Raw genomic sequence first — 461,373 nt, 5'->3', positions numbered from 1 at the left:
TCTTCTCTATCGCCTTGTCAAATACAAGGATGAGTGATGGAAGTATCGTTACACATGCGATAACTCCGAGTACGACACCCTTTGCCATGACGATACCAAGGTCAAGTCCGAGGGTAAAGCTCATGAAGCACAGTGCAACGAATCCGGCAACTGTTGTTATGGAACTTCCCACAACTGATGATATTGTCTCTGCGATGGCGTGTGCCATAGCCTCTTTCTTATCCGTGTATTCCTTCTGCTGTGCCTTGTAGCTGTGCCACAGGAATATGGAGTAATCCATTGTAACTCCGAGCTGAAGTACCGCAGCCAGCGCCTTTGTTATGTATGATACCTGACCCATGAAGATATTTGATCCAAGGTTGTACACGATCGCCATTCCTATACTTGTAAGGAAGAGTACCGGGATCATGATAGAGTCCATTGTGATCGCCAGTATGATACTACTCAGGATAACCGCTATAAGTACGTATATCGGGGTCTCCTTCTCTGACAGCTTCTTGGTATCGACGACAACCGCTGACATACCGGACAGGAAGCACTGCTTGTTTGATATGCTTCTTATCTCCTCGATGGCATCCATTGTGCCGTCCGCCGATGTGGTATCATCAAATATGATGGCCATCATTGTGGCATTCTTTTCGTCATTGTTAAATGCATCATAAAGGCTTTCAGGAAGCATATCCTTTGGGACTGACAGGTCTGCAAAGCTGTCATACCATATAACCTTTGATACATGGTCTACTTTTTCAATCTTTGATTTCAGTGCGGATACATCTTTGTCTTCCATCCCCTCTACCACATACAGTGAGAAGGCTCCTGTACCGAACTGGTCAACCAGTATATCCTGACCTTTCATGGTCTCGATATCCTTCGGAAGATATGACAGAATATCGTAGTTTACCTTGGTCTTGATATAACCGTATGCCGCTGGTATGAGAAGAACTAAGCTGAGAATCAGTATTACGACCCTCGCACTTACTATCTTTTCTCCTAGTTTTAACATAGCCATAACATCTCCTTTTTCTATTCTGTGGTGGATTATACAACCTGATATTTCTTAAATAAACTACCCAAAATACGAAAACGTTTACATTTTGTTACAAATATGCTAATCTGTAACAAACGTTTGAACACATATTCAAAATTGATTATAAACAAATTATAAACTGAGGGAGGTTTGGGAAAGTGCCTAATCCAAGCGAGGAAAAGACTGAAGATAAAATTATCAAAAGCTTCAAAAAGCTTGTAAACGAATATTCCTTTGATAAGATCACTGTCACGATGATCGCTGAAGACGTCGGAATATCAAGACCGATATTCTACAGACATTTTAAAGACAAATATGAGCTGATGGATTACATGCTCTACAATGAGGTGACCAAGGAACTGGAGGTACTGCTTGAGCACAACATGATCCTTGAGGCCATAAAATATCTCTTCACACACATTATTAATGAAGCGAAGCTTTACAGAAAGCTTTTTGAGACAACCGGGCAGAACAGCTTTGAGCAGGTCATGATCGAACAGTTCACCAGTTTCTTCAAAGAACACCTGAAGATATTTGACACGGATCAGATTCCTGACAATCCTATGCTGTCTCCTCTTATTATATGTAAGTATCTGGTAATGGGTCTCACCGTTGCCATCAAGGGATACCTGAACAGCCCGGAGATCACGAGTATCAACGTGGATCAGGCTGTGGAGGCTTATTACTTCCTGGTGTCACACTCCATATTCGAACTTACCAAGGAGAATTTCCGGCCGAAGCTGTTCCAGGCGGTGGATCGAAATTACATTACGCTGCCTCCCAAGAATTAACTGCCGGACGCCCATGGGTGCTGAGACGGACGCCCATAGGTGCTGACGAGGGATTGTGCCCATCCGGGAAAGCGCAAAAAGCCTGCACGGCGGTGTTGAAAATCACACTTGACTTCTTCCTGCCTTGGCATTTTCTATCTGCATGCGTCTCCGACCTCGATAAGGACGTTGAGGTCTGCGACTTAGCAAGAAAATGCCAAGGCAGGAAGGTCTGCGCTACCGATTTTCAACACCACCGTGTAGGCTTTTTATTATGCTTTCCCGGAGGTAATCTACTTTTTCGTTAACACCTATGGGCTGGTTTTTTATAGCATTAAATTACACTATATGTCATTTAATATTTTCATAATTATACAATTCCTCCTTATTCCTTCTTTTCCGTTTACTTCTATGTTTTCGCTACATGATGCATTCTGATTTTACTTCCGGCAGTTATTGGAAGCATGTGGAATTACAAAACTTGAAAATACAGGTTGCCAGTTACATATACATACGTCCTTATACCTCTTATCATTTAGCCTCTGACTGTAATCTGGCTTGATATATCTCGTTATTTCGGATGATCTCGTCAGCGGTGCACGGCATGTAGTTGTTGATCATGCAGCCTACATTGTAAGCACGTCCCTGGCCGGTCATGAATCTGTACACTTCAGGACTGCTCTTGTGGATATGTCCATAGAAATGGTATGCCCCGCTTTTCTTCTTATTCCACTCAGCTATCGGAAAGTGACACATAACTATCAGCTTACCTCTGTCGCTCACATAGTCCATCTTCTGTATATCGTCGAAGTAGGACTGCAGCTTCTCACTTCCCATTATTACCTGATCGTGATTGCCAAGGATGAGGCGCTTGTGTCCTTTAAGTCTTGCAAGGATCGGCTCCGGATCTTTCAATTTAAAGCAGAAATCCCCGAGAATATACACTGTATCATTCTTTCCTACCCTGCTGTTCCAGTTATGTATCATTCCATCAGCCATATCATCCACATCTGTAAATGGTCTCTCATCAAATTTTATAGCATTTGCATGTCCAAAATGAAGATCTGACGTATAAAATATCATACAATATCACCTCTCATTCCTACTCAGCGTACCATGTAAATATATGCAGCAGCCTGGATAATTTTCTATGTCTGGCTGCTGCCATGATATAACATAACCCGTCAAACATTCACCGTGTTATCTCTTATGATCACCTATATCAGGCTATCGCCTTCCGCCTGCTTCATGTCATTATAAAACCATCTTCTAAGCGTGCATATATCCCTCGGAACATTTGCGGGATCCTCTGTATCGTGAAGCTTTCTCACCCACGCATAGTACTCATTTGCAAGAGGGGTGGTGAGTGCCGATGTCTTCTTGATATATCCGTTTCTGATAGCCTCATGGGATATTGTCCTCATAAACTTCCAGAAATTGTAGTATGCAAGCTTGAGCTTTGTCATATATCCGTCGCTGTCCTCGATGACAAACCCCTCTATGACTCTGCCGTTATACTCGTAATCATCCTCAAGGATATCATAATACCAGTCATAGAACTCCTGCCAGGTTGCAAGCTCGCAAGCCTTCTTCTTTGGTGTCAGGCCGAACCGGTGGGCTGTATCACACATCGCATCGTAATCATACTTTGCATAGTTTATCTGGTTGTAAACTATATCAAGCAGATACAGATTGCTCTCCGGGTACTCTATGATGTGAGGATCATGCTTCATATCAACACACTCAAATACAAATGTCACATTATTGTCCTTCGCAAACCGCTTCATATTCTCTATATTCTCCGGTGTCACCTTCTCATATATCATATCCTTCAGCCAGCCGGTGAATGGTCCCTCTATGGTGGATTTGCTCGCTATCAACAGATCGTCGTTGTACTCATCGTAGCTCACGAGTCCCAGGAAACCGTTCTCCTTGACATAGGCAGTCACCGGAAACTGCAGCTTATTCTGCAGCATATCAAACTTTGTCTCAGGGCGCTCATTGATATTAAAGAACTTGTCATACGCCCTCGCTGCGACTCTTCCCTTGAATGTGTCAATGTACAAGCCCCTTGCTCTTGTGGTCTGCTCATCCCACACCCTGTCATTGAATGCCTTGCTCGTGAAGTTGAATGACGAAATATTGCCAAATGTCTTCTCCTGTATGTACCTGTTCCCCCGCAAGGAGATGATCACATCTGCAACAGAGCTTGTGGTAACGGTCTGTTCCTCCTGTATCTCAGGTGCCTTGAACACATCATTGTGGATCTCCACCTCATGGATTCCATCAGCATCCACCCGAACGCATCTGAGTTCCCCGCCATACTCGACTCTGCCCTCAAGGTTGAACACTCTGTCATTCACCCGCACCGGGAGCAGCTTGGTGTTCCTGTGTCCATGGATCTGATAGTAATTCGCCGGCATCTTCCCGTAGAATGTCTCTGCGATCTTCTCGAAATCATTGTAAGCTCCGACTCCATGTATCATCTGATCAGTTGCCACAAATGTGAGATTGTCGGGAATCACACTGAGTCCCGCATGGGTCACCAGATATACATTATCACCGTAGCTATAGTAAGCACACTGTCCAAACCTTCTGTAAAGCTTCCGCACCTCCTTCTTGTCGATTCCGGAAGCATCGAGGATTGGTCTTGTCACAAGCTCAAACTCCTTCGACCTGCCGGTGCAGTCATTTGCCCACAGCCACAGCCATCTCTCGTGATTGCCCTCAAGCATGAGAACATTCTTCCTGTCCATGATAGATATCAGGAAATTTACAACCTCCGCATTCTCCACGCCTCTGTCGATATAATCACCTGTAAATATATAGAACTCATCATCCTTTATACCGCCATTGTCATCCAGATACTTCATCAGCGCTGTATAGCATCCGTGAACGTCCCCGATGTGATGGATCCTCTTATACTGGGAGAAATCCCTCTTCTTCATCCAGATGCTGTCAAGCTCGTCCGGCTTTATGACCGTGATTCCCGAAGGGATCTTTTGTGTGGCAAAGCGGGAGTACATCTTGTCAATAACGTCATCTGATACCCTCTTGAACTCCTCCCTCCCGGCATTTCTTCTCTTCACCTCTTCTATAGGTATATCTGTAAAATCTACACAATACATTCTGTATCTGTACGTCTCACACATATTCTTATATCTGTTCATCTCCGAAGTCTTGGAATTCGTGGCATCTATCACCGTAAATTCGCCCTTCTGCATGCGGATCTCAAGAAGGCTGAACAATGTCTTCCACACCGTACCATCATTGTTCTGACTGATTCCTCTCGTACCATCCACCTGCAGCACCGGACTCTGACAAAGCAGTCTGATGTCGTCCGCTGAAAGTGTGTATGGTTTTAATCCATTCTGCTCGATCCATGTAGATTTGCCACAACCGGCAGATCCCCTAAGCAAAAGCAATACTCTCATATTCTATCTGCCTCCTTCTTTACAATACTATTTTGTCCAATATACCCTATCTCCCTATATTTTTCACCCAACCTGTAGTTTAATCTATCTGTTTTCTAAATTGTGTTTCTTGGATGGTGTTTCTTGGATCGTTACAAAGTCATGGACAAACATAGAATTCGGCTCGCCGCAGATTTAGACGATAACACGGGCAAGCAATTCCATTTTCAATCCATTTTCTGTGCAAGCATTACTCTTGCAAATAAAAAAGCTCCCCGGCAAATGATTCTTTCAATAACATCATTCGTCCAAAGGAACTTTTTTATATTTTTATGTCATATATCTTTGTCTTGTATATCTTTGTCTTGTATATCTTTGTCTTCCGGCCATCAGGCACGAACAAGCACCATCGCACTCATCTTTGGAGCCTTGATCGTGAGTACGTTGTGCTCCACCATGAAATCCTGTGGCTCCAGTGTATAGCCCTCTTCATTTGTCAGCATGACTCTTCTGAGGATCGAATGGTTGTACACTCCGATCTGACGGATATGAAGCTTCAGATCCACATCCTCATAGTTGGTGTTCATGATGACTACCACCTGCTTGTTGTCAGTAAATCTTCCATAGCAGAGTATCTTGTGTCCGCCGTGGAGATATAATACAGAGCCCGACTTAAGTGCCTCGTAGGACTTGTGTATTCTTATCATATCCTTGTGGAACTGTATAAGCTCCTTGTCCTCGTGGTCCCACGGGTAAGTTCTTCTGTTGTCTGGATCTGTCCATCCGCACACACCGGCCTCATCGCCATAGTATATGGTAGGAGCGCCCGGCCATGTCATCTGGAATACGACAGCCTGTCTGAATATACCCTTGTCCACGCCCTGATCGGCGGCATCCGCTCCCATGGTGTGAAGTCGTCCGACCTTTCTGTTGGTTCTCGTGAGGAATCTGGAATGGTCGTGGTTGGACAGCTCATTCATGGACACGTCTATCGATGGTCTCAGGAATCTGGACATATGGTAGTTCATCGCACCCTTGAACGCATCGTAATTACCCAGAAGGTCTCCGCGGAACTCATCGCTGTGCTTCTCAACACCGCAGAGAAACCATGTGATAGGCTCCATGAACGCATCGTAGTTCATGACTGTATCCCACTGGTCGCCCTTCAGCCAGCTCTTCGGATCACCATAGTGCTCCGCCAGAATAATGGCATTCGGATTAGCCTCTTTTACATTTCTCCTGAACTCCCGCCAGAAATGGTGATTGTACTCAGGGGAATGTCCCAAATCCGCAGCCACATCAAGTCGCCATCCATCTGCATTATACGGAGGTGACACCCATTTCCTTGCTATCTTCATAATGTACTCAACCAGCTTCGGCGAGTCTTCATAGTTGAGCTTTGGAAGAGTGTCATGTCCCCACCAGCCATCATATGTTGTATTGTACGGCCATGCATTGTCATTGTAAAACTTGAAGAAAGTGTTGTAAGGGCTATCCTTCGATACAAACGCACCCTTCTCGTAGCCCTCCTGATTCTCGTATATACACTCCCTGTCCATCCATTTGTTGAATGAACCACAGTGGTTGAACACGCCATCCAGGATGACCTTCATGCCACGCTTGTGTATCTCCTCAACCAGCTCGGCAAAGAGCTGATTGCTAGCCTCAAGATTCTTTTTATTTGTAACTCTGTTGATATATCTCGACGACTGCTTGTTCTCAAGGCATCCGCCCGGAAGGCAGTCACCCTCATCGTCAACGATCCTTCCAAAATGAGGATCGACATAATCATAATCCTGTATATCATACTTATGGTTGGATGGTGATACGAATATAGGGTTCAGATATATTACATCCACTCCCAGATCCTGCAGATAATCAAGCTTATCCTTGACACCCTGGAGATCTCCGCCATAGAAACGTCCCACATCCATGATGCTCGGCCTCTGATTCCAGTCCTTTACCTGAACTGAACCGGTACCTATATATGCGTACTCATTATCCAGCACATCATTGGAAGTATCCCCGTTGCAGAACCTGTCCACAAATATCTGATAAAATACCGCACCCTTTGCCCACTCCGGTACCTTGAATCCCGGACATATCTCAAAGTCGTACTCTCTGTCGTTCTGCTTCGTAGGTCCCAGCTTGTCATAAAAGCATGTGACCCTTCCCGAATGTATCTCAAAATGATATCTTATGAATGGCAGACCTCCAGGTATCGTTGCCGTATAAAAGTCAAATATTCTGTTGGAACTCTCCTTTGTCATCTGTATCTTTTCTTCATTATATATAAGGAACACTTCATCCACATTATCGGCTGTAGTCCTGAATCTGACATTCACATCCTGATCCACATCCGGCTCCTGTGGGCTGACATAATATTTGCTTCCGTCCGCAAACAGTCCGCCTTTATTTAGTATGGGCTTTACATTATATACATAATCATGTATCTTCTGCCCATTGGTCTTCTTTTCCACCATACAATAAAATCTCCCTTGCACATACTCTTTTTTATATTAATACTTTTCGGGAGATTAGGCAACAAGATAAAACATATATTAGCTGCAAATATACAGCAGGAATCGCCTCATATCAGACCATCCTGCCCAATTTCTGTTTTAACCAAAAGTAAAAGAGACAGTCACCGAACGACTGTCTCTTTTGGAGAAGGTATTTTGTTACTTTTATGGGGTGTAGCCAAAACTATATAATGTATTGGGGGTTACAAGTATTATTATATACAAATTCCGTCAAAAGTCTGCCCAAACATTTTTTTATTTGGCAAATGTCATTGTGCAATATCACAATACATTTCCTGAATATTACCTGATTTTTACTTTTTATTGTTCACATTAGACAAAACACCGGGCATTTTCTAAAAACCGCGTCTCTTCAGGTCACTCACAAGCTCCACATAAAATTCCCTCACATCAAATGTATCTATATTTTCCCTGTTCAGGTCTATCACGTCTCCGTGGGAGATTCCACGCCTGCCCTGAGGCTTCAGATATATGAAGTTTGAGCCCCATTTGAAAGATTCATATCCGACAAGTCCATCGTTCTCACCATCAAACTGCTTTACGAATGCATTGGTGGTGTTGAGCGGGAAGCGTCCGCCGGAAGGCTTCTTCATACATGAACCCGTGCTCTGTATGTATACCCCCTGCGGATCAGGGAGCTCTCTGTTCAGGTTTTCACACGCTGATGCCGTGAGATCCGTCACCGCAGCTATGAAGTCCGGGTTTGTGTCACCCAGCTTCTTGAGTGCAGAATTGTAGGCATTTGCCACGGTCTGCTGCTGTTTCTCCGGTATCTTGCCCAGAAGATAATCCGCAAATTCGCATCCCCTGTGCGGAGTGTTAATCGTTGTGAGTGATGCTACATAAGGGGCCATGCCGAGCTTCGATATGGCATATCTGCTGTCAAGGCCTCCCTTGGAATGGGCTATGATATTCACCTTTCCGCATCCTGTTTCCTTCAATATCTGCTGTATCCTGTCAGCTATCTCCCGTCCGGAGTCTGCCACAGATGCGGCGGACTGATGGTTTCCGTAGAATATGGTAGCTCCATTTGCCTCAAGCGCCGCAGGGATCCTGCCCCAGTAATTCAGATACCTGAAATCCCTGAAGAACACTCCGTGTACCATCAATATCGGGTATCTGGTGGCGCAGACCCGGTCCGCCTGTCTCGCCTTATCCCGTATCAGCTTCTCGTTCTCCAAGGCCGCCTCACCGGATGCCAGACTTATCAGCTTGCCAAGGACTATCAGATGTACCACCGGTATCCATCCGCACAGTATACCGATCACTCTCCATTTGATACCGAGCTGCCTGGATGACACATATATTCTTATTATTCCAACCCAGAATGTGACCGCCAGTACAGCCACCGCCGTGAGTATGTACAGAACCCAGTTCTTCCATGTCCATGCCCTGGCATCTATCACATGCACCAACATTAGTATCAGCACAGCCACAGACATGACCGTTGCCGCCAGGAAAGAATACAGATTCTCGCATCCCCTCTGACACCTTCTGATACCCTTAGACTGTATATTCTTCAGACCGAGAAGCGGCATCGCGGTCAGCAGTACATATACTGCTATGAACACCACAACTATAAGCGGCATGAGTGGTATATTCCACTCCGGACATCTTGTCAGCAGATATACATTTGCCAGCAGGAACGGTATCACCGCATTTATCCCTCTCTTTATTATCTTCATCCTTTGTTCTCCCTTCCGTCATATATCCAACATAAGCCAAATGCCCGCAAGAAAACTGCGGGCATCTGTATTGTCTTTATATATTACTGTTTGTCTGTCTGAGTCTCAGCTTTCTGCTCTGCAACAGCATTATCTGCTACATTTACATTCTCTGCTGTACTCTGCTCTGCACCGTTGCTCTGAACATCTGCATCTGCATCCTTAGCATCGTCTCTATCGAACAGTGCTTCAAACTCAGCTCCTGTTATTCTCTCCTTCTCAAGAAGAAGCTTTGCAGACTTGTGAAGAACATCCACATTCTGCTCCAGAATCTCATAAGCCTCCCTGTAACACTCGTCAACGATCCGCTTAACCTCCTCATCTATGACGGCGGCTATCTTTTCGCTGTATGGCTTGGTATGTCCAAGATTTTTCCCGAGGAATACCTCCTCCTGATCATCGCTCTCATAGTTGATAAATCCAAGATTTTCGGACATTCCATACTTCGTAACCATGGATCTTGCATAACCGCTGGCCATCTTGATATCCTGTGAAGCGCCCGTGGTAAAATTGCCAAATATGATCTTCTCTGCAATTCTTCCGCCCATGCTAACTTTTATCTCGTTGAGCAAATGCGCTTTAGTAAGATATTCCTGATCACCCTGTGGAAGCGGCATGGTATATCCTCCGGCTCCGGTACCTGTAGGTATGATAGACACAATATGCACCGGGCCAACATATGGAAGGAGATGGAACAGTATCGCATGTCCCGACTCGTGATATGCCGTGATTTTACGATCTTCCTCGGAGACCACATGGCTCCTCTTCTCACCACCGACTCCAACCTTGATATATGATTTGTCGACATCTTCCTTATTGATATATTCCCTGCCGGCCTTCGCAGCAGAGATCGCAGCCTCATTCATCAGGTTCTCAAGATCAGCTCCCGAAAATCCGGCTGTTGTTCTGGAGATCTCGTTGAGATCAACATCTTCTGCCAGAGGCTTGTTCGCAACATGAAGCTTGAGGATTTCCTCTCTGCCCTTGATATCAGGAGGATTGACAGATATCTTTCTGTCAAAACGTCCCGGACGGAGGATCGCTTTATCCAGTATGTCCACACGGTTGGTAGCTGCAAGAACTATGATTCCCTCATTCGCTCCGAATCCATCCATCTCTACAAGGAGCTGGTTCAGAGTCTGCTCACGCTCGTCATGTCCACCGCCAAGTCCTGTACCTCTCTGTCTGGCAACAGCATCGATCTCATCTATAAATACGATACATGGTGCATTCTTCTTTGCCTGTGCAAAAAGATCTCTCACTCTCGCTGCACCGACACCGACGAACATCTCCACGAAGTCTGATCCTGAAATACTGAAGAACGGAACCCCCGCCTCTCCTGCTATGGCCTTTGCCATGAGTGTCTTACCTGTTCCAGGAGGGCCGACAAGAAGAACTCCCTTCGGTATACGTGCACCGACCTTGATGAATCTGCCTGGGTTCTTGAGGAAGCACACTATCTCTTCGAGATCCTCTTTCTCCTCACTGAGACCGGCAACATCGTCAAATGTTATTTTCTTCTTATTATTTTTCTTATCTTCCTTCTCTTTCTCATCAGGCTCTGTCATTTTCGCCCTGCTCTTGCCAAAGTTCATCATCTGGCCTCCACCGCCCTGTGATGATCTCACGAACAGCAGCATGACAAAGAACATGACGATCATGACAAGGGCATACGGAATTATCACACTCCATATGCTCGTCTTCTCCACATCGTTCAGGCTGCATCTGGCAACGACCTTCTTATCGTCATCCGAGCTTACGGTCGCATTATACTTGTCCACACTTGCCTGATAGTCGTTATAAATCTTCACGACATCATTGACATCTGTGGAATAAAATGCAAGAGTCTTTCCGTTGGTGAACTGCACCTGAACTATCGCCGTAGGAATCTCTGCATTTGGCTGTATAGACAATGCCAATATCTTGCCATCATCCAAATCCTCTGTCAGATCTGTGTAACTGTAAGTGGTGGTCACTTCAATCTTGTCGCTCTGCATCCATCTGTTTATGAGGATGAAAGCAACTATCAGGATCAACAGATAGATTATCATTCCATTCCTGAATTTTCTCTTATCCATATTTTCCATGTATATGCTCCTTAATCAATATATTACTGCTCTATGACACCTATATATGGAAGGTTTCTGTACTTCTGGGCACAGTCAAGGCCGTATCCCACAACAAATCTGTCAGGGATCTCAAAACCTGTCATATACAGCTCAACCGGGATAACTCTTCTGTCCGGCTTGTCAAGCAGGGTCACAACCTCAAGGCTTGCAGGCTTTCTCTCGCCGAGAAGCTTCACAAGGTATGAAAGGGTTCTTCCCGAATCAAGAATGTCCTCCACGATGATTACATCCTTTCCCTCTATAGACTCATCAAGGTCCTTGTTCAGCTTGACAATACCTGATGACTTTGTTCCATCGCCATAGCTGCTCACAGACATGAAGTCCATGGTGACCGGACTCTTCATTCTCTTCGCAAGCTCACACATGAAGAACACGCTTCCCTTAAGGATTCCGATCAAATGTATCGTCTTTCCCTCATATGCCTTATCTATGGCTGCTGCCATCTCGCTTATTCTGTTTTCCACCTCACTGCTGCTGAGCATAACACCAATCTGTTCTTTCAACTCTGTTTCCTCCTGTTAAAATTCAACTCAATTATCTTTTGTGTATCTTCTGTCACTTTATAATTCTCGCCAATCCTAAGTCCCACGGCCCACACGACCTCCTGCCCGGATGTCACAAGTGGAATATGACGCCGCTTGTCCACCGGTATCTTACAGTCAGTATACAGACGGTTGAGCTTCTTTCTCGAGCCCGCAGAATTAACGACTATATAATCCCCGTTTTCAAATGTCCGCAACTGCAGACACTGTTTTATTTTACCATAATCAAGAAACTTCGTACACTCTTTTTTTGCAAGATCAAGGGCTTCAGGTCTGTCGTAGATCCTGACCGTAAGCCTTCCCTCACACAGCTCATACTCACCATCACAGGTGATGTCTATGTCCACGCAGCCCGGCAGCCCGCCATCCTGACAGCTCTGGTCACCGGCGCGGTTCTCACCGCCGGCAAATACCAGTCTGCCGTACTCCAGCCACACCCTCGCACCGGCAGGAAGATTGATCCCCGCCCCGGTGTCAGCCGAGTACAGCTTCGTAACCTCCGACACATGGCTCATGCCGATATCCTTCAGGCCTCCGCACACCATTCCGATGAGCTTTCTTATGACAAGCTCCTGCACGAGCCTGTCCTGCTCCTTGAGAGCCGCCATGTCCAGCTCATATCTCCGGTCAGTGCTGTCTCCGGTCCAGCCACAGCCTTCACTTCTGACATCAATTCCCTGTCCCGTCAGGAAATCATCAACCAGTCCGGCAGCAAGCCGCTCGTAATCAGCCGCCATCATGGCCATCTGGCAAATGTGCTCCGTGGCCTGTCCATTTATCTCATTCATAAGAGGAAGTATCCTGTGTCTTATCTTGTTCCTGGTGTAATCATCCTCATTGTTGGTGGCATCCGTACAGTATCTGATTCCCTGCCGGTCAAGATATTCCTCTATGTGGCTCCTGTCGCTCCCAAGAAGCGGTCTCACTATGTGATCCCTCACCGGGGCTATACCCTTTATGCCGCCCATTCCGGTTCCCCTCGCCATGTTGAACAGAACCGTCTCAGCCACATCGTTGCGGTTGTGGGCGACTGTGATCACACAGCCCTCATCCGCATATCTGGCACGCATCCTGTCAAATGCATCATATCTTGCATGGCGTCCGGCCTCCTCCACGGTCTGTCCGGCCTGCTCCGCAAGCTTCCTGACATCGATCCTGTAAGAGTCGCATGTGACACCATATTCACCACACAAAGTCTCAACGTAGCTCTGGTCACCATCCGCAGCCTCACCGCGTATCATGTGATTTATGTGTACAACGTGTATATCTATTCCCAGCTCCGCCCTGTGCCTTGCCAGCACCGTGAGCAGGCTCACCGAATCCGCGCCGCCGGACACACCGCACACGCAGTGACTTATACCATCAAACATGTGGTATTTTCTTATATACTCAAGAACATTTTTTTCAAATACATCCATACATTTATCCTTCTGTAAATATCATAATTTCATATTATAGCATAGAGTTACTCAGGCTGCGCTACTTTTCTCAGATCCTGATATCACCGCCGCCATGACCGTCACGTCATCCCGAAGCGACACATCCCCCTGTCCTATCATGGCGCCCAGTATATCATCGACCATCCGTCTGCTGTCACCCACTCTTATTCCCTTGAGCACATCCTGCATGTGATCGGACACATCCATATCCGAGAGCCCATCGCTCACCATGACCACGGCATCCCCCGCCGCAAGTTTCACATCCGCCATGTCGCACTCGGCATCGTCCAGCACGCCCACGGGAAGAGTAGTGCTCGTTATCTGGCGTACCTCATTTCCATCATCGCCCGGGCGTATCACATAGGTCACCGACGCCCCCTGCTTGAAGCTCCTCATGGTGCCGTCGTACATGTCTATGACCACCATATCAAATGTCGTGAATATTCTGCCCTTATTTCTCCTGGACATACATCGATTGGCAAATGCAATGCTGTACTCCGGGGTAAATCCCGCCTCCAGCAGCTCCTCCATTGTGTCCAGCATCATGCAGCTCTCGCATGAGGCCAGGCTTCCGCTTCCCATGCCGTCAGACAGCATCATCACCAGCCTGCCATCCTCATACTCCTTCACCGAGAAATTATCCCCCGACACCGGAGAGCCATATTTCTTTATCCTTCTGACATGGTAACGCCCCTTGTAACGCGCCGCCTCCTCGTACACGGCAGATCTGTACTCATCGAAGAAAAGGCTCGGCGAATCCAGGCCCGCCCTTATATTCTTCCTGAAGTACCCACTCAGTACATCAGCCACCTGTCTTGACAGCACCATGCCCTGACCTGACGTTTTTCCCGCCACATAGTATCGGCTCCTGTTGCCACTGTCCATGGATGCCGTGACCCTGACCTCGTCCATCCCCAGCGATCTTATCTGCCCCAGCAGCTTTTCATCGGATATCTCCCTCGCCTCACCTATCAGATCTATCTGTCTCCTGAAGCCATCCACGAGCTCGCCGATCTGTCCCAAGCTTATCGCCGGCTCATCGCTCCCGGCAAATGTATAATCGAGCCGTCTAAACACATTTGCCATATCTTCTATCTTGCAGGCCGTGAGTCTGTTAATCTCCGCAGCGGCCGCCTGAAGACACGCCGGATCTGTCTCCTCGTCCATGGCGCCCAGCAGAGCACCAGGTATACACGCGAACAATACGACCGGAACGGCGATATTTATATAGTAAAATGCGATCTCCCGCCCAGAGCCGTTCCACAGCACTGTCCCATCCGCCACGGAGGCAAGAACGCATCCCAGAACATAGAACAGACTTGCAGACACCTTTCTTCTCCCAGTGAGTGCCCGGCCTATGAGCATGACCAGCGTCACAAGGAGCATCCACATGAGCCACCTGCTGTCATTCAGCTTGACCGACACGATGCTTCCCGCCACCGCCGCCATTCCGCATCCGTACACCGCTCCAGTTCTATACACCGCGTACAATATCAGAACTAGAGCCAGCATAAATGCCGGATTCACACCGTAGATATCCTCACCCGGAACAACCCACAGAACGACCGCCGCCAGCGCCATGAGGCTCACTATGCCCTGACTTACATTCCAGCTCTCATCCCTCTCCACATCCGAGGCATCCCCGCAGATATATGTATATAGAAGTCCAATCCCCGGTTTCAGTATCACACTGGCACACATGAATATCGCAGCCTCCACCACTCCATAAGCGGCAGCCATAAGCATGTTATCCGCATATACCACTATGTTTCCCATAAGCACGGCAGCCGACATGACGACGATCACCCTGACATACGATCTGGAATTTCTGGAGTACACGATCTTCATAAGACACATCGCAAGTCCCAGCAGCACCAGATATTTCTCCGTCACCATCACACCGGAATACACAGGTCCCGGTATCATATACTCATCTGCGTGCAACAGCCCTGCTATGCCCATAGATCCGGCTGCGACTCCCGCCGCACACCCGATGCAGGTTATCATGTATCTCCCACACACCGCACAGGCCGCCACATACACAGCCAGAACCACCGGGGCTATCCCCCAGACCATGCATAAGCCGCTGACCATACACAGAATAGCCACCGCCATCACTCCGACGAACCCATTTACCTTTTCTCTCATCAACACTTTCCCGCCTTCCTGTTCATAGTGACAAGAAGTATATCCGTCAAATGCGCAAAAAAATAGCGAATGCTGAAATCAGCATCCGCTATGTTCTGACTTTATTCCTCCGGCTTTACCACGATTTCGTCAGGATATATGAGACCGAGCTGTGATCTGGCCACATCCTCAACATACTCATCTGTCTGCATATATTTCTCACGCTCTTCAAGCTTCTTATAATCTTCCTTCGCACTGTCAAGCTGTTCCTGAAGCTCCGCCGCCTGAACCTGCAGGCTCTCCTTCTGTGCTTTCAGGCTCTGTGCTTTGTACAGTACAACCACTGCCAGCAATATCAGACAGCTCACAACCAGAACCATTCCAAGCTTCGTTGTGATCTTGTTATTCTTTTTTGACTTTGATCTGCCGACCGTCTTACTCATTAGAAACTCCCCATTCATTACTTTATTACTTGTCTTTTCTTGTAATAATATACAAAAAGTTCGTAGCCAAACGAACATATTGACATAATTTTACTATTTAAGACTAATTATGTCAACGCACTTTTCGCCGTCACATTTTCACATTTTTTGAATCTTGTTTTTTCTTACACAATATATGGTTTGCAATTTTCGAAGCAGCCCAATTTATAGTAAAAAATACAAGTAAAAAACTTGAAAAAAATCCTAAAAAAATATATAGTCTCAGATCTCCGTCACAGCATATGTAACTGACCGCCATAACTACTACACTTAATATCAACCAAAGTGTAATATCGCATATCCACGCCACCGCACGGCTGTTCCTAAAGAGCTTTGAGATGAACCAGAACAGCGATCCCAGTACACCTGAGCACGCTCCGGCTGCAACACTTATCCCATATCCCCAGAGCTGCCCTGCCGCCATATCGCTCATCACTTGAACAACCCCTTTATAGAAAAAGCACCTTCCTTGTCACCCGAATATATCATGGAGTTGATATTTCCTGTGAGATCCAGTATTCCCTTGTCAAGGTCCAGATTTGTCGCCTGCATATTCTTGCCTATTATCTTGAGTTTCCCCTGCTCGGTCACCAGCAGAACCAGATCAGGATCTATGGATGTGACCTTGCTGATCCCTGTCATGGACAGACTGTTCCTGTTGTCCATGACCACCTTGTGGGTTTTTGCCTTATTAACTTCCCCCATGTTCAGAAACCTTCTCAAGCTATTTAATAAACTATATGAGCCCACAAAAAAAATATGCCGGAATACACTATGTATATTCCGGCATATTTTTACACATACTCAAACATATCCTTGGCATCTTCCTTTTTAGTGGAATCTGCAATCATTGTAACTCTGACCTTCACCGTCTTGTTGCCAAATGCTATCTCGATAACATCTCCAACCTTGACATCGGTTCCGGCCTTAGCCACTTTGTCGTTGACCATGACTCTTCCGGCATCGCATGCCTCGTTCGCCACGGTTCTTCTCTTGATGATCCTGGATACCTTAAGATATTTATCAAGTCTCATATCAAACCCTTAAAGATTAGTTGATTGAATCCTTTAATGCCTTTCCAGCCTTGAACTTAGGTGCCTTTGAAGCAGCGATAGTCATTGTCTCGCCAGTTCTTGGGTTTCTACCCTCTCTAGCTGGTCTCTCTGATACCTCGAATGTACCAAATCCAACTAACTGAATCTTCTCACCTTTCTTTAACTCATCTGCTACAACGTCTGTGAAAGCCTTTAATGCTGCCTCAGCGTCCTTCTTTGATAATTCTGTCTTCTCAGCGATTGCTGCAACTAATTCTGTCTTATTCATTAGATAATTCCTCCTTTAAAAAAATAAATGCTCTCTGTCATCCGCCTGCTACCCGCAAAAGCAGAAAACTCTGAGCTCAACATGTATAGTTATACCTAAAATGGTTATATTTGTCAAGGAAAATAAGGGATTTCGAGGCCGAAACCCCTTGATTTTACTCACTTTTTGCCAAATTCTTGCATTACCGGCTACCCTTCCATCTGTTTGCCCAAAAATGCCGCCGCGATCACCGCTGCTTTTTGCTCTATCTCTCCTATTCTGTGTCCGCTGTCACGCACTATCACGATGACAGAGCCCACTGCATCGCCCTCTGATATAATGGTCTGCACCACCTGTCCATCGTAATCCAGGTCGTCTGTGGTTATGTGTATGAACTTCGCATCGCCTTTGCGGGCAACTATCGCTTTCCTGTCGTTTATCACGCTCTCAAGCTCACTGTGAAGCTCCTTGCCCATCAGCTCCCTCTTAGGCATCCCCGCCACCGCTATGACAGAATCACGATCCGTGATAGCCACGGGAAGCCCAAGGCTCTGGGATATGGCCTCCACATACTGCTGTGCAAATGCAGTCAGATCAGCCATGGGCGAATACTTCTTGAGAACGATCTCGCCCTCCTTGCCGGTAAATATCTCCAGTGGATCCCCCTCTCTTATCCTGAGGACCTTTCTTATCTCCTTCGGGACGACTATCCTTCCGAGATCGTCTATTCTTCTCACTATTCCTGTCGCCTTCATAAACAGTATCAACCCTCCATTGCATGTTAAATAATTGCTTTGGAGTTATTATGTGGAAAATCATCAAAATTATTCTTCCATGATCCCGGCCAGCGTCATCTTTAGATCCGCTGCGCTTATCGGCTTTGCTATGTGTCCGTTCATGCCCGCTTCAAATGCTTTCTTACGGTCTTCGTTGAACGCATTCGCGGTCATGGCGATTATAGGTATATCTGCAAGCCGTTTGTCGTCAAGCTTTCGTATGAGCATGGTTGCCTTGTAGCCGTCCATGTTCGGCATCTGTATATCCATGAGAATGAGATCGTAGTATTCAGGCTCCGCTTTCTCCAGCATGTCTATACACTGGATTCCGTCTGCAGCGTGGTCGACCTCCATGCCTGCGCCGGCAAGTATGGTCATGGCTATCTCCGCATTCAGGTCGTTATCCTCCGCCAGAAGTATTCTTCTGCCCTCAAATGAATAATCTTCATTGCGTTTCGAGACCGCACCTATGTCAGTTATCTCCTCCGATATTCTGTGTGTGAGCGTCACGGTAAATGTGGTTCCCTTGCCCGGCTCACTCTGTACGTCTATATCTCCGCCCATGAGATCGACTATCTTCTTGACTATCGCCATGCCGAGTCCTGTTCCGAACTGTCCACTCTCCGTAGATGTCTGCTCCCTGCTGAAATCCTCAAATATGTGCTCCAGGAAATCCTCTGACATTCCGATTCCCGTGTCGCTCACCATCGTGCGGATCTTCACATAGCCGTCCCTGTCGCACGGAAGCTCGTCTATATTCACGGTAACGCTGTCCCCCGGAAGAGAATATTTGTATGCGTTGTTGATGATGTTCATAAGTATCTCTTTCAGTTTCACAACATCACACTGTATATTATTGTGCTGGGCATTCACATTCCATGTAAAGTCTATGTTCTTCTCCTTCATCTGGCTCTCAAACAGCCAGTACACCGAATCAAGACTTTTGAGTGATATACTGCTCTCGTCCAGTTCTGTCTTGCCACTCTCTATCCTCGCCATTTCCAATACATTGTTGATAAGAGACAACAGATAATCACTTGATGATCTGATCTTGGCTATATAATCGCGCGCCTTGTCCTGGTCGGACAGGTTGTCATTCAGAAGGTCTGTGAAGCCTATTATCGCGTTCATAGGGGTTCTTATATCATGAGACATGGAGTTGAGGAACACCGTCTTGGCGTTGTTAGCCTTATTCGCCATATCCAGGGCATTCTCCAGATCGTGGTTGGCCTTCTCGATAACCTCAAGCTTCTCAATCTTTCTGATATCCTCCATGCAAAGCTCTATATACACGAACATCGCCGAAAGCGTCAGTCCAGCCAGAACATAAGAACCACCCGCAACAATCTGCAACACTGAACATATAAGCGCAGGTATGAGTGCTATAGTTATGATGACAGCAGATCTCTTCTCTCTTCTGGTAATGGAATATACTATCGCACTGACGAGTGTCACAAATACATAGGTATACGGAAGCACCACCTGAAGTGCAAACAATACTCCTCTGCGATACATGCCCGTATCATCCACGTAGAAAAGCCAGCCTGTCCACCACGAGACCACACACAGCACAATCATCAGAACAAGCGGAATACTGCGCAATACCCGTATTATCTTTTTTTCCACAAATAATGAATTCTGTATACTCTCGAAAAAATAAAACCATTCATATGTCACAAATGTCTCTGCGATCATGAATCCGCAATTCAACACAAAAACCACCGCGGCCGGCATACGCACCAGTCCTGCGTCAACCATTCTTACAGGTATATTTATTATCTGGAAAGCAATTACTCCGAATACAAAATGAGAAAACAATCTTATGATCTTATTATTTCTTTGATTAAGACATCTCACACCTATATAGAGCATGATTATCAGTATGGTGTATTCACACATCATCGTCTGCAAGTGCTGTGTCATATTTATCCCCCCCTTAGCGCAATACGCTGAATTCTCTGTTATGACTGCTCCATACCTCGTAGAGCATTTCCTCAAACTTTCCTATGTTCACCGGCTTGGACAGATATCCCTTCATCCTTGCCCTTGGTAGCATTGAACTCATCAACCAGATTGTCAAATATTGCCTGCTGGGTTCCATTGTAGTAATGCCATATCTTCAGTGATACCGGATGATCTGGATCAAGATTCACATTCTTCGCTGTATCGCCGTCTGAGTCACCACAACCAGCAAGCATACTCACGACCATAACGGCCGCCATCATTCTGGCAATAGTCCTCTTCTTCATCTTATAAGTCCCCTCTCTTTTCTCACACTACAATGATCTATTCAACACTCTTAAGAGCATTTACAGTTATCTTATACTGCTCACTGACCTTCTCATACAAAGCCTCATATCCATCAAGCTCTCTCCCCCTGAGCTTCTCTGTCAGATCCGAGCTCACTGTATACAGATTCTTAAGTCCAAGGTTCAGACATATCCCCTTCAGTGTATGTGCTGCCCTGAATGCCTTCTCAGCATTCTTCTCCGTAATAGCCTCTGTCAGTTCATTGTAGCTTCCATCATCTATAAACTTAAGTGCGAATCTCTGTATAAGGCTCTCACTGCCAAGTCTGCCAAGTACATCCTCAAAATCTGCTCCTATTGTATCATAACACTCTCTGATGTTCATATCTGGTTCTCCTTCTTCATCTCATATCTGCACACAAGCTCTTCAAATTCCTGTCTGGACTCCTTGAAGCACTCTATAAGTCTCGGTGAAAATGTTCCACACTCTCCATCAAGTATCATCTGATATGCCTTGCCCTTCTCTATAGCCTTCTTGTATACCCTGTCACTCACAAGAGCGTCATACACATCCGCTATGGACACAAGCTGTGCCGATATCGGTATATCCTCACCGGCCAGTCCGTCAGGATAGCCCTTTCCATCATATCTCTCATGATGGTGGCGGCATATCTCATAGCTGATCTTCTCGTATTCCTCACTCCACGTGCCTGCAATCTGTGTAAGTATCTCACAGCCCTTTGTCGTGTGGGTCTTCATATATTCAAACTCTTCATCTGTAAGCCTGCCCGGCTTCAGGAGCACACTGTCCTTGATGGCTATCTTGCCTATGTCATGAAGTGGACTGGCTGCAACTATTACAGCTATCTTCTCCGGTGTAAGGCCGTACTCCGGATATTTCTCCGCAGCCTTCTCTGCAAGTATATTGGTAAATTCCTTTACCCTCTTGATGTGCTCACCGCTCTCAAGATTTCTGTATTCAACAACCGTGCCTAAAACGTCCACTATCTTCTCATTGGTCTCACGTATCTGCTCTGCCTGAGCCTGAAACAGTTTGTTCTTCTCCTCCAGCTCTCTTGTCTGCAGTCTGACTTTATCCTCCAGATGATTCTTATACATGAACAGATCCACGGTATTCTTGACCCTGCGTCTGACTGTCACACTGTCAAATGGCTTTCTGACGAAATCCGTAACCCCCATTTCAAGGCACTTTACCTCAACATCCCTGGCTGATTCCGCACTTATGACTATGACCGGTATCCTGTCAAGCAGCTCGTGTTCTCTCATGTAATCAAGCACCGCATATCCATCGACAATCGGCATGATCAGATCAAGGAGCATCGCTGTTATCCCTTCACTCTCTGACTTCAGTATGTCTATGGTCTGCATACCATCAGCAGCCTGAATCACTTCATACTTATCACCAAGTGCAACTGCAAGTATCTCTCTATTCAGCTCAATGTCATCGACTATCAATACTTTTTCTCTCATTTAATTAACTCCTCAACATAGTATTTTTAATGTCCCAGAAAAAATATGTTAAAGCTTTACAATCACCCACAATAATTTTATAATTCCTAAACAATATTGTCTATGGAATTAATTGCCATTAATATAGATTTTTTCTCTCAAAATAGGTAAAATTGTCTTAAAAACAGAGCTTTATATATTAATATATCAAAAACCTACACACATAAAGGGGGGGTATTTTATGGATAATTTTGTTATATTACAGCAGATGGTTGCCATTGACAGAGCTCAGAACCGTTTTGAACTCCGGGCATCCATACAGACTCTGCTCCGTATCATCGGAAGTTGCACTTCGTCAGAACGAGTTTATATTTTTGACTGGGATGAGACTGACAACGTATTCCGCAACTCATATGAGTGGTGCGGTGACAATGTGCAGCCATGGATTGACAATCTTCAGTCCGTGGATTCCGCCGACATGCCTTACTGGCTGGAAGCATTTGAGCGCGGCGACAGTATAATCATAGATAACGTGGAGGATGTGAAGGATCTCATGCCTTCCGAGTATCAGCTTCTGGTCATGCAGAATATCCACTCTGAGATAGCATTTCCTATCTTCTATAAGGACCAGCTCAAAGGCTTTATCGGTGTGGACAATCCCCACATAGAGAGTTCGGAATCCTTTATAAGTCTGCTTGGGGTTGTGGGCGGTCATCTCGGAAATGTACGGGAGACTCTCAGAATGACCGAGCTTCTTGAGCAGCGCAATAATTCACTCGAAAAGAGCCTGTCGGATCTGAACCGTGAAAGGATGTTCATGTCAGTCCTGTGCACAGACTACATATCCGTCTACTGCGTTGATCTTCAGAATGATTCCCTCGAGCCTTTAAAGCTTGACCCGGTGGCAAACGCTGCCCACATATACGACATCAAAGCCGGGAAAGCATTCTGCTACTCAGAGCTGATCAGACAGTATTATGAAAAATATGTCATCAAAGAATCTGCCCCAGACTTCACAGAAATCCTCAGCGCAGAGCATATACAGAATCATCTTGCCTCTCACCCTAAGCTCTCTTACAGATACCGGGTGACTCCGAACGCAGCGGGTCAGGAAAACTTTGAGGCAGAGATATTCCCTTTTTCAGCGGCCTCAGCTTCAAGGGTGCTGATTGGCTTCAAGCAGATAGACGAGCTTGTGAGCTTTGAACAAAATTCGAGGAGACAGCTGCAGGAGGCACTTGACGAGGCTAACCTGAACAACGAGATCATATCCGCCATAAGCAAGATCTACTTCTCAATATACAGGATAGATCTTACACAGGACATGTACGAGGAGGTGTCCAGTGATAACAAGGTACACAAACTTACAGGCCGCATGGGAAGAGCTTCCTCCAAGATGAAGGAGCTGTGTCACCGCTTCGTCGTTCCCGAATATCAGGACAAGATACTTGATTTCTTCGATCTGTCGACCATCGCAGAGCGTCTCCACACAGACGAGACCATAGCCATGGATTATCTCGCCAACGACGGCAACTGGCACTCGGCAAGATTTATTGTAAAAAAGCGAGATGCTCTCGGCAACGTGACCAGCATACTGTATGCAACAAGGCTTATCAGCGAACAAAAGAGACGTGAACAGAACTGGATGCTCCTGGCAGAGGAAGCCAACAAGGCCAATGAGGCAAAGTCCGAGTTCCTGTCCAAGATGGCTCACGATATAAGAACACCTCTGAATGCCGTAATGGGATTTGCCGACATAGCAAAGCGATCACTAGGCGATCCAAGCAAGATAGACGACTGTCTGGGCAAGCTCAGGACGTCCGGGGCTTATATAGAACAGCTCGTCAGCAACATCCTTGACATAACGAATCTGGAAAACGGCAGACAGCAGCTCAAGCCTTGTGAGACATCTGTATCCGAGCTGTGTCATACTCTGAACATGGTTTTCGATCAGGCTCTCATGAACGACGGACTCAATATAACCTTCAACTGTCACGATATATATCACGACTACATCCTGGCCGATGGACTCAAGCTGAAACAGATCTACTCTAACCTGCTGTCTAACTCCATCAAGTTCACACCTGGTCATGGCGACGTTGGATTTGAATTATATGAGGAAAATATACCAGGCTCCGATAAGATACGTCTCGTCGCCAGAATAAGCGACACGGGAATTGGAATAAAGCCTGAATATCAGGCGAGCATGTTCAACAAATTCTCCCGCGAGACAGACACCAGGATCAGCAAAGTGCGCGGAAGCGGTCTGGGGCTCGCCATAGTAAAGGAGCTTGTGGATCTAATGCAGGGTACCATCACAGTACAGAGCAATCCGGGTGGTGGAACTATCATCGAGGTAAGCATCGACGTCCCTTATATCATAAAGGATGATCTGTGGTCTGGACAATCCGGTGATAGCAGCGACGCAGAATCCCTGTGTGTAGGAATGCACCTTCTGGTGGCAGAGGATAACGAACTCAACTATGAGGTCGTGTCTGAACTTCTGGGTGTGAATGGTATTTCCTGTGAGCGCGCTGAGGACGGCTCCGTGTGCGTTGACATGTTCTCCACATCTGCTGCCGGAACCTACGACGGTATCCTTATGGATCTTCAGATGCCTGTGATGGATGGAATCTCGGCGTCCTACGCCATAAGAAAGCTCGAGCATCCGAATGCACAGAACATTCCTATCATCGCCATCACCGCCAACACATTTGCTAAAGATCTCGAAAGATGCCGTCTGGCAGGCATGAACGAACACCTGTCAAAGCCGCTGAACATAAGGCAGCTTATAAGCATCCTCTCAAAATTCAAGAAATAAAAAAGTCAAGAAATAAAAAAGTCCCTGTATGATATTTCAATCATACAGGGGATTTGCCGTTATTACTTATTCATGATCGCATCTATAGACTTAATGCATGCACTCCTGAGGCCTGACTCCTCGAGGGATGCAACACCGCATATGGTTGTTCCCGCAGGGGAACATACATTGTCCTTCAACACGCCGGGATGCTCCCCTGTCTCTAGCTGAAGTTTTGCTGAACCAAGTATCATCTGTGATATGAGTCTGTACGCAGTCTGTCTAGGCACACCATACTTAACCGCTGCATCCGCATATCCCTCTATGAACAGATCCACAAATGCAGGACCACAGCCGGTTACTGCGCCTCCTATTCCCATGAGATTCGATGGAAGCTCCTCCACAATTCCCACAGCCGCGAACAGCTCTTTGATTTGTGTCCTTTCTTCCTCCTCAAGGGAATTCTGTGCTTCAAAGAGCATAACTCCCTCATATACCATTGCCGGAGTATTCGGCATCACAAACTGCACTCTCACCGAACTGTCAAAATACTCACTGTACTTCTTAAAATCCCAGCCAGCTGCCACCGACACAAGAGCCTTGCCGTGAAGTCTCTCTCCTATCTCAACGAGAACGTCATTGATCTGATAAGGCTTGCATGCCATGATGACCGTATCCACGGCATCCACCAGCTCTGCAAGTGTCTTACACGGGGTAAATCCATACTTCTCTGAGTTCTTCACCAGCTTGTCATAGTGTGGTGCATATGCATATACACTCTCAGCCGCTATCTTCCCTGAATTCACAAATCCTGCACAGAGTGCCTGTGCCATATTACCCATGCCTATGAAACCTAACCTCTCCATGATACATTCTCCTTCTTTCAAGCCTTTATATATTTTGTCTTTTATATCTGTCTTACTCAGCCATCCGGCGAAGCTTCTTTGCACGCTTCTCCTGATAGAGAAGTCTGTCGACAGTTGCAAGCGCCTGGAACACGTCCACATCCTTGTCATTATCTATGGTGCAGAACATGAACAATCCTCTGGTACCTTCAGAAGCAGTCTCCATATATCTGTTGACCATCTCCGGGCATCTGTCTGCAAATCCTCCGATTATGCCCTAGTGCAGCAGACTGCTTATAGTAGCCGCCACATCTTTATCTCCTATGAGAGATATGTTATTTATACAGATAAAATCATTGACCTTTTTGCTCTTCACAAAGTCAAGGATGTTTACCTGTGAATATCTGTAATCTATGATATATATTTTGGAGTAGTGATCCACAAGAAATGGAATAAATGCATTTCCGTAGGACTCCTTCATTACTACACACGATGAACCGTCTGTCACCTTTGGGTTCTCTATCACTGCCATCGGCGTGTCACCGCCCACAAATGTAGAATACATGGTTCCCTTATCCCATCCATTCACATCCATTATGACATTCCACTTCTGCTCCGAGCCATCCTCGTTCCAGTAGGTCATGTCATTTGTTCCTATCGGTTCGTAGGCGTATATCGTATCAGGATTATTCTTCATGTCAGAGTTCTGCAGGGTGCTGTAGAAGCTTCCGAGGAATCCCTTGAAGGTATCCGTCTTCCTCTTGTCACGTGGAATGGCCGTTATGCCCTTAGTCTTGCAGAAATCCTCGTACGCATAGTACGCGCCATCCGCGGTCCAGTGGTGATCTGTCCTGAAGAATATATATTCATCCTTATGCGCCTTTAACGTGTCAAATATATCGACCGTCTTCACGCCATTCATCATGCCATAGTAATACTCTATCGCCTGTTTCTGATCGGAACCGCCAAGCTTATCCAGCTCGTCATCCGATAGCAGGACACCTGAATTGTTCGGCACAAGAATATCGTACACATTTGTCTGGCCCGAGAGCTGTGCCGCTGCATTGTTGATAGCATCTATATATTCTGTTGCGGAGTCCTGAACGAAATAGTACAGGCTGTACGCAGAACCATCCTTCACATACAGGTTGTCCTGAAGCTGCTTCTGGAACGCATTGTCCATAGCCTTTGAATCTGGTGGATCGACCATCTGGACCGAACCGCTCTCAGTTGTCGCATCCTGCTTGTTCTTCGATGTCAGACTCGCAGGAAGTCCTATCTCAGGATCCTCTGTCGTAACCTCCGTGGTACTCTCAGTTGTCGCCTTGCCTGCATCATCAGGAGTGGCGGTCACCGCACTCTTGTCCACCTCAGGTATCTCATCGCCCTTGGCATTTCCTCCAACCACCTGCGTTCCGAGCTGTATTCCGTACAGCTTCTTAAGGCTCTGGTCAGCCGACACAAGCTTATCCCTCATAGGGTATGTGTCAGAATACCACAGTGACACGTCCTCGAAGTATGATCCGTCGAGGAATGACGTTATGGTGAATGACGGAAACTTTGCAAGTGTCCTCTTCTCCATCGTGGATTTCTTAGGTCTGACAAAAAACAGCAGACCGATAAATGCTCCTATCGCCATGACTGCGGCAAATATAAGAACACCCAGAGTTCTGAATTTCTTTAATTGTTGTCTCTGACTTCTGGTATATCTTCTCTTCATAAAAATCACCCATTAAAACTGGAAATACAGGAAAGGATTATAGCTTGCACCCACAAGCGCCAGCACTGAGATCACGAGCATAAGTACCGGTGTTATCATCTCAGTTACATTGAACACGTTGAATACAAGTGGGTTGACCTTTCCAACTTCTATAGCCCATTTTCTGAGTCTCTTGCCCAGATCCGTACACGCAATACATGCAAATATCAGGAAGAATATGTTCTTCACAAATATTGTTCCAAGTGCCATATTTGCAAATCCCGATGTTCCTATTCCAAACATTCCCGCAAGCACTGTTCCAAGCTCACGAAGGCTCTCAAATCTGAATATGGTCCATCCGAACAGGATAACGAGCAGCGTATATATTCTGGATGCCACAGGGCCGAGTCTCCCGCCCAGATAAAACTTCTCCAGAAGGAGGAAGCCCAGATAATAAATTCCCCAGAATATATAATTCCAGCTTGCTCCGTGCCACATTCCCGTGAGAAACCACACGATAGCCATGTTGCGGATGTACTTCGCTGTGCTGCATCTGTTGCCGCCAAGCGGTATATATACGTAATCCCTGAAGAATGAGCTGAGTGATATGTGCCATCTCCTCCAGAAATTATTTACCGATGTAGCCATATATGGGTAGTTAAAGTTCTCATCATAGTGAAAACCTACCATCCTTCCCATTCCGATGGCCATGTCTGAGTATGCTGAGAAATCAAGGTATATCTGAAGCATATACGCTATCATTCCAAGCCACATTTCAAGTGTCGTCTGAGCCTTGAGGCTCGCCACTCCCGCCGGGAGCAGGGTGTCGGCTATGCTGGCACAGGAATTGGCCAGTATCGCCTTCTTTGCCAGTCCGACTGAAAATCTTCTCAGTCCCATGTATATGTCGTTCGCTGTTATCTTCCTGTTGTCTATCTGATCAGCAACGGTCTCATATCTGACGATAGGTCCCGCTATACACTGATGGAACAGACTTGAATACAGAAGGAGCTTCCAGTATTCTCTCTGTGGTCTGACTTCGTTCCTGTACACATCCACCACATATGATATGAGCTGGAATGTATAGAAAGAGATTCCTATTGGGAGAGCTATTCCAGGCACGGTCTTCGGCACGCCGAACACTGCCTTTATGTTGCCGAGGAAAAATCCCAGATACTTAAATATCGCAAGACAGCCAAGCATTATCACAAGGTCACACACAAGATAAAACTTCTCAGATCTCTTGGTATATCCGGCACGTGCCTCATCTATGCGAATGGCAAACAGCCAGCTCACCAGAGTCTCTCCCGCCAGGAGCAGAAGATATCTCGGGCCTCCCCAGGCATAGAACACCAGTGAAAATATCAGCAATACATTATTGCGTTTCTCAGGGCTCACCGCAAAATATGCTATCAGGTTTGCAGTGAGAAAAACAAACAAAAATATTAAACTCGAAAAAACCATAAATATTCTCCCATCATGTCAATCGGCTGTATTATACTTCACAACAGTCAACAACACAATATTAATAATGATTAACTGTACGCTTCGGAATAGGCGCTTACAGATCGGTCATCTGCACTTCCCTGTTCTTTGATATTCCGTTCACCATGAAGCTCACTCTGCCGTTACCGATCACGATATTTTTCTCCTCTGCACCTATATCAGTTCCCACACTGTTGATCACCTGTGTGTTGATATCCGAGTTGGAAAATTCCAGTCTGGCGGTGTGGGTGCTGTTACCCATGGCGTAGGCATCCTTGCCCTGTGCCACCACCTTGACGTAAGCGTACTGTATGCTGACGTCCGTATCGCCCTCACGGCAGCCTATACCATAACATTCATTTGCCCTGATGTTCATGGTAATATTGATATTCTTCATGGCAACCCTGCAGGACTTTCCATTCATGGTTCCTATGACTGCTGTCGATATGGATGCCCCGGATATCTTGCCGGATATATTGTCAATAGCTATATCCGCGCTTCCGTTATATGAGCCTATGGATACACTTCTGGCGATTCCATTGTATATCTCCATGTCGCAGTTCTCTATGTGAAGAGTGCAGTCGCTGTCCATACAGCCTATCATCACACCCTCCTGACCTCTCTGATCTATCTCGTATCGTCCGTGTCCAATATATATATTACCGCCAAGGCCGGATCCTATTCCAATGCCCCTCATTCCGGTGGCCGTTATGGACAGCGTTCCATCCTGATTGAAATACAGATCTCCGTGTCTCGACGCAAAATCGTTTCCTATTCCAAAGTATCTGCCACCCGCAAGTGTGATCCTCAGATCTCCATCTCCGGCAAGCTCGAGCTTTGACGACTCGGCTACCTGTATACCGCCTGTGCGCAGCTCATTGTCCCCGGTGAGGACTATCCTGACATCGCAGTTGTCTTCTATCTTTATACAAGGTATGCCCTTCTCTCCTCCAAGGCTTATGCTGTCCACCCTGAGCTCGCCTCTGAAGCCGTCTCCTATGGTTATCAGCATGTTGGACTTGAAGCCCGGTGTACCTGTCATGTTGACGTACCTGTACTGGTCATCTATCTTCTTGAAATCAAGCGCCGTATATTTGTTAAATGCAAGCTGAACCATCGATATCTCGTCTTCATCGGTTATGACATAGGTCTTCTTGCCATACTTTGTGATCTCGTTCTGATTGTACTGGACTATCTCGTTTATGATCCTCTTATCTATCTCGGCAATCGCCTCCGGTGAAGGCTTCGCCGTGTAGTAACCCTGAATGAGATCTGCGCCAAGTCTGATGACCTCCTTGAGTTCAACATCCAGCTCAACGCCCTCCGCCAGAGTGACGATATCATTGTCATGCGCAAATTCTATAATATCCTTAACAAAATGCTGCTTCTGCGGATCCTCATGTATATTTGTCATGAGCATCCTGTCTATCTTCACGTAACGCGGCATATATCTGAGAAGATTGTTGACATTTGAATAACCTGAGCCATAGTCATCTATGGCGGTCTCTATGTTCATCCTGCCGTACTTGTCCTTTATCTGATCCAATAGCTGGTCGCCCATCTCAGCCTCCTCGGTGAATTCCACGACCACCTGTCCACCAAATTCCCTGAGTTTGCTCTCTATGACAGCGGTGTCCTCCTCCGACAGCCTGCAGCCCGGTATACTGTTAAAGAATATCTTTCTGCCCTCAAGTTCCTCTCGCTTGTCCTCAACGAGTCTCAACACATTGATAAATGTGGCTCTCTCCACATCGCTCAGACGTCCAAGTCTCTCAGCACTCTGTATTATGTCGAGAGGAGACATGTACTGCTCTCCTGCCGATCTCATGAGCACCTCATAGGCATAGATCTGACCTGTGCGGGCATTAACTATAGGCTGGAAATGATATGTGAGCAGATTCCTGTCAAGAATCTCCGTGGCAAGCTTGTCCTTCTCTATATCCTCCTGTGACAGCTCTGCATTTCTCGTGCTCTCAATGTACGCCTTCATCTTGGCATTGTTCTTGTTGCTTATGAGTGCGTTCACATAGTTGTCCAGAGCCTCCGCATTCGCAACCATCTGTCTGTCCACCGCATAGCATATCTCCATGACAAAATTGTCGCCATTTGTCCTGTTAAACTCCCTGGTACGGCTCTCCACACTCTTAACTATGGCGTCTGCGTGATCCTCCGCATCTCCCATCACCTGATATGCCACGATGAACTCATCGTTACACATTCTCATACATACGTCTGATTTCTCAAGGGATGCCGAGATCATTCTGGCAAGTGCCTGTATGGCCTCGTCCCCGACCTTTCTGCCGAGACTTGCATTTATCTGTCCCAGTCCCTTTATATCTATAGCCAGCAGCTCAATGCTCCTGCCATGTGCAACGGCATCGTTACACATGTCCCTGCACCTCGCCATAAATCCGTTATAATTGTACACTCCGGTCAGATCATCACGGATCTGCGATGCATTGACCTTGTCCAGAAGCTTCTGAAGACTCGCCTGTCTGTAGAACGCCTCCATGCCCTGCATGATCTGCTTGATCCATGTGCTATATGAAATATCGTACGCCCTGCACTCGCTTCCATAGCTCACAACCGCATATCCAAAACATCTGTCGTCGAAATTGAGTGGAGTGAATATGTAAGCCTCAGGTCTGTCCCTGTCTGCATCCAGCTCAGGTATCAGTCTGGACACGTCAAAACAGTCATCGAAATCTATCGCACCGTCTCCATCACCGCAGCTTCTGATGACCCTGTATATATTCTTCGTGTATCCGACTCTCAGTGCATTTGACCCCATCATGACCTCAGGAAACTTCCAATATTCATTCAGGCAGAGACTGAAACTGCTCATGTTGCCATCCGTGTGGGCATACTGGAATATGGTATTGTAGAATTCCCTGTAATCTCTCTGGGATAACAGATCCTCCATCATATGGTTATAGTATGAACCATAGCTTCCCGGCTGAGCGTTCATATCCCATGCCGTCACGTCTCTCTTTCCCGGCTTCTCCGTACACTGCTCACATCCACAGCTTTTTCCCCAGTGTATAGACGCACTGCTCCTATAGTTCTCCAGAGATCTTCCGTTTATCTCTGCGTCTATCCATTTTGCGGCGTACTCGCCGTCAACCTTTGCAGGTATATCAACCGATGTCAGCGGTATGACTCTGTCATCGTTCGTCTCCGCAGCGTCATATCCCGTTATCGCTATATCCTCAGGGACCCTCACGCCTCTCTGTTCCAGCTCAGCCGCCAGCCCCAGTGCCATGTGATCACTGGCACACACCACAGCCTGTGGAAGTCTGTCTCTGTTCTCTGTTATCTCCATTGCGGTCTGGCGTCCTGAGTCAAACCAGTTATTGCCATAGTAGACCGACGATTCATCCACATCGATACCATGACTCTTCATGCTGTCAAAGAATCCCTGCTTCTTCAGCTCGGAATTGGCAGTATTCTCCCAGCCATCAAGCAGCACTATATCACGGTATCCGTGCACTTCTATGAGATGATCCATAAGCCCGCATATATTCTTTCTGTGATCAATATTTATGGATTTATATCCTTCTATCTCGTCGCCGACTATCAGTACCGGGCCATCAAACTCATGCTCCACACGCCACCGGAGTCCCTCCTCTGTTCCCGGCGTCCTGATCCTGTCAGTACATATGACCACCGCATCATATTTGTCAAATTCTATCAGGTTGAATATGTTGGCGTCCCCCACTTCTCTGCTAGCTGTATCCTGATACTTCAGATACATTGAGAACACGCACACATCATAATCAAGCTGAAATGCCTTCTCAAAAAACCCCGAGAGGAATCTACCCTGGGTGTACTCATCAGCCTGGGCTGTCAGTACCGCAATCCTCTTCCTTGTCATAACATATACACCCTTTACCCTTTTAATTTTTACCCCCTGGGCACCATATCCACCAAACAACATGCCCATAATTAGTATAATTTTATCACGTTCTGTTGAAAGTGTATATCTTTTTTATTTTGCCGTATCACCCATGCTTCCGGCACGCAAAAAGGACGCATATACGGAAAATCTGTATTCCGGTATGCGTCCCTTTGTATGGCTTTATAATATGCTCTATCTCACGATTAGAACTCTGCCTCAACACACTCAAGTGCTGCTGCGATTACCTTGTCCATATCATAATACTTGTACTGTCCAAGTCTTCCGCCGAATATTACATCCTTGCGTGTCTCTGCAAGCTCCTTGTACTTCTCGTAAAGCGCATTGTTCTTGTCGTTGTTTACAGGGTAGTATGGCTCTACGCCCGGCTTCCACTCTGCTGAATACTCACGGCTGATAACTGTCTTTGGCTGCTTTCCAAACTCAAAGTGCTTGTGCTCGATTATTCTTGTGTATGGAACATCTCTGTGTGTGTAGTTCACAACAGCATTTCCCTGGTAGTTCTCCTCATCGAGTACCTCTGTCTCGAATCTTACTGAACGGTACTCAAGTGGTCCGTACTGGAATCCGAAGAACTCATCGATCATACCTGTGTATACAGTCTTGTCTGCGATGTCAGGATTCTCCTTGATAAAATCGAAGTAATCTGTGTCAGTCTTGACCTCAGCGCCCTCAAGCATCTTCTCAATGATCTGTGTGTATCCGCCCATTGGGATTCCCTGGAAACGGTCATTGAAGTAGTTGTTGTCGTATATGAATCTCAGAGGCAGTCTCTTGATAATGAATGCAGGAAGCTCTGTACATGGTCTTCCCCACTGCTTCTCTGTGTATCCCTTGACAAGCTTCTCATACACATCTGTACCGGCAAGCTTGAGTGCCTGCTCCTCAAGGTTCTTTGGCTCTCCAATGTTCAGATCTGCGATCTGCTTCTCGATGATTGCCTTTGCCTCTGAAGGCTTCTTGATTCCCCACATCTTGCTGAATGTGTTCATGTTGAATGGAAGGTTGTACAGCTCATCCTTGTATGAAGCTACAGGTGAGTTAATGTAGTTGTTGAACTCTGCAAACTGGTTTACATACTCCCAGATCTTCTTGTCAGATGTGTGGAATATATGTGCGCCATACTTGTGAACGTTTATACCCTCCACCTGCTCTGTGTAAATGTTGCCGGCAATATGTGGACGCTTGTCTATAACCAGACAGCTCTTGCCTCTCTTGCCTGCCTCGTATGCAAATACTGCGCCGAATAATCCGGCTCCTACTATGAGGTAATCATACTTTGCCATGTTACTTAATCCTCCTTATCTTCCGCCAATCTCTTATCTATAATTGGATATGCTCTATAACCCTCAAACTCCTTAGGTCTGAACAATACTTCCTTAAGCCATGCAAGGGATCTCTCCCTCTCTGACACAAGTATCTTATTGACATTGTCGTAATCCACAGGCTTCAACAGCTCATCATTTCCAAGAATGTCTGCCGCATCCTGAACGTAATGATCTCTCACCTGGAATACATCCACGAGGGATTCAAATCTTGTCATTCCTCTTGCACTGTTTGCAAGTCCGATAAAGTTTGTCTCAAATACAAGTGAGAAGCTTATTCCGTGGCATGAATCAGTGAGAACGAAATCTGCATTTCTGAAATAGTTCAGCCAGTCCTCGACTGTTATGTCGTCGACGATCTTGTCGTCCATATCCATGATCTGACGGTTCTTCACCGGGTCCTTTGGACGTCCGTCCAGAAGAACAACTACCTCAAGGCCGAGCTTCTCTGAAACCTCAACCACTGCGGCTCTCTTCTCCGGAGTTGGATCAAGTATATATGCAAGCATATATTTGCCATCGTGCTTCTTCTTTGCCTTGTCTGCCAGTGAATCGAATACCTTTCTGTCTGCAACAAATACAGGATCGAGAACTCTCACCGCATCTATTCCATACACATCCTTACAGATCTCAACTCCACTGGTCTCTCTGATGGATATTCCATCAAACTGTCTCATGTATTCAGATATCGTCTCCCTGTCCTGTACATTACAGAAATCCCTGTCATGTCCAAATGATGCAGAGAATGCGATCTTCTTCTTATCCGGCTCAACAAAATCGAAATAGAATGAGAAGCCGAAGCCTCTGCTTATACCTCTGTTCCACACCTGATCTGATCCCATGATGAATGTATCGACCTTGGAATTGAGCTCTCTCATATCCTTCAGTGTGTATCTCTTGCTCTCATGGTAATGTGCCTTTGCAAATCTTCTCGCATGGGTGTCAGGCTTGCCGGCTCCGGTCTTGGCTGCAGGCATGTCTATCATGAGCACTGACAGACCAAATGATCTGATGATCTCGTGAAGTGCGTAATAGGTAGCAACACTTCCGTAGTTTGCACCGAACCACACGCCATATATACCTACATCGTACTTGTCCTTTATGGCATAATCGTATGCCTTCTCCATGGATGAGCCATTATTTATCTGCTCAAAATATCTCTGTCTGGCAGGATGATTCTTGAAGCAGTGGTCAAAAGGCTGTCCTGTCTTAAGCACATCATCACGCGGAATCTCCTTGTTCAGGAGCAGCTTGTCCGCTATGGCTGCATATATCTTCTCACCCTGTGGACTGTTGACCGACACGATCGATGTTCCCTTGCCGTCAGTGTAATCTCTGTTGTACTTCTGGATTCCCCAGAAATCCGCAAGTGTTATATCACCTGTTCTCGGAAGCTTCGCGTATGCGCAGTGTCCACAGAACTTTCTCGTTGATATACAAGGAAGAAAGGCTCTGTAATACGGATCCTGTGTCCTTGTTCTGTGATAAACTGTTCCGTCAGTATACTTTACAGTCATCTCTGTAGACCAACCGAAATAGTCCTTGTCTCTGAATCCAACATCAGCAACCTTGCCCTGATCCTTGCCGTGGTATTTGTTCAGATAATCATCGAACAGCTTTGGCGATGGGCCGCCGTGGCACATCAGATCTATTGTGTAGAGATTTGATATATCCACATTCTTGAGTGTTGCGTAAAGTCCTGCGACCTGACATCCGCATCCGCAGAATACTACCACTCTGCCTTCCTTGAGTATCTTCTTAACGTCCGCATACACCTTCGATGCATCAGCCTGAACATACTTGGATTTTCTGAGCTTGTCCAGATCATCCGGGCTCTCTATGATAAAGTGTTCAACCTTGAAATCGTCTGTGTATCCTGCTCCGCATACAGCTCCACCCTGCTCAAATGCATACTCAGCCAGCAGTGTGAATATTCCACCTGACGAACTCTTTGCCCTTATCTCATCGTCTGCATATGCCGCATAGCATGCAGGCTCGACAGTGTTCTTATACTCAAGATTTATAGATGGACAGATCTTTCTGCACAAACCGCAGTTTGTACATTTGCTGCGATCCACTACAGGAGCAAGGAATCCCTCTGAATCATACTTCATGCTTATAGCATTTACTGGACATACACTGTAGCACGCGCCGCAGCCACAGCAGTAATCAGGATGTATGCATCCGACTGTCTTGTCGCTGTCGCGTCTCACCGCTTTCTTTCTCCACTCTACTCGCTCTTCTTCTCTCTGTCTGGCACTCTCCTGCTTCTCAAACACTTTGATCTCAGGCTCTGCTTTTTCCTTCGTGGTGAATACCTTATTCATCCTGATCTCAGCAGGCTCGACCTTTACAACAGGCTTTTTGCCGTCTCTGAGAGCGTAATCACCGCTCATCGCCCTCTGCGCCGCATTTACTCGCTGGGACGCCTTGAGCTTATCCTTTGGCTTCGAACCGTTCTTCTCTGAGGTGTAATCTCCCCCCAGTGCTCTTCCCGCAGCCGCCAAACGGTTTTTTATACCTTTAATAGTAGCCATACCCTAAAGATACTCCTTCCATATCACTTTATATATGCAGATATTCCTTCCAGAACTTAGTTGTCTTCATCTCGTCAAATGCATTTCTGTAAGCCTGCTCAACTTCCACATGTGTCTTCTTGTATTTAGCCAATACTTTTCTATATCTCTTTATAAGCGCAAAACAACGCTTTCTGTTGATCGTTCTTCTGACTCCTGTTCCACCGTTCTTGTTCACGGCAACGAGAGTCTTCTTCATGTAATTCTTTCCCGGAACAAAGAACCAGTCGTACGCGATGATATACGGTGTTCTTCTAAGCATGAAGTTTGGAAGAAGATGTCCGTTTATCGTGAGCACATACATTGCCTTGCGGAACAGATTAAGACTCTCATACTTGTATGGATCTGTAGGAAGATCCCCTGCATAGCCAAGCTCTGCCAGCGGCACAAGCTTCTCGTTCTTAGCATTGTGCTCCTTGAGGCTCTGCTCTCCGTCAAGATGCATGATATACTCTGGTCCCTTGAGGTAATCCTCAATGGAATCTATGAGCAGCTCAGCATTGTTGTATGCAAATCTGGTTATATCCTTCCAGAACATTCCCTTTACTCTCGCAAGGAAATCCACATCCTGGCATATTCCGCTTGCCGCCTGGATAACAAAACTGTTTCTGTGAACCTGGTAAAGCTCCATGGCAGCGTTGAATTTGCCTGCAAATCCCACATGCCATATACAGATACCATTTAATGCTATGAATCCCGGCTTGTTTCTCAGTGAGAACTCCACGTCATCTCCTCTTACAAATACAGGAAGTGGTAATCCTCTGTCCTCGATGTGCTCCACAGGTATACAGCAGTACCACCAGCCTGCATATGCATCATCGACATTGAAGCTGTAGTTCTCATTTGCAACTATGTTCTTGAGAAGCCTCATATCCATAGCCGACTTGACCGGACCGTATGATCCGTCTGCCTTGTGTACAAATCCCACGTCCTCATACTGCTTCTGGCGTATATCGTAATCGAACATGGCACCACTCAGGAAGCACTTCTTGTACTCGTCCTTGAGGAGTCTGAGCAGATAATATGTTCTGAACAAACTCTCTGGCATGACCATAACATCATCATCCATGAGAAGTACATGTGTAGGCTTCTTTGGAAGCTCCAGTGCCTCTATCATTCCACGGGTGAAACCACCGGCTCCACCTACGTTGTTATTCATATAAACCTTGAGATCCTCACTGTCGAGCTCTGATGGATCGAGTTCTCTGTCATTGTCAATGACATGTACGAACATGTGTCCCTTGAGGTCACTTCCATCATAGAGTACATTTGACTTGATGAGGTCTATATTACGCTTGATATATTCCTGCTTCTTGAATGTTGTTGTGACAAGAGAGATATTTACATCCCTTATTCTGTCCTCCTCGATGTCAGCAGAATAGTATCCGCTGTATATCTCTGTATCTTCCAGGGTATCCATATAGAAACCTACAAGAGCCTTATCTGTCTCCGGTATGTTCACAACCACCTCTGAAACCTCATCACTCTCAACTACCTGTGATACAAGTGGATTGTAGGTAACCGCAACGGATGCTGAATATATTGCATATACGGATATTGTAGCCTTTCCCTTCATTGTGAGGTGAAGCTTGAAGTTCTTTACCCCTGTATACTCCGACCAGCGTTTTACCTGAATGCAGTTGTAATAGCTCATGAAATTAACCTTTGTGAGCTTCTCTACAACATGGCATTTCTTCTCTGAGTCGTATATAAATGGTGATTCCTCTCCCTTTCCAATGGCGCTGAATTCAGGATACTCTATCAAGTTCACATCCAGATTCATCTGCAGCATCACATTCTGCAACTTCACATTCTGTAACATTATCCAATCCTCCTGTGTTGTATATCAAACATCTTGCCTGATTTCTTGTTATTTCTTGTTATTTCTTGTCCTTGCTCTGGACCTTTGCCGGTGCAGGTGCATCCATCTCGGCCTTGAATGCATCGCATACCGTATCGGCATCTCCCACCATAACTACATTTCCATGATCCAGCCACATAGCCTTGTTACACTGCTTCTTGACAGCAGCTATGTTGTGGGATACATACAGCAGGGTCGTTCCATCCTCCAGCATGGCAGTCATCTTGGCCGCACACTTCTTCTTGAATCGCATATCACCTACAGCAAGTATCTCATCCGCAATGAGAATATCCGGCTCAACCGCCGTCGCTATGGAGAATGCAAGTCTGGTCTTCATACCTGAAGAAAAGTTCTTGACCGGAGAGTCAAGGAAATCCTGCAACTCTGAAAACTCAACTATATCGTCAAACTTTGACTCTATAAATGCCTTTGAATATCCCAGCAGAGTTCCGTTGAGAAATATATTCTCACGGGCCGTGAGCTGTGGATCGATTCCGGCTCCAAGCTCTATGAGAGCTGCCACAGTTCCCGATACCTTAACAGTACCGCTGGCAGGCTTCAATATTCTGCTGACTACCTTGAGCAGGGTGGATTTTCCGGCACCATTGGTTCCAACGAAGCCCCACGCCTCGCCCTTCTTTATATCAAGATTGATGTCCTTTAACGCTATGAACTCCTGGAACATCAACTGTTTTGTCACAAGTCTTATAAAATACTCTTTCAGATTGTCCACCTTCAGATTGTTCTTGTTGAATCTTATGGTCACATCCTTGAGCTCTATAATGGTCTCACCCTTTGCCACAGTTGTTGTACGCTGTGCATTTGAGGTGAAAATCTTCTTATCATCAAGTTCGTTCTTTTTCTCTTCTACGTTAGCCAACTGCCACACCTCCTAAATATACAGAATGAACTTGTCCTGATTCTTCTTGAAACACAGCACTCCCAGTCCAAAGAAAAAGAATGCATAGAGGAATCCGAGACCGATAGTAGTGAGATCAGGCATCACTCCCTGATGCGCTATGCATCTAAACTGCTTGATATATACATACAGTGGGTTGAAGTAATTCACAAGTAACTTCAACCAGTCTGGCAGCATATCTATAGGATAGAATATCGCTGAACAGTACATCCACGCTGTGGTGACCGCATTCCATATATATCTTGTATCTCTGAAGAATACATGGAGCTGTGCAAGAAAAAAGCCCAATCCGCAGGCAAATATATAGGCCTGAAGGAATATGAACGGGAACAACAGCATCGTCCAGTAAAATGGTGAACGTGTGAATATGATAACGATAAGAAACGCTCCCAGTGAAAACAGGCAGTCAACAAGTGAGCTTGTGATCTTTGCCAGCGGGAACATAAACTTTGACACATACGTTTTCTTAAGCAGTGACGAATTATCTGTTATACTTCCAAGTGCCTTACCACATGCACCTATTACAAATTCGTACAGTATACGTCCTGCAAAAAGGTACACAGGGAAGTGTGGTATCGATCTGTTGAACATCTTGGAGAATACGATAACCATTACGATCATGATGAGCAATGGGTTCAGGATACTCCACACATATCCAAGAAAACTTCTTCTATACTTTAACTTTATATCTCTTGAAACAAGCTGATTTAAAAGATCTTTATAATTAAAAACTTCTAAAAAGCTTCCGCTTTTTACTTTCATTTTTCGTTAATCCTCCATAGTAAATCTATTCAAAACTCTTATTGTGCCTTACCTTGTTGTAAAGCTTTGAATTAAGCATTTTGTTGTAGCCTTCCAGACCCACATGCGCAGCATTCAGAAGCTTAAGTATCTTATAATGCTTCAATGTCATATCAACGACGTGTCTGTCTCTCTTGACTATATAACTCATAAGCTGATCTACCCGTGCAACACCTCTCTTTCTGTCGGAATCGCATAACATGGAAGTTACCATGAAGCTCAGCAGAAGAAGATGTATCTTCTTGTCGCAGTATTCAAGGGCCCACTGCTCCGAGATGTCCTCTCTGTTCTTGAGCATCTTTACTATGACCATCTTGGTGTGGTCGATTCTCTTGAGCTGATTCTGCGCGGATACGCTCTGGGACACATCCCCGATCCTGTACTCGTACACGAACATATCGAGTGGCAGTATGGATTTTGCCAAGCAGCATGGATATGTCGCATATTCGTGATCCTCGTAGAATACTTTTTCTGCAAGTCTGACTCCATTCTCACGGTAAAACTGTGTTCTATATGTTATTCCATGGAATGTGAGGCTTCTGTCAAATTTTTTCCAGTCTGACATGACCTCTTCCATAGTATATTCTCTGTCGAATTCATCAGGGAAACATCTCCAGTTCTTTATCTCCCCTGTTGTTATATTGATGGTGTGGTGACATGTCAGAACAACATCCGCACTGGCATTCTCGAGCTTTCCTATAAACTCAGGAATACTCTCTGTGAGAAACCAGTCGTCGGCGTCAAGCACCTTCATGTATCTGCCCCTGGCCTTCTCAGCTCCGGCATTTATCGCTGAGCCATGTCCTCCGTTCTCCTTATTAATAAGTGAAAAGCTGTCAGGATACTTCTCAATGTACTCCTCACATATACTCTCACTGCCGTCTGTCGAGCCATCGTTTACCACTATCACGTCTATTTTGTCCATAAGCTCCGGAACAACAAGTGATCCAAGACATTTGTCAAGATATGGCTTGCTGTTGTAAGACGGAATTATCACACTTAATATTTTTTCACTCATTTCTTCTTCCCTAACCTGTTCTCATGTATTCCCTTCATAATAAGTCTGAAGGCCTTAAACCATGATATATCACTGTCAAACTGATGTCTCTTCCTTATACTGTAATACGCTGCGTACAATACCGCCGGTACATAACCCATGATGTATCTTGTCGTATTACCTCTGTTTATGAAAAATTCTTCGTTATACCCCTTAAACCATGTTGACTTTGTCTGCGCAACATCCGCTATGACAAATGGTACATAATATATTGCAAGTCCGTTCTTCCTGCAATCCGTGAGGAATCTGAATTCCTCTTCAGCTCCGTTGCCCGAGCCCGCACCCATGCGCTCATCAAAATATACATTATTATTGACTATGCTCTCTCTCTTGAATGATATCTGCCAGGATGCCACATGCATGAGATCCAGATATCCAAGCTTCTTAGGCATGTCGCCCCAATGGGCAGGTCTGTTGCCTATGTTGAATATGATGACATCCGCCTCTGGCAGATCTCTGTACGCAGTCAGTATCCCTTCTTCGTAATTCCTGCTGAACACCTCATCGTCATCACACAGCAGACACACATCCGCCTCGGAATGCTTTATAGCATAGTTCCTGCTCTTGGTAAGACCCTTGTCATTCACCGAAAAAATTCTTGTCTTATGTCCGTTCCTGTCATATTCATTGTACCCATCATATCCACACTGGTTGACTATGATCGTGTCGGACTCTATATGGGATTTCGTTATGATATCCTCATCCTGAAGGTTCATACACGAAAGCAGTATTTCTAGTCTCATATGTCAAACACCCATTTCTATCTGATAAAGCCCTAAAAAAGGGCATAATTAACAAAGACCGCAGAAAGCGTAGTTTACTTACTTATACAACGTCTCTTTTAAAAAGTCAATACGCAGAAAAGAGCACCGGCAAATCTACATCTGATTGTATATAGTATTTGTCGGTGCCCTGTCACTTTATGTTATTTATATTTTGGAATTAGTCATTATATCCATTTGGATTCATCGACTGCCACTTCCATGAATCAGCACACATCTCGTCGATTCCGTACTGAGCCTCCCAGCCAAGCTCCTTCTTGGCAAGTGAAGCGTCTGAGTAGCATGTTGCGATGTCGCCAGGACGTCTGTCCTTGATCACATATGGAACGTCATGTCCACATGCCTTGCTGAATGCCTTGATAACATCGAGGACGCTGTAGCCATTGCCTGTTCCAAGGTTGTATACCTTAACTCCAGGATTCTCCTTGATCTTGTTGATAGCCTTTACATGTCCAACTGCAAGGTCTACTACATGGATGTAATCTCTCACACCTGTTCCATCCGGTGTGTCGTAATCATTGCCAAATACTCCAACGCTCTGAAGCTTTCCAATTGCAACCTGTGCAACATATGGAAGAAGGTTGTTAGGAATACCCTTTGGATCCTCTCCGATAAGTCCGCTCTTATGAGCTCCGATTGGGTTGAAGTAACGGAGAAGAATTACATTCCACTCTGGATCTGCTGTGTGGAGGTCTGTGAGGATCTGCTCGATCATCCACTTTGTCCAGCCATATGGGTTCGTAGGTGTTCCCTTTGGGCACTCCTCCGTGATAGGGATAAATGCAGGATTACCGTATACTGTAGCTGATGATGAGAAGATGATGTTCTTGCATCCGTTCTTTCTCATAACCTCACACAGATTAAGAGTTCCTGTGATGTTGTTCTGATAGTACTCAAGTGGCTTTACAACTGATTCACCAACTGCCTTGAGTCCTGCAAAATGTATTACACAGTCAGGCTTCTCATCTGCAAATATCTTGTCCATAGCTTCCTTGTCAAGGATATCTGCCTTGTAGAATGTGAGATCCTTTCCTGTTATCTCCTTGATTCTGTCGACTGCCTTCTCGCTGGCATTGTAAAGGTTGTCGAGAATGACTACCTCATAGCCTGCATTAAGCAATTCAACACATGTATGACTTCCTATATAACCTGCTCCGCCTGTTACCAAAATTTTCATAATGTTTTTCCTCCTTTATGATACTGTGACTCATAACCATCTGCCAGACACCTGTGCTTTTGGGGGCACTGTTCATGTCTTGCGCAAATGTCGATCACCAGTTTATAAACATTTTTATTTTGCAATGACGTTTTCTCCAACACTATACCACTACATCCTGTTATGCACAATAAAATGTGGCATTAATAAATATTAGTTATGGAATACGTCTGTCACAGATACACATATATTATTACATTTTTAGTGCACACTATATTACTGTGCATTCACATAATCTACGAACTTGAGGAATGCAGCCTTTCCGGCCTCATCTCTCTTGTAAACGCCTGCACACTCAAGGATCTTTGCGAATACATCGCCGATCTCATCCTGAAGTATCTTGTGTACGTTATCCGCATTTATATCGTACTTTCCAATGAAAGTCTGTACCCAGTCGTAATGCTTTGCTATATTCTCGTGGGCCTTGATGTCTCCACCTGCCACAAGAACCTCTGCAAGCTCTTCCATCTCGCCCTTGAGTCTTGCAGGAAGCACCGCAAGTCCCATAACCTCGATGAGTCCGATGTTCTCCTTCTTGATGTTGTGATACTGCTCCCATGGATGATAGAGACCAAGTGGATGCTCCTCTGTGGTGATGTTGTTACGAAGGACTAAGTCCATCTCGTACTTGCCATCTCTCATTCTTGCGATCGGAGTGATCGTGTTGTGAGGCTCTCCGTCTGTCTCCGCGAATATGTACGCATCCTCATCTGTGTAGCCTCTCCATGCGCCGAGAATCTTGTCGGCAAGCTCTATGATCTTGTCTGGATCCTCTCCGTCAAGTCTGATGACTGACATAGGCCACTTCACGATTCCTGCCTCGACATCCTCATATCCTGCAAATGTAACCTTTGTCTCAACAGGTGCCTTTGTCATGGCAAATGTATAACGTCCGCCCTGGAAGTGATCGTGTGTGAGGATTGAACCACCTACTATAGGAAGGTCTGCATTTGATCCCAGGAAGTAATGAGGGAACTGACCCACAAATGAGAAGAGCTTCTGGAATGTCGCCTTCTCTATCTTCATTGGGATGTGCTGTCCGTTAAACACGATACAGTGCTCATTGTAATATACATAAGGGGAATACTGGAAGCCCCACTTGCTGCCATTTACCTCTATAGGGATGATCCTGTGATTCTCCCTTGCAGGATGGTTGATCCTTCCGGCATATCCCTCGTTCTCCATGCAAAGCTGACACTTTGGATATGATGACTGTGACATGGTCTTGGCAAGGGCGATCATCTTCGGATCCTTCTCGGGCTTTGAAAGGTTGATGGTGATGTCGATATCACCATACTCTGTAGGCTTTACCCACTTGATATCCCTTGCAACTCTGTATGTTCTGATGTAATCTGTAGCTCTGCTGAGCTTGTAGTAGAAGTCTGTCGCCTCCTCTGGGGACTTTGCGTACTTCTCTCTGAATGTCTTTATGATCTGGCTTGGCTTTGGAACCAACGCATTCATGATCTTCGTGTCGAACAGATCTCTGAGGACAACCGAATCCTCTGCGATAAGTCCATTCTCAACTGCATAATCCAGAATCTCCTTGAGACACTCCTCAAGTTTTTCCGGTGTATCTATAGCTGGCACCTCACCCGGCTCCTCGTAGCTGTCCTTCTTCAGCATCTCAAGGATGGTGTTGGTTGTATATATTCTGTCCTCTTCCTCTATCAGCTCATTTGCAATTCCGTACTCAACAAGCTGCTTGATATTTGTATCTATCATGATTGTAACCCTTCTTTCTACATATCCTTATATTTTTCTCGCACAGATATTTGCGAAACCCATAAACCTGTATTATGTTTGAGGTAATTTAACATTACCAAATCAGGGGAATACGAGGCCGCCGGTCCTTAGGTAATAGTCAATGCTAAGAAATCTGCATTGACTATTACCCGCAACAGCTGGCAAGCCAGCTGTTACATACGCTGCAGACAGAAATAAGCGAAAGCGACCCTTGATTGGTATGTTAAAGCGCCTCAGACACTACATTTCAATTATGTTTCGCAAATATCTATTCAACTACCTTGATTCCGCCGTAAGGTCTCACCTTGAGGACGTGGCATGCGCCCTCTCCGAAGATCGACTCTATGTTCTTCTTGTACTCAGCAACAGCCGCGTTCTTGACAAATGCCTGGATGGTTCCGGCAAATCCGCCGCCGTGTACTCTGCACACACCATCCTCGCCGATGAACTTCTCTGAGAAGCCAAGTGCTATTGATACGTTCTGTGTGAGTGGATCCTTTGCGCTGTATATATTCTGAAGAAGCTTAAATGATGAATCTCCACTTCTCTTTATCACGTCGAGGAAGTGGTCAAACTCCTGATTCTCAAGCGCTGCAACGCCCTCTGCAACTCTATCCTGCTCTGTGTAGAAGTGAAGCGCACGAAGGACTGCTCTGTCGCTCACCTTGCCGCTTGCTCTCATCTCACCAACCTTGCTGATGAAGTCCTCCTCTGAAACTCTGCTGAGTAATTCCTCACCGAAGTAATTTGCAACCTGCTTCATCTCTGCAGGGATTGCTGCGTAGTCGTCTGTGAGGTCTGCATGTGAACCCTTTGTGTCAACGATACACAGGCTGTACTGATGAGCCTCAAAGTCAACCGGAACCTGCTTGATAACAGGATTTGCCTTGTCGAAGAAATCAATATATATAAGTCCTCCGACTGCACATGCCATCTGATCCATAAGTCCGCATGGCTTGCCGAAGTATACGTTCTCTGCGTACTGTCCGATCTTTGCCACATCTACAGATGATACCTTCATGTCATTGTAGAGGCCTGAAAGGATAGTTCCTATAAGGCTCTCAAATGCTGCTGATGATGACATCCCAGCTCCCATGAGCACATCGCTTGTCACAAATGCCGTGAAACCGCCTACCTTGAATCCGTAGTCTCTGATTCCTGCAACAACACCCTTGATAAGCGCTGTTGTTGTTCCCTCAAGTGCAGGATCCTGCTCGATATCATTTACATTGATAACTTCCTTAGGCATATCGTCTGACACAAGCTCGATCACGCCGTCCTCTCTAGGTGCCACAATTGCTATGGCATCAAGGTTGATTGATGTAGCAAGTACATGTCCGTTCTGATGGTCTGTATGGTTTCCACACACCTCGCTTCTTCCGGGAGCGCTGTAGATAGCAACCTCCTGATCTCCGAATAACTCTGTAAATTTATCAAGAGCTTTTACATATCTTTCCCTGTTGTATGGGATCATATCCTTGTCGAGATAGATCTGTGCAAGCTTCTCGTCAAACTCTCCACCTGCGATAATTTCCTTTAATTCTGCGATTTTCTTCATTGTCTGTAACTCCACCTTTCTCCATCTTTTTATATTTTTTCTTAATGTCCGTTATTTTGTTGTCCATATTGCGCACATTTTCTGCGCTACGCCGTTGCGCTTCTTGCTTTGTGAATATAATTCTATAACAATATACAGATTTTGAACATGGCATAGCGTTGCAAATATATGTCCATTTGTTAGATTGTTTTTTCTCGTAAATGTGGTATACTCGGATATAAAATAACTACGGAGTATACAAAATGGAAAATAAGATTGTTATGGAATTTCCCCAGGAAAATGACACAGATCTCTACCTGAATGTGTTCGGTCACTCAATAACCGAGCCGCTCCACAAGGCAGGGCCTGCGGTCAAGACCTTCTACCTCATACATTTCGTGCTGGAGGGAGAGGGCGACTTTTATGTGAAAGGGGCACATTATCATTTGAAAAAAGGGCAGGGGTTCCTCATTGAACCGGACACCCCAGCGACATATATATCAGACGAGCACCATCCGTGGCGTTACGTATGGTTCGGATTCTCTGGCAGATGTGCTCAGGACACGCTGAGCAGTATTGGCTTGACACAGAACCAACCTATTTTCACCTGCGAGGATGGCGATAAACTGAAAAAGTACGTGTTTGATATGCTTGCCCACAACACCTCGGATCACGCAGACCACTACAGACTTATGGGTATGCTCTATCTCGCACTTTCAGTAATTGCAAATGCACAGAAGGATAAGCTGGAGGCTCCGTCGGGAAATGCATATGTGAACCACGCAATTTCATATATCCAGAACCACTACAGTATGCCGATGAAGGTGGAGGAGCTGTCCGACTACGTTGGAATCAACAGAAGCTATTTCTCCGACCTGTTCAAGCAGTACACCGGGATGAGTCCTGTGAAATACCTGCAGAATTTCCGCATAACAAAAGCCCAGCATATGCTTACCATATCTGAGCTTTCTATAGAAAGTATTGCATTTTCATGCGGCTACCAGTCCGCTGAGGCATTTCACAAGATCTTCCGCAAGACCACCGGCATGTCGCCCAATGCCTACCGCCAGGAAAAGCGCCAGAGAACGCTCTCCAGTCAGGAGACCATGAACAACAACAGGCCGGATTATATTGATACAGATGATGATTTTTAAAATTATCTCCAGTGGCAAAGGCACCAGACATTATTACAAATTCCTACTTTCTTTTCCACCTAATTATCATCATAATAATAGATGCACATACGCACAATCCCCCTACAGCAAATGCCCCAACAGCTATTTCCTGCCACATTTGTGCATTATACAATTCTACCCCCGTAACTATTATGCAAATACCTAATAATGCCATTGCCGTAATCACCAAAGGCATCTTTTTAGTCGCTATACCAACTATTGATACAAGGACTGCCACAACTCCGATGGCAGCCACAACAATTGCCATATTCATATTTTCTTCTCCTCTACTTCTTTTTTGACGGAACCTTTATCGATGTTTGACACGCGACATAGCTCGCACCAGTATTTTTCATTGCTATGTATCTTGTTGTGGTACTCCAGCCATCGTGGACCACCAAAAATGTATACACCTTTCCCGTTCTCATATTCTTAACATCAACTACATTCACTGACATTTTAGAATTAAAGCTACTGGAATATCTATGCAAAAGCCTCCACCCTCAAACTGCAATAAAATGGAATCCTATTTTGTTCTCTAAAATAAGGTCTCATCCTCAAAGGCCTAAAATCATATATCCTTTTTCACCAGAAACATGAACACCATCCCAACTTTGAATACTTACCATTTCCATACCTTGACTATAGTTCAAGAGATTACATATGTAATCTCTCTTTCTACCATTAACACTATGTTCTGATTTAGGTTAAACTCAATCTTTGTCATTTGCTTCACGATATTATAATCTTTACTAATTTATCTTATAAAGTTCGTCTGGTTGCCTCTCTCTGTGTCAGGGAGCGCAACACCTGCTGCCTTGCCGGCTTCAAAGCATTTGAGCATCCATGCAAGGTTCTTAGCAAGATTCCTCATGGTCTGCATACCCTCCGCATCCAGCTCAGCCTCTCCAGGCACGCGTCCGTGTACAAGATTCCAGTATGTAGAGCCAGCCACCGGCATCTGTGATATTCCAAAGTATTTATTCATCACATCGAATGATGCTGATGTTCCGCCACGTCTTGCAACCGCCACAGATGCACCCGGCTTGAATGCAAATGCACGGCCGCTGCTGTAGAATACTCTGTCAAGGAATGACTGCACACGTCCGCTTGGATGAGCATAGTATACAGGTGTTCCAAATACCAGTCCGTCTGCTTCCTTTGCCTTGGCAACGAACTCATTTACCTTATCGTCATCAAACACACAGCCTTTTTCCGTACACTGTCCACAGCCTATGCAGTCTCTCAGTGGAGCTGCTCCGATCTGGAATATCTCATAGCCTATTCCCTCTTTCTTGAGCTGCTCGCCTACCTCGTAAAGTGCACGGTATGTATTGCCCTGCGGCTTCGCGCTTCCATTCAACATTAAAACCTTCATATTCAGTTCCTCCAATCAACAATCATTTTATATCTCATTTAATATGTAACTGCCCGCCACACACACATGGCAGTTTCTTCTATATTATATATACACTTAATGATAAATTTTTTCCAGCTATTTATCACCGCCTGATCGACTTCCTGTACTCCATCGGTGACATCCCCTTTTCTTTCTTGAACACCCTGCTGAAGTAGAGGGGGTTGTCGTATCCAACAATCTTGGCGATCTCTGTCATGTTATAATCAGAGCTCTCGAGAAGCATCTGGGCATTGGCTACTCGCTTCGCCATGATGTACTGTGTGGGCGTGGTGCCGATGCGCTGCCTGAAATTCCGTATAAACCAGCTAACGCTCATGTTATGCTCATTTGCATAATCCTCAACAACTATCTCCTCGTTGTAATGCTCTCCGAAATATCCCGCTGCGCGGTCCATCTCCTCCGCCATGGCTGACACATTTTTGGAATCATCCTGTCCCTGCTGCCTGTGAACTGAGATAAGTATCTGTCTGAATATATATTCCAGCATCTCCTCGTAGTCATCCCGGCAGAGCTGCAGTTCCTGTATCATCTGTTTGAACAGGGTTCTATACTCCGCATGGTCTCCACCATAAAATATATTCACATCATCATCTATCCCATATCGTCTGAATATCTGCTTCACCTCTCCCCCGGTGAAATGCACCCAGAATACTTCCGTGTGTTCGTCCCCGTAATACACATACCTCTGCATCTGTCTTGGTCTGTAGATAACCATATTTCCGGGGCAGGCAATCATATCCTTTCCGTCTATCTCAAAATGTGCTTTACCCGCCGCCACGTATATTAGCTGATAATCTTTTCGCCCTTTTGGTCTGTAGGTTGTAAACTCCTTCTGCGTATACAGCTTGTAAGTTCCGCAGCTTGTGACTATGAGCGGTCTGCTCTTGTCCACTATGTCGAGCAGTGAGTTGTGAAGATATGCTGAGTTTGTATACATGTGTGGCTCCTTTCTATATGGCAAATTACACTATTATTTCACTATTTTTACACTATTTTGAAGCGTGTGCAGGCACATCCTGTATGCTTTATACTTTTTCTTTTGTCTGTTCAGAGACTTCACCCTGCAAGCGGACTTGCAGGGTGCGGCGTATCCGCCTTATAAAACTAGAATGTGCATATTTTGTCTCATTATATGTATGGACTTTTCATGTGCCGTTATCTTATAATATATCTAACAAACGACGAATATACAACGTTTTATATATTAAATTAACCACAGGAGGTATTGTTATGATCATTCCGCGTCACTACGAAAATCTGCATATTCTGCATGAGAACACCATGCCGGATAGGAATTACTATATTCCTGCTGGGAAGGCATACAGCACATCCCTTGATGCAAGGGATCACTCGGACAGAGTACAGTTTCTGAATGGAACCTGGAAGTTCCGCTACTATGACAGCATTTATAAGCTTCAGGACGAATTCCACAGTGAGGGATATGATATATCCGGTTTCGATGATATTCCGGTTCCATCAGTATGGCAGATGCACGGATACGACTATCACCAGTACACCAATGTCAGGTATCCATTTGCATTTGACCCACCTTATGTTCCAAAGGACAACCCTTGTGGTGCATATGAGACAGACTTTATCTACGATCAGAACGAGGACGCACCACTCGCGCACTTGAACTTTGAGGGTATAGATTCCTGTTTCTATGTATGGCTCAACGGCAGGTATGTTGGCTACAGCCAGGTGTCCCACTCAACCAGTGAATTTGACATAACCGAATTCATAAGAAACGGCTCCAACAGGCTCTGCGTGCTGGTTCTCAAATGGTGTGACGGAAGCTATCTTGAGGATCAGGATAAGTTCCGCATGAGCGGTATTTTCAGGGATGTATATATCCTGAAACGCTCTGAGGGTGCTGTATATGACTATTTCATAAAGACCAGCTGTGACGATATAAAGGATCCAACTAAGGCAGATGTAACCATAGACTTCACAGCATTTACAGAATATTCCTGCGTTGAAGACCGTTTTTTATCAAAACCAGAAACAGTGGTTGATAAAGGCGCTGATTCAAATTTTGATATTGAAGTTACCATTCTGGACGCCGATGGCAGCATATGTTCATCAGGCTGTGTAAAATGTGAAATTTCCGCTCAGAGCGATGCCAATACCAATGCAGACGAAGGCAAAACCGCAGCCAGCTCCAGCAGCATTACTTTGTCGATCGACTCCCCTGTGCTGTGGAATGCAGAAAAGCCATATCTCTACACTGTCATCATAAGATGCGCCGGTGAGGTCATCACTGACAGGATAGGAATCAGGGAGATAACGATAGAGAATAAGATCGTGTACATCAACGGCATGCCGATCAAGTTCCATGGAGTGAACAGACATGATTCCGACCCTGTGACCGGTTTTACGATCAGCAGAGAACAGATCATCAGGGATATGTCTCTCATGAAGCGGCACAATGTCAACGCCATAAGGACAAGCCATTATCCAAATGTTCCTTATTTCTATGAGCTCTGCGACGAATATGGATTCTATGTGATAGACGAGGCTGACATAGAGGCACATGGTCCAAGTGAATTGTTCTATTCTGATAATAATTGGGATAACAAGGCAGCAAGGTGGAATGAGCCGATCGCCAACAATCCTGAATTCTGTGAATCCATTCTTGACCGCATCAGGCGCTGCGTCATGAGGGACAAGAACCGTGCCAGCGTAGTCATCTGGTCCATGGGAAATGAGAGTGCTTACGGCGTGACATTTGAGGAGGCTCTGGCATGGGTCAAGTCCTATGACAGCTCCCGTCTCACCCACTACGAGAGTGCACAGTATACAGACGGTAAGAGAAAATATGACTACAGCAATCTGGATCTCTACAGCAGAATGTATCCATCCATATCCGAGATGGCTGAATATATAGATGGTGATGGCGACAAGCCTTACATCCTGTGCGAATACTGCCATGCCATGGGCAACGGTCCCGGAGATCTGGAGGACTATTTCCAGTTCTTCGACAGCCACGAAACCACTTGCGGAGGATTTGTGTGGGAGTGGTGTGACCACGCCATATACAAGAGTAAAGCGGCAAACGGCAAGGATATATACGCCTACGGTGGAGACAGCGGTGAGACTATCCACGACGGCAACTTCTGTATGGATGGTCTGGTGTATCCGGACCGCAGACCACACACAGGACTTCTTGAATTCAAGAACATCAACCGCCCGGTAAGGATCACCGGCTATGATGAGACAAATGGAGTTTTGACTCTGCACAACTACATGGATTTCACTGACATCAGGGACTACCTCACAATGAGCTACGAGGTTATGCGAGATGGTCAGGTTGCCGCATCCGGGGATATCGACACGCCTTCCATAGCTCCTCACAGTGTCGGAACTATCAGCCTGAGCCCTGTTACAAATATACAGAAGTCATCGTCAGACTTATATGCATCAAGTCATTCTGACATTTCTGACAGCTCGGATGTTACCGATCGTTCAAGTGTTGTTGAATGTTCAGATGTCGCCGATTGCACAAAAGATATTATTACACACAGAATGTTTCTCCGTGTGATATATAAGGCAGCTTGTGACAGTGCATTTGTCAGAGAAGGTGATGTGCTGGGATTTGACGAAATAGAACTTGCCACACAAAAACAGAACGCAGACAAGGTCCTGGATAAAGCATCGTTTTTGGACAAGGCGCAGAATTTGGCGGAACAATATCTGACTACTCAGGATACAGCTTCTGCCCATCTTCATGTATCGGAAAGCGACACAGAATTTGTTGTCAGCGGAAGTAATTTTGAATATATATTTGACAGGAACACAGGAAACTTTACAGGCTTAGCAATTGACGGTCAGGAACTTCTCGCTGCTCCATGCGATAAGACAATCTGGCGCGCACCTACGGACAATGACAGAAATATAAAGAACGAGTGGTTAAGAGCGCACTATGATATGGTATCTGAGCGGACCTATGATACAAGCTGTATTGTGAAAGACGGATGTGCTGTGATTACATGTACATCCAGCCTCTCTGCACCGACGGTACAGCCGGTTCTGAGGATAAACGCTGAATGGATAATAACACCTGAAGGAACTATAAAATCAAAAATGCATGTAAAGAAAAATGCTGAATTCCCTATGCTCCCAAGATTTGGCGTGAGGATGATTTTGAGAGAAGATATGCGAAATGTAAATTATATCGGTATGGGTCCATATGAAAGCTACGCAGACAAGCACCATGCAAGCTGGCATGGCTCATTTTCTGCATCCATTGACGAGATGCACGAGGACTATATCATGCCACAGGAAAATGGAAGCCACTTTGACTGTAGCCTTGTTCAGGTCAGTGCCACTGGAGCAAGCGACGAGTCTGACAGGAATAGCTCCGACAAAAATAACTTTGTCAACGGTTCATCATATCAGAGCATTTGCAATGCGCAGACAGCCGAAACGATCGCAGCTACAACAGCCCACAGCATAACCGTGACATCCGCTGTGCCATTTTCAATGAACGCCTCGCCTTACACCGCAGAGGAACTGACCAATGCAGCCCACAACTACGAGCTGCCGGAGAGCGGCAAATCCGTCCTGTGCATAGACTATCGCCAGAACGGAATCGGCTCCAACAGCTGCGGCCCCGAGCTTGATGAGAAATACAGATTTGACGAGGATGAGTGGGAATTTGGATTTACCATGCAAGTGAAATAGATACAAAATTATCGCTAAATTAAGTTTATCTCATGAAAAAGGACAAAGTCTCCAAACTTTGTCCTTTTTTCCGCTTGTATAAGTATTTAGATACAAATCTACCAAGCAGCGATATTCCTCTTCATCTGGCGCATCTTCTCCGGATCCTTGCCCGGTTTTTGAACGCCACCTACCACATCGTACTCTATGCCAGATGACACATCGACTACGTCGGGATGTACCTGCTCTATCGCCCGCCGCACATTGTCCGGCGTGAGACCTCCGGCAAGCACAAACAGCCTTCCATCACGCTCTATTTCATTCAAACTATTCCAGTCAAATGTCTTGCCACTTCCAGGTTCACCGGCATCGAACACATAACCTGCAATATTCGAAAGGCTTTGATAATGTAGATACATATCCATATCCTTTACATTGAATGCCTTCCACACAGGCAAATGTGCACTCTCTATAAGCTCATCGCTGACCTGTCCATGAATCTGGATGAAATCAAAGCCCAGCTCTGCTATCTCTGTTATCTGCTCCTCATCCGGGGATACCACCACCGCAACCTTCTTCACATCTTCCCTCAGTTCTTCAAGTAATCTGCGCGCAGTATCCACACTGACATTTCTCTTTGATTTCGGGAAATACATCACCATTCCTATATAATCAGGTCTCACCTCATTCACCGCGGCCACATCGGCCGGGGTCGTGATTCCGCACATCTTTATCTTCATGCTGTCTCTCCTATTTTTTAACATCGGCTCGTCAACAGGCGAAAACTGATGCTACATATCCTTATCGAACGTCAACCCTGATAGGTCAAGTTTATATATCGTGTCAGCCATCTTTTCGTTTTCCAGAAACGCAATCATATATATCGGCAAATATACTTTTTTGCCGCTGACCTCTACATTTCCCTCCGAAAAAACATATGCATATTCTATTCCGTAATTTTCATCAGCCAAGACATTACACAACGCAGAGTGCCGTTTGTAATCCTTACCCGATTTTATCTCCAGTGGAACTACTTTTCCATTCAGTTCTATTACAAAATCAAGTTCACCCTGCTTTTTGCTGTTAAAATAATATTCTTTATGACCTTTGCTGAGTAGTTCCTGGGAAACCACATTTTCAAATAGCGCACCATTGTTTATAGATTTTTCTTTATTCAGTATCGCCATTTTCACCTGATCCGAATACCTGCTTGTCAGCAGCCCTACATCGGAGAAAAATAGTTTAAACAGATTCCTATTCTCACTGATCACAAGCGGAAGTTTCGGCTCACTTATATTATAGACCGGTATCGCAACCCCAGCATCCTTAAGCCACAGAAAATCATTTGCAACCCTATAATAACTGAGGCCTTTACCTATACTATTGATCTGGAATCTTTTATTTTTCTGATCAAGCTGTCCCGGCATAGCATCATATATCTCCTGCAGTTTCAGCTTGTATCTTGTCTCATACTTTGTAAAATCACTCTTATATAATCTAACTATCTTTTCATGTACCTCCGCTACCTTCGCAAGATCATTTGTCTCCACATAGGTATTGACCGCCTCCGGCATCCCGCCCACGATAAGATACAGATTGAATACATCAAGCATTTTTTCATGTACAAACGAATCAACAGGCAGCCTCTGCGTAAAGCATTCCTTCAGTGTGTCGATCACATTCTGATTCACACCAACAGAAACCATAAATTCGCACAAATCCATCGGATACATATCGCATACACGCAGATATCCAACCGGTGCAGATCTGAGGTCATTCAGCTCTACGCCCAAAAGCGAACCGCTCATAATATACCTGTAGCTCCCATCTTCCACCAGAAACTTCACTCTTGTCACTATATCTTTAAACTCCTGCACCTCATCCAGAAATATGATCGTACGGCCTTTCTCAAGAGGCTGTTTAGTCACCAGACTAAGTCTCATAAGCAGATCCTTTGCATCTCTGGCACCGCCAAACAATGTGACAAGCTCCGGCTGGTCAATAAAATTCAATTCCACATATGGCACTCCACTTTCCCTGAGGCATTCTTTTATAAGATATGTCTTACCGATCTGTCTCGCTCCCGTTATGAACAAAGCGTCTCTGCCGCTCTGAATCCATGAATCTATATATTTTTTTGCCGATCTTTCCAGCATAAAATCACCCCACATACTGCATTTGCAACTTTTCTATCCCTATGATATCAATTTTTTGCAACTTTTCCAACCTTTTCGCGGTGATTTTTGCAACTTTTCCAACCTTTTTTTGGCGGTTTTTGCAACTTTGCGAGCTTTAGTAACAATTTTCTTTTATTTTACGGCGGGTCCTCCTTATGAAAATATCTGTCCGGGCAGTGTTTTTTTCTCTTTATATGGAAACTGCCTGTCGAATTCTTCCACAGCCTTTTCGTCCACGAAATATCCTTCTGGCGGAGCGTACTCACCCGTGACTCCATCAAGATATCCGGAAATCAGCTCCTTGCAGAGGAAAAACGATGCATCCTCCCCCTCATCAAGTCCATGATAGCGAATGCCAAACTCGCTTGCCGGTCTGAATCCGCTTTTGCCATAAAAATCAATATTCCCCTCAAAGCATAGTGCACCGCAGCCGAGCTCTGCAGCTTTCTGCAACGAATAATCCAGCAGTATCTTTCCATAGCCCTTACGCTTAAGTTCATTCTTTATGCATATAGGGCCCATCGTCATAACCCGAATACTTCTTCCATCATCCGCTGTTATTTCCGCCCTCATAAACATGTTCTGCCCGATGAATTCTCCATTTAACAGCATTACAAAATCCAGTTTCGGGACAAATGCACTGTCATTTCTCAGCTGATTGAGCACATAGTGTTCCAGACAGCCGGGACGATACACATTCCAAAAACTATTCCGCACTAGATTCTCGACTTCCCGGTATTCATCCTCTTTTTCCAATCGTATAACCGGATCATCATTATGACTGACTTGCGTAATATTTATGTGAATTTGTCAAGCATTTTATATATTATTTTCTTACCTGTCTGGCAGCCTCAACCATATTTCTGAGGCTGGCGTCAGTCTCAGGCACACCTCTGGTCTTAAGACCGCAGTCCGGATTGATCCAGAGCTTATCCCTGCCTATCTTCGTGAGCATGACATTTACCGCCTTCACGATCTCTGCCACCGACGGAACTCTTGGAGAGTGAATATCATATACGCCAGGTCCCACCTCTGTCTCGAAGTTGTTCTCCCTGAGAGAATCCAGGATCTGCAGATCGGATCTTGACGCCTCAAATGTGATCACATCCGCGTCCATATCATCTATGGCAGGTATGATATCCGTAAATTCACTGTAGCACATATGTGTGTGTATCTGTGTCTCAGCCTTCACACCGCTGTGTGTCAGACGGAATGCAGGTATCGCAAAATCAAGGTACTCCGTATACCAATCAGATTTTCTGAGTGGAAGCTTTTCTCTGAGTGCAGCCTCATCTATCTGTATCATCTTTATTCCATGCGCCTCCAGATCCAGCACCTCATCTCTGATCGCAAGCGCTATCTGTGATATAGATTCCTTGATTGATATATCCTCCCTTGGGAATGACCAGTTGAGTATCGTCACCGGACCGGTCAACATTCCCTTCATGATCTTGTCTGTGAGCGACTGCGCATATACAGACCAATCAACCGTGATCGGCTTTTTGCGGTATACGTCACCCCATATCACAGGCGGCTTTACGCATCTCGTTCCATATGACTGTACCCATGCTTTCTCAGTGAACAGGAATCCGCCAAGTGCCTCACCGAAATATTCAACCATGTCATTTCGTTCATACTCGCCATGCACTAGCACATCCAGTCCGATGTCCTCCTGCCACTTTACACATTCCTTTATCTTTCCCTTTACAAAGTCCACATATCCCTGCTCAGATATCTCTCCCTTTCTGAGCTGTGCTCTCTGTGACTTCACATCCTTAGTCTGTGGGAATGAACCTATAGTGGTTGTCGGAAGCTCAGGAAGCCCAAATTCCTTCTTCTGAAGTGCCTGCCTCTCGCTTCTCTTCGGAAGTCTTACATAATCCGCCTCAGTCACTGCCGCCAGTCTCTGTCTCACCTCGTTGCTGTTGCAGTCTCTTGTTCCTGCAAATAACTCCTGATTCTTGTGGTATGCCTCAAGCTCTGTGTAGTTATAGCTCTCGGCTAGTGCCGCAAGCTCCGAGAGTTCAGTAAGCTTCTCCTCCGCAAATGCAAAGAACCTCAGATAGTCCTGTGACAGCTTCATCTCTTGCTTAAGTGTGTATGGCACATGAAGCAGTGAGCATGATGTAGACAGAACCACATCTATCTTCTTATCGCGGAGCTGCCCTACTACCTTGAGAGTCTTGTCGTAATGATTTCTCCATATATTTTTGCCATTTACCAGGCCGGCAAAAAGTACCTTATCCCCAGGGAAGCCGTATCTGTCTATAAGCTGACCGGTCTGTTTGCCCTCTATAAAATCAAGGCCTATTCCGGCAAATGGCATATTTATGATATCTTCATACACATCCCTCACATCACCGAAATATGTCTGGAGAAGTATCTTACAGTCTGCACGATCTGCAAATACCCTGTCATACACCCTGTGGAAAAGTGCCTTATCATCGTCATCCATATCTCTCACCAATGATGGTTCATCAAATTGCAGCCACTCCACATTCTCTTCATCGCACTCGGCGATGAGCTGTCTGTAAGCCTCTGCCACATCATCAGCAAAATCTTCTGCATTCTTTGATCCCACATATCTGCATAGCTTAAGCATTGTGTATGGTCCTATAACCACAGGCTTTGTCTTGATCCCCAGCTCCTTGGCCTCCTCGTATTCACCTGTAAGTTTCTCGCAGTCAAGGCTTATCACTGTGTCATCCTCTATCTCCGGAACTATGTAATGATAGTTTGTGTTAAACCACTTCTTCATCGCAAGAGCCTTCACATCCCCGGATTCTCCCTGATACCCCCTTGCCATGGCAAAGTACGTGTCAAGCTTTGAGACATTTAGCTCTCTGTATCTCTTTGGCACAATTCCGAGAAGAACTGCTGTATCAAGCACTATATCGTAAAATGAAAAGTCGTTGCACGGAATAAAGCCTATCCCTGCTGCCACCTGTGTCATCCAGTGTCTGTGTCTGAGATCCGCTGCAATTCCTGTAAGCTCCTGCGCCGTTATCTCATGTCTGAAATATTTTTCAGATGCAAATTTTAACTCTCTTAATGTTCCCACCCTCGGAAATCCTATAACTGATGTCTTCATCATATCCTCCTGCTCACTCACTGGCATATCTCATAGACCAGTGTTATTTTCTTGTTTGTTGTTGACATTATATGAAGCTCTGGTTCGCTTGTATAATACATAAAAATATAGCGTGGATATAGTTTTTTGCTATACCCACGCTATTTCTATGTCTTTTATTCTATGTCAGCTATGTGGTTTTAACCCTTCTCATATGTTCCGCCGCCTTCTCCCTCACATCTCCGCAGGCAGGCTCTCCGTTATCCCTCATCTCGTTGAAGCGTCCCCTGTGTTGGAGCTTTCTCTGAGGAATTTTTACTGAATCTTCCGGCTCGTCACTGCCAGCCGTGAGATAATTTGCCAACGCACCGAGATAGGTGTTTCCAAGTCTGCTGAGGATCGCCTTCCTGTGGACGATATACCCTATCCTCATATCGCTCTCATCCGCAAGTGGCACCGATATAATGTCCTTGCCGTTCAGCTTTTCATCTATGACACCGCTGCACACAGTATATCCATTCAGACCTATCAGCAGATTGAACAGTGTCGCTCTATCCCTGACTCTTATATTCTTCTTTCGCTCCGTCGTAGAGAATATTTCCTCCGAGAAGTAAAAAGAGTTGTGCTCTCCCTGCTCAAATGACAGATATGGATACGCCTCCAGCTCTTCATTTGTTATGATATCGTTCTTCGCCAGTGGATGCTTTCTGCTTATGAACACGTGAGGCTTTGCCACAAACAGCTCATGAAATTCCAGGTCATTTGCTCTGAGGATCTTGTTCAGCACCTTCTCATTAAAGTCATTCATGAACAATATTCCGATCTCGCTTCTCATCCTGGCGACATCATCTATGATCTCATAGGTCTGTGTCTCCCTTATGCTGAAATCATATTCGTCCTGTCCATACCTCTTTATCAGGTCAACAAATGCATTTACCGCAAATGAATAATGCTGGGTGGACACGCAGAAGCTCTTCTTGCCGCCATCGTCCCCCTTGTATTTGTCCTCAAGGACCTTCGCCTGCTCAAGCACCTGTCTCGCATAGCCGAGGAAGACCTCGCCCTCTATGGACGGACTTATTCCCTTATTTGACCTGTTGAATATATTTATCCCCATCTCTTTTTCCAGCTCATGGATGGCATTTGTCAGGCTTGGCTGGGATATATACAGCCGGTTCGCAGCCTCGGTGATCGTGCCCGTATCCGCAACCATCACCACATATCTAAGCTGCTGAAGTGTCATATTCTCACCTGCTTTCTACTATTATTTTCTTGAACTGCTTTGCTGCCTCATTCAGCGGGTGCAGGCAGTCATACACAAGACATACATTCCTGTCCGGAAGCTTTTCCTCAAGTGAAAGCTTTACAACCTCTTTGTTCTTTACTGCCTCCCTCGCCATCAGTTCCGGTATAAATGCAAGTCCAAGCTCACACTTCACAAGTGGCAGTATCTGATCCGTGGTGGCCGCCTCCGTGTCCGGCGCAAGCTCCACGCCATGCTCCCTGAATATTCTGTCGTAGAATCTGAATGTCATAGTCTCCCTGCCTAGACAGATCATAGGATAGTTCCTCATCTCCGCAATGGACAGTTTTTGCTTTTTAAGTGAAGAAAATGTCGTTCCGCCGATAAGTATCTCACGATATGACTGCAGCACGATCTTCTTGAGAGGAGCCTCCACATCAGCCGGAGTTGTAACTACTGCAAAGTCTATACTTCCATTCTTCACTTCCTCCACAGCCTGAGGTGTAGAATGGTTGTATATCTTGAGATTTATACCCGGATACGCCATGTGAAATGCCCGCAGTCTGTCCAGCAGATATATATTTAACGCCGTCTCACTGACACCTATCGTTATACTTCCGTGAGTGAGATTCTCACCATCTGCCAGCTCATCCTCCGCCGTCAGAAGCTGTGACATTGCAGCCTCCACATATGAATAGAGCTGTTCCCCGTCTCTTGTGAGCTGTACACCCCTGTTTGTCCTGACAAATAGTATCCTTCCAAGCTGCTGCTCCAGGCAGTTCATCGCCCTGGTCACATTTGGCTGACTGTTTCCAAGAACCTTTGCGGCTTTGGTAAAGTTATGATATCTCGCAACATAATAAAATATCTTATAATACTCGAAATTAATGTTCATAATCTATTGTTAGCCACAGACTATATTACATGTCTGCTATACTCCCTTTCTTAAAATTATTTTCCATGCAGCAGCCCCAGCATATCATTTTGTTATCACTGCCATATCAATTATGATTTTCACTTATTGCTACTCCAATAGTATAATCTAACCAGATTTAAATGACAAGACAGCATTTATCATATGAAAGGATGCGCATATCTATGGAAGAAAAGACCATTTTCCCAAGGGAAGAAAAATCAGAAATATTATTTGAAAAAATCCTCAGGGATCCCTGGGCATGTGAAAAGCTCATGGACACATTCTGTAATTACCTGTTCTGCAATGATGACTTCGACTGCAATCTTTCACCGGAAGAATTTACAAAATCACTGCTCTCAGCTTATCTGGACAGAGATATGTCGGCATTCCTCATGTCCATCTGCAACAATACCATGTTCGATCTGCTAAGGAATTCCTACCTTATCCCATATCGCTTCAACGCCGATGGCAAGACCAATCCTGTCATCATGACCGGTGAGCACGGCGAACTTCTGCCTGAATTCAGAAACTCTGTAAGAGAAAAGGATTATCAGCACTTTCACGATATATACACACATATGACACACAACGAGAATATGTATCTTGCAAAGGCGTACAGATACAGCCATGAATACACTTCTGACAACATGGAAGTCGGGCAGAAGATCCTTGAAGAGTGCACCGGAGTCCTGCTCATCAGGGAGCTGCCGGACACGGTAAAGCTCAAGGAGACCGAAGCTGAGGCATACTGTGCTGTGTGGGATATCATGGTTGAACTGGAAAAGAATCTTCCCATGGCATTTGTATTCTACGGTCAGGATACTTTGGACAAACAAGGCATGCGATATGACGAGCTTGGAATATTCCTGCCGGATTCACTGCTCATGAAGAATCTGGAAAGACACGTTGCGAAAGCCGAGGCGATCATATATGCGGAAAAGTAAGAATGCAAAAAACGTAAATGCGGAATCATACATAGACATTATGGAAAAAAATCACATGGAGATTCCATGGCATGACTACGCCAGTGCCGACAGCAATGTACTCATATGCAAGGCAGGTCTGATTGAAAAGGCTTCTGTCATAGGCAGAGTCGGTCTTATCATGCTCTCATGCGGAACAGGTGCATGGCGTGTCCGTACTTCCATGAACAGGCTTTCCAAGGAACTGGGAGTCACATGTACCGTCGATGTCGGACTCATGTCCATAGAATTCAACTGTTTTGACGGTCACGACTGTGTATCACAGTCCCTGTGCATCGCCAATACAGGCGTGAACACCTCAAAACTCTACAGAATGGAGCAGTTTGTTGACAATTTTCCAAATGAAGAGGCGCATCTGACCGGTGAGGAAATCCATCAGAGACTTGATGAGATAGAAAAAATACATACCTTGTACTCTCCTCTCCGTCTCGGACTTGCCTCTGCCCTCGCTTGCTGTGCCTTCACATTTCTTCTAGGCGGCGGGCCTGTAGAAATGATGCTGGCATTTGTCGCAGCCGGAATCGGAAACCTCATAAGGACAAAGCTTATCAAACACCATTTTACTTTATATATGAACATAGCTGTATCCGTGTCAGCCGCTTGTCTTGTGTACGCACTGCTGCTAAAGGCCGCCGAGCTGGCATTTCATATACCCGCCTTCCACGAAGCCGGATATATCTGCTCAATGCTGTTCATCATACCGGGATTTCCATTCATCACCAGCGGTATAGACCTTGCAAAGCTGGATCTGAGATCAGGACTTGAGAGGCTTACATACTCGATCATCATTGTGCTTGTGGCAACGATGTTCGCATGGATCATGGCGCTTCTGCTGAAGCTACACCCACAGGATTTTGCGGCACTCGACATAACACCAGGACTTCATCTGGTGTTCAGACTGATTACCAGCTTCTGCGGTGTGTTCGGATTCTCCATCATGTTCAACAGCTCCATACACATGGCTGCCACAGCAGCTGCCATCGGCGCCATAGCCAACACTCTACGTCTAGAACTTGTAGATCTTGCCGGCATCCCTGCAGCTGCCGCCGCATTTGCCGGAGCCCTCACGGCCGGACTGCTCGCTTCATTCATCAAAAGCACCAACGGTTATCCGCGAATCTCACTGACAGTCCCATCCATAGTCATCATGGTTCCAGGGCTTTATCTTTATCGTGCAATATACAACTTTGGAATCATGTCACTTTCCGATGCCGTGTCCTGGTTTGCGGCTGCCATCATGATCATCATAGCCCTGCCACTTGGACTTATATTTGCAAGGATCCTGACGGACAAAACCTTCAGGTACTGCACCTGATCCCCGAATGGGGTCAGGTACCTCCGTCCCCCAGATGAGATCAGCGCCTGAATGTCAAATCTACAACCAAGGAGTATATGAACCATGAAGTTTTATCCACATAGACAAATGTCAGAATCTTTCATCACCGCGGCCTTCCTGTCAATATCAGGAGGTCTGCAGGATGCATATACCTATATATTCAGAGGAAAGGTATTTGCAAATGCACAGACAGGCAACATAGTTCTTCTCGGTCAGAATCTTGTAGACCGAAACTGGAGAATGTGTGTACACTATGCCGTTCCTCTATTATTTTTTGCGCTTGGAATTGCTGCTGCCGAGTGTATAAAACAGAAATTTCAGAATATGCAGCAGTTTCACTGGAGACAGATCGTTGTATTGTGTGAGATTTTTCTGCTTCTTATCGTGGGATTTCTTCCCATAAAACTCAATCTTCTCGCAAATGCCATGGTTTCATTTTCATGTGCCATGCAGGTTCAGGCATTCAGGAAGGTCAATGGCTACGCATTTGCCAGCACCATGTGCATTGGAAATATCCGGAGCGGCACAGATGCCCTGTGTGCATACTTCAGAACAAAGGACAGGAACACACTGTTCAAATCCCTATGCTACTGGGCGATCATCCTGCTGTTCGGAATCGGCGCAGCTATAGGCGGTCACTTCATCCGTATATTTGATATGAGGACCATCTGGTTCTCCTGCTGTCTGCTGTTCGTAAGCTTTCTGTTCATGTTCATCAAGGAAGAGAGAGAGTAAAAATGAGCTTACGCGGGTCCTCCTTAAGGTGCAGACGCATGAAAGGCGCTTCGCGCGGCGTCTGCGTACATCATAAGGAATCTCCCGCTTACGCGGGTCCTCCTTATGATATATAGTCTCCTCTATCGACAACAATCTGGAATCCGAACGCCTCTGCGCGCCTGTCAAGGCAGCCGCGGCACTGGGCGGATTCCTCCCCCGTGCATATCTTGTTGTCATAAAGCTCGTATTTCTTTCGGACAGACACAGGAGACAGATTCGGCATGACCACATTCGCACCGTGCATAAACCCACGCTCCCTGCCATCCGCCGCTATCGTTCCGAGAGATGTGGTGGATGGTATGAGTGCCTTCGGGAACATCAGTCTCAGCATGCTTATCATCACCAGCGTCTGCTTGACCGTTCCCTGCTCCATCTTCGCAAATGGCGTCTCCTTGTGAGGAACATACGGCCCGATCCCTATCATCTGTGGCTGCAGCTTCGCAAGGAAATGCAGATCCTCGGCCAGATTCACCGGCGTCTGATACGGCGATCCCACCATGAATCCGCTTCCCACCTGATACCCAAGACTTTTAAGATCGTACAGACATCTGACTCTGTTGTCATAGCTCATCGAATCCGGGTGTAATCTTTCATAATGCACCCTGTCCGCGGTCTCATGTCTCAGAAGATATCTGTCCGCCCCGGCCATCCGCCACAGCCTGTAAGTCTCATATGGATGCTCGCCAAATGACAGCGTGACGGCACAGTCCGGATATCTCTCCTTGATACACCTCACAATGTCAGCTATAGCCTCATCTGAAAATCCTCCGTCCTCACCGCCCTGAAGAACAAACGTCCTGAACCCAAGCACATATCCTTCATCGGCACAGGACAGTATCTGATCATTTGTCAGACGGTATCTGTCCACATGGCTGTTGCTCTTCCTGATACCGCAGTAATAGCAATCGTTCTTGCAAATGTTCGTAAACTCGATAAGTCCTCTTATATATATCCTGTTGCCAAAACTCTGATGAGCCAGATCGTAAGCCTTCCTTCTGAGATACTCAAAGTCAGTGAGATCATCCTGAGAGCTCTGAGGGTTCTCTGAATCCGACAAAATTCTTATAGCTTCAGCCAGCTCATTGACTCCCGGTAGTTCACCTCTGCCCTGTCCATATTCAAATGCCTTATCTATGATATCTCTAACTTTTCCCATATAAACTCTATACCCTGTTTTTACATTTATAACTCTGTATGATCAAGTGATTTCCGATACAAGGTAAACAAAGTTACATCCAGATACTCCATTCCATCCCTTTCTACTCCGTCATACACAGCAGACTCCTAATGTGCGCAAGTCTGGCATCAAACTGATCATAGAAATCCTTCTCCGCATCATACATTCCCACATACATAACCTGCAGCACCAGCATGGTCTGATTTCTCGCTGTCTCATCCTCGCCAGCGCGCATATACTCGATCAGGTTTCTCTGCATGTCCTTCTGGAACTTGTGCCAGTCATTTATATATTTCGTGTACCGCGGCAAGTCCTCTGTATCTATCCATTTCGACACCTTGACCTTAGTCCTGCCTGCGCGCTCACACTCATGTATCTGCAGGATGTATCTGAATCCGTCATCGGTGTAATATCTGCCAAGTGGAAAGAGTCTGCAAAAGCCAGGTCTCGCGCTATGGATGCTGCATCTGCCCTCATCGTTTAAGAATGGGCACTTATCCGCCGTCATCCTTATATTTGGAAGCACCAGACCATCCACCACATTGACCTCAAGCTCCTTTTCAAGCAGCTGCGTAAAGTTCTTGCCGGTCTCCTTACAAAGTCTCATCACGTCCAGTGGATCAAGGATGATGGAACTCCCCATCCCTGTGCAGCAGGCATGGCACCCCTTGCACTCATCGCAGTACGCCTTCACCATATCATTCGCATCGTATAATCTTCCATCTGAGATATCTTCCAGTTTCTCATTTCTTATCATAGCAGTAATCCTCAATCATTTTATTATTTGTCTACAGAACACCATACTTGATCCGCACCCTGTCAAGCTTCTCAAGAAATGGTCTTGCCAGCAGCCACAGGAATATCACCGTTGCAGTTCCATGCACCACGTCAAATGGGAATCCCGTCACATATGACGCTATGATCATGCTCCTGTTCACAGCCGGCTGCCAGATTATCACCGACGCCGGATTCATTATTCCGCCGTATATCAATATACAGATAAGTGCTCCGAATATGCACAGTCCAAGCTTTGTCGTGTTCTTTGTCCGCACTCCGCTTTTGGAGAAGAAGAGTCCCGCCAGGAACCCCACCAGTCCCATGGCAAACATCTGCCATGGAGTCCACGGACCCTGCCCCATCAGGAAATTAGACACGAACATGGACATTGCGCCGACCACAAATCCTCCTTCGCAGCCAAATGCCACTCCGGATATGATCACTATGGCCATGGTCGGGCTGAAGTTCAGGAGCATGAAGAATGCCGCCCTGCCCGTGACGGCCAGAGCACACATAACCGCCAATGTGACTATATCCCTTACCTTGGGCTTTCTTCCCTCAAATGATACGAAGAACGGGATCATTGCCTCTATTATAATCAACAGAGATATAAAATAATATTTTTTGTCTCCAAGTCTCTCGCATCCAAACCATATCGTAAGTGGAATCACAACGAGCATAGCCACTATACTTAATATCGTTCTCCTGACGGATCTGTGACCGGAAGCTTCCATAACGATATCCTCGTTCTTCTTTCTGGTGACAGGTCTTATAGCAAGGAGCAGCCCCGCTATGGCACATATCATCACTCCATACATAGCCAGATATTTCCATCCCTTTGACGTGATGGTCATCCCTCTCTGCACAAGATCTGCCAGATTGGACTGGGCCATGGTCTGCCAGAAGCAGAATATGATGATCACCGACGTGACAGATATCGTGAGTATCTGCCACCATTTCAAGGGATCAGCTTCGCGCTCCTTCGTCAAAGTTATGTCCTTTATTATAGCATCATCGTCGATCCTGTTTCCGTCTCCACATACCGTCCTCGACTCCCTGACTCCATATGCCTTCAATATATCAAAAACAGTAACCGCACCGCAAAGTATCCCCTGGGAGATCCTTGCCGCTGCCGTGGTAAAGAAATTGTTACCTGTCAGATATTCCTGAACACCGCTGACTGTGGCAAGCTCGCCATCGAACAGCAGCGCTATGCGGTCTCCCGCCACAGCGCAGAATTCCACATCATGGCTCACCACCACTATGGTCTTGCCATGTCGCTGCAGATCTCTGAGCATACTCTTGAGTTCTGCCTTAAACCCATTATCAAGCCCCTTTGTCGGCTCATCCATGAGCAGAATATCAGGATCATACAGAAGTACCTTTGCAAGTGCCAGCCTCTGCTTCTCTCCTCCTGACAGATCGTAAGGATGTCTGTCCATCAAATGCTCCAACTTACAGAACCTCACTATGTCCACCAACTTTTTTCTGTCACTTGCGTCCACCAGTTCTTCCCGTACAGAACGTCTTGTGAAAAGGAGCTCCGGGTTCTGTGGGAGCATGCCCACACTTTTACCCTGTTTTATCTTTATTCTTCCACGGTACGGCTTATTTACCCCCGCTATCAGGGAGAGCAACGTCGACTTGCCGCATCCGTTGCTTCCATTTATCATAAGTATCTCATTATCGTATATGTCAAGATCCAGACCGCGAAGTACTTCCTGCGAACCCTTGTCGTATCTGAAGTGAACCTCATCTATCCTGACTGCCCAGGACTTGTCCTGACGATTCGCAATTTTTGTTGTAGTTTCTCCAGCACCATGATCAGTTTTCTGACCATCTGCCTCCCTGGCATCCCCTTCATCCACCAGCACATACCCAGGCGCAACCTCATGCCCCGATTCCCTGTACTTACTGTCAAACTGTGACAACCAGTTTCGCCCCTCCGCTACGGTCACCGGAGATTCATCCGAGCCATCAAGCCCCAGATACACCTGGACAGCCGCCGGCATGGAGAGATACAATCCATTTCTGTTTATACCTTTTTCCTTTAACCTCTGTCCTTCATTTTTCAGGGTGGCAGCTACCTCCTTGACAGTTCCTTGACACAGCACTGTGCCTTCATCCATGACCACCGCTCTGCTGCACACCGGAAGCACCTCCTCCAGCCTATGCTCAGTCATGATGATGGTCGTGCCAAGTTCCCTGTTGATTCTCACAAGACATGCTATGAATTCATTCGCAGCTATCGGATCGAGCTGGCTGGTCGGTTCATCCAGTATCAGCACCTCCGGAGACAGAGCCATGACCGACGCAAGATTCACCATCTGCTTCTGTCCGCCAGACAGCTCTGCGACACGCCTGTGGAATATCCCGGACAACCCGAAGAATGAACACATCTCCGCAACGCGTCGTCTGATATATCCATTATCGTATCCCAGACTCTCCAATCCAAATGCCAGCTCATGCCACACTTTATCAGTGACAAGCTGTGCATCGACATCCTGCTGTACAAATCCGATCTGCCTTGCTGATGTCCGGTCATCCATCTCCTCCAGGCTTCTTCCTTTGAACTCTATCTTCCCGGACGATCTTCCGTGAGGAGCGATACTTGTCTTCAACTGCCTAAGAAGTGTGGTCTTTCCACATCCGGAACTTCCCAATATGACCACGAATTCCCCCTGTCCCACTGATAGCGTCACATTTTTCAATGCATCAGGTAAATATCTCTCGCCCGAATCATCATTGCTATCGGGATATGCAAATGTCAGTTCTTTTATATCTAATATATTCACAGCTTCTCCTTTGTCACATTTTGTGAATCTTAAAATTTTCTTTTGCCTGCATATATATCGGAACGCATATAAGGCATACATACACTACATACATGCTTATAGTAACCGCCCCACCTACACTTCCTCTTATGGACGGATAATACCAGAACGTAAATCCTCCGCGCACACTGCCAGCCATCACATATAAACCACACACAAGAATAAAAACGAGGGCTTTAATGTCACTTTTTCTAAATCTATATAATGAATATGCAGATCTTCCGGAAAGTCCATATCCCCGTGATCTCATACTGTCTGCAGTGACAAGCGCCCGTTCAAGAGCCCAGGTTACAACGGCAGAAAACACATGGCAGCCCGTTCTAATTCTCACAAAATACAAACCTTTTGGTTTGTATCCAGATGCCCTCTGTGCCCTGTACACCTTTCCAAACTGTCCTGCTATGTCCGGAATAAATCTCAGTGTCATGGAAAGTATCAGTGACAACACTGGCGCCGCCTTGCCGAACAGATACACCATCTTGTCCGATGATATAACGCAGTTAAAGCACGAAAACCAGCATATCACTGTCACCAGCATAAACGCAGCCATGATTCCATACATTATAGACTCCAATGTCAACGGATTTCCAGACGGAAAATATGTGAGTATCGTCACGCCCTGATGGCTGAACGCCGGGTTGATGAGCGCCGTCAGCAATATAAGTGGGATCATATATTTTATATTTGTCCTGAAGCCATCATATCCCCTAAGCAATACTGAATACACAAATGCCCCTATAAAAGACATGCCCAGGCAAACCGGATGGGTAAATGCCAGGGCATATCCTATAGTGAATATAAAGTATACCAGATTGACTATAGGGTGATATGTGGAAAATGAATCCTGTCTTTTCACAATTATATTTTTATCTCCTATCAATCACTATGTCCAGTACCCATGTCTCAGCGAATCTGTCAATGCATCTCGGATCCAACATCTGCTCCCAGGTCACATGTATAGAGCCATTTTATCACATCTCCCTGCTTGAGTTCATAGCTTGAACAGCCATAATTTGGGAACCAGCCATTTACCGAGTACATCCAGCCTGAGCCATCACCACAGTCAAATTCATACAGATTGTGAATTCCTTCTATATAATAACTTCCATACATAGGCGTCCATGAATATTCAAGCTGTATACCATAATCCCTGCACACCGACTTAAGCACTTCGAATACTGTGTCCCCCTCCTCAAATGTGGCAGTCACAGTTCCCAGAATGACACCATCATCAGGTACATAGTCCTTTTTCTCCGGTCTTAGCAGTTCCAGATTGTCAAATATTGTAGAACATCCTATTGATATAGTGCAACTGTAGGTTTTCTTCGGCGCTTCAGTTGTATTCTCTGTAGTTGCCTTTGTCGTGGCAGAAGAATCAGCAGTTGTCTTATCCGGTTTCCGCTTTTCCGTAGTCGTCGTGGTCCCCGGCTTCTTCTCAGTTGTTTTTTGAGACTCCGTGGTGGTATTCTTCTTTGTAGTAGCCTCCGTCTTCTTCTCCGTGGTAGTCTCAGAATTTCGCTCCGTCACATTCTCCGATGTGCTCTCAGCGGAAGTCTGATATTCTGTTTCCGATGTATCAGAATCCGAATGAGTTCCTGAGGAGGTATCGGTTACAGAACTGTCTGATTTCTTTTTCTTGTCATTCCCTGCATCAGTATTTTCCTCTGTCGCACTCTTCGTTGTCTCCGTCAGTTCCGCACCGCCTACAGCTTCAGTTGTGACTCCCTCTTCGGTCTTTTCCAACTTGAAACCTCTGGTCCCCGGCGCATTTCCTCCGTACCAGAAAGCCCACACCAGGATCAGCAGAACAATCACAGCTCCACCTATGTGTTTCTTATATTTCTTTACAAATTCTTTGATCTTATCCATACACCTACTTCTTTCGGATCACAACGTTTACAGTCTTGCTCCATGCTCCGTAATAATAAGTCTTTCCAACCTTCTTGAATCCCTGAACTCTGACATAATACCGCTTTCCCGCCTTGAGTCCGCTCAACGTCACATTTGTCTTCTTGTTTACCGATGCCCTGTACACCTTGACATTCTTTTTAAATGTCTTATCCGTGGAATACATCACCCTGTACCCCGAAGCACTCGCATTTTTTTTATAAGTCACAGTGCACTTTTTCTTCACCGTTGACTTTATCTTTGTTATCTTTTCCTGATTGACCCTGTATATTGTCTGGGTCGTATACGTAGCCTCCCCGCCACTTCCAACAGGCTTAACTGCATAGATATATTTCTTGCCATTTGCGACCTTCCGGTCAGTGTAGCTCAGAGATTTTGTGGTGGCCACAGTCGTCCAATTCTTTGCATTTCCAACCTTTCTGAGCACCACATATCTGTCAGCCCGTGCCGCTTTCTTCCACTTTACTGTTATGCCTGCTGCTCCATTACCCGCCGACACACTCGTCTTAGCCGGCGCAGCCATCTTTATGACAAATGTCTTGCTGGCTGAGCCCTTGAATATTCCCTTGCCGGTCACCACTACCTTTGCCGAATTGCCAATATTGACATTGTTCTGATATGAAATGGTGTAATCCACGCCATCCTTAAGCACTCTGTCACCAATCTTCACCGTCACGCCCGGCTTCTTGGCCTTGCCGTCGTACACATACGTGCTGGTGCTGAGTTTCACATCCGCTGTCGCCACGGATCGGATATATAATGACTTTGCATCAGACATATCATACAGTGTGTTCTTTCCTTTTTTGAATCTGTCATAGGCAGCCAGAGCATATCCAGCCTGCTGCGAAGCCATTCCATTTACAACCAGTTCACCATTCTGTTTTACATCATGGGCAAACCCGCCGGCACTCGCAACATAGAATCCCATCAAAGCATCCAGCACAGAATGTCCATTTTTGACAAATGCCTCATCTGTTCCGGCATCCCTGCCTATATCAAGTAATCCACATATCACCTGCGCACAGCTCTCAGAATTCACAGTTCCCCATGAAGCAAATCCACCATCAGCCTTCTGCAGCCCCGACATTACATCAAGCGCCCTGTCAACCGCCGTCTTAACCTCTGTGTTAGACTTGTAATACGGCGCAAGTGCCTGAATTGTCATACCTGTCATATCCGGGTCAGCATTACTACCAGAAAATGCCCAACCACCGCTAGAAAGCTCTCGTCCAAGGATATATTCAACAAGCCCTTCCCTTGTCGTCTGAACACCGTCACTTCCATCTGGAAGCTTCGGAATATCATAACCTACCGTGTCAAATGCAATCAACGCAAACACCGGGCCATTGATTCCCTGTGTTGTTACATAATTCATATCGGCCAATGGCTCAAGCAGATTGTATCCACCAACATCTGTGGCATCAGCGCCAATCGCAGTGAGTGCAAGTATAGTTCTTGAATTGTCCGTACTCTTATTCTTGTGAAGCTTTGCCGAGCCTTTTGCCTTAACATACTCCACAACATTATCATAGTATTCCCCATACCATGCCTCATCCTCATAAGCATATCTGGCAAGAGTCATCACGTTCCACTCAGCTCCAAACTGAGGGTCATCCGCAGTCTTCCTCAGATATACAAGAGTATCGCCAAGGGCCTGTGTGTAATCAACTGCAGCCACATCTGCAGTTTCCTCTGTCGCAGTTCCTGTCACCGGATCCGTCTCGTCATTCGTCGCTGTAGATACTGCTGGATTCGTCATATCGTCTGGCACTGTGTATATCGTAGAATCTGTTACACCATCCGACTCTGCATATATCGTAGAATCCGTTACATCATCCGCCGCATACACGTTCACAGCATTTCCTGTTGTTCCCGTGAACATAACCATTGCCATCGTGCACATCGCCATACACACAGCAAAAATTCTTCTCTTCATAATCGTGTCTCCTTTCACATTATTCCGAGTGGATATATAGCAAGCGATCTGACTTGCCACAATTACCCCAATCTTATCAACGCCCATGTTCTATGTCAACCTGAAGCAAGCAAGTCAAAGAGCACAAAATTTTATCTTTTTCGCAAAAAAATTCCTGAAATAACACAAATTTCCGGGAATTGTATCTTTTAGCCATTTTAAAACTCATTTAGATACAATTTTCTCCCAAACAAGCCAAAATCCCCCAAAAAGAACACAATTTTAAATTTTTTCAAAATGCAATCCTCAAAGCCGGCCACAACGTAAGACCCGCTTGGTAATATATATATCCGACAATCGGTAGCGCAGACGTCTATGCTTCGATGGTGCTTGCTGGTGCGCAGATCCGCCGACGCCCTTTTGGCGGTCGGAGCACCATGCAGATAGCACCCAATCGAAGTGCAGTAAGTCAAGCGTGATTGCGGATGTATATATTACCAAGCGGGTCGTCTGTCACAAAAGCTTCTTAAAATCCTCCAGACAAACCGGTCTGGAGAAATGATATCCCTGATAGTAAGTGGAACCATACCTATGAAGGTAATCGAACAGTGCCTTGTCCTCGACACCTTCAATGCAGCTCTTGTATCCGAGTTGATGTGCACAGGACACAACCGCCTGTACAAGGACCTGATTAGGCTTGCTCTCCTGTATTCCCCTGACAAATGACATATCGACCTTAAGCTCATCTATCGGTAATTCCGTGAGCAGATTTAGGGTAGCATTTCCCGTTCCAAAATCATCAATAGCGATCTTTATTCCAAGTTTCCTGAAATATTCCAGCTCATTTTTCAGAAATGCTATATCCATATTCTTACATCTCTCTGTGAGCTCTATGCACAAATACTCAGGAGGGAACTTCGTCTTTTTTAATATATCCACAACAGCCTGCCTGAATCCATGATTCTCAAGCTGAGTCGCTGATATATTGACATTCACCACAAAATCAGGTCTGATCTTGCGAACCTCCATACCATCCGTGAGTGCCTGCTCTATTATCCAGTTGCCAAGTTCAAAGAAACACGGCTCCATCTCAAGCCACGGTATAAATATTCCCGGTGGAACCACTCCAAATTCCTTGTGTTTCCATCTGAGAAGAGCCTCCATACCTACTATGTGTCCTGTCTCGGAATTTGCTATAGGCTGATAGCACATGAAAAAGCCTTCCATGTTGTTTGCCACACATTTGTGTATTGTGCTGTACAGCTGCAGTCTCATTCTATCATTGTCCTTGATCTCCTCATTGAAGAATACAAGTTCACCATGATGATCCTCCTTGGATCTCTCCAAGGCATATTCCACACTGCTCTTTATCACGTCCTCATCGGCTCCTACGTGGTCATATATCAGACCACCACCGTATAATTTAAGCGGGATCGCCGTGCCGTTCAGACCTACATTGTCAAGTGCAAGATTCTGTACATGTCTGTATACCTCTTTTAGCTCCTGTTTGGTATACATGTTTGAGCAGATTGCAAATTTTGCTCCATCGAGTCTGAACACGAGTCCCTTTCCACCGACGACATTTTTGAGCTTTGTGGCAAAATCCTTAAGAACAGAATTGCCATATGCATATCCGTACATCATATTGATGCTGTTAAACATAGATATTCCTATTGCCAGAATGCTCATCGTCTGCTTATTTCTCAAATGTATAGATATATACTTGGTATACTCTTGCTGATTGTGCAGGTTTGTCACCGGATCAACCCCGTCTATGACTCCGTGGTTTATGACCGTTCCCACAAAGAACTCCGGATCACCATTTTCCTTCTTGGTGATGAAGCCTCTGCAGGTACAGACCACATATTCACCCTTTTTGTTTCTCATTCTATATTCTACATCATGAAACTTTTTACGCCCCGCAAATACCTCTGTAATATCCTGTTCAAATATTGCTCTGTCATCCGGATGTATAAGCTTTTCCCACACTTTCTGTGTATCATATATGTATTGCCCCGGAAGTCCAAAGTAATCCACAGCACTTGCAGACCATTTTGTCACATTCGTATCGAGATCATTCATAAATATATAATTTCGGAGTGTTGTAGCTGCAAGGGCGTCAAATATCCTGTCTGTCTTCCCAAGATTCCTGTAATGCGGAACTCCATCCTCTGTAGTTCCTACAGCTATATTCGCCTCGTTCTCCACACTCTCGCGCCTCTTGACCTCAGGATGCTTCGAATAGAATCTCTTCTTATCCTCATACATCAGTCTTTCGGCTTCGTTCATTATCTTGTCTATTGAATCTGCCTCAGCCTTCCAGACTGCGCCGAACGCAACCGGAGCCTCCTCCTGCTCGTCAATTACCTCTTTGTATCTGGCGATCATTGAGTTAAACGACTGCTCAGCAATATCCATAATGATGACAACAAATTCATCGCCGCTTATCCTGTAACATGCATTTTCGCCAAAATGCTGCGCCAGCATCTGCGATACCCTCTGAAGATAGAGATCTCCTTCTTTATGTCCATAATGATCATTCACATACTTCAGTTTGTTCACATCGTTGAATATGAATCCGACCGACCGCTTATCCTTTCGGTCCGCGTACGCGTCACACAGAAGGTTAAATGCATTTCTATTGCCTAGACGAGTGAGTGCGTCCTTGTAACTGTAAAATTCCAACAGCTCCTGCCTCTCTATGCTCTCAGAATACTCCTCATGTATATCCCTCGTATAAAGATAGAATACCTTATTGTCATCTCTATAGTCAGCAGTAGGTATGACCTCTGTCATCACCCATCTGTACACCATATCCATCTTGCGCTTATATCTAATGGTAAATCTGTCATGCCCATTCGCAAAATATTTTATGAGGAACTCAGGCGACAGGCATCTCCTTACCCTGTCCACATCGTCAGGGAATATCTCACCGCCTATAGTCATGTCTTTCATGTACTCTCCAAAGCAGTTATGCTTAACCTCATCCCTGCTTCTTATATATCCGCCTCTCAATGTCTCGCAAATATTGTGAGTCACATCAATCCTGAATATACGCCTGTATACCCTTGTCAGTGTCCTGAGACTATCCTCCAGTACCAGAGTGTCAAGGCTGACTGGCCTCATGCCGAACACAATCCATTGTCCGTCCTCTCTCGGCTCCTTCTCAGCTTCTATATCCATGGAAACCCACTCATAGTCCTCGCCAAGCCTCAATCTGAACCTGAAATTACGCACGATGGATCTGGCTCCGGCTTCTATGAGTGCTTTGACATGCTTCATATCACACATATATGCAAATTCTCTGACCTCATCAGGATGACAGCAGTCCAGTCCCCTGTTATCTTTAAAATAGGAGGATACGTCAGTGATGCTTTTGTAATTATCTGCATTTTTATCCACGCTGATAACACTCACATACTCCCCAGTATCAATGTTGACCAGCGCCAGCTTCACATAATTATCATATAATATATTTTGTATCTGTTCTTTGTAGTATTTTTTGTCAAGTGATATCTCTCTCAAAAGATCCCTCCTTGCAGCATCATCCGGCCTGCCATATATTTCCACGCAACCGTTTTCATTATAGCATTTACGCCACAATATAAAAAGGATGTTTTAACTAATTACATGGCTAAATAGATAAAAATAGCCGGTAAAAAAGTTACATAAACAATTTTACCAGCTATTAATAACCTTCAATTAATATTAAATTATTTATACACCAAACAATACCTCTGTTTATTTAGTCTGGCGTTTCTTGTAATCCTCAAGCAGCTCCTTAAACAGCTTATCGTGCTCAGGATATGCCTTTCTGATAAACACAAGCTTGTTGTTGCCATCCAACAGGCAATGTGAGCTTGTACAAAGTGTCCTGAGCTCGCCTGTCTTCTTGTCCACGATCTCATATGAAAAGCCTACACGGACACCTGTATACTCCGAAAGGCTGACATGTATCAGCACGTCATCGCCAAAGTGGCACATGCTCTTATACTCAGCCGTTACACCAAGCACAGGAATTATATATCCGTCATCCTCTACAGACTTGTAATCCCAGCCTATCTGTGTCATCCAGTCCAGCCTTGCCTCCTCAATCCATCTGATGTAATTGGAGTGGTGTACTATCTGCATCCTGTCCGTCTCATAATAATAAACCGATCTATCATATGGCTTGATCTTACTCATATCTATATCTATCATTTATTTCACCTGATTTCTGACTTACTTCCAGTCCTTTTCCTTGATCTCAACACGTCTTACCTTGCCGCTGATGGTCTTTGGCATCTCATCAACGAACTCGATAACTCTAGGTCTCTTGTAGCTTGCGATGTTCTCCTTGAAGTATCTCTTGAGCTCCTTCTTGAGGTTCTCATCGCCAACTGTACCCTCTGTGAGAACGATAGTGGCCTTTATTGCCTGACCTCTTGTGCTGTCAGGTACTGATGTAACTGCACACTCAAGGACATAAGGTATTCTCATGATCTCATTCTCTATCTCGAAAGGTCCTACTCTGTAGCCTGCAACCTTGATGATATCATCCACACGTCCAACGAACCAGAAATATCCATCCTCATCCTGGTAAGCCGTATCACCTGTGTGATAGAAGCCGTCATGCATAACCTCGGCTGTTCTCTGTGGATCCCTATAGTACTCCATGAACAGTCCGTCCGGCGCACCGTCTGCGATGTTGATGACGATCTCACCTGTCTCACCAGGTGCAGCAAATGTTCCGTCTGCCTTCATGATCCTCACGTCATACATTGGGCTTGCCTTACCCATTGATCCCGGTCTTGGAGTAGTGTTCTCAAGGTTACCAATGGTAAGAGTCGTCTCTGTCTGACCAAATCCTTCATATATAGTGAATCCTGTCTTCTCCTTGAATACGTCAAATACCTCAGGGTTAAGTGCCTCACCCGCCGTTGTACAATATCTGAGTGATGAGAGATTGTACTTACTCATATCCATACGGATAAGGATCCTGTACAGTGTTGGAGGTGCACAAAATGTTGAGATGTTGTACTTCTCAATAAGCTTGAAGATTGTATCTGCGCTGAATGTATCAAAATCAAATACGAATACACAAGCCTCGCACAGCCACTGTCCGTAGAGCTTGCCCCAGAGAGCCTTGCCCCAGCCCGTATCTGAAACTGTGAGATGAACCTCACCAGGCTTATTGCAGTGCCAGTATTTTGCTGTGATGTAATGTCCAAGTGGATACAGATGATTGTGTGCAACCATCTTTGGATGCTCTGTTGTTCCCGATGTGAACATGACGAACAGTATATCATCCTTTCCTCCTACGGCATCCTCGCCTGTAGGTCTTGGAAACTCGGTGCTGCACTCCATGATTCCCTCATCGAAGAAGTTCCAACCTTCAACCGAATGATTCACAACGATCTTTGTCAGCTTGTCATCAGCAAATGTATCTATGGACGCCGTGATTCCGTCATCTGATGTACACACAACCGCTGATACGCCTGCTGCCTCAATTCTATACTGATAATCTGTTGCCTTTAATATATTTGTCGCCGGTATAGCTATGGCACCGATCTTGTGGAGAGCCATCATGGTGAACCAATACTGGTAATGTCTCTTTAACACGAGCATTACCTTGTCACCCTTCCTGATGCCCAGGCTCTTGAAGTAATTGGCCGCCCTATTGGAATAATCCTTGATATCCTGGAATGTGAATTTCTTCTCGATCGTTCTATCCTTTGATACATAGATGAGCGCTGTCTGATCAGGCTCCTTCTCTGCCAGAGCATCCATTACGTCGTATGCGAAGTTGAAATTCTCGCTGTTGGTGAACTCAATCTTGCTGAGAACTCCATTCTCATCAAGAGCTGACCTCACAAACTTTCCTGCTATTCCCTGCTCTGGTCTCATTTCTGTTGACATGTTAATTTCCTCCATAAACTATAAGTTCTGATAATATATATGGTAAAACGGTTTTTCCGCCTTTTAACGCCGGCGATACATGCCGTTTTTTATCACATTATGTATTAACTTAGTATAAAAAGTCTTCTAAGTTCGTATTTCTATCTAGCAATCAAAATAAACGTTACTTTAATGTGCGTTTTCAATTAACTTTACACGTAGTTTCGATTACTACATCCATATATTATCATATCTCTTTGTCATGTCAACAGGAAAATAAAAGTTTTAATTTATTTTCACATATTGGTATTACATTTTGACTGCACAGGTTTTTCCCTCAATCCATAAAAATAAGGCGTGCAGCAATGAATTTCCCCCGGATAAGTCCAGTTTCATCTCCATCGCTGCACGCCTTAATTTTCTTATTATTTCATTATATATCACAGTCTCTACTGATCCTGTACCTGCTTGGAATCCTGTGTCTGCTGCCGGCTGTCCCACTGAAGCTTCTTCTTACGCATCTGTGACTTGTATACAAGTATCGCCGTAACCACCGATACGCACACAAATATAAGCACACATATCACAAATATCAAAACTGTTGTCATGTCTTTGTCCTCCATGCACTAATCTCTCACCATATCAATCTTGTCTGCTCCCTGCTTCTCAAGATTCTCTGTGATGTTGATATCTGTAGAATTATCAAGGGCTGCCTTTCTGTCACGCATCGCCATGTTCGGATCCCTGTGTCTTGAAGGGCCGCCCACGCAGCCACCTTCACACGCCATACCTTCCATGAAGTCATCCTGGAATCTGTTGAACTTCATGAGGGTCAGTGCCTTCTTACATGCATCTATTCCATCGCATTTGCACACCTTAACCTCGTCCTCGCAGCCGAGCTCCTTCATGCTCTCTATGACTGCCGCTGTGACTCCGCCTGCATTTGCAAATTTCTTGCCGAACAGTGTGGACTGGTCGTTATCTTCAGCCTCAGGCTCAAGCTTGACATCCTTTGCTCTCAGCATGGCTCTGATCTCTCCGTATGTCAGCGCATAGTCCGCAGATTCCTTCTCTCCGGCTGCACTCTCGGCTTTCTTGCCGATACAAGGGCCGATGAATACTGTCACAGCGTCCTCATAATTCTCCTTGATGTATCTGGACACAGCACACATAGGAGATACCGTCTCAGATACCCTGTCTGCCAGCTCAGGGAAATGCTTCTCCACAAGAAGCTTGAATGCAGGACAGCAGGAGGTTGTCTTCTTCCTGCCCTCTGCCTTGGCCTCCATCCATTCCTTTGCCTCTGCCATGGCTGTCATGTCGGCACCAAGTCCCACATCCACCGCATCGTAGAAGCCTATCTTCTTCATGGCTGTTCTCCAGCTCGCCATGGTGATATCCGCACCGAACTGTCCGTATGTGGCAGGTGCGAACATGGCAAATACCTTCTTGCCGGCTCTCATGTCATTTATTATATCTACTATATAAGACTTTGATCCGATCGCACCAAATGGGCACTTGTGGATACATGAACCACAGTCTATACATTTGTCCTTGTCTATGACCGCAATACCTGTTCCATTCTCAGCCACAGATATGGCACCAACCGGGCAGCTCTTGATACATGGACGCATCAGATCTGCAATGGCATTGTACGGACATGCCTTGGCACACTGTCCACACTCCTTACACTTTGATGGGTCGATGTAGGACTTGTCACGTCCCATGCTGATGGCACCGAAACGGCACGCCTGCTGACACGCTCTTCCCATGCACTTCTGGCAGTTATCAGTTACTACGTAACGTGAGATCGGACAACCCTCACAGGCAGAATTGATGATCTGGACTACATTCCCATCATCCTCTGTTCCAGGGGCTTTGCCCTCGGCAAGTCTGATCCTCTGTCTGATGACCTCCCTCTCTCTGTATATACAACATCTGAAAAATGGCTGTGGACCGGGAACCATCTTATATGGAAGATTGTCCCTCTCATCATCCAGCCTGCCTTCATACGCAAGCTTTGCCACCTCATAAAGCACCTCGTGCTTTACCTTTAATAATGTAGCGTCATTTGTAATCATGTGTTAACCTCTACTTATATATATTGTGGATCTTCTGTCATAGCAATCACTACGCATATGATCCAGTTGCTGATCGTATCACTCTTCCCATTCAGATCCAGTTATAATCTCCAACCGTTATAGCCAGGCTGAGCAATGCATCCATCTTCTCTACCTCTTCTGCGCCCTCTACGATACGCATGAGTTTTGCAGTTTTCTCCTCAGCATCTATCGCACTACCTCCATTTATAACATAATTTTCGTTCAATAACAATCTATGCAATTGACCAAAACCATTTATTTTCATTTGAGGGCAGTTATGCTATAATAAAAAACACTTTTAAATATAGTAATCAATCTTTTATATAAGGAAGGCGAAATACAAATGTACAAGATCAATTTTTCAAAGCCAATCAACGTCCATTTCATGGGCATAGGCGGAATAAGCATGAGCGGTCTCGCAGAGATACTTCTGAAGGCCGGATTCAAGGTTACCGGATCAGATATGAAAGCATCTGAGATTACCGATCAGCTTGCCGATATGGGTGCTCTGATCAACATCGGCCAGTGCGCTTCCAACATAACAGACAACATAGATCTGGTCGTATACACAGCAGCCATACATCCTGACAATGAAGAGTTCAAGGCCGCAGTGGAGAAGAACATTCCTATGCTCACCAGAGCCCAGCTTCTCGGCCAGATCATGGAGAATTACAAATATTCCATAGCCGTCAGTGGAACCCACGGCAAGACAACAACGACTTCCATGCTGTCCTACATCCTCATAGATGCGGACACTGATCCTACCATATCAGTCGGAGGAATCCTCGACAGCATCGGCGGCAATATCCGTGTAGGCAAATCTGAATACTTTGTAACAGAGGCATGTGAGTACACCAACAGCTATCACGCATTTAAGCCTTTTATCAGTATCATACTGAACGTGGATGCCGACCACCTTGATTTCTTCAAGGATATAGATGAGATCGCTGAGTCATTCCATGTATTTGCCACCAAGACTCCAAAGGAGGGCCTGGTCATCGTGAACGGCGATATGAAGTATTATGATACCGTTGTCAGAGACCTCGAGTGCCGCGTGGTAACATTTGGAAAGGGCGCACAGAACAAATATTCAGCACACAATATACGATTCGATGACTTCGGCCATCCAACCTATACACTGGTTGTGGACGGCAAAGAGATCACTGACATAACACTCAAGGTATTCGGTGAGCACAACGTATACAACTCACTGTCAGCCATAGCGGCATCCCTTGAACTTGGAATCTCCATAGATGTCATCAAACAGGGACTGTCAGAGTGTGTCGGTGCCGAGAGACGTTTTGAGTACAAGGGAACCATCCTCGACAACGTGAGAGTCATGGATGACTACGCTCACCATCCAACTGAGATAGCAGCCACACTGAAGGCAGCAAAGAACACAAGCTACAACGAACTGTGGTGCGTATTCCAGCCACACACCTACTCAAGAACCTACGCTCTGTTCGATGAGTTTGTAGACGCACTCAAGGTATGTGACCACGTCATCGTGGCAGATATTTATGCAGCCCGAGAGAAGGATACCGGACTTGTCTCAGCAAAGCAACTCGCCGAGAAGATCGCCGAGACGGGTACTGATGCGTTCTATCTTCCATCTTTCGACGATATAGAAAATTATCTCTTAAAAAATTGCAAAAAAAATGATTTGTTGATAACTATGGGCGCCGGAAACGTCTATTCTATCGGAAATGACCTGATAAAAAATTAGTTATCCACATTATCCACACAGCTCTGTGGGAAAGTTTTCCCCACAGAGCTTATATTTTTTTGTTGACATAATTTTTACAGAAATATTACAAAGCCCTGTTAAACTATGACTTTTGTATTTTTATGTCTCTTTTTCGTCCACATTATCCACATTATCCACATCCCCACCATTTTTCCCAACCGACTGTATGTTCTGTTTGCATTCCAAAAAGTTCATGTTATAATGCATTTGCGCTAAGGGAAATGCGCTATTTCAGGAGTATGATCAAGGAGTTTTTTGACATGAGCTACATTACTATTACAACAGAAAAAAACGAAACATATTCCTCTATATCAAACTTTTTTATAGACTATTACATGACCTCCGCCAGCGGAGAGTTTGTTAAGGTATATCTGTATCTGGTCAGACTTATGTCTTCCAGTAAACCCGTGTCTGTCGCCAACATAGCAGATCATTTTAATCTCACAGAGAAGGATATTTGCAGAGCCATAAAATACTGGATAAGCCAGGATGTTATGAAGCTCAACTACAACAAGAAGAAGGAGCTTACAGGAATAACTCTTCTCCCTCTTCACGACAAGGGCAGCTCCTCCGACAGCGGAGTTGACGACCTCTCTATTCTCGGCATGGATTATTCCACCGGGGATGACGATAACAACAGCGAGATCACGGCGACGATCACAGATGAAGACAAGGCCGAGGTGCCGGAGCGCACTCTGCCTGACAAGATAACAGTTACACCAGAATTTCTTAGGAAGAAACAGGAGGACGAGGTTCTCTCTGATATTATGTTTGAGACAGAGGCATATTTTGGCAGACCGCTTTCCATGCCTGAATCAGAAAGTCTCATATACATATACGACCAGCTTGGCTTCTCCCAGGAGCTCATCGAATATCTGATCGAATACTGTCTGACCATGGGCAAGGCAAGCTTCAGATATGCGGAGACCGTAGCCATAGCATGGTATGAAAAAGGAATCGACACGGTTGACAAGGCCAAGGCAGACAGCTCCGCCTACAACCCATTTTACAGAAAGGTCTTCTCTGCACTTGGAATACGCAGAAGCAATCCTACCAGCATAGAGACCGCATACATTGACGCGTGGACAGGTGAGATGAATTTCTCAGAGGATCTTATCCTTCTGGCATGTGAGAAGGCCATAATCTCCAAGCCACAGTCCGCCAACTTCGCATATGTCAATGGAATTCTTGAAAACTGGCATAAGAATGGTGTACAATCCATTAGGGATGTCGAACTGCTCGATCAGGAGTTCCTCAAGAAGAAATCAGCGGCCACAGCGCAGCCTGCAGCCACCAGGAATCCGAATGGATTTGCGAACTTCAAGCAGACAGACATGTCCAACCAGTTGGACAAGCTGGAACAGATGCTTGCAGATGAACTCAATCTTGATAAGAGGTAATATATACATATTATGGGCAATATAAATTATGATGATATTTTGTCCCGGCTGAGCAGGATCAGACAGGACAATCTTCGCAGACAGGACAACAGAAAAGCTGAGGTATATGCTAGGATCCCTCGTATAAAGGAGATCGACGATGCCATCGCCCACAGTGCCGTCCAGGCATCAAGGGCAAGGATACTGCATCAGGAAGTGGATGAAGAAGCACTCTCCATGAAGAACCACGCTCTCCGCGATGAGAAGCATCAGCTCATGGCACAGACCGGATACCCTGACGATTATCTGGCACCGATATACAACTGCCCCGCATGCAGAGACAGCGGATATGTAGATGGTAAGCCATGTTCATGTCTGAAACACATGGTCATCAGCCAGTTGTACCAGCAGTCCACCATAGAGAAGGTGCTGGAGACGGAGAATTTTGCCAGCTTCAATCCTGATTTCTACAGAGATGAACACATTGCTGGCTACAATTACACTCCTTACCAGAATGCACAGAGTATATTGTCTGCATCAAGACAGTTCACAGAGAATTTTCAGGACAGCAGACCGGGCATTCTTATATATGGAGAGACCGGAACAGGCAAGACCTTCCTGACAAATTGTATCGCTAAGGAACTTTTAGACAAAGGTTATACAGTTTTATACTTGTCGGCGATAAATTTATTTGATAATATCTTACAGGACATTATAATAAAGGGTGGTCATGAACCGCATCAGAAGATGCTGTATGACTACATATATAACTGCGATTTTCTTATAATTGACGATCTGGGCACAGAGTACACCAACTCATTTGTCCTGTCTCAGTTATTTGAGATTATAAATACGAGAACTATCAAGAGACAGTCTACTCTCATTTCTACCAATCTTGATCTGCAGGAATTCAAGAACAGGTATACAGAGCGTATCATGTCACGAATAGTTGATAGCTATCTCATCTTCAATCTCTACGGAGATAACATCCGCTATGTAAAAAGAATGAAAAGCATAGCCAGGAACAAAAGGTAGACAACGAAAGCAGATTAGGAGGATTTTTATTATGCCAGACGATAGCAAGTTGGAAACAATACCTGTAGGAAGCTTAGGAATCATTGCTCATAAGAGCATTGTACCTCTCGGAGAGAAGGTCGATTCTTATATCGTAAAATGGAGAAAGAACCGTCAGAACGAGAACAAGTCAAGCATCGTATTCCACGGTTACGAGAAGGACTCTTACCTTATCAAGGCAGACTGCCCTAGATTTGGTTCAGGTGAGGCAAAGGGTATTGTCAACGAGTCAGTCCGCGGTAAAGACATATATATCATGCTTGATGTAGGAAACTATAGCTGCACATACACCATGGGTGGCCAGACTCAGAGAATGTCTCCTGACGATCACTATGCTGATCTGAAGAGAATCATCTCTGCCATGACAGACAAGCCTAGAAAGATCACTGTCATCATGCCTTTCCTGTATGAGAGCCGTCAGCACAAGAGATCAGGACGCGAGTCCCTCGACTGTGCAGTTATGCTCCAGGAGCTTCAGCAGTATGGTGTAGACAACATCGTTACATTTGACGCTCATGACCCACGTGTTGTAAATGCTATTCCAAAGAGCGGTTTCGAGAACGTAAAGCCTACTTACCAGTTTGTAAAGGCACTCCTCAGATCAACTCCTGATCTTGAAATAAACAACGATCACATGATGGTCATATCACCTGACGAGGGTGCTATGCACAGAGCGATCTACTTCGCTAACCTTCTCGGTGTAGATGTAGGTATGTTCTACAAGAGAAGAGATTACTCAAGAGTTGTGGACGGACGTAATCCTATCGTTGCCCATGAGTTCCTCGGTGATTCAGTTGAAGGCAAGGATGTTATAATCATCGACGACATGATCGCATCAGGCGAGAGTATGATAGATGTTGCCAAGCAGCTCAAGGCAAGAAAGGCTAAGAGAGTATTTGCACTTGCTACATTTGGTCTCTTCACCAAGGGTCTTGAGGTATTTGACAAGTGTCACGAGGAAGGTCTCATTGAGAAGGTCATCACAACCAACCTCACTTATCAGCTTCCTGAGCTTGCAGACCGCGACTGGTATGTATCAGCCGACATGAGCAAGTACATAGCACTCATTATCGATCACCTCAACCACGATGCATCTCTCAGCGATCTTCTTGATCCATCAGAGAGAATCAGTGCGAGAATTGCTGAGTACAAGGAGAAGCACACTATCTCAGATAACTACGAGAATTACTAATATACAATTATAGACTTACAAAAAAGACCTGCGGAAGCTCACCTGATACATACCATGTATCGCAAGCTTCCGCAGGTCTTTTAATTATTTATTATTAGAAACTTTCTACAATGTCACCACATTGCATGCTATATGAATATCCTCAAGTCTGTTAACCAGATCCTTATCGGATGTAAGCAATATCGTCTGCTCCGTGTTCACCATACTCATCGCCTTGAGCACTCCCGTGAGCTGACTCTCATCGGTCACATCTATCACATCGTCCAACACAAGTGGCATTTTCTCGTTGTTAAGTATCTCTGCAACAGCCAGCCGCACAGCCAGATACACCTGACGAACGACCTCATGTCCCAGGAATTCCGCCCTGAAGAAATGGTCATCCTTTTTCACTGCAACATGCATCTCATCATCGAGCTTTGCCTCCTGATACTGTCCACCGGAGAGTGCGCTAAGAATATCCGATACTCTGCCGTCTATACCGGCAAACAGTCCTGAGAACTCCTCCGATATGTCCATTATGGTATTGATAGCCTTATCTATGGCCTTCTTCTCAGTCTCAAGAACATCATAGTCCGCAAATATGGCGTCTCTCTTCTCCTTGAGTTCATAATAGGCATCCCTCTTCTCTATGGCATCATGCTCCTGGAACTTGAACATATCAAGCTTCCTGTCATGCTCCTCCTGAAAAGCTCTGTCTATCTCAACGCGAACCGTCCTCGACTCAGTTGCTCTTCCCATCTCATATATGGTTCTCCTGAACTCCTCCTCAGACGGAAGCTTATCACTGTCAAATGCGCCTTTCCTGAACAATCCATCTATGATGGTTATAGCAACAAACGCAATCGTACATATCGTGAATAGCTGCTGTATGGACTTCTGAAAACCAACAAGGTGAACCACTAGCATGACCACCGCAACAACCAGTATTCCTGTTGCCATTATGACAAATATATTGTCCGTCAGCTTCTTGTCCTTCTTCTCCTGCTTCTTTTTCTCCTTCAGCTCGTCCTCATCATCTATAGCTTCAACCTCAAGGAATATTCTGCTTCGCTCCCTGTCCTCATCCTCGTCAGGGATCTCAGCATCCTTTTCATTCACAAGCTGCCTTGCCTCTCTCTTCAAACGTGCGATCTCCATATTATAAGCATCAAGCTCCTCACGTCTGGCAGTTCGGATGTCTTCAAGCTCCTTATCAACTTCACCCAGCTCATCCATCTGGGCTTCCAGCTCTTCTATCTGAACCAGATACTTCTGATTGTCATATTTCTTCTTTTCATTCTCAAGATACGCCACTGCGTCTGCTCTGTTTATTCCGCTGCAGCCCGTCTCCTTCATATTCTGAAGATACTTCTCGAGTCTGTCACACAAAGCTTTGTCATCTCCGCCCATCTCCTCCGGCGGATCAACACACATTGCATCCACAAATGTGCTCTTGTCCATATCAAACAGGACACCTCTGTAGGAATTCTTAGACACAAGTCTCTCATCCTTCCCGCTCTCTATATCAGTGAGCGTTGCACCGTCCGTGGACATGTTGAAATTTCTCTCCATAAGATGACTCTTTCCAGCATTTGTCACCTGTGCCTTTCCGGCATATCCATTTCCACCGGATGGCTTTCTTAATGCAAAATTGTCTCCCCGGGATCCAAGGCCCTTGGTTTTATTCATACCATACAGTATACCGGACACAAAATCCCTGATCGTACTCTTGCCGGCTCCGGGCTCTCCATAGAGCACATTCAAGCCTTTGTCCAGCTTTATTTCTTTGTTATTGAATTTTCCAAATTCTTTCAAAAAAAGTTTATTTATATACATTACTTTTCTCCAGTTGCTATGATCGCCTCAAGACCATATTCAAGTGCCTTTTTGCTGACCTCGTCATCCTCACCGGACAACTCAGCGATAAATCTTCCAAGTACATTGTGCTCATTGTCCCTCTTGAGACCATCAGCATTGTACTCGAACATCGTATTATCCACAACCTCATATATCTTGTAATCCTGAGACACATCATCAAACTGAGGTCTCACTCCGCACCCCTTCTGGCCCTTCAGGATAACCCGATATATGTTCTGCGTTCCCATCTTATCGATCTGTTTCAGAACAGCATGCTCGATCTGTCTGTCAGTATATTCCGGCTTTATCTCAAGTCCAAGGTTGATGTAATTCCTGCAGGCAACAGGCTCCCACTTTATCCTTGTCTCTCCGTTTATTATCTGTCCATAAATAAAGCCATGCTTTCCTGTGTCAGAAGGTGACAAAGGCTCCGGCGATCCCGGATATGCCATACGGTTCTTCACCATGTGCTTCGGCTTTCTCAGGTGTCCGAGTGCCACATAGTCAAATCCTGTGTCAGCCAGCTTTCGGAAATTAAATGGACTGTGGCTGGCATCTCCTCCATGCATGAGAAGTATATTGACAGCGCCTTCCGTCTGGGCATCTATCCCCTCTGAAAAATCCTCCGTGTATTCCGCCTGTCCATAGCTGAAACCGGTCACACAGGTATTTATATCTTCAAAATACGCATTGCTGAACTCCCCAGCCGGAAGAAGCACTGTGTTCGATGTGAACTCATAATTCTCCGATGGAGATCCACTTTCAATGTAATCACTACTGCCCGCAATGATCACCGTTCTTGTATTTGTAAGTTTTGCAAGTCTGGCATCAAGCTTTGCAAGATCCGCAGCCTTCGGCGCACTGTGATACAGATTTCCGGCAATGAGAAGCAGATCCACCTTTCTCTCCTCCGCAATTTCCAGTATCCTGTCAAATGTGTTTTCTATCTCTTTAGCGCGGATGTCACTCCAAGGCTTTCCCTTGTCAGGAATCATCCCCAAATGCACATCCGAAACATGAATAAATCTCATATCCTAACCTCTAATCTATAGTTAAACTGCCTTTTTCTAATAGCCCACACTTAGTCCGCTATTATACAATCATCAAAAGTTTAACCCAAATCAGAGAAAAATACAACATAAGCTATGTTAAAACTTTGTGACATGCAGATACTTCTCCCTCGTGGCAAGCCCTCCTCTTATATGTCTCTCCGCCTTGTTGGCATCCAGCACCACCCTGGCCTGGGCCGCCAGCATGGGTCTTATACGGACCAGCCGTTCCGTTATATCCTTGTGCACCGTTGATTTGCTTATACCCATCTTGTCCGCTGTCTGTCTCACAGTCGCCCTTGTGTCTATGATATAATTTGCCGCTTCGATTGCCCGCTCTTCTATGTAATCCTTCAAAGAAAAAGCCCCCGCATATTCTGTTTTTACAGTCTATGCGGGGGCATGCGGTTTATGTACATTTAATCCTGATTTATGGGGATCAGCACAAGTGTTTCATATTCCCCATATGTATTCTTTATCTCCATTATTCCATTGTACTTGTCCATGGTATTTTTCACATTTTGTATACCATATCCATGAGTCATATCCTTACTGCCGCCCACGTCAGACTGTGTACTGCTATTTTTCACATCTATTACCAAATGCCGGTCTGTCTGCACTATTGCCAGCTTTATATATACCCCCTCTTTTTCCTTCTGTTTCTTACATGCATTGATACTGTTATCCAGCAGATTCCCTATTATTATACACATATCATAGTCAGAGACCATTATTGAATTTTTATCGAACTTAAAATCCGTATGAAATTTCACGCCATTGTTTTGGGCAAATGTATACGCACTGTTCACAAATGTATCAATAACAAGATTTCCTGTTTTTGAAACAACATATTTATTTTTTAATTCTTCCTCATATCTATCACATACTGTTCTTATCCTGTCATATTCTTTCTCTTCTATGCATGACCTTATATAGCTTATATGCTTCTGGGTATCATGAACCATACTGCCAATTTTCTTATAAGAAAGAACCAATTGGTCATATTTATCCGACTGATGCTCCAACTGATAACCAAGCATTGTTACCTGATTTTTCAATTTATAATTATCCACCATGTTATCAAACAGATAATAATTCAAAACATTTAAGACCAGCACAATTATCAGCACAAATATAAATCCGTACCCTGACAAAAGCACGATCTGTTCTGGTATTATCAAGTATAGATAACAACTTATCATTGGAGTTATAAGCACTATGACCAACTGTTTAAATGAATATCTACCTGATACATAATTTCTCACTACCAGTATTATGATCAGGACAGGCAGCATAATAAACTGTGCATACATATCCATCACCGAGATCAGATGAGTTATTCCACCGTCATACAGCATCTGATCCGTTGTAATTACCACTACATCAGATAAACCGATGCTCACCAGATAACCCAATACCCATATAATAACCGCAGATATACATTCAGCTATACGGGAATCATATAGGCAAATAAATACGAGCATGATAACTATATGCGCGGACACCTGGCTGACCATTGCTTTCTCCTGTGACACATCTATCATGAAAAGCTGTCCGCCTCTTGAAGCCAGCTCTGTTAAAATAAATATACCCCAATATGCCATTGTCGATATTCTAAGCGGAGGCTTTCCAAGCCATTTCTCTACATAAACTTTTACAGTCACAGCATCCATAATTGCTGATATAAAAATTAATACTAAATAACTCACCCTTTAACCTCTAATGCTCCCCATATCTGATATAACCGTATTAATAAGACTCTTCCTTACCTCTTCCTCATATTTCCTTGACAACGGAATAATCTCGTTATTATCCAAAACAAGCTCCCCGCCTCTCAAGGTAACTATGTGATCTATATTCACAATATACCCCTTAAAGCTGTATACAAACCTTTTGTCCTTTAACAAGTTAAACCATTTTTTTAAATTTCCTGTAACCTGTATAATCTCTTTTGCAGAATGGATATCTACACTCTTTTGAAATTTTCTCGAGGTTTCTATATACATAATATCAGGTATATTAACAACTCTTTCTCCATCTGCCGCTGGCACAATCAACTTGTTAAACTCCATGTCCCTTATCTCACGCAAAACCTGAGATAATACTTGTTCCAACTCTATATATTTAAGAGGTTTCTGAATATAATTATATGCATGCACAGAAAAGCTCCGTCCCATATGTCCCGGGTAATTGCTTACAAAAATGATAATTGCATTTTTGTCGTATCTTTTTCGGATAATTGAGGCGATATATATTCCATCCTCCTTCTCCATTTCCACATCAAAGACAAAAAAATCATAATGTTCACCAGATTCCATCTTGTCCAGCAATTCCTGCCCCGTCCTGTAGTTGGCGCATTCAATATCCAGATTGTGTTTAAACGAATACTCCAATATGCATTTTTCTGCAATGTCTATATCCTTCTGCTCATCATCACATATAGCAACTTTTAACATCTTCCGCCTTTCATTTACCAATTAATACAACTTACGTAAATTTTAGAGCAACTAAACTTTACTAATTATAATTTATTAATGATGGGAGGTAAAGTAGTTATACTTATTATTAAAATATTGAAAGGAATCAGGTAATGCTTAAACAGAATTACATACTATTCAGGAAAACTCCACAATGCTTTTGGCCTTCCATCGCTGCTATCATATTTTGTATTTTATACTCAGTATACAAATTCATTGAAGACAGTCTGCTTAGAGAATTTAACTACATTGATATAGTTGAACATACAGATATGATGCTTGGAAATTCCATATATTATTATATTCTGTTTTTGTACTTGTCCTTTGAATACACATCTATCGTAAAAAAAACCAATATGGTAGAGAGCATAAGCACATACACTATGTCATCAATTAAAAGAGAATCACAGCAACTGCTTATTCTCTCTATCATAAATGTCTTATTATGTATGTGCATGTTAGTTCTATGTATATGCCTTTGTATACTGTCAGGTTCTTCCTCTGCAGACTTTTATATATATACAATTAAGGCTATTTTCACACATGTATTTATGGTTAACACTTGTGCGGTTATGACTGGGCTCATCATATCGTATATCAACAATACTATCCTTGCCTATCTTGCATTATTTGGGTTCACTATAGTTGCCATATTGCAATCGGGTAAGTTCACCTTTCCTGCGGAAGATAAAATCGGCAGTATACAGGAAATATCCAATATATTCTGTGCTTCTCTTACTTATATTCCAGATGAAGCAGCTTTAATTCCTGTAAATATACATTTTCTGTCCAAACCTTTGTATATAGTATTTGGCGTGATCTCCGTATATTTGATCACAAATTTCTTCAGATACAAGAAGTTATCTTTGATTTTTGCCACCATATTTTCAGTGTTATGCTCGTTTTCCTTTATTTATATCTGCAACATCCCATATAATGGTAGTAACCCTGGATACGCAGACGATTCCTCGGATTTATTTGCAAATGAACAGGAATTACTTACTCCAACAAAGGAAATAGATTTTTATGTTACAGAGTATAACATACATTTTGACATAAGGAAGAATTTGATCGCAGATATGTATATGCAGCTATCAGACACCAGTCTCCCTGAATACCATTTTATACTCTGTAAAGATTACAATATCGACTATATAGCAGATGATCAGGATAATGCTATCCGCTATAGCAGAAATGGGAATAAGCTATGCATATACAACGAAACCGGCAATCTCTCATCCATATACATAAAGTATACAGGAAAATCCTACAATATTTGCTACACAGGGGAAAATGGTGCATATCTTCCTGGGAACTTCCCGTATTACCCAATTGCTGGAAATGGAGACTTATTTCAAAACGGATATTGCCGGCTTCCTAAGGATCTGAGCAGGTTCACAGTATCCATATACTCTGATTTTACTACGTATAGCAATCTCAGCTTGTCCGGTGACACGTTCAGTGGTTTCAGTGATCAGCTAAGCATTGTTTCCGGCATATTTTGGAGAGAACAGATTATTGATAATGTGCGATACATTTTCCCATATATTGGCGCGGACACCGATCCGAGTCGAAACCACTACATAACAAGCCAGATAAAAAAATATATAAACTATACACCTGAAGAAAAGGCAACTGATTATTCCCTTATCGGAAAAACAATCCTGATACAACCAATACACAGAAATGCATATATGTATGGTTCTGACATGGTGATGTTTGATGCTGCAGGTAATTTGGATATTTACTACACCAATTATATACAGACAGGTAATTGGTACAATATTGATTCAATTCTCACCGATGAGGAACTTCAAAAGATTCAGGAAGATGTATACGACGAACTTGGCATCACTGAAACAACAGAATAAAGTAACTTGTATCCGTTCAGATAAAGGGGGATTATTATGCTGGAAATAAAAAATATGGCAACTACTTTGGGAGGGAACACAATTCTTCACAATTTAAACTGTAATTTTGAATCAGGAGTACACGGACTACTCGGTCCTAATGGTGCCGGCAAAACCACATTCATGAGATCCCTTATTGGGTTATATCCATCAGCTACCGGAAGCATTCTCCTGAACGGAGCAAATATACATTCTGTTGATATCGGGTATCTGCCTCAGAAATTTGGCCTTTTTCCCGGAATGACCGTAAGAGAATGTATGCGTTATATTGCATTTTCCAAGGGTATTTCATCATGTAGTCTTGATGAAGACATCGAATCAGTTATAGAAAGTGTCAATTTATCAAGTTATATTGACAAAAAGGCTCATACTCTGTCTGGCGGAATGGTGAGACGTGTTGGAATCGCCCAGGCTTTTCTTGGCAATCCCCCTATAATAATATGCGATGAACCGACAGCAGGTCTTGATCCTGAGGAAAGACTCAGATTCAGGGATCTTATAAAACAAACCAATTGTGATGACAAGATAATTATTATATCCACACACATCGTAGACGATGCGGAGTTTTTGTGTGATTATATAGAAATTATCGATCAAGGCTATATAATTGCAAAAGACACTACAGACGGAATCAAAACAGCCATGACCAGGCTTTGGGCTTCCCCTTCTATTGATACCTCAGAGCCTGCATCAGCTGATCCCACTTTGGAAGATGGATACATGTATATTCTTAAGTCTTACAGGAACGGAGTGTAACTATGGTGCAAAGAATACATAACTCACTATTTATATTGCGTAAGGGAATGATACTCTGTGTAATTTTAGCTGTTTTAGCTGCTATTACGGGCTTTATGATGATGAAACCCCTTGATCTGCAGGATAAAGAAAACGCACTGCAGCAGTGTTACTGCATAGCATATCCTGTGTGCGTTATGCTGCTATATACAATAACCTTTATGCCGTTTGTATATAGCCCAAGCCGGGAACTTTTTTACATATCCCACAGAATAAAATGGGTAGAAACAATTATTCCATTTTTATACCTGTCTTTATTAATGTGTGCAATAACATCGTTGTTGTTCTTCAGGACAATTCTCTACCCAGAAAGATTTATAGCCAAAAATCTTATTATAATATATTGCTTCTGCGGTTTATATTACGGCACAGTATATACAGCGAAGAACATCACCATAGCCATCATTTTATCATTTACACTGATCATCCTGTCTCTTAGCGGAGGAAATCTCTTTAATGCTATCATACCATGGTATATTGATGTTCACTCAGTTAAGACTCTCGCCTCTTTTATGAAAGAATACATAATTTTAGGAAGTGCAGGCTGTATTCTGGGATTGTTCAGCAACCACAGATACTCAGATTACCAATAAATATATGCAACCTCTCTTTTTAAGCAATTTTAGGGAATCTCACAACAAATCTTGATCCTATATCCGCTCTGGATATGACTTGTATGGTGCCTCCGTGGGCATCCACGATCCATTTGGCGATGGACAGGCCAAGGCCCGAGCCCCCAGTCTCATTATTCCGGGCCTCGTCCGAGCGGTAGAATCTGTCAAATATGTGGGCCAGATCACCTGGATTCATTCCGGTTCCCTCGTCCTCTATCATATAACTGACATAACCGGGCTCCTCTTTTACACCGAGTATTATGGCCGTGCCGGGTTCAGAATACTTCGCCGCGTTCTGGACAAATATCCTGACGGACTGCTTGATCATCGCCACATCGCCGAGCACACACGCCTCATTCTCAGTGCCCCGGAACTCATATCTGTGGCTCTCGTCTATCATCATGGACTCCTCCCACACTTCACTTACCATGCGGTTGAGATCGGTTTTCTCCATGTTCAGGTGCTGCCTTCCACTGTCGCCCCTTGCAAGGAATAACAGCTGTTCCACAAGCTCCTTCATGTGCTGGGATTCATTTTTGAGTGCCTCTATGGACTCTCCCAGAACCTGTTCATCCTCCTTCCCCCAACGGTCGAGCATGTTCACATATCCCTGGATCACCGCGATAGGCGTCCTGAGCTCGTGGGAAGCATCCGACACAAATCTCATCTGACGTTTCTCATTCTCCTTCATATTCCTGAGCAGATTGTTGAGCGCGATCTCTATACTCTGAAGATCCTTGTCTCCGGTATGTATAACCTGCTCGTCGTCATCCGCGGACAGATGGGATATGGCTTTCTCCAGATCGTCTATCTTGTTGTGATCCATAGGCTCCTTGCTGAGTTTTTCCGCCGTCACCGCCAGATCATTCAGCGGTTTCAATCTTCTTCTGACATCCGCTGTCCTGAACAACGCAACAAACAATACTATAGTCTCCATCCCCAGCAATATAACGCCCGGAATCTCTATGATATCCCAAAGGATCTTAACGTCATATCTGTACTTCTTCTCATCTGACCCTTCTATTATATATTCATACGCTCCGCCATCTTCATTTTTCTCAACGTAATATCTCATTCCACCCACGCCCTGTGGCAGCTGTTTCCTGCCCCACACAGCAAATACACTTACAATAAGAAAGGCAATGACGATATCTATAAGTATCACATTGCCCAGTTCTTTGAGCCAGAAGCTCATGTTGATCCTTCTGGCTATCGATGACATTCTTTTGTTTTCGTTAGTTTTCTTTCCCATGTATTTTCTCTCTATCTATGCGTATCCGTGTCATGCGTTGCTGGCTTGTCACATATCTATCTGCTCTATCCTGGCATCCAAAATGGTCATTCTTTGATAACATATCCGACACCTCTGACAGTGGTGATCAGCTTAACTCCAAATCTGTCATCTATCTTTGTTCTCAGATACCTCACATACACATCTATGATATTGGTCTCTCCCAGATAATCATATCCGCACACCGCATTCAGCAGCTTTTCCCTGTCCATAACGATGTCCTTGTTCTCCATGAGTGTTCTCAGCAGCTCAAATTCCCTGTTTGTCAGCTCAACTATCTCGCCACACACTGTAACCTCATGCCTGTCGGTGTCCATGCACACTCCACGGATCTCTATCCTGTGTGTGTGAACCTCCGCAACTCCGCGTCTCTTCAATGCAACCCTTATCCTGGCAAGCAGCTCCTCTATGGCAAATGGCTTGGTGAGATAATCGTCTGCACCGGCATCAAGACCAGATACCTTGTCCATGACCGCATCCCTCGCGGTCAGCATGATGACCGGCACATCACTCTCCTTGCGGATTCTTCGAAGCACCTCCAGACCGTTGAGTCCCGGAAGCATCACATCCAGCACCACGAGGTCGAAGCCACCGGAAAGAGCTTTGTCCAACCCTGTTCTTCCATCAAATACCTTCTCCGCCTCGTATCCCTCATGCAGCAGCTCCAGCTCCACAAATCTTGCAATTTTCTCTTCATCCTCCACAATGAGAATCTTCTGTGCCATATCTTTTTCCTTTCTTTTATGACGGACGCTTGTTATTGACGTCGGACTTAAGGTTGTCTACTGAGTCGGCTACTTTGTCACATGCGCTATTAAGGTTTACGTTGATGTCACCAATTCCTTCAAAATGGTACCTGCACTCACAGAAGAGACCTACAACAAGAAGTGGAAGCACTACCCAGAATGCAAGTATGAGTGCGATCACAAGCACCAGAACCGGAACGTTTATCATGGTCTGGCCTCTGCGTTCTACTATGAATGTGCTATCCACACTCTTCTTTAACACCTTGCCGCACCATTTGAAAAATTTGTCCATCATCTGTCCAAACGTCACTTTATTGCAGTCATTTGTATATGTCTGCTGTGCCTGCTCGAACTCTGTTGATGTCTGCTGCTCTGCGCCTGTGGTAAAGCTCTCCACCTCAGGGGCTTTCACCTTGTCCAGCTTCTCAAGATAAATGATCGCATCCAGCAGATCATAATCGCATGCCTCAAGCGCATTCTTTGCATCCTCGTAACTTACGCCTGTTTTTTCTCTTAACTTTTCTACCTTTTCCAGTTTATCCATAATCTTTGCACCCTTTCTCATTATCTTAGTTTCATCGTCTTCCGATGATCTGTCATCTTTCTTATCGTTTGCTGCTGATATCATCAACTGATGTTATTACTATACCAACCGATGATTAATCTAAAATATGAGAAAGATTAAAATCAGGTTAATTTTATAATGAATAGAAGGATATGTCAAAGTTTGTTCCCCTTTTTATCTCGCTGCTATTTTTTACTATAAGTTAACTTATATTTATTTTATATTGTATTAAATTAGCTTTAAGTGTATAATTTGTTCAAAAGGAGGTTGATTACTATGTCCGATATAGAATTTGAAAGAAGAATGAATGACCAATTTGCAAAGAATCTTTTCTTTTTTCTTAATAAATATCAATATACTCAAGCTGCCTTTGCTAAGCAGATGAATGTCAGCACTGCAACTGTGTCAAATTGGTGTAACGGACTAAAGTCTCCCCGAATGGACAAAATTGACCACATGTGCGCTATTTTCAATTGCTCTAGGTCTGATCTTCTGGAAGAAAAAGATATCATAAGAAGCCAAAAGAAATCAGAGGCATATGCAATTCCTGTATTTGATTATATATCATGTGACAAAACATTTTGTTCAACCGAAAAGATTATTGATACAGAAGAAATACCCGAAAGTCTTGCTAAAACTGGCGAATTCTACGCTCTTAGAATAAAGGGGGATAGCATGGAACCCAAGATCAGCAGCGGCGACGTTGTAATTGTCCGTCAACAGGATGATGCAGACACAGGGGACACTGTTATTGCTACAATAGCTGGTGAAGACGCCGTGTGCAAACGCCTGAGAAAATATAAAGAAGGACTGGAACTGATTTCCACCAACCCCAGCTATGCACCGCTCTATTTTGACGATGAAACCATAAAAAATAAACCTGTCAAGATCATTGGTAAGGTAGTGGAGTTAAGGGCAAAATTTTAATGGATTGGAGTGATTATTATGCTTTTTTATGTATATGATGAGAATACTTCCTCGACTGCTCCTGTTGAGGTATCAGATATACCCGAGTTAAGCGAACAGGAACTTGAATTTATATATGATGATAAAATCAGAAAAGTATGGCACTCACAGGAGGAGGAATGGTATTTTTCCATAATTGATGTAATTGACGTTTTGACCGATAGTTCCGATCCAAAACAATATGTAAAAAAGTTACGATCCCGCGACCCAGAATTATCAGCTAACTGGGGTACAATTTGTACCCCTATTCAAATGATAGCCGCTGATGGTAAAATGCGTAAAATCCAAGCAACAAACACACATGGGTTATTGAGAATTATCCAGTCCATTCCGTCAAAAAAGGCTGAGCCATTCAAGCAATGGCTGGCAATGGTGGGCAAACAACGTCTGGACGAGGAAGTTGATCCTCAGATTGCTATAGATCGTGCTATAGAATCATACCGCAACAAAGGATATTCTGAAGATTGGATAGCCCAGCGTATGCGTGGGATAGAGATTCGTAAAGATATGACCAATGAGTGGAGGCGTGCCGGAATTACCGATTCCAGACAGTATGCTTCTCTTACAAACATACTTACTGCCGCATGGTCAGGAAAGACAGTGAAAGAATATAAAAAGTTTAAGGGACTGAAAAAAGAAAATCTCAGAGACAATATGACTAACACAGAGCTTGTCCTGAATGCTCTTGCAGAGATATCAACAACAGAGATATCAAAGGCAACTAATCCTCAAGGTATAACCGAGGCCACAGATGCTACCATCCAAGGTGGCAATATTGCCAGAAATGCACGTGAATCCCTTGAAAAGCAGATAGGGCGCAGCATACTATCCCCATTAAACTCCAACACTCCCAAGCTGCTTGATGACAGCAAGGAAAAGTAATATAAACCGAATATGTCACAACTATAAAATGCGTATGAATCCTCAGACAACAGTCTCGGTTATTCATACGCATTTTTATCTTTTCCATATCACACCGTTCCCGCAGCAATCTTCGCCGTGGACTTCTTCACACAGTAAAGACATGTCGGCAATATATAGATGGTCGCTGTGACCCACGCTGTCTGGTCAGCAAAACAGATGGCCGTGAATCCAAATGTTCCGACAAATCCCAGGCTCACTATGATCCTGGCCGCCATCTCTGTAACACCTGAGAATATAGCCCGACCGGAATATCCAAGTCCCTGTGTCACCATACGCGCCACGTTCAGTATACCGAGACTCCAGTAGAAGAATCCCATACATCTGAGGTATTTCGCAGAGGCATCAAGTACGTCGACTGCGCTCTTCTTTACAAATATCATTGAGAGCGGCCTGCCAAAGAATATCATGATAAGTCCTGCTATCAATCCATATCCCACTGCGACTGCTATCGCCTGCCACAAGCCCTGTTTTATACGTTTTGCCTGTCCGGCGCCAAGGTTCTGGCTGCAGAACACAGATGCCGCCGTTGCAAATGCATCAAATGGACACATAGTGAACTGCTTTATCCTCATACCGGCTGTGAAGCCTGACACATACAAACTTCCCAGCTTGTTATTTGCAGACTGCATGACCATACTTCCTATGGCAGTTATGGAAAACTGCAGGCCTGTCGGAATTCCCATGACGAGAAGTTCCTTCACTGCAGATCCCTCTATCTCCCTGTCCTCCGCCTCAAGATGCATGATCTGAACCTTCTTGAAGATATATACAAGACACAATATTCCACTCACCGCCTGTGCCGTGATGGTTGCTATAGCCGCACCGGCGCAGTCCCATTTGAGGACAACTATGCAGAACAGGTCAAGGAATATGTTGAGTATTGCCGAGAACGCAAGAAACATGAACGGCGTTCTGCTGTCTCCCAGAGACCTGAGCACACTTGACAGATAGTTGTACATGAGTGTGAACGGAATTCCCAGGAATATAACTATAAGATAAGCATATGCCTTGTCATATATATCCTGAGGAACCGAAAGCAGATGAAGTATCTGATTACAGCACACCGAACATACAATCGTGACTATCAACGCTATGATGCCCGTCAGCACCGCGCCGTTAAATATATACTTTCTCATCTTGTGCAGATTATTTGCACCAAAATACTTTGCAACAGGAACACCAAATCCTGCGCAACAGCCCATACAGAATCCCAGAACCAGAAACTGTATACTGCTGCTTGCTCCAACTCCCGCCAGAGCCTTATCTCCCAGTATCTGCCCCACAATAGCCGCATCTATTATGTTGTACGTCTGCTGGAGCAGATTGCCGAGCAAGAGCGGGGTGGCAAACTGCAGCATCAGACTGAGGGGCTTACCGGAAACCATGGACTTAGCCATGTCTTACACCTTCCTTACATTATTGATAGGACAATGAGTTGCCAATTTTTTCTTTGAACACAGAGTTGCTATACATATCATTCGCTGGGTTGCTTCCGCTTATTTCGCCCTGCAGCGGTACTAAGGTGCCGCCTCACATCGCCACCTAAGAACCGGCGGGCTCAAATTCCCTGCTCACGATATGTATAGCAACTCTGTGTAACAACTTTATTGTGACAACTCACCTGTTAGATGAATAATAACTACGTATGTAAGTCGGTTTCAGACTTACTTTATGTTTATTATCCTTATCTCTTATAACAGTTTTCCAGCCAAAGCTTCGAGCGCTGCCACATCCGACTGCTTGAACGCGGACCTTATTGTCACATGCTCATCCACGATCTCTATATCCTTCATCGCTGCCATCTGCTCTTTCATGAGTTTCGCCGCCATTGGTGCCCATGAACCATTTTCAATGAAAGCGACCTTTCTCTTCTGGTATGCCTTCATCTTCAAGTGGTTGATGAAATCCGCCATGACAGGCATCACACCGCCATCATATGTTGGGGCTGCAAGCACAAGTCTGTCGTATCTGAATGCATCCTCTATACACTCTGCGATATCATCCCTTGAGAGGTCTGATATCGCAACCTTTGGCGCCCCCTTTGCCTCAAGTATCTCCGCCAGCTTCTTTGCCGCCTTCTCTGTGTTGCCGTGGAGACTGCAGTATGCGATGAAGATTCCCTCATCCTCAGGTGTGTAGGTTGACCACAGCTGATATTTGCCTATGTAATATTCAAGATTCTCTGTGAGTATAGGTCCGTGAAGTGCGCATATCTTCTGTATGTCAAGTCCTGCTGCCTTCTTGAGAAGTGCCTGTGCAGGCATTCCATACTTTCCAACTATATTGAAGTAATATCTTCTCGCCTCGCATGCCCAGTCCTCATCTGTATCCAATGTTCCAAACTTGCCAAATGCATCCGCTGAGAAGAGTATCTTCTCGCTCTGCTCATATGTGACCATGACCTCAGGCCAGTGAACCATAGGAGCCATAAAAAACTGAAGTGTATGGCTTCCAAGTGAGAGTGTCTGTCCCTCTGCAACGGTCACGCTTCTGTCTGCCACAGGAACCTCAAAGAAGTTTGGAAGCATTGCGAAAAGCTTTGCATTTGATACAATCTTGATATCCGGGTATTTTGCAAGCACATCACCAAGATTCGCCGAGTGATCAGGCTCCAGATGTGAGATTATGAGGTAGTCAGGCTGCCTGTCGCCAAGCACCTCTGCCACATTTGCAAACCACTGGTCTGCGCACTTTGCATCCACCATATCCATGATGGCTATCTTCTCATCCATGATGACATATGAGTTGTACGCTATTCCGTTTGGCACTATGTACTGATTCTCGAACAGGTCTATGTCCTTGTCATCCACACCTACGTAAAATACTGTGTCAGTTACATTCTTAAGCATTGTATATCCTCCTCTTGATCCTAAGTATCTAATATAAATAATCCACGTTGTGTCCACATGATAAAATGATCGTTGCGACAGTTGCACTTGTGCAGACTATCATAATGACAGTTAATTATAACATACTAAATGAAAATAGAGAATCAGCACATAAGACCTGATTCTCCATTTTTTGATATTTTTTTATCATTGTCTGCTTATCCTTCTCTGCATCTTCTCCTGATACATACTGTGATCCGCTTCCCTCACATACTCTTCAAGGGTTTTATCACCATCTGGGTCTGTTATAACATAGCCTATACTAAACTCCAATTCAAACGGAAGCTTCTCCTGCGCCGCTATCTCCCTGGCCTTCTCAAGTATCGCCGCCTTTCTTTCCTCAGGAGTCTCATCCTCATCGTATATAGATATGGATACGAACTCATCTCCGCCGTATCTAACCGGAATACTGCTTATTCCGCCGCCTCCCGCCACAGCTCTGGCTGCATTTCTTATAGCCTTATCGCCAAACTCATGACCGTATGTATCGTTTATATATTTAAGCCTGTCCATATCAGCAAACATTATGAGAAGTGCCCTGCCCTGGCCCGCAGCCTTGTCAAATGCCTTTGCGGCGATCTGTCTCATGCCTTCCCTGTTGTATATCTGGGTAAGCGGATCCTTTATGGATATTGCCGTAAGCTCCTGATTGATCTGCTCCAGCCTCCATTTATTGAACAGGTTTATCATGGCTACATTCACTTCGCTCATTACAGTTGACCAAAGCTGCTTATCCATGAGGTAATATCCATTTTCGACACAGCAGAACCCAACTGCCTTTTCTCCGAAATGAAATGGCGCAAATAAAAATATATTGCCGCCGGCTTCATCATCCAGAAGAGGAAACATACTGTGGTATGTATCGCTATCGCCATCCGCTATGCCCTGCCTGTACACGATCTGCATTCTATGAGGATAGCCCTTCACAGCAAATACATCCTCATCGTACGCCGCCGATAGTGTCGGGCCAGCTCCCCCCATCTCCACAAGGGATCTGTCGACAACCATAACGCATTTCTTACACTCTGCCTGTGAATATGCCGTCTGTACACATGGATAAAGGCCACTGTAATCACCACATTTGCTGAGCAAATGCGTGAAGTCAAGTGTGCTCTCATCTATCTCCTCGCGTTCCACAACTCCCATTATATAATTCTTCAGGTACTGTCTGCCGTTCAGCATAGCATCCGTGCCACAGCCACAACTCTCCGTAAATATACAATTATAATCTATATAAGAGCTGGTATCCGGATTGTTTCCCGCCCAGATATTCAGCATGATCTCTGCAGCCGCAGCTCCGATCTTCTCACGGATCCTGCTCACCGTTGTTATGCGCGGCGTATAGTACGCTGCTTTATCAAAGTTGTCAAATCCCGTAACCTTAAAATCATTTGGCACTGAAAGTCCAAGTGCTTCAGCTCTGTTGCACACACCCACCGCCAGGTTGTCATTTGAACAGATTATTACATCCGGAAGAATCTTCTTCACTATCTCCCGTTCTTCCAGCCTTCTCTCATCCATCTCCTCATTATTCGAAGCCTCGGCATCCGGAGCAGAATCCGCAAAACTGCCACTGGTTATCTCACCGTACACCTCCGCAGGTCCACCGTAATCCGGTCCGTCCTTCTCATGTTTTATACACGTATGTCCATGTGCTCTGAGCAGCTCCTCGAATCCCGTCACGCCATCATTAAAACCAAAATCTCCAAACAGGACATCCTCATCCTCAACCTTGAGTCCATACACATCCATACAATCGCAGAATGCACGGCATCTCTCCTGAGCCTCATAGTTGTCCTTCGGTCCGGCAAGATACCACACCTTCTTCGCACCATGTTCCTCTATCATATGCCGAGTCATGTCATACATGGCATCATAATTGTCTATACCCACAAAATGCAGACCGTCAAAAGCAGTCTCGAGGCTTATAGCCGGAACTCCGCTCTTCCTTATCCTGTCCAGCAGTTCCGCCGTGACTTCCGGATATTTGATATTGTTGACAGATATTATGATCCCATCAAAGTCTGTCAGCTCCGGAAGATTGTATATATTGTATTCTCCATAGCTGTAACCGTCGTCCCTGTTCCAATTGCCGTTGCTGTTGAATATGTACAAATTAACATCAGCCCTGGCTTCCTTTATCTTCTGCATAAATCCCAGCGGCCAGGCGTAGGTGAAATACCTCTTCCAGCCATCCATGAACAATGCTACTTTTTTCATACCTTACCTCCTGATCAATCAGAACAACCCGTCCTGTCCCCCATCTGTAAATTTGCCAAATATATTAAAAAGGCGCATCTGCATATATTATACACAGACCCGCCCAACCAAAACATATCCAAATGTATCAAAAATATGTACTTTACTATCAGAAACCACGGGGACGGAGGGGACAGACACCTACGTCCCCATAATTTACTTAAGTGGATAGTCGTCATGCGCCGGCTTGTAATCACGTATAGTCTTAAGTGCCGGCAGAGCATGTCCGTCATAATCAAAAAGTGTCTGATTTGCCCATTCATTTCCGCATGGTCCAGACTCCTCTATGTATGACAGAGCACCTTCCGTAGCCCAGCCGCTTCCCGGTACTGGTATCCAGCCTGCCTCCCAATAATAAAAGCCATCGCCACCAGGAACATCATCTATCAGTTTCATTATGTCGTTCATAAATTCCGCCTGTCCCTCAGGTGTCATAGGGTAGTCAAGATTCTCCACCAGTGAAGGCTTTGTGGCATAGCCCTTTCTATCGTCAGGTCCCAGTTTCTCATATTCTGCGTAGTCCTCCATGGTAAATCCCATGGAAACCTCAGCGATAACTATCTTTTTGCCATATCTAACCGCCATATCTCGCATATTTGCCTCTAGCTCCTTCATGGTTCCATGCCAGAACGGATAATACGACATTCCGATTATATCAAAATCTTCTCCTCTTTCCATGTAGTGGTCAAACCAATCCACATACATAGGATTGTTGCCGCCATTGTCGAGATGTATCATGACCGGAATATCAGAGTCAACCGATCTGACCGCCCTTATTCCTGCGCTCACAAACTTCGCGATATTGTCATACTCCGGCTTCTGTCCCAGCGGCCACATCAGTCCGTTTGTAAGCTCGTTTCCAACCTGAACAAGCTGAGGGAGAACGCCCGCAGCCTTCATCTCTAAAAGAGTCTCCCTTGTGTAGTCGTACACAGCCTGCTCAAGCTGATCCGCATCCATGCCTCTCCACGCCTTCGGCACCCTCTGCTTGCCCGGGTCAGCCCAGAAATCACTGTAGTGATAATCAAGCAGAATGCTCATTCCATGATCCATAGCGCGCTTCGCGAGTTTTTTGTATACCTCAAGGTCATTTGTGCCCGCACCATAAGGTACGCCGTCCTCCGTGTACGGATCATTCCACAGACGAAGTCTCACAGAATTCACACCATAGTTCTTAAGTATGTCAAATATATCTCCCTGCACACCATTGTCATAATATTTCGCCCCCAGCTCTTCAACCTCGACAACAGCGGAGAGATCCACGCCCTTTATATAATCTGCCATATTTTTGTCTCCTTCACCTGCATTTATTTTACTGCCTGTTATAACCAAGAACAGCCGCCGAAGAAAAATGTTCTGCATACCCCTGATGTACCAGTTCATCTTCATCTGTCGGCGGCCTTCTATCAAGATGACATCTGTCACCTAGTCGTCAAATGTAATCCTGTCATACATTCTTCCATATTTTATTCTGATGAGCTCGTTCTTTGCCAGAACGTCCTCCTCTGGTCCAACATACTGACAACGGATACAGTAGTATTCCTTCTTGTCCTTATCATAGAACATATCTATATCCAGATCTCTCATAAAACACATTGGACATCTGTAATTTAATTTGCCTTTTCCAGACTGAGCCATGTTGAAAATACCTCCTTATCCTTAAGTGTCTTTGTAAACCCGAGAGTGAACATTGGCGAGAACGCATATCCCTCTTTGAAATATCCTGTTGCATCGCTGCCAGATGCTCCCATGGCAGCCTTTGTCTCGATCGCAGGTATAACTGCTGACACCTCATCGGCGCCTGCGAGATCCTCTTCTCTGCACTTGTACTCATATGTGAGTGACTTGCTCTCTGAAGCATTCTTTGCTGTGAGAGTGATTCCTGTCATGTCCTCTGGGTACTCTGTTGTACCGTAGCATGCCACCATGTACTCATTGATCTCAACCTCTGCATCAGGGTTGCTCATCTCGAGGATAGTTCTTTCATGTCTTATCTTGGATGAACCCTCCTCAAAATATATCTTTGTCTGAAGTTTAACTGTCAGATCGTAGAACTCGATGTCAACCGGGTCAAGTGTAAGGATTCTTGTGCTTCCCTCCTGCGAGAATGTTGCCTTTGTTCTGCACAGACAGAGGTCGACCTCCTCACCCTTGTAGCTGATCTTGGCACTTCTTACAGTACCCTCTCCAGCATAGTGTGTGAAATATCCTGCTCTGTACTTCTCCTGGATCAGGAATGGATATGAAGCATCCTGAACATGTGGAGTTCCGATACCTACAGGCCAGTTGAGCTTTGCAGCGTATGGTCTGAGGTCAACGATCGCACCGCCCTGATCCATGTTGATCTGGGCTCTCATGTATGGATCGCAGTACCAGAATATCTGCTTGTCTGATCCGTACAGTATATCCTTCCAAAGAGCACACTCAGGCTCCTCGTATGTCTTGTTCTCTCTGTAGAAGTCAGCAAATTCAGCCATTGTCATGTCGATACATTTGCCTTCCTTCTTCAGGTCGCCATAATACTTCATTCCATCCTCGTAGCTCTTCTTGAGCAGCTCGTATGGAGCCTCCCAGCGTCCCATCTTGTTCAGCCAGCCTGGTCCAACGAACATCATGTTGTATGAATATCCATTGTTGAACTTAGCCAGATGACGATACTGGTCGATCAGGTTGTACAGATATGGGTACTCCCATGTCTTGCTGTCATAGATCATTCCACGGAGAACGTTCTGTGGATGTGTACCAAAGTTAGAACCATTTCCATCATAGCATGCCAGCAGATCTCTTGAAAGATGCGGGATGGCAACGATTCCGCTGTCCTCAGCCTCATTTGCTGCAGGTGCATGTGTGTTCTGCTTTGAAGGTATCCACGGATTCCATGGGCCGCCATCAAACAGTGTGTACCATGAGTTGTTACATGTGTGGTAAGCCTTAGGGCCCTCCTCCCAGCATGTTGCAACTGCACACTTGACTGATGGATACTTCTCCTTGATGTAGTTTGTAAGCTCAGCATCCATATAGTATGAACCTGTAGACACTGGATAAAAGCCAAATATATCATGGAACTTTCCAAATACGTCATCGACGATATTCTTCTTGTCCTCCATAGAGAACATCCAGATACAGAAGTCCTTGGTCTTGTACTTCTCTCTGAACTCTGTGCAGGGAAGTCCGAGAAGTGAGAGCGCTATCTCATCTCCATACTTCTCATGATGCTCCTTGGCGAGTGATACAGCCTCCTCGTTAAAAAGGCTGGCATATGTCATCTGAATAGTAGTCTTGAGTCCGTTCTTGTGAGCTGTCTCCTGCTGGAACTTGAATATGTCCAGTGACTCTGTGAGGAGAGCTTTTCTTCCGATATCCTCTGCCTGACCATGGCCTGTAACCTTCTCGGCATACTCAGGAACCATCTCAGGACGATGGATAATGTTTACAATAAATGTATTCTCCATATCTTAAATCTCCTATTTCGTATATGTTGTAACCTTTTGATCTAAAGATAATCGTCCCCAAATAAGCGACAATATCCTCATTTTTCATCCTGTCTGCCCTATTTTAGGGCTAATTATAGCAGGCATCCGCACCACCATCCATATGTGGTCCATCCGGCAACGCAGACACCTGCCCAAAATAAATTTTCTCATTTCTCTCAGACCGTCCGCCTTAACCCTTTACAGAACCGCCAGTTACACCCTCTACATAGTACTTCTGCATTATGACGAACAATATTGAGATAGGGATAGCTACCACGATACCGCCGGCGCAGAATACTGAGAAGTATTTGTTGACGAGTGATTTTTCAAGCATATTGTAAAGACCTATAGCTACTGTCCAGTCCTTCGAAACTCCTGAGTTGAGCATAAGCTTTGCGAATACAAAATCGCCCCAAGGTATAAGGAATGAACTGATTACCTGATACACCACGATTGGCTTACACAGAGGAAGGATTACCTTCGTAAATATCTTCGCCTCCGAAGCACCCTCAAGTCTGGCAGCCTCCTTAAGTGACATAGGTATTGTGTCCATGAATCCCTTCATGATGAGGAATCCAAGTCCTGATCCTGCTGAGTAAACTATGATCATACCGAAATGGCTGTTTGTAAGTCCCAGCATCTTCAGGATAAAGTAAATTGCTATCATGAGAAGTGGGCCAGGGAACATGTTCAGTATCAGTGACGCACTCATGATCTGTTTTCTGCCGTTGAATCTCAGGCAGCTCATCGCATAGCTGACCATAATTACAAATATAGTAGAGATGATACATGTAAATACTGCAATAATAAGTGTATTCTTGAACCATGACACATACTGCACAACCGAGTCAGGTCTTGTAATCAGCTGAACAAAATTGTCCATAGACCAGCTCGTTGGGAAGAAATGCGCTGTATTGATTCCCTTATATCCGCTGAATGAAGTGACAATCAGCCAGATGATCGGAACCAGCCAGATAACTGCGAGGACAAGTAATACGATATGTTTAACGATTGAACCTATTGTTTTCTTCATTACTGGTACTCCTCCTCTTTATCTCCTGCAATCATTCTTGAGAATGATATAAGTGTAAATGCTGCACATATGATAAATACTATGATACCGATAACAGATGCCATCTTGTAGTCGTAGTATTCATTTGTAAGTCTGAACAGCCATGTAACAAGAAGGTCAACTTCCTTCGCATGCGAATTGGCGAGAGCCTGATTCTGTGTGACGAATACATCCTGTGTGAGCAGGTAGATTACGTTGAAGTTGTTGATGTTCTTTACAAAGTCTGTTATAAGTGCCGGGCCCTGGATGAACAGGATATATGGCATTGTGATCTTCCAGAACACCTGGAAATTTGTTGCTCCATCGATCTTTGCACTCTCGATCTGATCTGTAGGTATGTTCATCAGAACGCCTGTTGCGATCAGCATCTGGTATGGAACACCGACCCAGATATTGATGAGAATGATCATTACCTTTGCCCAGTGAGGATCAGTCAGGAACGGTATATATGTAAGATGCTCACCGACAAGTCCTGCATGCTTAAGCAGGTCTGTGATACCGATATTTGAGCAGATAGTGTTCACAATACCGGAATCAGCGAAGAAGTTTCTAACCAAAAGCAGTGTTACGAACTGTGGAACTGCTATTGATATGATGAAAAGTGTTCTCCACATCTTTGGCAGCTTGGTTGTCTTGGAATTGATCGCCTTGGCAAGAAGGATACCGCCTATGAATGTGGTAAATGTCGCCATGACCGCCCATACAAGTGTCCAGCCAAGAACCTTTCTGAATGAATATCCAAATGTTACTGTCATGCTGTTTGAGAACAGGCTTGCAAAGTTCTTGAAGCCCACCCATGTAAACAGTGAGTTTGGTGGAAGGTGCTGCTGATCATAATTGGTAAATGCCACTGCAATAAGTATCAGTATTGGCAGAATATTCATTATGACTACACCAATTGTCGGAAGTGTGAGAAGTGTTATGTGGAACTTCTCGTTGAAGAGTGACTTCATATCTTCCTTGAATGTATTTATATGTTCTCCATTTTCCTTCATCTGCTGAAGCTTGTACACTGTCTTGATATTGTGAATGTAGAAAAGCACGAATATAAGAATGATGAACAACGCAACCACCGAATTGAGAAGGATCTGGAAAGAATTGTCGTAATTATTAGTAGTTGTCTGCATGGTGAGTGGATCAAATACCTGCTCAAACTTTACAGTTCCAAGAGTTCCAAATTTGGCAAGGTTTGGTGCCGCATAGCCTACGCACATCAACACAAACGCAGCCTCAACGATGAGCATGATCAAACCATTGACGATCTGCTTTCTTGCGAAGTAACCTGCACCCATGATAACCGCTGAGAGCTTAACCCATATATCACCTTTTGCAAAAGCAACACCAAAATTCTTGAAATATCTTCCTATGGCTTTAAAGAATCCTGATATTTTCTTCATGAAAAAGCTCCTCTCTTTTTAAAATGCCCCATATGCCACGAATGACATATGAGGCATTCTCATTATAACTTATAAATATTATTCAAAGTACTTCTTATTTAAAATTACTCCTGTGATACAGGTGCCTCAATTCCTTCTACAGCGTTGTCGAGAAGCTTCTGAAGATCTGTTCCGTCCGGATTACCCTGAGCAAGGATTGAACCAAGTGTCTCTGCTGGTGTCCAGTAGTTACCGCCTACACGCTGTGGTGTTGCATATGCTGCCTGAGCTGCAAGAGCTGATATAGCTGGATTAGCCTTAACTTCCTCTGACTCTGAAGCGTTGATGTTTGAAGGACCAAGACCTCTCTGCTTAAATCTTGTAACCTGTGTATCCTCTGATGTAAGATACTCAGCAAGAAGCATTGACCAGCCTACGTTCTTTGAATGTGGGTTTACACCGATAAGCTTGCAGCCTGAGAATGATGCCATCTGAACCTGCTTGCCTGCAACTGTGTATGTAGGGAGCTTAGCTGCTGCATAGTTCTCGCCCCATGCTGCCTCAGCGTCTGCTGCTCTCCATGTTCCGTTAACTGCTGCACAGATCGTACCCTCAGCGATTGCTGTTGCCTGTGTAGGATCATCCATATCTACAAATACGCCTGTCTTAAAGAGATCAAGAATTGCCTGAGCTACGTCTGTACCGCCTGCCTGATTCCAAGTACATGTATTTGTAAGTCCGTCATCGTTAAGTGTAAGGTCAAGACCTGCGCCCTGGAAGAATGAGTATACATACCATGCATCTGATACGTTCATAGCGATCTTCTTGTTTGCCTTCTTTGCTGCCTCGATCATGGCATCCATCGACTGAACATCATCCTCTGTGAATACTGATGAATCATAGAACATGAAGTATCCGTTGTCTGCTGTCATTGGATATGCATATAATGTTCCATCAACAGAAGCTGCCTCTATAGAAGCTGCCACATTCTCGTTTGCAACATCAAAAGTGTATGTAGCCTGTACCGGCTGAAGTGCACCAGCCTTAACCAGCTCATTGATCTGATCATCAGCAAATGCGAATACATCAGGAGCAGCCTCAACGTCTACCAGGATATCATCCTTTGCCTTTGACTCAGACTCGGCTCCGAGTGTGATGTTGAAGTCAACATCTGAATACTTTTTCTTGAATTCTTCAATAACCTGTGTTGTGAGATCCTGATCTTCCTCAGAAGCCCATACCGAAAGATCTACAGTTTCTGTTGTTGCATCAATTAAGTTCTGAATTGCATCATCTGATGCTGCAGCCTGTGTTGTGCTGTCGCCAGCAGCTGCTGTTGTTCCTTCGTCCTTCGAATCTGCGTTGCCACATCCCGCAAGGCATCCTGCCATCATCGCAGCAACAAGTGTTAATGATAAAACTTTCTTTCTCATTCTTATGTCCTCCTCTTTAAATAAATAACAAGAAAATTAGTTGCTCTTTTTGTTTCCCGTGCGCAATCGGTTGTTCTTTATGGTTATATATTATCAGTTCTGTTTATTGTTGTCAACTACTAATTCATATAACTTTCAAAATAAAAAAATATACATTTTGCACAAGTCACTTTGTTTGGAAACGTTTCCATGTTCGTTATATTTTGCGCACCCGTTTGCGTTGCACACTATATATGGTAATATTTGTTAATCATCTGCTATCCCATATGTAAGATTTTCATGTTTCATTTCCTTTTCCAGCCATTATTACACTCATTTAGGCCGTTTTTTCATTACTTTTCTCTTTGTTACACCATAGAATATTGCTATAACAGCAATATTCTATGGTGTATTTTCATGCCCGTCGCGCATCATTTTTTTGCGCATGTTGCGCATATTCTGGCTCTTTTCACATAAAAACAGGGCGTCAGCCAAACACTGACGCCCCTCTGGGAAGGATATATAACTATGAATTACTTCGTTGACTCTTTTAATCTGAGTTCATAACCCAGATGTGTCTTCTTCTTAACTTCGTTGCCCTCTATAAAATCCACCAGCAGTTTACATGCTACCATTCCAAGCTCACGCGGATCAAACTGGAGCGATGTGATCGCAGGCTGGTAATTGTTCAGAAGTGAGCTGTTGTAGAATGACGCAACTCTCACATCAGTTGGCACCTTTATGCCCTTCTTATCCAATATATTAAGTACATTCTGGCATATTCCATCATCCATACACAGTATGCATTCTGCTTTCTGCTTCATTATCTCTTCAATGGCATGTTCACATAATACTGAATTATCTATATCAAAGTATACCAGGCTGTTATCTACCGGTACCTCCATATCCTCCATCGCATCAAGATATCCTCTATACCTGTTGAGGGTTACCACATGATTCTTATTACCACCCATGAGGGCTACCTTAGTCATTCCTTTGGCAAGCAGTATAGATGTAAGCTCACGGCATGCACTTCTGTGATCATGATCAACCTGGACAACATTGTCATCATCCATACTTCCAACCACAACAAATGGTATCTTTTTTTCCTTGAGATATTCTGCCGGGGCATCATTCACAAGAGTTCTTCCAAGTACAACCCCATCCACCTTATGATTCTCAACAATTCTCTCCAGCTGGCTCATATCATCCGGTGACACTGTACACACAAGCACATCATAATCCACTGGCGCAGCCATCTCCAGCAATCCCATCAGGCACTTCTGAAAGAATGGCAGATCCACCACGCTGTAGTCGCTCGGCATGACCCACCCTATATTATAGGATTTTGACTGTGCCAGCCCCTTCGCTATAACGCTTGGCTTATAATTATGCTCCTCTATATACTCGAGAACTCTCCGCCTTGTCTCGGCACCGATCCTTCCCTTTCCGGAAATCGCTCTCGATACTGTAGTCTTAGATATATTTAACGCCTCAGCCACATCAGAAATGGTCATCTTCTGGCCTGACTCTTTTGTCTCCATATTCAAGTCTCCTTTTGTTCAGCACGTATCACCGCATTTGCGCAACGCTCCATGCGCAATCGGTTGCCCTTAATATTATCATAGCTTTTTTTGTGCACAAGTCAAGAATTTTTTGATTTTTACCATGTCAAGTTGGCTATTTTGTCAAAAAGAACAAAGATATTTTTTTATTTGTGCAATTATATCTTACTTTGATGCCCACAGATCCCTGAGAGCCTGCTGCAAATAAGAGAAATCCACAGATGGCACATCCGGATTCAGTCTGCCCTCTTTCCTGCACACATCATATAATCTTATTCCAAGAGATGCCACATCCCGTCTGTCCTCCGCAAACAGACTTGCATACAGCATGTCAAATTCAACCAGAGCTTTAAGGTCACCTGACCAACCCGATGCAAGCCAGGCTATATCAGCCGTCTTGTCATCTCCAAGTGCTTTAACGCTCTCAACCAGTTGACTATATTTGCTGTTGACAGTTCCATTCTTCATACCCTGCCAGTGAAAAAGTGCAGTCTCAGACACACCGAGAGCACTAGCTATAGCCGGAATGTGCCGCACTGTCGGAAGCCTCTCCTCATTCTCCCACTTGTAATATAGCCCTTCTGTTATCTTATGATTCTCCGGCAGGAGCTTATTTATCTCCGCAACCATATACTTTACCGTATACTTCGAAGATCTGCTGTTTTTGCGGATATCCCGCATATTGAAGCCTATCGTATCTACCATTTCTGTAGAATCCGACACCCCCTTTTTTGTTCTCCTTCTATTCATCTCTCTCCTCCATTGTATACATTTATACAGATTGTACAATTTTGTATCCATAAATATCCTACCACTTATCGCGTTAAAGTGCTACATTTTTATCCATACAAAAACAAAGGAGATCATTATGACAGACTTAAACAATGCCGAAACACAAACCGATGCCCCCTGTTCCGCCATCAATTATTGTAACCTCAACGGATACGAACTCACCGCAGAAGAGAAGATAATCTTTCTTAGTTCCTATGTATCCCGCATTGACAACGAGACAGTGTATCAGCCCGCAACCAGGGAATTTGTCCAGAATTTCAATGTAGATGCAGCCATCAGCATAATAAACAATTATGCCACAGCAGACTCATTTTTCAGAAGAATGACAGGTTCATTTCCGTATATCAAAAACTCGCAGCGTTTTTCATCCCCGGATATATATTTTCTTCTATTGGAGTTAAAACTGTACATCAACGAGAGACGGCGCGTAATAGCAAAAAATAATTCAGCGGACACGCTCTCTATCATTGAACAATACAAAAACCGTTACTCGTTCAACCAGTCAGCCACCCAGAAAATGGAAGCCCTGCACAGCATAAAAGGTTTCGCACATCCATCTTTCTTTGTGCCGGAAACCGTACTGTACATAAACGAAAACTCTATCCTGTACGTACACTCAGCTTTGCGCTATATCGATATGCTTCTCGAATACATGCAGCGGAATGACAATTCTATAGATTATGAAATTTATTCTTTTTTTCAAAACTTCAAATCCATGTTATTCAACAACGAGCACGACACAACGCCAACATATATAATCGACCAGTCAAGAGATTATATCTATAGCATTCTCGGAAATAGTAAAAGAAAATCTAAGATGACCGACATATGCAAATACGCAGCCTTCGTGGAAAGTCTCACAGAACTCGGTAACGCCATAAGTGCATCCAATATGAAACTCTAAATCCCCCCCTGTTTTTCAGAACATAAAAACAGCCCGTCGTTTATGCGACAGGCTGTTAAGAAGGGGGGAGTGGAGGATTCCTATGTTTTGGGGTTTGGGGTTATGGGGTTACATTACATCGTATAAAGGGATTTCTACGAATTTCGTGCTAAGGGAACCCTCCGTCTATCAAAATATAAGTGATTGTCTTTTTTATAACCAGAAGGCTTGTTGATCACAACTCATCTCCTTGTTATGCCCATATACTATCAAAACACTTTGAAATTGTAAATACGCAAAAATTTATAAAACGAAGGCTTTTTTTTGTGGTAATTTATCAACAGTTGCGCATTTCAATAGTTTTTAGAAGATTTTTGAATGCAAAATGATTGTTTTATTCACGTTTGAACGGTTTATTGTTCATTATGATCACTTTTCGCAACAATAAATTTCAGATTATCGTGCAAAGCTGTCAAATTCGTTTGACTGTTGGCGAAGATCGGAGTGTTGTAATATAATAGTAAGAAGTCAATGATCTCGGAGGACATGCTATGAATGAAAACGATATTCTAAAGGGGCGGTTAAAGGATCTGGCAAATGCCGCCTTCCGCCAGAACAGATATACATATACTAATTTTCTGAGTGCTGCAGACATGGAAGTATTTTACAGCAATCTTGAACAGTTGTCATTTGCAGGATATACCATCTTTGGAGGCAGGGAATCCTGCGACCGCGTTATGATCGCCTTTGGAAATGAAGCCGACTGCGGCTACGCACCGGCTTTTCCCATCTGCACCATGAAGGTTTCCGCTGTTTCGGACAAATTCTCAGACGATCTGAACCACAGGGATTTCCTTGGGGCACTTATGAATCTTGGCATTGAGAGGGAGATGGTGGGCGATATACTGATCACCGAATCCACTCATTCTGGCAAGCACAACAATGCCTATATATTCTGTGTGGACACTGTTGCCGATTATATCGCTGAAAATCTGACAAAGATAAGGCACACAAATGTAAAATGTACTTTTTGCAGCACCCAGGATACTGATGAGATACAGATAAAAAAGGAACCTCTGCACATAATCGCAGCATCTGCAAGAGCGGACGCAGTGACCGCCACAATAACAGGCCTTTCAAGAAGCAGCACATCCCTGTTGTTCAGGGAAAAGAAATTTTCACTAAACAACAGGTTGTACGAAAACAGCAGCTACCAGTTAAAACCGGGCGACGTATTTTCAATACGTGGATATGGCAAATATGAATTTGTCGAGACAGGCAGCGCAACCCGGAAGGGCAGACTGAACATAGAATTACTCAGATATATTTGATCTTCTAACAACTAGCAATTGATCAGTTCACTGTAGTATCTTTTCACATCAGCGCGTCTTGTTGCGCTGATGTGTATACTTTTACCATTTGTCAGTATCATTTCATGAGCCGTGCATCTGCTCACATGATCCGGATTTACAAGATAGGATTCATGTGGTCTGATAAATCCCCCGTAGCCCACCTTCATGCGCTTTTCCATCTCGCCAATACTTCCATAAAAAACATATTTTTGTTCCGTTGTGACCAGATTTATGCGACGCAGTTCGCTTTCAAAATACATTATGCTCCGGGTATCTACACTGTATCTCACCCTTCCGGATACAAATGTGAATCTTCTCTCATCCCGGCTCCCCTCAACCGCCATCGTCATCACCTTTTTGAAATTTGCCGCATTAACAGGTTCATACAGAATATAACACGGTTGGATATCATACAATCTCCGGTTTATTCCTGCTGCTATCATCACGAGACTACCTACCCTGCGGTCTTTTTTCAAGACATCGGCCACATCCCAGGAACGATACACCACCACTACATCGTAAATTCCTTCAAGATCCATGTCGACCATGATCGCATGCACATTGTCATAATATCTCACAGCGCACACACATCCCGCATCTCTCTGCCATATACCCATGTACTCCTGCAACAACGGGCTCATTACTTTCTCCTCACTGTACACAGCAATCTTCAGCATATCTCCCTCCAAAGCTGCAGAAGCTTCCGCTCCTGTTCATCCCGGATAACGATTTCCTCCCTCGGAGTCACATCCTCCTCCATCACATCGATATCCCATATGAAATAATCACATGTGCGGTTAAGCACCCTCGACAGCAGCACCAGCCGCTTCAGGCTCGGCAGACTTCCGCCATTTTCAAGACGGCTTATATATTTGCCATCTGCATAGATAAGATACCCCAGCTCCTTCTGTGTGAGGTTCATAGACTTGCGGGCATCCTTTATTCTCTGCCCAATAATAACACTGTTCAATTTTTTCTCCTCCCTATCCGTCCCCGCGGACAACAATATTACTTTACAATAAAATCGCAAAATAAAAAACCGCATCCCATGCGGACTTTCCACATAAGATGCGATTTTTAGTACACTTATTTACTAAATATTTCGAAAAACTTTATTTTTATTCTTATTTTGTAATTCCAAGCTTTATTGCCTCGTCAGCTACAGCCTTGGCAACCACCTTAGCAACTCTCTCGTCAAATGCTCCAGGAATGATGTAATCCTCCTTGAGCTCATCATCTGTTACAATGGATGCGATAGCCTTGGCTGCTGCCATCTTCATCTCTTCAGTTATGCCTGTTGCCTTGGCGTCCAGGGCACCTCTGAATATTCCCGGGAATACTAGAACGTTATTGATCTGGTTTGGATAATCCGAACGGCCCGTCGCCATTACTCTTACTCCGCCCTTTGCCGCTTCCTCAGGCATGATCTCAGGTGTAGGGTTTGCCATGGCAAATACTATAGGATCTGCTGCCATAGATGCAACCATCTCTGCTGTCACGATATTTGGAGCTGAAACTCCGACAAATACATCCTTACCCTTCATTATCTCGGCAAGAGAACCTGTCTGTCTGTCCTTGTTTGTAATCTCTGCCATCTCTGCCTGTGCCGGATTCATCCAGTCCTGTCCAGGACACAGAGCACCCTGCCTGTCCACGAGAACCACATTGCCTATACCGAGCTGAAGCAGAAGCTTACATATTGATATACCTGCAGAACCTGCTCCGTTGATAACCACATTTGCCTCGTCAAACGGCTTGCCGACAAGCTTTAACGCATTGATGAGTCCTGCTGACACAACGATAGCTGTACCATGCTGATCGTCATGGAATACAGGAATGTCAAGTTCTTCCTTAAGTCTTTTCTCTATCTCGAAGCATCTTGGAGCTGATATATCCTCCAGATTGATTCCGCCAAATACAGGTGCAATGCGCTTTACTGTCTCAACGATCTCATCCACATCCTTTGTGTCAAGGCAGATAGGGAATGCGTCAACTCCGCCGAACTCCTTGAAGAGTATGGACTTTCCTTCCATTACAGGTATAGCTGCCTCAGGTCCTATATCTCCCAGACCGAGAACCGCTGTTCCGTCTGATACCACGGCAACCATGTTGCCCTTGCATGTATATTTGTATACGTCAGCCTTATTGTCACGGATCTTTCTGCAAGGCTCTGCAACGCCCGGTGTGTAAGCCGTGCTCAGATCGTCTCTGTTCTTCACTGCCACCTTGGACACTACCTCTACCTTACCCTTGTGCTCCTCATGCATCTTAAGACTTAAACTATTGTAATCCATGTCTGTTCCTTTCTGCGCACCCGCGCATCCTGTATTTTATCTACTGTATATATAACAGCGCCTCTCCTATATAGCGCTGCTCCGGAATCCCTGTTTTCCCCGGCAACACCGCTTATTCCATAATAACCTTGACTCACATTTTAGTCAACGATATGTGCCAGCATATGTACTCTGTTGAATGGGAACGAGAAGTAATATCCGTCCGCAAAGTCCGAAGTGTACTCAAGTATATCTCTGGCAATCTGTATGCCGCACTCCTCGCCTTCCTGCCTTGTGGCATTTTCACTGTATCTCTCTATGATCTCGTCCGGGATCTCTATGCCTGACATCTCATTTTTCATGAACAAGGCATTTCGCCTGCTGACAAGCGGCATGATTCCCACAAGTATTGTCGCGCCGGTCTCAGCCTTCATGTCTCTGAGGATCTGTGCCTGCTCTCTGGAGAACACCGGCTGTGTCAGAAAGAATTCAGCCCCGGCTTCCATCTTTCTCTTTATTCTGTCTATCTCAAACTTTGTGTTAAGTCTGTTCTGGTTGATCGCTCCGCCGTAGGTGATCTTATCCCCGCTGAACACCTCTTCGTTCATAGACTGCAGCAGCTTCATCATTCCGACTGAATCAAAGTTGAACACGCTCCTGGTCGTCTGTCTGAACATGACCGGAACCGGATCACCTGTTATGACAAGGAAATCCTTTATACCATTAAGCTGTGAACCGAGCACGCTTCCCCTTATGGCTATGGCATTCTTATCACGGCAGCACAGATGCGGCATGACCCTGAGTCCTGTCTCCTTATGCACTTTCTCCGCCATGAGTATGGAATCCGCTCTGGTTCTTCCCGATGGCGAATCAGGGAATGTCACCACATCCACATGTGACTGCTTAAGTATATGGGCTGCATCAAGCAGCTTCTGATCGTTGACATCCACCGGAGGTGCCAGCTCCACAGCAATCAGCTTGTGCTTGTGTCCGTCGGCATTTTTTGTGGCTGCCCCGCCACGCTCCAGACGTCCTTTGAGAAAATTGTCCTTTACAGCACTGTCAGCCTGTACCTTTTCCACATGAACCTTGGCAGCCTTTGCAATATCTCCGGTTTTCACCCATTCCATGATCTGATGTATGTATTCAGGATTTGTTCCGCAGCATCCTCCTATGATATCTGCACCAAGCGCCGCTATGTCCTGGATCTTATCTATGAATCCCTCTTTGTTGTCATTGAACACCAGTCTGCTCTGTGTAAACTTCGGGTATCCCGCATTCGGCATGACTGATACAGGCTTTCCGCAGTCTATATCCAGCTTTTTCAGAAGCTGAAGCATATGGTACGGACCAACTCCGCAGTTGAATCCAACACAGTCCACATCCTGATTTCCTGCCACCTGGGAGAGCAATGCTCTTGCCGAAAATCCACAGTTGCTGTACCCAAACTGGTTCACGCAGAACGACACCATGACCGGCGTGTTCTTTCTTGCCTTCAGGTGCTTCACCACAGGCTCGAGCACATTGAACTCAGGAAATGTCTCAAACCAGATGATATCCACTCCCATGTCCTGCATCGCCTCACCCAGCAGCTTGTACTGTGACACCCTTTCATTCAGTGTGAGACCGGCATCCGCAGGTATTGGGCCTATATCTCCGGCAATGTATACCTTTTTGTGATCCGTTCCAGCTTCGCCGTCCGCAGCCTGCTTCGCAAGCTTTACCGCCGCACGCACATTTGAAATGACATAATCCGTGTCAGCATCAAGGCTCGCTGTATTTGCCGCAAATGTATTTGTCCTTATAAGTCCGGCTCCAGCCTTCACATACTCCTTATGGATCTCCAGCACACGCTCCGGGTGGCGCATGTTTGCAAGCTCAGGAGCGACAGTTCCCTGCTCTCCGTACATTCCCACATAACAGGTTCCAAATGCCCCATCCGCGACAAGTAATTTATCCTTTAAACTCTCAAGTATATTCATCTAACATCTCCATCCTAATATTATTTTTCTACCTGTGTCTAAGTCCGATCCTTACATGTTAACTTCAGCCCTGTCCGCACTCTCATCTTTATTGCTTTACATCGGTGAACCATCCTACATAGAATAATATAATACATCTTCATAGTCAATTATTACTGGATTGAAATCATTAAATCTATCGGATTGGGATTGTAAAATCCATCGGATTGAGATTGCAAAATTAATCGGATTGAGATTGCAAAATCCCTTGCATTATATTATCATAATTTATAAATATATATAACTACTCAGGTCAATAATATTAGTGACATATAAGAACGGAGAGCATATAGCATATGAAAAGAAAAGATTACAAGCCAAGACTTTTAGACAATATATTAGATAATTACTTAGAAGCATTTGGCGCAGTATGCGTAGAAGGTCCTAAATGGTGCGGGAAAACATGGACATCGTCATACCATTGCAAAAGCGAGATAATGATTGGCAATCCAGATGGGAATTTTCAAAACAGACAATTGGCACAGCTAAGTCCATCATTGGTTTTGGTTGGTGAAACGCCAAGATTGATCGATGAATGGCAGGAAGTTCCACAACTATGGGATGCTGTCCGATTTAAGGTTGATCAAAACGGCACTAAAGGACAATTTATATTGACAGGATCTGCAACACCAAATCACAAAGGAATATTGCATAGTGGTGCTGGAAGGATTGCAAAATTAAGAATGCACCCAATGTCATTATTTGAAAGTGGCAATTCCAGCGGAAGCGTCTCGCTTAAAGATATATGCAACGGCAAGATAGAACCTCAAATATTAGGAGAAGTTAATCTGTCAAGGCTTATTGATTTTATTATAAGAGGCGGCTGGCCTGCCAATCAGGATGCGCCATTAAAACAGGCAGCATATCTTCCTAAGCAATATATTCAGGCTGTATTGGATGATGATGTATATCGAATAGATGAAATAAAAAGAGATAAACACAAAATGGAATTACTTCTCCGCTCACTTGCAAGAAATGAGGCTACAACTGTAACAAACAACAAACTTAAAAATGATATTAAAGAAATCGACAACGAAGATATTGATGTAGAAACCGTTGCCGCCTATCTGGATGTTTTTCACAGACTCTTCCTAACGGATAATCAAAAGCCTTTTGAAGCGAAGCTTCGATCACCCATCCGCATCAAACAGGCCGAAAAGAGACATTTGTCAGACCCGTCCTTAGCAGCTGCCTTGCTAAATGCAACCCCTGAAATGCTATTGAATGATTTGAATACACTAGGATTCTTATTCGAAGCATTATGTGAAAGAGATTTAAAAATATATGCAGAATCCTTCGATGCAGAATTATATCATTATCAGGATTATAATAACAACGAGATGGATGCAGTTATAGCACTGCCCAACGGAAAATGGTGTGGATTTGAAATAAAACTGGGTGCAAACCAAATAGATGCTGCTGCCGAAAATCTTATAAAAATAAAAACAGCAATTGAATCCAATGGCGGAATGGGTCCGGATTCATTATGTGTTATATGTGGATTATCTAACGCAGCATATCAAAGGTCTGATGGTGTATTTGTTGTTCCCATTACAGCATTGAGAAATTAGTTCTTGAACAGATTAAAAACAGGCTCGCCTTGACAATAATCAAAGCAGAGCCTGTTTATCTCACTGAAGGAGCGTGTACTGCTCCAGATTCCACACGTCTGTCACAAGACCATCATAAAATTCAGGCTCATGACATACCAGAAGTATAGACCCCTTATACTCGGAAAGAGCACGCTTCAATTCATCCTTGGCATCAACGTCAAGATGGTTTGTCGGCTCGTCAAGCAGAAGCACATTTGTATCAGTGTTGATTAACTTGCAAAGTCTCACCTTCGCCTGCTCGCCACCCGAGAGGACCTTCACCTTGCTCTCGATATGCTTGGTGGTAAGTCCGCATTTGGCAAGAGCCGCACGTACCTCATACTGGGTATATCCCGGGAATTCCTCCCAGATTTCCTGCAGGCATGTATTCTCACTCGGCTTGACCTCCTGCTCAAAGTATCCAATGTGCAGATAGTCGCCAAGCTGCGCCTTGCCGGATATAGCCGGGATAAGTCCAAGCACACTCTTCAGGAATGTCGTCTTTCCTATACCATTCGTTCCTGTGATGGCTATCTTGTCACCGCGCTCCATGCGGAGATTCATCGGTTTGGAAAGCGGCTTGTCCTTGCTGTAACCTATCACCAGATCATCGGTCTCGAATATGACCTTACCAGAGGTTCTCGCTTCCTTGAAGTTGAACTCAGGCTTCGGTTTCTCACGCTCAAGCTGAATGACATCCATCTTGTCAAGTTTCTTCTGTCTGGACATAGCCATATTTCTTGTGGCAACCCGGGCTTTATTTCTCGCCACAAAATCCTTCAGCTCAGATATCTCCTGCTGCTGCTTTCTGTACGCAGCCTCAAGCTGGGATTTCTTCACCGCATACACCTCCTGGAACTTGTCATAATCGCCGACATATCTGTTGAGCTGACAATTCTCCATATGGTATATGATATTTACAACTGAATTCAGGAACGGAATGTCATGGGATATAAGAATAAACGCATTCTCGTATTCCTGAAGGTATCTCTTGAGCCACTCTATATGGTGTGCATCAAGATAATTCGTAGGCTCGTCGAGCAGAAGTATCTCCGGCTTTTCAAGCAGAAGCTTCGCCAGCAGAACCTTGGTTCTCTGTCCGCCCGACAGCTCAGTTACATCCTTGTCCAGTCCAAGCTGCAGCAGGTCAAATGCTCTGGCAACCTCCTCAACCTTCGAGTCTATTATATAGAAGTCATGGCTGTCCAGAAGATCCTGAAGAAGTCCCATCTCCTCAAGAAGAGTGTTCATCTCATCCTCGTCAGTGACCTCCGCCAGCTTGTCACATATCTCATTTATCCTCTTCTCCATATCGAAAAGTCTGGAGAACGCATCCCTCAGCACTCCGCCTATGGTCATGCCCGGCTCAAGGACCGTGTGCTGATCCAGATATCCGACCTTCACATTCTTCGCCCAGGTCACTGTACCCTCATCCGGCATGAGACTGCCCGTCACTATATTCATGAAGGTTGATTTACCTTCACCATTTGCGCCGACAAGCCCTATGTGCTCGCCTGCCAGAAGTCTGAATGACACATTTTCAAATATTGCCCTGTCACCAAATCCATGGCTGAGGTTGCTTACATCTAATATCATAATCTCTCCTTGTCTTGTCTGACGGACGACACTTCATCCGCACGGGCGAGTTTGTATCCGGGTATATGCCAAATCACGTTTGCCTTCCCGAACTTCGTCCCGCTTCCATCGTGCATGCGGCTGTGCGGGCGATAAGGGCGTTTGCCCGCTCCGCCTTAGCGCAGAAGCGAAACGAAGCTCAGGCGGCTTCACTACCGATTTGGCATATACCCGGATACAACTCACTCCTATGCGGATGAAGTGCCTGTCTTTGTAATAATTTCCTTTAATTTCTGCTGTTTACTTATATCACAAAATATACACTATGAACAGTCAATTATTTTTATTAATGTCACGTACACCTTTAATGTACTCTTTCATAATTAGCCTGAACAACTATAATTGATCCATCAAAATGATCCCCGTGTTTCGAAGATCAACTGACTTTATACATCCGTAAAGCACAGCCACTCCTAGTCCACCGGCTTTAAATACATTACAGACAGAGCCGGAAGATCAAAGCCGAAGTCACCGCATACGCCCTTGATACTCTTTACGGTGTCTTTAGTGTTTCCACCGTATTTATTCCAGTCCGTGTTCATGAGGACTTTCATGGAATTGCCCTCACCGTATCTGAAGTGATAATCCCTGTATGTATTTCCTGATAGGTTCATGACTACTACTATCTTATTTTCCTCAATAACTCTCTGGAATATATATACAACATCCTGCTCTTTGCCACAGAGTATCCAGTCAAACCCGTGAGGATCATCATCCCACCCTGACAGCGCAGGCTCTTTCAGATAGAGCTTATTCAAATCTTTTATAAATCTGTTAAATGAATCGTGGTTCGGGTATTTCAGTATATCCCAGTCCTGCTCACGCTTCTCATCCCACTCTCTTAGCTGGGCTATCTCGTTACCCATGAAGTTAAGCTTCTTGCCCGGATGCGCATACATGTAGGCGTAGAGCGCCTTTGCATTTGGGAATTTCTCTTCATATGATCCCGCCATCTTCTGGGCTATGGTTGCCTTGCCATGCACAACCTCGTCATGCGAGAGTGGCAGCATGTATCTCTCATTATAAAAATACATCATGGAGAATGTCAGCTTGTGATACTGGTCGCCTCTGCAAAACGGCAGAGTTCTGAAGAAATTCAATGTGTCATTCATCCAACCCATATCCCATTTGTAGTCAAATCCCAGTCCGCCGTATCCGACTTCCTTGGTGGTTCCCTTGTAGTCCGTGGAATCCTCGGCGCAGAGAATACATGACGGGTGTCTGTCCTTAAGTCCCTGGTTAAGCCCCTTTATAAACTCAACCGCCCTGTCATTTACACCTCTAGACTCGTCGCCCATCCAGTAGATTATCCTGCTGATGGCATCCATTCTTAGGCCATCAAAATGATACTCTGTGAGCCAGTAATTCGCCGCACTCTTTAAGAATGTCTGAACTTCTCCCTTGGAATGGATGAAATTCTTACTACCCCACTCGCTGTAGCCCACATCATCGGTCGGATGCTCATACAGATTGGTTCCGTCATACTTTGCAAGTCCATATCCATCCAGTGCAAAATGCACAGGCACATAGTCCATGATGGCACCTATGCCGTTCTTGTGAAGCGTGTCGATGAGGAACTTCAGGTCATCCGCCGTTCCGTATCTAGCCGTCGGACTGAAGAATCCGGTATTCTGGTAGCCCCATGACTCATCACATGGATGCTCCGAAAGCGGCATAAACTCCACATAATTGTAGCCCTGCTCTTTCAGATATTCCACAAGCATCGGTGCTATCTCTCTGTATGTATACCAGCCCTCAGCAACTCGGTCAGTCTCAATGACTTCTTCCGGTGTCAGCTGTTTTCCATTCTCATCATACACCGGCTTGCAGTGCCATGAGCCCATGTGCATCTCATACACATTGAGCGGACCACCCTTGCACTCATTCCGTGTCCTCATCCATCTTGCATCGCCAAATGTATACTCATCCATATCTCTTATTATAGATGCAAATGCCGGTCTCAGCTCCATGCCGAATCCATACGGATCACAGTGATCCACACAATATCCATCTCTCTGGTATATCTTATATTTATACATCTGTCCAGCCTTTGCCCCCGGCACAAAACACTTGAAAAAGCTGCCGTCGTAGCACCTCTTCATGGTGGTCTCTCCCCAGGAATTGAACTCACCTGTGACCGTCACCGACTCCGCATTCGGCGCATATGTCACAAAATCCACGCCTGTCACGGTCTTCCTCCTGCTCTTGCCCACATTCTCCTTCACAACGTGTGCGCCGAGCTCATTATAAGCATCAAAGCACCTTCCTGAATAAAACTCATACAAATCCATAACTTTTCCTCCATACAAGGTTAATATTCAAGTCTCATCACCCAAGCCCTCGCAGTCATTTCTTGACTGTAGTAAATTACCTTCAGTATACCGTTGCACATCCGCTATATGAATATTCGTTTTTTGATAAAAGTAAAATAATTTACTCCAGACAATTATTGACAATTAGATTTAATATGTATATACGTTTTTTTGACTATATCTTTCTTTTGTTGTATTCTATATTATAATGCATAGAGCATCATTAGGGCGCTTACAGCCATTTATAATCATTACCCGCGTACAGCTTTTGTATGATCAGAAAGGAGCTTTTATGGACAGAAGGATTCAGCGTACACGCAACAGCTTATTCAGCGCATTTATCGAACTGCGTGCCACCAAACCTGTGGAGAAGATCACAGTGAAGGAACTCACAGAAAAGGCCAATATCAGCAAGCAGACTTTCTATCTGCATTTTCAGGATATATATGATCTGTCGGAATACCTCGAAAATGATGCTCTTCTGTCCCTCATCGGTGACATTCCAAATCCAGAATATATGCTTACCAATCCTGCAGAAGCAAGCAGGCAGTTATGCAACGCATTTATCAACCAGGGACATTTGTTCTCCATACTCTTTCCTGATGACAATAGAAGCTACGGAGTCCTGACCAACAAGCTCGACGCCCTCATCAAGGAAAAGATATATGACGTCCGTCCCGAGTTCAGAGATGACCTTGCCAAGAATGTTGAGGTGTCAATGTTCGTACAAGGCTGTGCTTATACTTTCCTGAAATACAAAGATCAGGATGCCGCTATGGTCATAGATACCCTTGCTGGAATCATAGACAGGGCAACCAGAGCGTAAATAAATGGCATGTGAGCTTTTCAGACGACAAGCTCGCATGCCACATATTCATAATTCACTTTCTCTCTCCTGTTTATCTTAAGCTGATATCCTTTATCTATACCACCAGAATGACCTGTATCAGCATTTTCATCGGAATGTACCTCCAGCACAGCATATACAGTTTCGCCTCTGCCAGCAAGCGTCTCATATGGATACTCTGCAAGCAGCCTTCCTTTTCGCACCTTCTCGCCATCACCACATGTAAGTCTTATATCTACATAGCTCTGTGTCCTCTGCCATCCGGTGTCGATCTCTGATATCAGATATATCCTGACTACGTATCCTTCCTCAGATGTACACTCTATCTGACCTTCTCCGGCTTTACTATATCCAGCCTTGCAGTCAAACGGCGCTCTGATCTCTCCCCGTGTGGCTCGAATCGCACACAAGCCGACACTCCCGTCTCCCAGGTTCTGTAGGCAATGTATATCAGATACGCGCACAACATCACCTTCAACAGGCACATACACCTTCTTAAGCACTCTTTCATAATCGATCTCAGCCTCCTGTTCAATATTATCTTTCCTGTGTCCATCTATATATCTTCCAAGTTCTCGGCATATCCTTTCCACCTGATCCTCATAGAATACCTGCACCTGCCTGCCCTTTGCCAGTATTCCCAGAGCTCCTGTGGCTTTCAGTCTTCTCCTGTCCACCAGCGCCCCGTTGTTCACCGTAACTCTAAGTCTTGTATCACTGCTCCTCAGACTGTAAATATTTGCTGTTCCTCCCAAAGCTCCAGCAATGGCAATGGCTACAGCATCACCATCGATGTAGTTATCCTCCGATGAATACTCCCTGTCCTCCCGCTCATCCTGACTATCTTCCAGACTGCCTGAGGCATTTCCCCTGACGTATTTTCTTATCCATACGGTCAGACATACCGCAGCCGCCAAACAGACAATCACCAGCACCATTGCCACCATAAACTCATTTTCAATATTATTGATCCCAGCCAAAGCAAAAAGGACATCCATATCCGCATTCAAATTTCTCATAAGAATTCCTCCTGCAAATATAATGTCCTTCTCTTAATTTTAATATTCATTTATAACTTCCGCAAACCTGTTCACATCCGCCTCCGGCAGCCTGTATATCTTCTCTATCTTGTTCTTAGTCATCTCCAGAATCTGCCTGTCAAACTGTGCACCTTTTATGTACTCAATCGTCTTGTCCGGAAACACGAAATAGCTCTCCGCCAGGCCAAAGGCTACGCCGTCCTTTGCATAGTAGCCGCCATCCTGCATATGTTCAAATGCATAAAGGCATTTGTCGATATACTTGTCATTCACAAAGTAGCACTTCAACATGATAGCCACAAACCTGAGTCTGAAGTCATCGGACATATCCTGCCAGGTTCCTACTGTGATGCCTCCCTGTCCCTCTGGAATCTCTGCCTCCTCCTTCTTTCTCCACGCAGGATTCAGCTCGGAATCCCCCATATACTTCATGATGAATTCCCACACTATCTCCGGGTACATGGATGCCGCCACAAATGTACTGCAGAACGAGTCACACACCCACCAGTTGTCTATCTTGGGAACAAATTCATCGGCATATGCAAGTATCTCCTCCAGCTTGCCCTGTGCGAATCCAAGGACAAGCCCCTGAATGACCACATCCTCCAGCGTATCATCCGGCGCATGCTTCAGATACTCCTTCCAGTTTATGTCGGCTATCTGTCTGGCTATCTCCTTCAGGTCATCCAGCCTCACACCTATTATATTGCCACAGCCCGGAAGGTTCATGGCCAGATATTTGCCAAATTCCGGATCCATGTGCTCATACAGTTCAGACCTAACCAGTCTGTTCACATCCTCAAAAGAACTGCTCTCCATCTTCCTGATCTATCCTTTCTTCTTACAGCTAAATTTCTGCTCAATGGCTAATCTTATTCTTTTTATACTGTATTTACAGGCTTTCCATTGAGAAACGCCTCTATATTGCCACCCGCTATATTGAGAAGTCTCTCCCTGACCTCCTTCGGTGCCCAGGCGATATGTGGTGTTATGATCACATTCTTTGCCGTGAGAAGCGGATTGTCCGCCGCCATAGGCTCCTGTGCTATAACATCCACCGCGGCTCCAGCTATACGTTCCTCGTTCAGGGCATCTGCCAGATCCTTCTCCACTATGCAGCCGCCTCTGGCAGTGTTTATGATGAATGTAGTCTTCTTCATCCGGCCTATCGCACTCCTGTCTATCATTCCCTCCGTCTCAGGGAACAGAGGACAGTGTATGCTTATCACATCCGACTGTGCGAACAGTTCATCCCTCTCAGCCCAGCTTATCCAATCGCCATCCGGCAGGGCTTTCCTCGTCCGGCTGTTCACCAGCACCCCCATGCCAAATGCATGTGCGATCTCAGCCACCTTCATACCTATACTGCCATAGCCTATGATACCCATAGTCTTGCCCGCAAGCTCCATGGTCGGCATCACACTGTAGGAGAAATCCTTACTTCTCACCCAGCCACCGTCCTTCACTGACGCATCATGCGCCCCGACCCTGTTTGCCAGTTCCAGAAGCAGTGCAAATGTAAACTGCGCCACAGCATCCGTACTGTATGCCGGAACATTTGTAACCACTATGCCGTGCTCATGTGCCGCCTCCACATCGACCACATTGTAGCCGGTGGCAAGCACACCTATATATCTGAGGTTCGGACAGGCCTCGATCACAGCCCTGTCTATCACCGTCTTGTTCGTTGTTATGATCTCCGCATCGCCTATCCTTGAGACCACCTCTGACCTGTCGGTTCTGTCATACACCGTCAGCTCACCATACTTGCCAATACTGTCCCAGCTAATATCGCCGGAATTCGCCGCACATCCATCCAGAACAACTATCTTCATGTCCATCACCCTGCCTTATCGTATATTGTTGTTCTATATTTTACATCAACTGTCTGATTTTTTTAAAAAAATTATAATATTTTATTCAACTATACCATATTTTACACCATATACTTCACGGTAATTTTAACATTTAACACAAAAATGCACAAATATTTCTGTACGGATTGAATAATTTTATTGAAAAATACTGTCAAACACATTAAAATATAAGTAACGTGCATTGGTAACATATCAAAACGAATGGGAGGTTTGAAATGGACAAAGACACATTAACAAAAAAAGTATTGGAGGTTTTTTCTGATATTCTTCCAGACATAGATGCGGGCAAGCTGGACATGACTGCAGAACTCACCACCGAATATGGCGTGAATTCCGTTTCCATCATTCAGTTCATCGTCGGACTTGAGCAGGCTTTTAACATTGAATTTGATGATTCTGAGCTTGCACTTGGCCTCTACTATGACATGAACGATGTAGTCAAGGCTGTAGCAGCCAAGGTCAGCTAACATCACGTAATCTTAATATGAAATGGAGGTAATAAGCACATGAGCAAAAAGATTTTGCCAATAAGCTATCCAATGATAACATCCTGGCAGTGGCATGCCACACTTTTCTCGATCATAGGGGACGACGAGAAAGCCAAGAATTGGATATTCAGCAATTATATACAGTTAAGATGTTACAACATCGAAGAGATCTTCACAGGAGATGAGATGCTTCTTGCAGATATGATGCCGGGAAGCAGTTCACTTAAGGAATGCCCTTATCTTCTCTTCTCTCTCATGACAAAGGAGCAGGTAGAGAGCTACTGCGGAGATATTCTCACTTTCATCAAGAAGACCATCAATCTGGGCGGATATGTATACGGAGTATTTGACGAGGCTAAGATCCTCTGCGATTCCGGTGCCGACTACAAATTCCCACACGAGCTCTTCATCTACGGATATGACGACGAGGAGCAGCAGTTCTATGTTGGAGATTTCACATTTGGCGAGCATTATTCCTACTCAAAAGTATCATACTCAGATGTGAGAAACGGCTATGACACCATCACAGCCCAGGAGGATCATATTTTCAAGGACGACTACAAGGGACGCCGTGGAATATACGTGATCCAGAAGAATCTGGCTGATACATACTACGAACTCGACACACAGTATATCAAGGATACCATCATCGAGTACCTTGAGTCAAAGGATACCAAGAATCACTTCCGTATGATGAGGAATCGTTTTAAGGACACAGTATTTGGGGTTGATGTCTACGATGCGGTTCTGAAGCAGATCGGCAAGCAGCTTTCAGCAGAGGATCCAGACTTTGATATACGTGCTCTTCACATCCTGTATGACCACAAGGTTCTCATGATGGAGAGACTCAAGTACATGATGGATCACGGATATATCGAATTCAACGGTGATATCCTGAATGATTATATGGAGGTTGAGAACACCATGCTCACCGCCAGAAACCTTCTCATCAAGACTTCCATCACAGGCAAGGTTGACTGTATGGACAGATTTGAGAAGTACCTTATGGGTGCAAAAGAAAAAGAGATCGCAGTTCTGGGCAAAGTTGTTGAGCTTCTGTAATCTCATATCATTCTTTTCATGTTTTCCCTTTGCGGGGCAGTCCTATGGCTGCTCCGCATTTTTTTGCGATTTTACATTATTTTATAAATAATTTCTTCCAAATTATCATTTACTTCTATATACTGTTTAATAAATGGTTTTTCGGCAGTTCAGGAATACCTGGCATTGTCACATTGGAGGTTTTTATGAATATATGTGTATACGGCGCGTCAAGCAACGACATTGACAGATCTTATATAGAAGAAACAGAATATTTAGGAAGGGAAATCGCCAAAAGAGGCCACACTCTTGTGTACGGCGCTGGAGCAAATGGGCTCATGGGCGCAGTGGCAAGGGGTGTATACGAGGAAAATGGCACCATAATAGGCGTCACTCCTTCATTCTTTAATGTTGACGGAATACTGTTTGAGAATGTCTCCGAGCTGATAACCACTGAGACCATGAGAGAGCGCAAACAGATCATGGAAGATAAGGCAGACGCTTTCATCGTAACGCCCGGCGGAATTGGCACTCTCGAGGAATTCTTTGAGATCCTCACGCTCAAGCAGCTCGGACGCCACGGCAAAGCAATCGTAATTTTCAATCAGAACGGATTCTACGATCATCTTCTGTCCATGCTCAAAGAGACGTCGGACAAAGGCTTTATGACGCCTGCGACCAACGAGATATATACCGTCATGGATAATTCAGATGAGATCCTTGACTATCTTGAAAGCTACAAGACAGACATAGGTCGTGTATTCAAGTTCTGATAAGCTTCTTCACAGCTTCAATAGCCACACGTATGGCTTTATCGGTGTCGTGTACCTCAGGATTCGGGAGACCGGCTGCAGCCCTCTCCTGATTCGCCACCACAAGGAAGCACGCACCGACCCTGACCCGCAGGAACGCTCCAACTATGAACAATGCAGCAGATTCCATCTCAGAGGCCTTGCAGCCCATCTTCTTCCACGCTTCCCATTTGTTCATAAGCTCATATCCAACCGGCATGATTCCCGGCGAATGCTGTCCATAAAATGAGTCCTTGCTCTGAACCACACCTGTGTGTGCCGTCACTCCAAGTGCTCCTGCTGACTCTCTGAGCGCATTCACCACATCTATATCCGCAACCGCAGGGTACTCTATAGGCGCATACTCTCTTGACGTGCCCTCCATCCTGACAGCTCCCGTGGCGATCACCACGTCTCCGCCGACGATCTCAGTCTGCATACCGCCACAGGTTCCAACCCTGATAAAAGTGTGGGCACCGGCGTGCACCAGCTCCTGCATGGCTATGGCCGCCGACGGGCCGCCTATACCTGTGGACGTGACACTGACCTTCTCTCCATCCAGATAGCCTGTATACGTGACAAATTCCCTGCTGTCCGCCACCAGCTCCGCATCTTCGAGATACGCTGCTATCGCCTTACATCTCTTAGGATCCCCCGGCATGATAACATACTGGCCTATCATATCCTCATTTACCTTTATATGGTATTCCAACCCCTGATCCGCTTCGTATATCATAATCATCCCTCCTGACACTTGTCTCACAGCATAGGAAAAGCAGGCTTGCAGAAAATCTGCAGCCTGCTTTTCTAAGCTTTCTTATGTATCCTATAGAATTAGCACTTAAACTCATCAAGCTTTGCCTGAAGCTCTGGTGCAACTTCTCCATGAAATTTCACTGTAAGTGGCTTCTCAAGATTTAAACTGAACACACCTAAGATTGACTTTCCATCTACGACGTACTGAGCTGATGAAACGTCAACATCATTTGGAAACTGATTCAGGTATGCAACAAACTTCTTGATGTCATCCATAGTGTTAACTTTAGCTTTCATCTCTGTAATCTGCATTGGCTGCGCCCCCTAATATCTCTTAATATTTATAAGGACATTCTAACACTCCATCAACGAATGTGTCAATGCATACAGACCACGAATTAGCTATGAAAATTATTGTAATAAATACTCCTTATGCAGCCAGCATAAATGGCTGTAATGTATTTATAAACGACTCTGTCGCTCCGTTATAGAACTTTACTGTGAGTTCCTGATCAAGTCCAAGACTAAAAACTCCCAGTATTGATTTGCCATCTACAAGATAATTCCTGTTGGATGAATATACATCAACGTCTCCATCATATTTTCTCATTGTCTCTACAAACTGTCTTACCTGCTCTACTGAATTGAGCTTAACCCTGATATTTGTTGATTCCATGATAATTACCTCCATTCCTGTCCGTAATCAATGTTCAATTTATACTACTTTTTGGAATAATTTGCAAATTACAAAATTGTAACTTTGTAAACCAATTTGTGCAAATGGCTTGTTTTTATTAACCTAAAGCGCCTTTTCAGGTTATTTTTTAGTCATGTTGTATAAATTCAGGAATGTTTTTTTACAAATATACTGTCGGGTGGAGATCATGGTCTTATATATTTTCGTCTATTTTTAATTATTCTCAAATGGTATTTCTATTATGATATGCTTCTTGACTCGTCAATTCTCCCCAATTACAATAATACTTACATGCAAAGCCGTTTTCACGGCTCATTTTGACGAAAGGGCGGGCACAAAGCCCCATAAGAACATATATGAACCTACTTACAATAAAAGGATTTTCAAAAGCATACACTGACAAGATTCTGTTCGATGACGCAGACTTTTCAGTAAATTCAGGAGAAAAGATCGGTGTCATAGGCGTAAACGGCACTGGTAAATCAACACTCCTCAAGATCATAGCCGGCATAGACGAATGTGATTCAGGACAGTTGTCAAAGGGAAACAACGTGGTCATAAAATATCTTCCACAAACCCCCGACTTCGCAGAGAAGGTCAGCATATACGACTATGTCATCACTGCAAATGTCGACGAGGAGAACAAATGGAGCATAGAGGGTGATGCCAAGGCATTTCTTCACCGTCTCGGATTTGACGACACCAGCCTCATGGTGAGCACACTTTCAGGAGGTCAGCGAAAAAAGGTCGCTCTGGCTGCGGCACTGCTGTCAAGATGTGACATTCTTGTTCTGGACGAGCCCACCAACCACCTCGACAACGATATGACAGAATATCTGGAGGATTACCTTAACAACTACAAGGGCGCTCTGGTCATGGTCACCCACGACAGATACTTTCTTGACAAGGTGTGCAACCGCATAGTAGAGATCGACAAAGGCAAAACCTACAGCTACAATACCAACTACGAAGGCTATCTCATGCTGAAGGCAGAGCGTGAGAGCATCGCACTTGCCACTCACAACAAACATCAGAATATCCTGCGCAAGGAGATTGCATGGATGCAGAGAGGTGCTAGAGCCAGAAGCACAAAGCAGAAAGCCCATATCCAGAGATATGAGAAGCTTGCAAGTGAGGAGCTTATAAAGGAAACTCAGTCGGTTACCATGAGCTCAATCGCGAGCCGGCTGGGAAACAAAACAATAGAGCTCTCCCATATAGCCAAGACCTGGCCGGGCAGACCAAGTCCGGTCATAACGGACTTCTCATACAACTTCCTGAGGACTGACAGGATAGGTGTTGTTGGCCCAAACGGCTGTGGCAAGACAACGCTCATGAAGCTCATAACCGGTGTCACCAAGCCGGACAGCGGAACCATAGAGATCGGAGACACCGTAAGGATAGGATATTTCTCTCAGGAAAATGAAGCCTTGGATCCCAACATGAAGGTACTCGACTACGTCAAAGAAACCGCAGAGTATATCCAGACCACCGAAGGTCTCATGTCAGCATCCACCATGTGTGAGAGATTTTTATTTGACGGCACTCTGCAGCACCAGCGCATAGAGAAGCTCTCAGGAGGCGAGAAGCGAAGACTGTATTTGTTGAAGGTTCTCGTATCATCGCCAAATGTACTGATCCTTGACGAGCCAACCAACGATCTGGACATTTCCACACTGTGTATACTTGAGGACTATCTCGATTCCTTCCAGGGCATATTGATAGTCGTATCACACGACAGATATTTTCTGGACAGAGTCATAAGAAAGCTTCTGGTGTTTGACGGCTGCGGCGGAATCTCACAGTTTGAGGGCGGTTATACCGATTATTATCTGACCCACGGTTCATTTGCCAACAGCACATCGGCAGGGGCAAATACCCAGACAAAGCCGGAGCGTGTCAGCACAGCGGACAAGGAACCTGCCCAGAAAAAGAAAACGCAGAATCCATCCGTGAAGAAAAAGTTCTCCTTCAATGAGCAGAGGGAATATGACACCATAGAGGACACCATCGCCCAGAAAGAAGCTGAGATAGAGCAGACGGAGACCGATATCAACAACTCTGTGTCAGATTTCGTGAAGCTTAACGAACTCACGCAGAAAAAGGAACAGCTTGAATCAGAGCTGGATCAGCTTCTGGAGAGGTATGTGTATCTCACGGAGCTGGCGGAGTCATTTGAAAAGAACTGATCACATTGATCATTTGCCAGAAAAACGGGAGACGCGCTGCTGCACATCTCCCGTTTTTCTTCAATCGTCACATCTGATGTCTCACTATCCTGTATTCATCATCCAACTGAAAATACGGACAATTGTCGTAGCCTCTTGCCACAAATCTGGCAAAGTCATCCTCATCCATATTCACCAGGCACTCATAAAAATCATCTTCGTCATCGTACACATAGTGTGCACACATATCGCAACTGGAAGCCATGTGTTTCCTCCTTCCATCCGTTAACCATCAGGTTTTTACTATTATACACATATGCGAAGCAAAATCCAACCGCTTTAACCCATTTTCTCTGGCAATAATAACCATAATGTGTTATTATTGAAGGAAGTATATAAAGGGGCTTTGCATAAGCAAAAGAAGGAGTGTGTTCCAGTTATGAAGAAAAAATTTCTTGTACTGCTGCTTACGCTTACCATGATATTATCATTTTCTCCATATGTCGCAAAGGCGGCGGATACAGATGATACGGACAGCAGTAACAAAACCGATACCATAGATGGCAGAACTTATTTCTATGACCAGTTTGACAACAGTGCGTACAGAACCGTCTACAAACAGATCAACGATGCAGCTCAGAAATTCAACGAGTCGACATCCAATGCTTCTTATCAGGACGGCGGATATTACACAGCATTTACATTGTCAGTCAGCAACAAAGACTGGGAAGTTATCGGAAACGATGGAATGGATCAGATCGTCAACGCTGTACTCGCCGATCATCCTGAGTATTTCTGGATGTCCGACAGCTATCAGTGCAAGCAGGAATCCTCGGGAGAACTCAGATATACAGCTCTCACCATCGAGTGCTATTCACTGTATGCCAACGGAGATACACGTTCCATATACAAGAACAACTTTGACCTGACCGTCAAGAATTATGCAGCTTCTCTGGATGAGAGCGCAAAGGATTACGAGAAGGTATATCTTATACATAATTCGATCATCAACAAAGTTTATTATGCCTCAGATGCAACATCTAAGAGCAAGGACAACATATACGCATACACCGCAGACGGCGTGTTCAACTCCAAGTATCAGTCGGCAGTCACCTACGGATACGCAAAGGCTTTCAAGGCCATTATGGATTACGTCGGTGTGCCATGTCTGTACATTGAGGGACAGAATTCAGATCTTCTGGACGACTCGATGGACACACAGAAGCAGCTCAAAGAAGAGAGTTACATCAACAACTGTGCATGGAATGCCGTTTATCTCGGCGGAGAGTGGTATCTCATCAATCTCGGTCTGGACGATCCTATAACCACAACAGGTAAGGAGGCATTGTCATATACATACTTCAATGTAACCGACGAACAGGCAAGCAACCTTACAGCCATCACATCAAGACTTCCGGGTATACCAAAGTGTACCGGAACAAAGTACTGCCTCTCAAAGGTTCAGGCAGATCTTGAAGCGGATGGACTGTGGGAGAAGTCAAGCTACAACATAATCGACAAGATACTGGACAAATACGGTTTATCCGTAGTCCTCATAAGCATAGGTCTTATCCTGCTTCTGGTGGTAATGTTCATCAAGAACATACACAAGAGCAGATCGAAGAAGAAAAAGGAAAAGGTTAAAAAGACCAAAACAACAGTGGTTGACAACTCAGAGCTGGATGCAGAGCTGAGAAAGCCGCCTATCTCATAAAATACTAAAATCAAAAAGCTCAATGCTTTCGGATTTCATCCCCGTCAGCATTGAGCTTTTTTCTGTCATTTTTCAAGATATTTTATTTCGTTCACACCCTACTCATCAAAGTTACTCTTGAGTACATTTACGGTGATCTGTCTGGACGCCTTGTTGCCTGCCCAGTCCTCCGATGTGAGAGTCACTGTTACGGTTCTCTCCTTGCTTGTGTCCACATCCTGAGACGCTTTAAGCGAATCCTGCACATCTGGATCCTCATCTGTGACATTGTAATAATCACTCCAGTTTATATCCGTTCCCATAGAAACGTCTATCTCGTCTGGGCCGTCTATGTATGGATTTACCTCGTCAACAACATTTATCACAGCCTTTTTTGTCTTGCTTAACTTTCCACGTCTGATCTTATATTTGATGGTGTACTTACCAAGCTTATCCGGTGCAAATTCTGAGTTGTCATATTCCAGCCTGGCATCATTGCTGTCCGGCTCAATATAGTTTGTTATATCAAATATATCACCCATATTATAATCCGTCTGGATCTGCTTGACCCTGAGCATGCTGGATCTCATGATCATCGTGATCACAAGTGCAAGCACTATTCCAACCACCAGAGCCGCCACGACCATCATTTTCGTATTCAGCTCATATCGCTTCTTTTTATTTCTGCTCTGCGCGGATTTTTTACCGGAACCTGTTGACGATCTGCTATTCGCCGGTCTCCTGGTCTTGCTTCCTGAAGACACGGACTTCACCGACTTTTCAAGTGGACGTCCCGTACTTGTGCGCCTTTTGTCCTGCGCAGTTGCACTTTTCGGACGACTCGCCGATGATAAGTGGCTGCCCGATGCCGGACGATTTCCCGACACAGGACGGCTGCCTGATGCTGACCGACTGCCTGACGCTACTCCCTTGCCCGGCTGTGTCTTTTTCACACTGCTCGTTGTTGCACGGCTCACAGTTCCCTTATGAGCTCCTGCGCTCCCTTTATTCTGCCCCATATCCTGTCTGTCTGCCAATTTATATTACCTCCTAAAACATTTGTCTTAACTTTATTCTCAGTACATTATACATAATATTTTACACCCATACAATCATTTCGGATTGCAATAGTTGTAAATAAGTGAGATAATTCAATGAAGACTTACCTGAAAGGAGTATTATATATGTCAATCAATAATCTTAGTTCATTTACGAAGGAGCGTCTTGGTCTCTGTATTGAGAACGATACCATAGATAACAACCTCTACGAGGAATACGGCGTAAAGCGTGGACTTCGCGATCTGAATGGAATAGGAATAAATGCCGGCATCACCAACATTTCACTAAGCCGGGCGTATACAATGGAGGACGGAAAGCATACTCCTACTGACGGTGAATTATATTATAGAGGTTACGAGATCCGCCAGTTGATAGACGGATTTACAAAGGAAGGACGATTCGGTTTCGAGGAGTGTACATATCTGTTACTGTTTGGAAAGCTTCCGGACGAGAATGAGCTTGCCAAGTTCAAACAGGTCCTCAACCTTGCATACGACCTTCCACACAACTTTATACAAGATGTCATAATGAAGAACCCTACCAAGGATATCATTTCAAATATGACCAAGAGTATCCTTGCCCTCGGATCATACGATAAGTCTGAGACGGATATATCTCTGGACAACGTTCTTCAGCAGTGTCTTATGATAATAAGTGTATTCCCAAGACTCGCTGTATATTCTTTCCAGGGATACAGACATTATGAGCTTGGCAAGAGCTGTTATATACACAAGCCGGATCCTGAGCTTTCATTTGCAGAGAATATCCTGAGCATGCTCCGTTCAGACAGAAAGTACACACAGCTTGAGGCAAAGGTTCTCGATCTTGCCCTTGTTCTCCACATGGAACACGGAGGCGGAAGCAACTCTACGTTTACAACACGTGTTGTCACATCATCCGGCTCAGATACATACGCCACAGTCGCAGCAGCACTCTGCTCACTCAAGGGACCGCTCAACGGCGGTGGAGACCTCAAGGTCATGGAGATGATGAAGAACATACACTGCAATGTCGAGGATGTTACGGACGAGGAGCAGATCCGTGAGTACATCAGGAAGATCGTGCGCGGCGAAGCATTTGACAAATCGGGCGTGGTATACGGAATGGGCCAGCCTGTATACTCTCTGTCAGATCCAAGAGCTGTCATTATCAAGGAGTATGTAGAAAAGCTCGCCGAGGAGAAGCACGAGAAGGACGAATTCAAATTATACGAGCTCATAGAGCGCATCGCACCTGAGGTCATTGCCGAGGAGCGCAAGATCTACAAGGGTGTGTGCATCAACATAGATTACTATTGCGGATTGTTATACAAGATGCTCAAGATCCCTTACGCCCTCTACACACCACTATTTGCCATTGGCCGAGTGGTTGGATGGAGTGCGCATCGTATGGAGGAGCTGATCAACAGCTACAAGATAATGCGTCCGGCTTATCCAAGTCTTGTAGAGCCTAAGGACTATGTACCTATCAAAGACAGGTAATATGCCATGAACAATTCTGATAAATTCGAATATTCTGTCGTCAGGAGCAGGCGCAAATCTATCTGTATCGAGATAGACAGAGACCTCAACATAAAGGTTCGTGCGCCCCTCAGAATGACCGACAGTCAGATCCAAAGCTTTGTGGATTCCAGACAAAACTGGATCCGTAGCCATCTGGAAATCATGCAGAAAAGAATTTCCAATATGTCAGACGAAAAAAATCCAAGCACTGCCCTGACAGATGCCGATATAAAGGCACTGTCAGAACAGGCTCGGATATATATTCCTTCACGTGTAGAACATTTTGCTCAGATAATAGACGTGACTTACGGAAGGATCACCATCAGGCATCAGAAGACCCGCTGGGGAAGCTGCAGCTCCTCCGGTAACCTGAATTTCAACTGTGCACTGATGAACACCACTCCCGAAATCATAGACTACGTGGTAGTCCACGAGCTGTGTCACAGAAAGCAGATGAACCACTCCGCACTTTTCTGGGCCGAGGTAGAAAAAGTACTCCCAAACTACAAGGAGCTCCGTTCCGCCCTCAAAAATTACAGGTGTTAAAGCCTCTACCACTCCATAACCACAGCGCCGTATGTGAGCCCTGCGCCGAATGCCGACATGGCGATCTTGTCGCCGCGCTTCAGGCCGTGCTCCCTCACGAGCTGGTCGAGAAGTACAGGTACACTCGCCGCAGACATATTTCCTGTGTAGTCGAGAGTCGTAGGGAACTTCTCAAGCGGTGCCTTAAGTCTCTTGGCAACAGATTCAATAATTCTTACATTTGCCTGGTGGAGTACGAAGTAATCCACATCGTCAACGGTCATTCCAGCCTTGTCAAGAGCCTCCTGGAGGCACTTAGGACACTGTCTCACCGCAAACTTGTACACCTCCTGTCCATCCATATACAGATAGTCATGATTGATCTCATCTTTTACAAATATATTGTTGGTCTTTCTGCTCTCGCAGTTGAGCACCATACCCTTCTTGCCGATTGAACCCTGGACAATGCTTATGATTCCCTTGTCAGACTCCTCTATATAAGCGGCACCTGCGCCATCTCCAAACAATACGCATGTACCTCTGTCATTCCAGTCAAGTATCTTTGACAGCGTCTCCGAACCTATTACAAGAGCATTCTTCACAAACCCTGTCTCTATATACATCTTTGCAACATTGAGGGCAAATACAAAGCCCGAGCATGCCGCATTCACATCAAACGCAATCGCCTTATCCGCACCTATAGCCGCCTGAACCTGACACGCCCCGCTTGGTGTGTAATAATCCGGAGTGACTGTGGCAAGCACTATAAGCTCCACATTCTCTGCGGACTTCCCTGCCATCTCAAGTGCCCTCTCAGCAGCCTCAACAGCCATGCTCGTCGTCGTCTCCTTAACAGCTATTCTTCTGTTCTTTATACCTGTTCTTGAAGATATCCACTCATCAGATGTATCAACATACTTTGCAAGCTCATCATTTGATACCTCTTTCTCCGCAAGGTAGCTTCCTGTTCCTAATATTCTGATTGCCATTATATATTTTCTCCCTTTTATCCGTTATTCTCTTTATTCTTCCTTGTCTCCAAGCAGCTCAGTCACATACTCGCCCCATTTTGTGAATTTCTTATATCCCTTAGTAAACATGGATGGCTCCACCGTATCGTCATATCCAACTGCAATCCATCCTATATCATGCTTTTCCAGATATCTGGTAAATTTTATTCCAAATACATTTCTGGTGCCCTTCAGCTTCTCATTCTTGACCTCGACATCATCGTCTGCATATCCCCACTCTGTCACTATAAGAGGATAACTTGTCACATAGCCCGACAGGAACTTCTGCCAGAACACCTTGTCCGGGTAAACATGAACAGAGAACGCAGTATTGTCATTCTTCACGCCGAGCTCGTCAAGCCATCCGAGATCATAACAGTAATCCGGACTTCCAACGATTATAAGCTGCTTTGCGCCGGCATCCCTTATAACTCCTATAAGGCTCTCCGCGCATCTCTTCCACTCTGAATCACTCATGCCAACCGGCTCATTGTATATCTCAAATATAACATTTGGAGTGTTCTTGAAATAATCCGCAATGTTCTTCCAAAATTCAGCAGAATAATCCAGCGGATTCTCGTCGAGATCCGGCATCTCATCCCCGGAACCATCTATCGGGTTACCTGTATAATCCCAGTCGAGAATAACATAGTTATCGTTCTCTCCGGCCCAGGTAACTATGCGGTCAAGATATCTCCACATATAGTAATCGTCATTCTTGTACTCCACAGGGCTTATTGGCACCCTTATGGCATTACCACCCTTGGCAAATACATCCTTGTAGAAATCCTCATTAAACTTCTTCTCCTCATACAGACTGCGCGACTCTGGAACCATCACACCCTTGAGAACAACCTGTTCTCCGTCTGCATTCAGGATCTGAGTCCCCTTCGCTGTAAGCATGGTAGGATATTTGTCTGTATCACCGATAAATTCTGCACGTGTTCCCACAGGTGTCAGCAGATCCTGCTCCTTGCCCCGCAGGTACATCACGTACCATATGATTGCTGCCGCAATGATGGCGGCCAGGATAACTATCAAAGTAACCTTTATCTGTTTCTTCATAAACGCTCCTCCAATTCAAGCTGTATCTTCAGCCATATACATAAAGTTTACCAAAAAAACACCATCACTTCAACATATGCATGAATAAAAGGCATTCCCCGTGAGATAAATTTCTCACTTGAGAAATGCCTTTCATCTATAGTATATCTGTGATCTACAGATTTCTGAATCTGTCGTATCTGTCCTGTGCGATCTCCTCAGGAGTCTTGTCTGAATACTTCTTGAGGAATTCCTTAATGTTCATCTTAAGGTACTTGCCTATATATGGAACTGACTGCTCATCTGCTCCGCCGTACTCAGGTACGACCTGCTCGATAACGTTCAGTCTCTTGAGATCCTGCGCTGTAATCTGCATAACTTCTGCAGCCTCCTCAGCTCTGTTGCTGTCCTTCCAGAGGATAGACGCATATCCCTCAGGTGAAAGGATTGAGTATGTCGCATTCTCAAGCATCCATACCTCATTGCCGACTGCAAGGGCAAGTGCTCCACCGCTTCCGCCTTCTCCGATAAGGATACAGAGTACAGGAACCTTGAGTGATGACATCTCATAGAGATTTCTCGCTATGGCTTCACCCATTCCTCGCTCCTCAGCCTCAAGTCCACAGAACGCACCCGGTGTATTTACAAATGTAATGATAGGTCTGCCGAACTTCTCAGCCTGCTTCATCAGACGAAGAGCCTTTCTGTAGCCATCAGGAAGAGGCATACCAAAGTTTCTCTCCATGCACTCTGCCATGGAAGCTCCCTTGACCTGTGATATAACTGTTACAGGCTGTCCATCTATATGACCGATACCACCCACAATGGCTCTGTCATCATTCATGGTTCTGTCTCCGTGGATCTCACGGAAATCATCGCATATATACTTCACATAGTCGAAACCTGAAGGTCTGCTCATCTGACGAGCACCTCTGAGCTTCTCCCACGGAGTCTTAGGCTCGTCATCCTTGAGTCTCTCCTTGAGGATCTCGCTTATGTCAAATTTCTCATCTTCAACAGCACTGTCAAAGTTAGCATAGCCCTGTCTCTGCTTATGTGTGACGATGAGATCATACATTGTGTCCTTCATCTTGTCTCTTGTGATTATGCCATCTATGATACCATGCTCAACAAGGAACTCTGATCTCTGGAAGCCCTCTGGAAGCTCCTGACCAATAGTCTGCTTGATAACTCGTGGTCCTGCAAATCCTACGAGCGCACCTGGCTCTCCAAGGATAATATCTCCAAGCATTGCAAAGCTGGCTGTAACACCACCTGTTGTAGGATCTGTAAGAATAGATACATACAGAAGTCCTGCATCAGAATGTTTCTTGAATGCAGCGGATGTCTTGGCCATCTGCATCAGAGAAATGATTCCCTCCTGCATACGTGCACCGCCTGAACAGCAGAACATGAATACCGGAAGCTTCTCCTTTGTAGCCTTCTCGACAGCTCTGGCAATCTTCTCACCCACAACATATCCCATGCTGCTCATGAGGAATCTTGCATCACATACACCAACTACAGCAGGCTCACCATTGATGGTTGCCTTTCCTATAGTAACAGCCTCCTTGAGGTTTGTCTTGGCCTGTGCAGCCGCAACCTTGTCCTCATAGCCCTCTGTTCCAAGAGGATTTGAGCTTGGCATATCCTCAAACCATGGCTCAAATGACTTTGGATCTGTGACCATTCTTATTCTGTTCTTGGTCTTAACTCTGAAGTAAGAACCGCACTCATAACAAATGTACTTTGCGTTCTTCACTCTTTCCTTCTCAACTTCTCTTCCGCACTTAGGGCACTTTACAAGCTCCACCTTTGGTGCTTCCTGAATTCCCTCAGCAGCCTTTGCCTCCTCTGCAGCCTTTGCTGCAATTATCTCGGCATCCTTTGCCTTTTTTTTGATAAATAACATGATATTTACTGCTCCTTATACTTCTGTAAGACGATACATGCATTGTGTCCGCCAAATCCAAGTGAGTTGCTGATCGCAACATCAACGTCCATCTCGCATGGCTCCTTACAATAATCCAGATCAAGCTCCTCCTCGCTCTCCACAAGGCCTCTTGTTCTGTGGATATAACCTTCCTCTATACTCTTGACACAGGCAATACACTCGATGGCTCCTGCTGCACCGAGAAGATGTCCTGTCATAGACTTTGTTGAATTGATCTTGATGTCCTTTGCGTGATCGCCAAATGCCTTCTTGATAGCACGTGTCTCAACAAGATCGTTCAGATGTGTGCTTGTACCATGAGCATTGATGTACTGAACCGCATCAAGTGGAAGTCCTGCATCCTTAACCGCATTGGTCATGGCAACTGCTGGTCCCTCACCTGACTCCTCAGGTGCTGTGATGTGGTGTGCATCACTTGAACATCCGTAACCTGAAAGCTCTGCGTAGATCTTTGCTCCTCTTGCCTTTGCGTGCTCAAGCTCCTCAAGAATAACAATACCTGCACCCTCGCCGAGAACGAATCCGCTTCTGTCCTTATCAAATGGAATAGAACATCTGTCTGGATCTGTTGATGATGTAAGTGCTGTAAGTGAATCAAATGTTGATATACCGATAGGTGAAACTGCTGCCTCACATCCGCCGGCTACCATGACATCAGCATCTCCGTACTGGATAGTTCTGAATGCCTCACCGATACTGTTTGTTCCTGAAGCACATGCTGTTACAACATCTATACTCTTGCCCTTGAGACCAAACTGGATCGCAACGTTACCTGCTGCGATGTTGCTGATCATCATAGGAACTACGAATGGACTTACACGAAGTGGTCCCTTTGTAAGTATGGTTCCATATGCGTTCTCAAGCTCCTGAAGTGAACCAACACCTGAACCAATACATGTACCAACTCTGTAAGCATCTTCCTTTGTCATATCAAGTCCTGAATCTGCCATAGCCTCCTGGGTTGCCTTCACAGCAAACTGTGTGAATCTAGCCATACGTCTTGCAGACTTTGGATCAATGTAGTCCTTTGCTACAAAGTTCTTAACCTCGCCGACAAGCTTGCACTTGTATGCTGAAGCGTCAAACTGTGTAATAGGTCCGAAGCCATGCTTTCCTTCCTTAAGTGAATCCCAATACTCGTCAACTGTATTGCCGACTGGAGTTATGGCTCCTATGCCTGTTATTACTACTCTCTTCTTCATACTTATCTCCTTGCATTACTTATTCTGCTTTTTATACATATTTAACCATTCAATTATACTCCAACTGTCAAATGTTTGGAAGTAATTGTGTCCATGTTTTTCTATAAAATTTCGATAAACATTCGCATTTATACATATCTCTTACAGTTTTTCCTTTATCTTTCTGAATATAAACTTCTTGCTTATATAATAATTGAGGAATATCACCAGCACTGATGTGAACGTCTTTATGCCCATCGCCCACAGGTGAAGCCTGTCAACCAGTATATAGATCAGGCCCTCCTCCACCGCCAGTGTGAACACCCTGCTCACGTAGAATGACACCAGTTCTTTTATGAACTCCCACGCAGTCTCTGCGACAGTGTGGAACACCGATTTTCTATTTGTTATGAATGACACAAAATTGTACAGTATCCATGCCAGGAAGTTGGCCCTGACAGGTTCTATCCCGCATTTGTACATAAATATCCAGGCGGAGCCAAGATTTACCGCTCCCACGACAATTCCCCACAGTATATATATGTATATCTCCCTGGGTATCTTCTTCAGCACTTTATCTACAAACATGTAACTCCCTTATAACATCCGCCTCTTCCGGAAACTCCCGCTCTATCCGCTCGCAGAGACGTCCGTTAAACTCAACCCTTTTCCCATAGTTAAACTTCAGAATATTCTTATATCCCCACAAATGTGTGAACACATCCTGTCTCTCTATATCCGCCGCCTCAGGGAAAAATGAAGCAATGATCTTTCCCTTTCTCGCAGCACACATCGCAAGCAGTCTCTGCTCCGCAAATACCATGTGGCACAGATTTTCCTCAGTCTCCCTACAATTCTCCATAAATTGTATGGAGCTGTCCACATAATAGTTCTTAAATTGCTCCTTAGCCATATATAGCATACAGGTATTTACCGGCGGAACATCCCAGCTCCACAGGGGATCAAAGCTGTACGAACTGTCCATATTGAAGAAGTCCCTGCCGGGATATACATCCGGATATATTCCTTCTCTGTGTATTGCACAAATATCCGTCCCCGCTATGTATTCCCCTATATTCTTCCACACTATAAGGTCCAGATCCACCATGACCGCCGGCATATGCGCCGCCTTAAGCGCATACAGCTTGCCCGCAGCCCAGAACACTCCCGGGGATATGCTGTCAGGAACCTGTATCTCTTTTATGCCGCCATTCCATATATGCGACAATCCCTGTCCCTCAACATAATCAATGGCCCTTGCATCACCGTAAAGTGTGATAGGGCCATTCATTTTTCTCCACATAAGAGCAGACAGGATCATGGTCAAAAGCTCATAATCCTGCATGCTGTAAGTGTCATCTTTACTTTTCTCAAAATAAGGAGCAGTCCACAATGTGTGGAATCCCTCTATATCCTTCATATATCCTCCAAGATCCGGTCATGTACTAGATCAGATCCAGTCCATATCCAAACTTAGCATTGCCACCAATCCGGCTGGTCGGTCTTCTGCTTCTGTTGATAAGCTGCCACTCCTTAGGGAACTCAACCATCAGCTCCTGGCTTGTTCTGATTGAATCCATACTGTCCTGTGGCCACTGTGTGTCACTTTCAAGCACCATCGGCATATTTTTTATCCGCTGACTTCCAAATATTCTATATTGGCTGCCTGACAATATTCTCTGGCTGCCAAACAACATACGCTGGCTGCCAAACAACATACGCTGGCTGCCAAACACTCTGTACTGGCTTCCCGCCAGGTATCTGAAGCCTCCCTGACTTCCAAACAGCAGTCTCATCTGACTGCCATTCCACCGGAACCTCTGACTTCCTGTCATTCCACTCTGACTTCCCATCAAAAGCTTCTGGCTTCCAGTATCCACAGTCTGTTTCGCAGCTTCGCATCCAAGCTCTTCGTATCTGTCCTCAAAAGGGATCAGAACTCCACCGCCGAATTCCACACTGAAAGGTCTGCCGTCCATCATGACATATGTCCTGTAAGGATACAGTCTGCCATTCTGCGCTATCAACTTCATATATACCGGGAGTCCCTTGTCAAGCCTGTGGAATCTGTACGCCTGCGGTGTGGTTGCTTTGACGAAATATCCTCCTGCCGGCAGTGAATATCCAAGCACTGCCTCAAGCTCACCATCCCATTCAATATATACTCCGAATTCTCCAGTCTGGGCATCATAATTCCTGAGGTCAAAATATGCCTTTCCCGTGACAAAAGGAAGCATCCTGGCTATTCTATTGTCAAATAGTGCCACACTCTCGCCGGCACCTCTATTTAAAGACGAATATATGAAACCCACACACAATCTCCATTCCCAAACTAGCCAAAATCTATATCCGACTATTTGCCTTATACTATGTATGGTACTCTATTTCTCCATATAATTCAATTTAATTTGAGGGATTTAACAGTCTTATTTTCCACTAATTTCCTAATTAAAATTACTTGCCAAATGTAAGGACATAATATCTCTTATATCCCTGTTTATCATTTTTGAGAGCCACAAATACTGCAACGCCCATGGTCTTGTATGTAGTATTCAGCATATTGCTGTCATGTGCGGTCGACTTGGACCATGCTCTGAACACGAGATCTCCACCACTGAAACCACATGCAAGATTCTCTCCGTACAACTCGTACATGGAGTTGAGACACAGTGTTCCATTTGGTCTGTAATGGCTGTACTTGTTGCTTATCTCCTTTGCTCTTGTGGTAGCGGTCTCTGTCAGAGATGTTGACACCTTAAGGCTTGAAAGTCCATTTTCTGCACGATGCTGGTTGACCATCTTACTCAGTCTGTTTGCCGCGCCTATATCATAATATCCATATACTCTTGTCTTTCTGCCCTTACCAAGATCGATAGTGTAATATCTCTTGACCGAGAGATCGTACTCTCTCTTATATACAACGCCTCTTCTGTTGACATATGCTATGTAGCCATCGGCTGTCTTATACTTTCCAGCCTTTACAACTCGCTTTGCAGCGCTGTTGAAATAGTAATTGGCATTTCCGATCTTCATTATGAGCTTCTTTGCAGGCTTCCACTTTCTGCCTGTAAACTTGTATGCCTTCTTGGTGCTGTTGTTATAGCTCATTGTGGCTACGCCTTTAGAGCCGAAATAATATCTGCTGCGGTAGACAGTCTTCCACATATTTTTCTTCTGCACCCATGTGTTCTTCGAGTAATCAAAGTCGTATACCTTCTTTGTACCCTTCTGATCTGTATATCTTGAGGTAACATATCCGCCGTCACATACGTAGTAAGCGGTACTTCCATTTACCTTCTTCCATCCTGATGATGTACGTCTGTTTCCATTTGCATCATAGAAGTAGTATCTGCTTCCGTTGAGCTTGTCGATCACATTTGAGACTCTCTTGTATGACTTGCTGCTTGATATGTATCTGTACAATATATTCGATGCCTGATCATACAGAATGGTACATGTGCCTGATCCATCAAAATACATCAGCTTTCTGCCTGTATTCTTCCACAGGTTCTTGTTCATATCCCAGCTCTTCTTTGAATCGTTAAATGAATACTTTCTGAAAATGCCTGATGCCTTGTAGATCCTCTCCTTTACATAGTGGGATCCACCGCCTGTTACAAATACCATATTGTCATAATTTATATGATACCAACCGCCCTTTGTGACCTTGTCACCATTTGAATTGAAATAATATGTTCTGCCATCGTTGAGAATAAGCATCTGGTTCTTCACCTGGACAAGCTTGCCGCTGCTCAGTGACTTTGCCTTCTTGCTGCTATTATCGTATATCTTTTCACACAGTCCGGAATTGTTCAGATAATAGAGAACGTTATCCACTGTCTGCCACTCGTTCTTGCAGATAGTCCAGTCCTTTGAATCAGCGCTGAATCTGTATATCTTGATGGTATCGCCAGAACGTGTAAACTTCATAGCTGCCACGCCATTTTCATCTATAAGATATCTGGTGCCATCATCGGCATCTATCCAGCCTGCAGTTTTCTGCACTTCACCATTAACATAATATCTGAAGTAACCATCCTCATCCTGTATCATTCCACTCTGAACTGCATCTGATGCTGTGGCCAGAACTGCCGTGCCGTCAGCTCCCATCTCATCTGCCTGTGTCACCACATTTGTAGAAAAAATCACAATAGCCAATACAGCAATCGCCATAAGACTGCCTATAGCTTTTGCCGCCATCAGGCTCTTTTCTCTCTTTGCAATATTAGTCTTCATTGTAGACATCTTTACTGTCCTCCTTTTTATTAAACATCAGTTTCCGCAGGGAATCTGACGTTTGTGTGCATTCTGCTACGTTCGTAGTATACACGTGTTACATAATTTTTACAAGTATAACTTTTTTACAAGTTTTTTGTTACAAATGTGTTAAGTTGCCCCATCTTGGATTATTTGTCTACATATGGTAAAATAAATCCGCAAAATTCAAAAACAGACAACGAAAAATGTCTGCCAACGGCAGTACAGAGAAAGGATACATATATTATGGGAGCTATTGTTACATTAAAAAAGGGAGAGGGACGACTTCTGAAGTCCGGAGGAGCATGGATATTTGACAATGAGGTCGACACCATAGTCGGCAGCTTTGAGAACGGCGACATCGTCATAGTAAAGGACTTCGACGGTTATCCACTCGGCAAAGGATTCATAAATACCAACTCCAAGATCTTCATCCGCATGCTCACAAGACATGTGGACACCGAGATCGACGAGGCATTCTTCACAAAGAGACTTCAGGATGCATGGGATTACCGCAAGAAAACCGTCGACACCAGTAGCTGCCGTGTCGTATTTGGCGAGGCTGATTTTCTGCCGGGAATCGTCATTGACAAGTTTGAAAACGTGCTTGTTGTCGAATCACTGGCACTCGGCATCGACAAAGTTAAAAATTTGTTAATAAATATTTTAAAAAATATACTTAAAAATGATGGTATAATAATCGAGGGTGTTTATGAACGAAGCGATGCAAAAGTCAGAAAACACGAGGGGATGGATACCTATAAAGGGTTTATTGGTGACGAATTTAACACAAAGGTTCATATAAATGAAAATGGCGTTCGATATATTGTTGATGTGAAAGACGGTCAGAAGACCGGATTCTTTCTGGATCAGAAGTATAATCGTCTTGCTATTCAGAGAATATGTAAAGATGCAAAGGTTCTTGATTGCTTTACACACACAGGCTCCTTTGCTCTAAACGCAGGCATAGCCGGTGCTTCCAGCGTTTTGGGAGTAGACGCTTCAGAACTTGCTATTGCCCAGGCCAGAGAAAATGCAGCGCTCAACGGATTGGAGAGCACTGTCTCTTTTGAGTGCAGAGATGTATTTGATCTTCTTCCTGAACTGGAATCAAAAGGCGAACAGTTTGACGTTGTCATACTTGACCCGCCGGCATTCACAAAATCAAGAAATTCAATAAAGAACGCAGTCAAAGGCTATCGCGAGATTAATCTGCGTGCTATGAAACTCGTAAGGGATGGTGGATTCCTTGCAACTTGTTCATGTTCACATTTTATGGATTTCGAGTTATTTACCAAGACCATAAAACAGGCCGCCATGAATTCACATGTAAGACTTCGCCAGGTAGAGTTCCGCACACAGGCTCCTGATCACCCAATATTATGGGCTGCAGATGAATCTTATTATCTGAAGTTCTACATATTCCAAGTAATAAAGGAGAGATGACACAATGCAACTAATTCAGAGAAATAAGGATTCAGCATATTTGCAATACGACAAGTATGTAAATTATGACAATCCTATCGTCGCTGCAAAGGCAAAGGAACTTGCTGCAGATTGCAAGAGCAGTGATGAGATCATACAGGCATGTTACTATTTTGTCCGGGATAGGATTTCTCACACATATGACAGCAACTTTTCAGTAATAACTATCAGCGCTTCCGATGTACTGGAAGCCAGCACGGGCATCAGCTATTCAAAGGCCAATTTGCTGGCAGCACTGCTTCGTGCCAACAACTTATATACAGGATTCTGCTATATCCGTATCAAGCACAAGGGCGGACTTATGGCTATGCATGCACTTAATGCGGTATATCACCCAGATCTCAAGAAGTGGATACGTCTTGATGCCCGTGGCAATAAATACGGCGGTTTCAACGCCGATTACACACATAATGAGACTCAGATGGGACATGTGATTGATTCAGCAGCCGGAGAGTATGAGTTCAACGACCTCATCGCCGTACCGCTTCCATCAACCATGAGGGTTCTCGAACAGAGTACCAACTTCTACAAGATGTACTTTAACGATATGCCAGATTATGACGCTTAAAAAAATATTACCAGCGGATGACCGCTGGTAATATTTTTCTATACTATATGAATAAGAGGGGAACCGATCCATGTCAAAGACAAAATCCAAAACCATATTAAGAATATCTTTTAACTCACCTGTGGTACTTACATTTGCACTCATTTGTCTGGGAGCTTATCTCCTGAATATCCTCACAGGCGGCAAAAGTAACTTTCTTCTATTTGAAGTATACAGAGCCCCTCTCACCGATCCTTTAACCTACATCCGCATGTTTGCCCATGTGTTTGGTCACGCAAGCTGGAGTCACCTTATCAACAACATGACGCTGCTGCTTGTGATCGGCCCACTGCTTGAGGAAAAATACGGCTCAAAGGATCTGCTCATCGTAACCATCACCACCGCACTGGTGACAGGAATCGTGCATTTTATATTCTTCCCTGGTACAGCATTGCTCGGCGCCAGCGGAGTGGTATTCGCATACATTCTTCTGTCTTCTTTTGCATGTATAAAGGACGGCTCCATACCGCTCACCTTCATACTTGTTGCAGTGCTTTATATCGGCGGACAGGTGGCTGACGGAGTGTTTGTGAAGGACAATGTGTCGAATCTCACCCACATTATCGGGGGGATCATCGGAGCGTTCTTCGGGTATATCTCAAATGTCAGGAGATGATATGACGAACGGACGGATGACATACTCTCCAGGGACAGAAATTGGGTCTCTATATATGTAATCACGCTCGACTTACCTCACTTTGCTTTGCTTATATCTGCACGCGGCTCCCGCTCGCTATAAGGGCGTTGCGAGCTCCGCCTTAGCAATAAGCAGCAAAGTTCAGGCGTCTTCGCTACCGATTACATATATAGAGACCCAATTTTATATTCCCAGGGAGTATGGCATCCTGGTCTTGTTGGATATATACTTTTCAGATCATGTTCCTGACATATTTCGCTGAAAAATATATTTTATACACCACACTATATTATAGATATCGACTCTTACCTGTTTTTCTTTTATTCAGTTCCCCAGAGTGTCATCCCACAAAAATAATCATAGATATTTAATAAAAAATATATTAACACAGACATCTATAAACTATAAGCTACCTTTCTATCTACAGATTCAGGATTTCCTCCGGTGTCTCTACTATGTTGTCGGCGCCGGCTGCCTCGAATTCTTCCCTGCTGCCGTAACCGTAGAGGACTCCTATGGTCTGGAGGCCGCAGGCTTTGCCACCTTCTATGTCGTAGCGTCTGTCGCCTATCATCACAACCTGGTTTGATTTTATCATATCTTCTGTCAGTCCGTGATCTTTCTTGAGGCTTTCAAGGACCTGGGATATGATGTGCTTCTTGTCTGATCCTGTTCCGTCGGGATTACTTCCAACTACAACGTCAAAATATTTTCCCACACCGAACTTCTCAAGGATACGGAGTGTCGGCTCTGTCGGCTTGCTGGTTGCAACTGAGAGTATGCAGCCCTTCTCCTTAAGGGCACGCAGGGTGTCTGCCACTCCGTCGTACACCTCAGCCTCGAAGAGACCTACCACGTTGTATCTCTCTCTGTACTTCGCAACCATCTCTTTCGCTTTTGCGTCGTCCATGCCGAATTCCCTCACGAAAGAATCATAAAGTGATGGTCCTATAAAGCTTCTGAATACTCTGTATTCAGGATATGGAATTCCAGCCCAGTTCAGAGCGTATTTTATACAGTTGAATATTCCTTCCTCAGACTTGGTGATGGTTCCATCAAGATCAAATAATAAATATTTGTACATATACCGTCTTCCTCCTTGCGAAAATAATGGGTCAGGCACACCAAAAAAGCGCTTACCGAAATGCCCCGCAAATTCTATGAATCTGTGGGGCATTTGTAGTATTTATATATTGAAACTACCCATGAATATTACATGATATCAACATCTGCTGAGTAATCCACACCGTCGATCTTGAAACCGAACATGTTGTAGAAATCCTCCCAGTATCCATCGATGTCTGCTATATCCTTGACATTGTCATTGTTGACTGTATCCCAGTGCTCAGCAACAACTTCCTGAACATCATCTCTCATCTCCCAGTCGTCCATACGGATGAATCCGTTGTCGTCCACCTGGGTGTCATCCAGGATCTTATCCATGAACAGTCTCTGCATCTGCTCTATGCATCCCTCGTGGAGTCCCTTCTCTTTCATAACTTTGTAGAGAAGTGTGATATACAGAGGTACGATAGGGATAGCTGCACTTGACTGTGTGACAAGAGCCTTGTTGATGGCTATCTTCGCCTTTATGTTAGGGAATTTTTCATTTATAATGTCTGCTGACTTGTACAGATCCTTCTTTGCCTGTCCGATCGATCCCTCAGCGTAGATAGGGAATGTGATCTTTGGTCCTATGTATGAGTATGCAACTGTGATCACGTTATCTGCCAGAACTCCGGCATCTGAGAGTGCCTGCATCCAGTCGATCCAGTCCTCACCGCCCATTACCTTGATGGTGGCATTGATCTCGTCATCATTTGCCGCTGTTATATGTGCATCTGTGATGGTGTTGTCCTTGAGTACAAGTGTCTTGTTGGTGTACTCCTCACCAACCGTCTTGAGTACAGATGTGTACTTTGTTCCATCTGGAGTTGTTCTTCTAGGGGCAGCCAGGCTGTATACAATCATGTCTATCTTGCCCATGTCTGCCTTGATGGTCTCGATGACCTGCTCCTTGATCTCGACTGAGAACGCGTCGCCATTGATGGACTTTGCATAGAGTCCGGCCTTGTGAGCCTCCTCCTCAAATGCTCTGTTGTTGTAGAAGCCAGCGGTTGCTGTACGGCGTCCATTTGACTCCTTCTCAAACATAACGCCGAGGGTATCTGCGCCATAGCCAAATGCAACTGCGATACGTGATGCAAGTCCGTATCCTGTTGACGCTCCGATCACCAGAACCTTCTTAGGTGCGTTATCGCTCTTAACTGCTCCCTTTGACTTGACATACTCGATCTGATTCTTTACATTCTGTGCGCATCCCACCGGATGAGCTGTTGTACAAATAAAATCTTTAACTCTTGGTTCAACTACCATTTTCAATTCTCCTTATAAAACATAATATATTTAGTGCTCTTTGTTGGCAAACTTCGTGTATTCCTGCAGCCATACCAGATCCACAGATCCGGTGGCACCTTTTCTCTGTTTAGCTATGATTATCTCCGAGATACCCTTCTTGTCGGTATCAGGATTGTAATAATCATCTCTGTATATGAACATAACCACATCGGCATCCTGCTCGATAGATCCCGACTCTCGGAGATCCGCAAGCACAGGCTTGTGATCCGGTCTCTTATCAACCTCTCGGTTAAGCTGTGACAGCGCTATGATAGGCACATCCAGCTCCCTGGCAAGCATCTTCAACGATCTCGACATATCAGATACGAACTGCTGTCGCGACTCAACTCGTCCCGTCGTGCTCATAAGCTGCAGGTAGTCGATGATGATGAGTCCAAGATTGTTCTTGCTCTTGAGCTGTCTGCATTTTGATCTCAGCTCGGATATGGTGAGTGCTGAACTATCCTCTATGTACAGCGGTGCGGCAGCTATACTCTCCGCACTGGCAAGCACCTGATCCCAGTCGTCCTCAGCCAACTGTCCCGTCTGTACCTTCTGGGAATCAACCAGGGAATCCATGGCTATCATACGCGTTACAAGCTGCTCCTTGCTCATCTCCAGGTTGAATATCGCAGTGGCAATTCCCTTGCGCACGGCAACATGGTGGGCAATATTAAGGACAAATGCCGTCTTACCCATGGCAGGTCTAGCAGCCACCAGTATAAACTCCGATCCATGGAGACCGGTGAGCATATTGTCCAGATCTATGAATCCCGTAGGGATACCTGTTACTCTTGTGTTCTTTCTGGAAGCCTCCTCTATCTGCTCGATAACGTTCATGACGATCCTGTCGATCCCCACAAATTTGCTGGAGCCGTTTCTCTCCTTTATCAGATTGAACACACCGCTCTCGGCCTGTTCAAGAAGCTGTTCAACTCCCTCAGAATCCAGATAACAGTCCTTCTCCACTTCCTCGCACAGCTTTATCATCTTCCTGAGTATGGATTTGTCCGCCACGATCTCTGCGTAATGCTTGGCATTCACCGATGTCGGAACCGTCTCCAATATCTCCGCTATGGATTTGGTGCTTATGACCTCATCAGGTACATTGTTCTCCTCAAGCTTGTTCTTCAGGGTTACCAGATCGACCGCCTTACCCTCCTTGAACAGCTCTACCATATTCTCGAACAATATTCCGTACTGACCGTAGTAGAAATCCTCCTTGGTCAGCATATCGGACGCCTCCACTATGGCATCTCTGTCCATGAGCATGGAACCTATAACAGACTTCTCGGCATCCAGATTGTAGGGAAGCTTTTTTCTTGCAAATGCATCTTCCATATTTTATCTATACTCCTTATGCTTCCTCGACCTTTACAGCAAGCTCTGCCTGAACCTCAGGGTGAAGCTTGACCTTCACTGAAAAGCTTCCTAACGCCTTGATGGAGTCCTTCATAACGATCTTCTTCTTGTCTATATCCTTACCGAGCTGGCTCTTGATGGCATCTGAGATCTCCTTTGTGGATACTGAGCCAAATGTTCTTCCGCCCTCTCCAACCTTGATCTTAACAGTTACTGAAGCCTTCTCAAGCTCTGCCGCAAGTGCCTTGGCATCAGCAAGATTCTCTGCTGCCACCTTCTCCTCATGAGCCTTGCGGAGCTTGAAATCATTCATATTCTTTGGAGTTGCCTCCATGCCGAGCTTCTTAGGAATGATGAAATTTCTTGCGTAGCCCTCATTTACCTCTACCATTGCGCCTTTCTTTCCAAGGCTTTTAACATCCTGTAATAATATGACCTTCATATCCTAAATATCTCCTTCCTTATACATCTCATTCAGGAGCCCAACAAGCTCCTTCTTTATATCCTCTGCTTTCGCATTTTCAAACTGAGCTGCCGCGATATTTGCATGACCGCCGCCACCCATTCTCTCCATGATTATCTGGACATTGACATCGTCAATGGCTCTTGCACTTATCTTGACATCCGCACCCATCTGCGCTATTACAAACGAAGCTCTGACACCTGCGATGTTCAGCATCTCATTTGCAATCTTGGCGGTGAGTACCACCGGCGACTCAGGGCCATCCCCAGGTGTAATGATTGATATGGCAAATGCATCAAGCACCATCTCTGCGTGGCTGACACCCTCCGCCTTCTGTCTGTAGGTCTCTATGTCAGTTCTGAACATCTTCCTTACTCGCATGACATCCGCACCGCTTCTCTTCAGGAACGCGGCTGCCTCAAAGGTTCTGACACCGGTCTTGCTCAGGAAGTTGTCGGTGTCAATGAGTATTCCGGCATACATGGCGTCCGCCTCTGTAGGCCTGAGCTTTATCTTCTCATCCATGTACTGGAGCATCTCTGCGATCATCTCACATGCAGATGACGCAAATGGCTCTATATACGACAGTGTCGCATTTGCAATGACATCCTTTGTCTGCCTGTGGTGATCGAACACCACTATGCTCTTCGCATATGCCAGTAGTTCCTCACACTCCGTGAGCGTAGGATTATTCACATCCGTCACAACTACGACCGTGTCGTCATCGACCAGACTGAGCGCCTGATCGTTGTTGATTATCATATCTGCCGGGTAGGAATTGCTCGAAGTGAAATTGCCGTATATCGGACTTATGGCCGATGACACCTCATTTACAACTATATGCGCCGTCTTGCCCAGCGCAGTCACCATCTTGTATATTCCTATACCTGAACCAAAAGCATCCATGTCCGGATTCTTGTGGGCCATGATTATAACCTTCTCTTTGGTCTCAAGAAGCTCCTTGAACGCAAGAGTCTTAACCCTCGCCTTAACTCTCGTGGACTTCTCCGTTCCCTGACTCTTACCGCCAAAGTAGGTGATCCTGTCGGCGGACTTGATAACCGCCTGATCGCCGCCTCGGCCCAGAGCAAGCTCCATGGCGGAACGCGCTGCCTCAAAGTTTTCTATAAAGCTCTTGTAATCAGTACCAAGACTTATACTGAGTGTAAGCGGAAGATCATTTCCGATATTTATAGCCTTGACCTCATCGAGCAGGGCAAATTTGTTCTCCTTGAGCTGATCCAGATACTTCTGTGGCATCACGAACATGTACTTGTCCTTCTCAAGGCTCTTGACTATGGCGTCGACATTTGCCATGTATTTGTTAATCTTTCTGTCGACCAGGGCAACAAGAAGAGAGTGTCGTACTTCCTCAAGCGACTCAAATATCTCATCGTAGTTATCAATATATATGAGACCCGCAACCAGCTTCTGGTCATGGTTCTCCTGAGCGAGCTGATTCACCACTGTCACATCAAACATGTAGAACGCAAGGAAGGTGTCCGTCTTGCCGTGGTGTCTTGAACCACCGTGCGAAGCCTTCGTATCTTTCTTCTGCTCATCAGCCCCATCTCCGTCTGTGCCGGCCCCACCCGGCTGGGCATCCGTCTCTTCCATAGCAGGCTCAACCTTATTCACCTGTACACGTCTGATCTCATAACGGTATTCTCTTCCGTTAAATGCTATCTCTCCCTCGGTGACATCCTCCTGATAAGGAAGACTCTCCTCGGTAACCTCCTCAAATACCTGAACTATATTCAGCTTCATGAGCTTTCTCTTACTGGTCTCCGTTATACCTGAGAACTCGTCGTTCACCCACACAACTTTTCCATCCTCGTCAAGCAATGCGTACGGAACCGGAAACTCCTTTATGAGCTCCTTCTGCATCTTGCCGTGCTCCATGGCAAATTCCACATATCTGTCGCGGGACAAAGCATTCATCCTCAGGAAAACAACAATGCTCACCGCTCCGTATACTGCCGTAAAAATGGTGGCTATAACGCCGGCTCCTATTCCGACAAAATACATGAACACTGTCATCAGACAGAACATTCCTATCAGATACAATGGAACCTGTCTATATCGGTTGTACAGCCCCTCTACATCTCTCTTTTCATTCATATGTCACTGCCCTTCTTATCCTTCCATTCACAATGCAAATGATCAGGCTCAATTCTGAGCCTATACACTTCATAAGTATAACATTGTGCGATTCTGATTACAAGAAATATAGAATTGCAAAAAAATGCAGGTGTGGCAAAACACACCTGCATCTCTTATATATTAATCTGTAAAGATCTATTAACCGTTGATTCTTGCAAGAAGCTTCTTGCCAAGCTCCTCGTTGCCCGGCTTGCCGAGAAGAGCAAACATGTTCTTCTTGTAGCTCTCAACACCTGGCTGATTGAATGGATTTACACCAAGTGTGTATCCACTCACACCACATGCAAACTCAAATGTGTAGAACAGCTCACCGAGAGTGAACTCATCAATCTTGTCGATGTTGATCTGGATGATAGGAATTCCACCATCTGCGTGTGCAAGGATAGTTCCGTTCATAGCACTCTTATTTGCAAAATCAACTGTCTTGCCTGCAAGATAGTTAAGTCCATCAAGATCTGAGTCCTCTTCCTCCATAACAATCTCACATGTTGGGTTAACAACATTGATAACTGTCTCGAAATGGTTCTGTGAACCCTGCTGGATGAACTGTCCAAGTGAATGAAGGTCTGTTGTAAAGTCCGTAGCTGTTGGGAAAAGTCCCTTGCCATCCTTACCCTCGCTCTCGCCGTAGAGCTGCTTCCACCACTCTGATACATAGTGAAGTGCTGGCTCAAAGTTAGCAAGGATCTCGATTGACTTACCCTTGTTGTACAGTACATTTCTTACTGCTGCGTACTTCATAGCATCTGAATCGTCGAAGTCCTGTGCAAGACAATCCTTTCTTGCTGAAGCTGCGCCTTCCATAAGCTTATCTATATCAGCACCGCTTACTGCTATTGGCAGAAGACCAACTGCTGTGAGAACTGAGAAACGTCCTCCTACATCATCAGGAACTACAAATGTCTCATAGCCTTCCTCTGTTGCAAGTGTCTTGAGAGCTCCCTTTGCCTTGTCCGTTGTGGCGTAGATTCTCTTTGCTGCGCCCTCCTTGCCATACTTCTCAACAAGCTTCTTCTTGAAGATTCTTGAAGCGATACCAGGCTCTGTTGTTGTACCCGACTTGGAGATGATGTTGATAGAGAAATCTCTGTCACCGATCACCTGAAGCAGATGAGCCATGTATGTGCTGCTGATGTTTGATCCTGCATAGTAGATCTCAGGAGTCTTACGGATTGACTTGTCAACTGAATTATAAAAGCTGTGTCTTAAAGCTTCGATGGCTGCTCTTGCACCCAGGTAAGAACCACCGATACCGATTACTACAAGCACGTCTGAATCTGCCTGGATCTTAGCTGCTGCCTTCTTGATTCTCGCAAACTCTTCCTTGTCATAGTCTACTGGAAGGTCGATCCATCCAAGGAAATCATTTCCCTCACCGGTCTTGTTTACAAGTGTTGCCTTTGCAGCTACTACCTGATCCTTGATTGCTGCGATATCAGCGTCTGTAGCCATGGCTTTTGCATTCTTAAAATCGAAACTTACTGTCTGTGCCATTTGTTTTCTCTCCTTACTTGTATTAAATTTTTCACATTGAATCAATTTTAGCAAATAGGTATACCATAATCAACTATTAATCTCAAAAAACTCCCCCAAAGCCACAACCGGTTTGGAGGAGTTTTCAATTATAACCATGTCTAAAGCACTACTTAACCGTCACTTTGATCTTTGCACAAACACCATTTTCAGACATTACATAAACCGTACATGTGCCCTTACGCACTGCCTTTATAACTCCTGCAGATGAAACAGTTGCCACCTTTGCATTGGATGTTATGAACCTTTCCTTCTTCGTAAGATGGTTTAACGCCTTCTTCTTTGGATTCTCAAGCTTAACCTTCTTGGTGATCTTAAATGTTTTACCTTTTGCAAGGTTAGCCTTGGTCTTGTTCACAGTAACTTTCAGGACATTTGTCTTTGCTGCATAAGGCATTGCAACATGGACTGTATTTGTCCTGCCGAGATATACCTTCTTGCCACCCGACATCTTGTATGCGACTGTAAAATACTTGTATTCTCTCTTATTATTGAGGTTCTTATCGGCATATTTCTGGGACTTCGGTACATTAGCAAGCTTATTGAAGTTGTTCTTTCCATTACAGTATGACCAGTATACATCATATCCTGTTGCACCTTTGACCTTATCCCATGTCAGATCTATTCTTGTTCCTGTTCCCTTTCCTTTCATAAGGAAGAACGGAAGTGTCTTCTTATAGAGTTCTGTTCCACTAGGTTCAACATTTGGAGATTTCTTTATAACAAGACGGCCAATGGCAAATGTTATATTGTAGTTTGGATTTGCACCCTTCTTCTGGCTTGCTGTGATCGTGTATGTTCCGGACTTCTCACCAGCAGCTCTCTTGAGAACAATTCCTGTAAGCTTATCCTTGCCAACAAGTCCCTCCGCTGTAAATGTAAACTTCGGATCCGCCTTGCCTTCATACTTAGATGCGTCATTTGCAGTTACTCTGATGGCTTTTTTGTTTACCGTGATCGCAACCTTTGCAGCTGCTGCCTTATAGTTCTGATTTGCCGCAACGGATACTGTCACAACCGCCTTGCCTGCACCAACTATAGTTACCTTGCCTGTGCCATCCACCTTGACAACCTTTGTATTGCTGCTTGTAAATGTTTTCTTGTCATTTCTACTGCACTTCACATTGAGGGCAAACTTTGCACCTCCATATGTCTTTGCTGCCACCTTGCCTACTTTGAGAGTTGTTGCTGCTGGAATTATCTCTCTCTTTGCAACTGTGAACTGAACCGGTTGTGTTACATACTCATTGTAATTGGTTGTAGCACAAACCTTGGCATACATATAATATGTGCCCGGATCTGCCGATCTGGAGTTCTCCCACAATGTTCCATCCGTGTTGCTGTTCTCTGTTGTGTAGTAATACTCTATAACAGGATCCTCTTGTGCTCCTGTAACCTCTGGAGCCTCTACACTGTCGCCAAATGTGTAATCGATTACATCAAATTCAACATTCTGATCAAGTCTCTGTATTTCAAATTCTGCATAAGCCGTAACATCAGCTATCTTCACAACAAACTTATAAGTACCTGCATTTACCGGCGCATTCTCATTTTCCGGATAATCGGTATCGCCTGTTCCCTCATAATATGTAACAGCTGCCTCTCCGGTCTTCTCTGTTATCCAGTTATTAACAACTGCACCTGCATATTCTGTGCCGTCATACGCTCTGCTTTCTGCTGTCACAGTACAGCTGACCGCCTCGTTTCTGCCCTGATATGCGCAGTGTGCCGGATTCTCAGTTTCATTGCAATATGCAATTATCTTGTTACTGTGGCCTTCTTTTATCTCATACGTCCAGTCATGATAATGAACCATATCCCATGACTTGTTCTGAAGTATGTAATTGGCTGCATTACCCGTAGTTGCAAGCCCAAATCTGTATGTAGTTACAACCGTCTCTATTCCAGGTGTAACGTCCCACAGTACTACAGTATAATCCTCGTCATATACAAGTTCATCTCCATCCAGCAATCCTGAGAACTGGATTCCCTGTATATATGCATTTTCATCAACAATTACCTTATCCGCTGTGATCGTTTTCTTTTCGATAGTCACAGTCACATCGCCAAATACCGGTGAACACTCATCTGCTGTAACAAGGTAATACACCTTATATGTTCCGGCATTTTTAAGTTCTGGAACCGTCTGTGTGTACGGCTCATCTGCTGCCAATGAATAACTGATAGAAGCTCCATCCAGGCCATCTGCAATTGTAACAGATGGGCTATGTATCAATCCATCGTAAGTGCAGGTTGTATCTTCCGCAGTTACTCCGGCGATCAGATCACGTGAGACTGCCTTGGCATCTGACCACAATGAAGCTGGTTTTGTCGTATTAGCCACGTATCTTGTGCGAACATATACCCTCTGATTCTCTTCAAGTCCTGAGATAACATAATTATCTGACACATTCAGATCATCGAGAACTGTCCAGGCCGCTCCATCCATCGAATACTGATACTGCTGTCCGCCAAGCGGGCTTACTGTCACAGAATCACCAGTCACGCTTACTATCTCAATGCCTTCGCCGTCTGCAGCACTTTCCATATCAGCTGGTGTTGGATTCTGTATGTCTGCAAGAGTCTTCGGTGCAGATGGCGCCTCCGGTCTTGCTGCAACAGTTATATCAGCAGGTGTATCCTGACTGTCCTTCTTGCTGATACTTATATTTTTACCAAACAAACTATATGATACGTCGTTATCATCTGTTCCCTCAAGGGCTATATCACCATACATATCACTCACAATTTCATATGACTCGCCATCAACAGTGATGATATATGAAGTATCGCCATCAAGATCTGTCAGATTTTCTGTTATATAATCAACCTGTCCTGTAACTGCTCCTACATCAGCCACCGCTCCAACGCTGAATTTGAAACCTATATGTCCGCCATCTTCAACATTTGTCCATGACATTGTCAATCCCGAATCTATTCCTTCAACCAGGGATGCAGCATTCTGACCATTTATTTCAGCAGTTTCCTTTATGTAGCTTGATGAACCTGTATTGTACTCAAATATTCTTCTGGAATCATAGCCCCCGATCCAGTAATTACTTGCCTGTGTTATAGGGGCAAGAACAAATGATGGAGTATCATCTGCCGCATCCGCCGCTTTAGCAACTCCCATCATCGCTATCTGCTGTAATTCACCATTCTTGACAGTGGCAGCAAGCACCGCTTCATCTGCACTGTCAGAGCTTGTAATTTCATTTCCAATATTCGCGTCAGCTCCTATAGCGAATGAGTGCTGTCCCTCACCAAGTTCAGCATCAAAAATCAGATCGTGAGTATTCATAGGATCAAACGACAATCTTAGAGCTGCAAGCGAAGCCACAGATACTTGTGATGTAGCCGTTTCTGCTGAAGGCTCTGAATCGCTTCTGCTGTACAATCTCCATACTTTGTCGTAGCTTGTTCCAAGCATATAGTTCTTTCCGTCCTTGGTATACAAGCCAACAATATCAAACCCATTGCCATTGGCCATATAGGCCATAACTCCATTGCTTATATACCAGCAAGTATTTGGCTTTGTCCACGTATTTCCATTGTCACTGGTAGGGATAACTGCCTTTACCGCTCTGCTGGCTGTACCATCCACCACGCACCTGTACCAGTATCCATGAGTCGGGGTGAACGTATATGTACTTCCATTTGCACCTTCAATATCTGTAAATGATCCACGCTTACTGGTTGCGCTCTGCCACTGATATGTTGCAGCTTCCCCTGTCACGTCCATAACGAGAGTGATTGAACTATTCGTCATATTCTTGCCATATGGATATCCATTGTTCATGAATACAACTTCTTCCTCCGAAGGATCTGTATTGCCTCCGCCTGAAAAGCCACCGATCTGAAATGTTATTTCATTGCCGCTGGCGTCCACGATCTTGCCAGCATTCAGATCAATACTTCCTATGTAAATATCAGGGAATACATAACCATTATAATATGTCCACGTATACAGATAATACACACCCGTGGTACCCATATCTATTCCCTCTCCGGAAATGGTATCCGTTCTGTCATATGTACCTGAACTCCTTGAGAACGAGTTCTCTGTTATCCAGCCTTTAAATCCGCAGCCTTCAGGTGACTCGGCACTCGCCCATCCACTGTACCTATGGCTGCTCAGATAATCACCAAAGTTTGTGAGATCTCCAGTCGTGAACTTCTCAGACTGAATGCCAAGCTTGCAGCTCGCGCTGGCATAACCGCTGGTTGTCCACCCCCACTTGAGACCTCTCATATGTCCATCTGTGCTTATATCCACGTCTGTTACCTTGATATTCTCCATAGCCGCTGCGTAGGCAGTATTCTTACCACCTATCGAAATCAAACACGTTATGACCATGAAAGCTGTCATGAGCCATGCCATAACTTTTCTGCATAGAATTCTTTCTTTCATACACTTCCCTCTCTTTCTCAATAAAACCTCTTTTTCGTGTGTCCGTTAATGTTTTCTCTCTGCAACCATTACCTCCTGTTAATTCTTGACTCTTTTCCTTTAACAATTTATGATAATTATAATTCGTACATCAATGTTCAAGTCAACAATATTTTTGCGGTATTTATGCAATATTCACAATTTTTTTTGTCTATTTTTAAGAGAAGGGGAATCATATGAATCACGCAAATAAAAATCTATATCAAATTGGCGAAGTCACCAAAATGCTTGGAGTGACAAGAAGAATGCTGTTAAACTACGAAGACCTGGGGCTTCTGACACCCGCATACAAAAATGAGAGCAGCGGTTTCCGCTACTACTCTGCCGATAACATCGTACATATACGAATTATAAAAGTTCTTCAGGGACTAGGATTATCGCTATCCGAGATTAACAAGTACTTCAATAATACCGAAAAGCTTGAGGATGTCATTGAACGTATGACTACGCTCCGTTCCCAGCTGGATCTGTGCATAGCCCAGCTTCAGCTGCGTCAGTCCCAGACATCAGAACCGGAGATCCGTTTTATCACTCTTCCCTCATTCACTGCATTTTGTCAGGAGTTCAAAGACTCTGATCTGGCCAGAAAAACTGAAGATCTGCGCAAGACCTTTATCGAGGCAACAAAAAAATACCAACTGGACACCACAGGCAAAATGTGTACAGAGGTTTTTGTCGAATCAACATCCGAAGGAAGATATGTCATACCTGTCGCAGCAGATCCTGACACCAATGACGAACACATAAAAAAACTTCCACAGACTGCAGCTATCTGTATATACCACCGTGGTCCATATGAAAATTTCGACACTGTCCAGAAGAAACTATTGGACTATGCAAAAGAAAACAATCTTGCTACTTGTGGTTATTTTCGCAATTCATTTATGGAGGGTCCTCCAACCCACGGAGCAAATAAAGATGCTTATATCACACAGATCGCACTGCCAATACACAAAAGCTCTCCGTTCGGATCGGCATGATCCGCACAGAGAGCTTCTGTTTCTGATACCACTATTCAATTTTCATCTCATTCAAAGACCTGAACTCATATCCCTCCTTCTCCAGGTTTGTGAGAACCGTATCAAGTGCCTGCGCATTGGACGACGACACATTGTGTATGAGAGGAATGGCTCCCGGATGATGATATTTCGCAAAATGATCAATGACATAGTCCGTCCCCGGCTGATTGTTCACATCATAATCAAGGTAAGCCATACTCCAGAATATGGTCTTATACCCCATATCCTTAGCCAGCTGCAGAACCTGTTCACTGTACTCACCGCTCGGCGGTCTGAAATACATATCCATTTCATACCCAGTTTCATTCCTCATAAAGTCTGAGCACTCCTTTAACTCACTTTTCTGCTCCTCCACACTCTTCTCCGGCATGCACGGATGATGCACCGTGTGGTTTCCCACCTGATGTCCCTCCTCCTTCATCCTCTTTACTATATCCGGATTGTCCCTTATGTAAGTCATCGTCACGAAGAAGCAGCCCTTTGCATTGTGCTTTTTGAGCACATCCAGCATCTGCTCTGTATATCCGTTCTCGTACCCACAGTCAAATGTCAGATACATCACCTTTTCATTCTTCTCAGCACACACTCTGTCCACGTAGAACGCATCGTACTGCTCCAGCGGAAAGCTGTTGTCACAGCCACTCATTCCATGATTTTTGTCCCGCACTATGTACCATGAATATTTCTTTGTCGATATCTGGCTGTAATCCCTTAGTCTGGTCATATCCTCACCCTGACTCTCCCCGTCTGTGTCCGTGTTACTCTCCGCATCTTCCGTCTTGTCTCCCGATTTTTCTTTTCCTTCCGCATCACCTTCCCCATTCTTCGCACCGTCCGCCTGACACTCTGCGTCCCCCGGAGTCGCCACCATCTTGGACAGATCCTCCTTGTCATATATGGAGCATCCGCTGAGCACGGCTCCAATCACGCAGGCAGCATACAGTCCTGCTATCAAGTACAGCTTTCTCACTATCTACCATCCTGAATTTATTGGCTTCTGCAGGCGGCTTTCACCTACATTTCATCTGCCACGCACCTGCTCATCAACACCCCTGCTATCCGTCCGCAAGCATTTTCTTCATTATTCCGTCAAGCAGAGCATCATAATCTGACTTATCACTCCGCTGTGCTTTCCGCGCAGGCTTCGCCTTTCTTTTTATCCTGTCATTTTCATCTGTCTCACTGCATGCTGCCATGGCCTCAACAGTATCCTGCTTCGTCGTCTGTTTCTCTTCTTCCTTTTTCAATCTGTTTGCCAGGCTGTTGCCCAGATAATTTCTGGCGCTGTCACGCAGAGTCCTCATATGCCATTCACAATTCCACTGGTTATGAGCAGCCACCAGCACTATGCAGGTTGCCAGTCCACACCCCAGCATCTTCAATGTCTCCACGCCATCGCCTACTACATAATATTGATACGCCGCTGCAAATATGCCTGTCCCAGCTGCGGCCACTCCCATATTTTTCACAAATCCATTCCACACATTTATCGGTATAAAACCTATCTTCAGCCTGTCTATGTACTTGTCCACAAATGCGGCAGTGTCATGTATGTTCACATCCAGCGATGTTATATCCTCATACCGCCTGCGCATCTCCATCAATGGTTTTTTCCGCGTCGTTCCCATGCGCTCAGCCGCCTTTGCCAGTCTTGCAAGATAACTGCTCATCACAGCCCGTCCTGTCAGCCCTATACACCCACACACTATCATCACATACATACACACATTCTGATTCAACAAAATTTCAAACATAGTTTTCCCTCTCTTTTCAATTATTCGATCATATCCTGTCAGGGCTTAACCCCACATCCGTTTGGCCGGTCCGGATGGTAGTATTATATGAGCGACATTCCGGGGTATACAATTATTTTCGCTCGACAAATGTTTGTCTTTTGCATGCTCTTTTGATATACTTCAAGATGAAAAAAGCAGGATACATACATCTTAGAATGTATCAGCGAATATTAAAATGATTGGTTAAGTACAATAGAAAAGAGGTATTGTTATGGTTTATAAGACTAAAGGAACCTGCTCTGTCGAGATCAACTTTGACGTCATCGATGGCAGGCTGCATGATGTAAAGTTCACCGGAGGATGCAATGGTAACCTCAAGGGTATCGGAGCTCTCGTAGAAGGCATGAAGCCAGAGGACGTCATCGCCAGACTCGAGGGCACAACCTGCGGTTTCAAGCCGACTTCATGCCCGGATCAACTGGCTCAGGCACTCAAGCAGTATCTGGCTTCAGCACAGTAACAGGAGGATTAACAATCATTATGAAGAGAATTATATTGACAGGCGGCGGTACAGCAGGTCATGTCACACCAAACATGGCACTTATGCCGGAGCTGAAGAAGCACGGATATGACATCCAGTACATCGGTTCATATGACGGCATGGAGAAAAAACTTATAGAAGATATGGGCATCCCTTATCACGGCATAGCTTCAGGAAAGCTCAGAAGATACTTCTCAATGAAGAACTTCTCAGATCCGTTCAAGGTACTTAAAGGAATATCTGAAGCAAAGAAGCTCATGAAAGAGCTCAAGCCTGATGTAGTATTCTCAAAGGGAGGATTTGTCACAGTCCCTGTGGTATTTGCCGCACACTCAGCAGGTATCCCTGTGGTGATACACGAATCAGATATGACTCCCGGCCTTGCAAATAAGCTCGCCCTTCCAAAGGCGACAAAGGTATGCTGTAACTTCCCTGAGACAAAGGATCTCTTCCCTGAGGGCAAGGCAGTCGTAACCGGAACCCCTATCAGAGAGGAACTTTTCCGAGGCGATTCCGCATTTGCATATAACTACTGCGGTTTCACTGACAACAAGCCTGTTCTCCTTATCGTGGGCGGAAGTTCAGGAAGCGTCATAATCAACAACGCAATAAGAGACAATATCGACCGTCTTCTGGAGACCTTCAACGTCATCCACCTGTGCGGCAAGGACAATCTGGATGAATCCCTCAAGGATAAGAAGGGCTATGTCCAGTACGAATATGTAAAGAAGGAACTTGCAAGCATGCTTGCACTGTGCGATATCATCATCTCACGTGCAGGAGCCAATGCCATCTGTGAGCTTCTCGCACTCAGAAAACCGAACATCCTCATTCCTCTGTCAAAGGCTGCATCAAGAGGTGATCAGATTCTCAACGCCCAGTCATTTGAGAAGAGCGGATACAGCTATGTGATACAGGAGGAAGAGCTGAACACAGATTCCCTGTTCGCCGGAATAAATGAAGTGTACAACAACAAAGAGAAATATATCCAGGCTATGGAGTCCAGCAACCTGACCGACTCAACGGGAATCATCATCAACATGATAGAGGATCTCGTAAACGACCACGACTGATCTGCATAAGATCTGCAAAAGCAATTATAAAAATGCAAAATAAAACTCCACACCGTCTAAATCATAGTCGGTGTGGAGTTTTATTGTATATTAACTATTATTAGTTAGCCAGAGCCTGAAGTACAGCAGCCTTCATCGCATCGTCACACTGCTCATCTCCTATGTACAATGTAACTGTACTCTTTCCGCCTGCAGGGAAATCAAATACTGCCTTCAGTGTCTTGTCTATATATGTTCCATCTGAACCATACTTTGCAAGATCCATGCTGACCTTTGTTCCATAATATGTGATTCTGAATCCACCGTTTGTTGTGTCCTCATAATACCATACTGTTGTCTTGGCCTTCTTATCAAGAGCGTCTCCATATGTAACACCTGTAGGAACCTTCTTCTCTGTTCCGTTGCTCTGTACATCTGTATAGACGATCTCATTCTTCTTAAGGCTGTCTATCTTGTCCTTTGCTTCATCGTTAGTACGATACTGAATATTACCCTTTACAAATATCTGAGCTGTCTCAGGAAGAACCAGATACACACCGCCACAGATAGCTGCTACCACAATAATGGCTACAAGGATCTTAACAAATGTCTTCATAATTATCTCTCCTATCCACAATCAAATTCATCAATCGATACTAGAACAGTTCTTTCTCAAGCTGGAATATGAAATCCTCAAGGAGCTGCATGCGTTTGCTGTACTCAAGTCGTCCAGCCTCCGTCTTACATCTCTTGATCTTTGGTTTATTGATCTTATAAAAATTCTTGATTCTGTAATATGCGCGCTTATAGCTTGCCTCGTCCTCTATAGCCGTAGCCATGGAATCCCACAGAACACTGATCGCTCCCACTTCATCCAACAGGTCTGCATCCATAACTATCCTGCACTCAAGTGACAAATCTGCATCAGTATCCTTCTCCTCATGGATCATGATTATCTCGCCTATCTTGGCTATCTTCTGTGGATCGACTCCCAGACTGTCAAGATAATTGACAGCTATCTCTGCTCCGACCTCCCCATGTGGTCTCTCGTCATCCCAGCCCACATCATGAAGAAGTGCCGCGAGAACTATTATATCCAGATCTCCACCTAACTTCGACTGAAGCTTTATCGCCCATCTATACACCCGCATAGTATGTTCAAATCTGCTCCTGAATGGATAATTAGGCGGCCTGCCGTTAACGGCTGTCTGTTCCTTTACAAAATCAATTACTTCAGCGTAATTCATATCCGTTTCGCCCCTTGGAAATCACTATTCTGCAGCGCATAATAACACTGCAAAAGTATCATACTTGATGATAACATCTTTTGTGGGATTTTGCTATATTTTTTTAAATTTTTAATAAATAATGTTAAAAATAAAAAAATCCATGCGATCTTCCTTCGAAGCGTCACCATAGACGTTACCTCAGCAGTTAACTCAGCCCAGGCACCCTCACGGCACACAGGAGATTCCCCTTAGTGCTGCTTCGTCTCCGACCTGACACGGTTCGAAGATTCCTGTTGCGCGAGACCCAGACATCAACATCACTTACTGAGGGCAGCCCTACAGCGGCCACCCCTCCGGAAGACCATCACCCCTGCTATAGCGGATTGCAGGTACAGGGCGCCGCTACCTCCCCGGTTGCATGGAAACTTTAAAACATATTTAATTGGCTGTGCACAAGATGCACCGCAGGCTACATTATATCTGACATGCCGCCCGCCGTCAAGCATTCTTCGCTTTTCCCTGTCTCAGGTCGCGAAAAAAGCTCTTCATCATCTCACTGCATTCATCCTGCCGCACACCACGTATAACCTCAACCTGATGATTGAACTGTTTCATGTCCAGCAGGTTTATTATGGAGCCCGCACATCCGGCCTTGGGATTCATGCATCCTATCACCACATTTGGGATACGGGCCTGCACTATGGCCCCGGCACACATCTGGCACGGTTCAAGGGTCACATACATTGTGCACTCCTCCAGCCGCCAGTCGCCGAGCTTCTTTGACGCCTGTTCTATGGCCAGTATCTCCGCATGTGCAAGTGTGGTCTTTTTCAGATTTCTCTTGTTGAAGCCCCTTGCGATTATCCTGTCATCGTGGACTATGACACAGCCTATCGGAACATCGCCATTTGCATAAGCCCTCTTTGCCTGGGCTATGGCTTTACCCATATACTTCTCATGGATACGCCGCTCCTCCGGCGTCAGCTCATCTATATTGGTATCTTCCATTCTCTTTATCCTCTTCTTCCTATCTTATATCCACTATCCAGTAGCCGAAGCTGCCGGTCTTGATATGTGTCTCCTTCTCCGGCACGAATCTGTCAAATCCAAATATCCCGGCAAGGTATTTCTCCCTCGAGGAATACACCCCCGGAACTCCAAGTATGTAACTGACGCGGTCATCATCTGGGGAAAATATGACTTTGCCAAACATCAGGTATTTGTAGCTGTAATACCCGTGTGTCAGGAAGCTGTTCACCCCGAGCTTCCAGTTGCACATGTCCAGCAGACCTATGTCATTCGGGGATATCTTCACGCTCTCTATGACGCTGTCCAGCCCGTCATCCAGGGAGCTTCCCGGAAGAAGTGGCAGACGTTCATAGTTCTCAAACATTTTGTCTATCGCCGTTCCGGTCTCGGAGGTCTCGACCTCATCAGAACATACAGGCTCCGCCGGTGCAGCACAGCTCTCAAGCTCCAACTCTGCCGTGACCGTATCTGTTATGGAGGCCTCTCTCACCGCCTCGCTCAGTTCCTCAGCATCGCGGCCCGCACGTTTCGCATCCCACATTCTGGAATAATCTATCACACTGTCCGTCCAGGACGAACAGAATATATCGCTGTCGTAATACTCCTGCCCCATATTTCCATCCGGCTGTATACGCCTTATGACGATACCGGCAAATGCAGTCACAGGCCGTCCGCTCTCCATGACATCATCCCAGCAGAATGAGAAGCACTCCTCACCGTGTCCATTTCTGAGTCTCATCTTACCGACGAGCACCGGCAGAGGGATCATCACGGGTTCATTTGTCTGTTCACCGCCCACTGCGCCTTCGTCGGCCAGCGTCTCCCTGTAAATGAACACGCCATAGATTTCCTCTCTGCTGTTCATTCCGTTTCTCAGTCCAACCGTGAGTCTTCCCGTTCTCCCCACCTTTGCCACCTTGGCAAATCCTGAATTTTCACATTTGTGTCCGTCGTGATACCTGTAAATATACGATATAAATCGGTTCCAGTACACCATAGATAATCCTCCTCTCCCTTCCGGAATTCTGCGTCCTTTTCCGGGGGCTTTATCAATTATCTATGATTCTGTCTCACCACCTATGACATTATTTGTCCGTGAGAATGTCGCTCAAAGCTGCAAATTCCGCCAGACTCAAACTTTCTCCACGGATATTTGCTGATATTCCAAGGGATTCCAAAGACTTTGCGATCTGCTCCTTGGTAAATGACAGTTCTCCGCTGTTGGCTATGCCGTTCTGAAGAGTCTTTCTTCTCTGGTTAAATGATGCTCTTATCAGCCGGAACATGAGCTGCTCGTCCTTCACCTTGACCGGCGGTTCCTGGTATCTGTTCAGTCTGATGACCGCTGAGCCCACACCCGGTCTCGGTATAAAGCAGTTTGGCGGAACATTTGCCACTATATACGGCTCGGCATAATACTGAACTGCCAGGGACAGTGCTCCGTAATCCTTGGTTCCCGGGCCCACCTGCATGCGGTCCGCAACCTCCTTCTGCACCATGACCGTCACCGAGAGAAGCGGCACATGCTTCTCGAAAAGTCCCATGATGATCGGTGTGGTTATATAGTATGGAAGATTCGCAACCACCTTGATAGGCCTGCCGCCATTTCTCTCCTCCACGATCTTGTTGATATCCACCTTCAGTATGTCATCGTTGATGATGGTCACATTGTCGTACTCCGCAAGGGTCTCGTCCAGAATAGGGAGAAGATTCTTATCTATCTCCACCGCCACAACCTGTCCGGCACTCTCCGCAAGATACTGGGTCATGGTTCCTATTCCCGGGCCTATCTCCAGAACGCAGTCGTCCTTCGTGATGTCCGCCGCGCTGATTATCTTGTTTATGACATGGGCATCTATGAGGAAATTCTGACCGAACTTCTTCTGAAATGCAAATTCGTATTTCTTTATCGTCTCTATCGTGACCTGTGGATTACTTAACTTCTCCATGCTTTGTCCTTTCCTGCGTCCAGACAATGGAGGTTTCATCAAGATTTGTGTCACGACCAGGACTTTGTGGTATGCCTGTCTGGGGAATACCACAAAGTCCTGGTCTCAATTCACATTACGAAACCTCCATTGCCTGTAATCTACGTTTTTATTACATCTTGTACATTTTCAGGGCATTCGCGTATGTCTGGTCATACACTTTCTGAACCGGAACGCCCTTGATCTCGGTTATCTTCTCAGCTATATAAGGTATGTTGAGGGCAGAGTTCCTTGTTCCCCGGAATGGAACCGGAGCCATGTATGGGGAGTCTGTTTCGAGAACTATCTTTTCCAGAGGGATGTCCTCCACGACCTCCTGAAGCTTCCGGCTGTTCTTGAAGGTGACTACTCCGCCAACCCCTATGTTAAATCCCATCTTAATATATTCTCTTGCCTGTTCTACGCTGTATGAATAACAGTGTATCACACCGCCATTTCTGCCGCCATCCATTCTTTTCAATATCTCCATGGTGTCTGACGCGGCGTCCCTGCTGTGTATGATGATCGGCATGGCAAGCTCCTGTGCAAGCTCAAGCTGTCTGACGAACCATTTCTTCTGGACATCCCTCGGGGGATCATCATCAAAATGATAATCAAGGCCTATCTCACCTATGGCTCTAACCTTTGGATTATCCTGCACCATGCTCTTAAGTTCCTGTATATCCGCCTCCGTCAGCTCTCCTACCTCACTCGGATGTACGCCGACTGCCGCATAAAAATGCGGATATTTTGCGGCAAGCTCCACCGAATTCCTCGACGACTGCATATCCGCTCCGACGTTCATGACCTTGTCTATATCCTTCTCAAGGAATTCTGCAATTAACTGTTCTCTGTCCTCATCAAACTGAGTATCGTCATAATGACCATGTGTCTCAAATATCATATCTCAAACCTCTCTTATGGTACTAATGCATTGTTTATAGTACCGCAATATCGTATCCGTCACGCTGTATTATACAGAAATACCCGCACTTTGTGAACGTTTAATTATTTGTTTATGATTAGTTATTAATCTTTATAAATAGATTAATCTTTAAACACATTTTTTTCACAAATCCTGAATATACTAACAATCGTAAAGAGTTTTTCATTTATTTGAATCCTCTCTCCCCTCATTTTTTTGCAAGAGGCAGCAGATCTTCCCCGTTCTGTTACCTCTTGTTTTTTTGTGTCCAAAACTGTATATTTATTGTGATGTATAGATGTACACATAGATTACATCAACGTATAATATGTGTCCACATTACACGTGTCATATTGCATTGATTTTATATGTATATTTATCATAACATTTTACATAACAGGAGGACTTTCATGATTTCAAAGAAATATTCATCAATGTTAAACAACACTTCCATCATCAGGGAATTTGCACAGTATGCTTCAAAGCGTGCCGCTGAGATCGGTGCTGAGAATGTGTTCAACTATACTATAGGCAATCCATCTGTGCCTACCACGGATGACTTCAACAAGGGACTTATCGACCTTATCCAGAATGAGGATTCACTGGCACTTCACGGCTACAGCCCTACACTTACCATCTACTCTGTAAGAAAGGCTGTCGCAGAATCACTGAACCGCCGTTTCGGCATGGAGTATGTTCCTGAGGACATTTTCATGACATCAGGTGCTGCCGGAGCCCTGGCTCACGCCATCAGATGTGTCACAGAACCGGGTGACGAGGTCATCACATTTGCGCCTTACTTCCCTGAGTATGTTCCATACGTTGACGGAACCGGTGCTGTTCTCAAGGTCGTTCCAGCAGACATTACATCATTCCAGATCAACTTTGACGCATTCCTCGAGATGATGAACCCAAATGTTCAGGCAATCCTCATCAACTCGCCAAACAACCCATCCGGAATCGTCTACTCAACCGAGACTATAACACATCTTGCCCAGATCCTCACAGAGAAACAGGAGGAGTACGGACATGACATTTACCTTATATCAGATGAGCCTTACAGAGAGATCGTATTTGAGGGAACTGATTCGCCGTTCATCTCTAAGTTCTACGACAACACCATCTGCTGCTACTCATTCAGCAAGTCACTGTCACTGCCTGGAGAGCGTATCGGATATGTGGCTGTAAATCCTAAGTGCAAGGACGCTGAACTCATCATCAACATGTGCGGACAGGTATCACGTTTCACAGGACACAACTGTCCTTCATCTCTGATACAGCTCGGAGTTGCAAGGGTTCTTGACGAGACCTCTGATCTGTCTATCTACGAGAAGAACAAGAACATCCTGTACAAGGAGCTCACAGCTATGGGATATGAGTGTGTTGAGCCAGGCGGAACCTTCTATATGTTCCCTAAGACTCCTATCGCAGATGCAAATGAGTTCTGTAACATGACTGCCCATGAGCTTGATCTGATCCTTGTTCCTGGCGACAGCTTTATGTGTCCGGGACATATGAGACTGGCTTACTGTACTACAACAGATATGGTTGAGCGCTCTCTGCCACTGTTTGAGAAGGCTATTAAGATGTGTAAATAATGATCTGTGTGTACGACAATAACAGATCTTGTTTGTACAAAATTATTTTAGGAAAGTATAGAGATATAGCATATGACTAACATAAAGATAATTCTCGCCTCGGGATCGCCTAGAAGAAAGGAACTTCTGGCCCAGGCGGGATACGACTTCGATGTGTGTCCAAGTCTTTCTGATGAAGATCTTGAACCTATGGCTCCATCTGAATATGTAATGCTTCTGGCTAAGAAGAAGGCAGATGAAGTGTGCAACAGGATCATCGCCCAGGATGTTGTAAGACGGGTTAAAAAGCTTCCTGAACGCTTCGTTGTCCTCGGCGCAGACACTGTTGTATCGCTGAACGGAAGGATTCTTGGTAAGCCTTACGACTACGACGATGCATACAACACCTTGAACAGTCTGTCCGACCAGACGCATCAGGTGTACACCGGCGTGTGTCTGATATATGTGAACGGAAGAGCCAAGTCATCCAGCTCATTCTATGAGAAGACGGATGTCACCTTCTATCCTGTATCCCACGACGAGATAATCCAGTACCTCGCCACAAATGAGCCGTTTGACAAAGCCGGAAGCTATGGAATTCAGGGCAAGGGCGGTCTGTTCGTCAAGGGAATTGAGGGCGACTACAACAATGTTGTCGGACTGCCACTCGCAAGGGTGTATCACGAGCTTGATGATTTGATTTCTTGAATGGTTTGGAAATATTTTCTCTAAATGGCAATTATATTTATTTTACGACACTAAATTATCCCTTTTTGAGGAAAATATCTTGAAAAAGGCACAAAATCTGAGATTTTGTATCTTTTCAACAAAATTTCCTTGAAAAGGGATAATTTTATGCACATATTATTAAATTCCACGATAAACAGCACAAAGACTTTTATCCGCCATCGTGCCATAAGAAATAATTCCTACATGAATCCTTACATAAGCTCTTTCTTCACATTGAAGATAGTTCCAACGACCTTCGGGCCCGCATTTGATGCAACTGCTGCCCCGATCTGGAAGTAATCTGAAGGGCCATAGCCAACCTTCTCCGTCATACGGGCTGTCAGCTCGTCTCTTACGGTCTCATCGTTACCATATACTATCTGGTACTCTGAACCCGGATCCATCTCTTCCACTGTGACATCCACCATCTTTGCCATGAGCTTCTTCTCGCCGCGGCACTTGATAGCTGTCACGATCTCATTTGCCCAGATCTTCATGATAGGCTTCACGCCAAGTGCATCTCCAACCAGAGCCGCTGCACTAGGTATTCTTCCAGACTTTGCGGCATACTTAAGACCATATATTCCGAAGTATATCCTTCTCTTTGGGAGCTCATCCTTCAGATACCACACGATATCCTTGGCATCCTTGCCTTCCTTCGCCATCCGCGCTGCCACAATAACAGGATATCCATACTGTCCGCTGTAGCCTATTCCGTCAAATACATATATATTGCACTTTCCGGCGCACTCAGGATATTCCTCCTCGAACTGATCTGCGGCCATCTGCGCATTTGCATATGAGGCAGAACCATCCTTGTTGATGCTTACATATATAATATCCGTGTAACCCTGCTCCACCAGCTCCTTATACACCTCGCCGAACTGGTACGCTGTGATCTGTGATGTCTTTGGAAGATCATCATTCTCTGCCATGAGCTTGTAGAAGCCCTCATTGTCAAAATCGACTCTGCTCAGATAAGACTTGCCACCTATCACGACCGGGAAAGGAATGATCTTGATGCCGAGCTCCTTCTCCTCATTCTCTGAAATGTCACTGGCAGAATCTGTCATTATAATAATTTTTCCCATAATTCACAAAACTCCATTTTTTGCTAATGAGCAGACGCATGAAAATGCGCTGCGCGCGGCGTCTGCGTGCTTCATAAGGAATCCTCCCACTTACGTGGGTCCCTCCTTATGAAAATTTACTTATCATTCTCCATACGCCACTTGATACATCTGTTGAGATAATGAACATAATCAGGGTTCTTGCACATACCCTTGCCCTTATCATCAGATATCTTGGCAACATCCATGCCGTTACATGCTGTAGTCTTCATAACTATGTTGAGCGGTTCATCGCACGTATCGTTGGATATATATGTTCCTATTCCAAATGCAACCTTGATCTTGTCCTTGAAATAGCTGTTAAGTTTGTCCGCTTTCTCGAAATCAAGGCTGTCGCTGAACAGAAGTGTCTTGGTCTTTGGATCAAGTCCAAGCTTCTCATAATGATGAACCATCTTGTCGCCCCACTCATAAGGATCGCCACTGTCGTGTCTCACCCCACTGAAAAGTGTCGCATATGTGAGCTGGAAATCCTTCAGGAAGCAATCTGTTGTGATGGCATCAGTGAGAGCTGTTCCGTTCAGCACTCCATACTCCTTAACCCATGCATCCAATGCATACCAGTTGGAATATGCAGGATTGTGCTTATGATTACCCTGTCCAACACACATGATCCACTCATGCGCCATAGTTCCAACCGGAACCAGATTATACTTCCTTGCCAGATATACATTACTTGTTCCGACAAATGTTGAACCCGGATACTTGCGCTTGCTGAGTTCCTTGACTGCAAGCTCCTGAGCTTCAGCCGAAAGTCTTCTTCTGAGTCCAAACTCACTGAAAGCTCCAAGGTTATACTCTCCGGTCTCGACTTTTCGGATCTTCTCATCAAGCTTCTCCCTGAATGATGCAAGCAGCTTATCATAGTCATCGTTCATTCTGAAATAGACCTCATTCACTATAGCCAGAGTAGGTATCTCATACATGGAAGTATTGAGCCAAGTGCCTCTCGCCTCTATCTTCAGTCCACACTCAGCGTCATCTGATATCTCAAAGTCCTCATATCTTGCCTTCCAGAGTCTCAGAAAATCAACATAAGAACCCTTTATCCACTTGATATTGTGCAGATACTCAAGCTCCTCCTCTGTAAATCTCAGATCACAGTAGAGCTGTATCTGTCTTTTGATTTCATCAACCATCTCCTTTGTGAAGAACACGTCAGTATTCCTGCACTTGAATGACCATGTTGTCTTATAGTCACTGAACTGATGGTAAATCGCCTGTCCCATACTAAACTTGTACATATCCGTTTCAAGCAGGCTTGTGATTATTCTTTCCATTTTTATACTCTTCTTTCTCTTTTTATCCGCTCCACACATACGGCTTAACCGCCATATATCACGGAAATACGGAAGTATACGCAAGTTAAAATACTTCCACTTATAATAAGTTAGCACACAGCCCGCTGTCAAGCACTATTACCTTGCAACTATCACACATAGTATTGTATAATGTTACCGTTCAGAGCCATGCAGCACAATATAAGAAGTGGCTTGTCATGCTTGCATGAACAAGGCATTTCTTATATTGTGCTATACGGCGGATACGCCGCACCGAACAGGCTCGTAAGAGACTGTGAGGTGGCATGGCTCTGAATGCCGCAGGGCACACCAGCCGAACAGGCTCGAAGAGACTGTGAGGTGGCATGGCTCTGTGGTTTTACATATTATGAAAAGAGGATAGATTATGTTAGAGCAGAACAACGAAAAAAAGCCTAAGAAGTACGCCGGCATTCTGGCTCACCCGACATCATTCCCAAGTCCTTATGGAATCGGAGATCTGGGTCCGGGCGCTTATCAGTTTATCGACTTTCTTGCAGCTTCAGGATTAAATCTGTGGCAGGTGCTTCCACTCGGTCACACAGGCTTTGGTGATTCACCTTATCAGCCATTTTCAGCATTTGCAGGACAACCACTTATCATCGATATCGACTACCTCAGAAAGAAGAAGTTACTTCTGGACGAGGACTTCTCAGCTATGCCTGACTGGGATCCTGAGAAGATCGACTATGGAACACTTATAGAATTCAAGACAGAACTTCTGAAGAAAGCGTACGAGAGATTTATCGACGCTGACTATGCAGATGATATGTCAGGAGACGAGGATCTCATGGCAAAGTTCGATGCATTTGTCAAGAATACATCATGGCTTGCTGACTACTCTCTGTTCATGGCAGGCAAGGATGCGCACGAGGGAATGCCTTGGTACATGTGGGATGATTCACTGAAGAAGCCGACCGCAAGGCAAAAGACCACATGGAAGAAGAAGCTTGCAGACGGCATCGGCTACTACAACTTCCTCCAGTTCCTTTTTACAGAGCAGTGGCAGGCCCTCAAGACATATGCAAATGATCTCGGAATCAGTATAGTAGGTGACACACCTATATTCCTCGCATGGGACAGCGCAGACGTATGGTCCAATCAGGAACTGTTCCTGCTGGATTCAAAAGGATACCCTATCGAGGTTGCAGGTGTTCCACCAGATTATTTCTCAGCTACCGGTCAGCTCTGGGGCAACCCTCTGTACAACTGGAAAAAGCATACCGAGACAGGCTATGCATGGTGGATAGAGAGAATCAAATATCAGCTCACAGTAACAGATTTCCTCAGGATAGATCACTTCAGAGGATTTGACCGTTACTGGGCAGTGCCTTACGGTGAGGAGACCGCCATCAACGGCGAGTGGAAGCCAGCTCCAGGGCTGAACTTCTTCACACAGCTCGAAGCTAATCTCGGCTACCATCTTCCTATCATCGCCGAGGATCTCGGCGAGATAGATGATTCAGTCATAGAACTCAGAGACAAATTCGGACTTCCTGGAATGAAGATCCTTCAGTTTGCATTTGAAAATCCAAACGAGAACGACTTCCTTCCACATAACTATACACCTAATTGTGTATGCTATACAGGAACACACGATAACGACACCACCCTTGGATGGTATACGCAGGCTTATGAGGCTTCAAAGGATAAGCTCAGAAGATACTACAGCACTGATGCAAGTGATATCTGCTGGGTTATGATAAGAGCATGCTTCTCTTCTGTTGCCAACATGGCCATCGTTCCTATGCAGGACGTGCTAAAGCTCGGCTCATGGGCACGTATGAACACGCCAGGCGTTGGAGAGGGCAACTGGGCATGGAGATTCAAAGCTTCAGACCTGGGCAAGCAGTTGTCAGACAGGCTTCTTGAGACATCAAAGCTCTATGGAAGATATACTCCAATACCGGAGAAGAAGGATTCTGAGGAGAAGTAATCATACGACGAGTCAAATCAATGTTGGAACATTTAAAATAGCATAAGGAGAATTATATATTGAGAACAATATTTGCATATTTATTTGCATTTCTGGGAATCATCCTGTGTACTCCATATCACCTGTATCTGTACCTTCTTGCTAAGAAGGATCAGGAAAAGGCGTACCGCCACGCCCAGAAACTGGTCAAGGGCTTCTTCGGAATAGTCCTGTTCATCTGCGGTGCAAAGCGCACAGTCATAGGTCTGGAACGCGTGCCGAAGGATCAGCCTATTCTGTTTGTCGGCAACCACAGAAGCTTCTTCGATATACTGTGCTGTCACAACGCACTGGACAGACCTCTGGGATTTATGTCCAAGGACGGAATCCTGAAGGTTCCTATCCTTCCATGGTATATGAAGGATATCGGCTGTACATTTCTTGACAGATCTGACCTGAAGAAGGGTCTTGAGACCATCCTTCAGTCGGCCGACATTGTGAAGTCAGGACACTCCATGATGGTATTTCCTGAAGGTCACAGAAATGACGGCGAGGAGCTTCTTCCTTTCAAGGACGGCGCATACAAGATCGCCCAGAAGGCCGGATGTCCTATAGTGCCTGTATCCATATGTGGAACGGACAATATCATGGAGGCCAACAAGCACAACTTTATCAGAAGTCACAAGGTGGTCATCGAATTTCTTGACCCTATCGACATAAATGGCTTGAAGCCAAAGGAGCGCAAGGAGGTTCTTGAAACCATTCCGGCACTCATTCAGGAAGCAAGGGTTAAGAATCTCCCCCTTGCAACAAAAAAGTGATCAGACTATAATAATCTGATCACGGCAAGACAAAACACCAATAACTAAATATAATCAGGAGGAACTAAACATGGCATGGTGGGTATGGTTGATAATAGTTGCAGTTATACTTATCGGAGGTCTTATTGCATTATACATAGTGGGCAATAAGCTTCAGAAAAAGCAGTCTGCACAGAAGGAAATGATGAAGGAACAGGCACAGCCTGTGACGATGCTTGTCATCGACAAGAAGATGCTCCCTATGAAGGATGCCGGATTGCCTAAGATGGTAATGGAACAGACACCAAAGCGTTACCAGAAGGCCAAGATGCCTATAGTAAAGGCCAAGATCGGACCTCAGATCATGAATCTTATCTGTGATGACGGTATATATGATCAGATGCCTGTCCGCGGAGAGGTAAAGGCTATGGTCAGCGGTATCTATATCATGAGCGTCAAGAATGTTCGTGGTAAGATCGAGGAGAAGAAGGGCAAGAAGACCTTTGGTGAGAAGCTTCGTGCAAAGCAGAGAAAGTATCAGGATATGTACGACAAGGATGTAGCCGAGTCAAAGCTCAGCAAGGAGCAGAAGGCCGCAGCCAAGGCTAAGGCCAAGGAAGAAAAAGAGAGAGCTAAAAAGATCCAGAAGATGTAACAGCTTGAAAGGAGGTTCCCAATATGAAGAAATGTCATATTAACCTCCGCGAACTTGGAATAGCTTCACTCGCACCGATATGCATAACTTTTGTCCAGGGGCTTATTCCATCATCTCTGGTATCATGTGTTATAATAATTATTCTCTGCGGATATATACATCATGTATATTCTTGGGTATTCACCACAGGAGATAACCGTAACAATAAAAACAGAACAGGAACGAGATCACTCTCATTCCTGTTCTGTTTTTGTATTTTTATACTTATTGTCATAACAGGCCTCAGCCTGCAGTTTTTTTCGACCGGAATACTGAACGCCATTGAGCTCCATCGTCCAGAGCTTCTCGGCAGTTACAGAGACATGGTTCGTTCATCATTCTCTCTAAACAACGGTATCTTCAGAGTTACAACAGTCATGCTGCTTGCACCGGTCTGTGAGGAGCTTGTGTTCAGAGGGATCTCTCTGAGTTCTTCCAGACGTGCATTTACATGCAGACATTCAGATGCCATCGCCATCCTGCTGTCAGCGCTGCTGTTCGCCCTTTATCACGGCAATTTAGTCCAGTTCTGCTACGCCCTTCCCATGGGAATCCTTCTCGCGCTGCTCGCCACATGGACGTCTTCCCTGCTGCCATCGATCCTTCTTCACATAACGATCAACGTATCTTCTTATTTCACCGGGATGCTGCCATTTGCACTGCCACATACAGGCTGTATACTTGCAACTGGTATCACGTCAGCCGCAGGCTTCATCGCCCTATATCTGCTGTTGCGCCGAAGTGGCAAATCACACAAAGTATCTTGACATGTGATACACATACACTTTTTCATCGGGATCCTCTTCGTATCCTGACAACTTGATGATATTCTTCAACACAAAATACCTGCTGTCCCTCATGACTCTCTGATATTCAAATGTCGGGTAGTACAGCATCAGATATATATTTCTCGGTGCCCTGCGCACGGAATCTATTATATTGTCTATGACCTTCTTGAACACCTCCGGGGAAAATGGATTGAAGAAATAGAAATAATTATCTTCATCTGCAACCTCATACTCCTGCGCCGGAATATTATAGAAGTTCATCCTGTCTTCCTGATCATAAAATCTGCTCTGATAACCCGCGGCATTTTCCAGAAGCTTCTCGTATATGTCAGCATCCGCCTCTATACCCGTGGCGCGGCAGTAATGCCTTGAGTTGCCATAGAACAACACACGCCCCAGTCCGCAGCCAAAATCAACAAGTGTATCCTCCGGCTCCATGGACACGGCATTGAACAGGGTCACAAGATCCCTGTAGTAAGTCGCCTGATATATATTATTCTCCTCGGTGGGCTGCTCCGCACCTATACACAGCGTCGTATCTATAGACAAAAAATCATCAAACGCCTTCTCGTCATCCATATAGCTATCCTCACTCCACGGTTATCCTGAGTACGTTAAACGATACACATTCATTGCCATAATCCATCACATACACCACGACCAGACCAAGCCCCTTTTCCGTCTCCACGAGCTGATAGCCTTCAGTGAGTATGCTTATATTCATCATACCAACCGGAGTGGAATAAAATGCCTCTCTGGTCTCTCCCGGTCTGAATGACATGGCAGCACTGACTTCGCCCTTCTTTGTCAGGTCAAGTCCTAATTTGTCAAACTTCAGCAGATTTCTCGCCGGTTTCTCAAGATCCTCATAATACTCATCGTATTTCAGGTAAAATACCCCGTCCTTCTCATGAAGGCTTCCCCTGGTAACAAGCTCTATGGGTTCAGCGTTGTTCTCTTCCCTGCTCGTCCTCTGCTCTCCAACTACTGTCACAGTAACATTCTTTACCATATAAACTTCCAATCTATGTAATTTTATAAATTTATCTCTCTTTTGCCATCTCAATAAGCGTTGTGACGAGAGTCTTTATATCGTATCCCTGAGCATTCCACAGCATTGGATACATGCTTATTCCTGTAAATCCAGGAAGTGTGTTGATCTCATTGAATACAACTCTGTTTGTTCCATTCTCAAGGAAGAAATCCACTCTGGAGAGTCCGAAGCCGTCAAGTGCTTTGAATATCTTCACAGCGTCTTCCCTTATCTCGTTCTCTGCTTCCTTAGGGATGTCGGCGCCGATAACCGTTCTCGACTCAGCATTGTTGTACTTTGCATCGAAATCGTAGAACTCAGCAGCGGCAAGTATCTCGCCAACTCCCGAAGCCTTGGTATTGTCCTTGTAACCGAGGACTCCGCACTCAAGCTCACGTCCAACTATCGTCTCCTCAACGAGGATCTTGTTGTCGTGCTTTACGGCCTCATTCAGCGCATACAGAAGGCTTGCTCTGTCAGTCGCCTTATTTACGCCCTTTGATGATCCGGCCTTTGAAGGCTTTACAAATACAGGGTAATCAAGCTCAGCCTCAACTCTGTCCATAGCACTGTCTATGTCGCTGAAATCCTCTGCAAGCACAGGTACAAATCTCGCCTGTGAAACACCGATGTGATCAACGATTATCTTCGTATAGAATTTATCCATGGATGCTGCCGATGCCAGAACGCCACATCCAACATATGGAATATCTGCCATCTCGAACAATCCCTGTATAGTTCCATCCTCGCCATACATACCGTGAAGTACAGGGAATATGACGTCCACCTTCTGGCGCTCCACACCTGCATCGGAGAAAACTATAAGCTCTCTTCTGGTGTCCGGTGAGATCACTGCTGTGACCTTGCTGTCATACCAGCTTCCATCCGCTATACTCTCTATATTATCTGCCTTTAACCATCTTCCATCCTTGGTAATGCCAACCAATGTCATATTATACTTTTCAAGATCAACCCCCTTGGCAACTGTCTGTACCGATATACATGAAACCTCATGCTCTGATGATCTTCCTCCAAATATTACAACCAAATTTTCCTTAGCCATGACATGTGCTCCTTATACTTTAATCCGCGGTGCACCCGGGGCACACCACAGGTCAAAGTATAACACCTGGGAATCAACTTTTCAACGTCACTTATCCCCCAGATCTATACATAATGTCTCATACATTCCGGGCGGACAGTCCTCCCCGGAATCGCCAAAATACTCATAAGAAAATCCGGAGTTTGCATCGGCATCCACGCCCCACGCATTTGCCGCGCTCTGGGCAATGTCATTTATATCCTCCATCGCCATGACAAGATTGTGGCGCATCTGTATATAACTCAGATTCTCATTGTAGTCGTCCCCAAGCCACATGCCGATCTGCTTCATGACTGTGTTGCCCACATAGCTCTCAAGCTCATCTCTCTCATCCTCAGACTTCATATTGCCATCATAATCGACCTTAAGCCTTATGACCCTTCCACTGTCATCCAGTGAATTGTTGTACATGACCGCATCCGCCATTATCTCCCTCGACACCTTATCCTTATATTTCTTCACATAAGAAACCTGTCCAAATATCACACCGCCGACAATTCCTATGAGGACACCCAGTATGGCCGCCCTGAACATTCTCCACATAAACAATACCTCCTGATCATCTAAGTCTCTATTCACCTATCCCATCTCTCGCGTATGTCGCCAGACACTGGCCTTCATAGTGTGTCTTAAGATATTCATTTGTATTATTATCCCCGGATTTCTCCAGTATATTCTGTTCTATCACCACAGTCACATAGCTTGTAGCAAATTCCTTCTCAAGTTCGGCTGCAGTCTCGTTCATTACCTGGGTATTCTCCGCTACTATATACTCCACATGACTCGTATCGAGGGACTTTGCATGACTCTCATTATAACTTCTGCAAGCATCGGCAAATGAGCCGGCGTCCACCTGGTACACCACCTCCTCGGTCAGGGAATCCTCATCGTCGTCCAGTCCTGTTATGACCAGACTGTATCTCAGCCCGCCGCCGGCAGGCTCCTCCGTGCTGCGCTCTATGATGACCGCATTCACATAGTCCACATCCTCCACCGGCTTGTATTCACACCCACTCAATATACACGCCGTCAATAACACCGCCGCCAGTCCGGCAGATTTTTTTACAGGCCATTTCCCGGCAAGTGATGCCGCCGGCAATATTATCGACAGGGGTACATCCACCAGAATAAGATATCCGGAGATGATCTTTATACGGTCCTGCTGTCCGGGCAGCATCCCGGCCCACAGGCATACGGCAAATGCAAGGACTGCCCACAATGTCTTCCACAGCCATCTGTGCCGAACACCCAGTCTGTCCACAGCGCCCCATCCACCTATGACGTTTGGAACCATTGCCATCACACCGAACACTATGACAAGGTAACACACCAGCATGAGCGGCCTGAGCTTCACTCCGCCAGGCAGTTCCATGGCTCCCACTATATATAGTATATTTTTCTCCTTAGCCATGAGCGCACCCGTGCCAAGTGTACATATCACAATTATCGAACAGATAATGCCTATTATGGTACTTGTGCCTACGGCTGCACACAACATTCCTCTTCGCCTCCGAATGACGTGTATATACACCAGCACCACCGTCTCCATAGCCGAGAATCCAAGAAAAAGCAGTCCTCCCCTAGCCATGACACGGCTTATGGTGAGATTCGCCCCGCCCTCGTCTCCTATCTCAGTCACAGTCTTAAGCACTGACAGATCAAGGTTACTCACAGAAGACAGAATGACCACAGCCCCCGCCGCGACAGCGAACCAGAACACGGACTCCGCAAACCTGACCATCCCCCTTGTGCCACGGCTACCCATATACAGACATGCAAGCAACAAGGGGATTGAGATAGCAATTACCGTGTATCTTTTCAACATCAACTGCCTGGAACACTCGACAAGGACAAACAGCAGCAAGCCCATCCTAACGGCAGTTCTCGCCCCATAAATCAATGCAATAGTCCTATTTTTGACTTTACCGCTTTCGCTGTTCCCTCTCTCATCAATCTTCATGTATACAATATATAGTGCTATCACGTAAGCAAAAGCCATGCATAGCATCAAAAAAAGTGACAAAATCAGGCAATTTCTTCCAAAATATGAGGGTATTAATGTAACCACAAAAGTTATCATCCCCGGCAAAACGAGCAAAGTCATCTTAAAAAAGGCAGAAAACGTCACATTATATTTATCATTCATATCTATTTTCTCTTTCTGACCAACCTGCGCCGCTCGTCAGGATTGCTCCATTTAGGTCTGTTGATCATTTTCTTTATAGGTGCGCGGACAACAAAGTCCTTATATCCCTCGCCAGTGTATCCACAGGTCACGACAGGGGACATATACGGCACGCCAAAGCTGTCCAGGGATGCAAGATGAAACACGAGAACCAGCATCGCAAGGATAAATCCAAGTATTCCATAAAGTGCGCTGGTGATTATAATTACGAACTTAAGCAATCTGAAAACAGACGCAAACGCCTCATTCGGAATGGCAAATGAAGCTATAGCCGTGAGTGCCACAACTATCACAACCATGGTGCTGACTATCCCCGCCTCCACGGCTGACTGACCAACTATCAGACCGCCAACCACTCCTATCGTATTTCCAAGCTGGCTCGGCAGTCGTATCCCGGCCTCCCGGAGCAATTCAAACAAAAGCTCCATTATCAGCACTTCAACTACAACGGGGAACGATAGCTGGCTTCTCGCATCGGCTATCGCATACAGAAGCTTGTCGGGTATCAGCTCCCTGTGATAACAGGTGATCGCAATATAAAGTCCCGGCAGTCCCACCGCAATGAACGCTGCCACATACCTTATCATTCTGGCAAATGTCGCCACCGGCCATCTGTTATAATAATCGTCCGCCGTCTGAAACAGAGTGTTGATGGTGGCTGGAGCAATTATGACCTCAGGGGAATTGTCAAACACAACGACAACCCTGCCCTCCACCAGAGCCGCGGCCGCCTTGTCAGGTCTTGTGGTCGCCTGGTATATCGGAAATATCTCCTGCCATTTCTTCTCCATCAGATGTTCAGCCATACCGCTGTCAAACACCGCATCTATCTCATACTTATCAATGGTGCCCCTTATCTGCTGTACCAGCTCAGGCTCCGCTATATCTTCCATATAGAATATCCCGTACTCTGTTCTGGATCTGACGCCCATTGTCCCCTGCTCCAGCTTCAGATGTACATCCTTGATCCTTCTCCTTATCAGAGCTGTGGATGTCCTAAAGTTCTCATTGAAGCTGTCCCTCGGCCCTCTCATTCCTCCCTCGGTGGAGCTTTCCTCTATACCTCTCACAGGGAAATGTTTCGATGACACTACTATTGCCTGATCGCTCCCGGATACAAATATGGCCGTATCCCCCCTGAGAACCGCCCTGACAACGTTGTCCATGTCACTTTCCTGGGTATAATCCGCCGTCTGACCCTCGCAGGAGATTATATGCTCCCACAGATCTGCAGTGTCTTTATTCCGCCATTCCCAGGTTATTGGTTTTATTAATGTGTTCTCAATCAACTCATGATCGCACAGTCCATCTATATACACCACGTATATTGCCGGATCATCTCCCCAGGCACAGCGGTCCAGATCAAACCTTCGCTCCACGATATCGCTCCAGTTACCGAACATAGTCTCAATTTGTGTGATGTTTTCATCTATTTTTTTACTGATTGAAGCCATCGTCCGCCGTAAACACCTCCAACATACCGTTTATCTTCTGTAATCTATCTTGTCCAACGGATGAGTTTTTATTCAGACATACACGTAAAAAGGCGGAACACGTTTTCACGCATTCCGCCTCTTATACAGGTATTTATTATTATGCATATTGTTATTTCTGTGCTTTGACAACATTTGTGATCACGATCTGTTCCTGATCGTATATATGTATACGGGTTATCTCCTTGGCTTTCTCTTCATCCCTGGCTATTATAGCATTCATGAGAGCTTCATGCTCCGCTACAAGCTTGTCGTGACAACTGAAATCTTTGACATACTCCACACGGTATCTATACACCTGCTCACGAAGACTCTGGGACATGCTGATCAGTCTCGGATTGTTCGTCATGTCCATTATGGTATTGTGAAATGCAACATCCGCGTCAACTATCTCCGGGATTATCTTGGAGCTTACCGCTTTCTTGAAGTCGGCATAAGACTGCTTCAGCCGCTCTTTTCCCTCGTCGTCTATTCTCTTGCACGCAAGTCCTGCCGCAAGATCCTCAAGTGCCATCCTGATCTCAAGCGCATCGCTCAGATCCTTTGCCGTTATCCTTGCAACCTCTGCGCCTCTTCTCGGGATCATGACCACAAGCCCTTCAAGCTCAAGCATTCTCATGGCCTCCCTGACAGGGGTACGGCTTACGCCAAGCCTCTTCGCAAGAGTGACCTCCATAAGTCTCTCCCCCGGCTCAAACTCACCGTGAACTATAGCATTCCTCAAAGTCTTAAACACTACCTCTCGAAGAGGCAGGTACTCATCCATATTCAATCTAAAATCCATCACATACCTCTTCTTATGTTATACGGGCTGACGGCATACGCAGCCTGTATCTCGTCCTTTTCACGCAGCATATCTACTACCCTTTGTGCCAGTTCTTTATCCCTGTTGTCATATATTCCAAACACTGTCGGCCCACTGCCACTCATGAGCACTCCCATGGAGTCGTTCTCCGCTATGAGCTTCTTGACTGAATCTATCACAGGATTTGCAGGTACAGTAACCGTCTCGAGCACATTTGCCATTCTGTCTGTTATTCCCTTCAGATCTCCGGTCTTGAGTGCATCCGCCATGCCATCGATATCGGGATGCTCCTCCAGCAGATCCACCTTCAGGTTCTGGTATACCCACTTTGTGGACACTCCGATCGCCGGCTTCGCTATGACGATCAGGCAGTCCGGCATAGGTGGAAGTGGTGTAAGGATCTCTCCTATCCCCTCCGAGAGCGCTGTTCCCTGCATGATACAGTAAGGCACATCCGCGCCGAGCTTCACTCCATGTTCCATGAGCTGTTCATCGGAAAGGTTAAGTCCGAACAGTATATTCATCGCCTTGAGGGCTGCCGCTGCATCAGCGCTTCCCCCTGCCATTCCGGCTGCAACCGGTATGTGCTTATCCACAGCCACATGAACGCCTTTGTCTATTCCATATATATCCTTCATCATCCGGCACGCCTTGTATATGATGTTATCCTTCACATCCGGCAGCTCCGACGAATCCGATGTTATAACGATCTCGTCTGTGGTGACATCGCAAAATGTCAGTTCATCCCACAGATCGACCGTCTGCATGATCATTTTCACCTCATGATATCCATCCTCGCGTCTCCTGACAACGTCGAGACCGAGGTTTATCTTTCCATATGCCTTTAATGATATTTCCATTTTCTCTCCTGTCCGTGACATTTCCCCTGCAGCTTTTCAGCCTGCAATCACTTTTTTCTAACAGAATATCCAAATTTGCCGAGTTTGTCGCCAAGTGCAAAATACTCTCCATGTGAATACGTGACAAGTCCCGTGCTGTTGAGGTTGAATTTGCCGGTCTTATCCATGTATTCATCACTTATCTGGACTCCGACCACCTCAGCGATAAACATGTGGTGGGATCCAAGCTCAACTACCTGCTTTACCTTGCACTCTATGTTCACCGGACTCTCCTCTATAGCCGGGCATGACACATTCACGCCGTCACATGCATGGAGGTTCATCTCCTTGAATTTATCCACGTCTCTTCCTGACTTCACACCACAATAATCAGTTGCAAATGCCAGTTTCTCAGTGACGAGATTTATGGTAAATTCTCCTGTCTCCTTGATTATGTCGTAGGAATATCTCTCCGGACGCACCGATATGGACACCATTGCAGGATCGCTGCATATGGTACCGGCCCACGCTATCGTCACTATGTTTGGCTTCTCTCCCGGTCTCTGGCAGCTCACCATAACTGCCGGAACCGGATACAACATATTTCCTGGTTTCCAATTCTGTTTTGCCATGTCTATACCTCTTTCTCTATTGACCTTCAACTCATTTTCAGCCACTTTCAGTCACTTTCAGTCACTGTGGCGCAACGCACCACAGTGCTGATATCTCAAGCTGTCAATTGTTCGTATTTTGTATATTGTATACATTATACATAATAATACATGCCAGTGCATAAAATTACAACCGCATACAGCGCTCTTTATTTATCTTATTTTATTGACAGCGGATTTATTACTATAATATGAATGATCTGTCCCGGTGTTACACAAGGAAATGCAGACAAAAAAAATGATCACCCGGAAGATTATTCCAGATAATCACTTATTATTCCCTGTGCCGTTTCGCTGTCATCGGACACCATGTATACCACAAATGTATCATGCACATACAGAACCGCATCATCAAGTCTGGCGGTCTCCGACGATTTGTAACCAAGGTACATCTGCAACTGTGAGTCGCGTCTTTTCTTCATGTCCGCCAGTATGCCCTGGGCATCGACCGTTGACGACGCCTGAAATACTGCGAGCTCCTCGGCGGTGGCTCCCGTTGACATGTACACTGCACAGTCCTGCACCTGAACGCTGTCTATACCATAATATCTGAGCGCCGTCTCAGAGGAGACCTCCTCCACGGAATCCTCAAACTTCACGTTCTGCATGAGCATATCAGCCAGAGAGTGCACATCCGGCGTATCTGCCTCGTCGTCTCCATTTCCTGCGCATCCCGCAAGCGAACAGATCATCAGGCAGCATGCAAACAAATATATTATTCTTTTTATCATATGCCTCCGTCTCCACTATCTTCTGACATACACGTTCTTCCTGATGTAGTCCATCATCTTGAGACAATATTTCTTATTACAATGTTTTCCATCTATTCCCGCATCCTCCGGCAGAACACCATCCACAGACACGCTGTGAGCCACATCGAGATAGATCACCTGATCGTAGCTGCCACACATCTCCTGCATGAGAGAATTGAGCTTGTCCACACCCGGGTTGTTATACACCTGGTCTTTTGATGAAAGCTCCGCCGATACAGGAAGTACTGACATCACATATACATTTGCCGCAGGCTGTAACTGGGAGATCTGATCCAGTAAAGTCTTGTAGGCCGACATGTACCGCTTGTTATACCACGAAAGCTCCTCAAGCCCAAATGAAATGTATATATTCTCATAGCTCTTCATGCCAAGCATCTCGACAACCGTACACTGTTCTCCTGAATCGCAGGTGAACATCTTGGTATTAGCGACCTTCTCTATGTCCAGATTCTTCGCCACACACATATCCCAGTTATCTACACCGCTGTACAGTCCCAGCGCCTCGGCTCTGGAATCACCTATGAGCAGAGATGTCGAGAAATACTGGTCATCCGTAGCATTCGCCGGCATGTATATATTGCTGTCATATTTGTCCGCTCCCTTGCCGCTCACATCAGGGTTGGTGTAATTGACAAATTGTACATACTGACCATTTCGCTGATCCGGAATGGCCGCATCCTCCGCAGTTGCCAGATACTGCTGTGCAGCCTCCTCCGTGTCACTGTATGACATATCCTGACTGCTGCTCTCACTTATATCTGCCGATGTTCCGCTCTCAGGCTGGAACTCCTCCTGACCGTTCACATTCTTTTTCAGGTTGCCCTGTCCAAGCGCAAATATCATTATGACTGCGACGATCACTCCTATTCCGCTCTCGACGAGTTTCATTCTGCGGTGATGCCGCTGTCTGTATATCTTTTTTCTATAATCAGTGTTATTATTCTTAGTCACCTTCGACCTCCGAATTAACTAACTTTCATGTCTTTCGCAAAATATCCTATGATAGTATAGCAATTAATGATAAAATAATCAAGAACGCCGCGTTTTGTGAACCTCATTGTTGCCATACAATTTTTTCCGTGTTACTATTTTACATAGGAAAGTTCACTGTTTTTGTGGATTTCAGCATACAACTTAAACACAACATATTTATAGAAGAGGAGAACACGATGAACACTACAGCACGTACAATAGACTACAAGGGCGAGACTTGTATTGAACTTATATCAGGCGATTACCGTGCACTGATCGCACCATTTAACGGAAGCAACATTATGAAGATGGAGAACACCGCTCTGGATATTGATATATTCAGGAACGATCCTTCCTTGACTCCTGCACAGCTCAAAGCAGCAGCAGAGATCTACGGAATGCCTACCCTGTATCTCCCTAACAGACTGTCACACGGCAACTTAAGAACCTCCGATGCCATGTATCATTTCCCATGCAATGATCCTCTCGGCAACCATCTCCACGGTTTCCTTCATCTCAGAAACCACAGCATAGAGAGCGTGTCAGTGGATGGAGACAAGGCCATCGGCAAGACTTCATATGTATATGATGAGAAGGATGAGTTTTTCGCTACATACCCTGTGAGCTTCAGAGCAGACTTCACATTCACTCTTGCTCCGGACGGTATGCACTACGAGTTCACACTCACCAACCTCTCCGACAAGCAGATGCCATACGGCGTATGTAACCACGTTGCATTCAAGGGGCCTTTCACAAGCACAGGAAAGGGCGAGGATGTACGTCTCTGTGTACCTGTTGGAGACAAATGGGAGCTTGATGAGCACGCTATCCCTACAGAGAAGAACCTTCCTATAACAGATTACGATCTCCAGTACAAGAACGGAACCATGGTACCTGTTCTGAAGGACATCGACAACGATCTCTACACAGCGGAGATGAACGAGCTGGACGGCAAGCCTTTCTACGGAGTATACGCAACTGATGTTGCCACAGGCAAGAAGGTCTGCTATGAGGTTGACGACACAATGAAGTTCTGGATCATGTGGAACGATCACGGCGACAAGGGTTACTTCTGTCCTGAGCCAATGAGCTGGAATATTGACGCTCCAAATCTCTCAGGAGCACCGGAGATCACAGGCTACACAGAGCTTGCTCCAGGCGAGTCCAAGACAGTAAAAGAAAGAATATTCACAATGGCATAAAACATGACATTTTCTATGGAACGGTCTCCCGGTGGAGGCCGTTCTTTCATATTATTAATTTTTCCCCTGTCTCGTTGTTTTTCTCCCCCCAGTATAATAAAATTATTATAATACCATATGCAAGGAGGGATTCTATGAAAAAGATACTTAGATTTTTACTGGTTTTCGCGGCAATGTTCTGTATGACATGCTTCACAGCATTTGCAGAAGATACCGACGATCCAGACACATACTATCTGGAGTTGGATGCAGCAGGAGGACAGTTATCAGGGGAGACTTCCACTGTGATAAGCAGCCCATCAGCAGAATTTACGACTGTTGACCTGTCAAAGTACAAGCCGGAGAAAGACGGCTTTACATTCACCGGATGGTACAACGACAAGACAAAGGTCACCAGCATTGACACATCATACTTCCAGTCTACAAACCGTATAAAGCTGACAGCGATGTACACCAAGGACAGCTTCTCCGGTTCAGGACTCACCTTCACACTGAATGCAAATGGAGGCAAGCTCGGAGATGCGGACAGCGGAACATATGACTTTGATGTAGCAGGATCAGGATATGGCGTGGCACTGAACGACTACCCACCGACCCGTGAGGGCTATGAGTTCAAGGGCTGGAACACGAAGTCCGACGGATCAGGCAAGACCGTGAACATCATATACACCTCTTCCTTTGAGAAGGCGGCAGATAACGGATATGAGTATTCCGATACTGATGACTCATCGGCTAAAAGAAACCTGGTATTTTATGCGATGTGGAAATCAGACTCTGCTCCTACAGGCACCATCAGCATGGGCGATAAGAGCTGGAACGGTCTCCAAGATGTATCATCATTTGAGCAGTATTACAACAAGGCCCAGAAGGTTACCATCACCTGTGACAACAACTCCGACCCTTCCATCACAGTCGGCTACCTGATAAGCGACTCAGCTCTGTCATCGGACGATCTGGGTGCAGCAACATTTACCGAGTATAAGAAATCATTTTCCATAAAGGACGAGGGCAAATATGTTGTATACGCAAAGCTTTCATCAGAGGACGGCAAAACAACATACTTATCCACAGATGGTTTCATCATCGACACACACGCGCCAAAGGTCACAGGAATCGCCGACGGAGAGACTTACTGCCTGTCAGCCGTGATGACCGTGAAGGAATCCCATCTGGCAAAGGTCACAGTGAACGGCGATGAGAAATCCCTTGACGACGATCACTCACTTGCTCTGGAAGCCACAGATGGTGAGCAGACCATCATCGTATCCGACAAGGCGGGAAATGAAACCAAATTGACTGTAACAATAAACAAGAAACACACCGCAGAAACCGACGACGGTGACTGCACGACACCTCAGAAATGCCGCTACTGCGGTGAGATCGTCGTGGAGGGCAAGAGCAGCCACGACCTCGGCAACTGGACAAGTGATGGCAACGGCAAAACCCACTCCCGCAAGTGCAAGAACAAGGGCTGTGGATATAAGGTCATCCAGGACTGCTCCGGTGGAACCGCAACCTGCCAGAAGAAGGCAGTGTGCTCTGTGTGCGGCAAGAGCTACGGCAAACTCAGCACAACGAACCACACAGACCTTAAGAAAACTGATTATGTAGCAGCAACCACCTCCAGCAAGGGCAATATAGAATACTGGTATTGCTCAGCCTGCAAGAAATATTTCAGCAACAAGGGCTGTACAAAGGAGATAAGCAAGGCTGACACAGTCATCGACAAGGCAGCACCCGAGATCACCGGCGGCAAGGGAAGCAAATGGAGCAAGGCCAGCAAGAACACTATCAAGTTCAGATCGAACGCTGAGTACGCTGACTTTGTCTGTGTCCTCATAGATGACAAGGAACTTGACCCTTCATATTACAACAAGAAAGAGGGAAGCATCATAATCGAGCTCAAGACGAGCTATCTTGAATCCCTCTCGGTCGGAAGCCACACCATAACCATCAGATCCAAGACCGGAGATGCTGTGACAACATTTACAGTGTCCAAGAAGAAGACTTCCACAACCACACAGACAACTACCAGAGCCACAACCGAGGCGACAACGGCAAGTACGACCGAGGTCACCACTGAGTATAGAAATACATTTACCCCTGTGACGACCGAGGCGACCACAACTGAGATATCCACGATAGAGCGTACCACAACCGAGACGACCACTGAGGTCACAACAGAAGAGAGCACACTCACCGTGGGCAGCTACTCTTCCACTAATAAGAGTAAAAGCAAGGTACATAACCTGCAGCTCATAATCCTTATAACAGTGCTTGCAACCATCCTCATCTCGTTTGTGATAATCATAATTTCAGGTATGAAGAAGAAATAATACCGAAAAGTTCAATAAGGCAGCACGTCAGAATAGTCAGCGGCATAGACTGAATGGAGGTAACAGCATGAACATAAGAAACGACCGTGGCATCCATAAAAGACATCGCCCAGAGCGTCGGACCCATTCTTTACAGAACTGCTGCATGTCATAGAGAGTGAAATCCACAAGAACGGATGCATCCTGTCCAAGGTATGGTATCGGTCCATCTTCTCCGACGACAGGAGATGCAGGTATGAGAACGTGGATTCTGTAATCCGCAGGATGTGCGAGGAAGCCCAGTACACAACTCCGATGCTGACCACCGTGGAGATATCCAAGACGGACATGGGGCATTTCGCCCTGCAGCTTCTAATGGACAGACTCAAGGGCGGTCACAATGGAGTCGCAAGAATTGAGCTCCAGTGCAAGCTCATCAAGAGAGATAGCTGCACACTGGCAGAAGACAGCAAATGGTGCGAATATTACATTTAATATCCGCACCATTTGTCGTCTGTTCATGTATCCATGTCCATATATTCAGTTTCTGTATTCAATATCTGTATCCAGCAGTTGTCCTTCTCGTGACTACTCTGTCGTATCATCTGTAGTCGTATCTCCCGTAGTCATAACTGTTCCGCCGAGATACCACTCTCCATCCTTCTCATAACAAATGATATCCATGTCCAGATCATACGGTGAAGTCTGACCCTGGAATGTCATCATTATCGTTCCGGTAACCGGAATGACATAACCCTTTGATATACCTGCTTCCTTCTGGGTCTTTCCATATACAGTGCTGCTGACTGCCGCCAGATCGCCGGACTCTGCCACATGCCCATCACCCATGGTATAGCTGACTGTATATTCTATATTATTTTCCTTATAAGTCTGGAACACAGTGACCAGATCCTTTGACGAATCGCTGTCTATGGTATCAGGATCCATAACACTCTCCACCTTGTCAAGATCCGCCTCCTCAAGGCCCTCCATGTAGGTCTTTATCAGATCCTCGCTCTCTGATTTTCCGGTCATATTTTTTCTGACAACTATGTATATCACCACTACTATCACTGCTAACACGATCGCACCAAGTGCTATAAACAGCTTCTTTTTGCCTTCTTTTCTGCTCTCCTCCATAAGCTGTATATCACGCTCGTCCAGCTCCATATCATCCATTCCGCTTCCGCCTACATAATTCTTAGTTTCATTTTTTCCCATAGTAAATAACTCCTATACTGTTTTGATACTACACAGTATAACACAGCATAAGCATCAATTAATTACTCAAATACAGGAATTAATACATTTAGTAATTGTGCAATTTTCACTATAACTTTGTTGTGTTTTAAAGTCTTTTATTATATAATCAGAGTGTATGGCTGACTTTAAGGGAGAATTTAGCACAAGTCGATACAAAAGCGGCTTCAGGGGGGCTGGCATAGCCATCTGGAAGCCTTCACAAAACATTGGAAGGAAGGTATATGCTACATGAAATTTGGTTATTTTGATGATGCCAACAAGGAGTATGTCATCACATCTCCTAGAACTCCTTATCCTTGGATCAACTACCTTGGAACACAGGATTTCTTTTCACTGATCTCCAACACTGCAGGAGGTTACAGCTTCTACAAGGACGCTCGTCTTCGTAGAATCACAAGATATCGTTATAACAACGTGCCTATAGATATGGGCGGACGTTATTTCTATATCAACGACAATGGTACAATATGGAATCCGGGATGGTCACCGGTAAAGACAGAGCTTGACGAGTATCAGTGCCGTCATGGTATGGGATATACAATCATCACAGGTAAGAAGAATGACCTTAAGGCTGAGGTTACTTTCTTTGTTCCTCAGAACTACGCTGGAGAGGTTCAGCAGGTCGTTCTTACAAATGAAGGCTCAGAGGAGAAGACATTCTCATTCTTCTCATTTGAGGAGTGGTGTCTCTGGGATGCACAGGATGACTGCACCAACTTCCAGAGAAACTTCAGTACAGGTCGTGTAGAGGTTGTCGGATCAACTATCTACCACAAGACAGAGTACAGAGACAGACGTGACCACTTCGCATTCTACACAGTGAATGACGAGATCGATGGTTACGATACAGACAGAGATTCATTCATCGGACTTTACAATGGCTTCCACAACCCACAGGCTGTTGAGGCTGGCAAGTCAAATGATTCATTTGCTGATGGATGGTCACCTATCGCTTCACACTACAAGAAGATCACTCTTGCTCCAGGCGAGACAAAGACTCTTGTATTTATACTTGGATATGTTGAGATGCCTGTTGACCAGAAGTTCGAGGCAGACGGCAAGACTATCAATAAGGTAAAGGCTCTCGAGATGATCGAGAAGTACAACACTCCTGAGAAGGTTGCTGCAGGTCTTGAGGAGCTCAAGGAGCACTGGAACAGACTGTTGAGCATTCTCAACGTTAACACACCTGATGACAAGGTTAACCGTATGGTCAACATCTGGAATCAGTATCAGTGTATGGTTACATTCAACCTTTCACGTTCAGCTTCATACTTCGAGTCAGGTATCGGCCGTGGTATGGGATTCCGTGATTCCAACCAGGATGTGCTTGGATTTGTTCATCAGATCCCTGATCGTGCAAGAGAGAGAATCATCGATATAGCTTCAACACAGTTCCCAGACGGTGGATGCTACCATCAGTACCAGCCACTTACCAAGAAGGGTAACGCAGATATCGGTGGAGACTTCTCAGATGATCCATTATGGCTGATCCTTTCAGTTTCAGCTTATATCAAGGAAACTGGTGACTGGGGCATCCTTGACGAGATGGTTCCATATGACAACGATATGTCAATTGCAAAACCTATGCTTGACCACCTCAAGGTTTCATTCTACAAGATCGTAAACAACCTTGGACCACACGGACTTCCACTTGCAATGAGAGCTGACTGGAACGATTGTATCAACCTTTCATGCTTCTCAGATACACCAGGTGAGAGCTTCCAGACATACACCAACCCTAAGTTCGCTGCTGAGGGTGGATACTCAAAGGTTGCTGAGTCAGTTATGGTTGCTACACTCTTCACATATGCAGGTCCTAACTACGTTGCTATCCTTAAGCACCTTGGAATGGACGCTGAGGCTGATGCTGCTCAGGCTGAGATCGACAAGATGAAGGCCAACATCATGGAGTCAGCATGGGACGGCGACTGGTTCCTCAGAGCTTACGATGCAAACGGTGAGAAGATGGGATCCAAGGAGTGCGAGGAAGGTCAGATCTTCATCGAGCCACAGGGATTCGCTATCATGTCAGACATCGGTAAGGATCAGGGCTGCGACAAGAAGACTCTTGCTGCAATCGATGAGAGACTTAATACACAGCACGGACTTGTACTCAACAACCCAGCATTTACAAAGTATTACATCCAGTATGGTGAGATTTCTACATACCCAGGTGGATACAAGGAGAATGCCGGAATCTTCACACATAACAATGCATGGATCATCTGTGCTGCTGCTTACGCAGGTGCCGGTGATCAGGCATTTAAGTACTACTCAGAGATAGCTCCAGCTTTCACTGAGGAGACATCAGATATACACAAGACTGAGCCATATGTATACGGCCAGATGATCGGTGGTAAGGATGCCGGATCTGATATCGGCAAGCCGGGCAACCACTTCGGTCAGGGTAAGAACTCATGGCTGACTGGTACTGCTGCTTGGAACATGGTAGCTATATCACAGTACATCCTTGGTATCTCAGCAGACTTCGATGGTCTGAAGATCGATCCATCAATTCCTGCTGCATGGGATGGAATGACAGCTACACGTCAGTTCCGTGGTGCTACATACGACATCAAGGTTTCTAACCCAGATCACATCAACAAGGGCGTTAAGAGCGTACTCGTTGATGGCAACGCTATCGAGGGCAACGTTATCCCAGCATTTGGCGATGGCAAGACTCACTCAGTAGAGGTTGTAATGGGCTAATATAGACCGTGGATTATAAAGCACATTTAAGAAAATATACGTAAGTATATAGTGCAAAAGCCCCACAATATCTATTTTAGATATTGTGGGGCTCTTTTGTTTATATGGCCTATCTTCTTCATCCCGCCACGGGATTGTTGCAAAACGCTATGTTATCCTCACAAAAGATACAACTTAGCAACCTGTCCAACCCTCCCTCTACTGTATAAGCAGCATTGGATCCACAGGATTGCCGTCCTTCTCGACTGCAAAATAGAGATTGCTTCCTTCCTCGCTGTAGAATCTGCTTGGCTCGCCAATGGTTCCCACTACCTGGCCGGCGTCCAGATGCTCGCCAAGTGCAACCTTCACATCCTGAAGCTGTCCAAGTGTCACGGTGTAGCCGTCTCCAAGCTCAAGCTTGACGTAATTGCCCAGCTCTGGGTTGCTTGAGACCTCCGCTACCTTGCTCTCATATACAGCCTTGACCTCATCGCCCGTCTGCGCCTCAATTACCATTGCAGGGCTGCACTTGTATTCCTTGAGTGTCTCAAAATACACTGTCATATCCATGCTGTAAGGAATTATCACATTGCCATTTATAGGCCATGATATGCTATCCTTTGGATCGTAATGCAGGCTGTCATTTGAAACTCCTGAAGCTCCAGTCTCAGCACTCTCACTCTCCGCTGTGGATGCAGCGGAATTCTCTATGGTATTATCCGTCTCAATATCTTTCTGCTCTGATGTACCTTCATCCGACACTCCGCTGTTCTTATCATTTTTCTTATCGTTCAAAGCTTCCTTCGCATCGGCTTCCGTCGTACTGTCATTCGGCGTATTCTGTCCTATTGTTATGGTCTTCTCCTTTGAATTGGTCTGTGCGTTATAAAGTCCGAGCACTGTCACAAGCACTGCCATGCCTGTGATGAGCGAGATATAAAATATATTCTTCTTTATGCCGCCCAAAAATTTCTTCATATTCATCACCTCATCTGTATCATGTCCACTTATTGGCACTTATATACAGATGATTTGAATGTGTAAATGTTTTTTATCAGCCTTTATTTTGCAATCTCTATTCCAGTATAATAATACCTGAGGATCTGATCATACTTCTCTCCATTTTCCGCCAATACAGACGCCCCATACAGTGACATTCCCAGAGAATCTCCAACGCCCACCGTTATGATCCTGTATCCATCCTTAACCTTATCTATGTGTATATTCGTCGAGGCAAGTCCCAGTTGTTCTTTGAAAACATCAGCCTCCAGCTCGCTCCCAAATACATTTATGGTCTGTGCAAATCCAGATTCTGTGGCTGTCATAACCTTGACCTCATCCGTCATATTGTCAGCGTCTATCCATTTTCTGAATATCTTCTGAAGCCTGTCCCCGCTGTATATCTCAGTGGTCGAAAAGTCCTCCGCTATCTGATCCACATCACTTGCCACCTGCCTGAGATACGGTATGTCATGCCCATATATTTCCTGTGCACTCACAGTATGCCCTGTACTTATCATATGATACGCCGGAAGTATTACCTCTCCACCGTATTTCATAACCTGTCCACCGGTCGCATACACCGCCTTCTCCGCCCTTCTCATTATCCCGGAGCACTCGCCTCCCCATTTCTTCTTGAGCTGCGATTCCGTATATCTTATCTCCCGGAGCTGGGACTCATTTATAAGATTCTTTGTCTGCCCCTGTGTGGCGGAATTCCTGTCATTTTCATCCATCTGGTAATAGATTCCGGTCCTAACCACAACTGCGACCGCCTTGAGCATTTCATCGCTCCATTTGTCACTCATCATTCCCGCCAGCGTCGATGCTGTATACTCTTCCACATCCACGAGGGAATACTCCCCATTATCATAAATACACACATTGCGTCCGCTTTTTGCCGATCCGTCAGTGTCATCTCCCCCAACCGCCTTGTCGTATATTCCTGATATTATGTAAGCAAGTGCCATAGCACACGCAATCCCTATAATGATCGTCTTTGCATTTCTCATTTCACCCTCCCGCATTTTTATACCTCTTATATATATATCGTTTTTACACTGCTCATATACCCTTTTTACTGAGAAATCTTAACGCAAATTTTAGTCGTATCGTTTATTGACAAATGCAACATGACATAATATGATAATAGCGTATTCAAGATTAACGGTTCGATTGCTATATAAGGTAAGCTTTTCTTTGGAGTATTCTCTATAAGGTATATTGTAGTGTTTTCATTGAGTACAAATTTTCATTTTTAGGAGGTACTCGTGATGAAGAACGGTACAGTTAAGTGGTTCAACGGAGAAAAGGGTTATGGATTCATCTCAGATGATGAGACAGGAAAGGACGTATTTGTTCATTTTTCAGCAATCAACTCTGATGGATATAAGACTCTTAACGAGGGACAGAAGGTTACATTTGACGTAGAGGCTGATCCTAAGGACGCTTCTAAGGAGAGAGCAACTAACGTAACAGTTGTAGCTTAATTCACATATAACCATTAACACAAGAACAGGCGCTATACAGATCTTCGATCTATATAGCGCCTGTTTTTTATTGCTTGTTAATATCACGGTTTCCTCACGGCTTCCCGTTACGCCCTGCTTCCGAGAGCCTTCTTGCGGGCTCTGTATTTCGCTCTGATATAACGGCCTGCCTCAGACAGTTCACTCGTCTTCCACCGGCTCGTCTTGCTCGTCCACGACGCCAGGAGGGATGCCGATTCATTCTTATTGCTGAGACTCCAGCAGAAATAGCTGACATTCGCCTTGTTGAGTCTGGTCAGCCATTTGCCGGTGTAGGCTTTGCTTATGCCTCCATCGCCGCTTGCCGCGGACATTCCGAACTCTGTGACTATGACCGCTATCCCCTTCTTCCTTGCGTATGCAAGCTTCGCAGGAAGATACCGGTTGTGGCTCCACTCATTAGCATAGAAATGGAGTGAGTACATTATATTCTTGTAGCCCTTGATAGGGTTATCCGCAACCTCATTGTGTGTGCCATCCGAACCGAGCTGGGACCATGTCGGCGTTCCCACTACGATGATCGCCTTCTTGTCATACTTTCTTATGACCTTTATGGCCTGGGACGCATATCGCTTGACGGTCTTCCAGTCGCAGCCATTTGGCTCATTGCATATCTCATAAATGATATTTTTCTGTTTCTTATACTTCTTCGCCATAGTTGCAAAGAATCTTCTTGCCTCTGCAACCTGTGTCATAGGATTTCCGTCGTTGAGTATGTGCCAGTCGATGATCACATACATGCCGAGGTCGGTCGCATATTTCACGCCCTTGTATATCTGATTTCGAAGTGCCGCTTTGCTGCCGCCCGCACAATAGCCGTTGTATTCAGATGTATACATGGCAAGTCTTACCGCATTAACTCCCCAGTCGTCTCTCAGAGTCTTGAACGCCGCCTTGTTCACATAAGGATATCCCACATCCCAGTTGATACCGTGTGTGCTGATTCCCCTGAGCTGGAATTTCTTGCCCTTGGCATCCACCAGATCTGCTCCCTTCACAGACAGTCTTCCATGTGTCGCCACCGGCGTCTTTACCTTCGTAGCTGCAAATGCATCACAGTTCGGCTGTACGGCAACCGCTGTAAATATCATTGCAAATGCGAGCAGCAGAGCCGTGAGTCTGTGTCTCAATTTTCTACCTTTCATATGTTTATAGCCCCCTTTTCATCACAACGTAACATATATATCTATCATAACATAGGCGCGGATGTATTAACAGATGCAAAATAAAAACGGACACCATACGATCATTACCATATGATGCCCGTTTGTTATTTATTATTTCATTCTATCTGATAATTACTTATCAAGGGAAACCTTAACCTTCTTAAGCTTCCAGATCTCCTTTGCATACTCCTCGATAGTTCTGTCTGATGAGAACTTTCCAGCGCATGCTGTGTTGAGCATAGCCATCTTTGCCCAGCCCTTCTCATCCTGGTATGCCTTGTCAACCTTCTGCTGAGCCTCTGCATATGAATCGAAGTCCTTGAGGATGAAGTATACATCTTCCTTTGTGAGAGAATCATAGAGATCTCTGAATCTGTCCGGATCATCCTTTGCATAAGTGCCATCGATAAGCTGTGTGAGAACTCTTCTTACAGCCTGGTTGTTGTTGTAGATATCCATTGGGTTGTAGCCGCCCTCGCGCTCATACTTCATAACCTCTTCTGCTGAGAGTCCGAAGATAAATGCGTTCTCGATGCCAACTTCCTCAACGATCTCTACGTTTGCTCCGTCCATGGTTCCAAGTGTAGGTGCACCGTTCAGCATGAACTTCATATTACCTGTACCTGAAGCCTCTCTTGAAGCTGTTGAGATCTGCTCTGATACATCTGCTGCTGCGAAGATGATCTCGGCATTGGATACTCTGTAGTTCTCTATAAATACAACCTTGATCTTGCCTTCGATTGAAGCATCGTTGTTGACAACATCTGCAACTGAGTTGATGAGCTTGATGATAAGCTTAGCTCTCTTATATCCTGCTGATGCCTTTGCTCCAAAGATGAATGTTCTTGGGTACATATCGAATTCTGGCTCTGTCTTCAGTCTGTTATACAGATGCATAACATGAAGGATGTTCAGGAGCTGTCTCTTGTACTCATGAAGCCTCTTAACCTGTACATCGAAGATTGAACGAGGATCTACATCCACATTGTTGTGCTCCTTGATGTACTTTGCAAGACGGATCTTGTTCTGGTACTTGATGTTCATAAACTCATGCTGGCACTTCTCATCGTTCACATATACCTTAAGCTTCTTAAGGTGTGAAAGATTGGTTATCCACTCGTCACCGATCTTGTCTGTGATCCAGTTTGCAAGAAGTGGGTTAGCATGAAGCAGGAAACGTCTCTGAGTGATACCATTTGTCTTGTTGTTGAACTGCTCTGGTCTCATCTCATAGAAGTCCTTAAGCTCTCTCTCCTCAAGGATCTTGGTATGAAGAGCTGCAACACCGTTTACTGAGTAAGAACCTGCAATTGCAAGATGAGCCATCTTAACCTGGCCATCGTACAGAACTGCCATATTCTTAACCTTATCCTGGTTGCCCGGATACATCTCCTGGATCTTGAGAACGAATCTTCTGTTGATCTCCTCAACGATCTGGTAGATACGTGGAAGCAGTCTTGAGAACAGCTCGATAGGCCACTTCTCAAGTGCCTCTGCCATGATCGTATGGTTGGTGTATGCACATGTTCTTGTTGTGATATCCCATGCGTCATCCCACTCAAGGCCTTCCTCATCCATGAGGATTCTCATGAGCTCGGCAACTGCTACTGTTGGGTGTGTATCATTCATCTGGAATGTCACCTTCTCTGGCAGCTTGTGGATATCCTTGTTGAGCTCCTTGAACTTGAGGATTGCTCTCTGAACTGAAGCTGAGATGAAGAAATACTGCTGTCTCAGTCTGAGCTCCTTACCTGCGTAGTGATTGTCATTTGGATAGAGAACCTCAACGATAGTCTTTGCAAGGTTCTGCTGCTCTACTGCCTTCTCATACTCACCCTTGTCAAATGAGTCAAGGCAGAACTCCTGGATTGCCTCGGCATCCCAGATTCTAAGTGTATTTACAACGTTGTTGCCATAACCGATGACTGGAAGGTCATAAGGTACGGCACGAACTGACTGATATCCATCCTGTATAAAGTAGTTTCTGCCATTCTTGTTCTCAACTCTGACATATCCACCGAACTTAACTTCAACAGCGTACTCTGAACGCTTAACCTCGAATGGGTTGCCATCCTTGAGCCAGTCATCCGGCATCTCAACCTGATATCCATCCTTGATACCCTGCTTGAACATACCATACTTGTATCTGATACCACAACCGTATGCAGGATAACCAAGTGTTGCCAATGAATCAAGGAAACAAGCTGCAAGACGTCCGAGACCGCCATTACCCAGAGCGGCATCAGGCTCCTGATCCTCTATAAAGTTCAGGTCAAATCCTAACTCGTCAAGTGCTTCCTTAACTGCATCGTAGTAAGTCAAGTTGATAAGATTGTTACCGAGTGCTCTACCCATAAGGAACTCCATAGACAGATAATAAACTGTCTTGACGTTCTTCTTCTCATACTCCTTGTGTGTAGCAATCCATCTGTCAATGATGTCGTCCTTTACTGCGTAGCTGACTGCCTGGAATACCTGCTGTGGAGTAGCCTCCTCGATAGGCTTGCGGAAAAGGGTCTTTACGTTAGTAATGACTTCCTTCTTGAAGCCTTCCTTATCGAAATCTGCTAACATCTTCATCTGATTCATTCCCTCCTTGGATAAATAGATATAATTTTTTCCATTTTCACTGTTTCATTCTATCATCAACCTTTTTTTTTAACAATACATGAGAAAAAATTTGTTAAATAACACTATAAAATTAGACTATAGTCAAATAGAATTTGCAGTTTTTTTACATAAAAGGCGATAAATGTCTGATAATATCGAGATTAATTGGGGGTTCTTGCGTTTTCAATGATTACTAGAATATTGTAAATGCTCCACGTATACGATATAAAACCCCTGGGAGAGGCAACTCCTAGGGGTTTTATATCTAACTTCGTCCGTATCCACTCGGCATGCAGCACACGCAAGGCATACCGCCCATGCAGCACGACATGAGAGCACATATGGTACAAAGGTTGTTGCAAAACTTTCCGCCGGTTGGCATATCCATTCCATACCCGGCACCTCTGTCCATGTACCACTGACGGCCGCTCTTGATGGACTCATATGCCTGACGGTATTCCTGATTGCCCGGCTCAAGCTCCATTGCACGCTTCAGCATCTCCATGGCTCTTATCTGATTGCCAAGTCCGGCGTTGCACACGCCACTGTAATAGTGCCACTTGGCATCGTGATTCTCTATCTGATTGAGGACGTTCTTCGCCTCCTCATAGCTTCCGCTGTTCATATAGTTCTTCGCGGCCTGAAAATATCTGGAATCTTTATCATTCGGATCGTAGTCATTCTGTCTCTGATAGCCACCGAAACCAAATGGGCCAAATCCTCCGAAACCGCCAAATGGATCATCATACTGTCCGTAGCCTCCTGACGAACCGCCGTAAGAACTTCCACCATACGGACCATATGAACCGCCAGATCCATAACCGCCGCCGTAGTCCTGCGAGCTTCCAGTTCCATACCCACCAGCACCACCGTAACTTGCACGGTCAGCCTCGCCGCTCACTATGGACTTGTACGCCTGCTGTATCTCCTTGAACTTTTCCTCAGCCTCATCCTTGTGAGGATTGTTGATGTTCGCATCCGGATGATACTTCCGGCTCAGCCTTCTATATGCTTTTTTTACTTCTTCTTCGCTGGCACCTCTTTTGAGTCCCAGCACCTCGTAAGGATCTTTCATAATTTATTCCTCATCGCCGCATCTTCTATTTGTAGTCGAATAATATGCTTCCCATATTCCTGAGTATATTATGTTCCTGAGTATACCTACATTTTCAATAATAGGAAGCATCTCATACTCTTTTGCAAGTGGTGCCACCATCATCATCAGAACATCCTTCGTCCACTCTGCAAGCTCCTGCCATTTGTCCTGTTCTATGGTTTTATCCGCACCCACTGATTGTACCTCAACACCCAGCTCATGCGCAAGCCTGCACACGAATGGATTGTAATTTCCAGCACCTATATCCTTCTCTATATCGTCATACGCGTCCATTATGTAGACAAATTTGCCCAGATAATAGCCTATGGTGCGGAGATATGTTTCCCACTCATCATGTTTCGGGGCACATATCTCTGCCATTATATTGCCAAAATGCCCCGACAATGCGTCCATATCATCGGATCCCACCTCCTCCAGCTCGCTTATCGCCTTGAGGTTCTCCGCTATAACCTGGATCTTCTGTGGATAATCTTCCTTGAGCCTCCTGCCATTTTTCCCGGCGAGCAGCACATCCGCATACAGCTTCCGGGTAAACATATGCTCATCATCCCAGTCGTCTATGCATTTGTAATAGGTAAGTATCACGTTCATGTCCGCCACATAGTCCGTGTACTCGTTCTGTACATAAGTATGCTTCGATGTAGGGTGTGCGATACATCTTCTGCGGCCCGAAAGCTTCTCCGGTTCGTACAGTCCCGTCAGAAGAAGGACCAGAAATGTCATATCATAGCTGAGACTTATCTGTCCTCTCGCACCGTATCTGTCCTTCAGCGATTTGCACAGGCCACAGTAATACCTACGGTATTCATCGTATTCTTTCATCTTAAGCTCAGGCTGGTTCACCACTATATATCCAAACATCTCTCAATCTCCACACTGTATTTCAACTCAAAATATCTAAAGTCCGCATCATCACTAAGACTTCTTCACAAATCTGTTGCCGCACTTAGGGCATCTGATCTCTATCTTGCCCTTTCCCCTTGGAACTCTGATCATCTGCTGGCATTTGCTGCAGACAAATATCTTGTATTCCTTGCCGGCTTCCTTCTGTTTCTTCGCACGCTTGAATATATTTCTCACGCCCGCGGTGTGCTCCATAAACCATCTGTTCTGAGCCGCGCGCTTGTCATAGTTCTTGGACATGATCCTAACATATCCATAAGCGAACATGAAAAGTCCAAGGAAATAAAATATCCCTGTCTTGATAAATGCATCCAGCACCATAAAAATCAATCCGCCCCAGGTAAGGAATGATGACAACTGATCGTTGCCGTACCTGGATCTCATAAATCTTATAAATTTGTCTTTCATAATTCACCATTCTCCTCGCAAATTCTTACATTGTCTCCAGCTTCTCTGCGGATTCCTGAAGCTGCCTGTAGGCTTCCTTCATCCTGCCCATCTCCACATCATCTACATGATTCATGTCTGTTCGTGTCACAAGCTTCCTCAGATACTCGCAGTCGCTCTTGATCCGTTTCATTTCTTTTTTATCGAGCTGTGCGCCCTTGGTCTCAAGAAGATTCTCTACCTTATATACATACGCCTCAGCCTCATTCATAATGTCTTTGAACTCTCTGGCTCCAGCCACATCATCCTCGTACTTCTTCGCATCCTCCCTTGCTCTGCGGATCTCCTCCTCCGAAAGGTTAGTGCTGGATGTGATCACTATCTGCTGTTCCACGCCCCTGCCAAGATCCTTAGCTGAAACCTTGAGGATACCATTTGCATCCATGTCAAATGTGACCTCGATCTGAGGAACGCCCGCCATGGCTCTCTTGATACCACTGAGCCTGAAGTTGCCTAGCAGCTTGTTGTCCCTTGTGAAATGCCGCTCGCCCTGGTATACCTTGATCTCGACATCCCTCTGGAAATTGCCCGCCGTGGTAAATATCTTTGATGCCCTAGTCGGAATGGCAGAATTTCTCGGAATGATGACATTTGCCACGCCTCCAAGGGTCTCAATGGACAGCGAAAGAGGTGTCACATCCATGAGGAGAATGTCATTCACCTTGTTCGACACAGTGAGCTCGCCGCTGAGCTTGCTTCCCTGGACCGCCGCACCCATGGCAACGCACTCGTCCGGGTTCATATTCTTGGATGGTTCCCTGCCGGTTATGGCACGAACCTTATCCACAACCGCCGGTATACGGGTAGAGCCACCCACCAGCAGCACTTTGTCTATCTGATTTCTCGTTATGCCCGCATCGGATAATGCCTGGTTTACAGGTCCCGCCGTTCTCTCCACCAGATCATAGGTCAGCTCGTTGAACTGTTCCCTTGTTATCGTCATATCCAGATGCACCGGCTGATTCTTCACTGTCGATATAAATGGCAGATTGATGTGTGCAGTCTGTGCAAATGAGAGCTCCTTCTTGGCATTCTCACAGGCTTCCCTCACTCTCTGGGATGCCGTGATATCCTTCGCCAGATTGACCTTTGTCTCCTTTTTAAAGGTCTTGATGACGTAATCCAGCAATCTCTCATCAAAATCATCTCCGCCCAGATGATTGTCTCCCGCGGTGGCAAGAACCTCTATGACGCTGTCCCCTATCTCTATAACAGACACGTCAAATGTTCCTCCGCCCAGATCGTATACAAGTATCTTCTGCGCCTGTCCATTGTCAAGACCATAGGCGAGAGCCGCCGATGTAGGCTCATTTATGATTCGAAGCACATTCAGTCCCGCTATTCTTCCGGCGTCCTTTGTGGCCTGTCTCTGGCTGTCGTCAAAGTAAGCCGGAACTGTTATGACTGCATCAGATACCGGTCCGCCCAGATAACTCTCAGCATCGCTCTTCAGCTTTGCAAGTATGATGGCGGATATCTCCTGCGGCGAATAGTCCTTGCCGTCTATCCTCTTTCTGTATGTTGTTCCCATCGCTCTCTTGATGGATGTGATAGTTCTGTCCACATTCACAGTCATCTGTCTCCTGGCAGCCTCACCCACCAGTCTCTCGCCATTCTTCGTGATGGCTACTATGGAAGGTGTGGTCCTGCCACCCTCCGAATTCGGTATGACAGTCGGCTGATCGCCCTCAAGCACTGCCACACAGCTGTTTGTAGTTCCAAGATCAATTCCAATTACTCTGCTCATATATGTCAACCTCTCTGTTATGGTATTCTGATCCACTCATGAGGACGGAGGGGTCAGGCACCTCCAGCCCCATCTATTGTATATAATAACCATCACTTATGAACATAATTTGGACAAAAAATAAAGTAAGTATAAAGTTAGGTTAAGAGAGTATAAAAAAGGGGACGGAGGTACTTGACTCCTCCGTCCCCGGGACTAAATATTCTACTTTGATGCTTTCTCTGCTTTGATAACCGCCTGGAATTCCTTAATATCCTTTGTGATCTCTCCGCTTAATGCCAGCAGACAGATAAGGTTCGGAATCGCCATGAGTGCATTCGCTATATCTGAGAAATTCCATACAAGATCCAGTGATATCGTCGCGCCTACGTATACAACGAGCGAGAACACTATCCTGTATATCATATTGTACTTGTGCGACTTGAACAGGTACTCGAACGCCTTCTCTCCGTGATACTCCCATCCAAGAATCGTGGAGAATGCGAAGAGCACAATTCCTATAGTTACGAGCCAGCCTCCCACCTTGCCAAGTGCAGAGCCAAATGACAAGATCGTGAGAGCCGCACCTTTTATAACAGTTGAGCAGGCAAATGTTCCATCCTCAGCAAATGTATAATGGTTTCCGGCTGCATCAGTCCATGTACCGGTAAGACTTCCTATGGCAGCCTGACTCTCCTCCACCACAAGCTCACTTGCAAGCTTAGTATTCTCATCCTTGTTGAGTTCGTCGGATGGAAGAACTGAAAGCGTCAGGGTATTTGACGAATTGGATGTATCTGTCAAAATGAGCTGGTCATCTGTGAATTCGTATGTATAATCCGTCGTGGTAGTCTTGTTATCAGAATCAACAGCCTCCACAGTAACCTCCGTTCCGCTCACCTGATAGCTGCCCTTTGTGCTGTTCTCCGTGATTCCAAGCACACCCGATGATGCAATACAGAGACCTGTGATGGTGCAGACTACTATGGTATCCCAGAATGTACCTGTCATATTGATGTAACCCTGACGGACAGGATTGTCTGTTGTGGCAGCCGCCGCCGTGATGGCCGCAGAGCCCATTCCAGCTTCATTTGAGAATACTCCTCTGGCAACACCGAATCTCATGGCGTTCATCATAGCTGCTGTGATCGTACCACACAGACCGCCACCGACTGCCTTAACTGAGAATGCCATCTTGAATATCATGGCAACTCCTGCCGGAAGATTCTGGATATTGATGATTATTACAATAAGTCCGGCTGCAACATAGAATATCGCCATCAAAGGAACAACAACTGATGACACCTTAGATATAGTCTTGATTCCTCCAACTATTATAAGAAGGGCAAAAACCGTAAGTATGATTCCTGTAACATATGTAGGCACGCTGAATGTGCTGCTAAGAGATTCGGATATGGAATTGGCCTGTGTCATATTTCCTATTCCAAATGAGGCGATGACTGCAAAGAGTGCAAACAGCCAGCCCAAGACTGCACCAAACTTCTTATGATTGAATGCCTTCTTCATAGTGTACATAGGGCCGCCGCTCATCTCGCCCTTGGCATTCACCTCACGGTACTTGATAGCAAGCATACACTCTGAGAACTTGGATGTCAGACCAAATGCTGCGGATATCCACATCCACACCAGTGCTCCCGGACCTCCCGATACCATGGCCGTTGCAACACCAACGATATTGCCCGTTCCTATGGTTGCAGCAAGCGCGGTGGTCAGTGCCGAAAATGGTGACACGTCTCCGGTTCCTCTGCTCTTTGTCCTTGCCTCCTTGCTAAGTGTACTCTTCAGCGCATAGCCGAGGTTCCTCCATGGAAGAAACCCTGTTCTGATCGTCAGAAATATTCCCGTTCCAACCAGAAGCACCAGCATGACCGGTCCCCAGACAAATCCATCCACCGCCGACACGATCTCATTTAACTTTTCCATACAACCGCCTCCTCTTTCCAGGTTATCCATATCATCCGACCCGGCGCTCCCCTCATTTTTTGTCCCGAATCAGTTTATATACCCGTAAATTTACTGTATTTTTGCCACAAAGTCCAGAGTATTGTGGTGTTATGGTTATTTTCCTTTATTAATTAAGTTATGCGAGCGGTTGGCGAAATATTATGCGGTGTGGATATATTTTGAGGAAAATGATATTTTCATATTATTTTGCAGGTTTTCAATATGTTTTTTTACGTTTTCCCTTGCATTTAAAAACCGTTTTTTATTAATTTGTGAATTATACATATTTATCCACATAAATAACGGGTTAATAGCAGGCTCTCCCTAATTTAGAAGAGGCACTTGAGTTATACTATGATAGTGATGACTAAGGTTTAGATACGCTAGGAAGTGTCGTAGAAAGAATGTGTGAATTTGGCGAAACCCAATTGTGAACTGATTTAAAGTACTATTGCTGTTGCGTTTGGGCAATGTTATAATTATGTAAATAATATTACGATGATTTCGGAGGTGTTGTTATGGACAAAATAGATTTATCCCAGCAGGAAGAGGAGCAGGCTCTTGCTAAGGAAATGTATGAGACTTATGGTCTTAGATTAGTTCACGATGAATTAACTCCAGAGGAAAAAGAGATGGATCGTCGAATGCGAAAAGCTTCTGATATGGCAAAGGAGCGTCATAGATTTCTTGGTCACACAATAGCTTCATACGACCCAGAAAAGAAAAAGGTTGTTTTGATACATCCAGATGGTAGGAGAGAGTATGCAGAATAGAAAACCAATGGTATTAGTGTTTGCGGGCCCTAATGGATCTGGTAAAAGTACTTCTAAATCTTTTTTCAGTATTGTAGGTGAGTACACTAATGCTGATGATGTAGTAAGTGCCACAGGAATGACCAATTTGTAAGCAGCCCGTGAAGTTGATGATAGAAGATACAGTGCCATAGCACAGCGCAAAGATTTCAGTTTTGAAACAGTTTTGTCATCTGAATACAAAATGAATCTGTTAAGAGCTGCAAAAGATGCAGGCTATTTTATCAAGTGTGTATTTGTATTAACATCTGATCCGAAGATAAATATTCAACGAGTACAACAAAGAGTTCTAGACGGTGGACATGATGTGGATGCAGAGAAAATAGTTTCTCAGTATTATGGCGCTATTTCTAATATACCAGAATTATTAAAGCTTTGCGATATTCTGCATATTTATGATAACACTGAAAATCTTTATAGAATTGTTAGAAAACATAAGGAAGATTTTACTATATTTCCAAATAAGTTTTGGAGTATGGAAGATATTAGTAGATTATTATTTGGTAAGTATAGAGTTAATTAACAGGAGGTAGTCCTTTAATTGGGATTACCTCTTTTCACCCAGTATTTCTGGGTTTCCCTTAAAACAAGACAGGTAGGAGTCGGTTAAGTCCGGCTCCTATTTTTGCGTTTGAAGGCAATGTCTTTTCAAACACAACGTCGAGCTGAAAACAAGAAAATAACGAGGAAAGGAGCAGGAAGAAGAATGAATGTTGCAGAAAGGAGCAACAAGAAAGTAACTACAAGGAAAAGTTTTAAGGGAGGTAAATCATGTTTAAGGACAAAGTTAAAGTAAAGATGACTTCAAGTGCCATTTCAACAGACACAAATACAAAGATGTCCGTTGCAGGCAAGAATTCCTCATTCAAGGATAGCATCAAGGCAACCAATCTGAAAGCATCAACCAAGTACACACTTATGTCAGTAGCAGTAGATGCAAATACAGGCAAGGCATACAAGGATGCGAGTGGAAAAAGTCACTCTTGAAAATGCACCGTTATCGGGCATATCTCCGCCTTGGTTCCAACCCGCATATCTGGGCCAAACACGCCGACTCCTGATGTCACTATGTTGTGCATGCCGTCAACATTCAGGTAACCGCAGGAATTTTCCCACATCATCGCCACAAGTATGTTGCCTGGGAACATTTGTCCGTCATGGGTGTGTCCACACAGATCCATATCCACACCTGCCGACGACAGCTCCTCCAGCTCCTTTGGTTCGTGATCGAGAACTATGATAGGTTTTGATTTGTCCACATTTTTCGTGATCTCATCTGCGGATGCTCTGTCTGTGACTCCACTTCCCGGTCTGTGGGCATCGCGGCGGCCATAGATATATATGGAATCGTTTATCAACACTCCCTCGTCGCGAAGAAGTGTGATTCCCGCTTTCTCTATAAACTCGTCCATCTCAGGGCTGCTGGTTTTCTCCTTCTGTCCGCCAAATGTAAATCCGGCAAGCACCTGCTCCTGTATATCGTGGTTGCCATAGCATGCATACACTCCATACTTTGATTTGATCCCCCGGAGTATTTTCTCAAGCTTCTCCGGCTGGTCAACGGCTTCCCATTCGTTGTCAAATATATCACCCGCTATCAGCACCAGATCTGCGTCCTGCTTATTTATGGAATTCACTATTCTTTGAACCTGCCTGACGCCTATGTTGTATCCAAGATGAAGATCTGCAACCAGCACTATCTTCATGGAATCCATCTTCTGACCATTCTCATCCCGTGCTTCCTTATTGATGGTCACATCATAAGGCGTCACCCGCACAAGTCTCGCATTTAGCACTCCCCAGAATGATATACACATGATGAGTGTTGCGCACACACAGCCTACTATCCTGCGAACCCGCGGCACACATATTTTATCTTTGCTCACTCTGAATACATGAAGCAGTAGGAATCTTCCAAGCTCGGCTATCACTATGAAGAATATCATATAAAGCAGAACACCCAGCCAGTAATTTCCCACCAGCTTCATGCCACGTCTGAACCTTCCCTGTGGCAGGAAGAATGCGATCACCAGCGCCGACGCCAGAAATGCGTATAGCACTATCGGGACTATCCAGCCCTTCTTGCCTTTGAGTTTCGGGAAATATGCCTGTACCCAGCCCTTTATTCTCCAGAACAAATATATATTTAACGCTATGTAAAAAGGTGCAATGAAAATTGCTATCATCTTTTTCTCCTTTGTTTTTCTGACTGGCCAATATACATATTGACGGCAGTCCTTTGTACGATTTATTCATACAATAATATACTCCCAACACCACACATACACAAACTTAATAAATCGTAATTCCACCGTCATCCCCTAATATCCAAATATATTTAAAGAAAGTACAAAATTATCCTAAATCACATAAAAATAGCCCGAAAGATACAAAATCTTTAAGATTTGTACCTTTCGGGCCGTATTCTCTTGATCAGGGATAATTTTTTCCAAAATGCCTGTTTTAAACCCTAATATTATATCCCTTAGTCGTTCTTCTTCACTCCGAGAGTTACCTTCTCACCGTTGATGTTCCACTCCTTAGAGTAACCATCCACTGAACCAGTGATGATCTCTGTTGCCATAACGTCACCGATGATGGCATCCGCATTTGCTGCGATGATGTCATTTGCCTTCTGGCTTCCGTCAGCGTATACAGTGATCTTGTCCATAACCTCAAATCCAGCCTCTTTTCTCATAGTCTGAACCTTGGATACTATCTCACGGACAAATCCTTCCTCAAGAAGCTCCTCTGACAGATTGGTGTCGATAACTACTGTCACGCCGCCGTCTGCCTCAGATACGAAACCGTCCATCTGAGCCATGTCGATCAGAAGATCAGCCTCAGTGAGTACGATCTCCTCTCCGTCTGCCTCAAACTTCAGAGCGCCCTCTGCCTTGAGCTCTGCCATAGCTGCATTGCCATCGAGAGCTGACAGATGCTCCTTGATCTTGCCGAGATGCTTGCCGTACTTAGGACCGACTGTACGGAGCTGTGGCTTGAAGCTGTAGGTTGTGTAAGCGCTTACATCATCATCGAACTCAACGTTCTTCACGTTCAGCTCATCCTCGATGATAGCCTTCTCCTCGCCGAAAAGCTTCTTGTCAGCCTTGACATACATCTTGCCGATTGGCTGTCTGTTCTTGATATTTGCTGTATTTCTGGCTGCACGTCCCAGAACAACGATCTTCAGGATCTCGTCCATAGCAACCTCAAGCTCTGGATCGATCATCTTCTCATCCACCTCAGGGAATGAGCACAGATGAACTGAAAGAGGTGCATCCTTGTCTATATTTCTAACCAGATTCTGGTAAATATCCTCTGCCATGAATGGGAGCATAGGAGCTACTGTCTGTGCTATAGTAACGAGCGCTGTGTAAAGTGTCATGTAAGCATTTACCTTGTCCTGCTCCATGCCCTTTGCCCAGTATCTCTCACGTCCACGACGGACATACCAGTTACTCATGTCATCCACGAACTCCTCGAGAACTCTTGTTGTCTCAGGGATCTTGTATGCGCCAAGGTTTGCGTCAACCGCCTTGACTGTTGAGTTCAGCTTGGACAGGAGCCACTTGTCCATAAGTGACAGCTTGTCGTACTCTAGCTCATGCTCAAGTGGATTGAAGTTGTCTATATTTGCATAGAGTACATAGAACGCATATGTGTTCCACAGTGTACCCATGAACTTTCTCTGACACTCAACAACCGCATCCTCATGGAATCTGTTAGGAAGCCATGGTGCTGAATTGCTGTAGAAGTACCATCTGATGGCATCTGCACCATATTTGTTCAGAGCATCCATAGGATCTACCGCATTTCCCTTGGACTTACTCATCTTCTGTCCGTCCTTATCCTGAACATGTCCGAGAACGATTACGTTCTTGAACGGAGCCTTGTCGAACAGCAGTGTTGAGATCGCCATAAGTGAGTAGAACCATCCTCTTGTCTGGTCAACAGCCTCACTGATGAAATCAGCAGGGAAGTGCTTCTCAAATATATCCTGATTCTCAAATGGATAGTGCCACTGTGCAAATGGCATTGATCCTGAATCGAACCAGCAATCAATAACCTCTGTAACTCTGTGCATCTGCTTGCCACACTCAGGGCACTTGATGGTTACAGCGTCAATGAACGGACGGTGAAGCTCGATGTTCTCAGGGCAGTTGTCACTCATCGAACGGAGCTCTTCCTTTGATCCGATGGCATGTCTGCAGCCGCACTCACACTCCCAGATGTTCAGCGGAGTACCCCAGTAACGGTTTCTTGAAAGTCCCCAGTCCTGAACGTTCTTCAGCCAGTCGCCGAAACGTCCCTTACCGATGCTCTCCGGGATCCAGTTTACAGTGTCATTATTCTTAACCAGCTTGTCTCTTACCGCTGTCATCTTGATGAACCATGTATCTCTTGCATAGTAGATAAGTGGTGTGTCACATCTCCAGCAGTGTGGATACTCATGCTCGAACTTAGGCGCATCGAAGAGAAGTCCTCTTGCGTCCAGATCCTTCAGTACCTCAGGGTCTGCATCCTTTACGAACATTCCGGCAAATGGAGTCTCCTCAGTGAGATCACCCTTGCCATCTACAAACTGTACAAATGGAAGATCGTAGTTTCTTCCGACATTTGCATCGTCCTCACCAAATGCAGGTGCGATATGAACGATACCTGTACCATCTGTCATAGTTACATAAGTGTCACATGTGATGAAGTGACCCTTCTTGTGCTGCTTTTCGCATACAGGCTTTACACACTCGTAAAGTGGCTCGTACTCCTTGTACTCGAGATCCTTACCGACGTATGTCTCAAGAACCTCGTATGCAGGAACTGCTGCCTGACCTTCTGCCTCTTCCTTTGCAAGACCGCCGAGAACCTTGTCTGCAAGTGCCTGTGCAAGATAATATGTGTAGCCGTCTGCTGCCTTAACCTTCACATATGTCTCATCTGGATTTACACAGAGTGCTACGTTTGAAGGAAGTGTCCAAGGTGTTGTTGTCCATGCGAGGAAATATGCATCCTCTCCGATAACCTTGAATCTTACTACTGCTGAGCGCTCCTTGACTGTCTTGTATCCCTGTGCAACCTCATGACTTGAAAGAGGTGTTCCACATCTTGGGCAGTAAGGCACGATCTTGAAACCCTTGTACAGAAGTCCCTGGTCCCAGATCTTTTTCAGCGCCCACCACTCTGACTCGATGAAGTCATCATGGTATGTTACATATGGATTGTCCATATCAGCCCAGAAACCTACCTTGCCTGAGAACTCTTCCCACATGCCTTTATATTTCCATACGGACTCCTTACATTTCTGGATAAATGGCTCCAGTCCGTACTCCTCTATCTGCTCCTTACCGTCGATTCCCAAGAGCTTCTCAACCTCGAGCTCAACAGGCAGACCGTGTGTATCCCATCCGGCCTTTCTGACTACGTTATGTCCCTTCATTGTCTGATATCTAGGGATCATATCCTTGATTACACGTGTAAGAACGTGTCCGATATGTGGCTTACCATTTGCTGTTGGAGGGCCATCGTAGAATGTGTATGTTGGCAGATCCTTTGTCTCTTCAACACTCTTCTCAAATACCTGATTTTCTTTCCAGAAGTCCAATACCTTCTGCTCTCTGTTCACGAATTCCAGTTTAGTCGAAACCTTGTCGTACATGTCGTCTTTCCTTTCTGTGATAAATATAAAAAAGCCCTTCGTCGTAATCAGGACGAAGGGCTTTGAGTTCGTTATACCACCTATTACTTACATACTAACATATGCGCTCCCCTTAACGCAGGAAATACGTCAGAGCCTACTTGAGCAAATCTCTTTTGGTCTGCAACTCCAGAGTGATATTCCGAAAGTCTCTACTGTCACCGGGCTCGCACCGCCCCCGGCTCGCTGCTGATCTCGCAGACTCCGTACTGTCTCTGTCATCGTTTTTAACTTATATGATCCAGAAAACCGCCTGTATAAGCCATTTCTGAACCTATCCATTCATTAGTATATCAAGTATTTGTGGTTTGTCAATCGCAATATGCGCAAATAATTTACTATTCTACTTCTTTATAACCACATTCTTTGTTGTGCTCCATGCCGAATAGTATGTCACTCTGCCGGACTTTCTGTACGACCTTACCCGCACATAATATCTCTTATTCTTTGCAAGTCCTTTCACTGTCTTTGTCACATTCTTTGCCCCGGCAATATTTGCTGTCTTTGCACCCTTAAAAGTCCTGGCAGTAGCATACTGTATAAGCTTGACTCCTTTTGCTGTACTTTGGGCTGTTTTTACAGAAACTGCCTTAGGGCAAATTACAAATGTTGCTGTGATCCTTCCGGCATAATTGCCCTTGAATGTGACTGTTACACCAGCTGTGCCCGAAGCTGTATTATTCTTATAGCTGACAGTATAATCTGTCTTGTTCAAGGTATTGCCATCAACATCGTATACAGTAACTCCCGGCTTTTTAGCAGTGCCATTATATGTACAGCTTGTATATGCCAGTTTGACATTTTTTATCTGAGGAATTCTCCTGCTGTCAATAATCTGTCCGCACTCTGTACACTTATCTGCCAACTTTCCATCTGCCTTGTCCGTGGTCTTGGTAACCTTTGACGAAGTGATTCTCATAATGGTTTTCTGATTGCTGTCAGCCGCATTGTAACTTGTCTTGCCTGCCGTCTTGCACGCAACAATCTTATATGTGTATACCGTTCCATTTTTAGCTGACTTATCTGTATAGCTCAGTATTGTGTTTTTGTCTATATAGGCCAGCTTGCTGTACTTTCCCTTTCCAGCCTTTCTGTATACGATATATCCACAGCTCCATTATTAAGATACATATAAAAATTTCTTACGTTTTTTATATTATAACCATGCATATACAAATACAATTTGTTTTTTATGCATATTTACTACAAAACACGTTCGCATTTATCTAATATATACAAAAATCTCATGGACTGAGAAATCAATCCTCAATCCATGAGATTTATTTTCTAATATATGTAGAGATCATAGTCTACAAGATACCACTTACCGCCAGTCTTTATAACTGTGTATATGATCTCGCCATCTGATTCGTCAGTAGATCCTTTTATCTTGACATCAAGATCCACCTCGTAGCACTTGTCAACCGTCATGTCGACATCCAGCATGTCAAATGTATCATTTACATCCTTAAGCTTATCCTCGTCATATTCCTTCTCTGATCGGTCCTCGACCTTGATACTCTTGACCTTGCCTACCTCATCTACCATGTCGCTGACCTGCTCGTTGAATGTATCCTTGACATAGTCATCACTGCCTGTATAGCTTCTTATCCTGTTATACAGCTTGTAATATTCCTTGTCCATCAGATCAACCATGGCATCGGCATCGCCTTTTTCATAGGCTGTCACCAGCTTGTCTCCGACCTTCTTGGCACTTCTCTCACCGGGACCACCCGCCAGGATCAGAACAACGACTATTATCGCGATCAGGACTGCCGCTGCGATTCCGCCTATTATTGCTATAAGCTTCTTGTTCACCTTTTTGCCCGGCTCCATAACACCCGGAGTCATGCCCGGCTGCTGGCTGTACTGTGGCTGACCATACTGTGGCTGCCCAAATCCTCCATACTGTCCACCTGTCGACTGGACATTTCCACCAAACTGCTGACCCTGACCGTACTGCGGCTGACCATACTGTGGCTGTCCAAATCCTCCATACTGTCCACCTGTCGACTGGACATTTCCACCAAACTGCTGACCCTGACCGTACTGCGGCTGACCATACTGTGGCTGTCCAAATCCTCCATACTGTCCACCTGTCGACTGGACATTTCCACCAAACTGCTGACCCTGACCGTACTGCGGCTGACCATACTGTGGCTGTCCAAATCCTCCATACTGTCCGCCCATCGGCTGTCCAAATCCACCCGGCTGCTGATTCTGCTGTGGCTGACCTGGGTTCGGCTGCCCTTGTGCACTGTTCTGCACCGAAGAAAATGCGCTCACTCCCGGAGTCGTGAGGACAGTAGTTCCCTCGTCCTCATCGTCGTCCATATCATTAAATCCATTTACGTTATTCTCGTCCATTTTTCTCTCCTTATTCTGCTCATCCCTTTTGCTGCTCTGGAACAATAATGTTCCCATAGAATCATGGTAGCATTTTATATCTGCCATGTCCAACCAAAAACATCACATTATCTCAAATTTTACACTTTATTACCTGTTTTCTTTCGCTATTATGTAATAAAAGGCGTTATGATGATGAACACACAGAATAAAAAAACAATCCGCCACGGATACAGATTGTATCCATGACGGATTCTTCTATTTCTTTTGATATTATCTCTTCTTTATTACAACCGATTTCTTTCCACTCCATGCGGAATAGTAAACCTTACCATCAATCTTCTTAAAGCTTCGTACTCTGACATAATATCTCTTGCCCTTAGTAAGTCGTTTGATGGTCTTACTTGTAACTGAACCTCCGTTTACATTGGCCGTCTTTGCAGATTTAAACGATGCATTGTCTGCATACTGTATCTGATATCCGGTGGCCTTGGCTGCCTTATTATATGTAACCTTGGCTGTTCCGGCCGATGCACTTGTGAATTTCTTCAGCTTCACGGCAGGTACATAACTTCCTGTCTTCTCGCCGCCAAATGCCGAATTGTATGTCACATCGCCAAATGTCTTATAAGTTCTTATCTTATATGTATACTTTACACCCACATTTTTAGCTGTGACGTCCACGAACGATGTTGTATCCGGATTCTGAACAACACCTGCTATCGTATATGCTTTTCCATTTACTCCTCTGTAAACAACATATCCCGATGCCGCTTTATACTTCTTCCAGCTCAACTTTATTCCATTTGCTGTGTTGTCAACGGACTCAACTTTTCTCACACCCATCTTGATGTCAAATGTGAGTGTCTTCTCCCCTTCATAGTCACCCTTGAATTTGATGACAACTTTGGCCTTGCCGATATTCTTGTTATTTGAATATGAAACGCTGTAATTTCCTGCGGCAACCTTTCTGCCCTTTGAGTCTTTGACCTCTACCGCAGGCTTCTTAGCTGTACCATCATACTCAACAGCGCTGTATGCAAGCCTGATACTCTTTATCCTGTATATACTCTGAGTTTCCTTGCTGGCTGACTTGCAGTTTTTGCACACATGCACCTTATATCCGTCACGGGTCTGTGATGCCTTTTTCTTAACCGTCCACACCGTCTGATAATCGTGAGGAACTGTGGTCTCATCGTCTATGATAGTATCCTTTTCTCCGCAGTTATTGTCACACTTTGCCGTCTTGGTTCCCTTCTGCGAACATGTGGCATTTCCATCTGACTCATACTTTGTGAAGCTGTGTCCTGTAGCAGGGATCACCTCGGTCTCATATATATCCTCATCCTCAATGTACCTTGTCTTCTCTCCGTTCTCAGTACATGTCGGAGTCTTGGTTATGATCCATCCCTCGTCATCTCCAGCCCCAAACTTCTGGGTCTTTGACTCAGCATATATCCACTCTGATGAACCCGTATTCTTATATCTGAGATCCAGGGTCACATCTGTGTATGTGTCATTTTCCACAACAGACATGATTCCCTGAATGGTATTTCCATATGCATCTGTCCATCTTCCGCTGACAAATGGTGTCTTCTGACTCTCATTATTTGCATATGTTATCTCTATATCTCCGGTTACACTGTATCCGTCCTCCGTCTTCTTCACCTTGCATCCTGATATGCTCACAGCGGAGATATCATACTCGTTCTCTACCTCTGCCTCCACCTTCTCAGGAGTGATCGTCACGCTTCCTGTCTGCTGCGACGCAAGGCTGATCCTGAATGTATAACTGCGGTTCGCCTCAAATGTCCTATCTATAATGAGTTGTCCGCCGTTCCGTGAGTATGTCTTTTCCAGAACTCCATCAGCATAGATTCTGGTGTATACTGTATTATCTCCGCAGTCCACCGTAAATCTGTACTCTCCGGTCTCCGTTGGGATAAATTCATACTCGATGCCCTCTCCGTCATAGCTTATATCCGCTGTTGTCTTCTGACCCGGTGTTATTTTTCCATTACCTGTCACATACGAATCGTGATATGTAAATGTTATCTGATCATCTTTCTCTCTCGCATAGAGTGCTATAATATAGCTTCCCTTTTTCAGAGAGAAAGCATCTCCACTGCTATATGTATCTGAAAAGCTGCCATCATCCTCAATGGTATATATACCCTTAAGCTCAAAGCCCTGTCTCTGAAGGGATACCACTCCATCTGACGCAATATCAAATCTGTACAGCTTTACATCCCCAGTGTTCTCAACACCTGAAAGCACCACAGGCTCATCTGATATCAGGTACTCCAGCTCATCCACATTCAGATCTACGACGTCAAATGATGCTCCCTGAACTTCACAATCGTCAGCCATTCCCCATATGGAAGGTATTATCTCATATAATCCGGTCTGTTCTGTTATCGTGTCGATGCTTAAATAGCTGCTCACCCTGCCGTTTTTCTTGATCGTAAAGCTTATATCATCGTCATCCGCGCCAAATGTTCTGGTACTTCCATCAGAATATGTGACAACGGTTTTTATGCTGCCCTTGATCTCATCAAATTTCCTCAGATATTCAGTCTTAGAAACGGTTGTGCTTACACTTACAGCCTTGACGATCTCCTTCATTGTCACGCCGCATTTATTTACATTTTTTCCCGGATACACACATACATACAGATCCCCGCCTGCTGTGTCAAATCCCGCACTGCCAAATCCATCAGATGAATAAGCCACGTTGTTAGTCGTTATCTCTGTTCCATTTGCATCTAAAATCCTGATGCCATCGATCTTCTCATCAGCGGATACCACATACGAACCCGCCTGGGCACTTACCTTATATACATACACATATCTGTCGCCGGAAATATCCAGCGTCTTTGAGCCGTCCCATGTTCCAAGGCTCATGCTCTGTGCAGTCTTCACTGCAAATGGTATATCAACCGTATCCATGCCATCCGCACCAGCGATTGCAAGTTCAACCATGTATCTGCCAGTATCAACCCTGCTGCCAAAGCCTGCGATCTCGACATACTTTCCAGTTTTCTCGTTATATCTGTACCATGTACTCGTGATCAGCTCATTATCCTCGCTGTCACCGACACTGGCCTCTTTTACACTGCCATCATCATATACAAACTGGAGAGTCTCTCTATCCAGAAGGTTTTTGATACCTGATAATTTCATATCTGGAAGGAATTCATAGGTTCTGTTATCTCTCAGCTTCCATGAACTGATCTTTGAATTTGACAAAGTTTCTCCCCTTGTCACATTCATGCTCCAACTGGTCTGCGTATCTCCCCACTTGTCCTCTACTCCGCCATCGAGACAGATATAGTATGTATTGCCGCTCTCAAGTGCAGCCTCGCCATCCGATACACTAAGTTTCTTCAGATCATACATTGTCTCATCGTCAGCGTCGATCTTGCTGTAAATCTCCATACCGCCCACTGGGGCAAATGTATACCTGGCAGATATCGAAGGCTTAAACGTATAGTATGCACTGCCATTCTCCGACAGACTTACCTGATTAGAGCCCTCCGCAAGACTTCCGGCAGCAACATCCTCTATATCCTTTATCTCTATGTCATATGCATAAGAGTCCTCACTATACAGTGTGTATATCCTAATCTGTGCCTCTCCGACAGGGCGCTCATTTTCCGTATCTGTGACTATCTCTGCAAATACCTCATCTCCTCTGGAGGTTTCCACACTGTCCGAATCGTCAAACACCAGCTCCTCTGTTTTTCCGTCAGCATACGAGATCTTTACTCTGGTTCCATCTACATAACTGCTGATATCCTTATCGTAGCTGCCCATTCTGATGAAATCTGTGTTCTCGGGAACAGCAATCATATCTGTCACTTTCGGAATAAAGCTCAGTCTCACATTTGTCTTGGATGTAGATAACTCATTATACAAGCCTACGTAATAGGTGCTGCCTCCGGTAAGTTTTCCTGTAACCTCTACCGGGCCCTCATCACCGGACTCATATACACAATAAGGACTGTCGCTTTCTATTACCACACTTCCGTCAAATGGCATGACAAAACTGTAATAGGCCTTGTCATACTCATCCGTTCCGACACTCACATTGTTGTCACCTTCGAAGAGCTGTCCTGCGCTCAGCTTGTCTATGGACACTACCTTAAGCACTGCCGTGCCGAGCAGCTCCTGATCTTCCTCAGCCGCATCATATCCCACAGCTACTTTGTACTCGCCCTCTGAAAGAGTTACACCTTTTTCATATTCGTACTCTTTCCAGTTATCATCAGATGACGAATAATATACTGTATATCTGTTTCCATTACTGTATCCACTTCCACCGGTCAGATCTATGCTTTCCGTGGACTTATCATTATACTTTATTGTACTGCTCGCACCATTCATGAAGCTTATCGGCGTTCCGGCTGCCCATTCGCTCTTTGCCAGCTTCAATGTCACCCCTGAAGGTGCCACATACTTCTTCGCCTTGAGCCTGACCTCATTCAATGTTTCATTGTCATCATCCGTTGTTCCTGAAAGTCTGACATAATAGGTCTTTCCCTTGACAAATGAATACCTGTCATTATCGGTCTCAACCACCGCCATGTCCGAATCATATACATCTATAAATGCAGTTGATGATTTATCTACCTCAAACACAAAGTCAGCAGTTGCAGATGGTATAAATCTGTAATACTCGTAACCGTCCACCCTGGTATCATATGCGTAGGTATCCGTCTCACTGATATTCCTTTTTCCTACAAAATATTCAGCAGGAGTCTGCACCTTTGCAGTGTACGAATCATATATCTTGGTCGACTGGTCCGGCTCACTATCCATTTTGTCTGTAAGCTGAACGGTATATGTACCGGCCGGAAGCTTTTCCGCATCCGCATACGATACCATATCCCCTGCATCGCCCTCATAATAATAATTTCCCTTGGAATCCTTCACCCACAGACTGTATGTAACTCCATCTATCTTACAGTCTGAGCCGCTGATACCTGAACTGCGCACCTTTCCACCGGAATAGGTTACCGTTGCGTACGCCGATGTTATGGAGTCTGGTGTTCCCTCCAGTATCGTTGTATTATCCGGCACCATTTTTATTGCCGCCACATCCGGAAGCTTTCTCACGCTTATATTTGCACTTTCGGAAACTGTATAAGAACGGGCATACTTAGACCCAAGAATGTATTTCTCCCCCGCAATGCACTTGTATACCAGCCTGCAGCATCCACTGCCATCCTTTTTACCTGTAGCAAGGCGCTTACTCTTACTGTTATACAAGGTCTCCTGAAGCATCAGCCGTGACTGGCTTCCCTGCAATATTATCTCATAATATCCTGTCTCATCCGTGACAAATGATATTTTACTCTCCTTGCCATTAACTATGTTCACAACCCCATAGTCACCCTCAAGCTCTGAAATATCCTCTGTAGCTGCTGATATCTCAGCTTCATTCATCTGTACGGCATACGCTGTCATATTTGACAGTAAAGTCTGTGCCTGTGCAGTCGTCATCGGTATATGAATGCACGACGACACCATGGCTACAGTTACAGCCGCAGCCATTATCCCCTTCAATTTCATATGTAACCTCCCTTTTTCTCCCATACATATTCAGCACATTTATGCCGAATATATAAGCACAAAAAATTACAGCCTCATATTATCATGAAGCTGTAATTTAATACAATATAATTAATATTTATGTATAAATAACACAATATCACTTATGCAATTTTACTTTCTAACCAGATGGATCTGGTAAGCATTGTACTCGCCGAACTTGAGTGGTACAGGAAGTCCTATCTGTTCAAGTCCCTGTCCGCTGTACTCTGCGCCGGTCTCCTCGTCAACATATGTGGCATCCACATCAAGTCCCTTTACTCTGACAAAAGGTACAGGGGCATTGCAGAAGCTCTCCACCGTCACGATATTGACAAGGGTCTCTGACTTATCCCTTGCCACAAATGACCATGCAGCTACACCTTTGCTCTTATCCGCATCCGTCAGTCTGTAGTAAAGTCCATTATGAAGAAGATCCCAGTACTTCTTGTAGTTCTCTACCTGAGTCTTTACCTCCTCCTTCTCCTCATCGCTGACCTTGTTCAGATCAAGCTCGTAGCCAAAGCTTCCTGCCATGGCAACAACGGCTCTTGTATTGAATGGAGTTGTCCTGCCTGTCTGATGATTTGGAACCGCTGATACGTGTGAACCAACCACCGATATAGGATAGCCAAATGAAGTTCCATACTGTATGTCAAGTCTGCAGATGGCATCTGTATCATCACTGCACCAGATCTGTGGTGTGTAATACATCATTCCGGCATCAAATCTTCCGCCGCCGCCGCTGCAGCCCTCGATGAACATCTTTGGATATCTCGCCTGAAGCCTCTCCATAAAGTCATATACACCGAGTACATACTTGTAGAGGATAGTTCCATTGTTCTGGATTCCTTCGGTCATGGAGTATACGTTCAGTATACTTCTGTTCATATCCATCTTTATGTAATCAACATCTATCTTGTCCAGCACTGCTGTCATCTGGTCAAATATGCAGTTTACGACCTCTTTTCTTGAGAAGTCCAGATTGAGCTGGCTTCTTCCCATGACAGGCTTTCTTCCAGGGATCACAAATGCATAATCCGGATGCTCCTTGAAAAGCTCGCTCTTCTCGGATACCATCTCAGGCTCGATCCAGATACCGAACTTCATGCCGAGATCCTTAACCCTCTTGACAACATCAGCCATAGGGCCGCCCATCTTATCCTCATTTACAAACCAGTCGCCGAGACCTGACTTGTCATCATTTCTCACACCGAACCAGCCGTCATCCAGAACCAGCATCTCAACGCCGAGCTCTGAAGCCTGTTTTGCTATGTTTACAATATCATCGCCATTGAAATCGAAGTATACTGCCTCCCAACTGTTGATGAGAATAGGTCTCCTCTTTGTCTTGTACTCGCCGCGGCAGATATTGTATCTCACAACGTCATGCATCTTATGTGACATGTCAGCAAATCCATCAGGTGAATAAACCATAACTACCTCAGGTGCCACAAACTCGCTCTCAGGATAGAGCACATACTCAAACATCTCATCCTGAACACCCATATTGAGTCTCACCTGATCTGTCTGATCCTTCTCAACCTCACAGTTGAAGCTTCCGCTATAGAGAAATGAGATTCCGTAGCAGTCGCCCGCATCTTCATTTGCATCCTTGCCTGCTATAACCACAAATGGGCTGTGCTGATGGCTTGATGTACCCCTTGTGCTTCCGATCTTCTTCACACCATGATTTATAGCTTCTCTCTCATACATGCGCTCCATAGCATGTCTTCCGTGGAAGTGGATGAGATCATAATCACCTGTCACAAAATCCAGGCTCACACTTGATGCCTTTGCCACAAATATATCCGCATCGCTTATATTTCTGACTATAGCTGATCTTGTGATCAGATCCTTATCCTCTATAATTCCATACAAAAGATCAACCTCCACTCCCACCTGAGGATCCTGAAGAACGATCTTAAGGGTCTCACCCTTCTCGCCGTCATTTGTGTAAGCAGCAGGAAGTCCCTTGAGACTATACTTACTGTCCATCACCTCATATGAAACATATCTGAGATCACATCCATGTATTCCCTCTATGTCCTTTATGTTGAATGCCGGAGTCCTGAAATCTCCGTTGCCGTAGCAGCTATATTCCAGTGGAATGTTGTCCAGAGAGAATTCTCTGTGCTCCTGTGCTTCATAAGGATTGCCTGAGAATCCTCTATCGTAATGAGTTATGACATATGACATATCCCCGTCCATTTTCTTGCCATAATACAGATGAGCCAGATACCCATAGTCAATCACCTTCATCTGATATGTAGTATTTTTGGTGTTCAATGTGAAAAGCTTTTTCTCTTCATTTATCAATATTGCCATGCCCAAGTCCTCCTTTTCGTGATCTCCAGTTTCTCTACAGCCAAATTTCATTTGACTGGTCTTTCCTCATAATTTATCTACAACCGGCTCCGCCGGATTGTATTCCAAGTTCCACCATGTAGTCCACAAATTTCTCCACATATCCATAATCCGCCGCATATGCTGACAATCCAATATATGCCTTGCCATCTGTGTACTCAGTAAGTCCTGCCGCCTTGTATCCTTCAGATACATCTATTCCGACAGGTATCTTCTTCCCCTCTTCATCCTCGTAATAAATTATCCTATCCTTATACTTATCATATATATCGCCGACCTTCTCATCCGACAGGTCTGCAAGTCTGCCGCTCTTCGCCAGACCTATGAGATTGTCATACTGGCACAAGACTGCCTGAGCAGTGTCCGCCTCAAGGTATGCCAGCACCTTCATATAGTAACTGTTCTTATAATCTGAGTTATTTGCCAGATTAAAAAATGCATTGTTGTCAAATGTAACCCTTCCCGGGAGATTTTCTTCCCCTACATACGACACAAATCCCTGTGTCAGCCTGCAGTCCTCTGAAACATCATCGTAGTTGTTCACAAGGACGACATCCAGTATCGGCTTGTCCTCCCTCGTTGCAAACACAACAGTGAAATACACTACAAGTCCCACGAGAACGACCGCACCGATTATCCAAAGCTTGTAATAATCCCAGATATATCCTATTTTTTTGCGTGTGGAGTCCATCTCTTTGATCTTCTGTTTTTCTTCTTCCGTGATTATCGGCTTTTTCATAGACGTCCTCCTTTTGTTTCGCACTTACGATATACTTTGGAGTGGACGCATGAGAGGCGCTCCGCGCGGCGTCCACGGCATCGTAAATACTTCGTATTTACGATATATTTTGGAACAGACGCATGAGAGGCGCTTCGCGCGGCGTCTGCAGCATCGTAAATACTTCGTATTTACGATATATTTCACAAGGGTGGCGTCATTAAGTGACGTCACCCTGTGAACATATATAATATCTTCTTTAACTTTCTTTAGAGCTTTCCACCTGATGTTGCAATACCTTCTACGAACTGCTTCTGGAATATCAGGTATATAACGATCATTGGTATACATGATATAAGAGATGCAGCCATCAGCTGTGGATAATTGGACTGATACTGTCCCTGCATTGTTGCAAGAGCTGCTGAGAGCGGCATCTTGTTTGCACTGCTGTTTACAACCAGTGGCCACATCAGATCCTTGAATGCGAACACTGCTGTGAATATACCGAGGGCAACCATCGATGATCTTGCAAGCGGAGCCATGACGAACACGAATGTCTTTGGAATGTTACATCCGTCAAGTCTCGCTGCCTCCTCGAGATCTCCAGGAAGTCCCATGTAAGCCTGCTTGAGCAGGAAAGTACCGAACGCTGTTACAATTCCCGGGAATACCAGAGCAAACATTGTATTTGTCATGCCCATCTTACTGATCATCAGGAACTGTGGGATGATGAATATCTGTGAAGGAATCATCATCTGGAAAAGTATCAGAGAAAACATAAAGTCTCTGCCCTTGAACTTAAGTCTTGCAAATGCATATCCTGCGAGTGTTGCTGTGAGACATGCACATACAACTCTGAAGAATATGAGCAGTAATGTGTTCTTGTAAAGGACAAGGAAGTTCATGTTATTCCAAACAGTTGTGAACGCGTCTGTACGCCACTGTGATGGGAATATTACGAATGGACTTACCGAAGTTGCCTCTGTTACTGTCTTAAATGCTGTGAGTGTCATCCATACAAATGGCACTATCATAATAATTGAGAATATGATCAGAATGAGGTGAATCAATAATCTCTGCATTCTTCTCTTAAACTGTACGCCTCTTGTCATATCGATTCCCCCTTCCTAGTTATAATGAACCCACTTCTTCTGACCTATCATCTGGAATACTGTGAGTACCATGATGACTGCGAGAAGAAGAACTACTATTGCTGATCCATAACCCTTGTTACCATTCTGGAACGAATACTGGTAGAACAGATATACGATGGACTCTGTCTTCTTGAGGGCCGGATTGGAAATATCCATTACCATGTATACAAGGTCGAATACCTGAAGTGCTCCGATTACTCTTGTTACGAGTACGAAGAATACTGTAGGTGAGAGAAGTGGAAGAGTAATCTTGAAGAATGCTCTTACTCCTGATGCTCCGTCAATATCCGCTGCCTCGTAGTAATCCTTAGGTATCTCCTGAAGTCCTGCAAGGAACAGAACCATGTTGTAACCAATGATCGACCATACACCGATGATTGCAACTGAGATCCATGCGATCTTTGGATTGGATATCCACTCGATCTTTGTACCGAGGATGTGGTTTAACAGACCGAACTGTGAATTGTATAACCATCTCCATACCATGGCTACAGCTGCAGGTGCAACTACCATTGGCAGGAAGAATATTGCTCTGTATATTGTTCTTCCGTGCATCTTGCGATTCAGGAATACCGCAAGTATAAGTGCGATGGCGATTGAGAATGGAACCTCAATGATCGCATACTTGAATGTATTGAGAAGTGACTGCCATACCTCAGGGTCAGCAAACATCTTCTTGTAATTTGCAAATCCTGCAAATGATGAATCTCCGAATGAACCGACCTTGCAGAATGACTGATATATTGTCTGTACTATAGGCCATAAGTTAAGTACGATGATTCCTATCATTGTTGGGAGGATGAATGCCCAGCCCCATTTGCGCTGGTTTCTTTCCCATGTTGTTGACTTCTTTTTCTTGAACTCTTTATCTTCTGCTGCTGCAGGCTTAACTGTCTGTGTCTCTGTAGCCTGAATTATCTCAGCCGCTTTTTCTTCAACTTTCTTGTTGTTATCTGACATAAAATCCCTCCTCTTATTCATTTATATTGTAATTAACACCCCACCTGTTTCTGGTAAGCAATGGGCAGGACCTCCATCCTACCCACTGTTATGTTATCTTATAAATGCTCTGTAGGATTACTTGTCTTCCTCTGCGATGTACTCGTTCATCTGTGTTGCGAAGTCCTTACATGACTGCTCCATCTTTGATGTGTCTGCCCATGCATCTGCGAAGAATGTCTGTGCTGCCTGTGACCATACTGTTGAATTGTATGTGTAAGGTCTGAGTATAAGCTCATTTGTTACGCCTGGAACTGTTGACTCCTTTGTGATATCAAGGTAAGCGTTGAGGTTGAACTTGTCTGTGCAGTTAACCCACTTATCTGATGTGTTATTGTAAGCTGACATTGTTACACCAAGCTCAGCCTGCTTCTCCTGCATCTCCTTTGAACCTAACCACTCGATAAGCTTCCAACAGTCATCTGGTCTCTTTGTGTCTGCTGATGCAGCCCATCCAAGTCCGTTACAGATAGAAGTTCTCATACCTGTTGTCTTGTCGTATGGAAGAATTGCTACGTCACAGTTCTCAACGAGATACTCGTTGTCAAGGAATCCTGCTGTCATCCATGAACCCTGTGTGATCATTGCTACTGTACCTGACTGGAACATAACGTCTGTACCTGTCTCTGACATTGTTGTTGCCGGTGGGCAGCAATCCTTGAGGAGCTTTCCTACATAATCCATAGCCTTGATAGTGTTGGCATCGTCATATCCTGACTTTGTGTGATCGTCATTTACGATGTAACCGCCCATTGAGTAAACCATGTTGTAGTATGTGTCCTGATCGTTTGATGTGTTCATACAGAAACCGTACTGATCGCCATTAGTAAGCTTCTTAGCTGCATCATAGAGGTCATCCCATGTCCATGTCTCATCTGGATAAGAAAGTCCTGCATCATCAAACATCTTCTTGTTGTACCAGAGAGCGATTGTATCGTAATCCTTTGGTACTGCGTAATATGAGCCATCATATGTGTAGAGCTCTGTGATCTCTGACATGTAGTTGCTCATATCAACCTTATCGCTCTTCTCAATGTAGTCATCGAGCTTTAAGAGCTTGTTGTTCTTCATGTACATCTGTGAGTTGTTGGAGTGCATCCAGAATACATCCGGCATATCTCCACCTGATGCTCCAGCCTCAAGAAGTGTCCAGTATGAATCCCACTCCTTAACCTGTACATCAACCTTGATTCCTGTCTCTTCTGTGAAGAGATCACATATCTGCTGCAGACCCTTCTGCTGGTTGTTATCCCAGATAACTACCTCAAGTGCATCCTTGCTGCTACCCTTGCTTCCATCACCGCCACCACATGCGCACAGTGAAAATGCTGTTGCTGCTGCAAGCCCTACTGCTACTGCTTTCTTCATTGTTCTTCTCATAAAACCTTCCTCCTTTTTACATCACCGGCAGGATTTACGACACCCACATTCTCTTTCATACCCTGAATTCTGCGTCCTGTTCTGCCGGTTCGCCTTACGTCGTTCTGTGTGCTTTCTATGATTGAATTATAAAATTTTGGTGAACATTTTCACATGGAAAAATGTCAAAATATCATGGGTTTTTGTCATAAATGTATATTTTTAAGTAGTTAAGTTCGCTGTTTTTGTGCTATTTTATGGTAAATTGTAGAATACATATGGTAAATTGTAAAATTCGCTATATATTGGCATACCTTTTTGTGCTATAGTTAAACAAACGATATTATCACTTTTTACATCAGGAGGAATTTTATGAACATTTTCAGCAGTGACGGCTGGTTTTCCAGATTTTTTGGAACGCTCGGCGATATTATAATAGTGAACATTCTATTTATATTGTGTAGTATTCCCATAGTCACCATGGGAGCTTCCATGAGCGCAATGTATTTCACTCTGTTAAAGAAGCAGAGGACAGGCGAAAATGGAGGTGTAGTGAAATTATTCTTCAAAGGCTTCAAGGATAATTTCAAACAGTCAACGATTTCATGGCTGCTATTTCTTCTTATATCATTTATATTCACTCTGGATTTCAACCTTTTTGGCAAGGGTGGTCCACAGGAGAACAAGCTCATGTACTACACCAGTGTCGTGCTTATGATATTGACATGCTTCATCGCAATTTACCTGTTCCCTGTCATAAGTGCCTTTAAGAACACATTGAAGAACCTTCTCTTGCAGTCCATTTACCTGGCAGCCAAGAACTTCATATTTACAATAGTGATCATGGTTCTCTACACTCTGCCTGCATATGTTCTGCTATCCAGCACTCAGGTATTCATGGTAGGTATATTCGTGTTCATAGTATGTGGCTTTGGCCTTATAGCATATGTATCATCATTCATGTTTTTGAAGGCATTCACCCCATATCTGGATGAGGTCACAAAGAAGTACACGGACGACGATCCTGCTTCATGGATGCACAGCGATGACCAGCCATCTGAATCAGATGAGGATAATCCTGAATCTACAAAGGTGACCAAGAAGCTTATCGTTGACAATTCATATCATGGCAGACAGTAGTTTTTACCGTATATCGTAAATACAGCAAAGGCGGATGTGCGACAAATCGCACACCCGCCTTTTGCTTAATTCAAATTTTTTAATTCAATTATATCTTACAGCTTCGAAGCCTCATGTCCAAACTTGGCATCATTCGTCTCAAGCTCAACCTCAAGATTCCTGAATGACTTAGGACTCATTCCAAACTTCTGCTTGAATGCTTTGGAGAAAGAAAGAGAATCCTCATAACCACACTGATATGCGATTATATTGATCTGCTCCTTTGAAGATCTAAGCAGACTTGCAGCTTTCTCCAATCGGAAATTAATCAGATATTCCTGTGGTGATACACCCATCTCCTTCTTGAAGCTTCCTGTCAGATGACTTCTGCTTATTCCTATGAAATCAGCAATATCATCTATCTTGATCTTGTTCATATACTTCTCAGTGATGAAATCAACTGCCGCCTTGACGTATATCTTGCTTGGATACTCTACATTGTCATTCTCCTGCTGATCAGATGTATTATCCTCCATAATAGTAGCAAACAACATCATAAGCGCACTCTGTCTCTTCACCTCGTTTATACGTGTGATCTGGGAATATTCGAGCATCTTGTTGATACATTCTGTACATATGTCCATCTGCTCGATCTTTATGATAGGCGAATCTTTCTTATAGCCCATAGATTCTATAAAATCTTCAGCTCTGTAGCCATGAAATCCAACCCACATGTAACTCCATGGATCATCATCGTCAGCCCTGTAAGTAGTCTCCTCACCAGGTCTGATGATAAACGCCTGTCCAGGTCCCAGTTCATAAGTCTTCCCCGCAATTGTAAATGTACCCTTGCCCTTCTTTACCATATGGATAACATATGATTCTCTGACGTATGGACCAAACTTCCAGCCTTTTATACAATCCTCTCTGCCACAATAGTCCAGACTGATTGCGGTACCCCACATATAGGAGTTCGACAACTGTAGATCTTCCAGACAAGCAAAACCAACACTGTCAGTTAAACCAACCTTTCTTACCATAACCCGTCCTTTCCTTTACTATATCTTTGCCACCCTTTTATATAAGTTAACACCAAAAACACCTTTATATTTTAACAAAAGCAGACAAACCTGTCAATTTTCAGATCTGTCTGCTTCCTGTAAAATATCTATAAATTATGTCTTACCAGTGACGGTAACCAAATACTGTTGCAGCGTTCTTGAAGTAGCTGAGTACCTGCTCTGCACATGTTGCGCTGTCACTGAATATCTTTTCTGCGATGTTATCTATAACAGTGATGAGGAATACTGAGATAACTATAGCAGCGATAACTGCAAATATCTTTGAGTTGTCATTTGTCTCAAGGTTATCGAATAACGCATGAGCTGCGATCACGATTCCGCAAAGGCTTATTCCGAGGAAGAGTATGTATCCAAAGCCTCCGATGATTCCGCTGAGGAAATCAACCTTGTGGAAGAGTGCTGAGATGATCTCAAATATGATTCCTGCAACCATTGCTATTGCCTCATAAAGTGCAAATACACCAACGGCGTTAAGTGCTTTTCCAAATGTGATTCCACCCTTGAATATAATTCCTCCGGCGATAAATACCGCTGCTGTCATGATGACTGCTGCGATTATAGTGAAGAAGAACATGTAGAAGCCCTTTGCTATTGAATCGCCAAAGTCAAATCCCATTATGAGGAATCCGACAGTTACAAATATAAGTGAGAGGATGGCATTTACCCCTGCAAGTATTCCGCCAGGAACCATGTTGTCACTCTGAACCATCTCACCCGCTGTATCTGCAGGGCTCTTGAAAAGACCTATCACATTCTTGAGAAGATCATTTATCATATTGCCCGCTGCTGATGGCTTCTTCGGCTGTGGCTGTGCATAGCCCTGCTGGCCGTACATCTGCTGGTTCATCTGTGGCTGGCCGTAGCCCTGCTGACCATACATCTGCTGGTTCATCTGCTGACCGTAGCCCTGCTGATTGTATGCTCCCTGGTTCATCTGCTGGCCATAACCCTGCTGATTATACATCTGCTGGTTCATCTGCTGACCGTAGCCCTGCTGGTTGTATGCACCCTGCTGGTTCATCTGCTGGCCATAACCCTGCTGATTGTATGCACCCTGCTGGTTCATCTGCTGGCCATAGCCTTGCTGATTGTACACTCCCTGCTGACTCATCTGCGGCTGGCTGTAAGCCGCTGCCTGCTGATCTGCCTGTGGCTGGCTGTTCTCCGCCGCCTGCTGATTTGTCTGTGCCTGATCTGCCACCTGCTGTTCTCCCTGTGGCTGACCAAACTGCTGATCCTGATTCTCGTTCATTCCTGTTACCTCCAATTCCTTTCCCTATGTGAAAATATATCAAAAATATGATACCAAATCCCCCTGGTTTTGTCATCATATCATTGCTCTATAAACTTCTGTGCGATATCGAAGGATCTGACTCAATCCTTATAATATCCATCGAAATAGTTAATCGGGCTGTGGCTGTCATACTTTGCATGATACACAAATGTAGTATAATCAACATATTCCGCTTTCTTCTCCTCATTCTGTCCAATATTGTTGGATCTTACAAGAGCAGAAATCACTATGGATACCGTTAAGCATATCCCGCACACGATACCTATTGCAACATACAAAAATACTATCGAACCCATGTCTTATCCTGCCTTTCCTTCACGTATTCTATAGTGCCATAACTTCTGAATCTGTGAATATCTATCCTTGATCTGTGAAGCTTGTTGATCGCACGCCAGAAGCTCACCAAACTATATATAACTCCAGCCACATACGCGGAAAATACCATAAAGGCTCCACTTGAATCATCCACACCTGCACTTATCCTATACAGATCCGTCATAAGTCCCCCAACAAATACAGATACATATGTACACAGCACAACCATCACTGTCATAAGTATCGCTATGGATGCCCCAACCTTAAATCTGTTGGATGGGACATTTCCCACGACCTTGCCGGTCTGCCCATTCACCGCCACGGTATAGAGTATTCCCTGATAACGAAAAGTCATGAACCACGCTGGCAGCAATGCATACTCGATATCTGTCATCTTTATATCCGTTTTTTCCTCAGTAACCCGGGCGTTTTTCGGAACATCGCTCATCATCTCTTCCTTCACCGCATCATTGCTCTTTCTCTTTGCAACGGCTGCGATCTCGGCAGCTGGTACATCGTACCTGTCCGTGTAAAATCCGGACAGATATTCTGGGGAAAACGTCAAAGCCTTCTCTAAATCATAAGGCTCCAGTCTTGCCGAAATGTGATCATTCAATCTTCTTGTTGCATCACCAGGTACCCTTGGAACTGTACACTCACAATCTCTCATACAATTGTGTGTGACTGTTTTGTCTGCAGTTTTCTGTGCAACTGCTGCTATAGAACCAAAGCATTTTTCATAATTACTAACGCGCTCGCCTTTTTCATTCTCCTGAAATACATACTTGAGCTTTTTTCTAACATGATAAGATGCCAGCCAATATGGTATATATATTCCTCGTATCTTATCAATCTCAAATTTCTTTATCTCATCCGGAACAAACCACCCCTTACAGAACCTGTCACGTATAAGCTGTTCTGCTCTCTTCTGAGAAATTCCAAATGGAATAATAAGGTCCGGCTCCAGTTCATCCTTAACTCTGTCAACCAATATCATCGGCTGCCCACAATACGCACAGAAACTGGAAGTTTCCGTGGATTTCACCATAAGTCTTGCACCACAGGATGTACATTCATATAGATTCATATCCATATACCTTGGTGATTCATCATCCTTTCCAATATTGATCTCATCCAATGTGTATATCGTATCCGTGGCATCAGTTATGTATCTTTTTATTCTGGCAATCTTCTGAATTGCCTTATAGCTTCTCTTATCTACAAGCTCTCCATCCTCATTCCTGGTCATGGCAGAGTTTTCTTCTCCTATGCCTCTGCTGATCACCGAATCACACTGCGTACACTGCAGCTGCCTCGTCTTAGGATTCAGTACCACAACACCGCCGCAGGATGGACATTTTACTGTAAGATTCATTGCATGTTACCCCCATGTCTACCAAACATAAGCCCCATTTGACTAAAACAGTATCATCTAAATTATAAGCTATCAAGTAGTCAAATTACAACTATATGTACCTGTAACGGATGTAAATATTACATAAAACGTCTTATCATCCAAATAAAGCTGTATCATAACCATTCCATCACAATACAGCTTCATAATGTTATCAATTTATCTTATTCACGTCGTCTTTATTGGTATCAGATATTATATAATGCGGCCTGCTCTTTGTCTCCATATATGTCTTGGCGATATATTTGCCCATTATTCCTATGCACAGGAACTGGAGTCCTGATACAAACAGTATGATGCACACAAGTGACGGCCATCCCGCAACAGGGTCTCCCCACACCAGCTTTCTTATGAAGAAGAACAGCATCATGACAAATGCGACAAATGTACAAAATATTCCAAATCCTGAAGCTATACTCATCGGCGCCTCGGAGAAGTTGATTATTCCGTCCAGTGCGTATTTGAAAAGCTTCCAGAAGTTCCACTTCGTCTCGCCCGCAACTCTCTCCACATTCTCGTATTCCAGCCATTTTGTCCTGAACCCGATCCAGCCAAATATTCCCTTGGAGAATCTGTTGTACTCGCACATCGACACGATGGCATCCTTCATCTCTGCCTTCATAAGCCTGAAATCCCTGGCGCCATCCACGACATCGGCGTCGGATATCTTGTTGATGATCTTGTAGAACATCCGCGCAAACCAAGATCTTATCGGCGGCTCGCCCTTTCTGGTGACTCTTCTGGTCGCCACACTGTCATATTCTCCCTGCTCAAGTATACCGAGCATCTCCGGGAGCAGACTCGGCGGATCCTGCATGTCGGCATCCATCACCGCCACGTAATCCCCATCTGCATTGCAGAAGCCCGCATACATTGCAGCCTCCTTACCAAAGTTTCTGGAAAATGACAAATACTTGAAATAATCGTATTCCTCTGAGATCTTTTTCATGGTCTCAAGAGTCTTGTCTGACGAACCGTCATTTACCATAAGAACCTCAAAATCATACTGCCTGAGTTCCTGTCTCACCTTGTCCAGCTCCCCTGCAAATATCGGAAGAGCCTGCTCTTCGTTATAGCATGGAATTATCAAGCTAACTTTTTTCATTTTGTTTCACCTGCTTTAAATTTATAAATTCGTATTCCTGAAAATCTGTATTCTATAATTTTCTTTTTGTACTTTGTTGTCTTTGATATTTCCCCGGTCATCTTACGGATCTTTTTCTCTTCAAATTTTGGATCATTGATGACCGCCACATATATCTCATCGCCGCAGTCCTTCACCAGATCAGCGATGCTGTCTATATCATCCTCGTACACATACCGGCATCTTCCCATCTGGGAAAATACGTTCATTCCCGCGTACACGTTGTTCCATTTGCCATCTCCGTGACACAGTATGATACAGTCCTGTCCCTTCATCTCCTCCAAGGCTGTGCTCCAGTCGCTGTAGCCCCTGTACTGCCAGTCTACACCCTTTACAGCTATACTGCCTGCACATAATGCCAGGCATATGACAGCGGTTACAACTGCACATCTCTTCCTGGTTATTACTGGAACCAGCTTCATCATACACCATATCATAAACACAGCCACTATAGGAAGTGCCGAGTAGATATATCTTGCATTTACAAGCTCGGACCCCTGTATTCCCACAAATGCAAGAACGGCGTCGGCCACGATAACCCCCGCCAATAACAGTGAGCGTGACTCTATCCTTCCTGTTCTGTCCGCATCTATATCTCTCCTGTGTGTACATACTCTGTAGGATAATCCATCATTTTTCCTGACCAAGGATATCCTTATATCCACAAATGAAAGCACTATCCTTGCCACGATGAGCACCAGTGCCACAAGCACAATCAGCGGAAGCAGTCCTGCAAAATACGACCTGTTTATATAACTGATATAATATAAGAATTTGTGACCGGAAAGTCCTATCAGATTATCGGTAGCATAGCTTCCCCTGTAACCAAATATGTGCTTTATCGTCGCGGGAAATACCGCTATTGCCGCACCAAGTCCAGCAACAAGACTAAAGCCATACGCAAACATCTGCTTTACCTTTCGCATATACAGCAGGTATATACATACACACAATCCAAGTCCGGCAACATAGAAGTAGAAATAATAGTGTGTGAGTCCGCCGAACATGACCGCCAGTGCCAGCAATATAAAATACGGCACGGTCATCTTCTTTTTATGTCTCAGTATATATACATGAACCGCCGTCAGCAGCAATACATTCAATGTCTGAAGAAGATACATCCGTATGAGCATACAGTTGCTTATGCCCACCGATGATACGCCCCACAGAGCTGTCGCCATCAGTCCATACCATCTGTTTCCAAGCAGATATGCCGCCACATACAACAGAAGAATATCCACAAATATCAGGAGTATGAGGTTGAGCACTATTCCCGGAACTGCACTGTATCCCGCTCCTTTGAAAAAGTAGCACACCGTATGCAGCAGCATATAATATACCGGCGGGTGGACATCATTTTCCTGATTTCTGTATGCCGCACTGTAGTTGAATGAATCATCGTTATAATTCATATAGTTCTCAAAATATGACCCCGTCACCCACTCATCAAGTGGCGTGTTGTCCTCTCCCGGATGGAGAAAAGTCTTGTCCGTGGAGTTTGCAAGGCCATAGCTGTACACCTCATCGCAAAACAGATACTGTCTCTTAAGCCCGTAGTGGATGCACAGTCCATACTGCAGTAACACCAGCACTATGCATGCGATCCAGAAATACCGATTTGTCCTGATTTCTTTATTTTTCTTTACACTCTCTGTCATAATCTATTCTCCCACTGTCTTTGCCCATATAATAAGAGCAGTTTACCTCCTTTGTATACTTAATTTATTTTAAAATAAAAAACGGACTGCTACATTGTGACCGTATATTATACGTCACTGTAACAATCCGTTTGTTTATGATTATTTTTCTTTATTACTTTTCAAGTATATCATAGATAAGATCCATGACCTTGTCACCAAATGCTGCTGACTCCTTCTGTGCCTCATCGTATGATGAACCCTTTACTCCGTAGTAGAACTTGATCTTTGGCTCAGTTCCTGAAGGTCTTACCGCAAGCCATGCATCGTTCTCAAGCTCATAGTAGAGTACATTTGCATTAGGGAAACCGGTAGGCTTAACCTCACCTGTCTCGATGTTTCTTATATACTCAAGACGATAGTCACGAACTACCTTTGTCTTGTAGCCTGCAACATCCTCAGGTACATTTGCACGGAGGATATTCATGATGTGTCCGATCTTCTTAGATCCCTCAACACCCTTGAGTGTTACGGTCTTGATGTCATCTACATAATATCCGTACTTCTCGTACATATCCATCATTGCATCCCAAAGAGTCTTGCCCTGACCCTTGTAGTAAGCTGCTGCCTCGCAGAGAGCCATAGTTGCAACAACGGCATCCTTGTCTCTTGCGTGGGTTCCGATCAGGCATCCGTAGCTCTCCTCGAATCCGAAGAGGTATGTTCCCTTGCCTGTCTGCTCAAATCTGAGGATCTCACGGCCAATGTTCTTGAAACCTGTGAAACACTCGATGAGATCTGTTCCATAATACTTTGCTATAGCATCTACCATGTTGGTAGTAACGATAGTCTTGATGATTGCTCCGTCTGCTGGAAGGCTGCCATTCTTCTCCTTCATCTGGCTTACCTCATACTCGCAGAGTAAGCTTCCTGACATGTTTCCTGTGAATACCTTGTACTCACCTGTCTTGGAATCCTTGGCGTAGCATCCGAGTCTGTCGGCATCAGGGTCTGTTGCCAGAACAAGATCTGCATCGACCTCCTTTGCCAGCTTGAGTGCCAGTGCAAATGCTTCCTTTGCCTCTGGGTTTGGATACTCAACTGTTGGGAAATCTCCATCCGGAAGCTCCTGCTCAGGAACCACGTACACATTCTCAAATCCAATCTCCTTGAGAATCCTTCTTACAGGGATGTTGCCTGTTCCGTGAAGTGGTGTGTACACGATCTTGATATCCTTGCCATACTTGTCAATTGCATCCTGATTGAGGATGAGCTTCTTGAGCTCGCCCATGTATGCGTCATCAACCTCTGAACCGATAGTTACAAGAAGCCCCTTCTTCTTTGCCTCTACCATGTCCATGGTCTTTGTATCTGCGAAATCTGTGATGGCCTTTACCTCGGCCATGATTCCCTGGTCATGAGGTGGTGTGATCTGTGCGCCATCCTCCCAGTATACCTTATATCCATTGTACTCTGGTGGGTTGTGTGATGCTGTTACATTGATACCAGCTACACAGTCCAGATATCTCACTGCAAATGAGAGCTCAGGTGTCGGTCTAAGTGACTCGAATCTGTAAGCCTTTATACCATTTGCTGCCAGGCAGAGAGCTGCCTCCATAGAGAACTCAGGTGACATTCTTCTTGAATCATAAGCTATTGCCACACCTTTGTCCTGCTTGCCCGCCTTGATGATGTAGTTTGCAAGTCCCTGTGTAGCCTTGCGCACTACATATATGTTCATTCTGTTAGTACCAGCTCCGATGATGCCTCGAAGTCCGGCTGTTCCAAATACAAGATCACAATAGAATCTTTCTTCTATCTCTTTCTCGTCGTCCTTGATCGCTAAGAGCTCATCCTTGGTTTCCTGACCAAACAAAGGATTGTTCACCCACTGCTCATACACGTCCTTGTAATTATAATCGCTCATCATTTTGCCTCCTGTGAAATCTATTGCTTTATGTTACCCATAGAGCATCCTACAAATGGAAAACACACACACGAAAAAACCATCTGTAAAATACATCACAATTCAGTATCACGTGTCTAACTCAATTATTATCCACGCCCCAACATTATACTCTTAATTTGTCAGCTTGTGAAGTCCATAGGTATCGTTAATTTCACTCAAAATTTTGAGCTTTTCTTGGTCATCTTCGATAACTTTTTGGAGTTTTTCCATCAAAACCGGGGATATGTAGCTCTTTCTGGTGTTCATATACCGGTTACTTATCTTCCAGAACTTCTCCGGGAAACTGTACATAAGATATATGAATTCATAATCCTCATGTTCAAGATAATTGATCTGACTGTACGCACTCAGAATGTCCTTCGCCATGGTGATATCATACCTGTTCTTCTCCATGGCTTTGCGGAGAAACTGGTACAGATCCATGAGCTGGTATCCCACATGGAACCGGTCAAAATTTATGGTTGCTATGTATCCATCACAGAACATCACGCTGTGATAATTATACGAGCCGTGACAATAGCCTAGCCATTTGTCGTTGTATGTGAAATTATCCTGAAACAGCGACAGGCACTTCTCTGCCTGGCTGTAAAAATAATCAAATGTCTTTATGTACATCATCTCAAAGTCATTCTTCAGGGTTCTCCTGCTGACAAAATTTCTTATCCTGCGAAGCTCATTTACCTTTCTGTCCAGATTTCCCGGAGTTTTTTTTGTGTATGACGTATTCTCCTCCATGTACAGTTCCCTTCCGGCTCTGTGAAACCACGCCAGATTTATAACTGCTTTCTCAAGATCCCTTATGCTTGATGCATTACACTCCCGCCCTTGGAAATATTCCCTGCACACAAATGGATTTCCATACCTGTCGCAGGTCACCAGCTCGTCTTCGCTGTTGGCCACGACCCGGTCTATATTACAGAAGCCCTTTTCATATATCTTATCCTTGAATTCCTTCTCCTGCTGAAGCCTCTCGTCAGTTCCATTCAGGGATGACACCTGTCTGACCCCCTTGTCCGTCATCAGGATCACAGCACCTCTGCCTCTGCCCGTTCCCTGTACTTCCATATCGTATGCTTCATACACTTCACCCATTTTTTCAGTCAAATAAAAACCCCCTCCTACAACTGTCGCTCACTTTATAGCAATAATAACCTGCTAAATTATTGTATGAGGGGCTGTTAAGATTCATTCTTAAGTTATTATATTTTACCGGATTTTTTTACGACTGTTATCGCATCATCCAATAATTATTTTTTATATGATATGGGAAATACATACTCCTTACATCATTTTGACCTGTTCAATAAGGCATTCCCTGTCGTTCTTCTCCGGGTCTTCTATAACCATATCCAGCAGTTTCTGAAGTATCTCGCCCATCTGAGGTCCCGGCTTTATTCCCAGCTTTATGAGGTCTCCGCCATTTACCTTGAGGTCCTTGATCCTGACGCAGTCAGCATCTGCCACGATCTCTTCATATTTCTTCTCAAGCTCCGCAAGCTGGCTCTGTCTCTCCTCCAGCTTGTAATCGCTCTGAGCAGCCATATCGGCTTTCTTGATCTCGATTATATATGGGAAGAAATCCTTTCCAACCTCTCCGAGAAGCTTCCTGATGGTATTCTTCTTCGGAACGCAGCCCATGCCAAAGTCATGCCATCTCACCAGCTTGCACACGTCCTTGATGGTATTGTTGTCAAACTTCAGTCTTCTGAGAACCGCCTCCGCCAGTGGAACTCCCGCGATCTGGTGGTCGTAAAAGTGATCTGTTCCATTCTCGTCCACAGTGTGTGTTGATGGCTTGCCTATATCGTGGAGAAGTGCCGCCCATCTCATGGTTACATCAGCTCTTATATTCTTAACCGCCTCAATGGAGTGTACACCCACATTGTATCTGTGATACTGGTTGTTCTGTGGCTGCTCCATCATCTTGTCAAATTCAGGAAGGATATATGCAGTGATCCCTGTAACATAGGCCTCGAGCAGCTTGTCCGGGTGATCTGATACAAGGAGCTTTGTGAGCTCCACCCTGATTCTCTCCGCACTTATATCCTTGAGGTACTGTGCCTGGATGATCATGGCCTTTCGGGTATCCCTCTCTATGTCAAATCCAAGCTGTCCCGCAAATCTTATGGCTCTGAGTATCCTAAGTGCATCCTCATCGAATCTGTCCCTTGCCACACCGACAGCTCTTATAACCTTGTCATTCAGATCCTGCACACCGCCAAACATATCTATTATGCCCTTGCTGTGGCTGTACGCCATGGCATTTATGGTGAAGTCTCTTCTCTTCAGATCCTCCTCAAGGCTGGCTGTGAACTCCACCTGATCCGGTCTCCTGTGATCACTGTACTCTCCGTCTATCCTGTACGTCGTGACCTCATAGCCTTCCTTGCCCATCATGACTGTTACGGTTCCATGCTCTATTCCTGTATCTACGGTTCGCCTGAATATCTCCTTGACCTGCTCAGGTCTGGCAGATGTGGTGATATCCCAGTCCCCCGGCTCTCTTCCGAGTATGCTGTCTCTCACGCAGCCGCCGACTATATAGGCCTCATAGCCTGCTGCCTCAAGACCCTCTATAACTTTATTTGCTCCCTCTGGAATGTCTATTCTCATATATCTTCTCTCCGCATCTTTATATCTGTAAAATAATAACTTCTCCAGCAAAATGCTGAAGAAGTTATTATACATGATTATTATCTATATTTTAGTATGCTCTTCCGAAGTATACCATCTTCTTGGCCGGCTTGCCGCAGTGTACACATACATCTGAAAGATGCTCCTGTGCAAATGGCATACATCTTGTGGATGCTCCTGTCTCATCCTTGATAGCATCCTCACAAGCTGTCTCGCCGCACCACATAGCCTTTACAAAGCCCTGCTCGTTGTCGATGATATTCTTGAACTCATCCCAGTTAAGAGCTGCATGTGTATGTGAATCTCTGTGAGCCTTTGCTCTCTCGAACATATCCTTCTGGATAGTCTCAAGAAGCTCTCCAACCTTTGTATCTATCTCATCAAGTGATACTGTGATCTTCTCTCTTGTGTCACGGCGTACCAGAACTGCCTGATTGGCCTCGATATCCTTTGGTCCGATCTCAACTCTGATAGGAATACCTCTCATCTCCTGCTCTGAGAACTTCCAGCCTGGGCTCTTGTCGCTGTCATCGACCTTTACTCTGAATGCTCCAAGCTTCTCACGGAGCTCTGCTGCCTTCTCAAGCACTCCTGCTTTCTTCTGCATGATAGGAATGATCATGACCTGAGTTGGAGCAACCTTTGGAGGAAGTACAAGACCTGAATTGTCTCCGTGAACCATGATGATGGCTCCGATAAGTCTTGTTGTCATACCCCATGACGTCTGATGAACATACTTGAGCTTGTTGTCCTTGTCTGTAAACTGTATTCCAAATGCCTTGGCAAATCCGTCTCCGAAGTTATGGCTTGTTCCTGACTGGAGCGCCTTGCCATCGTGCATAAGTGCCTCTATTGTGTATGTTGCCTCTGCTCCTGCGAACTTCTCCTTCTCTGTCTTCTGTCCACGGATAACAGGCATAGCCAGTACATCCTCACAGAAGTCTGCATACAGATTCAGCATCTGTATTGTTCTTGCCTCAGCCTCCTCGGCTGTTGCATGTGCAGTGTGTCCCTCCTGCCACAGGAACTCTCTTGAACGAAGGAATGGTCTTGTCTCCTTCTCCCAACGCATAACTGAACACCACTGATTATATACCCTTGGCAGATCACGATATGACTGGATATCATTCTTGTAGAAATCACAGAACAGAGTCTCTGATGTAGGTCTTACACACATACGCTCTGTGAGTGGATTGAGTCCGCCATAAGTAACCCATGCTACCTCAGGTGCAAATCCCTCAACGTGATCCTTCTCCTTCTCAAGAAGGCTCTCTGGAATAAGCATAGGCATGTACACATTCTCCACACCTGTAGCCTTGAATCTCTCATCAAGCTGCTTCTGTATAAGCTCCCAGATTGCATATCCTGCGGGCTTGATAGCCATACATCCCTTCACGTTGGTATATGCGATAAGTCCTGCCTTGAGGACAACGTCAGTATACCACTGTGCAAAATCTTCATCCATGGAAGTAATAGCTTCAACCATCTTCTTATCGTTTGCCATCTTATTTATCTCCTTATTCTAAAACATTCTATATCTGCTGCATAGCTGAACTACCTAATTGCATACACTCTTTAATCTACAAAATTTCAGGACGTATGTCAACACGAAACATGCCAACATCCGCCCTGTAAATACCATTTTAACTAAAACTCATCCAGATCCAGAATGGCAAATGCTCCGCCCTCCGGCTCATGCTTGAACACCATGTGTTCCCCTGTTGTCGGATGGTCAAATTCCAATCTGGACGCGTGAAGTCCTATCTCTTTATATTTCTTCTTCGTCTTCTGGAACTTAGGGTTGTACTTCGTGTCACCCCATATTCCGCACTTTCTCTTCGCAAACTGAGCCCTGATCTGATGATGTCTTCCAGTTATGAGTTCAACAAGTATATATGACAGAACTCCCTCGTCCGTATCCATGACATCCAGCACCTCATATTCCAACTCGGAATACTTTGCTCCAGGTGTGTCCTTGTCCACGACCTTTGTCACATTGTCCTTAGTATCGTGAAGAAGATAATCCTTCAAAACTCCCTGGTCATTTGGAAGCTCACCAGTGAGGATCGCCTGATAATACTTCATCATAGAACCATCCTCGCTCTGCTTTGAGAGATTTGCAGCCGCCTCAGGAGTCTTGGCAAATACCATAACTCCGCCTACAGGCCTGTCCAGTCTGTGTATAGGCACAAGATATGGCTCCTCTTTTCTGTTCTCCTTCTCGTATATCCTGAGCTTGAGCATACTCACCATGCTCTCTGAATTGGTCTTGTCTGGCTGAGTTGGCACACCACATGGCTTTACAGCCACGATTATATCATTATCCTCATGTAAAATGTTTAATTTCATTTGTTTTCTCCTCATTCGCCATCTGGGGCTTATTATAATTGTGATAAGAAAGCCTTACGATTACTTCGCCACTTCGTGGCTCTCGTAATCGCACATTCATTCGCATTCCTGCCTATCGGCATACATGCTCATGAATATCTGCCCATCCGATGAACATGCAGCGTTTCATGCAAGCATGAACGCTGCATGTTCGCCGTCTGGGGCTTTCTTATCACATCCTAAACCTATAGCCCACGCCCCACACAGTCTCTATGTACTGTGGATTCGATGTGTCAAATTCAATCTTCTCTCTGATCTTCTTGATATGAACAGTAACCGTGGCTATATCTCCTATGCTGTCCATATTCCATATCTTGCTGAACAGCTCATCCTTGGAAAATACCTTGTTTGGGTTGCTGGCAAGGAAGCACAATATATCAAACTCCTTATTCGTAAATACCTTCTCCTCGTTATCAACATACACTCTTCTGTCCGTCTTGTCTATCTTAAGACCTCTGATCTCGATGACGTCATTCTTGAGTGCCGTTGAACCAACAAGTCTCTCGTATCTGGATATGTGCGCCTTGACTCTTGCCACCAGCTCACTTGGACTGAATGGCTTTGTGACATAGTCGTCAACTCCCAGACCAAGACCTCTGATCTTGTCTATATCATTCTTCTTGGCTGTTACCATGATGATTGGAATATCCTTCTTCTCCCTTATCTGTCGGCATATCTCAAATCCATCCACCTCAGGGAGCATGAGATCCAGAAGGATAAGACTGTATTCCTCATCCAATGCCTTCTCAAGACCCTTAAGTCCATTTGTCTCTATCTCTACCTCGAAATCATTGAGCTCCAGATAATCTCTCTCAAGCTCTGCAATACTAAGCTCATCTTCTATGATCAATATCTTACTCATCTGTATCTCTCCTTTTCTTTAGTGAATTTATGATCTGCAATGATCCTTTTCTCTGACCATCCTTTTTCTGATTGTCTTTTCTCTGATCATCTTTTTTCTGTGTATCCTTTTTTACATTTGCCTGCTGTTCACCGCTGGCGTCAGAAGTATCACCCTCGATCTCCTCAACCTTTGGAATATACTTCTTCAGGGTAAATACTATCGTTGTTCCGACACCAAGCTGGCTTGTTGCATATATGTTGCCGCCGTGCTCCTCAACGATCTTCTTGCATATAGCAAGTCCAAGACCACTTCCGCCTCTTGACTGTCTTGCGCTGTCAGCTCTGTACATTCTGTCAAATATATGAGGCAGGCTCTCTGAATCTATTCCACGGCCATTGTCGCTTATGGATACCTTAACCTCCGCGTCATTGTCATATATGTTGATATCTATCTGTCCATATTCCTTATCGGTATACTTGATAGCATTTGTAATTATGTTGTTGATGACCCTCTTGAGCTGGTCAGGATCAACTATGACCTTCACATCGTCATCACAATAGTTCTTGTATGTGAGCGTCATATTCTTGGAAAGGAGCGTCGTATATACCTCCTCCATACAGTCATCAAAATAATCCTTCACCGATACCCTGTGGAACTCATATGGTATGGCGTTGTTGTTGATATTCGTATACAGTGAAAGCTCATTGATGAGGCTGTCCATCTCATTTGCCTTGCTGTATATCATCTTCAGATATCTCTCCTGCTTCTCAGGGGTATCTGCAACTCCATCCATGATTCCCTCCACATAACCCTTGATGGTCGTGATAGGAGTACGGAGATCGTGTGATATATTGCTTATGAGCTGCCTGTTCTCTTCCTCATATCTCATCTTCGCCTTGGTAAAGTCTGACAGTTTCTGTCTCATATCCTCAAATGACTCACAGAGCTCACCAACCTCATCGACTCTGTTATCGCCAAAGTCTATCTTCTCGTCAAGGTTGCCTGAGCCCATACGCTCTGCTGCCTCCTTGAGCTTGACAAGAGGATTCACAAACTGCTGGTATACAAGGAATGCCACGACACCGCTCAGGAGCATCATCATTAGAACCATCAGTATGGAATAACCCATGATGGTTCCCCTGAACCTCGACATATAATTTCCATAATATGTAAGCATATATATGTCTATCTGACTTCCATCCAGCACATATGATACCTGGTTGCACAGATAGAATGACGGCTGGGTTATGAGATATTCCTGAACCTTTATATCACTGTTATTTCCGGTATCAATCGAATCACCATCTATCGCATTGATATTCGAACTGTTATCATTTCTCTTTAACTGCTCCTTCAGGCTCTCAGAAAAAGGATCAACGGAACTATATATGTACTCTCCATCCTTCTTCACTGCTATATGAGTATTTAATACCGAGCTCTTTTCATCCAGTGCATCTGCATTATCCTGGGTTGTATAGTATGAAGGATTCTTCTTCACCTTGCTTATAACTTCCTCACGCAATGTGGACAGAGATTTGTACACATCATTGACCGGATCGTCCTCCGAATATAAAAGCTGCAGTGAGTGATTTCGGCCATAAGTTCCAGTGATAAAATATCGCCCTATGATAGCCGTACCTATAACCATGGACAGTATCGCTGCTATCCATATAAAAATTATCGCTATCTTAACTTTCTTAGTAATCTTCATTCGTGTTAACTCCCATCTTACTAGCGCTAATTATAGCATTAATCCCTATTGTTAGTGTGTGAAGTTTTTATAAACTCTCTCTCTGTTTTCTTCTAAAAATGCCCTTTTTCTTCATCTTTATCTCCGTTGCCGCAACCTCCTGTCTGGTCTGCTGAAGTTCTCTTATGGTGGCGTCAAGCTTTCTGTATCTCGCTTCCTCCTGATCCTCCTTCTCCTTCATCAGCACATCCATCTGTTTTACCACGTCATCGGACACCGCAGCGGACACTGACTGTGTTATCACCTTAAGGTTGTCCTTTATGGAGTTGCTGATTATCTTGTCCATGATATTCTGGAATTGTGCCATCTTGAAATCAACTATTCTTGAATCATCCCCCACATCGCTGCTCACCCTTATGGTTTCTATGGTCTTCTTCTCTGTATTTTCACTCTCTGCGATAAGCTCCGTCACCGCATCATCCGCATTTTTTTCCTCTGTGCTCTCTCCCTCGTCAAGAAGTTCATACATTCTGTGAACCATATCCTTTATCGCCTTGAGCTGTATCCCCTTATCCTTCAAAGTCTTAACCCTCTGAAGTATCTTTACATCCTTCTCACTGTAGCACCTGTGACCCATGTCATTTCTCTTGATATCGATCTCAAGCTCTTCCTCCCAATACCTAAGCACATGTGACTCAACCTCAACCTTGGCTGCTGCCTCACTTATACTGTAAACTCTCTCTGTCATCGTGTATATCTCCTCCTTGTCTCAGATCAGGTCCTGTCTTAAGTTATTTCCTGTCCTGATACAATTCTAAGGACTTTAATACACAGTCTCAACGCGAATCGTCCTCTAAATTTTCCCACTATACTCCCATACTTATCACATTCTGAACTTATTCGTGGCAAATAGAACTTTTTCAGTATTTTAAACAGAAAAATCCCCTGCACATATCAGTTGCCCTTATGTGCAGGGGGGTAAATATCAGTTATTTATTTTTGTGATGACAAACTGTCCGTCGTCGTTCAGTCTGAAATGTACATTTTTATAGTTTGTTCCAATTACATATTCGGAGCCGTCGTTAGTTTTTCTCAGATTATCCAGTGCATTCTCATCGTTCAGAGCCTTCATAAGAATGTCAGTGAACAGCGCCTTCTTATCAACATTCAACAGCTCATTTTCATTTGCTATGGACTGTCCACCACTTGTCTCCTGAGGATATAAAACCATATCCTTCATGGTCTCAAGATCTTCATCATTGAACACCTTCACGATCTTCTCAGCAAATGCTCTGCTGTCCGTCTCTATCTGCTGCTGGACATCAGCCCTGTCCGTATATCTGTTCTCAAATACTATATGTGACAGCACTTCATTGAGTACCTCATCACTGGCTGTGACGTATATATATAGCGAATAGTTAATTGTTCCATCGCTCCAGAAAGCTATACGTCCGGGAGTCAGAGTGTAATAAGTAGCACTATATCCCTGGATGTTGCCGGTTATCATGTCACCATTGCTGGTGTTCTCAACGCCCGCCAGATCGTACATCTCGTATTTGCAGGAGCCTCTGAGTTCAACCTTCACTCCGCTGTACCTGAAACTCACGATACCTATGTCACCGGATATCTTGTACTTCACATCCGTTATCTCGGAACTGTTCTTATCCACATCGAGATACACTCCTATCTGAGTCATATCCTCCGCGGATTCAACATCACCGCTCTTTATCTGGATACCGGTACTCTCCTCCTGACCGTCATCCACCTTCCCGCATCCCATGCAGATACCTGCAAAACAGATGACCGCAATCATAAATAATATATATTTTCTGCCCATGTCCATCCACGACGCTTTTTTCATATATCTATTCTCTCCACATTGAACACGATATTACCACGCTATTCCCTTATGACATCCGTTCTCTCTACACTTGTATGCCATGGTTGGATCTGTAGGATCCCATGTATGGCTGTAATCAAGCTGAACTGATGTAGGCTTAGGGAACGGGCCGCTCTTATTGCTCTCGAATATAGTTACCTTTGTTCCAAGATCGCAGTTGTCATATATCCACTTTGCATCTCCTGCCTTAAGTCTTATACATCCGTGTGAGCATGTCATTCCGAGCATGTTATAAGCGCTGACTGATAATGTGGTAGGATCCTCCTCTCCGTAATACACAGAGTGGAACAGTATATCACCTGTTATAAGTGTATCCCACTGTCCATAACATGGTCCCATCAGTGTCCACCATCTTCCCTTTGCAGGGGTATAGAATGTTCCAAGAGGTGTTGTGTCACCGCCTGAACATACAAATGCCTTTACCGGAATGATATATCCCTTGTTGCCATCTTTTGCATATACAGTCACAACATTTGTGGTCTTGTTGACCTTTATCTCATAGGAATACTGTTTTCCGAGGATCTTATCAACATCTGTGAGTCTCTTGCCACCTCTGTTGAAATAGAACTTATATCCATTCGCATATGCCCACTTGCTTCTGTACATGGCACCGCTCTTACTGAAGTAATAGTATGCTCCATCCACATATCTGTATCCGGTGAGTAATGTTCCCTTGACGCTTACGAAGTAACGCTTGCCGTTGTAATATTTCCAGCCTCTGCCCTTCACCAGTGCACCATTCTTGTCGAACAGATACAGCTTGCCATTTACCTTCTTAGGTCCTTTGTATGCAACACCTGAAGCGCTGTAATACTGTCTGTTTCCAAGCTTTGTAGTATACCATCCTGTATATGGCTTTCCATTGGAACCAAATCTGTATGTCACGCCATTTATCTTTCTGACACCCTCCGCAAGATAACCATTACTTGAGAAATTATAGTAATACTTGCTATTCTTTACCTTATGTGCACCCTTATAGGCTTTTCCATCAGAACCAAAGTAATACTTCTTACCCTTTATTTTCTTCCAGGTATTCACCAGTGCCTTGCCATTTGTTCTGAAGTAATAGTAATTATTCTGGATCTTGTTAAGACCTCTCACCATGCGGCCATATCTGTTAAAATAATATTTGTCGCCCTTGTATGTAAGGAACTTGCTCTTTAACGCCTTGCCGTTCTCATCGTAATAATATGTCTTACCGTTCTTGGTATACCAGCCCTTCTTATTCTTCACAGTGGCAGTTGCATCCGTCAATGTCGCAACACTCTCTCCGGCATCAGCCTGAGTCTCCGCAGCGTACACCGTGTACTGTCCGCCGACCCTGCTTTCTGACAGATTTGAGATTCCTGTCGCACAAGTTGACAACAATACTGCTGCCATTGTCAAAAACGCAATTTTTCTAAACTTTACCATATACTACCTCTCTTATTCCTCACATGGATTTTATTCATTCAAATGCTTCTGATACACTCTTCTCGTCTGCTGCCTTCTGATTCCTATACACATACCACACTCGACCATGGTCATGAGAAGTGCGGAACCTCCCGAGCTTATGAAAGGAAGAGTGACACCTGTATTCGGAATTACATTTGTCGCAACGCTTACGTTGATCACTATCTGGCATACAAGGTGTACCATCACACCTATGACCATCATGCTTCCAAATACGTTCGATGACTCTTTAACTATAACATACATCTGGTATAACAGATAGCCATACAGAAGAAATAACATGATTGCTCCTGCCACACCAAGCTCCTCGCAGATTATCGCGAAGATCATATCATTCTGGGCCTCCGGTATAGCCGAAAGCTTCTGTGTTCCATTTCCAAGTCCCTTGCCGAAGAAAGATCCGCTTCCTATGGCATACAACGACTGTATGACCTGATATCCTGCACTCTTCTCATATTTTTCTGTGTACAGCCATCCCAGGATTCGCTTTGCACGGAAGTTGTCATTTGACAGAAGTTCTTCCTCCGTAGGCAGGTAGCTCGTGGCTACCTTCACATAGACCACCGCCACCACCACAGCTATCAGCAATATTCCCAAATGCAGTTTCCAGTTCTTGCTGGCTATAAATGTTGAACAGTAACATATTCCAAGAACGACCAGACACGAACTCAGGTTTGTGGATATGACGAGCAAAAGTCCCGCCTGGAGTCCCACAAGCACCCACAGTATTATGACAGTCTGCCACTTATGCATCTCTCTCCATTTGCTGCTTATAAATGAAGCTATGAATATGATCATGAGAGTCTTCACTATATCAGCGATCTGGATTCTGAATGGTATGTGAGGGATCTGGATCCATCTCGTCGCACCATTTACATTTACTCCCAATGGCGTGAGAAGCAAAAATGTCAGTATCAATGACAGAAAATATGCAGGCCATGTAAGCTTCTTATACAGACCGTATGGGAAAAACGCCAATCCCCATATTGCCAATGCTCCGAAAACGATAAACACCAACTGGCTTCTGAAATTGCTGGCAGCCGTACCGTAACTGGATGCGCTGAATATCATTATCAGTCCAAATGCCAGAAGGAACGTTATGGCGATTATCATCTTATATATGGTTCCCGATGTATATCTGCTTTTTTCTTTGTCTGTGGAGTTATCCACAACTGCTGTATTACTCATATACAAATCTCCATCTATCTGTTCATTATCTCTTTTATAAATTTATACGCACTTATCACATCTGTGTCAAATATATCCAGGCTGTCCCTGTACTCCGGTTTGTCTATGGCTCCCGGATCACATCCGATATGCATGCTTCCGTCACTGTCGCCACTCCACGCCAGATCAATGCTCTCTCCCTTTTTATATCCGGTTATATCCGCGTTCTTTCTGAACACGGCATCTCCAACCTGTATACCAAGAACCGCATCACTTCCCGACAATCTGAGTTCCACCGATGCACTTATGCTGACAGGCTTCACGGAATCCATGAGATCGGCTGCTGATATATCCACATCAAACACCACTCCTGTCTCTCCGTCACTGCTCACATCCCTCTTTTTTATCACAAGATGGTTGTCAGAATTGTCAGTAACAGTGAACTCATACGACTGTGCTGTATATTTGTCTCCGTAAAATGTCAGCGACATGCTCATATCCCTGTCGGACACATGATCCGCATACAGCTTGACCAGCTCATTTTTACTGTTCACAGCAAAATAGAGCGTGATATCCCTGCCGTCTAACATTTCATCCACAAATTGCTTTATATCATGTACCAATTCTGCCGTATTGTCAATGGTATCTATCTCCGGTATGTATTTGTCAAGCATGTCATACACTTCCTGAAAATCTATATCATGTGTGCCAAAACAGTCGTCCAGATAACTGTAGAAATCATCCACATTGAAGATGACAGAATAAACCTTGCAGTCCTGGGTTCTGTCTCCCGTGACCACAGTCTGTTTTCCCTCACTCGTACCCTCCATATTGAAGAAATACTTAAGTGTCTTCTGGATAATATCTGTCTGGATATCGTCACCATTGATGTCCGTATAATTATTTGCAGCCATCCTCATACAATTCTCATAAGCAGTGCCAAATGAGTACACTGTGTCGCTGTCTATCCCGAGCAGTGATACCACCTGAGAATTGCTCATGTTCGTGATGAGATTGTCAGCGTACTGTATTCTGATTGCCATATCATCTATATATATGAGAGAAGTCCTCTTATTTGCATAGAGCTTGAATGTCTTGTCATCAACTCCTGCCTCCGCAAGAAAATTGTGATCCGAAGCACTTCTCTTCAGCGATATGTCAACGCTGTGATCAGAATTATCCTCAAATGAAAAGCTCTGACTGCCATTTATCATGTTCATACCCATGTCAAATGTGCCATACTGCTGATTCATCTCCGACTCTCTGGAAGAATTGATGGTATTTACCATGGCCTCCACAAGCTTTATCTGAGGTTTTCTCATAAGATGAAAAAAAATAATTGCAACAACTGCTGCCACCAGAATGATGACAGTCGCTGTTATTCCAATTATTCTTTTAAGTAGTTTATTATTGTTTTTTTTGTGCATATGCATCATGATTTTCATTCAACCAGGCTATGGCCTCACACAATCCTTCCTCGGAAAAATCAAACTGCTTCGATCCCTTCTGTTCATCCGGTGTGACCTCAAAACAGAATGGCTCCGGCCATATAAATGCCGTGAGTACAGTCTTTGTCTCCTTCGGTGTATCTTCCTCTGTCTGATCTTTTTCACCCTCCGGCTCAATCTCCACAACATCCTTCTGTATCATGTAACGGATACCCTTGTCACTGCCCTTAAAAGGCCGCAACTTGTAGAATTCCAGAGCCAGCAATTCAGGTCTGTTTATCACATATATCACCCTGTCTCTTTACTTTATTGTGAACGGATATACCTCTATGATCTTCTTGGTCGTCTCGTTCTGAAGATACAGATATGTTACACCCTTAGGTGCGCTGTCACCTGATATCTTGACCCATGTTGACCAGCCGTCAACCACAGGATCTGAGAATGTTATGGCGTCAGACTTGTTTCCATCCGCATACACAACGTATCCCGATATCTTCATAGAGTCATCACCGTCAAATCCAAATGACGTATGAATATATATATCTGATCCATCCTTTGTCTTGATGCTGTTAGATCCCTTATCAAGATCTTTTTCACTGCTGTTTACAAATGATTCTATATTCCACTTCACAAGCTCTGAATACAGCTTCTGAGCCTTCTCGTTGCCGTCGTATCTGAGTTCTCCGAGATACGTCATTGTAGTCTCATTGGCTGCGTTCTTATTTGCATTTGCAAATGCAAGCTTTCCATTTGCTATCTTCTTGGACACATCAGTCTTGACTACCTTCTCATAGTAATCAACTGACTTCTTGTATTCCTTGTCCTTGTATGCCTGGGCTCCAAGTGCCTGATAACACTTGTCTTTCTCAGCTACACAGTCCTTGTAATCCTTGTCCACCTTATCATAGCTCTTGATGGCATTCTCGTAATCCTTGTTCTTGTAATACTGCTCTGCCTTCTTGTATGTACACTCACTGGCCTTGTTCTTGTAGTCATCAAACTCTGACTTCATGTACATATCATACGCATCGTCATATTTGCCGCTGTCGAGCAGCTCTGATGCCTTGTTGTAATAGCACTTTGCAAGAAGAGTCTGGGAATCGCTGTACTCCTCTATGGTTGACAGAATACTGATGGCGTCATCGTACTTCTTGGCTGTTATAAGTGCCTCCGCTTTCTTATATGTACACTCGATAACCTTGTCCGATGCATCCTTGTATGAGCCTGCATTGTTGAATGCATCTATGGCTGCATCGTAGGATGCCGCATTCATCTGATCCATTCCCGCATTGTAATAACACTGATAAGCCTTATCAAATGCGTCATCGCTGCTGAAACTCTCCTCGTCACCGTCAGATGACTTGCTGTAGTTCTCTGCAGCCTTTCTGCTGTTGCCTGACTTCTTATAATATTCAGCCGCCTCAAGGTTCTTGCCTTCTTTTTCAAGACCCTCGGCATACTCATAATAAGCGTCTCCGTTTGCCTTTGTATAGGAATCCTTGAATTTTCCAAGATCCTTATACAGTGTCACGGCCTCTTCAACCTTTCCCTGGTCCATGAGGTCGTTGGCCTCGTTATACTTTCTAAACTTTGGAACAAATATAAATGCAAAGACGCCTATAGCGATGACGATAGCCACTGGTATAGCTATGAGTGCGGCCTTTGCACCCTTGCTCATACCCTTCTTCTCGCCCTTTTTCTTTATCATTATATCGGCGCCTTCCTGTGGCATTATCTGAGGTTGTGGCATTCCCATCTGAGGCTGCTGCGGTGGCACAGGATTACCCTGTGGCTGCTGCATCATCTGAGGCATGCCCTGTGTTCCGCCTGTCAGGACAGTTGTGCTGTCATCGTCCTCATCGACGTCCGGCTCACTTGTAAGCACAGTTGTGCTGTCGTCAACTTCCGGCTCTATCAAAGGAAATTCTTTTCCACAGACAGGACACTTTCTTACGTTCTCCCCCAATTCACAACCACAATTATCACAATACATATCTCTTCCTCCATCTTGAACTCCAGCCATGCAAAATTTGCCTTCGGCAAATGGCTGGAGCTACATGTCAAGTTTTCATAGAAAACTTGACACATCCCTTACGGATCAACCTGATTTATTACATTTATCGAACTTCATATTTAAGAATTTATCCTGAATATGAACTCCTCATTTGAAAGCCTTATCACACTGTTATCAGGGATAGCCACATCAACATTGCTGTACACCTGAGTTCCGTTCAGGAATGTATGGTTTGTTGAGTTGTTATCTCTCAGATAATGTGTTCCATTGATACTGGTGATATAGGCATGTCTTCTACTTATAGACTTGTTTCCTGTTACCTTATAGTCAACACCCTGATCAGCCTTGCCAATACAGAATACCTGTTTATTAATCTGAACGCTCTCACCCGTAGTCTTTCTGGTGAGGGTCGGCTTGCTGCCTGTGACAAGTGTTCTGTTGCTGAACAGTGTTGTAGGTGGCTCCTCATCCGGCTGCTCGCTGAGTCTCTTGGCTTCCTCCGCCTTGAGCTTTGCAAGGCCTGCCTGTCTCTTAGCCTCCTCAGCATTCTTGCGGGCTGCAAATTCTGCCTGCATTCTAGCCTCCTCAGCATGCATCTCCTGCTCTCTGGCACGTCTTATCTCATCTGCATACTGCGATGAAACCTTCTCTGCCCTGATTCGCTCCTCCTCGGCATTCCTGAACATTTCTTCAGCCTTAAGCCTCTCACTGTCATCGGAATTGCCCTGATATGAGTACATATCCTGAGCTGTGAGTACCGCTGTCTGCTCATAATCCTTTGCCTCAGCAGTGACCTTCTGTCTCCATATCTCGGCTTCGACCCTTGCCGCCTCGGCCTTCATACGGGTCTCCTCTGCCTGTCTGGCAACTTCCGCCTGATACTTTGCTTCCTCTATCTGTCTCTTTACCTCATTCTCGGCCTGCATTCTTGCCTCTTCAGCCTTTCTGGCTGCCTCCTCGGCTTTGTGGATTGCAAACTCTTTATTATTGTCATTTGAAGTGAGTACCTTACTCTTGCCCTTTTCACCCTGTATTATAAGGAGCTGACTTGATGCTCTGAGATCTGACACGAATTCATTGAAATGAAATGCATCAAACTCCCTGTGATCGTTGAAATAATCAACTATCTGGTTAGCACATTCTATGGCTGGTGTGTGTGCATAGACAAATCCTGACAAGATGCTCTTCACGAACTCCCCAATGTCCTTCTTGTCAAATTTGCTTTCAAATGGAAGATACAGAAGCTGTATGGAGAAGTCACTAAATCTCACATACATATAATTCGTATCCCACACTACCTTCTCGGGTGCTAGTCCATTCTGTATGACTGACACAAGCTGCTTGCTTATGCTGAATATGTATTCCACCAGTTCATCCCTGAAAACCGGTTTCTGCATTATCTGACTAAGACTCATATCCCCATCTATTGAGAATTCAAGTTTTCTTTCCCCCTTAACAAACACTTCCCTGCACATGCTTGTGTTGCCTGCAAAAGGCACATTATAGGCATTCATTTCATATTTGCTAATAGGAGTAACCTGATCAAGTTTGTATTCAATTTTTATTGAATCTTTTAAAATTTGAGTCATACCCCACCTCCTACTATTTCAATAGCCAATATACCTCTACAGTATAACAGACAAAAAAAGCATATTCAAGGTTACAAAAAAAGGAAGATATATATTACATATATCTTCCGCTTGAGAGGTGCGAGCCGGATTTGAACCGGCGATGACGGTGTTGCAGACCGGGGCCTTACCACTTGGCTATCGCACCATATTATTTAATTAAAGCTCCCCGAGTAGGGCTCGAACCTACAACCCCTCGGTTAACAGCCGAGTGCTCTACCATTGAGCTATCGAGGAATAACGTCATAAGCATCTCCCAAAAAGGAAACGCAGAAGGAGGGATTTGAACCCTCGCGCCGCGCAAACGGCCTACACCCTTAGCAGGGGCGCCTCTTCAGCCACTTGAGTACTTCTGCAAAATGCCTAAATAAAAATCTCCTACCAAAGAGTATTTAATTTTTGACGCTTGTTTATAATACCAAACCTGGCAGTGAATGTCAAGGAGTTTTTACAAGAAAATAATAAGCCAAAAAACGACAAAAAGGCGGATACTTTTTTGTATCCGCCCTCTCTTACTATATAACCATATTTTAATAGTATACTGTTCTTATGTATGCTGCGTAACGCTCACACTGAGAACCTCTGTATGTCTTACCGCCTACCTTGACAACAGGAATTGTATATACCTCGAATGTCTGGTACTTCTTAAGACCTCTTATTACATATGATGTAGTCTTAGCGCTTACTTTCTTCTTTGTCCACTTTGATGATCTTGTATTCTTTCTGTAGTATACAACATAGTACTTGGCATTTGCTACCTTCTTCCAGTAAACCTTTGCGGCTGAATTGCTTACTGCCTTACCGGTCTTGATACATGCCTGAGGTACTATTGTCTTAAATGCTGACCAGTCACTCCAGCACTTTACACCGCCATTAGCCTCCTGGTATGAACGAATTCTAACCTTAAATCCTCTGTTGTTGATTGCCTTACGAAGCTTGGCATTGTTGATTGTTATCTCTCTCTTTGTTGTAACCTTTGTTGTATATAATCTCTTCTTACCATCGATAGAATAAATCTGAACCTGATATCCTGATGGACGATCATAGTTTGGATTTGGCTTCCATCCGATTGTTATTACATTTCCTTTCGTAGCAGGCTTCCATACAAGTGTTCCCGCCTTTGCATCTGCAAGATACTGTGGATTTACAGCCGCAGCATAGAGTGTACCTGTTGATGCATAATAATCAGATAATGCAACATAACCTGACTCTGATATTTTATATGTAATTATCCTATATCCATTATAATGATTTCCAGCCTGAGCTGATATAGTTGCTTTATTAGTCTTAACAGTAAATGATGCTTTTTCGTTTAATTTAGTTCCATCATATTTAGCAACTAAATATCCTGATACTCCTGATACACTATTCCATGATAAACCAATCTTGTTCTTTGTACCTGAAGTCTGCTTTATCGACTTGTAATCAACATAATTAGGGCTTGTAACTACCTGAATTGGACTCGTCTCTGCAGCAACTTTATTACCCACCATTGTCTGAACCTTTACATAGTATGTACAACCAGTCTGAAGTCCATAAATTCTTAATTTTGTATCACTTGTAGTGTATGTAGTATTACTGAAACTACCTGTTCTTGATGTATCATAGGCCAATCTGTATCTTTCACCTATAGAATTATTAGCATTCCATTTTACTTCTACACTTGTGTTACTATCACCTGACTGTTCAAGTCCTGTAACTGCACTTGCAGCCGATGCTGTTATTGTCATTGCAAAGAGCATGATTGACATGATTGCAAGGATCAATAACGATCTGTTGAAAACTTTTTCTCTTTTCATTAAATCTCTCCTTTTTCTTCTTTCCCTTGTTAATACAACAATTAATTTAATATGAGACTAACTCATATTAAAAGTTTACAAGTTTAATATATTTTAGTCAACATTATTGTGACTGTAATATTCAACAATTATTTTGTGCATTTTTGCTAATTCATTGTTGAGATTCTGTATACTTTTTATTTTATTCCTGTATTATTTATTCTGCTCAAGATAATCCTTTACCGCTGTTTCATACAGGTTGTGTCCCTCTGAATCTATAACCACAATAGCTGGGAAATTCTCCACTGTCATCTTCCTTATAGCCTCTGTTCCGAGATCATCGTATGCGATCACCTCGGATTTCTTGATACATTTGGAGAGAAGCGCTCCTGCACCGCCAACGGCTGCCAGATACACAGCCTTGTTGTCTATTATTGCCTGTATAACCTCCGGGCTTCTCTTTCCCTTTCCTATCATTCCACACAGGCCCTTGCTGAGAATGAGTGGAGTGTATTTGTCCATTCTGCTGCTGGTTGTCGGTCCCGCCGATCCTATGACCTGTCCAGGCTTTGCCGGTGTCGGTCCGAGATAATATATCACATTGCCGTTAAGGTCTATAGGAACTATGCCCTTCTCGTATAACTCAGTTCCACTGGCGTCCACGCATCCTGATTCCATGATGGCATCATACATTCTCTTGTGTGCGGCATCCCTGGCACTGTACACTATTCCATCTATATATACATAATCCCCTGCCTTGAGGGTCTTTACCTCTTCTCTGTCAAATGGTGCCTTTATATGTCTATCCATGATGAACCTAACCTCCTCCTATAATACTCTCGTAACGTGTCTGTTCACATGACAGCACATATTAACTGCCAATGGCATTCCGGCTATGTGAGTGGCATATGTCTCTATGTTCACAGCCAGTGCCGTGGTCTTTCCTCCAAGACCGCCAGGTCCTATTCCAGTGTTGTTGATCATCTCCAGAAGCTCACTCTCTATCCTTGCTATATGCTCTCTGTCTGAGTGAACTCCGACCTTTCTTGTAAGAGCCTTCTTTGCAAGCTTCGCAGCGAGCTCAAAGTCTCCTCCAAGACCCACACCTACAAATACGGGAGGACATGCATTTGGTCCTGCATCCTTTACAGCCTGAAGAACAGCAGCTTTCACACCCTCTTCTCCATCTGCCGGCTTGAGCATGTACACCTTGCTCATATTCTCGCTTCCAAATCCCTTTGGAGCTATAGTTATCTCTATTTTATCTCCCGGAACTATATCATAATGTATGATTGCCGGGGTATTGTCCTTTGTATTTTCTCTGATAAGAGGATCCTTTACCACTGATTTTCTCAGGTATCCGTCAGTGTATCCCTGTCTCACACCTTCGTTTATGGCATCAGTTATGTTCATTCCTTCTATATGTACATCCTGTCCAACATTCACAAAGAAAACAGCCATTCCCGTATCCTGACAGATAGGAATATCATTCTCCTTTGCTATATCCAGATTCTCACATAACTGTCCAAGTATCTGTTTTCCGAGCGGACTGTCCTCAGATTCTACTGAATCCCTGACCGCCTTCTCCATATCCTCAGACAGATTTACATTTGCTTCGATGCACATCTCCCTTACATTTCTGGTAATCTCTTCTGCTGCAATAACTCTCATCTCTTCACCGCCATTTTATAAATTTGCTTTAATCATCTAGGAACGTATCATCGTTCTTTTTGTAGTTTGGATCTCTCCTGTTCATGATGAATTTGTATATGTATAACACCACTGTAAATATCGCAACAACTATGATCATCGCCGCCAATATATATATGATGTTCATTATACTGTAAGAAAGTTCAGACGCCTTCTCGGAGCTCTGAAATATCTTGTCCAGTTTTCCTTCCGTTGTTGCCTCTGTAACCGTAGATGCAGCCGTTGTAGCTGCCGATGCCACCACCTGTATCACATTCGCCGTCATGCCTTTTACCCCCAATAATTTTGTTGTATCTTCCCATAATTCCAATCTCTTTATAATAACCTTCAAAATCCTGCGTTCAGGATTATTTTCTCCCAATGTGTAATCCAAGATAAGTATATCATAACGGCTATTTGCACACAATCTGTAAACATCCATGGACATAAAAAAAGATGTACTGTCTTGCATATTACAACACAGTACATCTATCTTTATTTGTAATTATAATTACTCCTCTGAATTACTCTCGGCATCATTCTCCGTATCGTTCTCTACAATCTCTGATACTTCATTTTCTGCTGATTCTGGATTCTCTGAGTCCTCTGCCTCTTCATCTTCATCACTTCTTGCAAGCTTTGCAACAGATGCCACAAATGTGTTGCCATCCTTGCCGATATTCATAAGCTTGACACCTGAGGTTATTCTTCCTATTACAGTTATATCTGAACAATGCATTCTGATCATGATTCCCTCATTGGTCATCATCATAATGTCATGGTCATTTGTCACGGCCTTTGCGCTGACGATGTCACCGGTCTTCTCGGTTATCCTGTAACATTTGACACCCTTACCGCCTCTCATCTGAGGGGCAAATTCTGACAGTTCAGTTCTCTTACCCATACCCTTTGTGGTTACGAAGAGCATCTCGTCGCCCTGAACATCAAGCTGCATTGCTATAACTTCATCGCCCTTGTCGCATCTTATTCCACGTACACCCATGGATGTACGTCCTGTATCACGGACACATTCCTCATTGAATCTGATACACATACCCTTGGCAGTTACAAGAAATACATCATTCTCACCGCTCGTTGCCTTAACCTCTATGAGTTCATCTCCCTCATTCAGTGTTATGGCTGCCAGACCGGTCTTTCTTATATTCTCAAATGCCTCTATCTTGGTCTTCTTTACAATACCATTCTTTGTAGCCATCATGAGATACTTCTTGTCAAATCCGGCTATAGGAATTATGGCTGTTACCTTCTCACCAGGAAGAAGCTGAAGAAGGTTGACTATCGCAACACCCCTTGCATTACGTCCCGACTCAGGTATCTCGTATCCCTTCATTCTGTATACTCTTCCCATATTGGTGAAGAACATTATGAAGTTGTGGGTATTAGTAAGGAATATCTCATCGATTATATCGTTGTCGATGGTGTTCATTCCCTTGATACCCTTGCCGCCTCTGTTCTGTACCTTGAAGGTATCCTTTGGCATTCTCTTGATATATCCGAGCTTTGTCATGGAGATAACTATCTCTTCTCTCTTGATAAGCTCCTCATCTGTTATATCATCTGAATATGCAGTTATGGATGTTCTTCTCTCATCACCGTACTTGTCAGCTATCGCTGCAAGCTCAGTCTTGATAACTCCGAGAAGCTTATTCTCATCTGCAAGTATCTCCTTGTACTCAGCTATCTTCGCAATAAGCTCATTGTACTCGTTCTCGATCTTCTCTCTTTCCAGACCTGTCAGAGCACGGAGTCTCATATCAACGATTGCTCCGGCCTGTGCCTCGGAAAGTCCAAATCTTTCGATCAGCTTTGCCTTAGCCTCTCCAACATTCTTTGAATTTCTGATGATCGTGATGACCTCATCTATGTTGTCCAGTGCTATGAGATAACCCTGTAATATGTGGGCTCTCTCCTCAGCCTTGTTCAGATCATACTTTGTTCTTCTTGTGACAACATCCTCCTGATGCTTCAGGTAGTATGTGAGCATGTCCTTGATGTTGAGTATCTTAGGTACTCCATCCACCAGAGCCAGCATGATACATCCAAATGTATCCTGGAGCTGTGTGTGCTTGAAGAGCTGGTTGAGTATTACGTTGGCATTGACATCCTTTCTAAGCTCAATGACAACTCTCATTCCCTCTCTTGAAGACTCATCTCTTATATCTGTGATTCCATCGATTCTCTTGTTCTTGACAAGATCGACCATATTCTTTATAAGAAGTGATTTATTTACCATATATGGTAGTTCGGTTACAACAATGCGGTGTTTTCCGTTGTTCATTGTTTCGATTTCTGTGATTGCACGTACTTTTATCTTGCCTCGACCTGTTCTATATGCATCGTTTATTCCCTGTCTGCCCAGTATCTGTGCGCCTGTAGGAAAATCCGGACCCTTTACTATGTCCATGATCTCATCTATCTCTGTCTCACGTCCTTCTTCCACTCTGTTATCGATGATCTTTATGGCTGCATCGATAGTTTCCTTTAAATTATGTGGTGGAATATTGGTAGCCATACCTACTGCGATACCTGATGTACCATTCACCAATAGATTAGGATAACGTGATGGTAGTACCACAGGTTCTTTCTCTGTACCATCAAAGTTAGGTGTGAAATCAACTGTATCTTTGTTTATATCTGCCATCATTTCCATGGATATCTTGGAAAGTCTTGCCTCTGTATATCGCATGGCAGCGGCATGGTCACCATCGACTGATCCAAAGTTTCCATGTCCATCCACAAGTGGATATCTGGTATTCCACTCCTGAGCCAGCTTTACAAGTGCCTCGTATATTGAACTGTCTCCATGTGGATGATATTTACCCATTGTATCACCGACGATACGCGCACATTTACGATGTGGCTTGTCCGGTCCATTGTTAAGTTCTATCATAGAGTGAAGTATTCTTCTCTGAACAGGCTTGAGTCCATCTCTTACATCAGGAAGGGCTCTGGCTGCTATAACGCTCATGGCATAATCTATGTATGAACGCTCCATCGTTTTTTTCAGACCAACTTCATCTATTTTATCAAAAATCTTATCGTCATCCATTTTTTGATTTCCTTTCTCTCGATATTGGTTATGTTTTGTCACATTTATTTAATCAATATACTATATATCGAGATTCTTTACATACTTGGCATTTGTCTCTATAAACTCACGACGTGGTTCAACCTTATCTCCCATAAGTACATTGAATGTCATATCGATCTCTGACTCATCGTCATCATCAATTGCCACTCTGAGAAGAATTCGTTTTTCTGGATCCATGGTTGTCTCCCAGAGCTGTTCTGCATCCATCTCTCCAAGTCCCTTGTATCGCTGTATCTTGTTGTTCTGATCTCTTCCGACTTCATCAAGTATACTGTTCAGCTCATCATCACTGTACGCATACCATACCTTCTTGTTCTTCTCCAGCTTGTAAAGTGGTGGCTGTGCCAGATATACATGACCCTTTCTGATAAGATCAGGCATGAATCTGTAGAAGAATGTGAGGAGAAGAGTTGCTATATGAGCTCCATCCACATCGGCATCGGTCATGATGATGATCTTGTTATATCTGAGCTTCTCTATATTGAAGTTCTCATGGATACCTGTTCCAAATGCGGTGATCATGGCTTTGATCTCTTCATTTCCAAGGATTCTGTCTATTCTTGCCTTCTCAACATTAAGGATCTTACCTCTGAGTGGAAGTATGGCCTGTGTTGCTCTTGATCTCGCTGTCTTAGCTGAACCACCGGCGGAATCTCCCTCGACTATGTATATCTCACAGTTCTTTGGATCCTTGTCTGAACAATCCGCAAGCTTTCCAGGAAGTGCCATGTTGTCTGAAAGATTTGCCTTCCTTGCAACATCCCTTGCCTTTCTTGCAGCTATTCTGGCTCTCTGTGCAACAGCCGCTTTATTCACAATTATCTTAGCAATCTGCGGATTCTGCTCAAGATAATATGTAAGCTGCTCAGTTACAACACTCTCAACTGCAGGTCTTGCCTCTGAATTACCAAGCTTCTGCTTTGTCTGACCCTCGAACTGAGGATCACTTATCTTGATAGATACGATGGCTGCAAGTCCCTCTCTCAGATCATCACCCGAGAGATTGTCATCCTTATCCTTGATAATATTATTCTTTCTTGCATAATCATTGAACACCTTTGTTATGGCTGACTTAAATCCTGTCAGATGTGTTCCACCCTCAGGTGTGTTGATGTTATTTACAAAGCTGTATGTGGATTCATTGTATGAATCATTGTGCTGAAGTGCCACCTCAACACTTATTCCATCTCTGACTCCCTCACAGTAGATTACCTCATTGTACAGAGGATCTCTGTGTCTGTTCAGATATGTTACAAACTCCTTTATACCACCCTCATAGTGGAATGATCTTACCTTCTCAGGAATAAGTCTCTTGTCTGTAAGACTTATCTTCAGGCCCTTTGTAAGAAATGCCATCTCACGAAGTCTGTTTCTCAGTATATCGTAATCGTATATGTTATCTTCAAATATTGTATGATCCGGCAGGAATGTAACCTTTGTTCCTGATACTCCCTCAGGTGCTTCACCTATAACCTGAAGCTTGTACATAACCTTGCCCTTCTCATATCTCTGCTTGTACACCTTGCCATCTCTGGTAATCTCGACTTCAAGCCATGTTGAAAGTGCATTTACAACTGATGCACCAACACCGTGAAGTCCTCCGGATACCTTATATCCTCCACCGCCGAACTTTCCGCCGGCATGAAGTATGGTAAATACCACCTCAACAGCAGGTATTCCCTGCTTTTTATGTATTCCAACAGGAATTCCTCGTCCATCATCCACTACGGTGATGGAGTTATCCTCATTTATATACACCTGAATGTGGGTACAATATCCTGCCAGAGCCTCATCTACAGAATTATCAACTATCTCATATACAAGATGGTGAAGTCCAGTGGAGGATGTACTTCCTATGTACATACCAGGTCTCTTTCTGACTGCTTCCAGTCCCTCCAGAACCTGTATCTGTTCAGCTCCATAATTATCATTTTCCATTGTCATGCTTCCTCCGTTCTTACTCTGGTGGCCGTTCCCTCTACCACGCTATAAACATTGTTGATTATTACCTGCTCTTTAACAAAATCATCATATCCCGTACAGGTTATGATAGTCTGTATATCTTTTATCTCTTCTATCAATGCATCACGTCTGCTGGTGTCCAGCTCGCTCATGACATCGTCCAGAAGCAATATCGGATTATCATTGATTATCCTTTTTACAAGTTTTATCTCCGCCATCTTGAGTGACAGGGCAACTGTTCTCTGCTGTCCCTGTGAACCATATTTTCTGGCGTCTATTCCATTTATGAGAAAACTTATATCATCTCTGTGTGGACCAGACTGTGTACTTGAATATCTGATATCCATCTCAGTCTTTTCCTGAAGTGTCTCATCGAATTTATCTTCATCGACATTGCACTCGTACACTATCTCTAGCTTTTCTTTGCCCGATGTGAGATGACTGTGGATCTCCCCAATTATCTCATTCATCATGTCGATAAAATTTCTTCTCTCTTTTATTATCCTCGACCCATAGTCCACAAGCTGCATATTCCACACATCCAGTGTATCCATGAGACTTCTGTTATGATAAATCTGCTTTAACAGATTATTTCGCTGATTGAGTATCCTGTTATATGATGCCAGATTCTGATAATACAATCTGCTTATCTGACACAATTCAAGATCCATGAACCTTCTCCTCTCGGCTGGTCCATTTTTAATGATAGTCAGATCTTCAGGTGAAAAGAATATGACATTGAGAAGACCATATAATTCCGTGGCCCTCCTTATGGGTATGCCATCGATCGCCACTCCCTTATTTTTGCTCTTTCGAAGATGCATATCTATCTTGTGCGATATTTCTTTCTTGTTGACAAATAATCTTATATGGCTCTCATCTTCACCTATCTTTATGATATCTTTATCCTGCGTATTTTTTCTGTGTGACTTCGTAGTCGCTGCCATGTATATGGATTCAAGTATATTTGTCTTGCCCTGGGCGTTATCGCCGTACAGGATATTCGTATTTTTTCCAAATTCTACTTTTACATTACTGTAATTTCTGTAATTACTCAGCTCTATCGACTCTATATACATAACCTTCACCATCTGCAAGATGGCGACCACAATTATTTCTGAATACTTATCTTATCACCATCAAATTCTACTTCATCACCATCATAAAGCTTTCTTCCACGTCTGGTCTCTATCTCACCGTTAACCACAACCAGTCCCTGAACTATGACCTCCTTTGCGTCAACTCCTGACTCCACCAGACCGGCAGCCTTAAGCGCCTGTCCAAGCTTTATGAACTCATCTCTTAACTTGATTATCTCCATATTCTCACCTCTTCTTACTCTTCGTTGATTCCCATAGGAAGGATAAGGTAGATATATGTCTCTGCATCATCCTTGATAACACATGGAGATTTTGTATTGTTGAAATAAATAGTTACATTCTCATCGTCTATTACTCTGAGTGCATCTATTATAAGCTTTGGATTAAATCCTATAACAAGGTTGTTACCTTCCTTCTCAATATCTATCTCCTCATTCAGAGAACCGATGAGAGAACTGATCTTGAGACCGAGAGTTCTGTCATCAATGCTGAGTCTGATAGGCTTCTTGTCTGAATCCTTTATAAGAAGAGTTGCTCTGTCCAAACTGTCAAGGAACTCTCTCTTGTTTATCTTCATCTTGATCTGATAATCAACTGAGAGCATGTGGCTTATTCTGAAATACTCGCCCTCTATCAGTCTTGAAACAACCTTTGTATTGTCAAACTCAAATAATATATTGTTGTCAGTGAAATAAATATTTACAGGATCATCTACTCCACCACTCATGATCTTGCTTATATCACTGAGAGATTTTCCAGGAACTACTACCTTAATATCTGAATTATCTCCCTTGAGCTCTATATATCTGATAGATATTCTGTGTCCATCCAGAGAAACCACGCTGAGCTTATTGTTTGATACCTCAAATAACTCACCGGTCATAAGCTTGTTGTTCTCATTGTCTGATATAGAGAATATTGTCTGATTGATAACCTCTCTCAGTGCAAACTGGGATATGGTTATAAACTTATCCTTTGATACAACAGGAAGATTGGAGAAATCCTCTCCTGACTTTCCAGGTATGTTGAACTCAAGTCTCTCACACTTGATAAGTGTCTTGCTGTCCTTATCACTCTCTATAGTTATGTCGCTGTCAGGAAGCTTTCTTATGAAATCTGAGAAAAGCTTTGCCTCGAGTGCAACCTTTCCATCCTCTATAACAGTACCGTCAACATAACTTTCTATTCCTATCTCCATGTCATTAGCTGTGAGCTTGATAACACCGGCTGCAGCTTCAACCAGGATACAAGACAGTATCGGATGGGTCGTCTTGTTGGAGACAGCCTTTGATACGATATTTATACCCTGAAGTAAGTTAGATTTTCTTATGGAAATTTTCATTTTAAGTATGATCTCCTTTCATGTCCAAATTTAATGATCATCAAAATATGATATGTGTGTATAACTTCAAATAACAACAAACAGTGCGAGCGCTTAACTATAAATATATTAAGATAATTAGTAGTATCAGTAGTAGTGCTTTTGATAATGTTGAAAGTGTATCAAGCCCTTACAAATCAAGGCTTTGAGAATTATGTGTCCATGTTACTAATCAATTTTAACCTGTTCATAAACTGACCATTTACCAACATGGAAAAATCCTGTTCATCAGGAGTAAGAACAATTCTCAAACACATAACAACATGTAACAAACATCAAATAACAATATACAATCACGTTATGTTTGTAAGGTTATAAACAAATAAGTGAGTTTATAAGATAAAAATGTGGATAACTTGCTATTTTTGTGGATTAAGCTTCTTGATTATGACGTCAACCATCTCAGCAAATTCCGGATCCTTCTCAATCTTATCTTCAACCTTCTGTATATTGCTGTGCACGGTGGAATGATCCTTTCCTCCAAATGCATCTCCTATACTCTTCAGACCCTTGTCCGTGTACTTTCTGCACAGGTACATGGATATCTGACGGGCAGTGGCTATATCCTGGCTTCTCTTCGTGGATACGATGTCACTGACTGATATATTCGTATGCTCTGAAACCGTGTTGATAATGAGCTCAGGTGTTATGGTCACCTTGGAATCCTTGGATATGAAATCCTTGAGGACGTTCTTGGCAAGTTCCTCAGTGATCTTGATATCTCCGAGCTCTGAATATACGCTGAGTTTGTTGAGCGCACCCTCAAGCTCACGTACGTTGTAGGTTATATTGTTGGCGATATACTCAAATATCTCCTCGCTGATGATATCGGTAAGTCCCTTTATCTCAGCCTTGTTCTTGAGGATAGCCATACGTGTCTCGTAATCAGGAGCGTGGATGTCGATAGGAACACCCCACTCAAATCTTGATCTGAATCTCTCATCCAGAGTCTTGATCTCCTTTGGTGGCTTATCCGACGACAGGATTATCTGCTTACCTTCGTCATGAAGAGCGTTGAAGGTGTCAAAGAATTCCTGCTGCGTACTTGCCTTACCGATCAGGTACTGGATATCATCGATCAGAAGAACATCCACTGTTCTGTATTTGTTCCTGAATTCTTCAGTTTTATTCTTGGAGATTGCTTCTATGATCTCATTTGTGAATTTGTTCGATGGCACATAGAGAACCTTCATATTACTATTGTGCTGGAGTATATAGTGGGCTATGGACTGCATAAGATGAGTCTTGCCCAGTCCTGATCCTCCATACAGGAAAAGTGGATTGAACTTGTCCTGTCCAGGTGAATCGGCAACTGCCAGACATGTTGCGTGAGCGTGCTTGTTACTCTCACCAACAATAAAGTTCTCAAATGTGTAGTCAGGTCTGAGATTGCTCTTGGCAATGGCATCGTTGTAGTCCTCTGAATATGTAGGGGACTTTTCATCCTTTCTCATCTGACTCTCGAGTGTGAATATAACCTGAATTGAATCGTCCTGAAAGAGCTCTCTGAGAACTGTTTCAAGATATATATCAAATAATTTTCTCTTGAGAAATTCTACGCCTCTCTGTCCGTAATCCTCGTCCAGAGTGAAATAGACCTTGTTATCCTCAACTGAATATATCTTGAGAGGTTCGATCCATGTATGGATCATGATATGGGAAATTCCATGTTCATTTTCAAGTATATTCAAAATGTCATTCCACTTGGCTAATATTAAGTCCTTCATCGTAAAAAACCTTCCTCAAAAAAATAATTCTTCCTATTATTAATAACACTATTACATTTTATAATAAATGCACCCCTATTTCAAGCATATTAAGGTTAAAAACAAGATAAATTGCCTTTATTTTGATTTTACATGCTTATACGGTTAGGTACACGTATTTGGGGGTAAAATCAAAATAAACGAGAATAAGGGGCAAAAAAATGAAAAAGTTAATAAAAAATCTTATTTGTGTATAATCCACATGTAATGTTGATAACTTTGTTACATAAGTTTCATAATAATTATTATTTTCAAACTTATGTAAATATAAAAAAATGACTGTTTTATATTTGTGAACATCACAAACAGTGATAAATACTGGGTTTTTTAGAATTAAACCCACAAAAGTAAAAAGTTATCAACAAGTTACCAACAAATTGTGGATAACATTATGTAAAGCGACTGGTAACAAAATTTTAATGCTTACAAAAATGTGATTAATCTATGCAACCACAACATTTTGTGATTAATATTAATGTATCCACCTAATTAATCCAGAACGATTCGTCACCTTTATCAAATAGTGGCTGAAATCCTTATAAAATATAGGAAAAACGGCAAAAAAGGCTTGACTCACATTACCTATTTATTTATAATAGGCAAGTAAATTTGTAAAGAAGGAGGTGTTTTGTAATGAAGATGACATTCCAGCCTAAGAAGAGACAGAGATCTAAGGTTCATGGCTTTAGAAAGAGAATGAGTACTGCTAATGGCAGAAAGGTACTGGCCGCTAGAAGAGCTAAGGGAAGAAAGAAATTATCAGCGTAAGGTCACATGGTTGTGACCTTTTTTTATAGGGTCACAGCAACAGTTTTTCTAATAATCAAAGTTTCGGTGGTTACACAATGAGTAAGATGATTACATTAAAAAACAGCAGAGAGTTTGGCAGTGTGTACAGCACAAAGAATTCGGTAGCCAATAAATATTTAGTTATGTATCTGAGAAGCAACGGCTTGGATTACAACAGACTCGGAATCTCTGTTAGTAAGAAAGTTGGTAACAGTGTGGTAAGACACAGGGTAACCAGATTGATTAGAGAAGCTTACCGATTAAACAGAGCAAATATTGATGTTGGCTATGACATAGTGATAGTAGCCAGACCGTCATCAAAGGACAAGAAATGTCAGGACATTGAGAGTGCTTTGATGCATTTGTGTGGGTTAAAGAAGATAAGCCACATAGGGTAAAGAAATGAAAAAAATATTTATTGGTTTAATCAAATTTTACAGGAAGTACTTGTCACCGCTTAAGGGACATGCTACCTGCAAGTATTTTCCTACTTGTTCGCAGTATGCAATTGAGGCTATCGAAAAGTATGGAGTTTTAAAAGGTGGTCTCCTTGCAGTATGGAGGATACTTAGATGCAATCCTTTTTCTAAAGGAGGATATGATCCAGTTCCATAAAGGAGAAAATTATGTTTCTAACAAGAGAAGATGGTATGATACTCGGACCAGTTTGTTGGCTGCTCGGTAAGATATTCAATTGGATTTACATGTTCGTTGGATTTATTGGAAGCCATATGGGATTCACATACGTCAATCTCAGTGTGTGCGTTATTTTGTTCACATTTGTACTGAGAGGAGCGCTGTTCCCATTATATTTCAAGCAGCAGAGATCAAGTAAGATCATGAGTTTCATCCAGCCTGAGATTGCCAAGGCAACAAAGAAATATAAAGGCAAGACTGATCAGGACTCAATGATGAAGCAGCAGCAGGAAACTCAGAAGATCCAGAAGAAATATGGTGTCAGCATGGCATCAGGATGTCTGACTTCGCTTATACAGCTGCCTATATTCTATGGTCTGTACAGGGTTATCCAGAACATACCTGCGTATGTTCCTTCAATGACTACAAAGTATGAAGAGATAGTTGGAATATTGAAAAATGCTAATAGTGATTATATAAATATGATTACTAATGTAGCTAATGAGTCTAAGGTAAGTACAGTAACAATGGCTGTGAAGCAGTTAGGTGATGAGCCTACAAAGAATCAGATCATTGATGTACTTGATAAACTTTCAACTAGTGATTGGGATAAGTTGATAAGTGCTTTTAACCTTTCAAATGATGCTACTCTCACAAGCTATGTTGATCAGTTCCACAATATGAACCAGTTCCTGTTTGGACTGAATATTGCAGATGCACCGGGATGGAAGCTTTCAATAGCTTTGGTGGTTCCTATCGTTTCTGCTCTCATGCAGTTCTTACAGACAAAGATATCCATGAAGTCATCACAGAATAGCAACATGGATAGCAATCAGCAGACAGCCAACAACATGATGAAGGGTATGATGTACTACATGCCTATCATGTCACTTATATTCTGTATAACTCTTCCTATAGCTATCGGTCTTTACTGGATAGTTGGTTCTGTTATTATGATAATATCTCAGCTTATAGTTGATGCTTATTATAATCATCAGGACAAGGATGAGCTGCTTGCAAAGTGTGCCGAGAAGGCTGCCAAGAAGCAGGCAAAGAAGAAGAACCCTGATAAGAAATCTTTCTATGAGAGAATGATGGATGCTCAGAATGGTAACGTTCCAACAGAGAACAGTCAGTCAGAGAATATAAATAAGATGGCTTCTTCAAGACTTAAGAGTTATGTTAATCCTGCACATTCAGTGAATGTTGACAGTGATGATGTAACCCGCAGAGAAAATGTAAACTATAAACCAGGCAGTATAGGAGCTAAGGCGAATATAATGCTTAAGTACCAGAACAATAGCAACGATAAGGGAGGAAATAAATAATGGAATTCTTAGAATTCAAAGGTAAGACCAAAGATGAAGCCCTTATGCAGGCCAGTGTTGAACTTGGAGTCCCTAGTACAGATCTTGAGTATGAAGTTATCAGCGAAGAGACAAAGGGATTTCTTGGTATAGGTTCAAAGCCTTGTATCATAAAGGCAAGAAAAAAGAAGACATTCCTGGACGATGTTAAGGAGTACCTTGACAGCCTGTTCAAGGCTATGGATATCCAGACAGAGATCCAGATGGATTTTGATGAGGAAGAGAATGTTCTGTCTATCAATCTTGAGGGACCAGAGATGGGAATTTTGATTGGAAAGCGTGGACAGACTCTAGATGCTCTTCAGTATATTATAACACTTGCTATCAATAAGAAGAGCGAGTCACGTATCAGAGTTAAGCTCGATACAGAGAACTACAGAGCAAGAAGAAAAGAGACACTTGAGAATCTTGCCAAGAATATAGCATTCAAGGTTAAGAGATCAAAGAGATCATTTGCTCTTGAGCCAATGAATCCTTATGAGAGAAGAATAATCCATGCTACTCTTCAGAACGACAAGTATGTAGCAACCAGAAGCGAGGGCGAGGAGCCATATCGTAAGGTTATTGTATATCTCAAGAAGAAATAATAGTCACGCTGATGCGTGTAAAGATCATCGCAATATTTTATGGTGACAGGAAAGAGATCATTTGAGAAAATGGTCTCTTTTTTGTTGCAGTTTAGTCTTTTTATATGGAAAATGAATTGGTAATGTTGTACACTACATAGATAGGTTGTTTAATCACGGTGAAAGGAAAAGTGTAAGACAGATATGTTCAAGGAAGATACCATTGCAGCTATAACCACCGGTATGAGTAATGCCGGAGTTGGAATAATAAGGATCAGCGGAGACAGGGCATGTGAGATAACAGACATGTTGTTCCGCGCTGCAAATAAAAACAAAAAAGCGGTAAATATGAAATCTTACACTGCTGCATTTGGTGGTGTGTATGAGGATGACAGAATGATAGATGAGGCTATACTTCTGGTCATGAAGGCTCCCCATACGTACACATGTGAGGATGTGTGTGAACTTCAGTGTCACGGAGGTATAGTAGTTCTCCGAAAGATACTTGATCTGGTAATAAAATGTGGTGCAAGGGCAGCCGAACCTGGAGAATTTACAAAGAGAGCATTCCTCGGTGGAAGGATAGATCTGTCACAGGCAGAATCCGTTATGGATATAATAAATGCAAAGAATGACTTTGCAGCCAGAACGTCTGTGGAGCAGCTTCAGGGAAGACTTAGGGATAAGATCATTGATATGAGAGAACAGATTCTATACAATGTGGCGTTTATTGAATCTGCTTTGGATGATCCTGAACACTACAGTCTGGATGGTTTTCCACAAAAGTTAGAAATAATTGTGGATAACCTTGTAGATAGTGTGGATAACCTTTTGACAACATTTGACAATGGAAAAGTGTTGTCTGAGGGAATAAATACGGTTATTGTTGGTAAACCGAATGCGGGTAAGTCTTCGCTGATGAATATGTTTGTGGGCGAAGAAAGGGCGATTGTAACAGATATGGCCGGCACAACCAGGGATACGCTCAGTGAAGTGATAAATGTAAGAGGTATAACTCTGAACATAGTTGACACTGCGGGAATAAGAGATACAGATGATGTAGTTGAGAAGATAGGTGTGGATAAGGCATTAGAGTCTGTGGATAAAGCTGATCTTGTGCTCTATGTGGTAGACAGTTCAATTGACCTGGATGAGAACGATCACAGGATCATGTCCAGAATACAGGATAAGAATGTTGTTGTGATACTCAACAAATCTGATCTGGAAAAGAAGATAGACGAATCGGATATTAAGAAATATATAGATGCAGATATAATTCAGTTGTCAGCACTGACCGGTGATGGCAGTGAAGAATTGTATGAGCTTCTGAACAGGATGTTTTTTGAGGGTACACTGACATATAATGATCAGCTTTATATCACTAATACCCGACACAAAAATGAACTTGTGTGCACCAAAAATGCACTGTTAAAGGTTAAAGAAAGCATAGATATGGGAATGGAGGAAGACTTTTTCTCCATTGATCTCATGGATGCGTATGAACATCTCGGTTTGATAATAGGTGAAACTGCCAGAGATGATCTGGCTGATAAGATATTTAAGGAATTCTGTATGGGAAAATAGATTGCAGGATATAAGGTACTGGAAGGAGGACATTTGTATGCCTGTTTTGAATGAAGAATATGATGTGGTAGTTGTGGGGGCAGGACATGCAGGATGTGAGGCAGCTCTTGCAAGTGCAAGACTTGGTCTGAATACTATTATTTTTACAGTGAGTATGGACAGTGTGGCCATGATGCCATGTAATCCGAATGTAGGAGGAAGCTCTAAGGGACATCTGGTAAGGGAAATAGATGCACTTGGCGGAGAGATGGGCAAGAATATAGACAAGACGTATATTCAGTCAAAGATGCTCAATGCGTCTAAGGGTCCGGCGGTTCACTCTCTTCGTGCCCAGGCAGACAAGGCAAATTATTCCAGAACCATGAAGCACACCCTTGAGAATACAGATAATCTCACATTGAGACAGGCAGAGGTGTCGGAAATTATCATCGAGGATAATGTGGTTAAGGGTGTAAAGACATATTCGGGAGCAACTTATTTTGCAAAGGCTGTGGTTTTGTGTACAGGAACATACCTCAAGGCTAGATGTATATACGGAGATGTCGTATATCACACCGGACCTAATGGACTTATGGCAGCTAATTATTTGTCAGATTCCATGAAGAATGCAGGGATAGAGATAAGAAGATTCAAGACGGGAACCCCTGCCAGACTGGATAAAAGAACGATAGATTTTTCTCAGATGGAGGAACAGAAGGGCGATGAGAAGATAGTTCCATTCTCATTTACAAATACTGAGGCGGATATAAGACGTGATCAAATATCATGCTGGCTCTGTTACACAAATGAGAAGACACATGAGATAATCAGAGATAATATAGACAGATCACCTCTGTTTTCAGGCGTGATCGAGGGTACAGGACCAAGATACTGCCCTTCCATTGAGGATAAGGTTACGAAATTCCCTGATAAGACCAGACATCAGATATTTATTGAGCCTGAGGGTGAATATACGAATGAGATGTATATGGGTGGAATGAGCAGCTCTCTTCCTGAGGATGTTCAGTATGAGATGATACACAGCATGAAGGGACTGGAGAATGCAAAGATAATAAGGAATGCTTATGCCATCGAGTATGATTGTATAAATGCCATTAACTTAAAACCTTCTCTGGAGTTTAAGAGTGTATCAGGACTTTTTGGTGCCGGCCAGATAAATGGAAGTTCAGGATATGAGGAGGCTGCAGCCCAGGGTATAATGGCAGGAATCAATGCTGCCAGAAAAGTACAGGGCAAGGAAGCGGTGGTTCTTGACAGATCACAGGCATATATAGGAGTTCTTATAGATGATCTTGTCACAAAAGAGACATCGGAGCCATACAGAATGATGACATCCAGAGCTGAGTACAGACTTCTTCTCAGACAGGATAACGCTGATCTGAGACTCACGGAGATCGGACATGAGATCGGTCTTATAGATGACAAGAGATATGCTGCATTTACAAAGAAGAGACAACAGATAATGGATGAGATACAGAGACTTGAGAGCACCATGGTTGGAGCAAATTCAACCATACAGAAGTTCCTTGAGGATCTTGGAAGTACAGGGCTTAAGACTGCTGCATCTCTTGCAGAACTTATAAGAAGACCGGAACTGTCATATGAGGCGATTGAACCAATAGATGAGGGAAGAACCAAACTTCCGGATGATGTTATAGAACAGATAAATATAACCATAAAATATCAGGGATATATAGACAGACAGAATCAGCAGGTAAATCAGTTTAAGAAGCTGGAGAAGAAAAAGCTGCCGGCAGATATTGACTATAATGATATATCAAATCTCAGGATCGAGGCCAGACAGAAGCTGTCTCTCATCAGACCTGAAAATATTGGACAGGCGTCAAGAATATCAGGAGTTTCTCCGGCTGATATATCAGTATTGCTGGTGTATCTCAAGATGAAGGGTAGAGACTAAACTGGTATAGAAGTTATTCAGAATAATTTGTTGAAGGAGAACAATATGGACAGATTAAATTCCATAACAAAACAGTTTGGTCTGGAATTGAGTGATAAGCAGATAGAACAATTTTCAAAATATTATGATATTCTGGTTGAGTGGAATAAGGTAATGAATCTTACAGCCATAACTGAGAAGGAAGATGTAATAATAAAGCATTTTGCTGACAGTCTGCTTCTTTCAAAGTATAAAGATCTTCATGAGAATATTGACGTTATAGATGTTGGTACAGGTGCAGGATTTCCGGGAATTCCTCTGAAGATTGCTTTTCCAGAGCTGAATATAACACTTATGGATTCGTTGAATAAGAGATTAAAATTCCTCGATGAAGTTATAGATGAACTTGGACTGCAGGATATCCACACTGTTCATTCAAGAGCAGAGGATGGAGGCAGGGATGAGATACATAGAGAAAAATATGATCTGGCTGTATCCAGGGCAGTTGCCAATCTTGCAACTCTGTCGGAATGGTGTATTCCATTTGTCAAGCCGGGTGGATATTTTGTATCTTATAAGTCAAATGCTTTGCCGGAAGAGATGCGGGATGGAAAGAAAGCAATCAGGATTCTTGGGGGACAGGTCGAGAACATATTTAATACGAATATACCGGAGACCAATAACCAGAGAAGCTTTGTGTTTGTAAAGAAGATTGCAAATACAGACAACAAATACCCGAGAAAAGCGGGAGCTGCTAAAAAGCCAATAGCATAAAAAAATAAAACAGCCTCAAATGGCTGTTTTATTTTTTAGTTTGAAGATTTCATATGTCTTTTTTCTTTTCTTTTTTCACGAATATCTTCCTGTTTTTGTTTAATTGCCTCTATACCCTGTTTGTCGATAGGTTTTATTGTCTTGTGAACATAATAGTTATTGTTTACAGATTTGAATTTTATCTTGCCACAAAAATAACCATGCATCCAGCATTTTCCAACACACATGTACGATGATGGACTATTTGCAAACCAGTCAATATGTGTCTTGACCTTCTTGCTGCATTTGTAACAACGAATCTGAGTTACTTTTTCATCGTCCAGTGCTGCATGTTTATTTCTGAAACCCCTTGAGATATATTCGTACTGGTTATTATGAGATACTTCAATCTCTTCTTCTTTATTCTTAGGTGTTATATAGAGATCAAAGCTGTAAAGCTGATTTATATTCTTGGCTTTCATCTCTTTCATAACAAGTGCGGTGTATCTTGCATCGTTGAGAGCTGTGTGAAATGGTTCATTTTCTGGAATATTCATCTCACTGACCGCTTTTTCAAGTTTACTCATACTCTGAGGTATTCCTGAGGTATTCGTAACGCTTGCATATATACTTTGGAGATTCAGAAACTTAAGTGGCCTAGGAAGCTTGTCCATATAATAAAAGTCCATATTAGTCTGAAGCTCTGTGAGGTCCATAGGTCCCCATGTGCAGAATATGTAATCTTTTCCACACCAGTCAAGAAATTCTGAACAGACTTCCTTGAATCCTCTTCCGAGACTCAGGTCATCCTCATCATAGTTCAGAATTGTTCTGATCTTTGAATGTAATTTCTTATAAATTTTTGGTTTGATAAGACTTGAGTATTCGTCAATGATGTTGAGATTCTTATCTACCTTAACGGCACCAATCTCTATAATTTCAAAAGGCATACGTGGGTGTTCACCCATATGCCCATTGTAGCTTTGATTCCATTCAAGATCCATAACAATATAATTCATAGTCATGTCCCTTTAGAAAATTTATTAGTGAAAAATAGTGCACCTGACGGGATTCGAACCCACGACCTTCCGCTTAGGAGGCGGACGCTCTATCCTGCTGAGCTACAGATGCACATCAATTATAAGTGTAACATTTATAGAGTTTATAGTCAAGGATTAACTATATGCCCCTGAAGCCACACATCACCCTTGAATCTTCTTCCCGGAGCAGGTTCACCCAGAAGATGGTTTTTGTTGATCGCTACGGTAAATGTCAGATCATTGCTTTCTACATCAATCAGATATATCGATTCATTTGTATAGCTGTTGGTTGTCTCGATATATGATGTGATAGTTCCTATAACTGCGTAGTGATCAGTCTCAATACCGACAGGCATGAAGCTTGATTTCACTATGGACAGAACATCCTCTTTGTGAGTCCTTCTTCCAATGGTGTTATAGGTGTCCATATCTTCAAGAGTAAGACTTTCTATTGCGTCCGGATCACCCTTCTTTGCAGCCTCGATGAGTTTACTTCTCTTTGCATTGCCGTAGGATGTATTTTTATCACTGTGATCATCCACATCAAGAATGATCATACCATTTACTGACAGACCGGAAAAATACGCCTTTGAAAAGTACTTGTTTGATCTGTTCATCCACAATGATTTTTCATAGTCTGCTATGTTGGTTATGAAGAAAATAAGAGTCATTCCAAGACTGAAATCACTGCTAACACCGGCATATGCTCTCTTGTCAGAATATTTCTCAACGTATATATTTTCGTCATCGGTCAAAAGCTTTGATGTGACGTAAGGAAAATAATACTCAATGGATATTGAGCCATCCTTTGACATTTCACCTACAAGCGATATTCCAAATCTCTCCCCAAAGTCTTTGCTGAATTGTACAAGACAGGTGTCAGCACTTATAGTTGATATAAATTTCCTGTCAGGCGATTCAAGGATCTGCCTGTATATAGGTTCAAGCTGCTGTCTGTTTTTTATGTTAGTAAAGCCTATAGATGGAAGAAAACTATGCATTCCGACACCTCCCTTGTTGTATGTTTTTATTTATATTATTACTTTCCTGTCTTCTCAAGATACTCTTTTCCACCCATGTATGGACGAAGCTTCTCTGGAATTCTGACTCTTCCGTCAGCCTGGAGATTGTTCTCAAGGAAAGCGATAAGCATTCTTGGTGGAGCAACAACTGTATTGTTGAGTGTATGAGCGAGATACTTCTTGCCATCCTCGCCCTTTACTCTGATCTGAAGTCTTCTTGCCTGTGCATCGCCAAGGTTTGAACAGCTTCCAACCTCGAAGTATTTCTTCTGACGAGGTGACCATGCCTCAACATCTACAGACTTAACCTTGAGATCTGCAAGATCTCCAGAACAACACTCAAGTGTTCTTACAGGGATATCCATTGATCTGAAGAGATCAACTGTGTTCTGCCACAGCTTGTCAAACCACATCTTGCTGTCCTCAGGCTTACATACAACGATCATTTCCTGCTTCTCAAACTGATGGATTCTGTATACACCTCTCTCCTCAATTCCGTGAGCACCCTTCTCTTTTCTGAAGCAAGGTGAGTAGCTTGTAAGAGTCTTTGGAAGCTCATCCTCAGGAATTATAGTGTCGATGAACTTACCGATCATTGAGTGCTCTGAAGTTCCGATGAGATACAGATCCTCACCCTCAATCTTATACATCATGGCATCCATCTCAGCAAAGCTCATAACACCTGTGACAACGTTGCTTCTGATCATGAAAGGTGGAATACAATATGTGAATCCTCTGTCTATCATGAAATCTCTTGCGTATGAGATAATAGCAGAGTGAAGTCTTGCTATGTCGCCCATGAGATAGTAGAAGCCGTTTCCTGCAACTTTTCTTGCTGAATCGAGGTCAATTCCTCCAAGTGCCTCCATGATATCTGCATGATAAGGAATCTCAAAGTCAGGAACAACAGGCTCTCCATACTTCTGAACCTCTACATTCTCTGAGTCATCCTTTCCTATAGGAACTGATGGATCAATGATGTTAGGAATTATCATCATGATCTTCTTAACTTTCTCCTTGAGCTCAGGCTCTAAAGCTTCAAGCTCCTTGAGTCTTGCTGATGTCTCAGCAACCTGCTTCTTAACTTCCTCAGCCTCTTCCTTCTTTCCCTGAGCCATAAGAGCACCGATCTGCTTTGCTATTGCATTCTTGTTTGCTCTGAGTGTATCAGCTTCCTGCTGAGCAGCACGAGCCTGTTTGTCAAGCTCTATTACTTCATCGACAAGTGGAAGTTTGTCATTCTGGAATTTATTCTTTATATTCTGTTTTACTACGTCTGGGTTTTCTCTTAAGAATTTAATATCAATCATGATATCCTCCTATTAAATATATAAATTTATTTGAAAATATATTATAATAATGTAGCTACATAATATATTTTCATGTTTTTGTTTCTTTTTATTTTCTTGTTTATTTTATAAATCTTGTTCTTATCGTTTTAGCGATTTTACGTTTTATACGCTTTTGTATTTTATATACTTTTGTGCTTTATACGCTTTTCTATTTTATGTGTTTTATACACATTTGTACGTTGCATGTTTTGTATAATATTTTTTTGAAATATGGTTATTTTAGTTTGTTTTCAGCTATTTCATCCTCGAGGGTTTTAGCTCGTTCAATAGCCTCTTTTTCCTCTTCTGACAGTGCAACATATGCTTCGCCACCTATGATCTCTTTTGCATAGTTAAAACAGCCTTCTCTGGTATGCATACAGTTGAGTACGACACCATTGTTCTCTGTATCCAGAAGAGCAAGTGCAAAACTTAGATTACCACCCATTCCTTCAAATGCATTATACTTTACAAGACCAATTTTACTGACACATGCTGAAAGATGACTCTGTATTTCCTTATGTTCCTTTGTGAGTCGCTTGGAATTGTTTTTTACAGCATCCATCTCAGCGAATCTTTTCATGATAATATCTTCAAGATCACCTGCCTGAGTTCCGCTCAACAGCCTTTTTATCTGTTTGTTTCTATTTTTAATATTGCCCATCAATATGAATAATAGTACAAACAAGGCTATTATGAGAACCAGCATACCAATTAGTATGTAGGCAGGATCAATACCTATTTTTTGTAATATGGAACTTTCCATTATAATATTGTCCTTCCTTGATTGTGCATATGTATGATGCAGATGGTTACTACATCATTTCTTTATTGATTGAGTAAAGCATCTCTGTTATTCGGTCAAGCTCGTCCTGAGAATAGTAGTTTATCTCAATTTTGCCTTTGTCGTTATTAGATGCCTTGATAGCTATCTTTGCACCTAAAATTGACTTTAATTTGTTCTCTATATCAGAATAGAAGACGGATAAATCCTTTTGAGGCTTCTGTTTTTCCTCTTTTTCCGGCTTTTTCTCCAGAATTGCCTTTACATATGCCTCTGTTTCTCTAACACTGAGCTTCTGATCGTATACAATTGCAGCCGTTTCGTACTGTAATTTAGGATCTTCTATAGGAATAAGTGCTCTGGCATGTCCTGTTGATATCATATTATACATGACCATCTGTCTTACATCCTCGCAAAGCTTCAGAAGTCGGAGAGAATTGGTTATTGTTGATCTGCTTTTTGATACTCTCTCTGCAACTTCTTCCTGCTTGAGATTATATTCCGATATAAGAGCTTCGTAAGCCTCAGCTTCTTCAATTGGATTCAGATCCTCTCTCTGAATATTCTCTATAAGAGAAATCTCCATTATTTCTTTGTCAGTATAATCACGTATAACTACAGGAACTTCCTTTATTCCTGCCATTCTGGCAGCTCTCCAACGTCTTTCACCTGCAATTATCTCATAATAATCGCCTTTTTTAGTGACAATCAGAGGCTCAAGAACACCATATTTCTTAATGGAATCAGATAATTCCTGTAATGCTTCTTCATCAAACTGCTTTCTTGGCTGTGACTTATTTGGCTCAATGAGATTGATCTTAATCTTCTGTTCAACCTCTTTTACAACTTCCTTCACAACCTCTTTGGTTACTGTTTTTACCTCTTTACTTGTGTTTTCAGAGGAGTTTTGCTGATTATTTCTACTTCGGGACGGCTTTGAAGCCTCTGAAGTGCCTAAAAGGTCGTTCAAACCTCTTCCTAAACCTTTTTTCTGTGCCATATTAGCCCTCCATTATCTATAGTAGTCATTTTCTATAACTTCATCTGCCAACATCATATAATGCTCAGCTCCGGCTGATCTTGGATCATACTCAATTATTGGCATTCCGTAACTTGGCGCTTCAGCAAGTCTGACATTTCTCGGTATAACTGTGTTGTATATGTGTTGTTTGAGGTTTTCTTTTACATTTTCAACGACCTGAACTGATAAATTGGTTCTTGAGTCAAACATTGTAAATACAACACCTTCTATAGTAAGAAGTCTGTTCAGATTTTTTCTTATCAGTTCGATAGTGTATACCAACTGTGAGAGACCATCCAGTGCGAAAAATTCACATTGAATAGGTACAAGTACCGTATTTGCTGCTGTAAGAGCATTTACAGTAAGCATTCCAAGTGCAGGAGGACAATCAATGATAACGTAATCAAATTTGTTCTTTACCTTCTTGATATGTGTCTTAAGAATGTGCTGCATATCCTCCATTCCGACAAATTCAACCTCAGCACCTGCCAGTTCTCTGTTGGCAGGAATGAGATTAAGACCAGGATATACGTTTATGAGCATACATTCTCCTATGTTGCACTCATTTCTCAACATATCATAGACTGTGTATTCAAGAGAATCCCTGTCTACACCTAATCCACTTGTCATATTACCCTGTGGATCCATATCAACGGCCAGAACTTTTTTACCCTTTGCTGCCAGACATGCGGCAAGGTTTATGGCTGTTGTTGTCTTGCCAACGCCACCTTTCTGGTTAGCAATCGCTATAATTCTGCCCATTTTGTCTCCTTTTCATTCAAAAAAAGAATGTTTCACGTGAAACATTGTTGTTTGCTTATTTAATATAGATAAAATATGATGATATTTTATATTATAAATAGTGCTTGTCTATTATAGCACTTATAAAGTGCTAATTCTACAAAATACAGAAAAAATATGATGTTTAATAAAATGTTTCACGTGAAACATTCTATTATCTAATGAATGGATAATATCGTATACAAAGTGGCAATTAAACTGTGTAAAATCTGATAAATAGTGTGTGCATGTTTTGTATTCGTTATATGGGTAAAGTTTCACGTGAAACATTTTATAATTGAATTAATGGTTAAAAAGGTAAGTAAAGTATTGACTATGCTTGAAAGTTCTGGAAATTCTTTGAAAAAATCAGAATAATAGACAAAAAAGTACAATTATTATATGTGGATTACTTAGACATATAAATATTATATGTAATGATGAAAATGTTTCACGTGAAACATGAATATTATCAAATAAATCAGAAAAGTAGTTCATGGAGTGATAATTGAGTCGTAAAATACTTTGTAATAATGTAAATGAATAATAAGGTAGCAGAAACGACAAACAAGATGTAAAAGATTTATAAGTGTAGAAAACAAATGCATGCGATATCTGAAGTTTGAGTTGAAATACATTTATCATAAAGTTTCACGTGAAACATTCAAATATATATAATATTAAAGCAAAATTAAATATACAAAGGATCTATTTATTGAAATTATTTAAATCACCATATAATTTAGTATTTAACAGCTTTAAAGATTCTGTATTCATAAAAACGCAATGTAGAATATAGAAGTATATAAAGGAATAGAACAGAAGAGATTATATAATACGTAATATGGTTAGAAATATGATTTTGTTATTTTAATAAACAATTTCTTCACAAAGAGAACTGTAAAACTTAGAAAAACAAGAGAAGAATACCTAAAAATATTCAGATATAAGAAAAAATACCTGAAGTAAAGATATTCAGAACAAAATTATCTAGGATAATAATTTCTGAACAATGATGTCTGGAAGATAGTGTTTAGAAGACAATATTCAGAATGAAATATTCAGAATGATAATACTCAGAACGATAATACTCAGAACGATAATACTCAGAACGATAATATCCAGAACAATGACAGCCAGATAAGAATATTCAGAACAGAAATATCATGAGTAATATTATTTAGAGAAAAGTATCAAAAACAATAATATCTATGACAATATAATTTAAAATGGTTCCTGGAGATATATGAGAAAAAGAGAATGTTTCACGTGAAACATTCTCTTTTTCTTTAACCAGGTTATATGGTCATATATTAATATAGAAGAAACACTGATTACATTGCCTCTGGAGCTTCGATTCCAAGGAGGTTAAGTGCTTCAGATATTGTATTCTTAGTGAGATATGTGAGCATAACTCTTGCATTCTTGAGCTCAACATCATCTACATTGATTCTTGTTGAGTTATAGAACTTGTTAAATGCCTGAGCAACATCAACTGCATATCTTGCTACAACAGATGGCTCATACTTATCAGCAGCATCCTTGATCACAGATGGGAATCTGTTGATCTCTTTTAATAACTCTATGGCATCCTGCTCTGTAATGAGACTGTAGTTAACCGGTTTTGATGGATCGAATGACTCAGCAAGTCTTACAACGCTGCAGCATCTTGCATGTGTATACTGAACATAAGGACCTGTCTCACCATCAAAGTTGAGAACCTTATCCCAGCTAAATGATACATCCTTGATTCTCTGGTTATATAAGTCATTGAAAAGAACAGCACCAACACCAACTTTCTTGGCTACATCCTCCTTGTTTGGAAGATTTGGGCTCTTTTCGGTGATTATCTCAAGACTCTTTGCAATGGCATCCTTCAGAATATCCTCTGCGTATATGATATTACCGCTTCTGGTAGAAAGCTTTGCTCCCTCAAGACTTACAAGACCATAAGGAATGTGAACAAGCTGATCCTTTGCCCATTCGTTTCCAAGAAGCTCAACTACCTTGAATACCTGTGCAAAATGAAGTTTCTGCTCCTGACCGGTTACATATAAGCACTTTGAGAAGTGATATGTGTCTTTTCTATAGAATATAGCAGCAAGATCTCTTGTTGCGTATATTGAGCTTCCGTCTTTCTTGGTTATGATACATGGAGCCATATCGTAATCTGAGAGATCAACGATCATAGCACCTTCGCTCTCCTTCAGAAGACCGGCAGCCTTAACCTTGTCCACAACAGCCTGGCACTTGTCTCTATAGAAACTCTCTCCAAGATAGTAGTCGAAATCCATTCCGAGGAGGTTGTATGTTCTCTTGTATTCAACAAGACTTATATCCTTGAACCACTGCCATATGCTGAGTGCTTCCTCGTCTCCATTTTCCATCTTGTTGAACCATGCTCTTGCCTCGTCAACAAGCTCTGGATTCTTGTCAGCCTCTTCATGGAACTTCACATACAGCTTCATGAGCTCTGAGATTCCATCCTTCTCAACAGCTTCCTTTGAACCCCATGCCTTGTAAGCTACGATAAGCTTACCAAACTGTGTGCCCCAATCGCCAAGGTGATTTATTCTTACAACATTGTATCCAAGCTTGGAATGAATCTTGTAAAGAGAGTTACCGATTATTGTAGTTCTGAGATGGCCAACGTGGAAATTCTTTGCAACGTTAGGAGATGAGTAGTCAATACATATGGTCTGTCCCTCGCCTATATCGGATTTGCCGAAGTCATCTGTGTTGGCTGCCTCTATCATTGTCTTTACAAATACATCTTTCTTGATATAGAAGTTCAGGTATGCACCTGCTACATCGATCTTCTCGATGAAATCTACATCTCCTATGGCTTCCTTTATATCGGCTGCAATCATATTTGGGGCTTTTCTGAGCACCTTTGCCAGTCTGAAGCAAGGAAATGCAAAATCACCCATATCAGGGCGTGGTGGAATCTCGATTGAAGCAATGATATCTGACATTTCGATTCCTTCTACGTTATTTGAGATAAGCTGTGCAATTTTTTCTTTCATGATAATGTTCCTTTTATGTTTATTTTATTCGAAATATATATGTGTTGATAAAACAACATATACACAATATAACACTTTGTTACTTTAAGATATCCAACCTGTAAACTAAGTAATATATGTCTTTCAACAGATACGTTATTATTCAAGTGGAATAGTAAATCTTACATTTGTTCCGGTTTTTGAATCTCCATCGATCTTCAGAGTTCCATTTAACAGATATATGATCTCCTTGATTCTGTGGAGACTGCTGTACCATGGACTGTTGGTATCATAATTGTTGTCTATACCCACGCCATTGTCGTTGATATATACATCTATGAGCTTACTGCTCAGATATATCTTGATTGAGACCTTGTTGGCATTTGAATGAACAAATATGTTGTCCATAATATCTTTAGTTATTGATAAAAGATATGTAGCTACAATACCTGGAATATTCATGGCATAATCAGCACAGTTGATGTCGTATGATATGCCACATTCAGGATGTTCATCCCTGTAACCCTGGAAAAGTTTCTCAAGATGATTCCATACAGGCTCTTCGCTGTCTGATTCTCCAGAGAGAGAATTGGCAAGTTCATCTACATGGTCGGCAAGTTTTGCCGTTGATGAGGTGAGCTCTTCGAGTGTGACCTTAGCTCTGTTGATATCTGATCTTATAAGCCAGGACAGTACATCCAGCTTGTGTGAATTGGAGTCAAGAACATCTGTGATGTCAGATTGAATCCTGTCCGCAAGCTGTTTTTTCTCATATTGGTACAATCTGAGGATATTTTTTCCGTGATCCGCTGCTGTCAGGGAATCAGTATCTGGTCCGTCTGTTTCTGTTGTATCTTCATTATTAATAGTAGATACTTCCTCAGTCACCTCCGTCAGAAGATCATCTATATGTCTGTTGGAGGTGGATAGATCAGTTATACGCTTCTTAAGCAATGCGGTTTCTTCTTCGTCCTCTTTGATCTGAAGATGAAGAGTCTGCTGCATATCCTGAAGCTCCTTTAACTGAAGCTCTATTTGAGTAGCCTTTTCCTGCTGTGAGGTGGTGTCTACTGAGAATGGTGAAAATACATTGTGACCAGTGCTTGTCTTGAAGGAGTATACATCTAATGTCTTTATAAGCTGGTCTATCTTTGCCTTGAGTTCAAAATCTTCAGTTTTGAGTGACTGAACCTGCTCAAGCTTGCTGATATATGAATCATTAAAGAAATTCAACAGATCCTGATTGGTCTTGCGCACCAATTTGAGACTTTCTATAGAAGATGTATCCATGATGAAACTCCTTTCCATAAATTTGCTGTAATCTTCATTGTAGTATACCAAAAACTGTGTGTCAACAAATGCAAAATCAACGTTTATTTCTTTTCCCTGTATGCGACGAGTCTGTTGATAGGTGTTCCAATTGCTGAGAATTTGGTCTCATACTCGGTCATGATGTTGCCTTCGTTGTATTCTGAATTGTGAAGGTCATATGTGTAGTTCTCAAGGATCCATCCTGCCTCGGGAACCTGTTCCAGAGAGAAATCAAAGAGTCCTCTGTTATCAGTCTTAAATATAACTCTTCCCTCAGGGGCGAGGAGCTGATCATACAGACCAAGAAAATGTGTAGATGTGAGACGTCTCTTGGCATGCCTGTCCTTTGGCCATGGGTCCGAGAAATTGAGATATATTCTATCTACTTCATTTGTATCGAATACGTCAGTTATATATTCGGCATCCATTCTTATAAAGTAGAGATTCGTCATCTCAGGTTCAAGCTCTCTTTTCTCAAGGGCACGCACCAGGACACTTGAATACTTCTCTATGCCTATGTAATTGATATCAGGATTGCGTCTTGCAAGCTCCATGATAAACTGTCCCTTGCCCATGCCTATCTCAATATGTATAGGGTTATCGTTGTCAAATAACTCATGCCAATGCCCCTTCATGCCTGTTTCATTGTGCACTACATAGTCATTTGCTGCGATAGTCTCTCTTGATCCTTTTACATTTCTCAGTCTCATAGTAATCTCCATCTATTTATTGTAAAAATCTTCTTTTTATTGAAAAAGTCATACCTTATAATAATAACATAGGCGAAAATGATATTCAAACAATATATATAACTGGTAATTTTGGTATGGGATAGGAGCAGAGTAATACCGAACAAATAAAAATGAAAAAAGTTGAAAAAAACACTTGCATTATAAAAAGAACTAATGTATACTCTAATCTGTTGTGACGAACACAACATGATAAATACGGGCCGCTAGCTCATTTGGTAGAGCACCTGACTCTTAATCAGGGTGTGCGGGGTTCGAGCCCCCGGCGGCCCACTACAAGGTGGATTGACTGCAATATAATTGTGGCTGGTCCATTTTTTTGTCACTCAGTTTGGAATTATTTGCTGGATGTCAGAAAAGTTGAAAAAAATGAGAAAAACACTTGCATTATTCTCAGAACTGATATATAATCTATTCTGTTGTGACGAACATAACAAATAAATACGGGCCGCTAGCTCATTTGGTAGAGCACCTGACTCTTAATCAGGGTGTGCGGGGTTCGAGCCCCCGGCGGCCCACTACAAGATGGATTGACTGCAATATGTTGTGGCTGGTCCATTTTTTTGTGCAAAAATCCATGGTCTTTTATTTATTTCCTTATTTGAAGATGTGTGGGTTACACGCCTTCGTTATCGAATGCTGGAATGAAGCTCTCTTTTGCTGTCTCACCCTCCTGTATAAATCCATTTTCAACGCCGATATCAATGGCATAATCCACAAGCTCATCGTATTCAGAAGGAGTTATAGTTCTGCCAAGCTCTGGAAATCTATTCTCAATTCCCGGCATAGGGGTGTACTGGTTCATGATGCTTATATATATTGAATCTTTGTATGTGTTATATAGATATGTGATTATTGACTTGGAATCATCCAGATGATCAGGAAGCTGCAGATGACGGACGATAACACCTCTCTGCATAATTCCGTCGTCATCAAAGCGGGTCTGGTCTCCTCCGCATTGTCTGACCATCTCAGATATGGAGGCTTTGGCATGTTCAGGATAGTCTGGAGCATTACTGTATTTTGCGGACAGATCCGGTGACATGAATTTGAAATCAGGAAGATACACGTCTATATAGCCATCAAGTAGCTGTATCATCTCGGCCGTTTCATAACCACTGCAGTTATATACAAATGGAAGCTTGAAGTTCCGTGATCTCGCCATGTCTATAGCTGATATGATCTGTGGTATATAGTGATCCGGTGTGACAAGATTGATGTTGTTGGCACCCTTATCCTGAAGCTCAAAGAAAATGTTGCACAGCCTTGATATGGATATATTCTTGCCAGCCTTGCCTCCGGATATGGCTTTATTCTGGCAGAAGCAGCATCCAAGTGCACATCCGGAGAAGAATACGGCACCTGAACCGTTCTCTCCGGATATACATGGCTCTTCCCACATGTGTAGCGCTGCACGGCTCACCCTGACTGTGTCTGTCATATGGCAGGCACCTGTGTGACCGGATGTACGGTCTACACCGCATTTTCTTGGACACAATATGCAGTTGTTCAGGATGTGCCGGATATCCATATTATTTACCTCCAAAATAGATGATAATTGTTATTAACTGACAGGTGAATTAGTATTTGTCAGGGTCAAATGTGCTTATGAGATCAGCAAATTCCTGAAGATCAGCATTTGCTTCCATGTGCTCTATCTCACCCCTATCCATAAGCCCCGCAAGGGAAGGATTGATAGGCAGACGGATCGCGTGCCCTATATACAGGTCTCTTATGACCTGCTCAAGCTGGCTCTTGCCAAATATATAGTGCTTGTTATTGCAGTCAGGACAAATGAAATATGACATATTCTCTATCATACCAATGACAGGGATATTCATGCTGTCTGCCATGTGAACAGCCTTTCCAACGATGACAGATACGAGATCCTGAGGGGTGGTAACTACCACAACTCCATCTATAGGGATGGACTGGAATATGGTAAGTGGCACGTCGCCGGTTCCAGGAGGACAGTCGATGAACATATAGTCTATGTCTCCCCAGATGATGTCTGAGTAGAACTGCTTGACTGTTCCCGCTATGATAGGTCCTCTCCAGAGGACAGGTGTTGTCTCGTCGTCCAGAAGAAGATTCACAGACATGATCTTGATTCCTGTTTCCGTCTCATCGGGATACAGGAAATCTCCTTCTGCCTCTGGTGTCTTATGTACGCCAAATGCCTTTGGAATAGAAGGTCCTGTGATATCTGCGTCAAGTATGGCTGTCTTGTAACCCATGCGCTGCATGAGAACGGCGAGCTGACAGGTTACTGAGGATTTGCCGACTCCTCCTTTGCCGCTGACCACGGCAATAATATGTTTTATATGTGAACCTGGATGTGGCTCTATGATAAGACTCTGTGGTTCTGTTCTGCTGGAACAGCTCTGACCACAGGTACTGCAGTTGTGTGTACAATTCTCTGACATGATACTCTCCAATCTACTGCACATGGATGTCTGTGCAATCTGTGTTGTATGCTAAGTTACGCATTTGATTAATATATATCATTAAGAGGTTACAAAGTCAACGAATGCAGGTACTATGAAATTTGAGAGGTGAGTTGAAATTGACGGGTGTCAAATATATAATCAGAGACATGATAGTATACGGATTGTAGAGTTGAAATGAAATACCTGATAGAAAGTATTCTAATAAAGTAATTGGGCATGAAAAATACTATAAATAAGGAGAATATAGCATGGGAGTTTTATCAAATATCGAGCCATATGGAGTTTTTCGTTTCTTTGAGGAGATATGCGGGATTCCACACGGATCGTCGGATACAAAGAAGATAAGTGATTATCTGGTGAAGTTTGCCATAGACAAAAATCTGAGATATATACAGGATGAGAGCAACAATGTGATCATATTCAAGGACGGAACTGCCGGGTATGAGGACAGTGCCCCTGTCATGCTACAGGGACATATGGATATGGTCTGTGAGAAAGATGTTGACTGTGATATTGATTTTGAGCGGGACGGACTGAGACTAGTGCTTGAGGACGGAGTGATATCCGCTGATGGAACCACCCTTGGCGGAGATGACGGGATAGCTGTGGCATTTGCACTGGCTATACTGGATGCCGACGATATACCACATCCACCGATTGAGTGCATATTTACGGTTGATGAGGAGATAGGAATGCTGGGAGCTGCGGCGATTGACTGTAGTCCACTTAAGTCACGGATCATGCTCAATCTGGATTCTGAGGATGAGGGGTATCTGTTGGTGTCATGTGCCGGAGGTGCGTGTGCTACGTGCCATATTCCGGTTGAATATGAGAATGCAGAAGATGATCATTCAGTTGTGAAAATTATTGTAGAGGGTCTTACCGGTGGACATTCCGGCGTGGAGATCATAAAACAGAGGGCAAATGCCGACAAGCAGCTTGCAAGACTTCTATATAATATAGGAAGGGATGTTCCATACAGACTGATATCTATACAGGGCGGTCTTAAGGACAATGCAATACCTAACAAGGCGGAGGCATATGTGGGTATTGATCCGGAGGATGTGGATAACTTTGTAAAATCTGCGGAAAAGAATGAGAATATTCTGAGGCATGAATTTGGAAATACTGATCCAGAGCTTATAGTGAAAGTAGAAACGGATCTGTCAGATGATCTGGGTTCATATAATAACGCGGATGATGTGCAGAACGATATGTATGGTAGAACCATGATCAACAGAGTTATGACAGAAAAGTCATCGGATATAGTTATCAGGAGTCTTATGATGATGCCAAATGGAATTCAGAAGATGAGCAATGATATAGAAGGGCTTGTGCAGACATCGCTGAATCTTGGAATATTGAATACAACTGAGGATGAGGTCACAGCAAGCTTTTCAGTAAGAAGCAGTGTACAGTCTGAAAAGGAAAATCTGATAGATCAGCTCCGATGTGTATCTGTCTCGGCTGGTGGAAGTCTGGAAGTGCAGGGGGATTATCCTGCATGGGAGTACAGACATGATTCTCCTCTCAGAGATATTATGGTGGATGTGTTTGAAGAGCAGTATGGAAGAAAGCCTGTTATACAGGCGATTCACGCCGGAGTGGAGTGTGGACTTTTCGCTGGCAAGATGCCGGGTCTGGACTGTGTATCATTTGGCCCGGATATGAAGAATATCCATACAAGCAGAGAGTCTATGGATGTAGCCAGTGTGCAGAGAACATGGAGGTATACACTGGGTATACTTGAGAAATTGAAGTAATTGACAGCAATATAATTCCAATAAGGAGAAGAATGATGGAAAAGGTAAAAGGATTCTTGAAGAAGAAGGACATTGTGTTCAGTGTCAAGAGATACGGAATAGATGCCCTGGGTGCCATGGCACAGGGATTGTTCTGTACTCTGCTGATCGGAACTATCCTGAACACACTTGGCAATCAGTTTGGTGTGCCATTTCTTAAAGCGGTTGTTGCGACCGTGAATGGAACAGATTATACAGTTGGAGGTCTCGCATCTGCTATGGCAGGACCTGCGATGGCGGTGGCTATAGGATATGCTCTTAAGGCACCACAGCTCGTATTGTTCTCACTGATAACAGTTGGATTTGCGGCAAATGCCTTGGGCGGCGCAGGAGGCCCGCTGGCAGTTTATTTTATTGCAGTTATTGCAACTGAACTTGGAAAGGTTGTCTCAAAGGAGACAAAGATTGACATACTGGTGACACCTCTGGTTACCATCGGAAGTGGTGTGGCTGTGTCTGCACTTCTTGCACCTACACTCGGTGCCATAGCCATGAAGGTCGGAGATCTCATCATGCTGGCTACAAACCTTCAGCCGTTCTGGATGGGTATTGCGGTATCAGTTCTCGTCGGTGTGGCACTTACACTTCCGATATCATCCGCTGCGATATGTGCGGCATTCGGACTTACAGGTCTGGCCGGCGGTGCTGCTGTGGCGGGATGTTGTGCGCAGATGGTTGGATTTGCAGTTATGTCATTCAGAGAGAATAAATGGGGTGGCCTTGTTTCACAGGGAATCGGAACATCAATGCTCCAGATGGGTAACATCATCAAGAATCCGAGAATCTGGATCGCACCTATAGTTACCTCTGCGATCACAGGTCCTCTTGCAACATGTCTGTTCAAGCTTCAGATGAATGGAACTCCTGTATCATCAGGTATGGGTACATGTGGTCTGGTTGGACAGATCGGAGTATACACAGGCTGGATGAATGATATCGAGGCGGGAAGCAAGACAGCGGTCACAGCTATGGACTGGGTTGGTCTGATCCTAATCTCATTTGTACTTCCTGCAGTTCTCTGCCCGCTCATCAACATGGTGGTGAGAAAACTCGGCTGGGTTAAGGATGGAGATATGACTTTATCATAAAGATTGGCTGAAATCCGGTGGAAGAAAATTATCTCAAAATTGTTTCCATCAGGCAGATTACAACAGAAAAGATACAATATTTTCGCAAATAAGATTGAAATTGGCTCGAAAGATACAAATTTACAGATTTTGTGTCTTTCGGGCCTTTTTATATGGAAAAGGAGATAATATTTTCCTAAAATGGGTGATTCAGAAGGAAAAAGATACAAAATATATGGTGCTTGATTTGTGGAGTGAAAATACAGCAAAAATGAGCAGACGATAGAAAAATCAAGAATACAAAAAAGTCCTTGCCTTGAAGTGAACTCCAAAGAGTATTATTAGATATGTCAGAGAAACAGTTCCTGACGTTTTTCGAAAATATGGTAGTTAAAACAGACAGGAGGACGCTTTAATGAAGAAATTAGGAGCATTTTTAGTGTGTGCTGTTATGGCTTTTGGACTTGTTGGATGCGGAAGTGGTGACAGCACAGAAAGTAAAAGTACCACACAGGCAGAAACCCAGACAGAGGTTGTTACGGATGCGGTCAATGAGGCCGATACAAGCAACGACAACGCTGACTCTACGGTATCAGAGGAACAGACCAGCGAGGAAAGCAGCGCTGATGAGACAGACAATGTTGACACAGAGACAGGTAAGACTCTGGTGATCTATTTTTCAGCAACTGGAAATACAAAAGATGCTGCAGAATATATAGCGGCAGAGACAGGAGCAGATATATTTGAGATCACCCCGGCCCAGGAGTATACATCGGATGATCTGAACTACAATGATGACAGCAGCAGGGTATCAAAGGAACACAATGACGAAAGCCTCAGGGATGTGGAGCTTACCACCACTGAAGTTCCTGGCTGGGAATCGTATGATACGGTATTTGTAGGTTATCCTATATGGTGGGGAACGTCTGCATGGCCGGTAGATTCATTTGTCAAGGCAAATGACTTCACTGGCAAGACTGTATATCCGTTCTGCACATCGGCGAGCTCAGGACTGGGAAGCAGTGCAGATGATCTGGCTTCTGAGGCAGGAAGCGGAGACTGGAAGGATGGTCAGAGATTCTCGTCGGGTGTGACACAGCAGGATGTGGCCGACTGGATAAGCGGGCTCGGCCTTGGACAGTAATGTGTCAGATAAGTAACTGAACAGATGTAATAAACATAGCTGGAAATAATTTGAAATTGAAATAAAAAGAAACAGGAGGATATAAAAATGTTAAAAGAAACTTACACACTTAACAATGGAGTAGCAATTCCAAAGCTTGGACTTGGAACATGGTTCATCGACGATGACAAGGTAGCAGATGCCGTGAGGGAGGCCGTAAAGATAGGTTACAGACATATTGACACTGCACAGGCATACGGCAATGAGCGCGGAGTAGGCGAAGGAGTTAGAACCTGTGGTATTCCAAGAGAAGAACTGTTCGTAGTCTCAAAGGTTGCGGCTGAGCACAAGACATATGAGGAGGCCAAGGCGGGAATCGATGGAACGCTTGAGAAGATGGGACTTGACTATCTCGATATGATGATCATTCACAGCCCACAGCCTTGGGTAAAGGTAAATCAGAGCGATGACAGATACGTGGAGGGCAACAGAGCAGCATGGAGAGCACTTGAGGAGGCATACAAGGAAGGCAAGCTCAAGGCTATTGGTATATCCAATTTCCAGATCGGTGATATCGAGAGCCTTATGGAGACTGCTGAGATCAAGCCTATGGTCAACCAGATACTTCTTCACATCAGCAATACTCCGATAGAACTGGTGGATTACTGTCAGAAGAACGATATACTTGTTGAGGCTTATTCACCTATCGCACATGGTGAGATACTCAATCAGCCTGAGATCAAGGCTATGGCGGACAAGTATGGTGTGACTGTTCCACAGCTCTGCATCAGATATACTATCCAGCTCGGAACAATTTCACTGCCAAAGACGGCCAATCCAGAGCACATGAAGAGCAATACAGAGGTCGATTTCGAGATAAGTGCAGAGGATATGGAGGCTCTTAAGAATTTCAAGAAGATCGAGAGCTATGGAGCGAGCAGTGGTTTTCCTGTATATGGTGGACGTATATAATAAAGAAAAGTTCATAGCTATAGTGGACAGCCGTCAGGTTTGTATAGTTTGCAATCATAAATATCTTGCATAATATAATAGTTACCTTATAATAGAGATGTTGCTAATTTTATACATTTAGGAGGAAATGAACAATATGAAAAAGGGAACAAGTTATATTGTAGTGGCTGCAATGATGATGGGATTGATGCTGACAGGCTGTGGGGGCAATGACAATTCTGTAACTAAGGCTACAACTGAAGCTGAGACAGAAGCAGCAACAGAGGAGCAGGATACTGAAACACAGGACACTGCAGATGATACTGAGGACAGTTCGGTCGCCATTGATGAGGAGGACACAGAGGAAGATACAGAGGACAGTGAAGAGGCAGAAGCTGATCCTTCAATAGTAGGTGTATACACCAAGAATGGTTATGAGAATTCGTATTTTGGATTTAAGATCAACCTTGAAGGAAGCTATGGAATTCAGACAAGAGGTTCATTACTGACTGCCACCGATATCTCTGAGGTTGTGGAGGATTCCAATAGCGATGAGACTGTACAGAGGGCATTGGATAATCTGGACAATAGCTTTACGGTAGGAAACGATTATGCATTCTGTGCAAATGATGGTACACACTATATTCTGCTCAAAATAAAGTCCCCTAAGGGTGGTGGAAATTACGGTTATGATGTGTGGGCTGATGAGAATACAGTAGCAAAGGCAACTGTTGCTCAGATGGATACTGTTATTACATCTACAGCAAGTAGAATTGGCGCTGAAGCAAGCAATATTGAGACTGATTATTCCAAGTGTACAGTATTTGGCGAAGAGCACTACATATGTACAGCAACGGCTGATATGTCTGGAACTGAGTACTCTCTGACAAATGTAATAGTAAGATCAGATGACGGAAAGTATACGATGATAATAGCTATAGAGACACTTGGTGACAGAAATTATCAGGATATTCTGGATAACATGTTCAGTCCATTATAAATTTTACAACTTTACTTTTTCAAAAACAAAAAGTATAATACACATCGAAAGCGAGTGGCAAAGATTGCGTAAATCCAGTTTTGTCACTCGCTTTTTATGTGTATATATAATAATTTTCTAGTGTGTAGCTATTCAGCGTAAGTCCAACTAACTTAGGCGGTAGCTGCTTTTTTTGTTCAGGGAAAGGAGTTTGAAGAGTGGAAGAAATAGATAAGAACAAAGAGGAAAACAGAGAGAGAAATAAGATGAAAGATATGCCAGTTGGAAAGCTGATGATCCAGATGGGTATTCCTATGATTCTTTCCATGGCGCTTCAGGCGGTGTACAACATCGTAGACAGCGCATTTGTGGGAAATATGAAGGTGGGAAGTGAGGCTGCGTTAAATGCCCTCACGCTGGTATTTCCGGTGCAGATGCTCATGGTTGCTCTGGGCATAGGCACGGGAGTCGGCACAAATGCGTTTATTGCCAGAACCCTTGGTCAGGGTGATAAGGAAAGAGCTGCCAAGGTGGCTGGCAACAGTCTGTTTCTCGGTGCTGTAATATATGTGGTGTGTTTGTTATTTGGAATATTGGGAGTGAGGACTTATATAGTCTCACAGACTATGGACACGCAGGTCACAGAGATGGCTGTGGATTATCTAAGAATATGCTGTGTGTATTCATTTGGAATAATATTCTTCTCGTTGTTTGAGAAGCTGCTTCAGGCAACTGGCAGATCCATGTATTCAACGATAGGTCAGGTGATGGGAGCTGTCATAAACATCATACTTGATCCGCTTCTCATATACGGAGTGGGACCATTTCCTGAGATGGGTGTCAGAGGAGCCGCCTATGCGACTATTATAGGTCAGATAGCGTCTGCGGTTCTGCTGTGCGTGTTCCATCTGAGACTTAATAAGGAATTTGAACATGGATGTGCATACATGAAGCCTGACTGGAGAATCATCCGGGGAATATATGCCATAGGACTCCCGGCCATCATAGCCCAGGCACTTATGTCCATCATGGTATACGCGCTGAATCTCATTCTCAAGTTTAACCAGTCGGCGCAGACTGCATATGGTCTGTTCTACAAGGTTCAGCAGTTTGTGCTGTTTCTCGCATTTGGACTCAGGGATGCGATCACCCCGATCACGGCATACAGCTATGGAATGGGTGACAGAAAGAGGATAAATGATGCGATTAAGTATGGAATAATCTACACAATAGTGCTGATGGTGTTTGGAATGGCTGTGACAGAGCTGTTTCCAGCTGCATTTGCCGGACTTTTTAATGCGGGACAGTCCAGAGTGTATTTTATAGACGCCATGAGGATAATCTCCCTAAGTTTCGTATTTGCCGGGGTAAATGTTGCATTTCAGGGAATATATCAGGCCCTTGAAGGCGGTGTGGAATCGCTTGTGATATCGCTGCTCAGACAGTTGATAATCATCCTGCCGCTTGCCGGAGCATTTGCGGCTCTGGTCAGAGGCGGTCAGGCGGATGTATCACTGATATGGTGGGCATTCCCGATCACGGAGATCGTGTCGTGCGTGGTGGGCATGGTGTTGCTGAGAAGGAAAATGAGGAGGGTTACTTCTTCCCTGCACCTTTCATCATTGACTTAAATGTCAGCATGAATGTTGCGCCGCATGAGAATGCGGACACTATGTCGCTGATAGGCTCGGCGTAGTAAATACTCATGACTGAGTGCGTGCAGTATGGCAGGATGATCGCGAGTGGGATTATCAGTATGACCTTTCTCAGCAGTGCAAATATAAGGGATTTGCCTGCTTGTCCCATGGATATGAAGGACTGCTGACATCCGTTCTGTATGCCAAAGAACATCATTCCGAATATGTATATCGGAAGAACTTTTGCACAGAGTGCTTTGAGGGATTCATCCGAGGTAAATATTCCGGCTGCCACGGACGGAAACAGGAATGCGGCCCCAGCCAGGACAAATGACACTATGATGGACATGGTTATCAGTATGGTACATGTCTTCTTCACTCTGTCCACGTTGCCCTTGCCGTAGTTGTAGCTGATGATGGGCTGGACTCCCTGGGAGAAACCGCTCATCGGGATAAATATAATCTGCATGATACTTTGAAGTATGGTGAACGATCCTACGTACAGGTCATCACCGTACTTCTGGAGTCCATGTGTGAACACGATGGTTATAAGGCTCTCCGTGACCTGCATGATAAATGGTGACACACCGAGAGCTGCGATGGACAGTATCAATTTGCCCTGTGGGCGCATCATCTGCGCTGATATGCGAAGACTAGCCTTGTCGGATGTCAGAAATCTGATAACCCATGCCGCGCTTATCGCCTGGGATATGACGGTCGCTATGGCCGCACCCTTGATTCCGAGGTTCAGTGCAAATATGAATATCGGATCGAGAATGATGTTGCATATCGCACCTATGAGTACTGAAGCCATGGCTGTCTTTGCCTGCCCCTGGGCTGTGATAAATGTGTTCAGTCCGGTGGTGATCATGACAAATATAGTGCCTATAAGGTAAATGCTCAGATAGTCATCGGCATGTGGATAGGTGGCATCGCTGGCACCGAAGAAATACAGAAGCGGTTTCTTCAATGTGTAGATGACAGCCATAACAATAACTGTAAATATGATGAGCAGGATTACGCCATTTGACAGGATGCGCTGTGCCTTGTCCCTGTCGCCTTTACCGAGAGCAATGGAAGCCAGAGGTGCTCCGCCCGCGCCCACGAACACGCTGAATGCACTTACAAGGGTGATGATCGGGAGACACAGTCCGATTCCGGTGAGGGATGCTGCGCCTACCTCGGGGATATGTCCTATGTATATTCTGTCCACTATGTTGTATAAGAGATTGATTAGCTGCGCCACAAATGTTGGAATGCCCATGGAGAGCATAAGTTTAAATATCGGCGCCGTGCCCATTCTCTCTTCAGAATTTGAAGAAATTGTACTTGTGTTCATAACTACTCCTTAATGTTGATAACTTTATAAAATCCGCTGAAAACTTTATCGTTCATCGTGGGGATGGAGGTACATGCCCCTCCGTCCTCAAGTCTAATGTATAGGATATTTCAGTTGGGGGGGTGTAGTCAATCTGCAAATAATTAAGAAAGTATAAAATAAATGATAAGTGGAAAAAGTCCAGTAAATATGCGGTAAACAGTAAAAAACAAGTGAAAATATGACAGAAACTTGAAAAATTAATCTTGACAAATTTACTAGGAAAGCGCATTATGGTTACAGATATAAGATAAACCGTTGATCAAGAGGAGTAGCGGCATATAACATGTTCAGAGAGTTGCAGGTGGTGTGATTGCAGCGATGGGAGTGCAGGTGAATGGACTTGTGAGGGCAAACCGAAAGATTTGAGATTCAAGTAGGGGAGACGGAGACCTACCGTTATAGAAGGTACATATATGATTGTATATGGTCGAGGGCATCGATATATATAAATATATATAAATTATTTATATATATTTTTTTTATTTATTGATGAAATTAGGTGGCACCGCAGGAGATTAGATTTCTTGTCCTAATGTTTGTAGGATAAGGAATTTTTTTTATGTCCTGTGGTTTTTTTTATTTTCATAAGGAGGGACCCGCATAAGCGGGAGGAATCCTTGTGAAGCACGCAGACGCCGCGCGAAGCGCCTTTCATGCGTCTGCTCATAATGGATTAATTGGCAAGGAGGATGAGACATGATAAGACCAGAACTTAACGAGGCAAAGAAATATGCGGCAGACGGATATAGGATTGTTCCGGTGTGCTGTGAGATGTTATCGGATGTGATCACACCTATCAACTTACTCAGAAAGCTGAAAGCGGCAAATGAGCACTGTTACATACTTGAGAGCGTGGAGAATCAGGAAGTGTGGGGACGGTACACATTTCTTGGTTACAATCCGAAGCTTGATGTCACATGCATGAATGGACACATACAGCTCAAGGATATAGATGGAAATGTGATAAAGAAAGCGGATGACATTCATCCTGAGGGATTCATAAGAGAGATACTTAAGGATTACAAGAGTCCGAAGATAGAAGGACTTCCAACGTTTACAGGAGGTTTTGTTGGTTACTTCTCATATGATTACATAAAGTACAGTGAGAAGAAGCTTGTGATCGATGCCGAGGATGATGAAGGGTTTCAGGATCTGGATCTGATGTTATTTGACAAGGTCATAGCATTTGACAATTTCAAGTCAAAGCTGATCCTCATTGCAAATGCTGACACGTCCGATATAGAAGCCGGATATGCAAAGGCACTTGCTGACATAGAAGATATGAAGAAGCTAATCCTCGATGGAGAGATGGCTGAGATAGAGCCGGTTAAGATGAAGAGTGATTTCAAGCCTCTGTTCAATAAAGAAAAATATTGCAGCATGGTCGAGAGGGCAAAGAAGTACATATTCGAGGGAGATATCTTCCAGGTGGTTCTGTCCAACAGACTTGAGGCTGAGATGGAGGGTTCACTGTTCAATACATACAGGGTTCTCAGAAGCACAAATCCTTCTCCGTATATGTTCTACTTCAGCGGCGACCAGATAGAGGTTGCGGGCGCATCACCTGAGACACTGGTAAAGCTTGAGAATGGCGTGCTCCACACATTTCCTCTTGCTGGAACGAGACCGAGGGGAAAGACAAAGGAAGAGGATATGAGACTTGAGGCAGGACTTATGGCGGATGAGAAGGAGCTGGCGGAGCACAACATGCTGGTGGATCTCGGAAGAAATGATCTTGGTAAGATAAGCAAGTTCGGAACTGTTGAGGTTGAGCAGTACATGAAGGTTCAGAGATACTCACATGTAATGCATATCGGGTCAACGGTCAAAGGAGAGATCGATGACAGCAGGTATGATGAGCTGTCAGCCGTAGATGCGGTACTTCCAGCAGGAACCCTCTCGGGAGCACCGAAGATCAGAGCGTGTCAGATCATCAACGAGCTGGAGAACAACAAGAGAGGAATATATGGTGGAGCCATAGGATACATAGATTTCACAGGAAATCTTGATACATGTATAGCCATAAGGATCGCATACAAAAAGGGTGACAAGGTATTTGTCAGATCCGGAGCAGGAATCGTGGCGGACAGTGTTCCGGCAAATGAGTTCCAGGAATGTATCAACAAGGCAAAGGCAGTTACAACAGCACTTGAGATGAGCAGTTGTTTGTGAATTGAAATCACAAACAACTATATATAAGGAGGAAAAAATGACAATACTTATAGATAATTATGACAGTTTCTCCTACAACCTGTATCAGCTTGTGGGGGCAATAAATCCGGATATAAAGGTCATAAGAAATGATGAGTTCACCTGTGAGGAGATTGAAGCTATGAATCCGGATCACATAATCATCTCACCGGGACCCGGAAGACCTTCGGATGCGGGAATGTGTGAGGAAGCGGTGAGATATTTTGCAGGAAAAGTACCAATCCTCGGCGTGTGTCTCGGACATCAGGCGATTTGTGAGACATATGGTGCGACAGTCACATATGCAAAGAAACTTATGCATGGAAAGATGTCGCTGGTTGATGTGGATCTGAACTGCAGATTGTTCAGAGGACTTCAGAGCAAGATACAGGTTGCCAGATATCATTCACTGGCAGCAGCCGATGAGAATTTCCCGGAATGCCTGGAGGTCACAGCCAGGACGGAGGATGGAGAGATCATGGCAGTAAAACACAGGAATTATGAGGTATATGGAGTTCAGTTCCATCCGGAGTCGATACTGACACCGAAGGGCAAGATAATGCTCAGAAATTTTTTAGAGATATAAAATGATATAAAATAAGGAGAATATGGCGATGATACAGGAAACTCTTAAAAAGGTAGCAGCAGGACAGGATCTTACATACGATGAGGCATATGCCAGCATGGATGAGATATTCAGCGGTCAGGTGTCGGGGGAGACAACGGCGGGATATCTCACAGCTCTTCACATGAAGGGCGAGACACTTGACGAGATAACAGCCAGTGCAAATGGAATGAGAGACCATGCAGAGTCTCTTCCACATGACGGAATAGATGTTCTTGAGATCGTGGGAACAGGCGGAGATTGTGCGAATTCATTTAACATATCGACAACGAGTGGTATAGTTGCAGCAGCGGCCGGAATACCGATCGCAAAGCATGGTAACAGAAGCGTATCAAGCAAGAGTGGAGCAGCGGATGTACTTGAGGCTCTTGGTGTAAATATCTCCATATCACCTGAAAAGATGGGCAAGGTTCTCGCTGAGTGCAACATGAGCTTTATGTTTGCCCAGGTTTATCACAAGGCGATGAAATATGCAGGTCCGGTCAGAAAGGCACTTGGAATACCGACAGTATTCAATATCCTTGGACCTCTCACCAACCCGGCAAAGGCTCAGATGCAGATCATGGGAGTATACAAGGAGGAGCTTGTTGATCAGATGGCTCCTGTACTTGTTGGTCTTGGTGTAAAACGGGGACTTGTCGTATACGGACAGGATTGTCTGGATGAGATATCCATGAGTGCACCTACAACAGTTGCAGAGATCAAAGATGGCGAGATCACAAAGTACGAGATCAAGCCAGAGAATTTCGGATTTGAGAGATGCAGCAAGGAGGATCTGGTGGGCGGCGATCCTGAGGAAAACGCGCAGATTACCCGCGATATCCTGTCAGGCAAGATCAAAGGAGCCAAGAGAAATGCAGTTGTACTGAACGCAGCAGCTTGTATTTACATCGCAGGCAAGGCAGATTCCATAGCGGATGGAATCAAGGTTGCAGAGGACGTGATCGACAGTGGCAAGGCTGCTGAGACGCTTGATGCATTTGTAAGACTGACAAATGAGTAGATAAGTTTCATCACAGACTATGATAGAAAGTTGTATAGAGAGGTAAGAGATGATATTAGATGAGATAGCTGCAAAGACAAAGGAACGTGTGGCGGAGCAGAAGAAAAAAGTTCCTCTTGAGGAGATGAAGAGACAGGCACTTGATATAGTTGCCAGAGAGACGGATAACGGCAGCAGCCCATATAGTAAGTTCCCATTTAGGGATAATCTGGCAGCGGATGGAATATCGTTTATCTGTGAGGTCAAGAAGGCATCGCCTTCCAAGGGGCTTATCGCACCGGACTTTCCTTATGTTGAGATCGCAAAGGAATATGAGGCGGCTGGTGCTTCAGCCATATCGGTGCTCACTGAGCCGTTTTATTTCCAGGGAAGCAATCAGTTCCTGATGGATATAAAGAAGGAGGTAAATATACCGCTGCTGAGGAAGGATTTTACAGTTGACGAGTATATGATATATGAGGCAAAGGTCATAGGAGCCTCGGCGGTGCTTTTGATTTGCGCCATACTGGATGACGAGCAGCTTGCCTCATATCTTCGGCTTGCGCATGAACTTGGGATGTCGGCTCTGGTTGAGGCTCACGATGAGGATGAGGTCAGACGGGCGATAGCCTGCGGAGCCGGCATCATCGGGGTGAACAACAGAGACCTCAGAACATTTACGGTGGACATCATGAACAGTGTTCGTCTTAGAAAGCTGATACCGGATACGGTGCCAGCCACCCATATGGGGACGGAGGTACCTGTCACTGGTACAGGAGCTGCGGCTGACACTTTAGTACCCCAGAAGATGGTGTATGTGTCTGAGAGTGGAATCAAGGCAAAAGAGGACATAGACAGGCTCAAGGCAAATGGAACTGATGCGGTGCTCATAGGTGAGACATTTATGAGAAGTCCCGACAAGAAGAAGTTGTTTGCGGAACTTAGAGGCGAGTAACATATTATATAGAAGAAACACAATACAAAAGTGTAGAAATTACATTTGAAAATATATCTGAGAAGACAAAAACAGGAGGAAGAACATATGTCAAAAGGCAGATTTGGCGTTCACGGCGGCCAGTACATTCCAGAGACTCTGATGAATGCGATGCTGGAGCTGGAGGAGGCTTACAAGAAATATAAAGATGATCCGGAGTTCAACAGAGAACTCACAGAGATGCTCAACGAGTATGCGGGAAGACCTAGCAGACTTTACTATGCGGAGAGAATGACAAAGGATCTGGGCGGTGCAAAGATCTACCTTAAGAGAGAGGATCTGAACCACACAGGAGCGCACAAGATCAACAACGTAATCGGACAGATGCTCCTTGCCAAGAGAATGGGCAAGACAAGAGTTATCGCGGAGACCGGTGCCGGACAGCACGGTGTTGCAACAGCTACAGTTGCAGCCATGATGGGCATGGAGTGTGAGATATACATGGGCGAGGAGGACACGATCAGACAGGCTCTCAACGTGTACAGAATGAGACTTCTGGGTGCAAAGGTTCATCCGGTAAAGACTGGAACAGCAACACTGAAGGATGCGGTATCTGAGGCATTCCGTGAGTGGACAAGCAGGATCGATGACACACACTATGTACTCGGCTCAGTCATGGGACCATATCCTTTTCCTGAGATCGTCCGTGATTTCCAGGCTGTGATCAGTAAAGAGATCAAGGCACAGCTCATGGAGAAGGAGGGAAGACTTCCTGATGTCGTCATGGCATGTGTGGGCGGCGGTTCAAATGCCATCGGAGCTTTCTACGATTTCATACCTGACGAGAGCGTCAGGCTGATCGGCTGTGAGGCAGCGGGCAGAGGTGTTGATACATTTGAGACAGCGGCAACTATCGCAACAGGAAAGCTTGGTATATTCCATGGCATGAAGTCATACTTCTGTCAGGATGAATATGGCCAGATCGCACCTGTATATTCTATCTCAGCGGGACTTGATTATCCGGGAATCGGACCTGAGCACGCGTACCTTCACGACATAGGACGTGCAGAGTATGTGGCGATCACAGATGACGAGGCTGTGGATGCATTTGAGTATCTGTCAAGGATCGAGGGAATCATCCCAGCGATAGAGAGCGCACACGCTGTGGCTTACGCCATGAAGCTGGCACCTACAATGGACAAGGACAAGATAATAGTGATCAATGTATCAGGACGTGGAGACAAGGACGTTGCAGCCATCGCAAGATACAGAGGGGAGGATCTTCATGAGTAATATAGCAAAAGCATTTGAACATGGAAAAGCATTTATACCATTTGTGACATGTGGCGATCCGTCGCTGGATGTGACAGAGGAGGTAGTATACGCAATGGTTGAGGCCGGTGCAGACCTTATAGAGCTGGGAATCCCATTCTCAGACCCGACAGCCGAGGGTCCGGTCATTCAGGGCGCAAATATAAGAGCGCTTGCAGGCGGCGTGACGACAGACAAGGTATTTGACCTTGTGAGAAAGCTCCGCAAGAAAGTGACAATACCTATGGTGTTCATGACATATGCAAATGTCGTGTTCTCGTACGGTTCGGAGAGATTCATCAGCACATGCAGGGAGATTGGCATAGACGGTCTGATCCTTCCTGACATTCCTTACGAGGAGAAGGACGAGTTTGATGGAATCTGCAAGCAGTATGATGTGGATCTCATTTCACTCATCGCACCTACATCCCATGAGAGAATATCCATGATCGCAAATGATGCGAGTGGATTTGTATATTGCGTGTCATCACTCGGTGTAACCGGAACCAGAACCAAGATCACCACCGACATAGGAGCAATGGTCGATCTGGTGAAGAAGGCGAAGGACATCCCTTGCGCTGTAGGTTTCGGAATATCCACACCTGAGCAGGCAAAGCAGATGGCGGAGAAGTCAGACGGTGTCATCGTCGGTTCAGCCATCGTCAAGCTGTGCGCCCAGTACGGCAAGGACTGTGTGCCTTATGTGAGAGATTATGTGAAGAGCATGAAGGATGCGATGCGATAAGGTAGGAAATTATAGATACTAATTGGGGTATGCATTTGTGGATGCATATTTAAGAGAGTCGGAGAAATCTGGCTCTCTTGTGTTTTATAGATATATTTATAAATATGTTGACACCACAATTAGTTTTTGATATAACATATACATCAGCGATTGCTGATATCCATAATGAAAATTGAATAAATCATATTTTAAGTAGAAGAGTTTGAAAACATGATGAGTAGCAAGTGCTACAAGTCTGCGATCATGACTCTTTTTTTGTTGCCTTTCGGGCATGGGCAGATTTCAAATGAAAACTGAATATGCATCTGCCCGGTATCCGGGGCAGCAAAGAATACGGACACAGCGACTGTCGTCGGCTGAAAAATGACAGACCGGGGAGCGGGCACTGATAAGGTGTGAGCTGGTAAAGCTTCAGATAACACATTGACAACATTTTGTAGATTTATTTTAGGTTTATTTTTTCATTATGGAGGTAACGATTATGAGATATTCATTTACAGAAAAGACATCACACAGACAGCAGGAGACAGCATACATGCTTTATATGATCATCGGCAGCTATTTTCACAGATGCAGCTGCAGATCAAAGGCGCTTGAGGAGAATCTATTCCTTCATTATAAAGAGATGCCGGTAAAGCGTCAGGAAGAGAAAGAGTGGCAGATTATCAGAGTCAGCGAGGGCGTGCTTGGCGAATGTCTTGCCAGCATGGCGCAGATGAACGCGGAGGTATTCATCTCAAAGACAGATGAAATGTATGTGTTGAGATTCTATACTGGCTTTGAGGATATTGTGGTAACTGTTGATGATAAGGGACGCTATGATATAAGTCTGGTGGAGGATGAAATGGTGGCGTAGTGGTGATGTGTATAGCGTGAACAGAATGGTTAACTGGTGTATGATGGCGGTTGTCCGGGGTATAAATAAACTTGGACAGCTGTCATGTTTTTGCTTGATATAAGAACTAATGTTCGATATAATATAGGCAGGCTTTAGCCTGGGTGCTGCCATGAGAAGGTGGCAGTTTGTGTAAAGAATTTTGAGGAGATTTTCATGGATCATTTTGAATTGGTATCGGAATATAAGCCTACCGGAGATCAGCCGGAGGCTATTGAGAAACTGGTAAAAGGATTTAAGGAAGGTAATCAGTTTGAGACGCTGCTGGGTGTAACCGGATCTGGTAAGACTTTTACCATGGCGAATGTCATACAGCAGCTTAATAAGCCAACACTGATACTTGCACATAACAAGACTCTGGCGGCGCAGCTTTATGGGGAGATGAAAGAATTTTTCCCGAACAATGCGGTGGAGTATTTTGTATCATACTACGATTATTATCAGCCGGAAGCATATGTGGCGTCTACGGATACTTATATTGCAAAGGATTCGTCTATTAATGACGATATTGACCGGATGAGACATAGTGCAACAGCTGCGCTCATAGACAGAAAGGACGTAATCGTGGTCGCGTCTGTGTCGTGCATATATGGTATCGGTGATCCGGACGAGTACAGGAATCAGATGCTGTCATTCAGAGTCGGAATGATAAAGGACAGAGATCAGGTCATCGATGAACTGACAGATATACAGTATGACAGGAATGACATGGATCTGCAGAGAGGCACGTTCAGAGTGCGCGGGGATGTACTTGAGATAATACCTGTGTCAACATTTGACGATGGAATAAGGATAGAGTTTTTTGGTGATGAGATAGACAGGATCACAGAGTTTGATCCGCTCACTGGAGAGGGAAAGAGGGATCTGACATATACCTGTCTGTTCCCGGCGTCCCACTATGTGGTTGGACAGGAGAAGATGGAGAAGGCACTGAAGAGGATAGAGGCGGAGCTCAAGGACAGAGTTGCTTACTTCAAGTCAAAGGATAAACTCATCGAGGCACAGCGTATCGAGGAGAGAACTAACTTTGATATGGAGATGATGAGAGAGACTGGATTTTGCTCTGGTATAGAGAACTATTCCGGTCCGCTGGCTGGAAGATCAGCCGGAGAGACGCCGAGCACACTGCTGGATTTCTTTGATGATGACTTTCTTCTTATTATAGATGAGTCACATATGACTGTGCCTCAGGTTGGCGCGATGTATTCGGGAGACCGATCCCGTAAGATGAATTTGGTTGACTATGGATTCAGGCTTCCATCGGCACTTGACAACAGACCACTCAACTTCTCGGAATTTGAGCAGAAGCTTGATCAGGTCATGTTTGTATCAGCCACACCGGGCAAATACGAGGAGGAGCACCAGATGCTTATGGCTGAACAAATCATCAGACCTACAGGACTTCTTGATCCGCCGGTTGAGGTCAGACCGGTGGAGGGACAGATAGATGATCTGCTGAAAGAGGTCCGCAAGGAGACCGAGCAGGGACACAAGGTACTTGTGACAACACTTACCAAGCGTATGGCTGAAGATCTCACCAGCTATATGAGGGACAATGATATAAAGGTAAAATATCTGCACTCGGATATAGACACCATGGAGAGAGTTGAGATAGTGAGAGATCTCCGCCTTGGAGTATTTGATGTGCTTGTTGGAATCAACCTTCTGAGAGAGGGTCTTGATATACCGGAGATCACACTGGTAGCCATACTTGACGCTGATAAGGAAGGTTTCCTGCGATCGGAGACATCACTCATCCAGACCATAGGAAGAGCAGCCCGAAATGTGGATGGACATGTCATCATGTATGCGGATACTATCACGGGTTCTATGAAGTATGCCCTCGATGAGACGAGCAGACGTCGTGATATACAGCAGAAGTATAATGAGGAACATGGAATAACCCCTAAGACTATAGAGAAGAGCATAAGGGATCTCATAACCATAGAGGTGAAGAAGGAGGAACTTCCAGAGGAGGATAAGGACGCTGAGTCCATGACGAAGAAGGAGCTTCAGAAGGTTATCGCCAAGCTGACCAAGAAGATGAATATGGCGGCAGCAGACCTCAACTTTGAGGTGGCGGCAGAGATCAGGGATCAGCTCAAGGTGTATAAGGAGGCACTGAGAGATTATGATAAAGAATAGATGGATGCAGGGTAGATAATTAAGATATAACAAATATAAATAATAAAGAGAAAAGGTTAGATCAAGATGGAAGACAATAAGAATTATGAACGTGGTGAGCATCTGGAGAATATAACGGATGCGAGCATGAAAGATGATGATTATTTCAACGCCAGCAGGAATATTGACAGGAAGTATATTACTATTGAGGGCGCACGTGAAAATAATCTGAAAAATATCAATGTCAAGATTCCAAGGGACAAATTTGTTGTCGTGACAGGACTTTCGGGATCAGGTAAGTCTTCACTGGCATTTGACACGATATATGCGGAGGGACAGAGACGATACATGGAGTCGCTGTCCTCCTATGCGAGACAGTTCCTTGGACAGGCTGAGAAGCCGGACGTGGATAAGATAGAGGGACTTTCCCCTGCAATCTCCATAGATCAGAAGTCAACAAACAGAAATCCCCGATCCACAGTTGGCACTGTCACTGAGATATACGACTATTTCAGACTTCTCTATGCCAGAGTGGGAATACCACACTGCCCGAACTGTGGTAAGGTCATAAGCAGACAGACGGTTGACCAGATGGTGGATGAGATCATGAAGCTACCTGAGAGGACAAAGTTCATGGTGCTTGCGCCTGTGGTCAGAGGCCGAAAGGGAGAGCATGTAAAGCTGCTGGAGAAGGCAAAGAAGAGCGGATTTGTCAGAGTGGTAGTCGATGGCAGCATGTATGAGCTGTCGGAGGAGATAAAGCTCGATAAGAACAAGAAGCACAGTATAGATATAGTTGTCGATCGTCTGGTTGTAAGACAGGATGTGGAGAGGCGACTCACAGATTCCATAGAGACCGCACTTCAGCTTGCAGAGGGGCTTATGAAGATTGAGGTGATCGGGGAGAGGGATGAGAATGGTGTTCAGAAGGAGAATACCATTATCAATTTCTCAGACAGCTTTTCATGCCCGGATTGCGGAATCAGCATAGATGAGATAGAGCCGAGAAGCTTTTCGTTCAACAATCCATTTGGCGCATGCCCGACATGTGCAGGTCTTGGCTTCAAGATGGAATTTGATCCGGATCTTATGATACCCGATCAGAGTTTGTCGATAAATGATGGAGCCATAGTGGTTCTGGGATGGCAGTCGTGCAATGATGGCAAGAGCTATTCAAATGCAATACTCAGGGCACTCAGTGCGGAGTATGGATTCTCTCTTGATACGCCATTTCAGGATTATCCACAGGATATAAAAGATCTCTTATTATATGGAAAGAACTCACGACCGGTTAAGGTGCATTATAAAGGACAGCGCGGGGAGGGAGTGTATGATATAACATTTGAGGGACTCATAAAGAGTGTTGCCAGAAGATACAGGGAGACATCTGCGGAGTCCACAAAGGCCGAGTATGAGACATTCATGACTGTAACTCCGTGTGAGGTCTGTGGTGGTAAGAGACTTAAGCCGACAGCCCTTGCTGTTACAGTTGGAGATAAGAATATTGCTGAACTTACAGAGCTTCCTATCACAGAACTTGCAAAGTTTATGAAGGATCTGGAACTCACTGACAGACAGAAGATGATAGGTGCGGCCATACTCAAGGAGATCAGGTCGAGACTGCATTTCCTTATAGATGTGGGACTTGACTATCTGTGCCTGAGCAGAGGTACAAGTACGCTCTCAGGTGGAGAGGCACAGAGAATTAGACTTGCCACACAGATAGGTTCAGGTCTGGTCGGAGTTGCATATATTCTGGATGAGCCAAGTATCGGACTTCATCAGAGAGACAATGACAAGTTGATCGCAGCGCTCAAGAATCTGAGAGACCTTGGAAATACACTGATAGTTGTAGAGCACGACGAGGATACCATGAGGGCGGCGGATCACATCATAGATATAGGACCGGGAGCCGGAGCAAATGGTGGATATGTGGTAGCTGAGGGTACGGCTGAAGACATTATGAAATGTGAGAATTCTATCACCGGTGACTACTTAAGCGGCAGGAAGAAGATAGAGGTTCCGGATGTGAGGAGAAAGCCAACCGGATGGCTCACTGTCAAGAATGCTTATGAGAACAATCTCAAGCATATAGATGTGGACATACCACTTGGAATCATGACATGTGTGACGGGTGTGTCTGGTTCAGGAAAGAGTTCTCTGGTAAATGAGATCCTGTACAAGAAACTTGCGAGAAGACTCAATAAAAGCAGGGTTAAGGCAGGAAAGCATGACCATATCATCGGTTATGATGCTTTGGACAAGATCATAAATATAGACCAGTCACCTATAGGAAGAACTCCGAGATCCAATCCGGCTACCTACACAGGTACGTTTGACCTGATAAGAGACCTGTTTGCCGGTACAAAGGATGCCAAGGCAAGAGGTTACGGCAAGGGAAGATTCAGCTTCAATGTATCTGGTGGACGATGTGAGGCGTGTCGTGGAGATGGAATAATCAAGATAGAGATGCACTTCCTGCCAGATATATATGTGCCATGTGAGGTGTGCGGAGGAAAGAGATACAACAGGGAGACCCTGGAGGTCAAATACAAGGGTAAGAGTATCAATGAAGTTCTCGATATGACTGTTGATGAGGCATGTGAGTTCTTTGCAAATGTTCCGAGAATACTCAGGAAGATAGAAACGTTGCGAGATGTGGGACTAGGATATATCAGGCTTGGACAGCCATCCACCACTCTGTCGGGCGGAGAGGCGCAGAGAATCAAGCTTGCAACAGAGCTTTCGAGACGAGGAACAGGAAAGACGATATATGTGCTTGATGAGCCAACCACGGGACTTCATTTTGCTGATGTGCACAGACTTGTGGATATACTCAGAAGGCTCAGCGAGGGCGGCAACACAGTTGTGGTTATCGAACATAATCTTGACGTTATCAAGACCGCAGATTATATTATTGACATGGGACCTGAAGGAGGTGCTGGCGGTGGAACGGTCATTGCCAGAGGAACTCCTGAGGAAGTTGCGAAGATACCTCAGTCCTATACAGGACAGTATCTGAAGAGGTATCTCGATATGTAAGGGATGTGTCGAATAATTACATCGGAGGTAGATGACGAACATGGATGAACAGAATAGAGTAGAAGATATTGACAGAGTTGATGGCGGGTCGACTTCTGAGCAGAAAAAGGCTATGATGGCTGAGAATAGTCAGGCACAGAATGGTCAGGGTGTGCAGTCAGTTCAAGCACCATATAGTCAGGTAGCACAGCCAGCTCAGTCACTGTATCAGCATATGCCACAGTATGGCCAGCCGGTGCAGCATCCATACCAGCCACAGTCGCAGTACGGTCAGCCAGTCCAGCAGCCATATCAGCCACAGTCACAGTATAGCCAGGGAGCACAGCCAATGCAGACACCATACCAGCAGATGCCGCAGTATGGTCAGCCAACCCAGCAGCCATACCAGCCACAGTCGCAGTATGGCCAGCCGGTGCAGCATCCATACCAGCCACAGTCGCAGTACGGCCATCCGGTACAGCCAACGCCATACAACAACCCTATGGGATATATGGGATATGAGAACAGGCAGAACATACCTGATGATGTGAAGAAGGGATCCACACATGTACCTAATATGTTAAACCTGATCGGCATTATCATGGCTGTTGTATCAGTATTTATTCCTTATGCTTATATGGGGACAGATGCCAGAAGCATAGTTGGAGTGTTTGGGATAAATGTACTGTCAATGCTTGTTGTGGCGGTAGTTATTATAGCAGACGTGATCTGTGCATTTATCAACAAGGCAGGCTGTTATATAGCAGACCTTGTTATATCTATAGTTGTTGGCGGAATATTGATATTTGAATTTGTTCTGTCATTGATAGATCTTGGAAAGCTAGATGCAGCGGCAAATGCAAGACTCGGAGTCGGTGCATGGATCAGCGTGGCAGCGGCACTTTTCATGCTGATATCAGTTCCTATATGGTGGACAATCAGCAGAAAAAAGGATAAGGCAGAGAAGCAAGATTAGAATTTAGAAATTTATATTAGTGAAGAAAAAAAATAATATAAAAGAAAAATAAGTAAGAATAAGAACCCCATCATGGCTTGTGCAAGCTGTGATGGGGTTCCTTTAAGTTTACGTGAGCGATACTTGTCCGAAAGCTGTCGAACAGTTTATCGTTACATTTGTTAATTGTTCTGTTAAAGATCTGTTAATTAGTCGTTAGCCTTACCAACTGATCCGAAGAGTTCCATCTTCTCCTTAACAGTAGCCTTGATAGCCTCGAAACCAGGAGCGAGAAGCTTTCTAGGATCAAATCCCTTGCCCTCAAGATCCTTACCAGCCTCGATGTACTTTCTTGTAGCATCTGCGAATGATAACTGGCACTCTGTGTTAACGTTGATCTTTGAAACGCCAAGTGAAATAGCCTTCTTGATCATGTCAGCTGGGATACCTGTACCACCGTGAAGAACTAATGGCATAACGCCTGTCTTCTGCTGGATAGCATCAAGTGTCTCAAAGCTAAGTCCCTTCCAGTTAGCTGGGTACTTACCATGGATGTTACCGATACCAGCAGCAAGCATATCAACGCCGAGATCAGCGATAGTCTTGCACTCCGCTGGATCAGCGCACTCGCCCATACCAATAACTCCGTCTTCCTCACCACCGATAGAACCAACCTCACACTCGATTGAGAGGCCAAGCTGATGAGCTACGTTAACGAGCTCTGTTGACTTAGCAAGGTTCTCCTCGAATGGATAGTGTGAACCATCGAACATGATTGAAGTAAATCCAGCCTTAACACACTTGTAGCATCCTTCGTATGTTCCGTGATCAAGGTGAAGAGCTACAGGAACTGTGATTCCAAGTGACTCATCCATAGCCTTAACCATTGCTGCAACTGTCTCAAATCCTGTCATATACTTTCCAGCGCCCTCTGAAACACCAAGGATAACAGGTGACTGAAGCTCCTGAGCTGTGAGGAGAACAGCCTTTGTCCACTCAAGGTTGTTGATGTTGAACTGACCTACTGCGTAGTGACCAGCCTTAGCTTTCTTTAACATTTCTGTTGCTGAAACTAACATTTGTAAAATCCTCCGTAAAATTATATTTGGATACAATGTACCCACTTACGCTGATTATACCCCATATAATAAGAAAATAAAAGAATTTTTAGCCAAAAGTTCAACATATAGTTAGTTTGAACTTATCGATAGAAATGAAAAAAAATAAAACATTTATAAAGAATAGTCCGCCTTAATTGCATTGAAAAAAATTAAATGCTATGATTTGCCAGTAATACTGACAAATATTTAAAAGAGTAATGCATATAGAACATAATACGTTATGTGTATGCACACAGACGTGGCGCAAAGCACCTTACTATGCTTTTGCACAATATAATCTTAAAAAGGGAGGACGTAATGCTTCAGCTTAAGAATATCGTGAAGGATTATCACACTGGTGATGAAGTTGTTCAGGCACTTAAGGGTGTATCTGTGAACTTTAGGAGAAATGAGTTTGTGTCCATACTTGGTCAGTCGGGTTGTGGAAAGACAACGCTTCTGAACATAGTGGGCGGACTGGATCAGTACACCAGTGGAGATCTGGTTATCAATGGCAAGTCGACAAAGGATTTCAAGTCAAGAGACTGGGATTCATATAGAAACAATTCAGTCGGATTTGTATTCCAGAGCTACAATCTGATACCGCATCAGTCGGTACTGTCAAATGTAGAGCTTGCGCTTACTTTGTCTGGAGTATCAAAGGCAGAGAGAAGAAAGAGAGCGAAGGAGGTTTTGGAGAGGGTTGGTCTGGGAAATCAGATTCACAAGAAACCAAACCAGATGTCCGGTGGACAGATGCAGAGAGTTGCCATCGCCAGAGCACTCATAAACGATCCGGATATTCTGTTGGCGGATGAGCCAACGGGTGCACTTGACACAGAGACAAGTGTTCAGATCATGGAACTGCTCAAGGAGATAGCCAAGGACAAGCTGGTTATTATGGTCACGCACAACCCGGAGTTGGCACAGCAGTATTCAACAAGAATCGTAAAGCTCCTCGATGGAAATATAATAGATGACTCCAATCCATTTTCAGATGAGGATGAAGCAAAGGAGGATGACGGAAGTTATGAACCTAGAAAGACATCCATGAGTATGTTCACAGCGTTCTCGCTGAGTCTGAACAACCTCATGACAAAGAAGGGACGAACGTTCTTAACAGCATTTGCCGGAAGTATAGGAATCATAGGAATAGCACTTATATTGTCGCTATCGTCTGGATTCCAGAAGTACATAAACGATGTACAGGAGGAGACACTTGCCACATATCCAGTGCAGATAACAAAGAAAGCGATGGATTACAATGAGCTGCTCTCAAAGATGGTAGGTAACAACGAGGAGAATTCAGATCACAATCACGCTGGCGAGGACAAGATATATTCGGGAGATATCATGGGAGACATGCTCGTGTCCATGGTGTCAGATGTGAAGGAGAACGACCTTGAGTCATTTAAGAATTATATAGAAGACGATGCAAACGGCTTCACCAAGTATACAAGTGATATAACATACACATATGATACACCATTATATGTGTTTAACGAGAACAGTGCAAATGGCGGTGTTGCCCAGGTAAATCCAAGCACCACAATGGCAGATATGGGATTTGGAGGTATGGCGGAGGCACAGGAGTCAACGGCAGATTTCATGTCGGCGTTTAGTTACGGCTCATCATCAATGGACATGTGGACACAGATGCTTGACAATGACACTCTGCTTAAGCAGCAGTACGATGTACTGGCAGGACACTGGCCTGAGAACAAGAACGAGGTTGTACTTGTCGTCGACAAGAACAATGAGATAAGTGATTTTACACTGTATACTCTTGGACTTAGGGATTCAAAGGAACTGAGCGATATGGTTTCAACCATACTTGCTGGCGGAGAGGCACCGGAGCTTGAGCAGATGGTGTTTACATACGATGACCTTCTTAATCTCAAGTTTAAGGTTGTGCTTCCGGGCAATCTGTACAAGAAGAATGATGATGGAACATACACAGATATGAGTTCTGATGCTGATTTTCTGAAGTCTGCAGTGGCCGGGGGCCTTGAAGTAAAGGTGTCGGCAGTAATCAGGGCTTCGGATAAAGCGTATGCAACTACCATGCAGCCGGGATATATAGGTTACACATCGGAGCTTGCCAATTACATAGTTTCAGAGAACGAGAAGACAGATGTACTCAAGGCTCAGATGGATAATCCTGATACTGACATATTTACAGGAATGCCATTTTCAGATGGCAAGGAACTGACAGCGGATGATGTGGATATGGATTCTGTTATGCAGCAGCTTATGGCTTCAGGTCAGGTTACTGAGGACATGCAGGCACAGATGGCGTCCATGACCAAGGATCAGCTCTTCGATATGCTCAAGGGTTACGGTTTCTTCCAGGAGTCAACATCTACTTATGAGGATAACATGTCAAAGCTTGGATATGCAGAGCTTGCAAAGCCGGCTTCCATCAACCTCTACTGTGCAGAATTTGCGGATAAGGACGAGATAACAAAGCTTATAGACAAGTACAACGAGGATTATCCTGACAAGGAGATCACATACACTGATTACATCGGAATCATGCTGTCATCGGTGACCAAGATCATCAACGCGATAACCTATGTACTCATTGCATTTGTGGCAATTTCATTGATAGTTTCATCCATCATGATCGGAATAATCACATATATCTCAGTTCTTGAGAGAACAAAGGAGATTGGTATTCTGCGAAGCATAGGAGCTTCAAAGAAGGATATCTCAAGAGTGTTCAATGCGGAGACATTTATAATAGGTCTCTTCTCAGGACTCATAGGAATCGGCGTGACGGTGCTGATCAATATACCGATCAGTAAGGTGATAGAGAGTTATATCAACGTTGCCGGTGTATCGGCGCTTCCTTGGAAGGGTGGAGTGATGCTGGTAATCATCAGCGTTATACTGACATTGATCGGAGGACTTATCCCATCGAGACTTGCAGCTAAGAAGGATCCTGTTATAGCGCTCAGAAGTGAGTAATTATAAATTATCTGAATACAAAAAGAAAAGGCTGCCATCTCTGGCAGCCTCTTCTTTTTGTATTAAAAGGGAGTGACTGCAACTACATTATGTGAGGGGAGGGTGTTGCAGTCGTTTATGAAAAAGGGGATGTAAACAACTCGCTTACGCTCTCGCTGTTTACAGTTAATAATATACCGAGAAAATGTGTTCTAATTTTGGAGAAGTTGTGTAGAAAATGTGTTTTTCGGGTAAAAATATGAAGATGCTGTAAGAAATTTAAAGGATATGAAAACAGCATAAGGCAGACATGGTTAGAAATTAGAAAGGTAAGTAAAGGTATGAGACAAAATGTGTATTGTCTTGTTTATTTTTGCTGATCATATAATGTATAATGGTAGAAATGTATTTAGGAGGATAAACAGATGGCAGGAAGTCATATAGCAATACCAACCATTCTTAAGATCGGAAAGGGAACCCTGAATGATCTGGGCAAATATATAAGTGCTTCCGGGATGAAGAATGCTGTTATTTATTTTGGAAATGGACTCATAGACATGTTTGGACAGCAGGTCATGGATTCTCTGAAGAAAGAAAATGTGACAGTTGTGGAGTACAGAGAGCTGGATTCCACCAATATAGAGGATATAATCAAGCTGGCATTTGATATAGATGCGAAGGCCCAGGTGATCGTGGGTATCGGCGGAGGAAAGGTTATTGATGTGGCAAAGTATGCGGCATATCTCAGAAAGCTTCCTTTTATAAGTATTCCGACATCGGCGTCATCGGACGGATTCTCAAGTGCCAGCGCATCACTTATGGTAAATGGACGCCGTACCTCGGTGCCTGCAAGGATGGCATACGGAATCATAGCGGATACGGAGATCATTAAGTCTGCACCGGAGAGATTCCTTTACTCGGGAATCGGAGATATGGTATCCAAGATCACATCCCTCTATGACTGGCTCTTCGAGTCTGAACTGGGATACTCTGAGATGAACGATTTTGCAGTTATGATAGCGAAGAAGGCAGTGAACAGTTTCGTCAGAACACCATTTGAGACGATCAAGGATGACCTCTTCCTGAAGGAGCTTCTCGATTCCCTTGCCATGAGCGGTGTTGCTAATGAGATTGCAGGCGGAAGCACACCGACATCCGGAAGTGAACACCTGATCTCACATGCACTTGACAAGATGCTTGAACAGCCACAGCTCCATGGAATCCAGGTGGGAATTGCCACATATATCATGGCTGTTGTCCAGGATCACAGATATGTCAGGGTAAATGCAATATTTGAAAAGACTGGTTTCTGGGATTATGTAGCCACACTTGACCTCAAGAGAGAGGATTTTGCAAAGGCGATAGACATGGCTCCTCAGATCAAGCCTCACAGACACACATACCTTCACGAGGAGAACTACAGAGAACTTGCCAAGAAGGTTCTGTATGAGGACGAGGTACTTAAGAGAGTATTCGACTAAGAAAAAAGGTGTGAAGAATGGTACTGCAAGGTGGAAAAACAGTGTATCGTGTAAAACAATGAACAGTATGTGGATGCCAGCCGTGGGGGGCATTGTCAGGAGAGTATTATATGGAAGAAAACAATTTCGGCTATGGCTTTGAACATGATGACTATGGGAGATTTGAGCAGGATATTGACCAGGACACAGCATATGTGATCAGATCTGAGCAGATGGGCGGTGGAGCTTCCCCGCAGCCACAGATAAAGAGGACGATCCCTATAGTTACGATTGCATTGATAGTGGCAAATGTCATAGCTGGCATCATGTGCATCGGTGTGGACAATTACTCCAGAACCGGTGGACTCAACTATCAGTACGTGAAGCTGAATGGCGAGTATGGACGACTTATATCGGCGATGTTCCTGCATTCTGGCTTTGATCATCTCTTTGGCAATATGTTTGCACTATATATGTTTGGCTCCACGGTGGAGAGAAAACTTGGCTCCCTGAGGACGACTATCATATACTTTGTATCAGGAATTGTTGCCGGGATCATATCCATGAATGTGTATCATATGACTGATCCTGACAGAATGCATTTCTCTATAGGAGCATCAGGGGCGGTGTTCGGAATCATATGTGCTGCTGTGTTCCTGACATTCATGGGCAACAGGAAAGCAAGCAGAAAAGATATGATGATATCCATAGTTGTTGTGGTCATATATGCTCTGTATACAAATGAGAAGAATATAGATATCTATGCGCATGTGGGTGGTGCGATCGTGGGAGGAATCCTTGCATTTGCACTGAATATCAAGCGGTGGGAGAAGTTTAGGGAGAACAAATTCTGCAAGCTTTTGGCAGTCATACTCACATTGTCCATGTGCGTGACAGGTATCGGTGAGGCGGGGATCGGCAAAGATGCAGCCGATCTTCCGGATAAGAGGATAGATTATATAAAGGAACAGAAGATATTCCCGGATGGAGACACAACCTATGGGGATGGTCTGGATGCCTATTGCAGCGATGAACACTGGCAGGCATTTGTCGCGACGGACGGAAGTCAGATAGTGCAGTTTGAAGGGAATGCCACATATAAGGGGCAGCAGGTGACGGTCACAGTCCAGTTTCAGATAGAGGGTGACTGCGAGGGCTATCAGCCGGGATATGTCGGGCTGAATGATGTGGGACAGAACAGTGAGAGTGCCACGGAATTCATGTTGACAGTGTGTGGAAGATCGATAAATGAGCTGAAGTACGGAAGATAAATATCGTTGTGTGAACAAAAGTGTCATGGTATACTAAATCTGTGTGTCCATATGCGGATAGAGAAGATATGTGTCTCAGAATATGGGCAGATATATCAGGAAAAGTATATGGTATAAGATCTATTATAATCAGGAAAGTACAGAGATAGAGAAAACATGGCACTCAAATACGTGATGATAAATGACATAATTGAAGAACATAATGCAAGAATGCAGAATCTGAGGAAATATTACCCGTTTTTTGTTCTGGCTGAGACCACATTTGCGCAGTATAAGGAAGGTCGTTATGCACAGCTGGACATGGGTTATATAACCATGGCGATTCTGCGTTTTTTTATTCAGGAGAACAGCTTCAATGAGCGTGAAGTGTCATACGATGAATATGAGGAATTCATGGGGCAGCTCCTTGACCGTGATTTCGATGTGGAGATCGCGGGAGATGACAGGGCTGACCTGATAATGTATATATTTGACAAGATCAAGAACGACGGAAGAGCATTTGAATTCACGTTCTATGATCCGGGAAAGAAGCAGCGCAAGACGGGACGAGTGAAGCTGATAGACAGCCATATAGTGGATGGCAAGGTCCTGTATTTCATCACTGCGGATGGAATCGAATTCTATCTGGACACCAAGGAGATCAAGGACGAGAGCAAGATCAACGTGCAGCAGCTTCTTCTGGAAAAGATGATCGTTGGAGAGAACTTCCGTGGCGGTATCGAGGTCGTGCGCAGGATCAATAGCGAGGTGAACAGGCTGATCCGCGAGAAGGATGAGATAGTAAATCTTCTGTCCATCGACGTGTTCAAGGGCGCGGAGGAGTACGAGAATTATATGAAGACCGTCGGCAAATGGTTCGCTGACGAGCAGAAGCTCTTTGCCAAGAACAAAGCTCTGGTGGACAAAGCGATCACTAAGGCGAGCTATGATAATATGGGCAAGGGCAACCTGAAAGCTATGGAGGAGATAAGCCAGCTTGAGCTTGAACTCAAGAGGACCATCATCAAGCACGGAAGTCTGATAAGCAGCACAATGGAGCTGCAGAACATATCGGACAATATTATACACAAGGCGAAGCTTCAGAAGCTTAGACCTGCATTTGACTTTGCAGGACAGCTTCAGAGTATCATAAAAGAGGACAGACCGGATAAGATACTCACCATACTTGCGCCTCTCTTCGCTCCGAGGATCGTGAAAACGTTCAGCATGACATCCATAGATCACATGCTCACGCTGAAGTCCGAGGACAATGCGAAGACCACAAAGGTGAAGAAGGAACAGCTAGATCCGAACTTCCGTTACGAAGATGAACTGCTCGATGAGCAGATAAGTGCCAACTTCACAAAACTGTTCCACGAACTCCTTGACCAGTTGAGCAAATGGGGACACCTGAGTCTCAAGGAATTTAATGGAATCCTGGAGGTGAAGTTTGGCAAGGAGATATATGACAACAAGGATTACTATTCCTTCCTCACACACCTGGCACAGAAGGACAGGTACAGTGTGGATGAGATACTGGCAAAGCCGGACACTATGCTGGAGGGAATGCTGGTAGATCACATAGAGAGAATAAAAACTGGCAAAGGTATTGCTATTTTGCAGAATCAGACCGATGGTGATATGGGGCATGGCGGTTCTGGTCTCTCCCGTGAGATGTATGCACCGGAACTCACACTGGATGCGTTCAGAGGCATGACATTTACACTGGAATTCCATCCAGACGAAGAGATACAGATTGGCGAGGACATGTACGTTACGGGAATTCAGTTTAACAAAACCAGCTGAGAGTGATTGTACGGAGAATAGGAGAAAAAGATGGAAAGTAAGAATCTGGACAAGGCGATAGAGATATATTCCAAGTTAATATCAGGTGAGGAGATCTGCAAGAAGCATCCCGACAACGGCCCGCTGTACGATGAATTCTACGGCAATGCCGAGGTGTACGACATCGTCATGAATATGATGAAGAAGATGAACCTGTCACTGTACGAGTACAATGACAGCTTGTATATAACAGCCGGAGAGGGCAACAGGGTATTTGGCTATACGAATGACGACATGAAGAAGCTTCTGGGACTTCGTCTGAACAAGGAGCTCTATCTGTGTTACTTCATTATGTATATGACACTTCTCTATTTTTACAAGGATTCCTCCAGCTATCAGTTCAGGGAGTATGTGAAGTCAGAGAACATTATAGATGAGACAAGCAAATATCTTGCGGACATAACGAAGAAGCTTGATGTTCTGTCAACTGATGAGGTGGAGCAGGACAGCTTCAAGGCGATAGCGCTCCTGTGGGATGAGCTCCCGGCGGTGACGGGCAATCAGGAGGGCGACAGCGCCAGGGCGTCCAAGGCATCCCGGGCGGGTTATGTGAAGCTGGTGTTCAACTTCATGTCGGCCCAGCGGTTATTTGTGGAGAATGCGGACAGGTACTATCCGACAGACAGGATGAAAGCTTTGTCGGAGAACTATTTTGAGGAATACAGAGGACGGTTGTATCAGCTGCTTGGAGGTGAAGAAGAGGATGCCTAGTATCAACAGGATAAGGGTCAACAATGTAAAATATAACTTTGGTACACAGCAGTACGATGACTTCACCATGAGAATGTATGGCAAGAACACGCTGTATGATCTGGCAAATGGAGGAGGAAAGAGTATTCTCATGCTTCTGCTCCTTCAGAACCTGATACCGAACTGTACTCTGGATGAGAAGCAGCCTGTGGAGAAGCTTTTCCGTGCGGGCGGCGGCAACACAGTCATCCATTCGCTGATCGAGTGGAAGCTTGACGAGGCGGATATAAAGGATGGCTACAGATACATGACCACCGGATTCTGTGCCAGAAAGGCGAAGGATGCTGCGGATGCCGGGGAGGTACAGAAGGACACTGCATCCATAGAGTATTTTAATTACTGCATTTTCTACAGGGAATATAACAAGAATGACATAGTGAACCTTCCTTTGTCGGAGGGTAATGAGAGGATCACATTCAACGGTTTAAAGACATATCTCAAGGATCTCGGACACAGGGATATGAGTCTGGAGGTCAGGGTATTTGACAAGAAGGGCGAGTACCAGAGATTTATAAGCGGCTATGGTCTCCACGAGAGCCACTGGGAAATCATACGTGGAATCAACAAGACAGAGGGGCACGTAAGAACGTATTTTGAAACAAATTACAGGACCACAAGGAAGGTCGTGGAGGATCTGCTTATAGAGGAGATCATAGAGAAGGCATTTGCCACAAAGACAGGACGAAACGGTGAGGAAGACACCATGGCAGAGACTCTTCTCGACATCAAGGACAAGCTGAACGTTCTGGCACAGAGAAAGCGTGACATAGCCAACTATGACCACCAGATAGAATTGATAAATGTGCTCGAGGGCAAGGTGAACTCATGCATAGGTCTCTACGAGGACAACGACAGGATATGTAAGGGCCTGGCCGATGTGTATGCCACAGGAAGGGCGTGTACACAGGAGGGCGACACCCATATGGAGGAGCTGGCGAAGGCAAAGGCTGACGCGGGGGAGCAGATGGAACAGCAGAACAAGCGTCTGGCAAATCTCAGGGTCACCAGGGATTATCTGCGCCTTGAGGACATGAACCGCAAGATGGATGACACTGTCACGCAGATAGAGGACAATGAGAAGAAGCTTGCGGAGCTGAAAAACCAGATCGGCTACAAGGAGAGTGTAAATGACTACCTTGTATACAGGGAGAACAAGCGACAGTACGAAGAGAGCAGACTGATAGTCGACAATATAAGAAACAACATCGGATCATCCAGTGAGAAGATGGCGGTGTATGCGTACAACAGACGCATCCGTGATGAGAAGAAGCTTGCAGAGCTCATGGCGGCAAGGGAAGAGGCCCAGACCAGCTATGATCACGCACTTGAGGAGGCGGAGTACTGCAGAAAGGTCATGAGGGAGGGCGAGATCGCCCAGGCGGTGGCGGAGAATAATATCGCTGATGCCACAGCCAAGATTGATGAGATAAGTGCCCGAATAAGTGAGCTGGCTGCATCAGTCAACCTGCTCGTAGTGGGTGATGTGAAGGATATGATGAACAAGGCTCAGGAGGAGTCTGACAGGATACTTGCTGAGATGACAGAGTTGGAGATAGCCATAGCAGATGGCAGGACAAAGCTGTACGATGACAGATACAGACTGACGACTGTGCAGGCTGAGTATGATGCGCTGGAGAGAAGCTGCGAGGATGCAAGGCTTGACGCCGAGGCGTACAGGCAGTCGGGAAGTCAGCTCGACAGCATCATGGCAGTATACTCTGTGGAGAATCCACAGGATATAACAGGTTTTATAAATGACAGGATTAGGGGCACCATAACAGAGACGATCAAGCGCCAGCAGGAGATCGACAGACTGACAAAGCTTGCGAAATGCTATGAGGATGGCAGACCATTTCCGCCGTCGGAGGGTGCTGAGACTGTGATAAACTACATCTCCACCAGACATGGGCTCATGGCCATGCATGGTGCGGATTATCTGTCGGCACTCCCGGGTGATACAAAGGAGGAGCTGCTTCAGGCAAATCCATACCTGCCGTACAGTGTTGTGACAAAGGGATTTGATAGTCTGGAGGACGATATAAATCTCGGTTCGATAGACACCGGCAGTGAATGTGTAATGGTGTACGATATGGATAAGCTTTCAGACTCAGCGATAGTTCCCGCCGAGAACATGCTTATCATAGGAAGAGACAGGAAATATTTCATGTCTAAGGACTCCATAGAGGACGCCAGAAAGGCAAATGCTGATAAGATAGCAGGTCTCACGGAGGAGATCAGTCTGATAAATGAGAAGCTTGCGACTTATCAGGAGGATCTTGCATTTGTCACAAGGCTTGTGGATGCGAGATATACAGGTGCCGAGGACAGGGAGAGAGAGCTGAACCAGGCACTGCTCGATAAGAAGGATGAGCTTGAGGAGCTTAAGACATCGATCAAGGTTACAGAGACGGAGCTTAAGAATAACACCGAGAGATATGGAGACCTGCAGCAGAGTCAGCAGAAGGAATCTGACAGAAGACAGACATTTGTCATGATAGAGCAGCTGTCGGATCTTGCAAGACCGGAGGAGCAGAGACTTGCCGAGTATAAGCAGAGGAAGTCTGACCTTGTGGCAAAGCTGTCAGGACTTCAGAGCGATGTGCTGAAGTGGTCGACGACGGTTGGAGAGACTGAGTCAAAGCTTGCGGGGCTTACAAGGAATATAGAGGATATCCAGTACAAGTGGACGGAGTATTTCGAACCGTATCTGCCGAAGTCTGAGAATGCGGGAGTTGCTGAAAATACAGATGGTGCAGGCGTGGCTGCTGCGGCATGGCTGGACGGAATACCGGAGGAATACAAGGAGACTTTGGACATTTCAGATGAACGGCTTGAACAGGAATTTATGGCTATGCTGGCGGTTTCAAAGGAGCATGCGCCGGATCTTGAGGACAAGAGGAAACTCATGGATGCGCTGAAGAAGTCAATGGACAGAATACAGAAGACCATAGAGAAGAGAGGCTTTGACATGGCGGTATTTGCCGGGGCAGGAGAGCTCTATCCGACGTCAGAGGACCATCTCAGGGAGATGGACGATGAGCTGGCAAGGCTCACACTGATAGAGGCGTCGCTGATGCAGCAGCAGAAGGCTGACCAGAAGGCGTATAGCAAGCTTGAGGGAAGCATAGAGTATGCGATAGAGAACATCAATAGAACATACGGTGATGGCAGCTATGTGCGTGAGGAGATATCTGCAGCCGATGCAGATACAGCCATAGCCAATGGAGATGCGGTGCTTGCGGATATGAACCGCATATTCAAAGAAGCTGAGAAGGCGTACAGCGATTACTATAAGCAGTATGGTTTCATGGTGGATCTGTATAAGGACGTAAAGAGGATCATCGATACCAACGATATAGATGTCTCAGGTGGAAATGTGCTTGATGAGGACATGGATACCCTCAGACAGTTATTTGAGACAAGCCTCATGAAGTACGACAGGAGCATGAAAGCCCTTGACCGCGCAAAGAATGAGATCATGAGATTCAAGGGACAGACGGCGGATACACTAGTGGAGATGGGAGTATTCGAGATGGCCAATACGATCAGGCAGGATGTGCAGGTTCCGGATACCTACAGTCAGGCAAAGGAGCTTCTGGCAAATCTTCTTCAGATCATTGAGTTCATCAAGCTGGAGAAGGAGCGTGTTGAGAAGGGCATCGAGGATATGGTTGCCATTAAGGAGAACTTCGAGAACCAGTGTGTACAGAGATGTATGGATGTGAAGACTGAGCTTGAGAAGCTTCCAAAGCTGTCACGTATCACGGTGGGCGATGATGTGATCAAGATGGTCGATCTAACTATACCTTATGTGAAGGATGAATTTGTGAAGCAAAGGATGTCTGACTATATAGATGACATAGTGAAGGGTGCGGATGCCTACGAGGATGAACGAAAGAGGATCAAGTACATCCGTGACTGTCTGGGACTCAAGAAGCTGTTCGGTGTCATGGTCACAGATATGAATGCGATCAGACTTAACCTCTACAAGAGAGAGAGGATAAAGGAACAGAGCCGTTACCTCAGATATGAGGAGGCTGTTGGAAGTACAGGACAGTCGCAGGGTATCTACATCCAGTTCCTGGTTGCTGTCATCAACTACATTGCCGGAATGTACAGCCTGGCACCGGAGGAGTCGGTACAGTCTAAAACAATATTTATTGACAACCCGTTTGGTGCGGCGAAGGATATATACATATGGGAGCCTATATTTGCCATGCTGGCAGCTAATCATGTGCAGCTCATCGTACCTGCCCGTGGCGCGACACCGGCCATCACCGGACGCTTTGACGTGAACTATATCCTGGGACAGCAGATGGTGGGCGGAAAGCAGCAAACGGTAGTGGTGGACTACACCAGCAAGACGGATCAGGAGGAGCTGGAATATCAGGAACTTTCCTATGAACAGGCGACCTTCGACTTCATCTAGGGGGGCGCTGCGAAACCATCAAGTTATAATTCAGGTTATGAGTTTCGCAGTTTGCCTGTGTGATGTGACATTAAAAATGTGTGATATAGACGTAAGATGATAACATTTAAAATTCTATAAGGGAGAATGTATTATAATGACTTGGAACAGGAAACAGCTTAGAAAGGGAGCGTGGAACACGGTATTTAAACGTGGACTTATGGCTTGGATGGCTATGGTCGCTGTGTGTTTTGTATTCTCTTATCTTGGGGTAGATGATTCTTCACAGACAAAGTTCGTGAAGGGTATAGATCAGGTGCTCGGGCAGGAGACAGAGCATGAGGCGGACAATGTGACCATACTCAAGGAATATGTGAAGAATATGCCGATGGTTGAGCATATGTCGGAGAAAAAAGCAGAGACAGTTGCCCGGATGATAGATTCGGTGACGGTGAAACAGACTTGGATCATCAAGCTTTTAGGTGCCAATACGGCATACGTGAAGAGAAATCCCGGTGAGGTCATAGTGATGCTTCTCATATCCGCACTTATCATGGCGGTACTGCATTTCTTCATACAGAGTGCGGCAATAGTCGGCAAATGCCGTTATGCCATGGAGTGCAGATACAGTGACAAGGTGTCCATCAACCGAATGTTTGCACCTTTCCACAGACATTATTTACTCAGACTTATGTGGGTCATGTTCTGTTACAATGTTGTTATGACACTCTGGTGGCTCACGATAATCGGTGGTGTGTACAAGTATTATCAGTATAGGATGGTTCCATATCTCCTGGCGGAGAATCCAAGACTCAAGTGGAGAGATGCGAAGAACATGTCAAGGGAGATGACGAGAGGCTATAAGTGGAAAATGTTCCTGACGGATCTGTCATGCATCCACGTGTGGATGATCAAGGCTATACCGGTTGCAGGACTTCTGGTAGCATTACCGTTCCAGATGGAGCTTGATGTGGAGATGTACTTCTGGTTCAGACAGAATATAGGTGTGGAAAATTTTGTCGAGGAAGCATTCAATGCTGCACCATATAACAAAAAGGTTATCGAGGCTGCTTATAAGTCGGCAGGAGACGCGGGAGTTGCTGAGGTATGGACCAAGCCGGTCTATATTCTCCAGGATGTCGCGGTTGAGGTTCCTGAGGGAATGAAGGTGAAGAGTGAATACAGTCTTAGGGATTTCATTTTCTTCTTCTTTGTGTTCTGTTTTATAGGATGGCTGTGGGAGGTCTTGCTCTATATAGTTATGGATCATGTTCTTGTAAACCGCGGAACCATGTATGGACCATGGCTGCCCGTGTACGGAGTCGGCGGCGTTGCTATTATATTCCTGCTTGACCGCTTCAAGGCAGATAAAGCAAAGCTGTTTGCTATGGCGATGGTGGTATGTGGAATCATAGAATTTATAGCGAGCTGGGCACTGGATTTCTTCTTTAACTCACAGTATTGGGACTACAAGAACGAGTTCCTTAATGTAAATGGAAGAATATGTCTGGTGGGACTCCTTGCGTTTGGCATGGGAAGTCTGTTTGGAGTGTATATAGCGGCACCGAAGCTCAGTGAATTTCTGAATTCCAAGAGCAAAAAAGTTCAGAATATTATATGTATCACATTGTCGGCGTTGTTCATCATAGACCTGATATGCTGTGCCATCTTCGGATTCAACAAGGGCGCAGGAGTTGGCGGCACATTATAAAGAGAAGGAACCAATATGACGAAGTCATATAAAAAGGAGGAACCAATATGACGGATATACAGAATGGTAAAATGATTGATCCGGGGAAACAGTCCTGGAATATAAAGGCAGGAGTATTCAGCTCCTGTATGCTGCATATCATTGCGATGACATGCATGTTGAGTGATCACATGTGGGCAACGTTGTTTCCGTATGTGGATATACTTACGTGCATAGGAAGAATAGCATTTCCGATATTTGCGTTCATGATAGTTGAGGGATTTTACCATACCAGTAATTTCCGCAGATATCTGTGCAGAATGCTGATATTTGCGGTGATATCTGAAGTTCCATTTGATCTTGTGTCCGGAGACAGTGTCCTGTATCTGTTTCATCAGAATGTACTTTGGACATTTCTCATAGGATTACTGCTGATAGCATTGATAGACAAGGTAAGGAAAACGGGCAAGGTATGGCTGTGGATCCCGGTTGCGGTTGTTGTGACACTTGTGGGATATGTGATAGGAACGATCACCATGGTTGATTTCTATGGAGCGGGAGTTGTCATGGTTATAATGTTCTATCTGTTCCGGGGCAAGGAACCATGGAAATTGATAGCACAGCTCGTGTGTATGTATTATATCAATGCACAGCTGCTTAGTGGATATTGTTATACGTTTAGTATAGCGGGACATAGCTTTGAATTCCCGCAGCAGGCGTTTGCGCTAATCGCATTGCCGGTGATATGGCTATACAATGGAAAATTGGGATACCATAAGAAGTGGTTTAAATACTTCTGTTATGCATTTTATCCGGGACACTTGCTTGTATTGTACATAATCTGGCAGATGGTGATGTAGACATTGTATGAGCAGAGAATCGGTGGTTTTTGCAGATATTGGGGAAAAGGAGAAATAAGATGAATGCAGCTCATAAGATAGTGGTTTTGGTTGGCAGTATATTCCTTGCTGTCGGTGTTTTCGTGGGAATTATATTTGCAATTGTGGCGGAGCCTGGCAAATTCCCCCTGGCTATGCTGAGCCTTCCGGGAAGTTTCTTACTGATCGGTGGGGGAATGGACATAGTGGTGGCGATATTGGTTCACAACAAGAAGATGATAGTGAAAAAGGGCGTGAGGTATCCTGCAAAGATATATGGATACACGGAGAATACTTCTGTCAGGGTGAACAATACATATATGATGGACACAATCGTGCATTATTTTGACAGCTACCATGTTGAGCGGGAGGCTATAATACCAACGGGATTCACAAGGGGTGCCGGCATGTACCCGATAGGTCTGACGATAGATATATTTGAGTACAACGGCAAATACGGCTATGATCCGGATTCAGTAAGGGATGAGAGGCTTCCTGGTGAGGAAGAGCTCATGGACGACAAGCCGGTGGCACCGGATAAGCTGAGACTTGTGGCGGTCAGATGCCCGAATTGTGGTTCGAGTTTCCGTGCAGCGACTGGATATTCCAGCAAATGTCCTTATTGTGGAAATTACTTGAATGTGAATATGTAGGCCTGAAAAAGAGCGTGGGTGAGTCGAACCCACGCTCTTTTTTGTTTGCGTGGATTACTGTACATGACCATGTTTTAGCATGAATTGCTCATCGCCATAAATGTGCAGTGATGCGAGAGGCATGTGCTATGTGAGGAAGGCAGCTTGCTTTTATGACTATGCGCAAAACAGATGGAAAACAACCAAAAGATAAAAACAAGCTGTTATAGGAAGTGCCACTAAAACGCCGCTAAGCCACCGTATAGAATATGTCATCACAGACCATCCCGCCCTCCAAACTTGCCGGTGACAGGTGAAAATTGCCCAGTAAAGCAAGCTAAACCATCACTATTAAGTCAAAAATATCCTAATATATAACTATTAAACAACCGCTATTGTTAAAAATATCTATAAAAATCTCAATAAATCGCAAAATTTTGCTAATTAATCCAAAAATATTCTATTCTTTCAAAACCCCTGTCAAATTATAATGAATACAGTCAATGAGGCAAGACGAAAAAATAAAACACACAAAGCCAAAGGATGTGTTAAGTTTCAGAAAACTTAACATGCAGCATCAGCCCTTGCCGAAGGCAATTACAAATGGGCTGATGTTCAAAGAACAGGAGGGAACGTAATATGAGAAAAAGAAGAATTTTAGCTGTAGCAGCAGCTGCAACACTTGCATTATCAATGGTAGGATGTGGATCAGGCGGAAGCTCAAGTGGCGGAAGTTCAAGCAGCGGAGTAGCAAACAAGGACAAGCCACTTTGCTGGTTCAACCGTCAGCCATCCAACAGCTCAACAGGAGAGCTTGACAAGGATGCCCTTAGCTACAACAAGGACACATATTATGTAGGATTTGATGCTAATCAGGGTGCTGAGCTTCAGGGACAGATGGTTCTTGATTACATCAAGGCAAACGCAGCAACGATCGATCGTAACGGTGATGGAGTCATCGGATATGTACTTGCAATCGGTGATATCGGACACAATGATTCAATCGCGCGTACAAGAGGTGTTCGTTCAGCACTTGGCACAGGAGTTGATGCAAGCGGAGCAGTTGATTCAACACCAGCCGGAACAAACGTAGATGGTAAGGCAACAGTAGTACAGGATGCTAAGCTTGATGTAGATGGCAAGACATATACGATCAGAGAGCTTGCATCACAGGAGATGAAGAACTCAGCAGGAGCTACATGGGATGCAGCTACAGCTGGTAATGCAATAGGAACATGGACAGCATCATTTGGTGATCAGATTGATGTAGTTGTTTCAAATAACGATGGTATGGGAATGTCAATGTTCAATGCCTGGGCAAAGGACGCAAAGGTTCCTACATTTGGATACGATGCTAACAGCGATGCAGTTGCAGCAATTGCAGAGGGCTACGGCGGAACAATTTCACAGCATGCAGATGTTCAGGCTTACCTGACACTGAGAGTTCTCCGTAACGCACTTGATGGTGTAGATGTTGATACTGGTATCGGTACAGCAGACGAGGCTGGAAACCAGCTTGAGGAAGGTGTTGACTACAGATACAGCGCAGACGAGAGATCATACTACGCACTGAATGTGGCAGTAACAGCAGACAACTATCAGGATTTCACAGATTCAACAAAGGTTTATGACAAGGTTTCAAAGCAGCTTGACTCAAGCAAGAGCCCAAGCAAGAAGGTATGGCTTGATATCTACAACGCTTCAGATAACTTCCTGAGCTCAACATACCAGCCACTTCTTCAGAACTACGATGACCTTCTTAACCTGAATGTAGATTACATCGGTGGTGATGGACAGACAGAGTCTAACATCACAAACCGTCTTGGTAACCCAGGCGAGTATGATGCATTTGCAATCAACATGGTTAAGACAGACAATGCAGCATCATACACATCAATTCTCTCTAAGTAATATAAGTTACCTGGATGATTGATCAATAGGAAATGATTTAACTCAGAGGGGTGTCAGACTAAACATTTGATACCCTTCTTTTACTAAGAGCATGTATCAAGTTTTCTATGAAAACTTGATATGTAGCATCAGTCCTCGCCGAAGGCGGCTATTAATAGGCTGATGTTCAATGAAAGGAAGTAGAGATATGGCAGAAGATAAGAATAAATACATCTTATCGATTCAAGGCATGAGCAAATCATTCGGCAGAAACAAGGTCCTTAACCATATTAATTTGAATGTTAAACCTGGTTCGATCATGGGACTTATGGGTGAGAATGGTGCCGGTAAATCGACAATGATGAAGTGTCTCTTCGGAACCTATCAGAAGGACGAAGGCACAATAATATTAGATGGAAAAGAAGTAAATTTTTCTGGCCCTAAGGATGCACTCGAGAATGGAGTTGCGATGGTTCATCAGGAATTAAATCAGTGTCTTGAGAGAAGCGTTGTTGACAACCTGTTCCTTGGACGTTATCCAAAGAACTCTCTTGGAGTCATCGATGAGGGCCGTATGAAGAAGGAAGCTTCAGACTTGTTCAGAAAGCTGGGTATAACGGTCAATCTTACACAGCCGATGAAGAGAATGTCAGTTTCCCAGAGACAGATGTGTGAGATCGCAAAGGCTATCTCGTACAATTCCAAGGTAATCGTACTTGATGAGCCTACATCATCGCTGACAGCACCTGAGGTTGCAAAGCTTTTCAAGATGATGAGACAGCTCAAGGAGCAGGGAATTTCCCTGATCTACATCTCACATAAGATGGATGAGATATTCGAGATCTGTGATCAGATATCAGTTCTCCGAGACGGTAGTCTGGTCATGACAAAGGACAGCAAGGACACCAACATGAACGAGCTTATATCAGCCATGGTTGGTCGTTCACTTGATAACAGATTCCCACCGGTCGACAATACGCCGGGTGAGACGATCCTCTCAGTACAGGGACTTTCCACAAAGTATGCACCGAAGCTCCAGAACATCACATTTGATGTGAAGAAGGGTGAGATATTCGGTCTATATGGTCTGGTTGGTGCAGGCCGTACAGAGCTTCTGGAAACTATATTTGGTATTCGTACAAGAGCAGCAGGAAATGTAATGTATGGTGGCAAGATCATGAACTTCACTGGTCCAAAGGATGCTATGGATCACGGATTTGCCCTTATCACTGAGGAGAGAAAGGCAAATGGTCTCTTCCTCAAGGCAGATATCACCTTCAATACCACCATTGCAAATATGAACCACTACAAGAGCGGCGTGGCACTGTCACATGACAGCATGGTTCGTGCCACCGCTGAGGAGATCAAGGTCATGCACACCAAGTGTATGGGACCTGACGATATGATCGCCAACCTGTCCGGTGGTAATCAGCAGAAGGTTATCTTCGGAAAATGGCTTGAGCGTTCACCAAATGTATTCATGATGGATGATCCTACAAGAGGTATTGACGTAGGAGCCAAGTATGAAATATATGAACTTATAATCAACATGGCAAAGCAGGGCAAGACTATCATAGTTGTCTCCTCTGAGATGCCGGAGATCCTGGGTATCACAAACCGTATAGGTGTTATGTCAAATGGACACCTTGCCGGAATTGTAAATACCAAGGAGACTAATCAGGAAGAATTGTTAAGACTTAGTGCTAAATATTTGTAATAGAGAGGAGCATGGATATGGCAGATAAAAATATGATCCTTTCGGCTGATGCAGAGGAAAAACTCCTTAAGCCGATTGATGAATATGTTGGAAAGATACAGGCTCAGATCGATGAACTTCGAGTTGATGGATCTGACAAGGTTCGTAGTTTGAAGAACCATATAGCTATCGCAAAGGAAGATAAGAATTTATCAAAGGATGAAAAGGATAGCATAATCGCAAAGGATAAGGCAGCCCTGGAGAAGGCAAAGGCAGTTGAGGCAGCCAACAAAGATAAGGTTGCAAAGCTCATCGCCGATGCAGAGGGATACCTTAAGGAGCACTATGACAGCGAGTACTACAGCAAGGTAGTGGCAAGCTGCGAGGCTGAGAAGGCAGCAGAAAATGAGTCCTATGAGAGAGTAAAGGCAACACTCAAGACAGAGCATGAGCAGACACTTGCAAAGCTCTCTGATTCGGAAGAGATCAAGGACGAGAAATATGTATACAAGAACAAGCTCTTTGATGCACAGATGACACATGAGTCAAGACTTCAGGAGATCAAGGACAGAAAGCATGATGCATTTTCACACAAGTATCATCTGATAGATCTTCTTAGAATGTCCAAGTACACATTCATGCAGAGCAGAGCACAGAAATTTGAGAATTACAAGTACACATTCAATACAACACAGTTCCTTTACAAGAATGGTCTGTATATAGTAATCGTGTTGATATTCATTGCACTTTGTATCATCACTCCGATTGTGAAGAACACACAGCTCCTCACAGTTACCAATATACTGAATATACTTCAGCAGGCATCACCTAGAATGTTCCTGGCACTCGGTGTTGCGGGACTTATCCTCCTGACTGGTACCGATCTTTCGATTGGACGTATGGTTGGTATGGGTATGGTTACAGCTACCATTATCATGCACAACGGTGCAAATACAGGTGGTGTGTTCGGACACATATTTGATTTCTCAAGTATGCCAGTTGTAGGAAAAGCATTATTTGCACTTGTTGCATGTATTATCCTCACAACAGTATTCTCAAGTATTGCAGGTTTCTTCATGGCGAAGTACAAGATGCATCCGTTCATCTCAACAATGGCGAACATGCTGATAATCTTCGGACTTGTAACATATGCGACAAAGGGTGTTTCATTTGGTGCTATTGATTCAGCAATACCAAATATGTTCATCCCAACAATAGGAAACTTCCCAACTATTATCATTTGGGCAATAGTTGCTGTAGTTGTAGTATGGTTCATCTGGAACAAGACTACATTTGGTAAGAATCTGTACGCTGTAGGTGGAAACCCAGAGGCAGCAGCAGTTTCAGGTATATCAGTTTTCAAGGTAACACTTGGCGCATTCATCCTTGCCGGTATCCTTTACGGATTCGGATCATGGCTTGAGTGTAACAGAATGGTTGGTTCAGGTAGTGCAGCTTATGGACAGGGCTGGGATATGGACGCCATAGCAGCCTGCGTTGTTGGTGGTGTTTCATTCACAGGTGGTATCGGTAAGATCTCCGGTGTTGTAACTGGTGTTCTTATCTTCACATCACTTACCTACTCACTTACTATTCTTGGTATTGATACAAACCTTCAGTTCATATTCGAAGGTATCATCATCCTTGCCGCTGTAACTCTTGACTGTCTCAAGTATGTACAGAAGAAGTAAGGAACAACAAATTTAACTCTCACAAAACCTTTATATAAAAAGCCGCTCGGATCGTCTACAGGATGGATTGAGCGGCTTTTTTCATAAGGAGGGGCCCGCATAAGCGGGAGGATTCCTTGTGAAGTGCACGAAGTGCACGCATGACGCAAGGCATGTGGATTAGCGGACGCCTTCTGTGCATCTATGCCACTTTTTTATGCATGCCACCTAATCACGCAGCCGCTTCCTTCGCTCCAATGATTTTATCTGCATGCGGCGCCGCGCGCGATAAGGGCGTTTGCGCGCTCTGCCTTAGCAAAAATCATTGAAGCTCAGTCGCGTCTAGCTATCGATTAGGTGGTATGCATAAAAGTGGCAGGCGCATGCAAGGAAGGCTGGCCTGTGGAGATATTTATATATTGTGAATTTCTGGACGAGTGTTCCCCTTCCCTCACTTCAGCTTGCTTTTATCTGCACACTGCTTTGACCGCGATAAGGGCAATGCGGTCTCCGCAGTGGCAAAGAGCGCTGAAGCTCAGTCGTGTTCACTATCGATGTCGCAGTATATAAATGCAGCCATGCATGCAGCCGGAAACAAGCTGGATCCTCAGCTGGAAACAGGCAAGGTTTCGAGTCACGGACAGGTGAGGAAAATTCCTTGACGATATAGATGAAGAAATAATGAAATAATAATAAAAGTACAGATATTCTCTGCGGTATTTGATATAATTACATTGCTGGAAAAGACCGGTGAACCGGGTGGCATTTGATATATAGAAAGGATTTCTGTTAGATGGATAAATACAAGGTTATCCTTGTCGATGACGAGGAAGAGGTTATAGATGTTATAGAGAGAAAGATCCACTGGGATATGCTTGGGTTTGATGTTGTGGGAAGTGCCAACAATGGTGTGAAGGCTCTTGAATTAGTGGAGAAGCTACAGCCGGATGTGGTCATAACGGACATTAAGATGCCGTATATGGACGGTCTTGAGCTGTCCAGACGACTCAACAATGATTATCAGAATATACACATCATCATATTCACAGGGTTTGATGAGTTTGAGTATGCCAAGGAGGCGGTGCACCTTGAGATAGAGGAGTACATGCTCAAGCCTATAAATGCCTTAGAACTCTCGGATTGTCTGAAGAGGGTCAAGAACTCTCTGGACAAGGAGAGGGAGGAAAAGCTGAATGTAGAGAAGCTTGCAAATTATTTCAATGCATCTCTGCCTGTTCTTCAGACAAATCTGTTTGTATCACTGATAGAGGGCAGAGTGAGCGAGTCGGATTATGAGAAATTCCTTGCAGCATACCAGATCGATATGAAGGGACCGCTTTATTGCTGCGCGGTTTTTCATACATCGGAGCATCACGTTCCAGATGGAATGAACCCGCTTCTGTTGTCAATGTCAGTGGAACAGCAGATCAAGGACAGAATTGCTGATACATGGAAATGCAAGGTATTTACATATCTGGGCAACACGGTGCTCATCATCGAGATAGTCTCAGAGGATGCCATGGCAGAGCTGACGGATGCCTGCGACAGATTCTGCAGATGGGCTTACCGAGTCATGGGTGCCGTGGTGACTGCCGGTATTGGCAGAGTGTGCGACAGTCTTCTGAATATCAACAATTCATATGAGGGTGCCAGGGAAGCTGTATCATATAGGGTTTTATACGGAACCCAGAGGGCTATAAACATTGCTGAGATCGCACCGAAGGAGCAGAAGGCAGCAGTACAGTATGAAGATGCAAATATGCATGAGCTTATCAAGTCAATATATCTTGGCAAAAGAGATGCCATTGAGGGCGCAGTACATGATGAGATAGAGAAGCTGCACAGATCTGCACAGACCATGAACAGGTATAAGCTGACGCTCATGGAGATGGTAGGAACATTCTACAGATTCTGTGCAAATAATTTTATAGATTTTGATAATTTTTCAGGCGGGATCAGCAACCCATACGAGAAGGTTCCTGAGATGGATGAAGTTACCCTCACAGCATGGCTCATAGACACATCGATGGCGATCGGCGAGGAATTGAAAAATGCCAGAAATAACACGTCCAGAAGAATGGTAACGGATGCCCAGAATATGGTAGTTGACAGGTATATGGAGCCCGATCTGTCGTTGGATACGGTGTGCTCAGAGCTTGGTGTGTCCAATTCGTATTTTTCATCGGTGTTCAAGAAGGAGACAGGCAAGGCATTTATCTCGTATCTGACGGATTACAGGATGGATCACGCAGCCAATCTCATACTTGAGACAAATGAGAAGAGCTATAAGATAGCAGAGCAGGTGGGATATCAGGATGCAAATTATTTCAGCTATGTGTTCAAGAAGAGATTTGGAATGTCGCCATCAAAGTACAGAACTGAACATGCGGGGAATAAGTAGAGCAGAGAAAGTATAAGGGGAGTAGAATTGTTTTGAAGATTAGAGAGAAAAAGGATGCTCAGGGCAAAAAGCAGAAAAATAAATATTCTCTGCGCGCGAGGCTGCGAGGCTGGTTTCATCATGGCAGATTTATAGGATTTGACATACAGTCAATAATCATGGCGGTGCTCACAGGACTGACGATAACCACAACTGTGGTTATGGGGTTTCTTATTTACAATAGATTCAAGCTTGCGATAAAGCAGACTGCAGTGTCAAATGCAGAAAGCATGATAGAGAGTACTGTGGATAAAGTGGATACAGACCTGGCAGGCATCAGACAGATATCTAATGGAGTGAATTATAATATCATCCAGGAATATGACATCTCCAGTCAGGAGTTCAGCAGACAGTTCAGTCTTTTATATGAGGTGAATGCTGACAAAGTGCAGAGTATGGCGTTGTACGACAATTCCGGGAAGCTTGTTGCTGCGGAGCCGGTTGCAGTGCAGAAGGATAAGGTTAATGTGGAGGAACAGGAATGGTACAAGAATGCATCTGAAGATATAGAGAATATGCACTTCTCTACACCTCATATACAAGATCTGTTTCAAGATGGCGCCAACAGGTATTATTGGGTCATATCCCTCAGCCGTTCTGTTGATATCAATGATGGAGATAAGCCGGTAAACGGCGTGCTTCTGATAGATATGAAGTATTCCGTGATCGAGGAGGCTCTTTCAAGGATCAATGATTCTTCAAGTGAGACTTATTATTATCTGTGCAATCGTGACGGAGATATCATATACCATCCGCGAAGAGCAGAGATAGACAGAGGCTTTTTCACAGAGGAAAGTACAGAGGCAGCGGTATATGACGACGGTACATATGAGATCAAGATGACGGGTGGCACAGAAAATGTTGTTGTCAGCAGCATAGCCTACACTGGATGGAAGATCATAGGAGTTGTCCCGGAAAGTGTTCAGACTGCCAGTATCAATCAGTACAGATATTACATCATAACTACGGTTGTGATATTGCTTATGATGCTCTTGTGGGTGAACAGGATCATAACAAAGAAAATCTCAAAGCCTATACTTAAGCTGAATGAATCAGTAAAGTCATATGAGACAGGTGGAACCACGGATATATATATTGGAGGATCTTCCGAGATAAGACATCTGGGATATTCGGTCAAGAAATCCTATGAGCAGATAGAGATTCTGATGCAGGAGATAATCAGACAGCAGAATGAGCGGAGAAAGAGTGAGATGGATGCGCTCCAGAGTCAGATCAATCCGCATTTCCTGTATAATACACTGGAGTCCATAACATGGATGGTGGAGGCGAACAGAAATACAGATGCAGTATTTATGATATCTGAGCTTGCAAAGCTGCTGAGGATAAGTCTGTCAAAGGGCAGAACTGTCATAAGGATAGCGGACGAGATCCAGCACAGCACGAGTTACATGAACATACAGAAGGTAAGATATAAAGAAAGATTTGCTACAGAATTTATCATAGACGAAGAGATAAATGACTATTGTACAGTTAAACTTATCGTGCAGCCAATCCTGGAAAATGCAATATACTACGGTGTGGGCAACATGGATGAGGACGATGGTGGCAAGATAACTGTCCGTGGCGAGAAGAAGGGCGATGACATCTACATTTCAGTTGAGGATAATGGCATGGGTATGTCGGAGGATGTTGCCCGGAACATCCTTGTGGACAACAATAAGGTGCCAAAGCATGGCTCCGGAGTGGGTGTTATCAATGTTCACTCCAGGATAAAGCTGATGTTTGGCAGCGAATATGGATTAAAGGTGTACAGTGAGCCGGACGAGGGAACAAAGGTTGTCATTCACATTCCAGCCATTCCTTACACGGAGGAGAACAGAGAGAGACTTGAGAGGCAGGATTTTGGAAGGGGGATGGTGACAGATGAAGAAGAGTAAGATAACCTTTTTGATCGCGGAGCTGTTTCTGGTGGTTATAGCCGGATTCTTTATACATCAGATATTCCGGGAAAATATACCTCAGAAAAGAGTAGCGGTCATACTTTCAAATTCCGGTGATAAGAGGTGGGATGGACTTATAAATGGACTTAAACAATCAGCAAATGTCAATGATATCCATCTTATCATATGCAACACTGATGATATCGAGTCAGCCCAGGATGAGAAGGAGCTCATAGATGAACAGCTTGAAAATGATGTAGATGCATTCATAATTTGTCCGGCACCGGGCGAGGATACATCGGATATGCTGAGGCAGCTTGGCGATGTACCATTTGTACTTATAACCCAGGATGCATACAGTGAAGATGGCGCCTCGGGATTTGTCACGATAAAACCTGATAACTACAAGATAGGATATACCCTTGGAGAACAGATCAGGGCAAATGATGCGGACGGACTCCGTGGCAAAAGCATAGGCATTATAACCGGATATTCCCAGACAGAGGGAAGTGTGAGCGGAAAAGCAGGACTTATGGATGCGGTAGAAGGAACCGGATGCGAGGTGAGCTGGGTGTACAGCCGATGTGGCAATCAGAACATATGTGACATTGTGGATATTCTGGGAAAGGTGGACTACATGGTTGTGATGGACACATATGCGATCGATGAGATAGGAGAGAATGCGGATAACGGTATGTACAATGGCGCCCAGATATATGGAATGGGGACCAGCGTAAAATCTGTGGCGCTGCTTGATGCGGGCAAGATAAAGTGCCTTGTTATTCCGGATGGATACGGTGTTGGCTATGCCAGTGTGACAGAGGTAGTAAAGGGTCTGAACAGCAGGTTGTATACGATGAAGAGTCGGGAGGAGGGCATAAAGATAATATACAGTGACGATTTGTTCTCCGATGATGTAGAGAGGTTTTTATATTCATATGAGTAAACAGAAACGAAGAAAAATATATGTGCTTTTGCTGGCAGCTGCGATGATAGTCTCGCTTATGGGCTGCGGCAGCAGCAATAAAAAATCAAACAAAACCATGAGAGTCGGGGTGGTCACTTATACAGCAGATGATCCATTCATAAATGCCATGATTGAAAAGGTGAAATCTCAGCTTAAGACTATGGAGACCACAAACATGAATGTGATAGTATCGGTGAGAAGTGGTGATAATGATCAGCGTGAGCAGGATGAGATAGTTGATGAGATGATAGATGCAGGCTGCGATGTGCTGTGTGTAAATCTTGTAGACAGAACCGCACCGGCAAATATTATCAAGTCAGCAAGGCAGAGTGATATACCAGTGATCTTTTTCAACAGAGAGCCGGTGCGTGATGACCTGATGCAGTGGGAAAAGCTCTACTATGTTGGCTGTGACGCAAAAGAATCCGGTGATATGCAGGGTGAGATTGCGGCAAATTATATAAAGAAGCACAGCGAAGTGGATCGCAACGGTGATGGTAAGATACAGTATGTTCTTCTGGAGGGGGAGGCCGGACATCAGGATGCCATAAGCAGAACCGACTGTTCGGTGAAGACCATCATGGATAAGGGAGTGGATCTTGAGAAGCTCAGTTATCAGTTTGCAGACTGGAACAGAGGTCAGGCGGAGAACAGAATGACTCAGCTTATAAGTCAGTATGGCAGTCAGATAGAGCTTGTCATATCCAACAATGATGAGATGGCACTGGGCGCAGTTGAGGCGTACGATAACTCAAGTATAAGCCGGGACAAATGGCCTGTGATCTTTGGAATAGACGGACTTGATGATGCTCTCCAGGCGATAAAGCAGGGAAACATGCAGGGAACAGTTTATAATGACAAGGAGGCCCAGGCGGGAGAGATAGCGCGGTTGGCAGTTGATCTCTTCAAGGGAAACAGCCTTGATGGTCATAATCTTGACGAGGGCAAATATTACGTGTCGCCTTACTGGAAGGTCGATGTTGACAGCGTGGATGATTTCCTGCACAGATAAAGGTAACCGACTGATACGTGAATAAAAAATTGTGAATTAAATATTCGGGAAGGATGCATATGGAAAATAGCTGGATAGAAGAATTTTACAAAGAGACGGATGCAGATAAGAGACTTGAACTGCTGGAAAATAACAGCACGGATATGGACGGTGACAGCGCCGGTTCGTCTACTGCCTTCCGTCAGAGATTGTGGACAGCGAGATATGGCAAGAGAAAGCCGAAGAATGATGCATTTGTGGGCTGCCTTATGGAGCTCAAATACATATCGGAGGGCGGTTCTGTTGACATCGGAGGTCAGAAAAAGAAACAGGCTGTGGAGATCATAAGCAAGCTCTGCCTGTTCGACGCAGACAGGAGAAGTGCCGAGGAACAGGAGATACTGCTTTATGAGCTCAAGAATGCGTTTCTCAAGTTCATCGAGGTGAGCAGAGGCGGCAGAGGTTTCACATCCATAGCATTTGGCATGGGGCAGCTCTCGGATGAGGGGGTGGCGAAGAAGATCGCAGATCAGATAAGCTCCATCGCATTTGACGCACCGCATATGCTGCACATGGACAAGGAATTTGCCATACTTCAGAGTGCCGCACTGGCGGCGTTCAGGCAGGAGTATCCTAACAGGGAGCATTTCTTAAGAAAATGATAGCGTAGACGGAATGGCTATGTGTGAACAGATCAAAAGACCATCATGTATTTAGTGTTAAAATGCATGATGGTCTTATCTATTGTACCTGTTTTGGCGTTATCTCATGAATGTATGGATTCGAAGATAGAATATGTATCATCAGAATCCCTGGTGTTCAGAAATATCACTTCGTCCCTCGTCTTTATCATGATGATGGGATAACTGTCTGCGTATACATACAGCTCACATTTGCCGTAGGTGCTGCTCTTGAAATGGCCGATCAGGTATTCATCGGTGGCACCTCCGTTTGTGCGAACAAAATCATCGTCTGGCAGTTCATCCAGAAGCTGAACCTCCTCGATGTCATCAAAATATATCTCCGATGAGTATATGGCAGCAGACACTGTGAGTTTGTTGGAGTCAAGATGAGTGTCGATATGCACGTTTATAAATGGCACAAGCACGCCTATCGTCCAGACAATGCAGGCGGTGATAAGGATATATGTAAGTCCTGTAAAAATCTTTGCGCTCCTGGTGGCATAGTTAAATGTATAATTTCCACTCTGCAATCTGTTCTGAACCAGCACATGCGGGTCGGAAGGATTGTAGTAATATCCGGTTTTCCAGTATTCGTCGTCATCCACGTAGAGAGGCTTGGTGTCGGCGGCCAAGAGTTCACGTTTTCTGCTTTGTGCCATGAGGAGAGGTGCAAACAATCCGATGGCAGCAAGAGTCTGGACAAATATATAGACATAGAGTGCGGAGCTGCACAGCGAGACATTTACAAGCGCACCCTTGAAATTAAGGATATCAGAAAGCGAAATTTGCCGGGACTTACTGGCTGATGATATGCAATGAATCAGGGTGTCAATAGTGATATATACCCATGCGACAGCATTTGTTGCCGAAAGAATCAGCATTGCTAGTCCCTTGTATATCTTCATGGTTCTGTTGACGGTCTGGTTGAGCTGGGTATCCGAGCTGTACACAGTTCGCTCGTGCCGGTTTACATATATGTGGAATATCATGGATGTAAGTGACATCAGGACGGAGCAGAGCCCCATTATTATCATTGTGGTTGATATGACCGCACTTTTCCCTATCACAAATGGCACTAGGCAAATGAGCTCTACAAGGATTATTATTCCATGATAATTGAAACTGATCTCACTTTTGCCGATCTGGGTTGACACATTTGTATCAATGTAACGTTTTCTTCTTTGATCAGGGACCACCCAATCATTTTTCATCTTTAGGGCATACATTTTCCTGTGCGCGGAGTTGTTTGCATATGTTATAAGGAAACAGAATGCGATCATCCAGACAGTGTATGCCAGTACGAATATAATGATCTCCCAGAACACGACAAAGCACAGGGCTGTTCCAAGGATGAGATTTATCCAGATAATCCGGTTCATCTTACGTTTGGCAGCAGCAACAATATTCAGGACGGTTTCGTCTTCACTGTGTTCCTTTGGAATGTGGACACCCAGGAGCATTCCCTCGGTATACGAATAATTACTTGTATATACGAACTTCATTATGAGCAGTATGAAGAAGTTCATAAACAGGAATATGATAAATAATGCTATGCTCATATGTTGCTCCTTTCTGTTATTTTAGTGGATATTTGGATTGGAGAAGACTTCATTTTGGAATATACTTTATCGCACAACTTGAGAAAATCTTCCCGGTTCATCCCGGTTATGCTTGCCTCGGCAGACAGAAGTTCCAACTCTGACTCCAGCTTGTCACGGAACTCGGCGTCCATATTGATATTTTCTGATACAAATGCTCCAAGCCTTCTGTCAGTTCTGATATATCCCTCGTTTTTTAGTATCTGGTATGTCTTATTCACAGTCATTGTGTTCACGCCGGCATCCGCCGCAAGCTGTCTTACAGTGGGAAGCTTTTCACCTGACTGTATCTCGCCTTTGCCGATTCCCTTTACTATCTGATTGCGCAGCTGTACGTATATGGGTGTGTCACTGCTCATGTCAAGCTCTATGATCATGTGGTGTCCCTCCTTTTTTGTATTATCTGTATTATAATATATAATACAGATTCCGCAATAAGTCAACTATGAAAAACCGCCGTATAAATAAAAATCATCCGTGAGTAAGTTGATTACCCACAGATGATCATTATATAATTCATTATATCCAAAAGTTCTTCCGGTGACAATTCATTTGAGCGTATTGACGCAGGACGAAAGATTTGAACAGGCGCAGGCTAACGGAAATAAAGGAGGTTTAAAAAATATGTGTGAAGTACTTGATAGGGCGGAAGCCAGAGGAGAAGAAAGAGGAATATCTATAGGCGAGGCGCGAGGAGAATTAAAGGGTGCAGTGAGGGCATATTTGGATGTGAAGGTTCCTATAGAAGAGATAGCGAAGAAACTGAACATATCAGTGGAGGAAGTCCAGAAGATAGCCGACACATTATAGGAGATGAACATATATGCAGTTACACACACTTATATCTTCGGAAAATGGTCCGATCATCCTCTGGGTCATGTACCCACACAGGGGAGATGAACTGGAGCACACAGCGGATTCTATCAGAGAACTGGTGGGAGAAGAACATTTTACACTTGTTGCGATACAGATAGATGACTGGAACAGGGATCTCTCACCGTGGAGATCGGATGAGGTCGATGGATCATTTGCCGGAGAGGCGGGACGGATACTGGATTATATAGAACAGCAGGTCGTACCGCAGTTGGATATTCAAAGCCGGGCGAACAGACCTCTTTATATCATGGGATATTCGCTTGCCGGGCTTTTTGCACTTTGGGCAATGTATCAGACTGATATATTTGACGGGTGTGCCACATGTTCAGGTTCAATGTGGTATCCGGGATTTGTGGAATATGTAAACAGCCAGCCAACACTTGCGAATAAACGTATATACATCAGCCTCGGCGGTAAGGAATCGAGAACGTCAGACAGACTTATGGCAACTGTGGCGGATCGGACAAAGGAGATTTGCGACCTGCTGAAGAAGGACAATGATGTTATATATGAGATAAATCCAGGTGGACATTTTGCCGATTCCGGGAAGAGGCTGGCGAAGGCTGTGAAGTGGATAGAGAAGGCAAAAGGATAACAAAAAGCACAGGAGAGCACATATATACAATCGTTCACTGGCAGAACGATACGAGGCATAACATATACCGGATAGATATATATTTTTATCGGAATAGATGATAATATATGGGGCAGACATATGGAGTAGATAGATTAATGGCAGACACGATCCGGTAAGTATATGCAGCGAAAAATCAGATCGTGGTAAGCCGGAAAGAAGGGCAACATGGGTAAACAGACAAAGAAAAAGAAAAGCACAGGAGCGGCAAAGGAGATATTTGCAAAGCCCCCAGGAAGGCTCGGCAAATGGAATGTGATAGCATTTGTCGTGCTGGTCATAGGAGAGCTTATATACTATTATGCGGCAACACCGGCGATCAACATACAGAGTACAAGTTTCTGGGTGTGGATGGTCATTTCAGTTGCGCTTGTTGGCTTTTGTACGCTTGATTTCACGGTGGAGAGTAATGATACCAGAAGTGTCGCAACGAAAGCAACGAAACCGGCAGCATGGATAGTAGTAATAATGATAGCGGTCGGACTCATTATGGTGGCGGCGTCATCCAAACTGTTTTGTGCATCAAAGTATGCAAGTCTCATCAATATAGAGGATGGGGACTTCCAGACGGATATCCCGGAGAGCAGGCAGATAAATGACATTGCACTGATGGATACAAGCACAGCGAGGATCATAGGTGAGAGAGCCGTCGGTTCACTCTCGGATGTGGTCAGCCAGTACGAGGTCAGCGGCAATTACAGCACTATAGATTATAATGGCGCGCCGATGAAAGTCGCAGCACTCAATTATGCGGGATTCATCAAATATATGAACAACAGGAAGAACGGAATCCCGGGTTATGTTCTTGTGGATCCTGTAAAGAATGAGGCACACTATATACAGACTGAAAAGCCTATAGTGTATTCACCTTCAGCGTATTTCAACAAGAACCTGTACAGACATGTCCAGATGGCTTATCCGACATATATATTTGAAGGTTTCTATCTGGAGCTCAGTGACGATGGCAATCCATATTACATCTGTCCGGTTCTTGAGTCGCATGCAGGACTCTTCGGTGCAAAGGATGTAAAGGGCGTGGTTATATGCGATCCGTGTACGGGCGATACAGAGTACCATGAAGTCAGTGATGTTCCACACTGGGTGGACCGTGTATATGATGGCGACCTGGTGTGCCAGAAATACGACTGGTACGGCGAGCTCTCAGGCGGCTACTGGAACAGCGTATTTGGCAATAAGGGCTGCAAGAGGACTACGGATGATTATGGTTACAAGGTTATGGACGGCGATGTGTGGGTATATACAGGTGTCACATCGGTAAATGGTGACGAGTCCAACATAGGATTTGCCCTGATGAATCTCCGGACAGGAGAGAGCAAATATTATAAGGTGGCAGGTGCAGAGGAATACTCAGCCATGTCATCGGCAGAGGGACAGGTACAGCATCTTGGTTATAAGGCATCCTTCCCATCACTCATCAATATCAGCGGAATACCAACCTACATCATGGTCTTAAAGGACAACGGTGGCCTGGTAAAGATGTATGCGCTTGTCGATGTGGAGAAGTACAATATTGTAGCTACAGGCACTACCCAGAAGGACGCACTTGCGGCATACAACAAGCTGCTGGCAGAGAACGGACTTAAGAGCACGCAGAGCATGACGGACGATATACCAAACAGACAGATCACGGTAGCTGATATCAAATATATCAACATGGATGAGACGACATATGTGTATATCACGGATGAAAATGGCAATGTATACAAGCAGGATTTCTCAGAGAACGAGGAACTGATATTTATACAGAGCGGGGATAAAATAAAAGTATTTTATCAGGAATCAGCCAACGGAATAAATGACATAATATCTGTTGAGAGATAGATTTATTCACTAAATAAAGGCTCTCCCTGTGATAAACAGGGGGAGCTTTTTGCATGATAATGTGGTATTATAGAAATATCTTATTGAGAATAAATCTATATAACTGATTAATTATGATTGACAAGGAGGTTATTATCATGGATAAAAAGGCGATCTACAGTTTATCATACGGGATTTTCATGTTGTCCACAAAGCTGGGCGACAAGGCAAATGGCTGCATCATCAACACCTGTATACAGGTGGCGAACAATCCAACGCGGGTTGCGATATCGGTTCTCAACACGAATTACACATGTGATCTGCTCAAGGAGAGTGGTGTGTTTGCCCTCAGTGTACTTGACGAGCAGTGTACATTTGACTCGATAAAGCACTTCGGTTTCCAGTCGGGAAGAGATGTGGACAAGTTCGAGAGCATAAAGATGCCGGAGGATATCAATGGAATTCCATACATGGGTTGGTATGCATGTGCAGTAATCAGCGGCAAGGTTGTTGAGAGTCACGATCTCGGAACACATACGTTGTTCATCGCGGAGGTGGTTGATGCAAAGATGCTGTCAGACAAGGCTCCTCTCACATATGCTGATTATCAGGCACATGTAAAGCCAAAGGCAGACAAGCCTCCTAAGACAGATAAGAAGATAGTGGGATGGCGCTGCAAGATATGTAACTATGTATATGAGGGAAGTGAGCTCCCTGCAGATTACGTATGTCCCCTGTGTGGACACGGAGCAGACGACTTTGAACCTATATATGAGTAATGTAAGATATGCCGTTATCGGCAAGAAATGACCGATTTCAAATTTTGAAAAAGTTGATTTCTTGCCGGTAACGGCATATACTATCTATATACAAAACACTGTGCAGATGATAAAAGCCCATTGCGTAAAAGGAGGGATTTTCATGGGTTATATTTCAGTTGCAGAGACTGCAAAAAAATGGAATGTGTCAGAACGAACCGTTAGAAATTACTGCGCTCATGATAAGATTCCTGGGGCTTTTCTGACGGGAAAGACGTGGAATATACCGGATTCTGCGCAGAAACCAATGCGTCAATCTGCGGGAGAAGAGAACCGGGATCTGCTGACTGTGCTGAGAGAAGAGAAAAAAAATGGAATTAAAGGTGGCATTTATCATAAGATACAGGTGGATCTCACTTACAATTCCAATCATATAGAGGGCAGCAGGCTCAGTCTTGATCAGACACGGTATATATATGAGACAAATACTATAGGCGTGAGTGATCAGGCGATAAATGTTGACGATATAGTCGAGACGACCAATCATTTCAGGTGTATAGATCTGGTGATCGATGATGCAAAGAACTTATTAAGTGAGAAAATGATAAAGGAGCTGCATTTGATTCTCAAGAATGGAACTCAGGACTCACGAAAAGAATGGTTTGCGGTGGGAGATTACAAGAAAGTTCCGAATGAGGTGGGCGGTCATGATACGGCTTTGCCGGAAGAAGTTCCAGAGAAAATGAAAAATCTCCTTGCAAGATACCGCAAGCTCAATGAAAAGACACTAGATGATATTCTGGATTTTCACCATGAATTTGAAAGTATTCATCCGTTTCAAGATGGCAATGGCAGGGTTGGCAGGCTGATATTGTTCAAGGAGTGTCTGAAATATGATATAGTTCCATTTATCATAGATGAAGATCTCAAATGGTATTACTATAGAGGACTTTCAGAATGGAATAGAGAAAGAGGATATCTGCGGGATACCTGCCTTACTGCGCAGGATAAGTTTAAAAAGTACCTGGACTATTTCAGGATACAGCACAGAGATTAAAATAATGGAGGAAATTATGGACAGAGAAAGAATGATGAAGAACGTAGCAGAGATATTCAGCCGAGGTGCGGTGGACAAGAATCTTCCGGCATGGGTAAATATGCGTCACGCCTGGAAAGCAAGTGATGCGGCGAGAGACAGAGGGCTTGAATATCCGGCAAATGTTGTACAGATAAAGAATCTGGATTACAAAAAGGAGCTTGATGAGGTCCGTTTCAATGAGCTGATTGAAATATGGAACAAAGGTGTAGAGAGGAACATTATATTCTTTGCCGATTCCGGGGATGCCGCAGACGTGGATTCTGCAAGCTATACATCCAACAGCTACATGGATCTCTGCGTTCCAATATCGTATATGACAGATGAAAACAGAAAATATCCGGTGATAGTGAGCGTGCATGGCGGAGGCTGGTTCTATGGTGACAAGGAACTGTACAGCCACTATAGCTGCCTTCTTGCGGAGCACGGGTATGTGGTGGTGAACTTCAACTATAGATTGTCACCGCAGAACAAATATCCTGCTGCTATAGAGGATGTGGCGTATCTCATTCGGTATATCCATGAGAATGCGCAGACACTTGGAATAGACATGGACAATCTCTACATGGTCGGTGATTCGGCGGGGGCACAGCTCACGGCAAATTATTGCATCATAGCATCAAACAGCGATTACAGGGCAAAGCTTGATTTCTTCACATATGACCTACTGCCTAAGAAGGTATGCCTTAACTGTGGTGCATACAAGATGGCAGAAAGAAATGACAATATATCCGCATGGTATCTGAGAAATGATGTGGATGATGACCAGAATAGTGACGGAAAAACAAGTTCACACGACAAAGCTGAAAAATGTGAAAGTAAGAAAATAAGCCAGGCATATGCTGTGGCTGAGGAACAATACAAGCTGTTTATGGATCAGCTTGATTATGTAAATGCTGAGTTTCCGGAGGCGTATCTCATGTACAGTGTAAATGATGATCTGGCATCACATACAAAAGCGTTGGATGAGGTGCTGAACAAAGTTGGAGTTGCACATATCACAAAAGCGTATGGACAGAACAATCCTGACAGCGGCCATGTATTCCATATGAATATGTACAATCCAGAGGGAATACTCTGTAACGAGGATGAGTGTGCATTTATGAAATAAAAAAACTGTTTGACAACACGACATCAGAATGCTATCCTAAAAATCAGATAAAGGCAAAGACAGGAAGGAGTACTTAAGTCACTGTCACTTCAGAGAGTAGGCGTTTGGTGCGAGCCTATAGGACACCTTAAGGAAGCAGTCCCCGAGCTGTGACCGCGAAAGTTTTCCGGGTAGTGGTCAACGGAAGGTTCCACGTTATAGGAACAACGATAGTGATGGCTGTCGGCTGAGAGCAGGAATAAGTTCCTGAATTTAGGTGGTAACACGGACAAGAAAGTTCGCCCTAAGCATATTATAAGTATGCTTAGGGCTTTTATTTTGCGTTTTCAGGGTGACAAGCGGCTGCGATGCGTGAGCTTGCTCGCGGGCATCGGCAGATGCGGAGTAATCTCGAAGAAAACGCAAGTTAAAACCAACGATCAGCAAACACAGACAACAAGGGATCAAGAGATATAAAGGAGTGTGTATCATGAGAAAATTCGAAAAATCATCAAAGCTTGACAATGTGTGTTACGACATAAGAGGTCCTGTTATGGACGAGGCAAACAGAATGGTGGCTGAAGGGGTAAATGTCCTTAAACTGAACATAGGAAATCCTGCACCGCACGGACTTATGGCACCTGATGAAGTTGTAAGGGATATGGCATATAACCTCAGAGATACCGAGGGATATTCGGATTCAAAGGGACTTTTCTCTGCAAGAAAGGCGATCATGCAGTATTGCCAGCTGAAGAATATTCCAAATGTGGGAATCGATGACATATATACAGGAAATGGAGTCAGCGAACTTATCACCATGTCCATGCAGGGACTGCTTGATTCGGGAGATGAGATACTTGTCCCGATGCCTGACTATCCATTGTGGACGGCGTCTGTCAACCTGGCAGGAGGAACAGCGGTTCATTATCTTTGTGATGAGCAGTCCAACTGGTATCCGGATATAGAAGATATCAAGAAAAAGATAACATCAAGAACAAAAGGAATCGTAGTCATCAACCCTAACAACCCTACAGGAGCTCTCTATCCAAAGGAGGTTCTTGAGCAGATAGTTCAGGTTGCAAGGGAGAATGAGCTTATCCTTTTTGCTGATGAGATATATGACAGACTTGTCATGGATGATAAAGAGCATGTGGCTCTGGCTTCACTGGCACCTGACCTTTTCACCATAAGCTTTAACGGACTGAGCAAGTCTCACCGAGTTGCAGGTTACAGAGTTGGCTGGATGTGTCTGTGTGGAAACAAGAGCAATGTGAAGGGATACATAGAGGGACTTAACCTCCTGTCATCCATGAGACTTTGCTCGAATGTTCCTGCTCAGAGTATAGTTCAGACCTGTCTTGGAGGCTACCAGAGTGCAGATGAGCTGCTTTTGCCTGGAGGAAGGATCTATGATCAGAGAGAGTATATTTATAAAGCACTCTGTGATATACCGGGAATAAGTGTGGTTAAGCCGGAGGCAGCGTTCTACATATTCCCGAAACTTGACAAGGAGAAGTTCAACATCACAAATGATGAACAGTTCGCTCTTGATCTTTTGAGGGATAAGCACATCCTCGTCACATGTGGAACGGGATTTAACTGGAAGGATCCGGATCACTTCAGAATAGTATATCTTCCGAATATGGAGATACTCAAGGCAGCAACAGCAAAGCTGGCTGATTTCCTGAGCTATTACCACCAGTAAAAGAAATTATATAACAAGGCTGTATCTGAGAAGCTGCCAGTGGCATGTATTTTAGAAATATGAATACATATGTGCTATTGCAATACAGATACAGTCTTGTTTTTATATTATTTGGTTGAGTGGAATGATGCAAGTTACAGCATATAAGCAGTTTTGCGGGTCTATTATGCAGAAACCATTATATTTTTCTACAGAATTTTTTACATTTTTCAGACCATATCCATGGATAAAGTCAAAATCATTGTCTGAAGAATGTTTTTTCGAAGCATTATAAGAATTTTCAACATAAATGGTGAATGTATTTCTTATAGTTTGTAGCTTGACTGTAATTACCGCATTTTCAACATCATTACATGCGGTTATGGCATTGTCGAAAAGATTACCTAAAACTATAGTCAGGTCATAATCTGTAAGAGGTATCTGAGTAGTACTCAGTTTTATACTTGTATCAAGAGTTATATGGTATTTGTCAGCCACTTCTTTCAGGTTACTCACAAATGAATCTATTACCAGGTTGCCTGTGTTTATAGAACAGTATCTGGATTTGAGATCGTTTAAAGTATCATTAGTATAAGGAATGACTGCGTCATAATTTTTATTTTTTATACAATTTTGTATATATATAAAGTGTTTATTTGTATCATGCATAAAACTGCGGAGACTTTTATAAGCCTCTCCAAGTTGAACGTATTTGTTTTGTTGGAATTCAATCTGTCTTGATAATTGTTCTGTTTGCGCTTGTAATTCTTCCTTTTTAGATATTTCATTGATCAGGAAGAAATTAACAATATTTATAGTAAGCAGTAAATTTATAAGATTGCTATAAGCTCGAGGATTTGTCTTGTTAAAGGCAAATATATCAGGGGTTATTAAAATTATGAGAGATATGACAGGAATTACCACAATAGCTGAAATATCAATAATTGACAGTGATATATGAATCTTTCTAAATATAATTGTAACAAGCAGAACAAATATGAGACAATAAAAATCAGAAAGAGAAAAAACAGAATTGAAAACGGCAACAGGGATTGTGTCGTTTTCAATATTTGTTGCAAGAAAGCGATTTATAGTTGAATATGACATATTTTCGCATAGCATAGTAATTGTCACAAAGGAAATAGATGTAAATAATCTTGATGTGATTGTGGCAGTAAATAAAAGTGAAAGAATGGTAGTTAATAAAAAGGAAAGAGAAACTCTCATAACAGTTGTTTTCATGGATACATCTCCGGAAAGTGGGAGAACAATAATATTTTGTAGCATTTCAACTCCCCAGATTATAAAAATACCAAAAATAAAGTTATAATTAAATCGTCTTTTGTCGTTGAATATAACATAAAAAAATATATACATATCTGCACTGTATAAAAGCGTTGGCATAATATCAAAAATAATGTCCATTGTATTTACCCTTTCATATCTGAGATGATTTGCTTTGCAAAAAAAGTTCTGAATTTTTTTAGGTTTCTTCTAGAAATATTCATTACGTCTCCATTATCAAGACCTAACAACTTATCGTTAAAGTGGGTTATATGCTTTGTATTTACCAGAGTGCTTTGATTGGTTAAAATAAATCCATGTTCAGCAAGAGAGGTTGCCAATGATGATAACGCTCCACGACCAATTATTTGAGAATCGCGTAGTGTATAAATAAGATGGAGTTTTTGGCTCTTGCTTGTACGAATGTAGATTACATCATTCACATTTACAAGAAGTTTTTCATTATATGTATCTACTACTATGCGTATATTGTTCTTGCTTTGCATATATGTTAAAAGGTCAGACATAATATTTTGAAAAATATTGTAGGAAACAGGTTTTATAAGATATTGAAAAGGATGAACCTGAAAGCTATCATGCATATAGCTTGGATATGAAGTCACAAATACAATGTATACATCATCTGAATATTTTTTCCTTATATGTTTGGAAATCTCTAAACCATCCATATTTGGCATATCAATGTCAAGAAATACAATGTTGTATTTGTTTGTTTCAAATGAAGACAAAAATTTAGAACTGTCTGTAAAAGTGTGAATTTCACAGTCGATATCAAATTGTATTTGATATGAAATCAAGTATTTTTTTATTGAATAAATTGATGATACTTCATCGTCACAAATTGCTATATTAATATTTTTAAGAGACATTTTTTATATTCCTTATATATCCTGCAAGTAAACTTAATGTACATATTAACACACACAATGTAATAGTTTGTGTATGCTGATTGGATTTATTGTACCATAATATAAGTTGGATTCCACATATTAATATTACGGTAATCCTGGCTTTCTTTTGTAGACTGATTTTGTCTGAGATGTTAAATCTTTTATTTTCTGTATCAACAGGTGAAACTATCATAATTATGGCAATGCAGACAAAAAATATGATTGCTTGAATAGTTTCTGAATGTTCAAATGATAATTGTGGAAATAATACCACAATTATCATGATTCCATATGACAAGATGGTGCACCGCAAAGGTGTTGATGCGTGATAGCCACCTGCAAAATAGCGCAATGGCATAGTTATTATTATGAATAGAACAGATGTAATTAATCTATGAAAAATAATCCCTGTGGCAAGTGTTATAAGGTCAAAAATAATTTCTTCAAATACACATGAGAAAAGGTAGGAATATATATTTCTTTCTTTATCTGTAATTATTTTTTCTTTGATAAGGTAATTAGAAATCTTCAAACATATATAATTAATCATAAAATACTCTCCCTAATATTGATATCAAATGAGTAAAGTTAATGATAGCACGAGTGACGTATGTAGCAATAGGAATGGAGTAAACGGTCAAAATTAAGGAGTATGTGGTAATAAATTACCGTTCACTCCTTAATTTTGACCAATTAGTCCATTTTGAAAAAATAGTCGAAAAATGCATTTATAATAACCTTATAAACATAGTTGTCGATTGTATAGCAGTAGAAAGGAGGATATGTATTGTGAGAAAATTACTTGTCAAGGCAGGAAGATTATTATGTGCATGCTCAGTGGTAATATCCCCACTTGTTGTGGAAGGATGCAAGACTAGATATTATCAGCCGAAGGAGCCGGATGGCTTAGAAGAGTTTGCTAAAAAAAGTAGACAATAATTTGAATTTAGGAGGATATGCATATGAGGATGTTTAAGAGAATGATTGTATGCGTGATGACAGCGGTAATGACGATATCATGTATGCCTGGGGTGAGTGCACTTGCGGGGGAGAGCGAGACCACAATGGCAGAAGAGCTAGCTGTAGAAAATAATAGTGTTGCAAGAGCGGTTGCATCATATTATTATGACTATGATTGCACTAGTTATACTAAAGTAGGACATGTAACAACGGCAGGTACAACTATGACACTGATATATAATGCTTCAACGAAAGGAAAAGTGAAAATAACAGTAAAGGATTCCAGTGGAAATATAGCAAAGATTATATATCCGCCTGCTGAAGGGAGCACAGGTACTTCACTTTCAACAACTTTTGGAGTAAGCAAAGGAAAAACATATTATTTTTATACTGAACCGACTGGCGCAAATTATAGGACTGCAGGATCGTTCAGGGTAAGATGCTGATATTATAAAGAATGTGCTAAAAATATAGAAATATAGCTCCGTCATAATTTGACGGGGCTAATTGTGTATAGCGGGGGGGACATATGAAAACAAACTTATTTCTGATAACAAAATACTGGAGATATCATAAAAAGCAGTTTGCGAGCATGCTTACCTCGATAGTGATATTAACGGCTTTCCTGTTGATTGCACTTTTGATGGAGAGAACAGAATGTAGACGGCAGTATGATGACAAGCTGCGGGGAAGTAGTAAGACATTTTACCTGTATAGCAATCTTGGCAGTGATGCATATGAGGAGATGTCACAAGACAAAAGGGTCAGCATGATCGGGCGTACGGCTATATGTGGAAAGCTGGGAAATGACAAAACACAGTATACATATGGTACATATATTGACGATACGGCAGAGGAGCTTGAGTATGTAAAGCTTTCGTCGGGAAGATTCCCTGAAAAAACCGGGGAGGCAGCAGTGTACGATTATGTGTTGGAGGATATGTTTTTTACTGTTGATCCTGACTCGTATGTTGGAAAGGAAGTAACATTTGACAGTTACGATTTGGATGATACATATCTGTTGAGAACAGGTAGACATGTGGGACAGATTACGTTTACTATCACAGGTGTATTGTGTACAGACAGCAGAAGAGATCTTAAGGAGAACAGAGTAGACTGGGGATCTGACCTTTCGGAAGTACAGATGCCAACTATATATCTGTGGCGGGATGACTGTGATTTGGATGAGAATACATTCGTATATACTGCTGTCTCACTGTATGGTGATGACGAGATAACAGAGCAGTCGGAGAGCGCTATGGAAGAGTTTGCGCAGGATTATTATGACAAAACTGGAATATGGCCAAGATCCGGCCGCAGCAGATCGGCTGCAGAAGATATCTGCAACATTACCCTTGGAAACGAGAAGCTTAACAGCGAAAGTTATCTGTCGGACTCTGTCCAGGGAATACTATATTTCAGTGTTATTGCTGTGATCTTGTCGGCTATATCCCTGTTTGGCGTGATGATAACTGTTATGAGCGAGAGGCAGAAATCCCTGGATATCGTGAGAGATATAGGAGCCAGCCGGATGAAAGTGGCTTGGATACATATATTGGAATGGGGAATCCTGCTGGTTTCAGGAGTGATATGCGGTGGAGTCGTTGGAATCACTGTATATGAGGTCATACTCGAGATTCAAAGTCGTTTGCTGAGGCTGCCTAAATTGCGCGGTTATACAGTGGAGTGGTGTGTACAGCAGATTACAGAAAATCCATTTGTAATCTCTGTTGTGTGTGCAACAGGTACATTTACTCTTGGATATTTACTTTTTTATATATACCTTCATATAAAATCAAGAAGACTTATAAGAAGAGATCGTGTGAGATCATTCGGGAGAATCAAATCGGTGGTTTCCGGTATTCCATTTGCAAATATAATGCAGATGTTGTCTGTTGCCCTGATCCTGTTTGCGGCGGTGATGTGCTACGCATTCTGCTCTATGGACGGCAAGGGAAAAGGATATTTTCACAATGATGATCTGGACAGAGACACATATTATACATATGGACAATTGGATATGGAAACCAGTGATGTAGATATATGCCTTTATGATCAGGGGTCGGGGATTACTGGTGGAGTATTGCTTACAGATACAGGACTTACTGAGGATGGGCGCAAGAGCATTGCGGATATGAACGAAGTAAAGTCAATAGAGAGTTTCTCCACAAACGATGGCTTTGATATATTTTATGATAGAAATGACGAGGATATTCCGGATGGATTGTGGCAGGCGGAGGTCCAGTTTCCGGAAGATACAGAAGAATTCTATCATGCAGACGATAGATTTTATTTCAACGTTCCAGCGATATGGCTGGATGATAACGGAATGAGAAAGCTGGATAAATATGTAAAAGAGGGGTCAATAGGTACCCATGAAAATGGTGTGGCGTGTGTTGAATATGAATATGACGGAATGACCGCGGAGTCGCCATATAAGATAGGCGATGTAATGCATACAATGACAGTGAACGGAAAAGGCGAATACAAGGAGACTGTTGAAATCGTGGATGCGATAATCGTGATTCCGGAGACCACAAAGGAGAGCGATCCGATATTGTACGCAGGTCTTGACAGAGCTTCACAGTATGGATATGCAATAGTAGCCTCACAGGACACAGCAGTCAGTATTGGGATGTTTAAGACATGTTATGACGTTACATATATATCTCTAAGCAACAGGGGAGATATTGATAGAGTTGTATCCAGGTTTGCTGACATATTGGACTCTTCAATGGAACTCAGGATACGAACGATAGATGAGTGTGATAAGGAGTATCGTGAGGCATATATATCACAGTATGCGAGCACAATATGTCTGTTCTTTATTCTTCTTATCATGGCGGCATGGGGATATTGGGAACTTGTCACCATGCGTTACCAGAATGGCAGGCGGAACGTGGCGATCATGCGGGCTCTTGGAATGGAGAAGCACTCATGGAACATGACGTTTATATGGTATAACATAAGAAATGCCCTGGTATCATGTGCTGTCGGAGCCGGTATGGTGTATGGCATGAGATGGCTTTTGCGCTACAAGTACGAACAGGCGCTAAACATGTTCAACTGGCCGGAGACAGATTTATGGAACGTCGATGCAGATGTTATAAAAGAGGTAACGAGACTCCAGCATGTATTTCTATTCGACAGCGAGATATTTGTTGTCCCTGTGGGAAGAGCGTTGGTACTGATAGGAACATTCCTTGTTGTGATTTCGACGATTATTACGGTGCTGGTCATTCATAAGAAGAAATCGGAAGAGATAATTGATGATCTGGCTGAAAAAGAGTAAGGGGGACGATGCATATGATTCAGATAAAGGATTTAAATAAGACGTATGGTGAAGGAACAAATGCTGTTCATGCACTTCGCAACTGTAACGTGGAATTTGAGTATGGAAAATTTACGGCGATTATAGGAACATCAGGCAGTGGAAAGTCAACATTGCTGCATCTGATGGGCGGACTGGATACAAAGGCAGAAGGAGAGATATTCTATGATGATGAAGATATACTCAGATATTCAGATGCACAGCTTGCAAAATTCCGCAGAAAAAATATAGGTTTCGTATTCCAGTTCTTCAATCTGGTGCCAGAGCTGACAGCAAAGGAAAATATATTCCTGCCAATGATGATAGATAAGGTTAAGGTAGATGAGGAGTACTTTGATAAGCTTACTGAAAAACTTGGAATTTCAGAGAGACTGACACATTATCCGTCACAGTTGTCCGGTGGACAGCAGCAGAGGGTTGCGATAGCCAGAGCGCTCATACACAAACCAAAAGTGTTGCTCTGCGATGAACCTACCGGAAATCTGGACTCTCAATCAGGAAAAGAAGTCCTGAGACTGCTTAGAGAACTGCAGAGTGAAGATGGACAGACTATAATTATGGTTACTCACGATGGAAATATAGCAGATCAGGCCGATCGTATCGTAAGGATAGAAGATGGACAGATAAAATGTGTATAATATTCACACAATTATATACATAAAAGACAAGTTGATGGTAAAACGCAACAACAATGACAATAAAATTAATAAATTGTCAAAAAATATGTTGACGATTTGCCTTGCATCATGTATAATAAAGGTACATTAAAGAACGGCCATTTGAAAAAGATACAGATGGCACACCATAGATTGTCACCCGTGACACGTAACATGTACGAAGTTATCTCAGAGATTTATAGAATCGTGAAAAAGACTTTACACATGGTGCGCAGGAAACAGAGATCCGTGGTACAAGTTCACGAAAGGAGGAGGTTCCGTTGGAGACAATTGAAGAACATTTTTATCATGATGGTAACTCAGAACTGGGAAGTTGTTTCCACACGAGATGCCTTTAAGATAAATCTTGAATCAGTCCACATGCAGATGCTGTATATAGCATGATTGAAGTGCCAGGACGCAGGTATTTGATACCAGATTTGATCCATCGTGATTGTTCAAAACACAAGATATGAGTGGTGTTTCAAGGGCATCAGGTCATATCACATACCGCAAGACCAGTGCTTATAAGAGGTTGGTACATATACAAGTTCATGCAGTGCATGTTATGAGTAGATGCAATTCGTACCCTGATAGTTGATATTCCGGTAAGTTTAATCTCTAGGCACAACGAATTTTTTCATAGATATTTATAATATAGTGGAAGAATCAATGGCATGTGTGGAAACATTCAGATATTTTGATTAGATACTTCAATATTTAAAAAATGAATAAACTAATATAAAGCCAGTTGGTATTATGCCAGCTGGCTTTTTTATGTATTAATTACAACGTGTGTTAAACCACTGATTACCCGCTCTGCGAGCAGTAACAATCCGTGCGGTAACAAGAAACTAATATTAATTGCAAATAACTTAAATTATTGACTAATATGACGTGCAAAAGCAATAAAAAACAACTTAAATATTCGGTAATTAATGACATGTTCAACAATTAAAAAATGAGTTAATATAAGTATATGTATAAATATTAATCACGAATTAGGCTGTTCGTGGTGAGTAAAGTGGAGGAATATCACAAAAAAGAAAGGGTAAGGAATATGGTGAGATTTAGAACAAGACTTGTTGCTGTGACATGTGCAGTTGCAATGGTTGGCTCATTCTGGGGAAGTGCAGGGGCAATAGTCTCAGCTGATGCATCAGAGCCGTCTGCGGAAATGGCGTGGAGCATCACTACAGACAAACTGGTATTTGACACTGGCGCAGATGCCAAGTGGACAGATAAAATTTATGCCAGCAATGATGAAGGTACATACCCAGAGTTAGGCAGGATCGATGATGTGTCTGTGGGTAAAAAGGCTGTGCTCACGGCAAATGTAACACTTAATGGAGATTTTTCAGGATTGGATGGTGCGGAGGCTGCTGACGGAACGTATAATGTGATCCAGCTTTCCTGTGCAATCAAGACTGGCGATGGATGGACATACACCAAGTCTGATGATTATCCATTCCTTAAAGCGGAAAATTTTACAGATGGCAAGACACAGGTATCATTTGCATTTGATGTGGAGGATACAGGAGCTGTGAACGAGATAATATTCCAGTACAATTCAAACTCTGCATATACTGGAACAATATCAATATCTGATGTAGAGATTCAGAGTGATGATTCAGGAGAGGAGCCTGATGGTGGAGAAGAGCCAGGTGGCGGATCATCAGCAACAGGAAATGTGACAGGTGTGGCAGCACCTTCGATCACAGACAATACAGTATGGAGCAGTTCAGATGCAGTTCTCACATTTGACGCTGTTTCAGATAAGACATGGAAAGATAAAGCGTATGCCAGCAATGACAGCGCTACATATGCCGACATGGCGAGAATAGAGGGGGCAACTGTAGGTGAAAAGGCGAAACTCACAGCGACAGTTTCTCTCGACGGCGATATATCAGGCCTTGATGGTGCCGAGGCATCAGATGGATCGTACAATGCGATCCAGCTTGCATGTGCCATCAAGACAGGCGATAGCTGGACATATGTCAAGTCAGATGACTATCCATTTTTAAAGAGTGAGAACCTTACAGATGGCAAGTGCAGCGTAGAGTTCAACTTTAACGGAGTGGATGCAGGCGATGTTCAGGAGATCGTATTCCAGTACAATGCAAACTCAGCATTTACAGGAAAGGTTCTCATCGGCGGCGTTGCAGTTGACAAGGTAGAGAGTGGCAAGAAGCCGACAACATCAGAGACTGAGGTTGGAAATTTTGCAGATGCAAGCCTTGTGTTTGACACAGCGAGCGATGCAAAGTGGACAGACAAGGCATTTGCCAGCAATGATACAGGAAGCTATACAGATATTCCTACAGTAGACAATGTCAAAGTTGGAGCAAAGGCAAAGCTCACAGCTACAGTTACACTTGATGCAGATGCAACGGGACTTGATGGTGCCGAGGCGTCAGACGGGTCATATAACGCGATACAGCTTGCATGTGCCATGAAGACAGGCGACAGCTGGGATTACGTCAAGTCAGGCGACTATCCGTTCATCAAGGCTGAGAACTTTGTCGATGGCAAGTGCGATATATCATTTGCATTTGATGTATCAGAGGTGGGAAATGTGCAGGAGATCGTATTCCAGTACAATTCCAACTCAGCATATGCTGGCAAGATCACAATAAGCAACGTTAAGGTACTTGATGTTAAGGAGAGCAGCGGCGGACTTGAGCAGAGAGATCCTGCTGTGATCTCAGATCTCTCATCGGCTGAGGATTATGACAAGTGGAGCACAGAGGCCGGATATGCATACAAGCACGGCGATGCAGCCAACAAGGCAGGTACTGCCACACCTGACATATCATATGACAGTGCAAATGAGAGACTTAAGGTTTCTGTTGACTACTCAGCAGATTCAACTTCCTCCTGGAGTGAGGCAAAGGTTAAGTGTGTTCCTACAAAGGCTATGGATGTGAGCCAGTACAACCAGCTCAGTGTGGATATCATCTACCCGGCAAAGCTCAAGGGAAGCAAGATCAAGTTTTTTGCAAATGGAATAATAAATAAAGATACAACCATTGACGATGATGCAGAGGATATCGGCGATGGATTAAAGAAGGCTACAGTTACTATGGGATTTACTCCGACAGATAAACCACTCACAGATGTGACAATAGGAATCATAGGAAGCAGCACAAGCTTCAAGGGCAATGTATATCTTGATAATCTTGTTCTGTCACAGGCAGATACAACAAAGAATTTTGTTGAGATAACAGAGACTCCTGGTGCTGGTTCACCAGCGGATCTTTCACAGATGCCATCATCAGTTAGAGTGAGTGATGCGAATGCTGCAGACAGTGCAAAGGCACTTGCGGCATACCTGAATACGCTCATGAACAGCGATCAGGTTCTGTTCGGACATCAGAATGATGTGAGCAGAAGCGTAAATCCACAGGCGTCACTCGGTGATGTATATGATGTGACTGGACAGGTCAGCGGTGTGTTCGGAATCGACTCACTGGCAGTTACAGGCTCGGAGGCAGGCGGTTCAGACGTGGCTTCGGCACTGGCAAACTCAGTGGCATACAGCAAGACTGCAGCGGCAAATGGTGCGATCGTGTCATTGTCAATGCATATGCCAAACTTCTCCAGCTCCAAGATAGTGAAGAACTCGGATGGAACATACAGTTTCTACGGATGTGATTTCTCAGAGTCCAAGGATCTGTCAAATGACATAGTAAAGCAGATTCTCCCAGGTGGAGAGTACAATGAGGTATTTACAGCTTACCTCGATGTGATCGCAGACTACGCATCACAGCTTCAGGCTGCAGGAATACCTATCATGATCAGACCATTCCACGAGAATACAGGAAGCTGGTTCTGGTGGGGATCAATGAACACAGCTGAGACATACAAGTCTCTCTACAGATATACCAAGGATTACATGGAGCAGAGCGGTGTACACAACCTTCTCTGGGTATACTCGCCAAACGGACCTATCACATCAGAGGCAGCTTACATGTCATACTATCCAGGCGATGAGTATGTAGATATCCTTGCATTTGACTACTACAACGATTACAATTCGTACCCTGCAGCTGCAGACAATTCTTTCTTTGACAGTCTTGATACAACATGTAATATCGTGTCATCAATAGCTGCAAAGAGGGGCAAGATACCAGCCATCGCTGAGTGCGGTGTCAGAGTCATGAAGAAGGATGGTTCAGACAACGAGGGACTTCTCGTAAAGGGCAATCCGGTTGGAACAGAGGCTTCAGGAAAGAACTGGTATCAGGAAGTCAACGACATTGCGAAGAAGAACAACATGCCATACTACCTCGTATGGGCCAACTTCGGAGATACCAACTTCTACGTTCCATATAAGTATGACGACACACATGGACAGGAGCTTATAAATGACTTCATAAAGTACTACAACGACGACTCATCAATATTTGGTGGCGATACAGGATTCTACAGTAACATGGGAACCCTTGCAGGAGTATCTGCAAATACATACACTAACCAGATGGGTTATATGGTATATCCATTTGACAGAGATACCATCCTCAAGGCGACAACACTCAAGGCTGGTGTTAAGAATGCATCAAAGGTTCAGTTCATTATCAACAATCCTGATACAGGTGTTAAGCTTACACTCAACGCTGAGGCTGGAGCCGAGATTGCCGCTGCAGGATCAGAGCCAACACTTTACACGGCTGATCTTACAGAGAAGAATCTCAGCAAGCTTGGAAAGACAGATACAGCAACCATCACACTCTTGGCAGATGGCGAGCAGCTCGCACAGCTGTCACACATAAGCCTTGGAAAGGCCAAGGATAAGGCTCCTGCAAATGTCATCGAGGACTTCGAGTACTATTCAGGAAGCGACGGACTTCTGGATTCCACATACACATCTAACTCAGCCGCAGGATGCAGCTCAAGCTTTGTTCTTGACAAGACTCATAAGAACGGTGGCACATACGGCGGTGCGTTCAAGTATAAGCTTGAGACAAATGGATCAGAGGTGTGGACAGGAAGGATCAAGTCAGAGCTTACAAACAATGATTTCTCAAAGTATAATGCGCTTGAGATGTGGGTACAGCCGGACGGTATGGGACAGAAACTTGTGATCCAGATCACAGATGGAAGCGGCGAGGAATTTGAGGTATACCTCACAGATTTCGTAAAGGGAACAAAGGCACAGTATGTTACTATTCCATTCAGCTCATTCAAGGGTAAGAAGGGTGGTACACTCGATGCATCGGATATAGTCAAATTTGCTGTATGGTGCAACTCGATCGTGCCGGAGGATCACACTGGCAAGTGGACAGTTGACTCAACTATCTACTTTGATGGAATCCAGGCAGTGAAGCTCACAGATGATATGCTCAAGAAGAATCCAGTGGACAAGAATGGACTTATCATAACAGATAAGTCACTGGTTAAGAAGGATGAGGCAGATCCGGGTAAGGCCAATCCAACAACAGAGGCTCCAACCACAGAGAATCCAACCACAGAGGATCAGACTACCGAGGCTCCAACAACTGAGAAGCCTGGCAATGACGACAAGACAACTGAGGCTACCACAGCAGCAACAACGGATGGAAGCACAGGTGGAAATGGACAGAACGTGGTAAATACAGGAGATAAGTCACCTGTAGACGTAATGTTTGCGATAATGATAGCATCACTTATCATGGCTGGTGCAGGCTATATCGTTATCAAAAAGGATAAGAAGTAATACTCATTTTAGCCATACAAAGAGCCCCGCTGTCGGCGTTGATGAAGACCACCGGCAGTGGGGCTTTATTTGTTGGTTTATATTTGTATGCAATATCAGTTTGCAGCACGTCTCTTCTCAACAAGCTTCTCCACAGGGGTTGTGAGATACATTATGGAGAGCATCAGTGTACAGCAGAACCAGATGATAGGCTCTGTGATGGTAACTCCGAGATATCCAAGTCTTGGAGTGAGGATCATAACCGCAAGTACCTTGCCGATCAGCTCTATAGTGGATGACATGACCGGAACGATCTTCCTGCCCATTCCCTGCATTGCACATCTCAGGACGAACAGAGGACCAAGTACATAGAAGCACGTCACGCCGATCCTTACATATCTCACGGCCGGATCTATGATGGCACTGGCAGATGTACCTGCAACCAGCTTTATAAGTGCCGGGCTGAGCAGCCAGCCGAATATTATCATGACAGTGGTTATGATCGTGTTTATGATGATCGCAGCCCTCACACCCTGATGTACCCGGTCGTATCTGCCTGCGCCCATATTCTGGCTTACATATGTCGTCACGGCATTTCCTACTATATATAACATGAACATGAGGATATCAAATATCTTTCTTGCCGCTGTGTGGGCGGTTACTATATCAGTTCCGAGTCCATTGATGGCTCTCTGGAGTATGACCGTTCCGATGTTCACTATACAGCTCATAAATCCCATGGCAAGTGCGGACTGTATGAGGTCTGACCGGTCACTCTTCTCTACGGAGTATTCATCCTTCTCCGGAATCAGATGCTTGGCCTTCACAAGTATATAGATCAGGGCAAGTATGCCCGCCAGTGCCTGTGATATATCGGTGGCGATGGCTGCACCCCGTACTCCCATGTCAAATGCCCTTATAAACATAAGATCCAGAACGATATTGAGTACAACTGATATACCGAGGAATATAAGAGGCGTCTTGCTGTCTCCGACTGCACGCAGTATGTTGGCGCACAGATTATATAATGAACAGAATATGATTCCAACGATTATGATTATAACGTAGCTTGCTGCCATATCCAGTATGTCGTCCGGTGTTTTGAGAAGTACCAGGATAGGTCTTATAAATATGAGACTCAGAACTGTCAGGACAATGGATGCCAGCAGTGTCATGATGGCCGATGCACCGATACATCTTCTCATATTGTGATAGTCCTTTGCACCATAGTATTTGGCTATAGGGATGGCAAGTCCCATGGTTCCGCTGTTGAGGAAGCCTATTATCATATTCGAAATGACTGAGGTTGCGCCAACCGCGGCGAGTGCCTGTGAGCTTACGTAGTTGCCCACGATGGCTGAGTCTGTAAAACTGTATAACTGCTGTGCGATCTGTCCCAGTATCATAGGAACAGCAAATAACCATATGACTTTCATTGGTTTTCCGACTGTCAGATCTTTCATATATAATAACCCTCCTTATTTTTTTGCGCCTGATATTCGATTGTACAACAGTTCGCGATAAAGTCAATGTGGTTTTTGCTTAATTTTAAAGAAAAATGTTTTATTTTGTTATATAAAATGTTATGTTAAAGTGTAACGATTAAAAATTGCTTGATTGTGCATACTAACATTTGACATATATTATAGAAAGAAATGGAAAATATGGAAAAGAATAACATACAAAAAAATAAGCGTAACAGGAAGAGACATGCGGAGCTCGAGAGAATGGCGTTATACGCAGTGGGCGTCATTCTGCTGGGACTGGTCATAGGCCTTGCTGTGAAAAACTACAGACTTAAGAGTAAACTGGATAATCGTAATGAAAAGGACTCGGTTGTCACAGGAACATCGACGGACAGTGATAATACGAATGGCGATGCCTCAGCAGCAACAACAGAAAAGGCTGCGGAACTCAAGGTTCAGGGAACTGTGGAATGTACAGACATAGCGGTTCCGGAGACGGAGCAGGAAGAGAATTATAATGGTGAGGATCTGGCGGACAATGGCTGTCCGTATGCCATCAAGATAAACAGACAGGAAAATATAGTTACTATATATAAGCTGGATGCCACAGGTTATTACACCGTTCCGGTTAAAGCCATGCGCTGTTCGGTATCACCGGTGGGAGAAACTCCAGTCGGACTGTTCAACATACAGCTAAAGTGGGACTGGCTTGCACTGTTTGACAACTGTTATGGCCAGTATGTGTCACAGATAGACGGTGACACTCTGTTCCATTCCGTACCATATCTTGACACCACAAAGGATTCTCTTGAGACATGGGAATTCAACAAGCTTGGAACAGGGGCATCACTGGGATGCGTCAGACTGTGTGTTGCAGATACCAAATGGATATACGAGAACTGTGAGGCCGGAACATATGTGGATATATTTGACAGTAATTACTATGGACCACTTGGAAGACCTGTGCCGGTGACCAGACTGGATAACACTGATGAGACCGGATGGGACCCGACAGACATGGTTGAGGAGAATCCGACCGCAGGAACAGCCGTGATATACGGTGCGGAGAGCCACAGCATAAACCAGGGCGAGAACTATGACACAATGGCGGGAATATGGGCCTTCAATTCACAGCGTGAGGATGTAACGGACCAGTTGAAGGTTGAGGGAACCGTGGACAATATGAAGCTGGGGAAATATACAGTAAAGTACAGCTTTACAGATCAGGGCAAGGAGATATGGAAGAGTATCGAGATAACAGTGGAGGATGATGAAGCCCCTGTTATAACAAGGGTTCCTGTGGAGATAAAGCTGGAGAGTTACAATGGACAGGCTGATGAGCTTGCAGAGCTTGTTGCATCTTATGTGAACGCACAGGATGGTGATACACTGATAAGGACAGGAGTGGCCACAGATGGCAATGGCAAGACTCTGGATGGACAGGCACTCACAAGTCTTGGACAGGACGTTATATGCGTGGCTGTTAACAAGATGGAGTCTAAGGCGGGCAGCTATACAGTTGTGTGCTGTGCGCAGGACAGCAGCGGTAACAGATCATCCTATCACACAGTCACAGTCACCGTTGAAAAGTAGAGGTGGATCATGGCAGACAGGAAAAGTACGATTTATGATCTCGAAGCAGAGAAGATAAAGGAAAAGATAATCATATTTGCCGCCGATACAGGTGGATATACACAGAAAGAGGTCTCACTGGAGATACAGGCATCCCTGGACGAGCTCACGGAGCTCATAGACACAGCCGGAGCCGAGGTCGTGGGACGACTGGTGCAGAACAGGGACCGCATTGCAAATGACCTGTATCTGGGAAGAGGAAAGGTTGAGGAGCTCAGGGAGATGATATATGAGCTGGGCGCCACAGGAGTGTGCTGTGATGACGAGCTGTCACCGGCACAGTTGATGAACCTTCAGGACGCACTGGACATAAAGGTTATGGACAGGACAATGGTCATTCTCGATATATTTGCAGCACATGCTGGAAGCTACGAGGGCAAGCTGCAGGTGGAACTTGCACAGCTCAAGTTCAGAGCCACCAGACTTGTTGGAATGAGAGATTCGCTGTCGAGACTGGGCGGCGGAATCGGAACGAGAGGACCCGGAGAGAAGAAGCTGGAGATAGACAGACGAGTCATAAGGGACAGGATCTCCAGACTGAAGGCGGAGCTCAGGAACGTTGAATCTCAGAGAAGCCAGCAGAGAAAGCAGAGACAGAGGAGCGCTGTGCCGGTTGTGGGCATAGTCGGATACACAAATGCGGGCAAGTCGACCCTGCTGAATGCACTCACGGGGGCAGGAGTATTACAGGAAGACAAATTATTTGCGACCCTTGATCCTACGACAAGAGGATACAAGCTGCCGGGCGGACAGAATATACTGCTCACCGATACGGTCGGTTTTATAAGGAAGCTGCCGCATCATCTGGTCGAGGCTTTTGGCTCCACTCTGGAGGAGGCAAAATACTGTGATGTCATCCTTCATGTTGTGGACGCATCGGATGAAAACTGGGATAAGAACATAGAGACGGTGTACAGCACATTAAAGCAGCTCAAGATAGAAGAGAACTCGGGAAAACCTGTGATAACTGTATTCAACAAGATAGACAGAATATCAAAGGATGATCTGGTGGGTGTGCGCGATCTGAGAGCGGACAAGACTCTGTATATCTCGGCTGCCACGGGACAGGGACTCCCGGAGCTTGCCAGTGCGATAGAGGAAATACTCAGAAATCAGAAGTCATATATAAGGCATACATTTGCATATTCTGAAGCAGGACTCACAGGACTTATCCACAAATATGGTGAGATCCAGACAGAGGAATATCTGGACGATGGCATATTTATAGAGGCTTATGTTCCAAAGTCCATACTTGGAAAACTTGGCCTCAGTTTCGATGGTGAAGCTGATTTTTAGTGCCGGCAATGTGGCGTATCAGGCGTTAACGTGCCATTTCACATTGCTTACATAATATAAAGAGATAATAAAAAATGTTTACATTTTATAAGTATTTGTGTAAATTTACAGAGGAAGGATAATGGTTATTCACACAGAAAGGGAGATATTATGAGTGATAATAACATGAATCAGATGCCGGACGGAATGAATCCTAACGGCGCCGATGGTCCACAGCCATCACAGAACCAGCAGGGTGATGCGGGTCAGCAGTATAGCGCAGACCAGCAGTATGCAGGACAGTACGGTCAGCAGCAGTACGATGCAAACCAGCAGTACGCAGCAGATCAGCAGTACGCAGGACAGTACGGCCAGCAGCAGTATGGAGCGAACCAGCAGTACGCAGGACAGTACGGTCAGCAGCAGTATGGAGCGAACCAGCAGTACGCAGGACAGTACGGCCAGCAGCAGTATGGAGCAAACCAGCAGTACGCAGGACAGTACGGCCAGCAGCAGTATGGAGCGAACCAGCAGTACGCAGGACAGTATGGCCAGCAGCAGTACGATGCAAATCAGCAGTTTGCGGGTCAGCAGTTTGCAGATCAGTACGGTCAGCAGATGAATGCACAGCAGAGTGTATATGATCAGACCGTGAACATGTATGGTGATCAGGCGCACAAGCCTGAGTCTCCAAAGAAGAGAAAGGGTATCAAGATAGCCATAATAGCAGTTGTGGCAGCGCTTGTTATCATAGCAGCATTTGTTGTTGTATTCTTCGTGTTCATCAAGAAGAGTCCTAAGGATGCGGTTAAGGACGCGATGGAGAACACAGCAAAGGAACTTGAGAACAATAATATTGCAGGTATCGTCGGAGCAGATGACATAGATGTCGACAAGCTGGACGTTCAGTCAGATTTTACCATCGACAAGGTTGCCGGAGATGGTAAGCTCGACGGTTCAACATTTACATTTGACGCAAGCACAGCCAAGAGCGACGGACAGAACAGCTTCAAGCTTGGTTCTTCCATGACACTGGCAGGCGAGACAGTCAGTGCGGATGTTGTAATGATCGGTCAGACGCTCTATATGTCATGTCCTGATCTCTTTACCAAGACATTTTCATTTGACATGAACAGTGTTATGGCAGAGCTCGACAGCAAGGATGCGGGAGCCGGCGGTTCAGTTGACAGCGAGGCTCTTCAGAAGATCATAGATGAGGATCTCAAGCCGGCTGCAGATAAGCTTGCAGAGTCCATAACATATGAGAAGGTCGGCAAGGATGAGTTTACAAATGCAAATGGCAAGACTATCAAGGCAGACCACTACACAGTGACAATCACAACAGACGCTATAGATGAGTTCTCACAGGCACTGGTTGACTGTCTGAACAAGTACATGGACAGTAATCTGTCAGATGATATGATGGATCAGATGGGTGTTACAAAGGATCAGCTCAAGCAGTCCATCGGCACTATTCCATCTCTGGTCAGCGCAGTAATGACAAAGGATGCCGTTGCAAATGTATACGTAGAAAACGACAAGGTGATCCGTGTTGACTGGGATTATGATCTTGCAGCAGCAGGCGTTAAGATTTCATTCACAGCAGATTACATGGGTGACGGAAATGTCACATCAGATGCTGTAACAAAGATAGCACTTACATACGGTTCAGATGTAAATATAGAGCTCAAGAGTGAGTCAAAGACTGACACATCAGGAGATAAGATATCAACTGACAAGAAGTACACATTATCAGCAATGAGCGGCGGAGAGAGCCAGGAGTTCACAGGAAATGTGACATCAGACTATGACAAGAACAGCGGTAAGATGAGTGGAAGCATATCTGTTGATGTACAGGGGGAGACTGCTCAGGCTGTATTTGAGGGTGTCCTTGCAGATGTCAAGAAGGGCGAGTCATTCAGCATAAATGATGCAAAGCTCACAGTTACAGTATCAGGCGAGGATGTTCTTCAGTGCTCAGGAAATCTCAAGGTAGCAGAGAAGGACAACAAGATAGAGGCTCCTGCAGCAGGAGATGTGGTTGATTACTCAGTTCTCAACAGTGATGATGTAGATCAGTACATCAACATGGATAAGATGGAAAAGATCGTATCAGCATGGAGCGAGATATTTGACTCAGTAAGTGTTGACAGCAGACTTGACGGAAAGTTCGGCACCGACTCAAAGGATACTGAGGAGGAAGAGCCTGAGACAACAGAGGCAGCTACAACAGAGGAAGCAACCACAGAGAAGTCAAATGACAGCACAGAGGAGAAAGACCTTTCAAAGGTTACATTAAGCCTTGGCGATAAGTCAGTAAAGATCAATGATCCAAAGGGATACGAGAGAAGCTATGCTTCAGAGTATACCATATCTTATAATGATGAGAAGGGCGATGTATATGCAAGCTATTCTACATATACACACTATTCAGCAAGTGATCTTGTGAAGAACATGAAGGATACTTACACAGAGTATTACAACGATGAGAACTCCAAGGTCAACGAGATGACAGATGGCACAGTGAAGGCAAAGGATGGCACAGAGGTAACATATCTTGTGATACAGCTCACATCATATGATATGGATAGAACAGAGGTGCTGTTGGTATATCCTACAGGCGAGGATGTAGTTACATGTTCTATCAGCTACTGGGATAAGGTCGACAAGGTTGACGCGCAGAAGCTGTGTGAGACATTCATGGATGCAATTGAGATAAAGTAATAGCTGTACAGCGTGCAGGGAAAATGTGAAAAAGGCAGGAGGCAGTGATGAAGGTCGTTAATGTGAAGAATGTGGCGATAGGAGAGGGAATGACTAAGATCTGTGTACCTCTGGTAGCTCCGACGGATTATGATGTAGACTATCAGTTGGGGATCATAGCGAAGTCGGAACCGGACATGGTGGAATTCAGAGCGGATATGTACGAGAAGTGCTTTGACAGAGAGGCACTTATGAAGACTCTGGCGAAGATCCATGATAAGCTGGGGCAGTTCCCTATTATATTTACATTCCGAACAAAGGGCGAGGGTGGCTGCATGGAGGCAACACTCAGCCAGTATCACGACCTTCTTATTGACGCTATAGACAGTGGATATATAGACATCGTGGATATAGAATATTTCTCCGACATGGAGATTGTGGATGAAGTCATAGCGGAGGCTCATTCCAAGGGCGTGTATGTCATAGTGTCCAATCATGATTTCAAGACTACTATACCTATGGAACAGATAGTTGACAGATTTAAGTCCATCATATTCACAGGTGCAGATATAGCCAAGATAGCCATGATGCCTGAGGAGGGATCGCAGGTCGTAGATATGATGCAGGCTGCAAAGGAACTGCAGGATAGAGGAAATCAGACGCCTCTCATAGTTATATCCATGGGTGAACTTGGTGTGGAGACAAGAACCACAGGAGAGATGTATGGCAATACGATATCATTTGCCACAGCGGGCATACCTTCCGCCCCTGGACAGATATCTGTGGATGCACTCAGGAGCCAGCTCACCATGATACATCACATTATAGCTGGTAAATAATAATAATTATATGATGCTATTATTCTGGAAGTCACGGATGAATGCCGTGGCTTCTATTTTTTTAGTGTTGTGTGGCTTGTTTCGCAGATATATGGTATTATGACATAAATGTTCCGGGGCCTTGTATGGCAGACGGCGGCTAAGGAGATAAGAATATATGGAAGAAAAGATACACAAGAGGAGAGTGCACTACAGTGGCACCCATCCGAAGAGGTTTGAGGAGAAATACAAGGAGCACGATCCTGAAAAATATGCGGATACGATAGAGAAAGTCATAAGCAAGGGAAGTACCCCGGCAGGGATGCACATTTCAATATGTGTAAATGAGATACTGGATTTCCTTCAGATACAGCCGGGACAGCAGGGGCTTGATGCGACACTGGGCTATGGTGGTCACACAAGGCGTATGCTGGAGAAGCTTCAGGGAAAAGGTCATATGTATGCACTGGATGTTGATCCTATAGAGATAGTGAAGACGAAGAAGAGGCTGGAGGATGCCGGCTACGGGGAGGATATACTCACGATAAAGCAGACAAATTTCAGGAATATCGACCAGGTGGCAGAGGAGGCCGGGGGATTTGATTTTATCCTTGCGGATCTCGGAGTGTCTTCCATGCAGATAGACAATCCAGACAGGGGATTCACATACAAGTTTGATGGACCACTTGATCTGAGGCTTGATCCGGAGAAGGGTGAGTCGGCGGCGGAGCGTCTACGAGAGGTTTCGTATGAGGAACTCGTTGGGATGTTCCAGGAGAACTCGGACGAGCCTTATGCGGAGGAGATCGCCACGGTCATCATGAAGAGAAACCGAACTAAGAATTATGTGGAGACCACCACGCAGATGAAGGATGCCATCGAGGAGGCATTGGCATTTGTGCCGGAAAAGGACAGAAAAGAGGCTGTAAAGAAATCCTGTCAGAGGTGTTTTCAGGCTCTGCGAATAGATGTGAACAGTGAGTTTGAGGTTTTGTATGATTTCCTTGACAAGCTGCCGGATGCGCTCAGACCTGGTGGAAAAGTGGCGATACTGACATTCCATTCAGGTGAGGACAGACTGGTAAAGAGAGCGTTCAAGGCGGGAGCGAAGGCTGGTGTTTACAGCGAAGTCAGCAAGGATGTCGTCAGACCGTCAGCGGAGGAGTGCGCCCGCAATCCGAGAGCAAGATCGACGAAGATGAGATGGGCTGTAAAAGCAGAATAAAGGACACAGAAAGGCGACATCGTCTGTATATCATGATGGCAATTTTTCGGTGGAGATAAGCTCCCAGTAAATGCGTAACAGGCATACGGAGGATAGTAAAAATGTCCGTGATAATTTAGACAGAGCATTTATAAAAATTATAATAAAAATTTCATATATAATAAAAAATATTCATATTTTTTTGATGTAATAGGTATGATATACTTCAAAATGTAGTGATAACTTGCATATATAAAAAGAAACCATCGTAAGGATAATTTTAAGAGAGGTATCAATATGGGAGATTATAAGGCAGCAGAGAATAGATATAAGAATGTTGAAGGTACAGGATTTTACAGACATTGCGGAAAGAGCGGTCTCATGATGCCGCCTCTGGCACTTGGTCTCTGGCACAACTTTGGAACAAATGACGATTATGAGAATATGAAGAAGATGTGCTTTACCGCATTTGACAACGGAATAACACATTTTGATATAGCAAACAACTATGGCCCGGTGTACGGAAGTGCGGAGGAAAACTTTGGAAAGATACTCAGAGAGGAACTGGGTGCGTACAGGGATGAGCTGATAATCAGCACGAAGGCCGGATTCGATATGTGGGAAGGCCCTTACGGCAACTGGGGCAGCAGAAAATATCTCATAGCAAGTCTTGACCAGAGCCTTAAAAGACTTGGCATCCCATATGTGGATATATTCTATCATCACAGAATGGATCCGAACACTCCACTCGAGGAGACCATGGGAGCATTGGCGCAGATAGTGAAGAGTGGAAAGGCACTTTATGTCGGACTCTCCAACTATGACGGACCTACCATGGCAAAGGCGGAGCGCATACTTGATGAGCTTCATGTGCCATTTGTGATAAATCAGAACAGATACAGCATACTGGACAGATCTGTCGAGAACAATGGGCTTTTGAAGCAGACATACGCATCAGGCAAGGGACTCATATGCTTCTCGCCTCTGGCACAGGGAATGCTGACAGACAGATATCTGAAGGACATGCCGGCGGACAGCAGGGCTGTGAAGGACGGAAGATTCCTTCATGAGGATCAGGTGCTTGAAACTAGACCTCTCCTCAACCAGTTAAATGAGATCGCAGCCGGATATGATATGAAGCTATCAGAGCTTGCCATAGCATGGCTGCTGAACAAGCCGGAGGTCACAACAGTGCTGATCGGTGCTTCAAAGCCTGAGCAGATCATCAGCAATCTCAAGGCTGCTGAAAAGCAGGCACATACAGTCATGACCGATGACGAATTACAGAAGATAGAGGATGCCGTTGCAGCATTTGGAAGATCATAAAATAGGCAAAACTTTCTTTTCATCCCCCTCACAGGAGAAGCCGGATAGAGCTTCTCCTGTTTTTTATATCTGTGCAGACGTTGGGAGAAGTCTGTGCTGTTACAAATACATAAAAGTATGGTATTATATCACACAGAATCTATGTTACGGAGAAAAACTGGTGAAGGAATATATAAATGAAGCACTTGAAAAATATATAGAGAAGGGTACATACCCGTGGCACATGCCTGGGCACAAGAGACAGCCGATAGAAGCCGTCCAAAATGTTGATAACATTTCAAAATCCCGGGAAAACTTCTGGAACGGGGTGTATGCACATGATTTCACTGAGGCTAAAGATCTTGACGACATGCATGAGCCGGAGACGTTCATAGCGGACAGTATTGCCGAGATGAAGAAGGTGTATGGAACATTTGCAACATATATGCTGGTGAACGGTTCCACATCCGGACTTATGACAGCTATACACGCCACCTGTCACAGGGGAGACGTGATACTTGCGGCAAGAAACTGCCACAAGGCGGTGTACAACGCCATCTGCATGCTTGAGCTTGAGCCTGAATACATAGTGCCGGATTATGTTGATATGAGATGGCGCTGTGACGTGAATCAGAATGGAGAACAGACGATAACAGATGGGATGACGGATGCCAGCGGCGAAAGCAATCGCGGGACTCGGGAAAAGATGGCTGCCAGCAGCGAAGTCAATCATGAAACAGAGGAAAAGGCGGCTGTCAATGGTGAAGATGATCGTGAAGTGTCAGAGAGGACGGACATATTGGGTGATATATCTCCGGATAAGGTAGAGCGTGCGATCAACATGTTGATAACGGATGGCAGAAAGCCAAGAGCGGTGATCATCACATCGCCGACATATGAGGGCGTCATGTCAGATATAAGAACCATAGCCGAAATCGCACACAGGTATGGAATATATCTCATTGTGGACGAGGCACAGGGAGCACATCTGAACTTCATGGAAGGACATGAGACCGCCATGCAGCAGGGCGCGGATATTGTCATCGAGAGCCTGCACAAGACCATGCCTGCACTTACCCAGACATCGCTCCTTCATGTGATGAATCCGAAACTTGATGAGAGAGTCAGGAGATATCTGCAGATATTCCAGACGTCATCACCTTCGTATATATTTATGCAGAGCATGGAGAAGGCAGTTGCATTTGGCGCAAATAACAGAGATGAATTTGCCAGGTATGGGCGGAGGCTTGAGGCATTTGCCGGGAAATGTGATGGGCTCAGAAATATACGGCTGTTCAGACCTGATGCTTCCTCAGTGAAAAATGATGAGATCTGTAATGCGTGTAAAGTGTTCGACCATGATGAGGGCAGACTGGTATTTGTCGTGAGACCGGGAACTGTACTCGAGTCGGGACAGAAATTTACAGGGGTTATGCTTGCTGAAATTCTGGCGGACAGGTATGGGCTGATTGTTGAGATGGCATCGGTGAGTTATGTCATTTGTATATCATCTGTTGTGGACAGTGCAGACAGTTATGATATACTATTTAATGCGGTGGCTGAGATAGACGGGAACCTTGGCTATGAGCCGGATAAAACAGACCGGCAGGAGCTGGATATCATATCCGGCAGAAGATCAGCTATGCCGCCGGGAACCGCGTGGGACAGACCTGCGGAGAGCGTGCCGATTGAGGGTGCGGCTGGAAAGGTGTCGGGGGCATTTGTATATGCATATCCGCCGGGAATACCTGTGCTGGCGCCGGGAGAGGTTGTTGACCGGCAGACAGTGAATGGAATAAAGTCCATGATAGACAGCGGACTTAATGTGGCAGGAGTCAATGACGGTTATATCAAAGTGCTGTGCGGAGAATGATATGTAGCACTATGATCTGGAAGGTTTGATAAGAATCACAATATAAATATGAAAGGTGTACATGTGCAGGAACAGCATATGGCAGGGTTAGGATATGAGAGGAATATTTATAACTATAGAGGGCCCGGACGGAGCGGGCAAGACCACACAGAGGGAGCTGCTTAAGGAATATCTGGAGAAGAAAGGCTATGACGTGCTGATAACCAGAGATCCGGGTGGGAATCCCATAAGTGAGGCGATCCGCGAGGTTATATTGAACAAGGATTTTACAGAGATGGGATATATGACTGAGCTGCTTCTGTATGCTTCGGCGAGAGCCCAGCTTGTGAAAGAGAATATTAAGCCTGCACTGGATGCCGGACAGGCGGTGATCGCGGACAGATTTGTGGACTCATCCGCTGTGTATCAGGGAATCGGAAGAGGACTCGGAGTTGACACGGTGTATAAGGTAAATGAATTTGCACTTCAGGGAATCATGCCTGATATGACATTCCTTATGGATCTTGACGCACAGGAAGGAATAGCAAGGAAGAAAAATCAGGCCGAGCTTGACAGGATGGAAAATGAAAAGCTTGATTTCCATCAGAAGGTCGTGGATGGATACCGCAAGTTGGCAGATGTGCATCCTGAGAGAATAGTAAGGATAGACGCTACTTTACCTATTGATGAGATTCATGGTATAATAGTAGGGTATGTAGAGAAGAAACTTAATCTTTAATATATTTTGATTTTGGAGAAGGTCAGAATAGACATACAGAAACAATTAATTGTAAGGGGGTTGGTATATATGATAGATTTCACAGACATAATCGGACATGAGGACATAATACGCCACTTCAAGAGCAGCATTGAGCTGGGTAAGATATCCCAGGGCTACATCATCAATGGCGAGACAGGAAGTGGAAAAAAGACCCTTACCAGGGCGCTGGTCAAGACTCTCCAGTGTGAGGAGGGCGGTACAGAGCCATGTAATCATTGTAAGTCATGTCTTCAGTGTGAGACGGGAAATCAGCCTGATATCGTGTGGGTGACCCACGACAAGCCAAATGTGATCTCGGTTGAAGAGATACGTGATCAGGTGAATTCTGATATTGATATCAAGCCTTATAGCAGCAGATATAAGATATATGTTATAGAGGATGCACAGCTTCTGAATGTAAATGCACAGAACGCTTTGTTAAAGACGATCGAGGAAGCTCCGGCCTATGCAATAATCATACTGCTCACCAACAATCTTGATAAGATGCTTCAGACGATACAGTCCAGATGTATAGTGCTTAACGTTAAGCCTGTCAGGGAGCATGATATACTTGATTATCTCATGAACGAGCTCAAGCTGGACAAGCAGAAGGCTGACTTCTGTATGGATTTTGCCCAGGGCAATCTGGGAAAGGCCATCAGGCTTGCAACTAGTGATGAGTACAAGGAGATCAAGGAAAATGTGGTGAAGTTCATGAGACATATAAGTGATATGTCGGTTGATGACATGATATTTGCCATTAAGAATATGGAGCTGTACAAGCTCAAGGTAAGTGACTACATCGATCTGATGATGATGTGGTACAGGGACATTCTTATGCTCAAGGTGTCCAATAACCCGGGCCGGTTGATGTTCAAGGAGTATTATTCTGATATAAGAAAGCAGTCTTCACACATCAGCTATGAGGGTATAGAAAAGGTACTCAAGTCTATGGACAAGGCCAAGGTCAGACTTGAGGCGAATGTCAGCTTTGACATTGTCATGGAGCTTATGCTCCTAACCATGAAGGAGAATTGTTAATGAAAGAGATTATAGGAGTTCGTTTCAGACCAAACGGTAAGATATATTATTTTGATCCACAGAACTTTGAGGTCGAGGCCGGCAGTTTTGTCATTGTCGAGACCGCAAGGGGTGTGGAGTACGGCAAAGTGGTTCTGGGAAGACGAGAGGTAGAAGAGGGCAAGATAACGGCGTCACTCAAGCCAATCATAAGAATTGCCACAGAGGATGACACCAGAAGATACGAGGATAACAAGAAGAAGAGCAAGAGAGCATTTGGCATATGTCTTGAGAAGATCGCAAAGCATAAGCTGGACATGAAGCTCATCGAGGCTGAGTATACATTTGACAACAATAAGGTGCTGTTCTACTTCACAGCAGACAGGAGAATCGATTTCCGAGAGCTGGTAAAGGATCTTGCGTCGGTGTTCAAGACAAGAATAGAGCTCAGACAGATCGGTGTCCGCGATGAGACCAAGATGGTTGGCGGAATCGGCATATGTGGAAGGGAGCTCTGCTGTAACAAGCATTTGTCGGAGTTCGTTCCAGTATCAATCAAGATGGCAAAGGAGCAGAACCTGTCACTGAATCCTACTAAGATATCCGGTGTGTGCGGAAGACTTATGTGCTGTCTGAAGCATGAGCAGGACACTTACGAGTATCTGAATGAGAAGCTTCCGAATGTAGGAGATTTCGTCAGGACCATAGATGGCAATAAGGGCGAGGTAATGTCAGTGAACGTTCTCCGACAGAAGGTTAAGATCGTGGTGACAGACAAGGATGACAACAAGGAAGTTATGGAGTATCCTGTGGCTGAACTCAAGTTCAAGCCTAAGAGAAGAAAGAATTCAGAGAGACTCAGCGCTGAGGAGTACAAGGCACTTGAGGCATTGGAGGACAAGGGTGGAAAGTCCAAATTTGACGATTAAACCGGATGTGGTTATAAAACCTGATGAGAGGATAGATGATCTGCAGTGCAGAGGATATCAGATCATACAGAACAGCGGGATGTTCTGTTTTGGAATGGACGCTGTGCTGCTTGCAAATTATGTGCGATTTAAGAGGAAGGGCAGATATTTGGATCTCGGGACAGGAACAGGTATCATACCTATACTTCTTGCTGCAAAGGAATATGGAGAAGGGACTCTTACCCGGAAGGAGAGGCTGGCTGTTTTGGACGCTATTGACCGTAAGATAGCGTCTGATCATCCGGAAATAAAACGAGGATTGACGGATGCTAAGCCTGCTGATAATGCACGTTTTATAGGTATAGAACTCCAGACTGAATGCGCGGACATGGCGGCAAGGAGCGTGAGCCTCAATGGGCTTGACGGTTTAGTGCGAATAGATAACGGAGATATAAAGGAGGTCTCTTGTAACTACAAGAAGGCCTCCTTTGACATAGTGACCTCAAATCCGCCATACATAAAGGGCAGTCACGGTCTGGAGAATCCGGATGCTCCGAAGAACATAGCGAGACATGAGGTTCATGTGACATTGGATCAGGTGGTGGCTGCGGCAGAGTATGCCCTTAAACCCGGCGGAAGCTTTTATATGATACACAAGCCGTTCAGGCTGGCTGAGATATTTGAATGCCTGCATGAGCACAGGCTTGAGCCAAAGAGGATGCAGCTTGTACATCCATACATAGATAAGGAGCCAAACATGGTCATAGTGGAGGCCGTCAAGGGTGGCAACTCCATGATCAAGATCGATCCGCCTATGATAGTCTACAAAGCTCCGGGAGTGTACACGGAGCAGCTGCTTGCGACGTATGAAGGCAGTGCAAAGCGGTAACAGGCAACGGCTGCAGCATGAAAGTGAAAAATGTTGTAAACACCCTAATGTACATATTACAGATAGTGAGGTTTATATATGGCAGGCAAATTATATCTGGTGGCAACACCTATAGGCAATCTTGAGGATATGACATACAGGGCTGTCAGGGTTCTTTCCGAGGTGGATGTGATAGCGGCGGAGGATACAAGAAACAGTATCAAGCTGCTCAATCATTTCGAGATCAAGACTCCGATGACAAGCTATCATGAATACAACAAATACGATAAGGCAAAGGTTCTCGTTGAGAAAATGCAGCAAGGACAAAGCGTTGCAGTTATCACTGATGCCGGAACTCCGGGTATATCTGATCCCGGGGAGGAGCTTGTGAGACAGGCTCTTGCCGCAGGGCTTGAGGTTACACCGGTGCCGGGGGCGTGCGCATGCATATCGGCACTCATCAGCTCCGGACTTTCGACCAGAAGATTCGCATTTGAGGCGTTTCTTCCATATGACAAGAAGGACAGGACGAGGGTTCTCGAGGAGATGAAGCGTGAGACGAGGACAATGGTGATGTATGAGGCCCCTCACAAGCTGAAGAAAACTTTGGCGGAACTCATGGAGACACTCGGTGACAGGCATATAACACTTGCGAGAGAGATCACCAAGAAACATGAGGCGATAGAACCTATGATGCTCTCTCAGGCGATAGCCCGCTACGAGGAGGAAGATCCAAGAGGAGAATTCGTCATCGTGATAGAAGGGCTTGATGTGAAGAAGCTTGAGGAGGAGAAGAAGAGCTCGTTCGAGGCTATGTCCGTGGAGGAACATGTGCAGATGTACGTAGATCAGGGTATGTCCAAGAAGGATGCCATAAAGCAGGCGGCCGTTGACCGCGGAGTCCCTAAGAGGGATGTGTATAATGCGGTGATGAAATAGAAAACGGAGGTAGATTGGTGTCAGGTGCGGATAAACAAAAGTTTATCTGTACCTGACACTTTTTAATTTTTATGTAATATGGCGAAAAACAACTTGCATATACACAATGCGTATGATAATATAAATGTGCAATATACGCAACGCGGGCACAAAAGTAACATGCTAACGGGAGATATGTAGTCAAAGGAGAGTGCGATATGGACAGTAAAGACTATCTAGTAGAGCTTAGAGAAAGCACTGGTATGACCAGAAAGGAGTTTTGTGAGTATTTCGAGATACCATATAGGACAGTTCAGGATTGGGAACTTGGAAACCGTAAGATGCCGGATTATCTCTTACGTCTGATGGAGTATAAGATCAGGATGGAACAGGGAATAAAGGCAGGAAAAGAGCTTGAAAACAACAAATAAAGCCGCTATACTTCAGATAAAGAAAGGCGGTGGAAAGGATGGAAGAAATGCAAAATCAGGAGTTATGTATTTTACTTGATAGTATCCTCGCACTACTTGAAACGAACAATGAGGATAAAGCAAAAGAGATTATAAGAAACGCAATAAAGAGAATAGATAAAGGATCTACATCCAGCTCGAAGGAAGAGTAGGTTGAACACAAAAGATGGGGGCTTTTTTGCTTTTTAAAAATCTCCTTCTTTTCAGATTTATCTCCATCATTTTATCAATAAATGATGGAGATAATAATAGACATGATGGAAATAACACTCCCCATATTCACACCTTATCTTTTGAATTGTAAAACATACTGGTTTCTTATTCTCTGTTCCGGTCTGACATCAACCAGATATAAGAATAATAAAAATATCCATTCCAATGGTTTCATTATAATATAAACAACATCTGCTCTAAGAGGATTTGTTATGAGTTTCGACAGTGGATAGCCGTATGTATCATATATGTGGCGAACCATCCTGTGAAAACTTGGAAATTTTATCTGAATCACTTCTTCAAATGCGTTGGCAATACATAATTGCCTGTTTACAATGATCGTTGCACCTCTCCTGCTTCCAAATCTAAGCGGTTTCACAACTTTTTTGTGCCCACCGGCGGCTACCGTACAAAGATAATGTCCTTCGTAATCTGATGGCGGTGGTGGTGTCTGCTTTGAAAATGTCCAATCTGCAGTATCTGTAAATGCATTAATCGGAGCATCCAGTCCCTGACCAATTAGGACAAATATAATCTCGATAATTGCCACAACCAGAAACAGTGCAACAAAAATTACAATGGTGTACCTGGATAAGCTGTTAATGATATCGTAAAATTTCTTGAAACGTATATTGTTATCCTGTGCTGCTGCTCTGTTTTTAAAGATTTCTACCTGTTGCAGCATATGTCTCTGAATTGCTCTTGCAGATAACAGCAATATGTTGAAATGATAAACGTAAAATAACAATTCTAAGGGATCATCAATATTTTTAGATAACTGAACTGCAAATGTAATCTGCAATACATTAAGCAGGATAATAAAGGAAATGGCAGCCGCGGATACTAATGGCGGCAGTCGGTCGGTATTTATGTATAACAACAAAAAGTATGCAGCAAATCCTAATAAAGCAACCCAGGAAATTCCCCAATACCCGGAAGAAATCACATAGTGAAATTGCATAGTATTAACCTGTTCATACCAGTCGCCTGCTGTATCATACGTTATCGCAAACAGCATCAGATATAACAGGCCGCCAACCAGAACGGTTACGGTTGAGATGAGCTTTTCCTTTTTGGGGTTTGCAGAAAAACAATTATAAATGTTCCAGACTGTTAAAGTTCCGGGTACAACAAATGCGATTATACCGAAAAATAAAAATATTAATATGTCGTTCAAATGAAACATTTACAAATCTCCCTTTCCCCAATACTGCCGATCAGACATCCCCATTTATATAAACCCTAGGTACCCTCACCGATATGTTGCACACGATCACATCCACGTTGGTGTCGAGCATATTTGCCATGTCTTCGATGGACATGCCCTCGCCGAGAAGGGTTACTGTGTCGCCGCGCTTTACATCCGGGATGTCTGTAATGTCTGCCATGCACTGATCCATGCACACGCGTCCGATGATTGGCGCTTCATGGCCGTTTATGATGACCTTGCCCTTGTTGGACAGATAGCGGCTGTAGCCGTCGGCAAATCCGACAGGCAGAGTGGCAATCTTTGTAGGCCTTTTGGTGACAAATGTTCCGCCGTAGCCGATTTCTGAACCGGCAGGAACCTCCTTCACCATGGCAACGTATGTGTACCAGCTGAGGATCTCCTGAAGTCCTGAATTCTTCCAGTCAAAATCATCAGAAGGAGTGAGACCATAGAGGATATCACCGCATCTCACCGCATCAAGCTGTGCCTCAGGCAACATCAGTATGGCAGGGCTGTTGGCTACGTGGTGCTTTGGTATGACAACCCCCATTTTCTCAAGTTCATTTACGGCGTGGAGGTATAGGTCAAGCTGCTTTCTGGCGCTTGTGTGGTCGCCCTCGTCTGCCCTTGCAAAATGTGTAAATATACCTGTTACGTTCAGGTCATCCATCTCGCAGATCTTCTTTATAGTGTCAAATGATTCCTGACATACCGGAAATCCGATTCTGTTCATTCCTGTGTTCAGCTTTATCTGTACGTTCTGCTTCTTTCCTGCGCGTCTTGCGGCGGCAGCCATATTCTCGGCACCCTCCAGAGAGAACAAGGTCAGGTCGAGGTCGTACTTTACTGCTTCATCCAGCATATCATCGGCGGTGTCTCCAAGTATAAGCACGGACTCTGTTGCGCCTGCGTCCCTGAGCATTTTGCCCTCCTCCCAGATGGCAACTGCGTAGCTGTCGATGCCACATTCCTTGAGTGTTGGGTAAAGTCCGGCGATGCCGTGTCTGTATCCGTCACCCTTCATGACGGCGGTAAACTCCACGCCCGGCTTCAGTCTTGCCTTGATATTTGCGATATTGCTTCTGAGCTTTGCCAGATCTATAACTGCTGCAGTTCTTCCTGCAAATGGTCTGTTATTCATAGTTATTCTCCTATTTTACAACTGTCATATATAGTATCTAGGTAATTATATTTTTAATTGTTGAATGAGTCAACACGTGTGTTATGATGTTGTTAAAAGTCACGCAGAATATATATTTTACAACCCCGTTGTATCCAATTCTATGATCATCTGTTCCAGTTTTTGCTCTCTTAATAAATAGCACATATAGATTGGAAGGTATGTTATAGCACCGTCTGTCTCCACGTTTCCAATTGATAAAACATATGCTTTTTCAAGATGATAATCCGGAACTTTCATAAAATTATCCAACGCTTTGTGTGATTTATAAGCCTTTCCCGATTTAACTTCAATTGGAACAACCTGATCATTCATTTCTATTGCGAAATCCATCTCTCCGATTTTCTGCTTTTTACAGAAATAAGGTTCGAAACCATTGGCAACCAATTGCTGTGCGACTGCATTTTCAAAATGAGCACCATTGTTGACTTCCCCGTTTTTATTTATCAGCTCAACTTTAGTTTCTGCCGGATAAGCGCTGGTCAGCAGACCGATGTCACTCGAGAAAAGTCTGAACACATTACTGCTCTTGCTCGCCAGAAGTGGGATTACCGGCGCATCTACATTATAAACAGGCAACGCCACGCCTGCATCTTTTAACCATAAAAAGCTGTTTTCATATCGATTAAATTTCAATTCTTTATCCAACATGGTAAATACAAATTTCTTATTTTGCTTATTCAACTCAGCCGGAATAATCTCATATATAGATTTCACTTTTAACTTTTTGTCTTCAAGCTCATATTGTGAAAAATCTTCCTTATAAAGAGTTGTAATATCCCGTTGAACTTTATCGACTTCCCGAATATCCTTGGTATTTATATAAGCTTTGACAGCATCCGGCATTCCGCCGACAATAAGATACACAAAGAACATTGCCAGAAGCTTTTTGTGTATAAATTCATCCACCGGGCTGGAAGTTTTAAATTTATCCTCTAACATATTCAAGGTTGTTGCTGAGACATTATTTGCCACCATAAATTCTTCAAAATCCATGGGATACATTCTTAAGACTGTCAGATACCCGACTGGGGCAGAAGCAATTCCTTTAAGCTCCACACCCAGTAGTGAACCGCTCATGACATATTTATAACTGCCCTCATCTACCAGAAATTTTATTTTTGTTACTATTTCTGGGCATTTTTGAATTTCATCAAAAAAAACAACCGTTTCGTGCACTTTACAATCTTCGGGCATGATCATTTTCAGTTTAACCAGAAATTCTTCTGCACTCATTTCTGCATTTAGATAAGATACCATATCCGGTTGATCAATGAAGTTGACCTCAAACTTGGTATATTTGCTCTTTTCAATTTCGTTTCTTATAAGCCATGTTTTTCCAATCTGTCTTGCCCCAGTTACCAACAATGCTTTATTTGAATTTTCAAGCCATTCTCCAATAATTCTGGAATCTTTTCTATACATACATTCATACCTCCCAAATACAATTTAACCTATTTGCCCCGTTTTTTCAATTACTATAAAATTATTTTGCCCCGTTTTTATTATTTTATTTTAATAAAATGCCCCGTTTTAATTGCTGACCCGAATATTTGTTGTCATTGAAAGCTGTGGAGGGTATAATATCGAAATATAAGAGAATTTATAAATGACTTGGAAGGTAGTATTGTTATGAGAAAAGAATATGTTATGGGTAACGGGGCCATAGCCCTCGGTGCACTTGCGGCGGGTCTGAACCTTGTGGCGGGATATCCGGGAACCCCGTCTTCGGAGATACTGGAGACAGTAGCAAAATACCCGCATGACGGAGTCCATGTGGAGTGGTCGGTAAATGAGAAAGCGGCTATGGAGGTTGCCGCAAGTGCATCATACAGTGGAGCGAGAACGCTTGTGACCATGAAACAGGTGGGTCTAAACGTGGCATCGGATCCGCTTATGTCACTGGCATATGTTGGAATAAAAGGCGGAATGGTCATCGTGTCAGCGGACGATCCGGGCCCTATATCATCACAGACAGAGCAGGATACAAGGATGTTTGCAGACTTCTGCAGGATCCCGGTATTTGACCCGTCGACTCCTGAGGAGGCATATCAGATGATACAGGATGCATTTGACTACTCGGAGAAATACAAGACCCCTGTTCTGTTCAGGCCGACAACAAGAGTGTGTCATGCATACGCATCTATAGAGGTAAAAGACGAGTGGAAGGCAAAGGAATATGAGGGATTTGTAAAGGATTCAAAGAAATGGGTCATCTTCCCGAGATTGTCATTTGCCAACCATGCCATGATAGAGAAGAGAAATGTAGAGATCGGGGATGACTTTGGCGACTACTCCATGAACACGGTGGAGGGAAGCGGCAGCAAGGCGGTATTCGCATCGGGAATCAGCTACTGCTACGCAAAGGAGACACTCAAGAACGTGCCTGATGTGAAGCTGATCCGTATAGCGACCCCACATCCTTTCCCGGAGCAGTTTGTGAAGAATGCGCTGGACGGAGTGACGGAGGTCATGTGTCTTGAGGAGCTCAGCCCATACATAGAGAATCAGATATTACGCCTTGCGGGCAAATATCATATGGATATAAATGTCAGAGGAAAGCAGACCGGTGATGTGCCGACAAGCGGAGAGCTCAGCACAAACAAGGCTGCAGACATCCTGTGCGATTTTCTGGGACTTGAGAAGACTTCCCAGGTGGATGTGTCAGATGCACCGGCACTTCCTGTAAGGCCGCCTGTGCTGTGTGCGGGATGCCCTCACAGAGCGTCATTCTATGCGGTAAAGAAGGCGATGGCCGGCAGAAAGAGTTATTTCTGCGGAGATATCGGATGCTATACACTTGGAAATGCCATGCCGCTTGACATGGTGGATACCTGTCTGTGCATGGGAGCCGGAATCACTATGGCGCAGGGCTTCCACTGGGTGGATGAAGATGGCGTGTGCTTTGCATTTGTGGGAGATTCCACATTCTTCGCGTCTGGTATGACCGGCGTGGTAAATGCAGTGTACAATGATGCAAATATGATCCTGTGCGTGCTGGACAATTCGACCACAGCCATGACGGGACACCAGCCACATCCGGGAACAGGACGCAATATGATGGGCCAGTTCGTGGACAAGGTGAGTATACAGAAGGTTCTTGAAGGAATCGGAGTGAAGAAGATAGTCACTGTTGATCCGCTTGATCTTGAGGCGAGCGTGGCAGCAGTTAAGGAGTGTGCGGATATCAGAGGTGTCAAAGCGATCATTTTCAAGTCGCCATGTATAGCCATCACCAAGCCGTCTGGCAAGATGGAGATATCCGAAAAGTGTATACAGTGTAAGAAATGTATCAGAGAGATAGGCTGCCCTGCGATAATCCTGAAGGATGGTAAGGTGGCGATAGATGAAAGCCTGTGTACGGGATGCGGTCTTTGTTCACAGATCTGTCCGGTGGGGGCGATAGGAGGTGCTTGCAATGAATAAAGATATTCTGGTCTGCGGAGTAGGCGGACAGGGAACGGTTCTTGCGTCCAAGCTCATCGCATCGGCTTATATGGCAAAGGGCGAGACGGTACATTCGGCGGAGACCATAGGAATGGCGCAGAGAGGCGGAAGTGTCACGAGCCATGTGAGGATCGGTGAGGCGTATTCGCCACTCATAGCCCAGGGCGGTGCTGACATTATACTTGCGTTTGAGCCTGCAGAGGCGGTGCGCAATCTGGCTTATCTGAAAAAGGGAGGAATCGTCATCACCAACAACGTCCCGGTGAAACCGGCGACTGACTCGCTCATGAATTCAGGCTACGAGGCGCAGCCGATGCTTGACTACCTGAAGGATAAATGCGATTGTATAGTCATGGACGGCGCGGCGATAAGCCGTGAATTTGGTTCGGCAAAGTTCTACAACATAGCACTTCTTGGAATTGCAGCAGCCAGCGGCAGACTTGGACTTGACGAGGCGGATATAATTTCAGCTATTGAGAATGGAGTGAATCCGAAGTTTGTAGAGGTGAACAAGAAAGTATTTGAATATGCGATGAAGATGTAGTTGGCGATGGGCTGACCGAAGGGAAAAAGGAGAGTAAAAATTATGAAGTTAAATGACACACAGCTTGCTCAGGTGGACGCTCAGATAAAGAGACTTGTAAAGACTGACAGCTATTATGGTAAGAAGTACAGAGAACTTGGTATAACAGATGTGACAAGTCAGGAGGCATTTGAGGAGCTTCCGTTTTCAAGCAAGGATGATCTGAGAAATGCTTATCCACTGGGAATACAGGCTGTTCCGGATGAGGAAGTGGTACGTATCCATTCATCTTCAGGAACAACAGGAAAGCCGGTTATCATACCTTATACAGCAAAGGATGTCGATGACTGGGCAACCATGTTCGCAAGATGTTACGAGACAGCCGGAGTGACAAAGAAAGACCGAGTACATATCACACCGGGATATGGTCTGTGGACAGCCGGAATAGGATTTCAGGCAGGCGCGGAGAAGCTTGGTGCCATGGTAATTCCTATGGGCCCTGGAAATACTGACAAACAGTTACAGATGATGATCGATCTTGAAAGTACAGTTCTCACAGCAACATCATCATACGCACTTCTTCTTGCCGAGGAGATAGATAAGAGAGGGCTTAAGGATAAGATACATTTGAAAAAGGGCGTATTTGGCTCAGAACGCTGGAGTGAGAAGAAGAGAAAGTATATAAAAGAGAAGCTTGGAATAGAGCTGTATGATATATATGGACTTACAGAGATCTATGGACCTGGTATCGGAATAAGCTGCGATGCCCAGAATGGAATGCACTATTGGGATGATTATGTTTATATAGAGATAATAGATCCGAAGACCGGAAAGACTCTCCCTGACGGAGAGGAGGGAGAGATAGTTATCACTACTCTGGTTAAGGAGGGGGCTCCGCTCATCCGTTTCAGGACACACGATATATCAAGGATCATTCCGGGTGAGTGTCCATGCGGAAGAAAGCATCCTAGACTGGATATCATCAAGGGCAGAAGTGATGATATGTTCAAGGTACACGGCGTAAATATGTTCCCAAGTCAGGTTGAGGAGCTGCTTGCACTTGTGGATGGAGTCCCAAGTGAGTACACCATAAATATAGCCCATGACGAGCCTGCCAATAAGGATATCATGCTGGTTACAGTTGAGGCCGAGGGACGTGTAGATTTTGAGCAGACAGGACGTCAGATCAGAGATCTGTTCAAGTCAAGGATCGGAGTTACACCGAAGATTACTGTTGTCCCTGTTGGAACGCTGCCTAGAAGTGAGAAGAAGACACAGCGTGTCATCGACCATCGTGAGCAGTAGGTGACGGACGGTGAGCACTATTGGAGAATGACGCATCTGAGTTTTAGTATGTCCAATCAGGGTCGCTCCCGCTTATTTCGGCTCGCAGCGGTACTAAGGTGCCGCCTTCATGGCGCCACCTAAGGACCGGCGGCCTCAAATTCCCTGAGTTGAACATACTAAAACTCATATGCTGTCAACGATGGTTGTACAGGTGCTCACCTGTCTATGGAGAGGATATTTATTATATTAGATACCTGTAATGTAGTTGTATGAGACTAGAAGAATATGTGTTGACATATTTATATTTTAGAAGGGGTAGGAGTAATTAATTATGAATTCAACTGATATAATTTCCTATATAGTTGCGTTTTTACTTGGGGTGGTGTTGTTTACTCTGGCGAATGAGATCATACTCAAGCTGCCGAACAATGAGAATATTTTTAAGGGGAAGCCGAAGAGCTTTGAGAAGTTTTCTCCGAGATGTCTGTTCATACAGATCCTTGGTGGGGTGTTCGGAGTGCTTATGGTGTGGCAGTTTGATGTGAGCCTTGAGGCGGTTACGGTATTCCTGTTCTTTGGACTGCTGACTATCATCACATTCATAGACGCTGATACCATGGAGATACCATTTGTGCTGAATGTATGCATACTGGTGCTTGGAGTTATATCCATATTCACGAGAGGTGGATTTTCACTGACAGGCGGAGATCTCTCTCTTGTGAGCAGACTTATTGGAATGCTTTGCGTGAGTCTTCCTCTGTTCCTGATAGTGCTGGTTATACCGGATGGATTTGGCGGCGGAGATATCAAGCTCATGTTTGCCGCAGGATTCTTCCTTGGCTGGAAGGCAACCGTCATAGCATTCTTCATCGGACTTATCATTGGTGGATGCCAGGGCGTGATACTTCTTGCAAGGCGTAAGAAAGGCAAGGACGATCATTTCGCATTTGGCCCGGCGCTCAGCGTTGGCCTGATGATTGCGACATTTGTGGGATCACAGATGATGAACAGCTATATCAATATGATCAAGGCATCATTCTATGCGTAGAGTGATGAATCCATGAAAAAGAAATAGTGCTGATGTATAAGTGATAAAAAATTTATACATCAGCACTATTTTTTATGATAGTATTCAAATGTAATTGCCTATTGTATATTTTCCATGTGAGGGATATACTGTAAAGAGCGTGCAATTTAACGCGTTAAAGCTTTTAATTGAGAAAGAAGAGCAATTATTAAGAGAGGTTAGGAGTTACGATTATGCCAATCACAGATTACTTAGAGAGAAATGCCAGAGAATATGGAAATGATGTCGCTCTGGTAGAGATAAATCCTGATGTGCAGGAGACGAGAAGGGTTACATGGAGGGAGTATGAGCTCATAGAGTCGAATCCTACATGCCAGTACAGAAGAGAGATCACATGGAGCGTGTTCAACGAGAAGGCAAACAGATTTGCCAATCTACTGGTATCACGCGGAATCCAGAAGGGAGACAAGGTAGGTATCCTCATGATGAACTGCCTTGAGTGGCTTCCAATATATTTCGGAGTATTGAAGACAGGAGCCATAGTGGTTCCGTTCAACTTCAGATACGATGCGGAGGAGATCAAATACTGTGTAGAGCTTGCAGATGTTGACGTGCTTGTATTTGGCCCTGAGTTCATCGGACGTATAGAGGCTGTCGTTGACGAGATAGCTGAGAAGAGAATCCTCTTCTATGTGGGAGGCAATTGTCCTACATTTGCAGAGGACTATGACAAGCTGACATCCAACTGCTCAAGTGTATTCGAGAAGAGAGACATCAAGGACAGTGATGATGCGGCTATATATTTCTCATCCGGAACAACAGGATTCCCAAAGGCTATCCTGCACAACCATGAGAGCCTGATGCATGCGGCAAAGGTCGAGAATGTACATCATGGACAGACAAAGGATGATGTGTTCCTGTGTATCCCGCCTCTGTATCACACGGGTGCCAAGATGCACTGGTTTGGAAGTCTGATAGTGGGCGGCAAGGCAGTTCTGCTCAAGGGAGTAAGCGCCAAGACTATACTTCAGACTGTAAGTGATGAGAAGTGTACTATAGTATGGCTTCTTGTGCCATGGGCTCAGGATATACTGCTTGCCATAGAGAACGGCGATGTACATCTTGAAGATTATGAGCTGTCACAGTGGAGACTGATGCACATTGGAGCACAGCCGGTACCACAGAGTCTTATAAAGAAATGGAAAGAGATATTCCCTAACCATCAGTACGACACGAACTATGGTCTTTCAGAGTCCATCGGACCGGGCGCTGTACATTTGGGAGTTGAGAACATACATAAGGTCGGAGCTATAGGCGTGCCGGGTTATGGCTGGCAGGCGAAGATCGTGAACGAGGACGGAACAGAGGTCGAGCAGGGCGCAGTCGGCGAGCTTATCCTCAAGGGACCGGGTGTCATGACCTGCTACTACAAGAATCCAAAGGCGACAGAGGAGTGCCTGAAGGACGGCTGGCTGTACACGGGAGATATGGCTATGCAGGACGAAGATGGATTTATTTATCTTGTAGATAGAAAGAAAGATGTTATAATCAGTGGTGGAGAGAATATCTACCCTGTACAGATAGAGAACTTCCTCAGCAAATACGAGAAGATCAAGGACGTTGCGGTCATTGGTATCGCAGATGCCCGTCTCGGAGAGATCACAGCGGCGATCATAGAGGTAAAGGATGGCATGACTTGCACAGAGGAAGAGATCAACGAGTTCTGTAAAGAACTTCCAAGATACAAGAGACCAAGGAAGATCATATTTGAGCACGTTCCGAGAAATGCTACAGGTAAGATAGAAAAGCCACTTCTCCGTAAGATGCACAAGAGTGAGAACCTTGTTGCAGCGGAGAACAACGCATAATATGCAGGATACTTGCCATAATACAGCACAGAAAGGACAAAAAAAGATGAAGACACCATTTATTACAAAGGCAAAGGCAGAGGAGATCATCAGGGAGATCCCTACACCGTTTCACATTTACGATGAAGAAGGAATCAGAGAGAATGCGCGAAAGCTTTATAAGGCGTTTTCATGGAATAAAGGATTCAAGGAGTATTTCGCTGTAAAGGCTACTCCAAACCCAACGATACTCAAGATCCTCAAGGAAGAGGGCTGCGGAACAGACTGTTCATCACTGACAGAGCTTATGATGTCAGATAAGATGGGATTTAAGGGCGATGAGATCATGTTCTCATCCAATGACACTCCTGCCGAAGAATTCGTGCTTGCGAAGAAGCTTAACGCAACCATCAATCTTGACGATTTCACACACATTGATTTCCTGGAGAAGTCAGCAGGAATTCCAGAGAAGATCTGCTGCAGATTCAACCCGGGCGGAAAGTTCTCCATATCAACCACCATCATGGACAACCCTGGTGATGCAAAGTATGGTATGACCAAGGATCAGATCATCGAGGCATACAAGATCCTCAAGGCAAAGGGCGTGAAGAGATTTGGAATGCATGCTTTCCTTGCCAGCAATACAGTGACAAATGAATATTATCCAACACTTGCAAAGATCCTGTTCGAGACAGCAGTTGAGATCAAGGAGAAGACAGGTGTAAAGCTTGACTTCATCAATCTTTCAGGCGGAGTAGGAATCCCATACACACCTGACAAGGAGCCAAATGACATCATGGTCATCGGCGAGGGTGTAAGAAAGGTATACGAGGAGGTTCTCGTACCTGCAGGAATGGGTGATGTTGCTATCTTCACAGAGCTTGGACGTTTCATGCTGGCACTTTATGGACACCTTGTTACAACAGCTATCCATGAGAAGCACACACACAAGGAGTACATCGGCGTAGACGCATGTGCAGTCAACCTCATGAGACCTGCCATGTACGGTGCATACCATCACATCACAGTCCTCGGCAAAGAGAATGAGCCGTGCGATCACAAGTATGATGTGACAGGTTCACTGTGTGAGAACAATGACAAGTTCGCTATAGACAGAATGCTTCCGAAGATCGACATGGGAGATATCCTTGTCATCCACGACACCGGAGCACATGGCTTTGCCATGGGCTACAACTACAACGGCAAGCTGAAGTCAGCAGAGGTTCTGCTCAGACCGGACGGCTCATTCAAACTCATCCGCCGTGCAGAGACACCTGAGGATTACTTCGCAACCATCAAGGATTTCTGGGATGTAGAGCTGTAACAGGCAGATCATAGATAAGCATAGAAAACCGGCAGTATATCAGTTGAAGCTCAACTGTATACTGCCGGTTTTCTAGGTGCATGAGCTGCGTTACACTGTCACCTCGAAGCAAATATAATTCTGTCCGGATATGGTTCGGTTATCCAGACATATCTTTCCCTCATATTCATCCACAAGTTTTTTCATGTTCGGAAGACCATATCCGTGATGCTGTTTGTCGATGGTCTTGGTTGTGTAGCCGTAGGTAAACATATTTCTTCTAAGATCAGAGCTCAACACAGGACCTTTGTTCATGGTACTTATGATGATCTGGTTCTGACTGCTGTCAAGAGACAGGGTGGCAGATCCCGGAACATCTACAGCCTCCAGAGCATTGTCTATTAATATTCCAAGTATACGTATGATCTCATATTCGGGCATACAGCTTTTCAACGTATGCTGTCTGACTATCACATTCAGAGTCTTTCCGTTCTTTTCAGCATTGATCATCTTGCTATATATAAAACCGGCGACAACAGACAGATTGATGCGAAGCAGCTCAGACTCACGGTATTCAGATACCATATTGTCCGAATAGTTTATCAGGGCATTTTTCAGAGACTCATAATCCCTATAGGTGTATGGAAGCATTCTGACTGCCATCAGATGGTTATCAAAGTCGTGCTGTTTGCTTCGCAGATCCTTTATCAGATCAGCCATCATAGGCTGATAGGTTTTAAAGCATTCCAGGTCGTGCTGCTGCTTTCCTATGGTTCGCTGCTGTCCCAGAATGATGATATCCGAGAGAATGACCACAACCGCAAAGCATGATATCACAGGTATATACACCGAGGTGTCGATGGTGCTGAATTTGTACAGCCCAGTCTCAATCATATACACAACGTACAAATGAATAGACAGGAATTTGATAATTCCACTGCCGCCCATGAAGGTTTGGAACACACGGTTCATAGGCGCATATCTGCACAGAGCCACTGAGATCAGAAATGAAAATACAGCACAGGAAATGGACAGGTATATCTCATTGTTCACACCCAGACGTGTCATACCCATGATGATAATGTCCTCAAGAAAAGCCGCATACAGATATTCAAGAATATACGCCATCAATACATAAAAATATCTGGTCTTCATAATATACAACAGCATGAGATAGGACAGCAGGCATAATGCCAGCCATCCAAATGCATTTGGGAAAATTAAGGAAACTGCATTCCCGAGTATAAGGTAAGCAGCCATTCCAATAATTGGGTGGCGCATATCCCGGAATTTTCTTCCGATGAGGGCAGATATAAAAATAACATCCTTCATTGTTTCCAATGTAAAGCATAGGAGATCAATTATAGAATTCGGCATTTCAAATACTCCTTATCATTGCTAAGCCTGTTCAACGTGTTTGTGCGCAGTTGTGGAAGCCTTAAGTCTGTGACCAAACTCTGTGGCATATTTGCGGCCAACCGGTATCCATTGATAGTCCGGTGTGTCAAGCGATACCATGGCGGTAACCTTGTCGTAGGTATCCACATGATGAAGGTTTACGATAAAGCTCTTGTGGCAGCGCGCAAAATACGATGGAAGAGAGTCCGCAAATACAGAGAGTCGTGTTCCTGTGGATATAAATAGTCCGGTGGTTGTGTGGACATGCATGTTTCGCAGCTCGGATTTAATGTATAGTATATTGTCTGGTCTGATCCTGGCAAGTACACCATCTCTGTCGGTAAGCTCTATTGGTTCCTCCCTGATCAGAGAAAAGTTCAGAAGCTTGGAGACAGATTCTATCAGATCCTGCTGTGAGTAGGGCTTGACCAGATAATCGTAGCAGTTGGTCTTGTGGATCGCTCTGGGAGCTTCGTTTACAAGAGCTGTCACGTACAAAATAGGAGTTGTCTGATAACGCGGATTTCTTCGCAATTGTTCTCCCAGCTTTATTCCGTCCTTATCCGGGTCGGCGCCAAGCTGTATATCCAGCAGAAAAAGCTGGATGCTGTGCGAATCTGCCAGAGCCAGAGCATCATCATAACAGGCGGCCTTCAGACATTCTATGTCGGGGAAGCTTTCTTCTATTATCTCTGCCAGACCATTTAATTGTGCCACATTGTCTTCAACTACCAAAGCTCTCATTATAAAAGACTCCTTCCTTCTATGTGTTGTATTTTAAACCATTACTTCAAAACGCACCAGAGTATCATCCAGAAGATAATCGTTTTCCAGATATATTTTTCCATTATATTTAAATACCAGACGCCTGAGATTGTAAAGACCAAGGCCGTGCTTCTGACGATCACAGGTCTTGGTGGTATAGCCTGCTGTGAAAAGCTTTGCTCTGATCTCGGGTGTTAGCAGAGGACCTTTGTTCAGAGTGGTGATGATGATTCTGCCGTCCCGGCTATCCAGGTGCAGAGTCATACTATCGTGCTCAGATATGGCCTCCAGTGCATTGTCGATGAGTATTCCCAGAACCCTGACCAGCTCATATTCAGGCATCCGGCTCTCGAGCAGATAGCTGTGAACGACAATATTCAGCTTTTTGTGCGCCTTTTCTGCCTGCTTTTGTTTGCTGTATATAAACCCGGCGATCACGAACATGTTGATTTTTAGAAGCTCGGTGGTTCTGTATTCGGATATAACCTCATCTGAACTGCTGATAAGAGCCTCCTTTAATGAACTGTAGTCGGTGTGTGTATATGGAAGCATTCGAATACCGGTCAATATATTGTCAAAGTCATGCTGCCTTCCCGTGACGTCCTCAATCAGATCATCCATCATAGGCTGATAGACGTTGTAATTTGCCAGATCGTGCTGCTGCTTGCTGATGATCTGTTGCTGGCTGAGGATTACTATGTCGGTGATGAGGACTATCACGGTGAAAAATGAGATGAGGGGGATATATATGATTGTGTTAAATGTGCTGTATTTACGCAGTCCCAGCTCAAGCATGATTATCAGAAAAACATGTATTACAAGGTACTTGGATAAAAATCTGCCATTAATCAACTGAGAGTAGAAGCTATGGAATGGAAGTAGCCTGCATATAGCACAAGCAATAGAAAAAGTAATCAGGGAGCCTGCGATGGAGGAGGCTATCTGATTATTAAAATTCACTCTGTAAAATAACAGAATTATAGAATTTTGAATAAGAAGGATAAAAGTGTGTGATATGACGAAGGCAATTAGAGAATTAAATATAGTCGTATTTAAGATAAAAAGAGTCGTTAAATAGGCTAGTGAACATAAGATGATCCACCCAAGCGCACCTGGAAACAGGGATGAAAAAAAGGTTCCCAAACAAAAGTATAAAATTGCACTTATCACAGGATGTCGCATTTCTTTTATATGTACTCCGGCAATGGATGAGAGCATGATGAGATCATATAAAATTTCAATAATATAACAAAAAGAGTCTACGATATGATGTATCATGGCAACCTCCATAAAGATAATATAACATTATACAAAGACGATTTATACCGCGTCAATTGTCGTTTATGACATGATAGATACCGTTCATGACAAATTAAGCAAAATATATTGCAATCTAAGTAGTTGTATGATAAAAGAAAAGTGGAGGTGGTCAAATAGATAATCTAAACAATAAGCTGGGAATATTATTAACACAGATCCTGCTGGGCAGAAAATACAGAAGCGATGAGGATCGTGATGTAAAAATACAATATTCTATACTGCTTCTTATTGACAAGGTAGAGAAATATTTAATTATTTTGGGCCTCTTTTCAATATTGGGACACGTTGATATAGCAATAATAACAGGATTGACAATAGAACTTACAAGAAATTATCTTGGCGGTATACATATGAAAACATGGTATGGCTGTACAGCGGTGACTGTATTGTTTTATATCGTGGTGTTAGCATGCGGAGAAAATATTATATTGTCAAGCAAACTGCAGAATTCATTGTGGGTATCGGAGATAGTAGTTATAGCATTATTTGCGCCTATACCATCAAAACAGAGACCTAAATATAATCAACATAGAAAAAATATGATAAAGGCTCGTGGTATAGCAGGTGTGCTGATAATTGGAGCGGTGAGTCTTGGGGTGAAATCTTACAATAACTATATTGTATGGATATGGTTGTTGCAGATTATAGAAGTGATGATATTAAAATTATCATCTCTGATAAAAAGAAATAAAAAGGGGGTGACAATGCGTGACGCAGAAGAGGGTTAGAAATATGCTGTCGGACATACTTGAGAATATGGCAGAAGATGTGATTAGACTGACAGGATGTTTCGGTGCATGGGGAGAGATAGAACTCCCAGAGTGTCTCAGGAATATCGATTCACAGAAAGAGACAAAGTAAAATATCCTGAAGAGTTGAGCTTCAGGATATTAGAAATATCAAGACAATCATTTGCTGGAAAAATCTTGATAAACGGATTGTACTATCAGACACAGAAAAGTACAATAGCAAAATTGTTAAAAGTGGCAAAATTGGAGTAAAGACCGCAGATAATTAATTAGGAGGGACAAAAGGTTATGAAGAAGTCAATGAAATCAAAGCTTGCGATGTTCGCTGTTGCAGGAGCGATGGCAGTGTCAGGAGCAGCGGGAATTGCTGCACCTGCTAAGGCTGAGAATGTACATACAAATAATGCAGGTACAGTGGTTACATGCAAAGAATCATATTCTAATACAGATAACGAGCTGTTTACTTTTAGCAACAATAACAGCGGATATGGTTATAGTTCGTACAGACGTAAATATAATAAGACAAAGGTTTATGTATATCCAACAGTAGGACCAAAGCTCAGTTACACAGTAATGGGCTCGCATTCATCAAAAGGGACAAACCCAATAGTAAAATCTGATACGCATATTATTCCGCTTGGAATTGAGGCGAGTATCACAAACATGGTAAACGAGAAAGGCTATGCCTATGCAGGCTTGAGGATGCACAGGACAGTCAAAGCACAGACTGATTCAAAGGGCTGGTGGAGTCCGGATTCCACAAGAAATTACACTATTTATGACTGATTAAAGCAGTGACATAAGACGGATGGCAAAGGCAGAGTTGGGAGGAGTAGAAGTGAAGAAGAAAAGATATCTTGTGATGACAGTGGCAGCAGTGCTGATCATGGCAGCAGTGGCAGCTTCGGCGTATGTGCTCCAGAAAAAACGGGAAACCCCAGAGGACAGAGCGTTAAGGAAGTCGTCTGAGGCGGCATCTGAAGAGACAGACAGCGAAGCTTCGGGAAACAAGACCGGAGAGAAAATAAGTGAAAAAGAAGGTGTGGGTGATAACGTGCTGATGTCAGGAGCGGTGAAGATAGAGCTGCTGTCGGCTGATGTATACACAGGTGACGAGATAACAACAGAGGATAAATATCCGGTTGAATATTTTCGCAGTGAGACTCTGCCGGAGCCTGAGTCGGAGGAGGAGATAACAGACTGGGATGCTCTGTATGAGGAGGCTCCGGGATACAAGGAATTTCAGGAGTCGGCAGGGGATGCGTATACTCCTGAGGAGTGTGAGGAGATAACTGCACAGTATCAGGATGTGATAGATAAGCATACGCAGACTGTGGTAAAGACCAATAAGCTGTATTTTATTAAGTGCAGACTGACGAATACCGGGGATGCGGTTGTGAAGAATGTGTTCCCATACGACATTGTGGAGAGGATTCCCGGTGAGAGTGAGGTTTCGTTCGTAGAAGGAATGGTATACTTTGACAAATCAGTCCACACAGAGGGCGATGACAGAGCCAGTTGGTACTATCTATACAGACTGGAAGGACACGAGACAATGGAATGTACGATTGGACTTGTTGTGCCACAGGAGCCGGAGGATGGCGTGAAATATTATTATGGACAGGTGATCACAGGATATTTTACGTACAATCCGGCGGATCTTCCGGATTTTGTGGATCTGGATGCACTCCCAAAGCCGGAAGCGGATGACAAGCCATGAGGTGGGAATCAGATTTTGTGGAGGTATATGCATGAGGAGAGGTGTTCTGATGGCATTGGGTGTTGTGAGCTTGTGTGCAGTCACCTTGTGGTGCGGAAGAATATTCAGCGTTAACAGGGCGTACAGTGATGACACCAGAGTTGTAGAAGCGGCTGAGAATGTATCGGTGGATGGATTGCTTATAAAATGCAGGGAGACCCGCATATACAGTATAGATGAGTATAAAGCACGTTTTAATGTGGACAGTGTGGATGTGCTGAGCCCGGAGGATCGGTTTATCTGTACACGCCTGAATGTAGATAATACAACTGAAGAACCGATCGATTGGGATACTGTGATGGCGGCGACTGAGTGTGGCTTTGAGTCACAGACATGGTGCAGTTCGGTGAATTTGTATTCTGGCCGGGAACTGAATACGTTTACAAGTAATGATCTGGAGCCCGGAATGAATCAGGATATATGGTATGTGACAAGTCTGGCGCGGGTGTCATTTAGCAGGGATACGTGGGATAACCTGGAGCGGGAGAGCTTCTATTATGTACTCACCCTTGAACCTGATAAGCTGATGATCAGACTGGATATTGAATGAAGTGGTGTTGAGATATGAGAGTATTAAGATTTGAAATGACCAGAGCGTTCAGAAATAAGTGGCTTGCAGTAAGCGTAGCTCTGGGAACGTTGATTGGGCTGGCGGACATATGGCTTAATGTCAGCCAGTATGGATTTAACAGAGGCAGGGCTTTGATCCAGACATGGATCGGGACAGACTATCAGTTTGCATACAACAGCTTGTTTTACGTACTGCTGCCACTGATTGCGTGTTTTCCGTATGCGGGGTCGTGTTATCAGGATCAAAAAACCGGATATGAAAGCAGTATATGTATTAAGACGTCCCGCTTAAGCTATATGATTGCAAAGGAAGCGGCTGTGGCGGCTTCGGGAGCGGCAGCCGTGGCGTGCCCGCTGCTCATAGCCATGTTCATTGCTGCGGGGATATATCCGGATAAAAGACCGGAAAAACTGACATTTTTGTATGCAGGAATTATAGACTGCCACATGTTCCCGAGAATATTTGCAGAGCATCCTGTGTGCTATGCGCTGCTGTTTACGCTGCTCGATGCAGTGTTTGGAGGGATAACAGGTCTTGTGGCTATGTGCTTTGCGAGGTGGTGCGGGAGCAGATTTTCAACGATAATGGCTCCGTTCGCATTGTATGTATTTACCGGTGTGATGTTTGAGGGACGTGGGATTGGAACCTGGTCAGCCATGCAGATGGTCAATCCACTGCAGAATGTGGTTACATACAGGTACCAGATGGTGACGATGTATGCTGCGGTGAGTGCAGCGGCACTCGTTCTTATATACATATGGCACAGAAGAAGGGATATTCTATGAAAGAAGGAAATACAGATAAAAAAGGAATGTATGTGGTGGACAGATATGAGGTGATGCGGGAATGAGGACTCTGAGACTTCTCGGAAGAGATATGGAAAATGGAATATTAAGGAGATGTGTTCTTTTTATACTGCCGTTACTGTTTGCGGTGTCGCAGACACGTGAGCTCCACGCATATCTTATCGAGCTTGCAGATGGGAATATCCTGTTGACCAACGGAACATTTGCGGACTATCTTCTGTTTGCGATGAAGGGGATGGAGGTGTATTACTTTGATCCAAGGAGCGTATTTTACATACCGATATACTGGTTTGCGTTCCAGATAGGCCTGGCCTATTTCCTGGCATATTATTCCAGTGATGATTTCGCCGCAAATGCGAGAGTGGTGTGCCTTGCGTCCGGAAGCAGAAGAAGCTGGTGGGTCAGCAAGCTCATATACTGTACGGTGGCTGTGGTAATGTATTTTGCTGTATGTGTGCTGACGATATATTTAATGGCGGCGGCATATGGGGCAGATATGACCATGGATATGACGGCGGCGCTGACAACACGGCTGTATCCTCCGCAGACATACAATCTTAGTGCCGCAGATCTGCTTCTGATAACATTATTTATACCGATGCTGGTAACGCTGGGGATAAGCCAGCTTCAGGTACTGGCGGGTTTTATAATCACGCCGGTCATCAGCTTTGCAGCGGTGTGTGGAGTGTATGTTCTGTCGGCATACTATACTGTATGGTATCTGTCGGGAAATTATACGATGTGGCAGAGAGTGTCATATGTAGTGGCAGATGGGGTTAATCCCATGAGTGGAGTGGTGCTTGCGGCTGGTATGCTGATCACTGCATTTGCAGGAGGAATCGTGTATTTTGATAATAAGGATATAATCTGATAGGAGAATACATATGAGCGAGATAAGGATAGAAAATCTGAATAAGAAGATAAAGGGTTCAGTCATACTTGATGATATCAGTCTGACCATGACTCCGGGCAGGATATATGGACTCCGTGGAAAGAATGGCTGTGGCAAGACAATGCTTATGAGAGCTATATGTGGTCTGCTCATACCTGATGGAGGACACATATATATAGATGATGAGGAGCTCCACAGGGACATAAAGTTTCCACGGAGTATAGGTGCTCTGATAGAGAATCCGTCATTTCTGCCTCAGTACACAGGCTTCAGGAACCTCAGGCTTCTGGCAAAGCTCATGGGAGGGATCAGTGATGACGATGTCAGATATGCCATAGAGAGGACAGGTCTTGATCCGGATGATAAGAGGGTATACAGAAAGTATTCCCTTGGAATGAAGCAGAAGCTTGGCATAGCAAATGCAATCATGGGAGAGCCGGATGTCATAGTGCTGGATGAACCTATCAACGCACTTGATGAAGAGTCTGTAGAGAACATAAAGAAGGAGCTGCTGAAGCTGCGTGATGGAGGAAGTCTTATAATCACTGCCTGCCACGACAGGGAGGAGCTGGAATATCTGTGCGATGAGATATATGAGATGAAGGATGGAAGGATAGTACAATAAATGAACATAAAAAAACATCTGCTGCGAACTCCTGTATACCTGGGATCGCAGGGCAGATGTTTATTTTTTTGTAAGAAGAATTATAAGTGTTTTCAAAAACTGCTATATGGGTTATAATACTTTCGATTAAGCCTTTACAGGTTCAGGATAATCAACACCGAAGGTCTCGACTGTTACAGTCTTCATCTTCTGTTCCTGACGAGGCTTGTCATTGTAGTCAGTTGGCACATTTGCAATCTTGTCTACGATGTCAAGTCCCTCGATAACCTTACCGAAGGCAGCGTAAGCACCGTCCAGATGAGGAGATGTCTTATGCATGATAAAGAACTGTGAACCTGCTGAGTCAGGCATCATGGAACGGGCCATTGACAGCACTCCGGGAGTGTGGGCCAGATCGTTCTTGAATCCGTTCTGTGAGAATTCACCTTTGATTGAGTATCCAGGACCGCCGATGCCGATTCCCTGAGGGTCTCCACCCTGTATCATGAAGCCTTTTATTACACGATGGAAGATTATTCCGTCATAGAAGCCTTTCTTGATCAGTGAGATGAAGTTGTTTACAGTGTTTGGAGCAATGTCAGGATAGAGTTCTGCTTTCATGACATCGCCATTTTCCATAGTGATAGTAACTATTGGATTTGCCATGTATATCATTCCTTTCTTGGTATAAGATAGGGTAATGATAACATCAGTTAACAGAACAGGCAAATGAAATTTGCAGATACAGAAGGAGAAAGAGATGGATTGGAGAAACATAGCAAGACCCGTTATTATAATAGCGCTGGCGGTATGTCTGGTGCTGTTCGGGGTATACAAGGTTAAGGAGACGTATACCGGATTTATGCAGGAATATGAGGGCACCTACAGTGCCGGCGGCGGAGAGAAGATCGAGGTTACCATACCTGAGGATACATCTGTCAAGGAGGCAGCATCTATACTTAAAGATGCGGGGCTTATAAAGTATAAGCTTGCATTCCAGCTCAGAATGACCGGCTCGCAGTACAGCCACAGTCTTCAGCCGGGTACTTACACACTCACAACAGGTATGTCGACATTGGATATGATAAAGACTCTGTGTTACGTGGAGTCGACCAGAGAGGTAAAATATACACTGACAGTTCCTGAGGGATTTACGGTTGAACAGATCGCTGACAGATGCGAGGAGCTGGGCTTCTGCTCTGCAAAGGAGTTTCTTGAGGCGTGCAAGTCGGGAGAGTTTGAGTATCCGTTTGAGATACCTTCATCGGAAGTCAAGTACGCATTACAGGGCTTCCTGTTCCCTGCTACTTACGACATATATGCAGATATGACTCCAAAGGAGCTCATACAGGACATGATAGACAAGTTTAACAGCATTTACACAGATGACTTCAGGAAGAAGGCAGAGGAGCTTGGATATACAGATTTTGAGGTTCTCACCATGGCTTCCATAGTTGAGAAGGAGTGTAAGCTGGATTCAGACAGAGCGATGGTTGCGGGAGTATTTATCAACAGATTGAATGATGACATGCCTCTTCAGGTAGATCCATCTGTTCTCTATGTTGTGACTGACGGTCAGTACAATCAGGCAGAACTGTCATATGATGATCTGGAGGTTGATTCACCGTACAATACCTACAAGTACACAGGACTTCCTGTCGGCCCTATATGTAATCCGGGCGAGGCATCCATAGAGGGTGTCCTGAATGCGGTTAAGCATGATTACTACTACTACCTGACATCAGATGAGAGCCAGGGAGCATGTATCTTTAATAAGACATACGAGGGACATCTTGCTGACATAGAAAAGGCTGATGCAGCCAAGGCGGAAAAGGAAGCTGCAGAGGGTGATGGATCAGAAGATGGCTCCGATGAAAGCACTGATTCAGAGTAAAAAAATATAGACAAAATTATATAGCGAAAATTATCTAAAAGGGTATAAACTGCTTGCGATATATAGACTTTTTATATATAATAAAGGAGTATGTACCCTTTTGGGTTTTTATGCATCTAGTTATGCGCTTATGGAGGTGCGATAGGAGGAATATTTGATGAGGAAAATAAGTTTCAAGGTAAGAAATATCGGCTCTGAGAAATATTTGTCATATATTCTGAATGATGATTGTGAGTTTGACGAGGAGTTATTGGATTATCTGGAGGAGAACCGGATTCCTGAGCTCATTGATATCATTTATGAAGAGGATGATGAGAACGATTATCTTACATATAACGTTACAGGCAGGACAACGGTTGACGCACTCCTTTCGAATACGGTAAATGCTGAGAAGATATTGGGGATAATCAGAGGGGTAGCTTCTGGTATAGTTAATTTACGTGATCTTGGAATACCGGCATCATATGTGGTTCTTCACAAGGAGTTTACATATGTTAATCCGGTTACATACGATGTTGGAATGTTATGTGTTCCAGTTGAGTCAGAAGCCAATATCAATGCCGAATTCAGGATGTTCGCAAAGGACTTGCTGACGAGCGTTATTTATGATGACAGTGAGGATTGCAACTATGTGGCAAAGCTTCTCAATCTGTTGAATGCGGATAAGTTCACAGTGAGAAACTTCTATGCACAGCTCACAGAGCTTATGGAGTCTGCAGGAATGCAGGTGGAGGAGAACTTCGTTGATATAGGCTCAGATATGTCGGTTTCACAGTCTTCGGTTGACACGGCGGCATCTGATACAAGTATGGATGATCTGCCTGAGTTTGAGGACGTGTCATTTGGCGATGATGAGGAAGACGAGCTTGATGAGGTAGAGGAGATCAGTGACGAGGCGGCCGCAGCGAATGCGATATTCAAGGATCTTGATCTTGATTCGGATGAGACGAAGAAAGAGAATGTATCAAGCGAGATAGATATGTCGGTATTTGATGACAGCGTTCTTGAGGAGCTCGAGTTAGATGAGAGCCTTGATGAGGAAGAAGAGGATGACGAGGAGGGCATGACAGAGGCTCTCACATCAGATATGGCAGTACATGAGCCATCAGGACTTACAGAGGTTGCAAAGGCTGCCGATGGAGTTACGGAGGTTGAGCTTGACAAGAAGGATGAGCAGAAGCCGGTTCTGATATCTACGGACGAGCTTATGGATAATCCACCTGTTGTTAAGAATATCAAGATCAACCGTGCGAAGATCATACAGAAGGCGGTTGCTGAGACAGAGGAAGCTCAGATAGATAACCCTACAGAACAGATAGTTGCACCACAGTTCATGGACGGTGACCAGCCGGAGCCTGAGACGAATATGGATCCGGTGAAGGAGAAGGCAGAGGAGCCTGAGCAGAAGGGCACAGGAAGCACTGTTGAGCTGACCGGAGGAATGAACGTAGTTAAGGATACCGAACCTGAGAAGGCAGCGGTTAACAGGAACGCTCCAAAGGCTATGCCATATATAGTCCGTGTCAACACAGGCGAGCGAGTTATGGTCAACAAGGCTGTGTTCAAGATAGGAAAGGCGGCAAGAGGTGTTGATTACCATGTCGGTGGTAATGGTGCCATCAGCAAGGTACATGTCATCATCTACCAGAGAGAGGATGGATGTTATCTGAAGGATAACAAGGCGACAAATGGCACATATCTCAACGGAGCGCGCCTGGATGAGAATGCAGAGCAGAAGCTTTCAAACGATGCCATGATAAGCATCGGTGGAGAGGACTTTATCTTCAAATTAAGTTAATATACACCACCCACGATGTGGGACAAGAGCAGGTAGCAATACCTGCTTTTGGTGTTTGAATGAAGAAATAATTTTTGACGGAAAATATGCGGATTTAGACGAAAGGGATTGAAAAAATGAACAGAGAAAAGGTTGTTGTAGTTCCGGCGGGGGAAACTTACAGAGTGAGTTACAGTCTGGATATCAGTGATGTGATAGATGCTAAAGTGTATGATATGAGCAGAAGCGGATCTATGCCTGAGATGGCACCGTGTGACATGCAGGAGAATGCCGGAGTCAGGGTGTTCAATTATCAGATCGATGACAAGAAGCCTCTTGCGGAGATACTGAGACAGGAGATGAACAAGAAGGAGATACTCACACTTCTGTACAACATTCTGCATGCACTGGAGATGTTTGGTAAGAATATGGTTTCGCTCAGCTATGTTGCAAGGGACGAGCAGTGTGTATTTGTATCGCCTGAGACATACGATGTCTGCTTTATTGTCGCTCCGGTACAGAAGGAAGTGACAGATCTCAATGAGGTCAGAGCATTTGTGAAGTCGGTGATAGTTGATGCGAGATACTCAGAGAATGACAATGACAATTACGTAGCACGCCTTATAAACTGTGCGAATATGAGAGGTACATTTTCAAACTCGGACATGAAGAACGAGGTTAAGGCGATGCTTGCAGAAGCAGGCATAGACGCTGCTGAGATAGACAGAATGAAGGAGCTTTCCACAAATACTCCAAAGGGTGGCAACAGCCACATACTTCGAGGTGAGTCACCTAAGGTGAGCAGACTCGAGGTTATGAGAAATAATGCGAGAATGAATGGATATGCACAGCCGATGGGACCAAACGGCCAGATGCCAAACGGAATGCCATCGATGGGCATGCCACCGATGGGACCGAACGGCCCGATGGGATCAAACGGCCAGATGCCAAACGGAATGCCACCGATGGGAATGCCACCGATGGGACCGAACGGCCCGATGGGATCAAATGGTCAGATGCCGAATGGCCAGGTTCCGAACGGAATGCCACCGATGGGCATGCCGCCAATGGGACCGAATGGCCAGGCACCGAACGGAATGCCACCGATGGGCATGTCACCAATGGGACCGAATGGCCAGGTGCCAAACGGAATGCCACCGATGGGCATGCCGCCAATGGGACCGAATGGCCAGGCACCAAACGGAATGCCACCGATGGGCATGCCGCCAATGGGACCGAATGGCCCAATACCAAACGGTCCAATGGGATCAAATGGAATGCCACCGGTAGGCGTGCCGCCGATGGAGGAGCCGGTTAAGCCTGAGATGGCTGGAGCACAGCCGCAGGGGGATAAACCGGAGAATGTTGAGACGGTTGAAGCAGAAGCACAGGATGCCAAGCCGGAGATTGTAGAGCCTCCTGTTGAGGCAGAGCCGCAGGATGTCAAGCCAGAGGCAGTAGAGCCGGCTGAGACAGAAGCACAGGATGTCAAGCCTGAGCCAGCAGAGCCGGTTGAAACACAGCCACAGGAGATAAAGCCAATACCTCCAATGCAGGGCAACCCATTTGGAGGAAGACCGATTCCGCCAATGCCACCAATGCCACAGGCACACCAGATGCCAGAGATGCCGCAGAACCCACAGATGCAGCCGGTACCGCCAATGCCACAGATGCAGCCGGTACCACCAATGCCACAGACACCGCCGATGCCACAGGCACAGCCAGTGCAGGGCAATCCATTTGATGGAGCACCGGCACCATATTTCCTTAGGGTGAAGACGGGCGAGAGAATAAGCTTGGACAAGGCAGAGTTCAAGATCGGACATAAGGCAAGACTTGTGGACTATGCGATTACTGACAATTCAGCTATAAGCAGAGTTCATTGTGTTATCACCAAGAGAAATGGCGTGTGCTTCATCAGCGATAACAAGTCTACAAATGGTACATTTGTGAACGGAGAGGAATTGAAGGCGGGCGAAGAAAAGTTCCTGACGAACAATGCGATCGTTATACTCGGGGACGAGGAGCTTGTCTATCACATTAGATAGAATATCCGCAACGAGAGTTGAGACATAAATATTGGGAGGAATGTATATGGGGTTTAGCGCAGTATACAATACAGACGTAGGAATAAAGAAAAAGACAAATCAGGATTCGCTGGCGATCAAGATAGCGGATACTCCAAATGGACAGGTCGTGTTCTCCCTCGTATGTGATGGCATGGGAGGTCTGGCAAAGGGAGAGGTTGCCAGCAAGGAAGTCATAACAGCTTTCTGCAACTGGTTTGACACACAGTTTGTTGAGATGGTTGACAACAACAGCTTTAGTGAAGAGCTGCTGAGATACCAGTGGATAAGACTTGCCGTGGAGCAGAATGAGAAGATTAAGGCGTATGGCGAGCAGAATGGATTTATGCTTGGTACGACCATTTCTGCGATCCTCATATACAGAGAAATGTACTACATTCTCCATGTTGGAGACAGCCGAGTGTATGAGATCACTTCAGGGATAAGGCAGCTCACCGCAGATCAGACGCTTGTTGCAAGGGAGATCGCAGCGGGAAGACTTACACCGGAGCAGGCGGAGACGGACAGCAGACGAAGCGTGCTTCTCCAGTGTATCGGAGCTTCACCTGTGGTGGAACCGGATTTCGTAGTTGGGCAGGCAGCTCCCGGAGCGCATTACATGCTGTGTTCTGATGGATTCAGACATAAGATAACGCCTCAGGAGATGATAGAGAGACTTGGCCCGGGAACATGCGTCGACGAGGCGAAGATGAAGGAGGGCTGTGAGTTCCTCACAGAGCTTGTGAAGTACAGAAAAGAAACGGATAATGTAACAGTAGTGCTTATTAAATCGGAGTAATGGGGATCGATATATGACAGAGTTAGGAACGGTATTAGACGGAAAATACGAAATACTTAAAAAAGTCGGTCAGGGTGGTATGTCAATAGTTTATCTTGCCATGGATAACCGACTTAATAAACAGTGGGCTGTAAAGGAGATCAAGAATGATGGCTCCAAGAGTACAGCCACACTCTTAAAGGGATTGGAGCGAGAAGCAAATATCCTCAAGGATGTGGATCATCCGGTACTGCCACGAATCGTTGATATCATCAATGAGAATGGCACGATCTACGTTGTCATGGACTTCGTAGAAGGACGTCCACTCAGCGATGTGCTCAAGGCGGAGGGAGCACAGCCACAGGAAAAGGTAATCGAATGGGGCAGGGCGCTTGCCAGTGCACTTGACTACCTGCATTCCATGAATCCGCCGATCATATACAGAGATATGAAGCCTTCAAATGTCATGCTGAAGCCGGATGGCTCGGTAAAGCTTATCGACTTTGGAACGGCTAAGGAATACATAGTGGAGAACAATGCGGATACCACGGCTCTTGGAACAAGAGGCTATGCGGCACCGGAGCAGTTCGGTGATGCGCAGGGACATGGAATCTACAACACGGATGCAAGAACAGATATTTACAATCTGGGAGCAACGCTCTATCACCTTGTTACCGGCAAGAATCCATGTGAGCCTCCTTACGAGATAAAGCCTATCAGACAGTGGAATCCGATGCTCTCATCAGGATTTGAGAGAATTATACAGACGTGCTGTCAGCCGAGTCCTGAGGACAGATATCAGTCTTGTTCAGAACTGCTGTATGCGCTGGATCACTACAACGAGCTCGACGATGCATACAAGGCAAAGGCAAAGCATAAGATAGCAGCGTTCTCAGTGGTTGCGGGATTATCGATACTCTCAGCGTGCTGTGCTGTGATAGGCGGAGTAAAGAAAGGCCAGCTCAAGGATCTTGATTACAACAACAAGGTCAACGAGGCGAGGGATGCAGTCGACGAGGGCGATTACAACAAGGCATTTGAGTGCTATAAGGCGGCTGTCGACATAGACCCAACCGCATCGGATGCCTATATAGGCTATATGGAGACATATGCTTACTATTATACAGAGGACGATGGAAACACTTCGGCCAACACCGAGACGGCGGCAGAAAAGGGAATAAGACTTGCGCTTAAGAACAAGGACGAGATAAAGGACGACGTAAAGTTCAAGATAGCCATGTTGTATTACGACGAGGTCAAGGACTACAGTGCGGCCAAGAAATATTTCAATATGGTTGATGAGAGCAAGAACTTCCCGGATCAGGCAAAGCAGGCAAAGTATTACGCTGCGATATGTGACAGTAAGATAAACAAGTCAGCAAGCTTTGATACGAACAAGGAAAATATATTTGCATTCCAGGATTACAACAGTGACAACATAGATGACACCAATCCTGACAAATACACCAATTACCTCAACATAGCTTACATATATCTTGGCGAGATATCCAATGATCCGGAGCTTGCGAACAGAATAGAGGTGCTGATGGATGAGGCGATGAAGAACCTGGACGACAACGCAGAGGTGCTGAACAGCCAGTTCCCGGCGGATAGAGGCGTAAAATACTACAATGGCCAGTATTCAGGAGTTATGTACTCGGTATATACAGAACTTGCCGAGAATGCGGATGATGCGGGCCAGCAGTTACATTATTACAACTCTGCGGCGAACAGTGCAGCGCTTTATCTGAACAGTCTGGATATAGAGGGCGAGAATGCGACAGAGACATCCAAGAAAGCATATTCAGAATACTCGGTGAACGAGGCTGAGACTTATATCAAGATGGCAGAGAACAGCGGCGATGACAGCTACTATGATGAGGCAGAGAGAATATATGGCAACGCTGAGACTACACTTGGAACCGATGACAACGCAGCGGTCGTGTACGTAAGCCATCTGAGTTATCTGGTCGATAGATATTCGAATAAATTTGGAAGCGATTCGGCAGCATGGAATGCCAGTGCCACAAGGGCTGTGAGGAAAGTGTACGAGAACGGTAACAAAGTTCCGGCACTTGCAAATGGTCTTAAGCAGGGATGGCAGTCGTTATCCAATGACCTGACAGTTAAGAGCATAGTAAATGGCAGTTCAAGGTCAACGAGCGAGTAAGGGAGGAGTGAAAGGTTATGGCAACAGTTTATAATGTAATGTTATATGGCGGCCTGGCACTTGCGATCGTATTCGCTATTGTGGCGGTGGTACTGTTCTTTGTGTTAAAGATACCGAAGGCGGTGGGAATTGCCACAGGCTCAACAGCCCGTAAGAAGATCGATGAGATCAAGGAGAAGGGCTATGAGAGTGTACAGGGAGGCGGTGCCTCCAAACAGGAGGCGATCAAGAACCATACATCCAGAATTTCGGTAAGGGATGTAAAGTCAACTGCAGCCGAAAAACATTCTGAGAAGGGAATGGCAAATTACGAGAAAGCGATAGCTGATCTCGGGAAAAAGAGACTGGAGGATGAAGGCGAGACTGCAACTGATATTCTCCGCGATGATGCCGAGGAGGCAACAGATATTCTGAGGGAAGACGAAGAGAATCTTGACATCAATGGCAGCAGCTTTGAGGAGGCGACAGACATCCTCAGAGAAGATGCGGATGAGGAAGCAACGGATGTACTCAGAAATGACGAGGCAGACGAGGAAGCAACGGACATACTCAGAAGCGATGACGCAGACGAGGAAGCAACGGACGTACTCAGAAGTGATGAGGCAGACGAGGAAGCAACGGACATACTCAGAAGCGATGACGCAGACGAGGAAGCAACGGACGTACTTAGAAGCGATGACGCAGATGATTCCACAGCCGTTCTTCAGGGAGGACGCGCAGCGAGCTCGGTAAGAATGATAAAGAATGTAATTATAGTACATTCCGATGAAGAGATATAGGAGGAGAGGGACATGAAAAAGGTTATGCAGAATAAATCACTTTTGCATCGACTGATCGCGCTTACGATGGCGGTAGTTATGACACTCACTCTTGTGGCGATCGATTCACATTTTCATTTGTTTGCGGAGGAGGAAGATACACAGACCATAGATGTAACGGCCATTGTAAAGGGCGATAAGGCGGATATGGTGTATGGCTTCAAGGATTTTGACAAGGCAATAAAGTTCAAGATCAAGTCCGACAAAGTTGACGGAATCGACAGCAGCAAGTTGGGAGTGGCTGTTTACAAAGGAGCTACAGCGGACGATAAGATCGCTACAGCCACAGATGCAGCAGGAAAGCTTGTCACATTTGATAATGTGTATGAGCTGAAGAATGACACAGCAGTACAGAAGATAGCTATTTACTATTATACAGGTACTGATGAGAGCGGTGATTTCGAGCTGCTTGGAACCATAAAGGTTGCCGTGGATAAGCAGGCACCTACAATATCGGTTGAGGCTGATGATAACTACAATCTTCACAACAAGGTGAGCGATGGCTATTATCTCCTGAACCTCACAAGCAGTGATGCCGACAGAACATTTGTGATAGACGCCAAGGATACCACAGATGCAGCAGAGGAAAATGCCACAGGAATAGACTATGTGGAGTATTCATCAGACAATGGAAAGACCTGGAGCAAGACTGAGAGCACATCCCAGTTTGTTGCACCTGATAAGAGTGGAACATACAAGTTCAGAGCGGTCGATGTTGCAGGAAACAAGTCAGAGGAGACCAGTGTTATCGTCAAGAAGCTCAACGAAGCTCCTGTCATAACAAGTGTTACCCCTGAGATCATACAGAAGAACGGAGTGGATTACAGATTCCCTCAGCTCAAGGTAGATGATGCTTATAAGTTCACTGTACAGGTGAAGAAGGTTACAGCCGGCAGTGATAACACTGAGATAGATGACGTGAGCCTGTACTACAAGCTTACGGGTGCAGCTTCAGCAGTGGAGTGCACAGGCAAAAAGGCTGTGTCCGGCGGATATGAATATGAATTCGAGATAAGTGCACAGTGGTTCAAGAAGGACAATGCAGACAATGCAAAGAAGCTTGTCATTTACGCCAAGGAGAACGAGTTTGGCAATAACTCAGTCGGCGCAGATGAGGATGGCGACATTGTATTTGTAAAGGAAGGAAAGCCTGAACTCACAGTTACAGGCGGTTCCACAAGCTATGTGAAATCCACAAAGCTGACAGTGAAGGCAACTGGAGAGTATTCTTACATAGACACCGTGTCATACAGCGTGGATGGCAAGAAGGAAACGATCCTTGAAAAAGGAAACAGGTTCACATACAGCAGCGATGTCCGTGTGAGCGGTGGAGATGTACAGGATTCAACAAAGTCAGACATATATCTGGCTGATGGAGAGCATACCATCACATTTGCGGCAAAGGACTTCGCCGGAATAGATGGCAGGATAGAGACTGTAGTCAAGGTGGATAATACAGCACCTGTTGTAAAGGTTACGGACAACGCCGGAACAGACAGGACAAACAATGATCAGCAGTACACGGTCACAGACGCAAAGGAAGCTGTTCTTAATATAAAGTACAGCGATGCCACATCAGGTGTTGCATCGGCGGTCGCTTCACTCAAGAAGGCAGATGCAAATGGATCATATACATCAGTCAAGAACTGGTATTCAACATCTACAGGTGACAATGGCCTGCAGAGCGGAAAAGAGATAAGCATAGATGGTTCAGGAAGTTATGTCCTGACAGTTGTGGTAACTGACGAGGCTGGAAATAAGACAGAGACGAACACATATGTGTATGTCAATGTGGATGGCCTTTCAGGAGAGAAGTTATCTGCGAACGGTACAGATGCTGACAACGGCGCTATATTCTGGAGGAATGATGATACTCTGACTGTAGAGGGTGCAGTATCAGGCTTCCAGCTTGCAGCAGATGACGCAAAGCTGGTGATCACCAGAACATCATTTGCAGGAAAGAAGGATAAGGCAGTTGAGGTAAAGGGTACAGTTGCCGCTGCATATGACAAGAATACGGTCAACATATCCTACGAGCTTCCAGATGAGGGTGTGTACGAGATCTCACTCATGGCGAGAATACACGATCCGAACAATGCTGACACGAAGTTCAAAGAAGTACAGAGCATAAAGGTTTACTATGATAAGACTGCACCGGCAAATGTGAAGCTGGAGTGTGCAAACCAGAAATACAAATCAGGATCGACATTCTATTACAGATCAAAGAGTGACGTGAAGATCAAGGTCTCTGGTTCCGATAACGATGACAGCAATGGCAAGGTTACATATACAGTAGGCAGAAGCAGCACAGCCGGATCACAGGACATTACAGGAAGCATTAATGTATCAGGAAATGATATAGAAAAGACACTGGATGCAAAGGCCCTTGGCATAACAGATGAAAATACAGAGTACACGATGACTGTTAAGCTGAAGGACAGAGCAGGAAACGAGAGCAAGGCCAGTCAGGAGATACACCTGATAGTTGATACCGTCAAGCCATCAGTGTCAATAGATGGAACTGCCGGCGGAAAGCTGATAAATTACTGGAATAACAGCAATGTGACCATAACAGCAAGGGGAACTGACAATTACTTCGTGGAGAAGTTCGTTGTGACAGGAACACGCGATGGCAAGAGCATAAGCAAGTATGAGCTGGATGCGGATTACACTGCAAATGCAGAAAAGACCACAATATTCAGAGAGCCTGGACTTTATAATATCACGATCGTTGCTGTCGATGAGGTTGGCAATGAGTCGGGTAAGGCAACAACTTCATTTGTAATAGATAAGAAGAGCCCTGAGATATCAGTTGTGTCCGGTGGAAGCAGCAGATTCCTTAACAGGAGCAGAACTATTACATTTGGCATAGAAGACGATTATGGAATGGATACACAGAATGCGACGCTTAAGGTGTACTACAAGACCTACAGTGATTCAAACTGGTCAGAGACCACAGTTCCGTTCCAGACAGCAGATGGCAAGACCACTGCAGCATATAAGATGACAGCCAAGGGCGGCAAGGCAACTGTATATTATTTCACAGTTGAGGGAGCCGATAATTCCGGCAATGCACTGAAGCCGGCAGCAGACGAGGCGTTCGGTGTTCAGGAGGGCACAAGTGCTCTCAAGACAAAGAATTATTACGTCGACACCACAGAGCCACTTGTGTATGTGGACGATGATCCTGAGTACAGACTGGATAATAACAATTACTTCAAGACTTCAATATCATTCAGAGTTGGTGTGGAGGAACAGTTCAAGTCGCTTCAGAACACTATTATCACAGAGAATGATGGAAATGTAGCAGTGGATGAGAATCCGCAATACTTCTATATAAAGAGTAACGGCGGAACATGGGGCAAGAAGTACACATATGATAAGGAAGGTGAGTATGATCTCACCATGACCGTTACCGACAAGTGTGGAAATGAAGGAACAACAGGAACCCATTTCTACATAGACAAGCACAAGCCTGAGATACAGCTTGGAAATGTCAACACTATAAACAACAGCGATGTGACAGTCCCTGTAACACTTACAGATAACATGAGAGGTGGAAAGTACACCATTCATGTAGTCAGAGCAAATGAGGGTGGATCTGTTGTAGAGAACAGAGATATCAGAAAGAATGTTACCTGGGGAACAAAGGGCGATGGAGTCAGCACAGTCAGAGAGGTACTCAGCGGTGTGACATTTGACGCCCAGGGTGATTACACAGTCACCGTGTCCGCAGAGGATAAGGCGGGCAACAAGGCTGTGACCAGAACAGTGAAGTTCAGAATCGATAAGACTGCACCGGTTATATCGATTTCAGGAATGAACGACAGACAGACAACGGCGGTAAATGCAACCATCAGCATAGATGAGGCATTCTCATTTGCATATGAGAACAACAATCTTGCCGCAGATGCATTTAACGTGACAATAACCAGAAAGACGGACGGAACAGCGGCATCGAATATCGCTACGCTGGGAACAAGCAGCTTCTCAGGAAGCAATCCACATACCGCAACTTACAACTTTACAGAGGATGGCGAGTACACGATCACAGCAAATGCAAGAGATCTTGCAGGAAATGTGGCAGCCAGCCAGACCAAGACCTTCAAGGTTGACTCAAAGGCACCTGTTGTAAAGGTGAGCGCAGTGGATAAGAACAACAAGGAAGTAAAGAATTACGACCCAATAGGAAGTATGGATTCTTCCGCACCGAACTATGTTGATATGTCACTGAGCGTTCAGGAGTCATTCTTCTCGACAGATGATGTGAAGATAACCGTGAAGAAGGACAGCAAGGATGTGTCATCATCATACTTTACAAATTACAGCAATTCTTCAGAGCTCAGCACAGGAAGCCAGAGATTCTCTGAGGATGGTGTATACGAGGTGTCAATAACAGCGCAGGATGAACTGGGAAATAAGGCTGATGATTACAGCCTGGTATTCACAGTCGATAACACACCACCTGAGCTCAAGGCTACATCGACACTTGCCGGATTCATGAGCAAGAGCATTGCAAGCGATGACGGAACACTGCTTCTCAATGCATCAGATTTTGCTGATATACGAGACAAGGGCTACGAAGCACTGTGGGATGTAAGTGATACTTCAGACTTCTCGGTTGACGCCAAGATAGACGGAGTAAATCTTATCGATTTCTCAGATATGACAGACGGATATCACAAGATAACACTTACAGTAACTGACAAGGTTGGACACACGGCAACACAGGAATTTGATTATACGTATGATGGTACTGCACCACGAATCATCATAACAGGTGTTGAGGATGGAGAGACTCTCAGAGAGCCATTCAACATGACGATAGGTCTTGAGAATGAGGAAGACGAGATCACATCCATCGTTATAAATGGCAATACCATAGATCCTGCAAGCTATCAGGCAGATAACAAGTATGAGATGCAGGTAGATCAGTATGATACATACACGGTTGAGGTAACAGCCCAGGATAAGGCCGGTAATATAGCGACAACATATGACAGAGAGACCGGAGAGGTATTCACCTTCAAGCTCAGCGAAAAGATGTCACCGGTTGTGCTGATCATAATAATAATCGCAGCGATCCTGCTTCTTGCATTGCTTGCATTCATCATCATAGCTGGCAGAAGAAGAAAGAAAAACGCCGCTGCTTAATGTAGGAGAAAGTGCTATGTACAGGGCAGTTGTATTTGATATGGACGGCGTGTTGGTAGACACGGAGAAGATATACAGGAAGTGCTGGAAGGAAAACGGCATGAGCATAGGGATTCCTGAGGCACAGATGGAAAATGTATGTGACCGGGTGGCTGGAGGCAACAAGACCTCCAACGCCCGGGTATTTAAGGAAATAATGGGCGAAGATTTTGATTATCTTGCGTTCAGACAGAGAACAATGGATCTGTTCGATGAACATGTGGAAAAGTATGGAATAGACATAAAGCCACATGTCGAGGACACGCTGAGATTCTTAAAAGAACACGGCGTGAAGATAGCACTTGCAACCTCCACTGCGAGGACGAGGGCGCAGCAGAGACTTGATAGCGTTGGAATAGCCGGATACTTCGATGAAAAGGTATGCGGAGACGAGATCACCCACGGAAAGCCGGAGCCTGATATATATTTGAAGGCCTGCGGGAAGCTGGGCGTAAACCCAGACGAAGCGGTGGCCGTTGAGGACTCTGTGAATGGTATCATATCTGCCAGCCGGGCAGGGCTATGTACGGTCATGGTGGTGGATCTGATAAAACCAAATGATATCACGCGCGAGCGTGCATACAAAACCTTTTATGATATAGAAGATATATGCAGCCTGTTTGAGTAAACAGGCTGTATTTTTATTAATAAAATGAGGAGGAACATCATAATAATGTAAAGAGTAAAGAATATGGTGGTAGTATGTCTGCAAGTCAGAAATTTATGGGAGTTGTAAAGGGATTGATCCTGTCCTATCTGCTCACGATAATCATGCTGTTTATAACGGCGGTGGTCGTATACAAAGTGGGGATAAGCGATAAGGTGCTCGGTATACTGGTTGTTGTGATATACATAGTGGCCACATTTGCCGGGGGCTTTGTTACGGGCAGAAAAGTCAGGGAGAAGCGTTTCCTGTGGGGGATGGTGTATGGCCTGACTTACATATCGGTCGCATTGACCGTGTCGGTGCTGTTTACAGGTTCAGGCGACAGAGAGGGAATAGCAGTTATAACCAAGTGTATTATGTGCGTTGCAGGCGGGATGCTGGGGGCTATGCTCAGTTAAAAAAAACTTTTACTTTATATATCTTTGTGTTATAATCCCGGTATATGACATAAAAAGAGAGGTGTATCCAGAATGAAGAGAATTAAAACACTCACAAACAGGACTATGAAGAATACAATGGTCAAGGGTGGATGTGGCGAGTGCCAGACATCATGCCAGTCAGCTTGTAAGACATCATGCACAGTTGGTAATCAGAGCTGTGAGAATGTTAACAACAAGTAATTTGTAACAGGTTTGTATTTGATCAGCTAAAGGGGACCGTCGTTTATGATGACAGTCCTCTTTAGTGCGTGTATAAGGGTGCCGTGTGTGGCGCCTTGAATTAGAATTTCACGGATAGATCCGATGGAATATATTGAAGGAGAATTATGGTTCATCAGTACAAGAACAATGGTTATAATATAGTGCTTGATGTCTGTAGTGGTTCTGTACATGTCGTAGACGATCTTGTCTATGATATTATTTCTTTATATGAGGAGAATGATAAAGAGCAGATTATAAAGGCACTGTCACAGTATGACAGCGCAGATGTTTCCGAGGCTTATGACGAGGTAGCCCAACTGGTAGAGGACGGAACATTATTTACAGATGACGTATACAAAGATTATATTATAGATTTCAAGAAGAGAAAGACAGTTGTCAAGGCGTTGTGTCTGCATATCGCCCATGACTGTAACCTTGCCTGCAGATACTGCTTTGCCGGTGAGGGAGAATATAAGGGAGACAGGGCGCTTATGTCACTTGAGGTGGCAAAGAAATCCCTGGATTTTCTGGTTGCGAATTCCGGTTTAAGAAGAAATCTCGAGGTGGATTTCTTCGGCGGTGAGCCGCTTATGAACTGGGATGTAGTCAAGAAGACTGTGGAATACGGAAGAAGCCTTGAGGAGAAGTATGACAAGAAGTTCAGATTCACACTTACTACCAACGGAGTGCTTCTGAATGACGAGATCATGGAATTTGCCAACAGAGAGATGGCGAACGTGGTGCTCAGCATAGATGGAAGGAAGGAAGTCCACGACTACATGAGACCTACAAGGAATGGCAAGGGAAGTTATGATGTGATATTATCCAAGTTCCAGGAATTTGCCAAGAAGAGAGCAGGCAAGAGCTACTACGTAAGAGGTACTTACACTCATAACAACCTTGATTTCTCACAGGACGTGCTTCATATGGCGGATCTGGGATTTGACCAGATATCCGTTGAGCCTGTTGTATCACTTCCGGACGAGCCATATGCTATAAAGGAAGAGGATATACCGGTACTGCTTGAGCAGTACGATATCCTGGCTAAGGAGATGATCAAGAGACATAAGGAGGGAAGAGGCTTCAATTTCTTCCACTTCATGATAGATCTTGAGGGTGGACCTTGCGTAGCCAAGAGACTTTCCGGTTGTGGTTCAGGTACAGAGTACATGGCGGTCACTCCTTGGGGAGACCTTTATCCTTGCCATCAGTTTGTTGGTGAGGATGATTTCTGTATAGGAAATGTATTCGATGGAATCAAGAATCAGGATATAGTCAATGAATTCAAGCTGTGCAATGTATATGCCAAGGATAAGTGTAAGGACTGCTTTGCAAGATTCTATTGCAGCGGTGGCTGTGCGGCCAACTCATACAAGTTCCACGGCAATATACTTGATGCATATGACATAGGTTGTGAGCTTCAGAAGAAGCGTATAGAATGTGCAATCATGCTGAAGGCGGCTATGGCCGATGAGGCAGAAGAGGAATAAAAAGGGTAAAAGGAGAAGACGATGAAGAAGACAAAGAGAAACGCTGTACTCGTCATCATTGCCTTTCTGCTTATACTGGGTGTTGCTATATATACAGCAATATTCGGTGTTGCAGACAGAGGTAAAGTCGAGTACATCAAGCTTGGACTTGACCTTAAGGGTGGTCTGAGTGTAACTTACGAGATTCAGGAGGATGATTACAGCGACAAGGATCTCGAGGATACCAAGTATAAGATTGAGCAGCGTGTAGAGGCCTACACCAATGAGTACTCAGTCTATGAAGATGGAGACAAGAAGATCACAGCAGAGATCCCGGGTGTAACAAATGCAGATGAGATACTTAATGCTCTGAATATTGAGGGAAAGCTTGAGTTTCTTGATCCGGACAATTATACAAAGTGGTCACAGGGACAGGAGTATGAGGCTGCTCTTACAGGAGATGACATCAAAAATGCCACAGCCGGAATTGACTCAGATAACGGCAATGACAATGTGGTACAGCTTGCATTCACCGATGAGGGAGCTCAGAAGTTCGCTGATGTTACCGCGGCAAATGTTGGGAATATAGTATACATTATATATGACAACAAGGTCGTAAGTGCACCAACAGTACAGTCAGCCATAACAGGCGGAAGCGCAGAAATCAACAAGATCGGAAGCTACGAGGAGGCCGAGCAGCTTGCTACTACTATCCGTATCGGAGCACTTCCTCTTACACTTAAGCAGGTTCGTTCCAATATAGTAGGTGCTACACTTGGATCAGATGCCATCAGCACAAGCCTTAAGGCAGGTGCGATCGGTATTGCACTTGTATTTCTTATCATGATCATAGTATTTAGGATCCCAGGTCTTGTGGCATCATTTGCTCTGGCATTCTACACAATACTTGATCTGCTGGTACTCAATCTGTTCAACGTAACACTGACACTTCCTGGTATAGCTGGTGTTATCCTGTCAGTAGGTATGGCGGTCGATGCCAACGTAATCATATTCACGCGTATCAAAGAGGAGCTGGCGGATGGCAAGTCCGTAAAGCAGGCTGTAAAGGGTGGTTTCCACAATGCCCTGTCAGCCATCATAGATGGTAACGTTACAACACTTATAGCAGCTCTTGTACTTGGAATATTCGGAACAGGTACTATCAAGGGATTTGCGATCACACTGGCTATCGGTGTTGTTCTTTCAGTATTCACAGCTCTGGCAGTCAGCCAGTCACTGCTCACAGCGCTTGTAAATCTCGGCGTTACAGATGCCAAGTATTTCGGCGTTGCAAGAGAGCCAAAGAAGACAAACTTCGTGAAGGCAGGTAAGTTCTGTATGCTCGGATCACTCATTGTGATCATCGCATGCTTCTGTATGATGCCTGTTAATAATAAGTCAAAGGGTTCACCACTTAACTTCAGTGTTGAGTTTGCAGGCGGTACAAGCCTTACAGTAGGTTTTGACAAAGAGTACTCACTTAGCGAGGCTGAGAAAGATATAGTTCCTGTCATTGCAGAGGCAGCCGGTATCGGTGAAGCGGGAATATCAGTACAGACAGTATCAGGTACAAATGAGATCGTGTTCAAGATGCCTGAGCTTTCAGATGACGGAACAGATGACTCACAGATGTCCAAGGTGCGCAGCGCACTCACAGACAAGCTTGGCGCAGATGTCAAGGAGGCAAACGTAATAAGTGGATCAGTCAGCAGCGAGATGTCCAAGAACGCTATATTCTCAGTCATCCTTGCAGCTATCCTGATGCTTATATACATTGCTATCAGATTCCATGATGTGAAGTTTGGTGCAAGTGCAGTTATCGCACTTCTCCACGATGTTGCGATGGTATTCTGTCTGTATATTATACTGAGACTTACAGTTGGTAACACATGTATCGCATGTCTGCTTACCATAGTGGGTTACTCGATCAATGCGACGATCATCATATTCGACCGTGTAAGAGAGAATATAGGTGTTATGAAGCCTAAGAAGGCCACATACAAGGATATAGTCAACCTGAGTATCAACCAGACCTTCAGCAGAACAATATATACATCACTCACAACATTTGTTACAATATTCGTTCTGTATATCATGGGAGTGGCATCCATCAAGGAGTTCGCTCTCACACTTATGGCTGGTGTAGTTATCGGTGCTTACTCTTCAGTATGTATCACAGGTCCACTCTGGTACTACATGAAGACAAAGCTTGGTAAGACAGAAAAAGATGCTTAATAGAATAAAGTTATCGGACGGATGTCAGATGACAGATGATAACAGGCTTCCATGGCAGAGATGCTGTGGAAGCCTGTTGTATTATTGGGAGATGGAAGAGATATGAATTGTAAAGCAGTGGTGTTTGATATGGATGGAGTCATCCTCGATTCAGAACAATTGGTTGTCAAGAGCTGGCAGAAGACAGCGGACAAATATGGCATAGAGGACATAGAGAGCTTCTGTATGGCTGCCCTTGGACTCAACCGTGAGGCGGCGAAGAAGCTGTTCGTGCAGATGTACAAAGGAAGATGTGATGAAGGACAGGATACATTGGATGAGGAGAGATATGAGAGCCTCAAGGTTGAGATGGCGGCGGAATTCCACCGGGCAGCGGCAGAGGGAGAGCTTGTGCTGAAGCCGGGAGTTACGGACATGCTGAAGATGCTCAGGGATAATGGCATACCATGTGCCCTTGCCACATCCACCAGAAAAGAGGTAGTCACCATGGAGCTCATCAACCTCGGGGTGATAGATTACTTCGACAAGCTTGTATGTGGAGACATGGTAGATCGGAGCAAACCCGCACCGGATATATTCCTGAAGGCCTGTGAAGAGCTTGGAGTTGAGTCGGAGAGTGCATGGGCGGTGGAGGACTCATACAACGGAGTCAGAGCAGCATATGCGGCAGGGATGAAGATTGCCATGATCCCGGACCTCGTGCAGCCGGATGATGAGATGAGGGATAAGGCAGATTTTATATTTAAGAATATGAATGAGTTTCAAGAGTATATTCTTGAGTCCATCAGAGCATGACAGATGGATCCGACGAATAAAAAAAGAACTCCTGATGCAGAGAGAGCAAAATCTCTGTAACAGGAGTTCTTTTAGTTAGTTTTTAGGGGTTTAAGGGGACTGGTGAGGTCCCATATATAATATGTAAGTCCCGGCAAAGGACTGACATATTTTGATCTAATGGGTCAGTTAGATCAATGACTCGTAGAGCTTGGTGATATCCTCCACGCTAGTCTCTTTTGGATTGCCCGGACGACATGCGTCATCGTAGGCTGACTGTGCCAGGAATGGAATATCCTCTGGCTTTACAATGTCTTTAAGGTCTGTAGGAATGCCTACATCGATGGACAACTGGCGTACTGCGTCGACAGCAGCCTTTCTGTATTCTTCCTGGGTCATGTCATCCACGCCCTTGACGCCCATGGCTCTTGCTATCTCGCGGTACTTCTCGCCGGTAGCCTCTGCGTTGTACTCCATGACAGTTGGGAGAATGATGGCATTTGCAACACCGTGAGGTGTGTCATACAGAGCTCCCAGTGGATGAGCCATGGAATGAACGATTCCAAGACCTACATTTGAGAAGCCCATGCCTGCAACATACTGGCCAAGAGCCATATCTGCACGGCCCTCAGGCGTATTGGCAACAGCCCCTCTGAGTGAACGGCTGATGATCTCGATTGCCTTGAGGTGGAACATGTCTGACAGCTCCCATGCGGCTGCGGTGATGTAACCCTCGATTGCGTGTGTCAGTGCATCCATACCTGTTGCTGCGGTGAGTCCCTTTGGCATGGAGCTCATCATCTCAGGATCGACAAATGCCACAACAGGAATGTCCTTAGGATCAACACATACCATCTTGCGGTTCTTCTCAACATCTGTGATGACGTAGTTGATAGTTACCTCTGCTGCGGTTCCGGCTGTAGTTGGAACTGCAAATATAGGAACTGATTTATTCTTTGTAGGTGCAACACCCTCCAGACTTCTGATGTCTGCAAAATCAGGGTTGGCAATAACTATGCCGATACCCTTGGCAGTGTCCATGGATGATCCGCCGCCTATGGCGATGATGTAATCTGCCTCAGCAGCCTTAAATGCGGCCACACCCTGCTGCACGTTCTCTATAGTAGGGTTTGGCTTGATGTTGGAATAGATCTCGTATGCAAGTCCTGCACCGTCCAGAACATCGGTGACCTTCTTGGTCACACCGAACTTGATCAGATCAGGATCTGAGCACACAAGAGCCTTGGCGAAGCCTCTGCCGACTGCCTCTGTGGCGATCTCAGCGATGGCACCCGCTCCGTGGTAAGAGGTTTCATTGAGTACGAATCTGTTTGCCATAAAAATATCTCCTCCTTTGCACTGCGCATTTGTGATAGAACTTTCAGATGCTGCCATCAAAATGCACAAAAGATATATTCAAAATGTATATTTATTATAACATTTATACAATAAAAAGCAAATAGACATAACAGGTGAAATGTCAACATTTACAGGCAAAATGGCGGCATTTACACTGGTAATACCATAATGCGTCTGCTAAAATATGTGGATGGATACAGCAGGGATGCGGATATGTTCCTGCGATAAAATGATACGGAGAACAGAAGATGACATTGACACCGGAGCAGAAGGATATAATAGATAAATATGTGAAGAAGCCAGAGTGGAGAGTGGCGGGCAAAAGAGCGGACTTTAATGCCATAGGCGAGAGGTTCGGTGTGAGTCCTGTTGTGGCGAGGGTTATCACGAACAGAGGAGTCACCGGGGAGAAAGCCATAGCTATGTACCTTGATGGCGGCTGGGATTCCATGCACGATCCGGCACTGATGAAGGATATGGTGGAAGCCGGTGAGATAATAAAGGAAAAGCTCAGCGATAACAGGAGGATAAGGATAATCTCGGACTACGACGTGGACGGGGTTACCTCCAATTATATATTGCTTCTCGGCCTTCGGAGAACATGGACGGCGCTGCACGGAAGCTGCGCTGATGACTGCACCGTGGTGGATTACGACATTCCACATCGAGTGCATGATGGATACGGAATAAATAAAAGACTTATAGATGCCGCCATAGCGGATGGTGTTGATACTATCATAACCTGCGACAATGGAATAGCGGCGATAGAACAGGTGAGATATGCGAAGGAGCGCGGGCTTACGGTCATCGTCACGGATCACCATCAGATCCCATTTGAGGAGAGTGATGGCGGCGAGCGGGTATATATGCTGCCCCAGGCGGATGCGGTCATAGACAATCAGAGGCAGGACTGTGAATATCCATTCAAGGGGCTGTGCGGGGCCGGCGTTGCGTTCAAGCTCATCCAGTACATGTACAGGATATGCGGGATAGCCGAGAGCGAGGTAAATGAATTCATGGAGATCCTGGGGCTGGCTACCAACTGTGACATGATGGATCTGGTGGATGAGAACAGACTCTATGTAAAATATGCCCTTGAAAGTCTGAAGGACAGCCGCAATCCGGGTCTGAATGCCCTCATGATGCTCAGCGGCAGAAATGAGAAGAAGATATCAACGTATGATCTGGGATTTCTGATAGGGCCGTGCATCAATGCGGCGGGAAGACTGGGGGATGCGAAACAGAGCCTTGAGTTCTTGCTTGAGAGAGATCCAAATGTCGCCGAGGCAAGGGCTAGGGACCTGCTGGCTGTCAACAATGAGAGAAAGAGCATGACGGAGGCCGGAGCCCGGCATATCACAGATATGCTTGAGACAGCCACTGTGAACGGAGAGTTCGGACAGGCGGCTACCCTTGCGGACAAGGTACTTGTGGTGTATATACCGGCTGTACATGAGAGCGTTGTGGGAATAATCGCCAGCAGGCTCAAGGAGGCATACACAAGACCTGTGATGGTGTTCACGGACGCAGAGACGCCGGGGATACTGAAAGGATCGGGAAGATCCATAGACAGCTACAACATGTTCGAGGAGCTGAACCGGTTCCGGGAGATGTTCACTGCATTTGGCGGACATGCCATGGCGGCGGGCTTTTCCATAGAGAAGGAGAGGCTTGACGAGCTGAGGCGGAAGCTCAATGAAGCGGCGGTGCTGACGGATGAAGATATAACACCTAAGCTGATGATAGATGTGGCCATGCCGCTGGCGTACAACAGCATAGAGCTGACGGAACAGATCGAGAGGCTTGAACCATACGGAAAGGGTAACAGGAAACCGTTGTTTGCACAGGCGGCAGTACCGGTGCGAAGGGCGCAGATACTTGGAAGAAACAAAAATCTTCTGAAGCTCCAGCTTGATACCGGGTACGGAAGGTGCGTGGATGCCATAGATTTTGATCCGGATACATTTGTGAATAACATAAAACAGTGGTTTGGAGAGGATGAATGTGTTAAAATGTTAAATGGTCAGCCGAACGCCGTAGTGATAGATGTCGCATACTATCCGACCATCAATGAATATATGGGAAGACGTTCACTCCAGATGAAGATGGAGGCCTATAACAAGGGAATATAAGCTGACTTTGATGAGAATACTATTAAGTACATTTGTAATATATACCATACAGGAGGACGTAAGATGAGTGAGGTAGAAAAGTATATCAAGAGTATTCCTGATTTTCCACAGCCGGGAATCATATTCAGGGATGTGACAAGTGTAACAGAGGATCCTGAGGGCATGAAGCTGGCCATCGATGAGATGGACAAGCTGCTGGAGGGAGTAGATTACGATGTCATCGCCGGAGCAGAGTCCAGAGGATTTATATTTGGAGCACCGCTGGCATACAAGAACGGCAAGGGACTTGTTCTCGTGAGAAAGAAGGGCAAGCTTCCGAGAGAGACCGTGGAGATGTCTTACGATCTTGAGTATGGACAGGCTACTATAGAGATACATAAGGATTCCATCAAGCCGGGTGAGAAGGTCGTGCTGGTGGATGATCTTATTGCAACAGGTGGAACCATAGAGGCTGCGGCTAAGCTTATAGAGAGCCTTGGCGGAATAGTAGTCAAGATGGTATTCCTCATAGAGCTGACAGACTTGAAGGGAAGAGAGAGACTTTCCAAATATGACGTGGCTTCAGTAGTACAGTTTGAGGGCGAATGATCAGGGCAGAATAAAACAGGAAGTGTGGTGAGCATATGGGAGAGACATTGGATAAGACACAGGACAATATAATAGCTCAGGAGACAAAGAGGGCTGCGGAAGCAGGTGTTATCACCTCGGAGCAGGCCACGAAGGATGGAATAGCAGCCATCGAGAAGGCTCTTGCGTCTGGCAAGAATGTTCCTCAGAATGAACTTATAAAGCTGGAGGAGCAGGCGAATAAGCAGATGAAGGCGAAGAGAGAGATAGATCTGTCCACACCGGCAGATTTTACACCGCCGGAGGAATTGTATAAGGAGCTTATCTCAAGGATACTCACATATCACCCATCTGCCGACATCACTATGATAGAGAAGGCATATAAGGTGGCGGACGCTGCCCACAAGGGACAGCTCAGAAAGTCCGGGGAGCCTTATATCATGCACCCTCTGAATGTGGCCATAATCCTGGCAGAGCTTGAGCTCGACAAGGAGACGATAGTGGCAGGGATACTCCACGATGTCGTTGAGGATACAGTCATGACATCTGAGGAGATAGCAGCGGAGTTCTCCGAGGAGGTTGCTTTCCTTGTGGATGGAGTTACGAAGCTGACACAGCTCAAGATGACCACGGACAAGATAGAGGTTCAGGCGGAGAATCTGCGTAAGATGTTCCTCTCCATGGCGAAGGATATCAGAGTCATACTGATAAAGCTGGCAGACAGACTCCACAATCTGAGAACCCTCCAGTATCAGTCACCGGAGAAGCAGATAGAGAAGGCCAGAGAGACCATGGATATATATGCGCCTATCGCACACAGACTTGGTATCAGCAAGATCAAGGTCGAGCTGGATGACCTGTCCATGATGTACCTCATGCCGGATGTGTACAAGGATCTCAAGGCGCAGATAGATGAGAAGCTTACCGAGAGGGATGCTTATATCAAGAGGGTCGTTGCCGATGTCAAGAAGCATATTGATAATGCCGGACTTGAGGCTGAGATAGACGGAAGAGTAAAGCATTTCTTCAGTATATATAAGAAGATGAAGAACCAGAACAAGACTCTGGATCAGATATACGATATATTTGCGGTACGTATCAAGGTGAATACGGTCAGGGACTGTTACTCAGCACTGGGTATCATTCATGAGATGTACAAGCCTATTCCGGGAAGATTCAAGGACTACATAGCCATGCCTAAGTCCAACATGTACCAGTCCCTTCACACCACACTGATCGGACCTGAGGGACAGCCATTTGAGATACAGATAAGAACCTACGAGATGCACAGAACGGCTGAGTATGGTATCGCTGCGCACTGGAAGTACAAGGAGAACATAACCGGTACGGTCATGCAGAAGGAGGAGGAAAAGCTCTCCTGGCTCCGTCAGATCCTTGAGTGGCAGAGGGATACCGATGACAACAAGGAGTTCATGAGCTTTGTCAAGACTGACCTTGATCTCTTTGCTGAACAGGTATACTGCTTTACTCCTGCCGGAGATGTTAAGAACCTTCCTAGCGGATCCACACCTATAGATTTTGCCTATGCCATTCACACGGCGGTGGGCAACAAGATGGTCGGTGCAAGGATTAACGGACGACAGGTTCCTATAGATACCAAGCTCAACAACGGAGATCGTGTGGAGATCATAACCTCACAGAACTCCACAGGACCAAGCCGTGACTGGCTGAATATAGTCAAGAGTACACAGGCGAGGACAAAGATCAACCAGTGGTTTAAGCATCAGCTCAAGGATGAGAATATCAGCCGCGGAAGAGAGCTCATACTGAACTACTGCAAATCAAAGGGAATAGACTACTCCATGTACTCAAAGCCTGAGTATCAGGAGAAGATATACAAGAAGTACAATTTCCAGGATTGGGATTCCATAGTTGCCGCCGTTGGACATGGCGGAATCAAGGAAGGTCAGATAGTAAACCGTCTGATTGATGAGTACAACAAGGAGCACAAGCCACAGACTGCCACGAACGCTGAGGTTCTGGACGAGTATTCGGTGAAGAAGAACCATGGCAACCATACCGGCAAGGGTGGAATAATCGTAAACGGCATAGATGACGTTGCCGTGAGATTCTCCAAGTGCTGTTCACCTGTTCCGGGGGATGAGATCATAGGATTTATCACCAGAGGACGAGGTGTGTCCATACACCGTACCGACTGTGTAAATGTGTTGTGCATGAGCGAGGCGGACAGAGCCAGAGTCATCGAGGCCGAGTGGAAGGATGACGCTGTTGCATCGAACACATACATGACCGAGATAAATATATATGCAGATGACCGAAACGGCATATTATTTGACATAACCAAGATCCTCAGCGAGGCAAATATAAACGTAAACAGTATCAACAGCCGTACAAGCAAGCAGGGCAAGGCTACGATCACGATCTCATTTGCGATCAAGTCGAAGGAACAGTTGAATACGATAATTGCCAAGATAAGGAATGTTGATAATATAATTGATATAGAGAGAACTACGGGCTGATGGCCGGAAAGGTTTATATGGCGGAATTAAAAGTTATCAGAAGTGAGCTGGGAGGATTCCAGACGAATTGTTATATAGTGGCAAATGAGCAGACCGGGGAGGCTATAGTCATTGATCCTTCATGGAATGCGAATTATATATACAACACACTGAAGAAGAATGAGTATACCTGCGTTGGCATTTATCTCACTCACGGTCATGTGGATCACATGGCGGCGATGGGAGATCTGAAGAAGCTCACAGGCGCGGATACATATGCTTCGGAGGACGAGAAGGAAGTTCTCGGCAACAGCAGGGTGAACCTGTCGGCGATGATGACCAGTGTATTTGAAAAGGTGATAGAGACTGAGACGGATCACTATCTGAGCGACGGCAGTGTGAAGAAGCTGCTTGGCACTGAGATGAGATGCATCAGTGTGTCGGGACATACCAGAGGCGGAATGTGCTATTACTTCGAGTCAGAGAATATACTGTTCTCAGGGGATACGCTGTTCAAATACAGTGTGGGAAGATCGGATTTCCCTACAGGTGATGAGCATGCGCTGCTCGAGAACATAAGAGAGAAGCTGTTTGTGCTTCCTGATGATACCGTGGTGTACCCTGGACACGGGGAGACAACACTTATAAGAAAAGAGAAGAAGATGAATCCGTTCTTCTGATGGGCGGATCATGGTGGAAATATGATATTACTGATACAGAATATAGAAGATTACAACAATGATCTCCGGGTGAGTCTCCAGGCCTTCTACGGCGGTGAAAGAATAGTGGTTCCGGAGATATTTGACAAAAAGCCGGAGCTTAAGGCGGAGATAGACAAGGAGCTTGTGGCGGATATAGATGACAATAGAATAAATATAGAGCTGTATTCTGTAGCAGACGGAGGAGAGCGGACTTTGGCGTGCAGCACACAGATTCCTGTGGATGGCGACTGCCGGGATAAGAGTGCCGTGAGGAATCCGTTAAAGCTGGCGATATACAACATGCTTTCGGAGTATACAGACCGCAGACTTCCGTGGGGCTCCCTGACGGGTATCAGACCTACGAAGATAGCTGTGTCTTATATGGAAGCCGGTATGACCTCAGAGGATATAATAGGAAACTACCAGGAGATATATGGAACCTCCCGTGAGAAAGCCGAGCTGGCAGTGGCGGTGGCTGACAGGGAGAAGAAAATCATAGACTCTGTGGCGGAGGAGGACGAATACTGTCTGTATATAGGCATACCGTTCTGTCCGACAAGATGTTTGTACTGTTCATTTACCTCATATCCGATCGCGGTATATAAGAATAAGGTGGATGCATATCTGGACGCAGTCGAGAAAGAGATGGCATACGTTGCGGAGGCATATTCCGGAAAACGGCTCATATCAATATATGTGGGAGGCGGAACGCCGTCATCCATATCTGCGGAGCATATGGACAGACTCTGCAGCATGATAGAGAAGTCATTTGACCTGTCACAGGTGAGGGAGTTCACCATAGAAGCGGGCAGACCGGACAGTACCACATTTGACAAGCTTGAGGTCATGAAGCGCCACGGAGTGACGCGTATAAGCATAAATCCACAGACCATGAACGAGGAGACACTAAGGACCATAGGCAGGGCACATACGCCGGAGCAGACGGTCATAGCCATGGAGAATGCCCGGAGAGCGGGCTTTGACAACATCAACATGGATCTGATAGTGGGACTTCCGGGAGAGGACACGGACAGTGTGGAGAACACGCTGAGACAGGTGAAGGAGCTTTCCCCTGAAAGTCTGACGGTTCACACCCTTGCCATCAAGAGGGCGGCGAATCTGAACATAGAGATGGACAAATACCGTGACACCCTGAAGTCGGATATAGACAGCCAGCTTGGTGCTGTTACGAGGGCGGCGGCTGAGATGGGGCTTGATCCATACTATCTGTACAGACAGAAGAACATGACCGGCAATCTGGAGAACGTGGGTTACTCGAAGCCGGGGCTTGAGTGCCTGTACAATATACTCATCATGGAGGAGAGGACTGACATCATCGGTCTCGGTGCCGGAAGCTCATCGAAGCTTGTGGTGAGACCAGGACATGACGGAGTGACAGAGGGGACACGTATAGACAGAATAGAGAATTGTAAGAGTGTAGACGATTATATAGCTCGAATAGATGAGATGATCGAGCGTAAGAAAGCGGGATTTATATGGGATTAGCATTGGAGAAGGATGCAGAAGAATGCTATTCAGTTGATATGAATGATGCGGTGCGCCATGGAATGTGTGTGAGTATACTGGCATCTGAGCTGGCGAGGGAGCTGGGCTGCGATGAGGAATTCATACACAAGGTTGCCGTGGCGGGAATGCTGCACGATGTGGGCAAGCTGCAGGTGAGTCCTTACATATATGGACGGCGGCAGGGTGCGATGAAGATCGAGGAGATGAGATACGTCAGGCTGCATGCCAAGCTTGGCGCGGAGATACTTAAGCGTGAGGGCTACGATCAGGACATAGTGGATATGGTGCACTATCACCATGAGAACTATGACGGCTCAGGATATCCGTACAGGATGCGGGGCGAGGAGATACCACTCGGCGCAAGACTTATCAGAGTGTGCGATGTGTTCAGTGCACTGGTCAGCGACAGACCATACAGGAAGGCATTTGACGCGGATACGGCATTTGGAATGGTGATAGATGAGGTGAGACACTTCGACATGAGGGCGTTCCTGGCGTTCCAGCGGCTGATCAACACCACAGACATCATGAGCAGGGTGGATCAGGTGCTTCACGGCGATATTCCAGGTCTTGACGAAAAATGAAAAAAGTGTATAGTGACATAAGGAAAGTTTTTAATTTTAGGAGGATAGCGTAAGATGGCAGAATCTATGCAGGGGCTTAAGAGAAGCCACAGATGTACAGAGGTTAGCAGTGCCAACATAGGTGAGAAAGTTACCGTGATGGGCTGGGTTCAGAAGAGCAGAAATAAAGGTGGAATAATCTTTGTAGATCTTCGAGATAGAAGTGGAATATTACAGGTTATATTTGAGGAGTCACAGTGTGGCGCAGAGTGCTTCGAGAAGGCAGGAAAGCTCCGTTCAGAGTTCGTTGCAGCCATCGAGGGAACAGTGTGCAAGCGTGCGGGTGCAGTGAATGAGAACCTTGCAACAGGAGACATCGAGGTCGTTGCAAGCAGCCTCCGTATACTGTCAGAGGCAGAGACACCTCCATTCCCTATAGAGGAGAACAGCAAGACCAAGGAGGAGATAAGGCTCAAGTACAGATATCTCGACCTCAGACGTCCTGACCTCCAGAGAAATCTTATCATGAAGAGTAAGGTAGCCACCATCGCCAGACAGTTCATGGCAGATGAGGGATTCCTTGAGATAGAGACACCTATGCTGACCAAGTCAACACCAGAGGGAGCAAGAGATTACCTTGTGCCAAGCCGTGTACACCCTGGTACATTCTACGCTCTGCCACAGTCACCACAGCTCTTCAAGCAGCTTCTTATGTGCTCTGGTTACGACAGATATTTCCAGATCGCAAGATGCTTCCGTGACGAGGATCTCCGTGCAGACAGACAGCCGGAGTTCACCCAGATGGATATGGAGCTCTCATTTGTTGACGTTGACGATGTAATCGATGTAAATGAGCGTCTTCTTGCAAAGCTCTTCAAGGAGATACTTGATCTCGACATCCAGCTTCCAATTCAGAGAATGACATGGCAGGAGGCAATGGACAGATTTGGTTCAGATAAGCCTGACCTCAGATTTGGACTCGAGCTCAAGGATGTCAGCGATGTTGTCAAGGACTGTGAGTTCGGAGTATTCACAGGTGCCCTTGCAAATGGCGGAACAGTCCGCGGTATCAATGCCGAGGGACAGGGAAGCATGCCTAGAAAGAAGATAGATGCCCTTATCGAGTATGCAAAGACATACGGCGCAAAGGGACTTGCATATATAGTTATCAACGAGGATGGAAGCTACAAGTCATCATTTGCCAAGTTCATGACAGAGGAGCAGATGAACGCCCTTGTGGCAGCCATGGATGGAAAGCCTGGCGACCTGCTTCTGTTCGCAGCGGACAAGACAAAGATCGTATGGACAGTCCTCGGCGCACTGAGATGCCATCTGGCAGAGCTCATGGGACTTGTGGACAAGAATGTATACAGATTCGTGTGGATCACAGAGTTCCCACTTCTTGAGTGGTCAGACGAGGAGAACAGATTCACAGCTATGCACCATCCATTTACCATGCCTATGGAGGAGGATCTTCAGTACATCGATTCTGATCCGGGCAGGGTTCGTGCAAAGGCTTATGATATAGTATTAAACGGAAATGAGATCGGTGGAGGTTCAGTCAGAATCCATCAGGATGACATTCAGGAGAAGATGTTCGAGTGCCTTGGCTTTACAAAGGCTCAGGCTCACGAGAGATTCGGATTCCTTCTGGATGCGTTCAAGTACGGAGTACCACCTCACGCGGGACTTGCCTATGGTCTTGACCGTCTGGTCATGCTCATGGCAAAGCAGGATTCTATCCGTGACGTAATCGCATTCCCTAAGGTAAAGGATGCATCATGTCTCATGACAAATGCGCCTGACTATGTAGACGACAAACAGCTCGCTGAGCTTGGAATCGAGGTCACACCAGAGGCTGAGGCCGAGATCGAGGCTGAGAAGAGCGCACCTGCAGACGCAGAGTAGAATGACAGAATAATATACAGAAGGACGACTTCTGGATGCGTTCAAGTACGGAGTACCACCTCACGCAGGACTTGCCTATGGTCTTGACCGTCTGGTCATGCTCATGGCAAAGCAGGATTCTATCCGTGACGTAATCGCATTCCCTAAGGTAAAGGATGCATCATGTCTCATGACAAATGCGCCTGACTATGTAGACGACAAACAGCTCGCTGAGCTTGGAATCGAGGTCACACCAGAGGCTGAGGCCGAGATCGAGGCTGAGAAGAGCGTACCTGCAGACGCAGAGTAGAATGACAGAATAATATACAGAAGGACGAGCTTCTGATACGGAGGCGGGATATCAAACAGGATATCCCGCCTCTTTTTTGCGTTTACAGACATAAAGAGCAAATAGGGTACATATACTATACCAAAGTGTGTTAAGTGGCTTAAAATGACAGCCAGACACCTTAAAAAGCAAATGGTGGAGGTGATACATGTGGAAAATGAAAAAGAGTTTCTAAGAGGGAGAATGTGGGGCAGACTTACCTTCCTGCTGGTGGTTGCACTGGAGCTCATGATATTCTGCGTTGGATGTGCAAGGTTTGAGGTGTCGGACAGTGGTGAGCCGCTGCTCTATGACGTGTGCGATGAGACCATGCTGCCGGATGAACTGGTTACCATCATAGACAAAAAGAAGGAAAACCCATTTAATCTCGTATACTCAAACAGCACATATACATATATAGTCATCGCTGCGGGCATGCAGGAGAGGGATGACGTTGGGGTGACTCTGGAGGAGATGTACAAGGACGACAATGCCATTTACATCAAGGGAGTTTTAAGGCAGGTGGCGACTCCGACGGATGGCGTGAAGGGAGACAATGTATCATTTCCTTATATGGTGGTCAGGATAGTGAAGATGGATCTTCCGGTTGTATTCAAGTAGAACGGTATATCATAAAAAATAAGGTGGGGAAAATATGGAGCTTACTAAGAACAGGATCACAACGACGAATCTTAAGGCGGCAAAATATGTTGAGTTTACCGTGGATGACGATTTCAATGTCCCTGATGTGAAGGGGGATATAGACAGACAGATAGCCAGCAAAGGACAGGTGACGATAGAAAACATAGACGTCATGGAGGGCAAGGCGCGCATCACAGGAACTGTGAGCTACGCCATCCTATACCAGACGGACCGGGAGGGGGATTCATTTGAGAGCCATGACGGAGAGTTGCCATTTGAGGAGACGATAAATGCGGATGAACTGTCGCTGGGAGATAAGGTTTCCGTACAGGGTGTGCTGGAGGATCTGTACGTGACCGTGATAAATTCCAGAAAATACGAGGTGAGAGGGCTTGTGGGCGTGAAGCTCTGGGCGTGCCAGCAGATCACCGCGGAGGGCGCCGTGGGCATAGCAAACGGCTCTGGTATAGAGTGCATGACGGAGAAGGTAAGCTTTACAAATCTTGCGGCGTCTTCCAGAGACATAATGAAGATAAAGGAGGACATAGAGATCCCGGCAAATAAGCCGAATATCGGACGTGTGCTGTGGGATCAGGTGAACTTCTCGGAGATAGAGAGCCGTGCCACGGATGTGGGGGTACATATAAGCGGCAAGATGGACATATTTGTCATATACAAGCCGGATGACGAGGTGGCTCCGGTGCAGTATGTCAGCGCCACGAGGGAGTTCCAGGACACTGTGAACTGCGATGGAATAGACGAGGATATGATACTGGACGACATGATAACCGCATCCCGCGGTTCGGTGTCCGTGCGTGCAAATGACGGCGGTGAGGACAGGATACTCCAGGTGGAGAGCAGTCTCAATGTGGACATCAAGGTGTACGAGGACGTGGAGGCAGACCTTCTCAAGGATATGTTCTCATATTCTGCGCAGGTCGATCCCGTCAGGAGCAGATTCAGTTACGAGAACCTTCTCATGAGAAACAATGCAAAGACGAGGGTCGTGAAGAAGGAGAGGCTCAAGAGCGGCCAGCCGTCCATTCTCCAGATCGTAAATGTGACGGGCAGTGTGGATATAGACGATGTCAGGCCGGCGGATGACGCCGTGGTCGTCGAGGGTGCTGTGAAGGCGGCAGTTCTTTATGTGTCATCGGATGATAGCAGACCTCTGTGTCAGATGGAGGTGGTAGCTCCATTTTCATACAGGGTGGAGACTGTTCCGCTCAGAACTCAGGATTCCATCAGGATTACCCCTGCACTCAATCAGATCACGGCGGCGCTGCCGGGCAATGACGAGGTGGAGATAAAAGCCATAGTGGATATGGGAATGACCATATTTACCCGGAAAGAGATAGAGCTTATCGATGACATGACGGTGGCTCCGGTCGATATGAAGAAGAAAGCGGTGGCGCCAGGTATAGTGGGCTATGTTGTGCGTGACGGTGACAGCATATGGTCGATCGCAAAACAGTATTATTCCAGTCTTGATTCCATAAGAAAGCTCAACAGCCTTGAGGGGGATGACGTGAAAGCCGGTGACAGGTTGATAGTGGTCAAATGTGCGGGAAAGAATTAGCTGTTGCCCTTCCAGTGTATATCGTATTTTCCCGGTGATCTGGGATCCTGGTCGGTGACAGCGGCTTCTCTGTAATATTCTTCGTATGGAACAGGGTTGTTGGTGATTCCAAGAATGTAATCGGATGACACGTTATATAACTCGGTGAGATATATAAGGTGATGGATTGGCAGCGCGCTTGCGCCCCTTTCATAACGTGCGTACATGGTCTGTGAGGTGTTCAGATAGCGGGCAACATATTGTTGTGTAAAGTCATGATCTTCCCGCAGTCCCCGGATTCTTTCTATATACTTTTTATCCTTGCTAAATTCCATATACTGCATTCGATCACCCGCAAAAATGATAACATACGGGTTTGTGACCCCTTTAATTTTAGTAAATATGTTTACTAAACGAGATGGTAACAAAAAAGTGCAATCATAGCCGACAGCTATAATTGCACTTAAGTTTGTGTATTTCCATTAATCAGGCTTCTTTTGCCTGTTCATTGGCCTCTTTGTCGTCCTTCTCAGGGAGAAGTCTCTTGAACAGTGGAACGAGCTGTGCGGCGATGACAGCCTTAACGAGGTCGAGTGGAATGAATGCCACGAAACCTGATAAGAATGCAACCTTCCATGTGAGGTTACCGTTGAACTTCCACCAGATCATTCCCACGATATCAATGATCACGACACCTATGATCGCAACGATGGTATACTTAAGTCTCTTGTACTTTTGGCCTTTGATGAGACCGACTACGATTGATGCAATGATGAATGAGAAGGTGTATCCACCGAATACTCCGAACAGATATCCAAGGCCTGCGCCTCCGCCGATGAATACAGGAACGCCGATGGCACCCATGATCATCCAAAGTGCTATTATGATCGTTGAGTCTCTGAGCTCAAATACGAGAGCTATCAGAATTATCATAAAGTTGAGTAATGTGATGTGTGCTGCGTTAGGGAGCGGTGTTGGAATGCTCAGGTAAGCGGATGCACACAGAATTGCAGTGAACATGGCCATCATGACCAGCTCTACAGTGGTAAATGCTTTTTTCATTTGTAATAATCCTCCAATGATTGTAATGCCTGTGTACAGCTTATTCACAACAAATCCAGGTAGTTTCGACGGGCTGATGACGAATACTGCCTGGATTTGTTAACCTATACACAAGGGCTATGGTTGACATTATATATACACACGGGAGAAATGTCAACCATAAATTTTGAACACAGGTTAACATTTGCAAAACACACGTTATTGTGTAAAATACTTAATATAGAATTCGAACGATATACAGAGTGTATACACAGGAGGCGGGATATGATAAAGGTCGGAATCACGGAGATCGATATTGGATACGAGGATAAGGAGTATGCCAGGGAGCACTGTCTTGAGGTCATGCAGGAGGCATATGAGAATGGCGTTGAGCTCTTGGTGTTTCCTGAGATGACGCTGACGGGATTTACCATGATGCCCGCTCGCATGTGGGAGGCGTACAGGGATGGTGAGATACCGGAGAGCGTTTCGTTTTTCATGGAGAACAGCAGGAAATACGATATGGCCATGGCATTTGGTTATATAGAAGCTTTCATGGCTGATGGAAGCGGTGAGTTTGATGAGAGCAGAAGGAAGGTATTTGAAAATAAGCTGGCGATCGTCAGCGGTGATGAGGTGATCATGGATTACGCAAAGATACATCCTTTTTCGTTCAGCGGTGAGGACAGGGTGTACCGGGCAGGCAGCCGTATTTGTCAGGCGAATGTCAAGGATCTGAGGCTGGGCGGATACATATGCTATGATCTCAGATTCCCGGAGATATTTTCGGCGGCGAGGGATTCTTACGATGCCATACTTGTGATAGCCAACTGGCCTGAGGAGAGAGTTGCCCAGTGGGAAGCGCTGCTCAGGGCGAGGGCCATTGAGAATCAGGCATATGTGATAGGCGTGAACAGAGTGGGCATGGGTAAAAGGGAGAGATATGTTCCTAGCTCACATATATATGATATATTTGGAAATGAACTGGCTGAGAGGGTGAGCGACAGACTGCTCGTTGCGGAGCTTGATCCTGCGGTCATAGCAGGTGCCAGAAAGACATTCCCGCAGAGCAGGGACAGAAAGAATGATTTTTACAGGTCAATATTATAGAATTATTTGACTGGTGTATAAAACTGGTGTTCTCTTTGGTGCTTGTAATATTTTGTCAGATGGTTTACAATGGATAGAGGCAATGAGGAGGTAAAACTTATATGAATAAGGACGATTGCATTTTTTGTAAGATAGCCAACGGTGAGATTCCATCAGCGACAGTTTATGAGGATAGTATCTGCAGAGTAATACTTGATGTGAATCCTGCTAACAAGGGCCATGCGCTTATTATCCCGAAAGAACATTTTGACAATATATACAGCATGGATGCTGAGACAGCAGCCAAGATATTTACTATAGCTACAGAGGTGGCAAAGGCACAGAAGGCTGAGCTGAATCCGGACGGACTGAACATCCTTCAGAACAACGGTGAGGCAGCAGGTCAGACTGTATTCCACTTCCATATGCACCTTGTTCCAAGATACATCAAGGACAACGTGACTATGACATGGGTACCCGGTAAGGCTGATACAGAGGAGCTGTCAACATTGTCTAAGGCTCTCAGAAAGAGAATCTAGACGATTGAAGATAGATATATAAGGTTTTGTGAGAAGAGCAGCACATGATGAACATAAGTCATGTGCTGTTTTTTTCTGTTACGGTGTTACTGATAGAAAGAGCAGGCGGTAGGAAAGGACTGTATATGGAGTATAATGAAGAAACTGAGGAAAGAGGGCTGAGGCGGCTGTCGTCAAATGCGCTCAAGCTGACAGCCTGTGTGTGTATGGCCGTAGATCACATAGGCATAGTATTCATGGATAACAACTACATAATGCGCGCTGTGGGGCGTCTGGCATTTCCTGTATTTGCATTCCTGCTTGTACAGGGGCTTCTGCGTACATCCGACGTGAGGAGGTATCTTCTGAGACTTGGAATATTTGCGGTGGTGTCAGAGATACCATTTGATCTGGCAATGCACGATACGATCTGGTATCCGGGGGCTCAGAACATATTATTCACCCTGACAGCCGGACTGTTTGCCATATACGCCATGGATAGCCGGGGGTCAATCGGAAGATGGAAGGTCGAGATCGCACTGGCCGCAGCACTTCTGGCGGAGTTCCTGAGATTCGACTACGGCATGGCGGGAGTGGGAATCATAGTCATGTTCTATCTGATCGAGAAGGAGCGGAGTGGAGCGGATGCTTATACTCTGGCATATTTCAATAAGAAGCAGAACATTGAGATCGTGGTGCTCAGTTCGCTGGTATACATTCTCTGCCTGGGCATGAATCAGCTATACGCTCTGTTGGCGATGATACCTGTGAATATGTACAGCGGAGAGAGAGGAAGGATGAAGCTCAAGTATTTCTTCTATCTGTTCTATCCCCTGCATTTGCTGCTTATATGGGAAATCGTAAAAGGAATGTAGATGTCGAAAATCTACATTCCTCTTTTTTACTTTTGTGGATATTTTGTCTTTACGTTACTTGCCCCGCTGATATAGTCGACAGATACATTGTAATACCTAGCAAGAATAAGGAGACTGTCAACAGGAATCCGTGTTTTACCGCTTTCATAATCAGCGTAGGTACGTTGACCTACATGTAACAAATCGGCAACTTTTTGCTGTGTCAAAGAGTTGTCTTCCCTGATCTCACGTATCCTTTCGTTATAGCGCATTAGCATACCTCCTTTAGTTTACGATTAGTATAATTTGAGAAAATTTATATATTGACAAAAAGAGCCATAAACTCTAAAATAAAAATGCTAATGTAGAGTTATAAACTCTAAGACAGCGAGGGAGGTGGAGTTTATGAAAATACGTGTGGGTTTTATTATTTCGGATAAAATATATATAGAAAGACTGGTGTCAACCCTTAACAGATATTATAGTGATAAGCTTGAAATTTATTCATACACGGATGTTAAAGTGGCCAATGAAAGCGTTGAAAATCAAAGGCTTGACATAGTTATAGTGGATGAGACGTTACAGGTGAACGAATACAGAAATTGTTGCATGGCATATTTTGTAGAGTCTCCTGACATAGACAAGATAGAAGGAAAAAAAGCGATATGTAAGTTCCAGAAAGTAGAGCTTATATATAAGGATATACTTGCGTTATACTCTGAGTACAGTTCTAGAATTACCAAGCGCAAGAGAAGTGGTGAGCTTGCAGAAGTCATCACTTTTACCTCACCGGCATGCGGCAGCGGAGTGACATCCATGGCAGCGGCATTCGCCTTAAATTGTTCCCTTAATAATAAAAGTGCATTGTATCTGAGTATGGAGAATATTCCGACTACAGATATTATTTTTGATGGTGAAGGAAAATATACACTTACTGACGTGGTGTATGCAGTGAAGAGTAAGAGGTCAAATCTTTCAATGAAGCTTGAAAGCTTTGCCATTACAGATTCAGCAAATGTAGACTATTTTGCTGCGCCTAAGAATCCGATGGATCTTCATGAAATGAATGATGAGGATGTGGAATTGCTTATATCAGAGCTCAAGTCCATGGGACTTTATGATTTCATAGTAATCGATGCTGATTTCAATATCACTCCAACATTCAAAAAGATTATAGATTGTTCAGATAAGACAGTGATAGTTGTGAATGACGATGAGAGATCCGCACATAAGGTTGACAGAATGAATGAACTTATGAAGGTATTCGTCAACAATGAAGATTTCATCAGGACAGCAAGCTTCATTATTAACAAAGAAGAAGCTGCAAAGTTTGATTGGTCTACGTGCAAAGTTATAACAAAGTCCGGTGCTGTTCAGGGAACAACATTCAGGCAGATAGTAGATATACTTGCTAACAATCAGGAATTTTTGAAATTATATTAGGGTGTGAATTATGACATTTGATGAAGAACAGGAATTTGTGGCGGCAGCCAAATTCTATGTGTCCAATAATCTGGAACTTAATAGACTGAGTGATGAGGACCTCGAGGAAGAGATAGAAAATGTTGTTAACAGTAAGCTGGATGGTCAGTATTGCACAGTTGAACAGAGATTGTCCATAGTAAAACAGGTATACAGCTCAATCCGTGGGCTGGGACTGCTGGACAGTATCATGACAGACGATACCATAACAGAGGTCATGATAAATGGAAAAGACAATATATTCATAGAGCAGAATGGACGAGTAAAACGACTGGACAAGTTTTTTGAGACGGACAGGCGACTGGAAGATATAATTCAGCGAATTGTTGGAATGGCAGGTAGAGAGGTCAATCAGGCTAATCCTATTGTTGATACAAGACTTCAGGATGGTTCCCGAGTTAATGTAGTGCTTCCACCTATAGCTTTGTGTGGACCAACGGTAACTATCCGTAAGTTCTCAAAGGAGCCTATGACAATAGAGAAGCTTATAAAATACGGTTCAATAACTGAGGAGATAGCGCATAAGCTTGAGCTTCTGGTAAGGGCAAAATACAACATATTCATATGTGGAGGTACCGGTTCCGGTAAGACAACATTCCTGAATGCCCTGTCAAATTATATACCGAAGGACGAGCGAGTAATTACCATTGAGGACTCAGCAGAGCTTCAGATAGTTGGAGTAGATAACCTTGTAAGTCTGGAGACCAGAAATGCAAATGCATCAGGAGCTGGAGCAATAACTATAAGGGATCTTATCAAATCCTCACTTCGAATGAGACCTGAAAGAATAGTAGTTGGAGAGGTTCGTGGTGGTGAGGCACTTGATATGCTGCAGGCCATGAATACAGGTCATGATGGAAGCTTATCTACAGGACATGCTAACTCAACTCATGATATGCTCTCCCGTTTGGAGACAATGGTTCTTCAGGGGGCAGAGGGATTACCTCTTGAGGCTATAAGACAGCAGATAGCATCGGCTATAGACATAATAATACATTTGTCCAGACTTCGTGACAAATCCAGAAAGACGATGGAGATAACGGAGGTTCTGGGTATGAAGGATGGAGAGATACAGTTAAATCCATTGTATGTATTTGAAGAGGATGAGAATTCAACGCTCGACAGAGTGTCTGGAAGATTAAAGAGAACAGATAATAAGATGCAGAATGTATTCAAGCTGCAGCTCACGGGAATAAGGGAAGAGATATAGGTATGTTAGGAATAAGTAAAAAGGAAAAGAAACCTGAAGAACCACAGTATTATATGTCCAGAGTGCAGATGCCGGTCATGAATTATAAGGTATATCACATGGGTAAAGTGGAAAAAATACTTACATTTATGCTGGCGTTTGTGATAGGAGCGGCAGTGGCATATCTGTTCTATGGAGGCTTGTTTAAGGATGAATATGGAAATGCCACAACAGCTACCTGGATCAGCAATATAGTGATCATGCTGGTGGTTGGAATCATAGCAGGTAGGATGTTTGTTCCAATCAGAACAAAGAGCATCATAGACAAAAATCAGAGAAAACTCAAAGAGCAGTTCAGAAGTATGCTGGAAGCTGTAAACACCTCACTCGGCGCAGGAAACAATGCCATAGATTCATTTGAATCAGCGTACAGAGACCTTCGTGTTCAGTATGAGGAGGATGCTTTCATATTGAAAGAGCTGAATGTCATATTGGTTTCAAACAGAAACAATATAGATATAGAAACTGTGCTGAAGGACTTTGGTGAGAGAAGCGGAATAGATGATATCAAGAGCTTTGCCAGTGTGTATGAGATATGTTACAGAAAGGGTGGAAATCTCCGAGATGTAATCAACAACACCCACTCCATCATAAGTGACAAGATGGAGATCATGGAGGAGATAGAGACCATGGTTGCGTCGAATAAGATGGAACAGAATCTGATGATAGTTATGCCGGTGGGACTTATAGGTATGATTAAGATGATGAGCCCTGACTTTGGCGATAATTATGCAACTGTTTCTGGAGTTATAGCTACAACATTGGGAGTTATATGCTTTGTTGCGTCATATTACATAGGCAAAAAGATTCTTGATATAAAACTGTAAGGGGATGAAAAAATGCTGACAACAACTAATATAGTGGTATTTTCGATATCGGGGGTATTACTGGTCGGATGGCTTGTGTTTTATTTCTATGGCAAAAAATACAGTGAGCTATTTGACGGACTTGATGAAAAAGAATATCCGTTGAAGGACTTATATTTTCTTGGTTATGGGATTATGGAAATGTTCCATTATCAATATAAGAGTAAGGCAGATAGAAAACTGAGACAGAGTGCAGAGATATTATATGAGAAAAAATATGCAGAATATTATGTGAGACTTTCATATGCCCAGAAGCTGTCGTTGTCATACACCCTGCTTGTTATAGGTTTTATTGTATATGGTTTTACATCGGAGATAGGAATTTTGTTTGTATTTTGTCTGTTTTCTTTTACAGCATATTATTACTTTGGCACACTTATGTTAGAGAAGATAAAGAAAAGAGAAGAGGAGATGCTCCGTGACTTTTCAGAGGTTATATCCAAGTTAGCGTTACTCACTAATGCAGGAATGATACTGAAAGAGGCGTGGGAGAAGGTTGCCTTTAATGGAGAGACTATTATATATAAGGAAATGCAAAAATCCGTGGAGGATATGAATAATGGAATGTCAGAGGTCGAAGCTTTTCATAGCTTTGGAACCAGGTGTGTTCTTGCGGACGTTAAGAAGGCTGTATCAACCATGATACAGGGCATGGAAAAGGGTAACAAGGAGCTTGTAAAGATGCTTAAAGAACAGTCAGCCGAATCGTGGAATATAAAGAAAAATATAACTATGAGAGAAGGCGAAAAAGCATCAGGTAAGCTTTTGATTCCGATGATGATTATGTTTATAGGAATATTAATTATGGTATTAATACCAATATTTACAAATATTGGCGCATAAATACAAAAATAATAGGGAAGGAGGAATAACAAATGGGAGAATATGTAGATAAGCTTGAAGTTCAGGTTGTTTCCAGAGCTAAGTATCTTGGACTTAAGGCAAAGGAAAAAGTTGCTGATTTCTTTACAAAAGAAAACGGAGATGTAAACGTTGTATCAATAGTATTTCTTATAGGTATAGCTGTTGTACTTGCAATAGTATTCAAGGACAAAGCAAAAGCACTTGTAGAAAGCCTGATGGGAACAGTAAGCAAAAAGGCTACGGATGCAATAAAGTAATAATATGATTCGTTTATATCGGCGGGAGATGAAAGTCTCCCGTTTGATATAATCGCCAATTCGAATGGGTATGGGGCAGATTAGATGAAGATAATGAATGTAGTGAAAGAGAGTTTTAAGAAAGAAAAAGGATCGCTGATTGTTGAGGCAACAATAGTATTCCCTGTAATGTTTCTGATAGTAATTTTCTTGATATTTTTGGGAAATATTTATTATCAAAGGAGCAGAGCTCAGGCAGTCTTTACGAGCGCAGTTATAGAGTATGCCGCGAGAGAATCCAATCCTATGCTGAAACAGTATATGGATAGCGGCAGCCTTGGAGCAGTGAGCACTGGGAATGATTTTAAACCATATAGATATCTGAACTTCTCCAGCAGAGGAGCAGAGATTGGATCAAATGTTGAAGGCGAATTGGGCAAGATGGGTGGTGGCTTGTTCTCTAGTATGGAGTATGAGAACCCTTCGGTTTCCGTTAAATATAAAACATATGGAATATATGCAAAGGCCGAGGCGGAGATGACTTACAGTATAACTATGCCGGTTAAATTACTGGGACAATCAGAGGCGACTAAGGTTGATTTTGAAGAATACATTGAGGTGCCGGCTATGGAAGGTGCTGAGATGGTCAGAAATGTTAACATGATAAGAGATTTGGTAGATAGACATGAAACTGCAAGCAATATGGCAAGTAAGGCTGGAGAATTTTTAGGAAAATTCAGAGCAATCATGGATTGATAGGGAGGAAATACTGATGATGAAATTGTTTAGACCGGGTGGAACTATATCGGTTTTTCTAGTAATAATATTAGTTCCTTGTCTGGTTGTATGCTTTCTATTTGTAGATCTTAGTAGAGTTGAATTGTCACAGAGTTCTGTAGAGTCCACTGCAGACACTACTCTTAATTCACTTATGGCAAATTATGACACATTATTGAGTGATTACTATGGGCTTGTTGCATCTGTTCAGGATATTGATCAGTTTTATTCTGTTAGCGAGGATTTTTTTAAAAAGACGTTGGTGGCAAATGGTGTTTCAAGTGATGATAGTAATGAAATAGTATCATGGATATTTAATGAAATAAGAGGGGGAGGAGAATACAGCGATCTCATGCAGACATCCCTTGTTCCTGGCACAGAGAATCTTTATGCTGTGCCAAAATCCGGATTGGGAGAAAATCCTGTTCTTATAAAAGAGGGCGTGGTGGAATTTATGAAATATCGTGCACCTGAATATGCAGTAGAATCGATATATGCAAAATTGTCAAAGGATGGCTCAGATATTCAAAGAGATTTGGAAAATGCAAAACAGGACAGCGAACTTTCTGATGCAAGAGATACATTTGCGGATTCGGAGGGGGAATTAAGTAAAAAAGAGTTTTATACATATTATTACTATAATGAATATAAGAAACAAAATCTTACAAAGAAGGATGTTGAAGACGCTGTTCAACATGCAAATGATAGTAAGCAGGTCTATCAGGATGTGACAAAGGATGCTGTGGCAAGATTGTGGATTGCTGAAACTGATAAACCAATGAACTTATCACATTATGGTATCACTTGTTCATATCGAACTAATACAGATGGTATGACTGAGTATCTTGCAACAAGTACAATTGGAAGTTATGCGGAAAAGAAAACCGCAAAAGATGTTGCGTCAAAAGTTGATAAGAAAGAAAAAAAGTATTATTTAAAATCTAAAGATTACGATGATGCAAAGGAAGATTTGTCTAATAAGACAACGGCACTTAAAACGGCACTTACAGATGCTGATAATGCTGTTAAGGATTTTGTTAGTAAAAATTATGGCGATGGAAGTGATCAGACAAATAAGGAACAGTGGTATTACTTCGCTTATAATGCCATAAAAAAACATATAGATAATATCAATAAAAAGGGTGATGCGGTTGCTAAAGCAATGATAAAGGTGCAGGCAATGCAGGAATGCGAAGCCTATACTGATGATACAGGATTTGAAGCTGATTGGAATAAGACAGAATGCTCTGAGGTAGCGGCAGCTAAGAAATTTTTGAAAGCAGCATTCGTAGATCATGAAGGAGAGCCTGATAGTTCCGCTGGAAAAAATTACTTCATTGTAAAAAATGAAATGATAAACATATGGAGTTCTGTTAATTCCGGTTACTCTACATCATCGGCTAGTCAGCAGCTTAATGATATAGCGACAAAGTTAGCAAATAGTAGAGAAAAAATAGCGGTATGTGTTGATATTCTCGACATGGTTATAAATGGAAAGTTGGGATATAAAGTTGTTAGTCTTGATAAGATAGCTGATCTTGCAGATGATTATGATGAAAATTATGAGAAGTGGAAGGAAAAAGCTGAAAATACACAAACGTCATTGGGCAAGGAACAACAGAAAGAAATTGAAACACAATATGAGGGCAAACCTAGAAATGTTCATAGTGCTGATGTAAAAGAGTTTAAAAGAAAATTGTCAAACGTAAAGACAATGCTGGAAAAGGTGATCAAGGGCATAGACTCAATTAAATACGGTGGTAAAAAAGTTGCAGAAATAGATGATTTCAGTACATTTTATAAAGAGTTTAAATGGGCTTTTGATAAGCCATCCAGTCCAATGACTAATGCGCAAATAGAAGATATGGCAAAAAAGGTGTTTGAGAAAAAGTTTACACCGCAAACGGGAGAACTTGAATCTATAATTTCGTTGCCAGAGCTTTCATATTCCGATTATAAATTGATATTGACAAGTGCTGATGATAAATATTATGCATCTTTGTACGAAAAATATAATAAACTGAAAGATCTTGAAAAAGCGAAAGAAGGCGTTGATAAGGAAGATGATAAACTTGACGATTACGAGACACAGGGTGATAAGGCAAAGGAAGAAGATAAGGCAGAACAGGAAGGCGATAGTGTAAGTCTCGGTAAAGATATAAATGTATCAGACTATTCTGGAACAAAATTTAATGATGCAACTATCATCACCAGCTTCGCAACTTGTATAGGTGATTTTATAAATTTAAATGGTAGAAATGCCAGAGATTCAATGTATGCAACGCTTTATGCGATGAATATGTTTAGTTACAGAACATTTGTATATGAACGAAAAGCATCTATATATAATGGCGAATTGACTTTGAAAAATTGTGATGGTGTTTATTCCGACTTGGAGTCAAAGTGGAGTAGTACGGATAAAACAGATACCTATAATAAGACGCTTACAAATAGAATGATAAATTCAACTAATAATGCAGCAAATAACGCTGAGATTGAATATATTCTATATGGAGGAACAAATAAAGAAAACCTAAAAAAGGCATATTTATCAATATATGCGTTAAGATATGCTTTGAATCTTGCATCAGGTTTTGTTAATTTTTATAATTATAACGCAAAACATAATAGTGCAACAGCTTTTGCGATAAATGGGGTTGCAAAGGCTGTTAGTATCGCTACATATGGTGTTATTCCTGAGCCGGTTACAAAGTGTGTTTTGATTGCTCTAGTAACTGCCCTTGAGAGTGCACATGATATGAAAATCTTGAATAAAGGTTTGAAATTAAAGGTATATAAGACGGATGCAAACGATTGGGCCTGCAGTTTAAGTGATCCTGGAAAATCAGATAGCACAACTCCTTCTACGGACGAAAATAAGGTTGCGAAAGGGGATGGACTCAGTATGAGTTACAGTGATCACTTATTCATATTTCTGTTTTCTGCTTTTAGTAGTGATAGTGATTTATCAAAGGCTGCTTATTTCAGGTTAGGCAGAGTTATAGAGGCAAACATGCAGTTGGATAGCGGAGAGGGAGCTGCATTTTCCTTGGCAAATGCGAAGACTATGTTTACATTTACAGCAGAGGTGAAAGTTGCTCCGTTGATGTTGGATTTGCCGTTGGCCAGTGACTATACAGAAAATCTGTCAGATGAAAGCCGATGGAATAAATATACAATAGAAATGACTAGAGGATATTAATATCTAGATGAAACAGAAAGGGGATGCAATGCATCCCCTCTTTTTCTGTTAAATAAAAGTTTTTACTAATAGAAAATTACTTTGAATGTGTTACTTTCGTTATTTGCATCATAGCCGCCAAAGTTATCGTCGTTTGCCATAAATGAACCTGTTTTTACATAAACCTCACCATAAGCAAGATATATCATTGCAGCAGATTCTTTTACGCTATCCGTAAATTTAATTCTCAATGCACTACATGTTGAGAAACAGTCGGAACCTAATGATTCGACATTGTCAAGACCGGTTATAATGGATAATGATGAGCAGAGGGTGAAAGCGTCCTTTTCAATAGTCTTTACTGTATCTGGAAGTTTTACGGCAGTCATTTCCTTTGATAAAAATGCAGATTGTCCAATACCGACAACTTTACATCCGTCAATCTCGGATGGGACAATAACAATTGGAGCATCTCCCGTGTATTCAGAAATAAAGCATTCCCCATCTGAAATAAGATTTTCATAATCAGCATTCTCACCCTGCTTTATAATTGAGAAATCTGACGATGAATTTTCAGGAAGTGTATCCAAGTAGGATGCGGCCTCGTCATAAGTCATAGATGCAACATCTTTTACATCTACATTTGAATCTTTTGGGGTAGCATCATTTGTTGATTCTTGAATACTAGAGCTGTCATTTGTAGTTTCTGTCGTTTGCGCTATATCAGAGGTTGAATTGGAATTAGCAGAATTGTCAGATTTGCTATTGCATCCAATCAACATTACAGATAAAGCAATACACATAGTTCCATATAGTATCTTTTTTCGCATGGTAATCCTCCCTTATATATGTTTAAAAATATATTAGCAATAGACGGCTGAATAGTCAATTAACAAATAATTAAAAATGGCAATAAATGATTGAAAAAAGAGTACATAGCGCTAAAACCGCCAAAAGTTTGAATATATTTGAAGGTTTAATTGTTGACAAAATAAAACATAAAAATTAAAATTAACACGTATAGAGTTTATTACTCTAAAATATAAAGGGAGGTCTGAGGGATATGGACAAGAATGAAAATGGTGCAATAGTAGTGGAGGCATCAATTGCGGTGCCAGTATACATATTTATTATATTTACAATATTATCAATAATTAATATTTGTTATGCGCAGACAAAAGTTCAGGTTGCACTTAATTCTGCTGCAAGGCAATATTCAGAAATATCTTATGTGATGTATGTGACTGGTCTTGCAAAGACCGGTGGATATTCTGGTGGAAAGTCTTCGGTAACGGCTCAGAAGATCAGTACAGAATTGAGCAAGATATTGAATGATTGGGGTGGTGAATCAGCAGAGTTAAATGAAATGACAGAAATGATTGGTTCAACATCTTTGTCACAGGTTTTGGATAATGCGGTTGCAACAGGAGCCATGACTTTATTAGTAAACAGAGAATTTAAAACATCTAAAAATGGGGATTCTGCAAGTTTAAAGAAATGGCTCAAGATAAAAGGAGATATTGATGTACATGCAGTTGTAACCGATAATGGTGTTTTGGTAGTTGGCGCCTATTACGATATTGATGTTATTAAACTTTTAAATGTAGATTTTCAATTCCATTTTCATAGTGGAACAATGACTTATATGTGGACAAACAGCGAGAGTAAAACACCATCCGTAGGTTCAAAAAAGTAAAAGTAATAAGGGAAAATAATAAGGGGAAATATATGCAAATTACGAATTTTATCATTATAAATGTGGTTACGATATTATATAACATAATTAATTTATTTATGTTCAAGTATGAAAATAAATATAGTAATGACATCGAAGCACAGAGTGAAGAAGAAAAAGCAGAAGCAGATGATGGTAATAACAAAAAGCAGCAAGAGTACACAGAGGAGAAATATAAATTAACTGATTCAGTTGGCGTGGTATTCCTTGTTTTTATGTTTTTTATGAATATTGTGCTTGCAAATGTGATTACATATGTATATCAAAATTCTGTTGCTATAAATGTAAAACTTATGTTTATCGTGTCTATATTATGGCCGATTGCATTTATAGATTCTAGAACAAAAAGAATTCCAAACGATATTTTAAAGATAATGCTTGTGGGCAGGCTGGTTTTTCTGATACCAGAATTCATAATGGTTGGAGACATACCGCATCGTCTGTTATCAATGCTTATTGCAACAGTGGCGGTGTTTTTGGCATGTGTGTTGTGTTGCCTGCTTATTAAAGGGGCTATAGGAATGGGAGACGTAAAACTATTCAGTGTTATGGCGTTGTATCTTGGCTTGGAGGGCATTTGGCCGGCTATTTTCTGTTCTCTTATAGTATCATTCTTTGTTGCTGTTTTTTCATTGGTGACAAAGAGGGCGAAGAGAAAAGATAATATTCCATTTGCACCGGCAATTTTAATAGGTACATATTTATCAGTATTTTTAACGGGAATATGATATGAGGGAGGACAAAGATGAAATACAGAGTTTTAATTCCACCAGTATTAGTTGTGTTGTTTGTAATATCTATTTTTTCCACTATGAAAAATAATACAGCTACAGAAAAACAGTATGAAGATTATATAAACCAGGCAAGAGATAGTGCAGGCTATGAGATTTATGTGGATGCTGAGGCAGATTATAATGCAGCACTGGGTATGAAGAAGAGCGTGGATATATATAAGGAGCTTCTGGATGTATATATTGCAGATAACAAGGATAGTGAGGCAAGAAGGACAGCAGAGAAAATAGTTGATGAATTTCCGTATGATGGAAGAGCCTATGCCATAAGTGCAGGAGTATATAAATATTACGAGAAATATCCAGAAATATACAGTTTGTATAAGAAATATAAAAAACAAAATTTGTATGACGAGGATATGGAAAAAATATTCGAGGATGTAGCGTGGCTATGTAAAATTGGCAACCAATTTTATGATGTTGGGACATATTCTAATGGATTGTGTGCGGCTTCGTATAGTGAGGATTTATGGGGATATGTTGATACTAACGGAGAAAGTGAAATAGAAGATAAATATAAATATGCTGGTCCGTTTATTGGTGATATAGCACCTGTGGAGACGGTTAATGGCATTTGGTATTTTATTGATATGGAAGGAAATAAGAAAAAAGTTCTCAATAAAATAGAGAATGTCAAGCAGATAGGTTATGTGGGTGATGCGATACCGGTATTTAATGGTGAGACGTGGGCGTATTATACCAACAGCCAGAAACTTATATGCGATGGATATGATGAAGCCATGACAATGGCAAATGGTTATGCGGCTGTAAAAAAAGGAGAATTATGGCAGCTTATAGATGGTGATGGTAAGGCTGTGACAGATCTTATTTATACAGATATTGTTGTTGATGATAAGGGAATCTCATATAGAGATTGTTATTTTGCACAGAAAGATGGCAAGTATCATATGTATGACATTGATGGCAATGTTATAGGCAGTGATGCATATGATGATGCCAAAATTTTTAATCCTGGAGAAGACTTGGCGGCCGTTTCAATAGATGGTAAATGGGGATTTATTGATGCAACAGGTAAACGGATAATTGAACCACAGTATGACGACGCCAGAAGCTTTTCTAACGGAGTTGCGGCAGTAAAGTCAGGAAATAAATGGGGCTTTATTAATGAATCCGGAGAAATGGTAATAAAACCTACATTTAGTGATGCAAAAGATTTTAATGATAGTGGAAAAGTAATGGTAAAAGATAGCGGAACATGGCAGCTTTTGAAGCGGCTTATATACGAGGATTAGTAAAGGAGAGAACACACATGCAGGGATTTACTTATGAAAATCAGGGACAGAATACATATCTTGTATATCAGTTTGACGACAGACCGATAGATACAATGGCTCTTGGTATGCTGACCAACAATAAGATAAAGGGGTTTGCTCCGGCTATATATACAGAGATAGATAATCAGAAATTCATCAAGTACAATGTGTCGTCACATGTAACACTCAGTAAGCTCTTTATGGGAGATGTCCGCAAGATGCGTCTTCTTAAGACATTCGTCAATATTGTGGATGCAATGCAGATGCTTGATGCGTATATGCTTGATAGAAGAACAATCATGCTGGACAGAGATTACATATATGTGGATGCGTCAACATCAGATGTATCTATGATATGCGTGCCTGTTGTAGATGAGTTTGCTCCTATAGATGAGAGAGAATTCTTTAAAAACATTATTTTCTCTGTCAGCTTTGCGGCAAATGAGAATGGAGACTATGTGGCAAGGATACTTGCTTATTTGAATAGTGTTGAACTCTTCCAGCTTCAGGATTTCAAGAAGATGCTTGAGGGGCTTATGTCAGAGCAGCCTGCGGTCGGTATGCAGAATGTACAGCCTGCCATGGGTGCTCCTTACATGCAGAACAATCCTTATCAGCAGACTCCTGCGGGAGCACCTGCACAGCCACAGATGAATATGAAACCTGCTGTTATGCAGCAGCCGGTTCCACCTGTACAGCCACAGAACAGACCGACAGATATTGGCCAGGAACCTGCTATACAGAATGTATATGTATCCTCTGGGGCGAGTGCAAAGGATATAAAACTGGCAAAAAGAGAGGAAATGCTCAAACAGCAGGAAGAAGAAAGAGCCAGAGAGATGGCAAAGAATCCTATAGCACCGGAGAATGTTGATATGGGATTTGCAGTTCCAGGTATGAGTACAAACCAGTACGCAAGTAAGCCGAAAGCAGCAGCACCTGCAGTGCCAGCAAAGAAAGCTTCTAAGGGAAAGAAGAATAGCGGTTCATCAGAGGATGACATCTCATTGTTTTATCTGATGCAGCATTACAGCAAAGAAAATAAAGAAAAATATAAAGCGGCAAAGGAGAGAAAGAAGTCAGGGAATACAGCTACAGAGGCTCCTGTTGCTAAGAAGCAGGCGTCAGTGATCAAGCCGATGGCAGCATCAGCAGTTCAGCAACCGCCTGTCAGCAATCCATATCAGGCGGCGCCAGCACAGCCACAGGCACCAGTAATGAATAACCCATATCAGGCAGCACCGGTACAGCCACAGGCACCAGCAATGGCAAATCCATATCAGGCGGCGCCAGCACAGCCACAGGCACCGGCTATGAACAGTCCATATCAGACAGCACCGGCACAGCCACAGGCACCAGTTATGAACAATCCATATCCGGCACCACAGATGCCAGCGATGGGCGGAATGCAGGATGACTATGATCAGACAACGCTTATAAAAAATACTGGTAATACGGATGATGCTGGAACAACGGTGCTCAATGCGGCAACAAAGGTTGAGAGACATCCATATTTGTATCAGGTCAAGAATGGCCGAAAGATATACTTAGATAAGAAAACAAACAGAATCGGTAAAAATAGAGAGGTTGTAGACATATGCATAGATGGAAATCCGGCGATCAGCAGATGTCATGCAATTTTCTATAGAGTTGATGATGCCTGCTACATAGAGGATCTTAATTCAACAAATGGAACATTTGTTGATGATCAGCAGATAACAAGTAACTGTAAAACAATGGTTCGTGTAGGTTCAAGAGTGAAGCTGGGCGATGAGGAATTTGAACTTAGATACGACTAAATCTGCCGAAATGGAGGAGAGGGTTTATGAGTTGCTTATTAGTTGTACATAGTGATATCGGAATAAAAAAGAGTACCAATCAGGATTCGGTTCTCGCTGTTAAGGCTGATACGGATATGGGTGAAATTTCACTGATTGCCGTATGTGATGGAATGGGTGGATTTGCTAAAGGAGAATTGGCATCTGCCACGGTTATAAGAGCCTTAAATGACTGGTTTGCCAACAGATTAACCTATCTGGTTGGCAGCGGATTCAGCGATGACGGTGTGCGCAGGGAATGGAATGATCTGTTAAAAAAACAGAATGAAATAATAAAAGCATATGGAGCAGTAAATGGAATAAGTCTGGGTACTACGATTGTGGCTGCATTATTTTACGGTAACCGGTATATCATATGCAATCTGGGGGATTCCAGAGCATACAGATTGAGCAATGGAATAGAGCTTATAACAAAAGACCATTCATATGTTCAGAGAGAGATAGATGCGGGAAGAATGACAGAGGCGGAAGCAGAGGTAAGTCCTCAGCGAAGCGTAATATTGCAGTGTATAGGTGCTTCGGATGATATATTTCCCGATTTCTTTTCAGGAACTACCAGTCCTGGTGACAGCTTTGTTCTGTGCTCCGACGGTTTCAGACACAAAATAGGCATGAACGAGATATATAAATACCTGAACGCCGGAATGACTCCGGATGAGGTGAGAATGAAGAATAATATGGAATATCTCACAGAGCTCAATAAATACAGGGCAGAGACGGACAATATATCAGTTGCAATGGCGAGAATAGTATCATAGGAGGGGAGCGCTATGCTTGAGATAGGTTCTCTTGTAGATGGAAAATATAAGATCCTGAACAAAATCGGACAGGGCGGTATGAGTGTTGTATACCTTGCCATGAACGAGAAGGCAAATAAGCAGTGGGCGATTAAGGAGGTCCGAAAAGATGGCAAGAAGGACTTTGACGTAATACGGCAGGGGCTTGTTGTAGAGACGGACATGCTTAAAAGGCTAAAGCATCCGCATTTGCCGAGTATAGTCGATGTTATAGATGGAGATGGTACCTTCCTTATAGTTATGGATTATATCGAAGGTAATCCTTTAAATGTTCTGGTCAATGAACAGGGAGCCCAGTCGCAGGAGGACGTGATCGATTGGGCAAAACAGTTGTGTGATGTGCTTGGATATCTTCACAGCAGAACACCGGCTATTATTTATCGAGATATGAAGCCGTCCAATGTAATGCTAAAGCCTGACGGCAATGTTATGCTTATTGATTT

Annotated in this window: 373 protein-coding genes, 6 tRNA genes, 1 other RNA gene, 1 pseudogene and 1 other annotated feature (2 of these 382 only partly in view); of the genes and pseudogenes, 170 read left to right on the top strand and 211 right to left on the bottom strand. The window is 44.3% G+C overall.

Annotated features, from left to right (window positions below; translation table 11 throughout):
• Window positions 1-1,003, bottom strand: partial view of an efflux RND transporter permease subunit gene (locus DWX57_RS07780; protein WP_120123537.1) — the beginning only. The gene continues 1,115 nt to the left of window position 1, outside the view; the window shows 1,003 of its 2,118 coding nt (coding positions 1-1,003); its start codon is at window positions 1,001-1,003; the stop codon falls past the left edge of the window.
• 182 nt (window positions 1,004-1,185) lie between these two features.
• Between DWX57_RS07780 and DWX57_RS07775 the strand changes: the two genes are divergently transcribed.
• Complete coding sequence (locus DWX57_RS07775) at window positions 1,186-1,818, top strand: TetR/AcrR family transcriptional regulator (protein ID WP_118649611.1); 633 nt, start codon at window positions 1,186-1,188, stop codon at window positions 1,816-1,818.
• Window positions 1,819-2,328: 510 nt separating this feature from the next.
• Here DWX57_RS07775 and DWX57_RS07770 read toward each other — a convergent pair.
• From DWX57_RS07770 to DWX57_RS07685, 18 genes are all read right to left on the bottom strand, one after another.
• Window positions 2,329-2,880, bottom strand: coding sequence for a metallophosphoesterase family protein (locus tag DWX57_RS07770; RefSeq protein WP_022216994.1), 552 nt, complete (start codon window positions 2,878-2,880; stop codon window positions 2,329-2,331).
• 134 nt (window positions 2,881-3,014) lie between these two features.
• Complete coding sequence (locus DWX57_RS07765; protein ID WP_120123432.1) at window positions 3,015-5,231, bottom strand: RNA ligase; 2,217 nt, start codon at window positions 5,229-5,231, stop codon at window positions 3,015-3,017.
• A gap of 368 nt (window positions 5,232-5,599) precedes the next feature.
• Window positions 5,600-7,693, bottom strand: coding sequence for a glycoside hydrolase family 13 protein (locus DWX57_RS07760; protein WP_120123430.1), 2,094 nt, complete (start codon window positions 7,691-7,693; stop codon window positions 5,600-5,602).
• A gap of 395 nt (window positions 7,694-8,088) precedes the next feature.
• The gene (locus DWX57_RS07755; protein ID WP_117550176.1) at window positions 8,089-9,438 is read right to left on the bottom strand and encodes an esterase/lipase family protein; all 1,350 of its coding nucleotides are present in this window, start codon (window positions 9,436-9,438) and stop codon (window positions 8,089-8,091) included.
• An 83-nt stretch (window positions 9,439-9,521) separates the two neighbouring features.
• A complete protein-coding gene (ftsH, locus tag DWX57_RS07750) occupies window positions 9,522-11,564 on the bottom strand; it encodes an ATP-dependent zinc metalloprotease FtsH (RefSeq protein ID WP_119999803.1) in 2,043 nt (680 codons plus the stop codon).
• A gap of 23 nt (window positions 11,565-11,587) precedes the next feature.
• A complete protein-coding gene (gene hpt / locus DWX57_RS07745) occupies window positions 11,588-12,109 on the bottom strand; it encodes a hypoxanthine phosphoribosyltransferase (protein WP_022216999.1) in 522 nt (173 codons plus the stop codon).
• Window positions 12,106-13,566, bottom strand: a complete 1,461-nt coding sequence (tilS, locus tag DWX57_RS07740; RefSeq protein WP_120123426.1) for a tRNA lysidine(34) synthetase TilS — start codon at window positions 13,564-13,566, stop codon at window positions 12,106-12,108. Before tilS ends, hpt begins: the two co-directional genes overlap by 4 nt.
• A gap of 51 nt (window positions 13,567-13,617) precedes the next feature.
• Window positions 13,618-15,735: a SpoIIE family protein phosphatase gene (locus DWX57_RS07735; protein ID WP_243106192.1), complete on the bottom strand. Its 2,118-nt coding sequence runs from the start codon at window positions 15,733-15,735 to the stop codon at window positions 13,618-13,620.
• A 101-nt stretch (window positions 15,736-15,836) separates the two neighbouring features.
• Entirely contained in the window at window positions 15,837-16,157 is a 321-nt protein-coding gene (locus DWX57_RS07730) for an FtsB family cell division protein (protein WP_055145071.1), read from the bottom strand.
• A 130-nt stretch (window positions 16,158-16,287) separates the two neighbouring features.
• Window positions 16,288-16,629: a spore cortex biosynthesis protein YabQ gene (gene yabQ / locus DWX57_RS07725; RefSeq protein WP_055272162.1), complete on the bottom strand. Its 342-nt coding sequence runs from the start codon at window positions 16,627-16,629 to the stop codon at window positions 16,288-16,290.
• Window positions 16,629-16,901 carry a YabP/YqfC family sporulation protein gene (locus DWX57_RS07720; RefSeq protein ID WP_055272159.1) on the bottom strand — a complete coding sequence of 91 codons (273 nt, stop codon included), beginning with the start codon at window positions 16,899-16,901 and terminating at the stop codon, window positions 16,629-16,631. Before DWX57_RS07720 ends, yabQ begins: the two co-directional genes overlap by 1 nt.
• 89 nt (window positions 16,902-16,990) lie before the next feature.
• Entirely contained in the window at window positions 16,991-17,230 is a 240-nt protein-coding gene (locus tag DWX57_RS07715; protein ID WP_117550167.1) for an RNA-binding S4 domain-containing protein, read from the bottom strand.
• A gap of 16 nt (window positions 17,231-17,246) precedes the next feature.
• Window positions 17,247-17,519 (bottom strand): HU family DNA-binding protein, encoded by a 273-nt coding sequence (locus DWX57_RS07710; protein ID WP_015534609.1) that lies wholly within the window; start codon window positions 17,517-17,519, stop codon window positions 17,247-17,249.
• Between the two features lie 188 nt (window positions 17,520-17,707).
• The gene (gene spoVT, locus DWX57_RS07705) at window positions 17,708-18,253 is read right to left on the bottom strand and encodes a stage V sporulation protein T (RefSeq protein ID WP_117550165.1); all 546 of its coding nucleotides are present in this window, start codon (window positions 18,251-18,253) and stop codon (window positions 17,708-17,710) included.
• 69 nt (window positions 18,254-18,322) lie between these two features.
• Entirely contained in the window at window positions 18,323-20,197 is a 1,875-nt protein-coding gene (locus tag DWX57_RS07700; protein WP_117550163.1) for a hybrid sensor histidine kinase/response regulator, read from the bottom strand.
• Between the two features lie 71 nt (window positions 20,198-20,268).
• Window positions 20,269-20,523: a hypothetical protein gene (locus tag DWX57_RS07695; RefSeq protein WP_117550161.1), complete on the bottom strand. Its 255-nt coding sequence runs from the start codon at window positions 20,521-20,523 to the stop codon at window positions 20,269-20,271.
• A 37-nt stretch (window positions 20,524-20,560) separates the two neighbouring features.
• Window positions 20,561-20,908, bottom strand: a complete 348-nt coding sequence (locus DWX57_RS07690; protein WP_117550159.1) for an Hpt domain-containing protein — start codon at window positions 20,906-20,908, stop codon at window positions 20,561-20,563.
• The gene (locus tag DWX57_RS07685) at window positions 20,905-22,014 is read right to left on the bottom strand and encodes an HD domain-containing phosphohydrolase (RefSeq protein WP_117550157.1); all 1,110 of its coding nucleotides are present in this window, start codon (window positions 22,012-22,014) and stop codon (window positions 20,905-20,907) included. Before DWX57_RS07685 ends, DWX57_RS07690 begins: the two co-directional genes overlap by 4 nt.
• A 220-nt stretch (window positions 22,015-22,234) precedes the next feature.
• On the opposite strand from DWX57_RS07685, the gene DWX57_RS07680 reads away from it, so the two are divergent.
• The gene (locus DWX57_RS07680) at window positions 22,235-24,814 is read left to right on the top strand and encodes a hybrid sensor histidine kinase/response regulator (protein ID WP_117550155.1); all 2,580 of its coding nucleotides are present in this window, start codon (window positions 22,235-22,237) and stop codon (window positions 24,812-24,814) included.
• Window positions 24,815-24,876: 62 nt separating this feature from the next.
• On the opposite strand, the gene proC is transcribed toward DWX57_RS07680, so the two are convergent.
• The 15 genes from proC to DWX57_RS07610 form a co-directional block, all read right to left on the bottom strand.
• A complete protein-coding gene (gene proC / locus DWX57_RS07675) occupies window positions 24,877-25,659 on the bottom strand; it encodes a pyrroline-5-carboxylate reductase (protein WP_055272153.1) in 783 nt (260 codons plus the stop codon).
• 52 nt (window positions 25,660-25,711) lie between these two features.
• Entirely contained in the window at window positions 25,712-25,879 is a 168-nt protein-coding gene (locus DWX57_RS14130; RefSeq protein WP_158547596.1) for a hypothetical protein, read from the bottom strand.
• A 36-nt stretch (window positions 25,880-25,915) separates the two neighbouring features.
• Window positions 25,916-27,358 carry a DHHW family protein gene (locus DWX57_RS07670; RefSeq protein ID WP_117550151.1) on the bottom strand — a complete coding sequence of 481 codons (1,443 nt, stop codon included), beginning with the start codon at window positions 27,356-27,358 and terminating at the stop codon, window positions 25,916-25,918.
• Window positions 27,359-27,370: 12 nt separating this feature from the next.
• Window positions 27,371-28,801, bottom strand: coding sequence for an MBOAT family O-acyltransferase (locus DWX57_RS07665; protein WP_117550149.1), 1,431 nt, complete (start codon window positions 28,799-28,801; stop codon window positions 27,371-27,373).
• A gap of 97 nt (window positions 28,802-28,898) precedes the next feature.
• Complete coding sequence (locus DWX57_RS07660) at window positions 28,899-32,696, bottom strand: EAL domain-containing protein (RefSeq protein WP_243106191.1); 3,798 nt, start codon at window positions 32,694-32,696, stop codon at window positions 28,899-28,901.
• Between the two features lie 227 nt (window positions 32,697-32,923).
• Window positions 32,924-34,024 carry a UDP-galactopyranose mutase gene (gene glf, locus DWX57_RS07655; protein ID WP_015534596.1) on the bottom strand — a complete coding sequence of 367 codons (1,101 nt, stop codon included), beginning with the start codon at window positions 34,022-34,024 and terminating at the stop codon, window positions 32,924-32,926.
• 5 nt (window positions 34,025-34,029) lie between these two features.
• Window positions 34,030-36,600, bottom strand: a complete 2,571-nt coding sequence (locus DWX57_RS07650) for a polysaccharide pyruvyl transferase family protein (protein ID WP_120123419.1) — start codon at window positions 36,598-36,600, stop codon at window positions 34,030-34,032.
• A gap of 28 nt (window positions 36,601-36,628) precedes the next feature.
• The gene (locus tag DWX57_RS07645; protein WP_015534594.1) at window positions 36,629-38,461 is read right to left on the bottom strand and encodes a glycosyltransferase family 2 protein; all 1,833 of its coding nucleotides are present in this window, start codon (window positions 38,459-38,461) and stop codon (window positions 36,629-36,631) included.
• Window positions 38,462-38,519: 58 nt separating this feature from the next.
• Window positions 38,520-39,380, bottom strand: a complete 861-nt coding sequence (locus tag DWX57_RS07640) for an ABC transporter ATP-binding protein (protein WP_330410609.1) — start codon at window positions 39,378-39,380, stop codon at window positions 38,520-38,522.
• Between the two features lie 12 nt (window positions 39,381-39,392).
• A complete protein-coding gene (locus tag DWX57_RS07635) occupies window positions 39,393-40,181 on the bottom strand; it encodes an ABC transporter permease (RefSeq protein WP_015534593.1) in 789 nt (262 codons plus the stop codon).
• Window positions 40,182-40,206: 25 nt separating this feature from the next.
• A complete protein-coding gene (locus tag DWX57_RS07630) occupies window positions 40,207-41,238 on the bottom strand; it encodes a glycosyltransferase family 2 protein (RefSeq protein ID WP_118758373.1) in 1,032 nt (343 codons plus the stop codon).
• Window positions 41,235-42,020, bottom strand: coding sequence for a glycosyltransferase family A protein (locus DWX57_RS07625; RefSeq protein WP_242859110.1), 786 nt, complete (start codon window positions 42,018-42,020; stop codon window positions 41,235-41,237). The genes DWX57_RS07630 and DWX57_RS07625 overlap by 4 nt, the downstream gene beginning before the upstream one ends.
• A 199-nt stretch (window positions 42,021-42,219) precedes the next feature.
• The gene (gene galE, locus DWX57_RS07620) at window positions 42,220-43,236 is read right to left on the bottom strand and encodes a UDP-glucose 4-epimerase GalE (protein WP_117550141.1); all 1,017 of its coding nucleotides are present in this window, start codon (window positions 43,234-43,236) and stop codon (window positions 42,220-42,222) included.
• Between the two features lie 255 nt (window positions 43,237-43,491).
• On the bottom strand, window positions 43,492-45,000 hold the full coding sequence (gene galT, locus DWX57_RS07615) for a UDP-glucose--hexose-1-phosphate uridylyltransferase (protein ID WP_120123417.1): 1,509 nt from the start codon (window positions 44,998-45,000) through the stop codon (window positions 43,492-43,494).
• A gap of 289 nt (window positions 45,001-45,289) precedes the next feature.
• Window positions 45,290-46,579: a galactokinase gene (locus tag DWX57_RS07610; RefSeq protein ID WP_120123414.1), complete on the bottom strand. Its 1,290-nt coding sequence runs from the start codon at window positions 46,577-46,579 to the stop codon at window positions 45,290-45,292.
• Window positions 46,580-46,821: 242 nt separating this feature from the next.
• Between DWX57_RS07610 and DWX57_RS07605 the strand changes: the two genes are divergently transcribed.
• On the top strand, window positions 46,822-47,712 hold the full coding sequence (locus tag DWX57_RS07605; protein ID WP_117550135.1) for an AraC family transcriptional regulator: 891 nt from the start codon (window positions 46,822-46,824) through the stop codon (window positions 47,710-47,712).
• Between the two features lie 43 nt (window positions 47,713-47,755).
• Here DWX57_RS07605 and DWX57_RS07600 read toward each other — a convergent pair whose 3' ends face one another.
• From DWX57_RS07600 to DWX57_RS07590, 3 genes are all read right to left on the bottom strand, one after another.
• Window positions 47,756-48,007 carry a hypothetical protein gene (locus DWX57_RS07600; protein WP_055222234.1) on the bottom strand — a complete coding sequence of 84 codons (252 nt, stop codon included), beginning with the start codon at window positions 48,005-48,007 and terminating at the stop codon, window positions 47,756-47,758.
• Window positions 48,008-48,490: 483 nt separating this feature from the next.
• Complete coding sequence (locus DWX57_RS07595; protein WP_117550134.1) at window positions 48,491-49,111, bottom strand: flavodoxin family protein; 621 nt, start codon at window positions 49,109-49,111, stop codon at window positions 48,491-48,493.
• 124 nt (window positions 49,112-49,235) lie between these two features.
• Window positions 49,236-50,090 carry an AraC family transcriptional regulator gene (locus tag DWX57_RS07590; RefSeq protein WP_117550132.1) on the bottom strand — a complete coding sequence of 285 codons (855 nt, stop codon included), beginning with the start codon at window positions 50,088-50,090 and terminating at the stop codon, window positions 49,236-49,238.
• Between the two features lie 293 nt (window positions 50,091-50,383).
• Between DWX57_RS07590 and DWX57_RS07585 the strand changes: the two genes are divergently transcribed.
• Window positions 50,384-53,836 (top strand): glycoside hydrolase family 2 TIM barrel-domain containing protein, encoded by a 3,453-nt coding sequence (locus DWX57_RS07585; protein ID WP_120123412.1) that lies wholly within the window; start codon window positions 50,384-50,386, stop codon window positions 53,834-53,836.
• Between the two features lie 98 nt (window positions 53,837-53,934).
• Here the strand turns inward: DWX57_RS07585 and DWX57_RS07580 are convergent, their stop codons facing one another.
• The 6 genes from DWX57_RS07580 to DWX57_RS07555 form a co-directional block, all read right to left on the bottom strand.
• Complete coding sequence (locus tag DWX57_RS07580) at window positions 53,935-54,555, bottom strand: phosphoribosylanthranilate isomerase (RefSeq protein ID WP_120123410.1); 621 nt, start codon at window positions 54,553-54,555, stop codon at window positions 53,935-53,937.
• 51 nt (window positions 54,556-54,606) lie between these two features.
• Window positions 54,607-55,971: an ATP-binding protein gene (locus DWX57_RS07575; RefSeq protein ID WP_120123408.1), complete on the bottom strand. Its 1,365-nt coding sequence runs from the start codon at window positions 55,969-55,971 to the stop codon at window positions 54,607-54,609.
• 174 nt (window positions 55,972-56,145) lie between these two features.
• Entirely contained in the window at window positions 56,146-56,709 is a 564-nt protein-coding gene (locus DWX57_RS07570; protein ID WP_243106190.1) for a GNAT family N-acetyltransferase, read from the bottom strand.
• A gap of 109 nt (window positions 56,710-56,818) precedes the next feature.
• On the bottom strand, window positions 56,819-59,083 hold the full coding sequence (metE, locus tag DWX57_RS07565; RefSeq protein WP_120123405.1) for a 5-methyltetrahydropteroyltriglutamate--homocysteine S-methyltransferase: 2,265 nt from the start codon (window positions 59,081-59,083) through the stop codon (window positions 56,819-56,821).
• Window positions 59,084-59,252: 169 nt separating this feature from the next.
• Window positions 59,253-60,305, bottom strand: coding sequence for a LysR family transcriptional regulator (locus DWX57_RS07560; RefSeq protein ID WP_120123403.1), 1,053 nt, complete (start codon window positions 60,303-60,305; stop codon window positions 59,253-59,255).
• 4 nt (window positions 60,306-60,309) lie between these two features.
• On the bottom strand, window positions 60,310-61,200 hold the full coding sequence (locus DWX57_RS07555; RefSeq protein WP_117550120.1) for a LysR family transcriptional regulator: 891 nt from the start codon (window positions 61,198-61,200) through the stop codon (window positions 60,310-60,312).
• 203 nt (window positions 61,201-61,403) lie between these two features.
• Here DWX57_RS07555 and DWX57_RS07550 point away from each other — a divergent pair, with 203 nt between their 5' ends.
• The 3 genes from DWX57_RS07550 (at window position 61,404) to DWX57_RS07540 (ending at window position 64,275) form a co-directional block, all read left to right on the top strand.
• Window positions 61,404-62,165: a DUF4866 domain-containing protein gene (locus tag DWX57_RS07550; RefSeq protein ID WP_055280157.1), complete on the top strand. Its 762-nt coding sequence runs from the start codon at window positions 61,404-61,406 to the stop codon at window positions 62,163-62,165.
• Window positions 62,152-63,519 (top strand): threonine/serine ThrE exporter family protein, encoded by a 1,368-nt coding sequence (locus DWX57_RS07545; protein ID WP_120123401.1) that lies wholly within the window; start codon window positions 62,152-62,154, stop codon window positions 63,517-63,519. Before DWX57_RS07550 ends, DWX57_RS07545 begins: the two co-directional genes overlap by 14 nt.
• 84 nt (window positions 63,520-63,603) lie before the next feature.
• Window positions 63,604-64,275 carry a YoaK family protein gene (locus tag DWX57_RS07540; protein ID WP_120123399.1) on the top strand — a complete coding sequence of 224 codons (672 nt, stop codon included), beginning with the start codon at window positions 63,604-63,606 and terminating at the stop codon, window positions 64,273-64,275.
• A gap of 103 nt (window positions 64,276-64,378) precedes the next feature.
• Here the strand turns inward: DWX57_RS07540 and hydE are convergent, their stop codons facing one another.
• The 12 genes from hydE to DWX57_RS14110 form a co-directional block, all read right to left on the bottom strand.
• Complete coding sequence (gene hydE / locus DWX57_RS07535; RefSeq protein WP_120123397.1) at window positions 64,379-65,473, bottom strand: [FeFe] hydrogenase H-cluster radical SAM maturase HydE; 1,095 nt, start codon at window positions 65,471-65,473, stop codon at window positions 64,379-64,381.
• A 103-nt stretch (window positions 65,474-65,576) separates the two neighbouring features.
• Window positions 65,577-66,251, bottom strand: a complete 675-nt coding sequence (locus DWX57_RS07530) for a YkgJ family cysteine cluster protein (RefSeq protein ID WP_015534575.1) — start codon at window positions 66,249-66,251, stop codon at window positions 65,577-65,579.
• A 31-nt stretch (window positions 66,252-66,282) separates the two neighbouring features.
• Window positions 66,283-69,066 (bottom strand): ATP-binding cassette domain-containing protein, encoded by a 2,784-nt coding sequence (locus DWX57_RS14400; protein ID WP_120123395.1) that lies wholly within the window; start codon window positions 69,064-69,066, stop codon window positions 66,283-66,285.
• Window positions 69,067-69,079: 13 nt separating this feature from the next.
• A complete protein-coding gene (locus tag DWX57_RS07520) occupies window positions 69,080-69,961 on the bottom strand; it encodes an energy-coupling factor transporter transmembrane component T (protein ID WP_243106189.1) in 882 nt (293 codons plus the stop codon).
• 59 nt (window positions 69,962-70,020) lie between these two features.
• The gene (locus tag DWX57_RS07515; protein ID WP_120123392.1) at window positions 70,021-70,974 is read right to left on the bottom strand and encodes a DUF4430 domain-containing protein; all 954 of its coding nucleotides are present in this window, start codon (window positions 70,972-70,974) and stop codon (window positions 70,021-70,023) included.
• A gap of 4 nt (window positions 70,975-70,978) precedes the next feature.
• On the bottom strand, window positions 70,979-72,949 hold the full coding sequence (locus DWX57_RS07510) for a fibronectin type III domain-containing protein (protein WP_118758390.1): 1,971 nt from the start codon (window positions 72,947-72,949) through the stop codon (window positions 70,979-70,981).
• A gap of 492 nt (window positions 72,950-73,441) precedes the next feature.
• Window positions 73,442-76,453: a bifunctional diguanylate cyclase/phosphodiesterase gene (locus DWX57_RS07505; RefSeq protein WP_120123390.1), complete on the bottom strand. Its 3,012-nt coding sequence runs from the start codon at window positions 76,451-76,453 to the stop codon at window positions 73,442-73,444.
• A gap of 216 nt (window positions 76,454-76,669) precedes the next feature.
• A complete protein-coding gene (locus DWX57_RS07500; RefSeq protein ID WP_119999764.1) occupies window positions 76,670-77,128 on the bottom strand; it encodes an acyl-CoA thioesterase in 459 nt (152 codons plus the stop codon).
• Window positions 77,129-77,149: 21 nt separating this feature from the next.
• Window positions 77,150-78,826 (bottom strand): AMP-binding protein, encoded by a 1,677-nt coding sequence (locus tag DWX57_RS07495; protein ID WP_117550101.1) that lies wholly within the window; start codon window positions 78,824-78,826, stop codon window positions 77,150-77,152.
• Window positions 78,827-79,254: 428 nt separating this feature from the next.
• The gene (locus DWX57_RS14115) at window positions 79,255-79,413 is read right to left on the bottom strand and encodes a hypothetical protein (protein ID WP_165852775.1); all 159 of its coding nucleotides are present in this window, start codon (window positions 79,411-79,413) and stop codon (window positions 79,255-79,257) included.
• 18 nt (window positions 79,414-79,431) lie between these two features.
• On the bottom strand, window positions 79,432-80,886 hold the full coding sequence (locus DWX57_RS07490) for a 4Fe-4S dicluster domain-containing protein (protein WP_015534570.1): 1,455 nt from the start codon (window positions 80,884-80,886) through the stop codon (window positions 79,432-79,434).
• Window positions 80,887-80,977: 91 nt separating this feature from the next.
• The gene (locus DWX57_RS14110) at window positions 80,978-81,133 is read right to left on the bottom strand and encodes a hypothetical protein (protein WP_165852765.1); all 156 of its coding nucleotides are present in this window, start codon (window positions 81,131-81,133) and stop codon (window positions 80,978-80,980) included.
• Between the two features lie 117 nt (window positions 81,134-81,250).
• On the opposite strand from DWX57_RS14110, the gene murC reads away from it, so the two are divergent.
• The 4 genes from murC (at window position 81,251) to DWX57_RS07470 (ending at window position 86,299) form a co-directional block, all read left to right on the top strand.
• A complete protein-coding gene (gene murC / locus DWX57_RS07485) occupies window positions 81,251-82,633 on the top strand; it encodes a UDP-N-acetylmuramate--L-alanine ligase (RefSeq protein ID WP_015534568.1) in 1,383 nt (460 codons plus the stop codon).
• 281 nt (window positions 82,634-82,914) lie between these two features.
• Entirely contained in the window at window positions 82,915-84,054 is a 1,140-nt protein-coding gene (locus DWX57_RS07480; RefSeq protein ID WP_118649665.1) for a DnaD domain protein, read from the top strand.
• A 12-nt stretch (window positions 84,055-84,066) separates the two neighbouring features.
• A complete protein-coding gene (locus DWX57_RS07475; RefSeq protein WP_015534566.1) occupies window positions 84,067-85,068 on the top strand; it encodes an ATP-binding protein in 1,002 nt (333 codons plus the stop codon).
• Between the two features lie 31 nt (window positions 85,069-85,099).
• A complete protein-coding gene (locus DWX57_RS07470; RefSeq protein WP_117550099.1) occupies window positions 85,100-86,299 on the top strand; it encodes a ribose-phosphate pyrophosphokinase in 1,200 nt (399 codons plus the stop codon).
• A gap of 105 nt (window positions 86,300-86,404) precedes the next feature.
• Here DWX57_RS07470 and DWX57_RS07465 read toward each other — a convergent pair whose 3' ends face one another.
• The 5 genes from DWX57_RS07465 to DWX57_RS07445 all read right to left on the bottom strand — a co-directional run bounded on the left by DWX57_RS07465 (window position 86,405) and on the right by DWX57_RS07445 (window position 91,640).
• Window positions 86,405-88,114 (bottom strand): ATP-binding protein, encoded by a 1,710-nt coding sequence (locus tag DWX57_RS07465; RefSeq protein WP_117550097.1) that lies wholly within the window; start codon window positions 88,112-88,114, stop codon window positions 86,405-86,407.
• On the bottom strand, window positions 88,114-89,166 hold the full coding sequence (locus tag DWX57_RS07460; protein WP_120123388.1) for a metallophosphoesterase family protein: 1,053 nt from the start codon (window positions 89,164-89,166) through the stop codon (window positions 88,114-88,116). The genes DWX57_RS07465 and DWX57_RS07460 overlap by 1 nt, the downstream gene beginning before the upstream one ends.
• 117 nt (window positions 89,167-89,283) lie before the next feature.
• Window positions 89,284-89,541, bottom strand: a complete 258-nt coding sequence (gene spoIIID / locus DWX57_RS07455; protein WP_055222251.1) for a sporulation transcriptional regulator SpoIIID — start codon at window positions 89,539-89,541, stop codon at window positions 89,284-89,286.
• A gap of 62 nt (window positions 89,542-89,603) precedes the next feature.
• Window positions 89,604-90,893 (bottom strand): sensor histidine kinase, encoded by a 1,290-nt coding sequence (locus tag DWX57_RS07450; protein WP_133300878.1) that lies wholly within the window; start codon window positions 90,891-90,893, stop codon window positions 89,604-89,606.
• 3 nt (window positions 90,894-90,896) lie between these two features.
• On the bottom strand, window positions 90,897-91,640 hold the full coding sequence (locus tag DWX57_RS07445) for a LytR/AlgR family response regulator transcription factor (RefSeq protein WP_120123384.1): 744 nt from the start codon (window positions 91,638-91,640) through the stop codon (window positions 90,897-90,899).
• A gap of 134 nt (window positions 91,641-91,774) precedes the next feature.
• Here DWX57_RS07445 and DWX57_RS07440 point away from each other — a divergent pair, with 134 nt between their 5' ends.
• Genes DWX57_RS07440 through DWX57_RS07430 form a run of 3 tightly spaced genes read left to right on the top strand, consistent with a single transcriptional unit; the run spans window position 91,775 to window position 94,959 of the window.
• Window positions 91,775-93,532, top strand: coding sequence for a hypothetical protein (locus DWX57_RS07440; protein WP_118758393.1), 1,758 nt, complete (start codon window positions 91,775-91,777; stop codon window positions 93,530-93,532).
• A 36-nt stretch (window positions 93,533-93,568) separates the two neighbouring features.
• Window positions 93,569-94,327: an ATP-binding cassette domain-containing protein gene (locus DWX57_RS07435; protein ID WP_120123381.1), complete on the top strand. Its 759-nt coding sequence runs from the start codon at window positions 93,569-93,571 to the stop codon at window positions 94,325-94,327.
• A gap of 2 nt (window positions 94,328-94,329) precedes the next feature.
• Window positions 94,330-94,959 carry a hypothetical protein gene (locus tag DWX57_RS07430; RefSeq protein ID WP_120123379.1) on the top strand — a complete coding sequence of 210 codons (630 nt, stop codon included), beginning with the start codon at window positions 94,330-94,332 and terminating at the stop codon, window positions 94,957-94,959.
• 19 nt (window positions 94,960-94,978) lie between these two features.
• On the opposite strand, the gene DWX57_RS07425 is transcribed toward DWX57_RS07430, so the two are convergent.
• The 3 genes from DWX57_RS07425 to DWX57_RS07415 all read right to left on the bottom strand — a co-directional run bounded on the left by DWX57_RS07425 (window position 94,979) and on the right by DWX57_RS07415 (window position 97,561).
• Complete coding sequence (locus DWX57_RS07425; protein ID WP_118649581.1) at window positions 94,979-96,232, bottom strand: sensor histidine kinase; 1,254 nt, start codon at window positions 96,230-96,232, stop codon at window positions 94,979-94,981.
• 86 nt (window positions 96,233-96,318) lie between these two features.
• Window positions 96,319-96,996 (bottom strand): response regulator transcription factor, encoded by a 678-nt coding sequence (locus DWX57_RS07420; protein ID WP_055222256.1) that lies wholly within the window; start codon window positions 96,994-96,996, stop codon window positions 96,319-96,321.
• A gap of 16 nt (window positions 96,997-97,012) precedes the next feature.
• A complete protein-coding gene (locus DWX57_RS07415) occupies window positions 97,013-97,561 on the bottom strand; it encodes a DUF4342 domain-containing protein (protein ID WP_243105855.1) in 549 nt (182 codons plus the stop codon).
• A gap of 297 nt (window positions 97,562-97,858) precedes the next feature.
• On the opposite strand from DWX57_RS07415, the gene DWX57_RS07410 reads away from it, so the two are divergent.
• Window positions 97,859-98,509 (top strand): LexA family protein, encoded by a 651-nt coding sequence (locus DWX57_RS07410; RefSeq protein ID WP_187115862.1) that lies wholly within the window; start codon window positions 97,859-97,861, stop codon window positions 98,507-98,509.
• An 18-nt stretch (window positions 98,510-98,527) separates the two neighbouring features.
• Window positions 98,528-99,430 carry a BRO family protein gene (locus tag DWX57_RS07405; RefSeq protein WP_118649579.1) on the top strand — a complete coding sequence of 301 codons (903 nt, stop codon included), beginning with the start codon at window positions 98,528-98,530 and terminating at the stop codon, window positions 99,428-99,430.
• A gap of 89 nt (window positions 99,431-99,519) precedes the next feature.
• On the opposite strand, the gene DWX57_RS07400 is transcribed toward DWX57_RS07405, so the two are convergent.
• The 11 genes from DWX57_RS07400 to DWX57_RS07350 form a co-directional block, all read right to left on the bottom strand.
• Complete coding sequence (locus DWX57_RS07400; protein WP_118016976.1) at window positions 99,520-100,869, bottom strand: MATE family efflux transporter; 1,350 nt, start codon at window positions 100,867-100,869, stop codon at window positions 99,520-99,522.
• A 294-nt stretch (window positions 100,870-101,163) separates the two neighbouring features.
• On the bottom strand, window positions 101,164-102,321 hold the full coding sequence (locus DWX57_RS07395; protein WP_118016977.1) for an FprA family A-type flavoprotein: 1,158 nt from the start codon (window positions 102,319-102,321) through the stop codon (window positions 101,164-101,166).
• Between the two features lie 186 nt (window positions 102,322-102,507).
• Window positions 102,508-104,580 (bottom strand): diguanylate cyclase, encoded by a 2,073-nt coding sequence (locus tag DWX57_RS07390; RefSeq protein ID WP_118016978.1) that lies wholly within the window; start codon window positions 104,578-104,580, stop codon window positions 102,508-102,510.
• Between the two features lie 195 nt (window positions 104,581-104,775).
• Window positions 104,776-105,903, bottom strand: coding sequence for a glycoside hydrolase family 53 protein (locus tag DWX57_RS07385; RefSeq protein WP_120123532.1), 1,128 nt, complete (start codon window positions 105,901-105,903; stop codon window positions 104,776-104,778).
• Window positions 105,904-106,044: 141 nt separating this feature from the next.
• Window positions 106,045-106,257 carry a hypothetical protein gene (locus tag DWX57_RS07380; RefSeq protein ID WP_015534553.1) on the bottom strand — a complete coding sequence of 71 codons (213 nt, stop codon included), beginning with the start codon at window positions 106,255-106,257 and terminating at the stop codon, window positions 106,045-106,047.
• The gene (locus DWX57_RS07375) at window positions 106,230-108,071 is read right to left on the bottom strand and encodes a hypothetical protein (protein WP_117550081.1); all 1,842 of its coding nucleotides are present in this window, start codon (window positions 108,069-108,071) and stop codon (window positions 106,230-106,232) included. Before DWX57_RS07375 ends, DWX57_RS07380 begins: the two co-directional genes overlap by 28 nt.
• A 211-nt stretch (window positions 108,072-108,282) precedes the next feature.
• On the bottom strand, window positions 108,283-109,125 hold the full coding sequence (locus tag DWX57_RS07370) for a sugar ABC transporter permease (RefSeq protein ID WP_118016979.1): 843 nt from the start codon (window positions 109,123-109,125) through the stop codon (window positions 108,283-108,285).
• Window positions 109,125-110,561 carry a carbohydrate ABC transporter permease gene (locus tag DWX57_RS07365; protein ID WP_117550077.1) on the bottom strand — a complete coding sequence of 479 codons (1,437 nt, stop codon included), beginning with the start codon at window positions 110,559-110,561 and terminating at the stop codon, window positions 109,125-109,127. The genes DWX57_RS07370 and DWX57_RS07365 overlap by 1 nt, the downstream gene beginning before the upstream one ends.
• Window positions 110,562-110,665: 104 nt before the next feature.
• Window positions 110,666-111,973, bottom strand: coding sequence for an extracellular solute-binding protein (locus DWX57_RS07360; protein WP_120123377.1), 1,308 nt, complete (start codon window positions 111,971-111,973; stop codon window positions 110,666-110,668).
• A 512-nt stretch (window positions 111,974-112,485) separates the two neighbouring features.
• Window positions 112,486-113,496: a LacI family DNA-binding transcriptional regulator gene (locus tag DWX57_RS07355; protein ID WP_022217055.1), complete on the bottom strand. Its 1,011-nt coding sequence runs from the start codon at window positions 113,494-113,496 to the stop codon at window positions 112,486-112,488.
• Window positions 113,497-113,682: 186 nt separating this feature from the next.
• Window positions 113,683-114,267 (bottom strand): helix-turn-helix domain-containing protein, encoded by a 585-nt coding sequence (locus DWX57_RS07350; protein ID WP_117550073.1) that lies wholly within the window; start codon window positions 114,265-114,267, stop codon window positions 113,683-113,685.
• Between the two features lie 118 nt (window positions 114,268-114,385).
• On the opposite strand from DWX57_RS07350, the gene DWX57_RS07345 reads away from it, so the two are divergent.
• Both DWX57_RS07345 and DWX57_RS07340 read left to right on the top strand, forming a co-directional pair.
• Window positions 114,386-115,213, top strand: a complete 828-nt coding sequence (locus tag DWX57_RS07345; RefSeq protein ID WP_015534547.1) for a hypothetical protein — start codon at window positions 114,386-114,388, stop codon at window positions 115,211-115,213.
• Between the two features lie 530 nt (window positions 115,214-115,743).
• Window positions 115,744-116,523, top strand: coding sequence for a YlmH/Sll1252 family protein (locus DWX57_RS07340; protein WP_117550071.1), 780 nt, complete (start codon window positions 115,744-115,746; stop codon window positions 116,521-116,523).
• 11 nt (window positions 116,524-116,534) lie between these two features.
• Here DWX57_RS07340 and DWX57_RS07335 read toward each other — a convergent pair whose 3' ends face one another.
• The 4 genes from DWX57_RS07335 to DWX57_RS07320 form a co-directional block, all read right to left on the bottom strand.
• Window positions 116,535-117,221 (bottom strand): LytTR family transcriptional regulator DNA-binding domain-containing protein, encoded by a 687-nt coding sequence (locus DWX57_RS07335; RefSeq protein ID WP_055272066.1) that lies wholly within the window; start codon window positions 117,219-117,221, stop codon window positions 116,535-116,537.
• Window positions 117,215-117,514, bottom strand: a complete 300-nt coding sequence (locus DWX57_RS07330) for a helix-turn-helix domain-containing protein (protein WP_022215971.1) — start codon at window positions 117,512-117,514, stop codon at window positions 117,215-117,217. Before DWX57_RS07330 ends, DWX57_RS07335 begins: the two co-directional genes overlap by 7 nt.
• A 154-nt stretch (window positions 117,515-117,668) precedes the next feature.
• Window positions 117,669-118,838, bottom strand: a complete 1,170-nt coding sequence (locus DWX57_RS07325; protein WP_022215972.1) for an NAD(P)-dependent malic enzyme — start codon at window positions 118,836-118,838, stop codon at window positions 117,669-117,671.
• A 140-nt stretch (window positions 118,839-118,978) separates the two neighbouring features.
• A complete protein-coding gene (locus tag DWX57_RS07320) occupies window positions 118,979-120,799 on the bottom strand; it encodes a bifunctional homocysteine S-methyltransferase/methylenetetrahydrofolate reductase (RefSeq protein ID WP_120123375.1) in 1,821 nt (606 codons plus the stop codon).
• 335 nt (window positions 120,800-121,134) lie between these two features.
• On the opposite strand from DWX57_RS07320, the gene DWX57_RS07315 reads away from it, so the two are divergent.
• Window positions 121,135-122,409: an ATP-binding protein gene (locus DWX57_RS07315; protein ID WP_120123373.1), complete on the top strand. Its 1,275-nt coding sequence runs from the start codon at window positions 121,135-121,137 to the stop codon at window positions 122,407-122,409.
• Window positions 122,410-122,469: 60 nt separating this feature from the next.
• On the opposite strand, the gene DWX57_RS07310 is transcribed toward DWX57_RS07315, so the two are convergent.
• Window positions 122,470-124,029 (bottom strand): ABC-F family ATP-binding cassette domain-containing protein, encoded by a 1,560-nt coding sequence (locus DWX57_RS07310; RefSeq protein ID WP_055272064.1) that lies wholly within the window; start codon window positions 124,027-124,029, stop codon window positions 122,470-122,472.
• A gap of 449 nt (window positions 124,030-124,478) precedes the next feature.
• Complete coding sequence (glgB, locus tag DWX57_RS07305; RefSeq protein WP_118758402.1) at window positions 124,479-126,356, bottom strand: 1,4-alpha-glucan branching protein GlgB; 1,878 nt, start codon at window positions 126,354-126,356, stop codon at window positions 124,479-124,481.
• Between the two features lie 313 nt (window positions 126,357-126,669).
• On the opposite strand from glgB, the gene DWX57_RS07300 reads away from it, so the two are divergent.
• Entirely contained in the window at window positions 126,670-127,203 is a 534-nt protein-coding gene (locus DWX57_RS07300) for a TetR/AcrR family transcriptional regulator (protein WP_022215975.1), read from the top strand.
• Window positions 127,204-127,223: 20 nt separating this feature from the next.
• Here the strand turns inward: DWX57_RS07300 and DWX57_RS07295 are convergent, their stop codons facing one another.
• From DWX57_RS07295 to DWX57_RS07285, 3 genes are all read right to left on the bottom strand, one after another.
• Entirely contained in the window at window positions 127,224-128,243 is a 1,020-nt protein-coding gene (locus DWX57_RS07295; protein ID WP_117550067.1) for a PTS transporter subunit EIIB, read from the bottom strand.
• Window positions 128,244-128,282: 39 nt separating this feature from the next.
• Window positions 128,283-129,083 (bottom strand): DNA alkylation repair protein, encoded by an 801-nt coding sequence (locus tag DWX57_RS07290; protein ID WP_120123371.1) that lies wholly within the window; start codon window positions 129,081-129,083, stop codon window positions 128,283-128,285.
• A gap of 62 nt (window positions 129,084-129,145) precedes the next feature.
• A complete protein-coding gene (locus tag DWX57_RS07285; protein WP_120123369.1) occupies window positions 129,146-130,099 on the bottom strand; it encodes a D-2-hydroxyacid dehydrogenase in 954 nt (317 codons plus the stop codon).
• 257 nt (window positions 130,100-130,356) lie between these two features.
• Here DWX57_RS07285 and DWX57_RS07280 point away from each other — a divergent pair, with 257 nt between their 5' ends.
• The 3 genes from DWX57_RS07280 to DWX57_RS07270 all read left to right on the top strand — a co-directional run bounded on the left by DWX57_RS07280 (window position 130,357) and on the right by DWX57_RS07270 (window position 132,443).
• Window positions 130,357-130,608 (top strand): acyl carrier protein, encoded by a 252-nt coding sequence (locus tag DWX57_RS07280; RefSeq protein ID WP_015534536.1) that lies wholly within the window; start codon window positions 130,357-130,359, stop codon window positions 130,606-130,608.
• A gap of 39 nt (window positions 130,609-130,647) precedes the next feature.
• Window positions 130,648-131,691 carry a hypothetical protein gene (locus DWX57_RS07275; RefSeq protein WP_015534535.1) on the top strand — a complete coding sequence of 348 codons (1,044 nt, stop codon included), beginning with the start codon at window positions 130,648-130,650 and terminating at the stop codon, window positions 131,689-131,691.
• A gap of 185 nt (window positions 131,692-131,876) precedes the next feature.
• Window positions 131,877-132,443: a TIGR00730 family Rossman fold protein gene (locus DWX57_RS07270; RefSeq protein ID WP_015534534.1), complete on the top strand. Its 567-nt coding sequence runs from the start codon at window positions 131,877-131,879 to the stop codon at window positions 132,441-132,443.
• Here DWX57_RS07270 and udp read toward each other — a convergent pair.
• The 3 genes from udp to DWX57_RS07255 all read right to left on the bottom strand — a co-directional run bounded on the left by udp (window position 132,433) and on the right by DWX57_RS07255 (window position 133,893).
• On the bottom strand, window positions 132,433-133,200 hold the full coding sequence (gene udp, locus DWX57_RS07265; RefSeq protein ID WP_420314941.1) for a uridine phosphorylase: 768 nt from the start codon (window positions 133,198-133,200) through the stop codon (window positions 132,433-132,435). The two genes, DWX57_RS07270 and udp, sit on opposite strands and share 11 nt — an antisense overlap.
• Before the next feature lie 95 nt (window positions 133,201-133,295).
• Window positions 133,296-133,529 (bottom strand): HPr family phosphocarrier protein, encoded by a 234-nt coding sequence (locus DWX57_RS07260; RefSeq protein WP_015534532.1) that lies wholly within the window; start codon window positions 133,527-133,529, stop codon window positions 133,296-133,298.
• A 118-nt stretch (window positions 133,530-133,647) separates the two neighbouring features.
• A complete protein-coding gene (locus DWX57_RS07255) occupies window positions 133,648-133,893 on the bottom strand; it encodes an HPr family phosphocarrier protein (RefSeq protein ID WP_015534531.1) in 246 nt (81 codons plus the stop codon).
• A gap of 377 nt (window positions 133,894-134,270) precedes the next feature.
• Here DWX57_RS07255 and DWX57_RS07250 point away from each other — a divergent pair, with 377 nt between their 5' ends.
• The gene (locus tag DWX57_RS07250; protein ID WP_120123367.1) at window positions 134,271-136,103 is read left to right on the top strand and encodes an ABC-F family ATP-binding cassette domain-containing protein; all 1,833 of its coding nucleotides are present in this window, start codon (window positions 134,271-134,273) and stop codon (window positions 136,101-136,103) included.
• 67 nt (window positions 136,104-136,170) lie between these two features.
• Here the strand turns inward: DWX57_RS07250 and DWX57_RS14105 are convergent, their stop codons facing one another.
• Window positions 136,171-136,347 carry a DUF6472 family protein gene (locus tag DWX57_RS14105; RefSeq protein ID WP_165852774.1) on the bottom strand — a complete coding sequence of 59 codons (177 nt, stop codon included), beginning with the start codon at window positions 136,345-136,347 and terminating at the stop codon, window positions 136,171-136,173.
• A 174-nt stretch (window positions 136,348-136,521) separates the two neighbouring features.
• On the opposite strand from DWX57_RS14105, the gene DWX57_RS07245 reads away from it, so the two are divergent.
• Window positions 136,522-137,796, top strand: a complete 1,275-nt coding sequence (locus tag DWX57_RS07245; protein ID WP_055147356.1) for a transglutaminase domain-containing protein — start codon at window positions 136,522-136,524, stop codon at window positions 137,794-137,796.
• A 98-nt stretch (window positions 137,797-137,894) separates the two neighbouring features.
• Here the strand turns inward: DWX57_RS07245 and DWX57_RS07240 are convergent, their stop codons facing one another.
• Window positions 137,895-138,812: a hypothetical protein gene (locus DWX57_RS07240; RefSeq protein WP_055147354.1), complete on the bottom strand. Its 918-nt coding sequence runs from the start codon at window positions 138,810-138,812 to the stop codon at window positions 137,895-137,897.
• A gap of 147 nt (window positions 138,813-138,959) precedes the next feature.
• Between DWX57_RS07240 and DWX57_RS07235 the strand changes: the two genes are divergently transcribed.
• Both DWX57_RS07235 and DWX57_RS07230 read left to right on the top strand, forming a co-directional pair.
• Entirely contained in the window at window positions 138,960-140,315 is a 1,356-nt protein-coding gene (locus DWX57_RS07235) for a citrate synthase (RefSeq protein WP_055147352.1), read from the top strand.
• Between the two features lie 6 nt (window positions 140,316-140,321).
• Window positions 140,322-140,882 (top strand): M48 family metallopeptidase, encoded by a 561-nt coding sequence (locus tag DWX57_RS07230; protein WP_055147349.1) that lies wholly within the window; start codon window positions 140,322-140,324, stop codon window positions 140,880-140,882.
• A 5-nt stretch (window positions 140,883-140,887) separates the two neighbouring features.
• Here DWX57_RS07230 and DWX57_RS07225 read toward each other — a convergent pair whose 3' ends face one another.
• From DWX57_RS07225 to DWX57_RS07190, 8 genes are all read right to left on the bottom strand, one after another.
• Complete coding sequence (locus DWX57_RS07225) at window positions 140,888-141,850, bottom strand: beta-ketoacyl-ACP synthase III (protein WP_118649563.1); 963 nt, start codon at window positions 141,848-141,850, stop codon at window positions 140,888-140,890.
• 33 nt (window positions 141,851-141,883) lie between these two features.
• Window positions 141,884-142,936, bottom strand: a complete 1,053-nt coding sequence (locus tag DWX57_RS07220) for a glycoside hydrolase family 5 protein (protein ID WP_120123365.1) — start codon at window positions 142,934-142,936, stop codon at window positions 141,884-141,886.
• 154 nt (window positions 142,937-143,090) lie between these two features.
• Window positions 143,091-144,827 carry an acetyl-CoA carboxylase carboxyltransferase subunit alpha gene (locus DWX57_RS07215; RefSeq protein WP_207666511.1) on the bottom strand — a complete coding sequence of 579 codons (1,737 nt, stop codon included), beginning with the start codon at window positions 144,825-144,827 and terminating at the stop codon, window positions 143,091-143,093.
• Window positions 144,828-144,832: 5 nt separating this feature from the next.
• Complete coding sequence (gene fabF, locus DWX57_RS07210; RefSeq protein WP_117550046.1) at window positions 144,833-146,071, bottom strand: beta-ketoacyl-ACP synthase II; 1,239 nt, start codon at window positions 146,069-146,071, stop codon at window positions 144,833-144,835.
• Window positions 146,072-146,212: 141 nt separating this feature from the next.
• Window positions 146,213-146,638 (bottom strand): GtrA family protein, encoded by a 426-nt coding sequence (locus DWX57_RS07205; RefSeq protein WP_120123362.1) that lies wholly within the window; start codon window positions 146,636-146,638, stop codon window positions 146,213-146,215.
• Window positions 146,625-147,470, bottom strand: a complete 846-nt coding sequence (locus DWX57_RS07200; RefSeq protein WP_117874380.1) for a DUF6734 family protein — start codon at window positions 147,468-147,470, stop codon at window positions 146,625-146,627. Before DWX57_RS07200 ends, DWX57_RS07205 begins: the two co-directional genes overlap by 14 nt.
• A gap of 25 nt (window positions 147,471-147,495) precedes the next feature.
• Window positions 147,496-148,362, bottom strand: coding sequence for a hypothetical protein (locus DWX57_RS07195; protein ID WP_120123359.1), 867 nt, complete (start codon window positions 148,360-148,362; stop codon window positions 147,496-147,498).
• Between the two features lie 142 nt (window positions 148,363-148,504).
• Window positions 148,505-150,295 (bottom strand): CAP domain-containing protein, encoded by a 1,791-nt coding sequence (locus DWX57_RS07190; RefSeq protein ID WP_120123357.1) that lies wholly within the window; start codon window positions 150,293-150,295, stop codon window positions 148,505-148,507.
• Between the two features lie 258 nt (window positions 150,296-150,553).
• Between DWX57_RS07190 and DWX57_RS07185 the strand changes: the two genes are divergently transcribed.
• From DWX57_RS07185 to DWX57_RS07175, 3 genes are all read left to right on the top strand, one after another.
• Window positions 150,554-151,753, top strand: a complete 1,200-nt coding sequence (locus tag DWX57_RS07185; RefSeq protein ID WP_022215990.1) for a class I SAM-dependent rRNA methyltransferase — start codon at window positions 150,554-150,556, stop codon at window positions 151,751-151,753.
• Window positions 151,754-151,757: 4 nt separating this feature from the next.
• The gene (locus tag DWX57_RS07180) at window positions 151,758-152,360 is read left to right on the top strand and encodes a transglutaminase-like domain-containing protein (RefSeq protein WP_015534517.1); all 603 of its coding nucleotides are present in this window, start codon (window positions 151,758-151,760) and stop codon (window positions 152,358-152,360) included.
• Between the two features lie 70 nt (window positions 152,361-152,430).
• A complete protein-coding gene (locus DWX57_RS07175) occupies window positions 152,431-153,015 on the top strand; it encodes a rhomboid family intramembrane serine protease (RefSeq protein WP_015534516.1) in 585 nt (194 codons plus the stop codon).
• Window positions 153,016-153,457: 442 nt separating this feature from the next.
• Here the strand turns inward: DWX57_RS07175 and DWX57_RS07170 are convergent, their stop codons facing one another.
• From DWX57_RS07170 to DWX57_RS07140, 7 genes are all read right to left on the bottom strand, one after another.
• Window positions 153,458-154,120, bottom strand: coding sequence for an HAD hydrolase-like protein (locus DWX57_RS07170; RefSeq protein WP_120123355.1), 663 nt, complete (start codon window positions 154,118-154,120; stop codon window positions 153,458-153,460).
• Window positions 154,121-154,248: 128 nt separating this feature from the next.
• The gene (gene fabV, locus DWX57_RS07165; protein WP_055222328.1) at window positions 154,249-155,412 is read right to left on the bottom strand and encodes an enoyl-ACP reductase FabV; all 1,164 of its coding nucleotides are present in this window, start codon (window positions 155,410-155,412) and stop codon (window positions 154,249-154,251) included.
• Window positions 155,413-155,442: 30 nt separating this feature from the next.
• A complete protein-coding gene (gene dnaB, locus DWX57_RS07160; RefSeq protein WP_015534513.1) occupies window positions 155,443-156,774 on the bottom strand; it encodes a replicative DNA helicase in 1,332 nt (443 codons plus the stop codon).
• A 16-nt stretch (window positions 156,775-156,790) separates the two neighbouring features.
• Window positions 156,791-157,237 (bottom strand): 50S ribosomal protein L9, encoded by a 447-nt coding sequence (gene rplI / locus DWX57_RS07155; protein WP_015534512.1) that lies wholly within the window; start codon window positions 157,235-157,237, stop codon window positions 156,791-156,793.
• 3 nt (window positions 157,238-157,240) lie between these two features.
• A complete protein-coding gene (locus DWX57_RS07150; protein ID WP_120123354.1) occupies window positions 157,241-159,379 on the bottom strand; it encodes a DHH family phosphoesterase in 2,139 nt (712 codons plus the stop codon).
• Window positions 159,380-159,559: 180 nt separating this feature from the next.
• Window positions 159,560-160,915 (bottom strand): glucose-6-phosphate isomerase, encoded by a 1,356-nt coding sequence (locus DWX57_RS07145; protein WP_015534510.1) that lies wholly within the window; start codon window positions 160,913-160,915, stop codon window positions 159,560-159,562.
• 148 nt (window positions 160,916-161,063) lie between these two features.
• The gene (locus tag DWX57_RS07140) at window positions 161,064-165,365 is read right to left on the bottom strand and encodes an MBG domain-containing protein (RefSeq protein WP_120123352.1); all 4,302 of its coding nucleotides are present in this window, start codon (window positions 165,363-165,365) and stop codon (window positions 161,064-161,066) included.
• Window positions 165,366-165,580: 215 nt separating this feature from the next.
• Here DWX57_RS07140 and DWX57_RS07135 point away from each other — a divergent pair, with 215 nt between their 5' ends.
• Window positions 165,581-166,384, top strand: coding sequence for a MerR family transcriptional regulator (locus DWX57_RS07135; RefSeq protein WP_022215997.1), 804 nt, complete (start codon window positions 165,581-165,583; stop codon window positions 166,382-166,384).
• Window positions 166,385-166,415: 31 nt separating this feature from the next.
• Here DWX57_RS07135 and DWX57_RS07130 read toward each other — a convergent pair whose 3' ends face one another.
• Together DWX57_RS07130 and DWX57_RS07125 are read right to left on the bottom strand one after the other, a co-directional pair.
• The gene (locus tag DWX57_RS07130) at window positions 166,416-167,393 is read right to left on the bottom strand and encodes a polysaccharide deacetylase family protein (RefSeq protein WP_243106188.1); all 978 of its coding nucleotides are present in this window, start codon (window positions 167,391-167,393) and stop codon (window positions 166,416-166,418) included.
• A gap of 85 nt (window positions 167,394-167,478) precedes the next feature.
• Entirely contained in the window at window positions 167,479-168,177 is a 699-nt protein-coding gene (locus DWX57_RS07125) for a hypothetical protein (protein WP_120123350.1), read from the bottom strand.
• A 253-nt stretch (window positions 168,178-168,430) separates the two neighbouring features.
• Here DWX57_RS07125 and DWX57_RS07120 point away from each other — a divergent pair, with 253 nt between their 5' ends.
• On the top strand, window positions 168,431-168,679 hold the full coding sequence (locus DWX57_RS07120) for a TIGR03905 family TSCPD domain-containing protein (RefSeq protein ID WP_015534506.1): 249 nt from the start codon (window positions 168,431-168,433) through the stop codon (window positions 168,677-168,679).
• Window positions 168,680-168,699: 20 nt separating this feature from the next.
• Window positions 168,700-169,773, top strand: coding sequence for an undecaprenyldiphospho-muramoylpentapeptide beta-N-acetylglucosaminyltransferase (locus DWX57_RS07115; protein WP_118649552.1), 1,074 nt, complete (start codon window positions 168,700-168,702; stop codon window positions 169,771-169,773).
• Between the two features lie 100 nt (window positions 169,774-169,873).
• Here DWX57_RS07115 and DWX57_RS07110 read toward each other — a convergent pair whose 3' ends face one another.
• The 7 genes from DWX57_RS07110 to DWX57_RS07080 all read right to left on the bottom strand — a co-directional run bounded on the left by DWX57_RS07110 (window position 169,874) and on the right by DWX57_RS07080 (window position 174,881).
• A complete protein-coding gene (locus tag DWX57_RS07110; protein WP_015534504.1) occupies window positions 169,874-170,368 on the bottom strand; it encodes a hypothetical protein in 495 nt (164 codons plus the stop codon).
• Window positions 170,369-170,408: 40 nt separating this feature from the next.
• Window positions 170,409-170,999, bottom strand: coding sequence for an HD domain-containing protein (locus DWX57_RS07105; RefSeq protein WP_015534503.1), 591 nt, complete (start codon window positions 170,997-170,999; stop codon window positions 170,409-170,411).
• Between the two features lie 140 nt (window positions 171,000-171,139).
• Window positions 171,140-171,403: signal recognition particle sRNA large type (gene ffs, locus DWX57_RS07100), an RNA gene on the bottom strand.
• A 76-nt stretch (window positions 171,404-171,479) separates the two neighbouring features.
• Window positions 171,480-171,989: a tRNA adenosine(34) deaminase TadA gene (gene tadA, locus DWX57_RS07095; protein ID WP_118017005.1), complete on the bottom strand. Its 510-nt coding sequence runs from the start codon at window positions 171,987-171,989 to the stop codon at window positions 171,480-171,482.
• A 19-nt stretch (window positions 171,990-172,008) separates the two neighbouring features.
• A complete protein-coding gene (locus DWX57_RS07090; RefSeq protein WP_117550018.1) occupies window positions 172,009-173,007 on the bottom strand; it encodes a DUF6128 domain-containing protein in 999 nt (332 codons plus the stop codon).
• Window positions 173,008-173,095: 88 nt separating this feature from the next.
• Window positions 173,096-173,959, bottom strand: coding sequence for a 16S rRNA (adenine(1518)-N(6)/adenine(1519)-N(6))-dimethyltransferase RsmA (gene rsmA / locus DWX57_RS07085; protein ID WP_120123348.1), 864 nt, complete (start codon window positions 173,957-173,959; stop codon window positions 173,096-173,098).
• 151 nt (window positions 173,960-174,110) lie between these two features.
• Complete coding sequence (locus DWX57_RS07080; RefSeq protein WP_117874372.1) at window positions 174,111-174,881, bottom strand: TatD family hydrolase; 771 nt, start codon at window positions 174,879-174,881, stop codon at window positions 174,111-174,113.
• 431 nt (window positions 174,882-175,312) lie between these two features.
• Between DWX57_RS07080 and DWX57_RS07075 the strand changes: the two genes are divergently transcribed.
• Together DWX57_RS07075 and DWX57_RS07070 are read left to right on the top strand one after the other, a co-directional pair.
• Window positions 175,313-176,500 carry a pyridoxal phosphate-dependent aminotransferase gene (locus tag DWX57_RS07075; protein WP_117550013.1) on the top strand — a complete coding sequence of 396 codons (1,188 nt, stop codon included), beginning with the start codon at window positions 175,313-175,315 and terminating at the stop codon, window positions 176,498-176,500.
• Between the two features lie 72 nt (window positions 176,501-176,572).
• Window positions 176,573-177,187 carry a Maf family protein gene (locus DWX57_RS07070; RefSeq protein ID WP_015534495.1) on the top strand — a complete coding sequence of 205 codons (615 nt, stop codon included), beginning with the start codon at window positions 176,573-176,575 and terminating at the stop codon, window positions 177,185-177,187.
• 233 nt (window positions 177,188-177,420) lie between these two features.
• Here DWX57_RS07070 and DWX57_RS07065 read toward each other — a convergent pair whose 3' ends face one another.
• Together DWX57_RS07065 and pncB are read right to left on the bottom strand one after the other, a co-directional pair.
• Window positions 177,421-178,299 (bottom strand): DegV family protein, encoded by an 879-nt coding sequence (locus DWX57_RS07065; protein ID WP_120123346.1) that lies wholly within the window; start codon window positions 178,297-178,299, stop codon window positions 177,421-177,423.
• Between the two features lie 116 nt (window positions 178,300-178,415).
• A complete protein-coding gene (gene pncB, locus DWX57_RS07060) occupies window positions 178,416-179,657 on the bottom strand; it encodes a nicotinate phosphoribosyltransferase (protein WP_120123344.1) in 1,242 nt (413 codons plus the stop codon).
• A 367-nt stretch (window positions 179,658-180,024) separates the two neighbouring features.
• Here pncB and malQ point away from each other — a divergent pair, with 367 nt between their 5' ends.
• The 4 genes from malQ (at window position 180,025) to DWX57_RS07040 (ending at window position 183,833) form a co-directional block, all read left to right on the top strand.
• Window positions 180,025-181,593: a 4-alpha-glucanotransferase gene (gene malQ / locus DWX57_RS07055; protein ID WP_120123342.1), complete on the top strand. Its 1,569-nt coding sequence runs from the start codon at window positions 180,025-180,027 to the stop codon at window positions 181,591-181,593.
• A gap of 59 nt (window positions 181,594-181,652) precedes the next feature.
• The gene (locus tag DWX57_RS07050) at window positions 181,653-182,393 is read left to right on the top strand and encodes a lysophospholipid acyltransferase family protein (RefSeq protein WP_165852773.1); all 741 of its coding nucleotides are present in this window, start codon (window positions 181,653-181,655) and stop codon (window positions 182,391-182,393) included.
• A 70-nt stretch (window positions 182,394-182,463) separates the two neighbouring features.
• Entirely contained in the window at window positions 182,464-183,027 is a 564-nt protein-coding gene (locus DWX57_RS07045; protein WP_015534491.1) for a hypothetical protein, read from the top strand.
• 23 nt (window positions 183,028-183,050) lie between these two features.
• Window positions 183,051-183,833 carry a CPBP family intramembrane glutamic endopeptidase gene (locus DWX57_RS07040; protein ID WP_120123339.1) on the top strand — a complete coding sequence of 261 codons (783 nt, stop codon included), beginning with the start codon at window positions 183,051-183,053 and terminating at the stop codon, window positions 183,831-183,833.
• Here DWX57_RS07040 and DWX57_RS07035 read toward each other — a convergent pair.
• From DWX57_RS07035 to DWX57_RS06985, 11 genes are all read right to left on the bottom strand, one after another.
• Window positions 183,816-184,433, bottom strand: a complete 618-nt coding sequence (locus tag DWX57_RS07035) for a histone methylation protein DOT1 (protein WP_015534489.1) — start codon at window positions 184,431-184,433, stop codon at window positions 183,816-183,818. The two genes, DWX57_RS07040 and DWX57_RS07035, sit on opposite strands and share 18 nt — an antisense overlap.
• Window positions 184,434-184,443: 10 nt before the next feature.
• A complete protein-coding gene (locus DWX57_RS07030; RefSeq protein ID WP_119999506.1) occupies window positions 184,444-184,866 on the bottom strand; it encodes a DUF1934 domain-containing protein in 423 nt (140 codons plus the stop codon).
• A gap of 31 nt (window positions 184,867-184,897) precedes the next feature.
• Entirely contained in the window at window positions 184,898-185,950 is a 1,053-nt protein-coding gene (locus DWX57_RS07025; RefSeq protein ID WP_022217335.1) for a D-alanine--D-alanine ligase family protein, read from the bottom strand.
• An 87-nt stretch (window positions 185,951-186,037) separates the two neighbouring features.
• A complete protein-coding gene (locus DWX57_RS07020) occupies window positions 186,038-186,568 on the bottom strand; it encodes a hypothetical protein (RefSeq protein ID WP_243106187.1) in 531 nt (176 codons plus the stop codon).
• Window positions 186,561-187,754 carry a hypothetical protein gene (locus DWX57_RS07015; RefSeq protein ID WP_133300877.1) on the bottom strand — a complete coding sequence of 398 codons (1,194 nt, stop codon included), beginning with the start codon at window positions 187,752-187,754 and terminating at the stop codon, window positions 186,561-186,563. The genes DWX57_RS07020 and DWX57_RS07015 overlap by 8 nt, the downstream gene beginning before the upstream one ends.
• A 383-nt stretch (window positions 187,755-188,137) precedes the next feature.
• Window positions 188,138-189,628 carry a spore germination protein gene (locus tag DWX57_RS07010; RefSeq protein WP_120123333.1) on the bottom strand — a complete coding sequence of 497 codons (1,491 nt, stop codon included), beginning with the start codon at window positions 189,626-189,628 and terminating at the stop codon, window positions 188,138-188,140.
• Between the two features lie 151 nt (window positions 189,629-189,779).
• Entirely contained in the window at window positions 189,780-190,451 is a 672-nt protein-coding gene (locus DWX57_RS07005) for a GntR family transcriptional regulator (protein WP_120123331.1), read from the bottom strand.
• Entirely contained in the window at window positions 190,451-191,332 is an 882-nt protein-coding gene (gene ispE, locus DWX57_RS07000) for a 4-(cytidine 5'-diphospho)-2-C-methyl-D-erythritol kinase (RefSeq protein ID WP_120123329.1), read from the bottom strand. Before ispE ends, DWX57_RS07005 begins: the two co-directional genes overlap by 1 nt.
• A gap of 47 nt (window positions 191,333-191,379) precedes the next feature.
• The gene (locus tag DWX57_RS06995; protein ID WP_120123327.1) at window positions 191,380-191,943 is read right to left on the bottom strand and encodes a flavin reductase family protein; all 564 of its coding nucleotides are present in this window, start codon (window positions 191,941-191,943) and stop codon (window positions 191,380-191,382) included.
• Window positions 191,944-192,236: 293 nt separating this feature from the next.
• On the bottom strand, window positions 192,237-192,713 hold the full coding sequence (locus DWX57_RS06990) for a DUF4358 domain-containing protein (RefSeq protein ID WP_120123325.1): 477 nt from the start codon (window positions 192,711-192,713) through the stop codon (window positions 192,237-192,239).
• 15 nt (window positions 192,714-192,728) lie between these two features.
• The gene (locus tag DWX57_RS06985; protein ID WP_119999497.1) at window positions 192,729-193,706 is read right to left on the bottom strand and encodes a hypothetical protein; all 978 of its coding nucleotides are present in this window, start codon (window positions 193,704-193,706) and stop codon (window positions 192,729-192,731) included.
• 218 nt (window positions 193,707-193,924) lie between these two features.
• On the opposite strand from DWX57_RS06985, the gene DWX57_RS06980 reads away from it, so the two are divergent.
• The 3 genes from DWX57_RS06980 (at window position 193,925) to DWX57_RS06970 (ending at window position 197,739) form a co-directional block, all read left to right on the top strand.
• A complete protein-coding gene (locus DWX57_RS06980; RefSeq protein WP_015534480.1) occupies window positions 193,925-194,929 on the top strand; it encodes an aldose 1-epimerase in 1,005 nt (334 codons plus the stop codon).
• A gap of 134 nt (window positions 194,930-195,063) precedes the next feature.
• Window positions 195,064-197,265, top strand: a complete 2,202-nt coding sequence (locus tag DWX57_RS06975; RefSeq protein WP_120123323.1) for an InlB B-repeat-containing protein — start codon at window positions 195,064-195,066, stop codon at window positions 197,263-197,265.
• 243 nt (window positions 197,266-197,508) lie between these two features.
• The gene (locus DWX57_RS06970; protein WP_243106186.1) at window positions 197,509-197,739 is read left to right on the top strand and encodes a substrate-binding domain-containing protein; all 231 of its coding nucleotides are present in this window, start codon (window positions 197,509-197,511) and stop codon (window positions 197,737-197,739) included.
• A gap of 93 nt (window positions 197,740-197,832) precedes the next feature.
• Here DWX57_RS06970 and DWX57_RS06965 read toward each other — a convergent pair whose 3' ends face one another.
• Window positions 197,833-198,465: a nuclear transport factor 2 family protein gene (locus tag DWX57_RS06965; RefSeq protein ID WP_118649540.1), complete on the bottom strand. Its 633-nt coding sequence runs from the start codon at window positions 198,463-198,465 to the stop codon at window positions 197,833-197,835.
• 270 nt (window positions 198,466-198,735) lie between these two features.
• Between DWX57_RS06965 and DWX57_RS06960 the strand changes: the two genes are divergently transcribed.
• The gene (locus DWX57_RS06960; RefSeq protein ID WP_055145855.1) at window positions 198,736-201,219 is read left to right on the top strand and encodes a GH36-type glycosyl hydrolase domain-containing protein; all 2,484 of its coding nucleotides are present in this window, start codon (window positions 198,736-198,738) and stop codon (window positions 201,217-201,219) included.
• 198 nt (window positions 201,220-201,417) lie between these two features.
• On the opposite strand, the gene DWX57_RS06955 is transcribed toward DWX57_RS06960, so the two are convergent.
• Both DWX57_RS06955 and DWX57_RS06950 read right to left on the bottom strand, forming a co-directional pair.
• On the bottom strand, window positions 201,418-202,179 hold the full coding sequence (locus tag DWX57_RS06955) for a M23 family metallopeptidase (protein WP_117549984.1): 762 nt from the start codon (window positions 202,177-202,179) through the stop codon (window positions 201,418-201,420).
• Between the two features lie 83 nt (window positions 202,180-202,262).
• The gene (locus DWX57_RS06950) at window positions 202,263-203,213 is read right to left on the bottom strand and encodes a SpoIID/LytB domain-containing protein (protein ID WP_243106185.1); all 951 of its coding nucleotides are present in this window, start codon (window positions 203,211-203,213) and stop codon (window positions 202,263-202,265) included.
• 261 nt (window positions 203,214-203,474) lie between these two features.
• Between DWX57_RS06950 and DWX57_RS06945 the strand changes: the two genes are divergently transcribed.
• Entirely contained in the window at window positions 203,475-203,690 is a 216-nt protein-coding gene (locus DWX57_RS06945) for a cold-shock protein (RefSeq protein ID WP_015534471.1), read from the top strand.
• Between the two features lie 107 nt (window positions 203,691-203,797).
• Here DWX57_RS06945 and DWX57_RS06940 read toward each other — a convergent pair whose 3' ends face one another.
• From DWX57_RS06940 to DWX57_RS06910, 7 genes are all read right to left on the bottom strand, one after another.
• Window positions 203,798-204,874 carry a glycoside hydrolase family 5 protein gene (locus DWX57_RS06940; RefSeq protein ID WP_120123318.1) on the bottom strand — a complete coding sequence of 359 codons (1,077 nt, stop codon included), beginning with the start codon at window positions 204,872-204,874 and terminating at the stop codon, window positions 203,798-203,800.
• Between the two features lie 153 nt (window positions 204,875-205,027).
• Window positions 205,028-207,469 (bottom strand): glycogen/starch/alpha-glucan phosphorylase, encoded by a 2,442-nt coding sequence (locus DWX57_RS06935; RefSeq protein ID WP_119999534.1) that lies wholly within the window; start codon window positions 207,467-207,469, stop codon window positions 205,028-205,030.
• A gap of 301 nt (window positions 207,470-207,770) precedes the next feature.
• Window positions 207,771-208,580 carry a J domain-containing protein gene (locus DWX57_RS06930; protein ID WP_120123316.1) on the bottom strand — a complete coding sequence of 270 codons (810 nt, stop codon included), beginning with the start codon at window positions 208,578-208,580 and terminating at the stop codon, window positions 207,771-207,773.
• A gap of 3 nt (window positions 208,581-208,583) precedes the next feature.
• Window positions 208,584-209,483, bottom strand: coding sequence for a DUF5685 family protein (locus tag DWX57_RS06925; protein ID WP_117549976.1), 900 nt, complete (start codon window positions 209,481-209,483; stop codon window positions 208,584-208,586).
• Between the two features lie 54 nt (window positions 209,484-209,537).
• Entirely contained in the window at window positions 209,538-209,933 is a 396-nt protein-coding gene (locus DWX57_RS06920; protein ID WP_055222351.1) for a hypothetical protein, read from the bottom strand.
• 25 nt (window positions 209,934-209,958) lie between these two features.
• On the bottom strand, window positions 209,959-211,719 hold the full coding sequence (gene dnaK / locus DWX57_RS06915) for a molecular chaperone DnaK (protein ID WP_120123530.1): 1,761 nt from the start codon (window positions 211,717-211,719) through the stop codon (window positions 209,959-209,961).
• A 204-nt stretch (window positions 211,720-211,923) separates the two neighbouring features.
• Complete coding sequence (locus DWX57_RS06910) at window positions 211,924-213,642, bottom strand: alanine/glycine:cation symporter family protein (protein WP_120123315.1); 1,719 nt, start codon at window positions 213,640-213,642, stop codon at window positions 211,924-211,926.
• Between the two features lie 539 nt (window positions 213,643-214,181).
• Here DWX57_RS06910 and DWX57_RS06905 point away from each other — a divergent pair.
• The 3 genes from DWX57_RS06905 (at window position 214,182) to DWX57_RS06895 (ending at window position 215,462) form a co-directional block, all read left to right on the top strand.
• Complete coding sequence (locus DWX57_RS06905) at window positions 214,182-214,436, top strand: hypothetical protein (RefSeq protein ID WP_120123313.1); 255 nt, start codon at window positions 214,182-214,184, stop codon at window positions 214,434-214,436.
• Window positions 214,437-214,605: 169 nt separating this feature from the next.
• Complete coding sequence (locus DWX57_RS14395) at window positions 214,606-214,998, top strand: zeta toxin family protein (RefSeq protein WP_279230023.1); 393 nt, start codon at window positions 214,606-214,608, stop codon at window positions 214,996-214,998.
• A gap of 248 nt (window positions 214,999-215,246) precedes the next feature.
• Window positions 215,247-215,462 (top strand): hypothetical protein, encoded by a 216-nt coding sequence (locus tag DWX57_RS06895; RefSeq protein ID WP_120123312.1) that lies wholly within the window; start codon window positions 215,247-215,249, stop codon window positions 215,460-215,462.
• Here DWX57_RS06895 and DWX57_RS06890 read toward each other — a convergent pair.
• From DWX57_RS06890 to DWX57_RS06845, 10 genes are all read right to left on the bottom strand, one after another.
• Window positions 215,453-216,661, bottom strand: coding sequence for a metallophosphoesterase (locus DWX57_RS06890; RefSeq protein ID WP_120123310.1), 1,209 nt, complete (start codon window positions 216,659-216,661; stop codon window positions 215,453-215,455). The two genes, DWX57_RS06895 and DWX57_RS06890, sit on opposite strands and share 10 nt — an antisense overlap.
• A gap of 299 nt (window positions 216,662-216,960) precedes the next feature.
• Complete coding sequence (ileS, locus tag DWX57_RS06885; RefSeq protein ID WP_120123308.1) at window positions 216,961-220,131, bottom strand: isoleucine--tRNA ligase; 3,171 nt, start codon at window positions 220,129-220,131, stop codon at window positions 216,961-216,963.
• A gap of 382 nt (window positions 220,132-220,513) precedes the next feature.
• Window positions 220,514-221,089 carry a hypothetical protein gene (locus DWX57_RS06880; RefSeq protein WP_120123306.1) on the bottom strand — a complete coding sequence of 192 codons (576 nt, stop codon included), beginning with the start codon at window positions 221,087-221,089 and terminating at the stop codon, window positions 220,514-220,516.
• 368 nt (window positions 221,090-221,457) lie between these two features.
• Window positions 221,458-222,537, bottom strand: coding sequence for a hypothetical protein (locus DWX57_RS14230; protein ID WP_207666510.1), 1,080 nt, complete (start codon window positions 222,535-222,537; stop codon window positions 221,458-221,460).
• 252 nt (window positions 222,538-222,789) lie between these two features.
• Window positions 222,790-228,090 carry a hypothetical protein gene (locus tag DWX57_RS06870; protein WP_120123305.1) on the bottom strand — a complete coding sequence of 1,767 codons (5,301 nt, stop codon included), beginning with the start codon at window positions 228,088-228,090 and terminating at the stop codon, window positions 222,790-222,792.
• A gap of 153 nt (window positions 228,091-228,243) precedes the next feature.
• Window positions 228,244-230,436, bottom strand: a complete 2,193-nt coding sequence (locus tag DWX57_RS06865; RefSeq protein ID WP_120123303.1) for an alpha-galactosidase — start codon at window positions 230,434-230,436, stop codon at window positions 228,244-228,246.
• Between the two features lie 73 nt (window positions 230,437-230,509).
• Window positions 230,510-231,214: a hypothetical protein gene (locus tag DWX57_RS06860; RefSeq protein ID WP_055272033.1), complete on the bottom strand. Its 705-nt coding sequence runs from the start codon at window positions 231,212-231,214 to the stop codon at window positions 230,510-230,512.
• Between the two features lie 248 nt (window positions 231,215-231,462).
• On the bottom strand, window positions 231,463-232,305 hold the full coding sequence (locus DWX57_RS06855; RefSeq protein ID WP_004852646.1) for a carbohydrate ABC transporter permease: 843 nt from the start codon (window positions 232,303-232,305) through the stop codon (window positions 231,463-231,465).
• 15 nt (window positions 232,306-232,320) lie between these two features.
• Complete coding sequence (locus DWX57_RS06850; RefSeq protein ID WP_015534456.1) at window positions 232,321-233,307, bottom strand: carbohydrate ABC transporter permease; 987 nt, start codon at window positions 233,305-233,307, stop codon at window positions 232,321-232,323.
• Window positions 233,308-233,424: 117 nt separating this feature from the next.
• A complete protein-coding gene (locus DWX57_RS06845; RefSeq protein ID WP_242992644.1) occupies window positions 233,425-234,726 on the bottom strand; it encodes an ABC transporter substrate-binding protein in 1,302 nt (433 codons plus the stop codon).
• 351 nt (window positions 234,727-235,077) lie between these two features.
• Here DWX57_RS06845 and DWX57_RS06840 point away from each other — a divergent pair, with 351 nt between their 5' ends.
• Window positions 235,078-235,845 carry a YesL family protein gene (locus DWX57_RS06840; RefSeq protein ID WP_120123301.1) on the top strand — a complete coding sequence of 256 codons (768 nt, stop codon included), beginning with the start codon at window positions 235,078-235,080 and terminating at the stop codon, window positions 235,843-235,845.
• Between the two features lie 95 nt (window positions 235,846-235,940).
• On the opposite strand, the gene DWX57_RS06835 is transcribed toward DWX57_RS06840, so the two are convergent.
• From DWX57_RS06835 to dnaA, 34 genes are all read right to left on the bottom strand, one after another.
• Window positions 235,941-236,864: an AraC family transcriptional regulator gene (locus DWX57_RS06835; RefSeq protein WP_117549961.1), complete on the bottom strand. Its 924-nt coding sequence runs from the start codon at window positions 236,862-236,864 to the stop codon at window positions 235,941-235,943.
• Window positions 236,865-237,006: 142 nt separating this feature from the next.
• Complete coding sequence (locus DWX57_RS06830; RefSeq protein WP_055145904.1) at window positions 237,007-238,158, bottom strand: YIP1 family protein; 1,152 nt, start codon at window positions 238,156-238,158, stop codon at window positions 237,007-237,009.
• Window positions 238,159-238,280: 122 nt separating this feature from the next.
• Window positions 238,281-238,496 (bottom strand): hypothetical protein, encoded by a 216-nt coding sequence (locus tag DWX57_RS06825; RefSeq protein WP_015534452.1) that lies wholly within the window; start codon window positions 238,494-238,496, stop codon window positions 238,281-238,283.
• The gene (locus tag DWX57_RS06820) at window positions 238,484-239,890 is read right to left on the bottom strand and encodes a hypothetical protein (RefSeq protein ID WP_117549959.1); all 1,407 of its coding nucleotides are present in this window, start codon (window positions 239,888-239,890) and stop codon (window positions 238,484-238,486) included. The genes DWX57_RS06825 and DWX57_RS06820 overlap by 13 nt, the downstream gene beginning before the upstream one ends.
• A gap of 193 nt (window positions 239,891-240,083) precedes the next feature.
• Window positions 240,084-241,034 carry a glycosyltransferase family 2 protein gene (locus DWX57_RS06815; protein WP_120123300.1) on the bottom strand — a complete coding sequence of 317 codons (951 nt, stop codon included), beginning with the start codon at window positions 241,032-241,034 and terminating at the stop codon, window positions 240,084-240,086.
• Window positions 241,031-242,731, bottom strand: coding sequence for a hypothetical protein (locus tag DWX57_RS06810; RefSeq protein ID WP_120123298.1), 1,701 nt, complete (start codon window positions 242,729-242,731; stop codon window positions 241,031-241,033). Before DWX57_RS06810 ends, DWX57_RS06815 begins: the two co-directional genes overlap by 4 nt.
• Before the next feature lie 154 nt (window positions 242,732-242,885).
• Window positions 242,886-244,637 carry a phospho-sugar mutase gene (locus DWX57_RS06805; protein ID WP_117549954.1) on the bottom strand — a complete coding sequence of 584 codons (1,752 nt, stop codon included), beginning with the start codon at window positions 244,635-244,637 and terminating at the stop codon, window positions 242,886-242,888.
• 153 nt (window positions 244,638-244,790) lie between these two features.
• A complete protein-coding gene (locus DWX57_RS06800) occupies window positions 244,791-245,783 on the bottom strand; it encodes a hypothetical protein (protein ID WP_243104934.1) in 993 nt (330 codons plus the stop codon).
• A 177-nt stretch (window positions 245,784-245,960) separates the two neighbouring features.
• The gene (locus tag DWX57_RS06795; protein WP_120123296.1) at window positions 245,961-247,292 is read right to left on the bottom strand and encodes a CCA tRNA nucleotidyltransferase; all 1,332 of its coding nucleotides are present in this window, start codon (window positions 247,290-247,292) and stop codon (window positions 245,961-245,963) included.
• A gap of 91 nt (window positions 247,293-247,383) precedes the next feature.
• Window positions 247,384-248,817: a proline--tRNA ligase gene (gene proS / locus DWX57_RS06790; protein WP_120123295.1), complete on the bottom strand. Its 1,434-nt coding sequence runs from the start codon at window positions 248,815-248,817 to the stop codon at window positions 247,384-247,386.
• A gap of 143 nt (window positions 248,818-248,960) precedes the next feature.
• Complete coding sequence (locus tag DWX57_RS06785; protein WP_022217372.1) at window positions 248,961-249,662, bottom strand: RluA family pseudouridine synthase; 702 nt, start codon at window positions 249,660-249,662, stop codon at window positions 248,961-248,963.
• Between the two features lie 211 nt (window positions 249,663-249,873).
• Window positions 249,874-250,563: a response regulator transcription factor gene (locus DWX57_RS06780; RefSeq protein WP_022217373.1), complete on the bottom strand. Its 690-nt coding sequence runs from the start codon at window positions 250,561-250,563 to the stop codon at window positions 249,874-249,876.
• A complete protein-coding gene (locus DWX57_RS06775; RefSeq protein ID WP_120123293.1) occupies window positions 250,556-252,256 on the bottom strand; it encodes a sensor histidine kinase in 1,701 nt (566 codons plus the stop codon). The genes DWX57_RS06780 and DWX57_RS06775 overlap by 8 nt, the downstream gene beginning before the upstream one ends.
• A gap of 67 nt (window positions 252,257-252,323) precedes the next feature.
• Window positions 252,324-252,983, bottom strand: a complete 660-nt coding sequence (locus DWX57_RS06770; RefSeq protein ID WP_120123291.1) for a helix-turn-helix domain-containing protein — start codon at window positions 252,981-252,983, stop codon at window positions 252,324-252,326.
• 237 nt (window positions 252,984-253,220) lie between these two features.
• Window positions 253,221-254,096, bottom strand: coding sequence for a hypothetical protein (locus DWX57_RS06765; RefSeq protein ID WP_015534442.1), 876 nt, complete (start codon window positions 254,094-254,096; stop codon window positions 253,221-253,223).
• 30 nt (window positions 254,097-254,126) lie between these two features.
• Window positions 254,127-255,548 (bottom strand): L,D-transpeptidase family protein, encoded by a 1,422-nt coding sequence (locus tag DWX57_RS06760; RefSeq protein WP_118757903.1) that lies wholly within the window; start codon window positions 255,546-255,548, stop codon window positions 254,127-254,129.
• Between the two features lie 30 nt (window positions 255,549-255,578).
• Window positions 255,579-256,775, bottom strand: coding sequence for an FtsW/RodA/SpoVE family cell cycle protein (locus DWX57_RS06755; RefSeq protein WP_120123289.1), 1,197 nt, complete (start codon window positions 256,773-256,775; stop codon window positions 255,579-255,581).
• Window positions 256,776-256,789: 14 nt separating this feature from the next.
• On the bottom strand, window positions 256,790-258,181 hold the full coding sequence (locus DWX57_RS06750) for a hypothetical protein (protein WP_243106183.1): 1,392 nt from the start codon (window positions 258,179-258,181) through the stop codon (window positions 256,790-256,792).
• On the bottom strand, window positions 258,162-258,485 hold the full coding sequence (locus DWX57_RS06745; RefSeq protein WP_120123527.1) for a GNAT family acetyltransferase: 324 nt from the start codon (window positions 258,483-258,485) through the stop codon (window positions 258,162-258,164). Before DWX57_RS06745 ends, DWX57_RS06750 begins: the two co-directional genes overlap by 20 nt.
• An 18-nt stretch (window positions 258,486-258,503) precedes the next feature.
• Window positions 258,504-260,195, bottom strand: a complete 1,692-nt coding sequence (locus DWX57_RS06740; RefSeq protein ID WP_120123287.1) for a tetratricopeptide repeat protein — start codon at window positions 260,193-260,195, stop codon at window positions 258,504-258,506.
• A gap of 140 nt (window positions 260,196-260,335) precedes the next feature.
• The gene (locus DWX57_RS06735) at window positions 260,336-261,805 is read right to left on the bottom strand and encodes an FHA domain-containing protein (RefSeq protein ID WP_243106182.1); all 1,470 of its coding nucleotides are present in this window, start codon (window positions 261,803-261,805) and stop codon (window positions 260,336-260,338) included.
• A gap of 116 nt (window positions 261,806-261,921) precedes the next feature.
• Window positions 261,922-261,992, bottom strand: a tRNA-Cys gene (locus DWX57_RS06730).
• Between the two features lie 17 nt (window positions 261,993-262,009).
• A tRNA-Asn gene (locus tag DWX57_RS06725) sits at window positions 262,010-262,081 on the bottom strand.
• Window positions 262,082-262,112: 31 nt separating this feature from the next.
• A tRNA-Ser gene (locus tag DWX57_RS06720) sits at window positions 262,113-262,200 on the bottom strand.
• A gap of 174 nt (window positions 262,201-262,374) precedes the next feature.
• Window positions 262,375-263,643 carry a fibronectin type III domain-containing protein gene (locus DWX57_RS06715; RefSeq protein ID WP_118017031.1) on the bottom strand — a complete coding sequence of 423 codons (1,269 nt, stop codon included), beginning with the start codon at window positions 263,641-263,643 and terminating at the stop codon, window positions 262,375-262,377.
• A 192-nt stretch (window positions 263,644-263,835) separates the two neighbouring features.
• On the bottom strand, window positions 263,836-264,432 hold the full coding sequence (locus DWX57_RS06710; RefSeq protein WP_118017032.1) for a Fe-S-containing hydro-lyase: 597 nt from the start codon (window positions 264,430-264,432) through the stop codon (window positions 263,836-263,838).
• Window positions 264,433-264,450: 18 nt separating this feature from the next.
• The gene (locus tag DWX57_RS06705) at window positions 264,451-265,293 is read right to left on the bottom strand and encodes a fumarate hydratase (protein ID WP_055145945.1); all 843 of its coding nucleotides are present in this window, start codon (window positions 265,291-265,293) and stop codon (window positions 264,451-264,453) included.
• Between the two features lie 28 nt (window positions 265,294-265,321).
• On the bottom strand, window positions 265,322-265,597 hold the full coding sequence (locus DWX57_RS06700) for a hypothetical protein (protein ID WP_015534433.1): 276 nt from the start codon (window positions 265,595-265,597) through the stop codon (window positions 265,322-265,324).
• Window positions 265,598-265,822: 225 nt separating this feature from the next.
• Entirely contained in the window at window positions 265,823-268,381 is a 2,559-nt protein-coding gene (gene gyrA / locus DWX57_RS06695) for a DNA gyrase subunit A (protein ID WP_120123285.1), read from the bottom strand.
• Window positions 268,382-268,441: 60 nt separating this feature from the next.
• Window positions 268,442-270,361, bottom strand: coding sequence for a DNA topoisomerase (ATP-hydrolyzing) subunit B (gyrB, locus tag DWX57_RS06690; protein ID WP_117549934.1), 1,920 nt, complete (start codon window positions 270,359-270,361; stop codon window positions 268,442-268,444).
• A 2-nt stretch (window positions 270,362-270,363) separates the two neighbouring features.
• On the bottom strand, window positions 270,364-271,464 hold the full coding sequence (gene recF / locus DWX57_RS06685) for a DNA replication/repair protein RecF (protein ID WP_120123284.1): 1,101 nt from the start codon (window positions 271,462-271,464) through the stop codon (window positions 270,364-270,366).
• A 32-nt stretch (window positions 271,465-271,496) separates the two neighbouring features.
• On the bottom strand, window positions 271,497-271,706 hold the full coding sequence (locus DWX57_RS06680; RefSeq protein ID WP_015534430.1) for an RNA-binding S4 domain-containing protein: 210 nt from the start codon (window positions 271,704-271,706) through the stop codon (window positions 271,497-271,499).
• A 14-nt stretch (window positions 271,707-271,720) separates the two neighbouring features.
• The gene (dnaN, locus tag DWX57_RS06675; protein WP_120123282.1) at window positions 271,721-272,827 is read right to left on the bottom strand and encodes a DNA polymerase III subunit beta; all 1,107 of its coding nucleotides are present in this window, start codon (window positions 272,825-272,827) and stop codon (window positions 271,721-271,723) included.
• Between the two features lie 398 nt (window positions 272,828-273,225).
• A complete protein-coding gene (gene dnaA, locus DWX57_RS06670; protein ID WP_022217383.1) occupies window positions 273,226-274,593 on the bottom strand; it encodes a chromosomal replication initiator protein DnaA in 1,368 nt (455 codons plus the stop codon).
• Window positions 274,594-275,265: 672 nt separating this feature from the next.
• Here dnaA and rpmH point away from each other — a divergent pair.
• From rpmH to rsmG, 8 genes are all read left to right on the top strand, one after another.
• Window positions 275,266-275,400, top strand: a complete 135-nt coding sequence (rpmH, locus tag DWX57_RS06665; RefSeq protein WP_004852723.1) for a 50S ribosomal protein L34 — start codon at window positions 275,266-275,268, stop codon at window positions 275,398-275,400.
• Between the two features lie 77 nt (window positions 275,401-275,477).
• Window positions 275,478-275,819, top strand: a complete 342-nt coding sequence (gene rnpA, locus DWX57_RS06660; protein ID WP_022217384.1) for a ribonuclease P protein component — start codon at window positions 275,478-275,480, stop codon at window positions 275,817-275,819.
• A 4-nt stretch (window positions 275,820-275,823) separates the two neighbouring features.
• Complete coding sequence (yidD, locus tag DWX57_RS06655) at window positions 275,824-276,036, top strand: membrane protein insertion efficiency factor YidD (protein ID WP_022217385.1); 213 nt, start codon at window positions 275,824-275,826, stop codon at window positions 276,034-276,036.
• Window positions 276,037-276,047: 11 nt separating this feature from the next.
• Window positions 276,048-277,385 (top strand): YidC/Oxa1 family membrane protein insertase, encoded by a 1,338-nt coding sequence (locus tag DWX57_RS06650; RefSeq protein WP_120123280.1) that lies wholly within the window; start codon window positions 276,048-276,050, stop codon window positions 277,383-277,385.
• Window positions 277,385-278,011: an RNA-binding cell elongation regulator Jag/EloR gene (gene jag / locus DWX57_RS06645; protein ID WP_022217387.1), complete on the top strand. Its 627-nt coding sequence runs from the start codon at window positions 277,385-277,387 to the stop codon at window positions 278,009-278,011. Before DWX57_RS06650 ends, jag begins: the two co-directional genes overlap by 1 nt.
• 183 nt (window positions 278,012-278,194) lie before the next feature.
• A complete protein-coding gene (gene mnmE, locus DWX57_RS06640; protein ID WP_117549928.1) occupies window positions 278,195-279,574 on the top strand; it encodes a tRNA uridine-5-carboxymethylaminomethyl(34) synthesis GTPase MnmE in 1,380 nt (459 codons plus the stop codon).
• A gap of 37 nt (window positions 279,575-279,611) precedes the next feature.
• A complete protein-coding gene (gene mnmG, locus DWX57_RS06635) occupies window positions 279,612-281,492 on the top strand; it encodes a tRNA uridine-5-carboxymethylaminomethyl(34) synthesis enzyme MnmG (RefSeq protein WP_117549926.1) in 1,881 nt (626 codons plus the stop codon).
• 45 nt (window positions 281,493-281,537) lie between these two features.
• Entirely contained in the window at window positions 281,538-282,245 is a 708-nt protein-coding gene (gene rsmG / locus DWX57_RS06630; RefSeq protein ID WP_117549924.1) for a 16S rRNA (guanine(527)-N(7))-methyltransferase RsmG, read from the top strand.
• 35 nt (window positions 282,246-282,280) lie between these two features.
• Here rsmG and DWX57_RS06625 read toward each other — a convergent pair whose 3' ends face one another.
• The 10 genes from DWX57_RS06625 to trmB all read right to left on the bottom strand — a co-directional run bounded on the left by DWX57_RS06625 (window position 282,281) and on the right by trmB (window position 293,228).
• Entirely contained in the window at window positions 282,281-283,243 is a 963-nt protein-coding gene (locus tag DWX57_RS06625) for a 3'-5' exonuclease (RefSeq protein WP_022217390.1), read from the bottom strand.
• Window positions 283,244-283,281: 38 nt separating this feature from the next.
• Window positions 283,282-283,355: transfer RNA gene (locus tag DWX57_RS06620), tRNA-Arg, on the bottom strand.
• Between the two features lie 37 nt (window positions 283,356-283,392).
• Window positions 283,393-284,265 carry a DUF3881 family protein gene (locus tag DWX57_RS06615; protein WP_015534425.1) on the bottom strand — a complete coding sequence of 291 codons (873 nt, stop codon included), beginning with the start codon at window positions 284,263-284,265 and terminating at the stop codon, window positions 283,393-283,395.
• 38 nt (window positions 284,266-284,303) lie between these two features.
• Window positions 284,304-285,596, bottom strand: coding sequence for a serine--tRNA ligase (serS, locus tag DWX57_RS06610; protein ID WP_055145972.1), 1,293 nt, complete (start codon window positions 285,594-285,596; stop codon window positions 284,304-284,306).
• Between the two features lie 256 nt (window positions 285,597-285,852).
• The gene (locus DWX57_RS06605) at window positions 285,853-286,383 is read right to left on the bottom strand and encodes a DUF4446 family protein (RefSeq protein WP_022217392.1); all 531 of its coding nucleotides are present in this window, start codon (window positions 286,381-286,383) and stop codon (window positions 285,853-285,855) included.
• 49 nt (window positions 286,384-286,432) lie between these two features.
• Entirely contained in the window at window positions 286,433-287,401 is a 969-nt protein-coding gene (locus DWX57_RS06600) for a ParB/RepB/Spo0J family partition protein (protein ID WP_022217393.1), read from the bottom strand.
• A gap of 12 nt (window positions 287,402-287,413) precedes the next feature.
• The gene (locus DWX57_RS06595; RefSeq protein WP_022217394.1) at window positions 287,414-288,184 is read right to left on the bottom strand and encodes a ParA family protein; all 771 of its coding nucleotides are present in this window, start codon (window positions 288,182-288,184) and stop codon (window positions 287,414-287,416) included.
• A 1,352-nt stretch (window positions 288,185-289,536) separates the two neighbouring features.
• Entirely contained in the window at window positions 289,537-291,228 is a 1,692-nt protein-coding gene (gene argS / locus DWX57_RS06590; RefSeq protein WP_055222373.1) for an arginine--tRNA ligase, read from the bottom strand.
• 138 nt (window positions 291,229-291,366) lie between these two features.
• A complete protein-coding gene (locus DWX57_RS06585; RefSeq protein ID WP_055145981.1) occupies window positions 291,367-292,497 on the bottom strand; it encodes a sensor histidine kinase in 1,131 nt (376 codons plus the stop codon).
• A gap of 83 nt (window positions 292,498-292,580) precedes the next feature.
• The gene (gene trmB / locus DWX57_RS06580) at window positions 292,581-293,228 is read right to left on the bottom strand and encodes a tRNA (guanosine(46)-N7)-methyltransferase TrmB (protein WP_120123278.1); all 648 of its coding nucleotides are present in this window, start codon (window positions 293,226-293,228) and stop codon (window positions 292,581-292,583) included.
• 239 nt (window positions 293,229-293,467) lie between these two features.
• Here trmB and DWX57_RS06575 point away from each other — a divergent pair.
• Window positions 293,468-293,540, top strand: a tRNA-Lys gene (locus tag DWX57_RS06575).
• A gap of 172 nt (window positions 293,541-293,712) precedes the next feature.
• A tRNA-Lys gene (locus tag DWX57_RS06570) sits at window positions 293,713-293,785 on the top strand.
• Between the two features lie 98 nt (window positions 293,786-293,883).
• On the opposite strand, the gene DWX57_RS06565 is transcribed toward DWX57_RS06570, so the two are convergent.
• Complete coding sequence (locus DWX57_RS06565; RefSeq protein WP_117874333.1) at window positions 293,884-294,798, bottom strand: radical SAM protein; 915 nt, start codon at window positions 294,796-294,798, stop codon at window positions 293,884-293,886.
• A gap of 49 nt (window positions 294,799-294,847) precedes the next feature.
• Window positions 294,848-295,693, bottom strand: coding sequence for an Mrp/NBP35 family ATP-binding protein (locus DWX57_RS06560; RefSeq protein WP_022217397.1), 846 nt, complete (start codon window positions 295,691-295,693; stop codon window positions 294,848-294,850).
• A gap of 272 nt (window positions 295,694-295,965) precedes the next feature.
• Here DWX57_RS06560 and DWX57_RS06555 point away from each other — a divergent pair, with 272 nt between their 5' ends.
• The 6 genes from DWX57_RS06555 (at window position 295,966) to DWX57_RS06530 (ending at window position 303,270) form a co-directional block, all read left to right on the top strand.
• Window positions 295,966-297,480: an aminoacyl-histidine dipeptidase gene (locus DWX57_RS06555; protein ID WP_120123276.1), complete on the top strand. Its 1,515-nt coding sequence runs from the start codon at window positions 295,966-295,968 to the stop codon at window positions 297,478-297,480.
• 35 nt (window positions 297,481-297,515) lie between these two features.
• The gene (locus tag DWX57_RS06550) at window positions 297,516-298,607 is read left to right on the top strand and encodes a PTS transporter subunit IIC (protein ID WP_015534420.1); all 1,092 of its coding nucleotides are present in this window, start codon (window positions 297,516-297,518) and stop codon (window positions 298,605-298,607) included.
• Window positions 298,608-299,001: 394 nt separating this feature from the next.
• The gene (locus DWX57_RS06545) at window positions 299,002-299,730 is read left to right on the top strand and encodes a flavodoxin (RefSeq protein WP_015534419.1); all 729 of its coding nucleotides are present in this window, start codon (window positions 299,002-299,004) and stop codon (window positions 299,728-299,730) included.
• Between the two features lie 87 nt (window positions 299,731-299,817).
• A complete protein-coding gene (locus DWX57_RS06540; protein ID WP_015534418.1) occupies window positions 299,818-300,681 on the top strand; it encodes an aldo/keto reductase in 864 nt (287 codons plus the stop codon).
• 136 nt (window positions 300,682-300,817) lie between these two features.
• Window positions 300,818-301,660 (top strand): hypothetical protein, encoded by an 843-nt coding sequence (locus tag DWX57_RS06535; RefSeq protein WP_022217400.1) that lies wholly within the window; start codon window positions 300,818-300,820, stop codon window positions 301,658-301,660.
• Between the two features lie 245 nt (window positions 301,661-301,905).
• A complete protein-coding gene (locus tag DWX57_RS06530) occupies window positions 301,906-303,270 on the top strand; it encodes an MATE family efflux transporter (RefSeq protein ID WP_117550554.1) in 1,365 nt (454 codons plus the stop codon).
• Here the strand turns inward: DWX57_RS06530 and DWX57_RS06525 are convergent.
• Window positions 303,236-304,615: an MATE family efflux transporter gene (locus tag DWX57_RS06525; RefSeq protein WP_120123275.1), complete on the bottom strand. Its 1,380-nt coding sequence runs from the start codon at window positions 304,613-304,615 to the stop codon at window positions 303,236-303,238. The two genes, DWX57_RS06530 and DWX57_RS06525, sit on opposite strands and share 35 nt — an antisense overlap.
• A gap of 738 nt (window positions 304,616-305,353) precedes the next feature.
• Between DWX57_RS06525 and DWX57_RS06520 the strand changes: the two genes are divergently transcribed.
• The 10 genes from DWX57_RS06520 (at window position 305,354) to DWX57_RS06475 (ending at window position 318,460) form a co-directional block, all read left to right on the top strand.
• Complete coding sequence (locus DWX57_RS06520) at window positions 305,354-306,829, top strand: anthranilate synthase component I family protein (RefSeq protein WP_120123274.1); 1,476 nt, start codon at window positions 305,354-305,356, stop codon at window positions 306,827-306,829.
• A gap of 37 nt (window positions 306,830-306,866) precedes the next feature.
• The gene (locus DWX57_RS06515) at window positions 306,867-307,433 is read left to right on the top strand and encodes an anthranilate synthase component II (RefSeq protein ID WP_055145999.1); all 567 of its coding nucleotides are present in this window, start codon (window positions 306,867-306,869) and stop codon (window positions 307,431-307,433) included.
• Window positions 307,434-307,461: 28 nt separating this feature from the next.
• Window positions 307,462-308,475 (top strand): anthranilate phosphoribosyltransferase, encoded by a 1,014-nt coding sequence (trpD, locus tag DWX57_RS06510; protein ID WP_120123273.1) that lies wholly within the window; start codon window positions 307,462-307,464, stop codon window positions 308,473-308,475.
• Between the two features lie 49 nt (window positions 308,476-308,524).
• Complete coding sequence (gene trpC, locus DWX57_RS06505) at window positions 308,525-309,409, top strand: indole-3-glycerol phosphate synthase TrpC (RefSeq protein ID WP_118017049.1); 885 nt, start codon at window positions 308,525-308,527, stop codon at window positions 309,407-309,409.
• An 87-nt stretch (window positions 309,410-309,496) separates the two neighbouring features.
• On the top strand, window positions 309,497-310,681 hold the full coding sequence (gene trpB, locus DWX57_RS06500; RefSeq protein ID WP_015534411.1) for a tryptophan synthase subunit beta: 1,185 nt from the start codon (window positions 309,497-309,499) through the stop codon (window positions 310,679-310,681).
• The gene (trpA, locus tag DWX57_RS06495; protein ID WP_207666509.1) at window positions 310,674-311,444 is read left to right on the top strand and encodes a tryptophan synthase subunit alpha; all 771 of its coding nucleotides are present in this window, start codon (window positions 310,674-310,676) and stop codon (window positions 311,442-311,444) included. The genes trpB and trpA overlap by 8 nt, the downstream gene beginning before the upstream one ends.
• 481 nt (window positions 311,445-311,925) lie before the next feature.
• A complete protein-coding gene (locus tag DWX57_RS06490; RefSeq protein WP_117549905.1) occupies window positions 311,926-312,300 on the top strand; it encodes a hypothetical protein in 375 nt (124 codons plus the stop codon).
• Between the two features lie 195 nt (window positions 312,301-312,495).
• Complete coding sequence (uvrB, locus tag DWX57_RS06485; RefSeq protein ID WP_120123272.1) at window positions 312,496-314,484, top strand: excinuclease ABC subunit UvrB; 1,989 nt, start codon at window positions 312,496-312,498, stop codon at window positions 314,482-314,484.
• A 126-nt stretch (window positions 314,485-314,610) separates the two neighbouring features.
• On the top strand, window positions 314,611-317,505 hold the full coding sequence (gene uvrA / locus DWX57_RS06480) for an excinuclease ABC subunit UvrA (protein ID WP_120123517.1): 2,895 nt from the start codon (window positions 314,611-314,613) through the stop codon (window positions 317,503-317,505).
• 40 nt (window positions 317,506-317,545) lie between these two features.
• Window positions 317,546-318,460, top strand: coding sequence for a hypothetical protein (locus DWX57_RS06475; RefSeq protein ID WP_120123271.1), 915 nt, complete (start codon window positions 317,546-317,548; stop codon window positions 318,458-318,460).
• A gap of 188 nt (window positions 318,461-318,648) precedes the next feature.
• On the opposite strand, the gene fba is transcribed toward DWX57_RS06475, so the two are convergent.
• Window positions 318,649-319,518: a class II fructose-1,6-bisphosphate aldolase gene (fba, locus tag DWX57_RS06470; protein ID WP_022058049.1), complete on the bottom strand. Its 870-nt coding sequence runs from the start codon at window positions 319,516-319,518 to the stop codon at window positions 318,649-318,651.
• Window positions 319,519-319,857: 339 nt separating this feature from the next.
• Between fba and DWX57_RS06465 the strand changes: the two genes are divergently transcribed.
• From DWX57_RS06465 to DWX57_RS06385, 17 genes are all read left to right on the top strand, one after another.
• Window positions 319,858-322,509, top strand: a complete 2,652-nt coding sequence (locus tag DWX57_RS06465; RefSeq protein ID WP_120123270.1) for an ABC transporter ATP-binding protein/permease — start codon at window positions 319,858-319,860, stop codon at window positions 322,507-322,509.
• A gap of 404 nt (window positions 322,510-322,913) precedes the next feature.
• A complete protein-coding gene (locus DWX57_RS06460) occupies window positions 322,914-323,969 on the top strand; it encodes an iron-containing alcohol dehydrogenase family protein (RefSeq protein ID WP_055146022.1) in 1,056 nt (351 codons plus the stop codon).
• A 110-nt stretch (window positions 323,970-324,079) separates the two neighbouring features.
• Window positions 324,080-325,219 (top strand): rhomboid family intramembrane serine protease, encoded by a 1,140-nt coding sequence (locus DWX57_RS06455; RefSeq protein WP_120123269.1) that lies wholly within the window; start codon window positions 324,080-324,082, stop codon window positions 325,217-325,219.
• 156 nt (window positions 325,220-325,375) lie between these two features.
• The gene (locus tag DWX57_RS06450) at window positions 325,376-327,004 is read left to right on the top strand and encodes a hypothetical protein (protein WP_118017054.1); all 1,629 of its coding nucleotides are present in this window, start codon (window positions 325,376-325,378) and stop codon (window positions 327,002-327,004) included.
• A gap of 30 nt (window positions 327,005-327,034) precedes the next feature.
• On the top strand, window positions 327,035-327,754 hold the full coding sequence (locus DWX57_RS06445; protein ID WP_004852816.1) for a DUF6063 family protein: 720 nt from the start codon (window positions 327,035-327,037) through the stop codon (window positions 327,752-327,754).
• Window positions 327,696-332,222: a hypothetical protein gene (locus DWX57_RS06440; RefSeq protein WP_243106181.1), complete on the top strand. Its 4,527-nt coding sequence runs from the start codon at window positions 327,696-327,698 to the stop codon at window positions 332,220-332,222. The genes DWX57_RS06445 and DWX57_RS06440 overlap by 59 nt, the downstream gene beginning before the upstream one ends.
• A 136-nt stretch (window positions 332,223-332,358) precedes the next feature.
• Window positions 332,359-333,912: a DUF975 family protein gene (locus DWX57_RS06435; protein WP_120123267.1), complete on the top strand. Its 1,554-nt coding sequence runs from the start codon at window positions 332,359-332,361 to the stop codon at window positions 333,910-333,912.
• A 47-nt stretch (window positions 333,913-333,959) separates the two neighbouring features.
• Window positions 333,960-334,751 carry a TraX family protein gene (locus tag DWX57_RS06430; protein ID WP_119999412.1) on the top strand — a complete coding sequence of 264 codons (792 nt, stop codon included), beginning with the start codon at window positions 333,960-333,962 and terminating at the stop codon, window positions 334,749-334,751.
• Between the two features lie 59 nt (window positions 334,752-334,810).
• Window positions 334,811-335,422 (top strand): zinc-ribbon domain-containing protein, encoded by a 612-nt coding sequence (locus tag DWX57_RS06425; RefSeq protein WP_015534396.1) that lies wholly within the window; start codon window positions 334,811-334,813, stop codon window positions 335,420-335,422.
• 618 nt (window positions 335,423-336,040) lie between these two features.
• Window positions 336,041-337,312 (top strand): substrate-binding domain-containing protein, encoded by a 1,272-nt coding sequence (locus DWX57_RS06420; protein ID WP_117549883.1) that lies wholly within the window; start codon window positions 336,041-336,043, stop codon window positions 337,310-337,312.
• Window positions 337,313-337,499: 187 nt separating this feature from the next.
• Window positions 337,500-339,008 (top strand): sugar ABC transporter ATP-binding protein, encoded by a 1,509-nt coding sequence (locus DWX57_RS06415; RefSeq protein ID WP_015534393.1) that lies wholly within the window; start codon window positions 337,500-337,502, stop codon window positions 339,006-339,008.
• Between the two features lie 17 nt (window positions 339,009-339,025).
• Window positions 339,026-340,678 (top strand): ABC transporter permease subunit, encoded by a 1,653-nt coding sequence (locus DWX57_RS06410; protein ID WP_117549881.1) that lies wholly within the window; start codon window positions 339,026-339,028, stop codon window positions 340,676-340,678.
• A 772-nt stretch (window positions 340,679-341,450) separates the two neighbouring features.
• Window positions 341,451-343,058: a response regulator gene (locus DWX57_RS06405; protein WP_118017061.1), complete on the top strand. Its 1,608-nt coding sequence runs from the start codon at window positions 341,451-341,453 to the stop codon at window positions 343,056-343,058.
• Window positions 343,059-343,090: 32 nt separating this feature from the next.
• On the top strand, window positions 343,091-344,995 hold the full coding sequence (locus DWX57_RS06400; protein WP_118757922.1) for a cache domain-containing sensor histidine kinase: 1,905 nt from the start codon (window positions 343,091-343,093) through the stop codon (window positions 344,993-344,995).
• A complete protein-coding gene (locus DWX57_RS06395; protein ID WP_120123266.1) occupies window positions 344,982-345,944 on the top strand; it encodes a substrate-binding domain-containing protein in 963 nt (320 codons plus the stop codon). The genes DWX57_RS06400 and DWX57_RS06395 overlap by 14 nt, the downstream gene beginning before the upstream one ends.
• On the top strand, window positions 345,937-346,977 hold the full coding sequence (locus tag DWX57_RS06390; protein WP_120123265.1) for a galactose ABC transporter substrate-binding protein: 1,041 nt from the start codon (window positions 345,937-345,939) through the stop codon (window positions 346,975-346,977). Before DWX57_RS06395 ends, DWX57_RS06390 begins: the two co-directional genes overlap by 8 nt.
• A 59-nt stretch (window positions 346,978-347,036) precedes the next feature.
• On the top strand, window positions 347,037-347,618 hold the full coding sequence (locus DWX57_RS06385) for a DUF6553 family protein (protein WP_118757924.1): 582 nt from the start codon (window positions 347,037-347,039) through the stop codon (window positions 347,616-347,618).
• A 104-nt stretch (window positions 347,619-347,722) separates the two neighbouring features.
• On the opposite strand, the gene DWX57_RS06380 is transcribed toward DWX57_RS06385, so the two are convergent.
• Complete coding sequence (locus tag DWX57_RS06380) at window positions 347,723-349,198, bottom strand: PH domain-containing protein (RefSeq protein ID WP_120123264.1); 1,476 nt, start codon at window positions 349,196-349,198, stop codon at window positions 347,723-347,725.
• On the bottom strand, window positions 349,195-349,614 hold the full coding sequence (locus DWX57_RS06375) for a GntR family transcriptional regulator (RefSeq protein WP_120123263.1): 420 nt from the start codon (window positions 349,612-349,614) through the stop codon (window positions 349,195-349,197). Before DWX57_RS06375 ends, DWX57_RS06380 begins: the two co-directional genes overlap by 4 nt.
• A gap of 247 nt (window positions 349,615-349,861) precedes the next feature.
• Between DWX57_RS06375 and DWX57_RS06370 the strand changes: the two genes are divergently transcribed.
• The 7 genes from DWX57_RS06370 to DWX57_RS06340 all read left to right on the top strand — a co-directional run bounded on the left by DWX57_RS06370 (window position 349,862) and on the right by DWX57_RS06340 (window position 357,217).
• Window positions 349,862-350,047, top strand: coding sequence for a hypothetical protein (locus tag DWX57_RS06370; RefSeq protein ID WP_055146045.1), 186 nt, complete (start codon window positions 349,862-349,864; stop codon window positions 350,045-350,047).
• Window positions 350,048-350,060: 13 nt separating this feature from the next.
• Complete coding sequence (locus DWX57_RS06365) at window positions 350,061-350,708, top strand: alpha/beta hydrolase (RefSeq protein ID WP_120123262.1); 648 nt, start codon at window positions 350,061-350,063, stop codon at window positions 350,706-350,708.
• 207 nt (window positions 350,709-350,915) lie between these two features.
• Window positions 350,916-352,589, top strand: a complete 1,674-nt coding sequence (locus tag DWX57_RS06360; RefSeq protein ID WP_120123261.1) for a hypothetical protein — start codon at window positions 350,916-350,918, stop codon at window positions 352,587-352,589.
• Between the two features lie 137 nt (window positions 352,590-352,726).
• Window positions 352,727-353,347 carry a flavin reductase gene (locus tag DWX57_RS06355; protein WP_117549860.1) on the top strand — a complete coding sequence of 207 codons (621 nt, stop codon included), beginning with the start codon at window positions 352,727-352,729 and terminating at the stop codon, window positions 353,345-353,347.
• Window positions 353,348-353,489: 142 nt separating this feature from the next.
• Window positions 353,490-354,383: a Fic family protein gene (locus tag DWX57_RS06350; protein WP_120123260.1), complete on the top strand. Its 894-nt coding sequence runs from the start codon at window positions 353,490-353,492 to the stop codon at window positions 354,381-354,383.
• Window positions 354,384-354,399: 16 nt separating this feature from the next.
• Complete coding sequence (locus DWX57_RS06345; protein WP_120123259.1) at window positions 354,400-355,533, top strand: alpha/beta hydrolase; 1,134 nt, start codon at window positions 354,400-354,402, stop codon at window positions 355,531-355,533.
• A 47-nt stretch (window positions 355,534-355,580) separates the two neighbouring features.
• Window positions 355,581-355,822: a binding site (T-box leader), on the top strand.
• A gap of 180 nt (window positions 355,823-356,002) precedes the next feature.
• Complete coding sequence (locus DWX57_RS06340) at window positions 356,003-357,217, top strand: aminotransferase class I/II-fold pyridoxal phosphate-dependent enzyme (RefSeq protein WP_055146066.1); 1,215 nt, start codon at window positions 356,003-356,005, stop codon at window positions 357,215-357,217.
• Between the two features lie 102 nt (window positions 357,218-357,319).
• Here the strand turns inward: DWX57_RS06340 and DWX57_RS06335 are convergent, their stop codons facing one another.
• The 3 genes from DWX57_RS06335 to DWX57_RS06325 are packed head-to-tail and all read right to left on the bottom strand — an operon-like array spanning window position 357,320 to window position 359,941.
• Window positions 357,320-358,621 (bottom strand): sensor histidine kinase, encoded by a 1,302-nt coding sequence (locus DWX57_RS06335; RefSeq protein ID WP_120123258.1) that lies wholly within the window; start codon window positions 358,619-358,621, stop codon window positions 357,320-357,322.
• A gap of 5 nt (window positions 358,622-358,626) precedes the next feature.
• Complete coding sequence (locus tag DWX57_RS06330; protein WP_120123257.1) at window positions 358,627-359,370, bottom strand: LytR/AlgR family response regulator transcription factor; 744 nt, start codon at window positions 359,368-359,370, stop codon at window positions 358,627-358,629.
• Window positions 359,360-359,941, bottom strand: a complete 582-nt coding sequence (locus DWX57_RS06325) for an accessory gene regulator ArgB-like protein (RefSeq protein WP_117549850.1) — start codon at window positions 359,939-359,941, stop codon at window positions 359,360-359,362. Before DWX57_RS06325 ends, DWX57_RS06330 begins: the two co-directional genes overlap by 11 nt.
• Before the next feature lie 239 nt (window positions 359,942-360,180).
• Here DWX57_RS06325 and DWX57_RS14100 point away from each other — a divergent pair, with 239 nt between their 5' ends.
• The 5 genes from DWX57_RS14100 (at window position 360,181) to DWX57_RS06305 (ending at window position 370,033) form a co-directional block, all read left to right on the top strand.
• Window positions 360,181-360,330 (top strand): hypothetical protein, encoded by a 150-nt coding sequence (locus DWX57_RS14100; protein ID WP_158547594.1) that lies wholly within the window; start codon window positions 360,181-360,183, stop codon window positions 360,328-360,330.
• Window positions 360,331-360,353: 23 nt separating this feature from the next.
• Window positions 360,354-360,797: a hypothetical protein gene (locus DWX57_RS06320; protein WP_120123256.1), complete on the top strand. Its 444-nt coding sequence runs from the start codon at window positions 360,354-360,356 to the stop codon at window positions 360,795-360,797.
• 83 nt (window positions 360,798-360,880) lie between these two features.
• Window positions 360,881-363,643, top strand: coding sequence for an FtsX-like permease family protein (locus DWX57_RS06315; protein ID WP_120123255.1), 2,763 nt, complete (start codon window positions 360,881-360,883; stop codon window positions 363,641-363,643).
• 8 nt (window positions 363,644-363,651) lie between these two features.
• A complete protein-coding gene (locus DWX57_RS06310; protein ID WP_055271992.1) occupies window positions 363,652-364,320 on the top strand; it encodes an ABC transporter ATP-binding protein in 669 nt (222 codons plus the stop codon).
• Window positions 364,321-365,398: 1,078 nt separating this feature from the next.
• Window positions 365,399-370,033, top strand: a complete 4,635-nt coding sequence (locus DWX57_RS06305; protein ID WP_120123254.1) for a glycosyl hydrolase — start codon at window positions 365,399-365,401, stop codon at window positions 370,031-370,033.
• Between the two features lie 95 nt (window positions 370,034-370,128).
• Here the strand turns inward: DWX57_RS06305 and DWX57_RS06300 are convergent, their stop codons facing one another.
• Complete coding sequence (locus DWX57_RS06300; protein WP_015534375.1) at window positions 370,129-371,475, bottom strand: MATE family efflux transporter; 1,347 nt, start codon at window positions 371,473-371,475, stop codon at window positions 370,129-370,131.
• A gap of 201 nt (window positions 371,476-371,676) precedes the next feature.
• Between DWX57_RS06300 and DWX57_RS06295 the strand changes: the two genes are divergently transcribed.
• The 14 genes from DWX57_RS06295 to DWX57_RS14095 all read left to right on the top strand — a co-directional run bounded on the left by DWX57_RS06295 (window position 371,677) and on the right by DWX57_RS14095 (window position 387,363).
• Window positions 371,677-373,071 carry a L,D-transpeptidase family protein gene (locus tag DWX57_RS06295; protein ID WP_120123253.1) on the top strand — a complete coding sequence of 465 codons (1,395 nt, stop codon included), beginning with the start codon at window positions 371,677-371,679 and terminating at the stop codon, window positions 373,069-373,071.
• Window positions 373,072-373,080: 9 nt separating this feature from the next.
• A complete protein-coding gene (gene hflX / locus DWX57_RS06290) occupies window positions 373,081-374,406 on the top strand; it encodes a GTPase HflX (protein ID WP_117875320.1) in 1,326 nt (441 codons plus the stop codon).
• A gap of 150 nt (window positions 374,407-374,556) precedes the next feature.
• Window positions 374,557-377,109, top strand: a complete 2,553-nt coding sequence (locus DWX57_RS14225) for a hypothetical protein (RefSeq protein WP_207666508.1) — start codon at window positions 374,557-374,559, stop codon at window positions 377,107-377,109.
• A 47-nt stretch (window positions 377,110-377,156) separates the two neighbouring features.
• Window positions 377,157-377,927 (top strand): type I 3-dehydroquinate dehydratase, encoded by a 771-nt coding sequence (gene aroD, locus DWX57_RS06280; protein WP_120123252.1) that lies wholly within the window; start codon window positions 377,157-377,159, stop codon window positions 377,925-377,927.
• A gap of 157 nt (window positions 377,928-378,084) precedes the next feature.
• The gene (rsmH, locus tag DWX57_RS06275; RefSeq protein ID WP_120123251.1) at window positions 378,085-379,131 is read left to right on the top strand and encodes a 16S rRNA (cytosine(1402)-N(4))-methyltransferase RsmH; all 1,047 of its coding nucleotides are present in this window, start codon (window positions 378,085-378,087) and stop codon (window positions 379,129-379,131) included.
• A 276-nt stretch (window positions 379,132-379,407) separates the two neighbouring features.
• Window positions 379,408-380,436 carry an aldo/keto reductase gene (locus DWX57_RS06270; RefSeq protein ID WP_118649488.1) on the top strand — a complete coding sequence of 343 codons (1,029 nt, stop codon included), beginning with the start codon at window positions 379,408-379,410 and terminating at the stop codon, window positions 380,434-380,436.
• A gap of 160 nt (window positions 380,437-380,596) precedes the next feature.
• The gene (locus DWX57_RS06265) at window positions 380,597-382,288 is read left to right on the top strand and encodes an aminotransferase class I/II-fold pyridoxal phosphate-dependent enzyme (RefSeq protein WP_165852772.1); all 1,692 of its coding nucleotides are present in this window, start codon (window positions 380,597-380,599) and stop codon (window positions 382,286-382,288) included.
• Window positions 382,289-382,382: 94 nt separating this feature from the next.
• A complete protein-coding gene (tmk, locus tag DWX57_RS06260) occupies window positions 382,383-383,006 on the top strand; it encodes a dTMP kinase (RefSeq protein WP_120123249.1) in 624 nt (207 codons plus the stop codon).
• A 69-nt stretch (window positions 383,007-383,075) separates the two neighbouring features.
• Window positions 383,076-384,068: a DNA polymerase III subunit gene (locus tag DWX57_RS06255; RefSeq protein ID WP_118649485.1), complete on the top strand. Its 993-nt coding sequence runs from the start codon at window positions 383,076-383,078 to the stop codon at window positions 384,066-384,068.
• Window positions 384,068-384,976 carry a PSP1 domain-containing protein gene (locus tag DWX57_RS06250; RefSeq protein WP_015534368.1) on the top strand — a complete coding sequence of 303 codons (909 nt, stop codon included), beginning with the start codon at window positions 384,068-384,070 and terminating at the stop codon, window positions 384,974-384,976. Before DWX57_RS06255 ends, DWX57_RS06250 begins: the two co-directional genes overlap by 1 nt.
• Window positions 384,951-385,844 (top strand): tRNA1(Val) (adenine(37)-N6)-methyltransferase, encoded by an 894-nt coding sequence (locus DWX57_RS06245; protein WP_117549828.1) that lies wholly within the window; start codon window positions 384,951-384,953, stop codon window positions 385,842-385,844. The genes DWX57_RS06250 and DWX57_RS06245 overlap by 26 nt, the downstream gene beginning before the upstream one ends.
• A 78-nt stretch (window positions 385,845-385,922) precedes the next feature.
• Window positions 385,923-386,762, top strand: a complete 840-nt coding sequence (gene rsmI, locus DWX57_RS06240; protein ID WP_120123248.1) for a 16S rRNA (cytidine(1402)-2'-O)-methyltransferase — start codon at window positions 385,923-385,925, stop codon at window positions 386,760-386,762.
• Window positions 386,763-386,959: 197 nt separating this feature from the next.
• On the top strand, window positions 386,960-387,172 hold the full coding sequence (locus tag DWX57_RS06235; RefSeq protein ID WP_120123247.1) for a helix-turn-helix domain-containing protein: 213 nt from the start codon (window positions 386,960-386,962) through the stop codon (window positions 387,170-387,172).
• A 38-nt stretch (window positions 387,173-387,210) separates the two neighbouring features.
• Window positions 387,211-387,363 carry a hypothetical protein gene (locus DWX57_RS14095; RefSeq protein ID WP_015534365.1) on the top strand — a complete coding sequence of 51 codons (153 nt, stop codon included), beginning with the start codon at window positions 387,211-387,213 and terminating at the stop codon, window positions 387,361-387,363.
• 134 nt (window positions 387,364-387,497) lie between these two features.
• Here DWX57_RS14095 and DWX57_RS06230 read toward each other — a convergent pair whose 3' ends face one another.
• From DWX57_RS06230 to DWX57_RS06220, 3 genes are all read right to left on the bottom strand, one after another.
• Window positions 387,498-388,610 carry a DUF6688 domain-containing protein gene (locus DWX57_RS06230; RefSeq protein ID WP_120123246.1) on the bottom strand — a complete coding sequence of 371 codons (1,113 nt, stop codon included), beginning with the start codon at window positions 388,608-388,610 and terminating at the stop codon, window positions 387,498-387,500.
• 31 nt (window positions 388,611-388,641) lie between these two features.
• A complete protein-coding gene (gene alr, locus DWX57_RS06225; protein WP_120123245.1) occupies window positions 388,642-389,775 on the bottom strand; it encodes an alanine racemase in 1,134 nt (377 codons plus the stop codon).
• Between the two features lie 117 nt (window positions 389,776-389,892).
• Entirely contained in the window at window positions 389,893-391,239 is a 1,347-nt protein-coding gene (locus DWX57_RS06220; RefSeq protein WP_119999366.1) for an ATP-binding protein, read from the bottom strand.
• A 207-nt stretch (window positions 391,240-391,446) separates the two neighbouring features.
• Between DWX57_RS06220 and iorA the strand changes: the two genes are divergently transcribed.
• The 6 genes from iorA (at window position 391,447) to DWX57_RS06190 (ending at window position 399,269) form a co-directional block, all read left to right on the top strand.
• Entirely contained in the window at window positions 391,447-393,240 is a 1,794-nt protein-coding gene (iorA, locus tag DWX57_RS06215; RefSeq protein ID WP_199688728.1) for an indolepyruvate ferredoxin oxidoreductase subunit alpha, read from the top strand.
• Window positions 393,233-393,805 carry an indolepyruvate oxidoreductase subunit beta gene (locus DWX57_RS06210; RefSeq protein ID WP_120123244.1) on the top strand — a complete coding sequence of 191 codons (573 nt, stop codon included), beginning with the start codon at window positions 393,233-393,235 and terminating at the stop codon, window positions 393,803-393,805. The genes iorA and DWX57_RS06210 overlap by 8 nt, the downstream gene beginning before the upstream one ends.
• Window positions 393,806-393,847: 42 nt before the next feature.
• Entirely contained in the window at window positions 393,848-395,089 is a 1,242-nt protein-coding gene (locus DWX57_RS06205) for a phenylacetate--CoA ligase family protein (protein WP_120123243.1), read from the top strand.
• Window positions 395,090-395,402: 313 nt separating this feature from the next.
• Window positions 395,403-396,119 carry a prepilin peptidase gene (locus tag DWX57_RS06200; RefSeq protein WP_119999360.1) on the top strand — a complete coding sequence of 239 codons (717 nt, stop codon included), beginning with the start codon at window positions 395,403-395,405 and terminating at the stop codon, window positions 396,117-396,119.
• Window positions 396,120-396,331: 212 nt separating this feature from the next.
• Entirely contained in the window at window positions 396,332-397,966 is a 1,635-nt protein-coding gene (locus tag DWX57_RS06195) for a class I adenylate-forming enzyme family protein (RefSeq protein ID WP_015534358.1), read from the top strand.
• Between the two features lie 46 nt (window positions 397,967-398,012).
• Complete coding sequence (locus tag DWX57_RS06190) at window positions 398,013-399,269, top strand: diaminopimelate decarboxylase (RefSeq protein ID WP_120123515.1); 1,257 nt, start codon at window positions 398,013-398,015, stop codon at window positions 399,267-399,269.
• A 90-nt stretch (window positions 399,270-399,359) separates the two neighbouring features.
• Here the strand turns inward: DWX57_RS06190 and DWX57_RS06185 are convergent, their stop codons facing one another.
• Genes DWX57_RS06185 through DWX57_RS14090 form a run of 3 tightly spaced genes read right to left on the bottom strand, consistent with a single transcriptional unit; the run spans window position 399,360 to window position 402,206 of the window.
• Window positions 399,360-400,625 (bottom strand): sensor histidine kinase, encoded by a 1,266-nt coding sequence (locus DWX57_RS06185; RefSeq protein ID WP_117549815.1) that lies wholly within the window; start codon window positions 400,623-400,625, stop codon window positions 399,360-399,362.
• Window positions 400,626-400,646: 21 nt separating this feature from the next.
• The gene (locus tag DWX57_RS06180) at window positions 400,647-401,390 is read right to left on the bottom strand and encodes a LytR/AlgR family response regulator transcription factor (RefSeq protein ID WP_118649477.1); all 744 of its coding nucleotides are present in this window, start codon (window positions 401,388-401,390) and stop codon (window positions 400,647-400,649) included.
• Window positions 401,391-401,423: 33 nt separating this feature from the next.
• Complete coding sequence (locus tag DWX57_RS14090; RefSeq protein WP_015534354.1) at window positions 401,424-402,206, bottom strand: sensor histidine kinase; 783 nt, start codon at window positions 402,204-402,206, stop codon at window positions 401,424-401,426.
• A 638-nt stretch (window positions 402,207-402,844) separates the two neighbouring features.
• On the opposite strand from DWX57_RS14090, the gene DWX57_RS06170 reads away from it, so the two are divergent.
• The 8 genes from DWX57_RS06170 to DWX57_RS06140 all read left to right on the top strand — a co-directional run bounded on the left by DWX57_RS06170 (window position 402,845) and on the right by DWX57_RS06140 (window position 408,133).
• The gene (locus DWX57_RS06170) at window positions 402,845-403,459 is read left to right on the top strand and encodes an accessory gene regulator B family protein (protein ID WP_117875329.1); all 615 of its coding nucleotides are present in this window, start codon (window positions 402,845-402,847) and stop codon (window positions 403,457-403,459) included.
• Window positions 403,440-403,592, top strand: coding sequence for a hypothetical protein (locus tag DWX57_RS14085; protein WP_156332998.1), 153 nt, complete (start codon window positions 403,440-403,442; stop codon window positions 403,590-403,592). Before DWX57_RS06170 ends, DWX57_RS14085 begins: the two co-directional genes overlap by 20 nt.
• A gap of 176 nt (window positions 403,593-403,768) precedes the next feature.
• Entirely contained in the window at window positions 403,769-404,266 is a 498-nt protein-coding gene (locus DWX57_RS06165) for a hypothetical protein (RefSeq protein ID WP_015534352.1), read from the top strand.
• A gap of 52 nt (window positions 404,267-404,318) precedes the next feature.
• On the top strand, window positions 404,319-405,200 hold the full coding sequence (locus DWX57_RS06160; protein WP_238051178.1) for a hypothetical protein: 882 nt from the start codon (window positions 404,319-404,321) through the stop codon (window positions 405,198-405,200).
• A 31-nt stretch (window positions 405,201-405,231) separates the two neighbouring features.
• Window positions 405,232-405,789 carry a hypothetical protein gene (locus DWX57_RS06155; RefSeq protein WP_015534350.1) on the top strand — a complete coding sequence of 186 codons (558 nt, stop codon included), beginning with the start codon at window positions 405,232-405,234 and terminating at the stop codon, window positions 405,787-405,789.
• Between the two features lie 14 nt (window positions 405,790-405,803).
• Window positions 405,804-406,595, top strand: a complete 792-nt coding sequence (locus DWX57_RS06150; protein ID WP_015534349.1) for a hypothetical protein — start codon at window positions 405,804-405,806, stop codon at window positions 406,593-406,595.
• 61 nt (window positions 406,596-406,656) lie between these two features.
• Entirely contained in the window at window positions 406,657-407,487 is an 831-nt protein-coding gene (locus tag DWX57_RS06145) for a hypothetical protein (RefSeq protein WP_117549805.1), read from the top strand.
• 13 nt (window positions 407,488-407,500) lie between these two features.
• Window positions 407,501-408,133 (top strand): ABC transporter ATP-binding protein, encoded by a 633-nt coding sequence (locus DWX57_RS06140; RefSeq protein WP_117875331.1) that lies wholly within the window; start codon window positions 407,501-407,503, stop codon window positions 408,131-408,133.
• 126 nt (window positions 408,134-408,259) lie between these two features.
• Here DWX57_RS06140 and DWX57_RS06135 read toward each other — a convergent pair whose 3' ends face one another.
• Window positions 408,260-408,778, bottom strand: a complete 519-nt coding sequence (locus DWX57_RS06135; RefSeq protein WP_015534342.1) for a peptidylprolyl isomerase — start codon at window positions 408,776-408,778, stop codon at window positions 408,260-408,262.
• 94 nt (window positions 408,779-408,872) lie between these two features.
• Here DWX57_RS06135 and mltG point away from each other — a divergent pair, with 94 nt between their 5' ends.
• From mltG to DWX57_RS06070, 13 genes are all read left to right on the top strand, one after another.
• Complete coding sequence (gene mltG / locus DWX57_RS06130) at window positions 408,873-410,006, top strand: endolytic transglycosylase MltG (protein WP_055146128.1); 1,134 nt, start codon at window positions 408,873-408,875, stop codon at window positions 410,004-410,006.
• Window positions 410,007-410,163: 157 nt separating this feature from the next.
• Window positions 410,164-411,804 carry a DUF6382 domain-containing protein gene (locus tag DWX57_RS06125; RefSeq protein ID WP_015534341.1) on the top strand — a complete coding sequence of 547 codons (1,641 nt, stop codon included), beginning with the start codon at window positions 410,164-410,166 and terminating at the stop codon, window positions 411,802-411,804.
• Window positions 411,805-411,920: 116 nt separating this feature from the next.
• Entirely contained in the window at window positions 411,921-413,831 is a 1,911-nt protein-coding gene (locus tag DWX57_RS06120) for an FHA domain-containing protein (RefSeq protein ID WP_118757948.1), read from the top strand.
• A gap of 46 nt (window positions 413,832-413,877) precedes the next feature.
• On the top strand, window positions 413,878-414,648 hold the full coding sequence (locus tag DWX57_RS06115; RefSeq protein ID WP_015534340.1) for a PP2C family protein-serine/threonine phosphatase: 771 nt from the start codon (window positions 413,878-413,880) through the stop codon (window positions 414,646-414,648).
• Window positions 414,649-414,661: 13 nt separating this feature from the next.
• On the top strand, window positions 414,662-416,797 hold the full coding sequence (locus tag DWX57_RS06110) for a serine/threonine-protein kinase (RefSeq protein ID WP_118757949.1): 2,136 nt from the start codon (window positions 414,662-414,664) through the stop codon (window positions 416,795-416,797).
• Window positions 416,798-416,814: 17 nt separating this feature from the next.
• The gene (locus DWX57_RS06105) at window positions 416,815-417,576 is read left to right on the top strand and encodes a hypothetical protein (RefSeq protein ID WP_118757950.1); all 762 of its coding nucleotides are present in this window, start codon (window positions 416,815-416,817) and stop codon (window positions 417,574-417,576) included.
• 12 nt (window positions 417,577-417,588) lie between these two features.
• Window positions 417,589-422,769 (top strand): Ig-like domain-containing protein, encoded by a 5,181-nt coding sequence (locus tag DWX57_RS06100; RefSeq protein WP_118757951.1) that lies wholly within the window; start codon window positions 417,589-417,591, stop codon window positions 422,767-422,769.
• Between the two features lie 16 nt (window positions 422,770-422,785).
• Window positions 422,786-423,436 carry an HAD family hydrolase gene (locus DWX57_RS06095; protein ID WP_118018006.1) on the top strand — a complete coding sequence of 217 codons (651 nt, stop codon included), beginning with the start codon at window positions 422,786-422,788 and terminating at the stop codon, window positions 423,434-423,436.
• Between the two features lie 74 nt (window positions 423,437-423,510).
• Entirely contained in the window at window positions 423,511-423,873 is a 363-nt protein-coding gene (locus DWX57_RS06090; protein WP_015534335.1) for a TIGR04086 family membrane protein, read from the top strand.
• A gap of 72 nt (window positions 423,874-423,945) precedes the next feature.
• Window positions 423,946-424,095 (top strand): six-cysteine ranthipeptide SCIFF, encoded by a 150-nt coding sequence (gene scfA, locus DWX57_RS06085; RefSeq protein WP_015534334.1) that lies wholly within the window; start codon window positions 423,946-423,948, stop codon window positions 424,093-424,095.
• 146 nt (window positions 424,096-424,241) lie between these two features.
• Complete coding sequence (gene scfB, locus DWX57_RS06080; protein ID WP_015534333.1) at window positions 424,242-425,606, top strand: thioether cross-link-forming SCIFF peptide maturase; 1,365 nt, start codon at window positions 424,242-424,244, stop codon at window positions 425,604-425,606.
• A 21-nt stretch (window positions 425,607-425,627) separates the two neighbouring features.
• A complete protein-coding gene (locus DWX57_RS06075) occupies window positions 425,628-427,820 on the top strand; it encodes a protein translocase subunit SecDF (RefSeq protein WP_015534332.1) in 2,193 nt (730 codons plus the stop codon).
• A 102-nt stretch (window positions 427,821-427,922) separates the two neighbouring features.
• Window positions 427,923-428,615, top strand: coding sequence for an HAD family hydrolase (locus DWX57_RS06070; RefSeq protein WP_242992639.1), 693 nt, complete (start codon window positions 427,923-427,925; stop codon window positions 428,613-428,615).
• 168 nt (window positions 428,616-428,783) lie between these two features.
• Here the strand turns inward: DWX57_RS06070 and fucO are convergent, their stop codons facing one another.
• Window positions 428,784-429,932: a lactaldehyde reductase gene (fucO, locus tag DWX57_RS06065; RefSeq protein ID WP_015534330.1), complete on the bottom strand. Its 1,149-nt coding sequence runs from the start codon at window positions 429,930-429,932 to the stop codon at window positions 428,784-428,786.
• 269 nt (window positions 429,933-430,201) lie between these two features.
• Between fucO and recJ the strand changes: the two genes are divergently transcribed.
• The 10 genes and pseudogenes from recJ to DWX57_RS06015 all read left to right on the top strand — a co-directional run bounded on the left by recJ (window position 430,202) and on the right by DWX57_RS06015 (window position 442,359).
• Window positions 430,202-432,085 carry a single-stranded-DNA-specific exonuclease RecJ gene (gene recJ / locus DWX57_RS06060; protein ID WP_118018004.1) on the top strand — a complete coding sequence of 628 codons (1,884 nt, stop codon included), beginning with the start codon at window positions 430,202-430,204 and terminating at the stop codon, window positions 432,083-432,085.
• Window positions 432,086-432,148: 63 nt separating this feature from the next.
• Window positions 432,149-432,673, top strand: a complete 525-nt coding sequence (locus DWX57_RS06055; RefSeq protein ID WP_015534328.1) for an adenine phosphoribosyltransferase — start codon at window positions 432,149-432,151, stop codon at window positions 432,671-432,673.
• Window positions 432,674-432,708: 35 nt separating this feature from the next.
• Window positions 432,709-435,153, top strand: a complete 2,445-nt coding sequence (locus tag DWX57_RS06050) for a RelA/SpoT family protein (RefSeq protein ID WP_015534327.1) — start codon at window positions 432,709-432,711, stop codon at window positions 435,151-435,153.
• 17 nt (window positions 435,154-435,170) lie between these two features.
• Window positions 435,171-435,812: an MBL fold metallo-hydrolase gene (locus tag DWX57_RS06045; RefSeq protein ID WP_070098441.1), complete on the top strand. Its 642-nt coding sequence runs from the start codon at window positions 435,171-435,173 to the stop codon at window positions 435,810-435,812.
• Between the two features lie 21 nt (window positions 435,813-435,833).
• Complete coding sequence (gene hemZ / locus DWX57_RS06040) at window positions 435,834-437,339, top strand: coproporphyrinogen dehydrogenase HemZ (RefSeq protein WP_055146151.1); 1,506 nt, start codon at window positions 435,834-435,836, stop codon at window positions 437,337-437,339.
• Window positions 437,330-437,944, top strand: a complete 615-nt coding sequence (locus DWX57_RS06035) for an HD-GYP domain-containing protein (protein ID WP_022217474.1) — start codon at window positions 437,330-437,332, stop codon at window positions 437,942-437,944. Before hemZ ends, DWX57_RS06035 begins: the two co-directional genes overlap by 10 nt.
• A gap of 54 nt (window positions 437,945-437,998) precedes the next feature.
• Window positions 437,999-439,831 carry an aspartate--tRNA ligase gene (gene aspS / locus DWX57_RS06030; RefSeq protein WP_015534324.1) on the top strand — a complete coding sequence of 611 codons (1,833 nt, stop codon included), beginning with the start codon at window positions 437,999-438,001 and terminating at the stop codon, window positions 439,829-439,831.
• A 22-nt stretch (window positions 439,832-439,853) separates the two neighbouring features.
• A pseudogene (locus DWX57_RS06025) lies at window positions 439,854-440,120 on the top strand (amino acid--tRNA ligase-related protein); the annotation flags it as partial.
• A gap of 189 nt (window positions 440,121-440,309) precedes the next feature.
• The gene (locus DWX57_RS06020) at window positions 440,310-440,759 is read left to right on the top strand and encodes a protease complex subunit PrcB family protein (RefSeq protein WP_238051193.1); all 450 of its coding nucleotides are present in this window, start codon (window positions 440,310-440,312) and stop codon (window positions 440,757-440,759) included.
• 34 nt (window positions 440,760-440,793) lie between these two features.
• Window positions 440,794-442,359 carry a DUF3794 and LysM peptidoglycan-binding domain-containing protein gene (locus tag DWX57_RS06015; protein WP_120123242.1) on the top strand — a complete coding sequence of 522 codons (1,566 nt, stop codon included), beginning with the start codon at window positions 440,794-440,796 and terminating at the stop codon, window positions 442,357-442,359.
• On the opposite strand, the gene DWX57_RS14390 is transcribed toward DWX57_RS06015, so the two are convergent.
• A complete protein-coding gene (locus DWX57_RS14390) occupies window positions 442,356-442,673 on the bottom strand; it encodes a helix-turn-helix domain-containing protein (RefSeq protein WP_308936787.1) in 318 nt (105 codons plus the stop codon). The genes DWX57_RS06015 and DWX57_RS14390 overlap by 4 nt on opposite strands.
• A gap of 151 nt (window positions 442,674-442,824) precedes the next feature.
• Window positions 442,825-443,400 (bottom strand): biotin transporter BioY, encoded by a 576-nt coding sequence (locus DWX57_RS06005; RefSeq protein ID WP_117549772.1) that lies wholly within the window; start codon window positions 443,398-443,400, stop codon window positions 442,825-442,827.
• A gap of 264 nt (window positions 443,401-443,664) precedes the next feature.
• Here DWX57_RS06005 and DWX57_RS06000 point away from each other — a divergent pair, with 264 nt between their 5' ends.
• From DWX57_RS06000 to DWX57_RS05990, 3 genes are all read left to right on the top strand, one after another.
• Window positions 443,665-444,489, top strand: a complete 825-nt coding sequence (locus tag DWX57_RS06000) for a nitrilase-related carbon-nitrogen hydrolase (RefSeq protein WP_120123241.1) — start codon at window positions 443,665-443,667, stop codon at window positions 444,487-444,489.
• 101 nt (window positions 444,490-444,590) lie between these two features.
• Window positions 444,591-445,007 (top strand): HIT family protein, encoded by a 417-nt coding sequence (locus DWX57_RS05995; RefSeq protein WP_120123240.1) that lies wholly within the window; start codon window positions 444,591-444,593, stop codon window positions 445,005-445,007.
• Window positions 445,008-445,132: 125 nt separating this feature from the next.
• Entirely contained in the window at window positions 445,133-445,861 is a 729-nt protein-coding gene (locus DWX57_RS05990) for a TraX family protein (RefSeq protein WP_120123512.1), read from the top strand.
• A 26-nt stretch (window positions 445,862-445,887) separates the two neighbouring features.
• Here DWX57_RS05990 and DWX57_RS05985 read toward each other — a convergent pair whose 3' ends face one another.
• Window positions 445,888-446,112, bottom strand: coding sequence for a helix-turn-helix domain-containing protein (locus DWX57_RS05985; RefSeq protein WP_022217480.1), 225 nt, complete (start codon window positions 446,110-446,112; stop codon window positions 445,888-445,890).
• Between the two features lie 133 nt (window positions 446,113-446,245).
• Between DWX57_RS05985 and DWX57_RS05980 the strand changes: the two genes are divergently transcribed.
• The 7 genes from DWX57_RS05980 (at window position 446,246) to DWX57_RS05950 (ending at window position 454,516) form a co-directional block, all read left to right on the top strand.
• Entirely contained in the window at window positions 446,246-447,283 is a 1,038-nt protein-coding gene (locus DWX57_RS05980; protein WP_022217481.1) for a chromosome partitioning protein ParA, read from the top strand.
• Window positions 447,284-447,293: 10 nt separating this feature from the next.
• Window positions 447,294-448,532 carry a CpaF family protein gene (locus tag DWX57_RS05975; RefSeq protein ID WP_022217482.1) on the top strand — a complete coding sequence of 413 codons (1,239 nt, stop codon included), beginning with the start codon at window positions 447,294-447,296 and terminating at the stop codon, window positions 448,530-448,532.
• Window positions 448,533-448,534: 2 nt separating this feature from the next.
• A complete protein-coding gene (locus tag DWX57_RS05970) occupies window positions 448,535-449,398 on the top strand; it encodes a type II secretion system F family protein (protein ID WP_120123239.1) in 864 nt (287 codons plus the stop codon).
• Between the two features lie 12 nt (window positions 449,399-449,410).
• Window positions 449,411-450,280 (top strand): type II secretion system F family protein, encoded by an 870-nt coding sequence (locus DWX57_RS05965; protein ID WP_120123238.1) that lies wholly within the window; start codon window positions 449,411-449,413, stop codon window positions 450,278-450,280.
• 32 nt (window positions 450,281-450,312) lie between these two features.
• On the top strand, window positions 450,313-450,558 hold the full coding sequence (locus DWX57_RS05960; RefSeq protein WP_120123237.1) for a Flp1 family type IVb pilin: 246 nt from the start codon (window positions 450,313-450,315) through the stop codon (window positions 450,556-450,558).
• Between the two features lie 84 nt (window positions 450,559-450,642).
• On the top strand, window positions 450,643-451,293 hold the full coding sequence (locus DWX57_RS05955) for a TadE/TadG family type IV pilus assembly protein (protein WP_120123236.1): 651 nt from the start codon (window positions 450,643-450,645) through the stop codon (window positions 451,291-451,293).
• 16 nt (window positions 451,294-451,309) lie between these two features.
• The gene (locus DWX57_RS05950) at window positions 451,310-454,516 is read left to right on the top strand and encodes a hypothetical protein (protein ID WP_120123235.1); all 3,207 of its coding nucleotides are present in this window, start codon (window positions 451,310-451,312) and stop codon (window positions 454,514-454,516) included.
• 65 nt (window positions 454,517-454,581) lie between these two features.
• Here DWX57_RS05950 and DWX57_RS05945 read toward each other — a convergent pair whose 3' ends face one another.
• Window positions 454,582-455,325 carry a leucine-rich repeat protein gene (locus tag DWX57_RS05945; RefSeq protein ID WP_120123234.1) on the bottom strand — a complete coding sequence of 248 codons (744 nt, stop codon included), beginning with the start codon at window positions 455,323-455,325 and terminating at the stop codon, window positions 454,582-454,584.
• A gap of 233 nt (window positions 455,326-455,558) precedes the next feature.
• Here DWX57_RS05945 and DWX57_RS05940 point away from each other — a divergent pair, with 233 nt between their 5' ends.
• The 6 genes in view from DWX57_RS05940 to DWX57_RS05915 are tightly spaced (at most 32 nt apart) and all read left to right on the top strand, a layout consistent with a single transcriptional unit that may run on beyond the window.
• Complete coding sequence (locus DWX57_RS05940) at window positions 455,559-456,191, top strand: TadE/TadG family type IV pilus assembly protein (protein ID WP_120123233.1); 633 nt, start codon at window positions 455,559-455,561, stop codon at window positions 456,189-456,191.
• Between the two features lie 32 nt (window positions 456,192-456,223).
• Complete coding sequence (locus tag DWX57_RS05935; protein WP_120123232.1) at window positions 456,224-456,958, top strand: prepilin peptidase; 735 nt, start codon at window positions 456,224-456,226, stop codon at window positions 456,956-456,958.
• Between the two features lie 17 nt (window positions 456,959-456,975).
• Window positions 456,976-458,274, top strand: a complete 1,299-nt coding sequence (locus DWX57_RS05930) for a WG repeat-containing protein (protein WP_120123231.1) — start codon at window positions 456,976-456,978, stop codon at window positions 458,272-458,274.
• 17 nt (window positions 458,275-458,291) lie between these two features.
• Window positions 458,292-460,094, top strand: a complete 1,803-nt coding sequence (locus tag DWX57_RS05925; protein ID WP_165852771.1) for a DUF6382 domain-containing protein — start codon at window positions 458,292-458,294, stop codon at window positions 460,092-460,094.
• 26 nt (window positions 460,095-460,120) lie between these two features.
• Window positions 460,121-460,891: a PP2C family protein-serine/threonine phosphatase gene (locus tag DWX57_RS05920; RefSeq protein ID WP_055222436.1), complete on the top strand. Its 771-nt coding sequence runs from the start codon at window positions 460,121-460,123 to the stop codon at window positions 460,889-460,891.
• Window positions 460,892-460,903: 12 nt separating this feature from the next.
• Window positions 460,904-461,373 carry the beginning of a serine/threonine protein kinase gene (locus DWX57_RS05915; RefSeq protein WP_082431230.1) on the top strand. 1,264 nt of this gene lie beyond the right edge of the window, so 470 of the gene's 1,734 nt are visible here — the first part of the coding sequence; the start codon lies at window positions 460,904-460,906; its stop codon lies off the right edge, out of view.

The sequence above is a fragment of the Coprococcus sp. AF19-8AC genome (assembly GCF_003603115.1).
Classification (GTDB): domain Bacteria; phylum Bacillota; class Clostridia; order Lachnospirales; family Lachnospiraceae; genus Coprococcus; species Coprococcus aceti.
Note: the sequence above shows the minus strand (reverse complement) of the source record. Positions and strands in the feature narration are given on the sequence as shown.

Excerpts from the sequence above, each read along its gene's own strand:
- DWX57_RS07200 (WP_117874380.1), bottom strand. The coding sequence starts at position 147,470 with ATGAAGGATATAGAGGGATTCCACACATTGTGGACTGCTCCTTATTTT.
- DWX57_RS06820 (WP_117549959.1), bottom strand. The coding sequence starts at position 239,890 with ATGAATCTTACAGTAAAATGTCCATCCTGCGGCGGTGTTGTGGTACTG.
- mltG (WP_055146128.1), top strand. The coding sequence starts at position 408,873 with ATGGATTGGAGAAACATAGCAAGACCCGTTATTATAATAGCGCTGGCG.
- DWX57_RS06850 (WP_015534456.1), bottom strand. The coding sequence starts at position 233,307 with ATGTCAGATAACAACAAGAAAGTTGAAGAAAAAGCGGCTGAGATAATT.
- DWX57_RS06045 (WP_070098441.1), top strand. The coding sequence starts at position 435,171 with ATGGCGGAATTAAAAGTTATCAGAAGTGAGCTGGGAGGATTCCAGACG.
- DWX57_RS06735 (WP_243106182.1), bottom strand. The coding sequence starts at position 261,805 with ATGACTCAAATTTTAAAAGATTCAATAAAAATTGAATACAAACTTGAT.
- DWX57_RS06465 (WP_120123270.1), top strand. The coding sequence starts at position 319,858 with ATGCTTCAGCTTAAGAATATCGTGAAGGATTATCACACTGGTGATGAA.
- DWX57_RS05930 (WP_120123231.1), top strand. The coding sequence starts at position 456,976 with ATGAAATACAGAGTTTTAATTCCACCAGTATTAGTTGTGTTGTTTGTA.
- DWX57_RS07325 (WP_022215972.1), bottom strand. The coding sequence starts at position 118,838 with ATGGATTACAATAGTTTAAGTCTTAAGATGCATGAGGAGCACAAGGGT.
- pncB (WP_120123344.1), bottom strand. The coding sequence starts at position 179,657 with ATGTGTGGAGCGGATAAAAAGAGAAAGAAGAGTATAAAAATGGAAAGA.
- DWX57_RS06740 (WP_120123287.1), bottom strand. The coding sequence starts at position 260,195 with ATGTATTGTGATAATTGTGGTTGTGAATTGGGGGAGAACGTAAGAAAG.
- rsmH (WP_120123251.1), top strand. The coding sequence starts at position 378,085 with ATGGAAGAAAAGATACACAAGAGGAGAGTGCACTACAGTGGCACCCAT.
- DWX57_RS07735 (WP_243106192.1), bottom strand. The coding sequence starts at position 15,735 with ATGAGAGAAAAGGTAAATGGGTTCGTCGGAGTGATGGCGGTGGCTATT.
- fabV (WP_055222328.1), bottom strand. The coding sequence starts at position 155,412 with ATGGTAGTTGAACCAAGAGTTAAAGATTTTATTTGTACAACAGCTCAT.
- DWX57_RS06360 (WP_120123261.1), top strand. The coding sequence starts at position 350,916 with ATGGGTAAACAGACAAAGAAAAAGAAAAGCACAGGAGCGGCAAAGGAG.
- DWX57_RS06755 (WP_120123289.1), bottom strand. The coding sequence starts at position 256,775 with ATGAGTAATACAGCAGTTGTGGATAACTCCACAGACAAAGAAAAAAGC.
- hflX (WP_117875320.1), top strand. The coding sequence starts at position 373,081 with ATGGCAGACAGGAAAAGTACGATTTATGATCTCGAAGCAGAGAAGATA.
- DWX57_RS07645 (WP_015534594.1), bottom strand. The coding sequence starts at position 38,461 with ATGTTACAGAATGTGAAGTTGCAGAATGTGATGCTGCAGATGAATCTG.
- tmk (WP_120123249.1), top strand. The coding sequence starts at position 382,383 with ATGAGAGGAATATTTATAACTATAGAGGGCCCGGACGGAGCGGGCAAG.
- DWX57_RS07005 (WP_120123331.1), bottom strand. The coding sequence starts at position 190,451 with ATGGATTTTAGATTGAATATGGATGAGTACCTGCCTCTTCGAGAGGTA.
- DWX57_RS07010 (WP_120123333.1), bottom strand. The coding sequence starts at position 189,628 with ATGGCTTCAATCAGTAAAAAAATAGATGAAAACATCACACAAATTGAG.
- DWX57_RS06650 (WP_120123280.1), top strand. The coding sequence starts at position 276,048 with ATGTTTCTAACAAGAGAAGATGGTATGATACTCGGACCAGTTTGTTGG.
- malQ (WP_120123342.1), top strand. The coding sequence starts at position 180,025 with ATGTTAGAGCAGAACAACGAAAAAAAGCCTAAGAAGTACGCCGGCATT.
- DWX57_RS07555 (WP_117550120.1), bottom strand. The coding sequence starts at position 61,200 with ATGAACATTAATTTCGAGTATTATAAGATATTTTATTATGTTGCGAGA.
- DWX57_RS07470 (WP_117550099.1), top strand. The coding sequence starts at position 85,100 with ATGCCAGACGATAGCAAGTTGGAAACAATACCTGTAGGAAGCTTAGGA.
- DWX57_RS06965 (WP_118649540.1), bottom strand. The coding sequence starts at position 198,465 with ATGGGAAAAAATGAAACTAAGAATTATGTAGGCGGAAGCGGAATGGAT.
- DWX57_RS06205 (WP_120123243.1), top strand. The coding sequence starts at position 393,848 with ATGAAGTTAAATGACACACAGCTTGCTCAGGTGGACGCTCAGATAAAG.
- DWX57_RS06605 (WP_022217392.1), bottom strand. The coding sequence starts at position 286,383 with ATGGAAAGTTCCATATTACAAAAAATAGGTATTGATCCTGCCTACATA.
- DWX57_RS06100 (WP_118757951.1), top strand. The coding sequence starts at position 417,589 with ATGAAAAAGGTTATGCAGAATAAATCACTTTTGCATCGACTGATCGCG.
- uvrA (WP_120123517.1), top strand. The coding sequence starts at position 314,611 with ATGAAAGATGATGATTATTTCAACGCCAGCAGGAATATTGACAGGAAG.
- DWX57_RS06345 (WP_120123259.1), top strand. The coding sequence starts at position 354,400 with ATGGACAGAGAAAGAATGATGAAGAACGTAGCAGAGATATTCAGCCGA.
- DWX57_RS06880 (WP_120123306.1), bottom strand. The coding sequence starts at position 221,089 with ATGAGAATCACTTCGTCAAAGGTTACCAAGACCACGGACAAGGCAGAT.
- DWX57_RS07230 (WP_055147349.1), top strand. The coding sequence starts at position 140,322 with ATGAACAATTCTGATAAATTCGAATATTCTGTCGTCAGGAGCAGGCGC.
- DWX57_RS06315 (WP_120123255.1), top strand. The coding sequence starts at position 360,881 with ATGAAAACAAACTTATTTCTGATAACAAAATACTGGAGATATCATAAA.
- DWX57_RS06075 (WP_015534332.1), top strand. The coding sequence starts at position 425,628 with ATGAAGAAGACAAAGAGAAACGCTGTACTCGTCATCATTGCCTTTCTG.
- DWX57_RS07500 (WP_119999764.1), bottom strand. The coding sequence starts at position 77,128 with ATGATAGATATAGATATGAGTAAGATCAAGCCATATGATAGATCGGTT.
- DWX57_RS06350 (WP_120123260.1), top strand. The coding sequence starts at position 353,490 with ATGGGTTATATTTCAGTTGCAGAGACTGCAAAAAAATGGAATGTGTCA.
- DWX57_RS06810 (WP_120123298.1), bottom strand. The coding sequence starts at position 242,731 with ATGACAGAGAGTGTAAAGAAAAATAAAGAAATCAGGACAAATCGGTAT.
- DWX57_RS05980 (WP_022217481.1), top strand. The coding sequence starts at position 446,246 with ATGAAAATACGTGTGGGTTTTATTATTTCGGATAAAATATATATAGAA.
- metE (WP_120123405.1), bottom strand. The coding sequence starts at position 59,083 with ATGAAGACATCAGTTATAGGATTTCCGAGGGTGGGAACATTAAGAGAG.
- DWX57_RS06835 (WP_117549961.1), bottom strand. The coding sequence starts at position 236,864 with ATGGTAAGAAAGGTTGGTTTAACTGACAGTGTTGGTTTTGCTTGTCTG.
- DWX57_RS07235 (WP_055147352.1), top strand. The coding sequence starts at position 138,960 with ATGTCAATCAATAATCTTAGTTCATTTACGAAGGAGCGTCTTGGTCTC.
- DWX57_RS07650 (WP_120123419.1), bottom strand. The coding sequence starts at position 36,600 with ATGGCTACTATTAAAGGTATAAAAAACCGTTTGGCGGCTGCGGGAAGA.
- DWX57_RS07390 (WP_118016978.1), bottom strand. The coding sequence starts at position 104,580 with ATGAAAAAAGTAGCATTGTTCATGGATGGCTGGAAGAGGTATTTCACC.
- DWX57_RS07510 (WP_118758390.1), bottom strand. The coding sequence starts at position 72,949 with ATGAAGAGAAGAATTTTTGCTGTGTGTATGGCGATGTGCACGATGGCA.
- scfB (WP_015534333.1), top strand. The coding sequence starts at position 424,242 with ATGGTTCATCAGTACAAGAACAATGGTTATAATATAGTGCTTGATGTC.
- DWX57_RS06310 (WP_055271992.1), top strand. The coding sequence starts at position 363,652 with ATGCATATGATTCAGATAAAGGATTTAAATAAGACGTATGGTGAAGGA.
- DWX57_RS07630 (WP_118758373.1), bottom strand. The coding sequence starts at position 41,238 with ATGAGTGAAAAAATATTAAGTGTGATAATTCCGTCTTACAACAGCAAG.
- DWX57_RS07105 (WP_015534503.1), bottom strand. The coding sequence starts at position 170,999 with ATGAATTACGCTGAAGTAATTGATTTTGTAAAGGAACAGACAGCCGTT.
- DWX57_RS05950 (WP_120123235.1), top strand. The coding sequence starts at position 451,310 with ATGATGAAATTGTTTAGACCGGGTGGAACTATATCGGTTTTTCTAGTA.
- mnmE (WP_117549928.1), top strand. The coding sequence starts at position 278,195 with ATGTTCAAGGAAGATACCATTGCAGCTATAACCACCGGTATGAGTAAT.
- DWX57_RS07300 (WP_022215975.1), top strand. The coding sequence starts at position 126,670 with ATGGACAGAAGGATTCAGCGTACACGCAACAGCTTATTCAGCGCATTT.
- gyrA (WP_120123285.1), bottom strand. The coding sequence starts at position 268,381 with ATGGATGACGATAAGATTTTTGATAAAATAGATGAAGTTGGTCTGAAA.
- DWX57_RS07385 (WP_120123532.1), bottom strand. The coding sequence starts at position 105,903 with ATGGCAGATTATATAAAGGGCGTGGATCTCTCCGCTGTTGTCGAGGTT.
- tadA (WP_118017005.1), bottom strand. The coding sequence starts at position 171,989 with ATGGAAGATACCAATATAGATGAGCTGACGCCGGAGGAGCGGCGTATC.
- DWX57_RS06585 (WP_055145981.1), bottom strand. The coding sequence starts at position 292,497 with ATGGATACATCTTCTATAGAAAGTCTCAAATTGGTGCGCAAGACCAAT.
- galT (WP_120123417.1), bottom strand. The coding sequence starts at position 45,000 with ATGATAGATACAAATATCAAGCAGCTTGTTGAGTACGGAATTGCAAAT.
- DWX57_RS07080 (WP_117874372.1), bottom strand. The coding sequence starts at position 174,881 with ATGATATTTGAGACACATGGTCATTATGACGATACTCAGTTTGATGAG.
- DWX57_RS07190 (WP_120123357.1), bottom strand. The coding sequence starts at position 150,295 with ATGTCTACAATGAAGACTAATATTGCAAAGAGAGAAAAGAGCCTGATG.
- DWX57_RS07685 (WP_117550157.1), bottom strand. The coding sequence starts at position 22,014 with ATGAGAGAAAAAGTATTGATAGTCGATGACATTGAGCTGAATAGAGAG.
- DWX57_RS06560 (WP_022217397.1), bottom strand. The coding sequence starts at position 295,693 with ATGTCAGAGAATTGTACACACAACTGCAGTACCTGTGGTCAGAGCTGT.
- DWX57_RS05945 (WP_120123234.1), bottom strand. The coding sequence starts at position 455,325 with ATGCGAAAAAAGATACTATATGGAACTATGTGTATTGCTTTATCTGTA.
- DWX57_RS06270 (WP_118649488.1), top strand. The coding sequence starts at position 379,408 with ATGGGAGATTATAAGGCAGCAGAGAATAGATATAAGAATGTTGAAGGT.
- DWX57_RS05995 (WP_120123240.1), top strand. The coding sequence starts at position 444,591 with ATGAATAAGGACGATTGCATTTTTTGTAAGATAGCCAACGGTGAGATT.
- DWX57_RS06530 (WP_117550554.1), top strand. The coding sequence starts at position 301,906 with ATGAAAGATATGCCAGTTGGAAAGCTGATGATCCAGATGGGTATTCCT.
- DWX57_RS06765 (WP_015534442.1), bottom strand. The coding sequence starts at position 254,096 with ATGAAAAAAGCGTCGTGGATGGACATGGGCAGAAAATATATATTATTT.
- DWX57_RS07250 (WP_120123367.1), top strand. The coding sequence starts at position 134,271 with ATGAACCTACTTACAATAAAAGGATTTTCAAAAGCATACACTGACAAG.
- DWX57_RS07120 (WP_015534506.1), top strand. The coding sequence starts at position 168,431 with ATGGTTTATAAGACTAAAGGAACCTGCTCTGTCGAGATCAACTTTGAC.
- DWX57_RS07375 (WP_117550081.1), bottom strand. The coding sequence starts at position 108,071 with ATGGAGAATACATTTATTGTAAACATTATCCATCGTCCTGAGATGGTT.
- DWX57_RS07475 (WP_015534566.1), top strand. The coding sequence starts at position 84,067 with ATGGGCAATATAAATTATGATGATATTTTGTCCCGGCTGAGCAGGATC.
- fucO (WP_015534330.1), bottom strand. The coding sequence starts at position 429,932 with ATGGCAAACAGATTCGTACTCAATGAAACCTCTTACCACGGAGCGGGT.
- DWX57_RS06450 (WP_118017054.1), top strand. The coding sequence starts at position 325,376 with ATGGCACTCAAATACGTGATGATAAATGACATAATTGAAGAACATAAT.
- DWX57_RS05955 (WP_120123236.1), top strand. The coding sequence starts at position 450,643 with ATGAAGATAATGAATGTAGTGAAAGAGAGTTTTAAGAAAGAAAAAGGA.
- jag (WP_022217387.1), top strand. The coding sequence starts at position 277,385 with ATGGAATTCTTAGAATTCAAAGGTAAGACCAAAGATGAAGCCCTTATG.
- DWX57_RS06945 (WP_015534471.1), top strand. The coding sequence starts at position 203,475 with ATGAAGAACGGTACAGTTAAGTGGTTCAACGGAGAAAAGGGTTATGGA.
- DWX57_RS06525 (WP_120123275.1), bottom strand. The coding sequence starts at position 304,615 with ATGAACACAAGTACAATTTCTTCAAATTCTGAAGAGAGAATGGGCACG.
- DWX57_RS06960 (WP_055145855.1), top strand. The coding sequence starts at position 198,736 with ATGAAATTTGGTTATTTTGATGATGCCAACAAGGAGTATGTCATCACA.
- argS (WP_055222373.1), bottom strand. The coding sequence starts at position 291,228 with ATGAAAGAAAAAATTGCACAGCTTATCTCAAATAACGTAGAAGGAATC.
- DWX57_RS07215 (WP_207666511.1), bottom strand. The coding sequence starts at position 144,827 with ATGTTATTTATCAAAAAAAAGGCAAAGGATGCCGAGATAATTGCAGCA.
- DWX57_RS07400 (WP_118016976.1), bottom strand. The coding sequence starts at position 100,869 with ATGGCTAAGTCCATGGTTTCCGGTAAGCCCCTCAGTCTGATGCTGCAG.
- DWX57_RS06700 (WP_015534433.1), bottom strand. The coding sequence starts at position 265,597 with ATGACGGCGAATGTGATACAGGTGGTGGCATCGGCAGCTACAACGGCT.
- ileS (WP_120123308.1), bottom strand. The coding sequence starts at position 220,131 with ATGTACGACAAGGTTTCGACTAAACTGGAATTCGTGAACAGAGAGCAG.
- DWX57_RS07430 (WP_120123379.1), top strand. The coding sequence starts at position 94,330 with ATGGTGCAAAGAATACATAACTCACTATTTATATTGCGTAAGGGAATG.
- DWX57_RS07595 (WP_117550134.1), bottom strand. The coding sequence starts at position 49,111 with ATGAAGGTTTTAATGTTGAATGGAAGCGCGAAGCCGCAGGGCAATACA.
- DWX57_RS05970 (WP_120123239.1), top strand. The coding sequence starts at position 448,535 with ATGTTAGGAATAAGTAAAAAGGAAAAGAAACCTGAAGAACCACAGTAT.
- recF (WP_120123284.1), bottom strand. The coding sequence starts at position 271,464 with ATGTATATAGAGTCGATAGAGCTGAGTAATTACAGAAATTACAGTAAT.
- DWX57_RS06855 (WP_004852646.1), bottom strand. The coding sequence starts at position 232,305 with ATGACAAGAGGCGTACAGTTTAAGAGAAGAATGCAGAGATTATTGATT.
- DWX57_RS06200 (WP_119999360.1), top strand. The coding sequence starts at position 395,403 with ATGAATTCAACTGATATAATTTCCTATATAGTTGCGTTTTTACTTGGG.
- DWX57_RS06910 (WP_120123315.1), bottom strand. The coding sequence starts at position 213,642 with ATGGAAAAGTTAAATGAGATCGTGTCGGCGGTGGATGGATTTGTCTGG.
- DWX57_RS06380 (WP_120123264.1), bottom strand. The coding sequence starts at position 349,198 with ATGAGCATAGCATTATTTATCATATTCCTGTTTATGAACTTCTTCATA.
- dnaB (WP_015534513.1), bottom strand. The coding sequence starts at position 156,774 with ATGGAAGATGCATTTGCAAGAAAAAAGCTTCCCTACAATCTGGATGCC.
- DWX57_RS06255 (WP_118649485.1), top strand. The coding sequence starts at position 383,076 with ATGATAGATTTCACAGACATAATCGGACATGAGGACATAATACGCCAC.
- rplI (WP_015534512.1), bottom strand. The coding sequence starts at position 157,237 with ATGAAGGTCATATTATTACAGGATGTTAAAAGCCTTGGAAAGAAAGGC.
- fba (WP_022058049.1), bottom strand. The coding sequence starts at position 319,518 with ATGTTAGTTTCAGCAACAGAAATGTTAAAGAAAGCTAAGGCTGGTCAC.
- DWX57_RS06050 (WP_015534327.1), top strand. The coding sequence starts at position 432,709 with ATGGGAGAGACATTGGATAAGACACAGGACAATATAATAGCTCAGGAG.
- DWX57_RS07370 (WP_118016979.1), bottom strand. The coding sequence starts at position 109,125 with ATGAAGAAAACAATAGGTTCAATCGTTAAACATATCGTATTACTTGTC.
- DWX57_RS06535 (WP_022217400.1), top strand. The coding sequence starts at position 300,818 with ATGAAAAAGGGAACAAGTTATATTGTAGTGGCTGCAATGATGATGGGA.
- glgB (WP_118758402.1), bottom strand. The coding sequence starts at position 126,356 with ATGGATTTGTATGAGTTTTATTCAGGAAGGTGCTTTGATGCTTATAAT.
- DWX57_RS06435 (WP_120123267.1), top strand. The coding sequence starts at position 332,359 with ATGACTTGGAACAGGAAACAGCTTAGAAAGGGAGCGTGGAACACGGTA.
- DWX57_RS07075 (WP_117550013.1), top strand. The coding sequence starts at position 175,313 with ATGATTTCAAAGAAATATTCATCAATGTTAAACAACACTTCCATCATC.
- DWX57_RS06180 (WP_118649477.1), bottom strand. The coding sequence starts at position 401,390 with ATGAGAGCTTTGGTAGTTGAAGACAATGTGGCACAATTAAATGGTCTG.
- DWX57_RS06425 (WP_015534396.1), top strand. The coding sequence starts at position 334,811 with ATGAATGCAGCTCATAAGATAGTGGTTTTGGTTGGCAGTATATTCCTT.
- DWX57_RS06930 (WP_120123316.1), bottom strand. The coding sequence starts at position 208,580 with ATGAAAGATCCTTACGAGGTGCTGGGACTCAAAAGAGGTGCCAGCGAA.
- DWX57_RS06375 (WP_120123263.1), bottom strand. The coding sequence starts at position 349,614 with ATGATCATAGAGCTTGACATGAGCAGTGACACACCCATATACGTACAG.
- DWX57_RS07205 (WP_120123362.1), bottom strand. The coding sequence starts at position 146,638 with ATGTTTGTAGATAAAGTGCTGAAGAAGATACCCAGGGAGATATACATA.
- DWX57_RS06325 (WP_117549850.1), bottom strand. The coding sequence starts at position 359,941 with ATGATTAATTATATATGTTTGAAGATTTCTAATTACCTTATCAAAGAA.
- DWX57_RS06190 (WP_120123515.1), top strand. The coding sequence starts at position 398,013 with ATGAAGACACCATTTATTACAAAGGCAAAGGCAGAGGAGATCATCAGG.
- DWX57_RS06420 (WP_117549883.1), top strand. The coding sequence starts at position 336,041 with ATGAGAAAAAGAAGAATTTTAGCTGTAGCAGCAGCTGCAACACTTGCA.
- DWX57_RS06550 (WP_015534420.1), top strand. The coding sequence starts at position 297,516 with ATGGAAAAGGTAAAAGGATTCTTGAAGAAGAAGGACATTGTGTTCAGT.
- DWX57_RS07550 (WP_055280157.1), top strand. The coding sequence starts at position 61,404 with ATGGAAGAAAAGACCATTTTCCCAAGGGAAGAAAAATCAGAAATATTA.
- DWX57_RS06145 (WP_117549805.1), top strand. The coding sequence starts at position 406,657 with ATGAGGACTCTGAGACTTCTCGGAAGAGATATGGAAAATGGAATATTA.
- DWX57_RS07415 (WP_243105855.1), bottom strand. The coding sequence starts at position 97,561 with ATGGATAAACTGGAAAAGGTAGAAAAGTTAAGAGAAAAAACAGGCGTA.
- DWX57_RS07770 (WP_022216994.1), bottom strand. The coding sequence starts at position 2,880 with ATGATATTTTATACGTCAGATCTTCATTTTGGACATGCAAATGCTATA.
- DWX57_RS07335 (WP_055272066.1), bottom strand. The coding sequence starts at position 117,221 with ATGCTGAAGATTGCTGTGTACAGTGAGGAGAAAGTAATGAGCCCGTTG.
- rpmH (WP_004852723.1), top strand. The coding sequence starts at position 275,266 with ATGAAGATGACATTCCAGCCTAAGAAGAGACAGAGATCTAAGGTTCAT.
- DWX57_RS07680 (WP_117550155.1), top strand. The coding sequence starts at position 22,235 with ATGGATAATTTTGTTATATTACAGCAGATGGTTGCCATTGACAGAGCT.
- iorA (WP_199688728.1), top strand. The coding sequence starts at position 391,447 with ATGAGAAAAGAATATGTTATGGGTAACGGGGCCATAGCCCTCGGTGCA.
- yabQ (WP_055272162.1), bottom strand. The coding sequence starts at position 16,629 with ATGAGCGATATGGCGGCAGGGCAGCTCTGGGGATATGGGATAAGTGTT.
- trpC (WP_118017049.1), top strand. The coding sequence starts at position 308,525 with ATGATATTAGATGAGATAGCTGCAAAGACAAAGGAACGTGTGGCGGAG.
- DWX57_RS06475 (WP_120123271.1), top strand. The coding sequence starts at position 317,546 with ATGGATGAACAGAATAGAGTAGAAGATATTGACAGAGTTGATGGCGGG.
- DWX57_RS06005 (WP_117549772.1), bottom strand. The coding sequence starts at position 443,400 with ATGAAAAAAGCATTTACCACTGTAGAGCTGGTCATGATGGCCATGTTC.
- proC (WP_055272153.1), bottom strand. The coding sequence starts at position 25,659 with ATGGAGAGGTTAGGTTTCATAGGCATGGGTAATATGGCACAGGCACTC.
- DWX57_RS06195 (WP_015534358.1), top strand. The coding sequence starts at position 396,332 with ATGCCAATCACAGATTACTTAGAGAGAAATGCCAGAGAATATGGAAAT.
- DWX57_RS07110 (WP_015534504.1), bottom strand. The coding sequence starts at position 170,368 with ATGAAGACATTTGTTAAGATCCTTGTAGCCATTATTGTGGTAGCAGCT.
- DWX57_RS06515 (WP_055145999.1), top strand. The coding sequence starts at position 306,867 with ATGACAATACTTATAGATAATTATGACAGTTTCTCCTACAACCTGTAT.
- DWX57_RS06415 (WP_015534393.1), top strand. The coding sequence starts at position 337,500 with ATGGCAGAAGATAAGAATAAATACATCTTATCGATTCAAGGCATGAGC.
- DWX57_RS07530 (WP_015534575.1), bottom strand. The coding sequence starts at position 66,251 with ATGATAAGAAATGAGAAACTGGAAGATATCTCAGATGGAAGATTATAC.
- DWX57_RS06330 (WP_120123257.1), bottom strand. The coding sequence starts at position 359,370 with ATGTCTCTTAAAAATATTAATATAGCAATTTGTGACGATGAAGTATCA.
- DWX57_RS07460 (WP_120123388.1), bottom strand. The coding sequence starts at position 89,166 with ATGAGATTTATTCATGTTTCGGATGTGCATTTGGGGATGATTCCTGAC.
- DWX57_RS07575 (WP_120123408.1), bottom strand. The coding sequence starts at position 55,971 with ATGCTGGAAAGATCGGCAAAAAAATATATAGATTCATGGATTCAGAGC.
- DWX57_RS06000 (WP_120123241.1), top strand. The coding sequence starts at position 443,665 with ATGATAAAGGTCGGAATCACGGAGATCGATATTGGATACGAGGATAAG.
- DWX57_RS06770 (WP_120123291.1), bottom strand. The coding sequence starts at position 252,983 with ATGACAGAGAGAGTTTACAGTATAAGTGAGGCAGCAGCCAAGGTTGAG.
- DWX57_RS07580 (WP_120123410.1), bottom strand. The coding sequence starts at position 54,555 with ATGAAGATAAAGATGTGCGGAATCACGACCCCGGCCGATGTGGCCGCG.
- DWX57_RS05965 (WP_120123238.1), top strand. The coding sequence starts at position 449,411 with ATGCTGACAACAACTAATATAGTGGTATTTTCGATATCGGGGGTATTA.
- scfA (WP_015534334.1), top strand. The coding sequence starts at position 423,946 with ATGAAGAGAATTAAAACACTCACAAACAGGACTATGAAGAATACAATG.
- aroD (WP_120123252.1), top strand. The coding sequence starts at position 377,157 with ATGAAGGTCGTTAATGTGAAGAATGTGGCGATAGGAGAGGGAATGACT.
- DWX57_RS07030 (WP_119999506.1), bottom strand. The coding sequence starts at position 184,866 with ATGGTAAAGAATGTTACTGTGACAGTAGTTGGAGAGCAGAGGACGAGC.
- DWX57_RS07070 (WP_015534495.1), top strand. The coding sequence starts at position 176,573 with ATGACTAACATAAAGATAATTCTCGCCTCGGGATCGCCTAGAAGAAAG.
- DWX57_RS06445 (WP_004852816.1), top strand. The coding sequence starts at position 327,035 with ATGGAAAGTAAGAATCTGGACAAGGCGATAGAGATATATTCCAAGTTA.
- DWX57_RS14225 (WP_207666508.1), top strand. The coding sequence starts at position 374,557 with ATGAGTGATAATAACATGAATCAGATGCCGGACGGAATGAATCCTAAC.
- DWX57_RS06460 (WP_055146022.1), top strand. The coding sequence starts at position 322,914 with ATGGCAGGAAGTCATATAGCAATACCAACCATTCTTAAGATCGGAAAG.
- DWX57_RS06870 (WP_120123305.1), bottom strand. The coding sequence starts at position 228,090 with ATGAAATTGAAGGGGATAATGGCTGCGGCTGTAACTGTAGCCATGGTG.
- DWX57_RS06135 (WP_015534342.1), bottom strand. The coding sequence starts at position 408,778 with ATGGCAAATCCAATAGTTACTATCACTATGGAAAATGGCGATGTCATG.
- DWX57_RS07015 (WP_133300877.1), bottom strand. The coding sequence starts at position 187,754 with ATGGGTAGCCGTGGCACAAGGGGGATGGTCAGGTTTGCGGAGTCCGTG.
- DWX57_RS07765 (WP_120123432.1), bottom strand. The coding sequence starts at position 5,231 with ATGAGAGTATTGCTTTTGCTTAGGGGATCTGCCGGTTGTGGCAAATCT.
- DWX57_RS07025 (WP_022217335.1), bottom strand. The coding sequence starts at position 185,950 with ATGGCTAAGGAAAATTTGGTTGTAATATTTGGAGGAAGATCATCAGAG.
- DWX57_RS05920 (WP_055222436.1), top strand. The coding sequence starts at position 460,121 with ATGAGTTGCTTATTAGTTGTACATAGTGATATCGGAATAAAAAAGAGT.
- DWX57_RS06905 (WP_120123313.1), top strand. The coding sequence starts at position 214,182 with ATGGACAAAATAGATTTATCCCAGCAGGAAGAGGAGCAGGCTCTTGCT.
- DWX57_RS07380 (WP_015534553.1), bottom strand. The coding sequence starts at position 106,257 with ATGGCTCAGTCTGGAAAAGGCAAATTAAATTACAGATGTCCAATGTGT.
- DWX57_RS06710 (WP_118017032.1), bottom strand. The coding sequence starts at position 264,432 with ATGGATAGACATATAAAGGCACCATTTGACAGAGAAGAGGTAAAGACC.
- DWX57_RS07755 (WP_117550176.1), bottom strand. The coding sequence starts at position 9,438 with ATGAAGATAATAAAGAGAGGGATAAATGCGGTGATACCGTTCCTGCTG.
- DWX57_RS06990 (WP_120123325.1), bottom strand. The coding sequence starts at position 192,713 with ATGATAAAAAGAATAATATATTTGTTTGCATGCTGCCTGATGATCTGT.
- DWX57_RS07260 (WP_015534532.1), bottom strand. The coding sequence starts at position 133,529 with ATGCAGATTACAGAGATGAAAGCTAAAGTTAACACTATGGATGACATC.
- DWX57_RS06785 (WP_022217372.1), bottom strand. The coding sequence starts at position 249,662 with ATGAAATTAAACATTTTACATGAGGATAATGATATAATCGTGGCTGTA.
- DWX57_RS06625 (WP_022217390.1), bottom strand. The coding sequence starts at position 283,243 with ATGAATTATATTGTTATGGATCTTGAATGGAATCAAAGCTACAATGGG.
- DWX57_RS06365 (WP_120123262.1), top strand. The coding sequence starts at position 350,061 with ATGCAGTTACACACACTTATATCTTCGGAAAATGGTCCGATCATCCTC.
- DWX57_RS05940 (WP_120123233.1), top strand. The coding sequence starts at position 455,559 with ATGGACAAGAATGAAAATGGTGCAATAGTAGTGGAGGCATCAATTGCG.
- DWX57_RS14230 (WP_207666510.1), bottom strand. The coding sequence starts at position 222,537 with ATGGACGAGAATAACGTAAATGGATTTAATGATATGGACGACGATGAG.
- DWX57_RS07660 (WP_243106191.1), bottom strand. The coding sequence starts at position 32,696 with ATGACAAGGAAGAGGATTGCGGTACTGACAGCCCAGGCTGATGAGTAC.
- DWX57_RS07175 (WP_015534516.1), top strand. The coding sequence starts at position 152,431 with ATGTCAAAGACAAAATCCAAAACCATATTAAGAATATCTTTTAACTCA.
- DWX57_RS06775 (WP_120123293.1), bottom strand. The coding sequence starts at position 252,256 with ATGAAGATTACTAAGAAAGTTAAGATAGCGATAATTTTTATATGGATA.
- DWX57_RS07760 (WP_120123430.1), bottom strand. The coding sequence starts at position 7,693 with ATGGTGGAAAAGAAGACCAATGGGCAGAAGATACATGATTATGTATAT.
- rnpA (WP_022217384.1), top strand. The coding sequence starts at position 275,478 with ATGAGTAAGATGATTACATTAAAAAACAGCAGAGAGTTTGGCAGTGTG.
- DWX57_RS07425 (WP_118649581.1), bottom strand. The coding sequence starts at position 96,232 with ATGGGAAAGAAAACTAACGAAAACAAAAGAATGTCATCGATAGCCAGA.
- DWX57_RS07560 (WP_120123403.1), bottom strand. The coding sequence starts at position 60,305 with ATGACACTTCAGCAGCTTAGATATGTGGTGATGGTTGCGGATACGGGC.
- DWX57_RS06600 (WP_022217393.1), bottom strand. The coding sequence starts at position 287,401 with ATGGCACAGAAAAAAGGTTTAGGAAGAGGTTTGAACGACCTTTTAGGC.
- DWX57_RS07140 (WP_120123352.1), bottom strand. The coding sequence starts at position 165,365 with ATGAAAGAAAGAATTCTATGCAGAAAAGTTATGGCATGGCTCATGACA.
- DWX57_RS06390 (WP_120123265.1), top strand. The coding sequence starts at position 345,937 with ATGAGTAAACAGAAACGAAGAAAAATATATGTGCTTTTGCTGGCAGCT.
- DWX57_RS06305 (WP_120123254.1), top strand. The coding sequence starts at position 365,399 with ATGGTGAGATTTAGAACAAGACTTGTTGCTGTGACATGTGCAGTTGCA.
- serS (WP_055145972.1), bottom strand. The coding sequence starts at position 285,596 with ATGATTGATATTAAATTCTTAAGAGAAAACCCAGACGTAGTAAAACAG.
- DWX57_RS06095 (WP_118018006.1), top strand. The coding sequence starts at position 422,786 with ATGTACAGGGCAGTTGTATTTGATATGGACGGCGTGTTGGTAGACACG.
- DWX57_RS06795 (WP_120123296.1), bottom strand. The coding sequence starts at position 247,292 with ATGAGAATAGACATTCCAGAGGGAGCAAATAAAGTTATAGAGGGTCTT.
- DWX57_RS07690 (WP_117550159.1), bottom strand. The coding sequence starts at position 20,908 with ATGAACATCAGAGAGTGTTATGATACAATAGGAGCAGATTTTGAGGAT.
- DWX57_RS06185 (WP_117549815.1), bottom strand. The coding sequence starts at position 400,625 with ATGCCGAATTCTATAATTGATCTCCTATGCTTTACATTGGAAACAATG.
- DWX57_RS06760 (WP_118757903.1), bottom strand. The coding sequence starts at position 255,548 with ATGGTAAAGTTTAGAAAAATTGCGTTTTTGACAATGGCAGCAGTATTG.
- DWX57_RS05975 (WP_022217482.1), top strand. The coding sequence starts at position 447,294 with ATGACATTTGATGAAGAACAGGAATTTGTGGCGGCAGCCAAATTCTAT.
- DWX57_RS14115 (WP_165852775.1), bottom strand. The coding sequence starts at position 79,413 with ATGACAACAGTTTTGATATTTGTGATATGTGTGCTTATATTTGTGTGC.
- DWX57_RS14130 (WP_158547596.1), bottom strand. The coding sequence starts at position 25,879 with ATGGTCAACAGATATATGGAGACTGCTTCTGAAGGTACCAGAGGATTG.
- DWX57_RS06090 (WP_015534335.1), top strand. The coding sequence starts at position 423,511 with ATGTCTGCAAGTCAGAAATTTATGGGAGTTGTAAAGGGATTGATCCTG.
- DWX57_RS06705 (WP_055145945.1), bottom strand. The coding sequence starts at position 265,293 with ATGAGAGTTATTGCAGCAGAAGAGATTACCAGAAATGTAAGGGAGATG.
- DWX57_RS07345 (WP_015534547.1), top strand. The coding sequence starts at position 114,386 with ATGACAGACTTAAACAATGCCGAAACACAAACCGATGCCCCCTGTTCC.
- DWX57_RS06860 (WP_055272033.1), bottom strand. The coding sequence starts at position 231,214 with ATGAAAAAGCCGATAATCACGGAAGAAGAAAAACAGAAGATCAAAGAG.
- DWX57_RS07295 (WP_117550067.1), bottom strand. The coding sequence starts at position 128,243 with ATGAGAAATTTGAATGCGGATATGGATGTCCTTTTTGCTTTGGCTGGG.
- yidD (WP_022217385.1), top strand. The coding sequence starts at position 275,824 with ATGAAAAAAATATTTATTGGTTTAATCAAATTTTACAGGAAGTACTTG.
- DWX57_RS07635 (WP_015534593.1), bottom strand. The coding sequence starts at position 40,181 with ATGAAAGTAAAAAGCGGAAGCTTTTTAGAAGTTTTTAATTATAAAGAT.
- DWX57_RS07180 (WP_015534517.1), top strand. The coding sequence starts at position 151,758 with ATGCAACTAATTCAGAGAAATAAGGATTCAGCATATTTGCAATACGAC.
- DWX57_RS07710 (WP_015534609.1), bottom strand. The coding sequence starts at position 17,519 with ATGAATAAGACAGAATTAGTTGCAGCAATCGCTGAGAAGACAGAATTA.
- DWX57_RS07465 (WP_117550097.1), bottom strand. The coding sequence starts at position 88,114 with ATGTATATAAATAAACTTTTTTTGAAAGAATTTGGAAAATTCAATAAC.
- DWX57_RS07355 (WP_022217055.1), bottom strand. The coding sequence starts at position 113,496 with ATGGAGACAAAAGAGTCAGGCCAGAAGATGACCATTTCTGATGTGGCT.
- DWX57_RS07220 (WP_120123365.1), bottom strand. The coding sequence starts at position 142,936 with ATGAAGAAACAGATAAAGGTTACTTTGATAGTTATCCTGGCCGCCATC.
- DWX57_RS07585 (WP_120123412.1), top strand. The coding sequence starts at position 50,384 with ATGATCATTCCGCGTCACTACGAAAATCTGCATATTCTGCATGAGAAC.
- DWX57_RS07065 (WP_120123346.1), bottom strand. The coding sequence starts at position 178,299 with ATGGGAAAAATTATTATAATGACAGATTCTGCCAGTGACATTTCAGAG.
- DWX57_RS07695 (WP_117550161.1), bottom strand. The coding sequence starts at position 20,523 with ATGAAGAAGAGGACTATTGCCAGAATGATGGCGGCCGTTATGGTCGTG.
- DWX57_RS06105 (WP_118757950.1), top strand. The coding sequence starts at position 416,815 with ATGGCAACAGTTTATAATGTAATGTTATATGGCGGCCTGGCACTTGCG.
- DWX57_RS07225 (WP_118649563.1), bottom strand. The coding sequence starts at position 141,850 with ATGGCAATCAGAATATTAGGAACAGGAAGCTACCTTGCGGAGAAAGAG.
- DWX57_RS06035 (WP_022217474.1), top strand. The coding sequence starts at position 437,330 with ATGGGATTAGCATTGGAGAAGGATGCAGAAGAATGCTATTCAGTTGAT.
- DWX57_RS06070 (WP_242992639.1), top strand. The coding sequence starts at position 427,923 with ATGAATTGTAAAGCAGTGGTGTTTGATATGGATGGAGTCATCCTCGAT.
- DWX57_RS07125 (WP_120123350.1), bottom strand. The coding sequence starts at position 168,177 with ATGTTTGAAATTTTGTTGAATCAGAATGTGTGTATGTATGTGATGATA.
- mnmG (WP_117549926.1), top strand. The coding sequence starts at position 279,612 with ATGCCTGTTTTGAATGAAGAATATGATGTGGTAGTTGTGGGGGCAGGA.
- DWX57_RS06540 (WP_015534418.1), top strand. The coding sequence starts at position 299,818 with ATGTTAAAAGAAACTTACACACTTAACAATGGAGTAGCAATTCCAAAG.
- DWX57_RS06320 (WP_120123256.1), top strand. The coding sequence starts at position 360,354 with ATGAGGATGTTTAAGAGAATGATTGTATGCGTGATGACAGCGGTAATG.
- trpB (WP_015534411.1), top strand. The coding sequence starts at position 309,497 with ATGTCAAAAGGCAGATTTGGCGTTCACGGCGGCCAGTACATTCCAGAG.
- rsmA (WP_120123348.1), bottom strand. The coding sequence starts at position 173,959 with ATGGAGAAGTTAAGTAATCCACAGGTCACGATAGAGACGATAAAGAAA.
- DWX57_RS07420 (WP_055222256.1), bottom strand. The coding sequence starts at position 96,996 with ATGGCACAGAAGATTCTCATTGTGGAGGATGAAGAGAAAATTGCAAGA.
- DWX57_RS06430 (WP_119999412.1), top strand. The coding sequence starts at position 333,960 with ATGACGGATATACAGAATGGTAAAATGATTGATCCGGGGAAACAGTCC.
- DWX57_RS06995 (WP_120123327.1), bottom strand. The coding sequence starts at position 191,943 with ATGGCAAAACAGAATTGGAAACCAGGAAATATGTTGTATCCGGTTCCG.
- trmB (WP_120123278.1), bottom strand. The coding sequence starts at position 293,228 with ATGAGACTGAGAAATGTAAAAGGATCAAGAGAGACTATCGCAGCAAAT.
- DWX57_RS07285 (WP_120123369.1), bottom strand. The coding sequence starts at position 130,099 with ATGAAGATAGTTGTTCTGGATGGATGTGCGGCGAATTCCGGCGATATT.
- DWX57_RS06355 (WP_117549860.1), top strand. The coding sequence starts at position 352,727 with ATGGATAAAAAGGCGATCTACAGTTTATCATACGGGATTTTCATGTTG.
- DWX57_RS06955 (WP_117549984.1), bottom strand. The coding sequence starts at position 202,179 with ATGAAGAAATTTTTGGGCGGCATAAAGAAGAATATATTTTATATCTCG.
- DWX57_RS07490 (WP_015534570.1), bottom strand. The coding sequence starts at position 80,886 with ATGATTACAAATGACGCTACATTATTAAAGGTAAAGCACGAGGTGCTT.
- DWX57_RS06615 (WP_015534425.1), bottom strand. The coding sequence starts at position 284,265 with ATGCATAGTTTTCTTCCATCTATAGGCTTTACTAACATAAAAAACAGA.
- DWX57_RS07045 (WP_015534491.1), top strand. The coding sequence starts at position 182,464 with ATGGCATGGTGGGTATGGTTGATAATAGTTGCAGTTATACTTATCGGA.
- DWX57_RS06825 (WP_015534452.1), bottom strand. The coding sequence starts at position 238,496 with ATGGGTTCGATAGTATTTTTGTATGTTGCAATAGGTATCGTGTGCGGG.
- DWX57_RS06340 (WP_055146066.1), top strand. The coding sequence starts at position 356,003 with ATGAGAAAATTCGAAAAATCATCAAAGCTTGACAATGTGTGTTACGAC.
- aspS (WP_015534324.1), top strand. The coding sequence starts at position 437,999 with ATGGCAGAATCTATGCAGGGGCTTAAGAGAAGCCACAGATGTACAGAG.
- DWX57_RS07115 (WP_118649552.1), top strand. The coding sequence starts at position 168,700 with ATGAAGAGAATTATATTGACAGGCGGCGGTACAGCAGGTCATGTCACA.
- DWX57_RS06520 (WP_120123274.1), top strand. The coding sequence starts at position 305,354 with ATGATAAGACCAGAACTTAACGAGGCAAAGAAATATGCGGCAGACGGA.
- murC (WP_015534568.1), top strand. The coding sequence starts at position 81,251 with ATGTACAAGATCAATTTTTCAAAGCCAATCAACGTCCATTTCATGGGC.
- trpD (WP_120123273.1), top strand. The coding sequence starts at position 307,462 with ATGATACAGGAAACTCTTAAAAAGGTAGCAGCAGGACAGGATCTTACA.
- DWX57_RS06150 (WP_015534349.1), top strand. The coding sequence starts at position 405,804 with ATGAGAGTATTAAGATTTGAAATGACCAGAGCGTTCAGAAATAAGTGG.
- DWX57_RS06975 (WP_120123323.1), top strand. The coding sequence starts at position 195,064 with ATGAAAAAGATACTTAGATTTTTACTGGTTTTCGCGGCAATGTTCTGT.
- DWX57_RS06115 (WP_015534340.1), top strand. The coding sequence starts at position 413,878 with ATGGGGTTTAGCGCAGTATACAATACAGACGTAGGAATAAAGAAAAAG.
- DWX57_RS14105 (WP_165852774.1), bottom strand. The coding sequence starts at position 136,347 with ATGGCTTCCAGTTGCGATATGTGTGCACACTATGTGTACGATGACGAA.
- DWX57_RS06920 (WP_055222351.1), bottom strand. The coding sequence starts at position 209,933 with ATGAAAGACAAATTTATAAGATTTATGAGATCCAGGTACGGCAACGAT.
- DWX57_RS06865 (WP_120123303.1), bottom strand. The coding sequence starts at position 230,436 with ATGGCAATATTGATAAATGAAGAGAAAAAGCTTTTCACATTGAACACC.
- DWX57_RS14090 (WP_015534354.1), bottom strand. The coding sequence starts at position 402,206 with ATGCTTGAGCTGGGACTGCGTAAATACAGCACATTTAACACAATCATA.
- rsmG (WP_117549924.1), top strand. The coding sequence starts at position 281,538 with ATGGACAGATTAAATTCCATAACAAAACAGTTTGGTCTGGAATTGAGT.
- DWX57_RS07670 (WP_117550151.1), bottom strand. The coding sequence starts at position 27,358 with ATGAAGAGAAGATATACCAGAAGTCAGAGACAACAATTAAAGAAATTC.
- DWX57_RS06830 (WP_055145904.1), bottom strand. The coding sequence starts at position 238,158 with ATGAACGAGAATCAGGATCAGCAGTTTGGTCAGCCACAGGGAGAACAG.
- DWX57_RS06405 (WP_118017061.1), top strand. The coding sequence starts at position 341,451 with ATGGATAAATACAAGGTTATCCTTGTCGATGACGAGGAAGAGGTTATA.
- DWX57_RS07410 (WP_187115862.1), top strand. The coding sequence starts at position 97,859 with ATGTCCGATATAGAATTTGAAAGAAGAATGAATGACCAATTTGCAAAG.
- DWX57_RS06845 (WP_242992644.1), bottom strand. The coding sequence starts at position 234,726 with ATGAGAAGAACAATGAAGAAAGCAGTAGCAGTAGGGCTTGCAGCAGCA.
- DWX57_RS06545 (WP_015534419.1), top strand. The coding sequence starts at position 299,002 with ATGAAGAAATTAGGAGCATTTTTAGTGTGTGCTGTTATGGCTTTTGGA.
- fabF (WP_117550046.1), bottom strand. The coding sequence starts at position 146,071 with ATGAAGAAGAGAGTAGTAATAACAGGCATAGGAGCCATAACTCCAGTC.
- DWX57_RS06125 (WP_015534341.1), top strand. The coding sequence starts at position 410,164 with ATGAGGAAAATAAGTTTCAAGGTAAGAAATATCGGCTCTGAGAAATAT.
- DWX57_RS07720 (WP_055272159.1), bottom strand. The coding sequence starts at position 16,901 with ATGGGGGAAGTTAATAAGGCAAAAACCCACAAGGTGGTCATGGACAAC.
- DWX57_RS07445 (WP_120123384.1), bottom strand. The coding sequence starts at position 91,640 with ATGTTAAAAGTTGCTATATGTGATGATGAGCAGAAGGATATAGACATT.
- DWX57_RS07440 (WP_118758393.1), top strand. The coding sequence starts at position 91,775 with ATGCTTAAACAGAATTACATACTATTCAGGAAAACTCCACAATGCTTT.
- ftsH (WP_119999803.1), bottom strand. The coding sequence starts at position 11,564 with ATGGAAAATATGGATAAGAGAAAATTCAGGAATGGAATGATAATCTAT.
- DWX57_RS14095 (WP_015534365.1), top strand. The coding sequence starts at position 387,211 with ATGGAAGAAATGCAAAATCAGGAGTTATGTATTTTACTTGATAGTATC.
- glf (WP_015534596.1), bottom strand. The coding sequence starts at position 34,024 with ATGGCAAAGTATGATTACCTCATAGTAGGAGCCGGATTATTCGGCGCA.
- DWX57_RS07545 (WP_120123401.1), top strand. The coding sequence starts at position 62,152 with ATGCGGAAAAGTAAGAATGCAAAAAACGTAAATGCGGAATCATACATA.
- DWX57_RS07145 (WP_015534510.1), bottom strand. The coding sequence starts at position 160,915 with ATGGCACAGACAGTAAGTTTCGATTTTAAGAATGCAAAAGCCATGGCT.
- DWX57_RS06490 (WP_117549905.1), top strand. The coding sequence starts at position 311,926 with ATGAGATATTCATTTACAGAAAAGACATCACACAGACAGCAGGAGACA.
- DWX57_RS06940 (WP_120123318.1), bottom strand. The coding sequence starts at position 204,874 with ATGAAAGGTAGAAAATTGAGACACAGACTCACGGCTCTGCTGCTCGCA.
- DWX57_RS06780 (WP_022217373.1), bottom strand. The coding sequence starts at position 250,563 with ATGAGTAAGATATTGATCATAGAAGATGAGCTTAGTATTGCAGAGCTT.
- DWX57_RS06335 (WP_120123258.1), bottom strand. The coding sequence starts at position 358,621 with ATGGACATTATTTTTGATATTATGCCAACGCTTTTATACAGTGCAGAT.
- DWX57_RS06220 (WP_119999366.1), bottom strand. The coding sequence starts at position 391,239 with ATGTATAGAAAAGATTCCAGAATTATTGGAGAATGGCTTGAAAATTCA.
- DWX57_RS07320 (WP_120123375.1), bottom strand. The coding sequence starts at position 120,799 with ATGAATATACTTGAGAGTTTAAAGGATAAATTACTTGTCGCGGATGGG.
- DWX57_RS06950 (WP_243106185.1), bottom strand. The coding sequence starts at position 203,213 with ATGAGAAATGCAAAGACGATCATTATAGGGATTGCGTGTGCTATGGCA.
- DWX57_RS06295 (WP_120123253.1), top strand. The coding sequence starts at position 371,677 with ATGGAAAAGAATAACATACAAAAAAATAAGCGTAACAGGAAGAGACAT.
- DWX57_RS07360 (WP_120123377.1), bottom strand. The coding sequence starts at position 111,973 with ATGAGAAAGAAAGTTTTATCATTAACACTTGTTGCTGCGATGATGGCA.
- DWX57_RS06110 (WP_118757949.1), top strand. The coding sequence starts at position 414,662 with ATGACAGAGTTAGGAACGGTATTAGACGGAAAATACGAAATACTTAAA.
- DWX57_RS07290 (WP_120123371.1), bottom strand. The coding sequence starts at position 129,083 with ATGGAGAGCAGTTCTTTTGAGGATGTGAACAGACTGGTTAGGTCTGAA.
- DWX57_RS07315 (WP_120123373.1), top strand. The coding sequence starts at position 121,135 with ATGAAAAGAAAAGATTACAAGCCAAGACTTTTAGACAATATATTAGAT.
- DWX57_RS07035 (WP_015534489.1), bottom strand. The coding sequence starts at position 184,433 with ATGGATGACGAGAAGGCGTTTGATGATTTTTTGTCTATAGATACGACG.
- DWX57_RS06120 (WP_118757948.1), top strand. The coding sequence starts at position 411,921 with ATGAACAGAGAAAAGGTTGTTGTAGTTCCGGCGGGGGAAACTTACAGA.
- tilS (WP_120123426.1), bottom strand. The coding sequence starts at position 13,566 with ATGGATGTATTTGAAAAAAATGTTCTTGAGTATATAAGAAAATACCAC.
- DWX57_RS07730 (WP_055145071.1), bottom strand. The coding sequence starts at position 16,157 with ATGAGTAAGACGGTCGGCAGATCAAAGTCAAAAAAGAATAACAAGATC.
- DWX57_RS07270 (WP_015534534.1), top strand. The coding sequence starts at position 131,877 with ATGAATATATGTGTATACGGCGCGTCAAGCAACGACATTGACAGATCT.
- DWX57_RS06140 (WP_117875331.1), top strand. The coding sequence starts at position 407,501 with ATGAGCGAGATAAGGATAGAAAATCTGAATAAGAAGATAAAGGGTTCA.
- DWX57_RS07715 (WP_117550167.1), bottom strand. The coding sequence starts at position 17,230 with ATGAGACTTGATAAATATCTTAAGGTATCCAGGATCATCAAGAGAAGA.
- DWX57_RS07480 (WP_118649665.1), top strand. The coding sequence starts at position 82,915 with ATGAGCTACATTACTATTACAACAGAAAAAAACGAAACATATTCCTCT.
- galE (WP_117550141.1), bottom strand. The coding sequence starts at position 43,236 with ATGAAAATTTTGGTAACAGGCGGAGCAGGTTATATAGGAAGTCATACA.
- DWX57_RS05985 (WP_022217480.1), bottom strand. The coding sequence starts at position 446,112 with ATGCGCTATAACGAAAGGATACGTGAGATCAGGGAAGACAACTCTTTG.
- spoVT (WP_117550165.1), bottom strand. The coding sequence starts at position 18,253 with ATGAAGGCGACAGGAATAGTGAGAAGAATAGACGATCTCGGAAGGATA.
- DWX57_RS06680 (WP_015534430.1), bottom strand. The coding sequence starts at position 271,706 with ATGGAGATAATCAAGTTAAGAGATGAGTTCATAAAGCTTGGACAGGCG.
- DWX57_RS06895 (WP_120123312.1), top strand. The coding sequence starts at position 215,247 with ATGTTTAAGGACAAAGTTAAAGTAAAGATGACTTCAAGTGCCATTTCA.
- hydE (WP_120123397.1), bottom strand. The coding sequence starts at position 65,473 with ATGGGAAAAGTTAGAGATATCATAGATAAGGCATTTGAATATGGACAG.
- DWX57_RS07365 (WP_117550077.1), bottom strand. The coding sequence starts at position 110,561 with ATGAAGAAAATATCAGGATTCTTTAAAGCCATAGGAAGATATTTCAAG.
- DWX57_RS07625 (WP_242859110.1), bottom strand. The coding sequence starts at position 42,020 with ATGAGACTAGAAATACTGCTTTCGTGTATGAACCTTCAGGATGAGGAT.
- DWX57_RS06935 (WP_119999534.1), bottom strand. The coding sequence starts at position 207,469 with ATGTTAGCAGATTTCGATAAGGAAGGCTTCAAGAAGGAAGTCATTACT.
- gyrB (WP_117549934.1), bottom strand. The coding sequence starts at position 270,361 with ATGGAAAATGATAATTATGGAGCTGAACAGATACAGGTTCTGGAGGGA.
- DWX57_RS07135 (WP_022215997.1), top strand. The coding sequence starts at position 165,581 with ATGAATCACGCAAATAAAAATCTATATCAAATTGGCGAAGTCACCAAA.
- DWX57_RS14390 (WP_308936787.1), bottom strand. The coding sequence starts at position 442,673 with ATGGAATTTAGCAAGGATAAAAAGTATATAGAAAGAATCCGGGGACTG.
- DWX57_RS06555 (WP_120123276.1), top strand. The coding sequence starts at position 295,966 with ATGGGAGTTTTATCAAATATCGAGCCATATGGAGTTTTTCGTTTCTTT.
- DWX57_RS06155 (WP_015534350.1), top strand. The coding sequence starts at position 405,232 with ATGAGGAGAGGTGTTCTGATGGCATTGGGTGTTGTGAGCTTGTGTGCA.
- DWX57_RS07395 (WP_118016977.1), bottom strand. The coding sequence starts at position 102,321 with ATGCTTAAGAATGTAACTGACACAGTATTTTACGTAGGTGTGGATGAC.
- rsmI (WP_120123248.1), top strand. The coding sequence starts at position 385,923 with ATGGCAGGCAAATTATATCTGGTGGCAACACCTATAGGCAATCTTGAG.
- DWX57_RS07610 (WP_120123414.1), bottom strand. The coding sequence starts at position 46,579 with ATGAAGAAAATCGCAGAATTAAAGGAAATTATCGCAGGTGGAGAGTTT.
- DWX57_RS06165 (WP_015534352.1), top strand. The coding sequence starts at position 403,769 with ATGAAGAAGTCAATGAAATCAAAGCTTGCGATGTTCGCTGTTGCAGGA.
- recJ (WP_118018004.1), top strand. The coding sequence starts at position 430,202 with ATGACATTGACACCGGAGCAGAAGGATATAATAGATAAATATGTGAAG.
- DWX57_RS06410 (WP_117549881.1), top strand. The coding sequence starts at position 339,026 with ATGGCAGATAAAAATATGATCCTTTCGGCTGATGCAGAGGAAAAACTC.
- dnaA (WP_022217383.1), bottom strand. The coding sequence starts at position 274,593 with ATGAAGGACTTAATATTAGCCAAGTGGAATGACATTTTGAATATACTT.
- DWX57_RS07540 (WP_120123399.1), top strand. The coding sequence starts at position 63,604 with ATGAAGTTTTATCCACATAGACAAATGTCAGAATCTTTCATCACCGCG.
- DWX57_RS07185 (WP_022215990.1), top strand. The coding sequence starts at position 150,554 with ATGGGAGCTATTGTTACATTAAAAAAGGGAGAGGGACGACTTCTGAAG.
- DWX57_RS05925 (WP_165852771.1), top strand. The coding sequence starts at position 458,292 with ATGCAGGGATTTACTTATGAAAATCAGGGACAGAATACATATCTTGTA.
- uvrB (WP_120123272.1), top strand. The coding sequence starts at position 312,496 with ATGGATCATTTTGAATTGGTATCGGAATATAAGCCTACCGGAGATCAG.
- dnaK (WP_120123530.1), bottom strand. The coding sequence starts at position 211,719 with ATGAGCAGAGTAATTGGAATTGATCTTGGAACTACAAACAGCTGTGTG.
- DWX57_RS07665 (WP_117550149.1), bottom strand. The coding sequence starts at position 28,801 with ATGGTTTTTTCGAGTTTAATATTTTTGTTTGTTTTTCTCACTGCAAAC.
- DWX57_RS07245 (WP_055147356.1), top strand. The coding sequence starts at position 136,522 with ATGAAGAAAAAATTTCTTGTACTGCTGCTTACGCTTACCATGATATTA.
- DWX57_RS07405 (WP_118649579.1), top strand. The coding sequence starts at position 98,528 with ATGCTTTTTTATGTATATGATGAGAATACTTCCTCGACTGCTCCTGTT.
- DWX57_RS07590 (WP_117550132.1), bottom strand. The coding sequence starts at position 50,090 with ATGTATACAAACTCAGCATATCTTCACAACTCACTGCTCGACATAGTG.
- DWX57_RS06980 (WP_015534480.1), top strand. The coding sequence starts at position 193,925 with ATGAACACTACAGCACGTACAATAGACTACAAGGGCGAGACTTGTATT.
- DWX57_RS06805 (WP_117549954.1), bottom strand. The coding sequence starts at position 244,637 with ATGAGCGATTATAATTACAAGGACGTGTATGAGCAGTGGGTGAACAAT.
- DWX57_RS07170 (WP_120123355.1), bottom strand. The coding sequence starts at position 154,120 with ATGTACAAATATTTATTATTTGATCTTGATGGAACCATCACCAAGTCT.
- DWX57_RS06250 (WP_015534368.1), top strand. The coding sequence starts at position 384,068 with ATGAAAGAGATTATAGGAGTTCGTTTCAGACCAAACGGTAAGATATAT.
- DWX57_RS06055 (WP_015534328.1), top strand. The coding sequence starts at position 432,149 with ATGAGTGAGGTAGAAAAGTATATCAAGAGTATTCCTGATTTTCCACAG.
- DWX57_RS07515 (WP_120123392.1), bottom strand. The coding sequence starts at position 70,974 with ATGGATAAGATCAAAGAATTTGTAAAGAAATATAAGAAACACATAGGT.
- DWX57_RS06210 (WP_120123244.1), top strand. The coding sequence starts at position 393,233 with ATGAATAAAGATATTCTGGTCTGCGGAGTAGGCGGACAGGGAACGGTT.
- DWX57_RS07605 (WP_117550135.1), top strand. The coding sequence starts at position 46,822 with ATGGAAAATAAGATTGTTATGGAATTTCCCCAGGAAAATGACACAGAT.
- DWX57_RS06395 (WP_120123266.1), top strand. The coding sequence starts at position 344,982 with ATGAAGAAGAGTAAGATAACCTTTTTGATCGCGGAGCTGTTTCTGGTG.
- DWX57_RS07350 (WP_117550073.1), bottom strand. The coding sequence starts at position 114,267 with ATGAATAGAAGGAGAACAAAAAAGGGGGTGTCGGATTCTACAGAAATG.
- DWX57_RS06370 (WP_055146045.1), top strand. The coding sequence starts at position 349,862 with ATGTGTGAAGTACTTGATAGGGCGGAAGCCAGAGGAGAAGAAAGAGGA.
- DWX57_RS06230 (WP_120123246.1), bottom strand. The coding sequence starts at position 388,610 with ATGTTTCATTTGAACGACATATTAATATTTTTATTTTTCGGTATAATC.
- DWX57_RS06455 (WP_120123269.1), top strand. The coding sequence starts at position 324,080 with ATGGAAGAAAACAATTTCGGCTATGGCTTTGAACATGATGACTATGGG.
- DWX57_RS06750 (WP_243106183.1), bottom strand. The coding sequence starts at position 258,181 with ATGCACAAAAAAAACAATAATAAACTACTTAAAAGAATAATTGGAATA.
- DWX57_RS06385 (WP_118757924.1), top strand. The coding sequence starts at position 347,037 with ATGGAAAATAGCTGGATAGAAGAATTTTACAAAGAGACGGATGCAGAT.
- DWX57_RS06840 (WP_120123301.1), top strand. The coding sequence starts at position 235,078 with ATGAACATTTTCAGCAGTGACGGCTGGTTTTCCAGATTTTTTGGAACG.
- DWX57_RS06925 (WP_117549976.1), bottom strand. The coding sequence starts at position 209,483 with ATGTTTGGATATATAGTGGTGAACCAGCCTGAGCTTAAGATGAAAGAA.
- alr (WP_120123245.1), bottom strand. The coding sequence starts at position 389,775 with ATGAATAACAGACCATTTGCAGGAAGAACTGCAGCAGTTATAGATCTG.
- DWX57_RS07495 (WP_117550101.1), bottom strand. The coding sequence starts at position 78,826 with ATGTCAACAGAAATGAGACCAGAGCAGGGAATAGCAGGAAAGTTTGTG.
- DWX57_RS07040 (WP_120123339.1), top strand. The coding sequence starts at position 183,051 with ATGAAGAAATGTCATATTAACCTCCGCGAACTTGGAATAGCTTCACTC.
- DWX57_RS07150 (WP_120123354.1), bottom strand. The coding sequence starts at position 159,379 with ATGAATGAAAAGAGAGATGTAGAGGGGCTGTACAACCGATATAGACAG.
- DWX57_RS07275 (WP_015534535.1), top strand. The coding sequence starts at position 130,648 with ATGAGCAAAAAGATTTTGCCAATAAGCTATCCAATGATAACATCCTGG.
- dnaN (WP_120123282.1), bottom strand. The coding sequence starts at position 272,827 with ATGAAAATTTCCATAAGAAAATCTAACTTACTTCAGGGTATAAATATC.
- DWX57_RS07340 (WP_117550071.1), top strand. The coding sequence starts at position 115,744 with ATGAATGAAAACGATATTCTAAAGGGGCGGTTAAAGGATCTGGCAAAT.
- DWX57_RS05990 (WP_120123512.1), top strand. The coding sequence starts at position 445,133 with ATGGAGTATAATGAAGAAACTGAGGAAAGAGGGCTGAGGCGGCTGTCG.
- DWX57_RS06595 (WP_022217394.1), bottom strand. The coding sequence starts at position 288,184 with ATGGGCAGAATTATAGCGATTGCTAACCAGAAAGGTGGCGTTGGCAAG.
- DWX57_RS05960 (WP_120123237.1), top strand. The coding sequence starts at position 450,313 with ATGGGAGAATATGTAGATAAGCTTGAAGTTCAGGTTGTTTCCAGAGCT.
- DWX57_RS07255 (WP_015534531.1), bottom strand. The coding sequence starts at position 133,893 with ATGGAATCAACAAATATCAGGGTTAAGCTCAATTCAGTAGAGCAGGTA.
- DWX57_RS06015 (WP_120123242.1), top strand. The coding sequence starts at position 440,794 with ATGGAGCTTACTAAGAACAGGATCACAACGACGAATCTTAAGGCGGCA.
- DWX57_RS07600 (WP_055222234.1), bottom strand. The coding sequence starts at position 48,007 with ATGAATATGGCAATTGTTGTGGCTGCCATCGGAGTTGTGGCAGTCCTT.
- trpA (WP_207666509.1), top strand. The coding sequence starts at position 310,674 with ATGAGTAATATAGCAAAAGCATTTGAACATGGAAAAGCATTTATACCA.
- DWX57_RS06715 (WP_118017031.1), bottom strand. The coding sequence starts at position 263,643 with ATGAAAAGAGAAAAAGTTTTCAACAGATCGTTATTGATCCTTGCAATC.
- ispE (WP_120123329.1), bottom strand. The coding sequence starts at position 191,332 with ATGGAAATATCATTAAAGGCATATGGAAAGATAAACCTCGGTCTCGAC.
- DWX57_RS07700 (WP_117550163.1), bottom strand. The coding sequence starts at position 20,197 with ATGACACAGCACTTGCAGACGATGATGTGTGAATACACCATACTGATA.
- DWX57_RS06815 (WP_120123300.1), bottom strand. The coding sequence starts at position 241,034 with ATGAAAAAAGTTAGCTTGATAATTCCATGCTATAACGAAGAGCAGGCT.
- DWX57_RS06890 (WP_120123310.1), bottom strand. The coding sequence starts at position 216,661 with ATGATAGCAATTTTCATTGCACCTTTTTACATAGCGTTAAATATATAT.
- DWX57_RS06235 (WP_120123247.1), top strand. The coding sequence starts at position 386,960 with ATGGACAGTAAAGACTATCTAGTAGAGCTTAGAGAAAGCACTGGTATG.
- DWX57_RS06300 (WP_015534375.1), bottom strand. The coding sequence starts at position 371,475 with ATGAAAGATCTGACAGTCGGAAAACCAATGAAAGTCATATGGTTATTT.
- DWX57_RS07090 (WP_117550018.1), bottom strand. The coding sequence starts at position 173,007 with ATGGTGTACTGGAACCGATTTATATCGTATATTTACAGGTATCACGAC.
- DWX57_RS07280 (WP_015534536.1), top strand. The coding sequence starts at position 130,357 with ATGGACAAAGACACATTAACAAAAAAAGTATTGGAGGTTTTTTCTGAT.
- DWX57_RS05935 (WP_120123232.1), top strand. The coding sequence starts at position 456,224 with ATGCAAATTACGAATTTTATCATTATAAATGTGGTTACGATATTATAT.
- DWX57_RS06565 (WP_117874333.1), bottom strand. The coding sequence starts at position 294,798 with ATGGATATCCGGCACATCCTGAACAACTGCATATTGTGTCCAAGAAAA.
- proS (WP_120123295.1), bottom strand. The coding sequence starts at position 248,817 with ATGGCAAACGATAAGAAGATGGTTGAAGCTATTACTTCCATGGATGAA.
- DWX57_RS07435 (WP_120123381.1), top strand. The coding sequence starts at position 93,569 with ATGCTGGAAATAAAAAATATGGCAACTACTTTGGGAGGGAACACAATT.
- hemZ (WP_055146151.1), top strand. The coding sequence starts at position 435,834 with ATGATATTACTGATACAGAATATAGAAGATTACAACAATGATCTCCGG.